The 461,373-nt window shown below is 62.8% G+C and carries 415 protein-coding genes, 2 tRNA genes, 1 other RNA gene, 5 pseudogenes and 1 riboswitch (1 of these 424 cut by a window edge); of the genes and pseudogenes, 204 read left to right on the top strand and 219 right to left on the bottom strand.

Annotated elements, in window-relative coordinates:
- The 4 genes in view from GA829_RS02375 to coaA are tightly spaced (at most 24 nt apart) and all read left to right on the top strand, a layout consistent with a single transcriptional unit that may run on beyond the window.
- Nucleotides 1–592, top strand: partial view of an arginase family protein gene (locus GA829_RS02375; RefSeq protein ID WP_195176986.1) — the 3' portion only. Its footprint begins 245 nt before the window's first position; 592 of the gene's 837 nt are visible here — the last part of the coding sequence; its start codon lies beyond the left edge, outside the window; the stop codon is at nt 590–592.
- Nucleotides 589–1,383: an imidazole glycerol phosphate synthase subunit HisF gene (gene hisF, locus GA829_RS02370; protein WP_195176985.1), complete on the top strand. Its 795-nt coding sequence runs from the start codon at nt 589–591 to the stop codon at nt 1,381–1,383. The genes GA829_RS02375 and hisF overlap by 4 nt, the downstream gene beginning before the upstream one ends.
- Before the next feature lie 9 nt (nt 1,384–1,392).
- A complete protein-coding gene (locus tag GA829_RS02365; protein ID WP_195176984.1) occupies nt 1,393–1,716 on the top strand; it encodes a phosphoribosyl-ATP diphosphatase in 324 nt (107 codons plus the stop codon).
- A 24-nt stretch (nt 1,717–1,740) separates the two neighbouring features.
- On the top strand, nt 1,741–2,700 hold the full coding sequence (gene coaA, locus GA829_RS02360) for a type I pantothenate kinase (RefSeq protein WP_195176983.1): 960 nt from the start codon (nt 1,741–1,743) through the stop codon (nt 2,698–2,700).
- 88 nt (nt 2,701–2,788) lie between these two features.
- Here coaA and GA829_RS02355 read toward each other — a convergent pair whose 3' ends face one another.
- On the bottom strand, nt 2,789–3,400 hold the full coding sequence (locus GA829_RS02355) for an alpha-ketoglutarate-dependent dioxygenase AlkB family protein (RefSeq protein ID WP_195176982.1): 612 nt from the start codon (nt 3,398–3,400) through the stop codon (nt 2,789–2,791).
- Between the two features lie 209 nt (nt 3,401–3,609).
- Between GA829_RS02355 and GA829_RS02350 the strand changes: the two genes are divergently transcribed.
- Nucleotides 3,610–4,641, top strand: coding sequence for an IS110 family RNA-guided transposase (locus GA829_RS02350; RefSeq protein ID WP_195176981.1), 1,032 nt, complete (start codon nt 3,610–3,612; stop codon nt 4,639–4,641).
- 258 nt (nt 4,642–4,899) lie between these two features.
- Here the strand turns inward: GA829_RS02350 and arfB are convergent, their stop codons facing one another.
- Nucleotides 4,900–5,337, bottom strand: a complete 438-nt coding sequence (gene arfB, locus GA829_RS02345) for an alternative ribosome rescue aminoacyl-tRNA hydrolase ArfB (protein WP_195176980.1) — start codon at nt 5,335–5,337, stop codon at nt 4,900–4,902.
- A gap of 82 nt (nt 5,338–5,419) precedes the next feature.
- The gene (locus GA829_RS02340) at nt 5,420–7,030 is read right to left on the bottom strand and encodes a phosphoenolpyruvate carboxykinase (RefSeq protein ID WP_195176979.1); all 1,611 of its coding nucleotides are present in this window, start codon (nt 7,028–7,030) and stop codon (nt 5,420–5,422) included.
- Nucleotides 7,031–7,375: 345 nt separating this feature from the next.
- Here GA829_RS02340 and GA829_RS02335 point away from each other — a divergent pair, with 345 nt between their 5' ends.
- The 15 genes and pseudogenes from GA829_RS02335 (at nt 7,376) to GA829_RS02265 (ending at nt 27,173) form a co-directional block, all read left to right on the top strand.
- A complete protein-coding gene (locus tag GA829_RS02335; RefSeq protein WP_013528337.1) occupies nt 7,376–8,077 on the top strand; it encodes a response regulator transcription factor in 702 nt (233 codons plus the stop codon).
- Nucleotides 8,078–8,216: 139 nt separating this feature from the next.
- On the top strand, nt 8,217–10,001 hold the full coding sequence (locus tag GA829_RS02330; RefSeq protein WP_195176978.1) for a sensor histidine kinase: 1,785 nt from the start codon (nt 8,217–8,219) through the stop codon (nt 9,999–10,001).
- A 19-nt stretch (nt 10,002–10,020) separates the two neighbouring features.
- Complete coding sequence (locus GA829_RS02325; protein ID WP_195176977.1) at nt 10,021–10,476, top strand: HPr kinase/phosphorylase; 456 nt, start codon at nt 10,021–10,023, stop codon at nt 10,474–10,476.
- 164 nt (nt 10,477–10,640) lie between these two features.
- On the top strand, nt 10,641–11,042 hold the full coding sequence (locus GA829_RS02320; RefSeq protein ID WP_010912939.1) for a PTS sugar transporter subunit IIA: 402 nt from the start codon (nt 10,641–10,643) through the stop codon (nt 11,040–11,042).
- On the top strand, nt 11,039–11,335 hold the full coding sequence (locus GA829_RS02315) for an HPr family phosphocarrier protein (RefSeq protein WP_195176976.1): 297 nt from the start codon (nt 11,039–11,041) through the stop codon (nt 11,333–11,335). Before GA829_RS02320 ends, GA829_RS02315 begins: the two co-directional genes overlap by 4 nt.
- A gap of 168 nt (nt 11,336–11,503) precedes the next feature.
- Nucleotides 11,504–12,904, top strand: coding sequence for an adenosylhomocysteinase (gene ahcY, locus GA829_RS02310; RefSeq protein ID WP_195176975.1), 1,401 nt, complete (start codon nt 11,504–11,506; stop codon nt 12,902–12,904).
- A gap of 199 nt (nt 12,905–13,103) precedes the next feature.
- Complete coding sequence (locus GA829_RS02305; RefSeq protein ID WP_195176974.1) at nt 13,104–15,659, top strand: sensor histidine kinase; 2,556 nt, start codon at nt 13,104–13,106, stop codon at nt 15,657–15,659.
- A gap of 8 nt (nt 15,660–15,667) precedes the next feature.
- Nucleotides 15,668–17,179 (top strand): tRNA (adenosine(37)-N6)-threonylcarbamoyltransferase complex ATPase subunit type 1 TsaE, encoded by a 1,512-nt coding sequence (gene tsaE / locus GA829_RS02300; protein ID WP_195176973.1) that lies wholly within the window; start codon nt 15,668–15,670, stop codon nt 17,177–17,179.
- Nucleotides 17,176–17,904 carry a nucleotidyltransferase family protein gene (locus GA829_RS02295; protein ID WP_195176972.1) on the top strand — a complete coding sequence of 243 codons (729 nt, stop codon included), beginning with the start codon at nt 17,176–17,178 and terminating at the stop codon, nt 17,902–17,904. The genes tsaE and GA829_RS02295 overlap by 4 nt, the downstream gene beginning before the upstream one ends.
- The gene (addB, locus tag GA829_RS02290; protein WP_195176971.1) at nt 17,901–21,035 is read left to right on the top strand and encodes a double-strand break repair protein AddB; all 3,135 of its coding nucleotides are present in this window, start codon (nt 17,901–17,903) and stop codon (nt 21,033–21,035) included. Before GA829_RS02295 ends, addB begins: the two co-directional genes overlap by 4 nt.
- Nucleotides 21,032–24,550: a double-strand break repair helicase AddA gene (addA, locus tag GA829_RS02285; protein WP_195176970.1), complete on the top strand. Its 3,519-nt coding sequence runs from the start codon at nt 21,032–21,034 to the stop codon at nt 24,548–24,550. Before addB ends, addA begins: the two co-directional genes overlap by 4 nt.
- A gap of 76 nt (nt 24,551–24,626) precedes the next feature.
- Entirely contained in the window at nt 24,627–24,953 is a 327-nt protein-coding gene (trxA, locus tag GA829_RS02280; protein ID WP_195176969.1) for a thioredoxin, read from the top strand.
- Between the two features lie 80 nt (nt 24,954–25,033).
- Nucleotides 25,034–26,388, top strand: a pseudogene (locus GA829_RS02275) (IS3 family transposase).
- Between the two features lie 128 nt (nt 26,389–26,516).
- On the top strand, nt 26,517–26,798 hold the full coding sequence (locus tag GA829_RS02270; RefSeq protein WP_195176968.1) for a cupin domain-containing protein: 282 nt from the start codon (nt 26,517–26,519) through the stop codon (nt 26,796–26,798).
- 126 nt (nt 26,799–26,924) lie between these two features.
- A complete protein-coding gene (locus GA829_RS02265) occupies nt 26,925–27,173 on the top strand; it encodes a plasmid stabilization protein (protein WP_195176967.1) in 249 nt (82 codons plus the stop codon).
- Nucleotides 27,174–27,210: 37 nt separating this feature from the next.
- Here GA829_RS02265 and GA829_RS02260 read toward each other — a convergent pair whose 3' ends face one another.
- From GA829_RS02260 to GA829_RS02240, 5 genes are all read right to left on the bottom strand, one after another.
- Entirely contained in the window at nt 27,211–28,536 is a 1,326-nt protein-coding gene (locus tag GA829_RS02260) for a bifunctional folylpolyglutamate synthase/dihydrofolate synthase (RefSeq protein WP_195176966.1), read from the bottom strand.
- Between the two features lie 118 nt (nt 28,537–28,654).
- Nucleotides 28,655–29,581: an acetyl-CoA carboxylase, carboxyltransferase subunit beta gene (gene accD, locus GA829_RS02255; protein WP_195176965.1), complete on the bottom strand. Its 927-nt coding sequence runs from the start codon at nt 29,579–29,581 to the stop codon at nt 28,655–28,657.
- 48 nt (nt 29,582–29,629) lie between these two features.
- Complete coding sequence (gene trpA, locus GA829_RS02250) at nt 29,630–30,469, bottom strand: tryptophan synthase subunit alpha (RefSeq protein ID WP_195176964.1); 840 nt, start codon at nt 30,467–30,469, stop codon at nt 29,630–29,632.
- Nucleotides 30,470–30,471: 2 nt separating this feature from the next.
- Nucleotides 30,472–31,722, bottom strand: coding sequence for a tryptophan synthase subunit beta (trpB, locus tag GA829_RS02245; RefSeq protein WP_195176963.1), 1,251 nt, complete (start codon nt 31,720–31,722; stop codon nt 30,472–30,474).
- Between the two features lie 68 nt (nt 31,723–31,790).
- The gene (locus GA829_RS02240; protein WP_195176962.1) at nt 31,791–32,450 is read right to left on the bottom strand and encodes a phosphoribosylanthranilate isomerase; all 660 of its coding nucleotides are present in this window, start codon (nt 32,448–32,450) and stop codon (nt 31,791–31,793) included.
- A 111-nt stretch (nt 32,451–32,561) separates the two neighbouring features.
- Between GA829_RS02240 and GA829_RS02235 the strand changes: the two genes are divergently transcribed.
- Entirely contained in the window at nt 32,562–32,780 is a 219-nt protein-coding gene (locus GA829_RS02235) for a hypothetical protein (RefSeq protein WP_195176961.1), read from the top strand.
- Nucleotides 32,781–32,795: 15 nt separating this feature from the next.
- On the opposite strand, the gene GA829_RS02230 is transcribed toward GA829_RS02235, so the two are convergent.
- The 4 genes from GA829_RS02230 to GA829_RS02215 form a co-directional block, all read right to left on the bottom strand.
- Nucleotides 32,796–33,554, bottom strand: coding sequence for a M48 family metallopeptidase (locus tag GA829_RS02230; protein WP_195176960.1), 759 nt, complete (start codon nt 33,552–33,554; stop codon nt 32,796–32,798).
- A gap of 108 nt (nt 33,555–33,662) precedes the next feature.
- A complete protein-coding gene (locus tag GA829_RS02225; protein WP_195176959.1) occupies nt 33,663–34,148 on the bottom strand; it encodes a DUF2852 domain-containing protein in 486 nt (161 codons plus the stop codon).
- 117 nt (nt 34,149–34,265) lie between these two features.
- On the bottom strand, nt 34,266–35,408 hold the full coding sequence (locus tag GA829_RS02220; RefSeq protein WP_195176958.1) for a benzoate/H(+) symporter BenE family transporter: 1,143 nt from the start codon (nt 35,406–35,408) through the stop codon (nt 34,266–34,268).
- On the bottom strand, nt 35,408–36,178 hold the full coding sequence (locus GA829_RS02215) for an alpha/beta hydrolase (RefSeq protein ID WP_195176957.1): 771 nt from the start codon (nt 36,176–36,178) through the stop codon (nt 35,408–35,410). Before GA829_RS02215 ends, GA829_RS02220 begins: the two co-directional genes overlap by 1 nt.
- A gap of 222 nt (nt 36,179–36,400) precedes the next feature.
- Between GA829_RS02215 and infC the strand changes: the two genes are divergently transcribed.
- The 8 genes from infC to GA829_RS02175 all read left to right on the top strand — a co-directional run bounded on the left by infC (nt 36,401) and on the right by GA829_RS02175 (nt 43,442).
- Nucleotides 36,401–36,937 carry a translation initiation factor IF-3 gene (gene infC / locus GA829_RS02210; RefSeq protein WP_127413065.1) on the top strand — a complete coding sequence of 179 codons (537 nt, stop codon included), beginning with the start codon at nt 36,401–36,403 and terminating at the stop codon, nt 36,935–36,937.
- A 168-nt stretch (nt 36,938–37,105) separates the two neighbouring features.
- A complete protein-coding gene (locus GA829_RS02205; RefSeq protein WP_195176956.1) occupies nt 37,106–37,732 on the top strand; it encodes a methyltransferase family protein in 627 nt (208 codons plus the stop codon).
- A 225-nt stretch (nt 37,733–37,957) separates the two neighbouring features.
- Nucleotides 37,958–38,161, top strand: a complete 204-nt coding sequence (gene rpmI, locus GA829_RS02200) for a 50S ribosomal protein L35 (RefSeq protein ID WP_006201248.1) — start codon at nt 37,958–37,960, stop codon at nt 38,159–38,161.
- A 143-nt stretch (nt 38,162–38,304) separates the two neighbouring features.
- Nucleotides 38,305–38,706: a 50S ribosomal protein L20 gene (gene rplT, locus GA829_RS02195; protein ID WP_013528310.1), complete on the top strand. Its 402-nt coding sequence runs from the start codon at nt 38,305–38,307 to the stop codon at nt 38,704–38,706.
- 186 nt (nt 38,707–38,892) lie between these two features.
- On the top strand, nt 38,893–39,945 hold the full coding sequence (gene pheS / locus GA829_RS02190; protein WP_219738834.1) for a phenylalanine--tRNA ligase subunit alpha: 1,053 nt from the start codon (nt 38,893–38,895) through the stop codon (nt 39,943–39,945).
- A complete protein-coding gene (locus tag GA829_RS02185) occupies nt 39,942–40,382 on the top strand; it encodes a GFA family protein (RefSeq protein ID WP_195176954.1) in 441 nt (146 codons plus the stop codon). Before pheS ends, GA829_RS02185 begins: the two co-directional genes overlap by 4 nt.
- Nucleotides 40,379–42,787 carry a phenylalanine--tRNA ligase subunit beta gene (gene pheT / locus GA829_RS02180; RefSeq protein WP_195176953.1) on the top strand — a complete coding sequence of 803 codons (2,409 nt, stop codon included), beginning with the start codon at nt 40,379–40,381 and terminating at the stop codon, nt 42,785–42,787. The genes GA829_RS02185 and pheT overlap by 4 nt, the downstream gene beginning before the upstream one ends.
- Before the next feature lie 52 nt (nt 42,788–42,839).
- Nucleotides 42,840–43,442, top strand: a complete 603-nt coding sequence (locus GA829_RS02175; RefSeq protein WP_195176952.1) for a nucleotidyltransferase family protein — start codon at nt 42,840–42,842, stop codon at nt 43,440–43,442.
- 57 nt (nt 43,443–43,499) lie between these two features.
- Here the strand turns inward: GA829_RS02175 and GA829_RS02170 are convergent, their stop codons facing one another.
- The gene (locus tag GA829_RS02170) at nt 43,500–44,495 is read right to left on the bottom strand and encodes an aldo/keto reductase (RefSeq protein ID WP_195176951.1); all 996 of its coding nucleotides are present in this window, start codon (nt 44,493–44,495) and stop codon (nt 43,500–43,502) included.
- Nucleotides 44,496–44,591: 96 nt separating this feature from the next.
- Here GA829_RS02170 and GA829_RS02165 point away from each other — a divergent pair, with 96 nt between their 5' ends.
- The 4 genes and pseudogenes from GA829_RS02165 (at nt 44,592) to GA829_RS02150 (ending at nt 48,359) form a co-directional block, all read left to right on the top strand.
- On the top strand, nt 44,592–45,482 hold the full coding sequence (locus GA829_RS02165) for a LysR family transcriptional regulator (protein WP_195176950.1): 891 nt from the start codon (nt 44,592–44,594) through the stop codon (nt 45,480–45,482).
- Between the two features lie 31 nt (nt 45,483–45,513).
- Nucleotides 45,514–45,609 (top strand): annotated as a pseudogene (locus tag GA829_RS02160) (YceI family protein); the annotation flags it as partial.
- Between the two features lie 77 nt (nt 45,610–45,686).
- Entirely contained in the window at nt 45,687–46,673 is a 987-nt protein-coding gene (locus tag GA829_RS02155; protein WP_195176949.1) for a Gfo/Idh/MocA family protein, read from the top strand.
- 27 nt (nt 46,674–46,700) lie between these two features.
- A complete protein-coding gene (locus GA829_RS02150; RefSeq protein WP_195176948.1) occupies nt 46,701–48,359 on the top strand; it encodes an FAD-binding dehydrogenase in 1,659 nt (552 codons plus the stop codon).
- A gap of 620 nt (nt 48,360–48,979) precedes the next feature.
- On the opposite strand, the gene GA829_RS02145 is transcribed toward GA829_RS02150, so the two are convergent.
- Genes GA829_RS02145 through bcoG form a run of 7 tightly spaced genes read right to left on the bottom strand, consistent with a single transcriptional unit; the run spans nt 48,980 to nt 56,620 of the window.
- The gene (locus tag GA829_RS02145) at nt 48,980–49,918 is read right to left on the bottom strand and encodes an alpha/beta hydrolase (RefSeq protein ID WP_195179490.1); all 939 of its coding nucleotides are present in this window, start codon (nt 49,916–49,918) and stop codon (nt 48,980–48,982) included.
- A gap of 11 nt (nt 49,919–49,929) precedes the next feature.
- Nucleotides 49,930–50,712, bottom strand: coding sequence for a carnitinyl-CoA dehydratase (locus tag GA829_RS02140; protein WP_195176947.1), 783 nt, complete (start codon nt 50,710–50,712; stop codon nt 49,930–49,932).
- The gene (locus tag GA829_RS02135; RefSeq protein WP_195176946.1) at nt 50,705–52,783 is read right to left on the bottom strand and encodes an acetate--CoA ligase family protein; all 2,079 of its coding nucleotides are present in this window, start codon (nt 52,781–52,783) and stop codon (nt 50,705–50,707) included. Before GA829_RS02135 ends, GA829_RS02140 begins: the two co-directional genes overlap by 8 nt.
- Nucleotides 52,784–52,785: 2 nt before the next feature.
- Nucleotides 52,786–53,949, bottom strand: coding sequence for an acyl-CoA dehydrogenase family protein (locus GA829_RS02130; protein WP_195176945.1), 1,164 nt, complete (start codon nt 53,947–53,949; stop codon nt 52,786–52,788).
- Between the two features lie 4 nt (nt 53,950–53,953).
- Complete coding sequence (locus GA829_RS02125) at nt 53,954–55,051, bottom strand: carnitine 3-dehydrogenase (protein WP_195176944.1); 1,098 nt, start codon at nt 55,049–55,051, stop codon at nt 53,954–53,956.
- Nucleotides 55,048–55,677, bottom strand: coding sequence for an HD domain-containing protein (locus GA829_RS02120; protein WP_195176943.1), 630 nt, complete (start codon nt 55,675–55,677; stop codon nt 55,048–55,050). The genes GA829_RS02125 and GA829_RS02120 overlap by 4 nt, the downstream gene beginning before the upstream one ends.
- Nucleotides 55,678–55,702: 25 nt before the next feature.
- A complete protein-coding gene (bcoG, locus tag GA829_RS02115; RefSeq protein WP_195176942.1) occupies nt 55,703–56,620 on the bottom strand; it encodes a 3-dehydrocarnitine:acetyl-CoA trimethylamine transferase BcoG in 918 nt (305 codons plus the stop codon).
- Nucleotides 56,621–56,697: 77 nt separating this feature from the next.
- On the opposite strand from bcoG, the gene GA829_RS02110 reads away from it, so the two are divergent.
- Nucleotides 56,698–57,678 (top strand): GlxA family transcriptional regulator, encoded by a 981-nt coding sequence (locus GA829_RS02110; RefSeq protein WP_195176941.1) that lies wholly within the window; start codon nt 56,698–56,700, stop codon nt 57,676–57,678.
- A 116-nt stretch (nt 57,679–57,794) separates the two neighbouring features.
- Here GA829_RS02110 and GA829_RS02105 read toward each other — a convergent pair whose 3' ends face one another.
- The 3 genes from GA829_RS02105 to xylA all read right to left on the bottom strand — a co-directional run bounded on the left by GA829_RS02105 (nt 57,795) and on the right by xylA (nt 60,056).
- Nucleotides 57,795–58,001, bottom strand: a complete 207-nt coding sequence (locus GA829_RS02105) for a hypothetical protein (protein WP_195176940.1) — start codon at nt 57,999–58,001, stop codon at nt 57,795–57,797.
- Between the two features lie 165 nt (nt 58,002–58,166).
- Entirely contained in the window at nt 58,167–58,637 is a 471-nt protein-coding gene (locus tag GA829_RS02100; protein ID WP_195176939.1) for a GNAT family N-acetyltransferase, read from the bottom strand.
- Nucleotides 58,638–58,730: 93 nt separating this feature from the next.
- On the bottom strand, nt 58,731–60,056 hold the full coding sequence (gene xylA, locus GA829_RS02095) for a xylose isomerase (protein ID WP_195176938.1): 1,326 nt from the start codon (nt 60,054–60,056) through the stop codon (nt 58,731–58,733).
- A 132-nt stretch (nt 60,057–60,188) separates the two neighbouring features.
- Between xylA and GA829_RS02090 the strand changes: the two genes are divergently transcribed.
- The gene (locus GA829_RS02090; RefSeq protein ID WP_195176937.1) at nt 60,189–60,551 is read left to right on the top strand and encodes a nuclear transport factor 2 family protein; all 363 of its coding nucleotides are present in this window, start codon (nt 60,189–60,191) and stop codon (nt 60,549–60,551) included.
- A 65-nt stretch (nt 60,552–60,616) separates the two neighbouring features.
- On the opposite strand, the gene xylB is transcribed toward GA829_RS02090, so the two are convergent.
- The 4 genes from xylB to GA829_RS36515 form a co-directional block, all read right to left on the bottom strand.
- Entirely contained in the window at nt 60,617–62,071 is a 1,455-nt protein-coding gene (xylB, locus tag GA829_RS02085; RefSeq protein ID WP_195176936.1) for a xylulokinase, read from the bottom strand.
- An 81-nt stretch (nt 62,072–62,152) separates the two neighbouring features.
- Nucleotides 62,153–63,475, bottom strand: a complete 1,323-nt coding sequence (locus GA829_RS02080; RefSeq protein ID WP_195176935.1) for a tetratricopeptide repeat protein — start codon at nt 63,473–63,475, stop codon at nt 62,153–62,155.
- A 98-nt stretch (nt 63,476–63,573) separates the two neighbouring features.
- Entirely contained in the window at nt 63,574–64,197 is a 624-nt protein-coding gene (locus GA829_RS02075; RefSeq protein ID WP_195176934.1) for a LysE family translocator, read from the bottom strand.
- A gap of 159 nt (nt 64,198–64,356) precedes the next feature.
- A complete protein-coding gene (locus GA829_RS36515; RefSeq protein WP_258052091.1) occupies nt 64,357–64,479 on the bottom strand; it encodes a hypothetical protein in 123 nt (40 codons plus the stop codon).
- Nucleotides 64,480–64,706: 227 nt separating this feature from the next.
- Here GA829_RS36515 and GA829_RS02070 point away from each other — a divergent pair, with 227 nt between their 5' ends.
- The 6 genes from GA829_RS02070 to GA829_RS02045 all read left to right on the top strand — a co-directional run bounded on the left by GA829_RS02070 (nt 64,707) and on the right by GA829_RS02045 (nt 70,815).
- Nucleotides 64,707–65,477: a L,D-transpeptidase gene (locus GA829_RS02070; RefSeq protein ID WP_195176933.1), complete on the top strand. Its 771-nt coding sequence runs from the start codon at nt 64,707–64,709 to the stop codon at nt 65,475–65,477.
- Between the two features lie 158 nt (nt 65,478–65,635).
- Complete coding sequence (locus GA829_RS02065) at nt 65,636–66,802, top strand: diphosphate--fructose-6-phosphate 1-phosphotransferase (RefSeq protein ID WP_195176932.1); 1,167 nt, start codon at nt 65,636–65,638, stop codon at nt 66,800–66,802.
- A gap of 13 nt (nt 66,803–66,815) precedes the next feature.
- Nucleotides 66,816–67,535, top strand: a complete 720-nt coding sequence (locus GA829_RS02060; RefSeq protein ID WP_195176931.1) for an MBL fold metallo-hydrolase — start codon at nt 66,816–66,818, stop codon at nt 67,533–67,535.
- A gap of 258 nt (nt 67,536–67,793) precedes the next feature.
- Entirely contained in the window at nt 67,794–69,329 is a 1,536-nt protein-coding gene (locus GA829_RS02055; protein ID WP_195176930.1) for a DegQ family serine endoprotease, read from the top strand.
- Between the two features lie 140 nt (nt 69,330–69,469).
- A complete protein-coding gene (locus tag GA829_RS02050) occupies nt 69,470–70,078 on the top strand; it encodes a molybdopterin-dependent oxidoreductase (protein WP_195176929.1) in 609 nt (202 codons plus the stop codon).
- Entirely contained in the window at nt 70,075–70,815 is a 741-nt protein-coding gene (locus GA829_RS02045) for a ferredoxin reductase (protein ID WP_195176928.1), read from the top strand. The genes GA829_RS02050 and GA829_RS02045 overlap by 4 nt, the downstream gene beginning before the upstream one ends.
- Before the next feature lie 18 nt (nt 70,816–70,833).
- On the opposite strand, the gene GA829_RS02040 is transcribed toward GA829_RS02045, so the two are convergent.
- The 8 genes from GA829_RS02040 to GA829_RS02005 form a co-directional block, all read right to left on the bottom strand.
- On the bottom strand, nt 70,834–72,306 hold the full coding sequence (locus tag GA829_RS02040) for a nucleotidyltransferase family protein (protein ID WP_195176927.1): 1,473 nt from the start codon (nt 72,304–72,306) through the stop codon (nt 70,834–70,836).
- The gene (locus GA829_RS02035; RefSeq protein ID WP_258052090.1) at nt 72,306–72,998 is read right to left on the bottom strand and encodes a glycosyltransferase family 2 protein; all 693 of its coding nucleotides are present in this window, start codon (nt 72,996–72,998) and stop codon (nt 72,306–72,308) included. Before GA829_RS02035 ends, GA829_RS02040 begins: the two co-directional genes overlap by 1 nt.
- On the bottom strand, nt 72,983–73,735 hold the full coding sequence (locus GA829_RS02030) for a glycosyltransferase family 2 protein (RefSeq protein ID WP_195176926.1): 753 nt from the start codon (nt 73,733–73,735) through the stop codon (nt 72,983–72,985). Before GA829_RS02030 ends, GA829_RS02035 begins: the two co-directional genes overlap by 16 nt.
- A 63-nt stretch (nt 73,736–73,798) precedes the next feature.
- Nucleotides 73,799–74,551 carry a glycosyltransferase family 2 protein gene (locus GA829_RS02025; protein WP_195176925.1) on the bottom strand — a complete coding sequence of 251 codons (753 nt, stop codon included), beginning with the start codon at nt 74,549–74,551 and terminating at the stop codon, nt 73,799–73,801.
- A complete protein-coding gene (locus tag GA829_RS02020) occupies nt 74,548–75,609 on the bottom strand; it encodes a serine kinase (RefSeq protein ID WP_195176924.1) in 1,062 nt (353 codons plus the stop codon). The genes GA829_RS02025 and GA829_RS02020 overlap by 4 nt, the downstream gene beginning before the upstream one ends.
- A gap of 5 nt (nt 75,610–75,614) precedes the next feature.
- A complete protein-coding gene (locus tag GA829_RS02015) occupies nt 75,615–76,046 on the bottom strand; it encodes a PqqD family protein (protein ID WP_258052089.1) in 432 nt (143 codons plus the stop codon).
- Nucleotides 76,047–76,216: 170 nt separating this feature from the next.
- On the bottom strand, nt 76,217–77,317 hold the full coding sequence (locus tag GA829_RS02010; RefSeq protein ID WP_195176923.1) for an FAD-binding oxidoreductase: 1,101 nt from the start codon (nt 77,315–77,317) through the stop codon (nt 76,217–76,219).
- A 129-nt stretch (nt 77,318–77,446) separates the two neighbouring features.
- Nucleotides 77,447–78,694, bottom strand: coding sequence for an aromatic ring-hydroxylating oxygenase subunit alpha (locus GA829_RS02005; protein WP_195176922.1), 1,248 nt, complete (start codon nt 78,692–78,694; stop codon nt 77,447–77,449).
- Between the two features lie 205 nt (nt 78,695–78,899).
- Nucleotides 78,900–79,100: riboswitch (cobalamin riboswitch) on the bottom strand.
- Between the two features lie 509 nt (nt 79,101–79,609).
- Between GA829_RS02005 and GA829_RS02000 the strand changes: the two genes are divergently transcribed.
- The 4 genes from GA829_RS02000 to GA829_RS01985 all read left to right on the top strand — a co-directional run bounded on the left by GA829_RS02000 (nt 79,610) and on the right by GA829_RS01985 (nt 80,657).
- Nucleotides 79,610–79,807: a DUF680 domain-containing protein gene (locus GA829_RS02000; RefSeq protein WP_195176921.1), complete on the top strand. Its 198-nt coding sequence runs from the start codon at nt 79,610–79,612 to the stop codon at nt 79,805–79,807.
- A 71-nt stretch (nt 79,808–79,878) separates the two neighbouring features.
- Nucleotides 79,879–80,082 carry a DUF680 domain-containing protein gene (locus GA829_RS01995; RefSeq protein ID WP_195176920.1) on the top strand — a complete coding sequence of 68 codons (204 nt, stop codon included), beginning with the start codon at nt 79,879–79,881 and terminating at the stop codon, nt 80,080–80,082.
- A 71-nt stretch (nt 80,083–80,153) separates the two neighbouring features.
- Entirely contained in the window at nt 80,154–80,357 is a 204-nt protein-coding gene (locus GA829_RS01990; RefSeq protein ID WP_195176919.1) for a DUF680 domain-containing protein, read from the top strand.
- A gap of 66 nt (nt 80,358–80,423) precedes the next feature.
- Nucleotides 80,424–80,657: a DUF680 domain-containing protein gene (locus GA829_RS01985; RefSeq protein WP_195176918.1), complete on the top strand. Its 234-nt coding sequence runs from the start codon at nt 80,424–80,426 to the stop codon at nt 80,655–80,657.
- A 67-nt stretch (nt 80,658–80,724) separates the two neighbouring features.
- Here the strand turns inward: GA829_RS01985 and GA829_RS01980 are convergent, their stop codons facing one another.
- The 5 genes from GA829_RS01980 to GA829_RS01960 form a co-directional block, all read right to left on the bottom strand.
- Nucleotides 80,725–81,837 carry an ABC transporter ATP-binding protein gene (locus GA829_RS01980; protein ID WP_195176917.1) on the bottom strand — a complete coding sequence of 371 codons (1,113 nt, stop codon included), beginning with the start codon at nt 81,835–81,837 and terminating at the stop codon, nt 80,725–80,727.
- Between the two features lie 26 nt (nt 81,838–81,863).
- Entirely contained in the window at nt 81,864–83,528 is a 1,665-nt protein-coding gene (gene bglA / locus GA829_RS01975) for a beta-galactosidase BglA (RefSeq protein WP_195176916.1), read from the bottom strand.
- 4 nt (nt 83,529–83,532) lie between these two features.
- Nucleotides 83,533–84,687: a carbohydrate ABC transporter permease gene (locus GA829_RS01970; RefSeq protein ID WP_195176915.1), complete on the bottom strand. Its 1,155-nt coding sequence runs from the start codon at nt 84,685–84,687 to the stop codon at nt 83,533–83,535.
- A gap of 1 nt (nt 84,688) precedes the next feature.
- Entirely contained in the window at nt 84,689–85,702 is a 1,014-nt protein-coding gene (locus tag GA829_RS01965; protein ID WP_195176914.1) for a carbohydrate ABC transporter permease, read from the bottom strand.
- Nucleotides 85,703–85,969: 267 nt separating this feature from the next.
- Entirely contained in the window at nt 85,970–87,325 is a 1,356-nt protein-coding gene (locus GA829_RS01960; RefSeq protein ID WP_195176913.1) for an ABC transporter substrate-binding protein, read from the bottom strand.
- Between the two features lie 361 nt (nt 87,326–87,686).
- On the opposite strand from GA829_RS01960, the gene GA829_RS01955 reads away from it, so the two are divergent.
- Together GA829_RS01955 and GA829_RS01950 are read left to right on the top strand one after the other, a co-directional pair.
- On the top strand, nt 87,687–88,709 hold the full coding sequence (locus tag GA829_RS01955; protein ID WP_195176912.1) for a substrate-binding domain-containing protein: 1,023 nt from the start codon (nt 87,687–87,689) through the stop codon (nt 88,707–88,709).
- A 135-nt stretch (nt 88,710–88,844) separates the two neighbouring features.
- On the top strand, nt 88,845–90,191 hold the full coding sequence (locus tag GA829_RS01950; RefSeq protein WP_195176911.1) for an NAD(P)/FAD-dependent oxidoreductase: 1,347 nt from the start codon (nt 88,845–88,847) through the stop codon (nt 90,189–90,191).
- Between the two features lie 8 nt (nt 90,192–90,199).
- Here GA829_RS01950 and GA829_RS01945 read toward each other — a convergent pair whose 3' ends face one another.
- The 14 genes from GA829_RS01945 to puuE form a co-directional block, all read right to left on the bottom strand.
- The gene (locus GA829_RS01945) at nt 90,200–91,639 is read right to left on the bottom strand and encodes a S8 family serine peptidase (RefSeq protein ID WP_195176910.1); all 1,440 of its coding nucleotides are present in this window, start codon (nt 91,637–91,639) and stop codon (nt 90,200–90,202) included.
- Nucleotides 91,629–92,297, bottom strand: a complete 669-nt coding sequence (locus tag GA829_RS01940) for an anti-sigma factor (RefSeq protein WP_195179487.1) — start codon at nt 92,295–92,297, stop codon at nt 91,629–91,631. The genes GA829_RS01945 and GA829_RS01940 overlap by 11 nt, the downstream gene beginning before the upstream one ends.
- A 14-nt stretch (nt 92,298–92,311) precedes the next feature.
- A complete protein-coding gene (locus GA829_RS01935) occupies nt 92,312–92,878 on the bottom strand; it encodes a sigma-70 family RNA polymerase sigma factor (protein ID WP_195176909.1) in 567 nt (188 codons plus the stop codon).
- Between the two features lie 276 nt (nt 92,879–93,154).
- Nucleotides 93,155–93,994 (bottom strand): alkaline phosphatase family protein, encoded by an 840-nt coding sequence (locus GA829_RS01930; protein WP_195176908.1) that lies wholly within the window; start codon nt 93,992–93,994, stop codon nt 93,155–93,157.
- Nucleotides 93,995–94,128: 134 nt separating this feature from the next.
- Entirely contained in the window at nt 94,129–95,715 is a 1,587-nt protein-coding gene (locus GA829_RS01925; RefSeq protein ID WP_195176907.1) for an ABC transporter substrate-binding protein, read from the bottom strand.
- A 128-nt stretch (nt 95,716–95,843) separates the two neighbouring features.
- Nucleotides 95,844–97,499 carry an ABC transporter ATP-binding protein gene (locus GA829_RS01920; protein ID WP_195176906.1) on the bottom strand — a complete coding sequence of 552 codons (1,656 nt, stop codon included), beginning with the start codon at nt 97,497–97,499 and terminating at the stop codon, nt 95,844–95,846.
- Nucleotides 97,499–98,323, bottom strand: a complete 825-nt coding sequence (locus GA829_RS01915) for an ABC transporter permease (RefSeq protein ID WP_195176905.1) — start codon at nt 98,321–98,323, stop codon at nt 97,499–97,501. The genes GA829_RS01920 and GA829_RS01915 overlap by 1 nt, the downstream gene beginning before the upstream one ends.
- 10 nt (nt 98,324–98,333) lie before the next feature.
- The gene (locus GA829_RS01910; RefSeq protein ID WP_195176904.1) at nt 98,334–99,293 is read right to left on the bottom strand and encodes an ABC transporter permease; all 960 of its coding nucleotides are present in this window, start codon (nt 99,291–99,293) and stop codon (nt 98,334–98,336) included.
- A gap of 16 nt (nt 99,294–99,309) precedes the next feature.
- The gene (locus GA829_RS01905) at nt 99,310–100,896 is read right to left on the bottom strand and encodes an ABC transporter substrate-binding protein (RefSeq protein WP_195176903.1); all 1,587 of its coding nucleotides are present in this window, start codon (nt 100,894–100,896) and stop codon (nt 99,310–99,312) included.
- Nucleotides 100,897–101,051: 155 nt separating this feature from the next.
- Nucleotides 101,052–103,037, bottom strand: a complete 1,986-nt coding sequence (locus GA829_RS01900) for a CocE/NonD family hydrolase (RefSeq protein ID WP_195176902.1) — start codon at nt 103,035–103,037, stop codon at nt 101,052–101,054.
- Nucleotides 103,038–103,121: 84 nt separating this feature from the next.
- The gene (locus GA829_RS01895) at nt 103,122–103,715 is read right to left on the bottom strand and encodes a nucleoside deaminase (RefSeq protein ID WP_195176901.1); all 594 of its coding nucleotides are present in this window, start codon (nt 103,713–103,715) and stop codon (nt 103,122–103,124) included.
- The gene (locus tag GA829_RS01890; protein WP_258052088.1) at nt 103,715–104,221 is read right to left on the bottom strand and encodes an ureidoglycolate lyase; all 507 of its coding nucleotides are present in this window, start codon (nt 104,219–104,221) and stop codon (nt 103,715–103,717) included. Before GA829_RS01890 ends, GA829_RS01895 begins: the two co-directional genes overlap by 1 nt.
- On the bottom strand, nt 104,218–105,081 hold the full coding sequence (locus GA829_RS01885; RefSeq protein ID WP_195176900.1) for a bifunctional allantoicase/(S)-ureidoglycine aminohydrolase: 864 nt from the start codon (nt 105,079–105,081) through the stop codon (nt 104,218–104,220). The genes GA829_RS01890 and GA829_RS01885 overlap by 4 nt, the downstream gene beginning before the upstream one ends.
- A gap of 10 nt (nt 105,082–105,091) precedes the next feature.
- Nucleotides 105,092–106,525, bottom strand: a complete 1,434-nt coding sequence (puuE, locus tag GA829_RS01880) for an allantoinase PuuE (protein WP_195176899.1) — start codon at nt 106,523–106,525, stop codon at nt 105,092–105,094.
- Between the two features lie 214 nt (nt 106,526–106,739).
- On the opposite strand from puuE, the gene uraH reads away from it, so the two are divergent.
- From uraH to GA829_RS01855, 5 genes are all read left to right on the top strand, one after another.
- Nucleotides 106,740–107,114, top strand: coding sequence for a hydroxyisourate hydrolase (gene uraH / locus GA829_RS01875; protein ID WP_195176898.1), 375 nt, complete (start codon nt 106,740–106,742; stop codon nt 107,112–107,114).
- Nucleotides 107,115–107,117: 3 nt separating this feature from the next.
- Nucleotides 107,118–108,599 (top strand): xanthine dehydrogenase small subunit, encoded by a 1,482-nt coding sequence (xdhA, locus tag GA829_RS01870; protein ID WP_195176897.1) that lies wholly within the window; start codon nt 107,118–107,120, stop codon nt 108,597–108,599.
- Nucleotides 108,599–110,962 carry a xanthine dehydrogenase molybdopterin binding subunit gene (xdhB, locus tag GA829_RS01865; protein WP_195179485.1) on the top strand — a complete coding sequence of 788 codons (2,364 nt, stop codon included), beginning with the start codon at nt 108,599–108,601 and terminating at the stop codon, nt 110,960–110,962. Before xdhA ends, xdhB begins: the two co-directional genes overlap by 1 nt.
- Before the next feature lie 61 nt (nt 110,963–111,023).
- Nucleotides 111,024–111,941 carry a xanthine dehydrogenase accessory protein XdhC gene (xdhC, locus tag GA829_RS01860; protein ID WP_195176896.1) on the top strand — a complete coding sequence of 306 codons (918 nt, stop codon included), beginning with the start codon at nt 111,024–111,026 and terminating at the stop codon, nt 111,939–111,941.
- A 109-nt stretch (nt 111,942–112,050) separates the two neighbouring features.
- A complete protein-coding gene (locus GA829_RS01855; RefSeq protein ID WP_195176895.1) occupies nt 112,051–112,881 on the top strand; it encodes a PhzF family phenazine biosynthesis protein in 831 nt (276 codons plus the stop codon).
- 16 nt (nt 112,882–112,897) lie between these two features.
- On the opposite strand, the gene GA829_RS01850 is transcribed toward GA829_RS01855, so the two are convergent.
- From GA829_RS01850 to GA829_RS01840, 3 genes are all read right to left on the bottom strand, one after another.
- Nucleotides 112,898–114,154, bottom strand: a complete 1,257-nt coding sequence (locus GA829_RS01850; RefSeq protein ID WP_195179484.1) for an LLM class flavin-dependent oxidoreductase — start codon at nt 114,152–114,154, stop codon at nt 112,898–112,900.
- A gap of 11 nt (nt 114,155–114,165) precedes the next feature.
- On the bottom strand, nt 114,166–115,167 hold the full coding sequence (locus GA829_RS01845) for an LLM class flavin-dependent oxidoreductase (protein WP_195179483.1): 1,002 nt from the start codon (nt 115,165–115,167) through the stop codon (nt 114,166–114,168).
- 126 nt (nt 115,168–115,293) lie between these two features.
- Nucleotides 115,294–116,214 carry a LysR family transcriptional regulator gene (locus tag GA829_RS01840; protein ID WP_195176894.1) on the bottom strand — a complete coding sequence of 307 codons (921 nt, stop codon included), beginning with the start codon at nt 116,212–116,214 and terminating at the stop codon, nt 115,294–115,296.
- Between the two features lie 137 nt (nt 116,215–116,351).
- Between GA829_RS01840 and GA829_RS01835 the strand changes: the two genes are divergently transcribed.
- From GA829_RS01835 to GA829_RS01820, 4 genes are all read left to right on the top strand, one after another.
- Nucleotides 116,352–117,569, top strand: coding sequence for a urate hydroxylase PuuD (locus GA829_RS01835; RefSeq protein WP_195176893.1), 1,218 nt, complete (start codon nt 116,352–116,354; stop codon nt 117,567–117,569).
- Between the two features lie 2 nt (nt 117,570–117,571).
- Nucleotides 117,572–118,885: a guanine deaminase gene (gene guaD / locus GA829_RS01830; protein WP_195176892.1), complete on the top strand. Its 1,314-nt coding sequence runs from the start codon at nt 117,572–117,574 to the stop codon at nt 118,883–118,885.
- A gap of 77 nt (nt 118,886–118,962) precedes the next feature.
- Complete coding sequence (locus GA829_RS01825; protein WP_195176891.1) at nt 118,963–119,466, top strand: heme-degrading domain-containing protein; 504 nt, start codon at nt 118,963–118,965, stop codon at nt 119,464–119,466.
- Complete coding sequence (locus GA829_RS01820; RefSeq protein ID WP_195176890.1) at nt 119,463–120,728, top strand: glycerate kinase type-2 family protein; 1,266 nt, start codon at nt 119,463–119,465, stop codon at nt 120,726–120,728. Before GA829_RS01825 ends, GA829_RS01820 begins: the two co-directional genes overlap by 4 nt.
- Before the next feature lie 215 nt (nt 120,729–120,943).
- Here the strand turns inward: GA829_RS01820 and GA829_RS01815 are convergent, their stop codons facing one another.
- From GA829_RS01815 to GA829_RS01800, 4 genes are all read right to left on the bottom strand, one after another.
- Nucleotides 120,944–122,401, bottom strand: a complete 1,458-nt coding sequence (locus tag GA829_RS01815) for a UdgX family uracil-DNA binding protein (protein ID WP_195176889.1) — start codon at nt 122,399–122,401, stop codon at nt 120,944–120,946.
- A 2-nt stretch (nt 122,402–122,403) separates the two neighbouring features.
- A complete protein-coding gene (locus tag GA829_RS01810) occupies nt 122,404–123,639 on the bottom strand; it encodes a putative DNA modification/repair radical SAM protein (protein WP_195176888.1) in 1,236 nt (411 codons plus the stop codon).
- Nucleotides 123,640–123,731: 92 nt separating this feature from the next.
- A complete protein-coding gene (locus tag GA829_RS01805) occupies nt 123,732–125,117 on the bottom strand; it encodes a glutamine synthetase family protein (protein ID WP_195176887.1) in 1,386 nt (461 codons plus the stop codon).
- A gap of 32 nt (nt 125,118–125,149) precedes the next feature.
- The gene (locus GA829_RS01800) at nt 125,150–126,532 is read right to left on the bottom strand and encodes an aspartate aminotransferase family protein (RefSeq protein ID WP_195176886.1); all 1,383 of its coding nucleotides are present in this window, start codon (nt 126,530–126,532) and stop codon (nt 125,150–125,152) included.
- Between the two features lie 160 nt (nt 126,533–126,692).
- Here GA829_RS01800 and GA829_RS01795 point away from each other — a divergent pair, with 160 nt between their 5' ends.
- Nucleotides 126,693–127,145: a hypothetical protein gene (locus GA829_RS01795; RefSeq protein WP_195176885.1), complete on the top strand. Its 453-nt coding sequence runs from the start codon at nt 126,693–126,695 to the stop codon at nt 127,143–127,145.
- A gap of 15 nt (nt 127,146–127,160) precedes the next feature.
- On the opposite strand, the gene GA829_RS01790 is transcribed toward GA829_RS01795, so the two are convergent.
- Together GA829_RS01790 and GA829_RS01785 are read right to left on the bottom strand one after the other, a co-directional pair.
- Nucleotides 127,161–128,135 carry a WD40 repeat domain-containing protein gene (locus GA829_RS01790; protein WP_195176884.1) on the bottom strand — a complete coding sequence of 325 codons (975 nt, stop codon included), beginning with the start codon at nt 128,133–128,135 and terminating at the stop codon, nt 127,161–127,163.
- Between the two features lie 220 nt (nt 128,136–128,355).
- A complete protein-coding gene (locus tag GA829_RS01785; RefSeq protein WP_195176883.1) occupies nt 128,356–129,435 on the bottom strand; it encodes a CobW family GTP-binding protein in 1,080 nt (359 codons plus the stop codon).
- Nucleotides 129,436–129,857: 422 nt separating this feature from the next.
- Here GA829_RS01785 and GA829_RS01780 point away from each other — a divergent pair, with 422 nt between their 5' ends.
- Nucleotides 129,858–130,328, top strand: coding sequence for a MarR family winged helix-turn-helix transcriptional regulator (locus GA829_RS01780; RefSeq protein WP_195176882.1), 471 nt, complete (start codon nt 129,858–129,860; stop codon nt 130,326–130,328).
- A gap of 13 nt (nt 130,329–130,341) precedes the next feature.
- Here the strand turns inward: GA829_RS01780 and GA829_RS01775 are convergent, their stop codons facing one another.
- Nucleotides 130,342–131,214, bottom strand: a complete 873-nt coding sequence (locus GA829_RS01775) for an AraC family transcriptional regulator (RefSeq protein WP_195176881.1) — start codon at nt 131,212–131,214, stop codon at nt 130,342–130,344.
- Nucleotides 131,215–131,263: 49 nt separating this feature from the next.
- Between GA829_RS01775 and GA829_RS01770 the strand changes: the two genes are divergently transcribed.
- The 5 genes from GA829_RS01770 (at nt 131,264) to GA829_RS01750 (ending at nt 135,270) form a co-directional block, all read left to right on the top strand.
- On the top strand, nt 131,264–131,671 hold the full coding sequence (locus GA829_RS01770; protein WP_195176880.1) for a DUF2000 family protein: 408 nt from the start codon (nt 131,264–131,266) through the stop codon (nt 131,669–131,671).
- Nucleotides 131,672–131,844: 173 nt separating this feature from the next.
- On the top strand, nt 131,845–132,729 hold the full coding sequence (locus GA829_RS01765) for a DMT family transporter (RefSeq protein ID WP_195176879.1): 885 nt from the start codon (nt 131,845–131,847) through the stop codon (nt 132,727–132,729).
- Nucleotides 132,730–132,795: 66 nt separating this feature from the next.
- Nucleotides 132,796–133,818: a LacI family DNA-binding transcriptional regulator gene (locus GA829_RS01760; RefSeq protein ID WP_195179482.1), complete on the top strand. Its 1,023-nt coding sequence runs from the start codon at nt 132,796–132,798 to the stop codon at nt 133,816–133,818.
- The gene (locus tag GA829_RS01755; protein ID WP_195176878.1) at nt 133,815–134,798 is read left to right on the top strand and encodes a 2-hydroxyacid dehydrogenase; all 984 of its coding nucleotides are present in this window, start codon (nt 133,815–133,817) and stop codon (nt 134,796–134,798) included. Before GA829_RS01760 ends, GA829_RS01755 begins: the two co-directional genes overlap by 4 nt.
- Before the next feature lie 82 nt (nt 134,799–134,880).
- Nucleotides 134,881–135,270 (top strand): hypothetical protein, encoded by a 390-nt coding sequence (locus tag GA829_RS01750; RefSeq protein ID WP_195176877.1) that lies wholly within the window; start codon nt 134,881–134,883, stop codon nt 135,268–135,270.
- Nucleotides 135,271–135,296: 26 nt separating this feature from the next.
- On the opposite strand, the gene GA829_RS01745 is transcribed toward GA829_RS01750, so the two are convergent.
- Nucleotides 135,297–136,070 (bottom strand): gamma-glutamyl-gamma-aminobutyrate hydrolase family protein, encoded by a 774-nt coding sequence (locus GA829_RS01745; RefSeq protein ID WP_195176876.1) that lies wholly within the window; start codon nt 136,068–136,070, stop codon nt 135,297–135,299.
- Between the two features lie 262 nt (nt 136,071–136,332).
- Here GA829_RS01745 and GA829_RS01740 point away from each other — a divergent pair.
- Nucleotides 136,333–137,443, top strand: a pseudogene (locus tag GA829_RS01740) (TRAP transporter substrate-binding protein).
- Nucleotides 137,444–137,502: 59 nt separating this feature from the next.
- Here the strand turns inward: GA829_RS01740 and GA829_RS01735 are convergent.
- The 5 genes from GA829_RS01735 to GA829_RS01715 all read right to left on the bottom strand — a co-directional run bounded on the left by GA829_RS01735 (nt 137,503) and on the right by GA829_RS01715 (nt 142,649).
- On the bottom strand, nt 137,503–137,877 hold the full coding sequence (locus GA829_RS01735) for a VOC family protein (protein WP_195176875.1): 375 nt from the start codon (nt 137,875–137,877) through the stop codon (nt 137,503–137,505).
- Between the two features lie 283 nt (nt 137,878–138,160).
- Complete coding sequence (locus GA829_RS01730; protein WP_195176874.1) at nt 138,161–139,189, bottom strand: zinc-dependent alcohol dehydrogenase family protein; 1,029 nt, start codon at nt 139,187–139,189, stop codon at nt 138,161–138,163.
- 18 nt (nt 139,190–139,207) lie between these two features.
- Nucleotides 139,208–140,977 carry a TRAP transporter large permease gene (locus GA829_RS01725; RefSeq protein WP_195176873.1) on the bottom strand — a complete coding sequence of 590 codons (1,770 nt, stop codon included), beginning with the start codon at nt 140,975–140,977 and terminating at the stop codon, nt 139,208–139,210.
- Nucleotides 140,974–141,558, bottom strand: a complete 585-nt coding sequence (locus GA829_RS01720) for a TRAP transporter small permease subunit (protein WP_195176872.1) — start codon at nt 141,556–141,558, stop codon at nt 140,974–140,976. Before GA829_RS01720 ends, GA829_RS01725 begins: the two co-directional genes overlap by 4 nt.
- 185 nt (nt 141,559–141,743) lie before the next feature.
- On the bottom strand, nt 141,744–142,649 hold the full coding sequence (locus tag GA829_RS01715; protein WP_195176871.1) for a branched-chain amino acid ABC transporter permease: 906 nt from the start codon (nt 142,647–142,649) through the stop codon (nt 141,744–141,746).
- Nucleotides 142,650–142,801: 152 nt separating this feature from the next.
- On the opposite strand from GA829_RS01715, the gene GA829_RS01710 reads away from it, so the two are divergent.
- From GA829_RS01710 to GA829_RS01685, 6 genes are all read left to right on the top strand, one after another.
- Nucleotides 142,802–143,413 (top strand): CGNR zinc finger domain-containing protein, encoded by a 612-nt coding sequence (locus GA829_RS01710; RefSeq protein WP_195176870.1) that lies wholly within the window; start codon nt 142,802–142,804, stop codon nt 143,411–143,413.
- Nucleotides 143,394–143,945, top strand: coding sequence for a hypothetical protein (locus tag GA829_RS01705; RefSeq protein ID WP_374940379.1), 552 nt, complete (start codon nt 143,394–143,396; stop codon nt 143,943–143,945). Before GA829_RS01710 ends, GA829_RS01705 begins: the two co-directional genes overlap by 20 nt.
- A 222-nt stretch (nt 143,946–144,167) precedes the next feature.
- Complete coding sequence (locus GA829_RS01700; protein ID WP_195176868.1) at nt 144,168–147,647, top strand: indolepyruvate ferredoxin oxidoreductase family protein; 3,480 nt, start codon at nt 144,168–144,170, stop codon at nt 147,645–147,647.
- Nucleotides 147,648–147,790: 143 nt separating this feature from the next.
- The gene (locus GA829_RS01695) at nt 147,791–150,103 is read left to right on the top strand and encodes a putative bifunctional diguanylate cyclase/phosphodiesterase (RefSeq protein ID WP_195176867.1); all 2,313 of its coding nucleotides are present in this window, start codon (nt 147,791–147,793) and stop codon (nt 150,101–150,103) included.
- A 149-nt stretch (nt 150,104–150,252) separates the two neighbouring features.
- The gene (locus GA829_RS01690; RefSeq protein ID WP_195176866.1) at nt 150,253–151,032 is read left to right on the top strand and encodes an N-acyl amino acid synthase FeeM domain-containing protein; all 780 of its coding nucleotides are present in this window, start codon (nt 150,253–150,255) and stop codon (nt 151,030–151,032) included.
- A gap of 115 nt (nt 151,033–151,147) precedes the next feature.
- The gene (locus GA829_RS01685; RefSeq protein WP_080680904.1) at nt 151,148–151,297 is read left to right on the top strand and encodes a DUF3096 domain-containing protein; all 150 of its coding nucleotides are present in this window, start codon (nt 151,148–151,150) and stop codon (nt 151,295–151,297) included.
- A gap of 42 nt (nt 151,298–151,339) precedes the next feature.
- On the opposite strand, the gene GA829_RS01680 is transcribed toward GA829_RS01685, so the two are convergent.
- Nucleotides 151,340–152,155, bottom strand: coding sequence for an alpha/beta fold hydrolase (locus GA829_RS01680; protein WP_195176865.1), 816 nt, complete (start codon nt 152,153–152,155; stop codon nt 151,340–151,342).
- A 222-nt stretch (nt 152,156–152,377) separates the two neighbouring features.
- Between GA829_RS01680 and GA829_RS01675 the strand changes: the two genes are divergently transcribed.
- The 4 genes from GA829_RS01675 to GA829_RS01660 all read left to right on the top strand — a co-directional run bounded on the left by GA829_RS01675 (nt 152,378) and on the right by GA829_RS01660 (nt 155,797).
- Nucleotides 152,378–152,602 carry an aa3-type cytochrome c oxidase subunit IV gene (locus GA829_RS01675; RefSeq protein WP_195176864.1) on the top strand — a complete coding sequence of 75 codons (225 nt, stop codon included), beginning with the start codon at nt 152,378–152,380 and terminating at the stop codon, nt 152,600–152,602.
- An 85-nt stretch (nt 152,603–152,687) separates the two neighbouring features.
- On the top strand, nt 152,688–153,968 hold the full coding sequence (locus GA829_RS01670) for a Re/Si-specific NAD(P)(+) transhydrogenase subunit alpha (RefSeq protein ID WP_195176863.1): 1,281 nt from the start codon (nt 152,688–152,690) through the stop codon (nt 153,966–153,968).
- Complete coding sequence (locus GA829_RS01665; protein ID WP_374940378.1) at nt 153,968–154,393, top strand: proton-translocating transhydrogenase family protein; 426 nt, start codon at nt 153,968–153,970, stop codon at nt 154,391–154,393. The genes GA829_RS01670 and GA829_RS01665 overlap by 1 nt, the downstream gene beginning before the upstream one ends.
- Before the next feature lie 6 nt (nt 154,394–154,399).
- Nucleotides 154,400–155,797, top strand: a complete 1,398-nt coding sequence (locus GA829_RS01660; RefSeq protein WP_195176861.1) for an NAD(P)(+) transhydrogenase (Re/Si-specific) subunit beta — start codon at nt 154,400–154,402, stop codon at nt 155,795–155,797.
- A 75-nt stretch (nt 155,798–155,872) separates the two neighbouring features.
- On the opposite strand, the gene GA829_RS01655 is transcribed toward GA829_RS01660, so the two are convergent.
- The 4 genes from GA829_RS01655 to GA829_RS01640 form a co-directional block, all read right to left on the bottom strand.
- Nucleotides 155,873–156,790, bottom strand: a complete 918-nt coding sequence (locus tag GA829_RS01655; RefSeq protein ID WP_195176860.1) for a hypothetical protein — start codon at nt 156,788–156,790, stop codon at nt 155,873–155,875.
- A 233-nt stretch (nt 156,791–157,023) separates the two neighbouring features.
- Entirely contained in the window at nt 157,024–159,495 is a 2,472-nt protein-coding gene (gene gyrB / locus GA829_RS01650) for a DNA topoisomerase (ATP-hydrolyzing) subunit B (RefSeq protein ID WP_195176859.1), read from the bottom strand.
- A 439-nt stretch (nt 159,496–159,934) separates the two neighbouring features.
- Nucleotides 159,935–162,601, bottom strand: coding sequence for a caspase family protein (locus GA829_RS01645; RefSeq protein WP_258052087.1), 2,667 nt, complete (start codon nt 162,599–162,601; stop codon nt 159,935–159,937).
- 137 nt (nt 162,602–162,738) lie between these two features.
- Nucleotides 162,739–163,308, bottom strand: coding sequence for an NADPH-dependent FMN reductase (locus GA829_RS01640; RefSeq protein WP_195176858.1), 570 nt, complete (start codon nt 163,306–163,308; stop codon nt 162,739–162,741).
- A 258-nt stretch (nt 163,309–163,566) separates the two neighbouring features.
- Between GA829_RS01640 and GA829_RS01635 the strand changes: the two genes are divergently transcribed.
- On the top strand, nt 163,567–164,949 hold the full coding sequence (locus tag GA829_RS01635) for a cytochrome P450 (RefSeq protein WP_195176857.1): 1,383 nt from the start codon (nt 163,567–163,569) through the stop codon (nt 164,947–164,949).
- A gap of 49 nt (nt 164,950–164,998) precedes the next feature.
- Here the strand turns inward: GA829_RS01635 and GA829_RS01630 are convergent, their stop codons facing one another.
- From GA829_RS01630 to GA829_RS01595, 8 genes are all read right to left on the bottom strand, one after another.
- The gene (locus GA829_RS01630; protein WP_195176856.1) at nt 164,999–165,976 is read right to left on the bottom strand and encodes a complex I NDUFA9 subunit family protein; all 978 of its coding nucleotides are present in this window, start codon (nt 165,974–165,976) and stop codon (nt 164,999–165,001) included.
- A 184-nt stretch (nt 165,977–166,160) separates the two neighbouring features.
- The gene (locus GA829_RS01625) at nt 166,161–166,613 is read right to left on the bottom strand and encodes a DoxX family protein (protein WP_195176855.1); all 453 of its coding nucleotides are present in this window, start codon (nt 166,611–166,613) and stop codon (nt 166,161–166,163) included.
- Nucleotides 166,614–166,806: 193 nt separating this feature from the next.
- Nucleotides 166,807–167,088, bottom strand: coding sequence for a hypothetical protein (locus GA829_RS01620; RefSeq protein ID WP_195176854.1), 282 nt, complete (start codon nt 167,086–167,088; stop codon nt 166,807–166,809).
- Between the two features lie 236 nt (nt 167,089–167,324).
- Nucleotides 167,325–168,326 (bottom strand): Ldh family oxidoreductase, encoded by a 1,002-nt coding sequence (locus GA829_RS01615; RefSeq protein ID WP_195176853.1) that lies wholly within the window; start codon nt 168,324–168,326, stop codon nt 167,325–167,327.
- A 147-nt stretch (nt 168,327–168,473) separates the two neighbouring features.
- Complete coding sequence (locus tag GA829_RS01610) at nt 168,474–169,283, bottom strand: ABC transporter permease (protein ID WP_195176852.1); 810 nt, start codon at nt 169,281–169,283, stop codon at nt 168,474–168,476.
- Entirely contained in the window at nt 169,283–169,948 is a 666-nt protein-coding gene (locus GA829_RS01605) for an ABC transporter permease (protein ID WP_195176851.1), read from the bottom strand. The genes GA829_RS01610 and GA829_RS01605 overlap by 1 nt, the downstream gene beginning before the upstream one ends.
- Nucleotides 169,949–170,158: 210 nt before the next feature.
- Nucleotides 170,159–170,953, bottom strand: a complete 795-nt coding sequence (locus tag GA829_RS01600; RefSeq protein WP_195176850.1) for a transporter substrate-binding domain-containing protein — start codon at nt 170,951–170,953, stop codon at nt 170,159–170,161.
- 58 nt (nt 170,954–171,011) lie between these two features.
- Nucleotides 171,012–171,827, bottom strand: coding sequence for an ABC transporter ATP-binding protein (locus GA829_RS01595; RefSeq protein ID WP_308462320.1), 816 nt, complete (start codon nt 171,825–171,827; stop codon nt 171,012–171,014).
- Between the two features lie 214 nt (nt 171,828–172,041).
- Between GA829_RS01595 and GA829_RS01590 the strand changes: the two genes are divergently transcribed.
- The 5 genes from GA829_RS01590 to GA829_RS01570 all read left to right on the top strand — a co-directional run bounded on the left by GA829_RS01590 (nt 172,042) and on the right by GA829_RS01570 (nt 177,092).
- The gene (locus GA829_RS01590; protein WP_195176849.1) at nt 172,042–172,914 is read left to right on the top strand and encodes a dimethylarginine dimethylaminohydrolase family protein; all 873 of its coding nucleotides are present in this window, start codon (nt 172,042–172,044) and stop codon (nt 172,912–172,914) included.
- On the top strand, nt 172,884–173,561 hold the full coding sequence (locus GA829_RS01585) for a TetR family transcriptional regulator C-terminal domain-containing protein (RefSeq protein ID WP_195176848.1): 678 nt from the start codon (nt 172,884–172,886) through the stop codon (nt 173,559–173,561). Before GA829_RS01590 ends, GA829_RS01585 begins: the two co-directional genes overlap by 31 nt.
- A 94-nt stretch (nt 173,562–173,655) precedes the next feature.
- The gene (locus GA829_RS01580) at nt 173,656–175,236 is read left to right on the top strand and encodes a 5-guanidino-2-oxopentanoate decarboxylase (protein ID WP_195176847.1); all 1,581 of its coding nucleotides are present in this window, start codon (nt 173,656–173,658) and stop codon (nt 175,234–175,236) included.
- 225 nt (nt 175,237–175,461) lie between these two features.
- On the top strand, nt 175,462–176,253 hold the full coding sequence (locus tag GA829_RS01575; RefSeq protein ID WP_195176846.1) for a capsular polysaccharide synthesis protein: 792 nt from the start codon (nt 175,462–175,464) through the stop codon (nt 176,251–176,253).
- 131 nt (nt 176,254–176,384) lie between these two features.
- Nucleotides 176,385–177,092: an SDR family NAD(P)-dependent oxidoreductase gene (locus GA829_RS01570; RefSeq protein WP_195176845.1), complete on the top strand. Its 708-nt coding sequence runs from the start codon at nt 176,385–176,387 to the stop codon at nt 177,090–177,092.
- A gap of 38 nt (nt 177,093–177,130) precedes the next feature.
- On the opposite strand, the gene GA829_RS01565 is transcribed toward GA829_RS01570, so the two are convergent.
- The 6 genes from GA829_RS01565 to aroA form a co-directional block, all read right to left on the bottom strand.
- Entirely contained in the window at nt 177,131–177,433 is a 303-nt protein-coding gene (locus tag GA829_RS01565) for a hypothetical protein (protein ID WP_195176844.1), read from the bottom strand.
- 94 nt (nt 177,434–177,527) lie between these two features.
- Nucleotides 177,528–178,349, bottom strand: coding sequence for an MOSC domain-containing protein (locus GA829_RS01560; protein ID WP_195176843.1), 822 nt, complete (start codon nt 178,347–178,349; stop codon nt 177,528–177,530).
- 176 nt (nt 178,350–178,525) lie between these two features.
- Nucleotides 178,526–180,223 carry a 30S ribosomal protein S1 gene (rpsA, locus tag GA829_RS01555; protein ID WP_195176842.1) on the bottom strand — a complete coding sequence of 566 codons (1,698 nt, stop codon included), beginning with the start codon at nt 180,221–180,223 and terminating at the stop codon, nt 178,526–178,528.
- Between the two features lie 205 nt (nt 180,224–180,428).
- Entirely contained in the window at nt 180,429–181,085 is a 657-nt protein-coding gene (cmk, locus tag GA829_RS01550; protein WP_195179479.1) for a (d)CMP kinase, read from the bottom strand.
- A gap of 1 nt (nt 181,086) precedes the next feature.
- Nucleotides 181,087–181,698, bottom strand: coding sequence for a hypothetical protein (locus GA829_RS01545; protein ID WP_195176841.1), 612 nt, complete (start codon nt 181,696–181,698; stop codon nt 181,087–181,089).
- Nucleotides 181,691–183,052 (bottom strand): 3-phosphoshikimate 1-carboxyvinyltransferase, encoded by a 1,362-nt coding sequence (gene aroA / locus GA829_RS01540; RefSeq protein ID WP_195176840.1) that lies wholly within the window; start codon nt 183,050–183,052, stop codon nt 181,691–181,693. The genes GA829_RS01545 and aroA overlap by 8 nt, the downstream gene beginning before the upstream one ends.
- 204 nt (nt 183,053–183,256) lie before the next feature.
- Between aroA and GA829_RS01535 the strand changes: the two genes are divergently transcribed.
- Together GA829_RS01535 and GA829_RS01530 are read left to right on the top strand one after the other, a co-directional pair.
- The gene (locus GA829_RS01535; protein WP_195176839.1) at nt 183,257–183,646 is read left to right on the top strand and encodes a TIGR02300 family protein; all 390 of its coding nucleotides are present in this window, start codon (nt 183,257–183,259) and stop codon (nt 183,644–183,646) included.
- A gap of 171 nt (nt 183,647–183,817) precedes the next feature.
- A tRNA-Ala gene (locus tag GA829_RS01530) sits at nt 183,818–183,893 on the top strand.
- 218 nt (nt 183,894–184,111) lie between these two features.
- Here the strand turns inward: GA829_RS01530 and GA829_RS01525 are convergent.
- Nucleotides 184,112–184,585, bottom strand: a complete 474-nt coding sequence (locus GA829_RS01525; RefSeq protein WP_195179478.1) for a hypothetical protein — start codon at nt 184,583–184,585, stop codon at nt 184,112–184,114.
- Nucleotides 184,586–184,882: 297 nt separating this feature from the next.
- Here GA829_RS01525 and GA829_RS01520 point away from each other — a divergent pair, with 297 nt between their 5' ends.
- The 7 genes from GA829_RS01520 to GA829_RS01490 all read left to right on the top strand — a co-directional run bounded on the left by GA829_RS01520 (nt 184,883) and on the right by GA829_RS01490 (nt 192,530).
- Nucleotides 184,883–186,091, top strand: coding sequence for an ROK family transcriptional regulator (locus GA829_RS01520; RefSeq protein ID WP_195176838.1), 1,209 nt, complete (start codon nt 184,883–184,885; stop codon nt 186,089–186,091).
- On the top strand, nt 186,088–187,347 hold the full coding sequence (locus GA829_RS01515; protein ID WP_195176837.1) for a M20 family metallopeptidase: 1,260 nt from the start codon (nt 186,088–186,090) through the stop codon (nt 187,345–187,347). The genes GA829_RS01520 and GA829_RS01515 overlap by 4 nt, the downstream gene beginning before the upstream one ends.
- Nucleotides 187,348–187,386: 39 nt before the next feature.
- Nucleotides 187,387–188,454 carry a substrate-binding domain-containing protein gene (locus GA829_RS01510; RefSeq protein WP_195176836.1) on the top strand — a complete coding sequence of 356 codons (1,068 nt, stop codon included), beginning with the start codon at nt 187,387–187,389 and terminating at the stop codon, nt 188,452–188,454.
- Between the two features lie 63 nt (nt 188,455–188,517).
- Nucleotides 188,518–189,576, top strand: a complete 1,059-nt coding sequence (locus GA829_RS01505; protein WP_195176835.1) for a substrate-binding domain-containing protein — start codon at nt 188,518–188,520, stop codon at nt 189,574–189,576.
- Complete coding sequence (locus GA829_RS01500) at nt 189,576–190,544, top strand: ABC transporter permease (protein WP_195176834.1); 969 nt, start codon at nt 189,576–189,578, stop codon at nt 190,542–190,544. The genes GA829_RS01505 and GA829_RS01500 overlap by 1 nt, the downstream gene beginning before the upstream one ends.
- Nucleotides 190,545–190,566: 22 nt before the next feature.
- Nucleotides 190,567–191,766, top strand: coding sequence for an alanine racemase (locus GA829_RS01495; RefSeq protein WP_195176833.1), 1,200 nt, complete (start codon nt 190,567–190,569; stop codon nt 191,764–191,766).
- A 5-nt stretch (nt 191,767–191,771) separates the two neighbouring features.
- The gene (locus GA829_RS01490) at nt 191,772–192,530 is read left to right on the top strand and encodes an ATP-binding cassette domain-containing protein (RefSeq protein WP_195176832.1); all 759 of its coding nucleotides are present in this window, start codon (nt 191,772–191,774) and stop codon (nt 192,528–192,530) included.
- A 117-nt stretch (nt 192,531–192,647) separates the two neighbouring features.
- Here GA829_RS01490 and GA829_RS01485 read toward each other — a convergent pair whose 3' ends face one another.
- Nucleotides 192,648–192,977 carry an L-rhamnose mutarotase gene (locus tag GA829_RS01485; protein ID WP_195176831.1) on the bottom strand — a complete coding sequence of 110 codons (330 nt, stop codon included), beginning with the start codon at nt 192,975–192,977 and terminating at the stop codon, nt 192,648–192,650.
- 154 nt (nt 192,978–193,131) lie between these two features.
- Between GA829_RS01485 and GA829_RS01480 the strand changes: the two genes are divergently transcribed.
- On the top strand, nt 193,132–194,643 hold the full coding sequence (locus tag GA829_RS01480; protein ID WP_195176830.1) for a UxaA family hydrolase: 1,512 nt from the start codon (nt 193,132–193,134) through the stop codon (nt 194,641–194,643).
- 18 nt (nt 194,644–194,661) lie between these two features.
- On the opposite strand, the gene GA829_RS01475 is transcribed toward GA829_RS01480, so the two are convergent.
- Entirely contained in the window at nt 194,662–195,423 is a 762-nt protein-coding gene (locus GA829_RS01475; protein WP_195176829.1) for a GntR family transcriptional regulator, read from the bottom strand.
- A gap of 244 nt (nt 195,424–195,667) precedes the next feature.
- On the opposite strand from GA829_RS01475, the gene GA829_RS01470 reads away from it, so the two are divergent.
- The 5 genes from GA829_RS01470 (at nt 195,668) to GA829_RS01450 (ending at nt 200,985) form a co-directional block, all read left to right on the top strand.
- A complete protein-coding gene (locus GA829_RS01470) occupies nt 195,668–196,414 on the top strand; it encodes an SDR family NAD(P)-dependent oxidoreductase (RefSeq protein WP_195176828.1) in 747 nt (248 codons plus the stop codon).
- Nucleotides 196,415–196,596: 182 nt separating this feature from the next.
- Nucleotides 196,597–198,069, top strand: coding sequence for a sugar ABC transporter ATP-binding protein (locus tag GA829_RS01465; RefSeq protein ID WP_258052086.1), 1,473 nt, complete (start codon nt 196,597–196,599; stop codon nt 198,067–198,069).
- Nucleotides 198,066–199,064: an ABC transporter permease gene (locus tag GA829_RS01460; protein WP_195176826.1), complete on the top strand. Its 999-nt coding sequence runs from the start codon at nt 198,066–198,068 to the stop codon at nt 199,062–199,064. Before GA829_RS01465 ends, GA829_RS01460 begins: the two co-directional genes overlap by 4 nt.
- Nucleotides 199,064–200,026: an ABC transporter permease gene (locus GA829_RS01455; RefSeq protein ID WP_258052085.1), complete on the top strand. Its 963-nt coding sequence runs from the start codon at nt 199,064–199,066 to the stop codon at nt 200,024–200,026. The genes GA829_RS01460 and GA829_RS01455 overlap by 1 nt, the downstream gene beginning before the upstream one ends.
- A 23-nt stretch (nt 200,027–200,049) precedes the next feature.
- Nucleotides 200,050–200,985, top strand: coding sequence for a sugar ABC transporter substrate-binding protein (locus GA829_RS01450; protein ID WP_195176824.1), 936 nt, complete (start codon nt 200,050–200,052; stop codon nt 200,983–200,985).
- Nucleotides 200,986–201,092: 107 nt separating this feature from the next.
- Here the strand turns inward: GA829_RS01450 and GA829_RS36510 are convergent, their stop codons facing one another.
- Both GA829_RS36510 and GA829_RS01445 read right to left on the bottom strand, forming a co-directional pair.
- Nucleotides 201,093–201,227: a hypothetical protein gene (locus tag GA829_RS36510; protein ID WP_258052084.1), complete on the bottom strand. Its 135-nt coding sequence runs from the start codon at nt 201,225–201,227 to the stop codon at nt 201,093–201,095.
- A 57-nt stretch (nt 201,228–201,284) separates the two neighbouring features.
- Nucleotides 201,285–201,863, bottom strand: coding sequence for an amino acid synthesis family protein (locus GA829_RS01445; protein ID WP_195176823.1), 579 nt, complete (start codon nt 201,861–201,863; stop codon nt 201,285–201,287).
- A gap of 180 nt (nt 201,864–202,043) precedes the next feature.
- Here GA829_RS01445 and GA829_RS01440 point away from each other — a divergent pair, with 180 nt between their 5' ends.
- The 11 genes from GA829_RS01440 (at nt 202,044) to GA829_RS01390 (ending at nt 213,248) form a co-directional block, all read left to right on the top strand.
- Complete coding sequence (locus tag GA829_RS01440) at nt 202,044–203,837, top strand: helix-turn-helix domain-containing protein (RefSeq protein WP_195176822.1); 1,794 nt, start codon at nt 202,044–202,046, stop codon at nt 203,835–203,837.
- Nucleotides 203,838–203,999: 162 nt separating this feature from the next.
- Nucleotides 204,000–205,007 (top strand): flavin reductase, encoded by a 1,008-nt coding sequence (locus GA829_RS01435; protein WP_195176821.1) that lies wholly within the window; start codon nt 204,000–204,002, stop codon nt 205,005–205,007.
- A 33-nt stretch (nt 205,008–205,040) separates the two neighbouring features.
- A complete protein-coding gene (locus tag GA829_RS01430; protein WP_195176820.1) occupies nt 205,041–206,552 on the top strand; it encodes an aldehyde dehydrogenase in 1,512 nt (503 codons plus the stop codon).
- Nucleotides 206,553–206,589: 37 nt separating this feature from the next.
- Entirely contained in the window at nt 206,590–207,663 is a 1,074-nt protein-coding gene (locus GA829_RS01425) for an LLM class flavin-dependent oxidoreductase (RefSeq protein ID WP_195176819.1), read from the top strand.
- Nucleotides 207,663–208,493 carry an alpha/beta fold hydrolase gene (locus GA829_RS01420; RefSeq protein WP_195176818.1) on the top strand — a complete coding sequence of 277 codons (831 nt, stop codon included), beginning with the start codon at nt 207,663–207,665 and terminating at the stop codon, nt 208,491–208,493. Before GA829_RS01425 ends, GA829_RS01420 begins: the two co-directional genes overlap by 1 nt.
- Entirely contained in the window at nt 208,486–208,872 is a 387-nt protein-coding gene (locus GA829_RS01415) for a carboxymuconolactone decarboxylase family protein (protein ID WP_195176817.1), read from the top strand. Before GA829_RS01420 ends, GA829_RS01415 begins: the two co-directional genes overlap by 8 nt.
- 242 nt (nt 208,873–209,114) lie before the next feature.
- Nucleotides 209,115–209,942, top strand: coding sequence for a transporter substrate-binding domain-containing protein (locus tag GA829_RS01410; protein ID WP_195176816.1), 828 nt, complete (start codon nt 209,115–209,117; stop codon nt 209,940–209,942).
- Nucleotides 209,943–210,013: 71 nt separating this feature from the next.
- A complete protein-coding gene (locus tag GA829_RS01405; protein WP_195176815.1) occupies nt 210,014–210,988 on the top strand; it encodes an amino acid ABC transporter permease in 975 nt (324 codons plus the stop codon).
- Nucleotides 210,985–211,728, top strand: a complete 744-nt coding sequence (locus tag GA829_RS01400; protein ID WP_195176814.1) for an amino acid ABC transporter ATP-binding protein — start codon at nt 210,985–210,987, stop codon at nt 211,726–211,728. Before GA829_RS01405 ends, GA829_RS01400 begins: the two co-directional genes overlap by 4 nt.
- 189 nt (nt 211,729–211,917) lie before the next feature.
- The gene (locus GA829_RS01395) at nt 211,918–212,613 is read left to right on the top strand and encodes a fumarylacetoacetate hydrolase family protein (protein ID WP_195176813.1); all 696 of its coding nucleotides are present in this window, start codon (nt 211,918–211,920) and stop codon (nt 212,611–212,613) included.
- 149 nt (nt 212,614–212,762) lie between these two features.
- A complete protein-coding gene (locus tag GA829_RS01390; protein ID WP_195176812.1) occupies nt 212,763–213,248 on the top strand; it encodes a hypothetical protein in 486 nt (161 codons plus the stop codon).
- A gap of 17 nt (nt 213,249–213,265) precedes the next feature.
- Here GA829_RS01390 and GA829_RS01385 read toward each other — a convergent pair whose 3' ends face one another.
- The 5 genes from GA829_RS01385 to GA829_RS01365 all read right to left on the bottom strand — a co-directional run bounded on the left by GA829_RS01385 (nt 213,266) and on the right by GA829_RS01365 (nt 219,172).
- Nucleotides 213,266–213,796, bottom strand: a complete 531-nt coding sequence (locus GA829_RS01385) for an aminomethyltransferase family protein (RefSeq protein ID WP_195176811.1) — start codon at nt 213,794–213,796, stop codon at nt 213,266–213,268.
- A complete protein-coding gene (locus tag GA829_RS01380) occupies nt 213,789–216,668 on the bottom strand; it encodes a sarcosine oxidase subunit alpha family protein (RefSeq protein WP_195176810.1) in 2,880 nt (959 codons plus the stop codon). The genes GA829_RS01385 and GA829_RS01380 overlap by 8 nt, the downstream gene beginning before the upstream one ends.
- Complete coding sequence (locus GA829_RS01375; RefSeq protein WP_195176809.1) at nt 216,665–216,931, bottom strand: sarcosine oxidase subunit delta family protein; 267 nt, start codon at nt 216,929–216,931, stop codon at nt 216,665–216,667. The genes GA829_RS01380 and GA829_RS01375 overlap by 4 nt, the downstream gene beginning before the upstream one ends.
- A 68-nt stretch (nt 216,932–216,999) precedes the next feature.
- A complete protein-coding gene (locus tag GA829_RS01370) occupies nt 217,000–218,253 on the bottom strand; it encodes a sarcosine oxidase subunit beta family protein (protein ID WP_195176808.1) in 1,254 nt (417 codons plus the stop codon).
- 259 nt (nt 218,254–218,512) lie between these two features.
- Nucleotides 218,513–219,172, bottom strand: a complete 660-nt coding sequence (locus tag GA829_RS01365) for a TetR/AcrR family transcriptional regulator (RefSeq protein WP_195179477.1) — start codon at nt 219,170–219,172, stop codon at nt 218,513–218,515.
- Nucleotides 219,173–219,424: 252 nt separating this feature from the next.
- On the opposite strand from GA829_RS01365, the gene GA829_RS01360 reads away from it, so the two are divergent.
- The 5 genes from GA829_RS01360 (at nt 219,425) to GA829_RS01340 (ending at nt 224,434) form a co-directional block, all read left to right on the top strand.
- On the top strand, nt 219,425–220,864 hold the full coding sequence (locus GA829_RS01360; RefSeq protein ID WP_195176807.1) for an aldehyde dehydrogenase family protein: 1,440 nt from the start codon (nt 219,425–219,427) through the stop codon (nt 220,862–220,864).
- A gap of 50 nt (nt 220,865–220,914) precedes the next feature.
- Nucleotides 220,915–221,496 carry a DUF1349 domain-containing protein gene (locus GA829_RS01355; protein WP_195176806.1) on the top strand — a complete coding sequence of 194 codons (582 nt, stop codon included), beginning with the start codon at nt 220,915–220,917 and terminating at the stop codon, nt 221,494–221,496.
- A gap of 216 nt (nt 221,497–221,712) precedes the next feature.
- Entirely contained in the window at nt 221,713–222,609 is an 897-nt protein-coding gene (locus tag GA829_RS01350; RefSeq protein ID WP_195176805.1) for a dihydrodipicolinate synthase family protein, read from the top strand.
- Nucleotides 222,610–222,623: 14 nt separating this feature from the next.
- A complete protein-coding gene (locus tag GA829_RS01345; protein ID WP_195176804.1) occupies nt 222,624–223,307 on the top strand; it encodes a GntR family transcriptional regulator in 684 nt (227 codons plus the stop codon).
- Nucleotides 223,307–224,434: a glycosyltransferase family 10 fucosyltransferase gene (locus GA829_RS01340; RefSeq protein WP_258052083.1), complete on the top strand. Its 1,128-nt coding sequence runs from the start codon at nt 223,307–223,309 to the stop codon at nt 224,432–224,434. Before GA829_RS01345 ends, GA829_RS01340 begins: the two co-directional genes overlap by 1 nt.
- A gap of 109 nt (nt 224,435–224,543) precedes the next feature.
- On the opposite strand, the gene GA829_RS01335 is transcribed toward GA829_RS01340, so the two are convergent.
- The 7 genes from GA829_RS01335 to GA829_RS01305 all read right to left on the bottom strand — a co-directional run bounded on the left by GA829_RS01335 (nt 224,544) and on the right by GA829_RS01305 (nt 233,365).
- On the bottom strand, nt 224,544–226,112 hold the full coding sequence (locus GA829_RS01335) for a glycosyltransferase (RefSeq protein ID WP_195176803.1): 1,569 nt from the start codon (nt 226,110–226,112) through the stop codon (nt 224,544–224,546).
- A gap of 39 nt (nt 226,113–226,151) precedes the next feature.
- Nucleotides 226,152–227,393, bottom strand: a complete 1,242-nt coding sequence (locus GA829_RS01330; protein ID WP_195176802.1) for a glycosyltransferase family 4 protein — start codon at nt 227,391–227,393, stop codon at nt 226,152–226,154.
- A gap of 178 nt (nt 227,394–227,571) precedes the next feature.
- Entirely contained in the window at nt 227,572–229,101 is a 1,530-nt protein-coding gene (locus GA829_RS01325; RefSeq protein ID WP_195176801.1) for a mercuric reductase, read from the bottom strand.
- Nucleotides 229,091–230,440: a glucoamylase family protein gene (locus GA829_RS01320; RefSeq protein ID WP_195176800.1), complete on the bottom strand. Its 1,350-nt coding sequence runs from the start codon at nt 230,438–230,440 to the stop codon at nt 229,091–229,093. The genes GA829_RS01325 and GA829_RS01320 overlap by 11 nt, the downstream gene beginning before the upstream one ends.
- Entirely contained in the window at nt 230,433–231,878 is a 1,446-nt protein-coding gene (locus GA829_RS01315; protein ID WP_195176799.1) for a GH39 family glycosyl hydrolase, read from the bottom strand. Before GA829_RS01315 ends, GA829_RS01320 begins: the two co-directional genes overlap by 8 nt.
- Before the next feature lie 115 nt (nt 231,879–231,993).
- Nucleotides 231,994–232,434, bottom strand: coding sequence for an IclR family transcriptional regulator domain-containing protein (locus GA829_RS01310; RefSeq protein WP_258052082.1), 441 nt, complete (start codon nt 232,432–232,434; stop codon nt 231,994–231,996).
- A 151-nt stretch (nt 232,435–232,585) separates the two neighbouring features.
- Complete coding sequence (locus GA829_RS01305) at nt 232,586–233,365, bottom strand: helix-turn-helix transcriptional regulator (RefSeq protein ID WP_195176798.1); 780 nt, start codon at nt 233,363–233,365, stop codon at nt 232,586–232,588.
- Nucleotides 233,366–233,507: 142 nt separating this feature from the next.
- Here GA829_RS01305 and GA829_RS01300 point away from each other — a divergent pair, with 142 nt between their 5' ends.
- From GA829_RS01300 to GA829_RS01280, 5 genes are all read left to right on the top strand, one after another.
- Nucleotides 233,508–235,637, top strand: a complete 2,130-nt coding sequence (locus tag GA829_RS01300; protein ID WP_195179475.1) for a hydantoinase/oxoprolinase family protein — start codon at nt 233,508–233,510, stop codon at nt 235,635–235,637.
- A gap of 13 nt (nt 235,638–235,650) precedes the next feature.
- On the top strand, nt 235,651–237,855 hold the full coding sequence (locus GA829_RS01295) for a hydantoinase B/oxoprolinase family protein (RefSeq protein WP_195176797.1): 2,205 nt from the start codon (nt 235,651–235,653) through the stop codon (nt 237,853–237,855).
- Complete coding sequence (locus tag GA829_RS01290) at nt 237,852–238,337, top strand: acetone carboxylase subunit gamma (RefSeq protein WP_195176796.1); 486 nt, start codon at nt 237,852–237,854, stop codon at nt 238,335–238,337. The genes GA829_RS01295 and GA829_RS01290 overlap by 4 nt, the downstream gene beginning before the upstream one ends.
- Before the next feature lie 81 nt (nt 238,338–238,418).
- The gene (locus GA829_RS01285) at nt 238,419–239,246 is read left to right on the top strand and encodes an SDR family NAD(P)-dependent oxidoreductase (RefSeq protein WP_195176795.1); all 828 of its coding nucleotides are present in this window, start codon (nt 238,419–238,421) and stop codon (nt 239,244–239,246) included.
- Nucleotides 239,247–239,456: 210 nt separating this feature from the next.
- Nucleotides 239,457–240,722 (top strand): O-antigen ligase family protein, encoded by a 1,266-nt coding sequence (locus GA829_RS01280; RefSeq protein WP_195176794.1) that lies wholly within the window; start codon nt 239,457–239,459, stop codon nt 240,720–240,722.
- A 21-nt stretch (nt 240,723–240,743) separates the two neighbouring features.
- Here GA829_RS01280 and GA829_RS37280 read toward each other — a convergent pair whose 3' ends face one another.
- The 3 genes from GA829_RS37280 to GA829_RS01265 form a co-directional block, all read right to left on the bottom strand.
- Nucleotides 240,744–241,301 carry an acyltransferase gene (locus tag GA829_RS37280; protein ID WP_308462319.1) on the bottom strand — a complete coding sequence of 186 codons (558 nt, stop codon included), beginning with the start codon at nt 241,299–241,301 and terminating at the stop codon, nt 240,744–240,746.
- Nucleotides 241,302–241,353: 52 nt separating this feature from the next.
- Nucleotides 241,354–242,613, bottom strand: a complete 1,260-nt coding sequence (locus GA829_RS01270) for a polysaccharide biosynthesis/export family protein (protein ID WP_195176793.1) — start codon at nt 242,611–242,613, stop codon at nt 241,354–241,356.
- An 82-nt stretch (nt 242,614–242,695) separates the two neighbouring features.
- Nucleotides 242,696–243,373: a sugar transferase gene (locus tag GA829_RS01265; protein ID WP_195176792.1), complete on the bottom strand. Its 678-nt coding sequence runs from the start codon at nt 243,371–243,373 to the stop codon at nt 242,696–242,698.
- 599 nt (nt 243,374–243,972) lie between these two features.
- Between GA829_RS01265 and GA829_RS01260 the strand changes: the two genes are divergently transcribed.
- A complete protein-coding gene (locus tag GA829_RS01260; protein WP_195176791.1) occupies nt 243,973–244,245 on the top strand; it encodes an exopolysaccharide production repressor exox in 273 nt (90 codons plus the stop codon).
- A gap of 21 nt (nt 244,246–244,266) precedes the next feature.
- Here the strand turns inward: GA829_RS01260 and GA829_RS01255 are convergent, their stop codons facing one another.
- The 6 genes from GA829_RS01255 to GA829_RS01230 form a co-directional block, all read right to left on the bottom strand.
- Nucleotides 244,267–246,111, bottom strand: a complete 1,845-nt coding sequence (locus GA829_RS01255) for an ABC transporter ATP-binding protein (RefSeq protein WP_195176790.1) — start codon at nt 246,109–246,111, stop codon at nt 244,267–244,269.
- A 75-nt stretch (nt 246,112–246,186) separates the two neighbouring features.
- Nucleotides 246,187–247,173, bottom strand: a complete 987-nt coding sequence (locus GA829_RS01250) for a phosphoenolpyruvate carboxykinase (ATP) (RefSeq protein WP_195176789.1) — start codon at nt 247,171–247,173, stop codon at nt 246,187–246,189.
- Nucleotides 247,170–249,080, bottom strand: a complete 1,911-nt coding sequence (asnB, locus tag GA829_RS01245; protein WP_195176788.1) for an asparagine synthase (glutamine-hydrolyzing) — start codon at nt 249,078–249,080, stop codon at nt 247,170–247,172. Before asnB ends, GA829_RS01250 begins: the two co-directional genes overlap by 4 nt.
- Complete coding sequence (locus tag GA829_RS01240; protein WP_195176787.1) at nt 249,077–249,508, bottom strand: lasso peptide biosynthesis B2 protein; 432 nt, start codon at nt 249,506–249,508, stop codon at nt 249,077–249,079. Before GA829_RS01240 ends, asnB begins: the two co-directional genes overlap by 4 nt.
- Nucleotides 249,492–249,839: a PqqD family protein gene (locus tag GA829_RS01235; protein WP_258052081.1), complete on the bottom strand. Its 348-nt coding sequence runs from the start codon at nt 249,837–249,839 to the stop codon at nt 249,492–249,494. The genes GA829_RS01240 and GA829_RS01235 overlap by 17 nt, the downstream gene beginning before the upstream one ends.
- 87 nt (nt 249,840–249,926) lie before the next feature.
- Nucleotides 249,927–250,079, bottom strand: coding sequence for a lasso peptide (locus GA829_RS01230; RefSeq protein ID WP_195176786.1), 153 nt, complete (start codon nt 250,077–250,079; stop codon nt 249,927–249,929).
- A 521-nt stretch (nt 250,080–250,600) separates the two neighbouring features.
- On the opposite strand from GA829_RS01230, the gene GA829_RS01225 reads away from it, so the two are divergent.
- The 6 genes from GA829_RS01225 (at nt 250,601) to GA829_RS01200 (ending at nt 257,120) form a co-directional block, all read left to right on the top strand.
- Nucleotides 250,601–251,749, top strand: coding sequence for a nucleotidyltransferase family protein (locus tag GA829_RS01225; protein WP_195176785.1), 1,149 nt, complete (start codon nt 250,601–250,603; stop codon nt 251,747–251,749).
- A 70-nt stretch (nt 251,750–251,819) separates the two neighbouring features.
- Nucleotides 251,820–252,836, top strand: a complete 1,017-nt coding sequence (locus GA829_RS01220; protein ID WP_195176784.1) for a glycosyltransferase family 2 protein — start codon at nt 251,820–251,822, stop codon at nt 252,834–252,836.
- Between the two features lie 285 nt (nt 252,837–253,121).
- Nucleotides 253,122–253,523: a hypothetical protein gene (locus GA829_RS01215; protein WP_195176783.1), complete on the top strand. Its 402-nt coding sequence runs from the start codon at nt 253,122–253,124 to the stop codon at nt 253,521–253,523.
- Nucleotides 253,524–253,672: 149 nt separating this feature from the next.
- Nucleotides 253,673–254,521, top strand: a complete 849-nt coding sequence (gene exoK, locus GA829_RS01210) for an endo-1,3-1,4-beta-glycanase ExoK (RefSeq protein ID WP_195176782.1) — start codon at nt 253,673–253,675, stop codon at nt 254,519–254,521.
- A 73-nt stretch (nt 254,522–254,594) separates the two neighbouring features.
- Nucleotides 254,595–255,926, top strand: a complete 1,332-nt coding sequence (locus tag GA829_RS01205) for a UDP-glucose dehydrogenase family protein (RefSeq protein WP_195176781.1) — start codon at nt 254,595–254,597, stop codon at nt 255,924–255,926.
- A gap of 114 nt (nt 255,927–256,040) precedes the next feature.
- On the top strand, nt 256,041–257,120 hold the full coding sequence (locus tag GA829_RS01200; RefSeq protein ID WP_195176780.1) for a glycosyltransferase: 1,080 nt from the start codon (nt 256,041–256,043) through the stop codon (nt 257,118–257,120).
- 88 nt (nt 257,121–257,208) lie between these two features.
- Here GA829_RS01200 and GA829_RS01195 read toward each other — a convergent pair whose 3' ends face one another.
- Nucleotides 257,209–258,708, bottom strand: a complete 1,500-nt coding sequence (locus tag GA829_RS01195; protein WP_195176779.1) for a lipopolysaccharide biosynthesis protein — start codon at nt 258,706–258,708, stop codon at nt 257,209–257,211.
- A gap of 190 nt (nt 258,709–258,898) precedes the next feature.
- Between GA829_RS01195 and GA829_RS01190 the strand changes: the two genes are divergently transcribed.
- The 6 genes from GA829_RS01190 to GA829_RS01165 all read left to right on the top strand — a co-directional run bounded on the left by GA829_RS01190 (nt 258,899) and on the right by GA829_RS01165 (nt 266,516).
- The gene (locus tag GA829_RS01190) at nt 258,899–260,071 is read left to right on the top strand and encodes a glycosyltransferase family protein (protein WP_195176778.1); all 1,173 of its coding nucleotides are present in this window, start codon (nt 258,899–258,901) and stop codon (nt 260,069–260,071) included.
- Nucleotides 260,072–260,096: 25 nt separating this feature from the next.
- Nucleotides 260,097–261,092 (top strand): glycosyltransferase family 2 protein, encoded by a 996-nt coding sequence (locus tag GA829_RS01185; RefSeq protein ID WP_195176777.1) that lies wholly within the window; start codon nt 260,097–260,099, stop codon nt 261,090–261,092.
- A complete protein-coding gene (locus tag GA829_RS01180; RefSeq protein WP_195176776.1) occupies nt 261,092–262,042 on the top strand; it encodes a glycosyltransferase family 2 protein in 951 nt (316 codons plus the stop codon). Before GA829_RS01185 ends, GA829_RS01180 begins: the two co-directional genes overlap by 1 nt.
- On the top strand, nt 262,032–262,982 hold the full coding sequence (locus GA829_RS01175; protein WP_258052080.1) for a glycosyltransferase family 2 protein: 951 nt from the start codon (nt 262,032–262,034) through the stop codon (nt 262,980–262,982). Before GA829_RS01180 ends, GA829_RS01175 begins: the two co-directional genes overlap by 11 nt.
- Before the next feature lie 73 nt (nt 262,983–263,055).
- Nucleotides 263,056–263,952, top strand: a complete 897-nt coding sequence (locus GA829_RS01170) for a UTP--glucose-1-phosphate uridylyltransferase (protein WP_195176774.1) — start codon at nt 263,056–263,058, stop codon at nt 263,950–263,952.
- A gap of 176 nt (nt 263,953–264,128) precedes the next feature.
- Entirely contained in the window at nt 264,129–266,516 is a 2,388-nt protein-coding gene (locus tag GA829_RS01165; protein WP_195176773.1) for a polysaccharide biosynthesis tyrosine autokinase, read from the top strand.
- Nucleotides 266,517–266,600: 84 nt separating this feature from the next.
- Here GA829_RS01165 and GA829_RS01160 read toward each other — a convergent pair whose 3' ends face one another.
- Complete coding sequence (locus GA829_RS01160) at nt 266,601–267,941, bottom strand: IS1182 family transposase (RefSeq protein ID WP_195176772.1); 1,341 nt, start codon at nt 267,939–267,941, stop codon at nt 266,601–266,603.
- Between the two features lie 238 nt (nt 267,942–268,179).
- The gene (locus GA829_RS01155) at nt 268,180–270,087 is read right to left on the bottom strand and encodes a propionyl-CoA synthetase (protein ID WP_195176771.1); all 1,908 of its coding nucleotides are present in this window, start codon (nt 270,085–270,087) and stop codon (nt 268,180–268,182) included.
- 109 nt (nt 270,088–270,196) lie between these two features.
- On the opposite strand from GA829_RS01155, the gene GA829_RS01150 reads away from it, so the two are divergent.
- The 4 genes from GA829_RS01150 (at nt 270,197) to GA829_RS01135 (ending at nt 273,149) form a co-directional block, all read left to right on the top strand.
- Nucleotides 270,197–270,982, top strand: coding sequence for a DUF2259 domain-containing protein (locus GA829_RS01150; RefSeq protein ID WP_195176770.1), 786 nt, complete (start codon nt 270,197–270,199; stop codon nt 270,980–270,982).
- 462 nt (nt 270,983–271,444) lie between these two features.
- Complete coding sequence (locus GA829_RS01145) at nt 271,445–271,732, top strand: PqqD family protein (RefSeq protein WP_195176769.1); 288 nt, start codon at nt 271,445–271,447, stop codon at nt 271,730–271,732.
- Nucleotides 271,732–272,166: a lasso peptide biosynthesis B2 protein gene (locus tag GA829_RS01140; RefSeq protein ID WP_195176768.1), complete on the top strand. Its 435-nt coding sequence runs from the start codon at nt 271,732–271,734 to the stop codon at nt 272,164–272,166. The genes GA829_RS01145 and GA829_RS01140 overlap by 1 nt, the downstream gene beginning before the upstream one ends.
- Entirely contained in the window at nt 272,163–273,149 is a 987-nt protein-coding gene (locus GA829_RS01135; RefSeq protein WP_195176767.1) for a phosphoenolpyruvate carboxykinase (ATP), read from the top strand. The genes GA829_RS01140 and GA829_RS01135 overlap by 4 nt, the downstream gene beginning before the upstream one ends.
- Before the next feature lie 6 nt (nt 273,150–273,155).
- Here the strand turns inward: GA829_RS01135 and GA829_RS01130 are convergent, their stop codons facing one another.
- The 15 genes from GA829_RS01130 to GA829_RS01060 form a co-directional block, all read right to left on the bottom strand.
- The gene (locus GA829_RS01130) at nt 273,156–274,181 is read right to left on the bottom strand and encodes a nucleotidyltransferase family protein (protein ID WP_195179472.1); all 1,026 of its coding nucleotides are present in this window, start codon (nt 274,179–274,181) and stop codon (nt 273,156–273,158) included.
- Between the two features lie 83 nt (nt 274,182–274,264).
- Complete coding sequence (gene dhaK, locus GA829_RS01125; protein WP_195176766.1) at nt 274,265–275,251, bottom strand: dihydroxyacetone kinase subunit DhaK; 987 nt, start codon at nt 275,249–275,251, stop codon at nt 274,265–274,267.
- A 90-nt stretch (nt 275,252–275,341) separates the two neighbouring features.
- Nucleotides 275,342–275,764 carry a hypothetical protein gene (locus GA829_RS01120; protein ID WP_195176765.1) on the bottom strand — a complete coding sequence of 141 codons (423 nt, stop codon included), beginning with the start codon at nt 275,762–275,764 and terminating at the stop codon, nt 275,342–275,344.
- A gap of 6 nt (nt 275,765–275,770) precedes the next feature.
- Complete coding sequence (ptsP, locus tag GA829_RS01115; protein ID WP_195176764.1) at nt 275,771–277,372, bottom strand: phosphoenolpyruvate--protein phosphotransferase; 1,602 nt, start codon at nt 277,370–277,372, stop codon at nt 275,771–275,773.
- Entirely contained in the window at nt 277,356–277,658 is a 303-nt protein-coding gene (locus GA829_RS01110) for an HPr family phosphocarrier protein (RefSeq protein ID WP_195176763.1), read from the bottom strand. The genes ptsP and GA829_RS01110 overlap by 17 nt, the downstream gene beginning before the upstream one ends.
- A 21-nt stretch (nt 277,659–277,679) precedes the next feature.
- Entirely contained in the window at nt 277,680–278,069 is a 390-nt protein-coding gene (gene dhaM, locus GA829_RS01105; RefSeq protein WP_149905703.1) for a dihydroxyacetone kinase phosphoryl donor subunit DhaM, read from the bottom strand.
- The gene (dhaL, locus tag GA829_RS01100) at nt 278,066–278,680 is read right to left on the bottom strand and encodes a dihydroxyacetone kinase subunit DhaL (RefSeq protein ID WP_258052079.1); all 615 of its coding nucleotides are present in this window, start codon (nt 278,678–278,680) and stop codon (nt 278,066–278,068) included. Before dhaL ends, dhaM begins: the two co-directional genes overlap by 4 nt.
- A gap of 62 nt (nt 278,681–278,742) precedes the next feature.
- Complete coding sequence (locus tag GA829_RS01095; protein WP_195176762.1) at nt 278,743–280,383, bottom strand: dihydroxyacetone kinase subunit DhaK; 1,641 nt, start codon at nt 280,381–280,383, stop codon at nt 278,743–278,745.
- Between the two features lie 73 nt (nt 280,384–280,456).
- Nucleotides 280,457–281,470, bottom strand: a complete 1,014-nt coding sequence (locus GA829_RS01090; RefSeq protein ID WP_195176761.1) for an ABC transporter ATP-binding protein — start codon at nt 281,468–281,470, stop codon at nt 280,457–280,459.
- The gene (locus GA829_RS01085) at nt 281,463–282,569 is read right to left on the bottom strand and encodes an ABC transporter ATP-binding protein (RefSeq protein WP_195176760.1); all 1,107 of its coding nucleotides are present in this window, start codon (nt 282,567–282,569) and stop codon (nt 281,463–281,465) included. The genes GA829_RS01090 and GA829_RS01085 overlap by 8 nt, the downstream gene beginning before the upstream one ends.
- A gap of 3 nt (nt 282,570–282,572) precedes the next feature.
- Entirely contained in the window at nt 282,573–282,779 is a 207-nt protein-coding gene (locus tag GA829_RS01080; RefSeq protein WP_195176759.1) for a hypothetical protein, read from the bottom strand.
- Entirely contained in the window at nt 282,776–283,726 is a 951-nt protein-coding gene (locus GA829_RS01075; protein ID WP_195176758.1) for a carbohydrate ABC transporter permease, read from the bottom strand. Before GA829_RS01075 ends, GA829_RS01080 begins: the two co-directional genes overlap by 4 nt.
- Nucleotides 283,723–284,670: a carbohydrate ABC transporter permease gene (locus tag GA829_RS01070; protein WP_374940405.1), complete on the bottom strand. Its 948-nt coding sequence runs from the start codon at nt 284,668–284,670 to the stop codon at nt 283,723–283,725. Before GA829_RS01070 ends, GA829_RS01075 begins: the two co-directional genes overlap by 4 nt.
- Before the next feature lie 108 nt (nt 284,671–284,778).
- The gene (locus GA829_RS01065; protein WP_195176756.1) at nt 284,779–286,110 is read right to left on the bottom strand and encodes an ABC transporter substrate-binding protein; all 1,332 of its coding nucleotides are present in this window, start codon (nt 286,108–286,110) and stop codon (nt 284,779–284,781) included.
- 272 nt (nt 286,111–286,382) lie between these two features.
- Complete coding sequence (locus GA829_RS01060; protein WP_195176755.1) at nt 286,383–287,072, bottom strand: PIG-L deacetylase family protein; 690 nt, start codon at nt 287,070–287,072, stop codon at nt 286,383–286,385.
- A 28-nt stretch (nt 287,073–287,100) separates the two neighbouring features.
- On the opposite strand from GA829_RS01060, the gene GA829_RS01055 reads away from it, so the two are divergent.
- The 5 genes from GA829_RS01055 (at nt 287,101) to nhaA (ending at nt 293,798) form a co-directional block, all read left to right on the top strand.
- The gene (locus GA829_RS01055; RefSeq protein ID WP_195176754.1) at nt 287,101–287,991 is read left to right on the top strand and encodes a DMT family transporter; all 891 of its coding nucleotides are present in this window, start codon (nt 287,101–287,103) and stop codon (nt 287,989–287,991) included.
- Between the two features lie 89 nt (nt 287,992–288,080).
- A complete protein-coding gene (hrpB, locus tag GA829_RS01050; protein ID WP_195176753.1) occupies nt 288,081–290,543 on the top strand; it encodes an ATP-dependent helicase HrpB in 2,463 nt (820 codons plus the stop codon).
- Nucleotides 290,544–290,569: 26 nt separating this feature from the next.
- Complete coding sequence (locus GA829_RS01045; protein ID WP_195176752.1) at nt 290,570–291,901, top strand: ActS/PrrB/RegB family redox-sensitive histidine kinase; 1,332 nt, start codon at nt 290,570–290,572, stop codon at nt 291,899–291,901.
- 62 nt (nt 291,902–291,963) lie between these two features.
- Nucleotides 291,964–292,527, top strand: coding sequence for an ActR/PrrA/RegA family redox response regulator transcription factor (locus tag GA829_RS01040; protein WP_195176751.1), 564 nt, complete (start codon nt 291,964–291,966; stop codon nt 292,525–292,527).
- A 74-nt stretch (nt 292,528–292,601) separates the two neighbouring features.
- Nucleotides 292,602–293,798 carry a Na+/H+ antiporter NhaA gene (gene nhaA / locus GA829_RS01035; RefSeq protein WP_195176750.1) on the top strand — a complete coding sequence of 399 codons (1,197 nt, stop codon included), beginning with the start codon at nt 292,602–292,604 and terminating at the stop codon, nt 293,796–293,798.
- Nucleotides 293,799–293,826: 28 nt separating this feature from the next.
- On the opposite strand, the gene GA829_RS01030 is transcribed toward nhaA, so the two are convergent.
- Both GA829_RS01030 and cueR read right to left on the bottom strand, forming a co-directional pair.
- Nucleotides 293,827–294,327, bottom strand: coding sequence for an MmcB family DNA repair protein (locus GA829_RS01030; RefSeq protein ID WP_195176749.1), 501 nt, complete (start codon nt 294,325–294,327; stop codon nt 293,827–293,829).
- 85 nt (nt 294,328–294,412) lie between these two features.
- Nucleotides 294,413–294,835 carry a Cu(I)-responsive transcriptional regulator gene (cueR, locus tag GA829_RS01025; protein WP_195176748.1) on the bottom strand — a complete coding sequence of 141 codons (423 nt, stop codon included), beginning with the start codon at nt 294,833–294,835 and terminating at the stop codon, nt 294,413–294,415.
- A 225-nt stretch (nt 294,836–295,060) separates the two neighbouring features.
- Here cueR and GA829_RS01020 point away from each other — a divergent pair, with 225 nt between their 5' ends.
- Nucleotides 295,061–295,678 carry a L,D-transpeptidase gene (locus GA829_RS01020; RefSeq protein ID WP_195176747.1) on the top strand — a complete coding sequence of 206 codons (618 nt, stop codon included), beginning with the start codon at nt 295,061–295,063 and terminating at the stop codon, nt 295,676–295,678.
- 153 nt (nt 295,679–295,831) lie between these two features.
- Here GA829_RS01020 and GA829_RS01015 read toward each other — a convergent pair whose 3' ends face one another.
- The 3 genes from GA829_RS01015 to trpS form a co-directional block, all read right to left on the bottom strand.
- The gene (locus GA829_RS01015) at nt 295,832–296,401 is read right to left on the bottom strand and encodes a NifU family protein (protein WP_195176746.1); all 570 of its coding nucleotides are present in this window, start codon (nt 296,399–296,401) and stop codon (nt 295,832–295,834) included.
- Nucleotides 296,402–296,592: 191 nt separating this feature from the next.
- Nucleotides 296,593–297,084, bottom strand: a complete 492-nt coding sequence (locus tag GA829_RS01010; protein ID WP_195176745.1) for a universal stress protein — start codon at nt 297,082–297,084, stop codon at nt 296,593–296,595.
- Nucleotides 297,085–297,174: 90 nt separating this feature from the next.
- Nucleotides 297,175–298,242, bottom strand: a complete 1,068-nt coding sequence (gene trpS / locus GA829_RS01005) for a tryptophan--tRNA ligase (RefSeq protein WP_195176744.1) — start codon at nt 298,240–298,242, stop codon at nt 297,175–297,177.
- 194 nt (nt 298,243–298,436) lie between these two features.
- Between trpS and GA829_RS01000 the strand changes: the two genes are divergently transcribed.
- Both GA829_RS01000 and GA829_RS00995 read left to right on the top strand, forming a co-directional pair.
- Nucleotides 298,437–298,703 carry a type II toxin-antitoxin system VapB family antitoxin gene (locus tag GA829_RS01000; RefSeq protein WP_374940377.1) on the top strand — a complete coding sequence of 89 codons (267 nt, stop codon included), beginning with the start codon at nt 298,437–298,439 and terminating at the stop codon, nt 298,701–298,703.
- Entirely contained in the window at nt 298,703–299,107 is a 405-nt protein-coding gene (locus GA829_RS00995) for a type II toxin-antitoxin system VapC family toxin (RefSeq protein ID WP_195176743.1), read from the top strand. The genes GA829_RS01000 and GA829_RS00995 overlap by 1 nt, the downstream gene beginning before the upstream one ends.
- Here the strand turns inward: GA829_RS00995 and murJ are convergent.
- Both murJ and GA829_RS00985 read right to left on the bottom strand, forming a co-directional pair.
- Nucleotides 299,082–300,680 carry a murein biosynthesis integral membrane protein MurJ gene (murJ, locus tag GA829_RS00990; RefSeq protein ID WP_195176742.1) on the bottom strand — a complete coding sequence of 533 codons (1,599 nt, stop codon included), beginning with the start codon at nt 300,678–300,680 and terminating at the stop codon, nt 299,082–299,084. The genes GA829_RS00995 and murJ overlap by 26 nt on opposite strands.
- A 40-nt stretch (nt 300,681–300,720) precedes the next feature.
- Nucleotides 300,721–303,522: a [protein-PII] uridylyltransferase gene (locus GA829_RS00985; RefSeq protein ID WP_195176741.1), complete on the bottom strand. Its 2,802-nt coding sequence runs from the start codon at nt 303,520–303,522 to the stop codon at nt 300,721–300,723.
- 184 nt (nt 303,523–303,706) lie between these two features.
- Here GA829_RS00985 and GA829_RS00980 point away from each other — a divergent pair.
- From GA829_RS00980 to GA829_RS00970, 3 genes and pseudogenes are all read left to right on the top strand, one after another.
- A pseudogene (locus GA829_RS00980) lies at nt 303,707–306,210 on the top strand (heavy metal translocating P-type ATPase).
- A 42-nt stretch (nt 306,211–306,252) separates the two neighbouring features.
- Nucleotides 306,253–306,645, top strand: a complete 393-nt coding sequence (gene copM / locus GA829_RS00975) for a CopM family metallochaperone (protein WP_195176740.1) — start codon at nt 306,253–306,255, stop codon at nt 306,643–306,645.
- Between the two features lie 81 nt (nt 306,646–306,726).
- A complete protein-coding gene (locus GA829_RS00970; RefSeq protein ID WP_195176739.1) occupies nt 306,727–307,572 on the top strand; it encodes an aldo/keto reductase in 846 nt (281 codons plus the stop codon).
- Here GA829_RS00970 and mutS read toward each other — a convergent pair whose 3' ends face one another.
- On the bottom strand, nt 307,573–310,263 hold the full coding sequence (mutS, locus tag GA829_RS00965) for a DNA mismatch repair protein MutS (protein WP_258052317.1): 2,691 nt from the start codon (nt 310,261–310,263) through the stop codon (nt 307,573–307,575). It abuts the gene before it with no gap.
- A gap of 223 nt (nt 310,264–310,486) precedes the next feature.
- Between mutS and GA829_RS00960 the strand changes: the two genes are divergently transcribed.
- Both GA829_RS00960 and GA829_RS00955 read left to right on the top strand, forming a co-directional pair.
- Nucleotides 310,487–311,677, top strand: a complete 1,191-nt coding sequence (locus tag GA829_RS00960; protein WP_195176737.1) for a glycosyltransferase family protein — start codon at nt 310,487–310,489, stop codon at nt 311,675–311,677.
- Between the two features lie 135 nt (nt 311,678–311,812).
- Nucleotides 311,813–314,092 carry an NADP-dependent malic enzyme gene (locus GA829_RS00955; protein WP_195176736.1) on the top strand — a complete coding sequence of 760 codons (2,280 nt, stop codon included), beginning with the start codon at nt 311,813–311,815 and terminating at the stop codon, nt 314,090–314,092.
- A gap of 93 nt (nt 314,093–314,185) precedes the next feature.
- Here the strand turns inward: GA829_RS00955 and GA829_RS00950 are convergent, their stop codons facing one another.
- Nucleotides 314,186–315,094 (bottom strand): LysR substrate-binding domain-containing protein, encoded by a 909-nt coding sequence (locus GA829_RS00950; RefSeq protein WP_195176735.1) that lies wholly within the window; start codon nt 315,092–315,094, stop codon nt 314,186–314,188.
- A gap of 118 nt (nt 315,095–315,212) precedes the next feature.
- On the opposite strand from GA829_RS00950, the gene GA829_RS00945 reads away from it, so the two are divergent.
- Nucleotides 315,213–316,319 carry a polyamine ABC transporter substrate-binding protein gene (locus GA829_RS00945; protein WP_195176734.1) on the top strand — a complete coding sequence of 369 codons (1,107 nt, stop codon included), beginning with the start codon at nt 315,213–315,215 and terminating at the stop codon, nt 316,317–316,319.
- Between the two features lie 46 nt (nt 316,320–316,365).
- On the top strand, nt 316,366–317,325 hold the full coding sequence (speB, locus tag GA829_RS00940) for an agmatinase (RefSeq protein WP_195176733.1): 960 nt from the start codon (nt 316,366–316,368) through the stop codon (nt 317,323–317,325).
- A gap of 22 nt (nt 317,326–317,347) precedes the next feature.
- Here speB and GA829_RS00935 read toward each other — a convergent pair whose 3' ends face one another.
- Together GA829_RS00935 and GA829_RS00930 are read right to left on the bottom strand one after the other, a co-directional pair.
- Complete coding sequence (locus GA829_RS00935; RefSeq protein ID WP_195176732.1) at nt 317,348–318,055, bottom strand: antitoxin Xre/MbcA/ParS-like domain-containing protein; 708 nt, start codon at nt 318,053–318,055, stop codon at nt 317,348–317,350.
- A gap of 376 nt (nt 318,056–318,431) precedes the next feature.
- Entirely contained in the window at nt 318,432–319,424 is a 993-nt protein-coding gene (locus GA829_RS00930; RefSeq protein WP_195176731.1) for an adenosine kinase, read from the bottom strand.
- A 328-nt stretch (nt 319,425–319,752) separates the two neighbouring features.
- On the opposite strand from GA829_RS00930, the gene GA829_RS00925 reads away from it, so the two are divergent.
- Entirely contained in the window at nt 319,753–320,655 is a 903-nt protein-coding gene (locus tag GA829_RS00925) for a DMT family transporter (RefSeq protein WP_195176730.1), read from the top strand.
- Between the two features lie 91 nt (nt 320,656–320,746).
- Entirely contained in the window at nt 320,747–321,457 is a 711-nt protein-coding gene (locus GA829_RS00920; protein ID WP_195179469.1) for a sulfate transporter family protein, read from the top strand.
- Here the strand turns inward: GA829_RS00920 and GA829_RS00915 are convergent.
- From GA829_RS00915 to GA829_RS00890, 6 genes are all read right to left on the bottom strand, one after another.
- On the bottom strand, nt 321,449–322,447 hold the full coding sequence (locus GA829_RS00915) for a proline racemase family protein (RefSeq protein WP_195176729.1): 999 nt from the start codon (nt 322,445–322,447) through the stop codon (nt 321,449–321,451). The genes GA829_RS00920 and GA829_RS00915 overlap by 9 nt on opposite strands.
- Entirely contained in the window at nt 322,444–323,247 is an 804-nt protein-coding gene (locus GA829_RS00910) for an isocitrate lyase/PEP mutase family protein (RefSeq protein ID WP_195176728.1), read from the bottom strand. Before GA829_RS00910 ends, GA829_RS00915 begins: the two co-directional genes overlap by 4 nt.
- An 80-nt stretch (nt 323,248–323,327) precedes the next feature.
- The gene (locus GA829_RS00905) at nt 323,328–324,182 is read right to left on the bottom strand and encodes a hypothetical protein (protein WP_195176727.1); all 855 of its coding nucleotides are present in this window, start codon (nt 324,180–324,182) and stop codon (nt 323,328–323,330) included.
- Nucleotides 324,183–324,269: 87 nt separating this feature from the next.
- Nucleotides 324,270–324,929, bottom strand: coding sequence for an HAD family hydrolase (locus GA829_RS00900; RefSeq protein WP_195176726.1), 660 nt, complete (start codon nt 324,927–324,929; stop codon nt 324,270–324,272).
- Nucleotides 324,929–325,414 carry a dUTP diphosphatase gene (gene dut / locus GA829_RS00895; protein WP_195176725.1) on the bottom strand — a complete coding sequence of 162 codons (486 nt, stop codon included), beginning with the start codon at nt 325,412–325,414 and terminating at the stop codon, nt 324,929–324,931. Before dut ends, GA829_RS00900 begins: the two co-directional genes overlap by 1 nt.
- A gap of 86 nt (nt 325,415–325,500) precedes the next feature.
- Nucleotides 325,501–325,971 carry an Lrp/AsnC family transcriptional regulator gene (locus tag GA829_RS00890; RefSeq protein WP_195176724.1) on the bottom strand — a complete coding sequence of 157 codons (471 nt, stop codon included), beginning with the start codon at nt 325,969–325,971 and terminating at the stop codon, nt 325,501–325,503.
- 114 nt (nt 325,972–326,085) lie between these two features.
- Here GA829_RS00890 and GA829_RS00885 point away from each other — a divergent pair, with 114 nt between their 5' ends.
- From GA829_RS00885 to GA829_RS00875, 3 genes are all read left to right on the top strand, one after another.
- Entirely contained in the window at nt 326,086–326,325 is a 240-nt protein-coding gene (locus GA829_RS00885; protein WP_195176723.1) for a DUF6356 family protein, read from the top strand.
- A 14-nt stretch (nt 326,326–326,339) separates the two neighbouring features.
- A complete protein-coding gene (locus tag GA829_RS00880) occupies nt 326,340–327,140 on the top strand; it encodes a class II glutamine amidotransferase (RefSeq protein WP_195176722.1) in 801 nt (266 codons plus the stop codon).
- A 335-nt stretch (nt 327,141–327,475) separates the two neighbouring features.
- Nucleotides 327,476–328,849, top strand: coding sequence for an amidase (locus tag GA829_RS00875; RefSeq protein WP_195176721.1), 1,374 nt, complete (start codon nt 327,476–327,478; stop codon nt 328,847–328,849).
- On the opposite strand, the gene GA829_RS00870 is transcribed toward GA829_RS00875, so the two are convergent.
- Nucleotides 328,843–329,916 carry an NAD(P)/FAD-dependent oxidoreductase gene (locus GA829_RS00870; RefSeq protein WP_195176720.1) on the bottom strand — a complete coding sequence of 358 codons (1,074 nt, stop codon included), beginning with the start codon at nt 329,914–329,916 and terminating at the stop codon, nt 328,843–328,845. The genes GA829_RS00875 and GA829_RS00870 overlap by 7 nt on opposite strands.
- Before the next feature lie 141 nt (nt 329,917–330,057).
- Here GA829_RS00870 and GA829_RS00865 point away from each other — a divergent pair, with 141 nt between their 5' ends.
- Nucleotides 330,058–331,650, top strand: coding sequence for a peptide chain release factor 3 (locus GA829_RS00865; protein WP_195176719.1), 1,593 nt, complete (start codon nt 330,058–330,060; stop codon nt 331,648–331,650).
- Nucleotides 331,651–331,818: 168 nt separating this feature from the next.
- Here the strand turns inward: GA829_RS00865 and GA829_RS00860 are convergent, their stop codons facing one another.
- The 3 genes from GA829_RS00860 to GA829_RS00850 all read right to left on the bottom strand — a co-directional run bounded on the left by GA829_RS00860 (nt 331,819) and on the right by GA829_RS00850 (nt 333,268).
- Nucleotides 331,819–332,289, bottom strand: coding sequence for a VOC family protein (locus GA829_RS00860; protein ID WP_195176718.1), 471 nt, complete (start codon nt 332,287–332,289; stop codon nt 331,819–331,821).
- Between the two features lie 34 nt (nt 332,290–332,323).
- Nucleotides 332,324–332,851 (bottom strand): SRPBCC family protein, encoded by a 528-nt coding sequence (locus tag GA829_RS00855; RefSeq protein ID WP_258052076.1) that lies wholly within the window; start codon nt 332,849–332,851, stop codon nt 332,324–332,326.
- Between the two features lie 72 nt (nt 332,852–332,923).
- Complete coding sequence (locus GA829_RS00850) at nt 332,924–333,268, bottom strand: ArsR/SmtB family transcription factor (RefSeq protein ID WP_195176716.1); 345 nt, start codon at nt 333,266–333,268, stop codon at nt 332,924–332,926.
- A gap of 195 nt (nt 333,269–333,463) precedes the next feature.
- Here GA829_RS00850 and ilvD point away from each other — a divergent pair, with 195 nt between their 5' ends.
- A complete protein-coding gene (ilvD, locus tag GA829_RS00845) occupies nt 333,464–335,308 on the top strand; it encodes a dihydroxy-acid dehydratase (protein WP_195176715.1) in 1,845 nt (614 codons plus the stop codon).
- Between the two features lie 41 nt (nt 335,309–335,349).
- Here the strand turns inward: ilvD and GA829_RS00840 are convergent, their stop codons facing one another.
- On the bottom strand, nt 335,350–337,104 hold the full coding sequence (locus tag GA829_RS00840) for an ABC transporter ATP-binding protein (RefSeq protein WP_195176714.1): 1,755 nt from the start codon (nt 337,102–337,104) through the stop codon (nt 335,350–335,352).
- A gap of 160 nt (nt 337,105–337,264) precedes the next feature.
- Between GA829_RS00840 and GA829_RS00835 the strand changes: the two genes are divergently transcribed.
- Both GA829_RS00835 and GA829_RS00830 read left to right on the top strand, forming a co-directional pair.
- A complete protein-coding gene (locus GA829_RS00835; protein ID WP_195176713.1) occupies nt 337,265–338,557 on the top strand; it encodes an amidohydrolase family protein in 1,293 nt (430 codons plus the stop codon).
- A gap of 220 nt (nt 338,558–338,777) precedes the next feature.
- The gene (locus tag GA829_RS00830; RefSeq protein ID WP_195176712.1) at nt 338,778–339,701 is read left to right on the top strand and encodes a DMT family transporter; all 924 of its coding nucleotides are present in this window, start codon (nt 338,778–338,780) and stop codon (nt 339,699–339,701) included.
- Between the two features lie 11 nt (nt 339,702–339,712).
- On the opposite strand, the gene GA829_RS00825 is transcribed toward GA829_RS00830, so the two are convergent.
- From GA829_RS00825 to GA829_RS00810, 4 genes are read right to left on the bottom strand one after another with little or no spacing between them, the layout of a single operon-like run.
- Entirely contained in the window at nt 339,713–340,621 is a 909-nt protein-coding gene (locus tag GA829_RS00825) for a phosphotransferase family protein (RefSeq protein WP_195176711.1), read from the bottom strand.
- Nucleotides 340,618–343,035, bottom strand: coding sequence for a GcvT family protein (locus GA829_RS00820; protein ID WP_195176710.1), 2,418 nt, complete (start codon nt 343,033–343,035; stop codon nt 340,618–340,620). Before GA829_RS00820 ends, GA829_RS00825 begins: the two co-directional genes overlap by 4 nt.
- A 10-nt stretch (nt 343,036–343,045) precedes the next feature.
- Nucleotides 343,046–345,499: a GcvT family protein gene (locus GA829_RS00815; protein ID WP_195176709.1), complete on the bottom strand. Its 2,454-nt coding sequence runs from the start codon at nt 345,497–345,499 to the stop codon at nt 343,046–343,048.
- Nucleotides 345,496–346,374, bottom strand: a complete 879-nt coding sequence (locus GA829_RS00810; RefSeq protein WP_195176708.1) for a phosphotransferase family protein — start codon at nt 346,372–346,374, stop codon at nt 345,496–345,498. The genes GA829_RS00815 and GA829_RS00810 overlap by 4 nt, the downstream gene beginning before the upstream one ends.
- A 444-nt stretch (nt 346,375–346,818) precedes the next feature.
- On the opposite strand from GA829_RS00810, the gene GA829_RS00805 reads away from it, so the two are divergent.
- On the top strand, nt 346,819–347,595 hold the full coding sequence (locus GA829_RS00805) for a DeoR/GlpR family DNA-binding transcription regulator (RefSeq protein WP_195176707.1): 777 nt from the start codon (nt 346,819–346,821) through the stop codon (nt 347,593–347,595).
- A 116-nt stretch (nt 347,596–347,711) separates the two neighbouring features.
- On the opposite strand, the gene GA829_RS00800 is transcribed toward GA829_RS00805, so the two are convergent.
- From GA829_RS00800 to GA829_RS00785, 4 genes are all read right to left on the bottom strand, one after another.
- Nucleotides 347,712–348,608, bottom strand: a complete 897-nt coding sequence (locus tag GA829_RS00800; RefSeq protein WP_195176706.1) for an NAD(P)/FAD-dependent oxidoreductase — start codon at nt 348,606–348,608, stop codon at nt 347,712–347,714.
- Nucleotides 348,598–349,047: an RrF2 family transcriptional regulator gene (locus GA829_RS00795; protein ID WP_195176705.1), complete on the bottom strand. Its 450-nt coding sequence runs from the start codon at nt 349,045–349,047 to the stop codon at nt 348,598–348,600. Before GA829_RS00795 ends, GA829_RS00800 begins: the two co-directional genes overlap by 11 nt.
- Before the next feature lie 75 nt (nt 349,048–349,122).
- On the bottom strand, nt 349,123–350,490 hold the full coding sequence (locus tag GA829_RS00790) for a sensor histidine kinase (protein WP_195176704.1): 1,368 nt from the start codon (nt 350,488–350,490) through the stop codon (nt 349,123–349,125).
- Nucleotides 350,487–351,161 carry a response regulator transcription factor gene (locus tag GA829_RS00785; RefSeq protein WP_195176703.1) on the bottom strand — a complete coding sequence of 225 codons (675 nt, stop codon included), beginning with the start codon at nt 351,159–351,161 and terminating at the stop codon, nt 350,487–350,489. The genes GA829_RS00790 and GA829_RS00785 overlap by 4 nt, the downstream gene beginning before the upstream one ends.
- Nucleotides 351,162–351,455: 294 nt before the next feature.
- On the opposite strand from GA829_RS00785, the gene GA829_RS00780 reads away from it, so the two are divergent.
- From GA829_RS00780 to GA829_RS00745, 8 genes are all read left to right on the top strand, one after another.
- Nucleotides 351,456–352,055 carry a class I SAM-dependent methyltransferase gene (locus GA829_RS00780; RefSeq protein ID WP_195176702.1) on the top strand — a complete coding sequence of 200 codons (600 nt, stop codon included), beginning with the start codon at nt 351,456–351,458 and terminating at the stop codon, nt 352,053–352,055.
- Complete coding sequence (locus GA829_RS00775) at nt 352,052–352,669, top strand: DedA family protein (RefSeq protein ID WP_195176701.1); 618 nt, start codon at nt 352,052–352,054, stop codon at nt 352,667–352,669. Before GA829_RS00780 ends, GA829_RS00775 begins: the two co-directional genes overlap by 4 nt.
- A gap of 79 nt (nt 352,670–352,748) precedes the next feature.
- The gene (locus tag GA829_RS00770) at nt 352,749–353,660 is read left to right on the top strand and encodes a LysR family transcriptional regulator (protein ID WP_195176700.1); all 912 of its coding nucleotides are present in this window, start codon (nt 352,749–352,751) and stop codon (nt 353,658–353,660) included.
- A 221-nt stretch (nt 353,661–353,881) separates the two neighbouring features.
- The gene (locus GA829_RS00765; RefSeq protein ID WP_195176699.1) at nt 353,882–355,036 is read left to right on the top strand and encodes an ABC transporter substrate-binding protein; all 1,155 of its coding nucleotides are present in this window, start codon (nt 353,882–353,884) and stop codon (nt 355,034–355,036) included.
- Between the two features lie 196 nt (nt 355,037–355,232).
- Nucleotides 355,233–356,231 carry an ABC transporter ATP-binding protein gene (locus GA829_RS00760; RefSeq protein WP_195176698.1) on the top strand — a complete coding sequence of 333 codons (999 nt, stop codon included), beginning with the start codon at nt 355,233–355,235 and terminating at the stop codon, nt 356,229–356,231.
- Between the two features lie 14 nt (nt 356,232–356,245).
- Entirely contained in the window at nt 356,246–357,196 is a 951-nt protein-coding gene (locus tag GA829_RS00755; protein WP_210337775.1) for an ABC transporter permease, read from the top strand.
- Complete coding sequence (locus GA829_RS00750) at nt 357,186–358,001, top strand: ABC transporter permease (protein WP_195176696.1); 816 nt, start codon at nt 357,186–357,188, stop codon at nt 357,999–358,001. Before GA829_RS00755 ends, GA829_RS00750 begins: the two co-directional genes overlap by 11 nt.
- 28 nt (nt 358,002–358,029) lie before the next feature.
- Entirely contained in the window at nt 358,030–359,457 is a 1,428-nt protein-coding gene (locus GA829_RS00745) for a gamma-aminobutyraldehyde dehydrogenase (protein ID WP_195176695.1), read from the top strand.
- 259 nt (nt 359,458–359,716) lie between these two features.
- Here the strand turns inward: GA829_RS00745 and GA829_RS00740 are convergent, their stop codons facing one another.
- From GA829_RS00740 to GA829_RS00695, 10 genes are all read right to left on the bottom strand, one after another.
- Nucleotides 359,717–360,031, bottom strand: a complete 315-nt coding sequence (locus tag GA829_RS00740) for a hypothetical protein (protein WP_195176694.1) — start codon at nt 360,029–360,031, stop codon at nt 359,717–359,719.
- Nucleotides 360,032–360,060: 29 nt separating this feature from the next.
- On the bottom strand, nt 360,061–360,423 hold the full coding sequence (locus tag GA829_RS00735; RefSeq protein ID WP_195176693.1) for a nuclear transport factor 2 family protein: 363 nt from the start codon (nt 360,421–360,423) through the stop codon (nt 360,061–360,063).
- Nucleotides 360,424–360,503: 80 nt separating this feature from the next.
- Nucleotides 360,504–360,983, bottom strand: coding sequence for a carboxymuconolactone decarboxylase family protein (locus GA829_RS00730; protein WP_195176692.1), 480 nt, complete (start codon nt 360,981–360,983; stop codon nt 360,504–360,506).
- 107 nt (nt 360,984–361,090) lie between these two features.
- Entirely contained in the window at nt 361,091–362,644 is a 1,554-nt protein-coding gene (locus tag GA829_RS00725) for an alpha/beta fold hydrolase (protein WP_195176691.1), read from the bottom strand.
- Between the two features lie 116 nt (nt 362,645–362,760).
- Nucleotides 362,761–363,063 carry a formate dehydrogenase subunit delta gene (locus tag GA829_RS00720; RefSeq protein ID WP_195176690.1) on the bottom strand — a complete coding sequence of 101 codons (303 nt, stop codon included), beginning with the start codon at nt 363,061–363,063 and terminating at the stop codon, nt 362,761–362,763.
- On the bottom strand, nt 363,053–363,883 hold the full coding sequence (gene fdhD, locus GA829_RS00715; RefSeq protein ID WP_195176689.1) for a formate dehydrogenase accessory sulfurtransferase FdhD: 831 nt from the start codon (nt 363,881–363,883) through the stop codon (nt 363,053–363,055). Before fdhD ends, GA829_RS00720 begins: the two co-directional genes overlap by 11 nt.
- Nucleotides 363,884–363,886: 3 nt before the next feature.
- On the bottom strand, nt 363,887–366,763 hold the full coding sequence (fdhF, locus tag GA829_RS00710) for a formate dehydrogenase subunit alpha (protein WP_195176688.1): 2,877 nt from the start codon (nt 366,761–366,763) through the stop codon (nt 363,887–363,889).
- Nucleotides 366,764–367,030: 267 nt separating this feature from the next.
- Complete coding sequence (locus tag GA829_RS00705) at nt 367,031–368,587, bottom strand: formate dehydrogenase beta subunit (protein ID WP_195176687.1); 1,557 nt, start codon at nt 368,585–368,587, stop codon at nt 367,031–367,033.
- Nucleotides 368,584–369,063 (bottom strand): formate dehydrogenase subunit gamma, encoded by a 480-nt coding sequence (locus GA829_RS00700; protein WP_195176686.1) that lies wholly within the window; start codon nt 369,061–369,063, stop codon nt 368,584–368,586. The genes GA829_RS00705 and GA829_RS00700 overlap by 4 nt, the downstream gene beginning before the upstream one ends.
- Before the next feature lie 190 nt (nt 369,064–369,253).
- Nucleotides 369,254–370,153 carry a LysR family transcriptional regulator gene (locus GA829_RS00695; RefSeq protein WP_195179468.1) on the bottom strand — a complete coding sequence of 300 codons (900 nt, stop codon included), beginning with the start codon at nt 370,151–370,153 and terminating at the stop codon, nt 369,254–369,256.
- 106 nt (nt 370,154–370,259) lie between these two features.
- Here GA829_RS00695 and GA829_RS00690 point away from each other — a divergent pair, with 106 nt between their 5' ends.
- A complete protein-coding gene (locus GA829_RS00690; protein WP_195176685.1) occupies nt 370,260–371,465 on the top strand; it encodes an Mrp/NBP35 family ATP-binding protein in 1,206 nt (401 codons plus the stop codon).
- A 10-nt stretch (nt 371,466–371,475) separates the two neighbouring features.
- Here GA829_RS00690 and GA829_RS00685 read toward each other — a convergent pair whose 3' ends face one another.
- Complete coding sequence (locus tag GA829_RS00685) at nt 371,476–371,928, bottom strand: SRPBCC family protein (protein ID WP_195176684.1); 453 nt, start codon at nt 371,926–371,928, stop codon at nt 371,476–371,478.
- A gap of 147 nt (nt 371,929–372,075) precedes the next feature.
- Between GA829_RS00685 and GA829_RS00680 the strand changes: the two genes are divergently transcribed.
- Complete coding sequence (locus GA829_RS00680) at nt 372,076–373,881, top strand: IlvD/Edd family dehydratase (RefSeq protein ID WP_195176683.1); 1,806 nt, start codon at nt 372,076–372,078, stop codon at nt 373,879–373,881.
- Nucleotides 373,882–373,974: 93 nt separating this feature from the next.
- On the opposite strand, the gene GA829_RS00675 is transcribed toward GA829_RS00680, so the two are convergent.
- Nucleotides 373,975–374,325, bottom strand: coding sequence for an ArsR/SmtB family transcription factor (locus GA829_RS00675; protein WP_195176682.1), 351 nt, complete (start codon nt 374,323–374,325; stop codon nt 373,975–373,977).
- A gap of 395 nt (nt 374,326–374,720) precedes the next feature.
- On the opposite strand from GA829_RS00675, the gene GA829_RS00670 reads away from it, so the two are divergent.
- The 3 genes from GA829_RS00670 to GA829_RS00660 all read left to right on the top strand — a co-directional run bounded on the left by GA829_RS00670 (nt 374,721) and on the right by GA829_RS00660 (nt 377,390).
- Nucleotides 374,721–375,539 (top strand): chromate resistance protein ChrB domain-containing protein, encoded by an 819-nt coding sequence (locus GA829_RS00670; RefSeq protein ID WP_195176681.1) that lies wholly within the window; start codon nt 374,721–374,723, stop codon nt 375,537–375,539.
- A complete protein-coding gene (gene chrA, locus GA829_RS00665; protein WP_195176680.1) occupies nt 375,536–376,927 on the top strand; it encodes a chromate efflux transporter in 1,392 nt (463 codons plus the stop codon). The genes GA829_RS00670 and chrA overlap by 4 nt, the downstream gene beginning before the upstream one ends.
- A gap of 64 nt (nt 376,928–376,991) precedes the next feature.
- The gene (locus GA829_RS00660) at nt 376,992–377,390 is read left to right on the top strand and encodes a hypothetical protein (protein WP_195176679.1); all 399 of its coding nucleotides are present in this window, start codon (nt 376,992–376,994) and stop codon (nt 377,388–377,390) included.
- A gap of 17 nt (nt 377,391–377,407) precedes the next feature.
- Here GA829_RS00660 and GA829_RS00655 read toward each other — a convergent pair whose 3' ends face one another.
- Together GA829_RS00655 and pdxR are read right to left on the bottom strand one after the other, a co-directional pair.
- The gene (locus tag GA829_RS00655) at nt 377,408–378,994 is read right to left on the bottom strand and encodes a trimethylamine methyltransferase family protein (protein WP_195176678.1); all 1,587 of its coding nucleotides are present in this window, start codon (nt 378,992–378,994) and stop codon (nt 377,408–377,410) included.
- A gap of 181 nt (nt 378,995–379,175) precedes the next feature.
- Nucleotides 379,176–380,669, bottom strand: a complete 1,494-nt coding sequence (pdxR, locus tag GA829_RS00650) for a MocR-like pyridoxine biosynthesis transcription factor PdxR (RefSeq protein WP_195176677.1) — start codon at nt 380,667–380,669, stop codon at nt 379,176–379,178.
- Nucleotides 380,670–380,949: 280 nt separating this feature from the next.
- Between pdxR and pgi the strand changes: the two genes are divergently transcribed.
- The gene (pgi, locus tag GA829_RS00645; protein WP_195176676.1) at nt 380,950–382,593 is read left to right on the top strand and encodes a glucose-6-phosphate isomerase; all 1,644 of its coding nucleotides are present in this window, start codon (nt 380,950–380,952) and stop codon (nt 382,591–382,593) included.
- A gap of 5 nt (nt 382,594–382,598) precedes the next feature.
- Complete coding sequence (locus GA829_RS00640) at nt 382,599–383,321, top strand: HAD family hydrolase (RefSeq protein ID WP_195176675.1); 723 nt, start codon at nt 382,599–382,601, stop codon at nt 383,319–383,321.
- A gap of 40 nt (nt 383,322–383,361) precedes the next feature.
- On the opposite strand, the gene GA829_RS00635 is transcribed toward GA829_RS00640, so the two are convergent.
- Together GA829_RS00635 and GA829_RS00630 are read right to left on the bottom strand one after the other, a co-directional pair.
- Nucleotides 383,362–384,018 carry a class I SAM-dependent methyltransferase gene (locus tag GA829_RS00635; RefSeq protein WP_195179467.1) on the bottom strand — a complete coding sequence of 219 codons (657 nt, stop codon included), beginning with the start codon at nt 384,016–384,018 and terminating at the stop codon, nt 383,362–383,364.
- Nucleotides 384,019–384,092: 74 nt separating this feature from the next.
- Complete coding sequence (locus tag GA829_RS00630) at nt 384,093–386,075, bottom strand: long-chain fatty acid--CoA ligase (RefSeq protein WP_195176674.1); 1,983 nt, start codon at nt 386,073–386,075, stop codon at nt 384,093–384,095.
- A gap of 454 nt (nt 386,076–386,529) precedes the next feature.
- Here GA829_RS00630 and GA829_RS00625 point away from each other — a divergent pair, with 454 nt between their 5' ends.
- From GA829_RS00625 to GA829_RS00605, 5 genes are all read left to right on the top strand, one after another.
- The gene (locus GA829_RS00625) at nt 386,530–388,122 is read left to right on the top strand and encodes an ABC transporter substrate-binding protein (RefSeq protein WP_195176673.1); all 1,593 of its coding nucleotides are present in this window, start codon (nt 386,530–386,532) and stop codon (nt 388,120–388,122) included.
- A gap of 51 nt (nt 388,123–388,173) precedes the next feature.
- The gene (locus tag GA829_RS00620) at nt 388,174–389,181 is read left to right on the top strand and encodes an ABC transporter permease subunit (RefSeq protein ID WP_195176672.1); all 1,008 of its coding nucleotides are present in this window, start codon (nt 388,174–388,176) and stop codon (nt 389,179–389,181) included.
- 70 nt (nt 389,182–389,251) lie between these two features.
- Nucleotides 389,252–390,106, top strand: a complete 855-nt coding sequence (locus GA829_RS00615) for an ABC transporter permease subunit (RefSeq protein WP_195179466.1) — start codon at nt 389,252–389,254, stop codon at nt 390,104–390,106.
- A gap of 2 nt (nt 390,107–390,108) precedes the next feature.
- Nucleotides 390,109–390,966 carry an ABC transporter ATP-binding protein gene (locus GA829_RS00610; RefSeq protein WP_195176671.1) on the top strand — a complete coding sequence of 286 codons (858 nt, stop codon included), beginning with the start codon at nt 390,109–390,111 and terminating at the stop codon, nt 390,964–390,966.
- Complete coding sequence (locus tag GA829_RS00605; protein ID WP_195176670.1) at nt 390,963–391,793, top strand: dipeptide ABC transporter ATP-binding protein; 831 nt, start codon at nt 390,963–390,965, stop codon at nt 391,791–391,793. Before GA829_RS00610 ends, GA829_RS00605 begins: the two co-directional genes overlap by 4 nt.
- Nucleotides 391,794–391,825: 32 nt before the next feature.
- Here GA829_RS00605 and GA829_RS00600 read toward each other — a convergent pair whose 3' ends face one another.
- Nucleotides 391,826–392,080, bottom strand: coding sequence for a GNAT family N-acetyltransferase (locus GA829_RS00600; RefSeq protein ID WP_195176669.1), 255 nt, complete (start codon nt 392,078–392,080; stop codon nt 391,826–391,828).
- Nucleotides 392,081–392,151: 71 nt separating this feature from the next.
- Here GA829_RS00600 and GA829_RS00595 point away from each other — a divergent pair, with 71 nt between their 5' ends.
- Nucleotides 392,152–392,352, top strand: a complete 201-nt coding sequence (locus tag GA829_RS00595) for a hypothetical protein (protein WP_195176668.1) — start codon at nt 392,152–392,154, stop codon at nt 392,350–392,352.
- Here the strand turns inward: GA829_RS00595 and GA829_RS00590 are convergent.
- The 18 genes and pseudogenes from GA829_RS00590 to GA829_RS00505 form a co-directional block, all read right to left on the bottom strand.
- Nucleotides 392,333–393,544 (bottom strand): cysteine desulfurase-like protein, encoded by a 1,212-nt coding sequence (locus tag GA829_RS00590; RefSeq protein WP_258052316.1) that lies wholly within the window; start codon nt 393,542–393,544, stop codon nt 392,333–392,335. The genes GA829_RS00595 and GA829_RS00590 overlap by 20 nt on opposite strands.
- Nucleotides 393,545–393,638: 94 nt before the next feature.
- Nucleotides 393,639–394,313, bottom strand: a complete 675-nt coding sequence (locus GA829_RS00585) for an amino acid ABC transporter permease (protein ID WP_195176666.1) — start codon at nt 394,311–394,313, stop codon at nt 393,639–393,641.
- A gap of 211 nt (nt 394,314–394,524) precedes the next feature.
- Nucleotides 394,525–395,322, bottom strand: coding sequence for an ABC transporter substrate-binding protein (locus tag GA829_RS00580; RefSeq protein WP_195176665.1), 798 nt, complete (start codon nt 395,320–395,322; stop codon nt 394,525–394,527).
- A gap of 74 nt (nt 395,323–395,396) precedes the next feature.
- Nucleotides 395,397–396,683 carry a pyridoxal phosphate-dependent aminotransferase gene (locus GA829_RS00575; RefSeq protein ID WP_374940376.1) on the bottom strand — a complete coding sequence of 429 codons (1,287 nt, stop codon included), beginning with the start codon at nt 396,681–396,683 and terminating at the stop codon, nt 395,397–395,399.
- Between the two features lie 94 nt (nt 396,684–396,777).
- Entirely contained in the window at nt 396,778–397,554 is a 777-nt protein-coding gene (locus GA829_RS00570) for an HpcH/HpaI aldolase family protein (RefSeq protein ID WP_195179464.1), read from the bottom strand.
- Between the two features lie 155 nt (nt 397,555–397,709).
- Nucleotides 397,710–398,105 carry a RidA family protein gene (locus GA829_RS00565; RefSeq protein ID WP_195176664.1) on the bottom strand — a complete coding sequence of 132 codons (396 nt, stop codon included), beginning with the start codon at nt 398,103–398,105 and terminating at the stop codon, nt 397,710–397,712.
- Nucleotides 398,106–398,175: 70 nt separating this feature from the next.
- Nucleotides 398,176–399,327 (bottom strand): acyl-CoA dehydrogenase family protein, encoded by a 1,152-nt coding sequence (locus GA829_RS00560; RefSeq protein ID WP_195176663.1) that lies wholly within the window; start codon nt 399,325–399,327, stop codon nt 398,176–398,178.
- Nucleotides 399,327–400,139, bottom strand: coding sequence for an enoyl-CoA hydratase family protein (locus GA829_RS00555; RefSeq protein WP_195176662.1), 813 nt, complete (start codon nt 400,137–400,139; stop codon nt 399,327–399,329). Before GA829_RS00555 ends, GA829_RS00560 begins: the two co-directional genes overlap by 1 nt.
- Nucleotides 400,136–400,606: a MarR family winged helix-turn-helix transcriptional regulator gene (locus tag GA829_RS00550; protein WP_195176661.1), complete on the bottom strand. Its 471-nt coding sequence runs from the start codon at nt 400,604–400,606 to the stop codon at nt 400,136–400,138. The genes GA829_RS00555 and GA829_RS00550 overlap by 4 nt, the downstream gene beginning before the upstream one ends.
- A complete protein-coding gene (locus GA829_RS00545) occupies nt 400,600–401,373 on the bottom strand; it encodes an SDR family NAD(P)-dependent oxidoreductase (RefSeq protein ID WP_195176660.1) in 774 nt (257 codons plus the stop codon). Before GA829_RS00545 ends, GA829_RS00550 begins: the two co-directional genes overlap by 7 nt.
- Nucleotides 401,370–403,664 carry a bifunctional salicylyl-CoA 5-hydroxylase/oxidoreductase gene (locus tag GA829_RS00540; RefSeq protein WP_195176659.1) on the bottom strand — a complete coding sequence of 765 codons (2,295 nt, stop codon included), beginning with the start codon at nt 403,662–403,664 and terminating at the stop codon, nt 401,370–401,372. Before GA829_RS00540 ends, GA829_RS00545 begins: the two co-directional genes overlap by 4 nt.
- Nucleotides 403,665–403,796: 132 nt before the next feature.
- Nucleotides 403,797–404,396 carry a VOC family protein gene (locus tag GA829_RS00535; protein ID WP_195176658.1) on the bottom strand — a complete coding sequence of 200 codons (600 nt, stop codon included), beginning with the start codon at nt 404,394–404,396 and terminating at the stop codon, nt 403,797–403,799.
- A 79-nt stretch (nt 404,397–404,475) separates the two neighbouring features.
- The gene (locus GA829_RS00530) at nt 404,476–405,312 is read right to left on the bottom strand and encodes an ATP-binding cassette domain-containing protein (RefSeq protein WP_195176657.1); all 837 of its coding nucleotides are present in this window, start codon (nt 405,310–405,312) and stop codon (nt 404,476–404,478) included.
- The gene (locus tag GA829_RS00525) at nt 405,305–406,183 is read right to left on the bottom strand and encodes an ABC transporter ATP-binding protein (RefSeq protein ID WP_195176656.1); all 879 of its coding nucleotides are present in this window, start codon (nt 406,181–406,183) and stop codon (nt 405,305–405,307) included. The genes GA829_RS00530 and GA829_RS00525 overlap by 8 nt, the downstream gene beginning before the upstream one ends.
- Nucleotides 406,180–407,028, bottom strand: coding sequence for an ABC transporter permease (locus tag GA829_RS00520; protein WP_195176655.1), 849 nt, complete (start codon nt 407,026–407,028; stop codon nt 406,180–406,182). Before GA829_RS00520 ends, GA829_RS00525 begins: the two co-directional genes overlap by 4 nt.
- Nucleotides 407,021–408,028, bottom strand: coding sequence for an ABC transporter permease (locus GA829_RS00515; protein WP_195176654.1), 1,008 nt, complete (start codon nt 408,026–408,028; stop codon nt 407,021–407,023). The genes GA829_RS00520 and GA829_RS00515 overlap by 8 nt, the downstream gene beginning before the upstream one ends.
- A gap of 88 nt (nt 408,029–408,116) precedes the next feature.
- Nucleotides 408,117–409,643, bottom strand: a complete 1,527-nt coding sequence (locus tag GA829_RS00510; protein WP_195176653.1) for an ABC transporter substrate-binding protein — start codon at nt 409,641–409,643, stop codon at nt 408,117–408,119.
- Between the two features lie 125 nt (nt 409,644–409,768).
- Nucleotides 409,769–411,342, bottom strand: a pseudogene (locus GA829_RS00505) (phytoene desaturase family protein).
- A gap of 118 nt (nt 411,343–411,460) precedes the next feature.
- Here GA829_RS00505 and GA829_RS00500 point away from each other — a divergent pair.
- From GA829_RS00500 to GA829_RS00470, 7 genes are all read left to right on the top strand, one after another.
- A complete protein-coding gene (locus GA829_RS00500) occupies nt 411,461–412,801 on the top strand; it encodes an IS1182 family transposase (protein WP_195174571.1) in 1,341 nt (446 codons plus the stop codon).
- 146 nt (nt 412,802–412,947) lie between these two features.
- Nucleotides 412,948–413,739, top strand: a complete 792-nt coding sequence (locus GA829_RS00495; protein ID WP_195176652.1) for a cyclase family protein — start codon at nt 412,948–412,950, stop codon at nt 413,737–413,739.
- A gap of 16 nt (nt 413,740–413,755) precedes the next feature.
- The gene (locus tag GA829_RS00490; protein WP_195176651.1) at nt 413,756–415,327 is read left to right on the top strand and encodes a phytoene desaturase family protein; all 1,572 of its coding nucleotides are present in this window, start codon (nt 413,756–413,758) and stop codon (nt 415,325–415,327) included.
- Nucleotides 415,327–415,809 carry a MarR family winged helix-turn-helix transcriptional regulator gene (locus tag GA829_RS00485; protein WP_195176650.1) on the top strand — a complete coding sequence of 161 codons (483 nt, stop codon included), beginning with the start codon at nt 415,327–415,329 and terminating at the stop codon, nt 415,807–415,809. Before GA829_RS00490 ends, GA829_RS00485 begins: the two co-directional genes overlap by 1 nt.
- A 44-nt stretch (nt 415,810–415,853) precedes the next feature.
- Nucleotides 415,854–418,007 carry a thiamine pyrophosphate-dependent enzyme gene (locus GA829_RS00480; RefSeq protein WP_195176649.1) on the top strand — a complete coding sequence of 718 codons (2,154 nt, stop codon included), beginning with the start codon at nt 415,854–415,856 and terminating at the stop codon, nt 418,005–418,007.
- Entirely contained in the window at nt 418,000–419,577 is a 1,578-nt protein-coding gene (locus tag GA829_RS00475; RefSeq protein WP_195176648.1) for an indolepyruvate oxidoreductase subunit beta family protein, read from the top strand. Before GA829_RS00480 ends, GA829_RS00475 begins: the two co-directional genes overlap by 8 nt.
- A gap of 498 nt (nt 419,578–420,075) precedes the next feature.
- Entirely contained in the window at nt 420,076–423,486 is a 3,411-nt protein-coding gene (locus GA829_RS00470; protein ID WP_195176647.1) for an acyl-[ACP]--phospholipid O-acyltransferase, read from the top strand.
- Nucleotides 423,487–423,527: 41 nt separating this feature from the next.
- Here GA829_RS00470 and GA829_RS00465 read toward each other — a convergent pair whose 3' ends face one another.
- From GA829_RS00465 to GA829_RS00430, 8 genes are all read right to left on the bottom strand, one after another.
- Nucleotides 423,528–424,766, bottom strand: a complete 1,239-nt coding sequence (locus GA829_RS00465; RefSeq protein WP_195176646.1) for a DUF1501 domain-containing protein — start codon at nt 424,764–424,766, stop codon at nt 423,528–423,530.
- A 13-nt stretch (nt 424,767–424,779) separates the two neighbouring features.
- The gene (locus tag GA829_RS00460) at nt 424,780–426,228 is read right to left on the bottom strand and encodes a DUF1800 domain-containing protein (RefSeq protein ID WP_258052070.1); all 1,449 of its coding nucleotides are present in this window, start codon (nt 426,226–426,228) and stop codon (nt 424,780–424,782) included.
- A 123-nt stretch (nt 426,229–426,351) separates the two neighbouring features.
- Nucleotides 426,352–426,633, bottom strand: a complete 282-nt coding sequence (locus GA829_RS00455; RefSeq protein WP_195176644.1) for a GCG_CRPN prefix-to-repeats domain-containing protein — start codon at nt 426,631–426,633, stop codon at nt 426,352–426,354.
- Nucleotides 426,634–426,740: 107 nt separating this feature from the next.
- A complete protein-coding gene (locus tag GA829_RS00450) occupies nt 426,741–427,193 on the bottom strand; it encodes a periplasmic heavy metal sensor (protein WP_195176643.1) in 453 nt (150 codons plus the stop codon).
- Entirely contained in the window at nt 427,190–427,648 is a 459-nt protein-coding gene (locus GA829_RS00445; protein WP_195176642.1) for a hypothetical protein, read from the bottom strand. Before GA829_RS00445 ends, GA829_RS00450 begins: the two co-directional genes overlap by 4 nt.
- Nucleotides 427,649–427,692: 44 nt before the next feature.
- On the bottom strand, nt 427,693–428,235 hold the full coding sequence (locus GA829_RS00440) for an RNA polymerase sigma factor (RefSeq protein ID WP_195176641.1): 543 nt from the start codon (nt 428,233–428,235) through the stop codon (nt 427,693–427,695).
- Nucleotides 428,236–428,280: 45 nt separating this feature from the next.
- Nucleotides 428,281–428,721, bottom strand: a complete 441-nt coding sequence (locus tag GA829_RS00435; RefSeq protein WP_195176640.1) for an EF-hand domain-containing protein — start codon at nt 428,719–428,721, stop codon at nt 428,281–428,283.
- Nucleotides 428,722–428,910: 189 nt separating this feature from the next.
- Nucleotides 428,911–428,986 (bottom strand) — tRNA-Thr (locus GA829_RS00430).
- Nucleotides 428,987–429,305: 319 nt separating this feature from the next.
- Here GA829_RS00430 and GA829_RS00425 point away from each other — a divergent pair.
- Nucleotides 429,306–430,430 (top strand): hypothetical protein, encoded by a 1,125-nt coding sequence (locus tag GA829_RS00425; RefSeq protein WP_195176639.1) that lies wholly within the window; start codon nt 429,306–429,308, stop codon nt 430,428–430,430.
- Nucleotides 430,431–430,442: 12 nt separating this feature from the next.
- On the opposite strand, the gene GA829_RS00420 is transcribed toward GA829_RS00425, so the two are convergent.
- Both GA829_RS00420 and GA829_RS00415 read right to left on the bottom strand, forming a co-directional pair.
- Nucleotides 430,443–432,044: a cisplatin damage response ATP-dependent DNA ligase gene (locus GA829_RS00420; RefSeq protein ID WP_195176638.1), complete on the bottom strand. Its 1,602-nt coding sequence runs from the start codon at nt 432,042–432,044 to the stop codon at nt 430,443–430,445.
- Between the two features lie 232 nt (nt 432,045–432,276).
- Nucleotides 432,277–433,284, bottom strand: coding sequence for a ligase-associated DNA damage response exonuclease (locus GA829_RS00415; RefSeq protein WP_195179463.1), 1,008 nt, complete (start codon nt 433,282–433,284; stop codon nt 432,277–432,279).
- 129 nt (nt 433,285–433,413) lie between these two features.
- Here GA829_RS00415 and GA829_RS00410 point away from each other — a divergent pair, with 129 nt between their 5' ends.
- The 3 genes from GA829_RS00410 (at nt 433,414) to GA829_RS00400 (ending at nt 435,908) form a co-directional block, all read left to right on the top strand.
- Nucleotides 433,414–434,340 (top strand): class I SAM-dependent DNA methyltransferase, encoded by a 927-nt coding sequence (locus tag GA829_RS00410; protein WP_195176637.1) that lies wholly within the window; start codon nt 433,414–433,416, stop codon nt 434,338–434,340.
- Between the two features lie 130 nt (nt 434,341–434,470).
- The gene (locus tag GA829_RS00405; RefSeq protein ID WP_195176636.1) at nt 434,471–434,830 is read left to right on the top strand and encodes a hypothetical protein; all 360 of its coding nucleotides are present in this window, start codon (nt 434,471–434,473) and stop codon (nt 434,828–434,830) included.
- Nucleotides 434,831–434,959: 129 nt separating this feature from the next.
- Nucleotides 434,960–435,908 (top strand): IS630 family transposase gene (locus GA829_RS00400; protein ID WP_258052023.1). Its coding sequence is split into 2 segments (ribosomal slippage): nt 434,960–435,303 and nt 435,302–435,908, totalling 951 coding nucleotides; the frame shifts between segments, so codons are not numbered across the junction.
- A gap of 12 nt (nt 435,909–435,920) precedes the next feature.
- Here the strand turns inward: GA829_RS00400 and GA829_RS00395 are convergent.
- The 7 genes from GA829_RS00395 to GA829_RS00365 form a co-directional block, all read right to left on the bottom strand.
- On the bottom strand, nt 435,921–436,862 hold the full coding sequence (locus tag GA829_RS00395) for a 2-hydroxyacid dehydrogenase (protein WP_195176635.1): 942 nt from the start codon (nt 436,860–436,862) through the stop codon (nt 435,921–435,923).
- A 122-nt stretch (nt 436,863–436,984) separates the two neighbouring features.
- Entirely contained in the window at nt 436,985–438,616 is a 1,632-nt protein-coding gene (locus GA829_RS00390; protein WP_195176634.1) for an ABC transporter ATP-binding protein, read from the bottom strand.
- A complete protein-coding gene (locus GA829_RS00385; protein ID WP_195176633.1) occupies nt 438,613–439,758 on the bottom strand; it encodes an ABC transporter permease in 1,146 nt (381 codons plus the stop codon). The genes GA829_RS00390 and GA829_RS00385 overlap by 4 nt, the downstream gene beginning before the upstream one ends.
- A complete protein-coding gene (locus GA829_RS00380) occupies nt 439,758–440,855 on the bottom strand; it encodes a microcin C ABC transporter permease YejB (protein WP_195176632.1) in 1,098 nt (365 codons plus the stop codon). The genes GA829_RS00385 and GA829_RS00380 overlap by 1 nt, the downstream gene beginning before the upstream one ends.
- Before the next feature lie 30 nt (nt 440,856–440,885).
- Nucleotides 440,886–442,754, bottom strand: a complete 1,869-nt coding sequence (locus GA829_RS00375) for an extracellular solute-binding protein (RefSeq protein ID WP_195176631.1) — start codon at nt 442,752–442,754, stop codon at nt 440,886–440,888.
- Complete coding sequence (locus tag GA829_RS00370; protein ID WP_195176630.1) at nt 442,754–444,631, bottom strand: extracellular solute-binding protein; 1,878 nt, start codon at nt 444,629–444,631, stop codon at nt 442,754–442,756. Before GA829_RS00370 ends, GA829_RS00375 begins: the two co-directional genes overlap by 1 nt.
- A gap of 170 nt (nt 444,632–444,801) precedes the next feature.
- Entirely contained in the window at nt 444,802–445,464 is a 663-nt protein-coding gene (locus GA829_RS00365; RefSeq protein WP_195176629.1) for a c-type cytochrome, read from the bottom strand.
- Nucleotides 445,465–445,657: 193 nt separating this feature from the next.
- Here GA829_RS00365 and GA829_RS00360 point away from each other — a divergent pair, with 193 nt between their 5' ends.
- The gene (locus tag GA829_RS00360) at nt 445,658–446,386 is read left to right on the top strand and encodes a 3-deoxy-manno-octulosonate cytidylyltransferase (RefSeq protein ID WP_195176628.1); all 729 of its coding nucleotides are present in this window, start codon (nt 445,658–445,660) and stop codon (nt 446,384–446,386) included.
- Between the two features lie 11 nt (nt 446,387–446,397).
- Nucleotides 446,398–447,261: a prephenate dehydratase gene (locus GA829_RS00355; RefSeq protein ID WP_195176627.1), complete on the top strand. Its 864-nt coding sequence runs from the start codon at nt 446,398–446,400 to the stop codon at nt 447,259–447,261.
- A 23-nt stretch (nt 447,262–447,284) separates the two neighbouring features.
- On the opposite strand, the gene GA829_RS00350 is transcribed toward GA829_RS00355, so the two are convergent.
- The 3 genes from GA829_RS00350 to GA829_RS00340 are packed head-to-tail and all read right to left on the bottom strand — an operon-like array spanning nt 447,285 to nt 449,020.
- Nucleotides 447,285–447,590, bottom strand: a complete 306-nt coding sequence (locus GA829_RS00350) for a Dabb family protein (protein WP_195176626.1) — start codon at nt 447,588–447,590, stop codon at nt 447,285–447,287.
- A gap of 31 nt (nt 447,591–447,621) precedes the next feature.
- On the bottom strand, nt 447,622–448,563 hold the full coding sequence (nudC, locus tag GA829_RS00345; protein WP_195176625.1) for an NAD(+) diphosphatase: 942 nt from the start codon (nt 448,561–448,563) through the stop codon (nt 447,622–447,624).
- 37 nt (nt 448,564–448,600) lie between these two features.
- Nucleotides 448,601–449,020, bottom strand: coding sequence for an HIT domain-containing protein (locus GA829_RS00340; protein ID WP_195179462.1), 420 nt, complete (start codon nt 449,018–449,020; stop codon nt 448,601–448,603).
- A gap of 154 nt (nt 449,021–449,174) precedes the next feature.
- On the opposite strand from GA829_RS00340, the gene ffs reads away from it, so the two are divergent.
- The 12 genes from ffs to GA829_RS00280 all read left to right on the top strand — a co-directional run bounded on the left by ffs (nt 449,175) and on the right by GA829_RS00280 (nt 460,528).
- An RNA gene (gene ffs, locus GA829_RS00335) (signal recognition particle sRNA small type) lies at nt 449,175–449,271 on the top strand.
- Between the two features lie 105 nt (nt 449,272–449,376).
- The gene (locus GA829_RS00330) at nt 449,377–451,194 is read left to right on the top strand and encodes a DNA polymerase III subunit gamma/tau (protein ID WP_195176624.1); all 1,818 of its coding nucleotides are present in this window, start codon (nt 449,377–449,379) and stop codon (nt 451,192–451,194) included.
- A 29-nt stretch (nt 451,195–451,223) separates the two neighbouring features.
- On the top strand, nt 451,224–451,547 hold the full coding sequence (locus GA829_RS00325) for a YbaB/EbfC family nucleoid-associated protein (RefSeq protein WP_195176623.1): 324 nt from the start codon (nt 451,224–451,226) through the stop codon (nt 451,545–451,547).
- Between the two features lie 20 nt (nt 451,548–451,567).
- On the top strand, nt 451,568–451,984 hold the full coding sequence (locus GA829_RS00320; protein WP_195176622.1) for a hypothetical protein: 417 nt from the start codon (nt 451,568–451,570) through the stop codon (nt 451,982–451,984).
- 112 nt (nt 451,985–452,096) lie between these two features.
- Entirely contained in the window at nt 452,097–453,080 is a 984-nt protein-coding gene (locus GA829_RS00315; protein WP_195176621.1) for a cell wall hydrolase, read from the top strand.
- An 89-nt stretch (nt 453,081–453,169) separates the two neighbouring features.
- Nucleotides 453,170–453,775: a recombination mediator RecR gene (gene recR / locus GA829_RS00310; RefSeq protein WP_195176620.1), complete on the top strand. Its 606-nt coding sequence runs from the start codon at nt 453,170–453,172 to the stop codon at nt 453,773–453,775.
- A 25-nt stretch (nt 453,776–453,800) separates the two neighbouring features.
- Nucleotides 453,801–455,051: a lytic murein transglycosylase gene (locus tag GA829_RS00305; RefSeq protein ID WP_195176619.1), complete on the top strand. Its 1,251-nt coding sequence runs from the start codon at nt 453,801–453,803 to the stop codon at nt 455,049–455,051.
- A 254-nt stretch (nt 455,052–455,305) separates the two neighbouring features.
- Nucleotides 455,306–456,949 (top strand): ABC transporter substrate-binding protein, encoded by a 1,644-nt coding sequence (locus GA829_RS00300; RefSeq protein WP_195176618.1) that lies wholly within the window; start codon nt 455,306–455,308, stop codon nt 456,947–456,949.
- Between the two features lie 18 nt (nt 456,950–456,967).
- Nucleotides 456,968–458,035, top strand: coding sequence for an ABC transporter permease (locus GA829_RS00295; RefSeq protein WP_195176617.1), 1,068 nt, complete (start codon nt 456,968–456,970; stop codon nt 458,033–458,035).
- The gene (gene nikC / locus GA829_RS00290) at nt 458,032–458,952 is read left to right on the top strand and encodes a nickel transporter permease (RefSeq protein ID WP_195176616.1); all 921 of its coding nucleotides are present in this window, start codon (nt 458,032–458,034) and stop codon (nt 458,950–458,952) included. The genes GA829_RS00295 and nikC overlap by 4 nt, the downstream gene beginning before the upstream one ends.
- Nucleotides 458,949–459,782 (top strand): ABC transporter ATP-binding protein, encoded by an 834-nt coding sequence (locus GA829_RS00285; protein ID WP_195176615.1) that lies wholly within the window; start codon nt 458,949–458,951, stop codon nt 459,780–459,782. The genes nikC and GA829_RS00285 overlap by 4 nt, the downstream gene beginning before the upstream one ends.
- Nucleotides 459,779–460,528, top strand: a complete 750-nt coding sequence (locus GA829_RS00280) for an ABC transporter ATP-binding protein (RefSeq protein ID WP_195176614.1) — start codon at nt 459,779–459,781, stop codon at nt 460,526–460,528. Before GA829_RS00285 ends, GA829_RS00280 begins: the two co-directional genes overlap by 4 nt.
- A gap of 15 nt (nt 460,529–460,543) precedes the next feature.
- On the opposite strand, the gene GA829_RS00275 is transcribed toward GA829_RS00280, so the two are convergent.
- Nucleotides 460,544–461,224 (bottom strand): class I SAM-dependent methyltransferase, encoded by a 681-nt coding sequence (locus tag GA829_RS00275; protein ID WP_195176613.1) that lies wholly within the window; start codon nt 461,222–461,224, stop codon nt 460,544–460,546.
- Nucleotides 461,225–461,373 lie beyond the last annotated feature (149 nt).

Below are 461,373 nucleotides of genomic sequence, written 5' to 3'. Positions count from 1 at the left end.
CATTGTCCTTGCGGGAAATTGCCTGACGTCTGCCGGTGCGGTTGCTGGCGAAGGCGCCGATGCGATCATCTGGGCCGACCAGCACGGTGATCTCAACACGCCCGAGACATCCATCCATGGTTTTCTCGACGGTATGGCGCTGGCTGTGGTTCTGGGCCTTTGCTGGCGGCCGATGGCGAAGGCCATCCCCGGCTTCCAGGCGATCGATCCCGCACGCTGCGTGCTTATCAATGCACGCGATCTCGATCCTGCGGAAAAGCAGCTGCTGGAGACGCTGCCGGTCATTCGAACCGAATGCAAGGATGCGGCAAACGCGGTCGAGACCCTGAAGGCGGCCGGCGCCAAACGGGTGCATATGCATCTCGACCTGGATGTGCACAACCCGAAGGAGCTTCAAGCCAACCGCTACACCCATTCCGGCGGCCCGGACCCGGAGCAGTTGCGCAAGGCCGCATGCAGCATGGCGCTTGCTGTGCCGCTTGTTGGTATTACGGTTTCCGCCTACGATCCTGCATTCGACGCGCGGGCCGATGTTCCGCCGCTGGTCGGTGAACTGCTGAACGATCTCCTCGCGTCGATAGAGGGCAGGTGATGCTGAAGGCCCGTGTCATCCCTTGCCTCGACGTCAAGAACGGCCGTGTCGTCAAAGGCGTCAATTTCGTCGATCTGGTCGATGCCGGCGATCCGGTCGAGGCAGCCAAGGCCTACGACGCCGCCGGCGCCGACGAGCTCTGTTTTCTCGACATCACCGCTTCGTCCGACAATCGCGAGACCATCTTCGATGTCATCGCCCGCACCGCCGAGCAATGCTTCATGCCGTTGACGGTGGGCGGCGGCGTGCGCCAGGTTGCGGACATCAGGAAACTGCTGCTGGCTGGGGCCGACAAGGTGTCGATCAACACGGCGGCGGTGAAGAACCCGGATTTCGTCGCCGAGGCCGCCGACAAGTTCGGCAACCAGTGCATTGTCGTCGCCATTGACGCCAAGAAAGTCTCCGGCCCTGGTGAGGCCGATCGCTGGGAGATATTCACTCATGGCGGCCGCGAGAAGACCGGCATCGATGCGGTCGAATTCGCCACCAAAATGGTTGATCGCGGCGCCGGCGAAATCCTTTTGACCTCGATGGACCGCGACGGCACCAAGGCGGGCTACGACATAGCCCTGACGCGCGCCATATCGGATGCGGTTCGTGCGCCGGTCATCGCATCGGGCGGCGTCGGCACGCTCGACCACATGGTCGAAGGCATTCGCGACGGCCATGCTGGCGCCGTGCTGGCCGCTTCCATCTTCCATTTCGGCACCTACACGATCGCCGAAGCCAAGGCGCATATGGCGGCCGCAGGGTTGCCTATGCGTCTGGACTCCCAGTTTAATCAGCCTTAAACGGCGGCCATGACCGAGTTTTCGCTGTCCGATCTGGAAAAGATAGTCCTGGAGCGTGCGCATTCGGGCGATCCTGACTCGTGGACGGCGAAGCTGTTCGCGCGCGGCGTCGACAAGGCGGCGCAGAAGCTCGGCGAGGAAGCGGTCGAAACCGTGATTGCCGCTGTTCACGGCGACAAGCCGGCTCTCGTTTCCGAAAGCGCCGATCTCATATATCATTTGCTCGTCGTTCTCGGCATCTCGGGAGTTCCGTTGAGCGATGTGCTCAAGGAACTCGAAAGCCGCACCGGGCGTTCGGGTATCGTCGAGAAGGCGTCACGGCCCAAGGGCTGACCGCGAGGGAGGGCAGGAATCTCGATGGATCAGCTCGCGCCAACCGAGAAATATTCCCCGTTTCGTTTCTTCTCCGCCGAGCAATGGTCGCAATTGCGCGCCGATACGCCACTGACGCTGAGCGATGACGAATTCCGCCGCCTGCGTTCCCTGAACGACCCGGTCGATCTCGCGGAAGTCGAGCGGATCTATCTATCGCTGTCCAGGCTGTTGTCGGCGCATGTCGAGGCCAGCCAGCTTCTGTTCAGGCAGCGCCAGGCCTTCTTCAACGCGCTCGATGTGGTCAAGACGCCGTTCATCATCGGCATCGCCGGATCCGTGGCTGTCGGCAAATCGACCACGGCGCGCGTGCTGAAGGAACTTCTGGCGCGCTGGCCGTCGAGCCCCAAGGTCGACCTCATCACCACCGACGGTTTCCTGCTGCCCAACGAAGTTTTGCGCCGCGAAAACCTCATGGAGCGCAAGGGTTTTCCAGACAGCTACGATGTCGGCGCACTGCTGCGCTTTCTGTCGGGCATCAAGTCGGCCCAGCGCAATGTCAGTGCGCCGGTCTATTCGCACCTGACCTACGACGTCATTCCCGGCGAATTCGTCACCATCGACCGGCCCGACATCCTGATCTTCGAGGGCATCAACGTTCTGCAGCCTGGCAAGCTGCCGAAGGACGGCAAGATCGTACCGTTCCTGTCCGACTTCTTCGACTTCGCCATCTACATCGATGCCGATGAGGAACTGATCCATAACTGGTATATTGCCCGCTTCATGCGGCTGCGCGAAACCGCCTTCCGCAATCCGGACTCCTTCTTCCATCGCTATTCGCAGCTGTCGGAAGATTCGGCGCGCGCCATTGCGGAAGGCCTGTGGACCAACATCAACCTGAAGAACCTGCGCGAGAACATCCTGCCGACGAGGGCCCGCGCCGACCTGATCCTGCGCAAGGGCGCGGATCACCTGATCGAGGAAGTGGCGCTCAGGAAGCTGTGACGGCGGCGGGAACGGTCGCCGTTCCGATTTTCTCGAAGAAAGCCTACGACAGGGTCGGTGATCTGGTTGCCTGCGCGCAAATCATTGGTCACGGATTGACCCGCCGCAGGGTCAGATTGATCCGCCCGCCATTCCTGAGCAACGCCGAGGTCGACGGATAGATGCGGTCGACGCCGTGGAAGCAAAGACGGCCCTCGCCACCGAGCACGACGACATCGCCGCTTTTAAGCCTGAATGACTTGGTGCCGCCGTCGCGTGTGGTCTGGCCGACGCGAAACAGGCAATCGTCACCCAGGGAAACGGAGACGACCGGAGCCGACAGGTCGGTCTCGTCACGATCCTGGTGCAGGCCCATCTTGGCATCCTGTGTGTAGAAATTGATCAGGCATGCTTCCGGCGGGTGCGCGTAGGCCGAAACCTCCCGCCACAATTGCATCAGCGCCTCTGGAATTGGTGGCCACGGCACCCCCGTCGCCGGGTGTGTTGGCTGGTAGCGATAACCGTGCTCCTTGTCGGTGACCCAGCCCAGCGTGCCGCAGTTGGTCATACGCACGCTCATCTCCTTGCCGGTGCGTGGCATCGCCGGCACGTATAGAGGCGCCGCCTGCACCACGCGCCTCACGTCTTCGACGAGTGCTTCCTGCGCCTCGCGCGACAGATAGAGCGGCATATGGCGGACGCCTTTGGGCAGAACGAGCACGGAGCGGTCCCTTCATCTCTGGCTAAGAGCGGCAGAGTGCCATCATCAAATAAAAAGGGCGACCCGAAAGCCGCCGTTGTCGAAGCGCCGAGGATCGCTCCAGTCAGAGTCCGGGATGCGCAGGCGCTCATTTGGCTTTATGGAATGGCTCGCCCCTTTCCCTCGGCGCATGATTGCGTCGTCGATGAGTCTGGCACGGAGTTGAGCCGATGAATGAGATCAAGGTTCTTGGTATAGATCTTGGAAAGGACGTTTGCAGCGTTGTCGGGCTGGACGAAGCCGGGAACGTGCTGTTGCGGCGCCGGATGCGTCGGGACAGCGTGGTGAAGCTGGCGGCGGGAATGCCGGCCTGCGTGATGGCGATGGAAGCCTGTTGCGGCGCCCATCATCTCGGCCGGCAGCTTCGTGAGCAGGGCCACGATGTACGGCTGATGTCTCCCGAATATGTTCGTCCCTACGTGAAAGCGCAGAAGAACGACGATCGGGATGCCGAGGCGATAGCGGAAGCCGCGACCCGCCCAACGATGCGCTTTGTCGATCTGAAGAGCGACGAGCAACTCGACATGCAGAGCCTGCACCGGGCTCGAGATCGGCTGGTTGGCGAGCGCACGACTCTGATCAACCAGCTTCGGGCGATTTTGCTCGAGCGGGGAATCATGATTGCCAAGGGGCGGCGCAAGCTTGAACTCCGACTGGAACAGCTTCTCGCCGGAGAGATGGCGATCGGCCGTCGGATCCGGGTTCTGATCGAGGACATGCGAGCCGAGTGGCGCGCCCTCGATGCCCGCATCGTCTCCTTCGACGCGGAGTTCGCGACCCTCGCTCGCACGGACGCATCAATGAAGCTGCTCTCGACGATCCCGGGGATCGGCCCATTGAATGCGACCGCGTTCGTAGCGTCGGTCGGAAAGGCCGAGACGTTTGGCCGGGGCCGTGACCTTGCGGCCTGGCTTGGACTCGTGCCTCGACAAATGACGACCGGAGGTAAGCCTAAGCTTCTGGGGATCAGCAAGCGCGGCAACGGCTATCTTCGTAGGATGCTGATCCATGGAGCACGAGCAGCGCTGCCGTCCCTTGCCAAAGGGAAGACGCTGTTGGGCGAATGGCTTCGAGGCCTGCTGTCGCGAACTCATATGAACACGGCTGTCGTCGCGCTAGCGGCGAAGATGGCCAGGATCATCTGGGCGGTGCTGAGAAGCGGGCGTCCGTTCCAGATGGCGGCGTTGCCGTCGGTCGGATAATCAGAGATCGGCCGGAAGGGAGACCTTCAGGCCGGCGTTGTCTGTGAGTGGACTGAAAAGATGGCCTGACAGTCGAACGGTGTGCCGACATCCTGACCAAAAAAATGGCGCTAGACGCCGACGTCTTTATGAGGATCGGTACGCGCGTAAGCTCCATCTTGGCCGGGGACGATCATTGCCCCGAGACCGGATACGTTGGCGCAGACTGAGATGCCGTCAAAAATCGCTTGCAGGCGGGGCGAGCCATACGTTTTTTGATCAGTCGTTCTCTACTCGGCCGCGCAGCTTCTTGATCGTGCCTCGCCCGGCCTTGCTCTTCAGCCGCCGTTCAACCGCTCCCTTGGACGGCCGTGTCTTCTTGCGCGGCGGCGGTGGTGGTTCCGCCGCCTTGGCCACCAGTGCCGTCAGGCGGGCGCGCGCGTCGGCGCGGTTCTGCTCCTGGGTGCGGAAGCGGCCTGCCTCGATGACGATGACGCCGTCCTTGGTGGCGCGCTGGCCGGCGAGCTTTATGGTGCGCTCACGCACGCGTTCCGACAGGCCTTGCGCATTCGCGGCGTCGAAACGCAACTGAACTGCCGTCGCCACCTTGTTGACGTTCTGGCCGCCAGGCCCGGACGAGCGGATAAAATCCTCGTGCAGGTCGCCCGGGTGGATCACGGCATCGTTGGCAATGGCGATTATATCGTCGGCTGTCATGCCGCAGTCATGGCGCGGCGGATCGAAAAAGAAAAGGCCCGATCGAAACCGGGCCTTCCATGCGTTCCAGTCTTCGCAATGCCTACTCGGCGGCTTCCTGCATTCGGGGCGCGGCGCCCAGCACGACGGCGTCGACATGGCTTTCGAATTTCTCGAAGTTGACGGCGAACATGCCGACCAGCCGTGCCGCTTGCAGGTCATAACCAGCCTTGTCGGCCCAAGTCGAGCGCGGATCGAGAATGGCGCTGTCGACACCTGGCACGGCCACCGGCACTTCGAAGCCGAAATTGGCGTCGGTGCGGAAATCGGTTGCCTTCAGCGAGCCGTCGAGCGCGGCGGCCAGCAAGGCGCGCGTTGCCTTGATCGGCATCCGTTTGCCGGTGCCATAGGCGCCGCCGGTCCAGCCGGTGTTGACCAGCCAGCAATCGACCTCATGACGCGCGATCAGGTCGCGCAGCAGGTTGCCGTATTCCGAGGGATGGCGCGGCATGAATGGTGCGCCGAAGCAGGTCGAGAACGTCGCTTCGGGTTCGGTTACGCCTTTTTCGGTTCCCGCCACCTTGGCGGTGTAGCCGGAGAGGAAATGGTACATTGCCTGAGCCGGCGTCAGCCGCGCGATCGGCGGCATCACGCCAAAGGCATCGGCGGTGAGCATGATGATGTTCCTGGGGTGGCCGGCGCGCCCGGTCTTGCTGGCATTGGGAATGAAATCCAGCGGATAGGCGCAGCGCGTGTTTTCGGTCAGCCGGCCATCGTTGAAATCCGGCACGCCATCGGCATCCAGCACGACATTTTCCAGCACCGTGCCGAACCGCTGCGTTGTGGCGAAGATTTCCGGTTCCGCTTCGGCTGAAAGCTTGATCGTCTTGGCGTAGCAGCCGCCTTCGAAATTGAAGATGCCGTGCGGGCCCCAGCCATGTTCGTCGTCGCCGATGAGCGTGCGTGACGGGTCGGCCGACAGCGTCGTCTTGCCGGTTCCGGAAAGGCCGAAGAACACCGCGGCATCGCCGGCGTCGCCTTCATTGGCCGAGCAGTGCATCGGCATCACGCCCTTTGCCGGCAGCAGGTAGTTGAGCATGGTGAAAACCGACTTCTTCATCTCGCCGGCATAGGACGTGCCCGCGATCAGCACGATTTTGCGCGACAGGTCGACGGCGATCATCGTCTCGGTGCGGCTGCCATGGCGGGCCGGATCGGCCCGGAACGACGGCAGGTCGATGATCGTCATCTCCGGCACGAAATGCTCGAGTTCGGCGGCTTGCGGACGGATGAGCAGGTTGCGGATGAACAGCGAGTGCCAGGCGAACTCGGTGATGACCCGCGTTGGCAGCCGCAGATCCGCGTCGGCGCCGCCGACCAGGTCCTGCACGTAGAGGTCTCTTTCCTGGGCATGGACGCGGAAATCGGCGAGCAGCGCATCGAACTGCGCCGGCGAAATCGCCTTGTTGTTGTCCCACCAGACATGCGGATCGGTGTTCTCGTCGCGGACGACGAACTTGTCCTTGGGCGAGCGGCCGGTGTGCTGGCCGGTCTCGGCGACCAGCGCGCCCTGCGCGGTGAGCCGGGCCTCGCCACGGCGGATTGAGTCCTCGTAAAGGGCGGCGGCACCGAAATTATAGCGCACCACACCCGTGGTTTTCAGGCCGATATGATCGATCGCGCAAGCAGGGTTGCGTTTGCCGATTTCCGACATGAGTGTCCCTTCTTCGATTTGCCGCATCTTTGCCGGCGCATTTCCGGCCTGCCCACTCGCTGGAGCTGAAACGGTCAGAACCAGAAAAGCCAAATGATATCAAATCATTAATCGATTTAAAAAATTTGAAAGTTGTTTAAATCGTTTATATGTGCAAAAAATCGAGCGGTTGCCCAAAGGATTGGCAGGGTTCGTTCGTCCAATCCCGTGTAGAGGTGCAATTGTGGCCGCTGGCATGCCGCTCGTGACAGCGGACGAGGCCTATGCCACATTTTGTACCTAATTTGTCCTGCAAAAGCCCCTTCTCTACGAAAGAAGGGACAGCTCATGAGGGAGCCGCTTGAAATGGCAACAATCGCGCTTGTCGATGACGACCGCAACATTCTGACGTCGGTGTCGATCGCTCTCGAATCCGAGGGGTATCGCGTCGAAACCTACACGGATGGTGCGTCGGCGCTGGAAGGACTGGCGGCCCGCCCGCCGAACCTTGCCATACTCGACATCAAGATGCCGCGCATGGACGGCATGGAACTCTTGCGCCGCATGCGCCAGAAGTCCGATCTGCCGGTGATATTCCTGACATCCAAGGATGATGAGATCGACGAATTGTTCGGCCTCAAGATGGGCGCCGACGATTTCATCCGCAAACCCTTCTCGCAGCGACTGCTGGTCGAGCGTGTCCGCGCCGTGTTGCGCCGTGCGAGCGCCCGCGAGGCCGCGGCCAAGACGCCGAGCCAGCAGGCGCGTTCGCTCGAGCGAGGCCAGCTTGTCATGGACCAGGAGCGCCATACCTGCACTTGGAAGGGTGAGCCTGTGACGCTGACCGTCACCGAGTTCCTGATCCTGCATTCGCTGGCGCAGCGTCCCGGCGTGGTAAAAAGCCGTGATGCGCTGATGGATTCGGCCTATGACGAACAGGTCTATGTCGACGACCGTACGATCGACAGCCACATCAAGCGGCTGCGCAAGAAGTTCAAGGCCGTCGACGATGACTTCGAGATGATCGAAACGCTTTACGGAGTCGGATACCGGTTCCGCGAAGCATGAGTTGGTGCATGTCGCCCAGAAGTGGTTCCGGTTCTGGGACAGCGACATGCACGTGGCAGTGCATGTCGTCCAGAGTTGCCCAGCGGTTTTGGGGCAACGGCATGCGTAAAGACAAGGCCTAGGCGGGGACTGCTATTCGATGGCAGTGGAAGCACAGCGAAGCAGACCGGTGGGCGCTACCAGGCGCCCATCCCGGATCATGCCCGCATTCCTGTCGCGCTTCACGGTGCCGATGCGCCGTTTCCTCGGCCACCACATCTTTTCCAGCCTGACGCGGCGTATCCTCTTCCTCAACCTGGCCGGCCTCGCCGTTCTGGTTACCGGCATCCTCTACCTCAACACCTTCCGCGACGGGCTGATCGATGCCCGCGTCGAAAGCCTGATGACGCAAGGCGAGATCATCGCCGGCGCGATTGCCGCCTCGGCGACGGTCGAGACGGATTCGATCAGCATCGATCCCGAAAAATTGCTGGAGCTGCAGGCCGGTGAAAGCCTGGGCCCTGGCTCCGATCAGCTCGACAACCTCGATTTCCCGATCAATCCCGAGCGCGTCGCGCCGGTGCTGCGGCGGCTGATCTCGCCGACCCGGACCCGCGCCCGCATCTATGACCGCGACGCCAACCTGCTGCTCGATTCGCGCCATCTCTATTCGCGCGGCCAGATCCTGCGCTATGACCTGCCGCCGGTCGACGAGGAGGAGCCCGATCTTGTCGAGCGCATCCAGAAATTTGTCTTCGATTTCTTCCGCAACACCGAACTGCCGGTCTATCACGAACAGCCGGGCGGCAATGGCGCGGCGTTCCCGGAGGTGGTCAAGGCGCTGACCGGCAGTCCGTCAACCATCGTGCGCATCAGCGAACAGGGCGAGCAGATCGTTTCGGTCGCGGTGCCGATCCAGCGCTTCCGTGCCGTTCTCGGCGTGCTGATGCTGTCGACCGAAGGCGGCGATATCGACAAGATCGTCGCCGCCGAGCGCAAGGCCATCCTGCGCGTCTTCGGCATCGCTGCCCTCGTCACCGCCATACTGTCGATGCTGCTGGCCTCGACCATCGCCAATCCTTTGCGCCGGTTGTCGGCGGCAGCGGTACGGGTCAGGCGTGGCGTCAAGAGCCGCGAGGAAATACCTGATTTCTCCGACCGCCAGGACGAGATCGGCAACCTGTCGGTTGCCGTGCGTGACATGACCAACGCGCTTTACGCCCGCATCGAGGCGATCGAGAGCTTTGCCGCTGACGTCTCGCATGAGCTGAAGAACCCGCTGACATCGCTGCGCAGCGCGGTGGAAACCTTGCCACTGGCCAAGAACGACAATTCGCGCAGCCGGCTGATGGAAATCATCCAGCACGATGTCCGGCGATTGGATCGGCTCATCACCGACATTTCCGATGCCTCGCGTCTCGACGCCGAACTGGCGCGGGAAGATGCCGGCACCGTGGACCTGAAGAAATTCATCACCGATCTGGTCGCCGTGTCGCGCGAGGCGACACGCAACAAGAAAGCCGTCGAGATCGAGCTCAGGGTTGCCAAGCTGCCGCAAGGGATCAAGGGCTACTTTGTCGTCGGCCATGATCTCAGGATCGGCCAGGTCATCACCAACCTGATCGAGAATGCCCGCTCCTTCGTGCCCGAGGAGCGCGGTCATATCACGATGTCGCTGGCGCGCGCCGGCAAGGTCAACATCGTCACGGTCGATGACAACGGTCCCGGCATCCGGGCCGATAACATCGACCGCATCTTCGAGCGTTTCTACACCGACCGGCCCGCCGGCGAGGCTTTCGGCCAGAATTCAGGCCTAGGCCTGTCGATATCCAGGCAGATCGTCGAGGCCCATGGCGGCACGCTGACCGCTGAAAATATCCCGGGCACCAAGCCGGGCGAGATTAAGGGCGCGCGTTTCGTCGTGACGCTGCCGGCCGAGGGCTGACCTCCGGTCCAAGATGATCATGTCCAAGCCGTCAGCTGAAAACATCCACGCCACGGTCATCCTGATCGGCGACCGGGGCATACTTGTCACCGGACCGTCGGGCTCAGGCAAGACGACATTGGCGTTGGCGCTGATTGATCATTGCCCTCGGCATGGGCTGTTTTCTCGGCTTGTCGGCGACGACCAGCTCTTCGTGTCCAATCATGCCGGGCGCCTGCTCTGCCGCGCGCCGGACACCATCGCCGGTCTCACCGAAGTGCGGGGGTTCGGTCCGCGTCCAGTCTTGTTCGAGCCCGCCTGCGTCATCGACCTGTGGATCAGATTGGTACCAGGCGACAAGATGGCGCGCTTTCAGGAGACGGTCAGCGAAGCCATCGCGGGCTGTCCTGTACCGCGAATCGATCTGGCCGAACGCAATGTCTCCGCGGCTTTGCCGGCCGTGATGGCGCGGCTTTCGATCGTGCCTTTTCTATGAACCGGCCCGGGTTTTTTGCTGCAATGCGTCAAAATGGCGTAGCTCGGCTCAATTTTGGGCTTGTCAACGGGCCGCGCGTCGACAAGATAGCGCTCCCGCCGCCTGGAATGGCCGGCGAGCATAAAATCCGCCTGTGAAGCGGCGATGACGGGAGCCACCAGAGAATGATCGGACTCGTGCTTGTAACGCACGGTCAACTGGCCACCGAGTTCCGACATGCCGTGGAACATGTCGTCGGGCCACAAGACAATTTCGAAACCGTGGCGATCGGCGCTGACGACGATATGGAGCAGCGTCGCCGCGACATCGTCGACGCTGTTGCGCGTGTCGATACCGGGGCAGGCGTCATCGTGCTGACCGACATGTTCGGCGGCACGCCGTCCAACCTTGCCATTTCGGTGATGGAATCCGGCCGCACGGAAGTCATCGCCGGCATGAACCTGCCGATGCTGATCAAGCTCTCGTCGATCCGCAAGGGCGACAATATGGCGGCGGCCCTCGATGAGGCGCAGGCCGCCGGCCGTAAATACATCAACGTCGCCAGCCAGTTGCTGAGCAGCAAATGACCATGCTCTCGTCGGAAAAAGACCAGATCGTACGGGACTTTCCGATCATCAACCAGCGCGGCCTGCATGCGCGCGCCTCGGCCAAGTTCGTCCAGGTTGCCAGCGGCTTCGATGCCGCCGTCGATGTCGAGAAGGACGGCGTCAAGGTCGGTGGCACGTCGATCATGGGCCTGATGATGCTGGCTGCCAGCCCCGGCTATTCCATCCGCGTCACCGCCAGCGGGCCGGAAGCCCTGGCGGTCATCGATGCCCTGGAGCAATTGGTGGCATCCCGCTTCGGCGAGGAATGCTGATCAAGCCTCCGCTCAAAGACATGCACGAATAAAGATTTCTTTATATCCCATTGTCGCCGGAGCCTCGATCTGCTAGTCAGGCCGGCAATTCGCGCCCTTCGACGCGCCTTCCGGCGTGGGCGCAGACGTAGACAATTCGCAGCATAACAATTCGCACGGAGCACTGCCATGACGGGTAGCAAGGACTATGTGGTCGCCGATATCTCGCTTGCCGGCTGGGGCCGCAAGGAACTGGATATCGCCGAAACGGAAATGCCGGGCCTGATGGCCTGCCGTGAGGAGTTCGGCGACAAGAAGCCGCTCAAGGGCGCCCGTATCACCGGCTCGCTGCATATGACCATCCAGACGGCGGTGCTGATCGAGACGTTGAAGGTGCTCGGTGCCGACATTCGCTGGGCGTCCTGCAACATCTTCTCGACGCAGGACCATGCGGCGGCGGCCATCGCCGAGGCCGGCATCCCGGTCTTCGCCGTCAAGGGCGAGTCGCTCGAGGAATACTGGGACTATACCGACAAGATTTTCCAGTGGGCCGATGGCGGCACGTCCAACATGATCCTGGACGATGGCGGCGACGCCACCATGTATATTCTGATCGGCGCCCGCGCCGAGGCCGGTGAGGACGTGCTTTCCAACCCGCAGAGCGAAGAAGAGGAATACTTCTACGCCCAGGTCAAGAAGCGCCTGAAGGCTTCACCCGGCTTCTTCACCAAGCAGAAGGCGGCGATCCGCGGCGTCACCGAAGAGACCACGACCGGCGTCAACCGTCTCTACCAATTGCAGAAGAAGGGCCTGCTGCCGTTCCCGGCAATCAACGTCAACGACTCGGTCACCAAGTCGAAATTCGACAACAAGTATGGCTGCAAGGAATCGCTGGTCGACGGCATCCGCCGTGGCACCGATACGATGATGGCCGGCAAGGTTGCCGTGGTTTGCGGATATGGCGACGTCGGCAAGGGCTCGTCGGCTTCGCTCAAGGGCGCCGGCGCTCGCGTCAAGGTCACCGAAGTCGATCCGATCTGCGCCTTGCAGGCGGCGATGGACGGTTTTGAGGTCGTCACTCTCGAGGACGCCGCTCCGACCGCCGACATCGTCATCACCACCACCGGCAACAAGGATGTCGTCACCCTCGACCACATGCGTTCGATGAAGGACATGGTGATCGTCGGCAACATCGGCCACTTCGACAACGAGATTCAGGTGGCCGCGCTGCGCAACCTGAAATGGACCAACGTCAAGCCGCAGGTCGACATGATCACCTTCCCGGATGGCAAGCGCATGATCTTGCTGTCGGAAGGCCGCCTGCTCAATCTCGGCAACGCCACCGGACATCCGAGCTTCGTCATGTCGGCGTCCTTCACCAACCAGGTGCTGGCCCAGATCGAGCTGTATACCAAGCCCGGCCAGTACGAGAATCAGGTCTATGTCCTGCCCAAGCATCTCGACGAAAAGGTCGCGCGCCTGCATCTCGACAAGCTTGGCGCCCGCCTGACCGAACTCTCGAGCGAACAGGCGGCCTATATCGGCGTGACGCCGCAGGGCCCGTTCAAGCCGGAACACTACCGCTATTAACCAAACTCAAATTTACTACTAGATATTGAAGCCGGGCGATTGACATTTCGCCCGGCTTTATTTTTGCGCGCCAAGCGCCTTCACGCCGATTCGGCGAGGGTTTATTGTCAGGTGATTCGCGACGCTTCCAGCCCGAAAGGGGGAAAGAGAAGCGCGCATCAGGGCGGTCTTGCATTCAGGCGGCGGAGAGGACCAAGACATGCCGGGGCAACACCCGCAAAAGGCGGGACGGGCCGTTTCCGGCGGCCATGACGATTCGGAGACCAGCAACTCGGCTGTAAAGGGCGAGGCCGTTTCCTGGCGCGCCCGCGCCGGCGCGCTTCTTGCCGCATCCGCGTTTTCAAGCCCCTTGCTTGGCACGGTCGCGCATGCCGAAACCGCCAATGTGATCACGTCAGGATTGTCGCTCAGCACGGTCGAGGTCATCCAGCTTGCGGTATTCGTCGGGGTGACGGGTGCCGCGCTGCTCTCCGCCATCGTGCTGATCCGCGAAAGAACGCGCACCTCGTCGCAGAACCTGGAACTCAGGAGCCGTCTGGCCGACGTCAATGCAGCCTTGCGGCGTTCCGAGGCGCTGCTCAACATGCGCGACCAACGCGTCGTGGTATGGGCCGCTGAGAACAAGAAACCCGATCTTGTCGGTACATTGCCGCTGGAAAGCGGCGCCCCGGAAGACCGCGCCGCGTTCCTCGCTTTTGGACGCTGGCTGATGCCACGTTCGGCGGCGGCGCTGGAACATGCCATCACGGCATTGCGGGAAAAGGCAAAGCCCTTTGACCTCCTCATCGAATCGCAGGCCGGCGCGCCGCTCGAAGTGCATGGGCGCAAGAGCGCGGCTCATATACTGGTGCGTTTCGTTTCCCTGTCGGAGACACAGCGCAGCCAGGCCAGGCTGAAAATCGAGAACCAGCGCCTCTCCGCCGACTATGAGACGATCGTCGGCCTGCTTGATGCCTTGAAGATGCCGACATGGCTGCGCACGGCGGATGGACGGCTGAGGTGGGTCAATCGGGCCTATGCCGATGCGGTTGAAGCCGAAAGCGCGGACGCCGCGGTCCGTGACGCCAAGGAATTCCTTGGTGGTCAGGCGCGCGACGCGATCGCTGCCCAGCACACATCGCATCCGGTGTTCGACCAGGCGCTTTCCACTGTTATCGAGGGCGATCGGCGCGTGTTTGCCGTGACCGATTTCGCCGGCGCCGATGGCTCGGCGGGTCTTGCCTCCGACACCAGTGCTATTGAGACCATTCGCGGTGAGTATGAGCGGACGGTGAGAAGCCACGCCGACACGCTCGATCAGCTCAACACCGCCGTCGCGATTTTCGACGCTGACGAGAAGCTGCGGTTCTTCAATCAGGCGTTCCAGAAACTCTGGGGCCTGGACTCTGGGTTCCTGCACAGTGCCCCCGACAATGCCCTGTTGCTCGACCGCCTGCGCAGTGAAGGCAAGATTGCCGAGCAGCCGGAATGGCGCCGCTGGAAGGAAGGTCTGCTTGGCGCCTATCGCGCGGTGGAATCGCAGGAACATTGGTGGCATCTGCCTGACGGCAAGACGATCCGCGTCGTTGCCAATCCGCAGCCCAAGGGCGGCGTGACCTGGGTCTTCGAGAACCTGACCGAAAAGATGGACCTGGAAAGCCGTTACCAGACGGCGGTGCGCGTTCAGGGCGAGACACTCGACAATCTCGCCGAAGGCGTGGCCGTCTTCGGTCCTGACGGACGGCTCCGACTGTCGAACCCGGCCTTCGCCAAGCTCTGGGGGCTGAGTGCCGATGCGGCCAAGCCCAATGTACACGTGTCCACCATTCGCGACCTCTGCGACCGCCAAGCTGTCGACAGCCCTTGGCCAGGCTTCGTCGCCGTCATCACCGGCTTCGACGACGAGCGCCGCGACCGACACGGCCAGGCGGAACTCAACAATGGCGGCGTGCTGAGCTACGCCATCATCCCGTTGCCCAACGGGCAAGTGATGACCACCTTTGTCGACGTCACCGACAGCGTCAATGTCGAACGGGCGCTGAAGGACAAGAACGAAGCGCTGCAGAGATCGGACCAGATCAAGAATGATTTCGTCCAGCACGTCTCATACGAATTGCGTTCGCCGTTGACCAACATCATCGGCTTCACCGAATTGCTTTCGCTGCCGGCCACCGGGCCGCTGAGCCAGAAGCAGCGCGAATATGTCGAGCATGTCGGCTCGTCGTCCTCGGTCCTGCTCACCATCGTCAACGATATCCTCGACCTGGCCACCGTCGATGCCGGCATCATGCAGCTCGATATCTCCGAGGTGCGGATCGACCGGACCATCGCTGCCGCCGCAGAGCTCGTGGCCGACCGGCTGGAGGAGCATTCGATCACGCTCAAGGTCGATGCTGCCGCGGCGCCGAAGAGCTTTCACGGCGACGAGATCCGCATTCGCCAAATCCTCTACAATCTGCTTAGCAACGCTGCCAACTACGCGCCGGAGGCAAGCACCATCACGCTTGCCTGCAGGCAACTGGCGGAGGGCGTCGAGTTCTCGGTCCATGACAGCGGGCCCGGCATGCCGCCGGACGTGCTTGATTCGGTGTTTCGTCGCTTCGAGCCGCGCGCCAACGGCGGTCGCCGGCGCGGCGCCGGGCTCGGCTTGTCCATCGTCAAGAGTTTCGTCGAACTGCATGGCGGCAGCGTTCGTATCGAGACCGGCAAGGACAAGGGCACGACCGTCATCTGCACCTTTCCCGATACGCCGGGCATGCGCGCCGCGGCCGAGTAGCACGCTCGATGGCGGATCTGGTGCTGGAGCGATTGCTTGCCGATGAAACGGAGACGGCACGGCTGGGTGAAGACCTCGCCATGTCGCTGCGCCCGGGCGATGTGCTCGCCCTCAAGGGCGACCTCGGCGCTGGCAAGTCGACATTGGCGCGCGCGCTGATCAGGACATTGGCCGACGATGCCGGCCTCGACGTGCCAAGCCCAACCTTTACCCTGGTGCAGAGCTATGACACGCGCGTTCCGGTGCACCATTTCGATCTCTATCGCCTGTCCTCGGCGGCCGAAATCGATGAGCTCGGGTTCGACGAGGCACTGCTGCAAGGAGCAGCCTTGGTCGAATGGCCAGAAAAGGCCGAGGCCTATCTGCCGCCGACAGCGGTTCTGATCGAGCTGACCCATCACGGCGATGGCCGGCTGGCGAGGCTGTCGGGACAAGGCGACGCGTTCAAGCGCGCGGCGCGGTCGCTGGCGATGCGCGATTTTCTGGCAAGCGCCGGCTGGGGCGAAGCGCAGCGGCGCTATTTCATCGGCGATGCCTCGGCCCGCTCTTATGAAATCGTCTCGCGCGACGGCTTTCAGCCACTGGTGCTGATGAATTCGCCGCGATTGGTGCTGGGGCCGCCTGTGCGCGACGGCAAACCCTATGCGGTTATCGCCCACACGGCCCAGTCTGTCTCGGCATTCGTTGCCATCGACCGTGCCTTGAAGGCCGGCGGCGTCAGCGTGCCGGCGATAGAAGCCGAGGACCTGGAGCAGGGGTTCCTGCTGCTTGAACATCTCGGTTCGGAGAGCTTTCTCGACGGCCAGGGCCAACCGGTGAACGGCCGCTATCAGGCTGCTGCAGAACTGCTGGCCATGATGCATGGCAGGACCTGGGCCGACCGTTTGGAGGTCGTTCCTGGCGTGACCCATGAGGTGCCGCCCTTCGATCGCGCCGCGATGATGATCGAGGCCGACCTGCTGATAGACTGGTATGTGCCGGCGATCACGGGAGGCCCGCCCAGTGATACCTTGCGCGCCGGCTATCACCAGGAATGGAACGCGCTCTTCGACCGCCTGGACGGCAGCGAATACACGCTGATGCTGCGCGATTTCCATTCGCCCAACATCATCTGGCGCGGCGAGCGCTCCGGCCACGACCGTCTGGGCATCGTCGACGTGCAGGACGCCTTGATTGGCCCTTCCGCCTATGACGTCGCCTCGCTCGCCATGGACGCACGCGTCACGCTGTCGCCCGAGATCGAGAAGCAGACACTGGCTGCCTATATAGCGGCGCGCCACGCAGCCGGCGCCTTTGACGAGAGCGCGTTTGTCGAGGCCTATGCAATCATGGCGGCGCAGCGCAATTCCAAGATCCTTGGCATCTTCGTGCGGCTCGAAAAGCGCGACGGAAAGCCTTACTATCTGAGGCATCTGCCGCGCATTCGCGACTATCTGCGCCGCGCGCTGTCCCACCCGGCATTGGCAAGACTGCGGGACCTCTACACCGCCCACGGCTTGCTGGAGGAACGAACCCTTTGACGGCGATACCGCAGACCGCGATCGTGCTTGCCGCCGGGCTTGGCAAGCGCATGCGGCCGATCACCAACACCATGCCAAAGCCGCTGGTCAGCATCGCCGGCAAGACATTGCTTGACTGGAGCCTGGACAGCCTGGCCGCTGTCGGCGTCGGCAAGGCTGTCGTCAACGTCCACTATTTCCCCGAACAGATCATCGCCCATGTCGCGGCGCGCCAGACACCAGGCATCGTCATTTCTGATGAGAGCGAAAGGCTGCTGGATTCCGCCGGCGGCATCGTCAAGGCCTTGCCGGCCCTCGGCAAGGCCCCCTTCTTCATTCTCAACGCCGATACGTTCTGGATCGACCATGGCCTGCCCAATCTTGCCCGTCTCGCTCTTGCGTGGGACGCGGCGAAAATGGATATTCTGCTGATGCTGGCGGAACTCGATCAGGCGACCGGACACAGCGGCGGCACGGATTTTCTGGTTGCGCCGGATGGCGCACTGCGCCGCGCGAAAGGCGATCCGGCCGGACTGATCTATGCCGGGGCTGCAATAGTCCATCCGCGCCTGTTCAAGGACGCGTCGAGCGAGCCGCACTCACTGAACGCTTATTTCGACACGGCCATCGCGGCTGGCCGTCTGTTCGGCATGGTCATGCAGGGCCATTGGATCACGGTCGGCACGCCCGATGCCATTCCGCAGGCCGAAGCCGCCGTCGCCGACGCTCTAGCCGAGTTGCAATGAGCGGCTCAAGCCGCGTTTTCTCGATACCGCCCGGAGCGCCGTTTCTGCCGACGCTGGCCGAGGCATTGCTTGGCGGCCACCTCGTTCCGGGTTTTCGTTTTGACGGCGATCCGCTGGCGCTGGCCGATGTCACCATTTACGTGCCGACGCGCCGCGCCGCGCGCGCATTGCGCGGCGTCTTTGTCGACAGTCTCGCGGCACGAGGCGGCGGCGGTTCGGCAATCCTGCCGGTCATACGCCCGCTTGGCGAGTTCGACGAAGACGAGGCGGCATTCGAGGCCGAAGCCTCGGCGGCGATAGACCTTGCACCGCCTATCTCGGCCACCGAGCGTCTGCTGCTGCTGGCGCCGCTGGTGCGCGCCTGGAAGCGCCGGCTGCCGGCTCATGTCGCTGCACTCTTCGACGAGGAAATCGTCATTCCGGCGTCCTCCGCCGACGCGATCTGGCTGGCCCGCGATCTCACCCGGCTGATGGACGAGATCGAGACGGAAGGGTCGGACTGGAGCAAGTTCGAGGATCTGGTCAAGGGAAGCCTTGCCGGCTGGTGGCAGGTTACCCTCGATTTTCTCGGCATTGTCATCGATGCCTGGCCGAAATTCCTTGAGGAGCGTGATCGCTCCAACCCAGCCGCGCATCGCAGCGCGCTGATCAGGCACGAAGCGGCGCGGCTGCAGCGCAATCCGCCGCCCGGACCGGTCATCGCCGCCGGGTCGACGGGCTCGATCCCCGCCACCGCCGAACTGCTCGCCGCGATCGCCCGCCTGCCCAATGGCGCGATCGTGCTGCCCGGTCTCGACCAGACGCTGGACGAACCGTCCTTCCAAGCGATTGCCGCTCCTGGCGCGCGCCCCGCCTTGCTCGGCCATCCGCAATACGGCCTGGCAAAACTGATCGGTAAGATCGGCGTGTTGCGCGGCGATGTCGAGGAGATCGGCGTTGCCGGGCGGCCGCTGGCGCTGCGCGCCGCCCTGATCGGCGAAGCGTTGCGGCCGGCTGAAACCACCGAGCTCTGGGCGGAAACGCGCGCCGGCTTTGCCGCGCACGATATTGTCGAGGCCTTCGCCGGCGTGACGCTGCTTGAGGCCGCCAGTGAGCGCGACGAGGCGGTGGCCATCGCCGTTGCGCTCAAACGTGCTGTCGAGCAGCCGGGCGAACGCGCCGCGCTCGTCACCGGCGACCGTGCCCTGGCGCGGCGGGTTTCGGCGGAGCTTCTGCGCTTTGGCGTCGTCGCCGACGATTCGGGTGGCGTACCACTCACCAACACGCCAGCCGCCAGCTTGCTCAGGCTGGCGCTGCAGGCGGTGTTTCGCCCCGGCGATCCCGTTGGCCTGCTGTCGCTGCTCAAGCATCCTCTTCTGGGCCTTGGTCTCGACCGGGCCAATGTTCGTCACGCGGCGGAACTGGTCGAACTGGTGGCCCTGCGCGGCGGCACCGGTCGCCCCGACATCGCTTCGTTGCCGGAACTGTTCGAGGCCCGTCTCACGGGTCTCGGCGACGACAGTCGGCCACCCTTCTGGTTGGCCCGGCTGGCGGTGCGCGGCATCGAGGACGCGCGCGATGTCCTCAAGCGCCTGACCGGCGCCCTGGCACCGCTCGCGGCTTTTCGAGGCCAGCTGGAGACCGATCTTGCCGCGCTGGTCAGCGCGAGCGTTGTCGCGCTCGAGAATCTCGGCCGCACTGGGGATGGCGGCCTTGGCGAGCTTTATGCCGGCGACGCCGGCGAAAAACTCGCCGAACTGTTGCGCGGCCTGGTCGCGGCCCCCGTGGCCTTCTCCTTCGCGGCGGATGAATGGCCCGACGTGATGGACGCGCTGATCGCACCTGAAACGGTCAAGCCGGCGCAAGGCACCGACAGGAACATCGCCATCTGGGGTGCGCTGGAAGCGCGCTTGCAGAATGTCGACACGCTGATCATTGGCGGGCTCAACGAAGGTGTCTGGCCGCGCAAGCCGGAAAGCGATCGCTTCATGTCGCGGTTGATGAAGACCGGCATCGATCTCGAACCGCCCGAACGGCGCATCGGCCTCGCCGCGCATGACTTCCAGATGGCGATGGGCGCGAGAAAGGTGGTGCTGGCGCGCTCCGCCCGCGCCGGCGACGCGCCCGCGGTGCCGTCGCGCTGGCTGCAGCGTATCCTGACCTTCGTCGGCAAGGACCATGCGGGCGAGCTACGCCGGCGCGGCGACGAACTGCTCGCCTGGGCGCGGGCGCTCGATACCGGCAAGCGGCAGGATTTCGCGCCACGGCCACAGCCGAAGCCACCGCTGGCGGTCAGGCCTCGGCACTTTTCGGTCACCGAGATCGAAACCCTGCGCCGCGATCCCTATGCCGTTTACGCCAGGAGGATCCTTGGCCTGATGCGGCTCGATCCGGTCATCCGAGATCCCGGCGCTGCCGAACGCGGCACGCTGTTCCATGCCATCCTGCATCTGTTTTCGAGCAGCGTTGCCGATCCGCGCGCGCCGGACGCGCTGGCCGGTCTCATTGCGGCGGGCCGCACCTGTTTTGCCGAGGCTGCCTTGCCCGCCGATGTCGAGGCTGTGTGGTGGCCACGCTTTGAAAAGCTCGCTGGCAGTATCATCGAGTGGGAGCGCGGCCGCGCCGACGCCGTGACACAACGCCATGCGGAAGAGCGCGCCGCCAAGACAGTCGTCGGCCAGTCCGGTGTAACGCTGTCCGGCTATGCCGACCGTGTCGATCTGCTGGCTGGCGGCATGGCCGATATTCTCGACTACAAGACCGGCTCCTCACCCTCCAAGGCACAGGCACACACGCTGCTGGCCCCACAACTGGCGCTGGAAGCCGCGCTGCTGCGGCGCGGCGCCTTCAAGGATCTTGGCGCACGCGAGCCGTCGCAACTGGCGTTCATCAGGTTGAAGCCGAATGGCGAGGTGTTCGAGGAATCCATCCTCGAATACAACCGACAGCCCAGAACCGCCGCCGACCTCGCCGAAGAGGCCTGGGCGCGGCTGGAAAAGCTCCTGGTTCATTACGACGATCCGGCGACCGGATACCTGTCACGGGCGCTGCCTTTCCGCGAGGGCGAAACCGATGGTGACTACGATCATCTGGCCCGGGTGCTCGAATGGTCCGCCGGCGGCGATACCGGTGACGAGGGAGGGGAGGCATGAAGAAGGCCTATCCGATCCCGAGCGACACCGCGTCGAGCCAGGCAAGCGCGTCCGACCCCAGGAATTCCGCCTGGGTGTCGGCCAATGCCGGTTCGGGCAAGACCCATGTGCTGGCGCAGCGCGTCATTCGGCTGCTGCTGCGCGGCACCGATCCCTCGAAGATCCTGTGCCTGACCTATACGCGCGCCGCCGCCGCCAACATGTCGAACCGGGTGTTTTCGACGCTGTCGGAATGGACGGCACTCGGCGACACCGAATTGGCGGCAAGGATCGAGGCGCTGGACAATCGCCGGCCCGACCGTGAGACCATGCGTCGCGCGCGCCGCCTGTTCGCCGAGGCACTGGAAACACCGGGCGGATTGAAGATCCAGACCATCCACGCCTTCTGCGAATCGGTGCTGCACCAGTTCCCGCTCGAGGCCAATATTCCCGCGCATTTCGAGATGCTCGACAGCCAGATGGAGGCCTCGCTTTTCGCCGCCGCCCGCCGCGAGATGATTTCTGGCTCGGCTGCGCGCGAGGCGGAGCTTGCCGAGGCTTTCGCCGCTGTCCTGGAGCGCGGCGGTGAGGCTGGGCTCGATGCCTTGCTGGCCGAGATCGTGCGCAAGCGCGACGGCTTGCGCGCTTTCATCGACGAGGCCGGCCGTGACGGCTCGGGGTTTCAGCCGCTGTTCGACGAGTTTCATTTTCGAGCCGGCCAGACGGCCGAAGGCATAGCCGCCTCCGCCTGGCCGCTGCCGGGGTTCCTGCCGGACTATTTTGCTGCCTTTGCCGCTGCCGCTGAATCGGCCGACGCCCGCATCGTCCTCAACAACATCCTGCCCTACGCCCGTCTCGCCTTCGCCGAAAGCGATCCGCTGCGCCGGCTGCAATTGCTGGGCCGGGCTTTCCTGAAGTCGGACGGCGAGGCCTATGACCCGGCCAAGGCGTTCAAGAAGGCCTTGCTCGAACGGCTGCCCGACCTGCCGGAGCGCTATCAGGCCGCCGTTAGCGCCATCCTGGAAATCTCTGACCGGCTGGCGCTGTTTCGGATGCTGGAAGGCACGCGTGCCGCGCTGACCGTCGCCGACTGGCTCATTGCCCGCTACGAGCAATTGAAGCGCGGGCGCGGCTTTCTCGATTTCAACGATCTGATCACCCGCACGGTCAATCTTCTGGCGCGTCCCGACGCTGGCCCCTGGGTGCAATACAAGCTCGACCAAGGCATCGACCATATCCTGCTCGACGAAGCGCAGGACACCAGCCCCGACCAATGGGAGGTGGTGAAGCGGCTGGCGGAGGAGTTCTTTGCCGGCTTTGGCGCCCGCGACCATGTCCACCGCACGGTGTTTGCCGTCGGTGACGAAAAGCAGTCGATCTATTCGTTTCAGGGGGCGGCGCCGGACTCCTTCGCCGACAGCCGGCTGTTGTTTGCCGGAAGGGTGCGGAACGCCGAGGCCTCCTTCGCCGACCTGAAGCTGACCTGGTCGTTCCGCTCCACCGACGACGTGCTGGCCGCCGTCGACCGTGTCTTCGCCGACCCCATTGTCCGGCGCGGCATCAGCCATGATCCCGACCCGCTGGACCACAAGGCGATCCGCAACGATGCGCCGGGCTATGTCGAGGTCTGGCCGTCGATCGGCGCCGATGTCGTCGATGAGCCGGATGACTGGACGCAAGCCATCGACCACGCCCACGCACCGGCGGTGCGCGTGGCCGAAAACGTCGCCGCGACGGTTGCCGGCTGGATCGGCAATGGCGAGATCATCGAAGGCCGTGGCAAGAAACTTCGGCCAGGCGACGTGCTGGTGCTGGTGCGCAAGCGCGACCGCTTTGTCCACGCCCTGACCCGCGCGCTGAAGCGCCGTGACATTCCCGTGGCCGGCGCTGACCGGCTGAGCCTGCCTGGCCATATCGCGGTCAAGGACCTGATCGCGCTCGGCCATTTCCTGATCCAGCCGCAGGACGATCTGTCGCTTGCAGCGGTACTGCGCAGCCCGATTTTCGATGTTTCGGAAGAGATGCTTTTTGGCCTCGCCGCCGAGCGGGCGTCCGGCCTGTCGCTGATCGCGTCCTTGCGCCAGCACGCCGCAGAAAGCGCCGTGCTGGCCGATGTGGTCAAACAGCTCGACCTCTGGGCGGGAGAAGCCGGCTTCAAGCCGGTCTTTGAATTCTATGCCGGCCTGCTGGCGCGCGACGGCGTGCGCCGCAAGATGATCGCGCGGCTCGGGCCGGAAGCGGGCGACATTCTCGACGAATTCCTGAATTTCTGCCTTGCCGATGAACGGACCGGGCTGCCGGGACTGGAAGCCTTCCTGTCGACGCTGGAAAATGCCGGTCCCGAGATCAAGCGCGAGATGGACCAGACCCGCGATGAGGTCCGCGTCATGACGGTGCACGCCGCCAAGGGCCTGGAGGCGCCGGTCGTGTTTCTGGTCGACGGAGGCTCGGCTCCATTCAGCGACCAGCACCTGCCGCGTCTGATGCCATTCGACGGCACCGGCAAACACTGGCGCGGCAAGGGCTATCTCTGGCGCTCGGGCAGCGACGTCGCTAACGGTTTTTCCAAGGCGGCCTCGGTTCGCGCCCGCGAACTCGCCGACGATGAATATCGCCGGCTGCTCTATGTGGGCATGACCCGCGCCGAGGACCGGCTGATCGTCTGCGGCTATCACGGCAAGCGGGCGCCGAATACCGGCACCTGGCATTCGATCGTCAGCCGCGCCCTGGTCGGCGCCCCGGAGAGTGAGCAGCGCGAGCATCCCGCCAATGGCGAACCGGTGCATCGCTTCCACATGACGAGGTTGCCGCCTGTTGCCCTGGTTGCTGACGACCAGACCCGGCAGAAAGAGGATTTCGCGCCGCTGCCGGCTAACCTGTTCCGGCCATTGCCGCCCTATGAGGAATTGCCGCGCCCCTTGTCGCCGTCCGGTGCTTCGGCGCTGATCGACGAAGGCAAGGAAGCGGTGATCGATACCGGCTCGCCCGTTCTGGACGCCGACGCCGAGCCCGGGTTTGCCGTCATGCGGGGTCTGGCGCTGCACAAGCTTCTGCAGATGCTTCCCGGCATTGCCGAAGGCGAACGTTATGGCGCTGCTGAACGCTATCTTGCCCGGGTTGGCTCGCAATGGTCCGATACCGAGCGCGGCAAGGCGCTGGCCTCCGTGCTGGCAATCCTCGCCGACCCTCATCTCGGGCAGCTGTTCGCGCCATCGTCGCGCGCGGAAGTGGCCATCATGGGCAGCCTGGAGGTGAAGGGCAGAAAACGCTCGATCTCCGGCAAGATCGACCGGCTGGCGGTTGCACCCGACAAGGTGTCGATCGTTGATTACAAGACCAATCGGCCGGCGCCCGCCACTCTGGCCGATATCCCGCCGGCCTATATCCTGCAGCTGGCGCTCTATCGCGCCCTGCTGCAGCCGCTCTATCCGGGGCGTGCGGTCGGGGCTGCCCTGCTGTTCACCGAGGCGCCGAGGCTGATCGAGCTGCCGGTACAGGTGATGGAGGACGCCCTTGCTCGACTCACGGGAGCGTGACACAACACCTGCTTGAACAAAGGCACCATCACCACCACATTTGGTGCAACGAAGAACTCTCGAAAGGATTTTCCGCATGGGTGCCACCGTCAAGGTCGACAAGAGCAATTTCCAGGCCGATGTGCTTAACGCCAATGTACCGGTCGTCGTCGACTTCTGGGCGGAATGGTGCGGCCCGTGCAAGATGATCGCGCCGGCGCTTGAGGACATCGCCACCGAGCTTGGCGCCAAGGTAAAGATCGCCAAGCTGAACATCGACGAGAATCCCGAGCTTGCCGCCCAGTTTGGCGTGCGCTCTATACCGACCCTGATGATCTTCAAGGGCGGCGAAGTCGCCGACATGAAGGTTGGCGCCGCGCCCAAGACCGCGCTGTCGCACTGGATCAATGGCAGTCTCGCCTGAAATTCCCGAAAATTCGGATCGAAAAGCCCGGCCTCGTGAACTGACCCCCGAAAGTTGGACACAACCTTCGGGGGTTTTGCATGTCCAGACACAGTGCGGGTTTCAAGCACTCGGTTGTCGATTGCTATTTGTGCGGGGATGAGAGCTTTGCGAGCGTGGCGTCGATCCACGGAGTTGACGCGGCGACTGTTCGCAAATGGGTTTGTTTGTATCAGGCGCACGGCGATGATCGCCTGTCGAGCAAGTACGGACGTTACGACGCGGCGTTCAAGCTGTCAGTGCTTGAGCGGATGTGGGAGGACGGTCGGTCGCATCGCCAGACGGCGGCGCTGTTCAATATCCGCAATGCCGGTTGCCTGACGGGCTGGGAGAAGCGCTATCATGCGGGCGGGATAGCGGCGCTCGCCCCGCGCCCCAGAGGACGACCCATGTAGAAGCCGCCGGCCCCCACAGTGCCTGTTGCAGCCAGTGACGAGGCCAAAAGCCGCGAAGAATTGCTGGCCGAGTTGAAGCATCTGCGGATGGAGAACGCCTACCTAAAAAAACTGGAGGCCTTAACGCAGGGACACGCGCCCAAAGAGCGCAAGCCGTTCAGGCGTTAAGGCCGTTGTATCCGCTTGAGGGGCTGCTCGAACTGGCGAAGCTGTCACGCAGCACGTTCTATTACAGGCGCAAGGCGGCCTCGCGCCCGGACCGCCATACGGCGCTGAAGGAGGCGATCAAGGCCATCTTCGGCAGCCACAAGGGCCGCTACGGCTATCGCCGGGTGACCGCGCAACTGCATCGGCTGGGTCAACACGTCAACCACAAGACCGTCCAGAGCCTGATGGCCGGGATGGGACTGAAGTCGCTGGTCAGGCCGAAGAAGTATCGTTCCTACAGGGGCGAGGTGGGGCGGACCGTTCCCGATCTCTTGCGCCGCAGGTTCAGCGCTGACCGCGCCAACCACAAGTGGGTGACCGACGTGACGGAGTTCAGCGTGGCCGGCGACAAGCTCTACCTGTCACCGGTCATGGACCTCTACAATGGTGAGATCGTCGCGTTCGAGACGGCGCGGCGGTCGCGCTTCAAGCTCGTGGATAATATGCTGACCAAAGCCTTCGCTCGGCTCGACCAGGACGAACGGCCGATCCTGCATTCCGATCAGGGATGGCAGTACCAGATGTCAGCATTCCAGCGCAGGCTGGAAGCCAGGGGCCTGGCGCAGAGCATGTCACGCAGAGGCAATTGCCTCGACAACGCAGCGATGGAGAGCTTCTTCGCCACACTCAAGTGCGAACTCTTCCATCTCGAAAGGTTCGAGACCGTCCAAAGCCTCGACACGGCCATCGAGCACTACATCGACTATTACAACAACCATCGCATCAAACTGAAACTGAAAGGGCTGACCCCTGTGCAATACAGGAACCAGCCCCTAAACCTACCACCTCAATGAACCGTCCAACTTTACGGGGTCAGTTCAGCGATGCCGGGCTTTTTTGTTGGCGTCATCGCTGCACCGCTCTGGCCCTCACACAACGGCACTCCATGTCTTCTGTTGGAGGCAGAAGCAGGGAGAGAGAAATGACAGGATCAGCCAAGGCCACCCTCTTCATCGACAATGAGCGCGTCATCGTCACCGAATATCGCTTCGCGCCAGGGGAAAACACCGGCTGGCATCGCCATGGCCACGACTATGTCGTCGTGCCGCTGATGGACGGCAAGGTGAAGCTGTTGACCAAGGATGGCGAATCCTTCGCCGACATGAAGAAAGGCGCGCCCTATTTCCGCAGCGAAGGCGTCGAGCACGACGTCATCAACGCCAACGAGGGCGAGTACGCCTTCATCGAGATCGAGTTGAAGTAATCGGCCGGTCGCGGCTATCACCGTAAGGAGGTACGATCGGCCAGCTTAGCCGTGCTGGCATGCCATCAATTGCCATCTTGATGGCAGGAGGTAACCGACGCATATCCTCCCAAAATGGGGTTTGAAATGGCCGAGCCACGCCTCTCTGTCCGCAGTACCAAAGCACGCGACCTGGCACATCGACTTGCTCGTCGCGAAAATCGCTCGATAGCTGATGTGGTCGAACGTGCGCTTGAAGCCTACGAGCTTCGCGAAGCGGGCCGCGAGCCCGCATCAACCTTCTATGCTCGCCTGACCGCGACCGGCGTCCCCGACATTGATCTTGAGAAAATTATCCGCGAAAGCCGTCAGGCTCATGCAGGACCCGAGCTTTGATCTTCGTCGACACCAAAGTGGTTTCAGAGTCAGTGCGTCAGGTCGGCGGCGTGCCGTTTTCGGCCAGCACCGCGCCGGCCAGATAGAGCGAGCCGCCGATCAGGATGCGTGGCGGCGGGCCTTCCCAGGTGTCGCGCAGCAGCATCAGGGCGCTGGCGACAGAACTCACCGGCTCGGCCGAGAGACCGGCCTCGGCGGCGCGGATCGCCAGTTCGTCGTTCGGCACGCCGGCCTCGCTCATGGAGACCGGCACCGTGTAGACATGCCGGGCCAGGCCCTTGAAGGCGCGGAAATAGCCGCTCTGGTCCTTGGTGTTGATCATGCCCGAGATCAGGAAAAGCGGCCGTGGGCTCTTCTCTTCCTGCTCGGCCATCGCTTCGGCGACCACCACGCCGGCGCCTGGATTGTGGCCGCCGTCAAGCCAGATGTCGGCGCCCTTTGGCGCCAGTTCGGCCAGCCGGCCCTGCGACAGTTTCTGCATCCGGCCAGGCCAGGCGACAGTCGCCATCGCCTTCTCGGCGGCACGGTGGCTGATCTCGAAGCCCGCCGCCTTGACTGCCGCGATCGCGGCTGCCGCATTGGCGAACTGGTGGCGTCCAGGCAGGCGCGGCGGCGGCAGGTCCATCAGGCCGTCCTCGTCCTGGTAGACCATGCGGCCGTTTTCCTCATAGGCGAGGAAATCCTGGCCATAGACGAATGTCGGGCAGTCGAGCCGCTCGGCGGTCTCGATCAGGACCTGCTGTGCTGTCTCGCTTTCCTGCGCGCCGACGACCACCGGGCAGTCGCGCTTGATGATGCCGGCCTTTTCAGCGGCAATCAGTTCGACACGGTCGCCGAGATAGGCCTCATGATCGAGCGAGACCGGCATAATCACGCTGACCGCCGGCTCCTTGATGACATTGGTGGCGTCGAAGCGGCCGCCAAGGCCAACCTCGATGATCGCGACATCGGCCGGATGTTCGGAAAACAGGATAAAAGTAACGGCGGTGAGGATTTCGAAGACCGTGATCTTCTGGCCTTCATTGGCCTTGGCGACCCGCGCGATGGCCTCGGCGAAGACCTCGTCCTCGACCAGCTTGCCGCCGCCATCGGCGGCCAGCCGATAGCGCTCATGCCAGCTCACCAGATGCGGCGAAGTGTGCACATGCACGCGGTAGCCGGCGGCTTCGAGCAGCGCCCTTGAAAACGCGGCGCAGGAGCCCTTGCCGTTGGTTCCGGCAACATGGATCACCGGCGGCAGACGATCCTGCGGATTGCCCAGCCGTTCCAGCAGGCGCGAAATGCGATCAAGCGAAAGGTCGAACCCTTTCGGGTGCAGCGCCATCAGGGCTTCGATTTCGCGGTCGGCGGCAAGCGTGGTCATGAAGGAATCCTAGTGCATGACCCCGGAAATCGAAATCGGAAAGGATCATGCGCAAAACAAGAAGCTACAGCGCGGGCGCGGCGTCGCACAACCGACGCCCGCGTCACTATGTGTCGCGTCAGGCGTGCGGGCGTGCGTCCGCCGCGATCACCGCCGGCGGCAGGATTTCCGGCTCCAGCGGCTTTTGTGTTTCCGGCAGCTTGAGCAGTATTTTCAACAGCCGGGCGATCGTTTCACGCAGTTCCAGCCGCGACACCACCATGTCGACCATGCCGTGCTCCATCAGATATTCGGAGCGCTGGAAACCATCCGGCAGTTTCTCGCGGATGGTCTGCTCGATGACGCGCGGTCCGGCAAAGCCGATCAGCGCGCCCGGCTCGGCGATATGCACGTCGCCCAGCATGGCATAGGAAGCGGTCACGCCGCCGGTGGTCGGGTTGGTCAGCACGACGATGTAGGGCAGGCCGGCTTCCTTCAGCCGGTCGACGCCGACCGTGGTGCGCGGCAACTGCATCAGCGACAGGATACCTTCCTGCATGCGGGCGCCGCCGGAGGCCGCGAACAGGATCAGCGGCCGTTTGCGCTGCAAAGCCACCTCAAAACCATGCACGATGGCGTCACCCGCCGCCATGCCGAGCGAACCACCCATGAAGGCGAAGTCCTGGACAGTGACCACCACCGGCAGGCCCTCGACAGTCCCCAGCGCATTGATGATTGCGTCCTCGAGACCGGTCTTGGCTTTGGCGTCCTTCAGCCGGTCGACATAGCGCTTCTCGTCGCGGAACTTCAGCGGATCCTGCATGACCTTGGGGTTTTCCAGGGCCTCGTACTTTCCGTCGTCAAAGAAGAATCGCAGCCGCTCCTTGGCCGAGATCTTCATGTGATGGCCGGAGGACGGAATGACGAACTGGTTCGATTCCAGATCCTTGTGGAAGACCATCTCGCCGGTCTCGGGATCCTTGATCCAGAGATTCTCCGGCATGTCGGTGCGCCGGCCGAGCATCGAGTTGATCTTCGGGCGAACGTAGTTGGTGATCCAGTTCATCGCTTCGGCTCCTGTCCTGACGAAGAGTCGGGAAGAAAAGTAGGAAGACTATTCGGCGGCAGCAAGGCGGGCGGAGCGCAAACCTTGTGCCAGCCCGCTGACCAGCGTGGCGACCGCCTCGGCCGGGTCGGCGGTCTTTTCGCCCTTTGGTCCCAGCACATTGGCCACCGCATTGACGATCGCGGTGCCGACGACGACGCCGTCGGCATAGGCGCCGATGACGCGCGCCTGCTCGGCGGTCTTGACGCCAAAGCCGACGCAGACCGGAAGGTCGGTGTGGCCCTTGATACGCTGCACCGCTGACGCCACCTTGCCAGTGTCGGCCAGTGCGGAGCCAGTGATGCCGGTCATCGACACGTAGTAGACGAAGCCGGACGTGTTCTGCAGCACCTTGGGCAAGCGCTTGTCGTCGGTGGTCGGCGTTGCCAGGCGAATGAAGTTGATGCCGGCCTTCAGCGCCGGAATGCACAGTTCCTCATCCATTTCCGGCGGCAGGTCGACTACGATCAGCCCATCGATGCCGCTGGCCAGCGCATCCTTGAGGAAGCGGTCGACGCCATAGATATAGATCGGGTTGTAGTAACCCATCAGCACGATCGGCGTCTCATTGTCGCCAGCGCGGAAGTCGGACGCCATCTTCAGCGTCTTGACAAGGGTCTGGCCGGCTTTCAGCGCGCGCAGGCCGGCGGCCTGGATTGCCGGGCCGTCGGCCATTGGGTCGGAAAACGGCATGCCGAGCTCGATGACGTCGGCGCCAGCCTTGGGCAGCGCCTTCATGATCGACAGCGAGGTGTCATAGTCCGGGTCGCCGCCCATGAAATAGGTGACGAGCGCCGGGCGGCCTTCGGTCTTCAGCTTCGCCATGCGGCGGTCGATGCGCGTGGTCATGATCAGATCTCCATGCCCAGCATCGAGGCCACCGTGTGCACGTCCTTGTCGCCACGGCCGGACAGGTTGACGATGACGATCTGGTCCTTGTCCATCTCAGGCACGATCTTCACCGCGTGGGCGATGGCGTGCGCCGATTCCAGCGCTGGAATGATACCTTCGACGCGCGTTGTCAGCTTGAAGGCCTCCAGCGCCTCGTCGTCGAGGATTGGCACATATTCGACGCGGCCTGAATCGCGCAGCCAGGAATGTTCCGGGCCGACGCCGGGATAATCGAGGCCAGCCGAGATCGAATGGCCGTCCATGATCTGCCCATCGGCATTCTGCAGGAGATAGGTGCGGTTGCCGTGCAGTACGCCCGGCGCGCCGGCATTCATCGAGGCGCAATGTTCGATGCCGTCAAGGCCACGCCCGCCGGCCTCGATGCCGATGATGCGCACTTGCCTGTCGTCAAGGAAGGGATGGAACAGGCCAATGGCGTTCGAGCCGCCGCCGACAGCTGCGATGATCGTGTCCGGCAGCCGGCCTTCCTGCTCTAGCATCTGCGCCCGCGCTTCGGTGCCGATCACGGACTGGAAGTCGCGCACCAGCTCCGGATAGGGGTGAGGGCCTGCGGCAGTACCGATCAGGTAATAGGTGTCCTCGACATTGGTAACCCAGTCGCGCAGCGCCTCGTTCATGGCGTCCTTCAGCGTGCCGTGGCCGGCGGTCACCGGCCGCACTTCGGCGCCAAGCAGCTTCATGCGGAACACGTTCGGGCTCTGCCGGGCGACGTCGGTCGCGCCCATATAGACGACGCAGGGAAAGCCGAAACGCGCCGCGACGGTGGCGGAAGCGACGCCGTGCTGGCCGGCACCGGTCTCGGCGATGATACGCTTCTTGCCCATGCGCTTGGCCAGCAGGATCTGGCCGAGGCAATTGTTGATCTTGTGCGAACCGGTGTGGTTCAGGTCCTCACGCTTGAAATAGACTTTCGCGCCGCCACTGAGGCCCTTGGCCTCGGAAACCTCGCGAAGATGCCTGGTCAGGCCTTCGGCGAAGTAGAGCTTCGATGGGCGCCCCGCATAATGGGTCGACAGGTCGTTCAGCTCGGCCTTGAAGTCCGGATCGTTCTTGACCTCGTTCCAGTTCTTTTCCAGGTCGAGGATCAGCGGCATCAATGTTTCGGCGACGAAACGGCCGCCAAAAATGCCGAACATGCCCTGTTCGTCGGGTCCGGTGCGGAAGGAATTGGGTGTCGCCGGCTTGTCCATCTTGCCGATCTCCTAAGTCTTGAATGTGCTGCCCGGCCCCAATGGAGAACCGGCTCTGGCTCGATCCGTCAGGCGGCGCGGTTGTCGCGCGCTGCCCGGACGGTCCGGAAAAACTGTTCGATCAGCGCCGGATCCTTGACGCCCGGCGCACTTTCCACTCCGGACGAAATGTCTATTCCGGGCGGATTCGCAAGCCGAAGGGCATCGCCGATATTGCTGGCGCTGAGCCCACCGGAAAGCATGTAATCGACGCCGGCGTCAAGGCCGGCCAGAATATGCCAGTCGAAGGCAACACCATTGCCGCCCGGCAGTTGCGAGCCTTTTGGTGGCTTGGCGTCGAACAGGAACAGGTCGGCAATGCCGGCAAACGGCTTTATGCGCTCGAGGTCGGCGGCCTCGCTGACCGCCAGCGCCCTTATTACCGGCAGGCCGTAACGCGCCTTGACCTCGGCCACGCGCTCTGGCGTTTCCGAGCCATGCAGTTGCAGCATGTCGGGCTGCACGGCAGCCACGATCTCGTCCAGGAACGCGTCGCTGGCGTCGACGGTGACCGCCACCGCCTTGGCCTTGCCACTCGCCGCCGCGCGCAGGCGCCCGGCTTCCTCGGGTTCGACATAACGCGGGCTTTTCGGGAAGAAGATAAAGCCGACATGGCTGGCCCCTCCGGCCAAGGCTGCCGCCGTGGCCTTGTCGGTCTTCAACCCGCAGATCTTGATGTCGAGCGCCATGGCGCGGGGATTGGCATGAAAAGCGCCAAGAGTCGAGAAAAAGCATGCTGTTTGCCGGCGCGGCCAAAGGCGCTATCTCTGATGGACAAGACGCAATGCGGGAGAAAAATGATGGCGGACAGAAGCGTTGCCGAACTCAGGCAGAAAATCGCGCAGGCGCGCGAAGTCATTGCGCATCTGATGGGCAAGGCGGCCTTCAACGGCGCCGAGGCACACCGGGCGCTGGAGTATTTCGGCGGCGATGCCTTCGACAGCAATTTCCTGCCATGGCCGCATCATGCCGACGAAGGCCTGCGGCCGAATGAGCTCAATGCGGCGAACGATGATTGATCGAGGCTGAGAACATCACTCGAAGGCGATCGCCTGCAGGGCGCCGCCGTTGCGCTTCAGCCAGGCCTTGCAGCGCTTGGTGTCGGGGCACAGCTCTTCGCACAATTCCCAGAAATCCGGGCCATGGTTCATCTCCTTGAGATGCGCCACCTCGTGCGCGACGAGGTAGTTGATGACCGGCGACGGCGCCATCATGATGCGCCAGGAAAACGACAGGTTGCCGTCGGAGGTGCAGGAACCCCAGCGGCTTGAGGTGTCCTTGAAGCGGACCGCCTTGGCGCGCTTGCCGAGTGCCTCGGTGTGCTTTGCTACCAGCGCCTCGATCTCTCGCTTGGCCTCGCGCTTGAGGAAATCGGCGATGCGGCGCGGCAGATGCACACGGTCGCCATGCACGACCATGATCGGGCCGCTCTCGTCGCGCGATACGGTGATGGTGCCGCGTTTCGAGGGCTCGTGGATAATGCGATGCGGTACGCCGCGCAGCGGTATCTTGATACCGGGTCGCACCTGCGGCCGGGCCGGCACCTTGGCCAAGCGCTGCTCCAGCCAGTCCTGATGGCGATCCAGGAATTTCTCCACCTCGCCGCGGCGCAGGCCCGGCGGCACGGTGATGCGCAGGCCGCGCCCGCCGGAATCGATGCGCAGCGTAAGGCGCCGGGCGCGGTCGTTTTCGACGATCTTGAGTGGCAGCGAACGGCCGGCAACAACGTGCTCGCGCTCCTCAACGGGCGCGGGCTTGGGTTTTGTCAGGTTGCGGAAGAAGCCGAAGGACATTGGCGCAACGATACGCGATTCGAGGAAACGAGTAGAACAAAAAAGAAACGGCGCCGCTCTCGCGACGCCGCTTTTTCACGATTTGGCCTGTCGCCGGGCCGCATTCGTTCAGTCGTCGAGAAGGTTCGAACCCTTGCCGCGCTTGGTCGTCGGGGTGGTGCCGGCGGCGGGATCGGTCTTTGCAGGCGCGGTCGACTTGTTGCGGTTGGCCATGAAGCGGTCGAACTCGTCCTGGTCCTTGGCGCGGCGCAATTCGCGGGCATATTCGTCGAACTGGCTCAGCATTTCGTCGAGCTTGCGGCGCTCTTCGTTGAGGCGCTCAAGTTCCTTTTCGCGCCAGTCGTCGAAAGCGACGTTGCCGGTGCGGGCGGAACCGTTGCCCCAGCGCGCGGCCTTGTCGGAACCGCGGCGGCAGCCGGCGAAAATGCCGTCGGTCGCACGGTTGACGTCGCGCTTGAAGCCATCAAGCCGGTCGCCCCAGATGATGTAGGCAAGCATGGCGAAGCCGAGCGGCCAGAACACCATGAAACCGACCACCATCAACGCGATGGTTGCCGGCGTCCAGGCCGGGCGGATCAATGCGGATGTGTTCATTTTCTCCCATTCCTTCGGTTGGAGACAGCCAAACCCGGCTGCGTGGAATCGAAATGGGAAGAGAAAAACGGCGATTCAAGGCAATGTCCGCCAAAACCGGACAAGGGTTTGAAATGATTATCGCTTTTTGAGCATGTCGAGGGAAAGCACGACCAACCCGGCAATCAGGCCCCAGAATGCGGCGCCGACGCCGAACAGTGTCAGGCCGGACGCGGTGACCACGAAGGTCACGGTTGCCGCCATCCGGTCGCCCTCGTCCTTCAACGCGATCGACAGCGCGTTGGCCAGCGACGCCATCAGCGCCAGGCCGGCGACCAGCACGATCAGGCTCTGCGGCAGGACGGCGAAGATCGCCACCAGCGAGGCGCCGAAAATGGCGAAGATCAGATAGGCGAGCGCGTAGAAAGGCCCGGTCTTCCAGCGCTCGGCGGGGTCGGGATCAACGTCTGGCCCGGTGCAGATCGCCGCCGAGATCGCCGCCAGATTGGTCGTTGCCGCGCCGAATGGCGCTGACAGCAGCGAAAACAGGCCGGTGACGCCGATCAGCGGGCCGGGTTCCGGGTCGTAGCCGGCGGCGCGCAGCACAGCCAGTCCGGAGAGGTTCTGCGAGGCCATGGTAACGAGATAGAGCGGCAGCGCCAGGCCGATCATCGCCTTGGCTGTGAAATCAGGCGCAATCAGTGTCAGCGTTGACAACTCAGGTGTCGGCAGGCCGCCGACCCGACCGGTGAGGAAGGCGGCAAGACCGCCGCCGATCAGCACAGCCAGCACCGACAGCGCCGGGTTGAACAGGCGGATGACGAAGAAGGCCGCGATCAGCGGCAAGATCAGCCACGGGTCGACCGGAATGGCCTTGGCCGCATTGATGGCGAAGGTGACGACGATGCCGGCCAGCATGCCCGAAGCCACGGACGGCGGAATCCTGGATATCAGCTGCGTCAGCGGCCGAAACAGACCGGTGGCGATCAGGAGAATGCCGGTGACGATGAAGGAGGCGACGGCCTCGCCCATGGTAAAGCCGCTCGATGCCGCGATCAGCGCCAGGCCAGGCGTCGACCAGGCGGTGATGACAGGCATTTTGGTGCGCCACGACAACCACAGGCTCTCGATCGCCATCGCCAGGCAAATGGCTGTCACCCAGCTCGCGGTTTCGATCTGCGTCGCGCCAACCGCCTTGGCCGCCGCGATGACGATGGCCAGCGTACCGCCAAAGCCGACGATGGCGGCGACGAAGGCGGATATGGGAATGGAGATACGCATCAGCCGGCCCTCTCGACCATGGCGCCAACCGTCCGCAGCAGCATGTCGAGATCCTGCGGCCGCGACAGGCGATGATCGCCATCTGGGATCAGCGACAGCGTCACGTCGTCGGCAGGCAGCAGGCTGACCAGCTTCAAGGCATGACTTGCCGGCACATCGGCGTCGGCCAGTCCCTGCAGGATGTGCACCGGGCAATGGGTGTTGATAGGCCCGGTCATCGTCAGGTTGTTGCGCCCGTCCTCGATGAGCGCGCGCGTATAGATGTAGGGCTCGGCGGAGTAGTCGGAAGGCTCCTCGAAGAAGCCTTTTTCGCTGAGGTCGCGCTTCTGCGCTTCGGTCAGCGCCGGTTCGACCAATTCAGCGGTGAAATCGGGCGCGGGCGCCAGCAGCACCAGCCCGGCGATGCTGTCGTCACCCGCCTTGCGCAATTCCTGCACCATGCGCAGCGCGATCCAGGCGCCCATCGAGGAGCCGACCAGGATCTGTTTGCCCTTGCTGAAACGCCTGAAGGCGGCGAGGCTTTGCGCCAGCCATGTCGAGATGGTGCCATCGGCAAAGGCGCCGCCCGATTCGCCGTGGCCCGAATAGTCGTGACGCAGGAAAGCCCGCCCTTCGGTTGCGGCCCATGCCGACAACGTCTCGGCCTTGGTGCCCAGCATGTCGGACTTGTAGCCGCCGAGCCAGACGATGCCGGGCGCCGATCCCGCCGCATGCCGCACGGCGATTTCAGTTCCACCGACATCCAGAAAGACAGGGGGCGTGGCTGTCATCATCTTTTCCTCACGCCGGTCTTGTGACACAGGCCCGGTCTTGTGACACAGGCAATGCCGTGGCGAAAAGTACTCCTGACCTTTCTTTGTTTGGTGCAGGCCAGCGATAAGGTGATTTCCTGTCAACGCTGTGCTATTGACTTGCGCCGCGCGCTCCCCACATTGGCGCGTCCGCAGTCCGAACTGAAAACCCTGAACGAAACGGCCAAGGAGACCACGACCATTCGCAGACCTTTCAAAGCAGCGGCGCCGACCAAGGATGGCCCGCGCTCCAATCGTGATATCCGGGTTCCCCGGGTCCAGCTAATTGACGCCGAAGGCCAGAACCGCGGCGATGTTTCCATCAACGACGCATTGTTGCTCGCCGAAGAGGCTGGGCTCGATCTGGTCGAGATATCGCCCAACGCGATACCGCCCGTCGTCAAAATCCTCGATCTGGGCAAGCTGAAATACGCCAACCAGAAGAAGGCGGCTGAAGCGCGCAAGAATCAGAAGGTCATCGAGATCAAGGAGATCAAGATGCGCCCCAACATCGACAGTCACGACTACGAGACCAAGATGAAGGCTGTCCGGCGCTTCTTCGAGGAAGGCGACAAGGTCAAGCTGACTTTGCGTTTCCGTGGCCGCGAAATGGCCCACATGGAACTCGGCATGCAACTCCTGAACAAGGTGCGCGAGGAAGTGGCGACCATCGCCAAGGTCGAGGCCGAGCCTAAGCTCGAAGGCCGGCAGATGATGATGGTGCTTTCGCCGCGCTAAGCTGTGCTGAGTATCAGCACATCCGAGATCACGATGACGTTTAGGCCTTGTGATCACGCTGAAATCAGCCTGAATTGTGCTAAAGGGCGTCCCGACGATCGGCGGGGCGCCTGTTTATTGGCTAAAGCCGCGATCGCCGGCTAAGCCACTCGACGATCGGATTCCACCTTGGACACAGAATACAAATACGGGCTGGGCAACTACCAGCAGATGCGCCGCCTGGTGCTCGCGGTGCTCGTGATCGTGCTGTTCGCGGCACTGCTTTTCGGCCAGTCGACTTTCCCGCCGGACACACCGGTGCACGAAACGATCGAGATGTTCGGCGTGCTGCTGATCTTCCTCGGCATTGTCGGCCGCTTGTGGTCGACGCTCTATATTGGTGGCCGCAAATCGGCGGAAGTGGTGACTGGCGGCCCCTATTCGATCAGCCGCAATCCGCTCTATGTGTTCTCGACCGTGGCAGCTGCCGGCGTCGGCGCGCAGATCGGCTCGTTCTCCGGCATCATTCTCTTCGCGGTTCTGTGCGCGGGCGCCTTCCATATCGTCATCCTGCGCGAGGAGAAGTTTCTCAAGGAAGCGCTCGGCGCGCCGTACCAAGCTTATCTGAAAAGGGTGCCGCGCTTCTTCCCGAAACTTTCGCTCTACCAGGAGGGCGATACCGGCAGCTTCAAGCCGCGCCTGCTTTTGACCACGCTGCTCGACGGTCTGGTGTTTCTGGTCGCGCTGCCGGCCTTCGAACTGATCGACGGCGCCCAGCAGTCCGGCATGTTGCCGGTATGGTTTACGCTTCCCTGACGACGAACTGCCCGGCATCCCGGCATTCCGGCAACGTGCGGCGCCGTGGGTGTTGCGCAGCCGCCTGCTTTGACGTATAGGACCGCCGTTCAAGAAAACCGCCCGGCAGGGCATGCCGTGGCGGTTTCATTTGCTTTTCGGGCTTTGGTCGGCCTGAAGCGAACAAAACAAGAGGCGTGAAGTGCCGGAGGCACGACAGGGACCTCATAGAAACGGAGTAGCAAAATGCCCAAGATGAAGACCAAATCGGCCGCCAAGAAGCGGTTCAAGATCACAGGTACGGGTAAAGTCCTGTCGGCTGCGGCCGGCAAGCGTCACGGCATGATCAAGCGTTCCAACAAGTTCATTCGAAATGCCCGCGGCACGATGGTTCTGGCTGAACCGGATGGCAAGAAGGTCATCAAGAATTTTCTTCCGAACGGTCTCTAGGGGATGATGCCAAAAAGTTGCAGACTTTTTGGAAAACATCATTCGCCAAAATAAGATCATTCGGTCCGGACACGCATTTGTTTTACGCAATTCCGAACGGAAGACCGCTAGGCACCTGGAATTGCTTTTAAGGAGATCATGACATGGCACGCGTAAAGAGAGGCGTCACCTCGCACGCCAAGCACAAGAAGGTCCTGAAAGCCGCTAAGGGTTTCTACGGCCGTCGCAAGAACACCATCCGCATCGCCAAGCAGGCGGTGGAAAAGTCGCTGCAGTACGCTTATCGCGACCGCAAGAACCGCAAGCGCTCGTTCCGCGCGCTGTGGATCCAGCGCATCAACGCCGCGACCCACGAACACGGCCTGACCTATGGCCGCTTCATTGACGGCCTCAACAAGTCTGGCATCGAGATTGACCGCAAGATCCTGTCGGACATGGCCATCCACGAGCCGCAGGCTTTCGCCGCTCTGGTCGCCAAGGCCAAGGTTGCGCTTGAATATCTTAAGAACACCACCCCGAACGCTTTTGAAAGCGCTGTCGCTTAACGACCAGCGCTTCCCAAGCATTCGAAATTCTGATTTGGGGAACCCGCGCTGGCACGGCTGGCGCGGGTTTTCTTATGCCGAATATCACGTTTAACGTGACTTTCACGTTAGCGTGGATTTTCCAACGTAGCGAGTTTGACCGTGAACGACGCAACCACTGGCCTTGAAACGCTTGAAAATTCCCTGATGGCTGACATCGCGTCGGCCGCCGACGAACAGTCGATCGAGGCGGTGCGCGTCGCCGCACTGGGCAAAAAGGGCTCGGTTTCCGAGATGCTGAAGACGCTCGGTTCGATGAGCGCCGAGGAGCGTCAGGCCAAGGGTCCTGCCATCAACGGCCTGAAGAACCGGGTCACCGATGCGCTGACATCGCGCCGGTCCGAACTCCGCGATGTCGCGATCACCGCTCGGCTGGTCGCCGAGAAGGTCGACGTGACCTTGCCGGTGCGGCAGTCGCCGGCCGAGCGTGGCCGCATCCATCCGATCAGCCAGGTCATCGACGAGATCGCGGCGATCTTCGGCGATCTCGGCTTCTCGATCGCCGAGGGCCCCGACGTCGAGACCGACTATTACAATTTCACCGCGCTGAACTTCCCCGAGGGCCATCCGGCCCGCGAGATGCACGACACCTTCTTCTTCCAGCCGGACGAGAAGGGCGAGCGCAAGCTTTTGCGCACCCACACCTCGCCTGTGCAGATCCGCACCATGGAGACCAAGAAGCCGCCGATCCGCATCGTCATTCCGGGCAAGACCTACCGGCAGGATTCGGACGCCACCCACTCGCCGATGTTCCATCAGGTCGAGGGGCTGGTGATCGACAAGACGGCCAATGTCGCCAACATGAAGTGGGTGCTGGAGGAGTTCTGCAAGGCCTTCTTCGAAGTGCCGCAAGTCAAGATGCGCTTTCGCCCATCCTTCTTCCCGTTCACCGAGCCAAGTCTCGAGGTCGACATCCAGTGCGACCGTTCGCGGCCGGGGGAAGTGCGCTTCGGCGAAGGCTCCGACTGGATGGAGATCCTCGGCTGCGGCATGGTGCATCCCAACGTGCTGAAGGCCGGCGGGCTCGATCCCGACGAGTACCAGGGCTTTGCCTGGGGCATGGGCATCGACCGCATCGCCATGCTGAAATACGGCATGCCGGACCTGCGCGCCTTCTTCGATGCCGACGTGCGCTGGCTGTCGCATTATGGCTTCCGGCCGCTCGACATGCCGACCCTGTTCGGAGGCCTGAGCGCATGACAGCTGCCCATGCCGGCGGCTGCCGCTGTGGCGCCGTGCGGTTCGAGGCCTCGGCCGAACCGCATCACGTCAGCTATTGCCATTGCGGCGATTGCCGGCGGGCCAGTGGCGCGCCGGTATCGGCCTTTGTCGGCTTCATGGCTGGCCAGGTGGCCTTCACCGGCAAGGCGCTGAAGATGTTCGAGAATGGCGCGGTGACGCGCTCGTTTTGCGGCATCTGCGGTTCGCCGATTGCCTATGTCGACGAGCGGCTGGAAGACGACATCTACTTCATGCTCGGCGCCATGGACGTGCCCGCCGACTTCCCACCGACGCACCATGCCTATGTGAGCGAACAGCTGCCCTTCCTGACCATCGCGGACGCGCTGCCCCGCCATTTGAAGACCAGCGTGCCCAGGCCCGCCAGCGAACAAAGACCAGACGGAACACAGTCATGAAATTCACCCTCTCCTGGCTCAAGGACCATCTTGAGACCGACGCCTCGCTCAACGAGATCGTCGAGCGGCTGACATCGATCGGCCTCGAGGTCGAGCATGTCGATGACAAGTCGAACCTGAAGCCCTTCGTCATCGCCAAGGTGCTGACGGCGGTCCAGCATCCCGATGCCGACCGCCTGCGCGTGCTGATGGTCGATACCGGCGACGGCAAGGCGCCAATCCAGGTGGTCTGCGGCGCCCCTAATGCGCGGGCTGGCCTGATCGGTGCCTTCGCGGCGCCCGGCGCCTATGTCCCCGGCATCGACGTGACCCTGACGGTCGGCAAGATACGTGGCGTCGAAAGCCATGGCATGATGTGTTCCGAGCGTGAACTCGAACTGTCGGACGAGCATGACGGCATCATCGACCTGCCTGCGGACGCACCGGTCGGCACCAGCTATGCCGCCTATGCCCATCTCGACGACCCGCTGATCGAGATCAACCTGACGCCGAACCGGCCGGATGCCACCAGCGTTCACGGCATCGCCCGCGATCTCGCTGCGAGCGGGCTTGGCACGTTGAAGACCGCGCCGATCGAAGCGATACCAGGCCAGGGTGCAACCCCGGTCAAAGTGACGATCGAAGCGCCGGAGCTCTGCCCCGGTTTCGCGTTGCGGCTGGTCAAGGGCGTCAAGAATGGCCCGTCGCCGAAATGGCTGCAGCAGCGGCTGATCGCCATTGGCCTTCGGCCAATCAGCGCGCTGGTCGACATCACCAACTACGTCACCTTCGATCGCGGCCGGCCGCTGCATGTCTTTGACGCGAAGAAGGTTGCCGGCGATCTCGTCGTGCGCCGTGCCCGCGAAGGCGAAAAGGTGCTGGCGCTTGATGGCCGCGAATACACGCTCACGCCTGACATGTGCGCCATATCGGATGACAATGGTGTGGAATCTATCGCCGGCGTCATGGGTGGCGAGCATTCTGGCTGCGACGAGAACACCACGGATGTGCTGATCGAATCCGCCCTCTGGGATCCGATCACAACCGCCCGCACCGGCCGGACGCTCGGCATCATCACTGACGCCCGCTACCGGTTCGAGCGTGGCGTCGATCCGGACATGATGGTTCCGGGAGTCGAACTGGCAACCAAACTGGTGCTGGAGTTCTGCGGCGGCACGCCAACGGATACCGAAGTCGTCGGCTATGCCGGCCACCAGCCCAAGATCGTCTCCTTCCCGGTGTCGGAAGTGAAGCGGTTGACCGGCATCGAAGTGCCGAAGACCGAAAGCCTCGATATCCTGTCGCGCCTCGGCTTCAAGCCGCAAGGGGCGGGAGATATCATCGATGTAGCCGTGCCGTCCTGGCGTCCCGATGTCGACGGCAAGGCCGACCTGGTCGAGGAAGTGATGCGCATCCACGGTGTCGACAACATCGTGCCGCAGCCGCTCGGTGCGCATGACGCGGTCAACGCCAGGATCCTGACCACGCTGCAGGTGCGCACCCGTACCGCCAAGCGCGCGCTCGCCGTGCGCGGCATGATGGAGGCCGTCACCTGGTCCTTCATCCCGGCCAAGCACGCTGAACTGTTCGGTGGCGGCCAGACGGCGCTGAAGCTCGCCAACCCGATCGCCGCCGACATGTCCGACATGCGGCCGTCGCTGCTGCCGGGCCTGATCGCGGCTGCCCAGCGCAATGCCGACAAGGGCATTGGCGACGTCGCGCTGTTCGAGGTCTCCGGCACCTATGAAGGCGACGGCGCCGACCAGCAGCGGCGCGTTGCCGCCGGCGTGCGGCGCGGCACCGCCAAGCTCGACGGCTCGGGCCGCAACTGGGCGGGCAATTCCGGGCCGGTCGGTGTGTTCGACGCCAAGGCGGACGCGATCGCGGCACTTGAAGCCTGCGGCGCACCGGTCGACCGGCTGCAGATCGAAGCGGGCGGACCAGCCTGGTATCATCCCGGCCGCTCCGGCACGATCAAGCTGGGACCAAAAGTCATCCTCGGCACGTTCGGCGAATTCCATCCGAAGACGCTGGAAGGGCTGGATGTCTCGGGGCCGCTCTGCGGCTTCGAGGTGTTTGTCGATGCCGTGCCGGAAGCCAAGGCCAAGCCGACGAAGACCAAGCCGAAGCTCGAACTCTCGGCGTTCCAGGCGGTGAAGCGCGACTTCGCCTTTGTCGTCGACAAGACGGTCGAGGCCGGTACGCTGGTGCGCGCCGCCCTTGCCGCCGACAAGAAGCTGATATCAGCCGTCGCGGTCTTCGATATTTTCGAGGGTGCGTCGCTTGGTGAGGGCAAGAAGTCGATCGCCATCGAAGTGTCGATCCAGCCGATCGAGAAGACGCTGACCGACGAGGATTTCGAGGCTTTGGCCAAGCGCATTACCGAGAACGTCGGCAAGCAGACGGGCGGCGTGCTGCGCGGCTAAAGCATAAGAACTACGGATTGCGGGCAGGTGGCGAATCGCCCTCCAAAGGGGGATGGACCATCTGCGCTATTCCGGGCTCTCCTGCGAAACGCAGCGTGCTGCGTTTCTCGACATCGTGCTGGCCGATCCGCTGGTCCGTGAGGCGCTGGCCGGTGCGCGGCGCCTTGCCTTGCCGGATTGGCTGGTGGTTTCCGGGGTGCTCTACAACAGCGTCTGGAACCACCTGGCCGGCAAGCCATCCGGCTACGGTATCAAGGATGTCGACCTGTTCTATTTCGACGACACGGACCTGTCCTACGAGGCCGAGGACCGGGTGATTGCCGGGGCCGCCCCGGTCTTTGCCGGCCTGCCGCTGCCGGTCGAAATCCGCAACCAGGCCCGCGTTCATCTCTGGTATCCGCGGAAATTCGGGCAGCCGTGCCCGCGCTACACCAACGCCAGTGAATCGGTCGGTTATTTCGCCTCAAAAACGCACGCGGTCGGTCTTCGCTTTGATGCTGATGGTCAGCCAGATCTCGTGGCGCCATTCGGCCTGGATGACATTTTCTCGTTCCGCATCACGCCGAACAAGATGATGGACAATCAGCGCACCCATGAAGCCAAGGGCAGCCGCGCGAAGGCCAACTGGCCGGAGATATCGGTTTTGCCCTGGTAAGCCGGCGCATGAAAAAGGGACGCCGAAGCGCCCCTTCTGATCCTGGGTTCGTGATGTTCAGCCGTTGACCAGTGCCAGCTCGCCCTGATTGTAACGCTTGCCGACAACCTTGTCGGGTGACAGCGCATCGCCGATGGAAGTGACTTCGGCCGCGCTCAGCTCGATCATGGCCGCCGCTGCGTTCTGTTCGAGGTGACGGACCTTGCGGGCACCCGGGATCGGAACAATGAAGTCGCCCTGATGCAGCACCCACGCCAGCGCCAGCTGGGCAGAGGTGACGCCCTTTTCAGTGGCGAGTGCCTCCAGCGTCGCGATCACCCTGGCGTTGGCGGCCATGGCGTCAGCCTGGAAGCGTGGCAAGCCGCGGCGCCAGTCGCCGTCATCAAGAGCCTCGGGCTTGGCGATCGTGCCGGTCAAAAGGCCGCGGCCAAGCGGACTGTAAGGCACGAAGCCAATGCCAAGCTCGCGGCAGACGGCCAACACTTCGTTCTCCGGGTCGCGGCTCCACAGCGAATACTCGCTCTGGACAGCGGATATCGGATGGACCGCGTGTGCCCGCCGAATGGTGGCCGCACTCGCCTCGGAGAGGCCCAGCGCCCGCACCTTGCCTTCGCGCACCAGTTCGGCCATGGCACCGACCGTATCCTCGATCGGCACGTTCGGGTCGACACGATGCTGGTAGTAGAGATCGATGACATCGGTATCCAGCCGCTTCAGCGAGGCCTCCGCCACCGCCTTGACGTGCTCCGGCCGGCTGTCGACGCCGACCATGCGCTCGATGCCGGTGCCTTCTTCCTGAATCTTGAAGCCGAACTTGGTGGCGATCGTCACCTTGTCGCGCACCGGCTTCAGCGCCTTGCCGAGCAGGATTTCGTTTTCGTAGGGGCCGTAGACTTCCGCCGTATCGAAGAAGTTGACGCCAATCTCCACGGCGCGGTGCAGTGTGGCGATCGCGTCGGCCTCGGCCTGGCCGCCATAGGCGAAACTCATGCCCATGCAGCCGAGGCCGACGGGGTAGACATTCAATTCAGGTCCAAGCTTGCGGGTAAACATCGCGCGTCTCCTTGTTGTGATGCGGCAGAGATAGCGCCTTGCCACTTGTTCTATAATCTGCTCACTTCTGCACGGCCCGTTCTAAAAGATAGATCAATGACCCGCAGCCATCTCCCGCAACTCGCCGTGCTCGCCGCTGTTGCGCAGAGCGGCAGCTTTCGCGGCGCGGCAAGGGAACTCGGCATCGCTCCTTCGGCGGTCAGTCACGCGGTCTCCAGCCTCGAGGCGCGTCTCGGCGTTCGCCTGTTGTCGCGCAACACGCGCAGCGTCGCGCCGACCGAGGAAGGCGCGCAATTGCTGGAGCGGCTGCGGCCGGCGCTCTCCGAGATCGACCTCGCGCTGGAAGCGGCAATCGAGTCGCGCGACCGGCCGGCCGGCAATCTCAGGCTGACAGTGCCGCGCACCGCGGCTCATCTGGCGCTGACGCCGCGGCTTGGCGCCTTTGCCTCCGCCTATCCCGATATCGTGCTGGAGATCGTCATCGAGGATCGCTTCACCGATGTCGTCGAAGGCGGCTTCGATGCCGGCGTCCGGCTGGGTGAAAGCTTGCAGCGCGACATGATCGCGGTGCGCATCGGCCCAGACATTCGCGGCGCCGTTGTCGCCACACCATCCTATTTCAACGCCATGCCCAGGCCGCGCCATCCGCGCGATCTGCTTCAGCATCGCTGCATCCGCTTCCGGTTCTCCAGCGGGGTTCTCTATCATTGGGAGTTCGAGAAGGATGGCGAGGAGATTGAGCTGCCGGTGCATGGGCCGCTGATCCTCGACGAAGATCATCTGGTCGCCAATGCCGCGCTCGATGGCGCCGGCATTGCCTTCCTGTTCGAGGATTATGTCGCCACGGCAATTGCGGATGGCAGGCTGGTCCGCGTGCTGGAGGACTGGTGTCCGTCCTTCGAGGGGTTCTTCGTCTACTATCCCAGCCGCCGCCAGATGCGGCCGGCACTGCGCGCATTCGTCGATTTCTTCAAGGTGAGTGTTTGAGCGGACGAAAGCCGGACAGGCATCACCGGCAAGGTTCCTCCGCTCACGCTACGGCATGGGCGTCGGCACGCCGATCTATCCCAACATCGTCGACTTCGACATGACGCTCACTGGCAAGCGGGGCTAGATCCCTGCATGCGCTGATTGGCTTTTCCACCGATTTCGGGCAAACCTCGTTGCCTGTAACCGAGATGGAGAAGCCGGATGTTCCGATGGGGTGTGTTGTCGACGGCCAAGATCGGGCGGGAGCATCTGTTGCCGGCAATGGTCGAGGCGGAGAATGGGGTGCTGTCGGCGATCGCCAGCCGGGACCTGTCGAAAGCCCGCGCATTGGCCGACCGTTTTGGCGCGCGCCATGCCTTCGGCTCCTACGAGGAACTGCTCGCCTCCAGCGAAGTCGACGGCGTCTACATTCCGCTGCCAACCTCGCAGCATGTCGAATGGACTGCCAAGGCGATCGAGGCGGGAAAGCATGTCCTCGTTGAGAAGCCGCTGGCCCTCGACGCCAAGGATATCCTGCCGCTCATCAAGCTGCGCGATGCCAGGAAGGTGTTGGTCTGCGAGGCCTTCATGGTCATCTATCACCCGCAATGGATCAAGGTGCGAGACCTCATTGCCAGCGGCGCCATCGGCCGGCTGCGGCATGTCCAGGGCGCCTTCTCCTATTACAATGTCGACCCCAACAACATGCGCAACCAGCTCGACCTCGGCGGCGGCGCACTGCCCGACATCGGTGTCTATCCGACCGTTTCGACGCGGTTTTCGACCGGCAAGGAGCCGTTGCGCGTGCAGGCGACCATCGAGCGCGACAAGAAATTCGGCACCGACATCTATTCCTCGATCCGCGCCGATTTCGGGGATTTCGAACTGTCCTTCTATCTTTCGACGCAGATGGCGGCGCGGCAGGTCATGGTGTTCCACGGCGAAAAGGGCTTCATCGAAGTGTTTTCGCCCTTCAATGCCGGACTCTATGACCATCACCGCGTCGAACTGCACAACCAGAACCACACCGAGGCGCAGGCGTTCCGCTTTCCCGGCACCCAGCAATACCGGCTTGAAGTCGAGACGTTCGCGCGCGCGGCACAAGGCGGCAAGGAGCGCGTCTTCACTCTGGAAGAATCCGTACTCAACCAGAAGGTCATCGACGCCATCTTCCGCGCTGGCGATACGGGCGGCTGGGAGAACGTCTAATATTTAGCTGGCTAACTGGAGCAAAAGATGGCTGACGATGCGGATGTGATCATTGTCGGTGCCGGCCTTGCCGGTCTGGTTGCCGCGGCTGAGCTTGCCGAGGCCGGCAAGAAGGTCATCATCGTCGAGCAGGAGCCCGAACAGTCACTCGGCGGCCAGGCGTTCTGGTCGCTTGGTGGCCTTTTCCTTGTCGATTCGCCCGAACAGCGGCGCATGCGCATTCGCGACTCGCACGATCTGGCGCTGCAGGACTGGATGGGCACCGCCGCCTTCGATCGGCCTGAGGATTTCTGGCCACGAAAGTGGGCGGAAGCCTATGTCGGTTTCGCCGCCGGCGAAAAACGCGCCTGGCTGATGCAGCGCGGCATGAAGTTCTTTCCCGTGGTTGGCTGGGCCGAGCGTGGCGGCGGCAATGCCATTGGCCACGGCAACTCGGTGCCGCGTTTCCACATCACCTGGGGCACCGGACCCGGCGTGCTCGAGCCTTTCGTCCAGCGTGTCCGCGAGGCGGAGAAGCAAGGCTTGATCCGCTTCAAGTTCCGCCACCGCGTCAACGAACTGACCCGTACCGGAGCCACCGTCGACGGCGTGCGCGGCGACATCCTGCAGCCAAGCACTATCGAACGCGGCCAAAAGAGCTCGCGCGACATTTCAAGTGATTTCGAACTGAAAGCGCAAGCGGTGATCGTCGCCTCCGGCGGTATAGGCGCCAACCCGGAGCTGGTGCGCAAAAACTGGCCGCAGCGGCTGGGTGCGCCGCCCCAGAACATGATCACCGGCGTTCCCGACCATGTCGATGGCCGCATGCTGGCGATCTCGGAACAGGCGGGCGGCTCGATCATCAACCGCGACCGCATGTGGCACTATGTCGAAGGCATCAAGAACTGGGCGCCGATCTGGACCAGGCATGGCATCCGCATCCTTCCCGGCCCATCGTCGCTATGGCTCGATGCGCGCGGCAACCGCCTGCCGGTGCCGCTCTATCCGGGCTTCGACACGCTGAGCACGCTCAGCCACATCATGCGCACCGGCTTCGACTATTCCTGGTTCATCCTGACCAAAAAAATCATCCAGAAGGAGTTCGCGCTGTCGGGCTCCGAGCAGAACCCTGATCTGACCGGCAAGAGCTGGCGCCAGGTGCTCGGCCGCGCCACATCGGGCATTCCCGGTCCTGTCAAAGCGTTCATGGAGAAGGGCGAGGATTTCATCGTCGAGGCCAATCTGCCTGATCTGGTTGCCCGCATGAATGCCCTGGCGGGTGGCGAACCGCTGCTCGAGCTGGAACAGGTCGAGCGCGAAATCCGCGCCCGTGACCGGCAACTTGACAATCCCTTCTCCAAGGACATGCAGATCACCGCCTTGCGCGGGGCCCGCGCCTATCTCGGCGACCGGCTGATCCGCACCGCCAAGCCGCACAAGATGCTCGACCCCGCCAACGGCCCGCTGATCGCGGTACGGCTCAACATCCTGACGCGCAAGACGCTTGGCGGCCTGCATACCGATCTCGACAGCCGCGTTCTGGACGCCAAGGGCCAGCCGGTCCCGGGCCTCTACGCCGTTGGCGAAGCCGCTGGCTTCGGCGGCGGTGGCGTGCACGGCTATGCCGCCCTGGAAGGCACATTTCTTGGCGGTTGTATCTTCTCGGGTCGCGGCGCCGGGAGGGCGGCGTCCCGTTCGGTGGCGTAGCACGAGGGCTGGCTGGCTAACTCTCGTTACGGATCCAGCCGCCGTGGACGGCGCGGCTCTATACAATCGGGCGAGGGCGTTGTCGCCGGTCCGCCAAGACAATCCGGCCCACCCGGTTGCGTGTCCGGCCGGGGCGCACAATCGATTGCAGGTCCACCACACCCGGGACGATCCGGCCTATCCGGCCGATCAGGCCAGTCTGGGCGATCGGGTCTGTCCGGACGCCATGGTCTATCAGGCCGCCACGGCCTGTCCGGGCGGTGGTCACGATCTCGCCAGTCGCGCTCGTGCCGCGGACGATCGCGATAGTCATCCGTGTCGACGCACGCACTGAGCGTGCCGGCGCAAAGAAGGAGCGCCAATGCGCTTCCAAACCTGTTCATGATGACAGCTGTTTCCCTGTACTGGTTCCCGCTCCAACCTGCTCTGCGTGCTTTGCATTGCGCCTGCATTACACGGCTTGCGATTTGGGGCTGGAATCTTCCGGGCGCCTTCTTGTCGAAGACGGATCGCAATGACCGACACCACAGAGATCAGAACTGTTCTCTGGCTTTGTGGTTGGCCGGCGATGCATAGGCACCGCATTCTTCCGTTATTGTTTCATGCGGCGGGAGAAGGCCCTACCAGACCCAATCGCCCTTTCCGAGAGCGGTCACCGCATCGACAATGCGGGTGAAGCTGGCGCGGGCGCGGTTAACGGTATGCCGGGCCCTGAGATAGCCATGCACCAGTCCTGGCTCCTCGTGCCAGGTCGCCCGGCCGCCGGCAGCGGAGAGGCGGTCGCGATAGGTCTCGCCGTCCGATGACAGCGGGTCGCATTGCGCGGTGATCAGCACGGTCGGCGGCAGACCGGCGAAATTCGTGTCGGCGAGCGGGGCCAGCGTCGCGTCGCTATTCCACTCCTGGCCGCCGGTGCGGATGTGCTTGTAGAATTCGAGGTCGCGCATCGTCAGCATCGGCGCCTCGGCATGCGTCACGTACGAACCCTGGGTGCGGTCACCGCCAAGGCCGGGGTAGATAAGCACCTGGCCGATGGGCTTGCGCGCATGGCCGCGTGCCGCGTGGCTGACGGCGGCGGCCAGATTGCCGCCGGCACTGTCGCCGCAGAGCAGGATCGGGCATTCATAAGTTTTCGTAGCCCATTCGAAAGCGCTCATCACATCATCGAAGGCGGCAGGATGGAGGTGTTCCGGCGCCAGCCGGTAGTCGACGGAGACCACCTCATGGCCGGTGCGGGCGCAAAGCTCGGCGCAGACATCGTCATGGCTGTCCAGCCCACCGAGAATGAAGCCGCCACCATGAAAATAGAGCACTATCACGGCAGCTTGCGGCACACTTCGATAGATACGGATCGGGATGTCGTGCGTGGGCGTTGCAATGGCCGTGGTCTGCGCCGTCACGCCATTTGGGTAGCCGGCAAAGAATTCCCGGCACATACGGTCATAGATGCCGCGCTGCTGCTCGATCGTGTAGTCGATCGTGTCGGGCGGGTAGTAGGAATTGGTCCGCTCGATGAAGGCCCAGGTCTCGGCATCGATCAGCTTCGTGTAGTCGGTCATGGGCGAGCCGCTCACTTGCCCTTCCACACCGGATCGCGCTTCTCGGCAAAAGCGCGAAAACCTTCCATATTGTCCTCGGAGCCGTAGAGCGCGTCGACCGTCGGCAGTTGCCGGCGCGTCACCTTGTTCATGGCATCCTGGAAGGTCAGGGATTCAGCCACCCGCGCCGTCTCCTTGATTGCGGCAAACACCAGCGGCGGGCCGCCAGCCAGCAGCCGGGCAATCTCCCAGACGCGGTCCTCTAGCTTCTCCTTGGGCAGCACTTCGTTGACCAGGCCCCAGCGATGCGCCTCGGCGACATCCATCCAGCGGCCGGTCAGCAGAAGGTCCATCGCGACATGGTAGGGAATGCGCTTCGGCAGCTTGATCGTCGCCGCGTCGGCCAGCGTGCCGGCGCGGATTTCAGGCAGCGCGAAGGAGGAATGATCCGAGGCGTAGATGAGGTCGCAGGACAGCGCCAGTTCGAAGCCGCCACCCACCGCCATGCCGTTGACGCAGGCGATGACAGGTTTGTTCAGGTCGCGCAGTTCCTGCAGCCCCGCGAAGCCGCCGACGCCATAGTCGCCGTCAACCGCGTCGCCGCCGGCTGCCGCTTTCAGGTCCCAGCCGGCACAGAAGAACTTGTCGCCGGCGGTCTTGACGATACAGACGCGTAGCTCGGGGTTGTCTCGGAATGCCTTGAAGGTTTCGCCCAGCAGCCGCGACGTCTTGAGGTCAATGGCGTTGGCCTTCGGCCGGTCGAGCGTGACCTCGAGGATAGAACCCTCGGTGCGGGTCGAAATGACATCAGACATTCTTCTTCTCCCCAAGCACCAGCAGCGCGTCGGCAATCCAGGCGCCCTTGCCCTCGCTGCAGACGATCAGCGGGTTGATATCGAGTTCCTCGATCTCGCCGGCATTTGCCTGCACGAAAGCGGCAATGCCTGATATTGCCTCGATGGCGGCAGCAACGTCGGCTTTCGGCCGGCCGCGATAGCCTTCGAGAAGCGGGAACAGTTTGAGACCACGCAATGCCGCCTCGATGTCGTCGCGCGTTGCCGGCAGCATCAGCGTGACGCTGTCGCGCAAAAGCTCGACCAGCACGCCGCCGGTACCCAGTGTCATCACGGCGCCGAACATCGGGTCGCGGGTGAAGCCGACGATCAGCTCGGCGACACCGTCGCGCACCATGCGCTCGACGTAAAGGCCGCTGCCGAGCGGCAGCAGATCATGCGCTGCCGTGCTGACGGATTCGGCGTCCCTGAGATTGAGCCTGACAGCACCGACCTCGGATTTATGGGTGACGCCGAGCGCCTTGAGCGCCACGGGAAAGCCGAGCGCCATTGACGAAATCACAGCCTCGACAGCATTGCCGGCACGCTCGCCTTTCGGCACCGGCAGGCCGGCCTTGATGAGCCTTGCCTTCGCTTCGGCCTCATCAGGGGTGATGTGGTTGCCATCGGGCGCGCCGGAAGCGGACGTGTCGACCGGTTGCGCCTGCGGTTCAGCCCACGCCCAGCCGATGAAGGCTGCCGCCCCGGCGGCATCCATTGCCTCGGAAATGCCGAATAACGGTACCATGCCGCGCGCCATCAGCCCGGCGGTGTATTCCTCCGGCAGGTTTTCCGGCAGCGAGGACACGATAGCGCCCTGCGCCTTGTTGGTCTTCAGCGCCGACTCGAAGGCGCGCAGCGTCGCCCACCAGTCGGTGTCCGAGCAGCGGTCGGGCCGCGGGAAGTCGAGCACCAGCATGTTGAGGTCGAAGCCGCCCGACACCATGGCGGTGAAGGTCGCGGTCATCGCCGGTTCGTTGTTCCAGATGAACGTGTGGTAGTCGAGCGGGTTGGCGACCGCGACCAGCGGCCCGAGTGTCGATTTGACATGCGCGCGGTGCGTGTCGGTCAGCACAGGGAAATTGACCCAACGGCCTTCGGCGCTATCGGCCATCACGGAGGCTTCGCCGCCTGAACAGCTCATCGATGACAGGCGGTAGCCGGGCAAGGGTCCGGTGATATGCAAAAGCTTCAGCGCCTCGATGAACGCCGGAATGGAATCGACACGGGCAATGCCCAGCCGCCTCAGGAAAGCCCCTGACGCCGCGTCCGAGCCGGCGAGCGAAGCCGTGTGCGAAACGGTGGCTTGCCGCGCCTGTTCGGAGCGGCCGACCTTCATGGCGATGATCGGTTTCTTCAATTCGCGCGCGCGGGCCGCCAGCTTCTCGAAGCCGGCTACCGAATCGAAGGCTTCGATATGCAGGCCAAGCGAGGTGACGCGTTCGTCTTCGATCAGGCCAAGCGCCATTTCCGACAGGCCGGTCTGCGCCTGGTTTCCGGCGGTCATCAGGTAGGCGATCGGCAGGCCGCGCTTCTGCATCGTCATGTTGATGGCGATGTTGGACGACTGGGTGATGATGGCGACGCCGCGGCCACCCTCGGCCAGCCGGATGCCGCCATGCTGGTCGGGCCACAACAGCGCGCCATCGGCATAGTTGATCAGGCCATAGCAGTTTGGCCCGATGATCGGCATCGCGCCGGCCGCTGCAACCAGTTCGGCCTGCAGCCGTTCGCCGTCGTCGTCATAGGCTTCGGTTTCCAGGAAGCCGGCGGCAAAGCACACCGCGCCGCCGGCGCCGCGCTCGGCAAGGGCCTTGATCACCTCGATGGTCAAATGCCGGTTGACGCCGACAAAGGCGGCGTCGGGCGCGCCGGGCAGGTCGGCCACCGACCGATAGGCCTTGCGTCCGGCAACCTCGTCCTTGGTCGGGTGCACCGGCCAGATATCGCCGGCAAAGCCCATCTTGATCGACTGCGCGACAACGGCGGCGGCCTGTGCGCCACCGAACACGGCGATCGATTTTGGCCTCAGAAGGCGCTCAAGCTTGTGCATTATCAGGCTCCGAACGGGCGCAGCAGCGCCCGTGAAATGATGTGGCGCTGGATTTCCGACGTGCCTTCCCAGATGCGCTCGACGCGGGCGTCTCTCCAGATGCGCTCCAGCGGCAGGTCGTCCATCAGGCCCATGCCGCCATGGATCTGGATCGCCTCATCGGCGACGAAAGCGAGCATTTCGGTGGCCTTCAGCTTGGCCATGGCCATGTCCTGATCGGTGACGGTGCCTTGATCGTACTTCCACCCGGCTTCGAACACCATCAGGTCGGCGGCCTTCAGTTCTGTCGCCATATCGGCGAGCTTGAACGACACGCCCTGGAACTTGCCGATCTGCTGGCCGAACTGCTGGCGCTGCGCGGCGTATTCGACCGCATGGCCAAGCGCGCGCTCGGCGCGGCCCAGACAGGTGGCGCCGACCTGCAGGCGGGTGGCGCCGAGCCACGAATTGGCGACGTCAAAACCCTTGTGAACCTCGCCCAGAACCTGGCTTGAAGGCAGCCGGCAATCATCGAACTCGAGAATGGCGTTGGTATAGCCGCGATGCGAGACGTTGCGGTAGCCGTCGCGCACCGTGAAACCCTTGGTGCCCTTGTCGACGAAGAAGGCGGTGATCTTCTTGCGCTTGCCGCGCGGAGCCTCCTCTTCGCCTGAGGCCATGAAGACGATGGCGAAGTCGGCAAGGTCGGCATGGCTGATGAAATGCTTGGTGCCGTTCAGCACCCAGTCGTCGCCGTCCTGAACCGCGGTCGCCTTCATGCCGCGCAGGTCGGAGCCGGCGCCTGGCTCGGTCATCGCCAGGCAGTCCCATTTCTCGCCGCGAATGCAGGGGAACAGATACTTCTCGCGCTGCTCCGGTGTGCCGGCCAGCAGGATGTTGGAAGGCCGCGCCACGCAGGTCCAGTGCAGCGCGTAGTTGGCGCGGCCAAGCTCCTTCTCGTAGAGCAGCCAGGTCACCGTATCGAGGCCCGCGCCACCGACATCGGCCGGCATGTTGGCGGCATAGAGCCCGGCCACGATCGCCTTGGCCTTGATCTCCTCGATCAGCTCGCGGCGCAGCACGCCGGTGCGCTCCACCTCGCGCTCATGCGGGTAAAGCTCGTTCTCGACGAACGCCCGCGTTGTCTCGACGATAAGCTTCTGTTCCTCCGAAAGACCGAAATCCATCGCCTCAGCCCTTCTTCTTGCCGCTCTTTTTCTTCTCGGCTTTCTTCACTGGCTTGCCGGCCTTAGCCTTCTCAGCCGACTTGGAAGCGGTCGGCTTCTTCGCCGCCAGCTTGGCCAGCTGCCTGGTATAGTCCTTGTGCAAGGCGCCGGCGCCCCAACCCTTGCCTTTGTTCTGCTTCGACAGCGCGTCCATGATGGCGACCAGATTGTCGTCGCGGATCTTTTCCAACTCGCGGATCGACAGGCCATGCGCCTGGTCATCCGACTGCGTGGCGATCAGGTCGACCAGCTCGTCATTGAATTCCGGCACGTCGGTCAGCTTGGTCCACGGCCATTGCAGGCAAGGCCCGAACTGCGCCATGAAGTGGCGCATGCCGGCTTCGCCGCCGGCGACGCGGTAAACCTGGAACATGCCCATCTGCGCCCAGCGCAGGCCGAAGCCGTAGCGCATGATGTCGTCGAGCTCCTCGACCGTGCAGATGCCGTCCTTGATCAGCCACAGTGCCTCGCGCCAGGCCGCTTCGAGCAGGCGGTCGCCGACGAAAGCCTCGATCTCCTTGCGGATGACAACCGGCTTCATGCCGATCGAGGCATAGATTTCCTTGGCGACCTCGATTGCCTCGGGGAAGGTCTGGTCGCCGCCGACAATCTCGACCAACGGCAGGAGATAGACGGGATTGAATGGATGGCCGACGACCAGCCGCTCCGGATGCTTCTTCATCGCCACCTGCATGTCGGTCGGCTTGATGCCGGAGGTGGACGAACCGATAATGGCGTTCGCCGGTGCGTGTGTATCGATCTCGGCCAGCACGCGATGCTTGAGGTCGAGCCGTTCCGGCACGCTCTCCTGGATGAAATCGGCGTCCACCACGGCCTCGGCGATGGTCTTGGCAAAGGTGAGCTTGCCTTCCTTCGGCAGGCCACCCGGAACCATTTGCTTGTAAGCGCGGCGCGCGCCCTTCATCACTTCGCTGACTTTGCGCGACGCCTCCGGATCGGGATCGAAGATCGACACGTCGATGCCGTTCAGCAGAAGCCGCGCGACCCAGCCGGCGCCGATGACACCGCCACCAATGGCGGCAGCCTTGTTGATGATGCTCATGCGGACGCTCCGGTTCTTGCTTTGGCTGTTTGGGGATCGATGAGAGGCACGCGCTCGCCGGCGCGGATCACCTGTGGGTCGTAGGCCTTGCGGGCAAAGACGTCGATGACGAAGGGCCTGAAGAATTCGATCGGCAGCGTGTCGTAGTCCGGGTCGAAGCTCGACTGGTCCCAGCGTTCGCAGAACTGGTCGCAGTCGTCGAAATAGGCGTGGCCGGCGAAGCGGTCGCGCGCGTGCCGGTTGCCGCCGAGATGATGCGCATAATAGAGGCGCTGGAAGTCGCCATGCTTCTCCACCACCCAGGTGCATTGCTCGCGCACGAAGGGCTTCAGGATCGAAGCGGCGTATTCGTCGTGATTGTAGGGTGCGTAGATGTCGCCGATGTCATGCAGCACGGCGCAAGCGATCCAGTCGGCGTCGGCGCCATCGCGCCAGGCACGCGTCGCCGCCTGCAGCGAATGGCCGAGCCGGGTGATCTTGTAGCCGGACAGGCCTTCGTCGAGCTGCACCAGCGCATTGAGCAGCCGTTCGCCGGTCCTGGCGGCATAGTCGGTCTCATGGGCGGTCAGAAACGCGTAGTCGTCCCTGTCGCCATCTTTCATCGCGGTGAACTTGACCGTTGTCATGCCGACCTCCCGGACTGTGTTCAGTTCATGCCGCGATTGGCGCGCGTTTCGTCAGGTTGAGCTTCTTGCGCACTTCTTCCGGCCCGATGATCCGGGCGCCCAGATTGGTGACGATGCTGGCGGCGCGTTCGACCAACTGCGCGTTGGTCGCCAGCACGCCCTTGTCCAGCCAGAGATTGTCTTCCAGCCCGACGCGGACGTTGCCGCCGGCCAGCACGGCTGCAGCCGCGTAGGCCATCTGGTTGCGGCCGATGGCAAAGGCCGACCAGTTCCATGTCGACGGCACATTGTTGACCATGGCCATGAAGGTGTTGAGGTCGTCGGGCGCACCCCACGGCACGCCCATGCAGAGCTGCACCAATGCGTCCGGGTTCAGCACCTTCTCCTCGACCAGTTGCTTGGCGAACCACAAATGGCCGGTGTCGAAGGCCTCGATCTCCGGCTTGACGCCCAGTGCCGTCATCATGCCGCCCATGGCGCGCAGCATGCCGGGCGTGTTGGTCATGACATAGTCGGCTTCGGCGAAATTCATCGTACCGCAATCGAGCGTGCAGATTTCCGGCAGGCACTGGCGCACATGTTCCATGCGGTTGGTGGCACCGCCCATGTCGGTGCCCCTTTCGTTGAGCGGCAGCGGCGTCTCGGGCGAACCGAACACCATGTCGCCACCCATGCCGGCGGTCAGGTTCAGGATGACGTCGACTTCCGCCTCGCGGATACGCTCGGTCACCTCGCGGTAGAGGTGCACGTCGCGCCTGGGCTTGCCGGTTTCGGGGTCGCGCACATGGCAGTGGACGATGGCGGCACCCGCCTTGGCCGCATCGATGGCCGAATCGGCGATCTGCTTGGGCGAGCGCGGCACATGCGGGCTGCGATCCTGCGATCCGCCCGAGCCGGTCACGGCACAGGTAATGAAAACCTCACGGTTCATCGCTAGCGGCATCGAAATCCTCCCAGAACAGACTGTGGGCCAAGAATGCCTGACTTGCCGGAAACTGTTTTGCGTTTTACGAAGGTGATATGATAAAAAGCGAAAAACTGACAATCTTTCGTTCTGAACGTGCGCCGCTGAAGGTCACACTGCTGGTGTTTTCCGGCTCATCGATCATGTGCGTGGCCTCGGCCGTCGATCCCTTGCGTGCCGCCAACCGCATTTCTGGCGAGACCTTGTTCGACTTCAAGCTGGTCTCGGTCACCGGGGACGCGGCGGTCACCACCTGCGGCCTGCCGGTGGCGGTGAGCGGCCGCTTCGATCCAGATGATCAGACCGACGTTCTGGTTGTCGTCGCCGGTTTCGGTACCCAGAACTATGCCACATCGGCGCTGCTTTCCGGCCTGCGTCGCGCTGCGCGGACGGCGCGCGCCTGCGGCGGTGTCGAGGCCGGCACCTGGCTGGTGGCGCGCGCGGGCTTGCTGGAAGGGCGCAGCGCCACCACCCATTGGGAAGACATGGAGGATTTCTCTTCCGCCTTTCCCGGCGTCGACGTTCGTCCGGACCGCTATGTCATCGACGGGCCGGTCTTCACCTCGGGCGGCGCTTCGCCGACGTTCGATCTGATGTTGCACCTGATTCGCACGCGCCTCGGCATGGCGGTGGCGCTCGATGTGGCGAGCGTGTTCATCTACGACCAGGCGCGCGCCGCCACCGACGCGCAACCGCTGGTCTCGCTTGGCCGGCTTGACGGCTTCGATCCGCGCCTGGCGCAAGCCATCCGCTTGATGGAATCGCATGTCGACCAGCCGCTGACCATCGCCGCCGTCGCCAAACGCGCCGGCGTGACGGCGCGAACGCTGGAGAGCATCTTTCGCAAATCGATCGGCGAGACGCCGGGCGCCTATTATCTCAGGCTGCGTCTGGGCGCGGCACGCCGGCTGGTTGTCGATACCAGGGTGGCGATGGCTGATATCGCCGGGCGGACGGGATTTTCGTCCGCCGCGGCATTTTCGAGAGCTTTTTCCCGAGCTTTTGGCGAAGCGCCGGTCAGGCTGCGCCGGGGATAGAGCAATTCCAGGAAAAGTGTGACACGGTTTTCCGGCCGGAATTGCGTAAAAACAAAGGTATAGAGCGTGTCGGCGTTTCCGTGAAACGATGAACCGCTCTAGTTTTCAGGGTCGAATCAAGCCGCGTCTTGACGGTCGCCGCCGTCGATCTGCGAGCGCATCTGTTTGACCAGCCGGAGTTCGAAGCGGTTGCTGACCGCGCGATCCCACTCGTTCAGGACTTTCGCATCGTCGGATTTCCTCGGCAGCGCCATCAGCCTGTCGATGATCGATCCGGTCTCGCCGAGTGAGAGCAGGGCGTCGATTTCACGTTCGTGCTGCATATCGGTTCGCCTCCTTATTCCTACCCGCCACGTGCCCTTCTTATACGAGCTACGTGACGGCTGTTTGAAGGCAAGAGCGAGGTCATTGAGGGGCGATCAAGGGCAAAACCGTGTCGTTGGAGCCGGCTTTGAGCGTAAGCGATTCCCCACGCCAGATCGGACTGTTTACAGCCGCTTCTCGAACAGCACGGTGGTGAAGCCGCTGTCCCATTCGTCATCGGGATAGCGGTCTTTTTCGACATAGCCGAGTGCCTTGTAGACATGCTGTGCGCGCTCGTTGAACGTGTCGGTTTCGAGCCGCGCCTGCGGGAAGCCGGCGGCACCGATGGCCTGTTCGGCATACGACAGCAGCCTGCGGCCGACACCCTGGCCTTGATGCCCGGCACTGATATGCAGCGCCTCGATGAAATCATCGCGCCAGTGGATCAGGCCGGCGATGCCGCCGTCGATCTCGGCCACGAAGAAATCCGGCCAGCTTTCATCGGCATAGCGACCGCCAATGCTGGTTTCGACGTAGCGCCGTGCCGCCGCCGCAGTGATGTGGGGAAGCCAGGTCCCTTCGAACGTCTCCTGCAGCACCTTTTTCAGGGCCGCGACATCGCTCTGCCGGGCCTTGCGCACCGTGATCTCCGTCATGGCCGTCTCCTCTCGCTTGGGAGAGCTGACTAGCAAACGGCGATCACGGCGGCTTTCAGCCAAGCGCGGCGGATGTCGGTCCAGCGATCTGCTTCAGACGTAGCGGTTGACGATGTTCTCCAGCAATTCCTGGCGGCCGGAGCGCGGTTGCGGCTCGATCTTCTTCTTCACCACGCGCTCGGCAATGTCCTCGAGCGTGCGCTTGCCCGAGAGCATCGCCTTGCCTTCAGCTGTGCTCCAGCCGGCGTAGCGCTCGGCCAGCGGCGCGGACAGCGCCTTGTCCTCGACCATGCGGGCTGCCGCCTTCAGGCCGCGAGCGCAGCAATCCATGCCGCCGATATGGCCGATCAGCAGATCCTGCGGATCGAGCGACTGGCGGCGCAGCTTGGCATCGAAATTGGTGCCGCCTGTCTTGAACCCGCCGGCCTGCAGAACCTGATAATAGGCCAGCGCCATTTCAGGCACGTTGTTGGGGAACTGGTCGGTGTCCCAGCCCGACTGGTAGTCGTTTCGGTTCATGTCGATCGAACCGAAAATGCCGAGCGCATTGGCCAGCGCCAGTTCATGCTCGAAGGAATGGCCGGCGAGGATCGCGTGGCCCTGCTCGATGTTGAGCTTGACCTCCTTTTCCAGCCCGAAGCGCTTGAGGAAGCCATAGACCGTGGCGACATCGTAATCGTATTGGTGCTTGGTCGGCTCCTGCGGCTTCGGCTCGATCAGGATCGTGCCTTTGAAGCCGATCCTGTGCTTGTAGTCGACCACCATGTTGAGGAAGCGGCCGGCTTGCTCCTGCTCGCGGGCAAGATCGGTGTTGAGAAGTGTTTCATAACCCTCGCGGCCGCCCCACAGCACATAATTCTCGCCTTTCAGCCGCTTGGTGACGTCCAGGCAGCTCTTCACCGTCGCCGCCGCATAGGCGAACACATCCGGATCGGGATTGGTGGCCGCGCCTGACATGAAGCGGCGGTTGGAGAAGAGGTTGGCGGTCCCCCAGAGCAGCTTGACGCCGGTCTTCTTCATCTTGGCGGCGAAATAGTCCGCGATCTCATCAAGGCGCGCGGCGCTCTCGGAAAAATCCTTGCCTTCGGGGCGTACATCGGCGTCGTGGAAGCAGAAATAGGGCGCGCCGAGCAGGGAAAACATCTCGAAGGCGACATCGGCCTTGAGCTTGGCCAGCTCCATCGTGTCGGTGCCGCCCGCCTTGGGAAACCATGGCCGGTCAAAGGTCTGGCCGCCGAATGGATCACCGCCCGGCCAGGCGAAGGAATGCCAGTAGGCGACGGCGAAGCGCAGGTGGTCTTCGAGCCGCTTGCCGGCCACCACTTCATCCGGATTGTAGAAGCGATAGGCGAGCGGATTGGTCGAATCCGGACCTTCATATTTGATCTTGCTGATGTCGCCGAAAAATCCGCTGCTCATGTTTTTTTCCTCTCGAAGTGTCGCGCTGATTACCTCAGGTAATTCGTCTTGATTACCTCAGGCGTAATTGGTTTCGTTCTTTCGCTGGTCGAAAAGGCTCATGTCAAAACCGCCCAACAAAGGAGACAGACCATGACCGACCTCAACAAGATCGCCGAAGGCTACATCACCGCCTGGAACGAGAGCGATGCGGACCGCCGCGCAGCCTTGCTCAAGGCGACCTTCACCGAAGACGTCAGCTACCGCGATCCGCTCATGCAGGGTGACGGCCATGCCGGCGTCGCCGCGCTCATCGATGGCGTGCAGCAGCGCTTTGCCGGCTTCCGGTTTTCGCTGAAGGGAACGCCGGACGGCTTCGCCGACACAATCCGCTTCTCTTGGAATCTGGGACCTGAAGGCACGGAGTCCGTCATCGAAGGCACCGATATCGGCACCATCGAAAACGGCCGCCTCAAGAGCGTTACCGGCTTTCTCGACAAGATCCCGGCACAATAGGGTAGTCGGCATGGCAGCCGGGCTGTGCACGCCCGGCTGTCTGATGCCGTGCGGCGGAAGGAGCGTCACGCCGTGGCGCCCTTGATCGCCGGATAGAGCGCCCGGTAGCGCTGATAGGCATCGGCATAGGCATCGCCAAGTGCTGTATCCGGTTCGATTGTCGCGTCGGTCCTGGGCGCGGTGCAGACGCTGAGTGGATCGGCGCCGGTCGCCGCGATCAGGCCAAGCCTTGCAGCGCCGAAGGCGGCACCGAAATCGCCATCGGCGGGAATGTCGACAGGCAATTGCAGCGCGGTGGCGATCGACTTCAACCAATAGCGCGAACGCGAACCGCCGCCGATCGCGGTCACCCGCGTCAAAACAGTGCCGGCCAAGGCCAAGGCTTCGAGACTGTCGCGGAAGGCAAATGCAACACCCTCGAGCACGGCCTGGGTCAACACCGCGCGGCTCGATTCATGCGCCAGACCGGTGAACGAGCCGCGAATGGCGGAGTCGTTGTAGGGCGTGCGCTCGCCCGAGAGATAGGGCAGGAAGGAAACGCCGCTCGGTGCCTTGAGCGTGTCGCCGAGTTCCGTGGTCAACTCGCCGGCACTTTTGCCGGTAATCTCGCAAAGCCAGTTCAGCGAATCGGTCGCCGACAGGACGACACCCATCTGGTGCCAGGTGTCGGGCAGGGCGTGACAGAACGTGTGGACAGCACTTGCCGGATTGGGCAGATAGCTGGCATTGGCCGCAAACAGCACGCCCGAGGTGCCAAGCGAAACAAAGGCATGTCCAGCTCCCACCGTGCCCATGCCGCAGGCCGAGGCCGCATTGTCGCCCGCGCCGCCCGCGATCGGAATGCCAGCCTGCATGCCCCACTTCGACGCAAGCTCACCGCGCAATGCGCCAGCCTTGTCGGTGCCTTCGACCAGCGACGGCATCTGTCTGTCGTCGAGAGAGGTCGCGGCCAGCAATTCGGAAGACCAGCGCCGCTGGCCGACATCGAGCCAGGCGGTGCCGGCCGAATCCGACATTTCCGACATGTGCTCGCCGGACAGCCAGAGCCGCAGGAAATCCTTGGGCAGGAGCACCTTCGCCACTCTGGCGAAGATGCCGGGTTCGTTGTTCTTCACCCAGGCGAGTTTTGGCGCGGTGAAGCCGGGAAAGACGATGTTGCCGGTCAAGCTGCGGAAGCGTGGGTCGGCGTCGAGCCTGGCTGCCTCGGCATGGCTGCGTGTATCGTTCCACAGGATGCAAGGCCGCAGCACCTGGTCGGCGGCATCGAGCAAGGTGGCGCCATGCATGTGGCCGGATAGGCCGATGCCTTTCACCGCCGCGAGCTGCGCCGGATGAGACGACTTCAGCGCGGCGATCGCCTCTTCGCAGGCGCGGATCCAGTCGGCGGGGTTCTGTTCGGACCAGCCGGGGTGCAGCCGCGACACGTCGAGTGACGCATGGCCGGAGCCGACGACAGTCTGTCCGGCATCGATCAGCAGCGCCTTGACGCCTGACGTGCCCAGATCGAGGCCAAGATACATGCTTTCCTCCCTATACCAGTAATTTTTTCGAGTCCCGAAAAAATATGGCCAGCCAGTTTTTAGGGCAAGATCCGCTTCGGGTCAATTCTCAGACAAATCGAAAGCGCGCCGCGAGAACAATGCCGACAGCGGACTGTCCGGCCGCGCCAGCGCGCGTTCGGCCGCGAGCGCCCGCGCCAGGGGGTGGTCGCCGGAGCGAAACGCCGCCTCGATCAGCGTCAGGTCGATGACGTCGCGCTGGGCATGGCTGCCGCCGAAGCGGTGCGCAATCGCCCGAATGGGCCGGATAAGCCGCACCGTTTCCGCGTAGTTGCCGTCACCGAAGGCCTTGATCGCGAGCGTCAAGGGGTGGCCGACTTCCAGGGTGAAGGCGGCATTGTCGTCGCTGGCTCGCATTGCCTCGCGCTGCGCGTCGAGCAGGCCGCTTGCCTGTGCGTGGAGGCCGGCGCCGACAAAGGCCATCATCGCGTGCGCATCGTTGAAGGCATAGTTGCCGCCGCCGGCCTTCTGCCAGTTGTCCGCGAGTGTCGTCCAGCGGTCGCCGACATCGACGCCTCCGAGAAAGAGCCGCCACAGGATCGCCGAGGCGTCGACCATGTTGAGTGCCATCGTCGACGGCGTGCCGTAGATCGGGCCGTCATAGAGCGCCAGCACCTCGCCGGTCTCGCCGAGGTCGTAGTGGAAAAGTGACAGGTGCCACCAATTGTGCACCTGCAGGAAGCTCTCCCTGGTCCACGCATCCGGATTGGCGCGCATCCAGGCGATGCCATCCTTTTGCCGGCTCTGCATTTCCATGACGTGGGCAACCGCATGCTGGGCCCAGCCATCCCGAGGCTCGATGTCGATCGCCATCCGTCCGAGTTTCTCGGCCCTGATATAATCGCCTGTCTCCTCCAGCCCGAAGGCCTGCATGCCCAGAACGGCATGGTAACCCGGCATGCCGCTTTTCCAGGACGGCAAGGCGCGCCCGATGCGGTCTCGCAGCATGCGCGAATTGCCGGTGAAAAAGTCGACCTGATGCCCCGTCAGCAGCGCTACCAGGTCGAGCGGATGGTCGATGGTGATGTCCTCCAGGATACGGGAGGCTTCATGCCAGCGCCCCTCGGCAAGATGGCCGAGGGCGGCGACATGCGCCTGCTCGCGCGTGTTGGCAGCCAGCGGCAGCGCCGCCTCGTGACATGCCTTGGCCATGGCGCTTGCCTCGCGCTCGGTGGCGAGGCCGAACAGATAGCCCTTGAACACATGCGCCATGACGAAGCCGGGATCCGCCGCGATGGCGCGGTCGGCGGAACCGACAGGGTCACCGATGAAACACTGCAACTCCCGCACAGCCTGACTGTAGGGTGAAAAACCAGCTTGCGTGGCGCCCGAAAAGGTCAGTCCGAATTCGTCCCTGATTGACATGCCTCGTCCCCCGAAGCTGCGCGAAAACCGACCCTAAAGCATCGACAACGGGAACGCCAAGCAGAAGTCTGCGCAGGTGATAGGCAGCTGATACGCTCTCAGTTGCCTGAACGCATGGCCATCGTGGCTATACCGGCGCCGACAAGCAGCGTACCGCCGGTGCGGTTGAAGATGCGGATCGCCTTCGGGCTGCGCACGACATTGCGCGCCCGTGCCGCGATCAGCGCGTAGCCGAAGGCATTGGCGAAGGCGAGCGCCAGGAAGGTGGTCTCGAAGATCAGCATCTGCGTCCAGAAATCGGCGTGCCGGTCGAGAAACTGCGGCAGGAAGGCAACGAAGAAGGTGATGCTCTTCGGGTTGAGCGCGGTGACCAACCAGGCATGCGCCATCATCTTCACCGAGGACACCGCGTCGGTACGCGGTTCAGCCTTCAGTGAGCCGCCGGCGCGAAACAGCTTTATGCCGAGATAGATCAGATAACCGGCGCCGATCAGCTTCAAGATGGTGAAGACGGTGGCCGAAGCCGCCAGCAGCGCGCCGATGCCCAGCATCGACAGGGTCATTGCGGTGAAGTCGCCCAGCGCCACGCCGACCGCCATCGGCAGCGCGGTGCGCCAGCCCTGGCCCAGCGCATAGGATACGACCAGAAGGATGGTCGGGCCCGGAATGACAAGAAGAATGGTCGACGCGGCGGCAAAGGCGGCCCAGTTTTCGAAGGACATGCTCGTCTCCTTTGAGCGTAAAGAAGAGGATAAATCCTTGAGGTGGGGAGAATGTAAAGAGGCTGGGTTTTTCTTTTTTTGCGCAATTTCCTGAGGCAAGGCCAGGCGCGGTTTTCCTGGGGTTGCCCTCAATTCAATTGCGCCAAAGGCAGCTTGGTGTCAGTTCACGCCGCTGATCGTGCTCACGATGTCGGCGAGGCTGACATTGGCACCAAGCACCAGGGCGGCCGCGGCAATGGCAGCGGCAAAAAGCTTGATGTCGGTTTTTAAGCTGTTGCACATGGGTTCCCCTCGATCGCGGTCCGAGAGGTAGAAAGCCTCGATGCCGGTATTATGACCTGACCGAGGTCATTTTGTGCCCGATCCTCCCAACCCGACAGTGGTGGCCGGCCCATCGCCGCCCCAAACGCAGGCAGCACAAGGCCTTCACGCTTTATCAACCATGATTGTTGAAAATGCCTGCTATCCGGCCGGACCGTGCTTCCCGCCGACAGCGTAGGGTTTGGTATATGCGTGAGTTGCCGCAAGGTCTGACGCCGCCGCGAGATGGCGACGCAATCGAAACCGATATTCTTCTTTCCCGCCGTGCCATCCTGTCCGGGGCAGGCGCCCTGGCCCTGCTCGGTGTCGCGGGGTGCTCGACCTCGGGCGGTGGTGGTCTTCCGGCGCTCGAACTCGATGATACCGTCACGGGCTCGGTGCGGCCGATCCGGCCAAGCATCAGCGTCGACAAGCACGTCACCAGCCCCGACCTGATGTATGCTTCGCTGACGGATGGTGGCTTCAATGTGCCTGAGGTGCCCTATCTCAAGGTCAAGCCCGAGTTCCGCCGCCAGATCGTCGTCGACAAGACCGGCGAGGCGCCCGGCACCATTGTCGTTCACCTGCAGGAACGCATGCTCTATCTGGTGCAGCCGGGCGGTGACGCGATCCGCTACGGCGTCGGCATCGGCAAGGACGGCTTCCGCTGGTCAGGCCGCGCCAACATTCAGTACGGCAAGGAATGGCCGACCTGGACACCGCCGCCGGAAATGATCGCCCGCAAGCCGGAACTGGTTAAATGGCAGGCCGGCCAGCCCGGCGGCTTGTCCAATCCGCTCGGCGCGCGTGCGCTCTATATCTTTCAGGACGGCAGGGATACCGGCTACCGCATCCATGGCTCGCCCGAGTGGTGGAGCATCGGCCAGGCGATGTCGTCGGGCTGCGTACGCTTGATCAATCAGGACATCATCGACCTCTACAGCCGCGTCTCCAAGAAAAACCCGGTCGTCGTCGTCTGAGCCGCAAGCCGCCCAAGCGGTTTCCTTCTTCTGCTTGAGCATGATCTCTTCCGAAAACCGGTTGCCACTTTTCGGGATCATGCTCAGGTTCTCCCGTTGCGCGATGCCGCAAGACAGGCGAATGTGCCTGTAAATTCATCGCTCGGGAGACGTCAGGAATGGCCGGAACTTTTGTCATCGCACAGGGCGGCGGTCCGACCGCCGTCATCAACCAGACGATGGTCGGGGCGACGCTGGAGATCCGCAAGCGGCATCCCGGCGCCAAGGTTCTCGGCTCCATCCACGGCGTGCGCGGCATTCGTGACGGCAACTATGTCGACCTTTCGGCCATCCCCGAGGACCGCTTGCGGCTGATCGCGGGAACGCCAAGCGCGGCCCTTGGCTCGACGCGCGACAAGCCGGATGCGGCTTATTGCGACGTGATCCTCAACGGGCTGAAGAAAGCCGGCGCCGACGCCTTCATCTATATCGGTGGCAACGACACCTCAGGCACGCAGCAGATCCTGACCGATGCCGCCGCCGGCTCGATCGCCTTTGTCCATGCGCCGAAAACCATCGACAATGATCTCGAGGAAAACGACCACACGCCGGGTTTCATTTCGGCGGCCGAATTCGTCGCCGGCGCGTTTCTGTCCGTCGATCTCGATTTCCGCGCATTGCCCGGCATCTATGTCGGCATCGTCATGGGCCGCCATGCCGGCTTCCTCACCGCAGCGGCCGCGGCATGGCAGCTTGATCCCGACAGTGGCCCGCATCTTGTCTACGTGCCGGAGCGTCCGTTCTCGGCAGCAGGCTTCATCGATGATGTGCGCGCCTCGCTCGACCGCCACAAGCGTTGCATCGTCGCTGTGTCGGAGGGCGTCAGCACCGCCGACGGCAAGGCGCTGGTCGAAAGCCTGGTGCCGCCGGAAAAGCTGGAACGCGACGCGCATGGCAATGTCAAACTGTCGGGCAGCGATCTGACCGCGGCACTTGAGCATGCGCTGGCCGAAGGACTGCCGGGCAAGCGGGCCCGCGTCGACGCGCTAGGCTACATGCCGCGCGGCTATGTCGGCGCCATCAGTGCGGTTGACGCGCAGGAAGCTTTTGACGCTGGAGCTTTCGCGGTCGGCGTCGCCGAACAGGGCGGCGGTTCCGTGGCGCTGCAATATGATGGCACAAGAACGGTCCTGAAGAAGGTGCCGCTGAAAAACGTAGCCGGCAAAACGCGCCACATGCCGGACGATTTCATGAAGCCTGACGTCAACCAGTTGTCCGAGGCCGGCATGGCCTATCTGAAGCGGCTGGTTCCGGAGAAATACAGGGTCGGGAAGCCCTTCGTTTGATGCCGGCTCTCTGATGGACAGCTGGTTCAGCAAGAGCATCGTCGACGACAAGACGACGATGCTGACAGAGCCGTTCGTGCATGATTTCGTGCGCGCCAACATCTGGCATCTGCGCGGCCGCGATGCCGACCTGCTGGTCGACACCGGCATGGGCATCTGCCCGCTGGCGCCTGAGATCGAAACGGAGACGGGCAAGCCGCTGCTGGTCGTCGCCACCCATATCCATCTCGACCATGTCGGTTCGCTGCACGAATTTCCGCTGCGGGCAGGGCCGAGGCAAAGTGCGGCGCAATTCGAGACCATGGACGAGGCCGTCACCTACGCCTACATGTTTCACAATCTTGACGATGCCGTCTCGAAACTGCCGGCAGGGGGCTGGAAGGCCACGGATTACACCATTCCGCCGGCCCCATTGACGCGGATTCTGGACGAAGGCGACATCGTCGATCTCGGCGATCGCCAGTTCCAGGTGCTGCACTTGCCCGGCCATTCGCCGGACTCGATCGCCCTGTTCGATGAAGCGGACGGACTGTTCTTCAGCGGCGACGCCATCTACGACAGCTGGCTGATCGACGACCTGCCGGACTCCGACAAGTCGGCCTATTACACAACGATGCAGCGTTTGCTGAACCTGCCGATCCGCATCGGTCACGGCGGTCACGGGCCGAGCTTCGACGGCAATCGGATGCGCGAGCTGGCCAGCGCCTATCTCAGGCGAAACGGCAGGATTTGAGCTTCGCAGCGGTTCCAGTTGGGCTGAGGAAACCACCGCGAGGTCGGCCATGCTTGCGGCGCCGAAGAATTAAATCTTTGTAATATATCAGGAAAAACCTATTTCGCCCGCAACTGCGTCCTAGATGAAGGTTGTCGACCGGGTCGGCTGCCGCAAAAATGCGAGACCGGCGGTCCCGAAGGCCGATACGCCGAATGGGCTGTTTTGCACCCCGCGACAGCCACGGTGCCGGACCAATTTCTCGCATGGACAACGACCATGTCATCCCTCCAGATTCTTCGCGGACATCGCGTCGCCGCATTGCTGGGCGCCGCGCTCATCATCAGCCCTGTCGCGTTTTCGGTCGTCAGGGCAAATCACGCCCAGGCCGGCACGATGACGCCCGTTGCCGGGGTGACGGCGCCCAACGGCTCGTTTGCCCCGATCGTCGCCGCCGACAAGCCGGCCGTGGTGACGGTCACCACCATCATGAAAGCGCAGCCCGAAGCGACGAGCGACGCCACCCCTTTCTCGGGCAACTCGCCTTTCGATGACTATTTCCGCCAGTTCTTCGGCGACCAGGGCATGCCCGGCCCAAGGACACCGCCTCAACAACAACAACCGCAGCGCTCAGAGGCGCTTGGGTCGGGCTTTATTGTCGCTGCCGACGGCACCATCGTCACCAACAATCACGTCGTCGACGGCGCGCAGTCGATCAAGGTTACGCTCGACGACGGCACGGAACTTCCCGCCAAGCTGGTTGGCCGCGACGCCAAGAACGATCTCGCGGTTCTCAAGATTTCGGCCTCGAGGCCGTTGCCGACTGTCAAATGGGGCGATTCCGACAAGCTGATGACCGGCGACCAGGTTCTGGCGATCGGCAATCCGTTCGGCATCGGCACCACGGTTACGGCTGGCATCGTCTCGGCGCGTGGCCGCGATCTGCACAGCGGGCCGTTTGACGATTTCATCCAGATCGACGCGCCGATCAATCATGGCAATTCCGGCGGGCCGCTGGTCGATACCAACGGCGATGTGGTCGGCATCAACACGGCGATCTATTCGCCCAACGGCGGCAGTGTCGGTGTCGGCTTCGCCATCCCGTCGGACCAGGCTCAAAAAGTGGTCGCCAAGCTGATGAAGGACGGCTCCATCCAATACGGCTATCTCGGCGTCGAGATCCAGCCGGTGACGCCGGATGTGGCGAGCGCCATTGGGCTCGATCATCCTGGCGGCGCGCTGGTATCGCAGATCAATGACGGCTCGCCGGCCGCCAAGGCCGGTGTCGAAACCGGCGACGTCATCACCAGCTTCGCGGGCCAGGCGATCAAGGACCCCAAGGATCTGTCGCGGGCCGTTGCCGATGTCTCGCCCGGCGCCAAGGAGCCGCTTGGCGTCTGGCGCAAAGGCAAGGCTGTCGACATGTCCGTTGATGTCGGACGCAACGGCGATGACGTGAAGACGGCTTCGGTGACGGACGGCTCCGGTGCTCCTGCTACCGAGGAGGGCTCTCGTATTCCGGCGATCGGTCTCGGCCTGATGGATATCACCCCTGATGTGCGCGAGCAGATGAACCTTGCCGCCAATCAGCATGGCGCGCTGGTCGCCAGGGTCAATCCTGACAAGGCAGCGGCTGCTTCCGGCATCCAGCCCGGCGACATCATCGTTGGCGTCAATCAGGTACCGGTGAAGAGCGCCAGACAGGCGACGCAGGCGATCGCGCAAGCCGGCAAATCCGGCAAGAAGTCGGTGCTGCTGCTGGTCGAGCGTGGCAGCGGACAAATCTACGTCGCGGTGCCTTTCGCCAACGGTTGAACGGCGCCTGGATGAACAGGGAAGCGGCAAGCCAGCCATGAGTTTGCCGCTTCCGGCCAAAAATTCCTGTTGCCCGCCAGGGCATCTTCGAGAAGACTGGGTGAGGCCGACATGCGGCCTTGCACAGAGAGATTGTTCCGATGGTCACGCGCGGCTTCTCCGGACGACGACCGCCAACCGACAACGATGCCCGCATCCCGCCCGGGCAGTATCTGGAGCAGGGATTTCCCGTCCTGTCGGCGGGGCCTACCCCGCGTGTGCGCGCCGAGGATTGGTCGTTCACGCTCAAGCACGGGCCGCGCCCGATCAAGAAATGGAATTGGGCCGAGTTCAACGCCCTGCCGTTGAGCAAGATGACACGCGACATCCATTGCGTGACGGCTTGGACCAAGTTCGATACGCCCTGGCAAGGCGTCCTGGTCGACGACATTCTGGCTGATGCGGGCATCGAGCCGCCGACCGATTTCACGCTGGCGCATTCCTTCGACGGCTATTCCACCAATGTGCCGACGAAAGATCTCACCATCGGCAAGGCGATGGTGGCGCTGCTCTACGAAGGCAAGCCGATCACGGCGGACCATGGCGGACCCGCGCGGCTGCTGGTGCCGCATCTCTATTTCTGGAAATCGGCCAAGTGGCTTACCGGGCTGCAGTTCACCGCGCGCGATGAACCCGGCTTCTGGGAATTGCGCGGCTATCATATCTATGGCGATCCGTGGCGCGAGCAGCGCTACACGAACGATCCATGAGCGAGGCGGCGCAGTCGCCCTGGCAGACAGCGATCATCAGCCGTGTTGAAAAACGCACGCCGCGTGTCACCAGTTTCTTTTTCCAGCCCTCGCGCCCGTTCGCCTACCTGGCCGGGCAGCATGTCGATGTCAGGCTGACCGCGCCGGACGGCTATCAGGCGCGCCGCTCCTATTCCATCGCCTCCGCGCCGGAAGCCGGGGAGACGATCGAACTGGCCATCGAAAAACTCGAAGACGGCGAGGTTTCGCCGTTCTTCCATGACGTGGCGGCGGTCGGTGACGAGGTCGAGCTGCGCGGGCCGCTGGGCGGCCATTTCGTCTGGTCCAGCAGCGATGAAGGGCCGCTTTTGCTCGTTGGCGGCGGTTCGGGCGTGGTCCCCCTGATGTCCATGGTCCGCCATCGCGCCGCGCGGAAATCGGCGGTGGCGGTCGCATTGGTGTTTTCGGCGCGGATCTGGGATGAGGTGATCTTTCGCGACGAATTGATCGGTCTCGACGATCGCAAGGATGGCTTCAATCTGGTGCTGACGCTGACGCGTGAACCTGCCCGGCGTCCAAGCGATTATGCGCGGCGCGTCGATGTCGCCATGATGGTGCAGGCGATAGGGCGGCTGCCCGCACCGCCCAGGCTTGCCTTTGTCTGCGGGTCGAACGCCTTCGTCTCGGCCGCTGCCCAGGCGTTGATCGATGCGGGCATCGCCCCGGAGGTCATCCGCACGGAGCGCTACGGAGTCTGATCCCTAACATCACCGTGATCAACTGGCTGGCGAGAATTCCGCCGACAGCAACTGGAATGGCAGCGCCCCATAGGCGGCGACGGTCCCCGCATTGTCCCATTCGCGAAACTGGCGTGAAGGCCGCGCCTCAAGCACCAAAGGTCGTCCTGCGCCGCCCAGTGTCACCCTGCCGCGAAAGCGGAGCACCCTTTCCTTGCCGGACCGGCTGATGACCATGGCGCGCAGCCGGGCGATATGGTCGTCGCCGGCATTGATCTCCATCTCGATGCGGCGCCGGACCGGTGGAACATCGATCCTGACGGTGAGATCCAGCATCATGTCTCCGCTCGCCTGCGGGCAAGGGATGATTTGCGAGAACACCATTGATGCCGGTGAAACATCGGTCTTGCGCCTCGCCAATCTGCCGCGCCAGGCGCTCGCAGGCGGCGCTTGCCGTGGCCGGCCCCTCTTTCGCTTCAGGCGCAACTGCTTGGCAAATCCGCGCGACAGCCAGACAAGGTTGCCGAAATCCGTGCGCGGCTTTGCTTGCAACAGCGCGGACCAGCGCGACAGGCCGGCACGGTCCGCCATCTCGACTGTTCTTGCCAGCACAGCCTCCGGAACTGGAATTCCGATGTCCAGGCCGAGATAGGAAAGCGCCACCGCCGCGGCGACGGCAATGCCGCGCCTGCTGACGATATCGGTGAAAACATCCCAATCGACATCGCCGCCATGGATGGCGACCGCGCAATCGACCAGCCAATCGCTGTGTGTGTGGGCGTCAAGGCCGCCATGCGCGATTGCCAGGGTCATGCGGTCGGCCGGGGAGGGGACGAACACACTGACGCCACTGAATGCGGCTGGAATGGCCCGCGCCCAGATCGCCACGTCATCCTCCGCGCTCGGCTGCGACCCGTCATAGCCGAGCTGGTGCAGGTCGATGTCGCCGAAACTGCCTTTGAAGAAATTCATCGACCGCAGCGACGGCAGCCGGGTCCGCAAATATTGCGGGCTGACGCCGGAAGCGATCTGCCAGTCGCGGCCGCGCAAGATGTCGAAGACCGTGGTCATGTCTCGCGGCCGCACCAAGATGTCGATGTCATGCGCCACCCGGCCGCGCTGCGCCGATGCATTGACGGCAATGCGGCTGGCGCCCTTGATCAGCATGATGTCGGCGCCGCCGTCGACCATCGCCTTCAGTGCCGGCTCGGCTTCGCGCATGGCCATGCGCGACTTGGTCCAAAGCATCTTCTGCAGGCCGACAAGGCGAGGATAGGCGGAGTGGCCGGCGAGCCTGCGGCCAAACCGGTCGGAAATCGCCGCCAGCAGCCGGTGTTCGCGGAAGGAAACGAGGTCGATGTCGTTTTCATCGAGCCAACGCGCCGCGTATTGGCAGGCTGCGTCCTCATCAGGAAGCAGTGCCGCCTTGAGCAACTGGTCGAGCTTGCCCGTCGGCCACGACCAGCCATAGTCGGGAAAGCGTTTGCTGATGCGGCGAAGTCCCTTGGCCATCAGCCAGCGTCCAGTTTGTTTTGCGCCCGGCGCTGCATGGCCAGCCGAACGACCTCGAGATAGCCTCGGTCGCGTGCCGGGTCGCGGCCATATGACAGGCTGCCGGGCCTGATGCGGCGCAGAGCCAGGATGTCGTCCAGCATATCCAGCCTGAAGTTGGCCTCGCGCGCACGGGCGATCCAATCGACCATATCGCCGCGCCCGCCTTGCGGATCGATGATCGGGCCAACGGCCTCGGCGACCTCTCGGCGGATCATCATCGTTGTCCGCGACCAGCCGGCTACACTGTTCCCCTCCGGCAAATCAGGCCGGTCATCGCGAAAATTTTGCCAATGCGTGAAGACACCCGACGTCTGGGGATGATGGTCAAGATGGGCGAGCTGTTTTTCGATCTTGTTGGGCAGCCACAGATCGTCGGCGTCCAGCGTGGCTATGAACGGGGTGGACAGCGCCGCGAAGCCTCTGGTGGTGGCACTGCCGGGCCCCGCATTCTCCTGCCTGAGCACGGTCACCGGCAGGCTCAAGGCTCCGATTGCAGCAATCGTATCGTCGGTCGAGCCATCATCGACGACGATGATGGCGCTGGCTTTGACCGTCTGCGCCAGCACCGAATTCAATGTCGCGGCGATGGTCGCGGCAGCGTTGAAGGCGGGAATGACGACGCCATAACCAGCCATCAGAGGAAGCGCCAATGTGCGAGTTCCCTGAAATCGAAGATCCCCTCGACCTTGCGCAACGAAGGATCGGCCCTGCGCCGCTTTATCGATTTGTGGATGGCACGCATGAATTCACGAAAAGGCACTTCGGCTTCCTTGGTCATGTTGCCTGGATGGCGTCGGTAGTAGAGTCCCACCGTATCGGGCATGGCGTATTTCGGGCCGCTCTCGAACACACGGAGCAAAAAGTCGGTGTCTTCCGCTTGCCTGAAATCCTCATCAAAACCGCCACTGCGGTCGATGAGGTCGCGGGTAAAAATTCCCGCCGAAAGATGAATCCCCCGCACGGTGATGCAATTGCTGTCGACGGCCGGCTCAAGCGTCTCATTGTCGAGCTTGTCGACCAGCGTCATGCGTGAATAGGTCACTTCAAGGTCGGGGTCTTCGCTGAAGCAGGCGAGGTCCGCCTTGAAGCGGCCAATCGGGGAAATGTCGTCAGAATCGAGGAAGGATACGTATTGCGTCTGCGGCAGCAACTGTCTCAGCCCGGCGTTGCGCGCCTTGGTCACTCCGCTATTGGCTTGCTGGAACAGACGAATGCATGTGCTTTCTCCGATCAAGGACCGCACCACCGCCGCCGAGCCATCGGTTGAACCATCGTCGATGACGATGACGTCGAGGTCGACATCATCGCGCTGCCTGATCAGCGAGCGGAGCGCGGAGCCGACGAAATGCTCGCGGTTATAGACCGGCATGATGACGCTCAGTTTCACCGCGCACCTCCATGCCGCCATTGTGCTCCCGCACGAGAACCGGGCCAATCCGTGCAAATCATGTCAAGCAACCCGCCAGTCGGCGGGGCTCCTCATTTCGAAAACCCCTTCGACTGAGCGTAGCGACGGATCGGCCTTGCGCCGGCGCATCGATTTCTGGATCGCGCGCAGATATTCCCTGCGCTTGACGTCGCCCTGCTTGGTCATGTTGCCGGAGTGATGCCGGTAGTAAATCGCTATTGTATCGGGCAGGGCGAACCGGGGGCCACTTTCGAATACGCGCAGCAGATAGTCGATATCTTCCGCCTGGATAAGGGCGTCGTCAAAGCCGCCGGTGCGGTCAACAAGCCTTCGGCTGAAGATCCCTGCCCCCAGATAGACCCCGCGCGTGGTCACGGAACGGCAGTTGGCGGCGGGCTCCAGAGCGTCGTCGTCAATGGCGTCAACCTCGCTCATCAACGAATAGGTAAGCTCAAGCGCGGGGTCGTCCGCGAAACAGGGGAGGTCGGCCTTGAAGCGTCCAGCCGGGGAAATGTCGTCGGAATCGAGAAAAGACACGTATTGCGTGCCCGGCAGCAGCTGTTCCAGGCCCGCGTTGCGCGCCTTGGCCACCCCCTGATTGGCCTGCTGGAAAAGACGGATGCACGATGTCTCCCGTGCCAGCGCGCGCACGGCGTCATTGGTGCCATCTGTCGAGCCGTCATCGATGACGATGATGTCCAGGTCGGCATCGCCGCGCTGCCTGAGCAGGGACCGCAACGCGGAAACGACATAGTGTTCGCGGTTGTGGACAGGCATGATGACGCTCAGTGTCATGCATCGCCCCGAGCAAGGAAATCGGAAACCGTTGCGGCGATCTCAGCCGGCTGTGTCCCCAGCGACAGCCGGTAGCATGGCAACAGGCTGGTGAGCTGGCTGAAGAAGCGAAAGCCGCTTTCGCGTTCGCCGGGCATCTGTGAGATGCCGGACGGCGCCAGTGCGATCATGGCATCCTTGCGCGATACAGGCACGATTGAGCTCTCCAGGTTTCCACTGATATGTGGTACCATCAACGCAGCAATGTCCAGACTCGCAGGTATCGGCCGCGCCGCGATATCATCGACGCGAAATTGATGTTTCCCTTGCCAATTGAGCGGGTCGTAGGACTTCAGCCGCTGCTTCAATCCCAATCGGGCGAAACCTCGGGGATCCTGCTTGAGCGTGGCAAACAGCGGATACGCGGTCACGCCGTCGTTCAGATCGATCAGCACATAGTCATCGCCGACACTATCGAGTCCGTTGAGCAGGCCAGCGACAACGGTCCCTGATTTGCCGGCCCCGCCAGACCCGGCAAGAAGGATGCCTTTGCCATTCAGGCCCAGGGTGCCTGCATGGGTCAGCCGCATGCCGCGTGCCGCGTATTCCCAATGCAGGAAAGCGCGCAGGGGTGCGCCCGGCTCCCAGGGCGGGAAGCCGTCCGCCGACATCATCAGTTGCGCGCCGACATGGCGTTCGGGGTCGTAGAACTGCCAGAAATCGAGATCGTGGAAATAGCTGCCGCGCAGCCCGGCCTCCGCCAGCCTGGTGGCGAATGCATGCGGGATATAGAGCTGGTTGCCCCAGGTGGCAGGCGCGGGAATGCCCTCGATCCCGGCATGGGTGATGAAGACACCGCAGGCGCCGGCTTCCGCCTCGTCTGCCCGGACCGGAACAAAGGCATTGCCAATGGCATCCGCCAATGCGCCAGGCCCCAGATGCGCCGTCAGTTCCAGCCGAGGCAGCTTGATCTGGCTGGTTAGGGGGTAGCTTGCGGCGCGGCTTTCCGCCACCGCAAGCACGTGGCGTGCGTAGTCCGGCAGGCTCTCCAGGGTGATTTGCTGCCGTGGGGCGCCCAAGGTGCTCAGGTGGCCTGCTTCACGGCAGGCCAGCCGAGGGGTTCCTCGACATCATGGATGGGGTCGACCACGATAAGGTCGGCCAGGTCGTCATGGAGATCGACCTTGAGCGGCTCGCGTGCCTGGGCGAGTTGCGTCAGCAGTTCGCTCGAAAGCAGCGCCGGTGCACCGGATGCTGGCACCAGCAGCCCGAATTCGAGCAACTGCCCGATGAAGCTGTCGATCTCACCCGCGCCGACTGTTCCCACAGCAGTCGCGGCATCGATAAGCTCGGATGCCGGCACGCCGGATGACAGCGCCTCCCAGATCCTGCTGCCTGAATCTGAAAAGCCAAAATATTTCCCGGTTGCCAGATCGAGGACAACAGCCTCGCCATCGAAGGATTCGAAAACGATATCCTTGCTTGCAACCGCGTAGATGCCGGATTGCTGCATCATTGTTCCCCGCCCAAAGGTGGCCTCGGAAAACAATCGTCGGCCGTCACGGCCGCGCCCAGCCGTTGCAAGGCGTCTAACCATTTGCCGGCGTTTTGGCAAGATAGCGGGCAGCCGGGCGTACAGCACGATATCCGGAGGCAGTCGGGTGCTGGATGCGGCGTCTCCAGCCGCTACGCCTCGATTTCGAGTGCCGAAATCGGCTTTGAGCAACAGGCGAGGATGAAGCCATCCTCGATTTCGTGATCGAGGATGCCGCCATTGTGACTCATCTCGACTTCGCCGGCGATCTTCTTCACCTTGCAGGTTCCACACAGGCCAAACTCGCAGGCAGCCGGGATTCTCACGCCAGAGGCGCGCGCTGTCTGCAGCACTGTCTGGCCGGCGACGCATTCGGCGTCGACATCCGAAAGCGAGAAGCGGACCGGCGTCGCGGCTTCGACGGGAACCGTGGCACCGCCTTCCGGAGGTGATGCGAATGGCGCCGGGATTTCCTCGACGGCGGGCGCGGCAAAGCTCTCCTGATGGTAATTTTCCATGTCGAAACCGGAGGCTTCCAGCATGCCGCGCACCGCACGCATGAAAGGATCGGGGCCGCAGCAGAAGATCGCACGTTCGCGAAAATCAGGGGCCAGCAAAGGCAGCCGTATCGCGTCGATGCGGCCCATATGGCCGAACCAACCCTCGCGGCTGGACCGCTCCTCGATCATGAAGCCGAGGGAAAGGCCCGGCATGCGGCTGCCGAGGAGCTCGAGCTCCTTGCGGAAGATGATCTCTTCGGGCCGCCGTGCGCAGTTGACGAAGCCGACATCGGTCCATGGTGCGCAATCATTCAGCCAGCGCAGCATAGACATCATCGGCGTTACACCGGACCCGGCGGAGATGAACAGGTATTTGGCCGCCGGGTGGCTGTGCAGCGAGAAATCACCGGCCGGGCCATAGGCCTTGACGTGCACGCCCGGCACCAGATTGTCGAACATCCAGCGTGTACCGATGCTGCCGGCCTGCGCCTTCACGGTCACCGCGATCGAGAACGGCCGCGATGGCGAAGACGACAGCGTGTAGGTACGCATCAGCGGCCCGTCAGCCGTGGGCAATTCCAGTGTCACGAACTGCCCAGGCTGGTAGCGGAACCAGGTCTGGTTGTCGGAGCGGAAGGTGAATGTCTTGACGTCAGGCGCTTCGTCACTGACGCCGATCACTTCCAGCACCTGGAGCCGGTCGTTCCAGGGCGCCATCTGGTCGAGATGGCGATAGAGGCCAAGATCCGTCATTGAATTCATCCTCTTGTCCCTTTTACGCTAGAGCGGTTCAGCGTTTGATAGAATCGCTGACCCGCTCTAACTCATTGTTTTTACGCAATTCCGGACGGAAAACCGTTACACACTTTTCCTGGAATTGCTCTAGGCAACGCTACGCAATGCTGGTCGGCCGCCTTCGGCAAGGCGTGGGCCCATGAAACCCGCGTACCATTCGACGAACTGGATCACGCCGCCCTCATGCAGCTCCGAATAGGGGCCAGGCTCATAGGCTGGAGACAGGATGCCGAAAGCGTTTTCCTCGACGATGCGGCGGTCCTGGTCGTTGGTCTCGGTCCACACATGCGTAAGGCCGTCGATTGTATAGTCGACGCCTTCGACAGCGTCCTTGTGCACCAGCCACTTCGTTGTCACCGCCGTTTCAGTGGCGCTGATTGGCAGCACCCGGAACGTCACCGCGTGGTCGATAAGGATGTGGTTCCAGGTCGTCGGGTAGTGATAGTGCATCAAGGTGCCTATCCGGTCGGCGGAGACGGCGTCGGAGAGGTTCTTCTTCACCGCCAGTTTGCCGGTCATCGTGTAGCTGACAGCATCGCGAAGCAGCGGCGCACGGGTGGCGCGATACTGACCGGCCGGATCAATGCGGAACTTGCTCGGTAGGCCGGCTGCCTCGCACTTCGCCCAGTGCGCGACCATCTCCGGGTCGCTGTCGGCGCCATTGACGCCGGTCACGGTCGGCGCTTCCGGGAAGGTCTTGCAGAGCTCTGGATGATTGGCCGCGCAGTGGTAGCACTCGCGGTTGTTTTCCCAGACCAGCTTCCAGTTGCCCTTCTCGATAATGGTGCTCTCGAAGGCGACCTTTGCTTCACGTAGGCGATGCGGCAGAAGATAAGGCTCGATCATCGCCCGCATCGGCGCGAAATCCGCCGGCTCCCTGGCCAGGCAGATGAAGATGTAGCCGCCGACGCTCTCGCAAGCGACGGGTTTCAGCCCGAACTGGCTCTTGTCGAAACCGTCGGCCATCTGCCGGGCGAACAAAAGCCGGCCATCCAGCTCGTAGGTCCATTGGTGATAGGGGCAGACAAGCTTGGCCGCCGTGCCCTTTTCGGTGTTGCAGACACGGCTGCCGCGATGGCGGCAGGAATTGTGGAAGGCATTGATCTTGCCTTGCTGGTCGCGGACCAGCACCACCGGATAGTCGCCGATCTGCGCCGTGACAAAACTGCCCGGCTTCGGCAATTCGCAATCATGGCCGATGAACAGCCAGTCGCGATACCAGATCAGCTCCATGTCGAGCTTGAAGTAGTCGGGATCGGTGTAGAAGGGCTGCTCCAGCGAGAAACCGCTCTTGCGGCTTTGCAGCAGCCTCAGCATGTCGTTGCGTGCGTCCATGTCCTGTCCTCATATTCATCGCATCGGCCCGAAATTTTCGGAAAGCACGATGCGCCGGTTCAAAACCTAGAGCGTACGTTGTGCGTCCAAGCGGATACGCGTCGCTCTAATGACTGAACTGGTGGTGATGGAGGGAGGATCGACCGCAGGCCGGCGGTGCGCCGGACATGCACTATCCACCTCTTGAGCGCCCACCGCGATCAGTCGAGTCTAAACATCTCGGGCTGGTTTCCGGGCTCTGGAGTGTCCTTGCGGACGGTCGCGACACCTTCCCAGGCTTTCGCCCAGTGGTCTCCCGTTGCGACTTGAACTCCACCACCGTTGCGGGGGCAGCGCCGGACTTTGACCGGCTTCCCAATTCTCCACTTCGTCGTCACGAAGCGGCACCTGAGATGACGAGCATCTAATCATGATCGCGGGCGCGTCATCGGCATGAATGCGACATCGTATCCATGTGGGCGCGACACGCGCACGAAAGGGTGCGATTGGCGATTGCGCGGCGAACGCCCCATCTTTCCGACAGGTGCCGCCTGCCGTGATTCCTTCAAATCCGAGCCATCATGGGGTTAAAAAAGGTTAACAGTTTCGAAAAGTGACTATTAGCATCTTCTAAAATCGAACCGAACGGTTCGTTTCTGTTGACAGTGCGTGCAGGACGGTGTGAACGCCGGCGCATGAGTCCTTGGCAGGGTGGACCAGGCATTGGGGCATAACTGTCTGATAATACGAAGAAAATTTAGCGTGTGGGAAGCCCGTGACGCAATTTCAAGCAGCAAAATCACGCCCCAATGGAACAACTTCGTGATTGGAAAAGGCGGGATGGTTCTCCCACATCGGGGCTGTCCGAACGACGCGAATTCCTTCCAAGACACGCCGCTAGACGGACGGAAAACTAAGATACTGGAGTACAAAAAAATGAAAAAGATCATCCTCACTGCCGCCGCCCTTCTGGCCATTTCCGGCAGCGCCTTCGCTAATGGCAGCGACCACTACGGTTCCAACGGTGCAGCCACTGCTGTCGACAGCTCGTCCACCGCTTCTATTCAGAAGTCGGAGCCGGCTGCTCAGACGCCTGCCCAGGGTAGCGACCGTAACCTCTTCGGCAACCGTTAACAGCCGATCCCCAGCAGACGGCGGGCTCGCCCGCCGCCCTGGCGAAATTCAGAAATTCAGGAGTACTTAAAATGAACAAGTTCCTCATTGCTGCCGCCGCCGTTCTGGCCATTTCCGGCAGCGCTTTCGCAGCAAGCGACAACTATGGCTCCAACGGAGCCAACCAGCCGGCGGTGTCCGTGGACAAGTCGTACACGGCGTCCGTCCAGAAGTCGGAGCCGGTCGCTCAGACGCCTGTTCAGGGCAGCGATCGCAACCTCTTCGGCAACCGCTAACAGTTGATTTCCAGCGGCCGGCGGGCCCACCCGCCGCCCTGGCAAAATCCAGAAATTCAGGAGTACTTAAAATGAACAAGTTCCTTATTGCCGCCGCCGCCGTTCTGGCCATCACCGGCAGCGCCTTTGCCGGCAGCGACAACTTTGGCTCCAATGGCGCCAACCAGCCTGCTGCTTCGGTCGACAGCTCCTATACCGCTTCGATCGACAAGTCGGCTGCTGCCACTCAGACGCCTGCCCCGCAGGGCAGCGACCGTAACCTCTTCGGCCGCTAACAGGCCGATTGCCGAAGCGATGGCTGGTCTATTGCTTCGGCATCAAGACATACCGGAGTATCAAAAATGAAAAAGATTGTTCTCACTGCCGCCGCTCTTCTGATCGCCGCTGGCAGCGCCTATGCCCACAATGACAATGTTGGCGGGACCGACATCAACAAGCAGGCAACTGTCAACGTCGACACCACGCATACGGCGTCGGTCCGCTCCTCGTCGCCTGTCTACAAGCTGCTCAATTCGTCGGGCGACATTCAGTCGTCCGCCCCTCAGGGCAGCGACCGGAACCTGTTCGGCCGCTAAGCGCTGAACACCATTCCAAAACGAAAACGGCGGGCCATGCCCGCCGTTTTTGTTTTTGCGATCTGTGTCAGGCCGCCTTTGCTTCCGCCTCATACATCGCGAACGAACGTCCATCCGCGTCGAATATATGCAGGTCCTCCGCGTTGGCGCTCAGCCGCAATGTCGAACCACGCTTGACCTCGACATTGCCCGGCAGCTTGGTCACCAACGGCAGATCGGCACGGCCGATATCGACGTAGACCAGCTGGACCTCGCCAAGCTGTTCGACGTAATCCACCTTGCCTTCGAACAGATAGTCGGCGCCAGTGGCGATCATCAGATCCTCCGGCCGCACGCCGAAGCTTACCGCGGCACCTTTCGCCGAAGCCGGCGTTGCGATCGGAACGGTCGCCTTGCGGCCTCCGACGTGGCTGATGATGGTCGGATTGCCGGTCTTGTCGATAGTTCCCGGCAGGATGTTCATGGCCGGCGAGCCGATGAACTGGGCCACGAACAGATTGCCAGGCTTCTTGTAGAGGTCCATCGGCGTGCCGACCTGCTCGATATGACCCTCCTTGAGGACGACGATGCGGTCGGCCAGCGTCATCGCCTCGACCTGGTCGTGGGTGACGTAGATCATCGTTGTGGCGGGCATCGATTCCTTGAGCTTGGCGATCTCGATGCGAGTGGCAACGCGAAGTGCCGCGTCAAGGTTCGACAAGGGCTCGTCGAACAGAAACACCTTGGGGTTGCGCACAATGGCGCGGCCGATGGCGACGCGCTGACGCTGGCCGCCAGACATCGCCTTGGGCAAGCGGTCGAGATATTTGGTCAGCTGCAGGATTTCCGCCGCCTGCTTCACCCGCCGGTCGATCTCGGCCTTGTTCTCTTTGCCGATCTTCATCGAGAACGCCATGTTGTCGTAGACCGTCATGTGCGGATAGAGCGCGTAGGACTGGAACACCATGGCGATGCCGCGCTTCGATGGCGGCACGTCATTCACCACTTCGCCGGCTATCTTCAGTTCGCCGGAACTGATTTCCTCAAGCCCGGCGATCGAGCGCAGCAATGTCGACTTGCCGCATCCCGAGGGCCCGACAAAGACGATGAACTCACCCGACTTTATGTCGAGATCGATGCCGTGGAGAATGTGCAGATTGCCGTAGGATTTCTTCACTTGTCTTAGTGTGACATCGGCCATGATTACCTCCCAGTAAGTCTCAAAAATTAGTCGATACGTCCGAACCAGGCACCGTAGCCGCCGAGATGGACGGCGCCACCGCCGGTCTGTCCCGAAAATCCATGCCCCGGCAAAGGTTGTAGCGATTGGCCGCCAAGGTCAACCTCGGCGGGCTTGGCCCCAAGATTGAATACACAGATGATCTGTTCGTTGCCTTCGCGGCGCGTGAAGGCAACGGTATCGCCCTGGCTTTCGACAAATTTGATATCGCCCTTGGCCAGCGCCGGGTGATTGTGGCGGAAAGCAAGAAAGCGGCGGTAGTGTTCAAGCAGGGAACGGTCGTCGCCCTGCTGGACATTGACCGCTTGCGAGAGGTGCTTGCCGGGCACCGGCAGCCAGGGCTTCGCCGAGGAGAAGCCGCCATTCCTGGCGCTGCTGTCCCACACCATCGGTGTGCGGCAGCCATCTCGGCCCTTGAACTCCGGCCAGAAGCGAATGCCATAGGGATCCTGCAGGTCCTCGAACCGCAGGTCGGCTTCGCTGAGCCCAAGCTCCTCGCCCTGGTAGATGCAGACCGAGCCGCGCAAGGACATCAGCAGTGCCGAGATCACCTTCAGATAGGCCGTCTGATCGGCTTCGTCGGCGGCCCAGCGTGAGGCCGGGCGCATCACGTCATGGTTTGAAAAGGCCCAGCACGACCAGCCATCGCTAGCAACCTTGCCGAAGGCTTCCAGAACCGAGCGGACCTTGGCCGCGCTGATCTTCTCCGGCGCCAGGAAGTCGAAGGAATAGCACATGTGCACGCGCTTGCCGCCGGCGGTGTAGGCCGCCACCACTTCCAGCCCGCGCTGCGAATCGCCGACTTCTCCGACCGCCGCCGTTGCCGGATATTCGTCGAGCAAGGCGCGGAAGCGTTCGAGGAAGCCGAGGTTCTCGGGCCGGCTCTTGTCGTAGAGATGGTCCTGATAATTGTAGGGATTGACCGCCGGCGCGGTCTGGTCGTTGCGCTCCTCCGGCGGCAGGGCCGGGTTGTTCTCCAGGCCTTGGCTGTGGAAGTAGAAGTTGATCGTGTCGAGCCGGAACCCGTCGACGCCGCGCTCCAGCCAGAAGCGGGTGACATCGAGCAGCGCGTCCTGGACAGCGTGGCTGTGGAAGTTCAGGTCCGGCTGCTCGGCCAGGAAATTGTGCAGGTAATACTGCTGCCGGCTGGTGTCCCATTGCCAGGCCGAGCCGCCGAATATCGACAGCCAGTTGTTGGGCGGCGTGCCGTCCGGCCTGGCATCCGCCCACACATACCAGTCCGCCTTTGCATTGTTGCGGCTCGAACGGCTCTCCTTGAACCACGGATGGATGTCGGCGGTGTGCGAAAGCACCTCGTCGATCATCACCTTCAGCCCGAGCCGGTGTGCTTCGGCGGTCAGCGCATCGAAGTCGGCCAGCGTGCCGAACATCGGATCGACGTCGCAATAATCCGACACGTCGTAGCCGAAGTCCTTCATCGGCGATTTGAAGAAGGGCGAGATCCAGATCGCGTCGACGCCGAGCGACGCGATATAGGGGAGGCGGCTGACGATGCCTTTGAGGTCGCCGATGCCGTCGCCATTCGAGTCCTGGTAGCTGCGCGGATAGATCTGGTAGATCACCGCGCCTCGCCACCAGTCGCGATCGGCGGCAAGGTCTGGCTTCGAACTGGCCTTCAAAGCGGATTGCATCGTCTCAGCCTCCTTTCACCGAGCCGGCAAGCAGCCCGCGAACAAAGTAGCGCTGCAGCGAGAAGAAGACGATCAGCGGCACGATGATGGTCACGAAAGCCGAAGTCGTCAGGATTTCCCAGTCGCCGCCGCGTGAGCCGAGCAGCGCGTTGAGCTTCGCCGTCAGCACGATCTGGTCGGCTTCCGTGCCAAGAAAGACCATTGCCACCAGAAGGTCGTTCCACACCCACAGGAACTGGAAGATGGCGAAAGAAGCCAGCACCGGGAACGACAGCGGCAGCACGATCTTGACGAAAATCTCGAAGTCGCTGGCGCCGTCGATGCGCGCCGATTCCATGATTTCGCGCGGCAGGCCGGCAATGTAGCTGCGCAGGAGATAGATGGCGAAGGGCAGGCCGAAGCCGGTATGCGCCAGCCAGATGCCGAGATAGGTCTTCGACGGCACGCCGAAGAAGGTGCCGACACCATTGTAGAGCTTCAACAGCGGGATTAGCGACATCTGCAGCGGCACCACAAGCAGGCCGATGATGACCGCTATCAGCAATGCCCGGCCCGGGAAGCGCATCCAGGCCAATGCGTACGCGGCAAAGGCGGCGATCAGGATCGGGATGATGGTCGCCGGAATGGTGACGGTCAGCGAGTTCATGAAGGACCGCCCGATACCTTCGGAAAACAGCACCGTCTTGTAGTTGTCGGTGGTGAATTTCGGCGGCGCCGACGAGGCATAATAGACGCGCTGGCCGCGATCGCCTTCGAAAGCCTTCGGCGACGACATGACGAAGCTGCCGTCGGCGTTGAGCTGCAAGGTGACGCCGTCACCAAGATCGGCTGATGTGCCGGCTGGGTACTGGGTCGGTGCCGCCGACTTGACGCCGAAGGCGCTGATGTTGCGTGCGGCGCCGTCGCCGAAGATGTTGCCGGCGAGCACGAATTTGCCGTCCTTCTCGACCTGTGTCGAGGCAGCCGGCAGCCGGCCGGCCTCGGTCTGTGTGGAACTGGAGAAGGAGTTCCACCAGCCCGAAGCGATGATCTGGTCCTTGACGCGCAGCGACGACACCAGGATGCCGAGCGTCGGAATGGTCCAGATCGTGACGAAGATCAGCACGGCGATATGGACGCCGAAACGGCTGGCGAAGGAATTTCCGGTCGCGACGGCCATCTTAATGTCCTTCCGTTTCTTTGTTCGCCTGGCGAATATTCCAGACCATGATCGGAATGACCGCGATCATGATGATGATGGCTATGGTGGCGCCGCGGCCGAAATCACCGCCGCCGCGGAACATCCAGTCGAACATCAGATTGGCCAGCACCTGGCTGTTCCACTGTCCGTTGGTCATGGTCAGCACGATGTCGAAGACCTTGAGCACGAGGATGGTGATGGTGGTCCAGACGACAGCGATGGTGCCCCAGATCTGCGGCACCATGATTTTCCAGAAGATCTGGAAGGGATTGGCGCCATCGATGACCGCGGCTTCCAGGGTTTCCTCGGGAATGCCGCGTAAGGCCGAAGACAGGATGACCATGGCAAAGCCGGTCTGAATCCAGATCAGGATGATCATCAGGAAGAAGTTGTTCCAGAACGGCAGCGAGATCCAGACCTGCGGTTGGCCGCCAAAGTGCTGGATGATGGCGTTGAGGATGCCGATCTGCGTTTGGCCGTCGCCACGATACTCGTAGATGAACTTCCAGATCACGCTGGCGCCAACGAAGGAGATGGCCAGCGGCAGGAAGATCAGGCTCTTGGCGATGGTACCCCACCAGATCTTGTCGGTGAGCACGGCGATGATCAGCCCGAGGAATGTGCAGGCAGCGGGCACGACCGCCAGCCAGATGATGTTGTTGAGGATGGAGTTTCGGAACTCGCGGTCGCCGAATGCCCACTGATAGTTGGCGAAGCCGACGAAATTTGCCCCGCCGCGATCAAGGAAGGACAACCGCAGTGTCTCGACGACCGGGTAGATCAGATAGATGGTGAGGATGATCATCGCCGGGCCGACGAACAGCCAGGGACGGACCAGCCCTTGCCGGCGAAGGTTGTCGATAGCTGCGGCACCAGCAACGCCGCGCGACGGAAAGATCAGGTCGACGAGCTTGTTGGCGCCCCAGAAATAGGCGACGCAGCCGCCAACGCCGACGATGATGACGAATATGGCCGAGAAAATCTGAGCCGCCATGGGTTCCTCCCCCTGCGCATGACCCAACAAGGCCGAATGACCTTGGTGACGGGGCCGGGCGCCGATTAAGTTGTCTGGAGCGGGATCGGCTGCAAAACCTGTTTCACATGCCGATAGCGCTTCATGTCTATGCGCTCATGACGAAAGGCTGCGGCCCGGATGGGTGCGAGAGCGGCCGCTGTCGGATCCGGGCCGGCTAGGCCCGGATCCTCTGCGAAAGTGAAACTCGAACGGTGGCCGCCGGATGGGCGGGCTGCCTGTCGAGAACTACTTGATAGCGTCCCAGCTCTTCTGGATGTCGGTGGCGACATCCTGGGCCGACTTGCCGCCGACCAGGTCGACCATGCCGGTCCAGAAGGCGCCGGCGCCGATCTTGCCCGGCATCAGGTCGGATCCATCGAAGCGGAAGGTCGATGCATTTGCCAGGATTTCGCCCTGTCTCTTGAGCGCATCGCTGGCATAAGCGTCCTTGTTGACCGCCTTGAAGGGTGTCACGAAACCGCCTTGGGCCATCCAGATCTCGTGGGCGAGCGGCATTTTCAGGAACTCGATGAAGGCGCGCGCACCCTTGGAGTCCTTGGTGATCATGGCCAGCGTGCCGGCACCCTCTACAGGATTCCCAAGTTCGGGCTTTGAGGCATAGGGCGGGTAGTAGAAGAAGTCGGCATCCTGGCCAAGCTTGGTGCCTTCCGGAAAGAAGGTCGGGATGAATGATGCCTGCTTGTGCAGGTAGCACTTTGGCGGCACCGAGAAGAGACCTTTCGGGCTGTCACGGAAGTCGGTCGCCGCAACTGCCTTGGCACCGCCGTCGACCATCTTGTCGTCGGTCGCGATTTTGCCAAAGATATCGATCGCGTTGACCACAGCTGGATCATTGAACGGGATCTCGTTCTTCACCCATTTGTCGTAGATTTCGGGTGGTTGCGTGCGCAGCATGATATCCTCGACCCAATCGGTCGCCGGCCAGCCGGTGGCGCCGCCGGAGCCGAGTCCGATGCACCACGGCTTGGCGCCGTCGGCGATGATCTTCTGCTCAAGCGCGGTAAGCTCTTCCTGGGTCTTGGGAACCTTGTAGCCGGCTTCCTTGAAATTGTCCGGCGAGTACCAGACCAGCGACTTCACATCGGCCTTGTAGGGAAAGGCGAAGAAGCCGGGCTTGCCGTCCTTGTCCTTGAAGGTGCCGAGGTCGACCCAGGATTGCCCGGCGCCGTAATTGTCCTTGACCCATTTGGCGGTGTCGTCGCCGAGCGGCGTCAACAGGCCCTTGGATGCCAGATCCTGGATCAGGCCCGGCTGCGGCAGCACGGCGATGTTGGGCGGGCTGCCGGCCTGCGTGTCGATGACGATCTGTTGTTCGTAATTCTCGGACGAGGAGTATTTGATCTCGGCACCAGTGGCTTCCGAGAAATAGTCGAGAACGGTGCGGACAAGGGTCTCGTCCTCGCCGCGCCACGGTCCGAAGATCGTCAGCGTCTCGCCCTTGAGGTCGACTTTCTTGAGCTCTTCGTAATTCGCCCAGTTGAAACGGGGATCTTCGCCCGGCTTGAACTTGAGTTCAGCTTGCGCGGGCGCGCCGAGGGCAAGTGTGGCAAACGCGGCGCCCAGTAAAAGCATTTTCTTCATCGGTATTCCTCCCAGTGGGTCATATACACCGGACGGAACCTCCATTCCGCCCGCCGACGCCTCAGGACTGTGACTCAGTCAGAAAGGAACCGCAACCTTTCGGAGAGTCTTCCAAAGCGCTTTGGCTTTTTTGATCTCGCCACTGAATCGATCAGAAGTCAAGAGGGTGATGGGCTAATCGATTTAAATTCAGCATTTGAATGCCAAAAAAGTGCGCTGCAACATGCTTTATGGCGGTGCAGCAGCAATTTTTGTTTCAAACTCGGCCAAAGCGCGTCTATGGTTACGGCAGTCGGCGGGACCATTCGTGGTGTCAGGGCTAACGCAAATTTAAAAGCGCTTTGAGGCTTGGAGGCCTCCGGTGAATCTCAAGCAACTCTCCCATATGCTGGCGCTTTCGCAGACCACGGTAAGCCGCGCCCTGAACGGCTATCCCGAAGTCAACGAGGAGACCCGCCGGCGGGTGATGGATGCCGCCAAGCGGCATGGTTATCGCCCTAACCCCAGTGCGCGGCGGCTGGCCACCGGCAAGACCGGCATGATCGGCTATGTCTTGCCGACCGGTGCCACTGTCGACATCGATCCGCATTTCGTCGAGTTCCTGTCGGGTCTTGGCGACTATGCCCGCTCACACGAACTCGACCTCGTGCTTTCCCCCGCCGACGCTGACGACGAAGAGACGACCTACCGGCGCATTGTCGCCAACAAGCAGGTCGACGCCGTCTACATTTCCGCGCCGAGACCCGAGGACCGGCGCGTGGCGCTGGTCCACGCGCTTGGCATTCCCTTCATCGTCCACGGCCGCAGCGAAGGCCTGGATTTCGATTATCCCTTCACCGACATCGACAATGAGGGCGCCTTCCATGAGGCGGCTCGGCTGCTCATCCAGCTTGGCCACAGGCGTCTGGCGCTGATCAATGGCGACGATCGCGAGACCTTCGCCATTCATCGCGAGCGTGGTGTGCGTCGGGCGCTTGCCGCGAGCGGGCTGGCGCTTGGCGAACGCCATGTCTGTTCGCTGACCATGACCGAGGAAAACGGCTACCGCGCCGCAAGGCGCCTGCTGGAAGAAAGCGATGCGCCCACCGCGATCGCCTGCTCCAGCCTGATCATGGCGCTGGGCGTCGTACGCGCCGTGCGCGACCTCGGCCTGAGCATTCCGGGCGACGTATCGCTGATTGCCCATGATGATGTCTTCCCCTGGCTGAGGCCCGAAAACTTCTCCGTGCCGCTGTCGACGACGCGCTCGTCGATCCGCCTCGCCGGCGCGCGCGTCGCCGAGCGCCTGGCGGCGCGGATTTCAGGGGTGGAGGAAGGGCTCAGGGGCGAAGTCTGGCCGGTCGATCTGGTGGTCAGGGGATCGGTCGCTGGCGCGCCGGCTTAGGATCAAGGTCCGACTGCCTCATCTTGCGGCATGGGTCGTGGGACAATGGTCTGCCTTCACCTGCTCTTGATTTGGCTTTTGGAGGATGGCAACCAGTAAGGCAGAGCCGTCACTCAGTTCTTCAGGACCCGCCACTTGCCCGCATTCCCGTTCTCCGAAACGGATCCAATCCAGTATCCTGGTCCACCGCCGATGGCTTCGGAGGTGGTCATTGTTGGTGGCGGTATTATCGGCGTTACGACGGCTCTTTTCCTTGCGAAGCGGAACATTCCGGTAACGCTGCTGGAAAAGGGACGCGTTGCGGCGGAACAGTCCTCCCGGAATTGGGGCTGGATCAGAAAGCAGGGGCGAGACGCGGATGAACTGCCAATTGTTATCGAAGCTTGCCGCCTGTGGCGGCAACTGGCGGAGGAGGCTGGCGAAGACATCGGGCTAAACCAGACAGGTGTGACCTACCTGGCGAACTCCGACAAGGACATGGCCGGCTTCGAAGAGTTCATGAAGATCGCCGCGATCCATGAACTCGATACTCGCCTCCTGGACGCGGACGAAACGGCAAAGCTCATCAAAGGCATGTCGCGCAAGTTCAAGGGTGCGATGACGACCCCGTCCGATATGCGCGCGGAGCCTTGGCTGGCCGTGCCCGCCATTGCCCGGCTTGCCGTGCGGAAAGGCGTCAAAATCGTCGAGAATTGCGCGGCGCGAACCCTCGAAGTCTCGGGCGGCAAGATCAAGGGCGTGTGGACCGAGGCGGGCTATATAGAGACCTCCAGCGTGCTGGTCGCGGGCGGCGCCTGGTCATCGCTGTTCCTCAGAAACCAAGGCGTCTCGATTCCCCAACTCAGCGTAAGAGTAACCGTGGCCGCGACGGAGCCCTTGCCGGAAATCTATGCAGGCGCGGCGGCTGATGAACGCATTGCTTTCAGGCGCAGGCAGGATGGCGGATATACGCTCGCCCCGGGTGGCAGCCATTTGCTTTATGTCGGGCCGGATGCTTTCCGCCATGCCACGAAATACCTTCCCGCCCTCAGAAACAATCCGCTGGGAACACGCTATTTTCCGTTCGCGCCATCAGGCTATCCGGATGCTTGGTCGACACCGCGCGGTTGGGCGCCGGATATGCAGAGTCCTTTCGAGAGAATCCGGGTGCTCAACCCGGCGCCTGAACAGGCTGCTTTGCGTTCAATGGAACGCAATTTCCGAGGTCTTTTTCCAAAGTTCGAGGCCATTCGCTTGAAGGCAGGCTGGGGCGGCATGATCGACGCCATGCCCGACGTGGTTCCTGTCGTCGACAAGGTGCAGGCGATCGGTGGCCTGTTCGTCGCGACGGGAATGAGCGGTCATGGGTTTGGCATCGGACCTGGAATCGGACGGGTTGTTTCCGACCTGATCCAGGGAAACGAGACCGGGCACGATCTCAGCCGCTTTCGACTGGCGCGCTTTTCGGATGGAAGCCCTGTCCGGTTGGGTCCGGCGCTCTGAACCTTGGCTTAGTTCTTGGCCGCCTCAGCCGCCTTCGTGTCCAGCAGCCCATAGCCGAAATCATTGTCCCGCCCCTTGGGGCCGAGATCCCTGGCCGTTGCCGCCAGCGCCTTCTCGATGTCGTCGGCGGAACGGTCGGGCGCGGCGTGGATGAGGTTGGCGATGGCGCCGCTGACGATCGCTGCGGCGAACGATGTGCCGGTGACCACATCGGTGCCGGCGCCGCTCGGCGCCACCATCTCGACGCCGGGTGCGGAGATGAAAACATAGGCGCCGCGATTGGCCTGCGGCATCAACTGGTCCTTGGCATCGGTGGCGGTCACCGCGATGACGCCGTCGAAGGCGGCTGGATAGCCATAAGGCGCCTTCGGTCCATTGTTGCCGGCGGCAGCCACCAGCACGATGCCGAGGCCCCGGGCATTGCGGCAAGCGACGCCAAGCAGATCGTTCTTGGGGCCGACGAAACTCATGTTGATGATGCGGACATTCTGGTCCGCCGCCCAGTCCAGCGCCGCCAGGATGACATCCATCGTCGACTTGCCGCCTTCGAAGGCGCGCGCGTGGTAGATCTTCGCGCCTGGGGCCATGCCTTCGAGCGGACCGACGCCGGCGATCAGGCCGTCGATCGAGGTGCCGTGGTCGCGCTTCTCGATCGGCACGCCGGGCATGGCATCGAACTGATCCGCGATGACGCCGGCGAGCGCCGGATTGGTGTCGTCGATGCCGGTATCGATGACGGCGACGCGGACATTCTCGCCGTTGGCCTGTTTCGCATCGAGCGTGATGTGGTCGAAGGCGTAATTGACGATGCCAGCCGCCTGCTGCAGCGAATAGACATGGTTGGGTTCACGCCGCTGGGTGCGGCCGTCGGCGGCAAGCTGCGCCAGCACCACCCCAACCGGGCGGCCATCCGGGATGCCGAAACGCACCAATGTGCTGCCGAGCAGCCGTGACTGGCGCTGCGAGCGCACCTGCAGGCCGAAGGACGCGGCGATCTGCTGCACGGCATTCGCGTCGCCGTCGACGGTCACCAGCACCTCGTCGGGCACGAATTCGCCGGTTACGGCGCGCGGCGGCTCGGTCGTGATAAGGTCGGTCGGCGAGATGATTGGTCCACCGGGCGGCGTCGGCTCCGAGGGCGTCGTGCCGCCGGCCTGGTCGTTGCGCGGGTTGGGCGTTGGCAGTGGTGGCGGGGCTTCCGCCGGATTGGGGAACAGGTCGACAATCAGCGCCGGAAGAAAGACAGCTCCGGCTTGCGCCGCGCCATTGCCTGACGCTCCGCCGCCATCCTTGGCGCAGTCGGCGCCGGCAGCGTCCTTGCCATTGACGCAGTCTGTTCTCGGCTGATTGAGGCTGGGGTCGTTGGTCTGCGTGAAGCCGGGCGCTGCGGCAATTGTCATCGCCGCCGCCAGCAACACCGCAAATCGAATGACCGCCTTAGCCGCCATCAGCCGGTTTCCTTCCCTCGATCACAGTTTCAGAGAAAGGCTGGGCAGCAATAAGGCCGCGCAGCCTGTTGTAGTCGGCAAGGGTCGCCGCCGGAATGCCCAGCTTGAAGACGCCGTCGGCCGTCGGGCCGCCGATGATTTTCAGCTTGTTGTCGCCCAGGAAGGCGCTGATCTCGGACATCTTGGCATCCGGCTTGAACTTGACCAAAGCGAACGGCATTTTCGCCAGATCGTCTTCCGCGCCGGCAACCTCGAAGTCATTGCCCTTGCCGCCGGGTTGAACAAACGATTGCACCATGATCAACGCAAGCAGAACCGCTGCCGTTGCCCAGGCAACGCCTGCCGGCACCGCCATGAAGCGGCCCAGGACCTGCGACAGCCAGGACGGGCCTGCCTTGGCACGAACCGGTCCGGCCTTGGCATCGAGCGCCTTGGCGAAGCGGCTGAGCGCATCGGCTGGCGGACGGATCGCTTCATTGGCGGCCATGGTGCCGGAGAATTCGGCCTCGGCCCCGCCAAGGGCTGCCATTGCCGCCGGGTCGCTCGCCAGCCATTGCTCGACGGCTTCGAGGTCCGCGCCTTCCAGCGAGCCGTTCAGGTAGAACGGCAGCAGCGTTTCCATTTCGTCACGGCGCGACATCTTTTCAGAGCCACTCATGTTTTCGGGGACACTCATGGCCACCCCCTGTCGTAACCGGCGGCCTTGAGAGCCTCGCCGAGTTTCTTGCGGGCGTAGAACATTCGGGTCTTGACCGTGGCAACCGGGATATCGAGCACCTCGCCGATCTCGCTCACCGACTGTCCGTGATAATAGGCTAGGTCGATCACCACGCGGTGTTCCTCCGGCAAGGCGTCGACGAAGCGCCGCAAGGCAGCGCCCTTGTCTTCCTTCATGGTGACGACTTCCGGCGTGTCGGCGCTGTCGGGCACCGCTGCTGCGGCCTCGTCGTCGATCCAGTCTTCCTTTTTCTTGCGCAGCAGGGACAGCGCCTTGAAACGGGCGATGCCGAGCAGCCATGTCGAGACTTCAGAACGTCCCTCGAAGCCCGGGGCTTGTCGCCACAGTTCGAGAAACACCTCGTTCGCGATATCGTCGGCCATCATTTCCGATCCCGTCTGGCGCGCCACGAAGCGGTAGACCCGCGCGTGATGACGCATGAACAGGAGCCGAACGGCGGCCCGGTCGCCCTTCGCGACCCGGTCAACAAGCGCGCGATCGGTCTCCGTCGCTGCCGTCATGACCGGTCGAGCCGCCTGGCTCCTGCTTGTTCAGTCGCTGATCGATCCAAAAAGGTTCATCCTTCCGCCAAGGAATTTTTGGAAGCTAGCTGAAGAGCGCTGAGGTTGCCAGAGTGTCTCCTTCTCCTCGTCGCTATACGGGGAGAAGGTGCCGGCAGGCGGATAAGGGGCAGCGCCAGCCCGCGGTCTCATATTGCAACGTTCGCGCTGCCCCTCACCCTTACTTTCCCCCGTAAAGGGACGGGGAGAGGGGGCGCCAACGTCGTGGTCACTTTATCAGTCGAGGAAGGGCTTCGCCTTCATCGTCGCCGGCACCGGCACGCCAAGGCGGCTCAGGATGGTCGGCGCGAGCTGCAACTGGTCGAGCAGCGTGTCGGCCTGCGGTCCTTTGCCGGCGCCGAAATAGTAGAGCGCGAAATCCTGCATCTCGTCGTCATGGCCGCCATGATGGCCGCGATCGGTCTGCCCATGATCTGCGGTGACCATGACCTCGTAGCCGGCTTCGATCCAGCGCGGCAGGAAGGCCGCCAGCATGCCGTCCATGGCATAGACGGCATGGTCCATCTCATGACAGTCATGGCCGAAGCGGTGGCCCATCGAATCCAGCGTGCAGGTGTGCAGGATGCCGTAGTCGATGCGATGGCGGCTGGTCAGCATGGTCAGCGTCGCGAACAGGTCAACATCGCTCGGCGTCATCTGGTTGCGGGCATTGTAGCCGGTCATGGTGTGGAACCGGCCATGCGTGATCGGGCCGCCTGGCTCGTCATACTCCATGTCCTCGACCAGATCGAACGGATAGGAGCGGAAGAATTCCGACCAGTAGGAATGGGTCACCGCACCCGTCTTGCCGCCGGCCTTGCTGACCTCGGAGAAAATATCTGGCTGGCTGACGCGGAACCGGTTCTCGTTGGACAGGATGCCGTGCACCTGCGGCGGCACGCCGGTGTGGATCGAGGCATAGCAGCAGGCCGACGTCGATGGCAGCACCGAGCGCATCTTCCACACCCGCGCCTCGCCCGATTGCACCCAGCCTTCGAGATTGCCCATCAGTCGGCGCCAGTTCCGGTAAGGCACGCCATCGAGAATGATCAGCAGAAGCTTGGTCTTGAGCGCCACGGGCTGCTCCACAAAATTGTCGTTGCAAGGAAACGCCGCGCCTCCATGATGGTGCGCGGCGTTGGGTTTTCACTCAGGCGATGTTGGCCGGTTCCGCACAGATAGGACCGGCCAAGCTTCGTTTCGCCGGATGCTTACGCGTTCAGCCAGCACTCAGCCAGTGCGTAGCCGTCCATCATTTCGCCGATCGGGCTCTTGGCGAAGCCGCCGATCTTGTTGGTGGCGGCAGCGTCGATGAACTGGTTGAAGAAGGGCACGATCAGCCCGCCTTCATCGCGCATCATGACCGCCATGTCGTGATAGATCGCCTTGCGCTTGTCCTGGTCGAGTTCGGCGCGTGCCGTAAACAGCATCTTGTCGAATTCCGGCCGCTTGAAGCGCGTGTCATTCCAGTCGGCGGTCGAGACATAGCCGGTGGAATACATCTGGTCCTGCGTGGCACGTCCGCCCCAGTAGGAGAGCGAGAAGGGCTGCTTGTTCCAGACTTCCGACCAATAGCCGTCGCCTGGTTCGCGCTTGATCTCGATCTTGATCCCGGCCTTGGCGGCGCTTTGCTGGTAGAGCTGGGCCGCATCGACGGCGCCCGGGAAGGCAACGTCCGAGGTGCGCAGCACGACCGAGCCGCTATGGCCGGATTTCTTGTAGAGGGAGGCGGCCTTTTCCGGATCGAACTTGCGCTGTTCAATGGCGGTAAACAGCGGATAGGCCTCGTTGATCGGGAAGTCGTTGCCGACCGAGCCGTAGCCGCGCAGGATCTTTTCCAGCATCTCGTCGCGGTCCATGGCAAGCTTCAGTGCCATTCTGAGATCGCCGTTGTCGAAAGGCGCGGTGTCGCAGAACATGTTGAAAGGGTAGTACCCCTTGCCCGAGGCGTTCTCGATGGTGACGCCGGCAATGCGCTTCACTAGGTCCACCACCTTCGGCTCGACGCGGTTGATCATGTGCACCTGGCCACCCTGCAAGGCGGCAAGACGGGCCGTCGCGTCGTTGATGACGATGATCTCGACCTGGTCGGCGTGACCTGCCTTGTCGCCTTGCCAGTAATTGGCGAAGCGCTCGCCGCCATGGCGCACGCCCGGCTGGTTGACGGCGACCTTGTACGGGCCAGCGCTGATGCCGGCATTCGGATTGTCCTTGCCGCCATTTGGCTGGATGACGAGGTGGTAATCAGCCATCAGGAAGGGGAAGTCGGCATCGGCGTCGCCAAGCGTGACGATCACTTCCTTGCCGCTTGCCTTGACGCCCTTGATGTTCTTCAGGATGCCGAGCGCGCCCGACTTCGACTTTTCGTCGGCGTGGCGCTCGATGGTGGCCGCGACATCTTCCGCGCCGACTGTCTTGCCATTGTGGAACTCGATGCCGTCACGGATCTTGATCGTCCATGTCTTGGCGTCGGCCGAGGCGCCGATCTCTTCCGCGATCAGGTTGACCAGCTTGTTGTCGGGCGTCAGGCGGACAAGATACTCGCCCCACAGCTTGCCGAAGCTGAAGGTGACCTGGCTGAGGTTGAGCGCGGGGTCGAGGCTGTTGGTCGATTCACCACCCTGCAGGCCAGCCTTCAGCGTGCCGCCCTTTACCGCCGTCTGCGCGAAAGCCTTGCCGGCCAGCGCGGGGATCAGGGCCGCCGACACGCCGAGCGCGGCGGCACGGCCGAGGAAAGCACGGCGCGATATGCGGCCCTGGCCGGCGAGTTCAGCGAGATGGTCGAGTTCAGTCTTCATAGTCCAAGTCCCCTTTTTCACAACAAACACACTGCACGAGCCGCGCCCGTCCGGGCCGATCCTGATTGTTTCGCGTTGCACCCGGATGACGGCGGCGACGTTTGTGGCGTGATGCCACGTCTTATCGTCTAGTTCCCCGCGCTGGCCATGCGCCGTCCCTTGATCGCCTTTTCCAGCCAGCCGATTTCCATTTCCGGAACCGAGGACAGCAGGAGGTCGGTATAGGCGTCGAAGGGCGGGCTCAGCACCTTGCTCTTCGAGCCGTAGCGCACGACCTCGCCGCGATACATGACGGCGATGGAATCGGCGATCGACTTCACCGTGGCGAGGTCGTGGGTGATGAAGAGATAGGCGACATTTTCCTCCTGCTGCAGTTCCAGCAACAGCTTCAGGATGCCGTTGGCCACCAGCGGATCGAGTGCCGAGGTCACCTCGTCGCAGATGATCAGCTTGGGTTTGGCGGCCAGCGAGCGGGCGATGCAGACGCGCTGCTTCTGGCCGCCGGAAAGCTCGGCCGGATAGCGGTCGCTAAAACCCTTGCCCATTTCGATCTTGTCGAGCAGTTCGGCGACGCGGGCGTCACGCTCCCTGCCGCGCATGCCGAAATAGAACTCCAGCGGCCGGCCGATGATGGTGCCGACGGTCTGGCGCGGGTTCATCGCAACGTCCGCCATCTGGTAGATCATCTGCAACTGGCGCAGATCCTCCTTGGGCCGGTCGGCCAGCCGGTTGGCCAGCGGCCGTCCATCGAAGGTGACGCTGCCTTGTTCGGGCGGCAACAGCCCGGTGATGGCGCGTGCCAGCGTCGACTTGCCGGAACCGGATTCGCCAACCACGGCCAGCGTCTGGCCAGGATAGATATCGACCGAGACGTTCTTCAGCACTTTGACATCGCCGCCACCATAGGCTGCGGTGACGTTCTTTACCGACAGGAACGGCGTCGTGCCGGGCTTCTGCTCGGCATGTTCGATCTCGTGCACCGAGACCAGTGCGTTGGTATATTCCTGGCGCGGCTCCTTGATGATCTGGCGTGTGCCGCCCCATTCCACCAGCCGGCCGTGGCGCAGCACCATGATCTCGTCGGAGACCTGGGCAACGACGGCAAGGTCGTGAGTGATATAGAGTGCCGCGACATGCGTATCGCGGATGGCATCCTTGATCGCCGCCAGAACGTCGATCTGCGTCGTCACATCGAGCGCCGTCGTCGGCTCGTCGAAGACGATCAGGTCGGGTTCCGAACACAGCGCCATCGCAGTCATCACACGCTGCAGCTGACCGCCGGAGACCTGGTGCGGAAACCGCTCGCCGATGGTTTCAGGGTTCGGCAGGCTGAGCTTCCTGAACAGCGCGACGGCGCGCTTCTCGGCTTCGGCACGCGTTGCCGTGCCATGCAGCAAGGTGGCTTCCACCACCTGGTCCATCAGCCTGTGCGCCGGATTGAAGGCGGCCGCCGCCGACTGCGCGACATAGCAGACCTCGCGTCCGCGCAACTTGCGGAAACCGTCCTTGCCGCCCTTGAGGATGTCGCGGCCGTTCAGGATCACTTCACCGCCCGTGATGCGCACGCCGCCACGGCCATAACCCATGGAGGACAGGCCGATGGTCGACTTGCCGGCGCCGGATTCGCCGATCAGGCCAAGCACCTTGCCCTTCTGCAGCGTCAGCGAGACATCATGCACCAGCACGATGTCCTTTGGCGGTTCGCCGGGCGGGAAGACGGTCGCTTCGATGCGCAGATTGCGGATGTCGAGGAGCACGTCGGATTTTGGTCCCTGTTCAGCCATCACCCGCGCCCTCCCTTCAGGCTTGTCGTCCGGTTGAGCACCCAGTCGGCGACGAGGTTGACCGAAATCGCCAGCATGGCGATGGCCGCCGCCGGGATCAAAGCGGCCGCGATGCCGAAGACGATGCCGTCCTTGTTCTCCTTGACCATGCCGCCCCAGTCGGCATCCGGCGGTTGGACGCCGAGACCGAGGAACGACAGCGTCGACAGGAACAGCACGGCATAGATGAAGCGAAGCCCGAGTTCCGAAACCAGTGGCGACAGTGCATTGGGCAGGATCTCGCGGAAGATGATCCAGGCGCTGCCTTCGCCGCGCAGTTTCGCGGCCTCGACATAGTCCATGACGTTGATGTCGACGGCGACCGCCCGCGACAGGCGATAGACGCGGGTTGAGTCGAGTATGCCCATCACCAGGATCAGCGTCACCAGATTGGTGGGCAGCACGGACAGTACGACTAGGCCCATGATCAGTGTCGGGATCGACATCAAGAGATCGACAAGGCGCGACAGCAGCGTGTCGAACCAACCGCCGAAGACAGCGGCGGAGAAGCCGAGGATGGCGCCGAGCGAGAACGAGAGTGCTGTGGCCAGCACCGCGATGAACAAGGTGATGCGGGCGCCGTAGATCATGCGTGACAGCAGATCACGGCCAAGATTGTCGGTGCCCAGCCAATGGGTCGCCGACATCGGTTCCCAGACGTCGCCGACGATTTCGCCATTGCCATGGGGAGCGATCCACGGCGCGAAGATCGCCGCGAGCACGAACAATGTCGTCAGCACGATCCCGACAAGCGCGGGGATGGGTATGCGTTTGATATCGAGCATATCCGCCCCCTTACTTCGGATGTCTGAGACGCGGATTGGCGACGATCGCCGCAATGTCCGCGATAATGTTCAGGCTGATGTAGACGGCGGCGAAGATAAGTCCGACGGCCTGCACCACCGGCACGTCACGCTTGGTGACGTGGTCGACCAGATACTGGCCCATGCCTGGATAGACGAAGATCACTTCGACCACGACGACGCCGACGATGAGATAGGCGAGGTTGAGCATGACAACGTTGATGATCGGCGCGATGGCATTGGGGAAGGCATGCTTGCGGATGACGTTGAATGCCGAAAGGCCCTTGAGCTCCGCCGTCTCGACATAGGCCGACTGCATGACATTGAGGATCGCCGCCCGCGTCATGCGCATCATGTGCGCGAGCACGACCAGGGTCAGCGCGGTTGCCGGCAAGGCGATCGCCTGCATGCGCTCGAGGAACGGCATGCCGTCATAGACGGTCGAGATGCCCGGGAAGATCTGCCATTTCACCGCGAAGAAATAGACGAGCACGTAACCGATGAAGAACTCGGGGAAAGATGTCGAGGCGAGCGCCAGTCCTGAGATCAGCTTGTCGACCCAGCCATTGCGGTAACGGACCGCAATCAGGCCGAGAATGATCGCTAGCGGCACGGCAACGATTGCCGCCCAGAAGGCGAGGAACAGCGTGTTCCCGAGCCGTCCCTTGATCGACGTCGCGATATCCTGTCCGCTCGACATGGCGGTGCCGAGGTCTCCCGTCAGCACGCCGCCGAGCCAGTGGAAGTATCTGATATAGGCCGGCTGGTTGAGGCCGAGCTGCTCGCGCAGGTTGGCGAGCGACTCCGGTGTCGCCGACTGTCCGAGAATGGCTTGCGCGACGTCGCCGGGCAGGATCTGGGTGCCGGCGAAGATCAGGACCGAAACGGCCAACAAGAGGACGATGCCCAGCGCGATGCGCTGGGCAATAAGTTTCAGAATGGGTGATGACATGTCTGCAATGCCGGTCTCAGGCCTGCAGCCAGCACTTTGCCAAAGCGTAACCGTTCATCAGTTCCTGGTGCGGATCGTCGACCCAGCCGTCCACCTTGGCGCCGGTCGCGTCGATGAACTGGTTGAACATCGGCAGGATCAGGCCACCTTCGTCGCGCACCAGCATTCCCATGTCGTGGTACATTGCCTTGCGCTTGGTGTCGTCGAGCTCGGCACGGGCCGCCAGCACCATCTTGTCGAAATCCGGACGCATGAAGCGCGTGTCGTTCCAGTCGGCCGTCGACAGATAGGCGGTCGAGTACATCTGGTCCTGCGTCGAGCGGCCGCCCCAATAGGATGCGCAGAAGGGCTGCTTGTTCCAGACTTCCGACCAGTAGCCGTCGCCGGGCTCGCGCTTGATCTCAAGCGTGATGCCGGCCTTGGCGGCGCTCTGCTGGTAGAGCTGCGCGGCATCGACGGCGCCGGGGAAGGCGACATCCGAGGTGCGCAGCAGGACAGAGCCGTCATGGCCCGACTTCTTGAAGTGGAACTTCGCCTTGTCGGGATCGTATTTGCGCTGCTCGATCTCGGTGAACAGCGGGTAGGAAGCGTTGATCGGAAAGTCGTTGCCGAGCGAGCCATAGCCGCGCAGGATCTTGTCCAGCATTTCTTCGCGGTCAATGGCCAGCTTCAGCGCCATGCGCAGATCGGCATTGTCGAATGGCGCCGTGTTGCAATGCGCGATGAAGACATAGTGGCCGGGACCGGCGTGGTTGCGGATGGTGACACCCGGCAGGCGCTTGATCAGGTCGACGATCTTCGGCTCGACGCGGTTGATCATGTTGACCTGGCCGCCCTGCAAGGCCGCCGTGCGCGCCGTTGCATCGTTGATGACAATGATCTCGATCTGGTCGGCATGGCCCATCTTGTCGCCTTGCCAGTAGTTGGCAAACCGCTCGCCGCCATGGCGCACGCCTGGCTCGTTGGTGGTGACCTTGTACGGACCTGCCGAGATGCCGGCATCGGCCTTGTCCTTGCCGCCGTTGGGCTGGACGATCAGGTGATAGTCGCTGAGCAGGTAGGGAAGGTCGGCATTGGCTTCCTTCAGCGTCAGCACGACTTCCTTGCCACTGGCCTTGATGGTCTGGATACCCTTCATGTAGCCGAGCGCACCAGACTTCGACTTCTCGTCCGAATGGCGTTCGAGCGTGGCGGCAACGTCTTCGGCGGTCACCGTCTTGCCGTTGTGGAATTCGACGCCGTCGCGGATCTTCAGCGTCCAGGTCTTGGCGTCGGCCGAAGCGCCGATCTCCTCGGCGATGCGGTTCTCAAGCTTGCCTTCCGGCGACAGCTCGACGATCATCTCGCCCCACATCTTGCCGAAGGCGAAGGGCACCTGGGTCATCATCAGTGCCGGGTCGAGGCTGTTGGTGGATTCGCCGCCGACCAGGCCGGCCTTCAGCGTGCCGCCCTTGACCGGTCCCGCCGCGCGCGCCGCACTTGAAAGCAGTGCGTTGGCGAAGGGGGCGGTGATGCCGAGCGCTGCCGCCCGGCCGAGAAAATCACGACGGCTCAGCTTGCCCGATGCAACGCGCCGGCTAAGGAATTCCAGTTCGTTTGACATTTTGAGTTCCTCACTCTGTTGGTACGACTCTGCGGTCGTTTTTTCTTGCTTCTTGTGAGGAGAATAATGACCGCAAGGGAAAGCGGTAAGCAAGACGGAATGCGACATGCCGTGGCGTAAATCGCGCGTCGCTTTTGGACCAATCCAGCCGGCGTTCAAAGCAGCGTGCGGGGCACCTTTTCCTCGAATTTACGCTCGAAGACCAGCGTTTCACCTTCATAGGCTTGGATTCTGGCGCTAACGATGAAATTTCGCGCGTCCGACCGCATTTCGGCCGACGTCTCGGTGCGCACCGACCATCCATTTCGCGACAGGGTCTGTGTCCAATGCGTCTTTCCTGATGCCAACAGGGGATCATCGGGGTGGATCGTCCAGATTTCGCGGGCGATGCTGCCGTTTGCCAGGCCATGGTCGAGATCACGCACTTCGCCGAAGTCATCCGTTATGGAAAGCGTGACCATTCCGGTCTTCTCGTTGCGCTCGACATGGCGCTCGGAATTGGCGGCGCGGAGCGTTTCGGTTGCCCAGGGCGCGGCACCTTCCGGCTCGGCGAACGTCGCCTCATTGGCGGCCGCCAGCCGGCGCAGCGGCAGGCTGAGCGTTGCCTGGGACAGATCGAGCCGGACCGGCTCCGGCGAAGGCCAGATCATCGGCCAATAGGTGTTCGACACGGCAACCCGCAGGCGATGGCCGGCCGGTACGCGATAGGCACATTGATCGAGCACGATCTTCGCGGTGACAACCTGGCCGGGCACCAGCGCTTGCGGGAATTCGTGCGAGCTGTGATGCGTCAGGTTGAGCACGCCGTAAGAGATCAGTTCCGATGCGCCGTCAGGATGCACGTCGCACAGCCGGATCGCGATGTTGGCCTGAGGCCTGTCCGACGCGACTCGAACCAGGGCTTCCGGCGCGCCGACAATGTCGATTGCCTCGGCAAGCGGTGGTTGGTCGAAACACACCGACAGCGCGTCGTCGGGGCGTTGGTCGCCCGGCAGTTCCGGGCCGAAGGTGAAGGGAAAATACTCGCCGCCGGCAAGGCCGCAAGTCTGAGGTGAAGCGATGATGGCTGGCTTGCTGCCTTGCGGAAGGAGGTCGATCACCTGTGCCTTGATATCGCGCGAAGGCCACTGCGCCTCGGCCACCCAGCGCCCTGGCCGCTCCGGATGCCAGCGCGCCGGACGCACGCTGTCCATCACATAGGCGCGGTAGGCAGGGTCGGCCTCGACGCCGGTGTCGATGCCTTTCAGCCAGTGGTCCCACCAGCGCAAGGCCTCCTGCAGGAAGCCGATTGCCGGTTTTGGCGCGGCATAGTGCGGATATTTGTGGATCCACGGGCCGATAATGCCTTTGACCGGCGTCTCGATATTGGCCGCGAGATGGGAGACGGTGTTGCGGTAGCCGTCATGCCAGCCGCCGATCGACAGCACCGCAGCACGGATCGCGGAAAAATCCTCGCAGATCGAGCCGCGCTTCCAATAGGCGTCGCGATGCTGGTGCTTCAGCCAGAGCGGCGCCAGGAAAGCCTGGTTCTCAAGCCGGCTCAGCCACAGGTCGCGCCAGCGGTTGCCTCCGGCAATCAGCGGGTCCGGCGGCCGCGACGAATAGGACAGCATGGTGGAAGCCCAGCCGAAATTCTCGATCAGAAGGCAGCCGCCCTTGTAGTGGATGTCGTCGGCATAGCGGTCGACGGTCGAGCAGAGGCTGATCACGGCCTTCAGCGCCGGCGGCTGCTTGGCTGCCACCTGCAGGCAGTTGAAGCCGCCCCAGGAAATGCCCATCATGCCGACATTGCCGTTGCACCAGGGTTGGCCTGCCGCCCAGGCGATCACATCGCAGGCATCCTGCAATTCCTGCTCGGAATATTCGTCGTCCATCAGCCCCTCGGAATCGCCGTTGCCGCGCATGTCGACGCGGATCGAGGCGTAGCCGTGGCCGGCGAAATAGGGATGCGTCAGCTGATCGCGAAAGATCGTGCCGTCGCGCTTGCGGTAGGGCAGGTGCTCGAGGATCGCCGGCACCGGCCGGGCCTCGGCATCGGCCGGCATCCACACCCGCGCCGACAACCGGCAGCCATCCGGCATGACGATCGCCATATCCGCAAACTCGACGACCTGCCGGGGAAATTCAGTGACGGTTTTCATGCGGGCGGCTCCAGGACCGCCACATGATGGAGCCGGCATTGACGCGTCGTGGGCCAGCCAACGAATTCCGCTGGTCAATCCGCGTCAGTTCAGCGGAATGTCGTTCTCGGCCTTGCTGGACTGGTAGGCGCCGGACAGTTCGTCGTAGCGCGCCGAAATCTTGCCGATGCGCGCCTCCAGGCGCTGGCGTTCGGTCTCCGGCAGCGCGCTGACCAGCCTGCGGATCGAAAAGCTCTTCCAGTAGGCGTTCTCGGCATTGTAGCCGCCGGGGTCGAGGGTGAAGACCTCTTTCAGGATCTTCAGGTCATGCGGGATGGCGAAACTGTCGCGCGAATCCTCGTGGCTGAACAGGTAGTAGAAATTATCGAAACCGGTCCAGGTGATGGCTGAAAGACAAAGCGAGCACGGCTCGTGCGTGGCGACAAAGATGGCGTCTTTCGTCTCGACGCGCTCCGCTTTGGGCATTTCGTAGAAGCGCTTCAGGCAATGAACCTCACCGTGCCAGAGCGGGTTTTCCATCTCGTTGTTGGTCTCGGCCAGCACCAGCGAGCGGTCGTCCTTCCGCAGGATCGCCGCGCCGAACAGCTTGTTGCCCTCGGCAACGCCTTTGGCCGTCATCGGCACGATGTCGCCCTCGATGACGTCAAGCAGGCGATCGATCAGCGAAATGTCGGTCATCACAAGGTCCTGTCGGGAAGGCGGATTTCGTAGGCGTGCGAGAAATGGAATTCTTCGAGGTTGGAGCCGTCGCCGCCACGGTCGACGACCAGGAAGTCCTGCGTCTCGCCGATCGGCGTCAAAACCCCATGCCAGAGATTGCGCGAGTAATTGATGCCTTGCCCCGGCGCGGTGATGAAGGCGTGCGGTTCGCCCGGGCCGTCATCGCTGTCATGGCAGACGACAACCACGAATGGCCGCGGCGACAGCGGGATGAACGCCTGGCTGCCGAACGGATGGCGCTCGACCATGCTGAGCTTCAGCGGAAAATCGTAAGGCGTGCCGCGCACCATCGAAATCAGCACGCGAGCATTCGGGCCCGCGGCCTCGGCGGTGGCGAGGTCATGGTAGCGCTCGGCCTTGCCGCCATTGATCGGATAGTGATTGGTGCCGCCGGCATCGATGACATCGCCGAATTCGGCGAAGGCTTCGCGGGTCAGCGGCCGCGCGACAATGACGGTGCTCACGGCACCCGCCGTGCCACACCGGCACCGCCAAGCTTGGCATGCCGGTTGACGTCCTTGTAGAGCAGATAGCGGAACTTGCCTGGGCCGCCGGCATAACAGGCCTGCGGGCAGAAGGCGCGCAGCCACATATAGTCGCCGGCCTCGACCTCGACCCAGTCTTGGTTGAGGCGATAGACCGCCTTGCCTTCCAGCACATAGAGCCCGTGCTCCATGACATGGGTCTCGGCGAAGGGAATGACCGCGCCCGGCTCCAGCGTCACGATGGTCATATGCATGTCGTGGCGCATGTCGGCCGGATCGACAAAACGGGTCGTCGCCCAGCGGCCTTCGGTGCCGGGCATCGGCGTCGGCGCGACCGACTGTTCGTTGGTAAAGAAGGCTTCGGGCACATCAATGCCGTCGACGGCCTCGTAGGCCTTCCTGATCCAGTGGAAGCGCACCATCTCGCGGCTTTCGTTGTGAATTTTCCAGCCGCTTGCCGGCGGCAGGAAAGCAAAGCCTCCCGGCCGCATGACATGTTTCTTGCCGGCGAGCAGAACCGTCAATTCGCCCTCGACGACGAACAGGGCGCCCTCGGCGCCTTCATCCGGCTCAGGCCGGTCGCTGCCGCCGCCAGGCGCGACCTCGACGATATATTGCGAGAACGTCTCGGCAAAACCCGATAGCGGACGTGAAAGTATCCAGACCCGGGTCTTGTCCCAGAACGGCAAGGCGCTGGTCACGATGTCCTGCATCACGCCCTTGGGGATGACCGCGTAGGCTTCTGTGAAGACGGCCCGGCCGGTCAGCAGTTCGCTTTGTCCGGAATGGCCGCCAGAGGGTGCGTAATAGGTTCGCTCGGGCATCTTGATCGTATCCATGGGGTCAAACCTATTGCGGAAGCATGTCTTTGAGCCGAAGCAGCGCGATGCGTTCGACCTGTTTGCAGGCGGTTTCGAATTCGGTGGCGCGGCTATTGCCGATGCGCGTTTCGAACTCCGCCAGGATTTCCTCTTTCGTCTTGCCCTTCACCGCGATGATGAAGGGAAAGCCGAAGGTGGTGACGTAGGCGGCGTTGAGCTTGGAGAACAGTTCGCGCTCCTTGTCGGTCAGCGCGTCGAGGCCCGCGGAGGCCTGCTCCCTTGTCGATTCCGCCGTCAGCCGCTTGGCCTTCGCCAGCTTGCCGGCAAGGTCGGGGTGGGCGTTCAGCACGCCGAGCCGCTCAGTCTCGCTGGCTGCGCGGAAGATGCGGCAGAGTGCGTTATGCAGGCCGCCGGCACTGTCATGCGCCGGGCCGAGCTCCAGTTCATAGGCGCGTTCGGCAATCCAAGGCGAATGTTCGAACACGCCGCCGAATGCGTGGACGAACGTCTCGAATTCCATTTTCGTAGGCCTGAGCGCCGGCGCCTGAAACGGATGAGTCTCCTGCCAGTGGCGGGCAATATCGATGCGCCGCGCCAGCCAGACCTTGTCATGCGATTTTACGTAGTCGACAAAGCGCTTCAGCGCCGCCACCCGTCCTGGGCGGCCGACGAGCCGGCAATGCAGGCCGATGTTCATCATGCGCGGCCGGCCCTCCTGGCCCTCGGCATAGAGCGTGTCGAAACTGTCCTTGAGATAGGCGAAGAACTGGTCGCCCGAGTTGAACCCTTGCGGCGTGGCAAAGCGCATGTCGTTGGCATCGAGCGTGTAGGGAATGATCAGCTGCGGCTTGCCCGGGCCATTTGGCCCGTCATGCTCGAACCAATAGGGCAGTTCATCGTCATAGGTGTCCGAGACATAATCGAAACCGCCTTCTTCAGCGGCCAGCCGCACCGTGTTGATCGAACTGCGGCCGGTGTACCAGCCGGTCGGGCGCTGGCCCGTCACTTCAAAATGCAGGCGGATCGCCTCTTCCATGTCGCGGCGTTCGTCATCGGCGCCATGATCGCGATAGTCGATCCATTTCAACCCATGCGAGGCGATTTCCCAGCCGGCGTCCTGCATCGCGGCAACCTGGTCGGGTGAGCGGGCAAGTGCGGTGGCGACGCCGTAGCAGGTGATTGGCACCTCAGCCTCGGTGAACAGGCGATGGAGCCGCCAGAAGCCGGCACGGGCGCCATATTCGTAGATGGATTCCATGTTCCAGTGGCGCTGGCCAAGCCATGGCGCCGCGCCAACGATCTCGGACAGGAAGGCTTCCGAGGCCTTGTCGCCATGCAGGACGCAATTCTCGCCGCCCTCTTCATAGTTGACGACGAACTGCACCGCGATATGCGCACCCCCGGGCCATTTCGGATCCGGCGGATTGGCTCCGTAGCCGCGCATGTCTCTGGTGTAACGCATCGTCCCTCCCGCCGGGCATTGCCCGAAGTATGATCAGGATATCGAAAGGGCTGCTTGCGCATTCCCCTCAAAATTTTTGAAAGTGTTTTTGTCGCACTCCGCTCGACCGGGACTTATGCATCGCCTTTAATTGGCGCACAATTCACGAGCATGTTCGATTGTACCGGCCAGTGCGTTGGGAAGTGCATTGATACTGGAAAATGGGAGGCGGCCAATGGCAGAAACGTCGAAAGCCGATGGCGGTCGTTTGACAACACACGTCCTGGACACCGCCAGCGGCAAGCCGGCCGCGGGGATGTCGATCGCGTTCTATCGTCACGATGGCACGGCTCGGACCCATCTGAAGACTGTCGTTACCAATGCCGATGGCCGCTGCGATGCGCCGTTGCTGGCTGGCGCGGACTTCCGTACCGGCGAATATGAATTGGTTTTCGCCGCCGGCGACTACCTGCGCCGCCAGGGAACGGTGCTGCCCGAGCCGGCCTTCCTCGACAGCGTGCCGATCCGCTTCGGCATGGCGGAGGCCGTGCATTATCATGTGCCGCTGCTCGTCTCGCCTTACGGCTATTCGACGTATCGGGGGAGTTGAGCCGTGGCCAAAGTCAATATCCGCAACGAAATCCGTTTCATTCTGAATGGTCAGGACGTCGTGTTGTCCTCGGTCGCGCCTGACGAGACCCTGCTCGACTGGCTGCGGCTCAACCGCTCGCTGCGCGGCACCAAGGAAGGCTGCGCCGAAGGCGATTGCGGCGCCTGCACCGTGCTGGTTGGAAAGCTCGCGGCTGGCGGTCTTGTCTATGAAAGCGTCAACGCCTGCATCCGTTTCCTCGGTTCGCTGGATGGCACGCATGTCGTGACCGTGGAGCACCTGCACGGCGCGCCCGGCCATCTGCACCCGGTGCAGCAGGCGATGGTTGACTTCCATGGCTCACAATGCGGCTTCTGCACGCCGGGCTTCATCATGTCGCTCTATGGTCTCTGGATGAAGTCCCCCGACCCCTCGGATGCGGCAATAGAAAAGGCGCTGCAAGGCAATCTCTGCCGCTGCACCGGCTATGAAGCAATCATGCGCGCCGCCAGGGCCATCTCCAGCTATGGCAAGGTGGCCAAGGATCCGCTGGCGATCGAACGCAAGACGATCACCGCCAGGCTGAAAGCAATGCATGATGGCGCGCGCGTCGAGATCGGCGCCGGCAAGAAGCGGCTGATCGTGCCGGCCGATGCCGACGATTTCGCTGCTGTGCTCGACAAGGAGCCGGGTGCCACCGTCGTCGCCGGCTCGACCGATGTCGGGCTGTGGGTGACCAAGCATATGCGCGACATTTCACCGGTGGTGTTCATCGGCGCTCTCGATGGGCTGTGCGGCATTTCAGAGGACAAGGGCGTCATCACCATTGGCGCCGGCGTCACCTACACCGAGGCGTTCTCGAAGCTCTCCAGCCGTATTCCGGCCCTGGGGGCGCTGGTTGACCGCATCGGCGGCGAGCAGGTGCGCAACATGGGTACGATCGGCGGCAACATCGCCAACGGCTCGCCCATCGGCGACACGCCGCCGCCGCTGATCGCGCTCGGTGCCACGCTGACCCTGCGCAAGGGCGAGAAGCGGCGGACGATCTTGCTCGAGAAGTTCTTCATTGCCTATGGCAAGCAGGACCGGCAGCCTGGCGAATTCGTCGAGGCCGTGCATGTGCCGATCCCGGCAGCGACGACGAAGTTCGCCGTGCACAAGATCACCAAGCGCCGCGACGAGGACATCACGGCTGCCCTTGGCGCCTTCTTCCTGACGCTGGCCAGGGACGGCACTGTCTCTGACGTGCGCATCGCTTATGGCGGCATGGCGGCAACGCCGAAGCGGGCGTCCGCTGTCGAGGGCGCGCTGCTTGGCAAACCGTGGACCGAACAGACGGTGGAGGCCGCGATGGCTGAATATGTGAGGGATTTCACCCCGCTGACCGATATGCGGGCCTCGGCCGAATATCGCGCCCTGGCGGCGCGCAATCTTCTGTTGCGGTTCTTCGCCGAGACCAGCGGCACAGGCGCGCCGGTTCAGGTTACCCGTCACGAGGCGGCATGATGAACAAGCACGCCAGCCCCAACCTCAAGGCCGAGAAAATCTCGGGCGGTGTCGCGACCGACCAGCGCCACGATTCCGCGCACAAGCATGTCAGCGGCACAGCGGTCTACATCGACGACATGCCGGAGCCTGCCGGTACGCTGCATGTCGGGCTTGGCCTGTCGACTGTTGCACATGGCACGCTGAAAAGCGTCGACCTGTCGGCGGTGCGTGCGGCACCCGGCGTGGTTGATGTCCTGACTTATGCCGACGTGCCTGGCGAGAACGACGTTTCGCCAAGCAATATGCATGACGATCCCGTTCTTGCCGAAGGCAAAGTGCAGTTTTACGGCCAGCCGATCTTCGCGGTCATCGCCGAGACGCGCGAGCACGCGCGCCGCGCCGCACGGCTGGCAAAGATCGAATATGACGAGCTTCCGGCGGTAATCGATATCTGGAACCTCGACCCGCTCAAGGACAAGCAGGTGACGACGCCACTGACGCTCAGGCGCGGCGACGCTGCTGCCGCCATCCAAAGCGCGCCGCGCCGCGTAAAGGGGCGCATGTGGCTCGGCGGCCAGGACCATTTCTATCTCGAAGGCCAGATCTCGCTCGCGATCCCCGGTGAGGACGACGAAGTGATCGTCTATTGCTCGACACAGGGTCCGAGCGAGACGCAGCATCTGGTTGCGCATGCGCTCGGTGTTCCCAGCCACGCGGTAACGGTTGAGGTTCGCCGCATGGGCGGGGGCTTCGGCGGCAAGGAAACGCAAGCCAATCAAAGTGCGGCAATCGCCGCGATCGCGGCCAAGAAGCACAAGCGTGCGGTCAAGATCAGGCTCGACCGCGACGAGGACATGACCGCCACCGGCAAGCGTCACGATTTCGCCATCGACTACGAAGTTGGTTTCGATGACGAAGGCAACATTCTCGGCGTCGACTTCATGTTCGCCCTGCGCTGCGGCTTTTCCGCCGACCTCTCCGGCCCGGTCGGCGACCGCGCCCTATTCCACTGCGACAACGCCTATTTCTATCCGAACGTCCTGGCCAGGTCGGCGCCGCTCTACACCAACACCGTGTCCAACACGGCTTTCCGCGGCTTTGGCGGCCCGCAAGGCATGGTTGGCGCCGAGCGCATCATCGATGAAGTAGCCTTCGCGGTCGGCAAGGATCCGCTCGAAATCCGCAAGTTGAACTTCTATGACCCGATGGACGCGATCGGCACGCGCAACGTCACGCCCTATCACCAGAAGGTCGAGGACAATATCATCCACCGCATTGTCGCGGAACTGGAGGAAAGCGCCAACTATGCGCGGCGCCGGCGCGAAATACAGGCATTCAACGCCAACAGCCGCTTCATCAAGCGCGGCCTGGCGCTGACGCCGGTCAAGTTCGGCATTTCCTTCACCAAGACCGAGTCCAACCAGGCCGGTGCGCTGGTGCATGTCTATGCCGACGGCTCAGTGCACATGAACCATGGCGGCACGGAAATGGGGCAGGGCCTGCACCTCAAGGTGGCGCAGATCGTGGCGGAGGAATTCCAGATCGACCTCGACCGGGTGAAGATCACCGCTACCACCACCGCCAAAGTGCCCAACACCTCGCCGACGGCGGCATCTTCCGGAGCCGATCTCAACGGCATGGCGGCGCAGAACGCGGCCCACCAGATCCGCAAGCGGCTGACCGACTTCGCCGCCGAGAGATATCAGGTACCGGTCGACCAGGTGGTTTTCCTGCCCAACCGGGTGCGTGTCGGCAACCAGGAGGTCGCCTTCAACGATCTGGTCAAGCAGGCCTATATCGCGCGCGTTCAGCTCTCGGCCGCCGGTTTCTACAAGACGCCGAAAATCCACTGGGACCGCAGCAAGGGCCAGGGACATGCCTTCTATTACTACGCTTATGGCGCGGCCTGCTCTGAAGTCTCCGTCGACACGCTGACCGGGGAATATGTCGTCGAGCGTGCCGATATCCTCCACGACGCGGGACGCTCGCTGAACCGGGCGATCGATATCGGCCAGATCGAGGGCGGCTTCATCCAAGGCATGGGCTGGCTGACGACGGAAGAACTGTGGTGGGACGGCAAGGGCCGGCTGCGCACACATGCCCCGTCGACCTACAAGATCCCGCTGGCATCCGATCGGCCGAAGATCTTCAACGTCAAGCTGACCGACTGGTCGCAGGCCTACGAGCCGACGATCCATCGCTCCAAGGCTGTCGGCGAGCCGCCCTTGCCGCATGGCATGTCGGTGCTGCATGCGCTGTCCGACGCGGTGGCCAGCGTCGCTGACCACAAGATCTGTCCGCGTCTCGATGCTCCCGCAACGCCAGAGCGGGTGCTGATGGCCATCGAGCGGCTGAAGAACGAGATGAAAGCCGGCGCCTGAACGGGCAAAACGTGCATATCGCGCCGAAAAAGCCTATATTTCCCAACAGGGAATGCAGACGATGAACTCAAAAGTGCAGAGCCTGAAAGCTTTTCTCGGCGCGGCCGGCCGCGTCGCGCTGGTCGAAGTCGCCGGCACGAAGGGCTCGACGCCGCGTGAGAAGGGTGCCTTCATGCTCGTCTCGCGGGAGGCGATCTTCGGCACGATCGGCGGCGGCCAGCTCGAATACATGGCCATCGACAAGGCGCGCCAGATGGTGTCGCCGTCCACCCGGTCGGGATTGGCCAATCGCCTTCAATCGAGCTCCCGGATCGAAGTCGACGAAGTCTGCGCAACGCTCGATGTGCCGCTCGGGCCGGAGATCGGCCAATGCTGCGGCGGGCGTGTTGAAGTGCTGATCCGGCTTGTCGACGCGGCGCTGGAGGCTGAAATGGTTCTGGCGGCTGAAGCGGAAGAAGCGCATCTGCCGCATGTCTATCTTTTCGGTGGTGGCCATGTCGGTCAGGCCCTGGCGGCCGCCATGGCACTGTTGCCTGTCCACGCCGTCGTCATCGAGACACGGGCCGAGGCGCTGGAAGGCATGCCGGAAACGGTTGAGACGCGGCTTACGCCGATGCCGGAAGCACAGGTGCGCGACGCGCCGGCAGGCACCGCTTTCGCCATCCTGACCCATGATCATGCGCTCGATTTCCTGATTGTCGCCGAGGCGCTGAAGCGCGGCGACAGCGCCTATGTCGGCATGATCGGATCAAAGACCAAGAAGGCGACGTTCAAGAACTGGTTCCTGAAATCGGCGGAAGGCAGCGAGGCTGAGTTCGCCCGCCTCGTCTCGCCGATCGGTGGCGATGCCGTCAAGGACAAGCGCCCGACGGTTATCGCCGCGCTCGCCGCCGCCGAGATCATGACCGCGCTGGTTTTGCACGCTGCGCCACTAACGGACCCTGCCGAGGCTCCGCGCAACCGGGCGATGGCTGGCTGACGCGCACTTGCGCGCATGACCAATATTCAACCGGCTGTCGGTTTCTTCGTTTCCCAAATGGCTCAAGAAGATGTTTTCTGCATCCGCCTGATGCACAAGGTGGAGACATATGGCCGTATTGAAAATTGCAGCCTTTTCGGATGGCGACGTTGGCGGCAATCCGGCCGGGGTCCTGATAGGTGAAATTCTCCCCGATGCAGCCGAAATGCAGAGTATAGCGGCGGAGGTTGGTTTCTCGGAAACCGCTTTTGCCGCGCCGCTTGGCGATGGTTGGCGGGTCCGCTATTTCTCGCCGGAGTCCGAAGTTCCCTTCTGTGGCCATGCGACGATCGCGCTCGGGGCAGCGCTCGTCCGGCAATTTGGCGACGGCACCTTCGTGCTGACCCTCAACCAGGCCAGCATAACGGTCGAAGGGTTTCGCGATGGCGAGAATGTCGCTGCCGCGTTGCAGTCACCGCCAACCCGCAGCAAGCCAGCCTCGCCGGAGTTGATAGCAGAAGCGCTGGCGCTGTTTGGCTATGCGGCCAGAGATCTCGATCCCAAGATTCCGCCGGCGCTGATCCATGCTGGTGCCGACCATCTGGTCCTGGCCCTGAATTCCCGCAAGGCGCTGGCTGCTATGAGCTACGATCAGAAAGACGGCCAGGTTTTCATGCGTCGCGAGGGACTGGTTACGGTGGTGCTCGCCTATGCCGAAACGCCAAGGCTGTTCCACGCGCGCAACCCCTTTGCGTCGGGCGGCGTCTATGAAGACCCCGCGACCGGCGCGTCGACCGCGGCATTGGCAGGTTATCTCCGGGACATCGGTTGGCCGCATGGCAGCGCCATCGACATCGTTCAGGGTGAAGACATGGGCATGCGCTCGCGCTTGCATGCTGACATTCCGACGCAACCGGGCAGCTCGATCAGGGTGTCGGGCACCGCGCGGATGATGGAGTGAGGCTCTTAAGCGCCGCTCAGGTCCAGGCTGGCCGCTTCAAGCCGAGGTGCTCGCGCAAGGTGTGGCCTTCATAGTCGGTGCGGAAAAGGCCGCGCCGCTGCAGTTCCGGCACGACGAGCGCGGCAAAGGCATCGAGCTCGCCGGGGAAATAGGACGGCATGACGTTGAAGCCGTCAGCTGCTCCGCCCTCGAACCGCGCCTGCAACTCATCGGCGATCTGGACCGGCGTTCCGACAATGCGCCAATGGCCGCGCGCGCCGGCGAAATGCCGTGCCAGCTGGCGAATGGAGAGGTTGTCGCGGCGCGACTGCTCGATGACCAGCGCTTGCCGGCTTTTCATGCCTTCGCTTTCCGGCAGCTCCGGCAACGGCCCATCGATTGGATAGCGCCCGAGATCGGAGATGCTGAGATAGCTGGACAATAGCGCAACGCCGACATCGTCGGGGATCAGTTCCTGCAATTCCTCATATTTCGCCTGGGCCTCCGCTTCGGTTGCCGCGACCACCGGCGCCACGCCCGGCATGATCTTGATGTCGTCCGGCTCACGTCCATAGGCAGCCAGACGGCCCTTGAGATCGTCATAAAAGGCCTTCGCTTCCTCGAAGGTCTGGGCCGCCGTGAACACCACGTCGGCGGTTCGGGCGGCAAGGTCGCGTCCGACATCGGAAGCGCCGGCCTGCACCATGACAGGTGCGCCCTGGGGCGACGGCGGCAGGTCGAGCGGATCGCGCACCGAAAAGCTCTGGCCGTCGTGGCCTGATCCGGAAGCCTGGCCCGGCGTATCGCGCCAAAGTCCTGTAACCACCTCGGCGAACTCACGGGCCCGCTCGTAGCGGTCCGCATGGGGACGCAGGCCCGTTGCGCCGAAATTGGCGGCTTCGATATGGCTGGCCGAGGTGACCAGATTCCAGCCGGCGCGGCCGCCGCTCAGATGATCGAGCGACAGGAAAGTCCGCGCCAGGCCGTAAGGCTCGTTGTAACTCGTCGAGGCCGTGGAGACGAGACCGATGCGGCTGGTCTGCACGGCAAGCGCCGAAAGCAGGCTGATCGGCTCGAAGCCGATCGAACGCGAAGTCTGGCTGGCGATGCCGACATTGGCCTCACGCAATCCGGCGGCGTCCTCACAGAACAGCAGGTCGAATTTCGCCGCTTCCGCCGTCCGCGCCAGCTGGATGTAATGGTTGATGTCGATGCCGGCCGTCACATGTGCGTGCGGGTGCCGCCAGGCCGCGATATGGTGGCCTGTCGCCCACAGGAAGGCGCCGAGCTTCATCTGACGGCGGCTCACTGGTGGCCTCCACCGGCAAGCCCGAGATGCGAACGCAAGGTTGTGCCCTCATAGTCCAGCCGGAAGAGGCCGCGCCGCCTGAGTTCCGGCAGGACGCGATCCGAGAAATTGTCGACCGCGCCGGCTTGCGGCGGTATCAAAATGTTGAAGCCGTCGCAGCTTTTCGATCGGAACAACTCCTCCAGGCTGTCGGCGGATGCTGTTGGAGGGGTGGTGCCGTCGAGTGCTATCGTCATCAGCACCCTCGCAGAGTGAGCATCGCGCCCGCAAGCCGCGATGCGGCGCTTCAGATCCGAAAAGCGCGCCTTTGCTCGTTCCACGGAGGCCTCATCCACCAAAATGACGTCGGCCATACGGACGGCGATGTCCAGGTCGGGTTCCGGCAAGCCGGACAGGACCAGCACTGGCGCGTCCTGTGGCGAGCGTGCCACGTTCAGCGGCCCTCGCACGGAGAAATAAGCACCCTTGTGGTCGAGGACGCGCATCTTTTCCGGGTCGTGGAAGCGGCCGCCAGCTTGGTCGAACAGCAGGGCGTCGGCGTCCCAGCCCCGCCAAAGGCCTTGAACGATGCCGATATACTCTTCGGCGCGGCGGCGGAAATTTTCTGGCGAAAACCCTTCCGGCCGGCTGAAGTTGGCGGCTTCGCGGGAATTTGGAGCCATGGCCGCATGCCAGCCAATGCGGCCATGGCTGATGATGTCGAGCGAAGCGAAGCGGCGCGCCAGATTGTAGGGCTGGTGGGCGATTGTGGACGCCGCGGCAACGAGGCCGATCCTGCTTGTGACCGTTGCCAGCGCCGCCAGCAACGTTGTCGCTTCGAAGGGCATCTGTCCGTTGGGCCCGTCGCCGCCTGCTGCCGGCGCGGAATCGGCAACGAGCACCATATCCAGTCCGGCCGTTTCCGCCTTTTGCACGAGCCGCGCCAAACCGGCGAAATCAAGACCGGAGCCAGGCTGTGCCTCGGCGGCTGCCGAAAGCAGTGAAACGGCGAGATGCATCGTCTTGCCGCTGGCCATCAAGGGGACTTGCACGCAGGGAGTTTCATCGGGAACAATGTTTGCCGCCGGGCATGAAAAATCAACCAGCCAGTCTGGGCCACCGGACCACCACCTGCCGGCCAGTGGTTATTTGCCGGCCAGAAGATCGTTGATCAGCCGCTGACAGCGCTCGGCCATGAAGTCGAGCAGCAGCCGCACCTTCGGATCCTGCAGCTTCTTGTGCGGATAGACGGCGGCGAATTGCACGGGCGTCGGCGGCGTGTTGCTTAAAATCACCTTAAGCCGCCGGTCGCGGATGAACGGCTCGACCTCGAAACGCGGCTTGTTGATGATGCCGCGCCCGGACAATGCCCAGCCGGTCAGTACATCGCCGTCGTCGGTGTCGTACGGGCCGTGCACCTCGAATTTCTGCGGGCCGGCTGGTGTCTGCAGCGTCCAGACATATTCGCGCGCCCCGGAATAGCGCAGCATCAGGCAGTCGTGCTTCTTCCCGATCAGTTCCTGCGGCTCGACCGGCTCGCCACGTGCCTCCAGGTATTTCGGCGCCGCCACCAGCACACGCTCGCATTCCATGATGCCGCGCATGCGCAGGCTGGAATCCTCGATGATGCCCAGCCGGAAGGCGACGTCGATGCCTTCCTTCATGATATCGACATTGTGGTCGGAGAGGCGCAGCCGAACCTCGATATCAGGGTATTTGTCGTGAAAATCGGGAATGCCCGATGCCAGCAGCCGGCGGCCGAGGCCCAGCGGCGCCGTAACCTTGATGGTGCCGCGCGGCTGGCCGGAAAGCGCCGAGACGGCGGCTTCCGCCTCGGTGATCGACTCCAGCACCTGCTTGGCGCCGGCATAAAACACGGTGCCGTGCTCGGTTGGCATCAACTGGCGCGTGGTGCGGTTGAACAGCCTGACGCCGAGGTGTTTCTCAAGTTCCTTGATGCGGTTGGAGGCAACCGCCGGCGAGATGCGCATGTCGCGGCCCGCCGCCGACAGATTGCCGAGCTCGACGACGCGGACGAAGACGGCGATGTTGTCGAGATAGGCCATGCGGTTCCGTCGCTTTCATGCAGCTGCGTGATACTACCCTAGTATTTTCCATTTTTTTTTGAAAGTCATCGCACGCCTCGCCTCTTTCCGTTTGCGCTCCACACCGTAAAGTCACCCAACTGGCAGGGACGACTTCAATGATGGATTTCGCGATTTTCTGGGAATGGCTGAGTTTCGCCGTGCGGTGGCTGCATGTCATCACCGGCATCGCCTGGATCGGCTCGTCGTTCTATTTCGTCGCGCTCGATCTCGGCTTGCGCCAGCGCCCCGGCATGCCTGTCGGCGCCTTCGGCGAGGAGTGGCAGGTGCATGGCGGCGGGTTTTATCACATCCAGAAATATCTGGTGGCGCCGGCCGAGATGCCGGAGCACCTGACCTGGTTCAAGTGGGAATCCTATGCCACCTGGCTGTCGGGTTTCGCCATGCTGTGCGTTGTCTACTATGCCGGCGCGGACCTGTTCCTGATCGATCCGAATGTGTTGCCGATGTCGGTGCCGGTTGGCATCCTGCTGTCGATGGCGACGATCGGCGTCGGCTGGATCGTCTATGATCTGCTCTGCCGCTCGCCGCTGGGAAAAAGCGACACCGGCCTGATGCTGGTGCTCTACGGCGTGCTGGTGTTCATCGCCTGGGGTCTCACCCACCTGTTCACCGGCCGTGCCGCCTTCCTGCATCTGGGCGCCATCACCGCGACGATCATGTCGTGCAACGTCTTCATGATCATCATCCCCAACCAGAAGATCGTCGTTGCCGACCTCATCGCAGGCCGCAAGCCCGATCCGAAATATGGCAAGATCGCCAAGCAGCGCTCGCTGCACAACAATTACCTGACCTTGCCCGTGCTGTTCCTGATGCTGTCGAACCACTATCCGCTGGCGTTCGGCACGCAGTTCAACTGGGTCATTGCCTCGCTGGTGTTCATTATCGGCGTGCTGATCCGGCACTATTTCAACACGGTGCACGCGCGCAAAGGCAACCCGCACTGGACCTGGCTCGGCGCGCTCGTCCTGTTCATCATCATCATCTGGCTGTCGACAGTGCCGAAAGTGCTGACCGGCGAGGTCAAGGCGTCTTCGGCGGCTGAGGTCTATATCGCCTCGGCGCATTTCCCGGCGGTGCGCGATACGGTGCTCGGCCGCTGCTCGATGTGCCATGCGGCGGAGCCGGTCTACGAGGGCATCTACCACGCGCCGAAGGGCGTCATGCTGGACACGGATGCCAGCATTGCCGAGCACGCGCGCGAAATCTACCTGCAGGCCGGCGCCAGCCACGCCATGCCGCCCGCCAACGTCTCGCAGATATCGGACAAGGAGCGGGCGCTGCTCGTGGCCTGGTACGAAAGCGCTGGAAAATAAGCATGACATCAAAGCTTCTGCGCGGCCGCACGCTGTCCTTCGTGCGCTGGCCCGACACCATCGATGACGCGTCCGCGTGGCGCTACGAGGAAGACGGCGGCCTGCTGATCCGCGAAGGCAGGATCGTTGCGTCAGGCACCTATGCCGATGTCGAGAAGCAGGCAGACGCGGGAACCGAGAAGGTCGATCACCGGCCGCATCTGCTGCTGCCTGGCTTCATCGACGCGCATGTGCATTTCCCGCAGATGCAGATCATCGCGTCTTACGGCGCCGAACTGCTCGACTGGTTGAACACCTACACGTTCCCGGAAGAGACGAAGTTCGCCAACGCCCAGCATGGCCGCCGCATCGCGCGGCTGTTTCTCGATGAGATGGTCCGGCACGGCACCACCACGGTCGCGGCCTACTGCTCGGTGCACAAGGCATCGGCCGAGGCCTTCTTTGCCGAGTCGCACGACCGCAACATGCTCAACATCGCCGGCAAGGTGATGATGGACCGCAATGCGCCAGAAGGCGTGCTCGACACGCCGCAGTCGGGCTATGACGACACCAAGGCATTGATTGCCCAATGGCACGGCAAGGGGCGGCAGCACTATGCCATCACGCCGCGCTTCGCCATCACCTCGTCACCGGAACAGATGGAGATGGCCGGCGCGCTGTGCCGCGAGCATCCGGACTTGCACATGCAGACGCATCTGTCGGAAAACCACGCCGAGATCGCCTTCACGCAAAGTCTCTATCCCTGGTCGCGCGACTACACCGACGTCTATGAGCACTACGGCTTGCTGGGCAAGAAGAGCCTGTTCGGCCACTGCATCCATCTGTCGGAACGCGAAGCGGACGCGCTGTCGGCCTCGGGCTCGGTGGCGGTGTTCTGTCCAACGTCGAACCTCTTCCTGGGCTCCGGCCTATTCGACTATCAGCGCTTTCGCCAGCGTGAAAAGCCGCTGCGGATCGCCGCCGCCACCGATGTCGGCGGCGGCACCAACTATTCCATGCTGCGCACCATGGACGAGGGCTACAAGGTCATCGCACTGAATGGCGAGAAGCTGAACCCGTTCCAGTCGTTCTGGCAGATGACGCGCGGCAATGCCGAGGCGCTGTCCGTCTCGGAGAAAGTCGGTACGCTGGACGAAGGCACCGATGCCGACATCGTCGTGCTCGACGCCCGAGCCACGCCGGCGATGCGGCTCAGGATGGAAACCGTCGGGACACTGGCGGAAGAACTGTTCCTGCTGCAGACGCTGGGCGATGATCGCGCCGTGCGCGAGGTCTATGTAGCAGGTCGGCCAGCCAAGACAGATATGGCGATTTAGCCATTCCGATGTGTTCCTTGCTTGACCCCGCGGCAGCCATCGGTCAAAGCGTGCGGCGACGTTGACAGGGGAACGACATGGCCGTTGCCGAAGACATTGCCCGGATCAAGAAACAGGAAGAGGCGCTTGTCTTTTCCGCCTTCGATGAAGCCACGGCTTTCAAGCTTGGCTCGGCCATTCGCGAGCGGGCGCTGGCCGAGAACCTGCCGGTCATCGTCGACATCAGGACTTTCGACCGGCCGCTCTTCTACGCAGCCATGCCAGGCTCCAACGCCTCCAACCCGGACTGGGCGCGGCGCAAGGTCAATGTTGTCAAGCGTTTCCTGAAGAGCAGCTACCGCATGGTGCTGGAACAGCAGCGGCCAGACCGCACCTTCAAGGTCGGTGAAGCGCTCGACATCTCGGACTATGTGCTGGCCGGTGGCGGATTTCCAATCAAGGTCAAGGGCGCCGGCGTCATTGGCGTGATTGCGGTTTCCGGCCTGCCGGAGCGCGAAGACCACAACGTGGTCGTCGATGCGGTTTGCGCGCATCTCGGCATCGACCGCCAGAAGCTTGCCTTGCCACCGGAAACAGAATGACCGTGCTCGATCCAAAGTCCTTCCTGATCTCCATCTTCAACGCCGCCGTCGCCGCCGCCGATCCGGAACGAACCATCCGCGACCATCTGCCGGCGAAACCGAAAGGCCGCACCATCGTTATCGGCGCCGGCAAGGGCTCGGCTCAGATGGCCGCTGCCTTCGAAAGGGTCTGGGATGGCCCTATCGAAGGGCTGGTGGTCACCCGCTACGGCTATGGCGCGACATGCGAACGCATCGAGATTATCGAGGCGGCACATCCGGTTCCCGACGCCGCCGGGCTGGAAGCCTCGCGCCGGCTGCTGGCAAAGGTCCAGGGACTGACAGCGGACGATCTGGTCGTCGCGCTGATTTCGGGCGGCGGCTCCGCGCTGCTGCCGTCACCTGCCGGCAATTTGACACTGGCCGATGAGATCGCCGTCAACGAGGCGCTGCTTGCTTCCGGTGCGCCGATCGCCGCGATGAACACCATCCGCAAGCATCTTTCCACCATCAAGGGCGGCAGGCTGGCGGCCGCGGCCTGGCCGGCCAAGGTTGTCTCGCTGGTCGTCTCCGATATTCCGGGCGACAATCCGGCGCTGGTCGCCTCTGGTCCGACAGTGCCGGATACCGGCAGCCGCGCGGAGGCACTTGCCTCGATCGCAGCCTATGGCATGAAATTGCCGGCTTCCGTGATGGCGCATATCATGTCACGGGCTGCCGATGCGCCCAGCCCCGACGACCAGCGCTTTGCGCGAAATGAAGTGCATCTGATCGCTTCGGCGGGCGTCTCGCTGGAGGCGGCAGCGGAGGAAGCGAAGCGGCAAGGCATCGAGGCGGTTATCCTTTCCGATGCCATCGAGGGCGAAGCGCGCGAGGTTGGTGGCGTCCATGCCGCGATCGCGCGCGAGGTGGCGACGCGCAACCGGCCGTTCAAGAAGCCGGTGCTGATCCTCTCGGGCGGCGAGACCACCGTGACCTTGCGCGCCAAGGGCAAAGGTGGCCGCAACTCGGAATTCCTGCTTGCCTTTGCCATCGGCATCAACGGCGCTCAAGGCATCCACGCACTGGCCGCCGACACCGATGGCATAGACGGTTCTGAAAACAATGCAGGCGCCTTTGCCGATGGCTCGACCGTGTCGCGCATGCGGGCGGCGGACGTCGATGCCAAGGCGATGCTGGCGGGCAACAATGCCTGGACCGCGTTCAACGCCGTCGGTGATCTTTTCGTCCCAGGACCGACCGGCACGAATGTCAATGATCTCAGGGCAATTTTGATCAAGTAGGCCCCAACTTCGTTATCCCTGGGCGAAGCAGGGGCGAAGCTCCGTCGCGGAGACCCTGGGATCCATTCCGTGACCTTCTCCGTGGAGCGTCGCGAAGCAGAATTCCGCACCGTGGTGATACTCCGAAGTCGCGGCATGGATCCTCGGGTCTGCGCCGCGTCGCTTCGCTCCTTGCTTCGCCCGTGGATGACGAAGCGAAGGGTCTCGACCAATCATCAGGCTGCCATCAGCCGCTTGACCTGCTTCATGTCGTGAAGGAACCGTTCGCGCTCGGTCTCTTTTTCGGCAAGGTCCTGAATGCGCAGGATGAAAGACGGGTGGATGGTGATGAAAACCCGCAAGCCATCCTCGCGTTCGATCACCTGGCCGCGCATCTTCGTCACGGGGATAGCCTTGCCGAGCAGTGACAAGGCGGCGGTTGCACCCAGCGCAACTACCAGATCGGGCTTGATCATCTCCAACTCTTTGTCGACCCACCAGCGGCAGGCCTGAACCTCGCCGGCATTCGGCCTGGAATGGATACGCCGCTTGCCGCGTGGCTCGAACTTGAAATGTTTGACCGCGTTGGTGACGTAAACTTTCTGGCGATCCACCTGCGCATCCGCGAGTATGGAATCGAAAACCTTGCCCGCCGGGCCGACGAAAGGTTTGCCGGCGAGGTCTTCCTGATCTCCCGGTTGTTCGCCGACGAACACCACCCTGGCGTCGTCAGGGCCCTCGCCAAAAACGGTTTGCGTCGCATCGCGCCAAAGCGGGCAGCGGCGGCAGCCTTTCGCCGCTTCGCGCAACCCGGCAATCGTCCCGAATTCTTCAGGCTCGGCCGCCTCGGGTACCTTAGGCCAATGCCTGGCCTGCACCTTGGCATGGTGCGGCGCTGGCGTCGTCGGCATTTTGGCGATCATGTCGATAGCGGCCTTGTCCGCTCCTGCGATCAACTCTGGAATGAGCGAAGCCTCGGGAAGGTTCCGCCAATATTTTTTCGGCATTTCCTTCTGCATCGCCTTCACCTTCAACCGCGCCGGATTGAAGATGTTCTCGAAATAGGTGCGCCACAACGTCTCGGTATCGTCTTGCGCCGGCGCATCGCCCTTGGCGGCACCCGGCCCGATCGCCAGCCTCTCGCCATCCCAGTCGGCGGAGGCATGCGGCGTCAGGATCGTCCAGCGCATCCCGGTAAAGCGTCTGACGAAGAAATCGGCGTTGCGCTCGACAATGAAATGGTCGGGCTCGAACCAGGCGACATAGCGCTCGCCGGCGCCGTCGCCGATCTTCCGGAAGCGCACGAACGCATGCATCTTGTGGCTATCGCGCCGCACGGCTTTTTCCATGGTTTCGAGCCGCTTCGTGTCGACATCCGACGCTATTGCCAGCAAATTTGGCTCAGTGCGCAGCCGCCAGAGCAATCGGTAGAGGAAAGCGAACCGGCCGGGGTCGGAGTGGCAGAACACGGTCTCTGCATGCGCGATGAAGTCACGCGGCACGACGAGTTGGGCGCCTCCGGGCACGTTCGGCAAATCGGTACCATCGGAGCCGGGCTCCACCTGCCAGCCGATATCCTCCGGTCTGATCTCGTTGAGCGCCAGCCGTCGCGCCGCATCGCGCCAGCCGGCGAAATCTGTCTCGCTTGCCAGCCGGACACTGTGCCTGGTGAGGTTGAGTTGAGCCGGCTGCATGATCAGAACAGCGACAGCTGTTCGCAGGAGCGTACGATCTTGTCGCGCAGTCCTGCCTTGTCCGTCAGTGCGCCCGGTGACCAGCCTTCGGCGATGATGAACGGCCGCAGCTTGGTGATCGAGTGGCACAACCGGCCGACATCCTCGAGCCGCAGCCGCCGGTGTCGACGGGTCTCCAGGATTTTCGCGATCACCTTGGTGCCGAGGCCAGGCACGCGCAGCAAGGTTTCACGGTCGGCACGATTGATGTCGACCGGAAACCGCCCCCGGTTGCGCAGCGCCCAGGCCAGTTTGGGGTCGATGGCGAGATCGAGCATGCCGTCGCTGCTGCCGGCCAGGATCTCCGGCTGCGAAAACCCGTAGAAGCGCATCAGCCAGTCGGCCTGGTAAAGCCGGTGTTCGCGCATCAGCGGCGGCTTCTGCAGCGGCAATGATGACGATGCATCAGGGATCGGACTGAAGGCGGAGTAGTAGACGCGCCGCAGATGATAGCTGCCATAAAGCCGCGCGCTGGTGTGCAGGATGCCATCATCGGAGGTCTTGTCGGCGCCGATGATCATCTGCGTCGACTGTCCGCCCGGAGCAAAGCGTTCGCGCTTCTTCGTCCGCAGCGTCGGTTCGGCTTTTTCCTCGATCTTCCGCCGCAGGCTGGCCATCGAAAGCCGGATCGTCTCCGGCTTCTTTTCCGGCGCCAGCCTCTTCACGCCTTCATCGGTCGGCAACTCGACATTGATCGACAGCCGGTCGGCGTAAAGCCCGGCCTTCTCGACCAGTTCCGCCGAGCTTTCCGGAATGGTTTTCAGGTGAATGTAGCCGCCGAACTTTTCATCCAGCCGCAGCCGTCGGGCCACTTCCACCATTTCGCCCATGGTTTCGTCCGGTGAGCGGATGACGCCGGAAGACAGGAACAGGCCCTCGATGTAATTGCGCCGGTAGAAATCCATCGTCAGCTTCACCACCTCGTCGACGGTGAAGCGGGCGCGGCGCACATTCGAGGACGAGCGGTTGATGCAGTAGCTGCAGTCGTAGATGCAGAAATTGGTCAGCAGGATTTTCAGGAGCGAGATGCAGCGCCCATCCGGCGCATAGGAATGACAGATACCCATGCCTTCGGTGGAGCCAATACCGCCGGATTTCAGCGAATCGCGCTTGGCCGAACCCGACGAGGCGCAGGAGGCATCGTATTTGGCAGCATCGGAGAGAATCGCCAGCTTTTCGCGGACTGGAAGTGCGGACATGTGTTCATGATACGTTCTCTATCGTGAACACGCTATTACTTTTGATAGGGCGGACAGAAAAGTCGGCTGTCCGCCGCTTTCTCGTCCGGGGATCAGACCTCGTGCAGATAGAGGTGATAGTCCAGTTCGCTGACGGTGCGCGCGACCCGAAGATATTCGGACTGCTTGATCGCCACGAAGGTCCGGTGCAGGTCTTCGCCCAGCGCCCCTTTCAGGAAGGTCGATGCCCTGGCCGCCTCGATGGCCGCGCGCCAGTCGCCCGGCATGGTTGTGCGCGTGACCGCCGATTCATAGCCATTGCCCGTTGTTTCCGGGCCAGGATCGAGACCTTCGTCGAGACCCTTGATGATGCCGGCCAGCACGGTCGCGGCAATCAGGTAGGGGTTGGCATCGACGCCCGACGGCCGGTGCTCGATGCGCCGGTTCTTCGCATCGCCCGCCGGTACGCGCAGCGCCACGGAGCGATTGTTGACACCCCAGGTTGGCGCCACCGGCGCGTAGGATTGCGAGACGAAGCGCCGCCAGGAATTGGCGTGTGGCGCGAACACCAGCATCGATTCCGCCATCGTCTGGATCAGGCCGCCGAGCCCCTGCAGCAACGGCAGAGACCAGCTTTCGCCGCCGGCTTCGGCAAACACGTTCCTGCCGGCCTTGTCTTGCAGGGAGACGTGGAAATGCATGCCCGACCCGGCATATTTCTCGATCGGCTTGGCCATGAAACAGGCGGCGACGCCGTGCCGCCGCGCCTGCGCCCGCACCAGCCGTTTCAGCATGACGAGGTCATCGGCCGCCCGCATAACATCCTTGCGGTAGTTCAGCGTCAGCTCGTACTGGCCGGGCGCATATTCGGAAATGACGGTCTCGGCCGGAATGCCTTGCGCCTTGGCGGCGGCATAGATGTCGGAAAACAGCGGCTCCATGCCATGCAGATGGTCGACCGAGTAGACCTCGGTCTTGCCTGAAACGCGGCCGTCCAGCACGGCGCGCGCCGGCTGTACCTTGCCGTCGGCATCGCGGTCATTGGCGAGCAGGAAGAATTCGAGCTCAAAGGCGCCCGCCGGATAGAGGCCCTTGGCCGCCAGGATGTCCACCTGGCGAGCCAGCGCCAGCCGTGGGTCGGAGGCCATCGGTTGGCCATCAAGCTGATACATCGCCATCAACACCTGGCCGCGCGGCGGATTTGTCCCGTAGAGCGGCACCAGCGTGCCTGATATCGGCCATGCCCGGAGGTCACCATCGCCGGTGGTCCAGATCAGGCCGGTCTCGTGCACATCCTCGCCGGTGATGTCGAGGCCGAGGATCGAGATCGGCATGTGCCGGCCGCCCTCGAAAATGCTCATCAATTCGTGACGGCGCACAATCTTGCCGCGGCCGACGCCATTGGCATCGGTCAGCACGATATCGAAGGCTTCGATCTCGGGATGGGCGTCAAGAAAGGCTTTCGCCTCGGTGGGCGTCGAGCCCGAAGGTGAGGTCATGATTATACTCGGATCCTGCTTGGGGGCTTGTCTCATGCCGTAAGCTTTGCCGCAACCGCGCCGAAGGCGGTGATCAGCCGGTTCACCTGGGTCCCGGTGGTTGCCGGCGAGATCAGCATCATGTTGTGGAAGGGTGCGATCAAAACGCCACGATTGACCAGCGCGACATGGATGGCCGCCTCCAGTTCGGGCGCATGCGCCGTCTCGGCCTCGGCGCCATTGTGCAGCGGGCCGGGCGCGCAGATGAACTCGACACGGGCGCCGACTCGGGAAACATGCCAGGGCAGCGAATAGCGGTCGATGACGGCGGTTAGCCCGGCGTCAAGCCGCCGTGCCAGGTGGTCCATCCGGTCGTAGTTTTCCTGCGTCATCACCTCTTCGAGCGTGGCGCGCATTGCCGCGAACTGCAGCGGGTTGGCCGACAGCGTCGTGCCCATGCCGGAATAGCCTGGTTCCTTGGTTCTGTTGTAGGCGGCGTAGCGCGAGGCGAGGTCTTCGCTCATGCCCCAGATGCTTGCCGGGATGCCGCCGGCGATCGGCTTGCCGAGCACGAACAGGTCCGGCTCCAGGCCGTATTTCCTTGTGTAGCCCCCCGGGCCGGTCGAGATCGTGTGCGTTTCGTCGATCAGAAGCAGCGTCCCGGCCGCGCGCGTCAGCTTGCGCAGCGCGTCGTGATAACCTGCGTCGGCCAGCACCATGCACGAGTTGGTCAGCACCGGCTCGGCGATGACGCAGGCGACATCCTTGTCCTTCAATGCCGCTTCCAGAGCGGCGATGTCGTTGAACTCTATGACCTTCGTCGTGCGGGTCAGGTCGCGGAATTCGCCGGCAAGGCCCGGCCGGTTCACCGGGATGCCATCGATGAGCCGCACCATCGTCTCGTCGACCGAGCCGTGATAGCAGCCGTTGAAGACCAGAATCTTTTCCCGGCCGGTCACAGCGCGCGCGACGCGCAACGCGAAGCGGTTGGCATCGGTCGCCGTTGTCGCGATCTGCCAGAAAGGCAGGCTAAAGCGCTCCTGCAGCAGCGTGCCGATGACCAGTGCGTCCTCGCTTGGCAGCATATAGGTCAGGCCGCGCCCGGCCTGGCGGCGGATGGCACGCGCCACCGGTGGCGGCGAATGGCCGAACATCGAGCCGGTGTCGCCGAGGCAGAAGTCGTCGAGCCTGTTGCCGTCGACATCGGTGATCGTGGCGCCCTTGGCGCTGTCGACCAGGATCGGAAACGGCGTCGGCCAGTCGTTCATCCAGTGCATCGGCACGCCGCCAAAGAAGCCGGGCAAGCCGTTGCCGACTTTTGCCTGCGATTTCGGCCGAGCCCTGCGGAAGGCTTCGCCCTCGGTCTCGCGCAGATGCGCGATGCGGTCACGGCTGATGCCGCCGATGGACGTCTTCGAATTGTCGCTGCTGTGCATGGATGCCCCTCTCGTGCGTCACTCTTAGCCAATCCGCATCCGCGATCGCAATTGGCCGCCAGGCTTCCCTGCATTGGCTCAGCCGACTGCCGAGGCGCTTGACCCTGTCGGCGAAGTCGGCGCCAATGCATCTGTATGGGGCGAGGAGGGGTGAAGAAAGATGCGGATGATCATTTGTTTGGCGGCGCTGTTGTTGCCAGCGGAAGCAGCTTCTGCCTCCGGCGGCATCTGGTGCGATGTCGATGATGCCCAGGTGAAATTCGACGTCGGCGCCGGCGTCACCACAGGCATGGGCGGGCCGACTTTCAATTTTCGCGGCGATCTCGAAATCAAGGCAAGGCCTGAAGGTGACGATCTGCGAAAGACCGTGTTCGAGGATTCCAACCTGACCCAGTACTGGCTCGACAACAAGGAGTTGCGGCTGAACATCTATCATGAGCACGAGGTGGCCAAGACATTCAGTTCCGTCGAACTGACGATCCTGACCAAGGCCAGCGACGAAGGTGTCTATGATGGAGAGTACAAGCTTGCCATCTATGACAGCACGAAGGATGTCGACAGTGACGGCAAGCCAATGGAACTCACCGGCAAGATCTCCTGCGGTGCCGAGTAACCGTCTGCTCTTGGATTACGCGGTGATGTCGATGACGCCGCAATCGCCGGCGGCGCTGCCGAAAGCGACGCGGCGTTCTTCCTTGTCCCACATCATCGAGGTGATCGCGCCTTTGCCAGGCCGCCGCAACAGCACCTCCTTGGCATCAGTGAAGCGCACGGCCATGACCATGCCGTCGTCATAGCCGACGGCGACGACATCCTGGCTCGGATGGCAGGCGACCGCGGTCACCATGGCGTTGCCGCGCGTGCCAAGTTCCAGCGGTGCCTTGCCCATCGGGCCGTCCTTGCCCGAAAACGGCCAGACGATCGCCGCCGGCGCGCCGGAGCTTGCCAGCCACTTGCCCTTCGCGCTCCAGGACAGGCTTTTGACCTTGCCGGGATAGCCGGTCATGCGCATGTGCTTGCCATCGGCCAGTTTCCAGCCATGCAGCGCGTTTTCCTGCATGGAGGTGACAAGGAAGGCGCCGTCCGGCGAGAAGGTAATGCCGGTGTGAGCTCCCGCCCATTCGAGCTCGACCGGCTTGCCCTCGGCGGCCGGGAAATGCAGCGTCGCGCCATTGTAGCGGGCAACGCCGAAGCGCATGCCCTTGGGCGAAAAAGCCAGTCCTTCAACCGAGCGCGGATGGGCGAATTCCTTGGTCTTGCCGTCGGCGAAGCGCACGAAAGCGGTCTTGCCGGTGGCATAGGCGATAGCGCCTTGCGGTCCAGCGGCGACGCTGGTGATCCATTTTTTGCCGGCGCTTGCCAGATCCGTGGCCTCGCCGCCTGCCTTGACCGCAAACACCTTGCCGTCCTCGCCGCCGGTGATCAGCCGGTCGTTGGCCGCATCATGGAAAGCGGCGAGCAGTCCGTCATTGGCCTGTACGGTCTTGTGGCCATGATCGAGCCGGTGAATGGCGCCGTCAGCCAGCGCGAAATGCGGCACGTCGCCGAGAAAGACGGCGACGATGCAGTGGCCTTCAAGATCAAGCGGGGCGACGGTCGGCATGCGAGATTGCTTCCATTCGAGATTGGGTGCGGCCCTGCCTTCTCCCCTTGTGGGAGAAGGTGGATTGGCGCGCAGCGCCAAGACGGATGAGGGATGTCGGACGGAGTGCCGCCGGCTCCAAGCAGGAACGCCCCTCATCCGACCGAGCTTCGCTCGGCCACCTTCTCCCACAAGGGGAGAAGGAAAGAAGGGGCAGCGCTAGCGCTATAAAGCCCGGAAATCAAGCCGCCTGGCAGGCGTCAAAGCTCTTCTTCAGGCGGTCGGCGTCGAGTTCACGGCCGATGAACACCAGCCGGCTCTCATGCTTCTCGCCATCCTTCCAGGCACGCTGGTGGTCGCCTTCGATGATCATGTGCACGCCCTGGATGACATAGCGCTCGTCATCGCCCTTCAGGGCAATGATGCCCTTCAGCCGCAGGATGTTGGGACCTTCCATCTGGGTGATCTTCTCGATCCAGGGGAAGAATTTCTTCGGGTCCATCTCGCCGCCGCGCAGCGACACCGACTGCACCGTCACGTCATGAATGTCGGACGGATGGGCGTGATCGTGGTGATGATGGTGGTCGTGCCCATCATGGTCATGATGGTGGTGATCGTGTCCGTCGTGATCATGGTGGTCGTGATCATGATGATGGTGATCGTCATGCGCTTCAAGGAAATGCGGATCGTTCTCCAGCGCGCGGGAAAGATCGAAGGCGCCGCGATCGAGCACTTCCGACAGAGCCACGCCGGCCCGCGTCGTGCGGTGGATCTTCGCAGACGGGTTGATGGCACGGATGGTCGCTTCGACCTTGGCGAGCTCTTCCGGGGTGACGAGGTCGGTCTTGTTGAGCACGACGACATCGGCAAAGGCGATCTGGTCCTCGGCTTCCTTGGAGTCCTTGAGCCGCAGCGGCAAGTGCTTGGCATCGACCAGGGCCACCACGGCGTCGAGCTTGGTCTTGGAGCGCACGTCGTCGTCCATGAAGAAGGTCTGCGCCACCGGCACCGGATCGGCGAGCCCGGTGGTTTCGACCACGATGGCGTCAAAGCGGCCGGGACGGCGCATCAGGCCTTCGACAACGCGGATAAGGTCGCCACGCACCGTGCAACAGACGCAGCCATTGTTCATCTCGTAGATTTCCTCATCGGATTCCACGATCAGTTCATTGTCGATGCCGATCTCGCCGAACTCGTTGACGATGACGGCGTAGCGTTTGCCGTGGTTCTCCGACAGGATGCGGTTGAGCAGCGTTGTCTTGCCGGCGCCGAGATAGCCGGTGAGAACGGTTACGGGGATCTGCGTCGGTGCGTCGCTCATATCTGGCCTCGAAAAGGATTGAAGGCTGCATATAGGATGTGCGCGCCTCTTTTGCACGAACCAAACCACTAAACCACCGGCTTTGAGCGCAAACCATTTTTGGGAAACGGCGTCGGCGGGCACTGTTATTCAGTCAAATCGAAAGCAGCCGGCATGCCCCGGTATGAAAGAGCTGCGATTGTGCCCAAGGGCAGGCAGCCGATCGACGGGAATCGGTGCCCTTTTGCAAATCCACTGCAAACGTCATGGTGAAAAAGTCGTTTGTCATCTAACTGAAATAAACATCTGGCATTAGCCACGGCGGACACCGCAATGCTTGCCGGCAAAGCTGTTTAGATGCCGGATTCTTTTCGATCGTCGATTGCCAACCGTCCGGCTGCGTCTATGCTGCACGCACCCGGTACGGCCGAAGAGGGATGACCATGGCCAAGGCGGACAAGACTGCAACAATGAGCCGGCTGCATTCGGCAGCAAGGCTTGCAAGAACCGCGCTGGCGGCGCGGCTGCTGGCGCACGGCTTCTATGCCGGTCAGGACCAGATCATGCTGGCGCTTGACCGTGAAGACGGCCAGACGCCCGGCAATCTCGCCGGACGGCTCGGCGTGCGACCACCAACCATTACCAAGACCATCAATCGCTTGCAGGCGCAGGGCTTTCTGGACAAGCGCGCTTCCGAAGCCGATGCCCGCCAGGCGCATATCTTCCTCACCGATACCGGCCGCGAAACCATCCGCGCCATCGAGAAATCGGTGAAGAAGACCGAAAAGCAGGCCCTGAAGGGCTTGGACAAGAAAGACCAGAAATCGCTTTTCAAGCTGCTCGCCCGCATCGAGGCCAACCTTTTGAACGAGGAACTGGCGCTGGTCGATGACGACGCTGAAACCGACGATTGATCATCCGATGGCGTCAGGCCGCTCTCGCGGCCTGTCCATGGATCAGGCCTGACCAGCGGCCCGGTGTAACGCCGAACGCCTTCTTGAACTGCCTGTTGAAATGGCTTTGATCGCTGAACCCGGCCGCGATCGCGATCTGCGCCAGCGGCTCGCTGGCGGCGATCATGCGGCGCGCGCTCTGCAGCCGGCGCATCACCAGGAAGCGATGCGGGCTGGTTGAGAAGGCGGCGCGGAAATGCCGTGACAATGCATAGCGGTCCAGCCCGGTGACCGCCTCCAGCTCTTCGGAACGCACGGTGCGGGCAAAATTCTCCGCCAGGTAATCGCGTGCCAGGCTGGCGGCCCGCCATGCTGTCCTTGGCATTTGTTTCGCCGGCTGACCGGCATGCCGCGTCAGGTTTTGCATCAGTTGCGCGAGGAAATCGGCGACGAACAGCTCGTCCAGTTGCCGGTCGAGAGGTCCGAGCGCCGAAAGCAGCGTTGCGCAAAAATCCCGGTCGCTCACCACCGCGTCGCGCACAAATGGCAGTGACGTGCCGCCAAGGCAGTCGAGCATCAGCGATGGCTCCAGGTACAGCATCCTGTAGCGCAGGCCGTCCTCGGTGCCGGCGCCGCCATCATGCAATTCGTCGGGGTGCAGCACGATGACCTGGCCGGGCTGGCTGTGATGCGTCTTGCCGCGATAGCGGAAAGTCTGCACGCCATGCAGCGTCACGCCGATTGCGTAGGTGTCATGGCGGTGCAGGTCAAAGGCACTGCCGTGGAACCGCGCCTCGATGCGCTCCATTCCGGCGGGATCGGCGGCGGAGATGATGCAGTTTTCCGCCGCATCCACGCACAAACGTCCAAGACCCTCAAAGGCCTGGCTGTCTAAACCGTGCGACATCGTCTTCTTCATCCTCGAATGGGGCGCAACCCCGAATGGTCAATGTCTCATGTTCGATACGAAATTTGCAATCGTCCTCAAGGATGATCTGCCGGTCTGGCAGAAACTCAACGTCACCGCGTTCCTGACCAGCGGCATCATCGCCCAGTTTCCAGACATTATCGGCGAACCCTACCGCGACCGCGCCGGCAATCTCTACAATCCGCTTTCGGTCCAGCCGGTCATCGTGCTTTCCGCCGACCAGTCGGTGCTCGGCAGCATTCACCGGCGCGCGCTGGAGCGTGGCATCGAAACCTCGCTTTATGTCGAAGAGATGTTCTCGACCGGCCATGATGTAGCAAACCGGGCCGTCTTCGCCGAATTCGCGCCCGAGGACGCCAAGGTCGTCGGCATTGCCTTGCGCGCCGACAAGAAGCTCGTCGACAAGATCACCAAGGGCGCGCGCATGCATCCCTGATTGTCCTCGAGCCTGATCCTGGCGCTGTCTCTTGTTGTGCCAGCGCCTTTTGGCTTGCCGCAAGCCGGCAATTGCAGCAAAGGTGGGCCTCACCTTGCTTCCCGCCCGGCCTGAAATTGAACGCTCCTCAAAAACAAGACGAAAGCGCGACGCCTCCGGCGGCGATCCTCTGCATGCTTTCCGTCTACGTCTTCTTCACCTTTCTCGACACCAGCAGCAAATACCTCGTCCTTGCCGGCATCTCGGTTCTGGTTGTCGCCTGGGTGCGCTTTGCCGTGCATGTCGTGCTGGTCGGCACGCTGCTCCGCGGCTGGCGTGATCCGGCGCGGTTTCGTCCGGTCAACCTGCCGGCGCATGTGCTGCGTGGCCTGTTCCTGTTTGGCTCGACCATGTTCAACATCCAGGCGCTGCGAACGTTGCAATTGGCCGAGACCACGTCGATCTACTTCTTCGGGCCGATGGTGATCACGGCGCTGGCCGGTCCGCTGCTTGGCGAGTGGGCGGGCTGGCGGCGCTGGCTGGCGATCCTGTCCGGCTTTGTCGGCGTCCTCATCATCACCCGGCCAGGCGTCGGTGTTTTCGGCATTGGCCATCTCTTCGCGCTCGGCTCGATGCTGTCGAACACGTTCTACGTCATCATGACGCGCCGCATGTCGGCGACCGAGACATCGGAGAGCCTCATCCTCTTCTCGGCCCTGGCGCCGGCGGTGCTGCTTCTGCCCTTGCTGCCGTTTTCGTTCTCCTTGCCGCATGATGGCTGGCACTGGTTCGTCCTGCTCATGCTCGGTGTCTTCGGCGGCGTTGGCCACTGGCTGCTGGTGCAGGCCTATCGCATGGCCACGACCACCGCGCTGGCGCCCTATCCCTATTCGCAGATGGTGTGGATGATCCTTTCGGGCCTGATCGTCTTCCATCAGTTTCCCGACCGCTGGACGCTGGTTGGCGCCGCCATCATTGTCGCCAGCGGGCTCTACATCGTTCACCGCGAGCACCGGCTTCGGCTGCGCAACCGCGCCGTCCTCGATGTCGAGACCGAAGCGCTGGCAAAAAAACTTTGATTTGCCCGCGATCGATGGCATAAGGCCGCCTTTAAACAGTTTAAATACGCTGGGGAGCGCAGGTCACTGGCACAGAAGATCAAGCTTTCGACGATCGCGGACGCGCTCGGCGTGTCCACGGCCACGGTGTCCCTGGCGCTGCGCGACAGTCCGCTTGTCGCCGGCGCCACGCGCGACCGCATCAAGGAACATGCGCGCGCCATCGGTTATATCTACAACCGCCGTGCCGCCAGCCTGCGCACCTCGCGCTCGGGGATTGTCGGCGTCGTCGTGCACGACATCATGAACCCGTTCTTCGCCGAGATCCTGCGCTCGATCGAAAGCGAACTCGACCGCAGCCGGCAGACCTTCATCCTGTCCAATCACTACGATCAGCTGGAAAAACAGCGGACCTTCATCGACACGCTTCTGCAGCTCGGCGCCGACGGCGTCATCATGTCGCCGGCCATCGGCACGCCGCCCGAGGACATCCTCATGGCCGAGGAAAACGGCCTGCCGGCGGTGCTGATCGCACGTACCGTCGAGGGCGCCGACGTGCCGGTTTTTCGTGGCGACGATGCCTATGGCACCGGGCTTGCCACCAACCACCTGATTTCGCTTGGCCACAAGCGCATCGCCATGATCGGCGGCACCGACCAGACCTCGACCGGCCGCGACCGGTATCAGGGCTATGTCAACGCCATGGAGGCGGCCGGGCTGGAAGTCAGGCCGTCCTGGCGCATTGCCGGCCCGCGCACCAAGCAGGGTGGCTTTGAGGCCGCCGGCCAGTTCCTGGCATTGAAGGACAAGCCGACGGCTGCCTGCTGCTGGAACGATCTCGTCGCCATCGGCCTGATGAACGGCATTGCGCGCGCCGGCCTGGTGCCGGGCATCGACATTTCCGTCACCGGCTACGACGATCTCGAGGAGGCGGCGATCGCGACGCCGGCCTTGACCACCGTCTGGAACGGCCAGCGCGAGGTAGGCCGCCGCGCCGCCAGCGCCCTGCTGGACAAGCTCAACGGGCAGACGGTGCGGCCGTCGCAGGAACTCATCAAGCCGGAACTGCATGTGCGCCAGTCGACCGGCAAACCGGTGGAGCGTGCATGACCAAGGCCGAACATTTGCAGGCCGTCGCCACTCTGGTGCCGGGGCATTTCAACGACCATGCGGTTGAGCGCATCGACCGCACCTTCAACCTCGTCAGGATCGAGCGGGCCGATCCGGCGCTGGTCACCGACGAGATGCGCGGCAATGTGCGCGCCATTGCTTCCTTCGCCGGCATCAGCGCGGCAATGATGGATGCATTGCCCAATCTCGAACTCATCGCCTCTTTCGGCGTCGGCTACGATTCGGTCGATGCCGTCCATGCGGCCGCAAACAACATCATGGTCACCAACACACCCGATGTGCTGACCGAGGAGGTCGCCGACACCGCGATCGGCCTTCTGATCAACACGGTGCGCGAAATGTACGCCGCCGAGAAATGGCTGCGCGATGGCAGCTGGGTGAACAAGGGCAACTATCCACTGAGCCGGCTGACTTTGCGCGGCCGCCATGTCGGCATTTTCGGCATGGGCCGCATCGGGCAAGCGATTGCCAGGCGGCTGGAAGCGTTCGGCCTGACGGTCGCCTATCACAACCGGCGCCAGGTCGAAGGCCTGGCCTACGCTTACCACCCGACGTTGAAGGGCCTCGCCGAAGCGGTCGACACACTGATCTCCGTGGCGCCCGGCGGCGCCTCAACCGAAAAGGCGGTCAACGCTGAAATTCTGGCGGCGCTTGGCGCCAACGGCGTCTTCGTCAACATCGGTCGCGGCAGCACGGTGGACGAGGCGGCGCTGGGGGCAGCGCTCGCCAACGGCACCATCGCCGCAGCCGGGCTCGATGTCTTCGCCGACGAACCGAACGTGCCCAAGGCCTTGCTCGATGCGCCGCACACGTCGCTGCTGCCGCATGTCGGCTCGGCTTCGGACCATACCCGCCGCGCCATGGCCGACCTCTGCGTCGACAATCTGGTGTCCTGGTTCACCGAGCGCCGGCCACTGACGCCGGTGCCCGAGACAGTGAAGGTCGTGGCGCGAAGCTGAGCACTTCGCCACACTGATTAACGCCAGCTTAACCCTTTGGAATCATTCTTCATCCCATTCGTGCGCGTGTGGGTGAAACAGTATGAAGACGCTTTCCGTTTTGGTTGCCGCCGCTGTCCTGTTTGGCGGCTTTCAGCTGTTTCACGTCGGCAGTGGTGAAAGCGCTGCCGATGAGGCAACGCCGTCCAGCAGTTTCAGGCTGGTTGCCAATGGCGACGAGGGAGCCTGTGCGGTCACGCGCGGTGCCGCTGTTTCGGCTGGTGTGTCCTTGTTGACCGTTGACGCGAACTGCCGTGGGCTGATGCCGGGCATCGAGCGGGCAAAATTCTGGCGCGAGCGCGATGACGGCACGGTAGCGTTCAGTGCCAACGGTATCGACCCCATCGTCACCTTCAGCGTCGCCGATGGCGATGGCTACGAATCCTACGCACCGGCATCGCCGCTGCTGTCGCTGGCGGCGGCCAGCAACTGATTCCTGAAGGCGATATTTCGGTTGGACTATTCCGCTGCGGCGCGTGCGCCGGATTTCGCCGCCGCGTGCAGGCGCACCGCGTCACCGAAAGCCCGGAATATCTTGGCCGAAACGCTGTCCGACTTGACCCAGTATTCCGGATGCCACTGGACGCCGACGGCGAAGGCGCGTGAATCCTTCACCGAGACGGCTTCGACCGTGCCGTCCGAGGCGACAGCCTCGAGTTGCAGCTTCGGCCCAAGCCGGTCCACCGCCTGGCGATGCACGGAGTTGACCATGATGTCACCTTCGCCGAACACGCCTGCCAGACAGCTTCCGGGCGTGATCGTCACCTTCTGGCGGATGCCGAAACGTTCGTCCTGAATGTCGCTTGTCGGTGCGCGATGGTCGAGCGAACCCTCGCGTTCCTGGATTTCGGTGGCCAGCGTGCCGCCGAGCGCCACGTTCATCTCCTGGATGCCGCGGCAGATGGCCAGCAGCGGCACGCCGCGCTCCACCGCCCTGCGGATCAGGGGCAGCGTGGTCGCGTCGCGGGCCGGGTCGTAGGGGCCATTAGCCTCGCTGTCGTCGCCGCCATAGAGCGAGGGATGCACGTTGGATTTCGAGCCGGTCACCATGACGCCGTCGACCGACGACAAGAGTTCATCGAAGTCGAGCCGGTCGCCGAACGACGGCACCAGAACCGGGAACACACCGGCGCCAGCCAACGCTGCTTCCAGATACTGCTGCGGGGCGGCATGCCAGGTGTAATTGTCGAACTGACGGACGTCGGTCGATATGGCGACGAGCGGCTGATGCATTTTGGGTCCGGTTTCCATGTGGCAGGATCGTTCTGCCTGTAAAATAGGCGATCTGGCGTCACTTTTCCATGACAAGTTTAGCCTTGTCGAATGGGCCACGAAGCGGCCCGTTAGACTATAGTTGCAGGGTTGCGCGCCCGTGCCATCAAATCCGGCCACTGTGCTGGACTCGACTTCTTGCCCGTGTATTGTTTCGCCGAACCGATGCGGGCAACGAGGATTTCCCGAACGTCGGTCTGTTGGTCCAAAAGGGAGGAACTTCATGGATCGTCGTTCATTCATTCGCAAGGCGGGTGTTACCGGCGTGGGCGCCGCGGCGGCTGCCGCAACGCTTGCCGCACCGGCCATTGCCCAGTCCAACCCCAAGGTTACCTGGCGCCTGGCGTCATCCTTTCCGAAGTCGCTCGATACGATCTACGGCGGCGCCGAGGTCTTCTCCAAGATGCTGTCGGACGCTACAGACGGCAATTTCCAGATCCAGGTCTTTGCCGCCGGCGAACTCGTTCCCGGCCTGCAGGCCGCCGACGCCACCACCGCCGGCACCGTCGAAGCCTGTCACACGGTGGCATATTATTACTGGGGCAAGGATCCGACATGGGCGCTGGGCGCGGCGGTTCCGTTTTCGCTCAACGCGCGCGGCATGAATGCCTGGCATTACCACGGCGGCGGTATCGACCTGTTCAACGAGTTTCTCGCCACGCAAGGTCTTTTCGGCCTGCCGGGCGGCAACACTGGCGTGCAGATGGGTGGCTGGTTCCGCAAAGAGATCAACACCGTGGCCGACCTCTCCGGCCTCAAGATGCGCATCGGCGGCTTTGCCGGCAAGGTGGTGCAGAAGCTTGGCGTCGTGCCGCAGCAGATCGCCGGTGGCGATATCTATCCGGCGCTCGAAAAGGGCACGATCGACGCGGCCGAATGGGTCGGCCCCTATGACGATGAGAAGCTCGGCTTCTACAAGGTCGCGCCCTACTACTACTATCCCGGCTGGTGGGAGGGTGGCCCGACCGTCCATCTGATGTTCAACAAGGCGAAATACGAAGAGCTGACCCCGGCCTACAAGGCGTTGCTGCGCACCGCCGCCCAGGCCGCCGACGCCGACATGCTGCAGAAATACGACTACGTGAATCCGCCGGCGGTGAAGCGGCTGGTGGCTGGCGGTGCGAAGCTGCGTCCATTCAGCCAGGACATCATGGCCGCCTGTTTCGAAAAGGCCAATGAAGTCTACGCCGAGATGGAAGCCACCAACGCCCCGTTCAAGAAAATCTGGGAATCGATCAAGGGCTTCCGCAAGGAGCACTACCTGTGGACGCAGGTGGCCGAGTACAACTACGACACCTTCATTGATGGTCCAGCAGCGCCAGGGCAAACTGTAGGCTGCCTGGACTGCCGGAAATTCAAGGACCCCGGGCCGCTCGCCCGGGGTCCTTTTTTGTCAGTCCTGCGATGCGCTGACCTCGACAAGAATCCCGCCCGGCGCATGGCAATAGAAGGTCGTGGATTTGGCGCCGCCGCGTGTCAGTTCCTGGACATCACCCGGCGCAAGACTCGCACTGGCAAGCTCGGCATGTTTCTCATGGACGATGGCTGGGCTGCCGACAAAGAAGCCGATGTGAAAGCCGTCCGGATAGGTGGCGGTTTCATTCTTGCCGGGTTTCATCAGGTTGAGGATGAAGCCGTCGGTTCCAGACATAACGGCGAAGGCATCCTTGCCGCGCATGGCGAGAAGCTCAAAGCCGAAATGATTGACGAAGAAGCCGCTGAGGCCAGCGACCTCTGGTGTCACCAGGTTGGCGTGGTTCAATTTCATGATTTATGTCCTGTCACGGGTTGAGGTGCGGACAGGCTTGGACGTGGACCGTGAGTCGGCGGGACCGAGACGTCTGGAAATCCGGACATGGCCCAACCGGCCCGTGGGCTTTCGCCTCGCTTGCCGGCCGCGGGTTCTCCCGCAAATAATGCGGTGAACAGGCCCCCGTCTGAAAACGGAAGAAACCGGACTACCGAACCGGTCATGTCTTTTTCGGCAGGGATCGAATAGCCGATCGGCCAAGCGCGGGCAAGCCGCCCGGCCTCGAGAGGCCAAAGGCGGCTCAGCGCGGGCTGGGCACCACCAGCACCTTGACCTCGCCCGGGGCGGGCGGATTGGCGATTACCGCCGCCGCGTCTTCGAGCGTCACTTGCCTGGAGATCAGCCGGTCAATCTCGATCGCGCCCGAAGCGATGAGTTCGGCGGCCCGGCGATGGGTGAAGGGATTGAGGAAGGAGCCCAGGACTTTCAGCTCCCGAAACAGCAGGTCGAAGGGTTCGAACTCGGCTTTCAGGCCTTGCGGCGTCACGCCGATGATAACAACAGTGCCGCCGGCCCTGGCCAGCCGCATCGATTGCTCGACGGTCTCCCTGACACCGGCGCATTCGAGCACCACGTCGACGCCGCCAGGCGCCAGTCCCGACGGGCCTGTCACGGCGTCGATGAAATTGGCGGTGCCGGGGTCGATCGTTGCTGTCGCGCCCAGCTCTTCGGCAAGCGCGCGCCGCGAAGCCTGGCGCGTCGACAGGATGATGGTCGTCGCCCCCGCCAGCCTTGCCAGTTGCACGGTGAGCAGGCCGATCACGCCGCCGCCAAGCACAGCCACCGTTGAGCCGGGCCGGATCTGGGCCAGGTCGATGCCATGCAGGCAGCAGCCCAATGGTTCGCAAAAGGCACCATGCGTCGGCTTCAGATCGGTGGGCAGGAGGAAGGCCTGTTTCCAAGGCAAGGCCAAGTATTCGGCGAAGCCGCCATCGCGATGGATGCCGATGGCACGCAGATTGCTGCACAGGTTGACCCGGCCGGCGTGGCAATGCGCGCACCGCCCGCAGGCTATGTTGGGGTCGCCGGTGACGCGGTCGCCGATGGCAAAGCCCGAGACCGATGCTCCCATCGCCTCGACGATGCCGGAGAATTCATGCCCGGGTGTCACCGGCGGCGTGCAGGGAAACTCGCCATGGAACAGGTGCCGGTCCGTGCCGCAGACGCCGCACGCCTCAATGCGTAGCAGAAGGTCGTCCGGCCCGATGATCGGCCTGTCGACCTCGCGCAAGGCGATGCTGCCCACCGCCTCCAGACGCACCGCTTTCATGCCCGTCATCTCCTGGCTTCAATTGAAGCTTGGCGGTTGCGACAGGTCTGTCGGCGGCGCCGCTGGTTTTGCCGGTGGCGCATCGCCGAAGCTGGGCGGCTGCGACAGGTCGTTTGCAGGCGGCGTCGCACCATCTTTCGCAGGCGGCGGCTCGCCGAGCGGCGACAGGCCGGGCACATCGGGCACTTTGTAGTCGATGTTGCCGGGGTCCACGACCGTCCCCTTGTAATGCATCACCATCTGCGGGAAGGCGATGGTCAGCCCGATCATGATCACCTGGATGCAGACGAAAGGCACCGCTCCCCAATAGATCTGGCCGGTGGTGATCGGCTGGATGGTCTTGCCGGTGAGGCGGTCGAGATAGGGCACGCGGGCGGCCACCGAGCGCAGGTAGAACAGCGCGAAGCCGAAGGGCGGATGCATGAAGCTGGTCTGCATGTTGACGCCCAGAAGCACGCCGAACCAGATCAGGTCGATGCCGAGTTTGTCGGCGGCCGGCGCCAGCAGCGGCACGATGATGAAGGCGAGTTCGAAGAAGTCGAGGAAGAAGGCGAGCAGGAAGACAAGGAGGTTGACGCCGATCAGGAAGCCGACTTCGCCGCCGGGCAGGGATGTCAACAGATGTTCCACCCAGATCTGGCCGTTGACGCCATAGAAGGTGAGCGAGAACACCCGAGCGCCGATCAGGATGAACAGCACGAAGGATGACAGACGGGTGGTCGAGGTCAGCGCCTGCTTGATCACATCCAGCGACAGCCGTCCCTTGACCGCTGCCATGATCAAGGCGCCGACCGCGCCCATGGCGCCGCCTTCCGTCGGCGTGGCGATGCCGAGGAAGATGGTGCCGAGCACCAGGAAGATCAGCGCCAGCGGCGGAATGAGCACGATGATCACCTGCTGCGCCAGCCGCGACATCATGTTGATGTTGAGGCTCCGGTCGGCGATCGCGACGACATAGATGAAAATCACGCCCAGCGTGGCGCCGAGAATGTCGGCATTGTCGCCATGCGCCGGCGCAAGATAGCGGTACGCGGCGTAGGAGATGGCGACCGTTGCCACCAGCGCTACCAGCAGCGACATCACGCCGTGGCCGAGTGTGCGCGCCTCCAGCGGCAGCGCCGGCATCATCTTGGGCCGGAAGATCGACACGATCAGAATGTAGCCCGCATACAGGACGGTCAGAACCAAGCCGGGGATGAGTGCGCCGGCATACATGTCGCCGACGGAGCGGCCGAGCTGGTCGGCCAGGATGATCAGCACCAGCGATGGCGGAATTATCTGGGCAAGCGTGCCCGACGCGGCGATGACACCGGAGGCCAGCCGCCGGTCGTAGCCATAGCGCAGCATGATCGGCAGCGAGATCAGGCCCATGGCGATGACGGATGCCGCCACGACGCCTGTGGTCGCCGCCAGTAGCGCGCCGACGAAGATCACCGCATAGGCAAGGCCGCCTCGGATCGGTCCGAACAGCTGGCCAATCGTGTCGAGCAGGTCTTCGGCCATGCCCGAGCGCTCAAGCACGATGCCCATGAAGGTAAAGAACGGGATGGCGAGCAGCGTGTCGTTCGACATCACCCGGCTGCCATAGAAATTGTCCGGCAGCGCATAGAGCAGCGGCCAGGCGAGGTTGATGGCGCCGCCCGAGTAGGGCGTCAAAAACACGCCGATGCAGAAGAACATCAAGCCGTTGGCGGCTAGCGAGAAGGCGACGGGATAGCCGATCAGCATGAACAGGATCAGCGAGGCGAACATGATCGGCGCCATGTTCTGGGCGATGAACTCCATCACGAGCGCACCTCGTCAGCCAGCGCCTTGGCTTCGAGCTCGGCCTGCTCATGCACGGAGATGAACGGATTGGGGTCGTCCAGATCGCCGCGCATGATGGCGATCTTCTTGATGATCTCGGAAATGCCTTGCAGCGCCAGCAGGGAGAAACCGACCAGCAGGATAGCCTTGGCCGGCCAGACGATCAGTCCGCCGGCGTTGGTCGACATCTCGCCGCTGTGGAAGGACAGCGACACGTAGGGCACGAAATAGAACACCATCAGCGTCACGAACGGCATCAGGAAGAAGATATGGCCGAACAGGTCGATCCAGTGCTGAACGCGCCGTGAAAACAGGCCGTAGACGATGTCGATGCGGATATGCTCGTTCTGTTTCAGCGTATAGGCGGCGGCCAGCATGAAGGCGGCGCCGAACAGATACCATTGCAGTTCGAGCCAGGCGTTCGACGAGGTGTCGAACATTTTTCGGATGATGGCGTTGGCGGCGCTGACAAGGATCGCCAGCAGGATCAGCCACGACACCCATTTGCCGATGAACTCATTCAGGCGGTCGATGCCCCGCGACAGAGCGAGTGGCCCTTCCATGCAGTCCTCCCTTATGTCGGAGGCGTGCCGGCTCCCCTCCATTCCGTCACGCCGCTTGGTCCAACGGTATGCCGCGCGTGGACTGAGGGGTCAACAAGCATAGAGGCAGCAAAATCATCACATGGGACGGCCGGGCCGGATACCGGCGGTCTGCCCCCGCGTCATGCAACCAAAGTCTGATGGGATCAGGCGATCTTCGCGGTGTCGCGGCCGGCGCCGATCAGCACCAGTGTGGCGACCAGGAACAGATACATCCAGGCGTCGCGCCACTCGAGTGGGAAATAGCCGGCCCACAGCGATTCAGCCATGCCGAAGGCGGCGGCACCCAAGGCCGCGCGCGGCGGCGAGAGATAGCCGCCCACGGCGGTCACGAACAGGATTTTCAGCCCATAGACGAGGCCGGAGCCGAAGCCGACATTGCCGTAGTAGAGGCCAGCGATAACGCCGGCCATGGCGGCGCAGAACCCGCCGAACAGCACCGCGTGCCGGAATACCGCGCGCACGTCGACGCCGCACATCGCCGCCGCCTTCGGATCATCAGAGACCGCGCGCCAGCGCCGGCCGAAACTGGAACTGGTAAAGGCCCAGGTGGCCAGTGCGATAGTGGCCAGCACGAAGGCGCAATCAAGCAGCTGGATAAGCGTCAGTGTGGCCTTGAAACCTGCGTCTTGTACGAAAACGATGGGCTCGGACAGCATTGGCGGCAGCCAAAGGTCATGTGTGTCGGCCGCGATGCGGCTCGCCTCCGACAAGACAAGCAAAATGCCGAGCGTGGTGACGACGATCGCGTTGGGCGAACGGTCGGCCAGCGGTTCGAACACACTCCGCGACAGGACATGGCTGATCAGCGCGGCGTAGAGCAGTGCGGAGACAATTCCGAGCGCCACCGCGGCCAGCAGCGTCAGCCACAGCACCTGATAGCCGAAAGCGGCGGTCATGATCATCGTCTGCCCGCAGAAGGCGAACAGCGCGCCATAGGCAAGGTTGGTGCGGTGCAGGATGCCGTTGGTTAGTACATAGCCGAAGGCAAGCAGCGCATAGAGCGCGCCCGAATGCAGTCCGTTCAGCACCTGCTGGAAGAAATACAGCATGCAAAACCCTCAGGGCATGGCGCCCAAAAGTGCACGGCGGTCTCGGGACAACAGCTTGCTCCCAATAAAAGGCGCCGGCCGGCATGCCTGTCCGGACATTTGCATTGCAGAATCTAACTTGTCAAACGCGATTTATCGGTTAGATTTCCGATATGACGGTATCCTGGACCCCGCACCGCTTCACCGGCGGCCTGCTCGCGCTCGACACGGCGAACACAGTTGTGCTGCGCTGTGATCCAGAGAAAACCTTCGACCGTTTTGACAATCCGGCGGAGATCGCCCGCTTTGCGGATGCGGCGAGTGGTTTTCGTTCCGCCGAGCTTGGCGGCAGGCCGTTGACCGCTCCGTCACCAGACGCGATCGCGCCAGTTGTGCTGTCGATCCGCGAGGCGACGGACCGGTTGTTTCGCGGTGCTGTGTCTAAAGGCGCGGTCGCCACCGCCGATCTGCCCGGCTTCCTTGGCGCCTGCGCCGATGGTCTGGCCGGTAGCCGCACCGAAATTGGTGCGGCTGGAAAACCATTCGGCGATCCGGCGACGCCGATCGCGTTCGAGGCAGCGCTGGCCGTTTCCGCCCTGTCGCTGTTGCGGGAGGATACCGTCGCCAGGCTCAGGATCTGTCCCAACTGCACCTGGCTGTTCGTCGACAGAAGCCGCAATTCCAGCCGCCTTTGGTGCGACATGGCTGTGTGCGGCAACCGTCAGAAAGCAAGCCGTCACTATCGCCGCCGCCGGATGGCGGACAATGAGGTCAAGGATGCTTAAACAATTTTCCCGAGCGGCTGTTGTTGGCGCCGCACTGGTCGCGGCCATTGCGCTCGGCGCCTGCCGCGACACCGGCAAGGACACGGAAGGCAAGCTGTTCGAGATTTCCGGCAAGATATTCGTCTTCAACTATCGGCTGGCGAGGGCAACCTATGTCGTGACATTGCGGCCCCTGCAGCCGATGGGCGACGGCCAGGTCGCGGTCGCCAGTTTCCAGGACCCGGCCGGCGGCGCGCCGCTGGTCGTCGAGCAAAAGGTCTGGCCGAAGCTCGACAAGGTGTCCCTGGAGAGCCCGGCGCTCACCTGCGTCGTCAAGAACAAGCCATACGCGATCGCCATCAGCATCAAGGGCTCGGACGGCACAATCCTGCAGAAGATCGACACCACGCTGATGTCGACGGAAGACCAGTCCGTGCTGCCCGACCGGCCGCTGGTCATCGACCAGCTTTACACGGCCAATCCCGACCTCGTTGGCCATCCCGACGGCAAGCTGCCGGGCGAGCAGAAGCCGGATTGCTCGAAGGCTATCTGACGCGTCGCTGCCAGCCCTGGTTGCGGTGGAAATTTTCGTGCGCCGGGATGACATTGCCTGAACGGTTTCATACCTAGGCAGTGGGCCGGCCGGCCTGTTCATTGCGCTTTGCCTGGCGCCTGCGATTTTGTTTGACCTGCCCGGCAAGGGGATAAACACTGCGCCATCCGACCCCGACGTTGGCTGCCTGCCCTGGCGCGGCCTCCGCAGAGGAAATACCTGATGACGCTGCATGAAGTCGCGCTCGACGACAAGTTCGACCTCGGAAAGGAGCGCATCTTCCTTTCCGGCGCGCAAGCGGTCATCCGCATGCTTTTGATGCAGCGCGAGCGCGACCGCCGCGCCGGCCTCAACACGGCGGGCTTCGTCTCCGGCTATCGCGGTTCGCCGCTCGGTGGCCTCGACATGCAGCTGTGGAAGGCAAAGAAGCAGCTTTCTCACGCCGACATCGTTTTTCAGCCCGGCCTCAACGAGGAGCTTGCCGCCACAGCTTGCTGGGGCACCCAGCAGGCTGAAATGATGGGCGAGGGCACGCATGACGGTGTCTTCTCGGTCTGGTACGGCAAGGGGCCGGGCGTGGACCGCTCGGGCGACGTGTTCCGCCACGCCAACCTCGCCGGTTCGTCCAGACATGGCGGCGTGCTCGCCCTCATGGGCGACGACCACATGGCCGAATCCTCGACTAATGCGCACGCGACCGAATTCCTCTTTGTCGACACCATGGTGCCGATCCTCAACCCGGCCGGCGTCCAGGAGATCATCGACTACGGGCTCTACGGCTTTGCCATGTCGCGCTTCGCCGGCACCTGGGCGGCGATCAAATGCGTCAAGGACAACATCGAATCGACCGCGTCCGTCGATGCTTCGCTTGAGCGGCTGAACATCGTCATCCCGGATTTCGAGATGCCTCCTGGCGGCCTCAACATCCGCAACGAGATCGACATGCTCGGCCAGGAAGCGCGGCTGCATGAGCACAAGCGCGCAGCGGCGTCCGCCTTCATCCATGCCAACGGCTTGAACAGGACCATCTATTCGGGCGGCCGCAACCCGAAGCTCGGCATCATCACACTGGGCAAGAGCTATCTCGATGTCCGCCAGGCGCTGGAAGACATCGGCATCGACGAGGCCGCCGCCAACCGCATCGGCGTGCGGTTGTTCAAGGTCGGCTGTCCATGGCCGCTCGACCTGCAGCACATCGCCGAATTCGCCCGCGGCCTCGAAACCATCGTCGTCGTCGAGGAAAAGCGTTCGCTGATCGAGGTGCAACTGCGTGAAAGCCTCTACGGCACCGCCACGCAGCCGGTCATCGTCGGCAAGAAGGACGAGCGCAACGACTGGCTGTTCCCGGCCAAGGGTGCGCTTGATCCCAACGAGATCGCCATCGCGTTGGGCGAGCGGATTGTCAGGACGATTGGGCCGTCGGAAGAAATTTCGGCCCGCGTCGCGAAGCTGCGCCAGTTCCAGGCCATGCTTGCCGATACGACGGACATCGCCTCGCGCACGCCCTTCTTCTGCTCCGGCTGCCCGCACAATTCCTCGACCAAGGTTCCAGAGGGTTCGATCGCAGCCGCCGGCATCGGCTGCCATTTCATGGCGCTCTGGATGGACCGCAACACGGTTGGCTTCACGGCGATGGGCGGCGAGGGCGCGCAATGGGTCGGCCAGGCGCCGTTCTCGAAGCGCGGGCACATTTTCCAGAATCTCGGTGACGGCACCTACAATCATTCCGGCACACTGGCGATCCGCTTCGCGCTGTCGACCGATGCCAACATCACCTACAAGATCCTCTACAACGACGCCGTCGCCATGACCGGCGGCCAGCCGCATGAAGGCGGGCTGACGGTCGACATGATCGCCAGGCAGGTGCGGGCCGAAGGCATCGACCGCATCGCCATCGTCACCGATGAACCGGATAAATATGCCGGCAAGGCCGAATTCCCGGCCGGCGCCACGATCCATCACCGCGACGATCTCGATCTCGTCCAGCGCGAGCTGCGTGACGTCAAGGGCGTTTCGGTGCTGCTCTACGACCAGACCTGCGCCGCCGAAAAGCGCCGCCGCCGCAAGCGCGGCACTTTCCCCGATCCCGACAAGCGCGTCTTCATCAACGAACTGGTCTGCGAAGGCTGCGGCGATTGCGGCGTGCAGTCTAACTGCGTCTCGATCCAGCCGGTCGAAACCGAATTCGGCCGCAAGCGCAAGATCGACCAGTCGAGCTGCAACAAGGATTTCTCCTGCGTCAACGGCTTCTGCCCGTCCTTCGTCACCGTGCATGGCGCCAAGATCAGGAAGGCCGAAGGCATCGCCGGTAAAAGCGATCCGCTCGACGGCGTGCCGGCGCCGGCGGAATTCCCGCTTGGCGAACATGGCTGGGCCGCGATCATCGACGGCGTCGGCGGCACCGGTGTCGTCACCATCGGCGCGGTGCTCGGCATGGCCGCCCACCTTGAGGACAAGGGCTGCGGCATGATCGACATGGCCGGCCTTGCCCAGAAGGGCGGCTCGGTGTTCACCCATGTCCGCATCGCCCGCACCCCGGAAGACATCCACGCCATCCGCGTGTCAGCCGGCAAGGCCGATCTGGTGCTGGGCTGCGACCTTGTGGTGTCGGGCGCCAAGAAGGTGCTGGGTGCGGTGCGCGAAGGTCATACCATCTTCCTCGCCAACACCGCCGAGATCATGCCGGGCGAGTTTGCCCGTTCGGCCGACTTCTCGCTGCCGGTCGAGCGCCTGAAGAAAGCGATCCGCACCGCCGCCGGCGACGACAAGGCACATTTCTTTGATGCCACCCGCACCGCCACAACGTTGTTCGGCAACTCGCTCGGCGCCAACATGTTCATGCTCGGCTTTGCCTTCCAGCACGGCGGCCTGCCGCTGTCGGCCGAGGCGGTCGAGAAGGCGATCGAACTCAACGGCGAAGCGGTGGCGATGAACATCGCGGCGTTCCGCTGGGGCCGCCGCGCCGCGCACCAGCCGGATTTTGTGCGCGGCCTGCTGACCCAGCCGGGCAAGGCCACGCAAGCCACCGCGATTGCCGAGACGCTGGACGATATGATTGCCCGCCGCGTCGCCTTCCTGACGGCTTATCAGAATGCCGCCTATGCCAAGCGCTATGCTGAAAGGCTGGCGGCGTTACGCCTCGCCGAGGCGAAGGCCATGCCCGGTTCGACCGTAGTGAGCGAGGCCGCGGCGAAAAATCTGTTCAAGCTGATGGCAATCAAGGACGAATACGAGGTGGCGCGGCTCTATACGGATGGCTCCTTCGCCGCTGAGCTTGGAAAACAGTTTCAGAGCTATGAAAAACTGGAATTCCACCTGGCGCCGCCGATCATGGGCCGGCGCGGCAATGACGGCAAGCCGAGGAAGTCGAGCTTCGGCCCCTGGATGATGAAGGGGTTTCGTGTGCTGGCGGCGATGAAAGGCCTGCGCGGCGGCGCCTTCGATCTGTTCGGCTACAGCGCCGAGCGGCGCATGGAACGTCAGCTGCTTGCGCGATACGAGGGCGATCTGGAACTCGTCGGCAAGGTGCTCGCACCTGGCAGGATCGAGGCGGCCACGGCCCTTGTCTCGGTACCGGCGCTCATTCGCGGCTATGGCCATGTCCGGCAGGCCAGTGCCGAAAAAGCAGCAGGCGAACGCAAAAGGCTTGTCGAGCACCTGGCAAACGCGCCCGCCCGGCCAGAGTTGCAAGCAGCGGAATAATCGATACGTCTTGTTTACCTGAAGAAAAGTTTCCTCACTTTCCGTTACGGCAGTGGGCTTGACGGTGAGGACGCGACCGGCTCTCTAAATCTTTCTTAAGGCGGATGTGACACTGCTTGGATCCCAAGGGTTGGGATTCAGGCGTGAATCTGAGAAAAAAGAACGAGATCCCGGTCGACGTCTACATACCGTTCGTGGAAACCCTGTTCCGCGACGGCCTGACGCTCTCCATCGGATTCTTTGCCCAGACCTTGCTGGTGATGCTGGTTTACTGGAAAACCAGGGATCCGGCCTATCTGGCGGTTACCTTTGGGTTTCTGACGGTCGCTTTCCTGCGCCTGCGCAACATCCGGAAGTATCGCCACGCGCCAACGCCCAGGAATTGGGAGGAAGCGCGGCGCCGGGAGAATGACTATATTTTCTACGGTTCCATGCATGGCTTCATGCTTGGCACCTTCTGCTTTGTCGGCATCTATCTCGCCTATGATAGCTTTGCCGAGATCGCGGCGGTCTGCGTGACGCTGGCCTCGGCCACCTCGATTGCTGGCCGCAACTATGGTTCGCCGAGGATGGTCATGATTTTCATCATGACCATGACCTGGCCGATTTCGCTGGGCTTCATCCTGCGCGGCGATCCCTATCATTTCATTCTCGGCCTGCTTTCAGCGCCATTCCTGTTCGCCATCAAGCGCTTCGCCGATCTGGTCCGCGAGGTGCTTTTCGCGGCTCTGTCGGAGGAAAAGAAGGCAAACCGCATTGCCCAGCGCTTCAACCGGGCGCTCAACACGATGTCACACGGCCTCGTCATGCTTGGCCCTGACGGCCGGGTGGCGGTGGCCAATGCCGAGGCCGCGCACCTGATGTCCCTGAAGACGCCGGACGCGCTGCTCGGCCGCTCGATCCATGGCCTTTTGATGCGTGGTGTTGCCGGCGGCATGCTGGCGCCGAAGGACTGCCGCTACATCGAGGCACAGCTGACGAGGGCGCTGCGTGAGGGCCGCGACCGCAAGGTGCTGGTGTCGCTGGCCAATGGCCAGCATTACGAGTTTTCCGCGCGTGAAGGCAGCCAGGAACTGGGCGTCATCACCTTCGAGGACGTCACCGCGCGCGTCGAGGCGGAAGACAAGATCCGCTTCATGGCGCGCTATGACAGCCTCACCGGCCTGCCCAACCGCGCTTATTTCCATGAGCTGGTCGGCGAGGCCATGGCATCTGGCGACCGCGATCGTCTCTGCGGGCTGGCCGTGCTCGATCTCGATGATTTCAAGAGCGTCAACGACACGCTCGGTCATCCGGTTGGCGACGGCCTGATCTATGCCGTTGCCGAACGGCTTGCCGCGATCGCCGGCCAAGGCATCAATGTCAGCCGTTTCGGCGGCGACGAGTTCATGATCTTCTTTGATCGCGTCGAGGATGAAAGCCATCTCGCTGGCCAGCTCGACGAGATCTTCGTCAACCTGCAGGGCGAGGTCGATGTCGCCGGTCATGGCCTGCGCATCCAGGCCAGCGGCGGAGCGGTGCTGTCGCGCGTCAAGGACACCGATGTCGATGCCATGATCGTCAAGGCCGACCTTGCGCTCTACAAGGCCAAGGAGCTTGGCAAGAATGGCTGGCGGCTCTTCGAGGCGGCGATGGATGCCGCCTTCCGCAATCGTCAGCTGATGAAGGCGGATCTGCGCACTGCTGTGGAAAGCAAGAGCCTGCGCGTCGTCTATCAGCCGATCGTGGCGATGAACACGATGCGCATCGCCAGTTGCGAGGCCCTGTGCCGCTGGGATCATCCCGATCTTGGCCCGATTTCGCCCAGTATCTTCATCCCGCTGGCCGAGGAAATGGGCATCATTTCCGAGATCAGCACTTTCGTGCTCCAGGCGGCTTGCACCGAATGCGCCAAATGGCCCGACCAGACCAGCGTCTCGGTCAACCTTTCGGCCAAGGATTTTCGCAGCCGCGAAGTCATCCAGAAGGTTCGTGACGCGCTTGCCTCGTCCGGTCTCTCCGCCGGCCGTCTGGAGATCGAAGTCACCGAGACGGCGTTGCTCGACGACAAGTCGCTGACGCGCCAGTATATCGAGGAATTGAAGCAGCTCGGCGTGCGCATAGCGCTCGATGATTTCGGCACCGGCTATTCAAGCCTGAGCTACCTGCACAAGTTGCCGCTCGACAAGATCAAGATTGACCGTTCGTTCCTGATGGACGTTACCCAGAGCCCTCGCTCGCTGGAACTGCTCAAGGGCATCGTGAATATGTCGCGGCCGCTCGGACTTTCGGTGACCGTCGAAGGTGTCGAAACTTTTGAACAACTGAAGATCCTCGCCTTGCAGGTCAAACCTGACCTTGTGCAGGGCTTCCTGTTCGGATCGGCCCTCAGCGCCTCCGGCATTGAGACCATGTCGAACACAGTCTGGCCCTTCGCCAAGGACATTAAAACAGCCAAGAGGGCGGCGCGCCCCTGATCTTCTGCCAGAAAAACATCGGGTTTTCGTAAAATTTTACGGTTTGTTAACGTTAACGATCGGTAAACAGCGCCTGTCCCATTTTCATCTTTACATCTCGGGGGCCTGTCGTAGGGTTGAACCGCGGCGGCAATTTACGGGGATGCATGATGGATGCGCAATTGACAGCGCTTCGCCAAGCGGCGGGCGTGGGCGAAGAAAACTCGTCCGATAACATGTCGAGCTTTGCCAGGAACATCTCGGCAATGCTGGAACGCACCGAGTACCGCCGCTGTGACAAGGGGGAAGACCTCGAAGACATCTACAGGCTGCGCTACAAGTCCTATCGGCTGAGCGATATGGTGCCTGAAAACCCAGCGCATATTGTCCATGACGAGCTTGATGAAGCGGTCAATTGCTCCAAGTTCGGCATCTATATCGACGGCATCCTGGTCTCGACGCTGCGCATTCACCACGCCTGCGCCGACACGCCGCAATCGCCGTCCACGACCGTCTATGGCGACATTTTGCGTCCGATGCTGTCCGCCGGTGCGCATTTCGCCGACCCGAGCCGTTTTGCAGCCGACCCAGACTGGTCCAAGGTCTATCCGCAGATCCCCTATCTGACGCTGCGCCTTGCCGGCATGGCCTGCTTCTATTTCGACGCGCCCTACTGCCTTTCCACCATCCGTCCAGAACATGCGGGGTTCTATCGCCGCATCTACTGTTCGGAACAGATCGGCGAACTGCGCGACTATCCCGGCCTGAACTACAAGGTCGTGCTCTATCGCGCCAACGTCGCAGCCATCCGCGAGCGGTCCTTCTCCCGCTTCCCGTTCTTCCGCTCGACACCGATGGAACAGCGCATGCTGTTCGAGACACCCGGTGCCGGCGAACTGGCGCCGCTGACCATCCTACCAACCGCGAAGTATTTCCGCGAAGCCGCCTGACGTAGCGCGTTTATTTGCAGATACCTGGAGCTTTCCGGCCGGGTCCACGTTGATGACGGCGAGGCAATAGTGCCTCGCGGCATCACCTCGATGGATCTGCCAGAAGGAAACCGGCATGCATATTTCACAGCTTGCGCTCACTCCGCTGATTTCGCTGATCGCCGGCGTGCTGATCCTCGTGATGCCAAGGCTGCTCAACTACATCGTCGCGCTATATCTGATCGTCGTTGGCCTGCTCGGTCTGTTTCCGCATCTCGCCGGCTGAACATCGGTCTTGGGCGGCCCACGCCTCAATCCGCGAAGCGCCTCAACCAGCGAAAAAGCGCAACGCCGCGGCCACGATCGCCTCGGGGGCGTCCTCTTGCATGAGGTGCCCGGAGCGAGGGATGAGGGTTAGGGCGCAATCCGGAAGCAAGGCCGCGAGCTGGTGGCCGCGCTCCGGCGGGATCCATTGGTCCTCCTCACCCCATAGAAGAGATGTGCGGCAGCGGACTTCGCGATAGCGGCCCTCGACGTCGTCGGTGAAGCGCTGGTCCATCTGGGCGATCTGGCGATAGAAGGCCGGTTGGCCAATTGGCCCCAACCACGGCGCGACATACGGCTCCAACTCGCTTTCTGACAGCGGCCTGTGCGCCGCGCCAGAAACATAGGCTTTTAGAATCGCTCTTTGAATGTAGTCCGGCACGCCGGCGAAGGCGGCTTCGTGCTGGCGGATATGCTGGACGAAGGGCGAGCCCCATGGCCGCACCGCCACCGGATCGATCAGCAGCAGCCGGTCATATTCGCAACCATCGATCAGATGCGCGCGCAAGGCGGTGGCGCCGCCGAAATCATGGGCGATCACTCCAGGCCGATCGAGGTTCCAGAAAGCCAGCAGTGCTGCCAGCGCCTTGTTCTGGATGCCCAGCGAAACATCCTGGCCTTGCCGCATCTCCGAACGCCCATATCCAGGAAGGTCATGGAAATAGACGGTATGATTGCGAGCCAGCTCGGGAGCGACCCGATGCCAGACATGCGAGGAAAACGGCGTTCCATGGACGAGAACCAGCGGCGGACCCGAGCCGACCGTGCCCCAGGCGATGCTGGTGCCGTTCCAATCAAATGTCTGTGTCGGCGAGATCATTGCGCTTCACCGGGTTGGTTCGTGTCGGCAACAATAGTTGTTCCCGGTGCCACCCTACATCGCGAAATTATCACAGGACGTTCAACGCCGCTGACTGATGCCTCAACGCCAGCTTCAACATTCCTTTGAGGCAGTTCCCACCAGCGATGCGGCAATCGCGCCATTGCTCTTGGCCCGGCTTTTCGCTATGTGCCTGAAAGATGTCTTCGAAGGGGTATTCCTATGGCTGATCACACGCCGACCGGTCCTATCGAACTGGGCGCGAAGATGGACTATGCCGAGCATGACCGCACCTATGCGGGCTTCCTCGCGCTGGCCAAATACGGGTCGCTCTTCTGCGGTGGCCTCCTTCTGGCGATGGCTTTCGGCTTTTTCGCGGGCGGCTTTTTCTCGGCGACCATCCTGTTCGTCCTGATCCTGGCTGTCGGCGCTTTCATTCTCCGGTAGTTTTCCAACTCCTTTATCCAAGGCGCAGCCGGATTTCCGGCCGATGCCTCACGGGAAACAAGGTTCCAACCGAAAGGATCATGCGGTGGGACAGACGGTTTTCATTCCACGTGAACTTGATGCCAATGAGCCTCGGGTCGCGGCGTCGCCGGACACGGTAAAGCGGCTGGCCGCGCTTGGCTTCGGCGTGGTTGTCGAAACAGGCGCCGGCACACGATCGCGCATCCCAGACGACGAATTCGCCAAGGCGGGTGCGACGATCGGCAAGGCGGCCGATGCCGGCAAGGCCGATGTGGTGCTGAAAGTTCGCCGGCCAAGCGAGGCAGAGCTGAAGGGCTACAAATCGGGCTCGGCCGTTATCGCCATCATGGATCCCTACGGCAACGATGCCGCGGTGGCCGCATTGGCAAAGGCTGGCGTCACCGCCTTCTCGATGGAATTCATGCCGCGCATCACCCGCGCCCAGTCGATGGACGTTCTGTCCTCGCAGGCCAATCTCGCCGGCTATCAGGCGGTGATCGACGGCGCTTCGGAATATGACCGCGCGCTGCCGATGATGATGACGGCGGCGGGCACGGTGCCGGCCGCGAAAGTCTTCATCATGGGTGTTGGCGTTGCCGGCCTGCAGGCGATCGCCACCGCGCGCCGCCTCGGCGCGGTCGTCACCGCCACCGACGTTCGTCCCGCCGCCAAGGAGCAGGTCGCTTCGCTCGGCGCGAAATTCCTGGCTGTCGAGGACGAGGAGTTCAAGGCCGCCGAGACCGCCGGCGGCTACGCCAAGGAAATGTCCAAGGAGTATCAGGCCAAGCAGGCGGCACTCACCGCCGAGCACATCGCCAAGCAGGACATCGTCATCACCACGGCGCTGATCCCCGGCCGGCCGGCGCCGAAGCTGGTGTCGGCGGCGATGGTCGCCTCGATGAAGCCGGGTTCTGTGCTTGTCGACCTCGCGGTCGAGCGCGGCGGCAATGTCGAGGGCGCCGAGGCCGGCAAGGTCGTGACCACGGCCAACAACGTCAAGATCGTCGGCCATCTCAATGTGCCCGGCCGCGTCGCGGCTTCGGCCTCGCTGCTCTATGCCAGGAACCTTTACGCCTTTCTGGAGACACTGGTCGACAAGGCGACAAAGACACTTGCCATCAACCGCGAAGACGACCTGGTCAAGGCGACGATGCTGACGGATGGCGGCAAGGTGGTTCATCCCGCCTTCGCCAAGGCCGAGCAGCAGCCTCATGTCGAGCCGGCGGCGATCCCGGCCACGACCATGGTCGCCGATGGTTCCTCGACGGCCGCGCCGAAAAAGGCCGCGTCGAAAAAGCCGGCAACACCCAAGTCGCCCTCGTCGAAGTCGAAAGGCATTGCGTGATGGATCAGACCTTGCAGAAAGCCCTCGACCAGCTCGATCAGGCGTCCGCCGCCGTTCGTCTCGCTGTCCACAACATGGCAGCCGCTCCCGGCGGTGCTGATGCCGCCGGCGATGCCGCGCATGCGCTATCGGGTGGTGCCATCGATCCCTTCGTCTTCCGCTTCGCCATCTTCATCCTGGCGATCTTCGTCGGCTACTACGTTGTCTGGTCGGTGACGCCGGCGCTGCACACACCGCTGATGGCCGTCACCAACGCCATCTCCTCGGTTATCGTGGTTGGCGCCTTGCTTGCCGTCGGCATCGCGGCTTCCGGCGTCGCGGCGGGCTTCGGCTTCGTCGCGCTGATGCTGGTCTCGGTCAACATCTTCGGCGGCTTCCTCGTCACCCAGCGCATGCTGGCGATGTACAAGAAGAAGGACAAGTAGAGCGACATGAACGCCAACTTCGCTTCCTTCCTCTATCTGGTCTCCGGCGTCCTGTTCATCATGGCGCTGCGCGGCCTGTCGCATCCGACCACCAGCCGCCAGGGCAACCTCTACGGCATGATCGGCATGGGCATCGCCATTGCCACCACCCTGGCGCTGGCGACCCCGTCAGCCGGACGCTTCGGCCTGATCGTGCTTGGCTTGGCCATTGGTGGCTCGGTCGGCGCGGTCACCGCGCGCCGCATCGCCATGACCTCGATGCCACAGCTGGTCGCGGCCTTCCACTCGCTCGTCGGCCTTGCCGCCGTCATGGTGGCGGCTGCCGCCATCTACGCGCCGGAAAGCTTCGGCATCGGTACGGATGGCGACATCCATGCCCAGGCGCTGATCGAAATGAGCCTTGGCGTTGCCATCGGCGCCATCACTTTCACCGGTTCGGTCATCGCCTTCCTCAAGCTTGATGGCCGCATGTCGGGCAAGCCGATCATGATCGGCGGCCGCCACTTCATCAACGCAGCCCTCGGCATCGCATTGATCGTGCTGATTGTGCTTCTGGTCACCACCGAGGCCAAGCTGGTGTTCTGGCTGATCGTCGCCGCTTCGCTGCTGCTCGGCGTGCTGCTGATCATCCCGATCGGCGGCGCCGACATGCCGGTCGTCGTCTCGATGCTCAATTCCTATTCGGGCTGGGCGGCAGCGGCGCTTGGCTTCACGCTTGGCAACCTGGCGCTGATCATCACCGGCGCGCTGGTTGGCTCGTCCGGCGCCATCCTGTCCTACATCATGTGCAAGGGCATGAACCGAAGCTTCATCTCGGTCATTCTCGGCGGTTTTGGCGGCGAAACCGCCGCTGCGGCTGATGATGGCATCGAGCGCACCGTGAAGCAGGGTTCGGCCGACGACGCCGCCTACCTGATGATGAACGCGCAGAAGGTCATCATCGTGCCGGGCTACGGCATGGCGGTTGCCCAGGCGCAGCATGCGTTGCGCGAGCTGGCCGACAAGCTCAAGGCCAACGGCGTCGACGTCAAATACGCCATCCATCCGGTTGCCGGCCGCATGCCTGGCCACATGAACGTGCTGCTCGCCGAAGCCAATGTGCCTTACGACGAGGTCTTCGAACTCGAGGATATCAACTCCGAGTTCGCGCAAGCCGATGTCGCCTATGTCATCGGCGCCAACGACGTCACCAACCCGTCGGCACGTGACGACAAGTCGTCGCCGATCTATGGCATGCCGATCCTCGACGTCGACAAGGCCCGCACCTGCCTATTCGTCAAGCGCTCGCTCGGCTCCGGCTATGCCGGCATCGACAACACGCTGTTCTACAAGGACGGCACCATGATGCTGCTTGGCGATGCCAAGAAGATGACCGAAGAGATCGTCAAGGCGATGGATCACTAAGCCAGCTACGACTGGAACAGAAAAAGCCCGGCTTTCGAAAGCCGGGCTTTTTTGGTTTTCAGGGCTGAGAGCCGCTCAGCGGTTGGTCAGGAAGATCGCCTCTTCGTCATCGCGCTGCCGGCCGCCAAGGGCCGCCGCCGCACTGGCGATGAAAGCGCCGATGACCAAGGACAGGGCTCCCAGAAGTGCGAAAGTTGCACTCGCCTTCCTGGCCGTATCCGCCGCTTGCTGGGCCTTGACCTTGGCATCCTGGGCCTTTGCCACCAGCGCATCGACACGCGTCTTGGCATCGGCTTCCGACAGCCCGGTGCGGGCAGCCACAAGCTGCGACAGGTAGGCCTTGTCATCGGCGGAAACCTCGCCGGCCGCCGCGCTGGCGAGCAGGATACGCGAAGCCTGCGCTGCTGCTGCCGCGTCGTTTTCCGGATTGGCTGCCGCGAGCTTGCTGGCATCGGCCGGCCGAAACAGCGAATCCACCAGATAAGACGTTGCGTTATCGGCCGATGCGCCGGACGCATTCGAGGAGGCTCCTGCCGAAGCTCCCATGGCCGCGCCTGACGCCACGGTCGACACAGCCTGCACGCCGGAGCCGAGCAGGGATGTCAGCGCCGAACCGAGCACGCCGACAACAAGCAGGGTGGCGAGCGCCCAGGCCAGGAAGCCATGGGCCGTGTCACGGAAATAGACCTCGTCCGTATGCACCCCGACCCATTTGGTGCGCAACCGGCCGGCGAGGTAGCCGCCAACGCCGGAAGACAGCCATTGCACGATGACCAGCCAGATCGCCGTGGATACCGCGAACGTCGCGGCCGATGCGCCGGAGCCCGACCAGGGCGAGACCGCGCTCAGCCCCAGTCCCGAGCCGAGAAGCATCAGGATCAAGGTCAGCGTCGAGGCCGCGAAGGCGCCGGCGATGATCGGCCCCCAACTGACGGCGGTGGAAGAGGATTCCGTCGAAGCGGAAACGTCGACAGCCGATAGGGTGGACTGCATAAACGCCCCCTATCGTACGAAAAGCATGATGAGAATGATGATTGGAATCGGAATACCGAGCAACCAGAGCAAAATGCCGCGTCCCATGAAGGCCTCCTGTGAGAAATTGTGATCGATGCTGTCACAATGTCTCGGAGGGGCTTCTGTTCCCGGCGGATCTCAATTGATTTGCTGCGGCGAGAAACGAAGTTGGCGCGCCGGGGCGCGCCAACGCTTCAAAATCCCGGTGGATTCTAGATATCCAGATTGGCGACCGAGAGCGCGTTTTCCTGGATGAACTCGCGCCGTGGTTCGACCTCGTCGCCCATCAGCCGCGAGAACAGCGAGTCGGCGTCGGTCGCGTCATGCACCTTGACCTGCAGCAGTGAGCGCACATTCGGGTCGAGCGTGGTTTCCCAGAGCTGCTCGGCATTCATCTCGCCGAGACCCTTGTAGCGCTGCATGGTCAGGCCCTTGCGGCCGGTGGCGAAAACCGCGTTGAGCAGCGCCAGCGGTCCCGAAATAGGTTCGGAAACCTCCTTGCGGCGCAAAACCGGCGGTGCGCCATAAACCTCGGTCAGGCGCGGCGCATATCGGTCGAGCTGGCGTGCATCGGCCGAGTTGATCAGCCCGAGATCGAGATGCGCGTATTCCTTGACGCTGCGCACCGTGCGCTCGAACACATAGCCGCCAGTCCCCTCGTTTGAGGTCGACATGCGGCCGGTCCAGCCGCGCTCGGTGTCTTCGGCAATGATGTCGAGGCGCTTGGCAACGCGCTCGGCCATGGCGTTGGCGCTTCCGAGATCGCCAAATACATCCGGGTTGAGCCCGCCGGCGATCGCGGCTTGTTCGACCACGCCCCTGTTGTAGCGGGTGTGCAGGCCGTTGATCAGCTGGCGCACCGCCAGCGCGTCGTCGATGGCACTGCGCAGATCCTGGCCGGTGCGGACTTCGCCGGAACCGAGCGTCAGCGACGCTTCGTCCAGGCCTGATCCGATCAGGAATTCCTCGAAGGCGCTTTCGTCCTTGATGTATTGCGAGCTCTTGCCGCGCGTCACTTTGTAGAGTGGCGGCTGCGCGATGTAGAGATGGCCGCGCTCGATCAGTTCCGGCATCTGCCGGAAGAAGAAGGTGAGCAGCAAAGTGCGAATGTGCGCGCCATCGACATCGGCGTCGGTCATCAGGATGATCTTGTGGTAGCGCAGCTTGTCGGCGTTGAACTCGTCCTTGCCGATCGAGGTGCCGAGCGCCGTGATCAGTGTACCAATCATTTCGGAGCCAAGCATGCGGTCGAAGCGTGCCCGCTCGACATTGAGAATCTTGCCGCGCAACGGCAGAATGGCCTGATTCTGGCGCGAGCGCCCGCCTTTGGCAGAGCCGCCGGCGGAGTCACCCTCGACGATGAAAATCTCGGATTTCGCCGGATCGCGTTCCTGGCAGTCGGCCAGCTTGCCGGGCAGCGAAGTGATGCCGAGCGAGCTCTTGCGGGTGATATCGCGCGCCTTGCGCGCGGCTTCACGCGCTGCCGCCGCCTGGATCACCTTGTCGATGACCACCTTGCCTTCGCTAGGATGCTCTTCCAGCCAGGTACCGAGCGCTTCGTTGACCAGCCCTTCCACGACCGGACGAACTTCTGATGAGACCAGCTTGTCCTTGGTCTGCGAGGAGAATTTCGGGTCGGGAACCTTGACCGAAAGCACGGCCGTCAGTCCCTCGCGGCAGTCGTCGCCGATCAGCCCGACCTTTTCCTTCTTGGTCAGGCCGGAGGATTCGCCATAGCCGGTGATCTGGCGCGTCAGCGCGCCACGGAAACCGGCAAGGTGGGTGCCGCCATCGCGCTGCGGAATGTTGTTGGTGAAGGCCAGCACATTCTCGTGGTAGCTGTCGTTCCACCACATCGCCACTTCGACGGTGATGCCGTCGCGCTCGGCCTTGATGGCGATCGGCTTGTCGATCAGCGGTTTCTTGACCCGGTCGAGATATTTCACGAATTCCTCGAGACCGCCGTCATAGTGCAGCTCGTGGCGAACGATGTCGGCGTGGCGAGCATCCGTCAAAACGATGCGCACGCCGGAATTCAGGAAGGCGAGTTCGCGCAACCGGTGTTCCAGGGTGCCGAAGTCGAATTCGACCATGGTGAACGTTTCGGAAGAGGGAAAGAAGCTGATCTCGCTGCCGCTGCGCCCCTCATAGGTGCCGGGCAGCTTCTGCTGTTCGTAGCTGCCTGTGGCCTTCAGTGGCGCGTCGGCATTGCCATGGGTGAAGCTCATCTCGAAAATCTGGCCATTGCGGCGGATTTTCAATTTCAGCCATGCGGACAGCGCATTGACCACTGACACGCCGACGCCGTGCAGTCCCCCGGACACCTTGTAGGAATTCTGGTCGAATTTGCCGCCGGCATGCAGCTGCGTCATGATCACTTCGGCCGCCGAGATGCCTTCTCCGGTGTGGATATCGGTCGGAATGCCGCGGCCATTGTCGATAACTGTCACCGAACCATCGGGATTGAGCGTTACCGTGACGAGGTCGGCATGGCCGGCCAGCGCTTCGTCAATGGCGTTGTCAACCACCTCATAGACCATGTGGTGCAGGCCGGAGCCGTCGTCGGTATCGCCGATATACATGCCTGGGCGTTTGCGGACAGCATCCAACCCCTTCAAAACCTTGATGGAATCGGCGCCGTATTCGGCCTCCGCGCCGTCGGTGTTGTCTATCTGGTCGCTCATGAAAACCTGTTGTCTAGATGCCGCTTGTACAGCGCGAAAAATCGGCCCCGAATCGCACTCTGATAAGGCCTAGATATAGGCGCAAAAGGCGGTTTTTCCAAGGTTTGCGCCGGTCAGGGCGCCTTTGGAGCCCCAGGCAGTTTCCGAACCCCGTCGATCTTGGCAAGGACGTGTTCCCGGCTGGCGGTGTACAACGTCTCTGATGGCTTCAGCGCGACCGCCTTTTCGATGGTTGCGAGGCTTGCCTCATGGGCTGCGAGTGCCTCGGCGTTTTCACCTAGCTCCTCGAGGACATAGGCGGTCTTGAGCCGCGCATTATAGGCGCTGTAGAGGAATTCCGGATTTTTCGGATCAAGCGCTACCGCCTGTTCGGCTTTTGTGGCGCGAGCAAGCCAAGCCGCGCGCGGAAAGTGCGCTTCAGACAGCGCTAATCTTTCCGCTATTGATGGCCGGCTTTAACCTTCGCCAACCGGTCCCGCAGGAACTTGATCATGAATTTGTATCGCGGCGCCAGTTGCCCGTTACGGTCGAGTTCCAGCGTCATGTCCAGGGCCTTGGTCAACACGGCTTTCGGGTCCTTCGCCACCTGGGCGTAATCGATATAGGCAACCACCAGGTCGCGTTGCCAGGTCGCGTTGTTCGGGTCGGATTGAGACAGTTGCTGGCGGATATCGAGACTGTCCTGGAAGGCTTGCCGGGAACCGCTGATATCGCGCTGCTTGAGCCGCAGCATGGCAATCTCTGAGAGCGTGATCGACAGGTCGCGCTGCCAGTCGGCATTGGCGGGGTCGAGCTTCGCCAGCCGGTCGGCGATGATGAAGCTGTCCATGTAGGTCTTGAGGGCGCTGCTCCGGTCGCCCTGAATCGCGAGCACGCCGGCGACCTTTTCGAGAGATACGGAGAGATCGCGCTGCCAGTCGGTGTTGGCGGGATCGCCTGCCGCGAGCGCACGGGCTTGTGACAACGCCTGCTGGTAGGCTTCAAGCGCCTCCGGCCAGTTCTCCTGGTCGCTTAACGCATTGCCGATCTTGGCGTTGCCAACCGACAGGTCGCGCTGCAACTCAGTATCGTTGGGATCGCGGCCCACCAGTTGCTCGACGATCACCTGGCCCTTTCTGTAAGCCACGAGCGCACCGGCCGCATCGCCGCGTTCGCGCTTGATGTCGCCGATCCTGTCATGGCTCACAGAGACGGCACGCTGGCGCTCGGGGTCATCCGGCTTGTTCTCGGCCAGCGCCAGCCGAATTCTCAGGCTCTCCTCAAAGGCCGTCTCCGCGCCGTCCAACTGGCCGGCGGTGTGGGCAAGTTGGCCGATCTCGTCATAGGTGATGGTCAGGTCGCGCAGCAGGTCGGCGCGGTTTGGCTCCGCATCGGCCAGCTGCTGCTTGATCGACAGGCTTTGCTGATAGGCCTGCGCTGCGCCGCCGACATCGCCCTGCGTTGCCAGAACATCACCGATCTTGTCATTGGCCATCGCAAGATCGCCCAGCCAGGTTTTCTTGTCCGGCACGGTCGCCGTCAGATCCTGCAGCATGCCCCTGGCCGTCTCATAATTTTCCAGGGCGGCGGGCAGGTCGCCTTGTGCCATCCGTATGTTGGCGAGCTTGACGTGGCTGATGGCTAGGTCGCGCTTGACGCTTGGATCGGTCTGCAGATCCGGCCGCTGTTCGATATTGGACTGCAGTGCTTCAAAGGCGTGGCCGGCCGCTCCGATATTGCCGGTCGTGGTGTAGAGTATGCCAAGCTCTTCCAACGTGCGGATCAGCCGGTCGGCATCCTCGAGCTCCAGCGGAGACCGCCCGATTTCGCCATAAAGCGCCACCACCGATTCATAATCCTTGATCGCCGTGGCGTAGTCGAGGGTGGCGCGCGCCGCGCCTCCTGAGAGGTAACGGGTCGCCGCTTCGGAAAGCGTGCGGCGGACGAAATTGGCTTTCAGTGCGTTACGCGAGAGATTGTCGATGCCGGCGGCGTCGGCGAGCTTCTGGCGCGCCGCATCGAACGCGCCAAGCGAAAGCTGGTCCTCGGCCTGCTGGCGCAAGGCGGTCACCTGCGGGTCGTCGGAGGCCAGTGTCCTGGTCTCGGCCCGCACCTTGACGAAGGCGTCGGCGGCCTCGCGAAGCCTGGCGTTGAGGCTGTCCGCTGACAGATGGCTGGTGTCGGAGCTGATCAGCGCGCCATAGAGTGGTGCCAGCGGCATGTCGGCATCGCTGGCGATCTGCTCAACCTGGCCACGCATTTCGGGCGTCACGTCGGCCATGGCGAGCAACAGGCGCTCGCGCTCCGGCAACTGTTCCTTGGCCGAGGTCGCGAAGAAAAGCCGCGGCAGGCCGCTCTCGACATAGGGCAGCTGCTTGCCCTTGGAGAGGTCATAGACTTCCTGCTGCACCAAGGTCAGCACCGAGCGGATTTCGAGCCCTTCGGTACCGAGATATTTGCTCAAGGCGGCGGTGAATGGTGAGTTCTGGCCGGTGCCGTCCGAAGCGGTTTCGCCCGGCGCCGCCGAAAAGGCGAACAGGATGTTCTCGGCCCGTCCGATCCGGCCAAGACCGGGGCGTACTTTGTCTGCAACGTCTTTGGCCAGCGACGTCGCGCCCCGCCCTTCGCCCACTGGGCCCGAGAAGGGATCGCTGCGGCAGGCGTCGAGCATGATCAGCCCGACCTTGGCGGTGGCGGCGACAGCATCGCGCACCTCTTCAAGCGGCAGGCTGGTCTTCTCCAAAGTGTCGAGCGAGGATGCGTCGGCGTCGACCGGCAGCAGCCGGTTGTCGCCTGAAATCTCGACGCCGTGGCCGGAGAAGAACACCAGCGCCACATCAGCGCCCTTGGCGTCCTCGCGAAAATCATCAAGGGCGCGGCGCATGCGCCGCAGATCGCGGTTGGTTTCGAGCACCACCTCGAAGCCAAGCTTCTTCAGGGCTGCTTCCATAGCCTCGCCGTCATTGACGGGATTGGTGAGCGGCCGGATCAGGCGATAGTCATCCTCTGCCATGACCAGCGCCACGCGCCGTTCGGCCACCGCCGTGGCGGTGGTCGTCAGCATCAGTAGCAAGGCAAACAGCAAACGCAAATCGAACCGCCCCCGGCTCAGTCGTCCGCCGAACATTCCATCTCTTTATGGCGCGAGCAAGCCGGGGTCTTGGCCGAAAGCCGGCTGTTCAATGTATGTCGCCCAAAAGTGCTCGGCGGTTTTGGGAACAACGAAATGCACCCAACACAGGGGCTCAATGCGCGTGTCGCGCATTAGGCGGGTCGCATTGGTTTCAGTGCAGCACTCCAGCGCTCCAATTCATCCAGCATGGTTTTGGCACCGCCCCGCACCTGCTCGCTGGCATTGAAAGCTCCCTTGTCGTCGAGCAGCTTCTGGTACATCGGCAGCGCGACCCCTTCGGGGATCGGCATGATGCCTACCGAGGTCAGCAGTGGCTTGAGCGCCTGCGCCGCGCGCAAGCCGCCCGAGACACCGCCATAGGCGAGGATCGCCGCCGGCTTGTATTTCCACTCGCGCGCCAGATAGTCGATCGCGTTGATGATCGCCGGCGCCGCGAAATAATTGTATTCCGGCGCCACGAAGACGAATGCATCGGCGGCATCGATTGCCTTCGACCAGGCCTTGGTGTGATCGTTCTGGTAGTTGCCAAGCCGTGGGTGATGCGGTTCGTCCAGCACCGGCAGGTTGAACGCGGCGATATCGGTCAGCACCGGCTCGAACTTGCCGTGCTCGCGGGCGAAAATCTCCAGCCATTGCGCGAAAACCGGTCCGGTGCGGCCGGGCCTGGTGCTGCCGATGATGATGTTCAACTGGTGCTTCAAGGCGGGCTCCTTTGACTGGCGGTATCTGTTGGTGACTGTCACCTACGGCACGGCATCCTTGCCGACAAGGCGGCGCCTTGTGAGGTGCGGTCACAATCAGATGAACAGACTGTTTGCCAAGTCGTTCCGGATCGGACCCCGCGCGCTGCCGTCCGGTCACATGGACGCCTGCTTTGCAAGCCACTACATTCCCCAGGATATGTCCTCCCGAAGCGCGTAGCGGTTTTGGAGCAAGGATATGCACCAGCGGAGCACGCCATGGATATCCAGCCCGCCCCTTTCGTCCCTCCGGCGCCGAAGCCGCGCACGACGCCGCCTTCGACCCTGGAGATGATCCGCATTGTCTACCGCAATCCGCTCGAACTGTGGGGCGAGCAGACCTACAATGAGCCGTGGATCTCGGCGACTGGCGTCGGTGGCGCCCTGATCGTCGCCAATGATCCCGGCCTGATCCGTCATGTGCTGGTCGACAATGCCAAGAACTATAAGATGGCGACGGTGCGCCAGAAAATTCTGCGCCCGATCCTGCGCGACGGCCTGCTGACCGCCGAAGGCGATGTCTGGAAGCGCTCGCGCAAGGCGATGGCGCCGGTGTTCACGCCACGCCACATCTTCGGTTTTGCCCAGCCGATGTTGAAGCGCACGTTGGAATTCGTCACCCGTTACGAAGACGGCGGCACCTCCGACATCGCCCATGACATGACGCTGCTCACCTATGACATCCTGGCAGAGACGCTGTTTTCCGGTGAGATCGCTGGTGAACCGGGCAGTTTTGCCCATGAGATCGACCGGCTGTTCGAGACCATGGGCCGTGTCGATCCGCTCGACCTGCTGCGCGCGCCCGATTGGCTGCCGCGCCTGACCCGCATTCGTGGCCGCAAGACCATGGCCTATTTCCGCAAGATCGTCACCGACACGGTCAAGATGCGCGAGGAGAAGTTCAAGCGCGATCCAGACGCCGTGCCGCAGGATTTCCTGACGCTTCTGCTCAAGGCCGAAGGGCCGGACGGGCTGACCCGGGCCGAGGTCGAGGACAACATCATCACCTTCATCGGTGCTGGCCATGAGACCACGGCGCGTGCGCTCGGCTGGACGCTTTATTGCCTCGCCGAAGCACCATGGGAACGCGACCGGGTCGAGCAGGAGATAGACCAGGTGCTGGCGCGCGAGCCCGATCCCACCAAATGGCTGGATGCCATGCCATTTACCCGTGCCGCCTTCGACGAGGCGCTCAGGCTCTATCCGCCGGCGCCGTCGATCAACCGCGAGCCGATCGAACCGGAAACCTGGGGCGATCTTCGTATCCCCAGGCATGCGGCCGTGCTGGTCATGCCATGGGTCGTGCATCGTCACAGAAAGCTATGGGACAGGCCGGATGCCTACATGCCGGAGCGGTTCCATCCGGGAAACCGCGAAAAGATTGACCGTTTCCAGTATCTGCCGTTCGGCGCCGGACCGCGCGTCTGCATCGGTGCCAGCTTCGCCATGCAGGAGGCGATCATCGCGCTGGCCATCCTGCTGTCGCGCTTCCGCTTCGACACGACCGCCGAGACCAAGCCTTGGCCGGTGCAGAAACTGACCACGCAGCCGCAAGGTGGTCTGCCGATGAAGGTCACGCCGAGGGTGCTGATGTTCAGGTGATGCCGGCGCGGCCTGACCTGAATCTCAGCACACCCTGAGAGGACCAATGTCAAACCGCCGGCTTGCGCTGCTGGAACTGGCCGGCCGCGCGATAGCGCCAGAGATAGCTTGGCAGGATCGTCGCGATCGATTGCGGCTGGATGCCGAGGCCAGCAAGGGTCCGATTGGCCTTGGCGGCAGCGTCCGACACGATGTTGTGCTCGCGCAGTTGCATCACCTGGTCCTTGGTCAAAAGCGGGTTGGGCAGCAGGCCGAGGACCGAAGCCTGCAAGTTCGCCACCCACCACGGCACCGGAACCAGCAGCCGCTTGCGCTCGATCACAGCAAGCAATTCCTGCATGCATTCCTTGAAGGTCAGCACTTTCGGCCCGCCAAGCTCGTAGATCTGGCCGCCTTCGACCTTGCCTTCGACCGAGCGCGCCACCGCTTCGGCGACATCGCCGACATAGACCGGCTGGAACTTTGTCGCGCCGCCGCCGATCAGCGGCAGCACTGGTGAGAAGCGCGCCATGTTGGCAAAGCGGTTGAAGAATTCGTCCTCCGGCCCGAAATTGACTGACGGGCGGAAGATGACGGCGTCGGCGATCGTCTCCAGCACGGCCTTTTCGCCGAGCGCCTTGGTGCGCGCATAGTCCGATTCGGAATTGAGATCGGCCCCCAGCGCCGAGACGTGGGTGAGGCCGGCGCCGACGGAGCGCGCCGCCTCGGCAATGGCGCGCGCGCCGAATTCGTGCACGGAGACGAATTTCTGCCGGCCGCTTTCATGCAGGATGGCAACCAGGTTGATGACGTGGTCCGCACCCTGGACGGCGCGGTCGACCGACCAGCGCATGCGCACATTGGCCTGCACCGGCTGGATCTGGCCAACATTGCCGAGCGGCTGCAGATGGCCGGCAAGATCGGGCCTGCGGCAGGCGACCCTGATGCGGTAACCGCGCTTGGCCAACGCGCGCACGACATGGCGGCCGACAAAGCCCGAGCCGCCAAAGACGACGACAAGCTTGGGGGTTTGCAGGATTTCGGTCATGGCTGGCTCCGGCGCTCGAAAGCATGGCTGAAGCCGTTTCATAGTCCGTTTCGCGCCAAAGGCAAAGGGCGACGCGTCGTCGCTGTCGCCCTTTGTTTCCGAGTGATTGGGGAAAATATGAAGCGGTTTTCCAAGGAAAAGCGCACAGCGCTTTCCCCTGGGAATTGCACCAGGCAAGAGCGTTTCAGAATGCCTTGCCGATGCGCGCGTCGACCGAATGGCGGTTACCGCCGCGGATGACGAAGAAGAGCAGGATTGCTGCCCACAGAAGCGACTTTTCCGCCCCTGAGAAGCCCTGATCCATGGTCACCCAGTGGAACCAGACGGTAACCAGCAACACGAACATTCCGGCGACGGCGGCTGGCCGCGTCAGCAGGCCGATGACGATGAGAATACCGCCGAGGAATTCCGTGCAGGCAAGCAGCGGCGACCAGAAGACGCCGGGATAGAAACCGAGACCTTCGACCATTTCGGCGGCGCCAAGGGGATTGGTTATCTTTTGCGAACCGTGGATGGCGAGAAACGCGCCGGCGACGACGCGAAGCATGGTTTCGCCGGCATCGTGCAGCGACGAATACAGGCGGCCAAGCGCCGGAACGATCAGCTTGCCGCGGGAAGCGTCGGTGGTTGAGGACATTGGAACTCCTGTTGTGTGGTCGTCCTTGCAAACGCCCGCTGGGTCCCATCAAGTCAAGTTAACAAAAGTTAACTATTGAAGTCAGGTTTTGTTGCGCGCAGGACAAACGCAGAAAACCCCGCCGAAGCGGGGTTTTCCGGGTGACATCCATGCGAAGTCAGGGGCCGACGGAGCGGCCTGACCTGAGACGGTATCAGGAGGGCGTGAAGCAAGTACGCCCACCCCAGCCCTGAACATCCGACATGGTGCCGCCGACCTTCTTGCAAGCCGCGACGAAATCGGCGCTGCAGCTGGCGAATTTCGCGTGACCGTTCTTGCAATAGTGATCCTCGGTGGCGCCGCCGCCTGGCGCGGTTACGACGCCGGGGCTGGACGGTTTCACCGGGGCGGCCTTCAAGCTGGCGGCCTGGGTGGCGCCCATGAAAGAGCCGAGAAGCAAGATCGCGGTCAGCATGGTGATCTTGGTGTTGGTCATGGTGATTTTCCGTTGATTGGGGTTGAATTTCCGAGGCGCGAAGGGACGCCCCCCGTGAAACAGGCATTTGCTTTCGGTTTGCTGTTCCCCCGGTGTGGTTCGGCAAGCTCACCTTGCCCTGGACAACGATTGGTCGCCGCGGCACGCGGAAAGGTTCAGCGGTGCAACGAAAAAAATCGTGCCGCACGGCGCTGGAGACCGGCAGATTTATCTAACTGTTTGATAGAGAGTAATTTTTAGGAGGAATAGCGCGAAGCGAATTCCGAGATGCGCTGGACAACAGCCTTGGACGTGGTGATGCCTCGCGCCACCGCCTTCTCCGCTGCTTCGGCGCGCGAGCGGCCGGGCACATGCACGCCAAAGCGCCGACGCAGACGGTCGAGCTGGTCCTTCATCCGCTGTTCGAAGTCGGGATCGAGCAGCTTAGGCTCGACCGCTAGCACGAAGAGGCCGGTTCCCGGGCTGTCCGGGCCGCCGGTGAACCAGGGCGCATCGAGCGACCAGTTGGCGCCCGACAGCCCGGCCGCCAGCACTTCGACCATCAGCGCGATGTTGGCGCCACGGCCGCCGCCGAAGGCGAGCATAGCGCCTTTCATGGCAGCCGCGGGATCAGTGGTCGGATTGCCGCTGGCGTCGAGCGCCCAGCCTTCCGGGATCGTCTCGCCATTCTCCGCCGCCTTGCGGATGTTGACGAAGGCGGTGGCGCTTGACGACTGGTCGATGACCAGCGGCGCGCCGTCGGCGGCGGGTGCGGCGAACGACATCGGGTTGGTGCAGTAGACCGGCTTGACCGAGCCCGAACCGGCGAGCACCGCCGGACCGTTGGTCGCGGCAAATGAGACGAGACCTTGCGCCGCCAGCCGCCCGGTGAAATAGCCGAGCGCGCCGCAGGTATACGCATTCTTCTGCGAGAAGATGGCGACGCCGAACAGCTTCGCCGCCTTTGCAAGATCGTCGATGGTGCGGTCGAAACCGGTATGCGCCAGGCCGCCGCGCGCGTCGGAGAGATAGACGGCCAGCGCCGGCCGGGTGATCACCGGATCGGCGTTGCCGTCGATGCGACCAGCCTCCAGAGCTTCGAGATAATCAATGAAATGCGACAGGCCGACGGTCGAAAGCCCTTCCGCTTCGGCGGCGATGATGGAAGCGGTGAGCGATTGCGCGGCCTCTTCGTTGGCGCCGGCGCCGAGCGCCGCCATCCGGCACAATCCTGTCGCCTGGTCGAGACTGAGTTGCATCGTGGCCGTCCTGAGATCGCTTTAACCGGTTGCGTTGTCTTCGAGTAGCAGCACATGAGGCGGTGTTTGTGTTGAAAATCGTCCGCCACTACCAGAAAAGCGGCGAAGCCATCGCCGTCGCCACCTTTGGCACAAGCCGGGCTGCTTCTAGCCGATCTTGTTTGGAATCCTTGCCTCGATCCTGCCGAACGCGAAGACGAGGATACCGGTGATCGCCATATAGATCAGTGCCAGCAGCAGCAAGGGTTCGTAGGTGAGGTAAGTATCCTGCCGTACCTTCGAGGAGACGGCGAATATGTCGATGACGCTGATCGTTGCCACCAGTGGCGTTGACTTCAGCTGCAGGACGGTTTCGCCGGTCAGCGTCGGCAGCGCACGGTAGAAGGCCTGCGGCAGCCAGATCCGTCGAAAAATCTTCCAGCGGCTCATGCCGAAGGCGCGGGCGGCCTCCAGCTGGCCTCGCGGCACACCGGCAAAGGCGCCGCGCATCACTTCGCCCTCATAGCCGGCGAAGGACAGCGTCAGCGCCAGGACGCCGTAAGGCCACGCCTGCCTCAGATACGGCCACATCCAGGATTCGCGAATCCACGGATACTGTGGAAACAGCGAGCCGAGCCCGTAATAGAGCAGCCACAGCTGCAGCAGCAGTGGCGTTCCACGGATAATGGTGCAGAAGACCTTGGCCGGGGCCGCAACCCAGAGCGAGCCCGCGGCCTGCGCCAGTCCGACCGGGACCGCGATGAGGAAACCCAGCACACAGGTTACCGCCAGTATCCAGAGCGAGCGCCAGATTCCGACCAGTCCCATCATGTAATATTGCGGTAGCCAGTCCCAGCGCATGAAATAGGCGGCCGACAGGACCAGGCCGAAGGCGATCAGGATCAGCACGATGCGATGCGGCTGCAGCCAGAGCGAAGCGCGGGCCGCCGTATTGATGATGGCTGCTTCGCCCGCCATCAGCGTGCCTCCTTGACAGAAGGCATGCCCCGCCGGGCCCAGGCCTCGAGGCGGCCAAGCAGCAGGTTCGAAAACAGCGACACGGCCAGATAGAGCACGCCCGCCGCGAGGTAGAAGATGAGGTAGGCCTTGGTGACGCCCGCCGCCTGCCGGGTCGCCAGCGTCAGCTCAAAGAACCCGACGACGGCAAGCAGCGCGGTGTCCTTGGTGGCGATCAGCCAGAGATTGGCGAGGCCGGGTATGGCGAAAGGCAGCATTGCCGGCAATGTGATACGCCGCAGCAACAAGCTTGGCGACATGCCATAGGCGCGAGCGGCCTCGATCTGCCCTTGCGGGATGGCCAGGATCGCGCCGCGCATGACCTCGGTGGAATAGGCGCCCTGGACAAAGCCGAGCACGGCGATACCGGCCACCAGCCCGCTGATGTCGACGCGCTGGTAGCCCATTGCCGTCAGCACCTGGTTTATCAGGTCGGTGCCGGCGTAGTAGAGCAGCAGGATCAGCACCAGTTCGGGCACGGCGCGCACGATCGTCGTGTAGACAGCCAGGAGATCGCGCACCACAGGGCCGCCATAGAGCTTGCCATAGGCGCCGCAGATGCCGATCAGAAGCCCGACGCAGGTGGCGCCGACCGCGATCTCGATCGAATGCAGAAGGCCAAGCAAAAGCGTTCCGCCCCAGCCGACGGGCGCCGGCGAGAGCAACTCGATGATGCCGGCCGCGGAGGCCGGAAGGAATGCTTCGATCAGCTTCGCCCCCGAATTGCTGGGCGATCGCTGACGCTATCCGTCAGCGATCGCGCGTGCAGGGTTTCGACGAAACCACACGGCGCCGAACGCTGCCCCGTGTGATTGTCTGCTTACCTGTGCGGGGCGTCAGTTCGACTGGGCTTCCGCACCGTAGATATCGAAGTCGAAGTATTTCTTGGAGATTTCGTCATATTTTCCGTTGGCGCGGATAGCCTTGATGCCGGCGTTGATCTTGTCCTTCAACCCAGTATCGTCCTTGCGCACGCCGGCGCCCACGCCAGGTCCGAGCACCTCGATATCAGGGGCAACCATGCCTTTCAGGTCGCAGCAGGCTTTGCCCTGGTCGGACTTGAGAAATTCGCCAAGCGCTATGGAATCGGCCTGCACCGCGTCAAGCCGACCGGCGGCGAGATCCTGGTTGGCCTCGTCCTGGGTCTGGTATTCCTTGATTTCCTGCGCGTCGGTGAAGTGCTTCTTGGCATAGACGGCATGGATGGTCGAAACCTGCACGCCGATGACCTTGCCTTTCAGATCCGCCGGCGCGGCGCCGAACTTCTGGTCCTTCGGTCCGATGATGGCGGTCGGTGTGTTGTAATATTTGTCGGAGAAGTCGATCGTCTTCTTGCGCTCGTCGGTGATCGACATCGAACTGGCAATGACGTCGATTTTCTTGGTCGTCAGCGCGGGAATGATACCGTCCCAGGCGACGGGCGTGATGACGCAGTCGAGTTTCTCTTCGGCGCAGACGGCATCGATGAAGTCGATCTCCCAGCCGATCCACTTGCCCGAGGCATCCGGCGAGGTGAAGGGCGGATAGGGTTCGGCGGCAACGCCGATCTTGACCGGATCGGCCTTGGCTACACCCATCGCGGCGACGCCGAGCAACAGCGCTGCGGCGAATGTCTTCAGAACGGTCTTCATTTTCACGACTCCCAGTTTGTTGTTGGTTCCCGTTTTTTCGTCCGCCCCCGGCCTGTTCCTAGCCGATGTTGCGGATGAATTGCTTGAGCCTTTCGGATCTGGGCGCGCCGAAGATCTGCTCCGGCGGTCCCTCCTCCTCGACCAGCCCGTTGTAGAGGTAGACGACATGCGTCGCGACCTCGCGGGCGAACTTCATTTCGTGCGTAACCAGCACCATGGTGCGGCCCTCGCGGGCGAGGTCGCCAATCACCTTCAGCACCTCACCAACCAATTCCGGGTCAAGCGCCGACGTCGGTTCATCGAACAGCATGACGCGCGGATTGATGGCAAGCGCCCGGGCGATCGCTGCGCGCTGCTGTTGTCCGCCCGACAGATAGGCCGGATAGACATCGCGCTTTTCGGCGAGGCCGACGCGGGCAAGCAGCTTCTCGGCTTCGGCGATGGCCAGGTCGCGCTTTGTGCCCAGCACATGGACCGGAACCTCGATGACGTTCTCGATCAACGTCATGTGGCTCCACAGGTTGAAGTTCTGGAACACCATGCCGAGTTTGGAGCGGATGCGCTCGATTTGCTTGCGGTCGGCGGGAACGGTGTGGCCGTGGCTGTCGGCCTTGAGGCGGATTTCCTCGCCATTGACGCGGATGATGCCGCTGGTCGGATTCTCCAGGCAGTTGATGCAGCGCAGCAGTGTCGACTTGCCGGAGCCGCTGCCGCCGATGATGGCAATGACCTCGCCGTCGCGCGCCGACAGCGAAACGCCCTTCAGCACGTGCAGTTCGCCGAATTTCTTGTGCAGGTTCTCGACATGGATGGCTTCGGCGGCACCGTCCTGCGCCGTGCCGGATTGGACTGCGGCAGCTTCCACCGCGCTCACCGGGTGACCTCTGTATGGTCGGCGACAATTCGTCGAACGTGCATTCGGCTAATCAACATATACGCTGTACTGCCCCGCTCCAGACTTCAGCATGGACCCAACGTCGCGAGCCCGTCAATCCCACTCATTACGGCACTTGCGAGCTTGTTGTGCAAGTGTATAAGTAGCCTTCCATGAAATTTTATCGGTTTTTTTCAGCTAAAAAAGGGCTTCGATGAGCGCTTTCGGATCACAGTCCATGGCCGCGCCGCTGCGGCGCGTGCTGATGCGGTCGGCGGCCAATGCGATGCGCGACGCCGACGGAGTTGCCTGGCACTATGGCCCAGGATTCAATCCGGCGAAAGCAGCATCGCAGCACGCGCTCCTTGCCGAACTGGTGGCGGCTTCCGGCGCCGAAATCGAATGGATCGAGGACAAGGCCGATGGACTTTCGGATTCGGTGTTCACGCACGACCCATCGCTGATGACTGATCGTGGTGCGCTGATTCTGTCCATGGGCAAACCCTTGCGCGCCAGAGAGCCCTCGCTGCATGAGGAAACCTACAGAAGGCTGGGCATTCCGATCCTCGGCCGCGTCGAGGCTCCTGGCCAGATCGAAGGTGGTGATTGTGTATGGCTGGATGCCCGTACGCTGGTGATCGGGCGTGGTGTCCGCTCCAACCAGGAAGGCATCCAGCAGGTTTCCAACCTGCTGGCGCCGCTGGGCATTTCCGTCTACGGCTTTGACCTGCCGCTGTGGCAGGGCGAAGAGGCCTGCCTGCATCTGATGTCGGTGATCAGCCCGCTGGCCGACGACCTCGCTTTGGTCTATTCACCGCTTTTGCCGGCCCCGTTCTACCAGATGCTGAAGGCGCGAAACATCCGGTTGGTCGAAGGCGACGCCGAAGAGTTCGCGGCTTCCAACGGCCTCAGCCTGAACGTACTGCCGACCAGCCCATTCAAGGTCATTGCCGTTGCAGGCTTTCCAAAGACCAAGGCCGCGATGGAAGCCGCCGGCTGCACGGTCGAAATCTTCGAGGCGGATGCGCTGTGCATCGCCTGCGAGGGCGGGCCGACATGCCTGACGCGGCCGATCCTGCGCCGATGAATGCGCCATCCCGCCGCAGGTTCCGTCGCGAGGGCGAGGACCGGCGGCGGCAGGATCTGATCGAAGCCACTCTGGACAGCGTGGCGGAGCATGGCCTGCAGGGCGCTACCTTGCGCACCATTGCATTGCGCGCCGGCGTCACCGCTGGGCTGATCCGGCACTATTTTCCCGGCAAGGAAGAATTGCTGCAGGAAGCCTATGCTGCGCTGATGGGCCGCATGACCGAGCAGGCGAAAGCGGCGTTGGTCATGGAAGGCGCCTCGCCGCGCCAGCGCCTTGCGGCTTTCGTCACCGCCAACCTCAACGCGCCGATCATCGACGCGCGGGTGTTCTCCCTCTGGGCAACCTTCATCGGCCGCGCCGGTGCGGATCCTGCCCTGGCTCGTGCTCACCGCGAAGGATACCTTGGCTTTCGCAACGAGGTGGAAGCCGTTGTGGCCGAGGTGCTCGCTGCAGAACAGCGCGAGCCGGACGCAAACCAGTTGCGCCACCATGCCATCGCGATCAACGCGATCATCGACGGGCTCTGGGTAGAAGGCTGCCTGGCCGGCGAGATCTTCTCGCCTGGCGAATTGGCGGCGATTGGCATCAAGACTGTCGAGGCCGAACTCGGCCTCGCGCCGCTAAAGCAATTCCAGGAAAAGTGAGATGCGGTTTTGCGTCTGGAATTGCGTTGAAAACGAAGGGACCGAGCCGGTCACTGTTTCCGAACAGTGATCGGCTCTAAAGGGAAGAAAACCAATGACAACACTCGGCGAAGCCCTCATCTCGCTGCTCGAGGCCCACGGGGTCGATACGGTCTTCGGCATTCCCGGCGTGCACACGGTCGAACTCTATCGCGGCCTGGCGCGTTCGAAGATCCGCCATGTCACACCGCGTCACGAACAGGGCGCCGGCTTCATGGCCGACGGCTATGCCCGCGCCAGCGGCAGGCCAGGCGTCGCCTTCGTCATCACCGGGCCGGGGCTGACCAACACCATCACCGCCATGGGCCAGGCGCGCGCCGATTCCGTGCCCATGCTGGTCATCTCGGGCGTCAACGCCACCGCGACGCTTGGCAAGGGACTCGGCCATCTGCACGAAATGCCCGATCAGCGCGGCATGATGGAAAAGGTGGCGCTGTTCTCATACCGCGTCACCGAGGCTGGTGAGTTGCCCGGTGCCCTGGCGCGCGCCTTCGCCCTGTTTTCTTCTTCGCGGCCAGGCCCGGTGCATATCGAGATCCCAACCGACGTCATGGTCAAGCCAGCCGACACCATCGCCGCCCTGCTAAGCAATGTCGCGCCACCCAATCCGGATGGTGCGGCTATCGCCAGCGCGGCAAAACTCATCGCGGCCAGCCGGCGTCCCCTGATTTTGGCTGGTGGCGGTGCCAAGCAGGCGGGGGTGCAGTTGAAGCACCTGGCCGAGCGCCTAGGTGCACCCGTCGTTCAGACCGCGAATGCGCGCGGCTTGCTGCACGGCCACCCGCTTTGCGTACCGGCCAGCCCAAGCTTGAAGGCGGTCCGCGCGCTGATGGCTGACGCCGATCTTGTCATTGCCGCCGGCACCGAATTCGGGCCGACCGATTATGACGGATACAGTGACGGCGGCTTCGTCCTGCCCGCCAATCTGATCCGGATCGACATCGGCGCCGACCAGCTGGCGCGTCGGCCGGCAACGGTTTTAATCCATGCCGATTGTGCCGCGGCGCTCGACGCGCTGGTGCTTGAAGTCGGCGGGACCTCGCTGGTATCGGATGGCGGTCAGGCTCGCGCTGCCTCCGCCAGGCAAGCAGCCTTTGCCGAGATCAGCCCAGCGCTTCAGGCGCAGGTCCGTGTCGTCGAAACGATACGCGACACGCTGCCAAGCGCGATCATCGTCGGCGATTCGACGCAACCGATCTATGCGGCCAACCTCTATTATGATCACGATCGGCCGGGTGGCTGGTTTAACGCCGCCACGGGCTTTGGCGCGCTCGGCTATGGTCCGCCGGCGGCGATCGGAGCCGCCCTGGCCGTGCCCGACGCGACCGTCGTCTGCCTGACCGGCGATGGCGGGTTCCAGTTCACGCTGCCGGAACTGGGCGCGGCACTCGATGCCCAGGCGCCCGTCATCTTCGTCGTCTGGAACAACAGGGGCTACCGCGAGATCGAGACCTCGATGCTTGATGTCGGTGTCGAGCCGGTTGGCGTGTCGCCGGCGCCGCCGGATTTCTGCAAGCTGGCCGAGGCCTATGGCATAGGGGCCGAACGGCTTGCCGACATTGGCCTCCTGCCGCAAGCGCTCGAGCGTGCCCGGGCAACGGCAATGCCGTGCGTCATCGAAATTACTGTTGACTGAGCAATGCAAGGGCGATGGAAGCGCAATTCGAAACCGCTTCCGTTTTTGCACCGTTGCATTAGACCCTGACGGTATGCATCAACGGTCGGCCAGATAATGTCGTTTTTCGAAGAACAGACGCCAATCCGTGATCCGCTGACATTTCCGCATCTCGGGCCGTTGCGTTGGGCGGCGTCCTCGCGTGTCTTGCCTTGGCCGTTACGAAGGCGCGCGGCGCAATATTGCATGTCGATGTCGCGAAAGAGTCTTCGGCAGGCGCGCCAGATCGCCATCGACCATTCGCGATGGCGCTCAACAAGCCGGCCGAGTGGTGGCGTTGGTCCGATCTGGCAATATTGGGCGCAGGGCGCCGATCACGCTCCGCCGTTGGTCAGAGCCTGCCTGCGTTCGGTGGAACGGCACAAAGGCAGCCGTCAACTGATCGTGCTCGACGACAAGACGCTCGAAGGCCATATCGAACTGCCTGGCCATGTCTGGGACAAGCGTGGTCTGATGACCCGTCAGCACTTTTCCAATCTCATCCGTTTGAGTCTGCTTCATCGGCATGGCGGGACGTGGCTCGACGCCACAATCCTGCTGCGGCAGCCTGTTCCAGCCGAGATCGAGCGCGAGGATTTCTACATGCTTCGCGAGATCACCCGGCACCCTAGGCTCGTGGAAACATGGTTCATGCACGCCCGCAAGGGACATCCGCTGATCGAGACAGTGCTTCACGGCCTGGCGGATTATTGGAAGAAGTATGACGCGCTGCATGACTATTTCATGTTTCCGTATCACTTCGAAGCCTCACTTCTGCTGCACCGGCAGCTTCGGCGCGACTTCCTGCGCATGCCGCAGGTTGGCGCGGATCGGCCGCATGAATTGCAATGGCAGCTCCTCCAGCCTTTCGACGGGTCCATCCATCGCGCTATCTTCGATAGTTTCTGGCTGCACAAGCTCAGCCATAAGATTGAACGGCCCGCAACGACGGACCGCCTCCTCTGTGACGCGATCGTTGACGGTTGGCCGGATGCCTGATGCGCCAAGGCAAAAACGCAATACAGCGTCATCGATATTTCATTTGAGTGACGGCGCGAAAGGCGCGACGCTCTGCGTCGGCGCGGCACAAGAAACGGCATAATCATAAAAAATGACAGGAGCGGTCGAAGATGACGCAAACACTTGATGGCAAGCATATCGTGGTGACCGGTGGAACCGGAGCACTCGGTGGCGCGGTCGTCGGCAAGCTGCTGGGTGAGGGCGCGATCTGCCATGTCCCCAATGCTCACGCCGCCGCGCCTACGCACTTTCCCTTCAGCACGGATGACCGCGTCAAGCTGGTGCACAATGTCGATCTCTCGGACCCCGCCAAGGTCGAGGCATTTTACAGCCAGGTTCCCGGCCTTTGGGGTTCCATTCATCTGGCCGGCGGCTTCGCCATGGCGCCGGTGGAGAAGATCGAATCCGCCTCCTTCGCCGAGATGATGGACACCAATGCACGCACGGCCTTCCTGTGCTGCCGCGCCGCCGTACGCTCGATGCTGGCGTCGGATACCGCGGGGCGCGTTGTCAATGTCACCGCGCGTGCCGGGCTCGACCCGAGGCGCGGCGCCGGCATGGTCGCTTACGCCGCCAGCAAGGCGGCGGTCGCCGCGATGACGGTGGCGATGGCCGAGGAGTTGAAAGGCAAAGGCATCCTGGTCAACGCCGTCGCCCCGTCGACGCTCGACACGCCCGCCAACCGGGCAGAGATGCCGGATGCCGATTTCACCAAATGGGTCAGCCTCGATGCGGCCGCCGAGGCCATCGCCTATCTCGCTTCACCAGCCAATCAGGCGATGAGCGGCACGCTGGTGCCGCTCTACGGCAGGGCCTGAGTTTATCGCAACGAGGCGGCGTGGCGAAGCCCGCTGCCTCATTTGCAGACGAGCTTGCCCGTTTGTAGCTTGAACTTGCGCGGTCCCGGCATCTGTTCCGCGCTCGCGTCGTCGACGACAAACACATCGAGCGTGCAGCCGCCGGCCCCCACTTGATAGTGCTCGTCTCCCATATGCGCGATCATATCGATAGGCCCATGTTGTTCCAGCCTTCGCGCAACATCGCTGCTGTCGGTGATAGCGTCGATCTCGGCCTTGCGTTGCCAGTAGGGCGGCAACGCCGCCGCAGCTGCCACCGTGCCAATCAGCAGGATTGCAGCGGCAAGACCGATGCGGATCATAGGACAGTAGCTCCAGGAAAAGTGCGGACGATTTTTTCTCCAGCAATTGCGCCAAAACGATGCGTTGGATCAGGTCGTGAAACCGTGAACTGATCTATGCCAGGTTCGAGGCGCCCGCTTCTATCACCTCGACGGCGTCGCCGATGACGATTGTACCGGCATTGTTCGGAATCGCGTTCTGACCGAAAATGATGCCACCCTTGGCGGCGCGGTGGAGTTTTCCGAGCGTTCGCAGTGGCTCGCGCGGGTCCGGCTGCTCGCCGCTGAGAGGATCGCGGGTGGTGATGACACAGCGCGCGCAGGGCTTGGCGATACGCAACTCCACAGAGCCGATGCGGATCGTCTTCCAATTGTCTTCAGGCCATGCCCCCGATGCATCGAGAACGATATTTGGTCGAAACCGCGCCATCCCGATGGGCTTGGCAAGATGGCTGTTCAGGTGGTCCAGCGAGCCTGTCGTGGCCACCAGAAGCGGAAACCCGTCGGCAAAGCCGACAGAGTCGCCTGGCACGCCGAATTCCGGGTCGACCGGCCGGTTACGCGGGTCATCGAAAAAGACCAGATCGACGGGTCGGCCAAGAATGGCGGAAAGATAGGCGCCCGCCGCTGGATCGCTCGGTCGCGCGGCAACCACGTCCTTCCAGACCTTGACCTGACGCGGCGCGATGCCAGGGCCTGGCGCCTCGACGGCGTGTTCGCCATGCCTGTCGTGTTTCAGCAGGATGCCCGCGCCGCGATGCTCGACGTCGATCGTCGTCATTGCCGGTATCTGGCGAATGGTGAGGAAGTGTCCATTCTTGTCGACGACCATCCAGCGGCGGTCCCCGGCCATGCCCATGGTTTCGATATCGGCGCTCTGCACGGCGTGGCCACGCAGGCTCTTGACCGGATAGCGATAGAGTTCAACGACCTTCATGGACAATGCTTCCCTGACATGCGCGGGAGACTACAGGCGGGACTGTGGAATTGAAGGGGTTGCACGGTCTTTGTCTTGTGCCAACCGAACATGAAAAACCCGCGAGCCTTGCGGCCCGCGGGTTTGCTTTCAGCCCGCGCGATGCGCGGAGATGCTTACGCGATACGCGAAGCGGCTTAGCTGCCCTGCTTCTTCAGCGCGGCACCCAGGATATCACCCAGCGAAGCGCCGGAGTCGGTCGAGCCGTACTGGGCAACCGCTTCCTTCTCTTCGGCGATTTCCAGCGCCTTGATCGAGACCTGCAGCTTGCGGGTCTTCTTGTCGAAGGCGATGACACGGGCGTCCAGCTTCTGGCCGACGGAGAAGCGCTCGGGGCGCTGCTCGTCACGGTCACGGCTCAAGTCGTTGCGCTTGATGAAGGTCTCGATGCCGCTGTCAACCAGCCGCACTTCCAGACCGCCATCCTTGATGCCGGTGACTTCGCAGGTGACGACCGCGTTCTTGCGCAGTTCGCCTGAAGTCGCTGCTTCGCCGACCGTATCCTTGGCCAGTTGCTTGATGCCGAGCGAGATGCGCTCCTTGTCGATGTCGACGTCGAGCACCTGCGCCTTGACCATGTCGCCGCGATTGTACTCTTCGATGACCTGCTCGCCTGGACGGGTCCAGTCGAGGTCGGAGAGGTGCACCATGCCGTCCACATCGCCTTCGAGGCCGATGAACAGGCCGAACTCGGTCTTGTTCTTGACCTCGCCTTCGACCTGGCTGCCGACCGGATGGCTGCTGGCGAAAGCCTGCCACGGGTTCTCAAGCGTCTGCTTGAGGCCGAGCGAGATGCGGCGCTTGGCCGGATCGACTTCGAGCACCACCACGTCGACTTCCTGGGTTGTCGACAGGATCTTGCCGGGATGCACGTTCTTCTTCGTCCACGACATTTCCGAAACGTGGATGAGGCCTTCGATGCCCGGCTCCAGCTCGACGAACGCGCCGTAGTCGGTGATGTTGGTGACGGTACCCTTGATCTTCTTGCCGATCGGGAACTTGGTGCCGATCTCGGACCACGGATCGCTCTCAAGCTGCTTCATGCCGAGCGAGATGCGGTGGGTTTCCTGGTTGATGCGGATGATCTGCACCTTGACCGTCTGACCGATGTTGAGGATTTCGGTCGGATGGTTGACGCGGCGCCATGCCATGTCGGTGACATGCAGCAGGCCGTCGATGCCGCCGAGGTCGACGAACGCACCGTAATCGGTGATGTTCTTGACGACGCCTTCGACAACCTGGCCTTCTTCGAGGTTCTGCACGATTTCCGAACGCTGTTCGGCACGGCTTTCCTCGAGCACGGTGCGGCGCGACACGACGATGTTGCCGCGGCGGCGATCCATCTTGAGGATCTCGAAGGGCTGCGGGTTGTGCATCAGCGGGGAAACGTCGCGGATCGGGCGGATATCGACCTGGCTGCGCGGCAGGAAGGCCACGGCGCCGTCGAGGTCGACGGTGAAGCCGCCCTTGACCTGGTTGAAGATGACGCCTTCGACGCGCTCACCCTTGGTGAACTTCTCTTCGAGACGGACCCAGCTCTCTTCGCGGCGGGCCTTCTCACGCGACAGCATGGCTTCGCCAAGCGCGTTCTCGATGCGCTCGACATAGACTTCGACAGTGTCACCAACCTTGAGGGTGGTGTCCTTGCCCTTGACGCCGAATTCCTTCAGCGGCACGCGGCCTTCGACCTTGAGGCCGACGTCGATGATGGCCATGTCCTTTTCGATAGCCGTGATCGTACCCTTGACGACCTGGCCTTCGCCGGAGTGACCGGTGGTGAATGATTCTTCGAGCAGGCTCGCGAAATCATCGCGAGTGGGATTTGCAGCAGACATTGTTTCTCCTGGAGTGCCCCGCGTATTGAGCGGGACGGGCGCCGTGGGTTAGCGTTGCGTTGGCCTGCCGGCGTTCCGGGTCAAAAGACCCTGGGCCGCTGTTCAGGCGGCAATTCCGGCGCATGAAGAATGCTGGCAGGCTGGTTCGTGCCCGATATGGGTATCTCTTTCGCCACCGGCAATCGGCGGCACGGAAAAACCCGGTTCAGGCTTTGTCTCTTTTGGCCATGACGTCATCAATGATCGACTTGGCTGCTAGAAACGCGGCTTCTATAGCCATTTCGCTGGTATCAAGCAAGTGCGCGTCGGCGGCGGGCTTCAAAGGCGAGTCGGCGCGGCCCATGTCGCGCTCGTCGCGGCGCACGATGTCGGCGAGAATCTCGGAGAGATTGGCGGTGCCGCCGATGCTTTCGATCTCGGCCAGCCGGCGCTGTGCCCGCACCTCGGCGCTGGCCGTCACATAGAGTTTGATGTCGGCGTCGGGACAGACGACGGTGCCTATGTCACGCCCGTCAAGCACAGCGCCCGGCGGGCTTTTGGCGAAGTCGCGCTGCTTCTCAACGAGAATGCGCCGCACACTCGGAAACACCGCGACTTTCGAGGCGGCCTCGCCCACTGCATGAGCGGACAAGACAGTACGGTCAAGCTTTGCCAGGTCGACCTGTCGGGCAGCGGTCTCGGCGGCCGAGACATTGTCGAGCGGCAGGCCGACCCGCAGCAGGGCATGGGCAACCGCGCGATAGGTGAGGCCGGTGTCGAGCAGGTTCAGCCGGTAGTGGTCGGCCAATCGCCGCGCCAGCGTGCCCTTGCCGGCGCCGGCGGGTCCGTCGATGGCGATGGTGAGATATCCGACTTCGCCTATGTTACCCACCACGGTCCTCGACGTTGGTTTTCTCGGTGAAGCGGCCAAGCCACATGTAGCTGATCAGCAGAACCAGCATTGGAACAAAGATCAGAAGACCGAGGGCAGCTGCTACCGGATGAATAGGGTTCACCGAACCCAAGGAGATACCCCAAAAGCTCTGGGAAAGCGAAAATAGGCTGCCAATAACGACGCAAAGAACGACTAAGAAAAGGCGCCTTTTCTGCCAAACGTTCAAACCCGAAAACGCCCTTGAAACGACGTGAGACGGTGAAAGAAAGACCACAGGTTCGTTTGCCAAGCCCGAACCACGCAGGATCTGCTGGCGACGTTGCCAGCAAACCACGCTGAATACCGAGTTCACGATGCAATAGCCAACGAGGCAATAGACAAAAATACTGATCGCAGTGAAATCCTGCCACCATGCAAAGAATGCAACTGCGGGAACAACGATTGTCGACCAGGCCAATATCCATTCGGAGTTTGTATGCGATCGAAGGCGGTCGAACTGCTTCTGGCTCACAACATAGGTCGGTGACCAACGGCTCATTCGATAGAATATTCTGCCGCCGTCCCCTTTTGTCCAACCTGGCCCACGTTCAGCCTCAGGCATCGATCTCCGCTCCAAGCCCCTTCATCAGGCCCATGAACTCCGGAAAGCTCGTCGCGATCATCGCCTGGTCATCAATGGTCACCGGCTTTTCAGTCGCCAGTCCCATCACCAGGAAGCTCATCGCTATGCGATGGTCGAGATGGGTCTGCACCGTTGTATCCCGTCCATTCGGATGACCGCCGAGGCCCTTGCCACCCGGCTTGCCGCGTACGGCGAGAGACGCTTCGCCCTCGGTACAGTCGACGCCATTGAGCTTCAGTCCATTGGCGACAGCAGAGAGACGGTCGGATTCTTTCACCCGTAGTTCCTCAAGACCCTGCATCAACGTCTCGCCCTCGGCGAAGCTGGCCGCGACGGCCAGCACCGGATATTCGTCGATCATCGACGGCGCGCGTTCGGGCGGCAAGGTGACGCCTTTCAGTTCGGAGAAGCGAACATGCAGGTCGGCGACATCCTCGCCACCGGCGTTGCGCGGGTTCAGGATGTCGATCTTGCCGCCCATTTCCTGCAAGGTCAGCAGAAGCCCGGTGCGGGTCGGGTTCATCAGCACGTTTTCGATGATAATGTCCGAGCCGGGCACGATGAGTGCGGCCACCAGCGGGAAGCCGGCCGAGGAGGGGTCGCCCGGCACCGCGATGGTCTGTCCCGTCAGCTTGCCCTGGCCTTCGATGAAAATGTGACGCACGCCGCGCTCGTCGGTTTCCACCGACAGGTTGGCGCCAAAGCCCTTCAGCATCTTCTCGGTATGGTCACGCGTCATCACCGGCTCGATGACTGTGGTGATACCAGGCGTGTTGAGGCCGGCGAGCAGCACCGCTGACTTGACCTGCGCCGAGGCCATCGGCACGCGGTAGGTGATCGGTGCGGCATGTTTGGGACCACGCAGCGTGATCGGCATGCGGTCGCCCGGCGTTGCCTTCAGCACCTGCACGCCCATCTGGCGCAAGGGTTCGAGCACCCGGCCCATCGGCCGGCCCGACAACGAGGCGTCGCCAATGAAGGTCGTTTCCATGTCATATGTGCCGACGAGGCCCATGGTCAGGCGCGAGCCGGTGCCGGCATTGCCGAAATCGAGCGGGCCTTCCGGTTGCAGCAGCGCGCCATTGCCGGTGCCGCGGATGACCCATTCGGCGCCGTGTTTCTCGATATGCGCGCCCATTGCCTTCATCGCGGCGCCCGTACGCATCACGTCTTCGCCTTCCAAGAGCCCGGTGATGCGGGTCTCGCCGGAGGCCAGGCCGCCAAACATGAAGGAGCGGTGCGAGATCGACTTGTCGCCCGGCACGCGTGCCGTTCCGGAAAGGGCTGGCGACTTGCGGGCGGTGGCCGGCTTGGAGGCGGCGGAGTGCGACATGGCTATTCCCTGAGCGAACGGTAGTGGACGGCATCTTCGTCTGGCTTCGGGCGGTCTCGTATCACGGCGGGCCGAAATGGTCATCCCCTCGCGCGAGGCCTTCGAACGCAAGGTTTTGTGGCATTGGCCCGAAGCCGGCTTTTCGCTTTGACAGCGCTGCAAACTGTGGTTAAGGGGACCACTCTTTTATCGACGAGGCTTGCCGTGGCAAAAACCGAACTTGGCACAAAACGTATCGACCCGGAGACGGGCCGGAAATTCTACGACCTGAACAAGGACCCGATCGTCTCGCCTTACACGGGCAAGGCTTATCCGCGTTCCTATTTCGACGAAGGCAAGATCGCTGCCGTCGAAGAGGAAGAGGAAGTTGCCGAGAAGGAAGTTGACGGCGAGGAAGAAGAAAGCGCCGAAGTCGTTTCGCTTGAAGAGGCGGACGAGGAGGTCAAGGGCGACGATCTTCCCGATCTCGGCGACGATGATGACGATGTCGACCTTGGCGACGACGAGGACGACACGTTCCTCGCCGACGAAGAGGAAGAAGACGACGACGTTGCCGACATGATCGGCGTGGGCGACGACGACGACGAGGTCTGATCGACCCCGGAAAGCGGGCATTTGCCGGCTTTCTCAGCCTGTGAAGAAAAAGCGCTTCTCGAAGGCTTGATATTGACGAAAGGCGGGGTTAGAAGCCGCCTGCACTAACGGCGCGGTTTCCACCCGCGCCGGATCTCTCGCCGGAAACGGCGCCGGTTGACTGCCGGAAGTGGGGCCATAGCTCAGTTGGGAGAGCGCTTGAATGGCATTCAAGAGGTCGTCGGTTCGATCCCGATTGGCTCCACCAAACAGTCCTAAGCAACCAGCCTGACATTGGCGATCGCCGGAAGACTCATCCAGGCTGCCTGATGCCGTCGCAATCCGTTTGCTTCTGGCGTGGCCGTGCAATTCCCGGCAACGCGCGCCTGATTCCGCGGCTCAACGTTCACGCCGGCATATCAGTTGAGATCGTGGTCTTCGGCGTCCCGGGCGCCAACTGCCCCCGGGACAGCCTGAAATGATGTGTTACTGCTGGACGTAGCAGCGCTTCTGGGCACCGGGAGCGGGATCCTCACCGAACGTATCGTTGTCGCATTGGACACCGTTGCGGAACACGTCCTGGGTGAAGCGGCCCCGCGCGCCGTACCTGACCACCGCGCGGCCACGGAAATCACAGAAGTCGCCTTCGCTGGCGCAGGGTACAAAGCTGTCGCGGCGGGGCTGGTCCTGATCATCATTGTAGCCGCCGCGATCGCGCGTCACGATGTAGCAGGCCTTTTCCCGGCCGGGCGCCGGGTCACCAAAGACACGATTCGTGCAAGGCACCGCGTTGCGGTCGAAAAAACGCGACGTCGTGCGGCCCTGGGCGCCAAAAACGACTTCAGCGGGATACGGCAGTCGGCAAATGCCGCCCTCTCGCGCGCATCGCTGCAGCCGATCCGCCGAAGCGGTGGCGGGGAAAAGCGTGGAAGCGGCCATTGTCAGGCCGCCGAGATACATCAATGTGAACATTATACGCATCGATATTTTTGGGGCGATTGGCACTCTATGTCCTCCATGCGGTTCAAGCTGCATCCTATGCCAGCCCGGTGATGTTCGCAACGAATCGAGCGTTTTCTAGGCGGATACATCAACCGTACTTCACTTACTGTGTCGCTGTTGTGTTAGAGCCAGCTCGGGCCGCTCATAGGCGTTGGAATGCCGATCCGCCGATTGTGATTCAATACGCGCATTGACTTGACTCTTTGCCGGTTATGTATTTAGTTCGTCAACAGCACGAACTAAATAGGCATCTTGATGAACGCCGACCGGTCACTGCTCACCAGACGTGTTTCGCGCCACACAGTGGCCGAGGTCATGTTGCGTCAGGGGCCGATCTCGCGCGCCGACCTCGCCAAGATCACCGGCCTGTCCAAGCAGACCATGTCCGAAGTGGTGGCCGAACTCGAAGCCGGCGGCCTGGTCGCTCCCGTAGGCGTCAATCGCGGCGCGGTCGGGCGCACCTCCGTCACCTATGAAATCGCGCGCGGCGCCGCCTATTCGCTGGGCGTTGACCTCGGCGGCACCAAGATGATCGCCGCGCTTGCCAATCTCGCCGGCGAGGTCGTCGCCGAACAACAAGAAGCCACCGACCCGCGCGGCGGACTGCATGTCCTGACGCAGGTGCGGCGGATGGCAACCAGCCTGGCGGCATCCGCGAAGGTGCCGGCCGAACGGATTCGCAGCGTCGTGCTGGGCACGCCTGGCGTGGTCAGCCCGGCCAGCGGCGCCATTGCCCTTGTGCCCAACATCTCCGGCCTTTCGGAAATCGATGTTGGCAAGACATTGAGCGGCCTGTTTGGCTTCGCCGTCAGCATCGAGAATGACGTCAATCTGGCGATGCTCGGCGAAGCCTGGCAAGGCTGCGCGCAGGGCTGCGAGGACGCCGCTTTCCTGGCGCTCGGCACCGGCATCGGTCTTGGTCTCATCGTCAACGGCAAGCTGGCGCGTGGTGCGACGGGGGCTGCCGGCGAAATCTCCTACCTGCCGATCGGTGGCGACGTTGCTTCGCGTGAGGCGCTGCATGCTGGCGCGTTCGAACTGGAAGTCGGGGCGCAAGGCATCGTGCGCCGCTATCGCGCGGCGGGCGGTGCGGATGCCGCCACGGTGCGCGAGGTGTTCGCGCGGCTGGAAGCGGGCGACGCCGTCGCCGCGACAGTGGTTGACGAGACCGCGCGCATGCTGGCGCTGGCCATCACCGCGCTCTACTCCATAGTCGACCCTCAGATCATCGTGCTGGGCGGCAATATCGGTATCCGCCCTGAACTGATCGAGCGCGTGCGCCGTGAAATGCCCGCGGTGTTCGCCCGCCCCGCTAACATCGTGCCGAGCACGCTCGGCAATCGCGCGGCACTGGTCGGCGCTGTCTCATCCGCCGTCAACCGCTTGCACAACGAGCTGTTTGGCGTTGCCGATCTGCCCGGCGAACTGTCGCTGCCGGGCTCACTTTCGAGGGCCGCCGAATGACCATCGATCCTGATGTCATCACCCGCCTGAAGACGGCGCTTGACGCCGACGCCGCGCTGGACCTGTTGCGCCGCGCCGTGGGCACGCCAAGCGTCACCGGCACCGAGGCGGCCTTTGCTTCGCTGCTCGCCGGCGAATTGACGGCGCTCGGCTGCGAGGATGTCGTGCTCAAGGAATTCGCGCCCGGCCGCCCGAATGTGCGCGGCCTGCTGCGCGGCGAGGGCAAGGCCTCGCGCCTGCTGGTCACCGGCCACACCGACACCGTGCATGTGCGCGGATGGGAAGAGCGCTGGGCCGGCACCGAGCGCGAAAGCCCGTTCGGCGGCGCCATTGTCGACGGCTCGATCTGGGGGCGCGGCACCGGCGACCTCAAGGCCGGCATCTGCACCACCATCGCCGCCGCGAAGCTTCTCGCCAGCGCTGGCATCACCCCGCCATCCGCCATCCAGTTCGCTTTCATCGGCGACGAGGAGAGCGGCGAGCCGGATACCGGCGTCAGCGCCGGCATCAAGGCCTTCGTTGCCGAGATCGAGGCCGGCGCCGTGGCAAGGCCGGATTTCGCCGTCTATGTCGAGCCGACCCGGCTCAACATCTACGCCGCGCAGATGGGGTTCCTGATCTGCGACATCACCATCACCGGCCGTTCCGCCTATTTCGGCGTGCCGGAACTCGGCGTCGACGCGCTGAAGGCAACGCACGGCATCCTGAGCGCGCTGTGGGCGCATTCGGCTGTTCTCGAGGCACGCGCACCGCATGCGCTGGTCGGCCATCCCTTCGTGCTGGTCACGGGGCTCGAAGGCGGCGGCTATATCGCCGTGCCCGGCGAATGCCGCGTCAGCCTGATCCTGAAGCTGATGCCGGGCGAGAACCTCGACACGGCGGTGCGTGACCTGGAAAGTGCGGTACGCGGCGCCAGGGTCGATCCTGAGATTTCGATCGCCTTCGCCTATCCGGCGGGCCGCGACCATGCGGTCGGCGGCACGCCGACGGAAGTCTCGCAGCAACTGCCGGGCGTTACCTTGCTGCGGCAGGCGGTGCAAGCGGTGAGACCCGATCGCGGCGCCATCGAAGGCGCGCCCTACTGGTCGGAAGCGCCGTTCCTGGTCAACCGGCTTGATGTGCCCACCGTCTATTGCGCACCGGGGGACATCCGCAACTGCCACACGCTGGAAGAGCATGTCGTCGTGCAGGAATATCTCGATGGCATCGTCGCCATGGCAGCCTTTTTCGCAAGCTTCGACACCACCGCATCTTGAAACAACCGGGCCGCAGCGGCCCCAATGGAGGAGTAGATCATGTCAATAAGAGCAAGCATCCTGACCACCGCGCTGTGCGGGCTTCTGGCCTTCGCCGCTCCCGCCTTCGCCGGCGGCGCCACTGTCGGTCCCAACGGCGAGAAGCCGACGCCGTCAAGCGACCTGAAGCTGACCGACGCCGAAGTCGCCAAGTTGAAGGAAGGCAAGTTCACCGCCGCGCTGCTCTGGCACACGTCGTCGGATTTCGTCACCGCCGTCAGCGCCGGCGCCACCGATGAGTTCACGCGCCTCGGCATCAAGGTGGTCGCCACCACCGACGCCGGCTTCGATTCGGCCAAGCAGCTGAGCGACGTCGAGACGGTGATGGCCAAGTCGCCAAGCGCGATCCTGGCGCTGCCGCTTGACCCGGTCGGCTCGGCCAAGGCCTTCCAGGCCGCGAAGGAGAAGGGCATCAAGCTGGTGTTCCTGTCCAACGTGCCGGCCGGCTACAAGCAGGGCACCGACTATGTGTCGATCGTCACCGACGATCTGTTCCAGATGGGCAAGCAGGCAGCCGACCAGCTGGCCAAGGCACTGGGCAACAAGGGCAAGGTCGCCTGGATATTCCACGACGCCCAGTATTACGTCACCAACCAGCGCGACAACGCCTTCAAGTCGACCATCGAGAACGACTACAAGGACATCAAGATCGTCGACAGCAAGGGTATCGCCGATCCGGCCCGCGCCGAGGAAATCGCTCAAGGCCTGCTCACCAAGACGCCTGATCTCGACGGTATCTACGTGACCTGGGCGGAGCCGGCGGAAGGCGTTCTGGCGGCCTTGCGTTCGGCCGGCAACACCAAGACCAAGATCGTGACGCTCGACCTGTCGGAGCCGGTGGCCCTCGACATGGTCAAGGGTGGCAATGTCACCGGCATCGTTGCCGACAAGGCCTATGAGCTGGGCCGCGCCATGGCCACCGACGCCGCCTATGGCTTGCTCGGCAAGGAGGCGCCTGCCTTCGTCGTGGCGCCCGCCATCACCATCACCAAGGAAAACGTCGCCGACGGCTACAAGCAGTCGCTGAACCGCGACGCGCCGAAGTCGGTGATCGACGCCGCCAAGTAACGAATGACAACACCAGAGGGAACCGGCCCTGCCGGTTTCCTCGCCACCTGGAGGAGAAACGCAATGTCACGGACCTATTCGACGCGAACACTGCTGATCGCGACCGCCATCACCCTGGCCGCGCTGCCGGCGCTTGCCGCCGAGACCAAGGGACCGCATGGCGAGGCGGCGACGCCGGCCGCTTCGGTGACGCTGACGCCGGACCAGGAAGCCAAGGTCAAGGCCGCGCATTTCAGCGCCGCGATGTCCTGGCACACCACCTCCGACTGGTCGGCCGCCGTCAACAAGGGCGCCGAGGATGAATTCGCCCGCCTCGGCATCAACGTCGTCGCCGAGACCGATGCCGGCTTCGATGCGGCGCGCCAGAAGAACGATATCGAGACGATCCTCGCCAAAAAGCCGAGCGTCATCGTCTCGCTGCCGGTCGACCCGGACACGGCGGCGGAAGTCTACCGCCCGGCGCTCGCCGCCGGCACCAAGCTGATGTTCGTCGACAACGCGCCCAAGGGCTATGTGCAGGGCAAGGATTACATCGCCATCTCGTCCGCCGATCTCGTGCAGATGGGCGCCAAGGCGGGCGAGGCGATGGCGGCAAGCCTCGGCAACAAGGGCAAGGTCGGCTACATCTTCCACGATGCCGCCTTCTACGTCACCAATCAGCGTGACCAGTCGTTCAAGGCCGTCATCGAGAGCAAGCCGGAGATGAAGATCGTCGCCGAGCAGGGCCTCGCTGATCCGGCCCGGGCCGAGGACATCGGCAACGCCTTTGTCGCGCAGCATCCCGACCTGGATGCCATCTACGTCACCTGGGCCGAGCCCGCTGAACTGGTGCTGGCGGCGCTGCGCAACGCCGGCAACAAGCACACCAAGATCGTCACCCTCGACCTGTCGGAACCGCTGGCGCTCGACATGGTCAAGGACGGCAATGTCGCCGCGATTGTCGCCGACGAGGCCTATGCGATCGGGGTCACCGCCGCGCGCGCCGCCGCCCTTGGCCTGCTTGGCGAAAAGGTAGCACCCTTCCTGGCGGTCGACGCTATTGCCGTCACCAAGGATACGGTCAAGCAGGGCTGGAACCAGTCGCTGCACCGCGATCCGCCGGCATCCCTTGGAGCAAACTGATGTCCCTGCAATCGTCGCTGCGCCGGGTGCCGTTCTTCGGCAAGCTCGATCCCAGCGCCTATGTCGTCTATGTCGGTTTCCTGCTGATCTTCGCGGTGTTCGCCGTGGTGCTCCGGGATGACGGCTTCCTGACCTCGACCAACCTGCTCAACATCGTGCAGCAGACGGCGCCGATCACCGTCATGGCGATCGGCATGGTCTATGTGCTGACCGCTGGCGAAATCGACCTTTCGATCGGCTCGGTGGTCGCCATCTCGGCGCTGCTGGCAGCGGTGGTGATGCGCGAGCATCACTGGCTGCTCGGCGTCGCGGCGGGGTTGGCGGCAGGCGCGGTCATCGGCACCATCAACGGCGTGCTGGTCGCCTATATCAGGCTGCCCTCCTTCCTGGTGACGCTGGCGACGATGGGACTTCTGGCCGGCGTCGCCCGCTGGCTGACCAACCTGCAGTCGGTGCCGGTCACCGACCCCACCTTCACCGGCCTGTTCGGTTCCGGCTCACTTGGTGGCATTCCCTCGCTGGTGATCTGGACGGCGCTGGCCATCGTCATCGGCCACTATGTCTACCGCCAGACGCCGTTCGGGGCGCATGTGCTGGCCACCGGCGACAGCCCGCGCGCCGCCCGCGCCGCTGGCATCAAGGTCGACCGGTTGCGGTTGAAGGTGCTGATCCTCGGTTCGATGTGCGCCGCGCTTGCCGGGCTGCTCTATCTCGGCCGCATCCAGGGCGCCCGCTACACTTTGGGCGAAACCGATCTGCTGACGGTGATCGCGGCGGTCATCGTTGGCGGCACGCGCCTCAATGGCGGCGCCGGCACGGTGGTCGGCGCGCTGGTCGGCTCGCTGCTGATGGGCATGCTCAACAACGGGCTGATCCTGATGGGGCTTGCCGTTTCCGAACAGATGATCGTGCGCGGCCTGATCATTCTCGCAGCCGTCGCGCTGACGTTGCGCGAACCGCAGCGCTAACCATTACCCACGGGGAAGAGCCATGTTTCTCGACGTCCTGCGCCGCCGCAATCCGGGCCTGATCGAAGCCGCCATCCGGCTGCATCAGGACAATCTCCTGCCGGCCAACACCTATGTCATCGACACCGACGCGGCCGAGCACAATGCCCGCATCATCCGCGAGGCCGCCGACCGGGCCGGACTGAAAGTGTTCGGCATGACCAAGCAGATGAGCCGCAACGCCGCGTTCTGCGCGGCGCTGATGCGCGGCGGCATAAGTGAATCCGTCGCTGTCGACATGGAGTGCGCCCGCGCCACGCACCGCGCCGGCATGGGCCTTGGCCATCTCGGCCATCTGGTGCAGGTGCCGCGCGCCGAGGCCAATGCGGCCGCTGCCATGATGCCGCGCTACTGGACCGTCTTCAACGACGAGAAGGCGCGGGAAGCCGGTGCGGCCATGCAGCAGGCCGGCCATGAGGGGCAATTGCTGGCCCGCATCTTCGCCAGCGGCGACACGTTCTACAATGGTCATGAGGGCGGCTTTCCCGCCGAAGACATCGTCGCGGTCGCCGACCGTATCGATGCCATTGGCGGCGCGCGTTTTGCCGGCATCACCACCTTCCCGGCGCAACTGTTCGACGCCAGGAGCCGCCGCATCGTGCCGACGCACAACACCGAGACGCTGCGCCGTGCCGCCGAGGCATTGGCCCGTGCGGGCCGCAAGGACATCGAGATCAATGCACCGGGGACGACATCGTCAGTCATCATCGAGGCGCTGAAGGATGTTGGCGCGACACAGTGCGAGCCCGGCCATGGCTTGACCGGCACGACGCCGCTGCATGCGCTGGAGGACCTGCCGGAACTTCCCGCCGTCGCCTATGTCTCAGAGGTTTCGCATATCCACCAGCAGCGCGCTTATTGCTTCGGCGGCGGCCTCTATATCGATCCGGTTTTCCCCGATTATGCGCTGAAAGCCATCGTCTCACGCGAGCCGACCACCGATGCGTCGGCGCTGCGTGGCGTCGAGATCCCGCCGCCGGCGGCCATTGACTATTACGGCATGATCGATGCGTCGGGGCCGGCCAGCCCCCGTGTCGGCGACAGCGTGGTGTTCGGCTTTCGCCCACAGGCCTTCGTCACCCGCGCCTATGTCGCCGGCATTTCAGGTATCTCGCGTGGCGCGCCGAAGCTGGAGGCGATCCACGATAGTTATGGCCACCCGATCAACTGGCCGGCATGGTGATGATGATGGAAAACACCTCAGCCTCTTCCTCAACGCCTGCCTTGGCTCTCAAGGATGTTCGCAAGGAGTTCGGCGGCATCGTCGCCATCGAGAATTTCAATCTCGACATCGCGCGCGGCGAAGTGGTGGCGCTGGTCGGCGACAATGGCGCCGGCAAGTCGACACTGATCAAGATCATCGCCGGCATGTACCAGCCGACATCAGGTGAGATCCGGCTCGGCGGCGAGCCCGTGCATTTCACTGACGCCAGCCAGTCGCAGGCCAAGGGCGTGCAGGTCGTCTACCAGGACCTGGCGCTGGCCGACAGCCAGAGCGTCTACATGAACCTGTTCCTCGGCCGCGAGAAGACGCGCGGGCCGTTCGGCATGCTCGACCGTTCGGGCATGATCGCCGAGACCGAGAAGCTGGTGCGCGACCTCGACGTGCGCATCCCTTCGGCGAGTTCGGTGATCCGCGATTTGTCTGGCGGCCAGCGGCAGGGCGTCGCCATCGCGCGCGCCACCCACTGGGCGAAGAACCTGGTGCTGATGGACGAGCCGACAGCGGCGCTTGGCGTCGCCGAGACCGCCAAGGTCGAGGACATCATCCAGGGGCTCAAGGCGCGCAACCTGGCGATCCTGATCATCAGCCACAGCCTCGACCAGGTCTTCCGGCTCTCGGACCGCATCTGCGTGCTCAGGCGCGGCAAGCAGATTGGCGTGCGTGAGACGAAGAACACCGACAAGAACGAGATCGTCTCGATGATCACGGGCTTGAGCAACTAGAGCATGATCCCGAAAAGTGGGTGCCGGTTTTCGGAAAAGATCATGCTCAAACAAACAGATAGAGCCCCATTCCGATTCCATCGGAATGGGGCTCTAGTTCAATTGGAGCCGCTGTCCTCAGGCGTGGAAAAACACCGGCTCCATTGACGCCCACCACTCACCGGCGGCGCGGGTGTCGAGCGGCTGTTGCAAGGGGTCGCAGATCGTCCACCATTCCTGCATGGCGGGATTGAGCTTCATCAGCGTCATATCCAGGCTGAAATCCTCGCCCCCGTATTCCCAATAGGCAAACAGCAGATTCTCCGGCTCCCGGAGGAAGATCGAGTAATTCCGGATGTTCGCGGCCGTGATCGCCGCAAGCACGTCCGGCCAGACGGCGGCATGAAGCTCCTTGTACCTGGCGATCACATCCGGCTTCAGCCGGATGCACAGCCCCATCCGGGTCATGCTCAACCTCCCGTCCAGACGGAGCCGCGCTGCGTGAGCAGGCGAGGTCCGCCTCTTTCCATCTTGATTGCCAGTGCCTGTTATATTAGTATTCCTTTCCAAATCGCGTTGGCAAGAGGACCTTGCCGCGCCTCCTCTCGAACATCGATGGACCATGGCTCGCACCATCAGACTTACCGACGCCGACAACATTGTCCTGGCGATCGATCCCCTCAACGCTGGCGATGACGTGGATGCGGTAAAGGCGGCGCAACGCGTCCCGCGCGGCCACAAGATGGCCATCAGGCCGATCGCGAAGGATGCTTCCGTCGTCAAATACGGCCAGGTCATCGGCTTCGCCAGGGAAGACATCGCGCCCGGCATGTGGGTGCATGAGCACAATGTCTATGTCCATGCCTTCGACCGCGACTATCAATTCGGTGTCGACGCCAGGCCGACGCCTTACGTTGCGCCTGAGCGGCGGCGTACGTTTCAGGGGTTCAAGCGGGCCAGCGGCAAATACGGCACGCGCAATTACATCGCGGTGCTGACCTCGGTGAACTGCTCGGCGACAGCGTCGAGATTCATCGCCGATCAGGTCAACCGCTCCGGCATCCTGGATGACTATCCCAACATCGACGGCGTCATCTCCCTGGTCCACGGCACGGGGTGTGGGCTCGACATCCATGGCGAGGCCTATGAGTTGCTCAAGCGCACGCAATGGGGCTTTGCCACCAACCCGAATGTCGGCGGGGTGCTCATGGTCGGGCTGGGCTGCGAGTCGTTTCAGATTCCGCGCTGGATGCAATCCTACGGCATCAGGGAAGAGACGACCTTTCGCACCTTGACGATCCAGGAGGTCGGCGGCACGCGCAAGACCGTGGAGGCAGGCGTCGCGGCCATCCACGACATGCTTGCCGTCGTCAACGAGGCAAGGCGCACGCAAGCGCCTGCGTCGGAACTGATGCTGGCGCTCCAGTGCGGTGGCTCCGACGGCTATTCCGGCATTACAGCCAATCCCGCCCTGGGCGTCGCGGTCGATCTGCTGGTTGCAGAAGGCGGCACCGCCATTCTCTCGGAAACGCCCGAGATTTACGGCGCCGAGCATCTGCTGATGCGGCGCGCCGAGAACGCCGAAATCGGTGAAAGGCTGGCTGAGCGAATCCGATGGTGGGAAGGCTACACCGAACGGCACAACATGGAGATGAACAACAATCCGTCCCCCGGCAACAAGGCGGGCGGCTTGACAACCATTCTCGAAAAGTCGCTGGGCGCGGCGGCCAAAGGTGGCTCGACCAACCTCACCGGTGTCTTCAACTATGCCGAGCCGGTCACGGCCAGCGGCCTGGTGTTCATGGACACGCCCGGCTACGATCCGGTCTCGGCGACCGGGCAGGTGGCCGGCGGCGCCAACGTGCTTTGCTTCACGACCGGCCGCGGTTCCGCCTTCGGCTGCAAGCCGACGCCGTCGATCAAGCTCGCATCCAATTCGCTCATCTATGAAAAGATGACCGAGGACATGGATATCAATTGCGGCGACATCCTCGACGGCGCCACGTTGCCGGAAAAAGGCGAGGAAATCCTTCGGAAGATCCTTGCGGTGGCTTCCGGCGAGCGCACCAAATCGGAACTGCTGGGCTATGGCGACAGCGAGTTCGTGCCGTGGTCGATTGGCGCGACCATGTAGGTCTACCGAGCCGTAGGCTCAGGCGATCAGCAGGGAACCATGGGGCTCCGCGTCCAGCAGGGCGATCGTGTTGCGCAGCGATGTTTCCAGATGCGCCTGCAGCGCTTTCATGGCGCCGGCCTGGTCGCGTTTGGCCAGTGCCTTCAGGATCGCGCGGTGCTGGGCGATGGTTTCCTGCCCGGCGCCCGGGGAGGGCAGCGACAACAACCGGCACCGATCCATCTGCGCTTTCGAAATGTCGACGACCTTCCACAGCATGGTCAGGCCGTTCACCTCGGCGATGTAGCGGTGAAAGTCGTCATCCCTGGCGATGGCCTCATCGAAGCGCGAGCGTTTCACCGCGGTCTCATGCGCGTTGATGATGTCTTCCAAGTCCTGGACGTGGTTGGTTTCGATGGCGACCGCCGCCCGCTTGATGCTTTCGAGCTCTAGCGCGATCCGGATGATATAGGCCTCTTCGACCTGCTTGCGGCTGATGTCGGCAACGAATGTTCCGTTCTGGGCGAAGACCTCGATCAGGCCCTCATCGCTGACTTTCTTGACCGCCTCACGCACCGGCGTGCGCGAAATGCCGAGCCTGTGCGCGATCTCGATTTCGTTGATGGGTGCTCCCGGCGCGAGCTTCCCAGTGACGATCGCCTTGCGCACCAGTCCATAGATTTGGTCACGCAGCGGGATGGCGCGGTTGAGCGAAGCGCCTTGCAGGAACTCGGTCAAGCTGCTCTCGGCGCTCTGCGTCGCCCCTGACTTGCCTGCCGTATCCGATGTTCTCGCAGCCATGACCTTTGCCCCTGCCGTGCTCCTGCCGCATGTTGTGCGCCAGGAGTCGCACATAACATTGGGCTCTAAGCCGACACAATTCAATCGGCGCGCTCTGCGCGCGATTCAAGCTTGCATTATACTAGTGTAACATGCGAGAGCAATCCCGGCTGGGAGAGCATTACCGAAACCAGGATGGGCGTTTGGGCGCGCAACCGGTAGGGTCGAGCGCCGGCTCAAATCAGTCTCCAGGGAGAACCAGACGATGAACAGGATTGATCTCGATGGTCAGGTGGCTGTCGTCACCGGTGGGGCTCAGGGACTGGGTTTTGCCTTCGCAAAGCGGATGCTGGCATCGGGCGCCAAGGTCTGCCTGTGGGATGTCAACGCTGATCGGCTCGAAACTGCCACGCAGGAACTGGGCGGTTCGGTACGTTCCGTTGTCGTGGACATTGTCGACCCCGATGCTGTTGTCGCCGCGCATGGCCAGACCGAGGCCGCGTTCGGTGCGGTATCGATCCTGGTGAATTCGGCCGGCATTGCCGGTCCCAACCACACGCTGGAAGCCTATCCGGTCGCCGAGTGGAAGCGGGTGATCGACATCAACCTGCACGGCACCTTTCACGTCAACCGTGCGGTCGTGCCGTCGATGAAGGCGCATGGCTATGGCCGCATCGTCAATGTTGCCTCGATCGCCGGCAAGGAAGGCAATCCGAACGCGTCTGCCTATTCCGCATCGAAAGCGGCGGTCATCGGCATGACCAAGTCGCTGGGCAAGGAACTGGCCGGACTGGATATCGCGGTGAACTGCATCACGCCGGCGGCGGCCCGCACGCCGATCTTCGACCAGATGAAGCAGGAGCATATCGACTACATGCTGTCGAAGATTCCGCGTGCCCGGTTCCTCGAAGTCGACGAGGCCGCGAACATGGTTGCCTGGCTGGTGTCGAAGGAAAACAGCTTCACCACGGCCGCCGTATTCGATCTCTCGGGTGGCCGCGCCACCTACTGATGCCCACAGAAGTTGGCGCCTGGCCGCTTGATTGTGGGCGCCTCCAAAACCGCGTCGGGCGATCCTTGCAGCAGCTATTATATTAGTGTAATAAAACAACGAGGCTTCGAAAAAGGCCGGTAAACATCTGAAACTGGAAACGGGTGAGGGCAGGGATGTCGGCCGCGACAAGCGCTCTTCGCATGCAAGGGATCAGCAAGATTTTCCCTGGCGTGAAGGCGCTCTCCAACGTCAGCCTCAGCGTCGATTTCGGCCGTGTCCATGCCATCGTCGGCGAGAATGGGGCCGGCAAATCCACACTGATGAAGGTGCTCAGCGGCGCCTACCTTCCCACCACCGGAACCACTGAGGTCGGCGGGGTCGAGGTGCGCATGCGCAAGCCCGCCGATGCCCAGAAACTCGGCATCAGGATGGTTCACCAGGAGCTGAACCTGGTTCCCGATCTGACCGTCGCCGAGAATGTCTATCTCGGCCGGATGCCGCGAAAATGGTCGCTGGTCGACAAGGCGGCGATGCTGCGCAATGCAGCGGCGATTCTGCGGGAACTGGGCGCCGACATCGATCCCAGAGCGCGGCTCGGCGATCTCTCGATCAGCCAGCAGCAACTGGTGGAGATCGCCAAGGCCTACGCCGCCAATCCGCGCATCATCGTCCTGGACGAGCCGACGTCGAGCCTGAGCGAACATGAGACGGCGGCGCTGTTCAAGATCCTGCGCAAGATGAAGCAGTCGGGCATCGCCATCGTCTACATCAGCCACCGGCTCAAGGAAGTGCTTGAGATCGCCGATGACATCACGATCCTGCGCGACGGCAGCATGATCGAGACCCGGCCGGCCAGCGGCATCACGGCCGCCGAAATGATCAGGCTGATGGTCGGCCGCGAGGTGACCAACGTTTTCCCGAAAACGCCGTCAACGATCGGAGCCCCGGTGCTGAAAGTAAGCGGCCTCGGCGACGGGTTCAGTTTTGAAGATGTCAGCTTCGAGGTCAGGGCTGGCGAGATACTCGGCCTGACCGGGTTGGTCGGAGCAGGCCGGACCGAGGTCGCGAAAGCTATCTTCGGCCTGTCTGCCGTGACTGCCGGCAGCATCGAGACCCACGGCAAGCCGGTGACGATCCGCTCGCCGTCGGCGGCGATGAAGGCCGGCATCGCCTATGTGCCGGAAGACCGCAAGGGCGACGGCATCATTCCGTCGATGACCGTGCGCGAGAACATCAGCCTGCCGATCCTGCGCCGGCTCACCCGTTTCGGCCGCGTCAGCATGGGCGCCGACCGCAAGCTCGCGGCGAAATACGCCAGGGATCTTTCGATTGTCCCGCCTGATCCGGAGCGCCGCATCAACCTCCTGTCGGGCGGAAACCAGCAGAAGGCTGTCATCTCCAAGTGGCTGTCTGCAAACCCGTCGGTGCTGATCCTCGACGAGCCGACCCGTGGCGTCGATGTCGGCGCCAAGGCCGAAATCCACAGGATCATCGGCGAACTGGTCGCGGCCGGAATGGCGGTGGTGATGATCTCGTCCGAGCTTCCGGAAGTGCTCGGCGTCTGCGACCGCGTCGTGGTCATGCGCGATGGCCATGCCTCTCCGGCGATCGAGCGCAGGCACCTGACGGAAGAACGCATCATGGCGCTCGCCACGGGCGAAGAAACGGCATGACGGACATCGCCCTCACCATGCAAGACGATCTCGGCAACCCGCGCTTCAACCGTGGCAACAGGCTCGCCGAGCTCCTGTCGCGCAACGGCCTCATCATCGCCATCCTGGCGATCGTGATCTACGGGTCGCTAGCCAGCCCGGTCTTCTTCACAGCCGGAAACATGGTCAATGTCCTGACATCGATGGCCATCGTCGGCATCGTCGTCGTGGGCATGACCTTCGTCCTGGTGGTTGGCGGACTGGCCGACCTTTCGGTGCCGGCCACCATCGCCTGTGGCGCCATCCTTTCGCTCGCCCTTCAGCCCATGATCGGGCCGATTCCCGCCTTCGTCCTGGCCATTGCCCTTGCTGGAGCCTGCGGCCTCGTAAACGGCCTGCTCGTTGGCTACATCGGCATCAATCCCATCATCGCCACGCTGGGCGTGGGCACGATCGTGCTTGGCATTGTCCAGGCAGCGGTCGGTGGCGTCATTGTCTACGGCGCGGACCCGGCCTCGGCGGCCCTGGTGAAGAGCCGTGTGCTGGGCATCCCGACCATTGCCCTGATTTTCCTGGTCATCGCCATCGTCGGCAACTTCGTGCTGTCGCGATCCTTCTGGGGCCGATGGACGATCGCCACCGGCGGCAACTACAACGCCGCGCAAGCGAGTGCCGTGCCGGTTCGCGCCGTCAAGGCCGGCGCCTTCGTCATCACCGCTCTGTGCTCGGGTCTCAGCGGCGCCTTGCTCGGGTTGACCTTGCAAAGCGCACGGCCGCTTGTCGGCACCGGCTATGAATTCAGCGCCATCACGGCTGTCGTGGTCGGCGGCATCTCGATCATGGGCGGCTTCGGCTCGGTCCCGCGTGCGATCGCCGGCCTGGTCTTCGTCCAGCTGCTCACCAACATCATGGTGCTGCAAGGCGTCCGCACACCGGTCCAGGGCTTTGTCCTTGGCCTCCTCATCGCCGGCGCCGTCGCCCTTGATGTCGCGCTTCGCAAACGCGGAGCGGCATGATGGCCATGCTCTCTGGGGTCGCCCGCTATCGGGTCGGGCTTATTCTCGGCCTCACGCTGCTGGTGGCCTCGATCCTGGTACCCGGCTTTTTCGGCATGACGACGCTCGGCCTCGGTCTTGATCGAGGCGCTTCGATCGGCATCATCGCCATCGGCCTGACGGCGCTGCTGATCGCCGGCCAGATCGACCTTTCCGGCGGCGCGGTCTTCGCCCTGTCGGGGATCGTTTCGATCGTGCTGCAGCCGAGCCTCGGAATCTGGCCGGCGGCGTGCGTCGGCGTGGCGGCGGGCGCAGCCGCAGGCGTGCTCAACGGCATCCTCTCCGTGGTGTTCAGGGTCAATTCGCTGGTGGCAACGCTTGCCACGATGCTGATCTTCCGGTCGGTCGCCCATTGGGTCACGGCAAGCCAGCCCGTCGCCGGCATCGACATCATGTTCTCCCTGGCGTTGGCCAAGGTCTATTTCGACATCTTCACCGTGCGCAGTGCGCTGTTCCTCGCCGCGATCCTGCTTCTGCATTTCTGGCTGACCCGCACGGTCCCGGGGCGCAACCTGTTCGCCGTGGGGTCGAACGCGAGTGCGGCCGAGGCGAGCGGCATTTCTACCGACAGGATGATGTTTCTGGGCTTCGTCTTCGCCAGCACTTTGGCTGGTGTCGCCGGTGTGCTGCAAAGCCTCGCCACCAACACCGGCTCGCCGGTCTTCGGTTCGGAACTGACCGTCGCGGTGATCGCCGCCGTGGTTGTCGGCGGCACGCGCCTGGAGGGCGGCCGGGGTTCGGCGCTGGGCACCCTTGGCGGTGTGCTCACCATCGCCGCACTCACCACCGCGATGGAGTTCCAGTCGGTGCCCGCATACGTCCAGCAGGTCGTTGCCGGCTTCATTCTCATTCTGCTTGTCGTCCTCGACCGAACGGTTCGGACGGGCACGCCGACGCATGCCGCGGCGGTCGCCTCGGCCTAACTCGACCACAAAGGGAGGAAATGATGACTACCAGGAAAAGTGCTTTGCTTGCGGGCGCCTTGGCGCTTCTGGCCTCGGCCGGTTGGGCCGAAGCCAAGACGGTCTGCTATGTGACCGCCGCGGACTCTCATGCCTATGCGACGCCGGCCAACAAGGCGCTTGAAGCGCGAGCCAAGGAACTTGGCATCGACGTGCTGAGCCTGAGCCAGAACTTCGATGTCCAGACCGGCACCGAGCAGCTCAAGACCTGTATCGCGCGCAAGGCGGACGGCATCATCCTGTGGCCGCTCGATCCGCAGGCTTACATTCCGGGTCTCGCGGGTGCGCAGGCGGCCAACATTCCGGCCATCCTCATCAACTCGCCGATGAGCGACCAGGCCAAGCCCTTCATCAAGTCGTTCACGGGTCCCGACGTCTATGCCGAAGGCAAGATGGCGGCGGACTCGCTGAATGCCGCGCTCAAGGGAGAAGGCGCCGTCGTCATCATTGCCGGCCAGGCCGGCAATGGCACCACGATCGGCCGCGTCGGCGGTTTCGTCGACCACCTCAAGGAACTGGGCAGCAAGATCGAAGTCCTCGACACCGTGAACGCCGACTTCGACCAGCAGAAGGCCCTGGTTGCCAGCCGCGATCTGATCACCCGCTTCGGCGACAAGATCAGCGGCGTCTACGCCAATGACGACACCATGGCGCGGGGCTTCATCGATGCCTGGAAGGAAGCCAATCCGGGCAAGCCGACACCGCCGATCGTCGGCATCAACGGTCAGAAGGATGCCTTTGCCTCGATCAAATCCGGCGAGATGTATTCGACCATCGTTCAGTCGCCTGACGAAGACGGCAAGCTCGCCATCAACACCATGGCCGAGATCCTCGACGGCAAGGAGGTCAAGGATCGCATTCCGATCCCGTTGACGGTCGTTACCAAGGACAATGTCGACACCACGCAGCCGGCCTTTTGATTTTCAAAACGGCTTGCACGCATGAAGACGGGCCCGGCTTTTGCCGGGCCTTTCAGCTCGTTCAGTCGCCTGTCCGTCGACACGGCCATGGGCAAAAGTATCGGCAACTAATCCCGGCGCTTCAACCAGGCAAGCAATCTGTGGAATGAGGGCGAACTGTTGAGGTCGCGTGCCGCCGTAATGGCAAACATCACCACGAACACCACCAGCAGTGCCGCTGAGAGCCCCAACACAAACGCCATTCCACGTCCTCGCCAGACATAGGAACGCGCGCCGCACCTCAAGGTTTCAAGGCAGGTCTAAGCCAATCCCATCTCGGCCATGTCCTGGAATCGGTCGGCGATCCGTGCATGTGGCCGGCCGCCGTCAGCGGCGCCGATCGCCACAACGATTTCATCGGCGGCAGGCCCGTCGCAGATCTGAACATTGGCGGTCAGGAAATGCGACCGCCTGCCGTTTTCGCTCTTGTGCATCATCGGCACCGAGATCGACGCGCCCGGTGCGATGCGGGTGTTGGTGAATTCGAGATAGGTGGTGCCGCCGACGGCATCACGGAAAAGATTGCCGAAGCGCAGCGTATGGATCAGCGCCGAGGCGTGTTCGATCTCGCCGTTGACGCCGGTGGCGGCGGCCTTGCCGTAGGCTTCGATCTTCTCGGCCGGCATCAGGGCAATCAGGCGGTTGGTCAGTTCGCTGCCCAGCCGGGGCGCAAGGCGCAGAATATCGGGCCGCAGGTTCTCGACGAAGCCCTGGCCAGCCCAGGGGTTCCTAAGCACCGCCGCGACGACAATCATGGTCACCGGCTTCGGCGCCGCCTTGCAGCCTTCCACGAAGGTTTCCTCGATGAATGTGGAAATCTTCCTGATATCGAAATCCATGCCGGCTGTTCCCTTCGCAATGCATTGCCAAAGGCGACCCTAGAGACCACAAGCGATAGGTGTCTTCCTCCGTTTCAGAGGAAAACAGGCGTGCGCCGCGCTCGGAAGCGGTGTAGCGTCGACGCCGGTCAAATGGCTTTATTACCGGATCTGCATATTCCCAGGAGACGAGCCCCGGACTTGGATCACCAGTCGCAAATCCTGTCCTTGCGTGACGCCGCCAGCCTGATCAATTCGGGCGGCGACCTCAGCACCGTGCTGCGCGATCTGGTGCTTGCCGCCTGCAGGCACGCCAAGTGGACCATGGGCTCGATCATGAGCATCGACGCGCCGCATGGCCACGCCTTCGTCATCGTCCGACACGACCCGACCTTGATCCAGCGGCCCTTGCCCGACCGCTGGGAGCTCGCGACCAGCCCGTCGATCATCGCCCTGCAGCGCAACGAGCCTGTCTATATCAGGGATGCCCGCGTCTCCGAGGAGTTCTCGGGCTACAGGCGTGAAGCCTTCGAGCGCGACTATCGCAGTGTCCTCGTCATGCCGATGAACTGCAGGGATGATGAAGGGCGGCCGATGGTGCTCAGCGTCGTCTCGCGCGAAATCATGGAGGTGACGGCGCACGATCTGGCCTTCATCGGCATGATCGTCCATCTGGGAGAAATCGCGGTCGAGAAGCAGCACAAGCTGCGCGAGGAAAAGCACGCCGCCGAGCGCCTGCAGCAGGCGTTGCAGGCGCATACGTCCTTGCTGCAGCAGGCGCTGGCCGAAGCCTCGGTTCCGTCGCTTGCAGGAAAGATCAGCGATCTGCTGCCCAACCCCATCGTAGTCGTGGACTTTACCGCCAACCTGATTGTCGCCGGCCACACGCCAAGCGAGGCGCATTTCGATGATGCCGCGTGGCAGCTCGCGGCAACCTCCAGCCTGCACCGGCAGATCATCAAGGCCGCGCGCGCAGCGGTCGACCAGGCGCAGCGCGAAGCCCATACACTGTTCCTGGACGACGGCGTGCGCCGGTTGCGCCTGACCGCCAAGATCGAGCCGCTGAGCGTCGATGCGGAGGCCGTCGGCGCACTGGTGATCTTCACCGCGCAACGGCCCTTCAGCCAGCTGGAGTTGCTGTTGCTGGACAGCGCCAAATTCGCGCTCAGCGTGCAGATGATGCGCAGCTTCATCCGCTTCCGCTTCGAGACCCGCACGCTCACCGACCTGTTCCTGGAGATCGTCGAGCAACGCTGGCATGACGCCAACGATGTCCTGCAAAGGGCGCAGCGCCTCGACATCGACCTGCGCTCGCCCCGGCAGATGATCGTCATCGACCTGCCGGCGCAGAGCAAGCGCGGCGCCGGCTATTCGCTCGACCCGCACCATGCGGTGATCCGGCTGATGCAGCAGAATTCAGTGCCGGCCGGCATTGTCGCTGTGGAGAATGGCCTCGTATGCCTGATCCCCGCCGAGTTGGGCGGCGATCCCGAGCGCGTCAACAAGTTGTTGCACAAGATCGCCGAGGAACTGGGCCGCTACTTCGATCAGGAACCTTTCGTCGTCCTTTCCGGTGTCTGTGCCATGCTTTCGGACTATCCGGCGGCCTGGGATCGTTGCCGGCGCATGATCCGCATCGGCCGCTCATTCGGCCGCACCGGCGTCTTCGCCAGCCAGGATTTCGGCCCGCTGCCGATGCTGGTGGCCGCCGCCGAAGTCGAGGATGTGCGCGGTTTCGTGCATGAGAGCATCGGCGCGATTGCCGAGCACGATCGCGAGCATGGCACGCCCTATATGGATACGCTGTTCGCCTACCTGCGGGAGGGCTGCCGCAGCCAGGCATGCGCCGATTCCATCGGCCTGCATGTCACCACCTTGCGCTACCGGCTGTCGCGGATCCAGGAACTGTTCGGCATCGATCTCGACACGCCAGAGCGGCGCTTCGCGGTTGAACTGGCCATCCGCTTGCGCGGCGTGATCGACAGCCGCGCCTGATCCAAAACCAGATTTGACCACAAGCCATTGCTGTTCGTCCGCGACGGTCACCCGGCAGCTTGCGCCTGCTGTCCGTTTGCTCTGAAACACAGCATCGCCCCGGCCCTACATTCCTCGCAACAGGAGGAAGCGGCGCCCCTGGCGAGCGGCTAGCTTCGTCCCATGATCGCCGCCACAGAAACGTCATCGTCAACCCCGCAGTCGCCGGTTCCGCAGGCGATCGATCCGATCGCGTTGCGGCGGGCCTTCGGAACGTTCGTCACCGGCGTCACGGTCATCACCACCCGCGACGGCGATGGCACGCCGCGCGGCATGACCGCCAACTCATTCACCTCCGTGTCGCTCGATCCGCCGCTGCTTCTGGTCTGCGTCGGCAAGGCCGCCGCCAGCTTCGCCGCCTTCAACACATCGGATTGTTTCGCCGTCAATCTCCTGCATGAAGGCCAGACCGATGTTTCGTCGGTCTTCGCCTCGAAGTCGCCGGACAAGTTTCAATCGATCGTCCATGACCGCGTCCATACCGGGGCGCCGATCCTCAACGAATGCCTGACCTGGTTCGACTGCACCGTCCATGACCGTATCGAGGCCGGCGATCATGTCGTGCTGATCGGCGCCGTGCAGGCCTTCGGCACAAGCCCGTCGGCGCCGCTCGGCTTCTGCCGTGGCCGTTATGCCGCGATCAAGGATCCGCTGCCGCCAGGCTGGCTGGCATCGCACAGCATGATCGTCGGCTATCTCATCGAGGCCGATGGTCAGATCCTGCTGCGCTCCGACGGCAAGGGTGGCTGGGTGCTGCCCAGCGCCAAGAGCCGGAAAGCCGAAAACGAGCTAAAGCTTGAAGGCGGCGACGCGCTGACGCTGCTGCCGGAGGAAACATTTCTCTATTCGGTGTTCGATGTCGCTGACAGCGACCCCGGCTATCTCATCTATCGGGCCCGTCTGGCCGGGATTTCGGCGGCCATTCCGATGCCGCCGGGCTTTCGCTTCTTCCCGATTGCCAATCTGCCATATGACGAGATTCCGGCGCGTGAGATCTGCTCGCTGCTGCGCCGCTACAGCCGTGAACGTCGCGACGAGTCCTTCAGCATCTACATGGATTCCAACGACGGCGGCCGCCTGGCCAGGCTGGATGGAACAACGCTGCCCTGGGCGCAAAGCGCGCAGGAATAGCACCCGAAAAGAATAGAACCTGACAGGACCGACATGAAAACCACAGTCAAGGCGCTCAAGAACTCCCGTCAGGACCTGTTTATCGGCGGCGCTTTCGTTGCGCCTGCCGGGGGAAATTACATCCCGAGCTTTGACCCGACGACCGGCGAGCCCTGGTACGAATTGGCCGAAGCCGATGCCGCCGATGTCGATGCCGCCGTGCGTTCCGCGCAGGCAGCCTTTGTCGATCCGGCCTGGCGCCGCATGACGCAGACCGATCGCGGCAAGCTGCTTCAAAGACTGGCACAGCTGGTTCTGGAACATGCCGACGAACTGGCGTTGATCGAGACCCGCGACAACGGCAAGCTGATCAAGGAAATGCGCGCGCAGATGCGCGCCATGCCTGATGCCTACGGCTATTTCGCCGGCATGGCCGACAAGCTGCTGGGCGACACGATCCCAGTCAACAAGCTCGACATGCTCAACTTCAACCTGCGCGAGGCGATCGGCGTCGTCGCCATGATCACGCCCTGGAATTCGCCGCTGATGCTGCTGACCGGCACGCTGGCGCCTTGCCTGGCGATCGGCAACACGGTGGTGATCAAGCCATCGGAGCATGCCAGCGCATCGACGCTGGCGCTCGCCGAACTCATTGTAGCGGCCGGCTTTCCACCGGGCGTGGTCAACGTTGTCACCGGCACCGGCGCTTCGGCCGGCGAGGCGCTCACCCGTCATCCCGGCATCGCCAAGATCGTCTTCACCGGCAGCACGGCGACCGGGCGCAGGATTGCCCAGAACGCCGCCGGCAACCTCATTCCGTGTCAAATGGAACTCGGCGGCAAGTCGCCGCATGTGGTCTTCGCCGATGTCGAGATGGAGCATGCCGTCAACGGCGTCGTCTCGGGCATTTTCGCGGCTGCCGGCCAGAGTTGCGTCGCCGGCTCGCGCTGTTTCGTCGAAGCCAGCATCTATGATCGCTTCATCGAGGCGCTGGTCGAACGCACGCGGCGGGTCAGGGTTGGCCATCCCATGCAGGAGGACACCGACATCGGCCCGCTGGCGCTGTCGGCGCAGCTGTCCAAAGTTGAATCCTATGTTGCCTCGGGGGTGCGCCAGGGCGCCCGGATTGCCGTTGGCGGCAGGCGGCCACAGGCATCGGACCTGGCTGGCGGCTGGTATTTCGAACCGACTGTCATGACCGACGCCCGCAACGACATGGACTTCATGCGCGATGAGATTTTCGGCCCGGTGGTCGGGGTCATACCCTTCTCGTCCGAGGAGGAGATGACCGCGCTCGCCAACGACACTCACTATGGGCTGGCATCCGGAATCTGGACCAAGGACATCGACCGCGCGCTGCGCTTCGCCCGCAATGTCGATGCCGGCACCGTGTGGATCAACACCTACCGGGCATCGTCCTTCATGTCCGCCAATGGCGGTTTCAAGGAAAGCGGCTACGGCCGGCGCGGCGGCTTCGACGTCATGCAGGAATTCTCAAGGGTGAAGAACGTGGTCGTCGACTATTCCGGAGCCATGCAGGACCCGTTCGTCATCCGCTTGCGCTGATCGCGACACCATTCATCCAGACGCCTAGCGAGGAAACATGAAATTCGCCGTTTCGCTGACCATGGAGCGCTTTTCGCCAGACACGCCAATGTCGGCGGTGAAGGGCAATCTTCTCGAACTGGCCCGCATGGCCGATGAGGGCGGGTTCGAAACATTGTGGACCGCCGAGCACCACACGATCGAATGCACCATCTCGCCAAACCCGCTGATGACGCTGACATGGCTTGCCCAGCACACGCAACAGATCCGGTTGGGAACCTCGACGCTGGTCGCGCCCTACTGGAGCCCGATCCGGCTCGCCGGTGAAGCAGCGCTTTGCGACCACCTGACTGGCGGACGGCTGGAGTTCGGCATTGCCCGTGGCTCCTACCAGTATGAGTTCGACCGCATGGCCGGCGGCATGCCGCAGCAGGAAGGCGTCGCCTATCTCAAGGAACTGGTGCCGGCAGTGAGGAAATTATGGGCCGGCGACTATGCTCATGACGGCCACTACTGGAAGTTCCCGATGGCGACGTCGGTGCCGAAACCGTTGCAGCAGCCGCATCCGCCAATCTGGGTGGCAGCGCGTGACCCCGGCACGTTCGACTGGGCGATCGCCGCCGGCGCCAACATCCTGTCGACGCCGCTCTCCGCTCCGGCGGCCGAGATCGCGGTGCTGGGCGAGAAGTTCCGCGCGGCGGTCGCCAATCATCCCGAGGTGCCACGCCCGCGCTTCATGATGCAGCGCCGCACTTGCATCTATGAGCGCGCCGACGACTGGCAGGTCGCTGTGCGCCACAGCAGCGACTATGGCCGCATGTTCGAGAACTTGTTCCAGAACATCGGTACGGTGGCGAATGGCTTTCCCGAGGCGGTCTCCTACGAAAGCGTCAAGGGCAAGGACAATTACAACCCGGAAAACATTCGCCGCAACCTGATGTTCGGCACGCCCGACGAGATCATCGAGAAGCTGGAGGACTACGAGGCCGCCGGTGTCGACCAGTATTGCCTCGGCCTGACCTTCAACCTGCCATTCGCCCTGCAGGCGAGGACACTGAAACTGTTCGTCGACGAGGTGATGCCACATTTCGCCGCCCGCGAACGTGATCGGCGTGCGGCTGCCGGGCACTGATGGCTGTGGAAAATCGGCTGTTCAACACGGGCGAGGTGACGCTCAATTACCGGGTCGATGGCTCTGGTGCGGAGCCGCTCGTCTGTATCCATGGCGTCGGTTCGTATCTGGAGGCCTGGAGTGGCGTCGTCAGCCGGCTTGCGGACCGCTTCACCGTGCTCACGTTCGACCTGCGTGGTCATGGCCATTCGAGCCGCATCGGCGGCCGCTACGAGATCGATGATTTCGTCACCGAGGCGCTGGCTCTCGCCGATCATGCCGGGTTCGGGACGTTTCATCTCGCCGGCTTCTCGCTGGGCGGACTGATTGCCCAGCGTCTTGCATTGACTCATGCGGAGCGGCTGAGAAAACTGGTTTTGCTGTCGACGGTCGCCGGCCGCACACCGCAGGAACGTCAGGCCGTGCTTGGTCGCCTCGCCGCACTGATGGCGAACGAGCCGGGCACGCATCATGCCCAATCCCTGTCGCGCTGGCTGACCGAGGCGTTTCAGGAGCAGAATCCTGAGGTGATCGCCCGGTTGCGCGGCAGGGACGCCGAAAACGATCCCAGATGCTACGCGGCGGCCTATCGTGTCCTGGCCGAAACGGATTTCGGCGGCATCCTGGACCAGATCCGCGCGCCGACGCTGGTTGTCACCGGCGCCGATGATCTCGGCTCCAGCCCCCGCATGGCGCATCATATGCACGAGCACATCCCGGGTTCGAAACTGGCGATCCTGCCAGGGCTGCGCCACTCCATCCTCATCGAGGCACCGGCGCTGGTCGCCGGATTGATGTCGGACTTCCTCGACGACAATGCGCCAAAGCGAGAGACATCCAGCCATGGATAGCAAGTTGCGCTCCGCCGGGGAGCACGTCCGCCGCACAGTCCTTGGCGACAATTATGTCGATCGGGCGCGGGATAATGCCGACGACTTCTCACGTCCGTTCCAGGATATCCTCAACGAATATTGCTGGGGCATGTGCTGGACGGACGAGGCACTCGATCTCAAGCAGCGCAGTCTGCTCAATCTGGGCATGCTGGCAGCACTTGGCCGGATGCATGAATTTGGCGTGCATGTTCGTGGCGCCGTCCGAAACGGACTGAGCGAAAGCGAGCTTCGCGCCGCCCTGATCCAGATCTCGGTCTATTGCGGCATTCCCGCCGGCGTCGAAAGCTTTCGCGTCGCCAGCGCCGTGCTCAATGAAACAAAGGCAGAAGGCCAATGATCGCATTGGTTCGCGGCCTTCCGGCTTCCCATCGTTCCGAGCAAGCGGCGGCGGAAACGTCCTCCGTGTCACCGGAAGACGCGGGCAGCCGGCTTGCTGCTAAATGGCCAACAATTGGGACTATCACGCGGACAAACAGGCAGTTGGGAGGCCGGTGTCCGGCGCGATGAAGAGGTTGCGGAGCCGTCGCCGGTAAGGGGCGTCGCCGTGGGGACTGAACGACAACAAAGGGAACAGACAATATGAAGACGATTCTCAAACTGGCCGCACTGTCGCTGGCGCTTTCGCTGGGCGCCTTGCCGGCCAAGGCCGGGGCTGTGCTTGACCGCGTCAAGGCGGCGGGCGATCTCAAGGTCGCGACCGACGCCAACTGGGCGCCGCAGTCTTTCGTCAATGCCAACAACGAGCTCGATGGTTTCGATGTCGATGTCGCCAAGGACATCGGCAAGCGCATCGGGGTCAAGGTCGAGTTCGTCACCCCCGGCTGGGACATCATCACCGCTGGCAATTGGGTCGGACGCTGGGACATGCATGTCGGCTCGATGACGCCGACGAAGAAGCGCGCCGAGATTTTCGATTTCCCGGCGGTGTATTACTACACGCCGGCGGCAGTCGCCGTTCATAAGGACAGCAAGGCGACCTCGCTTGGCGATCTCGACGGCAAGGTCATCGGCGCCACCACGACCTCTACCTTCGAAGCCTACGCCAAGAAGGACCTGACGCTCGACGCTGCCGGCGCACCGGCCTTCGAGTACAAGCTCAACCCGAAAGAGGTGCATTCCTACGAGAACTCCACCACGGCGTTCGATGATCTGCGCCTCGGTGATGGTGTGCGCGTCGATGCGGTCGTCTCGTCGCTGCCGAGCATCAACGATGCGATCAAGGCCGGCTACCCGATCAAGCAGGTTGGCGATCCGGTGTTCTACGAACCTCTGGCCGTCGCCATCGAACATGGCGACCCGGAATTCTCAGCCAGGATCGCCGATGCCGTGAAAGCGATGAAGGAAGACGGCACGCTCAGCACGCTCTCCAAGAAGTGGTACGGTGTGGACTATTCGGTCACGAAATAATCAAGTCCGCCCGGTGGCCGCGTGAACGGTCGCCGGGCGATTGACCGTCCACAAACCTCGCGGGGCAAGCGATGCTTTATCCGGATACCGTCGAATCCGAGGTACTCGTGCACAAACCCTGGTTTGTCGCGGCGATGTTCGGTGCGATCTTTCTGATCTTCCTCACCTTCAATCTCACCGGCACCAGCTTCGGCGAACTGATGCGCCCGATCATCGGCGAACCGGCCGATAGTGGTCTCTACGGCCGCTTCGCGATCGCCCTGACCATTGCGCTGCTGTTCTCGCTCAACGTCGTGCTGATCGGTTTTGCATCGCTGCGTGTGCAGATCGGTATCGTCTGGCTCGAACTGCTGGTGCTTTTCCTTGCCTTCTTCGCGACCTTCCATCTCAGCCTGCCTTTCATCTGGCAAAAGCTGCCTTTCCTTATTTCGCAGGGTGTCGTCACCACGCTTTATGTGTCGGCGATTTCCATCGTCATCGCTTCGCTGATCGCCATTCTCGGCGCCGTTGCCAAACTGTCGACCAATGGCTTTGCCTATGCCATCGCCAGTTTCTACACCTCGTTCTTTCGCGGTCTGCCGCTGCTGATGCAGGTCTATCTGATCTATCTGGGCCTGCCGCAGTTCGGCTTCGTCGTCGGCGCGGTGCCTGCCGGCATCCTGGCATTGTCGCTGTGCTATGGCGCCTACATGACCGAGATTTTCCGCTCCGGCATCCAGAGCATCGATCGCGGCCAGTGGGAGGCCTCACGCTCGATGGGCTTCGGCTTTTCGCTGACGATGCGCCGCATCATCCTGCCGCAGGCCTTGCCGGTGATCATCCCACCGACCGGGAATCAGTTCATTTCGATGCTCAAGGACAGTTCGCTTGTGTCGGTCATCGGCGTCTGGGAGCTGATGTTCCTGGCCCGCACGCTCGGTCAGAAAACCTTCCAGCACATGGAGATGCTGATCTCCGCCTCGCTCATCTACTGGATGATGTCGATCTGCCTTGAACTCATCCAGTCACGCATCGAACGCCATTATGGCCGGAGCAAGATCCGATGAATGCCGAGCCGATCATCAAGGCCGAGGCGGTCAACAAATGGTATGGTTCCTACCAGGCGCTGAAGGATATCAACCTGACCGTCCACAAGGGCGAGCGCATCGTCATTTGCGGCCCGTCGGGCTCCGGCAAGTCGACGTTGATCCGCTGTTTCAACCGCCTCGAAGCCCATCAGAATGGCGAGATCACGGTGAACGGCGTGCATCTGCATGCACGCATGAAAAACGTCGCCGACGTGCGCAGCAAGGTCGGCATGGTATTCCAGCACTTCAACCTTTTTCCGCACATGACGGTGCTGATGAACTGCATGGCCGGCCCGATGTGGGTCAACGGCGTATCGGCGGAGGAGGCGCGCAAGACCGCGCTCGGTTTCCTTGAGCGGGTGCGCATTCCAGAACAGGCCAACAAATATCCGGTGCAACTCTCGGGCGGCCAGCAGCAGCGCGTCGCGATAGCCCGCAGCCTGTGCATGAAGCCGGCCGTCATGCTGTTCGATGAGCCGACCTCGGCGCTCGACCCGGAAATGGTATCGGAAGTGCTTGATACCATGACGGGACTGGCTCGCGACGGCATGACCATGGTCTGCGTCACGCATGAGATGGGTTTTGCCCGCGCGGTGGCCGACCGGGTGATCTTCATGGATGCCGGCCAGATCGTCGAGGAAGGCAAGCCGGACAGCTTCTTCGCCAATCCGCAGCACAGCCGCACCAAGCTTTTCCTGAGCCAGATCCTCAAGCACTAGCGACCAGCGCGGGCGCACCAGGTCGGTGGCGTCGTTGAAGCCGCTGTCTTGGCACACAATCGTGTTGTGTGGCGACCAATCGCAAATTGGCGACAGATTGGATAGAAGCTGGTGTGCCGGCGGTCTTGACTGCAGGCAACCATGCCCGGCGGCCGCCGAGCTCCCGCGATCGACAGGAAAGCCACCACGATGACCAGCAGGATCTACGCATTTGAACCGGCTGCCATCCCCGCCTTGCCGATCGACGGAACCAAGGAGCTGTTTCCGGTCCGGCGCATCTATTGTGTGGGGCGCAACTACGCGGCTCACGCGGTGGAGATGGGTCACGATCCCAACAAGGAGCCGCCTTTCTTCTTCCAGAAGAGCCCAGGCAACGTCAGCCTTGTCGATGGGAAATTCCCCTATCCGCCGCAGTCCCAGGATGTGCATTTCGAGATCGAGATGGTCGTCGCGCTTGGCAAGGGTGGCCGTGACATCGCGGCTGAAAGCGCGCTTGAGCATGTCTTCGGTTACGCGGTCGGCCTCGACATGACCCGCCGAGACCTGCAGAACGAAGCCAAGGAGCTTCGCCGGCCCTGGGAAGTCTCCAAGGCATTCGAGCATTCAGCGCCTTGCGGGCCGATCCTCCCGGTGGCCGTCGTCGGCCATCCAAACACCGGAACCATCGCCGTCGACGTCAATGGCGAGCGCCGGCAGACCGGTGACCTCAGCCAGATGATCTGGAAGGTGCCTGAAATTATCTCCTACCTGTCCAGGTTCTTTGAACTCGGTGCCGGCGACCTGATTTTCTCGGGTACGCCTGCTGGTGTGGGCAGTGTTTCGCGGGGAGACGTCATGGTCGGCCATGTCGATGGCCTCGGCGACCTTACGGTTGCCGTTGTCTGACGCTGCGTAGCCAGCTGCTCTGGTAGCAGCATCGCTGCCGGGCAGCATTGCACGAAGTTGAAATCCGCAAGATATGCGTCCCGCTTACGCGCAATTTACAACCCTTGGCTAAACCTGTTCCTGACTGATTCGTCCGGGACAGGAACATCATGAGCAGAGCCCTCACATCCTTCGCACTCGTCGCCGTGCTGACCGCCTTGCTCATGGCGCTCAGCCTTGCCGTGGCAAGGCACGGCTATCCCTATGGTGCGATCGGTGTGAGACGGCTCGACGGCATCGCCGATGCCGCGACCTTCATTCCGCTCGCCGCCGTCTATTCCTTCAGTGCACTGCTGATGATGATCCTGCCGATCAGGGCGGCCAGCATCGTGCTGACCAATGCCGCCGATGCGCTCTTCTGGACGGTGATCGTTCTGTTGGCGGCGATCGTCGGTTGTCTCGTCGCCAGATGGGCTTTCGGCCAGAGGGACGCCCTCTGGGCGCTGCTGAACCGGCGGTTCCTGTTTGCCGTGGCGATCATTGGCTGCCATTTCGTCATCAACGAACTTCGCCGCAACGTGCTGCTGCGCAGCCTGTTCTTCGTCGTGTTCGCCGCCGCGACCCTGGCTTGCCTGTTCTGGTCGTTCACGCTCTGAGAGGCTGGGAACCCCGCCTATCCCGCTGACATATTGCCGGCCGCCGTTTCCATCCACGTCCAGAGATAGGCCGCCAGACCGCGATCGACATGGATGCGCAGCCTGTCCTCATGACGATAAACGATGGCGCTGATGCCGGCGAAGGAAAGTGCCGCGCTTGCGCCGGCCTGCCGTGGATCGAGTGTCGTCCCCCGCGCCACAAAAGCGTCGATCGCAGTGCCTTCGGCCTCGAATACGTGCAGTCCGGCGCTGATGGCGGTCACCGCGAAACCTTCCGCGTGCCAGCCCGCCGTGACGGCAAAAGGTGCCGTGGACACCGCAAGCAGCCGGTCGCGGGCCAACCGCGCCGCGTAGCTGTCGCCCTGAACCACGCCAAAGGCGCCGACACCGGCTCCATTCAAGCCGGAAACCCGCGCCCAGGCATCGAGATCGCCGCTGACCAGGATCTGGTTGAGGCCGGTTACGGTTCGTATCGTCAGGCCGGGCGCCTCGATGACGGCCGCCTGCCAGTCCGGTGCGACAGTCCACTTTTCCGCGAGATTACGCATGCAGCCGGTCTCCTGCCGGATCGAAGGCACAGGGTTCCGCGATCGTCGCTTTCCTGACCTTGCCGAGATGCTGGATTTCGATCGTCTCGCCATGGCGTGCGGCGCCGCGCTCGATCAGGCCGAGCGCCACGGCGCGGCCGAGCGTCGGGCTCTGGTAGCTGGACGTGACGAACCCCAGGCTTTTCAGCCTGCCGTCGCGGCGCTCGATGCCATGCGCGCCGGTGGGCAGCGGCGCTTCGCCTTGCGGCACCGTCAGCCCGACAAGCTGCATGCGGTTGTCGCGCGACGCTTCCTCGGTGAACAGCGAGCGGCGGCCGACGAATTCGGTCTTGCGCTTGGCGCGCGGACCATCGACGCCGAGATCATGCGGCAGCGTGGTGCCGTCGGTGTCCTTGCCGATGACGATAAAGCCCTTCTCAGCGCGCAGGATCATCAGTGCCTCAAGGCCGATGACAACCGCATCGAAGACCTGGCCGGCTTTACGCATATGCGCCCACAGCCGTTCGGCGCGATCCGCCCGGATGGAGACTTCATAGCTCCTGTCGCCGGTGAAGCTGACGCGGGCAATACGAACCACATCGCCGGCATAGACGCCATGGCTGACCGCCATATGCGGCAGGTCGGCATCGTCGAGCGACGTGCCGAGATCAACCGCTTCGAGCAGCTTCCTCGCGTTCGGGCCGGAGACGGTCAGCGTCGCCATGTCCGAGGTGGCATTGTGGATATAGATGGCGCTGCGGCCAAAGCGGTCCTGGCGCCATTCCTCCAGCCGCGCGTGCACGGCGGCGACATGCGACGAGGAACATGAGACGACGAAGCGGTGTTCGTCCAGCCGGACCAGAACGCCGTCGTCGAAGACCACGCCGTTTTCCGACAGCATGAAACCATAGCGGCAGCGGCCGGGTTTCAGCGTCGACATGGTGTTGTAGCAGAGGAAATCGACGAATTCGCCCGCTTGCGGTCCGATCACCTCGATCTTGCCAAGCGTCGAGCCATCGAACAGCGCGGCCGATTGGCGGGCACGCCGTGCCTCGTCCTGGATCGACCGTTCCGCGTCGCCGTTGCCATAGTAGGCTGGGCGCAGCCAGCCGCCATATTCCTGGAAGACAGCGCCGCCGGCACGGTGGACATTCTCCAGCGGCAGCCGGCGCACCGGCGCCATCAGTTCGCCGACGCTCGCGCCGGCAAAGCTTGCCAGCGGCACTGGGGTGAATGGCGGACGATAGGTCGTGGTGCCGACTTCGGGAACCGTGCGGCCAGTGATCCCGGCCATCAGCGCCAGGCCCGGCAGATTGGAGGTCTTGCCCTGGTCGGTCGCCATGCCGAGCGTGGTGTAGCGCTTCAGGTGCTCGACCGAGACGATATTCTCGCGTGCCGCCAATTCCACGTCTTTCGCGGTCACGTCATTCTGATAATCGATCCAGATACGCCCTTTCGAGCCCGGCATCGGCCATGCCGGCGAAATACCGGCCGTTGCCTCCGGGCCGGTGCTGCGTGGCGCGGCTGCTTTCGTCGGGCCAAGCGAGGCAACGGCCTTCGCCGAACTGGCGAACACGTCCGACAGCGAGACCGTGCCGGCCGCCGCGCCTGCGACGCTGATGCCGTCAACCGGGTCACCCGGCAGGAAGGCCGCGCGCGCCTCGCTCCAGGCAAGCTTGCCCTTGGCCTGGCCGAACAGATGAATGGTCGGTGTCCAGCCGCCGGAGACCAGCACGCAATCGGCGTTGAGCCGGGTGCCGTCATCGAGGGTCACGCCGTCGACGCGCAACTTGCCGTTGGCGGAAGCGAGGCTGCGTCCCTTGACCAGCCGCACATTGGCCGGTGTCGCGGGCATGCCCTCGCTCCTGATGTCGACAAGCGTGACTTCGGCGCCCACCCGCGAGATGGCCTCCGCCGCCTCGTAGGCACTGTCGTTGTTGGTGGCGACGACAATGCGGCTGCCGACCAGCACGGCATGCCGCTTGAGATAGGAGAGCGCGGCGTCCGCCGACATGATGCCGGGCAGATCATTGTTGGCGAAAGGCAGCGGCCGCTCGATGGCGCCGGTCGCCAGCACGATATGGCGCGGCCTGACCCGCCACAGCGTGTCCGGCCGCCCATCGGGATGACGTTGATTGAGCCCGACCAGATTGTGGTCATAGATGCCGAAGGCGGTCGTCGAGGGCAGGATCAGATGACCTGCCGCTGCAAGTCCCGCGACTGTCTCGTCGACCCAGTTCTTCGCCGGCCCATCGACTTCCCCGTCACGGTGTCCAAGCGAACCGCCCGGCCGGAACTGATCGTCGACAAGCACCACGGATTGGCCGGCGCCCGCCGCCAGCCTGGCTGCCGCCAACCCAGCTGGGCCCGCGCCCACGACGAGCACGTCGCAGTGATGGTTGATCTGGTCGGCGGATCCAGCCGATGTCCAGTCTTTATCAACCTTGCCTAACCCCGCCATGGCACGGATGCGTGGCTCGAACATATGCCAGTCCGGCCACATGAAGGTCTTGTAGTAGAAGGCCGCCGGAATGAAGCGCGAGAAACGATCCATGAAAGCGTTGCGGTCGGCCAGCGCGCTTGGCGAGGCATTGACGCTTTTCGCCTCGAGCCCGTCGCGCGCCGGCTCGGTCGTGGCGCGTGAGTTCGGCGTCGCCGCCGTGCTGCCGCGGATATCGACCAGCGCGTTCGGCTCTTCGACGCCGGCGCCCCAGATGCCGCGTGGCCGGTGGTATTTGAAGCTGCGCCCGACAATCGCGACATCGTTCGCCAGCAATGCCGAGGCGATCGTGTCGCCGGCAAAACCGTGCACGGTCTTACCATCGAAGCTGAAGCGGATCGGGCGGGAGCGGTCGATGACACATCCACCCGTGGCAAGACGCGAAGCGGTCACGCTGCGTGCTCCCCACCAAGAGCAGTCGACGACAGCACCTTGTGGGTGACGGTGTCGCGCTCCATGACGAAGAACTCGCTGCACGTCATATGCACCCAGACCTCGCGTGCCGAGCCTTTAGGGTTGGAGCGCAGATAGAGGTACTCGGCCCAACGCTCGGTCGGCACCTCGGTGCCGTCCGGCCTGGCGTTTCCGGCATCGCCGCCATAGTGGAATTCGGTCTCGTCGCGCGGGCCGCAGAACGGGCAAGGAAAAAGCTGCATGAAAGACTTGTCCTGGTTTTATGCGTGTCGTCGTCCCAAAACCGCTGCGCACTTTTGGGCGACATGCATTAATGCGCGATGCCGGAGCCGGCCGCTTCGTCGATCAGCCGTCCGCTGGCAAAGCGATCAAGGTCGAAGGGGCGGCTGATGTCGTTGTGTTTGCCTGAGGCCAGCAACTGCGCCAGCAGCGTGCCGCCGGCGGGGATGGCCTTGAAGCCGCCCGTGCCCCAGCCGCAATTGAGGAACAGGCCGGGCAAAGGCGATTCACCGATGATCGGCGAGGAGTCCGGTACGACATCGACGATGCCGGCCCATTGCCGCATCAGCTTCAACTGGCCGAAGATCGGGAACATCTCCAGCACGCCGGCAATCACCGTCTCCAGCGTCGGCAGGTTGCCGCGCTGCGCATAGGACGGGATGCGGTCGAGCCCGCCGCCGATGACGATCTCGCCCTTGTCAGACTGGCTGACATAGACGCCGGTGCCCGGCGACAGTACCACCGTGTCGAGGATGGGCTTTACCGGCTCGGAAACGCAGGCCTGCAGCGCATAGGAATTGATAGGCAGCCGGAACCCGGCCTTGGCTGCCAGCACCGAGGAATGCCCGGCCACCGCCATGCCGATGCGGTCGGCACGGATGGCGCCGCGCGAGGTCTGGACGCCCCGGCAGCGGCCGCCCTCGATGATGAAATCGGTGATTTCGCAATTCTGGATGATGTCGACGCCGAGCCGGCTCGCCGCCCTCGCATAGCCCCAGGCAACCGCGTCGTGCCGAGCCGTGCCGGCCCGGCCTTGCCAGATGCCGCCGAAAACGGGAAAGCGCGCATCGGCTGAAAAATTGTAGATCGGCGCGACGCGGCGCACATCGTCGGGCGAAAGCAGTTCGGCGTCGATGCCGTTGATCTGCATGGCGTTGACGGTGCGCGCGCCGATCTCCATTTCGCCGGTGCTGTGGCACAGATTGACCATGCCGCGCTGCGACAGCATGACGTTGTAGTTCAGGTCCTTTGACAGGCCCTCGTACAGCCGGTGCGCCAGCCCGTAGAGCGCTACACTTTCCGGATAGTAGTAGTTGGAGCGCACCACTGTCGTGTTGCGGCCGGTGTTGCCGCCGCCGATCCAGCCCTTTTCCAGCACCGCGACCCGGGTGATGTTGTGGTTCTTGGCCAGGTAATAGGCCGTTGCCAGCCCATGTCCGCCGCCGCCGATGACGATCGCGTCATAGGCTGGCTTTGCCTCGGGCGAACGCCACGCCGGCTTCCAGCCTGTCTGGCCGGCCAGGCCCTCCTTGAAGAGCGATAGAGCGGAGTAGCTTCTGGTCATGGATCGCTGGACCGGCCTGGTTGATGGGAATTGAAGAAGGTCATCGCGTGGTCTTTTGTTCGAATGCCGCGACCACACGCACATCTCTTTCGACGCCGGCGAGGTGGCTTGTCAATCGCGTATCAATGTCGTCGTCACGCTGAAGCGTATTGGCATTGTACATTAATGTCTAGTTTGGGTTGAAACCTCGGGCAAGGCTGCAATCGTTTCATGTCATTGGTCCGGAGCCCGCCATCGGCCTCAAAGGCCGCGGCATTGCCTAGCGGCTGCGCGAAATCGTCTCTTCGACGTAACGCGAAAAGTCCTCAACGTCCTGCACTGATGGCTCCTGGCCGGTAAAGCTGCGCAGATACGACGCGACATGCGGCAAGCGGCTGCTCATCGGCTCGTTGAGCTCAAGGGAATAATAGCCGATCTGCATGAAATAGAGCACGCGCGCCCGTACGAAGGCATCTTCCTGGTCATAGCCATGGCGTAAGAACATGTCGCGGATCGCGTTGACGCGCTGATCGTCGGCCTCGTCGAGAACACGCCTTGTGGCGGGTGAGCGGCGGGCCCAGGCTCTGATCGCGAAATCCAGGCGTGGATCGAAGAGCTTTTCGTCGACCCAGCACTCGAAGATATTCATGACCGCGCGAACCACGGACGGGGCCGGCCGCTCGGCCCGTTCGACGATGAACCGTGTGTTGGTCTGCCGCCAATATTCAAGCAACTGGTCGAGCAGATCCTGCCGGCTCTTGAAATACCAGTAGAAGCTTGAGCGCGACACATCGAGGCTCTGGCCGAGTATCTGCACCCGCACGCGTTCGACGCCATCGGATATCAAGGTCTCAAGCGCGAGCTTGAGCCAGTCTTCGCGTGTGGCCTTGACGTTGCCGGTGACGCCGGCGCGCTGGGTGGGCGATTCCATGGCTGCCATCATCATGACGCATGACATGGCACAGCCGGCAAATCAAGGATGGACATAAGTGTACAGGCGGCGAATGGCTGGCTGAAGCGATACGCTGAGCCCTTTCGCCGGCCCAAATCTCAAATCGCACCGACGCGGTGCCATGCCTGCCGCAAGGGGGGCGGCGCGATTGGTCAAGAGCAACCTTTCCCAAAACGCAATTGTCTGTCAAATACAGCCAAACGGCGGCCCCGCCCCGCATCACCAGGGAAAGACAACGATATGACAGCGTTTCGACAGAACCTCATCGACGGCGAATGGGTGGGCGAGGCCGGATCGCGCAACATCAATCCTTCCGACACCGGCGACGTTGTCGGCGAGTATGCCTCCGCCGGACCTGAGCAGGCCGGGCAAGCCATCGCAGCGGCGAAAGCGGCCTTTCCGGCCTGGTCCCGATCCGGCCCGCTGGCGCGCCATGCGGTGTTGAAAAAGGCGTCCGACGAGATCATCGCCCGCAAGGACGAGATCGGCCGCTCGCTGGCGCGTGAGGAAGGCAAGACATTGGCCGAGGGCATCGGCGAGACCCTTCGCGCCGCACAGATATTCGATTTCTTTGCCGGCGAAACATTGCGCTTGTCCGGAGAGATGGTTCCAAGCGTGCGGCCCGGTGTCGGCGTTGAAATCACGCGTGAAGCGGCCGGCGTGGTCGGTATCATCACGCCCTGGAACTTCCCGATCGCCATTCCAGCCTGGAAGATCGCGCCGGCGCTCGCCCATGGCAACACCATCGTCTTCAAGCCGGCCGAACTGGTTCCTGAGAGCGCCTGGACGATTGTCGATATCCTGCACCGCGCCGGATTGCCGAAGGGCGTGCTCAATCTGGTCATGGGCAAGGGCTCGGTGGTCGGCCAGGCTATGCTCGACAGCCCGGACATCAACGCCATCACCTTCACCGGTTCGGTCGGTACCGGCAAGCGCGTGGCGGCGGCGAGTGTCGAACACATGCGCAAGTTCCAGCTCGAAATGGGCGGCAAGAACCCGCTCGTCGTGCTCGACGATGCCGATCTTGGCACGGCTGTCGAGTGCGCGCTCAATGGCGCATTCTTTTCGACCGGCCAGCGTTGCACGGCGTCGTCCCGGCTGATCGTAACGCAGGGCATCCATGACCGCTTTGTCGAGGCGCTCAAGGAGCGCATGGGCAAACTGGTCATCGGTGACGCGCTCGATGCGCGGACCCAGATCGGTCCGGTCGTCGACGCCAGCCAGTTGAAGCAGGATGAGGACTATATCGCCATCGGTGTCAGGGAAGGCGCCACGCTGGCCTTCGGCGGCGAGCGGCTCGACCGCAAGACCCCAGGCTTCTACCTGCAGCCGGCGCTGTTGACCGAGGCCACCAATGCCATGCGTTCCTCGCGCGAGGAGATCTTCGGACCGGTCGCCAGCGTCATCCGCGTCAAGGATTATGACGAGGCCCTGGCCGTTGCCAACGATACGCCTTTCGGCCTGACTTCAGGCATCTGCACGTCGAGCCTCAAGCACGCGACGCATTTCAAGCGCAACTCCGAAGCCGGCATGGTGATGGTCAATCTTCCAACGGCCGGCGTCGATTTCCATGTTCCGTTCGGCGGCCGCAAGGGATCAAGCTTCGGTCCGCGCGAGCAGGGCCGCTATGCCGCCGAATTCTACACCACGGTGAAGACCGCCTATACATTCGCCGGCTGATCGGGCCGGCGATATTCGACGCGTATGGAACCAGTGCGGCGGGCAGAGCGATGACAGTGCAAGACAAGGACCTGACCTGGCTCAACCCGCCGCCTTTTCACTCAGTCGACGGCAATGCCGTCCATGTGCGGACCGGCAAGGAAACTGATTTCTGGCGCGAGACCTTCTACGATTTCTGGCGTGACAATGGTCATTTCCTCTACCGGCCGGTCGAAGGTGACTTCTCCGTCGAAGTCACCGTAAAGGGCGACTATCAGGTGCTTTATGACCAGGCCGGATTGATGATCCGGCTGAGCGAAACCCACTGGATCAAGACCGGTATCGAATACACCGACGGGCTGATGTATTTCTCCGTCGTCGTCACCAACGATGCCTCCGACTGGTCCCTGGCCAATATCCCCGCAAATCCCGACGGCATCAGGATCCGTTTGACCCGTCACGCCGAGACGATCCGCGTCCAGTACCTGAATGCCTCGGACGGTCACTGGAAGCCGGTCCGGCTGGCCTATTTCCCGCCTTCGAAAACCGTCGATGTCGGCATGATGTGCTGCTCGCCGCAGCGCGAGGGTTTTGAGGTCACCTTCACGGATTTTGAGATCGGCCCGCCGATCTCAAGGGAACTGCACGACTGAAGCAGCCGTTTTGCCGCTGAGGGCGCACCCTCCTCAAGCCCCATCTCTTCCTGGCTAGATAGCGCGCCGCCATGGCGCGAGTGCTCGGCCGCGCCAGTGTTCGGTCGTACCCAAGTCGCGACCGCGAGCAGATTTGCTCTGGATTCCATATTTTGCATATTGTAAGATTGGATCCAATATTACGACGGCGACCCAGGGATGAAGGAAGGCACGAGAATGACGCATTGGAAGGGGGTGTTCCCGGCGGTTACGACCAAACTGAGCCATGACGGCTCGGTCGACATCGGCGCGACGCAGGCGAGTATCAATCGCCTGATCGACAATGGCGTTTCCGGCATCATCGTTCTGCCGATGCTGGGTGAGAATGCGTCGCTGCAGCCGCATGAGCGTGAAGCCGTTGTCCGTGCCGCCAGGGACGTTGTTGCCGGACGTGTCCCGCTTCTGTCCGGCCTCGCCGAGATATCGACCGCCAACGCCATCGAGGCTGCCCGCAAATACCAGGATTTTGGCGCCGAGGGCCTGATGGTTTTCCCAAGCCTTGGCTACAAGACCGATCCGCGCGAAACGGCCGAATGGTACAAGGCGATTGCTGGCGCCAGCGACCTGCCGATCATGATCTACAACAATCCGATCGCCTATGGCGTTGATGTCACCCCTGCCATCCTCAAGGTGCTGGCGGATTGCCCGACGATCGTCGCGGTGAAGGAAGAGACCGGCGACGTGCGCCGGGTCACCGACATGTTCATCGAACTGGGTAGCCGTTTCGACATTTTCTGTGGCGTCGACGACCAGATCGTCGAAAGCATGGCGCTTGGCGCCACCGGCTGGGTCTCGGGGATGACCAATGCCTGGCCGAAGGAGTGTGTGCGGATTTTCAACCTGTGCGCGGGCGGCAATTTCGCCAAGGCGCGCGAAATTTACCGCATCATGACGCCGTCCTTTCACCTCGACACGCATGTCAAGCTGGTTCAGTACATCAAGATGGCCGAGCATCTCGTCTACGGCGCGCCGGAATGGACCCGAGCGCCACGCCTGCCGCTGGTCGGCGAGGAACGCGCGCGCGTCACCGCCGTCATCGAGACGGCGATCGAACGGCTCAAGCAGCAGGATTGAACACGGGACGCGCCATGGCCACGACGAACAAGCCGCTGCTGCAACGCCAGACCGTGACGGCGATGGTGGCCGAGTACATCGCTGGCCGGATCATTGCCGGGGACTATCCCGGTGGGCATCAGATACGTCAGGAGGCCATCGCCGCGGAGCTCGGCGTCAGCCGGATTCCGGTGCGCGAGGCGCTTCTGCAACTGGAGGCGGACGGCCTCGTTGTCATCAGGACGCACCGTGGCGCGGTGGTGGCGGAGCTGTCGTCCGACGACGCCATCGACCTGTTCGACGCCAGGATTCAGCTCGAGCCCTTCCTGGCCGAGAAGGCGATCGCGCGCGCATCGGAGGATGACATTGCCACGGTCGAGACATCGATGCGTGCCTATGAGGTCGCCATCAGCCGGGGCGAGGCTCCCAAGGAACTCAGCCGTCTCAACTGGGCGTTTCACACCGCCTTGCTCGAGCCGGCGATGCGGCCACGTTCGATGGCTGTCGTGCGGACGCTCTACAGCTCCGCCGACCGCTATTTGCGCCTGCAGATCGAGCCAGCCAAGGCACAGGCAAAAGCCTTGCGGGAGCATCGGGATCTCTTCGACGCCTATCGCCGCAAGGACGCCGCGCAAACCGCGCGGCTGCTAAGGAAACACATTGCCGACGCGGCCGACGAGATCGTCAGCCAGCTGCGAAAGACCGAAGCCGTCGCCTGATGCCGGTTACTCCCACCGCTCACGGACTCCGGTCCCGTCGAGGCGATAACGGCTCCGATGTGGTGGTTTCAGAGCTCCTGCTGTATGGATCGCCTCTGCGTCGGGCGCTCTTGCCCGTTGGACTAGGTAACTGCCTGTTTATGCCCTCAAACGATCCGCTTATCCTGTTTTACACGTCCTCCTTCGGCAGGCCCGTCGACCTCGCCAAGATGTTGCAAACCGAATTGCCGCTGCAATGGACCAATGACCGCCGGCGTCTCTCCGAGGCCGCGGCGGTAATCTTTCACATTCCGGATTTCCGCGAGATGGGCGACGCCCGCAAATATCCTGGCCAACTCTGGGTAGGCCGGTCGATGGAGAGCAAAGAGAACTACCACCGCATGGCCGATCCTCATTTCATGAGGCATTTTGATGTCACCATGACCTATGAAGCCGGCTCGGATGTCTGGTGGCCCTACCTGCCGGGAGCCGTCTGGTGGGAAAAGACGAGGGCAAGGGCGATCCCGCCGAAAACGCAAACGGCTCCAGTCGCGCTTTTTCAGTCCTCAGGGATCAACCGTAGTGGCCGCGAGGAATTCGCGACGGAGCTTGCCCGCCATATCGGGATTGATTCCTACGGCAGTTTCATGCGCAATCGATCGATAGAAGGGCCTGATCTGGGCGCGGAAACCAAGATTGATACCATCGGCCGCTACAAGTTCTGCCTTGGCCTGGAGAATTCGGTCGCTCCGGACTATGTGACCGAGAAGATGTTCCAGCCGCTAAGCGCCGGCACTATACCCGTCTATCTCGGTGCGCAGAATGTCGATGAATTCGTTCCGCCGAATTCGTACATCAATGCCGCCGACTTCAGCGGTCCAGCGGATCTTGCCGCTTACCTTCACTATCTTGCAGCGACGCCACAGGCGTATGAGGCCTACTTTGCCTGGCGGTCGATGCCATTGCCCGAATCGCTCGCCCTGCGGCTGCAAGGCCTCGACAAATCCTCGGAATACCGTCTGATGGCGCACTTGCATGAACGCCTGAAGGGGTTGCCGAAGCAACCATCTGGCCCGTCATCCTTGCCATTTGGCTATAGCTCTTTTGTACGGGCCCGCCTGCGTCGCTGGCGAAAAGGCCCGAGGTAAGTCTCGCGACCTCCGCATATGGATGTTGCGGCGGCGTCTGCGGCTCGAAACCCATCTGAAGGCCATCCGCCGGGAGCTTGGGCAAGTGGGCCGCCAGCCCCGCCTGTGATCACCATGGGACATGCAGGATTTCGAGTTTGGGCAGTCCGACCGGCCGGATGCCGAGGTCGTTGGCGAGTGCGCCAAAGCCTTCGGTTTCGATAAGGTCGCGATAGGGAATCTCTGGAAATCGAAGACCGCCACGGTGCAGTGCGGCATCGACCAGAAGCATGGTGCCGCCGACCGCATCAAGGCCGATACTGTCGAGATGTCGGACATCGCTGAGATACAGGCGACCTTGCCCACTCGCGGGGGGCTGGTAAAGGCCGCCACGTATGTCGCGATAATAGCGATAGTCTTTAGCGTGCCGGGTCGTGACGAAACTGTTGAGATCAAGGCTGCCTTCGCCGGCAACTTTCAGGCAGTTCGGAACAACGATGCGGTGGCCTGTGCCGATCAGGCGCTTCAGGGAATCCTCGGGGAATCGCCAGACGTCGATATCCATCCACAACGCCCAGTCGTCGGTTGCATCGAGCCCATGATCGATAAGGTGATTGCGTACCTTGGCAATCGCGCCGCGCCTGACGCGCTGCAATCGTGGCCTGGCCCGTTTGGCTCGGTCGATATCAACGCCGACCTGCTTTTGCAGCAGAAGGGCATCACGATATTTGCCGGCTAATGGGAGCGTCGCCGCCCGCAATGTTTCCCAGCTCTCGTCCCGGCTATCGCCTTCGCAGAAAACCAGCTTGATCTTCTCCTTGGGGTAATCGAGGGCTCCGAGGGCCTCCAGGAACGGCTGGATGTGCTGGGCAGCGTCCCGAAGCGGCACCAGGATGGCGACATTCTGGCCCGAAGGCGGCGGGCTCGAGAGTACCGCCTGGTCAACACTTGCTTTCGCCGCCGCTTCATCAAGGTGCTCACCGCGCGTCAGGTGGTGCCATCTCCTGTAGGCGCTGCTCCGGAGCTTGGAACGCCATCCTGCCGCTGGCTCCGGCGTCCACCATGTCCCCGCCCAATGATGAATGGAGAGTGTCGGCCCCCTGGCGTCGTCGTCCCGGTTGCCAGCCGAATCCATCGGCGTGAACAAGGCGGGGGGATGAATGGCGAAAGCGCTCTGATCGCCATACCCGAGCTGCGCGGATGTCAGCACGCAAGGGCCGGTCGCGTCGATCGCCTGCTTGGCATGGACCAGTCCCGGCAACAGGGAGATGAGATGCAGCCAAAACGGATGCTTGGGCGGGCTAGCGATCGTGCCATTGAACAGGAGATAGGGCAGGCCGCGAAACCCGGCCTGAACACGGGCGTGCGAAGCGGGTTCGGTGCTGATCACGATCCGGTCTTGGTTCATGATGGGGTCGAACCGCGCCACGCATTCGCAATCAATATCGGCGTAGACCCCGCCAAAATGATGCAGCAGCAGATAACGTCCCGCGTCGGCGCGCAGCACGCCGCTTGCATAATTGCAAAAGGTCGGCAGAAAATCCGGATAATGCTCGGCCACGAATTCGAGCAGCATCCGGTCGTTCCAGAACATCATGGTCCAGTCTGGATGGTGCCGTCTCCAACTCGCCACATAGTCCTGGAAGCGGGCAGGGACGCTGTCTGTCTTCCAAGTCTGATGCAGGATTGGCGGGATCATGGGCGGCTCATGGATTGGCGGCGGGACGAGGCACAGCAGTCATTTGCCGGCACCGTCCGGCCCAAGTCCACTGCGAATGGCGCTTCGAACGGCTAGCGGTCCGAACCTGGACCACACGGCTTCGTGGCCGCGCGCGCGCTGCCGGGCCATGCGTTCGGGGTCCATGCAGAGCTCGATCGCCAGGTCGGCGAGCCGTTCGTCCGAATCCGACAGCAGCACCTCTTGTTCCAGGTCCAGGCCCTCGACCGCCAAAGGCGTCGCAACCACCGGAACGCCCCACGCCATGGCTTCGAGAACCTTGATGCGCGTGCCGCCGCCAGCCGCAAGCGGCACGATGCTGAGATGCGCGGCGGACAGCAGCGGCGCCAGGTCGCCAGGATTCTCGACCAGTTCGACGCCGGGCAGCGTGGCAAGCCCTATCACTGCCGGTTTGGGGTATCGCCCGGCAAGAACCAGTTTCGCATCCGGCAATTTCCGCCGGATACGGGGCAATATGACGCTGGCCAACCGCTGGGCAGCATCGATGTTTGGGCCGTAACCAAGGTGGCCGACAAAGAGGATGATCGGGAAACCGCCGGCCGCCGCCGGCTTTACCGGCAGTTCCATTGGAATGCTCTCGGCACGGGGGATGCCATTCGGGATAATATCGATCGGCACCGCGCGCCGGGACAGAGCTTTCAGCCTGTCATGATCCCGGCGCGAACAGACCCAGACCCTGTCGACAACGGCAATCGCGTTTCTCTCAAGCCGCCTGAGACCGAGGCCGGCGGCGATCATGGCGGCTGTCGATTGCGCCTTGTCGGCGCTGTGCGGCTGCCCTGCCAGATCGGATTCGACATTGTGCATGTCAAGGATGAGCTGTTTCGCCAACGGCCGTAAAGGCCGAAGCAGTTTGAACAGGCCTATGCCTTCGATGACGATGGTGTCCGGACGAAATTCGCGGACAAGCGTCTTGAGGCGCGCCAGGGCGGAACGCGAGATCCGGTTCTCGGCCCGAAGACGCCACCACCCGACTGAAGCCGAGCCGTCCTCTCCGGCGATCGACAGGGCCCCGGTGCGGATCATGGGATCGGATGGACGTGGTGGACTCGCCTGTGGCTGAACCGACACGAGGCAGACCGGACCAAGTGCCGCCGCGCCCGCCGCGTTGCCGTAATTTCTCAGGTCCGCCCCGGACGCGGGTGGAAAGGCCGGATCATGAGATACGACCAGCGTGCGCCACTCGGACTTGGGGGGTGGTCTGGCGTCGGCGACGTCCAGTTGTGTGCCCACGAAACTCATTGCCCTCCGGAGGCAGCAAGTTTCCCCGGGCAGCCGCAACTCCGCGCCGGGTTTATGCCTGTGTATTCCGGTCTTGGACGAGGCTGCATTCAGGAGTTTTCCAAGGCTCTCATATTCACTTCAACTTGTTTAGCTGAACGGCGCTCTCGTCAAGCGCTGATGCCTGTTTTCGCGGAGATCATCGCCGCGACCAAGCCAGCCAGCGATCGGCCAGCCGCTTGCGCAGCGGCGTCAGCCTTGCCTGTCGGTAGGCGTCCGCAGCCATCTTGATGCCTGCCGCCTGCGTTGGGAAAGGATGGATGACATCGGCCAGTGCGCTCAATCCCATGCCCGAGGCGATGGCGAGCGAGACGGCATTGATCATTTCACCGGCATGGCTGGCAACCACCGTCGCGCCGAGGATGCGGTCGGATCCTTCCTTGACGTGGATCTTGACGAACCCCTCCTCCTCGCCATCCATCACCGCGCGGGCGACATCGTGCATCAGTATCGTATAGGTCTTGACCGGTACGGCGTTCTTGCGCGCCTCGGCGGGATAAAGGCCAACGTGAGCGATCTCCGGATCCGTGTAAGTGCACCACGGAACCACCAGTTCGCTCAGCTTTTTTCGTCCACGAAACAAGGCGTTCCGCACCACGATGCGGGCGCTGGCCTCCGCCGTATGGGTGAATTTGTGCTCCAAGCAGACATCGCCCGCGGCATAGATCAGATCATTGGTCGTCCTGAGATGGTCGTCCACCTTGATGCCAGCGGCATCATAGGCGACTCCGGCGAGTTCCAGATCGAGACCGTCGACATTTGCCGAACGGCCGATGCCGGTGAGGATTTCGTCGACGGCGACTGTCGTCGTCTCGTCATCCCGGACCATGTCGGCAAACTTCTTGCCGTCCTTCGTCCGCACCGCCACCACTTCCGTGTTCAGGCGCACCTCGACGCCTTCGCGCGCCAGGGCGTCCGAGAGGATCTGGGCGGCATCGCGCTCCTCGCCCGGCAGGAACATCGGCTCTCTCTGTGCGAGGACGACCTTGGCGCCCAGCAGGCAAAACGCCTGCGCCGCCTCGCAACCGAGCGGTCCGCCGCCGATGACCAGCAGTCGTTCGGGGCAAGCGACGAGGTCGAACATGTTCTCGTTGCTGAGATAGCCGGCTTCCACCAGGCCGGGGATCGAAGGCAGGTTGGGGCGGGCACCCGTGGCGATCATCGCCTTCTTGAAACGCAGGATCTTTCCCGCGACCGCGATGGTGTCGCGGCTGGCAAAACGCGCTTCGCCGAAATAGAGGTCGATGCCGCCGGAGGCGACGGCTTCGGCGGCGTCGGCATGGCTGATGCGCTGCCGGATTTGACGCATCCTTGTCATCGCGCGCTGAAAGTCGACGCGCAGGTTTTTGGGCGTGTCACCGCCGAACTGCTCGGCATCGCGCATGTCGGCATAGAGCCTGGATGTACGGATGAGTGCCTTTGACGGAATGCAGCCGACATTGACGCAGGCGCCTCCGATCAGGCCGCGTTCGACCAGCGCCACTTTGGCGCCGAGACTTGCTGCCTCACGCGCGGCCGTGAGACCGGCCGGCCCGGCCCCGATAACCACCAGATTGTAGGGACCGTCCGGCTCCGGGTTTCGCCAGTGTGGCGGATGCGCGCCGCGGATCAACTCCGCGTCGTTGCGGTCGACCGGGAAGGCAGCGGCCTTGGTCCGCTCATGCGACATCGCGGCCGCCTTTCGAGGGACCGGCCGGTTGCTCCAGCCAACCGCCTGTGAACCCGGCCTTTTGCAGGCCGCGCCGCATATGTTGACTTGAACGCATCAGGTCCCAGATCAGGCGCGAGCGGTGGTTCTCGATCATCATGACGACGATACCTTGGTCCAGACCGTAATGCCCCTCCGACACCCAGCCATCCCGCCCGAATTTTCGCCGGTTCGCCAGTGTCGGATTGAAGCCGCTCGGCAGCCGGAAATTGTCGATCACTTCGGGATAGCGTTCACCCAGATGGCGCAGCGCGGACAGGCAGATGTCAGGGGCGAAGGGCAGCGACGCCGGATAGGACCAGGGCGCGATCGTTCCGTCATCTGGCCCGAAGGGCGCGCCCCTCGCGGCGTAGCCCGAAAACCTGTGCCGTCGCCGCTCTACACTGGTGCGGAACCCGCCGGGGCCATCACCCGCCGAAAGACCCCAGAAATTTTCGCTGTAGCCCACATAGCCATAGGGGTTACGCCGCGCATATTCCCGGTGAAGGTAGGTGGAGCGCCGGCTGTTTTCGAAATAGTCCGAGTCCTTCTCGCGCATGAAGGCATCGCGGATCCCTTCGAGATCGAGCCAGGCATGTGAGAACTGATGCATGAACAGCGGGCCGCCATAGAGCACGTCGTAGCCGTAGATATTTTCCCACTGATAGGTCGCTGTCCAACCGGCGTAGCTATCGTCCGAGGTCGGGCTGTCGGGCGAGGCCATCGACAGCACGTAGAGGATCGTCGCCTCGTTGTAGCCCTCCCAGCCATAGTGCAGAAAGCCGCTTTTCGGCTTCCAGCCCTGACGCAACGTGGGGCTGCTGCCTTGCGCCCAGCGCCAGTCGACGCGCCGATAGAGCGCCTCGGACAGTTCGCGGATTTCGGCGTCTTCCTCCGTGTCCTGCGAGAAATAGGCGCCAGCCACCAGCACGCCGGCAATCAGCAGCGCCGTGTCGACCATCGACAATTCGCAGCGCCAGACGCGAAGGCCTGTCCGCATGTCGAGGAAATGGTAGTAGAAACCCTTATGACCGGTGACCTCGTCGCCGCTGCCTTGCGGACTGGTCCAGAAGAAGCGCAGCGCGGCAAGGGTCAGTTTCGCCGCCGCCGCGCGTGTCATCCAGCCGCGCTCGACGCCGATAGGGTAACAGGACAGTGCAAAGCCGACGACGGCGATGCTGGCCGGCGAATTGGGGCGCGATGTGTCGGCGACCAGACCATTCCGAGGGTTCACGTTTTCCAGGAAATAGCCAAAAGCGGCACGCTGATAGCGGTCCAGAAGGTCATCATCGGACAATGCGGCAGGCTCTGCTCTAGGCAAATGAAGCAAACTCCAGCCTGATGGCCGCTACCCCCAGCGGTGGGACGATCACGTCGAATTCGACAGTGCTGCCGTGCCTGGAGACAGGCTGGCGTTCTTCGCGCATGGCCGAGGCCGCGTGAAGCTGATCGACCATTGCCGGGCTCAGATAGTCGGGACTTCCCATGGTCACCCAGTGCGCCTTGGCATTGGCGTTGAGGGCATCGACGCGGCGGACCGTGGTCATGATGGGCTCCGGGGCATTGCGCAGTTCGACATGCACGGTCTCGTCCTCGATCGGGTGGCGTGGCAGCGCGAAGTTCGACAGAAGAACAGTCACCGAATTGCCATCGCGCAGGCACCAGGTATCGACCGTTGGATGGTTGCTGTCCACGGCCAGGAATTCCGTTCCAAGGCCATGCAGAAGTTCGAAGGCACGATAGGCCGGTTTGGCGACGCCGTGAAGGTTCATCAGGCCAAAGCCGCCGTGAAAGGGCACGGAGGGAAAATAGTTCTCCTCGAAAATATCGGAGAAGGTCCAATAGCTGTAGCCCTGCACCAGGCCTCTCGCTTCCATCACTGTCTTGACGATGAAGGCGGCGGCATAGGGCTCGTCATGCATCGGATCGCGCGGGTTCGAGGAGGTGCACCATTCAGTATAGTAGAGCGGGCGGCCGCCTGCCTGGCCGTGCGCGATCCGTGCCTGGTCGCGCAGCACGCTCCTCGTGCTTTGCGAGAGCTGGGTTTCAGTGTCGTCGCCCGGCTTGCCGAAAGCATCGGTCGGATAGTGGTGGGTGCTGATGAAGTCGGCGGAGAGATCGTTCTGGGTGCAGAAGGTGATGAAATCGCCGATCCAGGCATTGGCGGCCGTCGCTGGGCCGCCAACCCGCAATTGCCTGTCGACGGATTTGATCGCCTTTGCCGTAGCGGCATAAAGCTTGAAATAGTCCCCTTGCCTGCCGCTGCCGAAGGCCTCGAGATTGGGCTCGTTCCAGACCTCGAAGAACCATTGGCGGACTTCTTCCAGGCCGTAGCGGTCGACCCAATGCGAGACGAGCCTTGCGATCAGCGCCGACCATTGGTCATAATCTTTCGGCGCGCTGACATTGGCGCGGTAGCGGAAGATGATCTGGCCGGTCGACGACAGCATCGTCGGCATGAAGCTGAGCTCGACAAAGGGCCGCATGCCGATCGAGAGCAGGAAATCGAAAATCTGGTCGGCGTTGAAGAACGAGTAGAGCGGCTGGTCGTTCTGATCGATGAGCGTGCCCATGTCGTCATCGAGCAACCCGTGAAATCGGACATGGCGAAAACCGAGTTCATCATGCGCGCGCCGCATCCGCGCCTGCCAGTCGGCGCGCAGCGCCAGCGTGGCGTGGCCGCTGCCGACCGTATGTTCCCAGAAATGGGGAAACTCTTCGCCCTGGCTGCCGAGATCGCAGCGAAAGATGACAGCCATGCGCGTTGATCCGGAGGCACTGCACTTCACTGCGGACTATAAGCCTGTCGTGCGCTCTTCGTTGCCTGGTCACGCGGATTTGTAGTTGGCTGTATGCCCGCCCTTGCCGGCCCGGTCAGATTGACGCCGGATTTCCCTCCAACTGGTTGCCCAGCGCTTCGACCATGGCCACCAAAGCAGGGCCGATCTCTGCATGGGCACGTTCCTCTGTGATGATCTCGCCGATGCCGCCGCAAGTGATGGCGACCAGGGGCGAGCCGTCGCGAGGACGGAACGGCACGCCGACCGCGTGGATATAGCTGTGCCAGGCGCCGAAGGAAGTCACGTAGCCGAGCCGCGCATGTTGTACGACGGCATCCTCGATCGCCGCCTTGATCTTTGCCGCGTTCGCCGGCTCCGCTGTCTGCAGCGCTTGCAGAAGCCCGTCGCGTTCTTCGTTCGAGAGGCCCGCCGCATAGGCCAGCCCCATCGAGGTCTTCCAGATCGGCAGGTAGGAGCCCGGGTTCAGCCGCAGCGTGACCAGGCTCTCTGAGCGGCAATTGGCGAGGTAGACCATGTTGAGGCTGTCGCGCGTGCCAAGGGCAACGGCGGCACCGGTGATAAGGGACCAGTCAACACCCGGCGGCGATCACAATCAGGGCGAAAGGGGCGGGCCTTTGTGATGGCGGTCAGTAGCCGAAAAGCCCGACGGCGACAGCCAGAGGCGCCTATGCCCCCGGCCGGTGCTGGAAGAACTGCAGGAACAGCTCCCGTTCGGTGGTGATGTCGAGCTTCTCGTAGATGCGCCGGCGATGGTTCTTGACCGTGCCGACGGTGATGCCGAGACGCTCGGCGATGTTCGCTGTCGGGTGGCCGGCCAGGATAAGCTGGACAAGCTCGCGCTCCCGCAACGACAGCTCCGGCCACAGGCTGGGCGGAATGCTTGGCTGCTGCCGGGGTGAGGCGCCGGGACTTGTCGGCGCCGAGGTGCGAGAAAAATCGGATCCTCGTGCCATGACATCGCGCTCATGCAGCGCTTCGAACACCGGCAGCCTCTCGTTCAGCAGGTCGATTTCGCCGTCCTTGAATGACGACGTCGAGCGGTCGAGGAAGATGCCGAGGCACCAGTCGCCGCCATCGGCCAGCATGATGCCGACTTCGTCGCAGATCTCCGACTGCGCGAGAAAGCCGGCTATGTACTGGCCGCGCTTGGCCTGGTCATCGGCGAACCGCTTCAAGGGCATGATGCCCAGCCGCCGCTCGCGCCGCCAGGAGGCATAGAACGGGTCGAAGACATAGTAGCTGGCGAGGTAGCGCTGGACCATCTCGTCGGAAAAGCGCCGGTGCTTGATGAATTCGGGCGTCTGCGTCGCCGAATAGCGGGTCACGGTGACGAGGTCATGCGCAATGTCGGCGCCGATCAGGTCGATCAGGCAGTCGACATGGCGCTCCGTGCCGGTGGCGGCGATCGCCCTGGCGAGCGGCGCCCAGATAGTGCTCATGCGCATGCCCTTTTCTCGGCGATGTCAGCCCGACCGTCATTGTGTCTTTAGGCATATGGCGCGAGGCCACCGGTCGAATCTAGCCTGTGGCCATCCTAGACCACATTCCGAGGCGACCGTGACCCAGCCCAACCCCGCCGGCCCCATCATTGGCAATCCAATTGTCATCGGCATCGACGCCGGCGGCACCATGACCGACACGATCCTTGTCGATCAGGACGGCCACTTCAAGATCGGCAAGTCGGCAACCACGCCGAAGAACGAGGCCGAGGGTTTTCTCGCTTCCGCCGAGGACGCGGCGGATGCCTGGGGCATCTCGCTGGAGCAGCTGTTCTCCGGCGTCAACGTCGTGCTCTATTCCGGCACCGGCATGCTCAATACGCTTCTGTCGCGCACCGGACGCAGGCTTGGCCTGATCACCACCAAGGGCCTCGAGGACATGATCCTGATGGGCCGGGGGTTGCAGGCCTGGGCCGACTATTCCTATGCCGACCGGCTCCACGCGGTGACCCATCACCATCCCGATCCGCTGGTGCCGCGCCGCCGCACGCATGGCGTCACCGAGCGCATCGACCAGTTCGGCGACATCGTGCTACCGCTCTACGAACATGAGGTTGCCGCTGCCGCCAGGAAGCTGATCGCCGACAAGGTCGAGGGGATCTGCATCATGACGATCTTCTCGCACGTCAATCCGGTGCACGAGAAGCGCATCGCCGAGATCTGCCGTGAGGAGATCGAAAAAGCCGGCGCCGAGATCACCGTCTACACCAGCCACGAAGTGCGTCCGGTCATCCGCGAACAGTCGCGGCTGAACTCGGTGCTGATCGAGGCTTACGCCACCTCGCGCGGCCGCAAGCAGCTCAAGGGTATCGAGGACGTCTCGAAGAAGTATGGCTTCAAATATGGCGTGCAGACGCTGCTCTCCTTCGGCGGCCTGACCTCGATCAACCATCCGCGCCTGCACGAGACCATGATCTCCGGCCCGATCGGCGGCATTCTGGGCGCTGCCTATGTCGGCAAGTTGATCGGCAACGACTCGCTGATCTGCTCGGACATGGGCGGTACCTCCTTTGACATGGGTGTCATTTCGCGCGGCCAGACGCGGATCGAGAACGAGCCGCTGATGGATCGTTTCAAGCTCAACGTGCCGACGCTGCATCTCGACACGATCGGCGCTGGGGCCGGCATGATCCTCAAGGTCGATCCCTTGACCAAGAAAGTCAGCCTCGGGCCGGAAAGTGCTGGCTCCGACCCCGGCCCGATCTGCTTCGCCAAGGGCGGAACCGAACCCACCATCGCCGATTGCGACGCCATTCTCGGCCGGTTGAACCCTCACTACTTCCTTGGCGGCAAGGTCATCCTGCAGGTCGAGAAAGCGCGTAAAGCCTTCGAGGAGAAATGCTCCAGCCTGCTCGGTGTCGGCGTCGAGGAAGCTGCTGAAGGCATGATCGACATGCTGGAAGCCGACGCCAACAACGCGCTGCGCCGGGTCATCTCCGGCCAGGGCATCCATCCCTCCGAGTTCACGCTGCTGTCCTATGGCGGTTCGGGTCCGCTGCACCTTGCCGGCTGCTCGCGCGGCATCGGCTTCAAGGACATCATTACCTTCCAGTTCGCCGCCGCCTTTTCCGCCTTCGGTTGCACCACGGCCGACTTCATGCGCCGGCATTCGGTGTCGACGCAGCACGACATCCCGTCTCGTGCCGATGAGGCGACGCTGGCCGGCTTCGGTGCCAAGGTCACCACGGTGTGGAACGATCTGACCAAGGCCGCGGTCGACGAGATGATCGCCGATGGCCATGCACGCGAGAAGATCAAGACCGTGCCGTTCCTGATGATGCGCTACACCGGCCAGCTCGAGGACGTCGAAGTCATGGCGCCGCTGGCCGAGGTCAACTCAGCCGACGACATGCGCAAGGTTCTCGACGAGTTCGAGGCGGTCTATGCCAAGGTCAATCACCGCGTCTCGCGTTATGGCGAGGCCGGCTTCACGATCACCGAGCTCGGCCTGATCGCCACCGCCGACAAGGTCAAGCCGGTGCTCTTGAAGCGCCCGCTGGGCAAGTCCGATCCTATCTCCGCTCACAAGGGTGTCCGCGAGGCCTATATCGGCGGGCGCTGGCACAAGGCCAATCTCTACGAGATGGACCTGTTGCAGCCCGGCCATGAAGTGATCGGCCCGGCCATCATCGAACATCCTGCCACGACGCTCGTCGTTCACCCGCAAGACCGTGTCCATGTCGATGAATGGACGCTGCTGCACTACACCCACGCTTGAGAGGGCGACCGCCATGTTGGACAAACCTGCCTCGGCCCTGCGCCTGCGCGAAAGGCTGCTCGATTCCGAACGGCTGATGGAAGAGACCGGCTGCTATGACGGCATCACCGAACTGTCGCTACGCAACCAGGACCCGCTGAAATTCGAGACGCTGCATACCAAGCTGCGCGCCTATTGCGTCTCGGCCCGCGAAATGGCCCGCCGCATCTCGGCCTCGCCTGGCGTGCGCGAGGTCGGCGAGATGGTGGTCGCCATCTACACGCCCGAAGGTGACGCCATCGCGCTCTCCAACGGCATCATGGTCCACGTCCACACGATGAGCCGTTTCATCAAGTGGATGATCAAGAACAATTACGAGGAAAACCCGCGCATCCGCGAAGGCGATATTTTTGCCAACAACGACGCCTTCATCGGTACGGTGCAGGTACCCGACGTGATGGACGTCGTGCCGATCTTCCATGAAGGCACCCTTGTCGGCTGGGCCGGTGCGGTCTGCCATGAACTGGAAGCCGGCGGCATCACGCCCGGCGGCGATGTCTGTCTTGCGCAGGAGCGCTTCACCGAAGGGCTGTTCGTCTGCGCCGAGAAGATCGGCGAGAATGACGAAATCCGCCGCGACTACGTCATCCGTTGCGAGCGCAATCTGCGCATGCCGATCTACTGGGTGCTGGACGAAAAGGCCAAGGTCGCCTCCTGCATCGACATGCGCGAAAGCGTCAAGCAGCTGATCTCCGAGATCGGCCTCGACTACTGGATGAAAGTGTCGAAGGAATTCATCGAGGAGGGCCGCCGCGCCCAGCTCGCCCGCACCCGCCAGCTCACCGTTCCCGGCATCTATCGCGGCCATACGTTCTATGGCCACGTCACGGCGGGCAAGCCCGGTTTCCAGCTGCTTGGCGATCCCGACTGGCTCTACAACATCCCGATCGAGATGGAGATCACCACCGACGGCAAGATCACCATGGACTTCGAGGGTACGCAGCCCTGGGGCTACCATTCGATGAACTGCACGCCGGCCGGGATGGATGGCGGCATGTTCGTGACGCTGACCCAGCACATGAATTTCGAAGGGCTGGTCAATGACGGCGCCTGGATGGCGACCGAGCTGAAACTTCCGCACGGCACCTGGACCAATCCTGACAACGAGATGGTGGCGACGGCGACCTCATGGGCCTTGCTGCTGCCGGCCTATGGCGTGTTCCAGCGGCTGTTGTCGCGAGGCTTCATCGCCCGGGGATTCGTCGAGGAAGCGTTCGTCGGTCAGGTCAACAGCCCGATGATCGAGATGGGCGGCGAAAGCCAGTACGGCACGCCCTTCGGTATGGCGCATTTCGAGTGTGCCGCCGCTGGCTCCGGTGCGCTCGCCATCGCGGATGGCCTCGACACTGCCTATGTCGGCTGGAACCCCGAATCCGACATGGGCAACATCGAGGTCTGGGAACAATCGATGCCGATGGTCTATATCGGCCGTTCGATCGTGCCGAATTCAGGCGGCGCCGGCAAATATCGCGGCGGCTGTTCCTTCGTCTCGACCTGGCTGATCAACAAGACCTCGCATCTCAGGCTCCACACCTCCGAACACTCCTCACGTGTGTTCGACAATGGCGGCTTGTGTGGCGGCTATCCGGCACCGACCTGTCAGAAGCATCGCGCGGTGCGCAACTCCAACATCCACGAACTTGCCGCGAAGGGAGCTCCTCTGGCGCATGCGCCAGGCATCGACCCACATGTCTCGGACTATGAGAAAAACATCGGCGGCGATCATGTCGTGGTCGAAGGCCCCTACATCACCTCGCCGCACAAGTCCGGCGACATCTTCAGCCATTCCTACAACGGCGGTGGCGGTTACGGCGATGTGCTGGAGCGCGATCCGATCAAGACGGCCTGGGATGTCGAGAACGGTTTTCTCACCCGCGAGGCGTCGGAAAACGTCTTCGGCATCATTCTCAAGGACGATGCCGACGGCTATCCGCTGGCCGACATCGACGCCACGGTCAAGCGCCGCGCCGAGATGCGCAAGGCGCGCCTGGCCAAGGCCATTCCGGTCGCGGACTGGATTGCCGCCGAGCGCGGCCGCGTCGAGCAGGCCGACTTCGCGCCGGAAGTGAAGAAAATGTATGCCAGCGCGATCAAGCTGTCGCAGCGCTTCACCAGGGATTTCAGCGATTTTTGGAACGTCGATGCCAGATCGATCTTCATGCCGGGAGCAAAACCATGACCGCATACAGCAAGGAAGTTCTCCGCGATCTGGCTGCCGGCCAGCTGCCCTGGCCGCAGACAAGGCGGATCATGAGCGCCTACAAGGACGATGACCGCTTCTTCAAGATGGTCGCCGTCTATCAGGATCGCGTTGCCTGGAAGGATCCGATCCTGCTGCCGGTTTCCGATCACCTCTTCATCTGCCAGAGCGGCGATGAGCGGATCACAAGATGCGAGTGCGGTCACTCCTTTGGCGACTACCGCAAGAACTGGAAGCTCAAGGCAGCGATCCATGTCCGCAACACCGAGGAGGCGCTGCGCGAGATCTATCCGAACAGCGACATTCCCGACCCGCAATGGATGGAGATCCGTGAATTCATCTGCCCGCGATGCGGCACCTTGCATGAGGTCGAGGCCGCCGCGCCCGGCTATCCCATCGTGCACGATTTCGAGCCTGATCTCGAAGGGTTCTATCGCGACTGGCTGGGCAAGCCGCTTTAAGGGGGCGTTGATGTCGTGGGTCGCGTCGACAAATCCTCGCGGACCTGATTGCTTGTCTCAACCGAGCGGAGAATGCGCGCGATGACAAACCTTGCTGGCCGTGGCGCGATCGTCACCGGCGGCTTTTCGGGCATGGGCTTCGCCATTGCCACGGCGCTGGCGCAAGCCGGCGCCAATGTCGCCGTCGGCTCCTACATCGCGCCCGCCGGTGCGAATAAATCCGACGCCGCCTACTATCCCGGCGCCGATGAAGTCGAGCGCGTGCAGGCGGCCCTGGCTGCTCATGGAACCAGGGTGCATGCCGCTCATCTCGATGTTCGCGACAGCGATATCACCAACCGTTTCATGACCGAAGCCGAAGCCGTCATCGGGCCCGCGGACATCCTGGTCAACGCCGCCGGCACCACCGCCGAGCAGCCGGTATGCGGCCATCCCGACGCGCTGTGGGACAAGATCGTCGACACCAATCTCACCGGCGCCTTCCGCGCCACCCGCGCCGTGCTTCCCGGCATGATCGGGCGCGGCTGGGGCCGTATCGTCAACATCGGCTCGACCGCCGCCTCGGTCGGCTGGAAGGACAATCCGGCCTATTGTGCCTCCAAGGCCGGCCTGCTCGGCCTGACCCGCTGCGTGGCCCTGGAAGGTGCTCCCCACGGCGTTACCTGCGTCATGATCAGCCCGACCTGGGTCGAAACAGAACTGATGCGCCGCAACGTGGCGCAGGTGGTCGAGCGCGAGGGCAAGGGCCGGACAGCCGAAGACGCGATGGCCGAGATCGCGCGCGGCAACCCGCAGCAGCGCATGCTGCAGCCGCGGGAGATTGCCGCACTTGCGGTCTTCCTCTGCTCCGATCTGGCCAAAGGCATCACCATGGAGAACATCCAGGTTACCGGCGGAGCGCTGTGGTAGGCGAGCTGTCCGCCGCGAGCCTCATTCGGGAGGGCACGCCCTGCGATCGGCTGTAAGACAAGTTGACCGGATTTGCCATTGAGCGGCAGGCGCGATAGGTTATATTGCACTGCACAATGGAGACGCCTTCGATTGCACACCCTTGTTCGCGGATATGCCTGCTGGTCCGCATTGCGCTCGGTATACGAGCTGCATTGAGCCGAATCTGACATGAAGATTCCAAAAGCGCTGCTGATCGATCCGGAGAGAAACACGGTTTACGGTGGTTTTGCCGTCGCCGTCTCCATCTGGGCGTTTTCCTACTCGGTTGTTTTCGGCCAGGTTCTCATCCTTGCCTACTATGCCGTCTGGCTGCCGCTCATCCTTGTCGACTACCGGCGCTTCCTGCGGCAACTGTCCAGCGCTTGGCTGCCGCTGCTGCTCGCCGCCTATGTCTGTTTCTCGGTCTTCTGGTCGGCGGCGCCGAGCGTCACGGCTAGGACAGCAGTCCAGTATTTTTCGCATATCGCCTGTGCCTATATCGCGGCGCGAACGATCAGCGTGCGCACCTTGACGATAGGCGCCCTGGCCGGGATTTTTGTCGTCCTGCTCTACTCGCTCAGGGTTGGCCACTATTCCGCTGATGTCCTGGACGGGACCTTTAATTTCGTTGGCGCTTTCGCCTCGAAGAACCAGATCGGCTTTGTCGCCTCGCTCGGCATCTATTTCTGCGTCGTCTTCCTGGCCTTTCTCCGGCGCGGCCGGCTAAGTCTCATCCTCACAGCGCCGATCATGCTTTTGTCGGCCTATCTGTTGGCCATCTCGCATTCCGCGACCTCCATCGCCTCGGTGCCAGCGGTCCTGGCACTGGTGGCGCTGCTTGCCATCAGCAAGCAACTGCCAAGCCGCTACCGCCGGGTGATTTTCGTGGTCGGTGCGGGCCTGCTGGTCGTGGTCGCCTTTGTCGCCATGAACCTGGGGTTGATGGATTTCGTCCTCGGCATATTCGGCAAGGATTCCACTCTCACCGGCCGCACCTATCTCTGGGAGCAGGGCTGGGACGCGGCGCAGCAATCGCCGATCCTCGGTGTCGGCTACGCCGCCTACTGGGTGCAGGGGTTTTCCGAGGCCGAGCGGCTGTGGAATGAATTCTACATCTCTGCCCGCAGCGGCTTCCATTTCCACAACACCTATATCGAAGCCCTGGTCGAACTCGGCTTTGTCGGCGCTGGGCTGATCTCGCTGATCATCCTGCGCACACTCCATGGCCACGTCTCCGCGGTGGTTTTCAGGACGTGGCAGGCCGAACCGGTGATCCTGGCAGGCGTGATGGTGCTGCTGCTGATCCGCTCATTCGTCGAGGTCGACATTCTCAACCCCTACATCATGGGGTCGTTCCTGTTGTACTACAGCTACTTCCGGCTGACGCCCGTGCCGGTCTCGCGCCCTCGTTGGACTCCAGCCGGTCTCGTAGAGCCAAACCTGGCAAAGGGCTAGGCGGGCCAGAGGCCCGGCTTGCTAGGAGCGGATGTAGTCAGCTGACGCCACGATCTCGCGAATCAGCTTGGCGGGATTGCCGGCAATCAGGCTGCGCGGAGGAACACTTTTCGTGACCACCGAACCGGCTCCAACCACGCTGTGATCTCCAATTTCGACCCCAGGCAGAATTATGGAATTGCGGCCGATCCATACATTGTCGCCGATCACGACGGCCTTCGTCTTGACGCCGGAGCCTTCGTCGATCTCGTGATAATTTGAATCCTGAATGACAACGCAATCGCCGATAAGGCAGTTCTTCCCAATGCTTACCGCAGCGGAAACATCGATCATGACGCCGCTGTTTATGAATGATCTGGAGCCTATCGACAGGCTGGCGTTACCAAGCACATGGAACCATGATCGCGATCCAAAGCCGCGGAAGGAAACAAGGGAGCCAAGTTTAATGGTGCCCTTGCCCGCGATGTGAGGTGGCACGCCAAGCACTGAAACGCGGTCGGCTATTCCTATGCCCCTGGCTCTCCAGATGGCGGTGAAAATCGTACCTTTGAGATACCTTCGGACCCGATAGATATTCACACGACACCCGCCTTTCGCGCCGCATTGACACGATGGAATATCCGCCCGGGACTTACTGGCTGGCCAGCGGCGCCAGTTTCACCTTGATGACGTCGCCGGGCAGCACGGGCGTATCCTCGCGCGCCGGAATCTCGCTGGTCTTGCCGTCAACGATCCGCACCAGCGCGAAGGATATGGCAGGCTGGTCATTGGCTAGCTGCTGCGAGCCGGGATTGCCCGACAGGGCTTCGGTCATCAGGCCCTTGTTCATACCAAGCTTCAGCGTTGCCTCGTTGAGGTCCGCCTCCGCCTGCTGCCGGTCGGTGGCGAGGGTTGCATTCTGCGTGTTCTCGGCGTCGATCCCGTCCTGCGTCGCCTTGCTGATCGACTGCCTGGCGGTGAGGATGGCCGTGTCATAATCGAGGATCTGACCTTCCAGATCGGCGATCGACCGCTCGGAATTCAAAACCCGCGTGTTGGCGACCAGGCCCTTCTGCGCCAGTGAACCGATGCCGGTAAGCTCCTGCTTTGCCAGTTCGACCTGCCGCTGCTGGTTGACGACCTTTTTCTGCAGCGATTCGATCTCGCTTTGCAGCAGGTTCTTCAGGTCGTCGAGCGACTGCAGTTGCAGCTTCAGCTTCTTCTGGTCCGCGGCCAGGATCGCCATCTCGTCGGCAACGATGCTTGGCAGTTTTGGGTCGTCGGCGACTTCCTTCGGGACGTCGAACGTCGATTTGTCAGCCATTTCCGCTTCGATGCGGGCGCGCTTGACGATCAGGCGGACCCGCTGGTCCTCAAGAACGTCATAATTGCCCTTGGCATTGATCAGGTCACGATCATAGCGCTGGCCCGTATCGGCGCTGTGGCGCAGCCCGCCGGCAACGCTGATGGCTTTCAGCACCGTAAGTTCGGGCACGCATGGATATTGCCCAGGGGTCTGAACCTCGCCCGAAATGTAGAATGGCCGGTAGAGCGCCATCTCCACCGAGGCTTCTGGTCTGTCCGAAAGGGCGAGTTTGCGCTGCAGCCCCTCGCTTATCGCGGCGGCGACCTCGGTGGTGGTTTTGCCGGAGGCTGGAAGCTCGCCGACGAAGGGCACCGACAGCGTACCCGCCGGGCCGACCGTGTATTCGCCGTTTACCGCCGACCAATCCCGGAATGTGCCTTCGACGGTCTGCCATTCGGCAATTCGAATGGTGAGCTTGTCCTGCGATCCGAGATGGTAGTCTCCAGCCGAGGCGACATGGGGAACAGCAAGCGACAAGGCAACACAGGCCGCCGCAAGCCGGGCCGTACGGCTCTTGAGAATGCCGCCGCGAAAGGCTTCAAACATATCTGTTTTCAACTGAACGTTCCGATCCGCTTAGCCCCATCGCCCGATGAGCTTGCCGCCGAAGGTCTGGGTCGGCGGCCGGTCAGTAAGAGCCGCGTGACATCCAGACGGCAGGGACGGTCTTGATGATGATGCGGACATCTTCGAACAGCGACCAGTTTTCGACATAGTGACGATCAAAGGCAACGCGGCTGTCATAGGAGACATCGTTGCGTCCGCTGACCTGCCAAAGGCCAGTCAGGCCGGGGCGTGACTTCAGATAGTAGACGGCGGCGCTGCCGTAGATTTCCAACTCGTCACGCACCACGGGGCGTGGTCCGACGAGGCTCATGTCGCCCTGCAGGATGTTGATGATCTGCGGCAGTTCATCAAGGCTGAGCTTCCGCAAGACAGCCCCGACACGCGTGACGCGTGGGTCGTTCTTCAGCTTGCGGGTCGAAATCCACTCGGCGTTGGCGTCCGGATTGGCGGCCAGATAGGCGGCTAGCACCATTTCACCGTTCGGAACCATGGTGCGGAACTTGAGGCAGGGGAATACCCGCCCTCCACGCCCGATTCGCCGGTGGCCGTAAAAAATCGAACCGCCGTCGGAGAATTTGACGAGCAATGCGACCATCACAAACAGTGGGCTGAGTGCAATCAGGCCGACCAGTGAACCAGCAATATCAAAGCTTCGCTTGAGCAGGCCGCCGATCGGCGGCGGAAAATCAATGCCAGCTTGCGGAAAATCCGCAGTGGCTGACTTGGCGACGTCCCTCATACCGAACTCCATCGTTGAACGAATGGTTTACGGCACGGTATCAAAAAAATGCTGCAGCGCAACACACAATTTCCCAACCCGTTGAAATAGTCACGTCATGAATTGACTAAATAATAAGCTCGTGCTGCACAAGATTCGCATTCCTTAGCGCATTTGTGACGATTGGTGGGCATCGCGAGAAAAATCAGGGCAATTTTTGGGCGAATATGGGGCAGGGCGTTCTCTATTTCGCAGTCTTGAGCACCATAGTGCTTTAGAACGGCGCGATATACGTGTGAATTCGAGTAAAATACTACTCAATGTTGTGTATCTTACCAAAACACGGTGATGCTGAGAGATCGGGATGAAGCCGTAGCGTGCATTGCAACATGGCAGAGTCCATCGGCGAAGCTCAAACAAAAATATGTGTGGTTGCCCTTGCCGCCTATTGCTCGCCTTAATAGAGTTGCAAACAGTTTCTGTCAGACTATCGACAGGTCGGAAAGGTCGGAAGCAACCGGCCGAAATAGGGCGAATCTAACAAGCCCGCATGACAAGGGTTGGGCGCTCGGGTGGGGCAATCGTTTATTGTACCCGGGCCGGTTAACGGGCTGTTGGGTATGTCGCTGCCAAAATTCATCATTGGGATGATTTTCGCTCTGGCGATCGTCGTTGCCTGGTCTTACCTGGGCGGCGCTTCGATCGGCACGACGCTGATGCGTGTCATCATCTGCGCCGTGATCATTCAGGCCGGTTACTTCGTAATCATCTATGCCATGATTGCCAGAAGCGCGCCGACACCGGCTGACACGCTTCGTGACGCCGAGAGAAAGCTGAACACGCCAGACGCGGTCGAGGGCGAGAAGCTGAGCGCAAGGCGAAGCCTTCACTAGTTTTATGATGCCGGCCTGGTTTCAGGTCGCATCCGCCGATTCCCGGTTGGATTGCTCGCCCGACAGCATCCTCGACAATCGGCTCTCGGATTTTTCCTTCAGTCGCCGATATTGCCCGACCTCGACGATACGGCCGTTTTCCATCGCCACCACCCAGTCGGCGAAGGCGATCATCGACGGCCGGTGCGCAATGGTCAGGATCGTCATCACCCCACGCAGCCCTTCGATCGACTTGGCGATCAGCGACTGGTTCTGCCAGTCAAGCGCGCTGGTCGCTTCATCAAGGATCAGCAGCGATGGCTTGCGCAACAACGCGCGGGCCAACGCGATCCGTTGGCGCTCTCCGCCCGAAAGCCGGACGCCACGGTCGCCGACCACCGTCTCCAGCCGATGGTCGAGCCGCTCGACAAAGTCACTTGCATGCGCGGAATGCAATGCTGCCCAAAGGTCTCCCTCGCTGGCCTGTGGAGCGGCAAGCCGCAGGTTCGCGGCAATGGTGTCGTGCAACAAAAACACATCTTGCGGCACATAGGCGACCTGATCGCGCCAGCGCCTGCGGTTCGTCGAATTGATCTCGACGCCGTCGGCGAGGATATTGCCGGCTGTCGGTTCGAGCAGGCCGAGCAACATATCAGCGATCGTGCTCTTGCCAGATCCCGAAGGGCCGATCAGGGCGGTGACCTTGCCAGCGGGAAGGCCGAAAGTGATGTCGCTCACGGCCGGCCTGCCGGAATTCTCGCCATAGCCGAAGGAGACGTTGCGTATGTTCAGCCCGGTTGCGAGCGAGAGTTTCTCGCCTCCACGGGCCTCTGTGTCGTCCATCTCGCGCTCGGCGTTGAAACGTGTCTGCAGGCTGCGCATCGCGGCATAGGCGGGCAGGTTGATGAGCACCTGCTGGATCTGTGTCTGCATGTCCATGAAGCGTGGTGCGATGCGCATGAACACCAGTAGCAAGACAACGATTTCGGCAAGCGACAGGTTGAAGCGCACCAGCGCGACATAGATGAACAGGCTGAGCCCAACGACACTCGCCACCTGAAACAAGGCGGTGCCGATGGTACTGTTTCGCACATAGTTGAGATTGTCGGCCTTCATCCTTTCAAGGATCGAGCGAAGCTGCGTGAAATAGGTGGCTTCGACATTCAAGCTCTTGGCCACTTTGATGCCGCCGAGGAATTCCGAAACCGTGCGGTACTGGTCCTGCCGATTGGTGGTCATCAACTGGCCGAATGCGGCGGCGCGCGCACGAAAAGGCCGAAGCACCGCGAACATGACGATGCCGACCACGCCGGCAAAAACCGTCATGACCGGCGAAATGAACAGTGAAACCAGGAGATAGCCCGCCAAAAGCACGGCGGCCTGTATCAGCATCAGCAGTGAGAAGGCCGTCGTCTGCACGCGGTCTATGTCACCGGTCAAGGCGTGGTCGATGTCGGAGCTTCGCATGCGCGTGAAGATGCCCCATCGCGCTTTTCCGATGCTCTCGAACAGATCTATGCGCAGGCGGTTGACAAAGTCGTAGAGCAGCCCGGCCATGTACAGGGCCCTGAAGCGGTTGAAACCTGCCTGCAGGGCGACAAGCCCGACGAGGGCGCAGAGCATCGTCGTCAGCTGCACGGTGCCATCGGGCGCCAGCCAGCGCATCACCTCATTGTTTGGCAGCTTGATCGCGTAGTTCTGGTCGGAGCGGCCAACCAACTGCAGCAAAGGGACGAGAAGAAGGATCGAAACGCCTTCGGTCAGGCTGCCGAGGATGAGGAAGGCCAAAGCCGCCCACGTTCTGCGCCCGCCGATTCGTGCCATGACAGAACCAAACCCGGCGATTTCCCGAAACAGCGACAGACGAAGGATCGTGGGCTTCGACATCCTTGCTCTCATCGCCGCCTATGAAGGCGCGGCACATTCCCCGACATGCGCAGCGGCTGCTCTGGCACATTGAATCTACGCATCGGAACTCAGGTCCTTCTCGATCAGATCGAGGGCTTCACCGATCCGTCCAAGCCCTGTCGGCACTTCGAGCCGGCACACGCCGACATGGTCGGCCAACTGTGCGCATTGGCGAAGATGCAGCGCCGCGAAATCACCGGCCAGGGCAGAACGGCCGAAGCGCGTCACGTAGGAGAATTTGATGATCGCCGGCAGGGCGGCGATGCCGGGCAACGGCGAAATACCCGCTTTTTCGCCGCGCTCGAGAATATAGATCCGGGTTGCCGGAACCCTGTCCCGCGAAAAGCCGTCATGCAGGCGATGCTGGGCCTTGTCGATTGCCGGATGCACCCGCGGACGCACTTCCGTCTGTCCCAGGGACAGTTCCGAGGCGGCATCGGCGGCCAGCTTGAGTTGTGGAAAGCCGGGCACGATCATTGGCCGCCGTGGGTCGGACAGATCCAGGGCAACGACGTCGTCGGTCAGCAACCGATGCCCGGCCCGGATCATCGCGCCTGCCGTCGTCGATTTGCCGGCGCCCTTGTCGCCCATGAAAACGGCGCTCCTGCCGCCAATGGCGACGGCGCTGGCGTGCAGGACAAGCAAGCCGCGCCGATGCAGCAGAAGTGCCAGAACCGGCCCAAGCAGCGGGAAGGCGATAAGCCGTCCGTCGATATCAGCCGAAGGGTCGATGTCGATCTCGCTCGTCCCCCTGATCAGGAAGCGTCCAACCGCAGGCCAGAACAAATGTTGATGGTCATCGCTGAACCTGAAGGCCGTGACAGTCTGGTCAGCGTCGATGGGTTCGACCGGCCGGAGCCGGATGGTCAGATCCGGAATGGCGGGTTCGGTCCTGTCCAGTTCATCAAGCTCCAATTCCGAGGCAATCACCAGCCCGTAGGCACGGTAGAAGTGCTGGGCCCCGTCCCGGGCATTGGCCGCGAAGGTCAAGCGATCCGAGCGAGATTCGCTGCCGTCCGAGCGCGTTGCGCGTATCGTCATGACTGATAGACCACGGTTGGATGCGCCTGCCTCAGCCAGTGCGCCAGCGAGACAACCCGCCACAGGAATTGCGCCTGGTAGCCATGCGAGGCCTGGGGGTCCGCGACCATTTGCTGAAAAACTTCAGCCACGGCATCGACCTTGACGTAGCTCGCCAGTCCATGCGTGTCGGTCAGCATCCCCTCTATCAAGCGCCTCTGGTTGGTCATGCCGCGGACCAGGTTTGCCATGAAATCGGTTTTGTCGTGCCGCCACTGCACCTCGGCAGGCAGGATGCCCTCCATCGCACGGCGCAGGACAAGACGCGACCAGCCATCGCTGAGCTTCTGGTCTGAAGGCAGCGCAAGGCAGAATTCGACGAGCCGCTTGTCCCAAAACGGATATCTCGGTTCGATGCCTACGGCGGCGGCGGACTTTCCAAGCACCTCGAAAGCGTGCGAAACCAGTGGCGCGGAGAGTTTCCAGCGATGGTAGTTTGCTTCGTTCGACCGGGCTCCCGGGGGGATGCGGATCGAGGCCGAGAAACGCTCGAGCAATCCAGTCCTCGAGACGAAATCGGGTTTCAGATACGTCCGCCAAGTATCTATCCCCTGCGTATTTCGCCGCCCGTGATGCCGGAAAATCCTGGCGCTGCCGCGAAAGCGGGTGATGCTCTCGGACAGCGCATAGTGATTGAACAGCTTTAGATAGGGTTTCAGGCTCGGCCCGCCGTAGAGCCGCGAAAGTCCGCGCAGTTCCTGCCAGAGCGTCAGCCACTGCCCGTCGACCGCGAGTTCATGGATACGGCGGTCGCCATGCGAGACCACCTCGTCGCCGCCATGGCCGTCGAGCAGAACGCGAATGCCTTTGTCCGCGGCGGCGCGGTAGACGCGCCGGATCACTGCCAGGCCAGGCGCGTTAAAGGTGCCTTCCTGTTCGGCCAGCACCCTGTCGAAGCCTTCGAACGAGGCCTCTTCGTCAATGGTTACGAAGTGCGGCCGATATCCGCCCCCGTCCAACACAGCGTCAATGTAGCGGCGCTCGTCCAGTTCCTTCAGTTTAGGAAACACGGCCGAGAATGTCCGCAGCCCAGGCCCGCTGTCTCTGGCGATATGTGCGCCGGCGACGCAGCAAATCGAGGACGAATCCAGGCCGCCGCTCAACATCGAGCCCAGCGCGGTTGACCCCCGCATTCTGTTCTCGACCGATACCTGGAACAGATGCCTGAATTCCTCCGGGTGATCATTGCCGGCCCGGGGCCTGCCAGGCTCGACTTTCCAATAACGGCCGACGCGAAAGCCGTGGCGCGTTACTGTCAGGGTGTGGCCTGGGGGGAGGCGCCGGACGTTGGAATAAGCGGTGTCCTGAACATCCTGGGCCATGCCGGCGAGGAAAGCAGAGACGTGTGAATCGTCGACGGCGAATTCCACACTGCCCACTGCAACAAGAGCCTTTATCTCCGAGGCGAAGGAGAAGCCCGAGTTGTCACGCACATAGTAGAACGGTTTCGCGCCGAAATGGTCTCGCGCGCAAAACAGCAAGCGTCTTTCGCTGTCCCATATGCCGAAAGCGAAGTCGCCGAGCAGACGGCTTGCACAGTCCTCGCCCCATTTCAGATAGCTCTTCATGATCAAAAGCGCGTCGGGCGTGCCCTGGTCCCTGATCCCCAGGCTGGCCAGAAGTTCGTCACGGTTGTCCAGGCGCACGTCAGCCACGATCGCCAGATCGGCATTGGCGAATTTGAGAACAGCAAGACCGTTTTCGCCAGTTGTGTCCAGCCACGCATGTCCGATGGCGACATTGTCGTCATGCCATTGAAAGAACCCGTCGGGCCCCCGGTGCGCGATCGCGGCAAGCATGCGTCCGGTTGCGGCCGAGAGACCGGGCCGCCCAGCTTCATTGGCCAAAATACCCACGATGCCACTCATGCATCGCTTCCGAATTCGGCGAGCGGAATGTAGCGCTGAAGGCTCTGTTGCGTCCCGCCAAGCACGATGTGGTCGCCGCTCACAAGCCAGGCATGAGCTTCGATCTGGCCCGGGCTGCTGCTGTGCACGCCGACACGCAGTTGCGATGCTTTGCCAAGGCGCGACAGCAGGATCTGTCCTGAGAGAGCCTGGGTGAGACAGGTGGCCATGGGTACAACGCGGGAAGCCTGTCGAACCCCCCAAGCCAGGCGGGCAAGCTCTTCGGCGGAAGCCGGTTCCTGGCCGGTTGTCCTGATCAGCCAACGGCGGACGAATTTATAGGACGATACAGTCAGGCCAAGCCGAACGATGCCGACCGTGATCAAACACCCTGCCAGGAACAGGCGGTCAGCCTTTTTCAGCCGCAGGAATTTAATGATTTTCCGCATGGGAGCATACTACAAGCCCAGCATCGGACAATTTTGACAAAAGCGCCGCTAGATCGGCGTCGCATCGGTCCTGCTGCACTGCGTATTTCTTGAGGATTTCCTGTCGTAGGAATGACACCGATCTTGGCTGCTGCATCAATTCCCAGACAAAGGCGCCAACGCCATTGAGGCTGTAATAGATGTTGGAACGCAGATCCAGCAGCGCCAAGCCGCCCGCCAATTCGCATGACACGGCATCCGCCCGGACGAGGTAGATTGCCTGGTTGTCAGATTGTGCCATCACACGCTCAACTTGCACGCTAGAAACCGCTCTGATCAAACGCGTTGACATTGTGTCCCGCCCGGCGGGGTGGGCGGGCCAACGGATGTCGCCCCGCCCGTGCCGACCTGATAGTCCGGTCGAAGCTTGAGCCAAGGATCAAGAGAAGGTCACGTCACCGATGGGAGTTCCCGCGGCAAAGGCCGCGTCGGTGGCTGATCCAACGCTCGCATGTTGGGTGATGGTTTCAATCGAACCATGCACCGTCAGGCTTGGTGTTTCGTATTCATGCTTTTCAACATTCTGTTCCATTTTACTCTCCAATAAGGACTGGAAACGGCCTGTCGAGTGCCGTCAGCACTTTCATGCTGCAACGCAATAGCTGCATGGCAACATTTATGAGTCAAGTCTGATTTACCAATGGTTAATCAGTTTTGGGTTGCGGACGTCACCTCGCGGCGAGATGATCCTCGAAGTGTGGCTTTTTGCCGGGCTGAATTCGTGATCGTCGAGCCTGTATCGGGAGGAATTCTGTAACCTTTTGATTTAATTTGCATAAATAGCATGCCGAGGCAGGCGAAGCTTGCAGCCGTGCCAAAGCAAAGGTTTCGGCAGGTGGGAATATCAGGTTGCTGGTTCGCCAAAATACCCTCACAGGCAGGTATTGCAGATGCATTTTCCGCCGCTGCTAAGGCGTCAGGTTGTAGGCGCCCTGGTCGCGGATTTTGCACTGCAAAAGGAAAAACTGGACGCCGCCGCGGAATTTGGCGATGCTTTGCTTCGCACTGCAGCATGGGCGCCCCCCGTGCGGAATTTTGGAGAGTTTGTACGCAATGGCCTTGCCGGAGAGTTCATACGAGCGCCTACGCGCCGCCGGCTGCGCTGACGAAATCGCCTATGTACAGGCCTGCCTGAGACTGTTCTTTTCAGCGGACAGGGATGCCGCCGGCGACATGTCGATGTCCGGCCCGCCCGTCGATCCAACCCTGTCCATCGTCAACGTGACCGACATCGCCAGGCTGAACAAGATTGGCACCTTCGTCCTGAAGGCGCTTTCGCATGTTCCGCCGCGCGATGGGGCGCCGGAACTTTTCCAGTGGCTGGACAGCTATCGCAGGCGGACGGTTTCGATGAATTCGTCCTGCATCATGGATTCGATGACGATCCGCGACGTGCTGAACGGCAAGCAAATCGATTTTGTCTTTCTGAAGGGGCCGTTCCAGCAACATCAGCTCTATGGCGATCATTTCATGAAGCCGTCGGGGGATGTCGACATCCTGGTTTCGCCGGCAGGCTTCTCCAAGGCGCGCGATGCGCTCCGCTCGATTGGCTATGAGGTCGCCGGCAAGTCACGCTCGGTCTGGTGGGTCCGCTTTCTCGGCGAACAGCATATGAACCGCGGCGAGGGGCCGAAGCCATCGACTGTCGATCTTCACTACCGGCTCCAGCAGCCCGGCTCGCCGAGCCCGCGCGACACCGATGGGTTTCTGCGGCGCAAGCGGCAGCTTGAAATTGCCGGCGCGGACGTGCCGTTCACGTCCGCCGCCGACACTCTGCTGCTCTCCTGCATCAGTGTCGCCAAGGCACTGTTCAATCGCGAGCCTTGTGCCGGCTATGTCTGCGATGTCCGCGCCAGCGCAAGCCGTTTGAGCGCCGCGGATCAGCAAGCCGTGCTTGAGCACGCAACGGCACTGGGGCTGGATGATACGCTGCTGCTTGGCCTGCGCGCGGCGGATGTGCTGCTCGGTGGCGCCGGCACGCCGCTGTCGGAGCGAGCCACGCGGATTCTGGCGCGCATCGGCAATGAGGACCTGCTCAGCATGGTCATCGCCCCCTGGCTGTCATCCTTGCGGTGGCCGCAGCGGCGAACGGTGCTATGGGAACTCTGCGGCCGCGAGCCGGTCCGCTATTTGGCCGAGGCAGGCTGGGCAGCATCCGCCGATCTCAGCCGGCGCATTTTCGAACGGCCTGGAAGTCAGTGATGGCAAGCGTATCGGGCAAGCAATGGGGCGAGGGAAACCGGAACAACCCATGCAAGCGAGAGGCAAACCCATGACCATCACGAGTTCGGACGTCTGCGTGATCATCGCGGCACGAAACGCCGCGCGGACCATCGCGGTTGCCATTGCGTCGGCTTTGCGCGAACCGGAGGTGGCCGAGATCGTCGTCGTCGATGATGCATCCACCGACGATACCGCCGACGTGGCCCGGGCCGCCGATGACGGCAGCGGCAGACTTTCGGTCATGCGCCTCGACATCAATCGCGGTCCATCCTTCGCCCGCAACGCGGCGATTGCCGCATCGAAGTCGCCCTTCATCAGCATCCTCGATGCCGATGATTTTTTCCTCGAGGGCAGATTTCGCAATCTGTTCGCCGTCGCCGATTGGGATTTCGCCGCCGACAACATCATGCTGATCAGGGATGATACAACCACGGATCCGGCGAAGGTCGTCGCTCCGCGATTCCAGGCGGAGCCTGAATCCCTCGGCTTCGAACAGTTCATTGAAGGCAACATCTCCAGACGCCGCGTGCAGAGAGGTGAGTTGGGTTTCCTCAAGCCGGTCATCAGCCGGGCTTTTCTCGACCGGCACGGGCTGCGCTATGACGAGAAGCTGAGGCTGGGTGAAGACTATGAGCTTTATGCGCGCGCTGTCGCCCTTGGGGCGCGGTTCAAGGTGATCCGCTCGTGCGGTTACGGCGCCATCGTGCGTGCCGATTCGCTCAGTGGCCGGCACAAGACACAGGACCTGAAGCGCCTGGCCGATGCCGATCTTGCGCTTTTGGCGCTCGATAGCTTGCCGGAGAGGTCGAAGGCGGTGCTGCGGCGGCATGAGCGGCATGTACGCGACAAATACCGGCTGCGGAACTTCCTCGATGTGAAGGCCGAACGGGGGCTGGCATCAGCCGCGGCCTATGCCTTCGCCAGTCAGTCCAACCTGGTTCCCATCTTGCAGGGGGTGGCGTCCGACAAGCTGGAGGCGCTGTTTCGTCATGCCGGTTTTGCCCCCAGGCGCGCGCCGCCGTTGCGCTTTCTCATGGATGGCACCAGGGTCGAAAAGGACTTGTAGACGTGCTGGCCCGTTGCACCACGCGGACCAGGCCGTGGCTCAAACCATTTCCGCTGGATTTATGAGTTTACAAACTCGATGGTTGCCTCGCGGCTCCGAGGATGGCAGTCTATGTTGCGGTGCAGCAATTTGACGACCATCCGAACTGGCCCCCGATCGGATTGGTCTGATACACTCTCTTTTAGCCAAAAAGAGCTGGACCGTGCGACGCGTGTTTGAACTCCCGGTTGCGGGATTGGCCAGAAATCCGGCGCGGAAGTCGGCGATGACAGGAACCTGAGCCCCATGGCCTCGATATTCGGTTTCAAATCAAGGAACCCGGCACGCGACCGGCAGACCGACGTCTCGCGTCTTGATCGCCTGGCAAAGCTGTTCGAGCAGATCGGCGCCGAGATCGAGGCCGAGCGAGGCGGGCTTGAGAACCGCTACCGGACAAAAGCGACGAACGCGGCCTTCCTGGTCGAGGAGATGGAGAACGGCTCTGCCTCCGACCGCCGCTTGTCCGAGGTCACCTCGCTGACGAAATCGATCCTGAATTGTGAGCAACGCATCGCCGCGCTGTCACGCCAGAACGGCTTGATCAAGGAGCTCCGTCATTCGCTCGATATGGTCTTCGACGAGGATGGGGCGCCCGATTCGGCGGTCCACTCTGAATTTGCGAGGCCGGCAGGTGCCGGCAGACGGTGAAATCGAAGGCTCGGGGATTGCAACACCGATTGGCCGCGAGGCGAGAAAGGGAATTCGGGAGGGGCAGGCAGAAGGTCAAGGTTGGCCCGTTCAGCCACGGTTCGAACGTCGACTTTGGGTTGGGGACACAGCACAAAGGTGAGTTTGGTATGAATTCCGATCCGAAAACAATGTCCACGATCGCAACCGGCGCAATACCGCGCCGGATCAGGCAAACCGGCATCATTGGCGCATTGCTGCTGACCGCTCTTGGCGGCTTGTTGACGTCGCAGACTGCTTCGCGCGCCCAGGACATTCCGACATCGCCATCCTTCGTAGATGACTTCACCAGCTTTGACCGCGCACGCTGGTACGTTTCCGATGGCTGGTCGAACGGGGCGCATCAAAACTGCACCTGGTCGAAGGGCCTGGTCGAGCTTTCCGACGGCGTATTGTCGCTTGGTTTCGAAAAGCAGAAACTGAAGGATCGCGACTTTGCCTGCGGCGAGATCCAGACCAAGCAGCGCTTCGGCTACGGCACTTACGAGGCGCGGATGAAGACCGGCAGCGGCTCGGGCCTCAACGCGGCCTTCTTCACCTATATCGGGCCTACCGACAAACAACCCTGGGATGAGATCGATTTCGAGATCCTGACCAAGGATACCTCCAAGGTGCAGGTCAATGCCTATATCGCCGGCAACGGCAAGAACGAGAAGCTGGTCGACGTCGCGGGTGGCACGGAAAACGCCTTCAACGACTACGCCTTCGTCTGGGAAAAGGACCGGCTGCGCTGGTATCTCAACGGCCAGCTGGTGAACACGATCACCGATCCGGCGAAGTTGCCTTCCCATGCGCAGAAGATATTCTTCAGCCTTTGGGGCAGCGATACCATGACTGGCTGGTTGGGCGCGTTTTCAGATCCGGGCCGCAAGGTTACGCTGCAAATCGACCGCGTCGCCTTCACCGCGCTGGGCCAGCCCTGCCAGTTTCCGGAATCGCTGGCATGCAGCGTAAAGTAGGACCAGTCGCGAAAGTCGATTTGAACTGGCCGGATCGCAAGCGATCCGTTGCCTCAAGCAGGAATGAAACCGAATGAATTTGACCGTCTTTGGAATTGGCTACGTCGGTCTCGTGCAGGCGGCTGTGCTTGCCGAGGTGGGGCACGAAGTGGTGTGCGTCGACATCGACGCCGCCAAGGTCGAGCGGCTCAACCAGGGCCTGGTTCCGATCTTCGAGCCTGGTCTCGAAAGCCTCGTCAAGGAGAACCATGCCGCCGGCCGTATCAAGTTCACCACTGACGCCGCGGCTGGCGTCAAGCATGGCGAGATCCAGATGATCGCGGTCGGCACGCCGCCGGGCGAGGACGGCTCGGCCGACCTCAAATACGTGCTGGCTGTCGCCGAGGCCATCGGCCGGGAGATGGACTCGCCCAAGATCGTTGTCGGCAAGTCCACCGTGCCGGTGGGAACCTGCGAGAAAATCAAGGCGAGGATCGCCGAAACGCTGAAGGCGCGGGGCCGCGAGGACCTGACCTTCGACGTCGCCTCCAATCCTGAATTCCTCAAGGAGGGCTCGGCTGTCGCCGACTGCATGAAGCCCGACCGCATCATCGTCGGTACCTCGAGCGAGGACACCGAGGCGGTGATGCGCGAGCTCTACGCGCCGTTCAACCGCAACCACGAGAAGATGATCGTGATGGATGTGCGCAGCGCCGAATTCACCAAATACGCCGCCAATTGCATGCTGGCGACCAAGATCAGCTTCATGAACGAGATGGCCAACCTGGCCGAGCAGCTCGGCGCCGATATCGAGGAGGTCCGCAAGGGCATCGGCAGCGATCCGCGCATCGGCTACCACTTCATCTATCCCGGCCTTGGCTATGGCGGTTCCTGCTTCCCCAAGGATGTGCGGGCGCTGATCAAGACCGCCGAGGGTGTCAAGTTCGATGCCAAGCTGCTGCGTGCCGTCGAGGAGCGCAACAATGAGCAGAAGTCGGTGCTGTTCGACAAGGTGAACCGCTATTTCAAGGGCGACCTGAAGGGCAAGACCTTTGCCTTGTGGGGCCTGGCCTTCAAGCCAAACACCGACGATATGCGCGAGGCGCCGGCGCGCATCCTGATGGAAGCGTTGTGGCAGGCCGGCGCCATCGTTCAGGCCTATGATCCCGAGGCGATGCAGGAATGCCAGGCCATCTACGGGCTGCGTGACGATCTGCTTCTGTGCGGCACCAAGGAGGCGGCATTGCGCGGCGCCGATGCCCTGTTGATCGCCACCGAGTGGAAGAACTTCCGCGCTCCATCCTTCGATGCACTGAAGGTCGCGCTGACCACGCCGGTCATTTTCGACGGCCGCAACCTCTATGACCCGAAGGTCGTCGCGCGCCATGGCATCGAATATCATTCGATCGGCAGGATGGCCGCGTGACAGCGTGGATGGATTGACCGGTTCCAAGAGGGACGACGTCAGGGAGCACGAGGCGAGCCTCTTCGCCATGCCGCTTTTGGGTACGATGCGAGAATGCGACAAGGAGCCGGTTTCATGAAAGTTCTCTTTGCCAGCGGCAATGGCTATCCGCCCGAATTCGGCGGCGGCGTTCAGTCCAGCACCCACCATCTGGCGCAGCAGTTGATCGAGCACGGCCATGAGGCATCGGTGCTGGCCGCTCTTTTCGGCGACGGCATGTTCGGGCTCAAGGCACGCGCCAAGATGAAGCTCCTGCGCCAGCCGGCGGTCGTCGACAGCCACCCGGGCTATCCCGTGGTTCGTGCCTGGTTCCCCTGGGAAGCGGCGGGCTTCGCGGTCGAGAAACTGAAGCCGGATGTGGCCGTGGTCCAGTGCCACAAATCCGTTCCGATCGGCAAGGCGCTGCAGGCGCAGCGCGTGCCCTTGGTCATCTATCTCCGCAATGTCGAGTTCCATGAACTGGATGGTGATCCGCGCGAGCTGCATTCGGCGCTCTACATCGCCAATTCGGAATTCACCGCGCGCACCTACAAGGAGGAATTCGGCATCGAGGCGACGGTGATCCCGCCGACCATCAATCCGATGCACTACAGCACGCCGACGACCGGCCAGTTCGTCACGCTGATCAACCCCTACGAGGAAAAGGGGTTTGAGCTTGCCGTGCGCATCGCCAGTGTCTGCCAGGAAATCCCGTTCCTTTTCGTCGAAAGCTGGAAACTGGAGGATGATCATCGGGCGCGCATCGAGGAAACGATCGCGCCGCTTGGCAATGTCACGTTGGAAAACCGCACCAATGACATGAAGACGGTCTACGGCCGCACCAGGATCCTGCTTGCGCCGAGCAAATGGGAAGAGGCCTGGGGCCGGGTGGCGTCCGAAGCCCATTGCAGCGGCATTCCTGTCGTCGGCTCGCGCCGCGGCGGCCTGCCCGAGGCGATTGGCCCCGGTGGCACGGTGCTGGACTATGACGCTCCGCTGGCCGACTGGGTGGCCGTGGTCAGGCAGCTATGGAATGACAGCCGGGAATACGAACGGCTTTCGACGGCCGCGCGCACCTTTGCCGGGCGTCCGGAACTCGATCCCGACCGCCAGTTCGCCACCTTTTTCTCGATCCTCGACAGAGCGGTGCAGCAGCGCGCGCGGCAAGCTGCATAAAGTTCTGACGGCGTTGGTCAGGCCCGGCGCTTGAACGGCTCTTAGGTATTCACTGCCAGGAGCGACGTATCGATTCCGCAGGCGCGTCTCATTTGGCCTCGCTTGGCGCCGCGTGGGCAGGCGGCCTTGCCGGCAGCATCTTGATGGCCTCGCGCAAGGCTTCACGGCCGGAGGCGAACGCCAGTGCGATGATAAGCGTGATCAGGTAGGCGAGAACGGCGCCACAGGCCAAGGCAATGACATGTTGCTGCGGCAGCCACGGCTTGATGAACCAGATGACCGCCAGCGCCAAATGGCCGCCAAGCACGAAGGGTGCGGCGGCGCGAAGCACATGCCTGGCCTGCACCGGTCCGCTCCTGCCGATATAGAGCCACAGGAAGGGCGTCCTCAGATACTCGCTGATTGCGTAGGCTATGGCGACGCCGAGCGCGCCATAGGGCAGGCCGAGCATGAAGGCCAGCACCGAGGTCACGGCGGTGACGATGCCCCAGCGCATGAATTCGCCGGAGCGGCCCTGACTGACGAAAAGCCATCCCGCCGGATTGTTGAGCGGCTGCAGCAGTCCGGCAAAGCCGAGTGCCAGGAAGATGCTGGCACTCTCGCGCCATTGTTCGCCGAGCACGAAGGGGATGAGCACATCGGACATCGCTGTCGCGAAGGCAACGCCCGGAAGCGCCACCAGCAGGATCAGCGGCATGACGCGCAGATAGGCGCTGCGGTATCGGTCCGGCTCGTCCTTCAACCGGGAAAGCGCCGGCACCATGACTTTCGACAGCGGATTGGTGATCTGGCTGAGCGGAAACAGCAGTAATTTGTAGGCGCGGTCATAGAGGCCAAGCTGCGCCTCGCCCCAGTATTTGCCGATCAGCACATTATCGAGGTTGCGGGCAAAGAAATTGGCGAAGTTGAAGCCGGTGATGCCGGCGCCGAAATTGATCAGCTCGCTGATTCCCTCGACCTTGCGCGGCAGGCTCGGACGCCAGCGCGAGCTTGCCCAATAGCAGAGCGTCGGCAGCACGGCTCCGGTCAGCGTGCCGGCAAACAGCGCCCAATAGGAGCGGTCTATGAAGGTCCAGGCGATCGACACCGCGAGGCCGGCGACGGCGCTGGCGACGTCGATGATGGCCAGGCGGCCGAACTGCATGCGGCGCGTCAGCAGCGCCAGATGCTGGGCTCCGAGCCCATAGGCCATGATCTGCAGGCCGAACGCGGCGACGAGGCCCGTTACGCGCGGCTCGCCATAAAAAGTCGCGACCAGGGGGGCGGCACCCGCAAGCACGCAAGCCAGAAACGCGCTGACCGCGACATTGACCCAGAAGAGGTAATTCACCTCGTCATGCCGGATGCCGCTCTTCTGGATTGTCGCCTGCGTCAGGCCAAAATCCTGGAACAGCGCGATGAAAGCGAGCACCGGGGCGCACATCGCCACGACACCAAAATCCCGCGGTGACAGAAGCCGCGACAGGACGATGACGGACACGATTTGTGTCGCGACCCGCACCGCTTGCGCCATGGCCGTGACAACAGCGCCACGCCCGACCGATCTGCGCAGAGAGCGTTCCGGCGGATCGAATGCATTGGCTTCCAAATTCAGGATTCCTGATTTTTGCACAGATTCCAGCCCGGAAATCTGCGACCGCCGCCGTGGTCAAACTACGGCAATAATTTTGCAGTGCAACAAAAAATGTGGATATTTGCTACGTCGCACCAAAAATGTTGCGGTGCAGCAAGAGCTGTACTAGCATCCCTGTGGGTGGGCCAACAGCAGGCGAGTTTTCATGCTGCATGTCTTGTACCTTGTGCACGATGTTTCCGATCCGGCGGTACGCCGGCGGATCATAATGCTCAGGGCAGGTGGGGCCCGGGTCACGTTGGCCGGCTTCCGCCGCACCGCCAATCCGATTGCGGATGTCGAAGGCTTGCAGCCGATCGATCTCGGCGCGACGCGTGATGGCCGATTCGCCCAGCGTATGGCAGCTGTCGCCAAGGCGGCGGTTTCGATCGGCGCGAAACTGGGCGGCATGGCCCGGCCGGACCTAATCATCGCGCGCAATCTCGAGATGCTGGTGCTGGCGCGGCGTGCCAAGTCTGCTTTCGGCGCGAAGGTTCCAATCGTCTACGAGTGCCTCGACATCCACCGCCTTGTGCTTCGCGACGATTTGCTGGGCAAGGCATTGCGTGGCACGGAGCGTTATCTGGCCCGCGACGTGAAATTGCTGGTGACCAGTTCGCCTGCTTTCATCGCGAACTATTTCAAGCCGTTCGGTCAGATCGCGGCACCTGTCGAATTGCTCGAGAACAAATATTTCGACGCAGCGGCGGTTCTGCCGGGGGAAGCTCTCCAAACGGAAAACCCACTGCCTCCGCCGTGGCGGATCGGCTGGTTCGGCGCCCTGCGCTGCCGCCGCTCGCTTGAGCTTCTGGCCGATTTCTCGCGCCGCGCCAACGGCCGGTTCGAGGTCGTGCTGAGGGGCCGTCCGGCACTGTCCGAATTCCCGGATTTTCACGCTTTCGTAGAAGCCGAGCCGTGGTTGTCGTTTCGTGGGCCCTATCGCAATCCCGAGGATATGGCGGCGATCTACCGCGAGGTCCATTTCTCCTGGGCGATCGATTTCTTCGAGGCGGGACAGAACTCTGAATGGCTGCTGCCCAATCGTCTCTATGAAGGCGGTCGCTTTGGCGCCGTGCCGATCTCGATGGGCAACACCGAGACCGGGCGGTTCCTCAACCAGCAGGACATCGGCATCCTGTTGCCCGAGGCCTCGCCGCAGGCGCTGGAAGCCGCGCTCGGCAACATGGACGAGCATCGCTTCGCCAAATTGAAGGCCCGCGTCCTGGCGCGCAATCCGCGCACCTGGAGCCATGATCGCAATGACTGCCGGGTGCTGGTCGAAAAGCTTCGCGGACTGGCCACCGCACCCGATCCCTATGCCGCCGAAGCGCTGGCATAGGATGGCTGGAGATGGAAAAGGGCTGATGACGCAGAACGAAAAAACTTCATCCAGCCTGATCGTTATTCCGTGCCTGAACGAAGCGGCCCATATCGGTGCGCTGCTCGATCAATTGCGGCCCGCGGCCGAAAGGCTCGGCGCCAGGATCGTCGTCGCCGATGGCGGCAGCACCGATGGCACGCTGGCCATCGTCAAGGATGTCGCCGGCAAGGACCCGCGCGTTATCCTGCTGCACAACAAGAGACGCATTCAGAGCGCCGCGATCAATCTCGCCGTAGGCACGTTCGGCAAGGGTACCGACTATCTCATCCGCATCGACGCGCACGGCGGCTATCCCGACGATTATTGCGACCGGCTGGTCGAGGAGGCGCTGGCCACCGGCGCCGATTCGGTTGTCGTCTCCATGCTGACCAGCGGCAGCGGCACCGTGCAGCAGGCCGCTGCCGCCGCACAGAATTCCAAGCTCGGCACGGGTGGTTCCAAGCACCGGCACCTTTCGGCCGGCGAATGGATCGATCATGGCCATCATGCGTTGATGCGCATATCGGCCTTCGGTGCCGTTGGCGGCTATGACGAGAGCTTCAGCCACAACGAGGATGCCGAGCTTGACTACCGGCTGCGCAAGGCTGGCTACCGCATCTGGATGAGCGGCAAGACGCAGATGACCTACTATCCGCGTGCTTCCCTAGCCGGCCTCTATTTCCAATACCTCGGCTATGGCCGTGGCCGCGCCAAGAACGTCCTCAAGCATCGTGTCATCCCGAAAGTCCGGCAGATGGTGCCGCTTCTGGTGTTTCCGGTCGTGCTGCTCGCCGGGTTCTCCTTCGTCCATTGGCTGGCGGCCGTGCCGCTTCTTTTGTGGGCATCGGTCTGCCTCGGCTATGGCATGTTGACCGCCATTCGCCAGCGCAACCCGAACATCGCCCTTGCCGGGGTCTCGGCAATGATCATGCATTTCGGCTGGTCTCTCGGCTTCTGGCTGCAGCTTCTCGGCCTTGGCTCACGGCGCCGGGTGGCCTGATGGCGGCGATAGGAAAAAAACCCGGCATCGACATCTGCGTCTGCACATTCCGGCGGCCGGAACTGGCCGACACGCTGCGTTCGCTGGCCGCTCTTGCCATGCCGGCGGGCTACGATATCCGCGTTATCGTCGCCGACAATGACGACACTCCGAGCGCGCGGAAGCTGGTGGCTTCGCTGCAGCAGGAATTGACGCTGCCGATCGACTATGTGCACTGCCCGGCGCGCAACATTTCGATCGCCCGCAACGCCGGCCTCGATGCCAGCAACGCGGATTTCGTCGCCTTCATCGACGACGATGAGACGGCCACGCCCCGCTGGCTTGCCGAACTTATCGCGACGGCCGAGACGAGCGGCGCGGCCGCCGTGCTCGGCCCGGTGCGGGCGCTTTATGGAACAGATGCGCCCGAATGGATGCGGCGCGGAGATTTCCACTCGACCTTGCCGGTCTGGGTGCGCGGGGAGATACAGACCGGCTACACCTGCAACGTCCTGCTTAGGATGGGCACGCGGAGCCTGCATGGCCGCCGTTTCAGCCTCGCTCGCGGCCAGACAGGCGGCGAAGACACTGAATTCTTCGACGGCATGCACAAGGCCGGCGGCCGCATCGCCTTTTCGCCGGAGGCCTGGGTCGACGAGGTGGTGCCGCGCTCGCGAGCCGCGTTCGCCTGGCTCGGCCGCCGCCGTTTCCGCGTCGGCCAGACCCATGGCCACCTTCTGGGCCGGAGCGCGCGCGGCATCGGCCTGATCAAGCAGGTTGGCCTGGCCACGGCAAAGGCCGCCTATTGCTTCGCGGCGGCGCTTGCCGTGGTCATCAGCCCGATGCGCAGGAACCGCAGCGCGTTGCGCGGCATCATGCATGTCGGCGTCGTCAGCGGCCTCGTCGGCGTGCGCGAACTGCGCCTCTATGGCCAGCCTTCGCCACAGGAAGGGGGCAAGCGTGCAGCCTGACGTCAGCTTTGTCATTGCCGCCTACAACGCCGAGGCAACCCTAGACCGGGCGATCGCCAGCGCCATCGCCCAGAAGTGTGTCAGCGTCGAGGTCGTCGTCGTCGACGACAAGTCGCGCGACGCGACTCTCGATGTGGCGCGGTCCTATCCGCAGGATGTCGTGCGCGTCGTCGCGCTGGCGCAGAACCGAGGCCCCGGCGGCGCCAGGAATGCCGGTCTCGATGCCGCGCGCGGCCGCTGGATCGCGGTTCTCGATTCCGACGATGAAGTCTATCCGGAGCGGATATGCGCGATGATTGCCCGCGCCGAGCAGGCCGGTGCTGAAATCGCGGTCGACAACATCCAGGTCGTGCGCGAGGACGGCGTTGCCGAGGCAACCATGTTTCCGGCCACCTATCTTGAAGGCCTGCGGGAAATCTCGCTGGCCAGCTTCATCGACGGCAATCTGGTTTTCGAATCGCGGTTCAATTTCGGCTACCTCAAGCCGATCTTCCTGCGCCGGTTCCTGAACGAAAACCGGCTTCGCTATGATGAAAAATTGATCATCGGCGAGGATTATATCCTGCTGGCCAATGCCTTGGCCAAGGGCGGCCGATGCGTGGTCGAGCCGGCGACGGGCTATGCCTATCACATCCGCACGGGCTCGATCTCGCGGGTGCTGGAACTTCATCATGTCGAGGCGATGCGCGAGGCCGATGCGGTTTTCGCGCAGGCGCATTCCATGGACGGCGCCGCACGGGCGGCATTCGCCAGGCGCGGCCGCAGCCTGCGCAAGGCGGCGTCATTCCTGTCGCTGGTTCAACACATCAAGACGCGGTCCCCGCTCAAGGCGATCCGGACCGCGCTCAGTGATCCGGCGGCGGTCAGGCATATGGGCATGCCGATCGCCGTCCGGCTGCGAAAGGTCGCGGCACAGTTTGCCGTGGGGGTGGGGAGGTGAAGTTGCGGGCACATGAAAGGGTTTTTCGTGACCTGCGAATGGTTGAAGTCGATCTCCTCAAAAGGAATTTGCAATGAAGAAAATTAGGAAAGCAGTCATACCGGTGGCGGGGCTTGGAACACGGTTCCTGCCGGCGACCAAGTCCATGCCGAAGGAGATGCTGCCGGTCGTCGACCGGCCAGTGGTGCAATATGCGGTGGACGAGGCCTTCGAAGCCGGCATCGAGCACATTGTCTTCGTCACCGGCCGCAACAAGGCGGTCATCGAGGACTATTTCGACCTGCATCCTGAATTGATCGGAACGCTCGAGCAGACCGGCAAGAAAACCCAACTGGAGGCGCTGGAAAGCCTGCTTCCGGTCGCTGGTGCCACCAGCTTCATCCGCCAGCAGTCGCCGCAAGGCCTCGGCCATGCGGTGTGGTGCGCGCGCGAGGTCATCGGCGACGAGCCCTTCGCCTTACTGTTGCCGGACATGGTGTCGTTTGGCGGCCGTGGCTGTCTTGCGGAAATCACCGACCTTTACGCCCAGACGGGCGGGAACGTCATCGCCGTCGAGCGTTGCGAGCCCAGCGAAACCAGCAAATATGGCATCGTTGGCCGTGGCGCTGATGTCGGTGCCGGCTTCGAGGTGACCGCCATGGTCGAAAAGCCGGCGCCGGCCAACGCGCCTTCGAATTTCTACATCAATGGCCGCTACATCCTGCAGCCCGAGATTTTCGCATTGCTGGGCAATCAGCAGCGCGGCGCTGGCAATGAGATCCAGTTGACCGACGCGATGGTACGGCTGTCGCAAAGCCAGGCGTTCTTTGCCCAGCCTTTCAACGGCCGCATGTTCGACTGCGGCTCGAAGGAAGGTTTCATCCAGGCCAATGTCGCGTTTGCCTTGTCGCGCGATGATATGAAGGGGCCGGTCTTCGCCATGCTTCAGGAGTTCGTGCGGTCGCATGAGCGCCAGGAAGAGGCCGCATAATGCCCATGTTTCGGGTGCATTTTCCTGCCGTTGACGGGGCGAGGCCAATGGCTATCGCGTTGCCTGGCATGAAGCTTGCGTAGCTTTCGACAACGCCCCCGATCTTCGAGGCCACGGAGCAGATAGGCCCCCAACCCCATCTGCTCCAGCGCCTGCAACCTAGAATTGGACCGAAGATGAACTATGCCAACTTTCCTCTCGACAAGAGGATGCCATTGCCGAATTCGGACGCGGGAAGCGGCGAGGACTTCATCGATATCGAGCGCCTGCTTGGCATGGCCGCGCGGCAAGCCAAAGTGGTTGCCGTGTGCGCCATCATCGGTCTTTTTCTCGGCGTGCTCTATCTGCAGACCACGCCGCCCAAATACACGTCGGTCAGCAGTGTGCTGATCGACGAGGGATTGAACAAGATCGTCGATGATATCTCCGCCGCGTCGGTGAGCATGCAGACTGATTCCGCGATCCTCAGCCAGATCGAGATTCTGACATCGACGCGTCTGGCGTCCGTCGTCGTCGACAAGCTGAAGCTCGACCAGAACAGCGACTTCATGAACCCGCCTACGTCGGCCCTGTCGAAGGGCATGGGTTTTGTCCGTGGCCTGATCCAGTATGTCCACCCCAGCGGTTCCGACACGGGCGTCGCGGACATCACCAAGGTCGACGCGGCAACGCGCGACGCGATGATTGCCACGGCCCGCCGTGACTATGCGATCCTCAAGCTGCAAAGCGAAGTGCGGGCGCTGCGCATCGGGCGAAGCTACGTGATCGCGCTTGGATATCAGGCGACCGATCCCGCACTGGCGACAGCCATTACCAAAGCCTATGCCGAGGCCTATCTAGCCGACCAGCTCGATGCGAGCTTCGACGCCACCGAGCGGGCGGCTGTCTGGCTGCAGGGCAGGCTGACGGAACTTCGCGAAAGCTCGCAGCAGGCTTCGCTCGCCGTCGAGAAATTCCGCGCCGAACACGGCTTGGCCGCCAACAGCGATGGTCAGTTGATGAGCGACAAGCAGCTCTCCGACCTCAACGCCCAGCTCATTGTCGCGCAGGCTGATACCGCACGCGCCAGCGCCCGCTACCAGCAGTATAAATCGATCATCGAAAGCGGCTCGGACAATGCTTTCAACGATGCCGCAATATCGGCCGACCAGCCTGGCAGCTCGGTGATCGCGACACTCAAGACACGGTATCTCGCCGTCGCCAAACGGCAGCAGGATGTCGAAGCCAATTTCGGCCCCGAGCATCCGCAGGCGGTAGCGCTCGCCAAGGAAAAGGCGGACATTTCGAAGCAGATTTTTGGTGAACTGAAGCAACTGACCGAAAACTACCGCAACGAATACGAGGTCGCCCTGGCGCGCGAGACCGCGCTCCGCGCGAATGTCGCATCCGCGGCCGGCAAGAGCTCGATCGACAACCAGTCGCAGGTGCAATTGCGCGATCTTGACCAGAAGGCGACGGCGCTCACCACGCTCTACCAGACATTCCTCGGCCGCTACGAGGAGGCCGCCCAGCAGCAATCCTTCCCGGTCGGCAAGATCCGCATCATCTCGGACGCGTCAAAGCCGCAGTCTCCCACAACACCGCGTACGACCGTGGTGCTTGGGCTTTCGCTGTTGCTGGGCCTGTTGCTGGGGGCTGGATTCGGCGGGCTGAACGAGTTCAACGAACGCTTCTTCAGAACCGGCGAGGAGGTTCGCGATCGCGTCGGCCTCAAATTCCTCGGCTATCTGCCGATGATTGGCGGCAAGCTCAGCAAGGACGAAAAGCCGGACAATGGGCAGGTGGATGCCAAGGCCGCGAAGTCTTTGTCGGCTGCCGAAAAGCGGGCGCGGATGCGGGTGAGCATCGATTCCCCGGCATCGATGTTCTCCGAAACGCTACGCAGCGCCAAGATCGCTTTTGACGTCGTGATGGAAGGGCAAGGCTGCCGGGTCATCGGCGTGATCTCGGTGCTGCCCGGTGAAGGCAAGTCGACGGTCGCGGCCAACCTCGCCGGATTGCTGGCCGCCAACGGCGCCAAGACATTGCTCATCGACGGCGATCTTCGCAATCCAGGCCTCAGCCGCGGCCTCGGCATGGAGGCTGAGCAGGGGTTGATGGAAGCCGTGGTAGGCGGCCAGACCTGGCAATCAGTCGGCAAGATCGACCGGCAGACGAAGCTGGCGATCATCCCTGCCGTGTCGCGTGGTCATTTCTCGCATACCAGCGAACTGCTGTCGTCGGCTGGGATGCGGCGCTTCATCGAGAACGCCAAGGAGACGTTTGAATACATTGTCGTCGACCTGCCGCCGCTCGGCCCGGTGGTCGATGCCAAGGCCTTCGCGCCGCTTGCCGACGGTTTTGTGCTCGTCACCGAATGGGGCCGCACGCCGCGCGCCATGGTGCAATCGCTGCTGAACGCGGAGCCTTATATCGCCAACAAGATCATCGGGGCGGTGTTGAACAAGGTCGACCTGAAGAAGTTGGCCAAATACGGCTCGTTCGGCGGCTCGGAGAAATTCTTCGACAGATATTCGACCTATTATCTGGAGAAGTCCGAAGTACGGAGCAAGGCGAACGCCTAGGAGCCCGTCCAGTTAGCGTTCCGGTCGGGTTCATTTCATTAAGATAGTCTGATTGCGACAGGCTCTCGGGTGACGATAGCCTAGTCAGGAGGCCCTGAGGAGGCTTCCCAGCTTCACGAGGTTGTGGGCGGTGCAGATAATCGCCCATTCGGCGCGCACGTTTGCCAGTCCCCGCAACAGGAACTGGCGGAAGCCGCGTGCCTGCTTGATCTGTCCGAACACCGCCTCCACGATCTGCTTTCGCAGTCGGTAGGGGGTCTCGAAGCCGCCGTCGGCGATCTTTTTTCTCATTGCCTGTGTCAACGGTCCGCCAACCTTGCCGTTGTCGGCGGTGGGGTGTTTGGCGCGTCCGGTGGCGATGTAGCCATCGATCCCGCGTTGGTCGAGGCTGGCGAGGTTGACTTCGCTCAGATAGCCGCTGTCGGCGGACGCTTGCTCCGGTTTGCGGCCGAGATTGGCTTGGATGCCATCGACCAGCGGCACCAACTGGCCCTGGTCGCTCGTGCTCGGCGTCAACCCGTGTGCAACGATGATCTGCGCTTTGCCGTCGACGGCCGCCTGCGCGTTATAGCCCTGGATGAAACCATCCTTGGTTTTGAGAATGCGGCTTTCAGGATCGGTGAAGTTGCGCTGGGCCTTCGCGGCGGGCTCGTCGGATGGCGCAGCCGCGGGCTTGCCGGTCTTCTTGCGGCCCTCGGCCTCGCGGCTCTTCTGCTTCTCGGCCTCGATGCGGCGCTCCTCGTCGGCCGCGGCCTTCGCCTCGGCCTCCAGTTCAGCCTTGGCCTGGGCGATCCTGGCGATCCGCCTCTGTTTGTCGGCGACCCAGCCGGGCAGTTCGTCACCTCGTTTGTTGCCGTGCAGATTGTCCTCTTCGGCATCCGCCGCCTCAGCGGCGGCCAGCCAGCGATCGACCTCCGCCTGCAACTCGGCTTGGCGCTTCTTCATGTGCTGATAGCTCATCGCCTTGTGTTTGGACGCGTTCGCCTTGATCTTGGTGCCGTCGAGCGCGACATGCCCGAGCCGCACCAGCCCGGCCTTCTCGGCCAGCTTCAACACCTGCACGAACAGCCCGGCCAGCTGTTTGAGGTGCCGCTTGCGGAACTCGGAAATGGTACGGAAATCCGGCGCATCCAGCGCCGCGATCATCATGAAGTCGGCGCGCTCGACGCACGCCTTGGCGATGCGCCGGGAGGAATAGAGGCCGCTCGCATAGCCGTTGAGCAGCAGCGCAACCATCAGCCGCGGATCGAACGGCGGCTGGCCAAGCGCACTCCTATAGCTGCTGGTAATCTCGCTCAAATCGAGGCTCTCCCGCACCAGATCCACGATGAACCGTGACAGGTGGTCCCTCGGCACAAAATCCTGCACGCTCGGCGGCAACAACTGCGGCTGATCAATCTTCCACGCGCGAAAATGCTTGCTCATGGTCGCAATTAGAATCAGACTCGTGCCAAATTGAACAGCGACTACTCGGACAGGCTCCTAGAGCAATTCCAGGAAAAGTGTGTAACGGTTTCCATCCGGAATTGCGTAAAAACAAAGAGTTAGAGTGGTTCAGCGATTCAATAAAACGCTGAACCGCTCTGAGGCGCGTCGCGTCCAAACGAATTGACACGGCGCGCGCCAGGCCAGCCCTGGGCGCGCCGTGCATCGGTCAGGCGCCTCACAAGCCTATTCCGCGCTCCTTCAGCGCGTCGGCGATTTCGTCGAGAATGACCGGGTCGTCGATGGTCGCCGGCATGGTCCATTGTTCCTTGTCGGCGATCTTTTGCATTGTGCCGCGCAGGACCTTGCCTGAACGCGTCTTGGGCAAGCGCTTGATCGTAACCACCGTCTTGAAAGCGGCGATCGGGCCAATCCGTTCGCGCACCAGGCTGACCACTTCGGTCTCGATGAGGCTGGTGTCGCGGGTCACGCCTGCGTTCAGCACCACGAAGCCGAGCGGAACTTGCCCCTTCATGGCGTCGGCGATGCCGATGACGGCGCATTCGGCAACATCGGGGTGCGCCGCAAGCACTTCTTCCATGGCGCCTGTCGACAACCGATGACCGGCGACATTGATGATGTCGTCGGTGCGGGCCATGACGAAGAGATAGCCGTCTTCGTCGATGATGCCGGCATCCGCTGTCTTGTAGAAGCCGGGGAATTCTTCGAGATAGGCTTGGCGAAACCGCGCGTCGGCGTTCCACAGCGTTGGCAGGCAGCCGGCTGGCAACGGCAGTTTGACCACCACATTACCCAATGTGCCGCGCGTCACCTCATGGCCGGCATCGTCGAGCACCCGAATGTCGTAGCCAGGCATCGGCAAGCCTGGCGAGCCGTATTTCACCGGCAGAAGGCCCAAGCCGGCGGGGTTTATGGTCATCGGTGAGCCAGACTCGGTCTGCCACCAATTGTCGATCACCGGTACATTGAGTTTCTGTTCCGCCCATTTGATGGTTTCCGGGTCGGCGCGCTCGCCGGCAAGGAACAGCATGCGGAATTTCGACAGGTCGTATTTCGGGATGAATTCGCCCTTGGGATCCTGTCCCTTGATGGCGCGAAAGGCGGTCGGCGCGGTGAACAAGGCGACAACGCCATGCTCCGCGATCACCCGCCAGTAAGTGCCGGCATCGGGCGTGCCGACAGGCTTGCCCTCGAACATGACGCTGGTGCAGCCATGCAGCAGCGGTGCGTAGACGATATAGGAGTGGCCGACCGCCCAGCCGAGATCCGAAGCCGCCCAGAACACTTCGCCCGGCTTGATGCCGTATTCGTTTTCCATCGACCATTTCAGCGCGACCATATGGCCGCCATTGTCGCGCACGATGCCCTTGGGCTGGCCGGTCGTGCCGGAGGTGTAGATGATGTAGAGCGGGTCGGTGGCGAGCACCGGGACGCAGTCGACATTGGCGCCGGCCGCCCGCTCGCGCGCAACGGCGTCGGCATAGTCGATGTCGAAATGATCCTTCAACTCACAGCGCAATTGGTCGCGCTGCAGGATCAGGCAGGCATCGGGCTTGTGCCGGGAAATCTCGATGGCCTTGTCGAGCAGCGGCTTGTAGGCAACGACCCGCCCTGGCTCTAGGCCGCAGGATGCGGAAATGATCAGCTTCGGCTTGGCGTCATCAATTCGGGTGGCGAGTTCATGTGAGGCAAAGCCGCCGAAGACGACCGAATGCACTGCGCCGATGCGGGCACAGGCCAGCACGGCAAAGGCCGCTTCCGCCACCATCGGCATGTAGATGATGACGCGGTCACCCTTGCGGATGCCACGGTTCTTCAGCACCGAGGTCAGCGCGACCACTTCGCGCTTCAATTCGGCATAGGTGAATTTCCGCACCGTGCCGGTAATGGCGCTGTCATGGATCAGCGCGGTCTGGTCGGCTCGACCTCCAGCTACATGGCGGTCGACGGCGTTGAAGCAGGTGTTGCAGGTCGCCCCGGTAAACCAGCGGCCATAGATGCCGGCATCGGCATCGAACACCTTGTCATAGGGTGAATACCAGTCGATGGCGCCGGCCGCGTCCGCCCAGAATTTCTCCGGATCGCGTTTCCAGCCGTCATAGACCTCGTGATAGCGTGAAGCCATCCGACTCCTCCCAGGAACGATTTTCTCCCTCCAGATAGCGCGCTCTAACCTTGGCCGCAAATCCACGCCGTTGTAGCGTGGGATCGATGGTGCTTGGGGGCAAGCCGCAATGAGAATGCGATACTGGATCGGAGCGACGGCGGTGGCGCTCTCCGTCAATGTGGCGCAGGCCGGTGACGCCGCCGCACGGCGGATCATCGGCTTTTCGCCTGACGGCAATTACTTTGCCTTCGAACAATACGGCACGCTCGACGCAGGCGCCTCGGCTTCCGGCTGGTCGGAAATCGACATTATCGATACGCGCACGGATGCGTTCGTCGGCGGCAAGCCGATCCTGGTCGTTGACCAGTCCGAGGAATCGACGCTGACCCTGGAACAGGCGAGAGCCCAGGCAGCCGCCAAAGCGGCCCCAATTCTAGCCCAATATGCCATCGCTGCGCGGGGCGAGCGTACGGCTTTCGACAAGTTCACCTTTCCCGACGAGCTGGTTGCCTACAGCGACATTTCCCGCCTTGAGCAGGTGTCACAGAAATGGCTTTCGCCGATCTATGACGAACTGGAAATTTCGACGATCCAGCTCGACCAGATCCTGGCCGGCAGCACCGCCGATTGCTCCACGAGTTTCGAGGCCGCGCAGCAAGGCGATACATCGGGCAAGGCGCTCGGCTTTCGCCTGTCATTGCAGGGACAGGATGGCAAACCGTTCAAGATGCTACATGAGGACAAGGCCGTACCAGCATCGAGGAACTGCCCAACGTCCTATAGTCTCTCGGAATCCTACGCATTCACTCCGGCCGGCAAACCGGCGGTGCTTGCCGTCTTGGTACAGCGCTTCAGCCAAGGCTTCGAAGGCCGTGACCGACGCTTCATCGCGGTAACCGGACAGGCGCGCTGACAAATCAACAGCCACCGATTGCCACCCCAAAGGCGGCATCCATTCGATGACCGTCGATTGATTCTAGATTGGCAAAGCCACAAGCATGAGGCCAACGCCACCGGCAATCAGTATGGCCGCAGCCAAGGCTTTCCTGTGCCGTTCGAAGCTCGTCGGAGCCCGATCCCAATTGTAACGCATACTGTATCTCCCCAAGACCCATGGATTCCATATCTTACTCTAGGGAAGGAAAGCAACGGCCAGGCTGGCTCGATTCACCGCCTGTCACGTGGTGTTGAAGACTATTTCTGGGATGATTCCCGTTGGGCTTCGGACGGCGAAGCGATCTTGGACAAGCGGCGCGAATAGCCAGCCGTGGCGCTTGGGACACTGTCACCAGCCTTGCGTGGCGGCCCAATGGACAGCGCCGCATCACCGCGCTATCTGCTTTCATGCTAATCTTCACGGCTTGGAGCGGGGCCCATGGCTGAAATTGCATCTGAAATGATTCTGCGGCTGGCGGACGACGCCTCGGTCCAGAATGTCGGCGACGGCGCCGTCGTGCTTTTGGCGCGCAGCGGCCAGCTCTACACGTGCAACGGCACCACCGAGGCGTTCCTGGAAAAGGTCGATGGCGAGCGCAGTCTCGACCAGATCGTTGCCCTGTTGTCCGAAGAGTTCGAGGTCGACAAGGGTACACTCGGCCAGGACATGACGGCATTGGCGACTGATCTTGTCTCGGAAGGTATTCTCGCCGCCCCGGGCGCGTGATGGCTGACGGTTCTCTCCTGCGCGCCCTGTTTCGTTGCCATCTCTGGGCAAGCGCGCGGCTGATGCCGCTCCTGATCGGCAGTCGGAGTTTCGAAGCAGTGCTCAAATGGGCGCCGCTCACGTCACCCACACCGTATCGCGGCTTGCCGTCCTCATACATCATATCCCGGGTCAACCACACGGTCCGGCATCCCTGGCTGATGCGCGATCGCCGATGCCTGAGAGAGGGCTTGCTCGGCCATCGGTTCCTGCGTCTTGCCGGCTTCGATCCGGACCTGCGCTTTGGTGTTGACCCGAAGTCCATGCAGGCGCCCCGCATGTCGGCGCATTGCTGGGTCTGCCTCGACGGCAGGCCGGTCGTCAGTGACAGCCTGCCCGGCATGGTGGAAATCTATCGCCATCACGCCGATGCCCGGAAGGTGCGTGCCGCTTGACTGAACCTGCTGTCTGCTATGCCCTCAATGGCCAGGTTCTGGGCATTTATGCCGAACGCGCCGACCTCTGGCAGGACTATGACGCCATGCTTGGCAGCCTGCGGGTAACCGGCGCGGCCGAACCGGATTTTCGGATCAACATCGTCGAGACCGAATTGCTGGACGAGGCGCCGGACGGATCGCTCACCTTCGACGGCGAGATCCCAGAAGATGGCCATTGCCGAATGCTCGAGGACGGACAGATCGTGCATCTGATCTTTCCTGGCCGTCAGACAGCGTCGATCAACGGCGCGGAAGGCTGGGCGGAAATTCGGATCCGGCCTGACACGAAACCCGTCTGGACGCTGTCGATGCTGGTGCTTGATGCCGCACTCGACGCCGACGATCAGCATATGCTGCATACTGCCGGCCTGACGCTGCCGGACCGCGATGCCGTCGTCCTGATCCACGCTCCGAGCGGCACCGGCAAGAGCACCACATCGCTGGCATTGGCGACGCAAGGGTTCGGCCTTTGCTCCGATGACGCGATGGTCCTCAAGCTTGCGCCGGGCAAGGCGGAGGCCTGGGGCCTGCCGCGCCACGTCAAGATCCATCGCATCACCGCCGAAATGATACCAGTCGTAGCGCCGTGCCTGGGCCTCCAATGGGACCGCAATGGCGAGCAGGCGGTGTCGCTTGAGCGCTTGCGCGAGATCCTGCGTGTTGAAGGTTCAGGTCTGAAGCCCGTCGCGGCACTTCTCCATCTTGCCCGCTCGCCCGACAGCCAGACCAGGCTTGTTGCCATGACCAGGACGGATGCGATGGCGGCGCTGGCAGCCGACAACGTTCGAATAGGCAAGACCGGATTGATGCCGCTGCAAAAGCGCCGCATGGGTGCCATCGCGAAGCTGGTCATGGCGGTCCCGACCTTCACGCTGGAGGTGGGGGCAAGCCCGGCGGATGCGGCACAGCTTATTCGCCAGGCGCTGGCGCAGCAGGACTGATTGTCTTCAGGTGGCGCGAGGTTGGGCTTTCGCCAATCTCTGGATCCATCGGAAGGCATCACGGCGCAGCCGCGAGCCGATCTTGTTGCGGGAATTCACGCTGAGCAGCGTGCTGGTTGTGATCAGCCGTTTGGCAAGCCTGATCGAGAGACCGGGCTTGATCCGGCCCGCCAGTTCAAGCGCGCGTTCTTCATTGAACAACTGGCCGGTGACATTGAGCACGATCGCCAGTTCGAGCTCGATACCCGTCATGCGGGCGGCTTCGAGCAATCTTTGTTCCGACTGAGATGATTGCATCATCCGCACGCCTTGCAACACATCCACGCAAAGCTGCAGGCGGTGAAATTTGTGGCCGCCGGCTGCATGGACGATGGCGATGGTCAAAAGCGCCGCAGGCGTGTCGGTGGCCTGGCCATCGATCGTCTGCAGTTCCTGAAAACCCAGCGACAGCCGCCGCCGCATTCCCGTGTCATGCACCAGATTGCCATGCAACTCGATCAGCAGGCTCGAATTCTCCTTTTCGAGCCATTTGAATTCCTGCAGGGCGTAGGACTCGGCCTCGTTGCTGCCGAGTTCGAAACCGCATGTCGCGATGACGCGGTTTGCCGCGGGCAAATTGACCGGATCGACAAGGATGTCGATGTCTGTGAATGGCCGGTCGTTGACATGATGGTAGAGTCTTCGCGCGAAGACAGGGCCCTTGACGATCCGCGCCGGGATCCCGTCGGCCGCGAGCGCCTTCATGATGCGGTCGCCGTGATATTGCAGCAGCATCGACTGGCCGGTGACCATCGTCGCTTGTTGTCGAAGCTCAAAGAGCTGTTCCTGAACCATCGCGTCCCGAGGCAAATGCTGGTCGCCGCGTTCCCTAAGCTTGCGCAGCATGATCGGCAGGACGCCGTGGAATTCTGCATTGGCGAGCAGGGCGGAGAGCGTCGCGGCGCCGAAAACGTCCGCGCCCGTGACCGTCGCCTCGGGGTCCGCGAAGGTCAAAAGCAGTTTTTCTTCGGAAGGTGTAAGCTGTGGCAGCATCGGTCCCGGCGGCGTCGCAAAGTTGCGATATGTCACTAAAGCCTCTGCGCCTCGTTCCGCAACTGCCAAAACATCCTTGCCGGCTACATGCCCCAGCGCAGCCCTGCGGTGTGCACCGGTGCGTCCCAGTAGCCGGAGATCTCGTCGTCAAGCATGGTCAGTGTGATCGAACAGCCGGCCATGTCGAGTGAAGTCACGTAGGAGCCGACCAGTGAGCGGGCGATCGTCACGCCATGCTTTTCAAAAATCCGGCGTGCGCTGTTGTACATCAGATAGAGCTCCATCAGCGGCGTGCCGCCGAAGCCGTTGACGAACAACAGGGCAGGTCCTTTCGCGCGCTTGTCGAGATCCCCTGCTATCGCCGCGCATATCTCCTCGGCGATGGCATCGGCGCTCTTCAACCTGTCGCGGCGTCGTCCGGGTTCGCCATGAATGCCGACGCCGAATTCCATCTCGCCATCACCAATGTCGAAGGTCGGCTTGCCTGCCGCCGGCACCGTGCAGCTGGTCAGCGCCACGCCCATCGAGCGCGTCAATCCGTTGACACGCTCGCCCAGGGCTTTCAGCTGTTTCAGCGCCATGCCTTGCTCGGCGGCGGCGCCGAGGACCTTCTCAACCACCAGCGTGCCGGCAACGCCACGCCGTCCCGTGGTGTATGATGAATTCTCGACGGCGACATCGTCATTGGTCACCACCTGCAGGATGCCGTCCGACATTTCGGCCGCCATCTCGAAGTTCATCACATCGCCTTCGTAATTCTTGACGATGAACAGGCACCCGGCGCCGGTGTCGACGGCTTCCGCCGCGGCCAGCATCTGATCCGGCGTCGGCGAGGTGAAGACCTGGCCGGGGCAGGCGGCATCCAGCATGCCGTGGCCGACCAGCCCGCCATGCAACGGTTCATGGCCGGAACCGCCGCCGGAGATCAACGCCACCTTGCCCGGCTTCAATGTCCTGCGGCGGACAAACTTGTGGCCGTCACCCAGCACCAGGATGTCGGCATGGGCGGCGACGAATCCATCGAGGCTTTCGGTCAGCACCGTGTCCACGGAATTCAGGAACTTCTTCACGGCTGTCTCCTCCGAAATAGCTTGGCATTATTGCATGTCGCCCAAAAGTGACCTCGGTTTTGGGCGAACGACATGCATCAAAACAAAGGGTCAGCCACCCTTGCCGGTAATGCTGGTGATCTTCTGGATGAAGTCGTTCACCGCCTTGTCGAGCGCTGCATTCTGCTTGTCGTCGCCGAAATCGGGAACGATGAGGGACACATGCCGGGTCTTGCGCAGGCCGGCTGCCATCGACATTTTTCCTGGATGCGCCTGATGGTAGGCGGCGAGGAAATGATCGCGCTCGGCCGGGCTGAAATGGCAGACGGAAAAAATAGCCGGCAAATGTTTTGAAGGGATCGGGATCGAATAGGCCGGGCTGGAGATCTGGGTGACGAAGCTGCGGTGCTTGCCGAGCGCATCGGCGAGGCGCTGGCGCATCCCGGACGGGCGCTGGTCGATAACCTGCGACAGGATCGTCTTGTAGGCGCGGATTGCCGCTTCGGAACCCGCTTCGGGTGTCTTGTCGGTCATGGACGTCTAGACCGAAACGTCCGCGATGGCCGCCTTGGCCATGGCGAGTTGAGCTGGCGCCACGGAGACATCGCGCAGGCCGGCCCCGATCAATGTGGGAATGGCGGCTGGATCGCCGCCGGCATCGCCGCACAGGCTGACCGGAATATCGCGCACCCTGCCAAAGGCAGCGACCGATGCGATCAGCCGCAGCACCGCCGGATGGCGAACCGAATTGAGGTGCGCCACCGACGCATTGTCGCGAGCGGCGGCCATCACATACTGGGTGAGGTCGTTGGATCCGATCGACAGGAAGGCGACATGCGCGAAGGCTTCGGGTGCGATCGCCACGGAAGGCACCTCGACCATGATGCCGAGCGGCGGCATTTTCTGTGCGATGCCACGCGCGGCAAGCGCGGCCTGCTCCTCATGGAACAAGGCTGCGGCACGCTCATATTCGTCCGGCACGGCGATCATTGGAAACATGACCTTCAGATTGCCGTGCATGGACGCGCGCAGCAAGGCGCGAATCTGCGCCCGGAAGATTTCCGGCCGTGCCAGCGACAGTCTTATGCCGCGCAGTCCGAGGAACGGGTTGCTTTCCTCGACGGTGAAGCCGGGGACCGGCTTGTCGCCGCCGGCGTCGACGGTGCGGATCGTCACCGGCTTGTCGCCGGCCCATTCCAGCACCTTTCGATAGGCGCGATATTGCGTCTCCTCATCAGGCAGCATCTTGCCGAACAGGAACTCGGTGCGCATCAGCCCGACACCGTCGCAGGTCTCGACATCGATGCCGTCGACTTCAAGCGGATCGGCGATGTTGACTTGCACGCGCACCGCCGTGCCGGCTTTGGTCACCGCTGGCCCCGCCAGAAAAGTCGCGGCCTGATCGCGCCGGGCGGAGAATGATGACGATGATCGCCGGAAAGCATCGATCTCGGCTTTCGACGGTGAAAGCACAACACTGCCATGTTCCGCGTCGAGCAGCGCAATGCCGGCGAGATTGCCGGGCGAGACGTCAGGGCCAACCACGCCAAGGCCTACGATCATCGGCACGCCGCGTGAGCGTGCCAGCATGGCGACATGGCTGGCAGCACTTCCCGCCTTCAGCGCGATGCCGCCGCCGCGACGCCAGTCGGTATCGAGAAAGCGCGTCGGCGCGATGTCCTCGCCATAGAAAATGGCGCCTGGAGGTGCGGTGACCTCGCCATCCTCGGTCAGCGCCCGCAGCACCTGATCGCGAATGTCCTTGATATCGGCGGCCCTGGCCCTGAAATAGTCCTGATCCGAAGCCTCGTAGCCGGCGGCTTCGGCGTCGAGCCCCTGCCGCCAGGCAACATCCGCCGGCTGGCCAGAGGCGATCGACGCAAAGGCCGGACCGGTCAGCGCGTCATCCTCCAGCATGGCGATCTGGAATTCGAGTATGTCCGCCGCGTCGCCATCGCTTGTTCCGATCAGCGCCGCCAGCCGGTCCTTGGCGATGCCGATTGACGTTTCGAGCGCCGCCTTCTCATCGGCGGCCGATCCCTTGGCGGTGTAGGCTGACGCAACCCGGTCGAACTCGAACAGCGGTCCTTCGGCATAGCCGGCCGAGGCTGAAATGCCCTGGAGCCTAAGCGGTTCGGGCATGATCCTCGCCCTCGTCGAAATCGCGCAGCACCAGTTCGATCAGCGCCTCGACCGCTTCGCCGGCGCCATCGCCCCTGGCGCGGATGTGCAGCATCGTGCCTTTCGGCGCCTTCGCCGCCATCACCTTGACGATGCTCTTGGCGTCGAACCATGGCCCATTAGCGGCAAGCGCCACCTCCACCACGGCGGCAAAGGTCTTGGCGAGCTTAGTGAACTTCACCGAAGGGCGCGCATGCAGACCCACATCGTGGGTTATCAGAACGGTTGCTTCGGCGGAGGCGGACATTCGGTCAAGATTCCTGTTCGTTCACGACGGCGACAACTCATGCGCTGTCGCCACCACTTCTTTCAACGAGGCGCCGCCGGACGCCTCCGTCGCCGCCATCACGGCACCTTCCACGATCGGCGCGTTGCAGACGATGATCTTGTGCGCGCGCGGCTCGCCTATCATCTCGACGGCCATTTCGCTGTTGGTCTCGGCGCCGCCAAGATCAACCAGGATGGCGACGCCGGCCTCCGACCAGGCCTTGTCGATGGCGCCCATGATCGCTTCGACGCTGGTGCCGAGCCCGCCATGGCCGTTTCCGCCGCACCATGCAAGCGGCACTTCGTCGCCGACCATCTGACGAACCATGTCGGCGGTACCTTCCGCGACCAGCGGTGAATGCGAGACGATGACGATGCCGACATTGCTCACGGGCGTCCCCCGACAGTTTCAATCACGGTCCGCACCAGCAGTGCGACCGATCGCGCACCGGCATCCATATGACCGATCGAGCGGTCGCCGAGGAATGAGGCGCGGCCCCGGGATGCTTTCATGGGAATGGTGGCGTCAGCCGCCCGATCGGCGATCTCGGCGATTTCCGAGGCCGGCTTGCCTTGCAGCAGAGCGTCATGCACCGGCTGCAGCACATCAAGCATGGTCTTTTGCCCGACCTGCGACTTGCCTCTGGCGGCCACCGCCTCGATCGCCTTGCCGAAAGCCGCCGCCAGATTGGCGCGGTCGGGTTCGGCGGCAATATCCTTGCCGAGCGCCATGAACAGCGTTCCAAACAGGGGTCCTGAAGCGCCACCCACCGTCATCACCAGTTTGGTGCCGATCGCCTTCAATGCCTCGGGCAGCGGCTGTGCGGCAAATGCATCGGCTTCCGCGCGTACCGCCTCGAAGCCGCGCTTCATGTTCAGGCCGTGGTCGCCGTCGCCGATCGCCTGGTCGAGCGTGGTCAGTTCTTCGGCATGAGCGCTGATCGTGTCGGCCGTGGCCGTGATCAGCCTGGAAAGATCGAGCGATGTTATCATCTCACCCATGTCGTCGGTATCCGCCGGTTCATCCGGAATCGCTCGTCTGAAAGCCGCTGCACCCTCCATCATCAAGCCGTCGCAAGCAACTCGGCCATTGCGGCGAACACTTCAGCCACCGCAAAAGCGCCGGGATCGGCAATGCCTTCGAGCTGATCGCCGAGATAGGCGGAGCGGCCGGCCTTGGCCTTGCGCATGGTGGCGGTTGCCGCCGCGCCCTTGCGGGCCGCCGACGCGGCCTGGCCGATACCGCCGTTGTCCAATGCCTTGAGCGCGGGCTCGAGGGCGTCGATCATGGTCCGGTCGCCGGCTCGCGCGCCGCCATAGAAGGTCATGCGGTCGAGGCCGGCAAGCAGCGCCTTGGGCAGGGTTGCGCCAAGGCTCGAAGCCTGTGCGGCAGCCGTGAAGAAGATCGACAGCAACACGCCGCTGGAGCCGCCCATGGCGGTGCCCAGAATGTCGCCGATACCGGCCAGGCTTTTGGTGGTATCAGCGAGCGGCAATGCGGCAAGCCCATCCATCACGGCGCGCGCACCGACAGTCACCGTCGAGCCGGTGTCGCCATCGCCCGTTTTGGCGTCAAGGCGGTTCAATTCGGTTTCGAGCGAGATCAGCCGTTTGCACACGGCGGTGATCAGCCGCTCGGCGGCAACATTGTGGCTGGCACGGACGGCCGCGGCCGCCGGGACCTTGGGCATCGGCACGATCTGCACGGGCTGCACTGTCCTTGCCGGAGGCCAGGCATGCGGGCTGGCCGGCGCGAGCAAAGCCGCTTCCCGCTCGCGGTCGAGCGGCATCAGCGACAGCGAAAAGCCGTTCATGTTGAGTGCCGTCATCAGCGCTGCCGGACCGACGGTGAACTTCACCATCCCAGCCAGTGGCGATGCCATAACAGCCTTGGCGATGAGTGCCATCTCGAGTGGCGGCACGGCGCCGAGATTGTTGATCAAAAGGACATGGTCCCTGGCTTCGTCGAGCTTTGGGGCAAGGCGCTCCGTCATCAGTGCGACCAGCGCGTCGGCACTCCGCAATGTGATGCGTTCGATGCCGGGTTCGCCATGAATGCCGAGGCCGAGCTCGCCGTCGTTCTCCCCCAGCCGTTCTTCGTGCTCCTGGCCCGGGATGGAGCAGGATGACAGCGACAGGCCGAGCGAAATGATGTCCCTGGCGGCGGCTCTTGCCGCGGCGGTTACCGTGCCGAGGTCCTTGCCGGCTTCGGAGAGATGTCCTGATATCTTGTGCACGAACAAAGTGCCGGCGACACCGCGGGGCTGCGCGATGTCGGGCAGGGCGATATCGTCACCGACGATCGCCATCTCGACTGCAAAGCCCTCGATGCGCGCCTTCTCGGCGGCAAGGCCGAAGTTCAGGCGGTCACCGGTGTAGTTCTTGACGACAAGCAAACAACCGGCCGGACCGGTGGCGGCGCGAATGGCGGCCAGCACGGCTTCAACGCTTGGTGAGGCAAAGATGTCGCCGGACACGGCTGCTGTCAGCATCCCTTTGCCGACGAAGCCGGCATGGGAAGGCTCATGTCCGGCACCGCCGCCGGATATGACGGCCACACGCGTCTTGTCCCAGTCGGCACGCAGCACGACCTTGATGGCTGGATAGCCGTCAAGACGAACGAGGTCGCCGGACGCCGAGGTGCGCAACAGGCCGTCCAGGGCCTCGGTGACGATTGATTCGCGACGGTTGAAGAAATGCTTCATGGGATCATTCCAATTCTGTGCCCGCGATTGTCGATGCGGACGAGATCGATGCGGTGCAGCCGAGGAACCATGGTCACGTCAGCCGCTGGCCATCCTGACCAAAATACAGCGGCGCCCGGTATCGGATCGTCACCTTGTCGCCCTTGGCCAGCGAAGTGTCGGGATCGGTCAGCGTCACCAGTTTCTTCTCGCCCACCGTCAGATGCAGATGGTTCTGGTCGCCCAGATGTTCGACCCAGTCGACGATGCCGTCGGCATGGCCATTCGTTGCCTTGTCGATCGACAGATGCTCGGTGCGTGCGCCGATCGTCTTCGTCCCGGTCGGCGCGCCACCGTCCGGAAGCAGGCCGGCCGGCAAGAGGTTGATCGCGGGTTGTCCGAGCCGGGCCGCGACATGCAGGTTTGCCGGCTCGGAATAGATCGTTCGTGGCGAGCCGATCTGCACCAGCTCGCCGTCGGCGAGGATGCCGATGCGATCGGCCATGGTCATCGCCTCGATCTGGTCGTGCGTGACATAGAGCATGGTGGCACCCAGTTCGGACTGGATGCGTTTCAGCTCCAGCCTCAGATCGGCGCGCAGCTTGGCGTCGAGCGACGACAGCGGCTCGTCCATCAGGTAGATCGACGGCTTGCGCACCAGGGCGCGGCCAATGGCAACGCGCTGCATCTCGCCGCCGGACAGCTTGGTCGAGCGGTTGGTCAGCTTGTGGTCGATACGCACCATCTTCGCCACCTCCTCGACCCGGCGGCGGATCGCGTCCGCGCTCAGCCGGCGTGCCGGCGAGCGCAGCGGGAAGGCCAGGTTGTCGAACACCGACAGATGCGGATAGAGCGAATATTGCTGGAAGACGAAGGCGGTGTCCCGCTCGGCGGGTGACAGCGTGGTCGCGTCATGGCCGCCGATGTGGATGCTCCCGCTATCTGGCCGTTCGAGCCCGGCAATCAGCCGAAGCGTGGTCGTCTTGCCGGCGCCGGTCGGTCCTAGCAGCACGACGAATTCGCCATCCTGGATATGCAGGTCGAGATTGTTGACCGCGACATGCTCGCCGAAGCTCTTGGTCACGCCCTGGATGTTGACGTCAGCCATGACGGGCCTCCACTGCCTTGTCGTGAACCGCCGTTCGCACCGCACGGCCGGATCTCTTGTCGAACAGTGACAGCCGCGCACTGTTCAGTGTCAGGCCGACATGGTCGCCCGGGTTGAGGCGGATCTCGGCGGGCACGCGCGCCTTGATGATGCCGTCCGATGTCTCCACCGCCACGATCTGCGTGGTGCCGAGATACTCGGTGCCGTAGATCGCGCCACGCAGTTTCGAACTGTCATCGAAACGGATGTGCTCCGGGCGGATGCCAAGTGCCATGTCGGCCGGTGCGATATCCTCGCGCACTTCCGGCACCGCCAACGTCGCGCCTTGCACGACGATCTCTTTCGCGCCCTTGGCCAGCCCACCGCCGAATTTCAGGAAATTCATCGGTGGCGAACCGATGAATTCGGCAACGAACATTGTCGCCGGGCGGTCATAGATCTCGCGTGGGGTGCCGAACTGTTCGATGACGCCATGGTTCATCACCGCGATCTTGTCGGCCATCGACATGGCCTCCATCTGATCATGCGTGACATAGACGGTCGTGGCGCGGATGCGGTTGTGCAGTTCGCGCAGCTCATGGACCATCAGATCGCGGAATTCGGTGTCGAGCGTGCCCAGCGGCTCGTCCATCAGGAAGCATTTCGGCCGCCGCACGATGGCGCGGCCAAGCGCGACTCGCTGGCGGTCGCCGCCGGCAAGGCCGGATACGGATTTGTTGAGCAGGTGGTCGATGCGCAACAGCTTCGCGGTCTCTTCGACTCTGCTGCGAATCTCGGCCGAAGGCATGCCTTGCGCCAGAAGCGGGAAGCCGATGTTCTTGCGCACATTCATGTGCGGATAGAGGGCGAACAGCTGGAAGACGAAGGCGATGTCGCGCTCGCGTGCCCTGAGCATGGTGACGTCCTCGCCACCCAGCAGGATCTGGCCGCCAGTCGGCAGTTCGAGCCCGGCGATCATGCGCAGCGTCGTCGTCTTGCCGCAGCCCGACGGCCCGAGCATGACAAAGAACTCGCCGTCCTCGACGACGAAATTGGAATCCTGCACGGCGACGAAATCGCCGAACGCTTTTCTCAGGTTCTGGACGCGGATTTCGGCCATGACCTACTCCGGAAATTTCGAGACAATGATGAACATCACGGTGCCGGCCAGCATGGTGATGAAGGAGTAGGTGTAGAGCGACAGCGCGAAGGGCTGGAACAGCATCAGGAAGCCGATGGCGATGAGCGCGGTGGCGATGTTTTCCATCAAGCCGCGCCGTGCCCAGCTGGGCCAGCGTGACTTACGTTTCGTGGGTCGGGTCACGCTCATTTGCGCACCGCGCCGAAGGTGATGCCACGCAGCAGCTGCTTGCGCAGAAGGATGGTGAAGACCAGGATCGGAACCAGGAAGATCGTCGTGCCGGCCGCCACTGCCGGCCAGTCCTGGCCGCCTTCGCCGATGATCGTCGGGATGAAGGGTGGTGCGGTCTGCGCCGTGCCGGAGGTCAGAAGGGCGGCGAAGGCGTATTCGTTCCAGGCGAAGATCAGGCAGAAAATGGCGGTCGCCGCGATGCCGGTGGTCGCTTGCGGCAACACGGTGCGCCAGAAGGCCTGCAGCCTTGTATAGCCGTCGATCATCGCCGCCTCTTCATACTCGCGCGGGATCTCGTCGATGAAGCCTTTCAGCAGCCAGACCGCCAGCGACACGTTGACCGCGGTGTAGAGCAGGATCATGCCGAGCGCTGTGTCCGACAGGCCAAGCTCGCGATACATAAGGTAGATCGGAATGGCGACGGCGATCGGCGGCATGAAGCGCGTCGACAGGATGAAGAACAGAAGGTCGTCGGCCAGCGGCACCTTGAAGCGCGAGAAACCATAGGCCGACAGTGTACCGAGGAACACGGCGCAGAAGGTCGAGCCGAAGGCGATGATCAGTGAGTTGATGAAGCGCGGCAGGAAGTTGGACGGGCCGGCGATCACCATGTTGCGCTTGCGCGTGGTCTCGTCGCAGAAACCGGTCGCCGGACCGAGCGAGTTGATATATTCCGGCGTCTGCCGCGTCCGCGTCGTGAACAGGTTGCAATAGCCTTCAAGGCTGGGCTGGAACAGGACCTTCGGTGGATATGCGATCGAGTCCGGCGGCGTCTTGAAGCTGGTGGCGAAGATCCACAGCAGCGGCACGATCGAGATCAGCGCGTAAAGCACGATGATCGTGCCGGCGATGCGCTTCGAATTCGATGACGGCGCGACGACGGAATGGGCTGTTGTCAGGCTCATCTCTGCTTCACCTTGTTGAGCGCCTTGACGTAGATGTTGGCGAGGCCGAACACCGCGACGAACAGGATGATGGCGAAGGCCGAGGAATAGCCGGTGCGCCAGCTTTCGAAAGCCTGCCGTTTCAGCGTGATCGAGGCGACTTCCGTGGTCGAGCCGGGTCCGCCGCCGGTCAGGAGAGTGACCATGTCGAACATCTTGAAGTTCTCGATGCCGCGAAACAGCACCGCCAGCATGATGAAGGGCAGCGCCATCGGCAGCGTGATCGACCAGAACTGCCGCCAGTTGGAGGCGCGGTCGACCTCTGCCGCCTCATAGATGTATTCGGGGATGGAACGTAAGCCGGCTAGGCAGATCAGCATCACGTAAGGCGTCCACATCCAGGTATCGACGATGATGATCGACCATGGCGCCAGCGACACATTGGACAGCATCTGGATGTCGGTTGGCGGGATGCGGGTGACGAACGAGACGGCGTAGGAGAACAGCCCGATCTGCGGCTCGTAGAGGAAGCGCCAGAAATTGCCGACCACCGCCGGCGACAGCATCATCGGCACCAGGATGAGGGTGGTCCAGAAGGCGTGGCCACGAAACTTCCGGTCGATCAGCCAGGCCAGCGTGAAGCCGATCAGCGTCTGCAGCAGGATGGTCCAGAACACGAAATGCGCCGTGGTCTGCATGGCGATCCAGATATCCTTGTCGCCAAGAATGCGCTGGTAGTTGGCAAAGCCGAGGTTTTTCACCACTTCGTTTGGCCGGTTGGCGCGATAGTTGGTGAAGGACAGATAGATCGCCCAGAACAGGGGGAAGATGTTGATGGCGAGCAGCAGCAGGATCGTTGGCGAGATAAACAGCCAGGCGAGGCCCTTGTCGCTGATACCGCGGACCTTGCGGGCCAACGGCTCCGGGGTCGCCCGGGCAACGTTGTCCGCAGTCCGATTGAGCATGGTCAGTCCCGCTTCGGTCACTTTGGTCGTCTCGATGATGGAATTTATCTGAACTGCGTCCCGTGCCAAGGGCGGCACGGGACGCTTCGATCCAGCTCGGGAGGAGCCTTACATCTTGCCGTCGTCCTGGAAGACCTGGGTCCAGTCCTTGACCAGACCGTCCAACGCATCCTTGGCGGAACCCTGGCCGGCCACGACATAATCATGGAAGCGCTTCTGCGAGGCCTGCAGCAGCGGTGCGTAGCTGGGCTCGGCCCAGAAGTCCTTCACGATGGCCATCGAGTCTAGGAAGGCCTGCGCATAAGGCTGGCTGGCCGGGAATTTCGGATCCTTGACCACCGCGTTCAGGCAAGAGTAGCCGCCGAGCGACCACCACTTGGCCTGCACGTCCTTGTTGGCGAACCACTTGATGTACTTAAGCGCCGATTCCTGCTTGTCGGAATAGGACACCACCGAAATGCCCTGGCCGCCGAGCTGCGCGAACTGGGCGCCGCCGGGACCCTTCGGATTGACGAAATAGCCGATCTTGTCGCCGCCGACATTCTCGTCCTTCTGCAGGCCGGGCCACGTGAAGGTGAAGTTCATGTGCATCGCCACCTGGCCGGATTTGAAGGCATCGACGCCTTCACCCATGTAGCTGTTGGAGGCACCCGGAGGGGTACAGCAGTCGTAAAGTGCCTTGTAGAACTCCAGCCCTTTGACCGCGTCGGGCGAATTGACGAAGCCTTCCATGTCGTAAGGCTTCTTCGGGTTCTCATACTGGAAGCCATAGCTGTAGAGCACGTCCATGGCGCCCATGGTGATGCCTTCCGAACCACGCTCGGTATAGATCGATGCGCCGTAGACCGTCTTGCCGTCGATCTGTCGCTTCTGGAAGAACTCGGCGATCTGCTTCAGCTGGTCGAAGGTGGCCGGCGGACCGAGATCCCAGCCGTACTTCTCCTTGAATTCCTTCTGCAGCTCAGGCTTGGAGAACCAGTCCTTGCGGTAGGTCCAGCCGACGACGTCGCCCATGGCCGGCATCGCCCAGTAATTCGGGGTGTTCTTCGGCCATTCCGAGTAGCCGACGACGGTCGCCGGGACAAAGTCGTCCATGCTGATCTTCTCCTTGTCGAAGAAGTCGTTCAGCTTGACGTAATGGCCATTCTCGGCCGCGCCGCCGATCCACTGGCTGTCGCCGATGATCAGGTCGCACAGCTTGCCGTGCGAGTTGAGCTCGTTGAGGAAGCGGTCGGCGTAATTGGTCCACGGCACGAATTCGAATTTCATGCCGATGCCGGTCTGCTTGGTGAAATCCTTGGACAGTTCGACAAGCGCGTTTGCCGGGTCCCAGGCTGCCCAGCAAAGCGTCAGATCTTCAGCGTGTGCAACGCTGGTAACGGCCGTCGACGTCAACATCGCCGAAGCCAGTCCCAACGCCAGTTTCAGAGTCGATTTCATGCCTTCCTCCCATTTGCGAAACGCGCCCGGATGACGGTTTCAAGAGCCCTAAACCCCTCTCCTCAGGGGCCCAAACATGGCGGCGCCAGGGCGCGGCAGATGTTTAGTAATTTGTTTAGTGATGCAATTTTTACTAAACAAGGCAAGCGAATTCGTTGCTGCGCCGCAACATGTCCGCACCGGTCTCTGAAAACGTTGGAAAAAGTGCGCGCCACGGCTCGCCGGAGAAAGCCGCCTGACCGGCTTTTATGCCGTCCGAAGCGGCTACAGCCTCAGCCGATCCGTTTCGTGCTCACGACAACGGGCCGGATCGCCGGCGCCGGCGGCAACAGCGCACGGATGTCGGCGAAGGGGAACGTCGGCTCGAAGCGGAACGCTTCGGCGAGCGCGCCGGCGGCGCCATTGCACTGGCCGGCCCGAAACAGGTTCTGCGTCCGCGCACCATCGACGAAGTGCTCGGGGTCTTGCGACTGATGCGCACGGATCGCCTTTGCCTTGATTTCCGAATGCGCCGAAATATCGACATAGTGGGTTGGCGAGAAGCCGGTGCCGCCCATCGTGTCGGCATGCAGAACCGGGACAGCGAAGGACGCCGCGATGCGCACGCCATCCGACAGCGCACGGTGGTCGCCGTGATAGTCGTTCGGCGCATGGGTGATCGCCAGGTCCGGCCTCGTCTCCTTGATGAGAGCCTTCAAGGTGGCGACCAGCGCGGCATCGGCAACCAGTGCGCCATCGGGAAAATCGAGGAAGCGCGGTGTTGCGCCGAGCAGTCCCGCTGCCGCCGTTGCTTCCCCACGGCGCACACGGGCGAGCGCGCCGGGATCGCCGTGCCCGCCCTTGGCCCCATCCGTGGCTATGGCAAAAATGAGCTCTGCGCCTTGCGCCGCATAGGCGGCCATCGTACCGAACATGAAGATCTCGATGTCGTCCGGATGCGCACCGAGCGCCAAGATTTTCAAAGTGACTCTCTCCCGGAAATGGAAAAACGTGACGAACGGAATCCTGCTCGCCCTCATCGCCTACGCAAGCTATTCGTGCAGCGATGCCGTTGTCAAAAGCCTGGGCGGGCAGTTCACCGTATTCGAGATCGGTTTTTTCTCGACCCTGTTTGCCGGCTTTTTTCTCTTGTTCACCAGGCCGGCCGACGAGCGCTGGCGTGATTTCTGGCGCACCAAGCGGCCTTGGGCCGTGCAAGCCCGCGCCTGGGCCGGCATCGCGTCCGGCGTGCTCAGCGTCTACGCCTTCACCACCATTCCGCTGGCGGAAGTCTATGCGCTGATCTTCCTGGCGCCGCTGTTCGTCACCATCCTCTCGACCGTGATCCTGAAGGAGCACGTAGGCCCGTGGCGCTGGCTGGCGGTGGTTGCCGGTTTTGCCGGTGTCATGCTTGTGGTGCGGCCGGGCTTTCGCGAGTTGCATCTTGGCCACCTCGCGGCCTTCACCATCGCCTTCCTGGCCGCGGCCAGCGTCATCCTGATGCGCTCGCTGGCGCAGCAGGAAAAGCGAACGACGATGCTCGGCGTTCTGATCGGCTATGGTCTGCTCTTCAATGGAGTTGGGGCCGCGGCGACCTCGTTCACCTTGCCGGACGGCAAGCAGCTGATCTGGCTGGTTGTGGCCGGCGCCTTCACCGCTTGCGGCCAGCTGCTGCAGCTTCTGGCCGTCAAATACGCACCTGCCAACCGGATCGCGCCGACGCACTATTCGCAGATCATCTGGGCGGTGATTTTGGGCGCGCTGTTCTTCCAGGAATATCCGGACTGGCTGTCACTGGTCGGCCTCGCGGTCGTCGGTGGTTCCGGCCTGCTGACCATGGTGCGCGAGGAGGCGAGGCTGGGCACGGTGCGCTGGAACCCGTTCTCCCGGACCCGGCTCTGATCCGACCCATAAAGTTGCGCGGCGACCGCCACCGCTGATATGCGGACGGTGCGGGCCAACCGCGATCGAATGAGCGTATTCTCGAGACGATGACCACGAAATCCCTACCGGAGCTTCCGGTCTCCGTCGTGCTGCCGGCGCTTGTTGAAGCGCTGGAGCGCGGCAACAGCGCCGTGCTGGTGGCGCCGCCCGGCGCCGGCAAGACGACGCTGGTGCCGTTGGCGCTACTCGATGCCGCATGGCTTGGCACCGGCAAGATCGTTCTGCTCGAGCCGCGCCGGCTCGCCGCCCGTGCTGCTGCCCGCCGCATGGCCGAACTGCTTGGCGAGGAGCCTGGCGCGACCGTCGGCTATGCCATGCGCATGGAGAACCGCACTTCGGCAAGGACAAGAATTCTCGTCGTCACCGAAGGCGTGCTGGCGCGGATGATCCTCGATGATCCCGAGCTGCCTGGGATTTCCTCGGTGATTTTCGACGAATTCCACGAGCGTTCGCTGGACGGTGATTTCGGCCTGGCACTGGCGCTTGACGTGCAGGGCGCGCTGAGGCCCGACCTCCGGCTTGTCGTCATGTCGGCGACGCTCGATGGCGCGCGTGTATCCCGGCTTCTGGAAAATGCTCCGGTGATTGAAAGCGAAGGCCGCGCCTTCCCTGTCGACATTAGGTATGACGAGCGGCCTGCCGGCATTCCGGTAGAGGACGCCATGGCCAAGGCGATCCGCTCTGCCCTTGCCGACGAGAGCGGCAGCGTGCTTGCCTTCCTGCCTGGCCAGCGCGAGATCGAACGCACCGCCGAACGTCTGACGGGCAAGGTCGGCGGCGACACCGACATCGTGCCGCTCTACGGCATGCTGGATGGCAAGGCGCAGGATGCCGCGATCAAGCCGGCCCCTGGGGGCCGCCGTAAGGTGGTGCTGGCGACATCGATCGCCGAGACATCGATTACCATAGATGGCGTGCGCGTCGTCATCGATTCCGGCCTGTCGCGCCTGCCGCGCTATGAGCCGGCCAGCGGCCTGACGCGGTTGGAAACCGTGCGCGTCAGCAAGGCCTCGGCGGACCAGCGCGCCGGCCGCGCGGGGCGCACGCAACCGGGTGTTGCCATCCGGCTGTGGCGAGCCGAGCAGACGGCGGCGCTGCCCGCCTTCACGCCGCCGGAGATCCTCGAAGCCGATCTGTCCGGATTGATGCTCGACTGCGCCGCGTTCGGCGTCGCTGACCCGACGAGCCTCGCCTTCCTCGATCCGCCGCCGGCCCCGGCGCTCAACGAGGCGAGGACACTTTTGCGGGCGCTCGACGCCGTCGACGAGGCGGGGCGCCTGACTGGATCCGGCATGGCGATGCGCAAGCTCGCGCTGCCGGTGCGGCTCGCTCACATGGTCGCCGAGGCGGCGAAGACAGGTGAGGCGCAGGAAGCGGCCATGCTGGCCGTGCTGCTGACCGAGCGCGGCCTGGGCGGCGATGGCGCCGACCTTGAGCGCAGGCTGATGCGGTTTCGCACTGACAGAGCGCCGCGCGCCACCGCTGCGCGGCAACTGGCCGAGCGGCTGGCGAAACAGGCTGGCGGTTCGAAGACGGGTGAACGGTCTTCGGCGGGCGGTCTGCTGATCCATGCCTGGCCGGATCGCGTCGCCAGGGCGCGGGGCGAGCGGGGCCGGTTCGTGCTGGCTAACGGCTCGGGCGCCATGGTCGACGCCGCTGACCCGCTGGCGGGCGAGGCCTGGCTCGTCGTCGCCGATCTGCAGGGCAAGGCGCAGAATGCACGCATCACGGCGGCGGCTGCCATTGGTGAGGATGATATTCGCACAGTGCTCGCGGACAGGATCGAGACGCGGCGCGAAACGAGCTTCGACCGCGACAAGCGCGCGGTCCGGGTGCGCGAAACCGTGCGCCTCGGCGCCATCACCTTGTCCGAACGCATGCTGCCGGCGCCAACCGGCGCTGACGCCGATCGCGCCATTCTCGACGCTTTGCGCCAGCACGGGCTGTCGCTGCTGCCATGGAGCAAGGAGGCGGAGATGCTGCGCCAGCGCCTGTCTTGGCTGCATCGTGGCCTTGGTGCGCCTTGGCCCGATATGTCTGACGCAGCGCTCACCGAGCGTCTCGATGACTGGCTCTTGCCCTTCCTGAGCGGCGCGGCGTCCTTCGCCACGATCAATTCAGGTATCCTGTCTTCCGCTCTCACCGCCCTTGTGCCGCATGATTTGCAACGGCGGATCGATGCCCTGTCGCCGACCCATTTCGAAGCGCCGTCCGGCAGCCGTGTGCCGATCCGTTATGAGGGCGAATGGCCGGTGCTGGCGGTTCGCGTGCAGGAGCTTTTCGGCCTCGACCAGCATCCTTCGATTGCTGGTGGCACGGTACCGCTGACGCTCGAATTGCTGTCGCCCGCGCACCGGCCGATCCAGACGACGCGCGACCTCCCCGGTTTCTGGCGCGGGTCCTGGGCCGATGTGCGTACCGACATGCGCGGACGCTATCCGCGCCATGTCTGGCCGGAAAATCCGCTTCTGGCGACGGCCACCAGCCGCGCCAAACCGCGCGGCACCTAGCGCTTGCCGCCTTGCGCCTGTAATCCATGACCATGATCAACGTTCTGCGTTCACCTGATTTCCAGCAAAGCCAGCGGCTGCGCCTCAACACGCTGATCCGCCTGCGCTGGCTGGCCATCGTCGGCCAGAGCCTGACGGTGCTCGTCGTCGCCTATGGTTTGAAATTCCCGCTGCCGGTCAGCCTCTGCTTCGCGCTGATTGCCTGCTCGGCCTGGATGAACCTGTTCCTCGCCTTCCGGTTTCCGGCGGCGCACCGGCTCACGCCATTGGCGGCTTTCGGCATCCTGATCTTCGACAGCCTGCAACTGGCTGGCCTGCTCTACATGACCGGCGGCCTCACCAATCCGTTCTCGCTGCTGATGACCGTGCCGGTCGTCATCTCGGCGACATCGCTGCCCTTGCGCCTCACCGCCATTCTCGGCGGGCTGGTCATGTCGGCGGCAACCCTGCTGGTTTTCCTGCACTTGCCTTTGCCCTGGTATGAAGGGGCGCCGCTGGCCATGCCGTTCATCTATGTCGCCGGCATGTGGATGGCGGTGTTGTCCTCGATCGCCTTCACCGCGATGTACGCCTTCCGCGTGGCTGCCGAGGCGCGGCTGCTGGCCAATGCGCTGGCCGCCACTGAACTGGTGCTGCAGCGCGAGCAGCATCTGTCGGCGCTGGACGGTCTGGCGGCTGCCGCCGCGCATGAGCTGGGCACGCCGCTCGCCACCATCACGCTGGTCGCCAAGGAGATGGAAAAGGCACTCGGCAACGATCCCAAATACGGGGAAGACGTGAAGTTACTGCGCTCGCAGAGCGAACGCTGCCGCGAGATCCTCAAGCGCCTGACCAGCCTGTCGTCGGAGGGTGAGGCGCATCTGTCCCGCCTGCCGCTGACCTCGCTGGTCGAGGAGGTTACCGCCCCGCATCGTGACTTCGGCATTTCGATCAAGCTGCGGCCAGGCGAGCGCATCGGCCCCGAACCGGTTGGGCGCCGCAACCCGGGTGTCATCTACGGCCTCGGCAACCTGGTCGAGAACGCCGTCGACTTCGCGCGCAAGAGTGTCACCGTGCGCTGGAGCTGGGACGAGGCCGTCGTTACCTTCTCGATCATCGATGATGGACCTGGCTTTCCAGCCGAGATCATCGACCGCATCGGCGAGCCTTACATGTCGACGCGCCAGGGCAACGAGGCCGGCGGCGGCCTCGGCCTTGGCCTGTTCATCGCCAAGACCTTGCTCGAACGCTCCGGCGCCAGCCTCGATTTCCGCAATTCGAGCGGGCTGGGCGAGGGCGCCGTGGTGCAGATTTCGTGGCCGCGCGGCGTTTTCCTGAATCCGGAACTCACAGCCGTCACGATGTTTGACACTGCGTAAATTGGACAATGGCGCCGCAGGCCTATATCTGCGTAAAATTAAGGCAGCAGGACATAGAAACGATGACAGGCGACGAACCGATTGGCGCAATGGTTGAAGGCGAGGACACCTCGCTGCTGCTCGTCGATGACGACAAGCCGTTCCTCACGCGCCTTGCCCGGGCCATGGAAACCAGGGGCTTCGTCGTCGAGACGGCGGAGAGCGTCGAGGAGGCGGTTGCCAAGGCGCGCAGCAATCCGCCCGCCTATGCCGTGGTCGACATGCGGCTCGGCGACGGCAATGGTCTCGACGTCGTCGCGGCGATCCGCGAAAAGCGCGACGACTCCCGCACCATCATCCTGACCGGCTATGGCAACATCGCCACCGCGGTGACGGCGGTGAAGCTCGGCGCCGTCGACTATCTCTCCAAGCCGGCCGACGCCGACGATATCTTCGCCGCGCTGACCCGCACCGCCGGCGAGCGCGCCGCGCCGCCGGAAAATCCGATGTCGGCCGACCGCGTGCGCTGGGAACACATCCAGCGCGTCTATGAAATGTGCGACCGCAACGTGTCGGAGACCGCGCGCCGCCTCAACATGCATCGCCGCACCTTGCAGCGGATACTGGCCAAGCGCGCGCCGCGCTGAGATTCTTGTCCGGTAGGCTGAATTTGCTCTAGTTGCGAATGACGCTGGCCGGCAGGCGATATGACGGGGGCGATATGCAGGACACCAAGCAGCGGCCGGTTTCCATCTTCCGCGAATTCCTTGATGGCGAGGCGGCCGGCGGCATCATCCTGATGGTGGCTGCGGCGCTGGCGCTGATCGTCGCCAACTCGCCCCTGGCGGAAACCTACTTCGCCGCCCTGCACGCCTATGTCGGCCCGCTCAGCGTCTCGCACTGGGTCAATGACGGCCTGATGGCCATTTTCTTCCTGCTCGTCGGCCTGGAGATCAAGCGCGAGGTTCTGGACGGCCAGCTGTCGACATGGCCGCGCCGCGTCCTGCCCGGCATCGCCGCCGCCGGCGGCATGCTGGTTCCGGCGCTCGTCTATGTCGCCATCAATCGCAACAACGCCGCTGCCCTGTCCGGCTGGGCCATCCCGACCGCCACCGACATTGCCTTCGCGCTCGGCGTGCTGTCGCTGCTCGGCAACCGCGTGCCGGCGTCGCTGAAGATCTTCCTGACCGCGCTCGCCATCATCGACGACCTTGGCGCCGTCATCATCATCGCGGTGTTTTATACGAGCGGCCTGTCGCTCGCCTATCTTGGCGCTGCCTTCGCCGTCATCGCCTTGCTTGTCGTGCTCAATCGCATGCGCGTGCTGACGCTGGTGCCCTATCTGGTGCTGGGCGCCATCCTGTGGGTGCTGGTGCTGAAATCGGGTGTCCATGCCACGCTTGCCGGCGTGGCGCTGGCGCTGACCATTCCGCTAAAGGTTTCTCCGGGCAGCGGCCATGATCTCGACCATTCGCCGCTGCATCGGCTCGAACATGGCCTGCACAAGATAGTCCCCTTCGTCGTCATCCCGATCTTCGGCTTTGCCAATGCCGGCGTTTCGCTTGCCGGCCTGAGCGCGGCTGCTTTGGTCGAGCCGCTGACACTGGGCGTCGCTGCTGGGCTGGTTCTGGGCAAGCTGGTCGGCGTGTTCGGTTCCTCGGCGCTTGCCATCCGGCTCGGCTTCGCCGATCTGCCGGCCAATGCCAGCTGGCTGCACATGATCGGCATTTCGCTGCTCTGCGGCATCGGCTTCACCATGAGCCTGTTCATCGGCCTGCTCGCTTTCGCCAGCGACGTGGGGCTGCAGGACGCCGTCAAGGTCGGTATACTTGCCGGCTCCTTCATCGCTGCTTTGCTGGGCGCCGCCGTGCTGCTCATGGCGCCAGCCGCAGGTGGGGCGGAAGTGGACGAGAGCTAGAAGCCGACTTTGGTACGAGCGCCAGAGACTACTCGCTCTCACCTTCCAGCGCCGGCACCGACACCCCCGCGAGTTCCGCCGCCAGCAGCCGCGAGGCCCCGGCCCGCGCGATCCGCAGCATCAGCGCCTTGCGCGTCGCCGCCGCCATGCGGTGCTCCGGCGCGTCGCGCAGGATCTCGGCGCCGTAGCCGTCGGAAAGAATGAAACCGCATTCCTGCGGAAATATCTCCTGCGGCACGCCGGGATGGGTGGCGAAGAAAAAACGGTCGGAGTGGAGCCGATAGTCCGGCCATTTGCGGTCGACCCGGAAGTCCTCGATCGAGGATTTGACCTCGATGATCCAGATGTCGCCCTGGCGGGTCAGCGCGACGAGATCGGCGCGCCGGCCGGTCGCCAGCGACAGTTCAGGCAGCACATGCGCGCCCATCTGCATTAACAGCCGCTGCACGCCGCGCCGCACCAGCATGGCGCGATCGGACTGGCGGCCGTCAATCAGGGGATTTTGCAGAATCGGTGAAATGATTGGCATGGCCACACCATGCCAGATTTTGTTCACGGTTTGAACCCGTATTTAGAAGACGATTATCCCTTTGACAAACCGCGTGTCGGCCAACCTACGCAGGCGCCGAAGCGCCTTTATCACCTGATAGCACCGCTCCCGCCATATCATCCAGGATCGGACAATCCGGCCGGTGGTCGCCATGGCAGGCATGGATCAGCTTCTGCAAGGTAACGCGCATCGACTGCAGCTCGCGCACTTTTTCCTCGATCGCGGTGACATGCGCGGCGGCGATTTCGCGCACGTCATGGCTAGCGCGGCTGCGGTCTTGATAGAGCGCCATCAACTGGCGGCAATCATCGATGGAGAAGCCGAGGTTGCGCGCGCGGCGCAGAAACGTCAGCCGGTGGATGTCATCGCCTGAATAGTCGCGGTAGCCATTGCTGGCCCGCTGGGGGCTGATCAGCCCGATCTCCTCATAGTATCGGATGGTCTTGGCCGGCAGGCCGGACCGGTGGGCTGCGTCACCGACATTCATGAGGGTTTCCTCGACTTTTGGCGGGCCTTGCGGTCTTGCCCATTGAATTTCCTTCACAATCCTGTGAAGGCTGTTGCCGAAATGCCATAGTGATGTGCTTACCAGCACGTCAACTCCCGCATATAGGCATCGCGCGCTTGGCAAGCAAAGCAAATGCCAGCATGAATGACAGTGAGAAAGCGGTCGACTCGTGCCGCTGGTTTGGGCGGGGCATCGGATCACCTCATGCGCATGAAATCATTTGCAATCATCGCCGCATTGGCGCTGTCCACCGCTATCGCTGGTTGCAGCACCATCGGCTCGCAGATGTTTTCCAACGACTATGGCGCGGTGAGCGATGCTGGCTACCAACTGCCGCGCATCCCGATCGAGAAAGTGCCGAGGCAGTTCCATCGGCAGGAAGTGAATTACGATACCCCGGAAAAGCCGGGCACGATCATTGTCGATACGCAAAACAAGTTCCTCTACTTCGTCGAGCCTGAAGGCCGGGCCATTCGCTACGGCATCGGCGTTGGCCGCGAGGGCTTCGAGTGGCACGGCACCGCTCACATCGCGCTGAAGCGCGAATGGCCGACCTGGACGCCTCCTGGTGAGATGGTCAAGCGCCAGCCGGAACTCGCCAAGTTCGCGGGTGGCATGGAGCCGGGCCTGAAGAACCCGCTAGGCGCGCGCGCCATGTATCTGTTCAACAAGGGCGGCGACTCGGGCTATCGCCTGCACGGCAGCCCGGAATGGAATTCGATCGGCAAGGCGATGTCGTCTGGCTGCATCCGCTTGATGAACCAGGACATCATCGATCTCTATGACCGCGCCGAAGTCGGCGCCAAGGTCATCGTGATGTAGGACAACGATCCCGTTTCGGGATCAGGAATTGCTTTCGTACGCGGACCGTCTAGGCAACAACGGACGTCCCAAACAGAAAACCGGGCAATTTGGCCCGGTTTTTTGTTATGTGCGTTTGTTCAATATTGCGCGCCAGGCGGCCTGGAGGAACGGTCAGGAGACCTGTTCGACCTGCTGAACCTCAGGCACGAAATGGCGCAGAAGGTTCTGGATGCCGTGCTTCAGCGTCGCGGTTGACGACGGGCAGCCGGCGCAGGCGCCCTTCATGTGCAGGAACACGGTGCCGTTCTCGAAGCCACGGAAAGTGATGTCGCCACCATCCTGGGCAACCGCAGGACGCACGCGCGTGTCGAGCAGTTCCTTGATGGTGATGACGAGCTCTTCGTCGGCCTTATCGTAGAACTCACCGGTCTGGCTGGTTTCAGCGGCGGGGCCGGCATTAACCATCACCGGCGCGCCGGACATGAAATGCTCCATGATGGCGCCGAGGATCGCCGGCTTCAGGTGCTGCCAGTCGGGGCCGTCCTTGGTTACGGTGATGAAGTCGTAGCCAAAGAAAACGCCGGTGACGCCAGGGATCTCGAACAGCCGGCCGGCCAGCGGCGAAGCGGTCGCGGCACTATCGGCATCGCGGAAATCGGCGGTGCCTTCCACAAGCACTTCCTTGCCGGGCAGGAATTTCAGCGTCGCCGGGTTCGGCGTCGATTCGGTCTGGATGAACATGGCAATCTCCACGCCCCGTCTGGGCGGCCAGTTTGGAATAATTCTAAATAGGCTCTATTGGCTGGACATTCAAGCGAAACGCGTCGCCGGAACAGCTGGCTGGCGGAATGTTTTTTCGGACTTCGTGCCCAAACTCCGAGATGTGCCGAGATTCAGCCGAAGCGGCAGCACCGGCAGAATATCAGCATACTTTACGCCAGGCTGTCGATCTCCTCGTCCGACAGGTTCTGCGGCACCACGGTCACCGGGATCGGGAAAGCAGCACCCTTGCCGGCCACGGCGCCAACCAGCGGTCCGGGGCCTTCCTTGCCGGCGCCGGCCGCCAGCACGAGAATGGCAATATCCTGGTCGTCCTCGATCAGTTTGTGGATTTCTTCGGTCGGCTTGCCCTCGCGCACCACCATTTCCGGTTCGATGCCGAGCTTCTGGCGCACCTTGTTGGCATAGCTGTCGAGCGCGCTGCGCGCCGTGGCGGTGGCTTCCTCGCGCATGATCTTCTCGACGCCCAGCCAGTGCTGGAAATCATCGGGCTCGATGACGTAGAGCAGAACCAGCGTGCCATTGGTGCTCTGCGCCCGCTTCGAGGCGTAGGCGACGGCGCGCTCGCATTCGGGCGTATCGTCGATAATGGTCAGGAACTTGCGGCGATGGCCGGCTTCGCGACTGAGGCGTTTGGAGACCATGTCTATCTACTCGGTGGTTTTTCGACCGCAATCTGCCACCCGCGCGGGCCGGCGGCAAGCCGCCGGTCTGCGTGGCTGTGTTGGTGCGGATCAGTCCTGCAGCAGTCCGATGATGTCGCGCACCGTCTTCATCGTCTTTTCGGCCAGGGCGCCGGCCCGTTCGCCGCCATCTTTCAGCACCGCGTCGACATAGGCGCGGTCATCGGAAATGCGGCGCATCTCGCTGGCGATCGGCGCCAGCCTTTCCACGGCAAGGTCGGCCAGTGCCGGCTTGAACACCGAGAACTGCTGCCCGCCATATTCCTTCAGCACGGCTTCCTTGGAAATCTCGGCCAGTCCGGCATAGATGCCGACGAGGTTCTCCGCTTCCGGCCGGCCGGCGAGGCCGTCCAGTTCGCCCGGCAAGGCTTCCGGATCTGTCTTGGCCTTGCGGATCTTCTTCGAGATGGCATCGGCATCGTCGGTCAGGTTGATGCGCGACAGATCGGACGGGTCCGACTTCGACATCTTCTTGGAGCCGTCGCGCAGCGACATGATGCGCGCGGCCGGGCCACCGATGACCGGTTCGGTCAGCGGGAAGTAGCCGTTCACCGTCTCCTCGCCGACTTGCATCTCGACGCCGACGCCAATGGCAGCGATCCGGTCGGAGAAGTCGTTGTTGAACTTCTGCGCGATGTCGCGGGTCAGTTCCAGGTGCTGCTTCTGGTCCTCGCCCACCGGCACATGCGTGGCGCGGTAGAGCAGGATATCGGCGGCCATCAGGGAGGGATAGGCGAGCAGGCCGAGCGAAGCGTTCTCGCGGTCCTTGCCGGCCTTGTCCTTGAACTGCGTCATGCGGTTCATCCAGCCGATGCGGGCGACGCAATTGAAGATCCAGGCGAGTTCGGCGTGCTGCATCACCCGCGACTGGTTGAAGACGATGTGCTTCGTCGGGTCGATGCCGGAAGCCAGGAACGCCGCGGTGATCGAGCGGGTCTGATCCCTAAGGTCGTCATGAACGAGTTGCGCGGTCAGCGAATGCAGGTCGACGACGCAGTAGATGCAGTCGGACGTGTCCTGCAGCGCTACGAATTTCTTGATGGCGCCGAGATAGTTGCCGAGATGCAGGTTGCCGGTCGGCTGGACACCGGAGAAGACGAGTGGCTTGAAGGCGGTCATGTTGTCCCCTTTGGCTTGTGGAGGGCCGTATAAGCATGATTCCGAAAAGTTGCGGATTTTCCGGAGCCGATCATGCGGCTGGAAACCGCGCGCGGCGAAAGTTTTTCGACGGCGCGCTTATGGACGAGAGCAAGCTGCGGATCAAGAGGTTGCCAGGTGTGTTGACACTATCATGTAGGTAGCTACATAATTCTATGTACATCGAGGGCACTCAGATGACTATCAACATCAACAACAAAGAGGCGGACAGCCTGACGCGCGCTTTCGCCAAGGTCGAGGGCGTCGGTATCACCGAAGCGATTGTGATCGCCATGCGTGAAGCCCTGGAGCGTCGGCGCAACCGCGAGACGCCGCTGCAGACAGCGGCGCGGCTTCGGGCCGAGTTTGGGATTCAACTGAGCGAGCAGGCGCGCAAACCATTGCCGCGTTCGGTCTACGATGAACTGTCCGGCGACGAATAATGTTTGTCGATGCCGCCGCCATTGTCGCGATATTGAGCCTTGAGGCCGAAGCCGATCGTTGTGCGAAGGCAATCATGGAGGCGGCGGCTCCATTCACGTCGTCAATAGCTGTCTGGGAAGCAGCGATGGCACTTTCGCGATCGGAAAAGCTGGCCATACCGGTTGCCAGGAGCCTGGAAATAGTCGGTCGCTTTCTTGAGGATCGGGCGATTGCGCTGCGTGAGCTTCCGCCCGCCTCGGAAGCGGCTGCGCTGTCTGTCGAGGCGGCATCCCGGTTTCGAAACAACGCAATCCGCCTGAACATGGCTGACTGCTTCCACTACGCCTGCGCACGTTACTACGCTGTTCCAATCCTATCCACGGACGACGAGTTCAGGCTCACGGATCTGGAGACTGTTCCTTGATTGGCGAAGGTCCTTTTCGCGTCGCATTGCGGCGGATCATGCCGAAATCGGCGCCGCCGGTGGCGAAGGCGGTGACGAAGTAAAGCATCGCTCCGCCGGCGACCAGCGACAGCACGGTCGTCGCCTTGATGATGAGCGGCGAGCCGGGGCCAAGCCTCACCTCGAACCAGTGTTCGGCGAAATAGAGCGCGATACCCATCACCACCGCCGAGAGGACCAGCCGAGGAATGCGCTTCAGCAGGGGCACGTCGCGGCCCCAGTGGCCGCGCCGGATCAGCACGGCAAGCAGCATCACGGCGTTGACCCAGCCGGCGACGGCCGAGGCGACGGCGATGCCGGGCGCACCCATGGTGGGAAACAGCGACAGCGCGATAGTGACGTTGACCGCCACCGAGATGGCGGCAAAGATCATCGGCGTGCGCGTGTCTTCGCGGGCGAAATAGCCTGGCGTGAACGCCTTGATCAGAACGAAGGCCGGCAGCCCGAGCCCGAAGATCGCCAGGATCGCCGCGACGGTCGGCGTCGAATGATTGGCGGCGAAGGCGCCGCGCTCATAGACCAGCCGCACGATCGGCTCCGACATGACCCAGAGTGCGACTGCCGCCGGCAAGGTCAGAAACAGCGTGAACTCGACCGAGCGGTTCTGCAGGTTGGCCGCCTCGATCAGGTTGCCGGACTTCAGAGCCCGTGACAGTTCGGGCAACAGCACAATGGCGACGGCGACGCCGACGACACCGAGCGGCAGCTGGTAGACGCGGTCCGCATAGGCCAGTGACGACACCGCGCTGTTTTGCGCAGAGGCGATCGCCGTGCCGATCAGCTGGTTGATTTGGGTGATGCCGCCGGTGATCGCCGCCGGCAGCGCCAGGATCAGCAGGCGCTTGACGTTGGGTGTCATCTTCGGCCGGCGAAAACCGAGCACAATGCCGGCATTGCGCACCGCCACCCAGACGATCGCGAGCTGCACGATGCCCGCCGCCAGCACGCCCCAGGACAGGCTAAAGCCAACCGCGCGCGCATCCAGCCCATGGTACCATGCATAGCCAAGCACGCTGATCAGGATGATGTTCAAAAAAGCGGGTGCGATGGCAGCCGCGAAATAGCGGCGCAGCGAGTTCAGCATGCCCGCCATCATCGCTGCGAGCGACATGCAGATCAGGTAGGGGAACATGATGGTGGCCAGCGCCACCGTGGTATCGAATTTTCCAGGCGTGCCGGCAAAGCCCGGCGCCACGAGGTAGCGCACGATCAGCGGCATCGCCAGTTCCATGGCAATGGTCAGCGCCAGCAGCGCCGTGAACAGTACGCCGAAAACTTCTTCGGAAAAGCGCTTGGCGCCATCGGTGCCGTGGGTTTCGATCTCCTTGGCGAAGAGCGGCACGAAGGCGGCGTTGAAGGCGCCTTCGGCGAACAGCCGGCGAAAGGTGTTGGGAAACTGGAAGGCGGCGTTGAAGGCATCGGCGATCGGCCCGGTGCCAAGGGCGGCGGCCATCAGCATCTCACGGCCGAAACCGAGAGCGCGGCTCATCAGTGTGCCGGAAGCGACCGTGGCGAATTTTTTGACAAGGCTCATGCGTTTGGAGACTGCCTGTGGGATTGGGACAAAGTGATGGTCACTCGGCGGCGGCCTTGGACTTGCCGCCGCGTTCCGGGGCAATGCCTTCGAGTGCCGCGATCAGCCGGTTGCGGATGGTGGTCGTGCGCGCCGGGCTGTCGATCTTCTGGCCGGTGAGGTCGGTGATGTAGAACGTATCGATGACCTTCTCGCCAAAGGTGGTGATGTGGGCCGATGCGATATCGAGCGACAGGTCCGACAGCGTTCCGGTGATCTCCGACAGCAGGCCCGGCCGGTCCAGCCCCTCGACCTCGATGACAGAGAAACGGTTTGACAGCGTGTTGCGGATTTCGGCGCGCGGCTGGATACGAAACACCTTGGCGCCACGTTTTGGTTTGGTGCGCTTTTCGATCATCTCCGGCAGCCAGCTCTTGCCCGACAGGACGTCCTCGATCAGGCGGCCGACGCGCTCGGCGCGGCGCCGTTCGTCTTCGTCGCGGTCGAATTCCCTGGAGATCAAGATGGTGTCCAGCGCGCGGCCATCGGATGTGGTGAAGATCTGCGCATCGACGATGTTGCCGCCGGCGGCCGCACAGGCGCCTGCGATCACCGACAGCAGGCGCGGATGATCCTGCGCCAGCACGGTAATCTCGGTCACTGCCTCGAACTGATAGGTCTTGACCATCGTAGCGAGCTTGTTGCCGGCATCGTCCGCGTCGCGGACGAACTCGGCATGGCGCAACTGATCGGCGAGGTCGACGGTCAGCAGATAATTTTCGTAATGCAGGCCGACATAACGCTTGCGGGCCTTTTCCGGCCATTCGGCAAGCGCTTCCGCCAGCCGCTCGCGCGCCGCCGCCGTGCGCTCGGCACGCGACACCTCCGAAAACCCGCCGGTGAGCAGCAGTTCGGTTTCGAAGTAGAGCGTGCGCAGCAACTGGCCCTTCCAGCCGTTCCAGACGCCCGGCCCAACGCCCCTGATATCGCAGACGGTCAGGATCAAAAGCAGCTTCAGCCGCTCGACCGACTGCACGATCGAGGCAAAGTCCTCGATCGTCTTGCGGTCGTTGAGGTCGCGGGTCTGCGCCGTCATCGACATGACGAGGTGGTGCTCCACCAGCCAGGCGACGGTTTCGGTGTCGGCGGGCGACAGGCCCATATGCGGGCAGATGCGCCGCGCGATCCTGGCGCCGGCCTCGGAATGGTCCTCCGGCCTGCCCTTGGCGATGTCGTGCAGCAGCACCGCGACATAGAGCGCCTCGCGGCTCTTCTTCAACCCCGGCATCAGCGTGTGCGACAGCGGGTGGATTTTCTCACCGTCGCCGCGCTCGATCTCGGCCAGCACCCCGATGCAGCGGATCAGGTGCTCGTCCACCGTATAGTGGTGGTACATCGAGAATTGCATCATGGCGACGATCTTGCCGAAATCCGGGATCAGCTTGCCCAGCAGTCCGGCCTCGTTCATCCGCCGCAGATTGAGTTCGGCATTGCGGTCGGAGGTTAGGATGTCGAGGAACAGCCGGTTGGCCTCCTCGTCGCGCCGCAGCGACTTGTTGACGAGGCCGAGCGACCGGGTCAGCAGTTTCAGCGCATCGGGATGGAATTCCAGCCCGTGCTTGTCGGCGAACCAGAACAGCCTGAGCAGATTGACCGGATCGCGCTCGAACACCTGGTCGTCGGCGATGTTGATACGGTGATTGTCGACGATGAAGTCAGAGGTGCCGGCCAGCTTGCGCTTGCGGCGCGAGAAGGTCAGGAAGATGCGGTTGAAGCCCGGCACATGCTTGGCCTGCTCTTCCTCGAGCGCGGCGCAGAAGATGCGGGTCAGGTCGCCGACATCCTTGGCGACAAGGAAGTAGTGCTTCATGAAGCGCTCGACCGCCGAAAGCCCCGGATGGCTGGTGTAGCCCAGCCGTTCTGCGATCTCGCGCTGGATGTCGAAATGCAGCCGCTCCTCGGCCTTGCCGGTGAGGAAATGCATGTGGCAGCGCACCGCCCACAAGAAGTCCTCGGTCTTCAGGAATTCGCGATACTCGCCCTCGGTGAAGACGCCTTTCTCGATCAGTTCCTCGCCGGTGCGCACCCGGTAGAAATATTTGGCGATCCAGAACAGCGTCTGCAGGTCGCGCAGGCCGCCCTTGCCGTCCTTGACGTTCGGCTCGACCAGATAGCGGCTTTCGCCGGCCTTGGCGTGGCGCTCGTCGCGTTCGGCCAGCTTGGCCTGCACATATTCAGGTCCGGTGGTGCGCACCACTTCGTGGTCGAAGCGCAGCATGAGTTCGTCATAGAGCTTCTGCTCACCCCACAGGAAGCGCGCTTCCAGGATCGAGGTGCGGATGGTGATGTCGGCGCGCGACAGCCGCAGGCATTCGTCGATGTTGCGGGTGGCGTGACCGACCTTCAGTCCCAGGTCCCACAGCATGTAGAGCATGTATTCGACTGTCTGTTCGCCCCATGGCGTCTGCTTGTAGGGCAGCAGGAACAGCAGGTCGATGTCGGATCCCGGCGCCAGCGTGCCACGGCCATAGCCGCCGACGGCGACCACCGCCATGCGTTCGGCCGACGACGGATTTTTCACGCGGTAGACGTGGGTGGTGGCGAAATCATAGAGCGCACGGATGATCTCATCCATGAGGTGCGACAGCCGCGCGGCGCACACTGAGCCGCCGCCGTCGTCCATCAGCATGCGCTCGGCTGTCTTGCGGCCCTCGGCTAGCCTGGCCTTGAGAAGCTGGAGAACACCCGTGCGCGCAACCTGCCCGGAGCCGTCGCCGGCCGTGGCGGCGGTCAGCGCCGTCATGTCGCGGCGCAAGGCTTCGCCGTCGATCAGTTCATCGAGCTTCAGGGAGATTTTCGCCATAGGTACCGGTTGGCCTTGCCTTTTCGGCGGCGTCTATAGCGCGTTTTCACGGCTCTGGGTATGGGGCGGGCGGACACGCGCGCGGCGATGGCCGATTGGAACAGAAAAACGAAATTAGCCTCTTGACCTTCCAGTTACTGGAAGCACTACCTCCGGCCAATAGAGAGAACCGAGGCTTATCAGAATGACGCATTCCGACCACGACCATCACGCCCATAGCGGCTGCTGTGCACCGAAACCCAACGCCACGGCTGCCGGCTCGGTTACCCGCGACCCGGTCTGCGGCATGACCGTCGATCCGGCGGCCGGCAAGCCGACGGCCGATCATGACGGTCATCTCTATCATTTCTGCAGCCAGGGCTGCCGTACGAAATTCGTCGCCGAGCCTGGGAAATTCCTGACCGCGACGGACCCGGTCTGCGGCATGAATGTCGACCGTGCGACGGCAAAGCACTTTTCCCGCCACGAGGGCCAGGGTTTCTATTTCTGCTCAGCCGGCTGCAAGGCCAAGTTCGAGGCGGAGCCGCAGAAATATCTTGGCGATCGGCCATTGCCGCAGGCCATGCCCAAGGGCACGCAATACACCTGCCCGATGCACCCGGAGATCATCCGCGACAAACCCGGCTCCTGCCCGAAATGCGGCATGGCGCTGGAGTCGATGGGCGTACCGACCGGCGACGAAGGCCCGAACCCCGAACTGGTCGATTTCACCAGGCGGCTCTGGGTCAGCGCGGCGCTGTCGGTGCCATTGTTCATCATCGCCATGGCGCCGATGCTTGGCCTGACATTTTCTCGCTTTGTCGATGAACGGGCGATGATCTGGCTGGAACTGGCGCTGGCGAGCCCGGTCGTATTGTGGGCGGCATTGCCGTTCTTCCATCGTGGTTGGGAGTCGGTGATCAACCGCAGCCCCAACATGTGGACCTTGATTTCGCTCGGCGTCGGCGCGGCCTATCTCTACAGCGTCATCGCCACGCTGTTTCCGGACATCTTCCCGCATCAGTTCCGTGGCCATGACGGCGCGGTGCCGGTCTATTTCGAAGCGGCCGCCGTCATCGTCGCGCTGGTGTTCCTCGGCCAGGTGCTGGAACTGCGCGCCCGTGAAAAGACCGGTTCGGCGATCCGCGCCTTGCTCGACCTCGCGCCGAAAACCGCGCGGCTGATTGGCGCCGACGGCTCCGACAGCGACGTGCCGCTGGACACGGTCAAGGCCGGCGACCGCCTGCGCATCCGCCCAGGCGATGCGGTTCCGGTCGACGGCACCGTGCTGGAAGGCCGCTCGTCGATCGACGAATCGATGATTACGGGCGAGCCGCTGCCGGTGGAAAAAACGCAAGGCGATGCCCTCACCGGCGGCACGCTGAACAAGAACGGCTCGCTGATCATGCGTGCCGAAAAGATTGGCGCTGAAACCACCCTGGCGCGCATCGTCGAACTGGTCGCCAAGGCGCAGCGTTCGCGTGCCCCGATCCAAGGCTTGGCCGACCGCGTTTCTTTCTATTTCGTGCCGGCTGTCGTTCTGGTCGCGATCGCCGCTTTCATCGCCTGGGCGGCCTTCGGGCCGCAGCCCAGCCTGATCTTCGCCATCGTCTCGGCGGTGTCGGTGCTGATCATCGCTTGCCCCTGCGCGCTGGGGCTGGCCACGCCGATGTCGATCATGACCGCCACCGGTCGCGGCGCCCATGCTGGCGTGCTGATCAAGGAAGCCGCGGCACTTGAGCGCTTTGCCTCTGTCGACACACTCATCGTCGACAAGACCGGGACACTGACCGAAGGCAAGCCGAAGCTGACGGATGTCGTCGCGGTCGGCAGCCTTTCCGAGGACGAACTGCTGGCCTTTGCCGCCGGTCTGGAAAAGGGCTCCGAGCATCCGCTGCCGAAGCCATCGTCGAAGGCGCTGGCGCGCGTGGTGTGAGCATTGCCGAGGCTAGCGGCTTCGAGGCGGCCACCGGCAAGGGTGTTTCCGGCACGGTGTCGGGCAGGCATGTCGCGCTCGGCAATGCCGCGATGATGGCAGACCTCGACATCGAGATCGCCTCGCTCGGCGAGCGGGCAAAGGCGCTGCAGGGTGAAGGCAAGACGGCGATGTTCGTTGCCGTGGACAAGAAGCTCGCGGGCCTCGTTGCCGTCGCCGACCCGATCAAGGCTACCACGGCGGAAGCAATCAGGGCGCTGCATGCCAGCGGCCTCAGGATCGTCATGGCGACGGGCGACAATGAGCGCACGGCCAAGACGATCGCCAGGAGCCTCGGCATCGACGATGTGCGGGCCGGTCTCCTGCCGGAGCAGAAAGCCGCGCTGGTCGAGGAACTCCGCGCCAAGGGCGCGGGCGTTGCCATGGCCGGCGATGGTGTCAACGATGCGCCGGCGCTCGCCGCTTCCGATGTCGGCATTGCCATGGGCACAGGCGCGGATGTCGCCGTCGAAAGTGCGGGGATCACGCTGGTCAAGGGTGACCTCAACGGCATCGTGCGGGCGCGGACACTGGCCCAGGCGACGATCCGCAACATCCGCCAGAACCTGTTCTTCGCCTTCCTCTACAACGTGCTTGGCGTGCCGGTTGCGGCCGGCGTGCTCTACCCGCTCACCGGCACGCTTCTGTCGCCGATGCTGGCGGCGGCGGCAATGAGCCTGTCCTCGGTGTCGGTCATCGCCAACGCATTGCGGCTCAGGACGTTGAAACTCTGAGATCAGCCCCCAAATACGAAACCCTGGAACTGGAGACCATGAATGACCTTCGCTAAAAAGATCGTGCTGTTGCTGATGGCTGCCGGAATGCTGCTGGCCGTCTTCCTTGAAAGCGTTCCCGCGCAGGCCGAAGAGGCCAAACACGACATGGCCGGCATGGCGATGGATGCGGTGGGCCCCTCGACCGAAGGCTACAAAGCCGCGATGGACAAGATGCATGCCGACATGATGGGCTTCAATTACACCGGCGATGCCGATGTCGACTTCGTCCGTGGCATGATCCCGCATCATCAGGGTGCGATCGACATGGCCAAGGTCGAGCTTGCCAACGGCAAGGACCCGGAAATCCGCAAATTGGCCGAGGGCGTCATCGCCGCACAGGAAGCCGAGATCAAGCAGATGCAGGATTGGCTTGCCGCTCACCCGGTGAAGTGACCGCGCCGGCGAAAAGCAACTTCACCTTGTTCTCCCGGCGGTTATGATGCGACGCAGATCGACGACGTCGGGAGCCTCAAAATGCCGTCAGCCATGAGAACCACCACAATGCCCTCGGGCGAGGCCATCCCGGTGCTCGGCCAGGGCACGTGGAAGATGGGCGAGGACAGGCGCCGCCATGCCGAGGAAGTGGCGGCGCTGAAGTTCGGGCTCGACCTTGGCATCACCCTTATCGATACGGCCGAAATGTATGCCAGCGGCGGTGCCGAGGACGTTGTGGCCGAGGCGATCGCCGGGCGGCGCGACGAGGTCTTTCTCGTCAGCAAGGTCCTGCCGTCCAACGCCTCGCGAACCGGCGTCCCGCAGGCCTGCGAACAAAGCCTGAAGCGCCTGCGCACCGACCGCCTCGATCTCTATCTGCTGCACTGGCGCGGCGGCGTCCCGTTGGCCGAAACCGTCGAGGCGCTTGAAGCCTTGCGCAAGGCGGGCAAGATCCGCCATTGGGGTGTCAGCAATTTCGACACCGACGACATGCAGGAACTGGCGCTGCTGCCCGATGGAAACCAGGTCCAGACCAATCAGGTTCTCTACAACCTTTCACGGCGCGGCATCGAGTTCGATCTCATGCCATGGAGTCTCCAGCGCGGCATTCCAACGATGGCCTATTCGCCGGTCGAGCAAGGCGTGCTGGCGCGCAATGGCAAGCTTGACGCCATCGCTGCCCGCCACGCCGTGACGCCGGCGCAAGTGGCGCTGGCCTTCGTGATGCATCAGCAGGGCGTCATTGCCATTCCCAAGGCAAGCAAGCAGGAACATGTCCGGCAAAATTTCGAAGCGCTCGACATCAAACTTACCGGCGAGGACATAGCCGATCTCGACCGCGCTTTTCCGCCGCCGACCCGCAAGCGCGGGCTGGAGATGATCTGACTATTTGCCCGCCAGCCCCTTCAGCCGGTACAGCGCTTCCAGCGCCTCCCTTGGCGTCATCTCATCGGGATTGATGTCGCCGAGCGCGGCACCCAGCGCATCGCTCTTCGCCGGCTTCGGCGCCTCGCGCTTCACCGCCACGGAAAACAGCGGCAGGTCGTCGACAAGGCGATTGGTCTTGCCCGAGACTTCGCCCTCCTCCAACTGGTGCAGCACTTCCTTGGCCCGGTCGACCACGGCTTCCGGCAGGCCGGCCAGGCGCGCCACCTGCACACCGTAGGAGCGGTCCGCCGCGCCCTTGCCGACCTCGTGCAGGAAGACGACGTCGTTTTCCCATTCCTTGACCCGCATGGTGACGTTGGAGAGCCGCGCCAGCTTGCCGGCCAGCGAGGTCATCTCGTGGAAATGGGTGGCGAAGATCGCCCTGCAGCGGTTCTTCTCGTGCAGATATTCCACCGCCGCCCAGGCGATCGACAGGCCGTCGAACGTCGCCGTGCCGCGGCCGATCTCATCGAGGATCACCAGCGCCCGTTCGCCGGCCTGGTTGAGGATCGCTGCCGTTTCGACCATCTCGACCATGAAGGTCGAGCGGCCGCGCGCCAGATCGTCCGAAGCGCCGACCCGCGAGAACAGCCGGTCGACGACGCCGATATGGGCGGATGCCGCCGGCACGAACGATCCGGTCTGGGCAAGGATGGCGATCAGCGCGTTCTGCCGCAGGAACGTCGACTTACCACCCATGTTGGGGCCGGTCAGCAGCCAGATCGCGCCGTTCTTGGCGCCATTCTCCGGCGACAGGTCGCAGTCATTGGCAACGAATGGTCCTTCACCCGAGCGGCGCAAAGCCTGCTCGACCACCGGATGGCGGCCGCCGGAAATCTCGAAGGCCAGGCTGGAATCCACCACCGGCCGGCACCAGGCTTCGCTTTCCGACAGCAGGGCAAGTGCCGCCGATACGTCGATTGCGGCGAGCGCATCGGCGCCGGCGCGGATCTTTTCAGCTTCGCCAACGGCCTCCGTCGTCAGCGCCTCGAAGGCGGCGAGCTCTATGCTCAGCGCCCGGTCGGCGGCATTGGCGATCTTCGTCTCGAGTTCGGCGAGTTCGGTCGTGGTGAAGCGCATGGCGTTGGCCATGGTCTGGCGATGGATGAAGCGTGCCTTGGCGCCATCGCTGCCGGTCATGATCGCGTGATGGTTGGCGGTCACCTCGATGTAGTAGCCAAGCACATTGTTGTGCCGGATTTTCAATGAGCGAATGCCGGTCTCGTCGATCAGCGAGCGCTCCAGCCCGGCGATCACCTTGCGTGATTCGTCGCGCAGCGCCCGCATCTCGTCGAGCTCCGGGTGGTAGCCGCCACGAACGAAGCCACCGTCACGCTTGAGCAAGGGCAATTCGTCGCCCAGCGCCTGCGTCAAATGCCGCGCAAGGGCTTCGGGCAGCGCCTTGATGGTGGCCAGTGCCGCTGTCAATTCGCCGGGCAGGGCGGTCGCGGCGAAAATCTCGGCGATCGCGCCTGCTGCCTCGAAACCGGCACGCAGCGCGCCAAGGTCGCGCGGGCCGCCTCGGTTGAGCGCCAGGCGCGACAGGGCGCGCGGCATATCGGCGACGCTCTTCAGGCATGACCGGACCGCCTGGCACAGCCGCGTTTCGGAACGGAAGAAAGACACCGAATCCAGCCGGGCGATGATCGCCGCCGGATTGGTCAGCGGCGCCATCAGCCGGTCGGCGAGCAGCCGCGCGCCGCCGCCTGTCACCGTGCGGTCGATCGCCTTGAACAGCGAGCCTTCGCGGCTGCCGGACAGCGTGCGCAAGAGTTCCAGATTGCCGCGCGTCGCCGGATCGATGAACAGCGTCGAACCGGCTTCTTCGCGCTCAGGCCGAGACAGCGGCGGACGCTCGGCCTTCTGGGTCTTCTCGACATAGGCAATGGCGCCGGAGATCGCCGACAATTCGGCGCGCGAAAACGCCCCAAAACTGTCCGGTGTCGCCACATCGAAGAAGCGGGCAACGCGGCCGGCGGCGGAAGCCGAATCGAACAGGCTCGGTGGCTGCGGGTTGGCGACGCGGCCAAGAACATCGAACACCGGTTTCAGCTCGGGATCGTAAAACACCGGCTCGGCGACGATCAGCTCGCGCGGGTCGACGCGGAAGACATCGGCCAGCAGGCGGTCGGCGGTCGTTTCGGCGACACGGAAGGCGCCGGTCGAAATGTCGATCCAGGCCAGCGCGAAGGCATGATCGCTGCTGCCGCCCTTCACCCGTCCCAGCGCCATCAGGAAGCTTGATTCCGACGGCGCCAGCAATTTGTCCTCGGTGATGGTGCCGGGCGTCACCAGCCGCACCACGTCGCGGCGCACAACGGATTTCGAGCCGCGCTTCCTGGCTTCAGCCGGATCCTCGATCTGCTCGCAGACGGCAACGCGGAACCCCTGGCCGATCAGTTTCTGCAGATAGTCGTCCGCCGCATGCACCGGCACGCCGCACATCGGAATATCGTGGCCCTGGTGCTTGCCGCGCTTGGTCAAAACGATGCCCAGCGCCCGGCTCGCCTTCTCGGCATCGTCGAAGAACAGCTCGTAGAAATCGCCCATGCGGTAGAACAGCAGCGAATCCGGGTTCGCCGCCTTGATCTCGATGAACTGTTCCATCATCGGCGTGACGGCGCTGGCCACAGGTTGCGTCGGCGTCATCGCCTCTGGGGCGTCCGGCTCGTTCGAAATATGCATGTTCATGCCGTCACGCTAGCAGATGTGACGGCGCGGTTTAATGCCGGCGGCTCTGAAAACAGGGGAAGACCACAGCATAGTGCGTCCTCTTACATGCCTGGCCGCAAGGCCTAGCGCCAGGGCCATGTTGCGTCGATCTGGTGCCCGGCATAATGATTGTCCTGGGTCAGCGGCGGGATGACGGTTCATGGACAAGGACAAGCACGAATCGTTCGAAGAGCTGGTCGGTCCGATCGGCTCGCCGTTGCAGCGACTGTTGCTCAAGGCCGCGCGCCGCATCGATCGAAACAGGAACAAGCTGAGGATTTCGGCGCGCAAACGGTTTCCTTTCATCCTTCCGACCGATGGGCCGCTGTCGGATCTCGACGGCGGCATTGACGTTTCCGTCTATGTATTCAGCTCCGATCCGCTGGTTCTTTACATGCCCGTCGGCGGTCCGCGCCCGCTTTACCCATTCGTCGCGCTCGGGCGGCGCCTGGCATCGCAACAGGTTACTTTCCTGCTGATGCCGAGCTGGACAATGGAGAGGCCGGCTGTCGTGGCCCAGATGGGCCGTGATCTCGCTTGGTATGCCAGGCATTTTCCTCGCCACGAAGCCATCTTCCTGTGCAACACCGAGGAAGAGCGCCGCCTGATCGAGGCAGTCGGCGGCAACGCCATTTTTTCCAACCACAACCTGATGATATCAGAGGATGTTTTTAGGCCGCTTCCGGATGTTCCCGTCGAATTCGACGCCGTCTACAATGGCCGCATATCCGATACCAAGCGGCACCACCTTGCCTTCGACATAGAGAGCCTGGTTCACATCGTCTATTCCATAGGCGAATTGCCGCCGGCCGGCGCGCGCGCTTTCGTTCGGCGCCTGCAGGCGCAGTCGCCCCGCCATCGCATCGCCAACCCGGTTGTCGATGACGTGACCGGCCGGCTGTCGCCGCAAGAGGTCAACCATGTCTACAACCAGGCCGCTGTCGGGCTTTGCCTGTCGGCGGTGGAAGGCGCGATGTATTCCTCGATGGAGTATCTGATGGCGGGCCTGCCGATCGTCAGCACGCCAAGCCTCGGCGGCCGCGATGTCTATTTCGATCCGGACTATTGCATCATCGCCGACCCGGAGCCGGCGGCCATCCGGCGCGCGGTCGAGACATTGCGGGACAAAAACATTCCACGTGAGGAAATTCGCGGCCGCACGCTGGAAAAAGTGCTGCCACAGCGGCTGGAACTGATGGCCTTCCTGTCGGCGCTGCTGAAGCGCAAGGGCGGCACCCAGCCGCCGTTGTCGCAATGGCCATTCCCCGGAACGAAGATGCTGATGAACTGGGCCCCTGCGCGCGACCATGCGCGCAAGATCAAGGCGCTGGCTTCGCCTAGCCGGGACTGATCGACGCGGCAGGCACACGAACCGGCTTTCTCGGGCGCTCGGTGGTTTACACGCGGCGGCGCGTAGTCTTAATTCGCAGCAGACAAGGCACCCGCTTCAAGGAGGTGCTGCATCGGTGAGGAAATCAAAAGCATCATGGCCAGGAAAACCGAAAACAACGGTCCGTCCGTCAGCGCGCAGGAAGCGCTCGAATTCCATGCCATGGGCCGCCCGGGCAAGCTGGAGGTTGTCGCCACCAAGCCGATGGCGACGCAGCGCGACCTCAGCCTCGCCTATTCGCCTGGCGTCGCGGTGCCGGTCCTGGCCATTGCCGAGGATCCGTCACGCGCCTTTGACTACACGACGCGCGGCAACATGGTCGCTGTCATCTCCAACGGCACGGCCATCCTTGGCCTCGGCAATCTCGGCGCGCTGGCTTCCAAGCCGGTGATGGAAGGCAAGGCGGTGCTGTTCAAGCGCTTCGCCGATGTCGATTCCATCGACCTTGAGGTCGACACCGAGGACGCCGACGAGTTCATCAACTGCGTGCGCTTCCTCGGGCCTTCCTTCGGCGGCATCAATCTCGAGGACATCAAGGCGCCGGAATGCTTCATCATCGAGCAGCGGCTGCGCGAACTGATGGACATCCCCGTCTTTCACGACGACCAGCACGGCACCGCCATCATCTCGGCCGCCGGGCTGATCAACGCGCTGGAAATCACCGGCCGCGACATGAAGACCACGAAAATGGTCTGCAACGGCGCCGGCGCGGCCGGCATCGCCTGTATCGAACTGATGAAGGCGATGGGCTTTGCCCCTGAGAACATCATTCTTTGCGACACCAAGGGTGTGGTCTACCAGGGCCGCACCGAAGGCATGAACCAGTGGAAGTCGGCGCATGCGGTCAAGACCGACACGCGGTCGCTGGCCGAAGCGCTGGATGGCGCCGATGTCTTCCTCGGCCTGTCGGCCAAGGGCGCGCTGACCACGGCTATGGTGCAGTCCATGGCCAAGAACCCGATCATCTTCGCCATGGCCAACCCCGATCCGGAAATCACGCCGGAGGAAGTGGCCGAAATCCGCACCGACGCGATCATGGCCACCGGCCGGTCTGATTACCCAAATCAGGTCAACAACGTGCTTGGCTTCCCCTACATCTTCCGTGGCGCGCTGGATGTGCGCGCCACCACCATCAACGATGACATGAAGATCGCCGCCGCCCGCGCGCTGGCAGCCCTTGCCCGCCAGGACGTGCCCGACGATGTCGCCGCCGCCTATCAGGGCAACCGGCCGAAATTCGGCCCCAACTACATCATCCCAGTGCCGTTCGACCCGCGCCTGATCTCAGCCATCCCGCTGGCGGTGGCCAAGGCGGCGATGGAGAGCGGCGTCGCGCGCAAGCCGATCCTCGACCTCGACCGCTATGCGCAGGAACTGTCCGCCCGCCGCGACCCGATCGCCTCGACCTTGCAGCGCATCTATGACCGCGTGCGCCGCCAGCCCAAGCGCATCGTCTTCGCCGAGGGCGAGGAAGAGCAGGTCATGCGCGCCGCCGTGTCCTATGTGAACCAGCGCCTCGGCACAGCCATCCTGCTTGGCCGCGACGATGTCATCAAGGAAAACGCCAAGCACGCCGGCATCGACCTCAACAAGCAAGGCATCGAGATCATCAATGCCCGCCTGTCGCGCCGCAACGGCATCTACACCGACTATCTCTACGAGCGCATGCAGCGCAAAGGCTTCCTCTTCCGCGACTGCCAGCGCCTGATAAACAACGACCGCAACCATTTCGCCGCCTGCATGGTGGCGCTGGGCGATGCCGACGGCATCGTCACCGGCGTGACCCGCAATTATTCCACCGCGCTCGACGACATCCGCCGCGTCATCGACGCCAAGCCCGGCCACCGCGTCATCGGCGTGTCGATCGTGCTGGCGCGCGGCAAAACCGTGCTCGTCGCCGACACCGCCGTGCACGACATGCCCAATGCCGAGCAGATCGCCGACATCGCCGAGGAAGCCGCCGGCTTCGCGCGGCGCATGGGCTACGAGCCAAGGCTCGCCATGCTCGCCTATTCCACCTTCGGCCATCCGCAAGGCGAGCGCTCCGAGCGTGTCCAGGAGGCCGTGCGCATCCTCGACAAGCGCCGTGTCGATTTCGAATATGATGGCGAAATGGCCGCCGACGTCGCGCTCAACGCCCGCGCCATGGCGCAGTACCCGTTCATCAGGCTGACCGGCCCGGCCAATGTACTGATCATGCCGGCGTTCCACTCGGCCTCGATCTCGACCAAGATGCTGCAGGAACTCGGCGGCTCCACTGTCATCGGCCCGCTGCTGGTCGGCCTGAATAAGCCGGTTCAGATCGTGTCGCTCAACGCCAAGGACTCAGACATCGTCAACATGGCGGCGATCGCGGCCTACACGGCGGGGACGTGACGAACGGTGCAGGGGACGAAAAGCCATTGATTTGGCTTTTCGAGTGAGGCAAGGCCCGAAGCCTTAGCGAAGGCCGCCTACCGCACGCGGCCTTCACGCCAGCCCCATCACCTGCCTGTGCTTGCCAATCTCCGCAAGCAGCCATTCCCGAAACAGCCTGATATTGGCGGCGTTCCGGTTGCCCGGCCTCTGCTGCAAATAATAGCTCTGCGGGATCGCGTGCCGAACCGCGAATGGCGCCACCAGCTGGCCGCTGGCCAAAAGATCCTCGACCATGATGTTGTCGGCCAGCGCCACGCCGCCGCCATTGACGGCTTCGCGGATGGCCAGCGTCGGGTCGTGGAAGATCGGGCCGGGTTTGGCGTCGGCTCCGTTCAAGCCTTCCTTCTCGAACCATTCCTCCCACCACACGGTGGAGTTCTCATGCAGCAGCCGGCATCTCACGAGATCGGCGGGTTGCCTTGGTGCATTCGCGCCCTTGAGCAGGGCCGGCGAACAGACCGGAAAGATGACCAGCGAGACGATCGGCACCAGTGAGGCATCGCCGGTCTCGACCGTGAACAGCACCCGCAGGTCGGCGCTCGGATTGCCGCCCCGGCTCTCGTCGTCATGGATCGACACGTCGAGTTCGCAGTCGGGATGCAGGTCGCGAAAGCGCGGCAGGCGGTCGGCGAGCCACAGGTTCATGAAGGTGGCATTGATCGACAGCGAAGCGCGCTTTGCCCGGCGGCTGTTCGCGTGCGTCCCGGTCTCCTCGGTCGCACTTTCGATCTCCCGGAACGCCGAGGAAAGCCGGCGGGCATAATGCGTCGCCTTGGGCGTCAAGGTGACCTGCCGGAAGCCGCGCTCGAACAGCTCGATGCCCAGCGCCTGTTCCAGCGTGCGGATGTGCCGGCTGACCGCCGAGGGTGTCAGGCTGAGCTCATCGGCCGCCTCCTTGAAGCTGCGCAGCCGTGCCGCTGCCTCGAAAGCCCTGATCGCGTTGAGTGAAGGAAGCTGCATGCCGCCATGAGAAGGATGAGGTGAGTTTTTGTCAACTCAGTCGAGTGAAAATGCCGTTTGTCGGCTCATGCCGTGTCAGGCAGTTTTCAGTTATCGCCCTCTGCTGGAAAGCCGCCCCATGCGCCGTCTTGCCCTGCTTGCCGCTTCGATGCTTTGCCTGGCTGTGTCCCCGCTTTGCAGCGCGGCTTCCGCCGCCGAGGACAAGACCGTCAACATTCTGTTCTGGTACGATTACGTGCCGGCCGACACGATCGCGGAGTTCGAAAAGCAGACCGGCATCAAGGTCGTCTACGACACGTTCGATTCCGTCGACATGCTGACGACCAAGGCACTGACCGGAGGCTCGGGCTACGACATCATCATGCCGGGCGCCTCGCTGGTCGGGCAATACGCCAAGGCCGGCGCCATCCAGAAGCTCGACAAGACCAAGCTTCCCAATGCCGGCGGCCTCAACCCTGACATCATGGCCTTCCTCGCGAGGCAGGATCCCGGCGCCGCCTACGCGGTTCCCTATGCCTATGGCACCACCGGCATCATGTACAATCCGGCCAAGATCACCGAGCGCATGAAGGATGCGCCGGTCGACAGTCTCGACATGATCTTCAAGCCGGAAATCGCCGCGAAATTCCAGGATTGCGGCATCGCCATGGTCGATTCGCCGGAAGGCGTCATGTCGGTGGCGCTGAATTATCTCGGCTTCGATCCGTTCTCCACTGACGAGGCCGAGCTGCGCAAGGCCGGCGCGCTGCTTGCCGCCATCAAGCCGTACATCAGACATTTCAAGTCAGGCTCGATCATGAACGAGCTGGCGGCAGGCGACCTTTGCCTGGCGCTCGGCTGGAGCGGTGATGCGATCGGCGCCAATGCCAGGGCGGCGGACGCCAAGAACGGCGTCGAAGTGCGCTATTTTGTACCAAGGGAAGGCACCGAGATTTTCTTCGACGTCATGACCGTCCCGGTCGATGCGCCGCATCCCGACAACGCCCATGCGCTGATGAATTTCCTGCTGTCACCGCAGGCCAGCGCGCGGTTCACCAACGCCACGCTCTACCCCAACGCCATCGGGGCGGCGACGCCGATGGTCGACGAAATCGTGCGCGACAACCCGAACATCTATTTCTCGAAAGAAACCCTGAAGCACCTGTTCGCCGCCCAGCCGCGCGATGCGAAATCGCTGCGCATGGTGACCCGCCTGTGGACGAGTTTCGTCACCGGCACGAATTGAACCCACCCTTACCTGACCAAACTTCCCCCAAATGGATCTCAGCAAAATGTTGCAGCCTCTGCCGCGTACCCGTGAAACCGACGATGCCGTGTTCGGCAACAACATCCATGGCGGCTCGCATGAGCCGGTCTACAGCGGCGTCCTGTCCTTCATGCGCCGCCGGCTGAGCCGCAACCTGGCTGGCGTCGATGTCGCCATCTGGGGCATCCCCTTCGACGCCGCCGTGTCCAACCGCCCGGGCGCCCGTTTCGGGCCGCAGGGCGTGCGGCGCGCGTCCGCCATCCTTGAAGGCGATCCGCAGTACCCGTTCCGCGCCGATCCGTTCGAAAAGCTCGCGGTGATCGACTATGGCGACTGCGGGCTCGACTTCGGCCGTCACGACGAAGCGCCGGCGCAGATCGAAAGGCAGGCGAGCGAGGTCGTCGATGCCGGCGTCACGCTGCTCTCCATCGGCGGCGATCACTATGTGACATGGCCGCTGCTGCGGGCGCACGCCAAGAAACATGGCCCGATGGCTCTGGTCCAGTTCGATGCGCATCAGGACACCTGGTTCGACGAAGACAGGCGCATCGACCATGGCTCGTTTGTTGCCCGCGCCGTGCGCGAAGGCATCGTCCGGCCGGACCGTTCGATCCAGGTCGGCATCCGGACCCATGCGCCGGACACTTGCGGCCTCGAAATTCTCTATGGCGAAGACGTCGCTGAACTCGGCGTCGCGGGTGTCGTCGAACGCATCAAGGCCCGCGTCGGCGATGCCAAGACCTATCTGACCTTCGACATCGACTGCCTCGACCCGGCCTATGCACCCGGCACCGGCACGCCTGTCTCCGGCGGGCTGTCGTCGCGCGAGGCGCTGATGATCCTGCGCCGCCTCGGCTCGCTGGATATCGTTGGCGCCGATGTCGTGGAAGTGGCGCCCGCCTACGACCATGCCGATGTCACCTCGATCGCCGGCGCGGCCGTGCTGCAGCACTATCTTGGCCTGCTGGCTGAACGGAAAGGCTAGTCTCTCGACGATCGCGCCGGGCTCAGCCCGGCGCGAACACGCGCGCGGCCTCGACCACATCCTGGATTTGATCCTGGCGGAGCAAGTCGATGGGCACGCGGCCGTCGAGATGAGCCGAAGGCCGCGTCAGCCACAGCCAGGCCAGCCTCGGATTGCTGATCAGCGACAGCACGTCGCGTATGCCGGCGACCGGCCTGCCGTCGACGAACTGCGCCAGCGGGAAGACATGTTTGCGGCCGCCCTTGCGCAGGGCAATGACCTCGTTGCGCCTTTGCCAGCGGTGCAATGTCGAGCGCGCGATGTGCAGGTTTTCTTCCAGATAGGTCGATCCGGCGACGCGCCCCGCCCAATCCTCGATCAGCATCGATTCGAGATCGTCGGCCTTGTTGCTTGGGTTTGACATTCCCTCGACGGCTGCCGGCAAGATCACCGGCAGGCCTACAGCATCGCTGGTCCCTGCCTCGCTGCGGCGCGCGGCCTCGGCCGCCAGCGCGCGAACGAATTTCGAGGCAAGGCCCGGAAGGTCCGCATGGATGCTGTCGATGGCGCGCTGGTGTTTGGGCGAAAGCAAAGTGACGGCGGACGCGATGCTGCCGGCAATCTTGCCGACCGAGACCATGGTGGGCTTGTTGATGGCTTCGTCATACTGCGCGAGCGCGCGTTCGACTTCCTCCGCGACCATTTCGGCGAAGTCGTCCTGTCTCATTCCCTGGATTGGAAATCTGTTCATGCGTCTGTCTTCTGGCCGCGCGCTGCTCCCTCAGCCGCCGCCGATTGGGGAATGTCTAAAGCGGAAAACGGAAATCGCAGCGGCAACAGATGCGGCTGCCGGACAGCTTGCTGTCTTGCATTTTTAACACCCCGACTGACTGTGGGCGCCCCGAAATGTCAGTCGCGGAACGCCTCGGTTGCGGTGTAGGTGCGATGTGTGACAGTCGCGCGACGGTGTTTCCTTCTCCCCTTGTGGGAGAAGGTGGATCGGCGCGCAGCGTCGAGGCGGATGAGGGGTGCTGGAAGGGATGAGACGTTGGTGTTTTCTGGAAAACCCCTCATCCGTCGCCTTCGGCGACACCTTCTCCCACAAGGGGAGAAGGCAAGGTTTACCCCTACAGCAGCCCCGCCTGCTCAGCCTCGCGTTTCAGGTTCTGCCGTGGTCTTGGGCCGAGTTGCTGGATCACCAGTCCGGCCGCCAGTGAGCCAAGATCGCCGCAGGTCTGCAGGTCGCGGCCTTGCGTGTAGCCGTGCAGGAAGCCGGCGGCATAAAGGTCGCCAGCGCCTGTCGTGTCGACCAGTTCCCGGATCGTTGTCGCCTTGATGACCACGGTCTCGTCGCCGCGCACAATGACGGAGCCCTTCTCCGAACGGGTCACGGCGGCGATCTTGCAGTCCTTGCGGATCTGCGCCAGCGCCTCTTCGAACGACGTCGTCTGGTAGAGCGATTTGATCTCGTGGCTGTTGGCAAAGACGATATCGACAGTGCCCGAGCGCATCAGGTCGAGGAACTCGTCGCGGTAGCGGCCGACGCAGAACGAATCCGACAATGTCATCGACACTTCGCGGCCGGCGGCGTGCGCCAGCTTCGCCGTCTGGCGGATGGCTTCCTTGGCCCGTGGCGGATCCCAGAGATAGCCCTCGAAATAGGTGACCTTGGCGCCCGAGGCCTTGTCGGCCTCGACATCCTCGGGTCCGAGTTCGACGCAGGCGCCGAGATAGGTGTTCATCGAGCGTTCGCCGTCGGGCGTCACGAAGATCATCGAGCGCGCGGTTGGCGGCTCACCGGTCAGCGGCTTGGTGTCGAAGGCGACGCCCTGCGCGTGAATGTCATGGGCGTAGATTTCACCAAGCGCGTCGTTGGAAACCTTGCCGAAGAAAGCGGCGCGGCCACCGAAACTGGCGACGCCGGCCGCCGTGTTGCCGGCGCTGCCGCCGGAGGCCTCGATTGCCGGGCCCATGCGGCTGTAAAGCAGCTCGGCGCGCTCGGTATCGATGAGATTCATCGCGCCTTTGATGATGCCATTGGTCTCGAGGAATTCCTCGTCGCACTGGGCGATGATGTCGACAATGGCATTGCCGATGCAAAGCACGTCATAGTCCGGCATCAATGTCTCCGCCAAAAACTCAAAGCAATTCCAGGAAAAGTGTGTAGCGGTTTTCCGTCCGGAATTGCGTGCAAATAGAGAGCCAGCTTCTTGCCATGCTGGCCGGGCGCGGGTCTAGCGGCTCGTGCAGGCTTTGCCTACCCCGAAAATCGGCGCTTGTTTGCGTGGCGTCGGCATCCATGTCCGCTCTGTTGCAGCCGTCAGGCGCAACTGGACCATGCCCGCCGGCCGATGCACGGCTACCATTAGATCGCGATCGAAGCATCCCCTCTCCGCTTCGGGGTACAAGTGCCACCTGTCCCATCACTCCCAACGGCGCGAGCAGACAATGCCTGCAAGAAGCGAAATGACGATCGACCTGATGCTGCTCGGCGTGCTGGCGGTGCTTTGGGGCGCGTCCTACACGTTCATCAAGATCGGCGTCGAGACGATCCCGCCGGTCACGTTTATTGCCGCCCGGACCTTGATCGCCGGTGGCATTCTGTTTGCCATCATCCGTTGGCGCGGGCTTGCCATGCCGCGCGATGCGGCAACCTGGCGGCGCTTCGCCTTCCAGGCCTGCCTCAACAGCGTGATACCTTTCACCCTGATTGCCGCGGCCGAGCGTTCCGTCGACGCCGGCCTCGCCACCATCCTCAATTCCACCTCGCCGATCTTCACCTTCCTGCTGACGGCGCTCATCACCCGCCACGAGCCGGTGACGGCGCGCAAGCTGGTCGGCGTCAGCGCCGGCATCATCGGCATCTGCCTTGTCATCGGCACCGAGGCGCTGGGCGGGCTTGGCCACGAATTGTGGGCGCAGCTGGCGATTGTCATCGCGACAGTCTCCTATGCCGGCGCCGCCATCTTTGGACGTGGCTTCAAAGGCCTCGATCCGATGCTGCCCGCCGCCGGCTCGATGCTTTGCGGAGCGGTCATACTGGTGCCGCTCAGCCTCGTGGTCGACCGGCCGTGGATGCTCTCGCCATCGACGGCGTCGATCCTGGCCTTGCTCGGCCTGTCGATCTTCTCGACCGCGCTGGCCTTCGTCATCTATTTTCGCCTGATCCACACGCTGGGCTCGGTCGGCACGACGTCGCAGGCCTATCTGCGCGTGCCGATCGGCGTCGGCATCGGCGCTGTCTTCCTGGGCGAAAGCCTGGGGCCGACAGCCTGGGTCGGAATGGCCTTTGTCGTGGCAGGTGTCGCCGCCATGACCATCCCGGTTCGCAAGCCGGCGCTGGCCCGATAGGCTGCACGCGCTTGTGCTTGGGGCTTGCGCTGCCTATCTCGGGAACGTCCGCCTCGTGGCGGCCCGTTCGTTCGCCTGGGATTTGACCATCGTGATCTTCAATGCCGCCCGTGCCGCTGCCCTTGAGCTGCTCTCGCCGCCGTTTCGCGCGGTTTTCATCAAGACACTGGGGTTGACCTTGCTGGCGCTGGTGGCGCTGTGGTTCGGCCTGACCAGCCTTGTCGAATGGGCGGCCTGGCCATGGCTCCACGGTTTCTTGCCCGGCCTTCCATCCTGGGCCGGATGGCTGGGCGGCATCATCGCCGCCATTGGCCTTGCCTTTGGCATGGCGCTGCTCATCGCGCCGGTGACGGCGGTTGTCGCCGGCCTGTTCCTTGACGATATCGCCGAGGTGGTCGAGCGCACGGATTATCCCGGCGATCGGCCCGGGCGTGCGATGCCGGCACTGCGCTCGCTGGTGCTGTCGATCCGGTTCCTTGGCATTGTCATCGTCGGCAACATCGTCGCGCTGCTGCTCCTGCTGGTGCCGGGCATCAACATTGCCGCCTTCTTCCTCGTCAACGGCTACCTGCTCGGACGTGAGTTCTTCGAATTCGCGGCCATGCGCTTTCGCTCCGAGGAAGAGGCCAGGGCTCTGCGCAGGGCATATGCCGGGACGGTGTTTCTCGCCGGGCTGCTGATTGCTGCCTGCCTCGCCGTGCCGCTGCTCAACCTTCTGACGCCGTTGTTCGCCGCAGCCATGATGGTGCATCTGCACAAGGCGATCTCGGCGCGTGACAAAGCCGGATTGCGTTCAGTGTAGCAGAAACCCCCGGCCCAGTTCGTCGTCTGGCTCGACGATGAATTCGGAACGCCCGGAATAATAGGCGCGGCCGCCGACGCGGGCGATGATCGCATTATGCCGGCCGGCTTTCGCCGTTGCTGCCACCGCACCGGAAAAGCGCGAGCCGGCGATGCTCTCGAATGTCCTTGTCTGGCCTGCCGCGATTTCGCCTTTGGCAAACATCGCCGCCAGCCGCGCGGTGACACCGGATCCGGTTGGTGATCGATCGACTTCTGCCTCGGCGAAGACGCAGACGTTCTTCGTCACCTCGCCGGAAAAGGCGTCGCGGCCATCGGTCAGGATCGTGCCGTAGAGAAAGGCAAGGTCGGCGTGATCGGGATGCGACAGCGGCAACTCAGCCTTGAGCCTGTCAGTCAGTGCAGTCGCCGCATCAACGAAATCGCGCACGCGGTCGCGTCCGAATTCCAGCCCGAATTGATGGCAATCGGCCAGCGCGTAGAAGGCGCCGCCATAGGCGACGTCGAAGCCGATCGTGCCATAGCCAGGCAGTTCGATTGTCTGGTCGCGGGCAAACAGGAACGCCGGCACGCTCTCGAACGACACGCCTCCTGCCTTGCCATCCCGAACCTCTACCGAGGCAACCACCAGTCCGCACGGCGCCTCGATGTTGACGATGGTGATTGGCTCCTGTTTTGTCACCAGCCCCTCGTCGACGGCATAGCGGCCGAGCGCGACGATGGCGTGGCCGCACATGGTCGAATAGCCCTCATTGTGCATGAACAGCACAGCAAGGTCGGCGCCTGGCAAGTCGGGTTCCACCAGCAGCGCGCCATACATGTCGTAATGGCCGCGCGGCTCGAACATCAGGATTTTTCGCAGGTGATCGAGATGGTCGCGCACATAAGCGCGCTTTTCCAGGATGGTCCCCTTGGGAATATCTGGATAGCCGCTGGTGACGATCCTCAGCGGCTCGCCACCGGTGTGCATGTCGGTGACGGTCAGCGTCATGCGACGGGCTTACCAAAGAGCGCCTGCAGCTTGCCGAAAGGCATCGCGGCGCGGGTGAAGCCGAAAGTGCCGTCCTGCTGGATTTCGCGGGCGGCAGTCTCCAGCATGCCGTAGGCGAAATTGGTCAGCCACGGTCCAAGCGAGATGCGCTTGACGCCGGCCATGGCAAGATCGGCGATGGTGAAGCCGGGCCTTGCCATGACATTGACCGGCTTGCTGACCGCCGAACAGATGGCGCGCACCATTTCGACATCGCCGATGCCTGGCGCATAGAGCACGTCGGCGCCGGCCTTATCGAAGGCCTGCAGCCGCTTGATCGTGTCGTCGAGGTCGGACTTGCCCCAGAGAAAATTCTCGGCTCGTGCGGTGAAGACGAAATCGCGCTTCAACGCCCGCGCCGCCTCGACCGCTGCCGCCACCCGCTCGACCGCATGCGAAAAATCATAGATCGGCTTGTCCGGGTCGCCGGTGTGATCCTCGATCGAACAGCCGGCAAGGCCGGCCGCTTCCGCCGCGAAAATGGTCTCGGCGGCACTTGCGGCGCTGTCGCCCTTGCCGCGCTCGAGATCGGCCGAGACCGGCAGGCTGGTCGCTCCGGTCAAATCGCGGCAATGATGGATCATCGCCTCGAAGGTCACCGCGCCATCGGGCAGGCCGCGCGAAAAGGCAAAGCCGGCGCTGGTCGTCGCCAATGCCGTGAAGCCGAAGGAAGCCAGCAGCTTGGCCGTGCCGATGTCCCAGGGATTGGGCATGACGAAGGTCGAGGCATGCAGGTCGCGAAAGATCTTGCCCTTGTCCATGGTAGTTCCCCCATCATGTGCACAGTGGTTGAGCGGATGCTACCGTGCCGCCCGATCTCGGGCAAACGAATGCGGTTGGCTCAGAAGCGTTTCGCGTTCTCTACTGCCAATTTTTCGAAGGCGTCTGAATCCGCGACGTAACGCGCCGCCGTCTTGTCCCAACGATAGGTGACGGAAATGTCGTTCGACACTGCTTGCGGGCGTGGTTCGTCGCATTGCTCTTCGCCCGGAACGGTCTTGTCGGTTATCGTCGCCTTGATCGCCGCATGCGGCAGGCCGTCGCTCAGAGGCTCGAAGTTCAGGTCCTGGGAGCGCCGGTAGGAACAGACATTTTCGTCGAATGTATTGATGAGGTCTATCATTTCATAACGGTCGTCGCGAGCCAGGATGAGCGGGGTCGACATGTAACCCTGGCTCGAATTGAAATGCGTGCTCGAGATCATGAGCGCGTCGTTGTCGCCAAGGGAAAGCTTGGCCGGATGACGAAAAAAAGTGAAGCGGTCCGTCGCGACATTGACGGCGTCGAGCAGTTTCGGCTTGCCGGTGAGATCGTAGAGCGCCAGCACGGCGTAACCTTCGACACTGTCGGGCGATTCGCCGAGGTCGAACAGCATGGCCAGCCGGTCCTTGCCGCCAGCCCTGACGTCGAGAACGCCGGCACTGAAAACGCTCGATGCCTCAGGCGGCGAGCTGTCATAGTCGGCACCTGCGATGTGCCGCATTTCGACCGGCGAGCCGCCTTTGTAGTAACCCTCACTGTCCGCCTTGAGGTCTGGAACGACCAGCCTGATGAGATCGGCATAGGTGGTCTTCGCGTGGCCGGTGATGGCTTCGCCGAGATCGGGCGAAACAGCGTCTTCGGCACTGGCCCCAGCCCACAGAAATGGCAACAGCAGGCAAGCAGCGACGAAGCGGCGGATAGGATTCATCTGCATGGCGCCTTTCGCTGTCGGGCGCGGGGAAAGTAGCATGCCGGCACAAGGCGTCCAGCCTGTATCGAGGCCGCAGACCCGCCTCCTGGATCAGTGGATCGGCACCAGCCCGGCCAGCTCGCGCATATCATCGAACAGGATGCCGCCGGCCTCTAGCAGGCCGTCGCGGTCGGAATTCGGATCGGCATGGTAGGAAAACACCCGCATGCCGGCGGCAACGCCTGCTTGCGTTCCGGCCACACTGTCCTCGATGACGATGCAGTCGTCCGGCGCGAAACCCATGGTTTTCGCCGCATGCAGGAACAGGTCGGGAAACGGCTTGCCGCGCCCGACCATGGTCGCGCTGAACATGGCGTGTTCGAACAGCGGCAGCAGCCCGGTCTGGCCAAGCGTGATGTGCATCTTCGAGATTCTGGCCGAGGTGGCGACGCAATAGGGGATGCCGGCTGCTCGAACGGCTTCGATGAAGTCGCGGACGTAGGGAATGGCCTCGACGCCGTGCGCGAACAGATCCGGCAGGCCGGCATTCCAGCGCTCGACGAAATCGGCGCCGAGCCTGACGTCGGTCTTTTCCTCGATTTCCTTCTGCACCGAAACCATGCTGCGGCCGGAAAAGTGCTTGCGGCAATATTCGAAGCTTGTGGGGTAACCGGCAGCGCTCAGCCATTCGGCAAGGCGCTTGTTGGCAAGGTTCTCGGTGTCGACCAGGATCCCGTCGCAGTCGAAGATCACGAGCTTTGGAAGGGACATCAGGCCGTGCCGGTCGATCCGAAGCCGCCGGAGCCGCGCGTCGTGCTGCCGGCCAATGTGCGTTCCTCGACGGTCGCCTGTGTCACCGGAGCGAACACGATCTGGGCGATCCGCATGCCGCGTGTCACCGCGAAATCCTCGTCGCCGAGATTGACGAGAAGCACCTTCACCTCGCCGCGATAGTCGCTGTCGATGGTGCCGGGTGTGTTGAGAACGGTAAGCCCATGTTTGAAGGCGAGGCCGGAGCGTGGCCGCACCTGGCCTTCCATGCCTTCGGGAATTTCCAGGATCAGGCCGGTCGGAACCAAAGCCCGTTTGCCGGGCAGGATCAGCAAGGGCCGATCGTCAGGCACCGCTGCCCGCAGGTCCATGCCGGCGGCACCGGTGCTTTCATAGGCGGGGAGGGGAAGTCCGTCTCCATGCGGCAACCTGACGAAGCCGACAGTCGGACCGATGACGGAGGAAATTTGAAGGGCTGCGCGCATAAAATCGATCCTATCGGCGCGAACGTCGATTCGGTCAACTCGGCTGCATTGCTATCAACGATTTTCTTTTGCGCCGCGCCGCCGCGCTAGCGCAGTTCCATCGGAACGACCGTAGTCTCCTTGATCTCCTCCATGACGAAGGACGCAGAGACATCCGACAGCGCCACCTTGGCGATCAGCCGCTGGTAGAGCCGGTCATAGGCCTTCACATCGGCGACGCGGGCGCGCAGCACATAGTCGAGATCGCCCGACATGCGATAGACGCCGGTGATCTCGGGAAAGCCGGTCACCGCTGCCCGGAATCTCTGCAGCCACTCCGGATCATGGTTGGACGTGCGGATCAGGATGAACACCGAGAGGCCAAGCCCGAGCTTTTCCGGGTTGACCAGCGCCACACGGCCAGTGATGACGCCATCTTCCTCGAGCCGCTTGACCCGCCGCCAGCAGGCATTGCGCGACAGCGCCACCCGCTCGGACAGCTGGTCGACCGACAGCGTGCCGTCGCGTTGCAATTCCGTCAGCAATCTCCGGTCGATTTCATCGATATCTTGCGCCATTTGGGATGTTTGTCCCACCAAAGCCCGGAACACAAGGATATTTTGAGATCGATGAACCGGCGAAGCGTGTCAGGATACTCACTATCGGAGCTTCAAGCGTTGAAGGGGACCAGCATGTCGATTTTCACCTCGCACCCAGCCAAGGTCGGTGAGACCTATTTCGGCCACATGGCCTTTGCCGCCTGGTTCTCGTCGCGGCTGCTGATGGCGGCGTCCGCCGCGCTTGTTCACGCTTTCTTGCCATTTCTGTTTGAAACTACCGCCAGCCGAATCGTTCGCGAACTCTACGAGCGGACGCACAACAGAGGCACACACACGACCCAGGGGCCCGCGGCTCTTCCGGATCGTGCCTAAGGGACGACAGAGCAATGTGCCGGTGGGCGGCCTATCTCGGTGAAGCGGTCTTTCTGGAAGACATCGTCACGGCGCCCTGTCATTCGCTGATCGCCCAGAGCCATTGCGCCCAGGAAGCGAAGTCGCCGACCAATGGCGATGGCTTCGGTCTTGCCTGGTACGGCGACCGGCCTGAGCCCGGCCTCTATCGCGATATCCTGCCGGCCTGGTCCGATCCCAATCTGAAGAGCCTGTGCCGGCAGATCAAATCCGGCCTGTTCCTTGCCCATGTCAGGGCATCGACCGGCGGTGCCACCAGCCGCATGAACTGCCACCCGTTCATTTCAGGCAACTGGTCGTTCATGCACAATGGCCAGATCGGCGGCTTCGAAAAGATCCGCCGTGCCCTGGAGAATTCGCTGTCAGACGCCGTCTTCGATCAACGCGAAGGCACCACGGATTCCGAACTGTTTTTCCTCCTGATGATCGACGAGGGCCTGGCCACCGATCCGCAAGGCGCGGTATCCCGCGCCACCAGCCGGGTGCTCGATGCCTCGCGCCGCGCCGGCCTTGATCCCGCCTTGAAACTCACTGCCGCCTTCTCGGACGGGCAGGCGCTCCATGCGGTCCGCTACGCAACAGACAACCAGGCGCCGACGCTCTACACATCCGTGTTCCGTAAGGGCGGCGGCCGCTGCATCGTCTCCGAGCCGTTCGACCGCGATGGCGGCGACTGGCAAGCCATCCCGCCGTCGAGTTTCGTCACCATGACCAAGACCGGGATGACCATCCGCCCATTCGTTCCGGCGCCGGCCAAGCTCGCGCTGGTTGGGTAGCGCTTCAGCTTCTTCCAATCTTGCGGCAAGGTCGCGTTCCTTCGCCCCCTCTGTCCTGCCGGACCTCTCCCCCCACAAGGAGTGAGATCGGATGGCGCGACGGGTTTCGCCAATCTCGGACGCTGAAAGAAATAGCGCGGCTGGTGATGCGGCCGATCTCCCCAAGTGGGGAGATGTCCGGCAGGACAGAGGGGGGCGCCGTAGGGCGCAGGCCTCAATCGGCTCCGCCGCAATTTCGATCAAGCACCGCCGTGCTTTCGATGGTGATCTTGGCTTGAAGCCGCGCGGCAATTGTCCATGTCCATCGATATGCGCGGCGTTGCGGAGTATTGATCATGGATATCGCGTTTTCCTCCATCGCCGAAATCGCGGCAGCAATTGCCAAGCGCAAGATTTCAGCAATGGAAGCACTGGATGCTCACCTTGCCCAGGTCGATGCGCATAACGACACGGTCAACGCCGTCATCTCGCTCGACCGTGAAGGAGCCCGCGATCGCGCGAGAAAGGCTGACGCGGCCCAGGCGCGCGGTGATGTTCTGGGGCCGCTGCATGGCGTGCCGTTCACGCTCAAGGATATGCATGATACGGCGGGCATGAAGACCACGGTCGGCTTCCCACCTTTCGCCGACTATGCCGCCAGGCAGGACAGTCCGGTGGTTGCAAGGTTGAAGGCCGCCGGCGGCCTGCTGTTCGCCAAGACCAATGTCGCCACCATGTTGGGCGACTGGCAGTCCAGCAATCCGCTGTTCGGCCGAACCAGCAATCCATGGAACCTTCAGCGCACGCCGGGTGGCTCCAGTGGCGGCGCGGCGGCGGCGTTATGCGCGGGCATGACGCCCTTCGAGGTCGGTACCGATATGCAGGATTCGATCCGCCTGCCTGCCGCCTTCTGTGGCGTCTACGGTCTCAAGCCAACCGAACATCGGATATCGCTGGCTGGCGCTTTTCCCGATCCGGGCGGTGCCGCGCGCAGCGTGCGGCTGATGTCCTGCCTCGGTCCGCTGGCGCGTAACGTGGAGGATCTGGCGCTTGTCTACGGGATTATCGCCGGGCCAGACGACAGCGATACCGACCTTGCGGCGGTGCCGGTCGAGAAGATGCCGAAGGTGGACCTCAAGACGTTGCGGATCGCTTTCGCCGCTTCCATCCCGGGATTCCCGGTGGCGGGCGAGATCAGTGCTGCCGTTGAAAACCTCGCCCGGCAGTTGCAGGAGGCAGGTGCGATCGTCGAACAGGCCAAACTGCCAAAACTCGATCCGCATGATGACCTGGAGCAGGGCGGTGTGCTGATCGGCATGATGATGGAGGCAGCGCAGCCCGAGGCGCCCAGGCAGCCGACCTCCGTTTCCCGTTGGTTCGAGGCGCTGGCTCGCCGCGACACGTCCATTCTTGCGTGGGACCGGTTTCTCGACGCCTATGACGCCCTGCTGTGTCCGGTTGCCATGACCACTGCCTTTCCGCATTGCGAGCCGGGAACGCCGATCAGGGTCGACGGCAAGGATGAGAGCTACCGGATGCTGCCGGCCTACGGCGCGGTGTTCAACTACAGCGGCAATCCCGCGCTTTCGATGCCATGCGGGCAGGACCGCGAAGGCCTGCCGATCGGCTTGCAGCTTGTCGGCAAGCGCTGGTCGGAATCCCGGCTTCTCGCTATCGCCCAGGCAATGGCGCCTCTGACCGGCGGCTTTGCCAGGCCTCCCGGCTATTGAGCGAAACGCGCCAGCCCATAGGGCTTGAGCAGCGGATCGCGTTCGCCATCGAGAATTTCCCTGGCGGCGAACAAGCCGACAGCCGGTGCCAGCGTGATGCCCGAATGCATGACCGCGACGTAAAGGCCGTCGGCACCCTCGGCGCGGCCGATGATCGGAAAACCGTCGATCGGCGTTGGCCGGTAGCCGACCGTGTGGAAATCCAGCTCCAGTCCGTCGGCATCGCGCAGCATGGCTTTCATCGCCGCGAACAGTGCGCCGGCTGTTGCATCGGCGTCGTCACCGGGATCGGCGCCGCCGAAATCCGCACCGGCAATGATCCGGCCTTCGGCGGTCTGGCGCATGTGGAGCCGCTCGGCCAGCACCAGTCCGTTGAGCAGTTTCTTGTAGGGGCGCGAGTGGACGATCAGGCCGGGCGGCGTCTCGATCGGCAGCTTGATCCCGGCTGTGGCGGCAATGTCGGGTGAGCCGACGCCGGCCGCGATAACCACCTCATCGGCGGACAGCAACCCATGCGAGGTGTCGACGCCGCTGATCCTGCCATCGGTCTCGACCAGCGCGGTGACTGTTGCGGCGGTGATACGCGCACCATGGCGCTCGGCATCCGCCAGCAGCGCGCGCGTCGCCGACACGGGCTCGGCAACGCCTTCTTCTGCGACATGCAATGCGAAGCCGGGAAGCCCGACGAGATTGGGTTCGATGCGCGCCGCCTGCTCGCGGTCGACACGGCTGATGCCATAACCCCATGAGGAATGCTCAGCGGCATAGGCTTCCAATTCCGCCGCCGGCATGTCCCAGCACAGGCTGCCGCACCAGGTCAGGGGAATGCCTGGCAGGTCCTTTGCCAGGCGGTTCCATTCGGCCATGGCACGCTTTCGCAATCGGAAATACGGCTCGGGATTGCCAAAGCTCGCATTGATCCAGGCAAACGAGTTCGGCGTGGCGATGCCGCCGGTCTCGCTGTCCGTGATGACGGTCACCCGTGCGCCGGCCTTGACCAGGTGCCAGGCAATCGAGGCACCGATGATGCCGGCGCCGATGACGATGACTTGCTTGGGTGTGCTCATGCTAACCTCTGCCGAATGGTGTTCACTGGTGCCACCACAGCGGACCTGTGACAAGTTCGGGCAAGGCCAATCACCCCAAAACCGTTCGACAGACCGAAAACGCGCTGCTAGAAGCCCGCGCCACAGATAGGATTTCGCAAATTGGCTGAAGACATCGAACAGGAAGTGGCGCGCCGCCGCACCTTCGCGATCATCGCGCACCCTGACGCCGGCAAGACCACGCTCACCGAAAAGCTGCTGCTGTTCGGCGGCGCCATCCAGCTTGCCGGTGAGGTCAAGGCCAAGAAGGACCGCATCCAGACCCGGTCCGACTGGATGAAGATCGAGCGCGAGCGCGGCATCTCGGTCGTCACCTCGGTGATGACTTTCGAATATGAAGGCAACGTCTTCAACCTGCTCGACACGCCCGGCCACGAGGATTTCGCCGACGATACCTACCGCACGCTGTCGGCCGTCGACTCGGCGGTGATGGTCATCGACGCCGCCAAGGGCATCGAGCCGCGCACGCTGAAACTGTTCGAGGTTTGCCGCCTGCGCGACATCCCGATCATCACCTTCATCAACAAGATGGACCGCGAAAGCCGCGATCCGTTCGAGATATTGGATGAGATCGAGCAAAAGCTGGCGCTCGACACCGCGCCCATCACCTGGCCGATCGGCCGTGGCAAGACCTTTTCCGGCACCTATCATCTCTCGCAGAACGCGGTGCGCAAGGGCGACGGCGAAAAGGAGCGCACGCCGGTCAACGGTCCCGATTCCAACCGCGTCGCCGGCCTGTTGCCGGAGAACGAGCGCGAAGCCTTCATCGAGGAGCTGGAGCTCGCGCGAGAAGCGTGCAGACCCCTTGATTTGGAAGCCTTCCGGGAAGGCCATCTGACGCCCGTCTATTTCGGTTCGGCGCTGCGTAACTATGGCGTTCGCGACCTGATCGAGGCGCTTGGCGCCTTCGGCCCGCCGCCGCGCGCGCAGGAGGCCGACACCCGCAAGGTCGAGGCGACCGAGGACAAGATGACCTCCTTCGTCTTCAAGATCCAGGCCAACATGGACCCCAACCACCGCGACCGCATTGCCTTTGTCCGCGTCTGCTCCGGCAAGCTCGAGCGCGGCATGAAGGCGAAGCTTGTGCGCACCGGCAAGCCAATGAGCCTGTCGGCGCCGCAATTCTTCTTTGCCCGCACCCGCGTGACCGCCGATGAAGCTTTCGCCGGCGACGTCGTCGGCATCCCCAACCACGGCACGCTGCGCATCGGCGACACGCTGACCGAAGGCGAGGAAATCCTGTTTCGCGGCGTGCCGAATTTCGCACCGGAAATCCTGCGCCGCGTCCGCCTTGGCGATGCCATGAAGGCCAAGAAGCTGAAGGAGGCACTGCACCAGATGGCCGAGGAAGGCGTCGTGCAGCTGTTCTCGCCGGAGGATGGCTCACCAGCCATCGTCGGTGTCGTTGGCGCGCTGCAACTCGATGTGCTGAAGGAACGGCTGAATTTCGAATATACGCTGCCGGTCGAATTCGAGATGTCGCGCTTTTCTATCTGCCGCTGGATTTCGGCCGACGACAAGCTGGAAGTCCACCGCTTCATCGAAGCGCATCGCGGCGACATCGCCCGCGATCTCGACAACGACCCGGTGTTCCTCGCCCAGCATGCCTTTTCGCTCAACTACGAAGCGGAGCGCTGGAAGGCGATCAAGTTTGCTACCATCAAGGACTATCAAGTTCGCGACCAGGCGGCCTGAGCGTCTTTCCTTCTCCCCCTGTGGGAGCAGGTGGATCGGCGCGAGCGCCGAGACGGTTGAGGGGTGCTGGAAGGAATGAGATTTTGGTGCTTTTTGGAGCACCCCTCATCCGACCGAGCTTCGCTCGGCCACCTTCTCCCACAAGGGGAGAAGGAATGGCGCCTAGAATTACCCCGTCGCGGCCTCTTCCAAATTAGCGATCTCGATCTTTTTCATCTGCATCATCGCGTTCATCACCCGTCCGGCCTTGGCTCGGTCTGGGTCCTGAAGCAGTCGTGGCAACTGTTCCGGCACGACCTGCCAGGAAACGCCGAACTTGTCCTTCAGCCATCCACAAGGTCCCGGCTCGCCGCCGCCTTCGGTCAGTTTGTTCCAGAAATGATCCACCTCGGCCTGCGTCTTGCAGTCGATCGAGAGCGACATGGCCTCGGTGAACTTGTATTGCGGGCCGCCGTTGAGCGCCTGGAACCGCACGCCGTCGAGCTCGAACGAGGCCACAAGCACTTTGCCTTCTTGAGGGTGGCCTTGCGGCCAGCGGGCGACGCTCAGCACCTTCGAGTTCTTGAAGATGGAGACATAGTGGTTCATGGCCTCTTCGGCCTCGCCGTCGAACCACAGGAAGGTGGTGATCTTTTGCATCGTCATGTCCTTATTTTCTCTGGGGTTAAGAAGGTCAGGCCGCGCCTTTTGCGGCGGCCCGCAGGGAAGCAAGATGGGCATCGAGCTGGGCGTAGCTCTCGGCCATGCCGCCCGTCATGCCGGTGCCAAGCGCACCATCGCGGGCAGCCCGCGAGGCGTAGAGCACGGTCTGTGTCAGCAAGGTCTTTCCGGTCTGTTCGGTGAAGACCACGGTTCCCACCGTCTCGCCGCCGGTCCAGTCCTCGTCGAACAGTTCGGTGGCCACGAGCCGGCTCGGACGCACGATCTCGCGGTAGGCGCCGCTCATGCCCATGACCTGGCCATCGCGGTGCTGCCACACGTAGCGCGTGGCGCCGCCCACCCTGAGGTCGATTTCACAGACGGCCAGCCGCCAGCCGTCCGGGCCATGCAGCCAGCCTTTCAGCAATTCCGGGATCGTCCAGCAGTCGAACACCATGGGGCGAGGCGCATCGAACACGCGGGTGATCTGGACCTCACGGTCGCTGGGTGTGGTCACGGTCAATGTGGCGACGGTCGAGCCGGGCAAGCTGGTGGTGCTCAAGATGATCCTCCTGATGTTTGTCCAAGGACGTTCGGCCATTTGGCGATCCGACATGGGCCGGATCTTTTTGGGCTATTGCTCGCTGGCGCCGGGATTTTTCTCGGCCTTCAAGGCGCCCAGCAAGGCGTCGAGGCGGGTAAAATTGCCTTCCCAGATCTTGCGGTAGCGCTCCAGCCAGTCATTGGCTTCGGCCAGCGGCTTCGCTTCCAGCCGGCACGGCCGGCGCTGCGCATCGCGGCCGCGCGAAATCAATCCGGCATTTTCCAGCACCTTGAGATGCTTGGAGATCGAGGGCTGGCTCATCGCGAAAGGCTCCGCCAGTTCCATCACCGAGGCATCCCCCTGGATGAGACGGGCTAGAATGGCGCGCCGCGTCGGATCGGCAAGTGCTGCGAAAGTAGCGTCCAGTTGGTTCATCGGAGTTCCATAGCCAATAAGGTATATACCCATTTGGCTATATATTGGATGACCACTCTCGTCAACCGGCGTCGCGGATTCCCTGGCGCAGTGTAAAATTGTGGCCAGACCACGCCGTGGCGTCTATAACGCCTGCGGTTCGAATTCAGCGCCGCCACGCTCCCTTGAGTGCAGCCAGCCAGCTAAGGAAAATTCATGCCTGCCTATCGCTCCCGCACCACCACCCATGGCCGCAACATGGCCGGCGCCCGCGGCCTGTGGCGCGCCACCGGCATGAAGGACAGCGACTTCGGCAAGCCGATTATCGCGGTGGTCAATTCCTTCACCCAGTTCGTGCCGGGTCACGTCCACCTGAAGGACCTTGGCCAGCTGGTCGCGCGCGAGATTGAGAAGGCCGGCGGCGTCGCCAAGGAGTTCAACACCATCGCTGTCGATGACGGCATCGCCATGGGCCACGACGGCATGCTCTATTCACTGCCGTCGCGCGAACTGATCGCCGATTCCGTCGAATACATGGTCAACGCGCATTGCGCCGACGCCATGGTCTGCATCTCCAATTGCGACAAGATCACCCCCGGCATGCTGATGGCCTCGCTGCGCCTCAACATCCCGACCGTGTTCGTTTCCGGCGGGCCGATGGAAGCCGGCAAGGTGGTGCTGGGTGGCAAGACCCAGGCGCTCGACCTGGTCGATGCCATGGTCGCCGCCGCCGATGACAAGATTTCCGACGAGGACGTCAAGATCATCGAGCGTTCGGCTTGCCCAACCTGTGGCTCCTGCTCGGGCATGTTCACCGCCAATTCGATGAACTGCCTGACCGAAGCGCTCGGCCTGTCTCTGCCCGGCAACGGCTCGACGCTGGCCACTCATGCCGACCGCAAGCGGCTGTTCGTTGAGGCAGGTCACCTGATCGTCGATCTCGCCCAGCGCTACTACGAGCAGGATGACGAGACCGCGCTGCCGCGCAACATCGCTTCCAAGGGTGCGTTCGAGAACGCCATGACGCTCGACATCGCCATGGGCGGCTCGACAAACACCGTGCTGCATATCCTGGCTGCCGCGCATGAGGGCGAGATCGACTTTGACCAGGACGACATCGACATGCTGTCGCGGCGCGTCCCTGTTCTGTGCAAGGTCGCGCCCGCCAAGTCGGACGTGCATATGGAGGACGTCCATCGTGCCGGCGGCATCATGGCGATCCTTGGCCAGCTCGACAATGCCGGGCTGCTCAACCGCGACCTGCCAACGGTTCATACCGCGACGCTGGGCGAAGCGCTCGATCATTGGGACATTTCCCGCACCACCAGCCAGAGTGTCCGCGATTTCTTCCTGGCTGCCCCCGGTGGCGTGCCGACACAGGTGGCCTTCAGCCAGGACCGCCGCTGGGACGAACTCGATCTCGACCGCGAGACCGGCGTCATCCGCTCGGCCAAGCATCCCTTCTCCAAGGATGGCGGGCTTGCCGTGCTGAAAGGCAATCTGGCGCTCGACGGCTGTATCGTGAAGACCGCCGGCGTCGATGAATCGATCCTGAAGTTCACCGGGCCGGCGCGGGTCTTCGAAAGCCAGGACGCCAGCGTCAAGGCGATCCTCTCCAACGAGATCAAGGCCGGCGACGTCGTCGTCATCCGCTACGAGGGACCGCGCGGCGGCCCCGGCATGCAGGAAATGCTCTACCCCACCAGCTATCTGAAGTCGAAAGGCCTCGGCAAAGCCTGCGCTTTGGTCACCGACGGCCGCTTCTCCGGCGGCACCTCGGGCCTGTCGATCGGCCATGCCTCGCCGGAAGCGGCGGAAGGCGGGCTGATCGGACTGGTGCAGGAAGGCGACACGATCGAGATCGATATCCCCAACCGCACCATCAACCTCGCCGTCGGTGACGCTGAACTGGCTGCTCGCCGCGTGGCGATGGAGGCCAGGGGAGCGGCCGCCTGGAAGCCCGAGGAAAAGCGCAAGCGCAAGGTGACGACGGCACTGCGCGCCTATGCCTCGATGGCAACCAGCGCCGCCAAGGGCGCGGTAAGGTACGTGCCGGAATAGGATCTTACTTCCCTTCTCCCACAGGGGGAGAAGGGAGGCACTCACGGCATCAGCTGATATTCATAAAGCTTCTGATACAGCCCGCCCTGATTGAGCAGGGTTCGGTGCGCGCCGCTCTCCACCACCTTGCCGGCTTCCAGCACCACGATCGTGTCGGCCTGGTGAACGGTCGACAGGCGGTGCGCGATGACGATGGTGGTGCGCCCGACCGTCAACTGCTGCAGGGCTTCGCGGAACAGCGCTTCCGATTCGGCATCGAGCGCGCTGGTTGCTTCATCCAGCAGCAGGATTTCGGCATTGCGCAGCATGGCGCGCGCGATCGAGATGCGCTGGCGCTGGCCGCCTGACAACAGGCCGCCGTTCTCGCCGACATCCGTCTCATAGCCCTTCGGCATGCTGCTGATGAAGGCATGCGCGTTTGCGGCCTTGGCGGCAGCGATCACTTCAGCGTCCGTCGCATCCTCGCGCCCGAGGCGGATGTTGTGCATCACCGTGCCGGCGAACAGGAACGTATCCTGGCTGACATAGGCGATCTTTGCCCGCAGCGAAGCCAGCGTCACCTGCGAAATGTCCTGGCCGTCGAACAGAACCTTGCCGCCTTGCGGGTCGTACATGCGCATGATCAGGTTCAGCATCGTCGACTTGCCACTGCCCGAAGGGCCAACCAGCGCTGTCATCTTGCCCGGCTCGATGGTCAGATCGAACTGATCCAGGACCGGGGGTCCGTCCTGGTAGGCGAAGTTGACATGGTCAAAACGGATCTCGCCCGGTCCGGCCTTGAGTGGCTCGGCGTCCGGCTTTTCGGCCAGCGTCAGCGGCCGGTCGGCCAATTGGAACATCATCCGTACGCCAACAATGCCGGTTTCCAGCGCGATACGGACACGCGCGAGGCGCTTTGCCGGTTCGTAAGCAAGCAGCAACGCGGTGATGAAGGCCATGATCCGGCCGGGGGTCTGGCCACCTTCGACAACAAGGAAACCGCTGACCAGGATGACGCCGGCAATGGCAAAGCCGGCCAGCGTTTCCATGATCGGGCTTGTACCGGCCTCCAGTGTCGCAATGCTGTTGGCACGGTTCTCGACATCGGTAACCGCCTTGTCCATGCGCTTGCGCATGGAGGCTTCCAGATTGAACGATTTGACCACCCGCACGCCGATCGCCGTTTCCTGCATGACCTGCACGATCTGGCCGATCGAGCGGAATTCCATTTCGGAAATCTTGCGGACACGTTTCAGGATGCGGTTGACGCTGTAGATGGCGATCGGTCCGACAATGAACGACACCAGCGACAGCACCGGTTGCTGGACGAACATGACGAGCAGCAATCCGATCAGGGTAACCAGATCGCGCACATAGGATGTGACCACCAGATCGAGAACATTGCGCGCGGCCTGCGCATTGTTGGTCATGCGGTTGATCAGGTCCGACGATGACGTCGAGTGGTAGAACTCGATGCCTTGCGCCAGGATGTGATCATAGATCTTGCGCTGGCGCTCGGCGATGATGGCGTTGCCGACCCGGCTCATGAAATAGCTCTGGACGAAGGTCGCAAGGCCTTTGATGGTGAAGATGGCGGCGACTGCGGCGGCGATCAGGTTGATCTGCGTGATCCGTTTCGAGATCACGAACTCATTGGTAATGTCGCGCATGACCAGGGCGCTGGCCGCCGTCATTCCGGCCACCACCAGCATCGACAGGATGGCGATACCGTAGCCGAACCTATGCTTGCGGAAGGATTCCTGAAGCAGCCTCATGACAAGGCGCTGGTTCTCCGTCGAGCGGAAAAAACGAAACAAACGGCTGATCCTTGAAAAAACGGGACAACGAAAGGCGGCTTATAGAGTGAGTTGCAACGAGATGGAACCGTTTGCCGATAACGGAAAGAAACCGCTGCGGCAGGCTGTCTTTTGCGCCACGATGAGGGAATAGATGATTCTTCGAACGGGATGACGACAGATGAGTTTCGACCTTGTTGTACGCGGCGGCACCTTGCCCGACGGCACCATCGCCGACATCGGCATCATCGGTGAGACAATCGCGGCGATAGAGCCTGTTCTCGAAGCCAGCGCTGGCACGGTGATCGACGCGCACGGCAATCTGGTCTCGCCGCCTTTCATTGACCCACATTTCCATATGGACGCGACGCTGTCCTATGGCATCCCGCGCATCAATGCTTCGGGTACCCTCCTGGAAGGCATTTCGCTATGGGGCGAACTGAAACCGCTTCTGACGCATGAAGCGGTGCGTGACCGCGCGCTTGCCTATTGCGATTGGGCGGTGTCGATGGGCCTGCTTGCCATCCGTACCCATGTCGATGTCTGCGATGACAGGCTGCTGGCGGTGGAAGCCTTGCTCGACGTCAAGAAGACGATCGCCCCTTATATCGACTTGCAGCTTGTCGCCTTTCCGCAGGACGGGTTCTATCGCTCGCCGACAGCACGCGACAACACCATCCGTGCGCTCGACATGGGTGTCGACATCGTCGGCGGCATCCCGCATTTCGAGCGCACCATGGCCGACGGCACGCGCTCGGTCACCGAGCTTTGCGAGATCGCCGCCAGGCGCGGCCTGATGGTCGACCTGCATTGCGACGAGACCGATGACCCGTTGTCGCGCCATATCGAGCAACTGGCCTATGAAACGCAGCGGCTCGGCTTGCAGGGCAAGGTCGCCGGCTCGCATCTCACCTCGATGCATTCGATGGACAATTACTATGTCTCGAAGCTGTTGCCGCTGATCGCCGAGGCCGGGGTGTCGGCAATCCCCAACCCGCTGATCAACATCATGCTGCAGGGCCGCCACGACACATTCCCCAAGCGTCGCGGCATGACCCGGGTCAAGGAGATGCTCGCCATGGGCATCCGCGTCGGCTGGGGCCAGGATTGCGTGCTCGACCCCTGGTATTCGCTGGGCACCGCCGACATGCTCGACGTCGCCTTCATGGGGCTTCACGTTGCCCAGATGTCGAGCCCGGCCGACATGGCGCGCTGCTTCGACATGGTCACCAACGTCAACGCGTCGATCATGGGTCTCGATCATCTTGGCCTGGCGGTTGGCAAGCGCGCCAGCCTCGTGGTGCTGGATGCCGGCAACCCGATCGAAGCTCTGCGTCTGCGTCCAGAACGCCTTTGCGTCATCGCACGAGGCAAGGTTGTTGCCGAGCGGACCAGGCAGGATACGCGCCTTTCTATCACGGGGCGGCCTGCCGCCGTGAACCGCAGGCATAGCCCTTCCGGACAGGCACAATAGGACGCCTCCGGAACTGAGGAACACCTCGCCGTTCGATCGGTGTGACAGGCCAGTCATTCGACTATTTTGCGGCCGCAACCGGCTGAGCCCGGGCAGACCGTTCAGATACAGCCGATTCCCGACGCTGGCCTTGCCATTTTCCGGATTTCTCCTCGTCAAGGCAGCCGCTTCCGTCTACGACGCGGCTTGTTGAGCACATACGAGGGAATGCGGGACCAGCATGGAGCAGCCTGCGGCGCAGAATTCTGCAATCAAGAACGTGTTGCTGGCCGGCATTCTGCTGATGTTGGCCGGCGATTTCCTGTTTGCGCTGAACGACGCGATGGGCAAATGGCTGGTCGCCAGCTTTTCCGTCGGCCAGGTCGTGCTGATTCGCTCCATCGGCGCCTTTTTCGTGCTCGGCCCGATGATCGCGCATCAGGGGCCTGCCAAGCTGTTTCGCATGGAGCGTCTCGAGCTTCAGCTGCTGCGCGTTGTCATGACCACGCTCGACACCGCGTTTTTCTACGCGGCGGTTGTCTATTTGCCGCTCGCCGATGTCATGAGTTTCTACATGGCCGGCCCGATCTATGTCGCCGCCCTGTCGCATCTGCTGCTCGGCGAGAAAGTCGGCTGGCGCCGCTGGGTGGCGATCCTGCTTGGCTTCTGCGGCGTGCTGATCATGCTGAAACCGTCCTCGGCGGCTTTCTCGCTGTCGTCGAGCTTCGCGCTCGCCGGAAGCATCGCCTTCGCCTTCGCCATTATCCTCAACCGGCGGCTTCGCGGCACCAGCGACACCAACCTTGTGACCTGGCAGACCATCGGCACCATGGTGGTGGGCGGCGTGCTGACCATTGGTGCCTGGCAGACGCCGTCATCGCTCGATTTCGGCGCCATGTTGCTGCTCGGCATTGTTTCCTGTGGCGCGCATCTGATGATTACCCGGGCGCTCAAGCTGGCGCCGGCCTCGACACTGGCGCCGCTGCACTACACGCTGCTTCTGTGGGCGGTGGTCTTCGGGCTGGTCTTCTTCGGCGATGTCCCAGGCCCGCGCATCCTGATCGGTTCCGGCATCATCGTGCTGGCCGGCCTGTTCATCTTCCACCGCCAGAAGGTGGTTGACACCACGGTGCCGCCTGAAAACGTGCCGAAGGGTGTGAACTAGGTTTCTGGCATCTAGCCGTTGCGCACAGCCGCCAGATGCCGCGAAAACTCCGGCGTCTCCATCAGCGCCTTGCAGCGTGCGAAGCGGCCATCGGCATAGGCGCGGAAATCGTCGACCGGATTGTTGTTGGCGAGCTGGATCAGCCCCCACAACGTCCACAGCAGGTCGCACATCGCCTTGTAGATGACGACGCGGCCGCGCTCGGCGGCTTTGGGCTCGCCGCCGAAATAGGCGCGCATCATCTCTTCGTCCTGCGCGGTGTCGAATTTGCCTTCGACACTGAGGTCGCCGAGGTCCCAGAGCGGATCGTTCATTCCCGAATATTCCCAGTCGACGATCCACATCCTGCCGCCGGCATCGAGGAAATTCTCGCATAGCGGATCGCAATGGCAGGCGACAAGCGGAAGCGAGTGGGCGGCGAGCGCGGAGCGTACGGTGCCAGCCTCGCGCACCACGTCATGATAGCCGGCGGGCAAGGCGACATCCTTGGTCGACAGCACCTTGAGATAATCGTCGATCATCGCGAACAGTTCGAAGCGGAAGGGAAACACGGCACCCGATCCGTGCAGCTTGCGGAAGGCCTCGCCAGCCCGCGCCGTGCTGCCTGCCCTGGTCTTGAATGTCTCCGGCGACATGGTCTGCGCGCCGGCGATGAAGCGCGTCACCATGACACCGGTCTTGCCGTCGGCATGCAGCACTTCAGGGCTGACGCCGGCCTTGGCGGCTTCCTGTGCGGCCACCGCCTCATTGGCGCGGTTGATATATTCCTCCGTGCCCTTGCCGGGGATGCGCAGGCAGAAGTCGCCAGCCTTGAACACCAGGTTGGTAAGGCCGCCGAGCCGCTCTATCTTGCCGCTGAAATCCCCGAACAGCGGGATCGCCGCCATCGCTTGCCGGGCAAGTGCGAGATCGTCGCTCATGCCCTCAGCCTTTCCATTTTCGGGTCATAGAGCGTGCGCGGCCCGCGCGTCGCCTTGTAGGTCTTGCCGAATGCCTCGATCTCGAATGCCGCTTCGCCGGCCAGCTCTGCCGGGAGGTAGCCGAAGGCAATGGTCTGGCCCAGCGTATAGCCATAGCCGGTCGACGAGGTCGAGCCGACGACCTTGCCGCCGAACAGGATCGCCTCGCCGCCGTGGAATGGCGCGAAGCCGTCGACGGTGAAGGAGCAGAGCTTGCGCTTGACGCCTTCCGCCTTGATCTTCGCCAGCGCCGCACGGCCGATGAAATCGCCCTTGCCCAGCGCCACCGCGAAGCCGAGCCCGGCTTCGTAGGGATTGTAGTCGGGCGTGATGTCGCCGGACCAGTAGAGATAGCCTTTCTCCATGCGGCAGGCATCGACGGCGCGATAGCCGGCATCGGCGATGCCATGCGGCGCGCCCGCCTCGCGCAGCGTCTCATAGACATGCACGGCATATTCCTGCGGCACGTAAAGTTCGTAGCCGAGTTCGCCGACATAGCCGATACGCACGGCGAGTGCGGTGGCATTGCCAAGCTCGATACTGCGCACAGCCAGGAAGGGCAGGGCGTCATTGGAAACATCATCGTCACTGACCGATTGCAGGATGTCCCGGGCGCGCGGTCCGCACAGGTTGATCGTGGCATATTGATTGGTCACGTCGCGCAAGGTGATGCCGTCAGGCAGATGTCTCGACACCCAGTGCTGGTCATGCACGCCGAAGCCGGAGCCGGTGACCAGTAGGAAACGATCCTCGCCGGTATGGATGATGGTCACGTCGGCCTCGATGCCACCCCTCTCGTTGCAGAGCTGGGTGTAGACGGCCTTGCCCGGCGCACCGGAAAGGTCGTTGGCGGCGATGCGCTGCAGTGCTGTCTGCGCGCCTTTGCCCGTGATTTCAAACTTGGAGAATGAGGTCTGGTCGATCAGGGCCGCCCGTTCGCGGATTGCCCGCACCTCGCCGCCAACAGCATCGAACCAGCCGGGTTTGCCTTCGAAACTGCCCAGTTCGACCGACTTGCCGTCATCGACGGAGAACCAGTTGGGCCGCTCCCAGCCGAATTTTGAGCCGAACACCGCGCCATTGTCGCGCAGAGTGTCGTGCAGCGGCGAAAGTCGCAGCCCGCGCCCTGCATGCGATTCTTCCGCCGGCCAGTGGATCTTGTAGTAGGCGCCATAGGCCTCGATGGCGCGTGTCTCGAGATAGCGGCCCTGCGCCTGCACCGCGCCAAAGCGGCGCACGTCGAACGGCCACAGATCCATGCCGGCGTCGCCGTGCAGGATCATGTTGGACAGCGCCAGGCCAGCACCGCCCGATGCCGCGATGCCGGCGGTGAAGCCGCAGGCGACGAAGAAATTGTCGAGTTGCGGCGCCAGCCCCATGATCGGCTCGCCGTCGAAGGACACCGGGATCGGCCCGTTGATGACAGTCTGGATGCCGATCTCGTTGAGCACCGGCAGCCGCTCCGCCGCTGGCAGCGCGAACAGCTCCAGCCGTTCCATATTGGGTGCGAATAGCTCGCGACCGAAATCGAGCGGCGGCATGCCGCGCCAGCAACCCTTCGTGCCATCCTCCCAGCCGCCGATGGCAAAGCTGCCGGTGTCCGGCTTGAGATAGAAATTGTGGTCGGGGTCACGCAGCGTGGTCAGGTTCGGGTCGAGCTTCAGCGTCTTTTCAGTCAGGAAATACTGGTGCTCGACAACGCCTGCTGCCAGCGGCACGCCGGCCATCTTCCCGACGCGCTTGGCCCACAGGCCGGCGCAGTTCACCAGGATATCGCAGGAAATCGAGCCGCCATTGGTGACGACGCCAACCGCGCGCCTGCCCTCCAGAACAATCTCCTCGACCGTGACGCCCTCTTCGATGCGGGCGCCGTTCTGCCTGGCGCCCTTGGCATAGGCCATGGTCAGCGAATAGGGATCGATATAACCGTCGCCGGGAATGTAGGCGGCGCCTTCGATGCCGTCCTTGACGATATAGGGAAAATGCCTGGCCGCCTCATCGGCCGAAAGCGAATGGCATTCGACGCCGAAACTCTTGGCCTGCGTCATCGAGCGGCGGATTTCGCTCCAGCGCGCGGAACTGCCGGCAAGGCGCAGCGAGCCGACCTTCTTCCAGGAAATCGCCTGTCCGGTCTCGGCTTCCAGCCGGTCGAAAACGGCAACCGAATTCTGCATCAGCCGGGTCAGGTTTCTCTTGCCGCGAAGCTGCCCGACCAGCCCGGCGGCATGCCATGTGCAGCCATGGGTGAGCAGCGATTTCTCGACCAGCAGCACATCCTTGGCGCCGTCGCGGGCAAGGTGGTAGGCAACCGACGTGCCGATGGCGCCGCCGCCGATGATCAGGATATGGACGTGACGATCCGCGTGGAAATTCATGGCTGCACCGTCACGCTTTGATCTTGCTCATGGATGGGTCGTATAGCGGCTCAAGGTGGATTCTTGCCGGCGTCCTTTCCATCGCCACAACCAGTTCGTAATCGCCGGAGTTGAGAAAATCGTCGCTCACCCCGTCAGCATTGCGAACGTAGCCGTAGCCGATGTTCTTGCCCAGCGTGTAGCCATAGCCGCCGCTGGTGAGATAGCCGACCGGTTCACCATTGCGCAGGATTGTCTCGCGCCCGACCAGTACAATTTCGGAGTCATCGACAGTGAAGCCGGCAAAGCGTTTCTTCAGCGCCATGCCGCTGACCTTCTCAAGCGCGCGCATGCCAACGAAATCGGTGTTCTTGCGCAGCTTGACCGCCCAGCCCAGGCCTGCCTCCTGCGGTGTGTCATTGGGCGTGATGTCAGAACCCCAGGCGCGATAGCCTTTCTCCAGCCGCAGCGATTCCAGCGCCCGGTAGCCGACGGGGCGGATGCCGTGCTTTTCGCCCGCTGCCATCAAGACGTCGAAGATTTCGCCGGTGGCCGTGATCGGCACATGCAGTTCCCAGCCAAGCTCGCCGACATAGGTGACGCGAAGTGCCCGCACCGTGTGGCTTGCGATGGCGATTTCGCGTGCGTGGCCGAACGGGAAGCCGGTGTTGGATACATCCGCGCCGGTCACCTCAGCCAGCACATCGCGTGCGCGCGGCCCCATCAACGACAGCGTACCGAAATCCTCGGTGACATCCTTGAGGGGGGCATCGAGGCCGTCACCGATGTGGTCGCTGAACCAGGACAGATCATGGGTGCGGAAACCCGTGCCGGTAACGATGTAGAATTTGTCGTCGCCCAGCCGCGCCACCGTCAAGTCGGCTTCGATGCCGCCGCGTGTGTTGAGAAGCTGGGTGTAGGTCAGCCGGCCAACGGGTTTGTTGACATCGTTGGCGCAAATCCAGTCCAGCGCCTTCAAGGCGTCCGCGCCGCTCAGCTCATATTTGGCGAAGGACGACTGGTCGAAAATGCCGACCTTTTCGCGCACATGCCGGTGCTCGTCGCCGACAGCCGCGAACCAGTTCTGCCGCCCCATCGAATAGACGTCCTTGGGTTCGACGCCTTCTGGTGCGAACCAGTTGGGCCGCTCCCATCCGAGCTTGGAGCCGAACACGGCTTGGTATTTCTTCAGCCGGTCGTACAAAGGCGAAACGATGCGCGGCCGGCCGCTCGTATATTCCTCGTGCGGGAAGCCGATCGTGTAGTGTTTGCCGTAGGCTTCCAGTGTGCGGTCGCATACCCATTGCCTGTCGCGGTGCAGGTTGGAAAAACGCCTGATGTCGACCACCCAGAGGTCGAGCGGTGCTTCGCCATCGACCACCCATTGCGCCAGCACCCAGCCGGCGCCGCCGCCCGACGCGATGCCGAAGGCATTGAAGCCTGCACCGACGAACATGTTGGCGCATTCCGGTGCCACGCCAAGGATGAAATTGCCGTCCGGCGTAAAGCTCTCCGGTCCGTTGATCATCTGCTTGACACCGACGGTTTCGAGCGCAGGAACCCGCGCGATCGCCTGGCTCATATGCTGTTCGAAATGATCGTAGTCGTCGTCGAACAGCCGGAACTCCCAGTCGTTCGGCACGTCGCCGCCAGGAAGATTGGTTGCCCATGCCTGCGGGTTCGGCTCATAGCCGCCCATCACCAGTCCGCCGACCTCTTCCTTGAAATAAGTGCGGCGGTCGGGGTCACGGATGGTCGGCGCATCGGTCGACAGGCCGTCGATCTTCTCGGTGATGATGTATTGATGCTTTACCGGCTGCAGCGGGACGTTGATGCCGGCCATGGCGCCGACCTGCCGTGCCCATTGTCCGGCGCAGTTCACCACCTTGTCGCAGGCAATGTCGCCCTTGCTGGTCTTCACCACGGTGATGCGCCCGTCCTTCATCTCGAAGCCGGTGACGCGGACATCCTCGAACAGCTTGGCGCCGTGCATGCGGGCGCCCTTGGCCAGCGACTGCGTGATGTCGGAGGGGCTGGCCTGCCCGTCGGTCGGCAGCCAGGAGGCGCCGACGAGATCGCTGGTCTCCATCAGCGGCCACATGGTCTTCACTTCGGCGGGCAACAGCAACTGCATGTCCATGCCGAAGCTCTTGGCGGTCGTCGCCAGCCTTTTGTACTCGGTCCAGCGGTCGGCATTGGTCGCGAGCCGCAGGCAGCCGGTCATCTTCCAGCCTGTGGCAAGACCGGTCTCAGCCTCGAGCCCCTTGTAGAGATCGACCGAATATTTGAGCACGCGGGTGATCGAGGCCGATGAACGCAACTGACCGACCAGGCCTGCGGCATGCCAGGTCGAACCCGATGTCAGTTTGCCCTGTTCGAGCAGGATGACGTCGGCCTTGTGGTCGCGCGCCAGATGGTAGGCTGTCGAACAGCCGATGATGCCGCCGCCAATGACGACGATCCCGGCCTGCGTTGGCAATGTCATGATTTTTTCCCGTATTTCGTTCTGTAGCTGTCCAGCGCGACGTCCAGCCGCGACAGGTTCTCAGCCGTGTAGGCGACATAGTCGGCGCCCGGCGCATCGAGATGCAGTTCCGAAACCATGCTCCACATCGCCTCGCGCAACAGCGAGGCGCATTGCATGGCGGCATGCGAGCGAAGGATCTTCTCGTCGGGGGCGCGGCTGAGATAGGCGGTCAGCAGCTTGTTCGATTCGTCCTCGGACATACCCGCATTGGAGGCGACACCGGCAAGATCGAACATCGCGGTGTTGAAGCCGGCATATTCGAAATCGATCAGCCACAGCTTGTCGCCGTCGTCGAGCAGGTTGGCCGGCAACAGATCATTGTGGCCGAAGACGATCGGCAGCAGCGCCTGTGCACGCTCCAACTCATCGGCAAGCGCGAGATAGCGCGGCAACTCACTGGCCATGCGGCTGCCGTCAAGCGTGCGGGCATAGTCGCGGATGACATGGAAGACCCAGAACATGAATCCGGGACCGGAGACGTGGTTGGGCATTTCGCGGTGAAAGCCGCGCATCAGCGCGGCGACACGGCCGATGTTGGCGCGTACGTTTTCGGCGGTATAGGTTTTGGCGCCGAGAAATTCCGTTACCATAATCCCTGGCTCGGCATAACGGACGGCCGGCGCGAAACCCGCGGCATGCGCCGCCCGCGCGGTCATCAGCTCGCGGTCGCGGAAGACATGGTGGAATGGATAGTCCTTGCCGAAGCGCACCACATGTCGTCCGGCGGCGTCCTTGACCAGATAGTTGGCGTTGCTCAATCCACCCGTAAGCGGCTCGATATCGATACTGCCCGCCCAACAGGGCAGGGCACGGATGCGGTCTTCTGCGGTCACGAACTCATCCCTGGTTTTGTGATGGGGTGCCAAGGCGCCGGCCCGGTGGCACCGGATTGCCGTGGCAGCGCAGGCCCGCGATGGCGAAGATCTCGTCGGTGCGGAGTGCGGGATCGGTATCCCGTGCCGCACCGACGAGCCCCATGTGCCGGGCTCTTCGAGACCGGCATCCGCCCCCGCGGATTCGAAAGACTCTGTTGCCTTGGCGCCGGGCGCGTCGCCGACGTTTCGGCACATATGTTTGGGTGCGGCTCAGCCATCATTCTCCCGTGGCAGTCCGAGCCTGTCACAATGCCAATGTCACGCCAGATGGCCAGGCTTGTCAACGGAAACCTGTGGCTTTATCTGTTTTTTTGCCCGAAAATATGTCACCGTTCTTGTCATAAGCGGTGGCTTTACCATAAAAACAGTCACAATCGTAACGATCCAGGCGGATGACGACAGATGAACCACTCGAAACGGCATGGCGAAATCCTGCGCCTCCTGCAGGAGGAGGGCACCGTCACCATCGCGAGCCTTGCCGACCGGCTGGGCGTCTCGCTGGAGACGGTCCGCCGCGACGTCAAGCCGCTCACCAGCGATGGGTCGATCCTGAAAATGCATGGCGCCATCGGCCTGCCGTCGATGGTCGGGGAAGCGCCGTTCGAGCGGCGCATGCGCGACAATGCCGATGCCAAGCGCGTCATTGCCCGCATGGTCGCCGCCACGATCCGCGATGGCGAATCGATCATGCTCGACACCGGCACGACGACCTCGTTTCTTGCCCGCGAATTGCTCGGCCATCGTCGGCTGACGGTGGTTACCAATTCGTCCGACATCGCGCGCACGCTGGCCACCGTCAACGGCAACAAGGTCTACATGGCCGGCGGCGAGCTACGCAGCGATTCAGGGGCTGCCTTCGGCGCCTCGGCGATCGACTTCGTCAGCCGCTTTTCGGTCAGCCACGCGGTGATCTCCACCGGCGCGGTCGACGCCGTCATGGGCGTGATGGACTACGATCTGGAAGAGGCGGAATTTGCCCGCATGGTGCTGTCGCGCGGCCAGCGTTCCCTCGTCATCACCGACCACAGCAAATTCGGCCGCCAGGGCCTGGTCCAGGTCTGCGGTTTCGATGGTTTTTCCGAGCTCGCCACCGATAGGCCACCGACGCGCGACATCGCCGCCGCGCTGGCGCAGGCCGGCACGCGGCTCAGCATCGCCGGCGGTGAAACCGGGTTCTGATCGGGTGTGCTGACTTAGAGAGGTTCAGTGATTGGTAGAATCGCTGAACCGCTCTAACTCTTTGTTTTCACGCAATTCCGGACGGAAAACCGCTACGCGCTTTTCCTGGAATTGCTTTAGCCGAACACCAGCGATTGGTGGGCGCACACGCCCGCGAAAGTGCCACCTGATACGGCAAAAGCGATGTTGTGCATGGCGCGCGCGGCATCGCCGGCGGCATAAACCCCAGGCACGGTTGTCTGCTGTCTGTCGTCGACGGTGATCACAGGGCCGAGGAAGCCTTCGGTGAAGCCGCAGCCGAGCTGTTCGGCCAGCGGACTGGCCATGGTGTTGCGCGGCGCGGTGAACATCGCCCTGACGCCGATGTTCCGGCCGTCGTCGAGGCGGACAATCAATCCGTCGGTCGCGTCCTTTGCCAGTTCGGCCACACCGGTGGGCTCAAAGCGGATATTGTGCTTTTGCAGGGCCAGCATCTGTTCCGGGTCAGGCTCAAGTTGGCCGTTGCCGAAAAGCGTGACGTCGCCCCAATCGGCGATCAGTTGCGCCTGATGCAAGGACAACGGGCCGGTTGCGAGCACGCCGAGCGGTCCGCCGGAAACCTCGTAGCCGTGGCAATAGGGGCAGTGCAGAACACTCCTCCCCCACAGCTCGGCCAGCCCGGGCACTTCCGGCAGGATGTCGCGTACACCGGTTGCGAGCACCAGCCGCGCGGCGCCGAATGTCTCGCCACTGTCGGTGGTGACTTCGAAACCCTCGCCGGCGGCGGTCGCCTTGTCCGCGCGCGCGTTGACAACCCTGGCTGTTGGATAGGCCAGCAACTGTTTGCGGGCTTCCTCGAGAATTGCGCCGGGAGAGCGCCCATCCTGGCCAAGGAAGCCGTGCGAATGTTCGGCGAACCGGTTGCGCGGCTGGCCGGCGTCGATCACCAGCACATTGCGCCGTGCACGCGCCGCCTGGACGGCGGCGGACAAGCCGGCAAAGCTGCCGCCCACGACAGCAAGATCATACTGCATGGCTGGATACTCCAATCAGGTCATAGCGGCGGCGGAAATCAGCGGTCAGGTCGGCCAGCGTGATGTGGCTGAGCTTTTCCGCCATCAGCCTCTCGGCTTCGATGCGAAAATCGTCGAGCACCGCGATCACCGCTTGTTCGACCAGGCAGCCGGGGCTCTCCGGCTTGGTGCTGAACGGCAGCAGGCTCTCGCCAAGCGCCGCGCTGATCTCGGCCAGGGATATGTTTTCCGGTGCACGGCCGAGCAGCCAGCCGCCGCCGTGCCCGCGCGACGAGGTGACGATGCCGGCATCGCGCAGCCCGGCGATGGTGCGGCGGACCACGACCGGATTGGTGTGGATGAAAGTGGCAAGCTGCTCGGAGGTCAGCGCCTGTTCCTGCTTCTCGGCCATGTGGACCAGAATGTGCAGTGTTGAGGAAAGTCGGCTGTTGCGTTTCATGTAACTTATCTAGTTACGATAATGCGCGATGTCAAACACAACCCAACCTGCCGATGCGGCGGCTTGCTTGGGTCTCTAAGCCGGCATGGCGGCCGGTGGGAAAGTCATGCGGAAGCAGGTGCCCGTTGGCTCGCCTTCGAGAATCTCGATGCGGCCGCCGTGCAGTTGCATGATCTCCTGCACCAGATTGAGGCCGAGCCCGGCTCCGTGATCCTGCGGGCGCAGGCGGTAGAAAGGCTCGAAGATACGCTCCCGCTCGGCTGGCGGAACACCCCCGCCTTCGTCATGAACCTCGATGATGGCAGGCGCGATCACCTTGACCGTGATCTTGCCGGTCTGGCCGCCGTGCTCGATGGCGTTCTGGACGAGGTTGGTCACGGCGCGCTCGATCGCTGTCCGGTCGCCGTTAGCGATCAGCGTCTCTCTTTCCGGTTCGAAGGACATCTCGTAGCCGGCTGAAAACGCCATCGGCGCGAGATCGACAATAACGCTGTGAGCGATCGCTACCAGGTCGATCGGTTCGAACAGCACGGCCTGCCGGTCGAGGCGCTGCAGGTCGAGAAGCTGATCGGTCAGCGTCGACAGCCGGGCGGCATCCTGCAGCAGCCGTGCCCGCTCCGGTGTCGCCGGCAGCGAGGCGAGGCGCGTGTTGAGGATGGCGACAGGTGTTCGCAACTCGTGCGCGGCGTCGGTCAGGAAGCGCTTGTGGCGCTCATAGCCCCTGTCGAGGCGCGCAAGGGCGGCATTCACCGCCTTGACCAACGGGGTGACTTCCAGCGGCACGTCTTTCAACGGCAGTTGCACGCCGCGCTTGTCGATATCGATGCGTTTGGCCTCCTCCGCCGCATGCCCGAGACCGGAGAGCGCGCCGCGCACGACCCAAGGGGTGGCGAACAGCGTGGCCAGTCCCATCAGCCCGGCGAGCGGCAGTATGCCTTGCAGGAAAAACAGCGGCGCCTGCGACACAATCCGCAGCAGCGAAAGCCCACCCTTGGTGCCGCTCATTATCTGGACATTGCCCGCGGCCGTGTCGGTCCAGCGGATCTTTCCATCCGGCGGCGCGGCCTGGCCGATATCGTGATCGATGCGGGCGTCGGCGATAGTGTCCAGCAGCCCGACAAAAGGTTGGAACGCCGCTGGCACCGTACCTTCCTGAAGCCGGTGTCCCTGCTTGTCGCGGATGATGTACCAGAGATCGGGAACGCCAGCGCGTAGCATCTCGAGGTCAGGCGTTTCGTTGAGGACAAGCACGCCTTTCGCGTCGCGCGCCACGGCGTCGGCCAGCACGTCCATCGTACCGTCTTCATAGTCATGCGGGATAAGACCCGTGGCCAGCAAGGCAGCGATAATACCGACAATAATCAGCGTCAGCATTGCGCATTGCAGCAGGGCGATGCGCAGCACCAGGCTCCATTTCAACGATCGCGGGCGTCTTAGGGTCATGCGGTCTCGCGCAGGAGATAGCCGACGCCACGGATACCATTGATCGTCACGCCGCTGTCGGCGTCGGTCAGCTTGCGGCGCAGGCGCGAGACATGGGTGTCGAGCGCGTTCGACTGGATTTCGTCATCGAGGCCGAACACCGCTTCCATCAGCGTCGAACGCTGCACCATGCGGCCCATCCGTCGCATCAGCGCCTCCAGCACCAGGAGTTCGCGGCGCGGCAGGCTGATTGGCTCGCCGCGGATCGATGCCTCGCGATGCCCGACATCGAGGACCAGATGGCCGGAGCGGATGAATTGCGGCTGCATCGGCGCCGGACGCCTGAGCAGAGCGCGCAAGCGGGCCAGCAGTTCCTCGAAGGCGAAGGGCTTCGCCAGGTAGTCATCCGCGCCCATGTCCAGCCCGTCCACCTTGTCCGAGGTGTCGCCTCTCGCCGTCAGCACCAGCACCGGCGTAACGTTCTTCTTGGCGCGCAGTTTGGGCACCAGCGTCAGTCCGTCGCCATCCGGCAACTGGCGGTCGAGCAGGATGGCGTCATAGCTGTCGGCACCAACGAAGTCCTCTGCCTCAAGCAGGGTGCCGGCATGGTCGACAACCATGTCATGCCGCTTCAACGCGGCACGCAGGGCGGAAACCATTTCAGGCTCGTCTTCGACCAGCAAGATCCGCATCCATCATTCCTCGGCGACGTAGTTGTTTCAGGCGCTACAGCGCCAACATTGCGCAAGCATGGCAAACATCCCGGCCGGCGCGGCAGGTCTTTTCTTTGTCTCTACGGCTTAGCGCAATGTCTATGCAATCCAGTTGCAGCAAACACCACCCGTCGAGTGTCGGCGAGCGATTCGCCCCGTATGCCGACACCAAGGCGTCGGGTCCGAATACTGAACCGATCTCGGGCCCGACGCTGAAAGGAAGTTGAGCGGCCACCGATCCGTCGGATCGCCGCGAAGGAATTGAGGGTCGTTATGCCTGCAAGTGATGCCTTGTCTTTTCTCATGGCCTGGACCGTCGCGCCGTTCAAGATCGGCTCCGTTACGCCATCCGGTTCCACCCTGGCGGCGATGATGACGCGTGACATTGGTCCCGACACCGGGCCGGTGCTGGAGCTTGGCCCTGGCACCGGGCCATTTACCCGCGCCCTGGTGGAGCGCGGAGTGAGGGAGCAGGATTTGACGCTGATCGAATCCGATCCGGATTTTGTCGCCTTGCTCAAGCGCCGTTTCCCGGCGGCCCGTATCTTCGAGATGGATGCCGTCGGGCTGCGGCATCTGCCGCTTTACGAGGGGCCAATGCTCGGCGCCGCTGTCAGCGGCCTGCCTTTCCGGTTGATCTCGCCGCGCCAGACGCTCTCCATACTGGAAGGCGTCTTTGCCAACCTTCGCCCCGGCGGAGCGCTTTATCAGTTCACGCTTGGCGGCCGCTGCCCGTTCGACCAGGCCCTGCTTGACCGGCTGGACCTGGAAGCAACGCGGGTTGGCCGCACCTTTCGCAATTTTCCGCCAGCCACCGTCTATCGCATCGCCAGGATCAAGACCGTCAAGATCTACGACTGGCGTTTCGCGTGACAGGCCCGCTGGCGACCATTCTCGGTCTCGGTCTGTTTGGCGTCTTTTGCCTCGCCTTCACCGAAAAGATCCTGCCGGTGCCGCCGTCGCACGTGATGCTGCTGTTCCTCGGAATGACCGCGGCGCCGGATGGCAGGACACTGGCGGTCCTGCTGCTGGTGACGACGCTTGCCTCCACCGCCGGCTGTCTGTTCTGGTACACGGTAGGCCGCCGGATTGGATTTGACCGAGCCGACAGGCTGGTCGAACGTTTCGGCAAATATGTCTGGCTGCGCCACGCAACCTACCAAAGGCTTGGCCACGCCTACCGCCGCCGTCATGTCAGGGTCTCGTTGCTGGCGCAGTTCATCCCCACGGTACGCAATTATCTGCCGATAGCCGCCGGCGCCCTGTATCTGCCCGCGCTGCCTTTCGCCGGCGCGACGATGGTCGGCGCCATGGTGTGGAATGCAAGCTTCCTGAGCACTGGCTATCTGCTGCACGGCAGCGGCCAGGATTCGCTGACGATAGGCTTCCGCATCATCGTCATTGTTGTTGCCCTTGAGACCGCATTCATGGCCGCCCTTCGCTACGGTCCGGAATGGCGGCGGCGCATCAGTCTGGTGTTCGGTTGATCCAGCGCCTTGTCTCCAGTCCATGGGATAAGTCCGCCGTCCGCTTTCCTTCGCTTCCATGCCGGTGTTTAGTCCGGCCATGGCCTTCACCATTCGCCAGCTGCAGTTCTTCATCGCGGTCGCCGAGCAAGGCACGGTGTCGCGTGCGGCGCAGAACCTCTCCATCTCGCAGTCCTCCGTCACCGAAGCGATCAAGGAGCTCGAGAGCGACCTCGGCGTCGAGCTGTTCGAACGCCATCCTCGCGGCCTGAACATCACTCACAAGGGTCATCAGTTCCTCCGCCACGCCACCAAGATCCTCGCCGACGTTTCCGACGCGCGCCGCGCCTTCTCCGGCGAGCAGGTGGTGACCGGAGGCCGGCTGCAACTCGGCGTCACCTCACTGGTCGCCGGTTATGTCCTGTCGGACCTTCTTGCCCGCTACCGCCGCGCCTATCCAGGCGTCGAGGTCTCGGCCATCGAGGACAATGGCGACTATCTCGAACACTTGTTGATTGGCGGCAAGCTCGACATCGCCGTCATGGTCACCTCGAACCTGCGCGACCGCACCGCGCTGCAGTCGGAAATCCTTGAAGTCTCGGCCTACCGCCTCTGGCTGCCGCTTGGCCATTCGCTGGCCGGCGCCGATATTATCGGCATTGGCGATATCGCCGGCGAGCCGCTGATCATGCTGACCGTCGACGAGATCGAGGAGAATACCGGCAAGCTGCTGACGGCGATCGGCGCCAAGCCGCATGTAGCCTTCCGCACCCGCTCGGTCGAAGCGGTGCGCAGCCTGGTGGCCACCGGCGCCGGCGTGGCGCTGCTGCCGGATCTTGTCTACCGGCCGTGGTCGCTGGAAGGCGACCGCATCGAATCGCGCGATGTTTCGGGCTCCTTGCCGGTGGTGCAGGTCGGCATGGTCTGGAGGCGCGGATCCGGCTTGCCGCAGGCGGCGCGCGACTTCATCGGCCTTGCCCAGTCGCAGCGAACGGTCCGTCAGCGTCCTTGAGAGCGCAATGGTCTATCTATCGGTAAAACCGATATCGCCCTTCTGATAAATGAATTTGCGAAACCGGAATTTTCAAAGCACCTTCCCTGTCAGGGACGCCAAGCCGCCGTCAGAGCGACATGTGTCCATTGGACGAACTGATATTTTTTCAGTCCGCGCGTGACCTCTGGCGAAGACCGAGACCGGCTTCGAAGTCAGGCGCCAAAAATGGGAGATTGACGATGAATTCATTCCTCAAGTCATGCACCGCCTTGACGGTCGCGCTGACCTTCTCGGGTCAGGCCGTCGCTCAGGTCAAGGAACTCGGCAAGGGCGAAGGCCAGGTCAACATCGTTGCCTGGCCGGGCTATATCGAGCGCGGCGAAACCGACAAAGGCTATGACTGGGTCACGTCCTTCGAGAAGGAGAGCGGCTGCAAGGTCAACGTCAAGACCGCCAACACATCGGACGAGATGGTCTCGCTGATGAACGAAGGCGGCTTCGACCTCGTCACCGCTTCGGGTGATGCGTCGCTACGCCTCGTGGCCGGCAAGCGCGTCCAGCCCATCAACACGGATCTCATCCCGAGCTGGAAGACGGTTGATGATCGGCTGAAGGATGCGCCGTGGTTCACCGTCGGCGGCGTCCACTATGGCGTGCCCTATCAGTGGGGCCCCAACATCCTGATGTACAACACCGACGTCTTCAAGGAAGCGCCGAAGAGCTGGAATGTCGTTTTCGAGGAAATGAAGCTGCCGGACGGCAAGTCCAACAAGGGCCGCGTCCAGGCCTATGACGGCCCGATCCACATTGCCGACGCCGCCAATTATCTGATGTTCCACAAGCCGGAGCTCGGCATCAAGGACCCCTACGAACTGAACGAAGACCAGTACAAGGCGGCGCTTGAATTGCTGCGCGTCCAGCGCACGCTGGTCGGCCGCTACTGGCACGATGCCGCCATTCAGGTTGATGATTTCCAGAACGAAGGCGTTGTCGCTTCCGGTTCATGGCCATTCCAGGTCAACACGCTGGTCGCCGCCAAGAAGCCGATCGCGTCCACCATCCCGCAGGAGGGCGCTACCGGCTGGGCCGACACCACGATGATGGAGGCGGACTCGGCCAATCCCAACTGCGCCTATATGTGGATGGAACATTCGCTGTCGCCGAAAGTGCAGGGCGATGTCTCGGCCTGGTTCGGCTCGCTGCCGGTCGTGCCGGCAGCCTGCAAGGGCAACGAACTGTTGACCGACGAAGGCTGCAAGACCAACGGCTACGAGAATTTCGACAAGATCAAGTTCTGGAAGACGCCGGTGTCGAAGTGCACGACCCAGAACAACCAGTGCGTGCCCTATTACCGCTGGGTGTCGGACTATATCGGTGTCATCGGCGGACGGTGATTTCGCGACGCATTTACTGACAGCTTGACGCTGCCCCTCACCCTTACCCTCTCCCCGTGAAGAACGGGGAGAGGGGGATCGCTTGCGCTGGAGCGCTTCCTTCTCCCTGTCCTATACGGGGAGAAGGTGCCGGCAGGCAGATGAGGGGCGGCGCGTACGCCCGAACTTTATGCGCCCTGACAGATCAGGACTGCCCATGACCTCCGCCGTCTCCTTCAAACAGGTCTCCCGCCATTTCGGCAGCGTTCGCGCTGTCGATGCGGTCGATCTCGACATCGTGCCGGGCGAATTCTTCGCCATGCTTGGCCCCTCCGGGTCAGGCAAGACGACCTGTCTGCGCCTCATCGCCGGCTTCGAGCAGCCGACATCGGGTTCGATCTCGATCTTTGGCGAGCGCGCCGAAGGCGTTCCCCCCTACCGCCGCAACGTCAACACCGTGTTCCAGGATTACGCGCTGTTCCCGCATCTGAGCGTGCTCGACAACGTCGCCTACGGGTTGATGGTGAAGGGCGTCGGCAAGCCGGAACGGCACAAAGCCGCTGAAGACGCGCTGGCACTGGTGAGGCTTCCCGGCTACGGCGCGCGCCGCCCCGGCCAGCTTTCCGGCGGCCAGCGCCAGCGCGTCGCGCTCGCCCGCGCGCTGGTCAACCAGCCAAAAGTGCTATTGCTCGACGAGCCGCTTGGCGCGCTCGACCTCAAATTGCGCGAAAACATGCAGGAAGAGCTGAAGTCGCTGCAGAAGGCGCTCGGCATCACCTTCGTCTTCGTCACCCATGACCAGGGCGAGGCGCTATCCATGGCCGACCGTGTCGCCGTCTTCAACGACGGCAAGATCATGCAGATCGGCACGCCGGAGGACATCTACCAGCGGCCGAAGACCCGTTTCGTCGCCGACTTTGTCGGCTCCTCCAATGTCTTGCCGCCCGACTTCGTCCAGCGTTACTCCGGCCAGCACCGCTGGGGCAGCCTGCGGCCCGAATCCATTCGCGTTGGCCGAGCAGCACAAGGCGAGGGCGTCTCCGCCCGCCTGGTCTCCACCAACTATCTCGGCGCCACGACCAAACTGGCGCTCGATGCCGATGGGCTGCGGCTGCATGCGATCGTGCCCTCAGGCACCGCCTTGCCTGCCGAAGGCGAAGCGGTCGTGCTCACCTTCAACCGCGAGCACCTGCATTTGATGGAAGAGCCGGCATGAGCGTCGACGCTGCCATGCCGCGAGCGACGACCCCGGCCATCCTGCCGGGCAGCGGCGGTCTGCGCGGCGCGCTGTCGGACCTTTTCTGGCGCAAGCCCAAGGTCCTGCTGCTGCTGATGCTGCTGCCACCGGTGCTGTGGCTTGGCATCGTCTATATCGGCTCGCTGTTCGCACTGCTGGCACAGAGCTTTTTCTCGATCGACGAGTTCTCCGGCCTGATCAACCGCGAATTCACGCTGAAGACCTATGGCGACCTGTTCCAGGCCGCCAATCTCGACATCATCCTGCGCACGGTGACGATGGCGGCGCTGGTCACGCTGGCTTCAGCGGTTGTCGCCTTTCCCATCGCCTACTACGCGGCGCGCTATGCACGCGGCCGCTGGAAGGCGCTCTTCTATCTCGGCATCATGCTGCCGCTGTGGTCGAGCTATCTTGTCAAGATCTACGCCTGGAAGCTGATCCTCGCCAAGGAGGGCATCCTCACCTGGCTGCTGGCCAAGCTGCATCTGCTGTGGGTGCTCGACGCCTGGCTGTCGCTGCCGATCGTCGGCGGCAACTCACTGTCGGTGTCCTTCACCGGCACGTTCATCGTCTTCGTCTATGTCTGGCTGCCGTTCATGATCCTGCCGGTACAGGCGGCACTTGAGCGCGTGCCCGGCAATCTGGTCGAGGCCTCGTCCGATCTCGGCGCCTCGCCCGGCCAGACCTTCCGCAATGTCCTGTTCCCGTTGGCGCTGCCCGGCATTGTCGCCGGTTCGATCTTCACCTTCTCGCTGACATTGGGCGACTACATCATCCCGCAGATCATCGGCACGTCACGCCTGTTCATCGGCCAGGCCGTCTATGCCCAGCAAGGCACTGCCGGCAACATCCCGCTCGCTGCTGCCTTCACCGTGGTGCCGATCATCATCATGGGCTTCTATCTCTGGGGCGCCAAGCGCATGGGGGCTTTCGATGCGCTCTGATGGTTCCCAGTCGGCTCCTCTGCGCCTCAAGATCGCCGCCGCCTGCGGGCTGCTCTTCCTGCACCTGCCGATCCTGCTTATCTTCGTCTACGCCTTCACGACCGAAGAGAAGAGTTTTGTCTGGCCGCCGCCCGGGCTGACGACGCAATGGTTCGCCGTCACCTGGAACCGGCCTGATGTCTGGCAGGCGCTGTCGCTGTCGGTGCGCGTCGCGGCCATCTCGACAGCGATCGCGCTCGTCCTCGGCACGCTCTGTTCCGCAGCGGTGTCGCGGACAAAATTCTTCGGCCGCGAAACCATCTCGCTGCTGGTCATCCTGCCGATCGCTCTGCCCGGCATCATCACCGGCATCGCGCTGCGCTCGGCTTTCTCGCTCGCCGATATCCCGTTCTCGTTCTGGACGATCGTGCTTGGCCACGCGACATTCTGCGTCGTCGTTGTCTACAACAATGCGGTTGCCCGCTTCCGCCGCACCTCGGGCTCGATGATCGAGGCATCGATGGATCTCGGCGCCGACGGTTTCCAGACCTTCCGTCATGTCGTGCTGCCCAACATCGCCACCGCGCTGCTTGCCGGCGGCATGCTGGCCTTCGCGCTGTCCTTCGACGAAGTCATCGTCACCACCTTCACCGCCGGCCAGCAGCAGACGCTGCCGATATGGATGCTGGAAGAGCTGATCCGTCCGCGCCAGCGCCCGGTCACCAATGTCGTGGCCATGGTCGTCATGCTGGTGACGCTGCTGCCAATTCTCGCCGCCTATTACCTGACCCGTGACGGCGACCAGATCGCCGGTTCGGGCAAATAACCCACGCGTTCCCAAGGGAGAGACTTCCATGGACACCCAGATGCTGATCGGCTCGAAATTCGAGAAGGGCACCGAAACCGAGGAACCAATCCTCAACCCAAAGACAGGCGCGACCATCCTCAATCTGCCCGAGGCCAGCCAGGCACAGATCGAGGAGGCGGTGCTGGCGGCCGAGAAGGCTTTCGTCACGTGGTCGCGAACGACGCCGGCGCAGCGCTCCGGCTATCTGCTCAAGATCGCCGACCGTATCGAGGCCGATGCACAGGAGTTCGCGACACTCGAGGCGCTCAACTGCGGCAAGCCGATCAATGCCGTACTCAATGACGAGATCCCGGCGATCGTCGATTGCTACCGCTTCTTTGCCGGCGCCGTCCGCTCGATGCCGGGCGTCGTCGCGGGAGAGTACATTCCCGGTCACACCTCGATGGTGCGCCGCGACGCCATCGGCATCGTCGCCTCCATTGCGCCGTGGAACTATCCGCTGATGATGATGGCCTGGAAACTCGCTCCGGCCATTGCCGGCGGTAACACGGTTGTCTTCAAGCCGTCGGAGCAGACGCCGCTGACAGCGCTGAAGCTCGCCAGAATCCTGGCCGATGTGCTGCCGGAAGGCGTGGTCAATGTCGTGCTTGGCCGTGGCGACAGCGTCGGTAACACATTGATCAATCACCCGAAGGTCAACATGATTTCGATCACCGGTGACGTCGCCACCGGCAAGAAGGTGCTGCAGGCCGCCGCCAAGTCGGTCAAGCGCACGCATCTCGAACTCGGCGGCAAGGCGCCGGTCATCGTCTTCGACGACGCCGACCTCGGCGCCGTGGTCAACGGCCTGCGCGCCTTTGGCTATTACAATGCCGGCCAGGATTGCACCGCCGCCTGCCGCATCTATGCCGGCAAGAAGATCTACGACAAGCTGGTCGCCGACTTGTCCTCGGCCGTCTCGACCATCAAGTACGATCGCCCCGACGATACCGAGAACGAGATCGGCCCGCTGATCTCGCGCCGCCAGCGCGACCGCGTCTCGAGCTTCGTCGAGCGTGCCTCGGAACTGAAGCACATCGAGATCACCACCGGCGGCAAGCCGGGCGAGGGCTCCGGCTTCTACTATCAGCCGACTGTCGTTGCCGGCGCCTTGCAGGAAGACGAGATCGTGCGCCGCGAGGTGTTCGGCCCGGTCGTTTCCATCACCCGCTTCTCCGAGGTCGATGAAGCCGTCAACTGGGCCAATGACAGCGACTATGGCCTCGCGTCCTCGGTGTGGACCAAGGACGTCTCGCGCGCCATGGCAACGGCAGCCCGCCTGCAATATGGCTGCACCTGGATCAACACCCATTTCATGCTGACCAACGAGATGCCGCATGGCGGGCTGAAACAGTCCGGCTACGGCAAGGACATGTCGCTCTACGCGCTGGAGGACTACACCGCCGTGCGTCACGTCATGGTTGCGCATGGGTGAGAAACGGTCCGCGTAGCGGACGAAAGGCCAATTGATTGTTTACGAAGGGCCGGGAGTCATAGCGGATGACTGGGCGCGGCAATTTCCCTTCTCCCCTTGTGGGAGAAGGTGGATCGGCGCATAGCGCCGAGCCGGATGAGGGGTGTTCCAGCTGGACGCAATCTTACCCCTCACCCGGATTGCCAGCCGATTTGTGAAGGACAAATCGAGGCAATCCGACCTCTCCCACAAGGGGAGAGGTAAGATCGTTGCGCAGCCGCTACTCGACGATGCGATAGATGTTCCACAGGCTGGTGCCCGACACGACATAGGGCTCCATCTCCTTGCCCCATTTGGCATGCGCGTCGATCTTGCCGATCTTGGCAAACATGGCCTCCAACTGGGCCAGGCTTTCGACCTGATGATGCGACTCGACCGTCGCTTCGCGGGCGCCGATCGACCCGGTCATGATCTGGAACTTCAGCTCGGAAATTCCGATCTGCGAGCCGATCTCGCGCTCCCATTTTTTCAACAGCTCAAGCACGGTCTGCTTGTGCCCGAACTTGGCGTCGATCTGCCATCTGGCGCTGAACATGTTGGTTCTCCTCCAAGATTTCGGTTGATCTACTCGTCCCAGGCCTGCACGACGGTCTGCCGTGCGATCCGCCCGTTCTTCAGCTCCAGCATCGCCGCGGCGAACACTTTCGTGCCGTCCGGATAGGCGCAGGCCTGAGTGAAGGCCAGGCTGTCGCCCTCGGCGATGGTGGTGTCGACCTTGTGGGTCATCGCCCGGCTGCAGATGTCGTCCCAGAACGTGGCGATCGCCGCGCGCCCGCGGACTTCGCGCGGCTTGCTCGGTGGGTTGTTGCGGTCGATCACCCGCACCAGAGCGTCGTCGGCATAGAAGCTCGACAGCATTTTTCCGTCACGGCCTTCGATCGCCTTCTTGATTGCAGCGCCATCCACGGCTTGTGTCTTGGTCAGCATTTTAATCTCCATGGCCCGTCGTCTCGATCGGGCGTTTGATTAAGAGTACTGCCCGGCGCCCATCGCCGGGCAGGGCTTTCTCACTGCGACTTCGCCTTCACGGCGGCGAACACATCGTCGGTCTGCTTCTTGAATGTGGCGAGGTCGACCTGGCTGCCGTTGAGCATCGTCGACCAGTGGCGCACGATTGCCGCCATCGTCACCGCCTCCTTGATCTCCTCGTCGCTGGCGCCGTTGAGCTTGGCCGCCTCGGTGTGGAAATAGATGCAATACTGGCAAGGGATCTGCGAAGCGACCGCGAGCCCCATCAACTCCTTGGTCTTGCCATCGAGTGCGGTTTTCGGGTTGAGCTGAACGCCCTTGATCTCGGCCCAGGCGCCGGCGACAGCGACATCAGGCAGCGTCCTGAACATGTCCGGCACCGAGCCGAGCGTCGCCTGGATATCCTTGTAGGCAGCCGTGGCCGAAGCGTCTTCTGCCTTGGCGGGGGTGATAGCGAGCAGCGCGCCGATGCCCGCCGCTATTGTCAGCGATCTGATGGTCCGGTTCGATTTCAGCATGTCATCCTCCTTCGCAGTGCCTTTCCAGCGACATCCGCCCGGCCTGCATGGAAGAATTGATAGCGCCTATGATCCCGTGGCCGCTTCGCCCGAAAGCGCCATGGCTCCTATGGCCCATCCGAGCCAGCGTGCCTGGCGGAAAACGCCGCCGCCGCCGCCCGCGACGGCAGGTCGAGCTTGAGCAGTATGTTGGCGACGTGGCGTTTGACGGTATGTTCGCTAAGCCGCAATTCGGCAGCGATCGCGGCGTTGCTCTTGCCGTCGGCCACCAGGCTCACCACTTCGCTCTCGCGTGCCGTCAAAGCCAAAGGTTCAGCTGTCTTCAGCTTGCTGCGGCAGGCGGGTTCCAGATGCTGTTCGGAAACCACCTGAACCAGCGCCAGCGGTTCGTCCAGTTCGTCGAGAGCAAGCCGTCCGGCGTCGGTGAAATGAAGTCCCGACCCCGTCGCCAGTTCAGCAACCAGCCGCGAGGCCAGGATGTCGCCGCGATTGGCGTGAGCAGCGAGCTGCAGCGTCACGCGCCCTGTCAGCCCCACCGGCGGGCCACGCAGTTCGATTTCGCCGACATGGGCGCCTTGCGCACTGGCCACGCCGATCTCCTGCGCTGCCTCGCGCAGCGCCGCCGCGCAGCGAATGGCCCGCGCCGGCCCGTCAAACCGCGAAATCATCATCTCGCCATGAATATCCACACCGCGCCCGCCATGGCGCCCGACGATTTGCCGCCATGTCTCCTGGAAGCGCCGGCTGCGGTCGCCCCACATGCGGTCGCCCAGCCGTGCCGTGTCGTAGATTCGCGTCGCCAGGAGTGCTGCCAGCACGCGCTCCGTCTCCGCCACGGCGCGCTCTCCGGTCAGGAATTCCTCAATGAGGTCGGCGACACGGTCGACATCGCCAGTCCACACCGGGTGATCGCGCCCGGGTATCTCCACCAGCCTGGCATTTCGGATTTTCCTGGCGAGAAAACGGCTGGCATCGGGGTCAACGCGGGCATCGTTGCGGCGATGGATCAGCAGCGTCGGCGCGCTGATCGCGCCCAGAATGCCACGCACGTCGATTGCGGCATTCATGCGCGCCAGTGCCGCCGCCGCCGTCGGACTGGCCGACAGTCGCTCGAAGCGCGCCCACCATGTGGAGAAGCGGGCATCCTCGACGCGCCCCGGCGCGAAATGCGGCAAGGTGGCGCCGGTACCCCATGCCGTTTCCGCCGTGTCGATGAAAGCCTGCAGCGCTTCCGGCGGCATGACCCATTTGTGGAAATGTGCATAGCCGCCATAGAGCGCCAGCGCGCGCGTCCGCTCCGGATAGGTGGCGGCAAACAGCATCGCCATCGGCGCGCCTTCCGAGGCACCGAGCAATGCCGCGCGGCCACTGCCGGCGGCATCCATCACCGCACGCACATCGTCCATACGCGTTTCGAGGCTGGGCAGATGATGCGCATCGACACGGTCGGACAGGCCGGTGCCGCGCTTGTCGAACAGAATCAGCCGCGAGAAAGCGGCAAGCCGCTTCAGCAACCGGCTGTAGCCCTCGTCCTCCCAGTGCAGATCGAGATTGGAAATAAAGCCCGGCACGAAGACAAGATCAAAGGAACCTTGGCCGATCACCTGATAGGCGATCCGCACATCGCCGCTACGGGCGTATCGGGTCTCGATCGGCCTCACGCGTGTATTCCACCGGGCCAGGCGACTTCTGATCGCCTAACCATAGCAGAGGCGGGCTGTTTGCGGCAGCTTAAACTTTAGCGATCGCGAATGTAGGCAGGGGCGCCACCGAACGCCTATTTTCGCGCGTCGGCGGCCTCAACGTTGGCGTTGGCGACAAAGCCCGCACCTTCCGGCGGCTTGGGTCGCGTAATCTTCCGCGAAGCCGCCACGACCAGTTCATTGAAGCCTTCGCTGCCGCTGTCCAGCATTTCGAAGAACTGACGCCGCATCCTTGGCTCCCAGAACTTGTTGATATGCTCCGCGATGCCGGCAATGCCTTCCTCGCGCGGCTTGGAGTGGAAGAAGGCCGCGATCTGGTTGGCCATACGGACCAGCTTCTCGCTGGTGCTCATGATGTGCTCTTCGTCATGCGACATGCTGGGCAACTCCGCAAACCACCCGGTCGGGGTGGGTGAAAACATCGAAATCATCGCCCCGCACCAGCGCCACCAGCGTCATGCCGGCCTCTTGCGCCGTGCGGATGGCCAGCGCTGTCGGCGCCGAAACGGCGATGATGAAGGCAGCACCGATCGCCGCCGTCTTCTGCACCATCTCTACCGAAACGCGTGATGTGACAACGACCGCGCCCGACGCGCCGTCGATGCCGGCCTTGGCCAAGGCACCAGCGAGTTTATCCAGCGCATTGTGGCGGCCGACATCCTCGCGCGCCATGACGATGCCTTTGCCGGGCACATAGAAGCCGGCGGCGTGCACCGCACCGGTCTCGGTGTGCAGCGGCTGCACCTTGGACAGCAGCTTGACCGAGCGGGTGATATCGTCGGCGTCAAGCGTAAGTTTTGACGCACCGACGGCATCAACCGAGCGCATGGCTTCTTCTATGGATTCGATGCCGCACAGTCCGCAGCCGACCGGCCCGGCCAGCCGCCGTCGCCGTGCCTCGAAGCGCGTGTTGGCCTGGTCCTTCAGCCGGATCTGGATGTCGATCCCGGCGCCATGATCCTCGACCTCGATGGTGTCGATCTCGTCAGGCAAGGCAATGATGCCTTCGGTCAGCGAGAAGCCGAGCGCGAAATCCTCGAAATCGGCGGGGCTGGCCATCATCACCGCATGGGTGGTGCCGGCGAAGGAGAACGCCACCGGTGTCTCCTCCGGCACCATGCGGTTGGCTGTGGCCGTGCCGCCGGCGCGGTGCGCCAGGCGGGAGATCTGTGTCGTCGCTTTGGGGCGCGCGCTCAAAGACTATTCCGCCGCCTGCAGCGTGCCGATGCGGCGGCTGTTGCGGGCCTGCTCGTCATATTCACGCTGCCATTCCGACGGGCCGTTGGAAGCGCCGACCTGTACAGCCGTCACCTTGTACTCCGGGCAATTGGTCGCCCAGTCGGAGAAGTCCGTGGTGATGACGTTGGCCTGGGTGTCTGGATGGTGGAACGTCGTATAGACCACGCCAGGCGAAACCTTGTCGGTGATCAGCGCACGCAGCGTCGTCTCGCCGGAGCGGCTGGTCAGGCGCACCCAGTCGCCGTCGCGCAGGCCGCGATTTTCCGCGTCATGCGGATGGATCTCCAGCCGGTCCTCGGAGTGCCACATGATATTGTCGGTACGCCGGGTCTGTGCGCCGACATTGTACTGGCTGAGAATACGGCCTGTGGTGAGCAGCAGCGGGAAGCGCGGCCCGGTTCTTTCGTCGGTGGCGACATATTCGGTGCGGATGAACTTGCCTTTGCCGCGCACGAAGCCATCGATATGCATGATCGGCGTGCCTTCCGGCGCCTTGTCGTTGCAGGGCCACTGCACCGAGCCCATCTTATCCAGATACGCGTAGGAAACCTTGGCGAAGCTCGGCGTTGTCTGGGCGATCTCGTCCATGATTTCGGACGGATGCTGATAGTTCCAGTTCAGCCCCATCGCCTTGGCGAGGTCCTGCGTCACTTCCCAGTCGGCCAAACCGTTCTTCGGCGCCATCACCTTGCGCACGCGGTTGATGCGGCGTTCGGCGTTGGTGAAGGTGCCATCCTTTTCGAGGAAGGTCGAACCCGGCAGGAAGACATGCGCGTAGTTGGCGGTCTCGTTGAGGAACAGGTCGTGCACGACGACGCATTCCATAGCGGCCAGGCCGGCGGCGACATGCTTGGTGTCGGGGTCCGACTGCAGGATGTCTTCGCCTTGTACATAGAGGCCCTTGAACGAGCCATCGACAGCTGCGTCCAGCATGTTGGGGATGCGCAGACCCGGTTCTTCGTCGAGCTTGACGCCCCACAGGGTCTCATAGATGTCGCGCACCGCCTCGCCCGACACGTGCCGATAGCCCGGCAGTTCGTGCGGGAACGAGCCCATGTCGCAGGAGCCCTGCACATTGTTCTGGCCGCGCAGCGGGTTCACGCCGACGCCCGGGCGGCCGACATTGCCGGTCGCCATGGCAAGGTTGGCGATCGCGATGACGGTGGTCGAACCCTGGCTGTGCTCGGTCACGCCGAGGCCGTAGTAGATCGCGCCATTGCCGCCGCGAGCGAACAGGCGCGCGGCGCCACGAATCTCTTCCGGGTCGACATTGGCCAACTGGCCGACGACTTCCGGGCTGTTTTCCGGCAGCGCCACGAACGATGCCCAGTCCTGGAATTCATCCCAGTCGCAGCGTTCGCGGATGAAGGCCTCGTCGAACAGGCCTTCGGTGACGATGACATGCGCCAGCGAGGTGATCACGGCCACGTTGGTGCCCGGCTTCAGCGGCAGATGATGCGCCGCCTCGACATGGGGCGACTTGACCATCTCGGTGCGGCGTGGGTCGAGCACGATCAGCTTGGCGCCCTTGCGCAGCCGCTTCTTCAGCCGCGAGGCGAACACCGGATGCGCTGCTGCCGGATTGGCGCCGATCACCATGACCACGTCGGTGTGTTCGACGGAGTCGAAATCCTGGGTGCCAGCCGAGGTACCGAAGGTCTGGCCGAGGCCATAGCCGGTCGGCGAGTGGCAGACACGGGCGCAGGTGTCGACATTGTTGTTGCGGAAACCCTGGCGGATCAGCTTCTGAACCAGATAGGTTTCCTCATTCGTGCAACGCGAAGAGGTGATGCCGCCAATCGAGGTACGGCCATACTGATACTGAATGCGGCGGAATTCATTGGCGGTGTGGGTCAGCGCCTCTTCCCATGACACTTCGCGCCAGGGGTCGGTGATCTTCTCGCGGATCATCGGGTTGAGGATGCGGTCCTTGTGGGTCGAATAGCCATAAGCGAAGCGGCCCTTGACGCAGGAATGGCCGCGATTGGCCTTGCCGTCCTTGTACGGCACCATGCGCACCAGCTCGTCGCCGCGCATTTCCGCCTTGAACTGGCAGCCGACGCCGCAATAGGCGCAAGTGGTGACCACGGAATGCTCGGGCTGGCCGATCTGGATGACCGACTTTTCCGACAGCGTCGCCGTCGGGCAGGCCTGCACGCAGGCGCCGCAGGACACGCATTCCGAGTCGATGAACAGTTCATGCATGCCGGGCGACACGCGGCTGCCGAAGCCACGGCCTTCGATGGTCAGCGCGAAAGTGCCTTGCACTTCTTCGCAGGCGCGCACGCAGCGCGAGCAGACGATGCATTTCGAGGGGTCATAGGTGAAGTATGGGTTGGATTCGTCCTTCGCCATCCATTTGAAGTTCTCGGCGCCGTCATTCTTCTTGAAGACGTGGTTGTCGCCTTCATAACCGTAACGGACATCGCGCAGGCCAACGACACCGGCCTGCGTCTGCAACTCGCAGTCGCCATTGGCTGCGCAGGTCAGGCAGTCGAGCGGGTGGTCGGAAATATAGAGCTCCATCACGCCACGGCGGATGTCCTTCAGCCTTCCGGTCTGGGTGTGAACGACCATGCCTGGCGCCACCGGCGTCGTGCAGGAAGAGGGCGTGCCGTTGCGGCCGTCGATCTCGACAAGACAGAGCCGGCAGGAGCCGAACGCGTCGACCATGTCGGTGGCGCAGAGCTTTGGAATGGCGATGCCGGCCTCCATCGAGGCGCGCATGATCGAGGTGCCTTCCGGCACCGTGACCGAGAAGCCGTCGACGGTCAGCGTCACCTGCTTCGCGGACGACGAGGCCGGTGTGCCAAAGTCGATTTCCTGAACGAGACCCATGGTGTGGTTCCTATTCTGCAGCTGTTGCGACGGGCGACAGGGACTTCCGCGCCGATCTGCCGAAATACTCTATCAGTTCAAAAGGCAAGTCCTTTACGAAGGCCGTAAAAGTCATTGATCCGTCGTCTTCCAAATACCGGATCTCAAGAACGATCTCGGGCTTTCCCTCGCGAATTTCTGTCACTTCCAGATACATGCTATCCGGTTCGTTATCGCTACATAGAGTTACGTCAAACCGTCGGTCTTGGTACTCAAGTGTCATCCGTCTTATTCCGCTGCTTCGGCGACCGGCGCCGGCTTGAAATCTTCGCGGAAATGATTGAGCGCGCTCATGACAGGGTAGGGCGTGAAGCCGCCCAGGGCGCAGAGCGAACCAAATTTCATCGTGTTGCAGAGGTCGGTGACCAAAGCGATCTGCTTCTCCGGCTCGATGCCGGCGGCAAGCTTGTCGATGGTCTCGACGCCCCGCGTCGAGCCGATGCGGCAAGGCGTGCACTTGCCGCAGCTTTCGATGGCGCAGAATTCCATGGCGAAGCGCGCCTGCTTCAGCATGTCGGCGGTGTCGTCGAACACGGTGATGCCTGCATGGCCGATCAGTCCGTCCTTGGCCGCGAAAGCCTCATAGTCGAATGCCGTATCGAACAGGGCGCGCGGAAAATAAGCGCCGAGCGGCCCGCCGACCTGCACCGCCTTCACCGGCCGGCCGGTAGAGGTGCCGCCGCCGATCTCGTCAACGATCTCGCCCAGCGTCAAGCCGAAGGCCGTCTCGAACAGGCCGCCATATTTGACGTTGCCGGCGATCTGGATCGGGATCGTGCCGCGTGAGCGGCCCATGCCGAAATCCTTGTAGAAAGCGGCACCCTTGTCCATGATCACAGGCACGGAGGCCAGGCTGATGACATTGTTGATCACCGTCGGCTTGCCGAACAGGCCTTGAATGGCCGGCAGCGGCGGCTTGGCGCGCACCACGCCGCGCTTGCCTTCCAGGCTGTTCAACAGCGAGGTTTCCTCGCCGCAGACGTAGGCGCCCGCGCCGACACGGATTTCCATGTCGAACGCATTGGGCGAACCCAGCACGTTGACGCCGAGAACGCCGGCCTTGCGGGCGACTTCGACAGCCTTGTTCATCATTGCCACCGCATGCGGATATTCCGAGCGGATATAGACGAAACCCTTGGTCGCCCCTGTTGCGACGCCGGCGATCGCCATGCCTTCGATCAGCACGAAGGGGTCGCCTTCCATGATCATGCGGTCGGCGAACGTGGCGCTGTCGCCTTCGTCGGCATTGCAGACGATGTATTTCTTGTCAGCGGTGGCGTCGAGCACCGTCTTCCACTTGATACCGGTTGGGAAGCCGGCGCCGCCGCGTCCACGCAGGCCGGACTCCGTCACCTGTTTGACGATGTCGGCTGGCGCCATGGCAACTGCGTTCTGCAGGCCCTTCAATCCGCCGAGCGACTTGTAGGCGTCGAGCGACAGCGGATCGTTGATGCCGCAGCGGGCGAAAGTCAGCCGCGTCTGCCTGGCAAGGAACGGGATCTTGTCCGGGGCACCCAGCCAGCGCTTGTGGTGGCCACCGGTGAGGAAGCCGCTGTCGAACATGCTCTTGACGTCGGCGGGCTTCACCGGCCCGTAAGCGACGCGGCCCTGGGCGGTAGCCACTTCGACCATCGGTTCAAGGAAGTAGGCGCCACGCGACCCGTTGCGCACGATCTTTGCTTCGATGCCGCGCTCGGCGAGCTCGGCTGCGATCGCCTTGGCGACCTTTTCGGCACCCAGTGCCAGCGCGCCGGAATCGCCCGGTATGTAGATGCGTGGGATCATGAGCGCACCTCGGCAATGATTTCGTCGAGCTTCTCGTCGTCGAGCCGCCCGATCACTTCGCCGTCGAGCATCGCCGATGGCGCGCAGGCGCAAAGGCCGAGGCAATAGACCGGCTCCAGTGTCACCGCGCCGTCGCGGGTGGTTTCGTGAAAGCCGATGCCCAGCAGTTGCTTCAGCTTGGCCGCCACGGCATCCGAGCCCATCGACTGGCAGGCCTCGGCCTGACAGACTTTCAGCACGTGTCGCCCGGCTGGATGGCTGCGGTAGTCGTGATAAAAGGTGACCACGCCATGCACTTCGGCCCTCGAAATGTTCAGCGCTTCGGCAATCACCGGCAAGGAGTCTTGCGGCACATGGCCGAACTCTTCCTGGATCTCATGGAGTATGGGCAGCAGCGGCCCTTCGAGGCCTTTCAGCTCCTGAATGATCGCCGCCGTGCGCGACGCGATCTCGGTACTTGCAGGCTGCATTGTCATGCAGCGCCCTCCCTGGTCGGTGGCGTTCCAATGCATGTCGCCCAAAAGTGTCGAGCGGTTTTGGGACGACGACATGCACAAGAAATCGCTAAGTGTTTACAAAATCAGAGGAAACCCCTGAAATCAATAAAGCTGTTTCGTTGCTCGATAGAAATTTTCTATCGAGATCCTTCAGCCAACATTCTCTAGCCTAGCGATGAGCGTGGAAATCGTCCGCCAGCGCCATTGCCTCGTCCAGCAGCGCCGAAACGAGCGGCGTGTGCGGCTCGCGCGGTGCCGCCACCAGGCCGACCGTGTGGCTGGCATCCGGCTCGACGATCGGAATGGCGCGGATTGGTTCGGAAAAGCCGAAGGTTTCCGCGAGGTTAAGCGGCATGATCGACGACCATTTGCCGGTCCGGATGTGCGAAAACAGCACGATCATCGAATTGGATTCCAGCGTCGGCCGCACCTGCACGCCGGCCTCGGCCAGATGCTGGTCGATGATGCGGCGATTCTGCATATCCGGCGTCAACAGGCAGAGCGGCAGGCTGCTGAGCTCGGCCCATGTCACTTTGTCGCGATCGGAATAGGGATTTCCCATGGCGGTGATCAACTGGTAGCGCTCGTCATAGAGCGGCACGCTGGTCACCCGCCCGAGCGGCTCGTTGTCGAGATAAGTTATGCCGGCATCGATGTCGAAATTGCCGAGCAGCGACAACACCTCGATCGAGGTGCGCGACAGAACCGAGAACGTGACGCCGGGGTGCTTTTCGCGAAACGGTGTCGTCAGGCGCGGCAGCATGGCGAGCGCCGTCGGAATGGCGGCGATGCGGATGCGGCCGGAAAGGCCGTGGCGCGCCGCGCGCATCTCCTCGCGCATCGTCCTGGTGTCGCCGACGATGCGGCGTGCCCACACAAGCACCTGCTTGCCCTCGGGCGTCAGCCCCTGGAAGCGCGAGCCGCGCAGAACCAGCATGACACCGAGCTGGCCCTCCAACTGCTTGATGCCTGCTGACAGCGTTGGCTGCGTCACGCCGCACACTTCGGCCGCCCGGCCGAAATGCTCTTCCCTGGCCAGTGCGATGAAGAATTCGAGCTTGTCGATCATGATTGTGAGGCTGCCATAGCCGCAGGCGCCTGTCAGCGCCAAAGCGATCACTTGGTTCTGTTCTGAAACTGCATTATCTCAGACGCCGAAAGCCTGAGGAAAAAATATGCCTGTCACCAAAGAAATCGTCACCAAGGAAATCGTCACCGAGCGTCTGAAAACGGTCAACGGACCGGATTTCACCAGCAATATCGTCGACCTCGGCATGGTCTCGGAGATTTTCATTGCCGACGGCAAGGTTTTCTTCTCGATTACCGTTCCTGCCGCCCGCGCCCAGGAGATGGAGCCGCTGCGTGCCGCTGCCGAGCGCGTCGTCAAGGCGATACCCGGTGTCACCGGCGCGGTCGTTGCGCTGACCGCTGAGAAAAAGGGCGGCGGCATGGAAGCGCCGGTTCCGTCGCGCCCGGTTCCAAGGCCCGCGCCGCCGGCTCCGCCCGCCGCGCCACGCGCTGCCGCACATGCACCCGCTCCGCATGCTCCTGCCTCGCACAGCCAGGGCAAGCGCGGCGTACCGGGCATCGAGGCGATCATCGCCGTCGCTTCCGGCAAGGGCGGCGTCGGCAAGTCGACCACCGCCGTCAACATCGCGCTTGGCCTCGCCGCTAACGGCTTGCGGGTCGGCGTGCTTGACGCCGACATCTACGGTCCCTCCATGCCACGGCTCCTGAACATCCATGGCCGGCCCGAGACCGTCGATGGCAAGATCTTGAAACCCATGCAGAATTACGGCCTCAAGGTGATGTCGATGGGCTTCCTCGTCGATGAGGAGACGCCGATGATCTGGCGCGGACCCATGGTCATGTCGGCGCTGACGCAGATGTTGCGCGAGGTCGAATGGGGTCCGCTCGACGTGCTCGTCGTCGACATGCCGCCCGGCACCGGCGACGCACAATTGACCATGGCCCAGCAAGTGCCATTGGCCGGCGCGGTTATTGTCTCAACGCCGCAGGATCTCGCCCTGATCGATGCGCGCAAGGGCCTCAACATGTTCAAGAAAGTCGATGTGCCGCTGCTCGGCATTGTCGAGAACATGAGCTATTTCGTCGCTCCCGACACCGGCAAACGTTATGACATTTTCGGTCATGGCGGCGCCCGCCGCGAAGCCGAGCGTCTCGAAGTGACCTTTCTAGGCGAAGTGCCGCTCGAAATGGGTATCCGCGAAAGCTCGGACGCCGGCACGCCGGTGGTCGTTTCGAAGCCCGATGGCGCCGAAGCCAAAATCTATCGGGATATCGCCGGAAAGGTCTGGGACCGGGTCAATGAAGAGCGCGCCGCCGCCGCAGCCGCCGTGCCGAACATTGTTTTCGAGTAGCGGAGCGGAATTACGCCGCGCCAACCTTCTCGCCAAAGGTCGAGAAGAACTGGCCGGCGAGCTTCTTCGAGGTTGATTCGATCAGCCGGCTGCCCAACTGGGCGATCTTGCCGCCGACATCGGCCTTCGCGGCATATCTGAGGATCGTCGCATCCGGCCCGTCTGATGTCAGCGTCACGTCGGCGCCGCCCTTGGCAAAGCCGGCGATGCCACCCTTGCCTTCACCTTGGATGGTGTAGGAATTGGGCGGATTGAGGTTCTTCAACGTCACCTCGCCATTGAATGTCGCCTTGATTGGCCCGATCTTCACCACAACGGTCGCCGCCATCTCGGTCGGCGACTTCCTCTCGAGACTCTGGCAGCCGGGAATGGTGGCCTTCAGCACCGCCGGATCGTTCAGCGCTTCCCACACCTTCTGGATGGGAGCCGCGATGCGTTCCTCGCCTTCGATCACCAAAGCCATCAAGATCCTCCCAGGCGCTATTCAGAAAAGGACTAACGCACAGTCTGGCACCTGTCTATCACACCAAAGTCCGGTTGCGGCGGTGCGCCCTCTTGCCTGCTCTCGCGCGTTGCCATATCGATTTGTCTTACAAATACGGAGATCATGATGGCAGGCGCCCCCACCAGAAAGAAAAAATTCCGCTCGCAGGAGTGGTTCGACAATCCCGACAATCCGGGAATGACGGCGCTTTATCTCGAGCGTTACCTCAATTACGGGCTGACGCGCGCCGAGTTGATGTCGGGCAAGCCGCTGATCGGCATTGCCCAGACGGGGTCGGATCTTTCGCCATGCAACCGCCATCACATCGAACTCGCCAAGCGGGTGCGTGAGGGCATTGTGTCGATGGGCGGCATTCCATTCGAGTTCCCATGCCATCCGATCCAGGAAACCGGCAAGCGCCCGACCGCGGCACTTGACCGCAACCTCGCTTATCTCAGCCTGGTCGAGGTACTCTACGGCTATCCGCTCGATGGCGTCGTGCTGACCATCGGCTGCGACAAGACCACGCCGGCGCTGCTGATGGCCGCCGCCACCGTCAACATTCCCGCCATCGCCCTGTCGGTCGGCCCGATGCTCAATGGCTGGCACAAGGGCAAGCGCACCGGTTCCGGCACCATCGTCTGGGAATCGCGCCAGCGCCTCTCGGCCGGCGAGATCGGCTATGAAGAGTTCATGGACATCGTCGCGTCCTCGGCGCCGTCGACCGGCTATTGCAACACCATGGGCACCGCCACCACGATGAATTCGCTGGCCGAAGCGCTCGGCATGCAACTGCCCGGTTCCGCCGCCATTCCAGCACCCTATCGCGAGCGCGGCCAGATTTCCTACGAGACGGGCAAGCGAATCGTCGAGATGGTGCATGAGGACCTGAAGCCGTCCGACATCATGACCCGCAAGGCTTTCGAGAACGCCATCGTCGTCAATTCAGCCATTGGCGGTTCGACCAACGCACCGATCCATCTCAACGCCATCGCCCGCCATCTCGGCGTGCCGCTCGACAACGACGACTGGCAGAAGATCGGCCACAAGGTGCCGCTCATCGTCAACCTGCAGCCGTCGGGCGAATACCTCGGCGAGGACTACCACCATGCCGGCGGCGTGCCAGCTGTCGTGGCGGAACTGATGAAGGCAGGCTTGCTGCCCTATCCCGAAGCCATGACCGTCAATGGCAAGTCGATGGGCGACAATTGCCGCGATGCCGTCAATGAAAACACCGACGTCATCCGCACCGTCGCCGAGCCGCTGAAGGCCAATGCCGGCTTCATCAATCTCCGGGGCAACCTGTTTGATTCCGCGATCATGAAGACCAGCGGCATCTCGCCGGAATTCCGCGAGCGCTATCTGTCCAATCCGAAAGACCCCGAGGCTTTCGAAGGTAATGCCATGGTCTTCGACGGGCCTGAGGACTACCACGCCCGCATCGACGATCCCGCGCAAGGCATCGACGAACACACGATCCTGTTCATGCGCGGCGCCGGCCCGATCGGCTATCCCGGCGGTGCCGAGGTGGTCAACATGCAGCCGCCGGCCTACCTGATCAAGAAGGGCATCCATGCACTGGCCTGCATTGGTGACGGCCGCCAGTCAGGCACGTCAGGCTCGCCATCGATCCTCAATGCTTCGCCCGAAGCCGCTATTGGTGGTGGATTGGCATTGCTCAAGACAGGCGATCGCGTCCGCATCGATCTGCGCAAGGGCACCGCCGACATCCTTGTCACCGATGACGAGATTACGCGGCGCCGCGCCGAACTGCAGAATGATGGCGGCTATCACTATCCAAAGCATCAGACGCCCTGGCAGGAGATCCAGCGCGGCATGGTCGCCCAGTTCTCGGAGGGCATGGTGCTGAAACCGGCGGTGAAGTACCAGGACGTGGCGCATACCAGCGGTGTTCCAAGGGACAATCACTGAGCGCTGTTTCACGACTGCCAGACAAATCGCAAACGGCGGCTTCAAGCCGCCGTTTGATCAGGCATGGGCGGGGTTAGGGCAGGAGCACCAGGTTCAGTTCTTGCGCCCATCCGGGTCGCCCTTGCTCTGGATTTCCTTGAGATAGTCGGCCATGCGGTCGAAGCTGCCTTCCCAGAACTGACGATAGTGCTCCAGCCAACCGGCCACATCCTTGAGCGGGCCGGCTTCGAGCCGGCATGGCCGCCACTGCGCCTCGCGGCCGCGCGTGATGAGGCCGGCATTTTCCAGCACCTTGAGGTGCTTGGAGACAGCCGGCAGGCTCATGTCGAAAGGCGCCGCCAGCTCGTTCACTGTCGCTTCGCCTAACGTAAGTCTTGCCAATATGGCGCGCCGAGTGGGATCGGCCAGCGTGGCGAAAGTCTTGGAAAGGTGGTCTGTCGGCATTGCGGTCATCCTTTGACCAGCGCCTTGCGTAAGTCGCCGGTTACATATTTATTTCATTCTGTTGCGCCCTTCACCAAGCCGCCGGAGGTGGGGCGCACGAGCATCTGGCCCGCCGGCGATCTTGCGCAGCACAATGGTAGATTGTTCGCTCTTTTTGATTAACTTATTAGTTAAATAAATCTAGAACATTTCCCTGTCAACTCACTCGGCAGTTGCCGAAGAGCGTGCTTGCCCGCGCGTTAAACGCGTCTCGCGGCAGCCGCTGAAGCACAGGATTGCCCTTGACAGGCGAGGGCGGGAAATCCACCATCAGGCCAAGGGGTGCATCGCGACGACCCCGTGAGGCGTCAGCCCAACGTTCGCGTCCAAGCTTCTCACTTCAGGAGGTGGACGCCATGCCGTCAACAACCGCTATAACCGTACCGCAGCTGAGCCGCCTGATCGGCTTGCCGGGCGCGCCCACGCTCGTCGATGTTCGCATAGACGACGATTACGATGCCGACCCGCGCCTGCTGCCGGCCTCGCTGCGCCGTGACTTCAAGACCGTCTCGGCCTGGGCGGCCGAATTCACTGGCCGCCGGGTGGCGGTTGTTTGCCAGAAAGGCCAGAAACTTTCGCAAGGCGTGGCCGCGTGGCTGCGCAATGAAGGAGTTCTGGCCGAATCCCTTGAGGGCGGCTTTGAGGCATGGCGCGACGCCAAGGGACTTTTGCTCCATGCCCGCAAGCTGCCGCCTCGCGATGACAAGGGCCGCACCGTGTGGGTGACGCGGGCCCGCCCGAAAGTCGATCGCATTGCCTGTCCGTGGCTGATCCGGCGTTTCGTCGATCCGCGCGCCGTATTTCTCTTCGTCGAGGCGAGCGAGGTGCCGGCGGTTGCCGATCGGTTTCAGGCGGTTCCGTTTGATATCGATGCCGTGTTCTGGAGTCACCGTGGCGAGCGCTGCACTTTCGATACGATGATCGAGGAGTTTGGCCTCGAATCCGAAGCGCTCGATCGTCTCGCCACCATTGTGCGGGCGGCCGATACCGCCAGCCTTGACCTGGTTCCTCAGGCGGCTGGGTTTCTGGCAGCCTCGCTTGGCCTGTCGCGGATGTTTCGCGATGATCTGGAGCAACTGGAGGCTGGCATGTTGCTCTACGATGCGTTTTTCCGCTGGTGCCGCGACGCCAGCGAAGAAACGCACAACTGGCCGTCCGGGAGCAAGGTATTATGAGCGTGGCGGCTTCGGAAACGCGGGCGCCTGCGTTTGACATGCCGGCGGTGCCGACATTCGGCGAAGCCGTGAAAGTCTGGGCCCGGATCGGGTTGCTCAGCTTCGGCGGGCCGGCCGGGCAGATCGCACTCATGCACAAGGAACTGGTCGAGGAGCGGCGCTGGATAGGCGAGCAGCGTTTTCTACATGCCTTGAATTACTGCATGCTGTTGCCGGGTCCGGAAGCCCAGCAGCTCGCCATCTACATCGGCTGGCTGTTGCACCGAACGAAAGGCGGTCTGGTCGCCGGCATTCTCTTCGTCGTGCCCGGCGCACTTGTCATGCTCACCTTGAGTATCCTCTACGCGTTGTATGGCAACGCACCGCTGGTCGAGTCGCTGTTTTTCGGGGTGAAGGCGGCGGTGCTCGCCGTTGTCGTCGAGGCGGTGATCCGCATCGGCCGCCGTGCCCTGAAAAATCGGCTGATGGTATCGATAGCGCTTTGCGCCTTTCTCGCCATCTATGGGCTCAACATGCCTTTCCCGATCATCATCCTGCTTGCGGGACTGACGGGATGGATCGGAAGCCGGTTTGCGCCGGACCTGTTTTCCGGCACCGCGCATGGCAAGGGCGAAGTGCCAGATCTCAAGGGCGCGGTCGATCTGATGTTCGAGCGCGGTGAACTCGCCCACACCATACCGGCGAAATGGCATGCCCCGCGCAGCATTTTGGTCTGGCTGCCGATCTGGCTCGGCCCGGTGTTGCTGGTCTGGGCGATCACCGGATCCACCAGTGTGTGGACACAGATCGGCGGCTTCTTCAGTCTCATGGCGGTTGTCACCTTCGGCGGCGCTTATGCGGTCCTGGCCTATGTCGCCCAGGCCGCCGTCGGATCCTTCGGCTGGCTGGCACCTGGGGAAATGGTCGATGGCCTCGGTCTTGCCGAGACCACGCCAGGTCCACTCATCCTGGTTTTGCAGTTCGTCGGCTTCATCGCGGCCTTCCGTCACGCCGGATCGCTGTCTCAACTGCTTGCCGGCTCGCTGGGCGCGCTGCTCACCTTGTGGGCCACCTTCGTCCCTTGCTTCTTCTGGATATTCCTCGGCGCGCCCTACATCGAGGCCCTGCGCGGCAACAAGGCGCTTTCGGCGGCGCTCGGCGCCATCACCGCCGCGGTCGTCGGTGTCATCATGAACCTTGCTTTGTGGTTTGCCTTGCACGTCATTTTCCACGAGGTGCGCAAGATGGGCTTCGGCATGGACGTGCCGGTACTGTCGTCGATCGACTGGCGCGCCGCGCTGCTCTCTTGTGCCGCCATGATCGCCATTCTGAAGTTGAAGATCGGCATGTTGCCGACGCTTGCCGGCGCGGCCCTGGCCGGCGTCCTGTTGCTGGCAGCGAGTGGCTAGATACAATCTGTCTTTGTAATCCGGCGGCCAGCCACCTAACTGGTTGGAAACGGATCGGAACATCATGGCGAAACGACGCTCGTCCCTTGGCTTCCTCGGAATGTTCGGGCGCTCCGGCGACCTGAGGCAGCTCGACGATGCATTGCGTGGTGCCGACCTTCATCCAGCCCTTGTGCCGGAAGGCGTAAAACTCACCATCGTCAATCTGATGAAGGATCATTGGCCCAACGAGCCGCCATCGCGGGCCTATCCTGATGTGGCACGGCTGTTCAGTTATTGCATCGCCGGGCAGGAAGCCTTCGAACGGTCCAATGGCCATGACCTGCGGCTCGACGCGGAACGCCGGATCGAAGCTGCGCTTGAAACCGGCGACAGTTTCGATGCGCAAATGGTGCTGATGACGCTGCACGCAAAACTGATCAACGCCGAAGTCGTCGAGCGCTACGGTCTGGCTGCCGGCTGAGGTGATCCGACCCGCTCCTAACCACCCATGCCGCTGCGCGGCAGGTGGATCAGATTGCCGAATCGGGCGCGCAGTTTGTCGTCGAGCAGCTTTGGTACGTGGCGCGGAAAGCGCTCGGCCAGAATGCGCTTCTTCTCGATGATCGCCCGTTGCAGGATGTCGGGCCGGCCCTTCTCGTTCCATTCCTTCGGTGAAAAACGGTCGCCGACGGCAGGATAGAAATATTCGGTCTGCATCAGCCGCAAGGTCTGCTCGTTGCCGAGATAGTGGCCTGGACCCTTCAGGCAGACATCGGCGATGGTGTCGAGCGACAACGATTCGTCAGTCACCTCAATGCCGCGCACGCAGCGAAGGCAATGGCCGAGCATGTCGTTGTCGATAATCAGGCTTTCGAGGCAGAAGCCGAGCAGCGAGGCATGCATGCCGGCTGATTCATAGACGAGGTTGAGGCCGGCAAGGCCCGCCATCACATTGGTGATGCCCTTTTCATAACCGGACTGGATATCGGGCAGTTTCGAATCCGTCATGCCGGCGGCCGAGCCGCCCGGCAAATCGTAGAACTGCGCCATCTGGGCGCAGGCCGCGGTCAGCACCGCCTGTTCGGCCGAGCCGCCCGACATGGCGCCGGTGCGCAAGTCCGATACGAAAGGCCATGTGCCGAAGATCGCCGGATGCCCCGGCTTGATGGCGTTGACATAGATGAGGCCGACCAGCACCTCGGCCACCGCTTGCACTACCGCGCCGGCAATCGCCGCCGGAGCCGTCGCGCCCGCCTGTCCAGCTGACAGCAGCAGGATCGGGATGCCGCCTTCGACGCAGGCTTCGAGAACGCCGCAGGCATCCTCGGCGAATTTCATCGGCGGCACGACGAAGCAGTTGGAGTTGGAGACGAACGGCCGGGCGCGGAAATTCTCCTCGCCGCCAGCGATCGCGTAGAGCATTTCAAGCGCCGGCTGCACGTTCTCGCGCACGGTGAAGGACGTGCCGACATGTTTCGACGTGCCCATGACACAGGCATAGAGCGTGTTGAAATCCATATCGAGCGGATCGGGAATGTCGCGCGGCACCATCGGCCGCTGGAAGAAATGAATGTTGTCGAGGCCATCGACGATACGCGCTGCGTCATAGATATCCTGCAGCAGCGACTCGCGGTACTCGCGCTTTTCGACATCGACCAGATGCACGGCGGCACCGGCGGTGCCGTAATGCACGCGTTTGCCCTGGATCACCATGTCGTGCTTGGGGTCCTGGCCGTGCAGGGTGAAATGCCGCGCGGCCTTCTTGATCGTGTCAAGGACCAGCGCGCGGGGGAAACGGAGGCGTCCGTCATCGCTGTAGCTGGCGCCGGCCTTGGTCAGGGCTTCGATACAGGACGGGATGGCATTGGCGAAGCCAACTGTTTCCAGCAGCGTCAGCACCGCCTCGTGGATGCGCTCGCGGTCATTTTCGCTGAGTGGCCCGTAGCTGCCGCCTTCAAGGCCGGCTCGCACTGGCCTAATGTCGTCGGCCAGCGGCGCTGCCCGCATGGCGCGGCGCGCTTCGCGCCCGCCGGAGCGTCTCGAACGTTGGTCCGCCGACACTTCCTGCTTCTCAACCACTGACATGGATGCACTCCACCTTTCTGAGAAGCAGAGCGCGGCGGTTGGTCCACCATCGGCTGCTTCTTCCCCTTTATGCCCCGACTATGCCGCCAGCATTGGCACAGCCTATGAGCCAGCCAGTCCGGTTGCATATGCCAGAGGGCTAAAGGACCAGAGCCGGTTTTGGGCGGCTCCGGTCAGGAGATCAGGCGGCAGCGGGCCTGCGTCCGGCGGCGGTGGCCAGCTCACGGATGCCTGGTTCGATGTGCTGCAGGGCAATCGAGGAGATGCCCAGGCGCATGAAACGTGAAGGCTTTTCAGTTCGATCGAAGAAACGGTCGCCAGGTTCGATGATGACGCTGCGCGAGGCGGCTGCCTCGGCCAGCCCGCGTGAGTCGGTGCCGCGCGGTCCTTCGAGCCAGAGCGACGTGCCGCCGGCCGAGTCGGTCGAACGCCATTCGGGCAGGAATGCCGAAATCGCATGGACCAGACGCTTGCGCCTTTCATCGAAGGCCGTCGACAGCCGCCGCACCAGCGCTTCGTGATGGCCAAGCGACAGGAACAGGGCAACGGCGCGCTGGTTGTTGGCCGGCGGGTGACGCAGCATGAAGCGGCGCAGCGCCCTGAGTTCGGAGATTAGTCCAGCGGAGGCGACGATGTAGCCAAGCCGCAGGCCGGGAGCCAGCGTCTTCGACATCGAGCCGACATAGACGACCCGGCCGGAACGGTCGAGGCTCTTCAACGCCTGCTGCGGTGCCTCATCGAGAAGCTGGCTGTCATAGCCATCCTCGATGATGATCTGGTTGTAGCGGTTGGCGCGCGACAGAAGATCCTGGCGGCGCTCCGCCGACAGCGGCACCATGGTCGGGCAATGGTGGCTCGGCGTGACGAAGACAAAGCCGGAATCATTGGGAATAGAACTGGTTACGATGCCGGACTGGTCGACCGGAACCGGCTCGATCTCGGCGCCGGCGAGCCGGAAAATCGAACGGGCATCCGGATAGCCGGGGTCCTCCATCGCCACCTTGGACCCCTTGGTCATCAGCAGCGTCGCCAGCATGTAGAGCGCGTTCTGGGCGCCCAGCGTGACGATGATCTCATCTGGATTGGCGAAGATGCCGCGCCGCGGCAAAAGCCTTGCCTGGATCTGTTCGATCAGCAGCGGATCGTCGCGGTCGACCATGTCGGACGCCCAGTTGCGGATTTCGAGCACGGCAAGCGCCATGCGGTTGCACTCGCGCCATTCAGCCGTCGGAAACAGCGCCGGGTCGAACTGGCCGTAGACGAACGGGTAGGACGACTTGATCCAGTTCTCGTGCTTGGCCGGCGGCGGCATGTCGCTGGCGGCGATCTGGCGGCGCGCCTTCCAGTCAATCTCATTGGCCTGGTCGGGCGCCTTCTGGTGCGGTTTTGCCGGTGTCGCCAGCACGTCCGGATTGACGAAATGGCCACGCCGTTCGCGCGCCACCAGGAAGCCCTGGTCGACAAGCTGCTGGAATGCCAGCACAACCGTGCCACGCGCCACGCCGAGTTTTTCAGCCAGAATCCGGCAAGAAGGCAGTGGCATCGAAGCGGCGATCTGCCGGTCGAGAATGGCCGCTACGATCGCCTGGCGGATCTGCGCCTGCAAGGTCTGGCCGGATTCGGCCGAAATCCGGAACAGGCCGGACCATATGGCCGTGTCGTTTCGCTGTGGCATGGGAAATGTTCCTCGATGGCCAGCCTTTTTCGTTTGGCTGGACCAGTCGAATGTAACGGTGGCACAAGGTGTTGCGCCAATCAATTTTTCTGATCGCTGGGATTTATGCCAGTGATCCATCGCGCGACGCGCAGCGTTGTCCGCCCCTGCGTTACGTCATGCGTCATCCCGGCGTATTGAACCGGATGGAATTCGGCTCAATAGTTTTGCCGCGACGACACGTGCCGGAAACATGCGGTCTGTTATGGTGCCGCCGAAAAGCCCCAGGAGTCCCCCGCCAGTGGATCAATCTTCCTTCCAGAAACAACTTGCCGCCTTGCGTGAGCATCGCGCGGCTGCCTCCGGTACCATGCGGGAGGCCTTCGCCGCCGATCCGCAAAGGTTCGAGAAATTCTCGGCCATCGACGACGACCTTTTGCTCGACTGGTCGAAATGTGCCGTCGACGCACAGACCATGAATCTTCTTGAAAAGCTGGCCGAGGCCGCCGACCTGGACGGCCGCCGCGCCGCGATGTTTTCAGGCAAGAAGATCAACATCACCGAAGACCGCGCCGTGCTGCACACCGCGCTGCGCAATCTGACCGGCAAGGGCGTCACGGTCGACGGCCAGGACGTGAAGGCGGACGTGATCGCCGTGCTCGATGCCATGGGCGTCTTCGCCGACGCGGTGCGCTCGGGCAAGGCGACAGGCGCCACCGGCAAGAAGATCACCGACATCGTCAACATCGGTATTGGCGGCTCCGACCTTGGGCCGGCCATGGCGACGCTGGCGCTGGCGCCCTACCATGACGGACCGCGCGCGCATTATGTCTCGAACATCGACGGCGCCCATATCCATGACACGCTGAAGGACCTGTCGGCCGAGACGACGCTGTTCATCGTCGCGTCGAAGACCTTCACCACCGTCGAGACGATGACCAATGCCGAGACGGCGCGCAAATGGGTGCAGAAGGCGCTCGGCAAGGAAGCGGTCGGCAAGCATTTCGCCGCCGTTTCGACGGCGCTCGATCTGGTGGCGAAATTCGGCATCGAAGCCGATCGCGTCTTTGGCTTCTGGGACTGGGTCGGCGGCCGCTACTCGCTCTGGGGCGCCATCGGCCTTCCGGTGATGATCGCCATCGGTCCGAAGAACTTCCGCGCCTTTCTCAATGGCGCGCACGAGATGGACGAGCATTTCCGCACCGCGCCGCTGGCCAGCAACCTGCCGGCGCTGCTGGGGCTGGTCGGCTGGTGGCACCGGGTAATCTGCAAATACCCGGCTCGCGCGGTCATTCCTTACGACCAGCGTCTGTCGCGGCTGCCCGCCTATCTGCAGCAGCTCGATATGGAATCGAACGGCAAGAGCGTCACCCTGGAGGGCGGAGCGGTAATGACGCCGACCGGACCGCTGGTCTGGGGCGAGCCCGGCACCAACGGCCAGCACGCCTTCTTCCAACTGCTGCACCAGGGCACGGATTTCATCCCGGTCGAGTTCATTGCCGCAGCCGTCGGCCATGAGCCGGATCTGAAGCATCAGCACGATCTGCTGCTGGCCAATTGCCTGGCGCAGTCGGAGGCCCTGATGAAGGGCCGCACGCTGGAGGAAGCGCGCGCGCAGATGCTGGCCAAGGGCATGAAGCCGGCCGAGGTCGACAAGATCGCCCCGCACCGCGTCTTCTCTGGCAACCGGCCATCGTTGACGATCCTCTACAGGAAGCTCGATCCGCGCACGTTCGGCCGCGTGATCGCGCTCTACGAGCACCGCGTCTTCGTCGAGGGCACGCTGTTCAACATCAACTCCTTCGACCAGTGGGGTGTCGAGCTTGGCAAGGAGTTGGCGACCGGCCTGCTGCCTGTCGTGGAAGGCAAGGAGAGTGCCGCAAAGCGGGACGCCTCGACCGCCGGTCTGGTGGGATACATCCACCACTTGCGTGGATCGGAGTGAGCAGTTTGTCAGAAATTAAGGGAATATTGTTCGACAAGGACGGGACACTTGTCGACTTCAACGCGACATGGCTCGGCGTGGCCGATTTCATGGCCATGGATGCAGCGGATGGCGACCGCTGGAAGGCCGACAGATTGCTCGCGGCGGCAGGTTTCGACTTTGCTAGCAAGAGTTTCAAGCCGGACTCGATCTTTGCCTCCGGCACCAATCTCGACGTTGTCGAGTTGTGGTTTCCGCGGCTGTCCAACGAAGACCAGATGCTGGCCGTCGCCCGCTTCAACGACATCACGGCGGTGCAAGGGTCGAAGATGGCGGTGGCATTGCCCGGCATCATCGAGACGCTCGGTGTCCTGCACAGGAAATCCTATCGGCTGGGCGTTGCAACCAACGATTCCACCAGCGGTGCGGAAAAGACATTGGCCACGTTGGGTGTCGCCCAACTGTTCGACGCTGCTTACGGCTACGACGCCGTCGCCAATCCCAAACCCGCGCCCGATACGATCCTGGCCTTCTGCGATCTCACCGGCTTGAAGCCGTCGGCGATCGCCATGGTTGGCGACAACCGCCATGATCTTGAAATGGCGCGGGCCGGCGGCTGCGGCCTGGCAGTGGGCGTGCTCTCCGGCACCGGAACGCGCGAGTCGCTGTCGCAGATCGCCGACGTCGTTCTGGATTCAGTTGCCGATCTGCCAGACTTTCTTTCGGCGAAGGTCAAGGAGACAATCTGATCAGCTGATCAGGCGAGCAATGTCGTTGCTCGCCTCATCGCTACAGATTTGGCTCGATCGAAAAGACGCCGCTTGGCTTCCGCGCGGTGTCTTTCGCCTCACCGAAATCCGGCACCGTGTATTCGGCCAGCAGGCGAAGGCGCTGATACGGCAGATAGGCGCGGCCGGGGTCGCCAATCAGCACCTCGATGCCGGCGGCAAGGCAGCGATCGAGGAAGGGCATGACGCGGTCGGCGACGTCCCGCGCATAAAACACGTCGCCGGCGGTGACGATATCAACCTCGGGCGGCATGCCGGCAGTGATGTCGCCTGCAATCACCGTCAAAGCGACACCATTTGCCGCTGCATTGAGACCAAGCGCGGCAACGCCATTGCGATCAATCTCGGCGGCAATGACGGAACGCGCGCCCGACTTCGCCGCCGCAATGCCGACCAGGCCGGAGCCGGCGCCGAGGTCGAGCACGCGTCTGCCCTTCACTGTCTGTGGTTGATCCAGAATATAGCGCGCCAGCACGGCGCCACCGGCCCAGGGATAGGCCCAGTACGGTGGCTGCGGCTCAGGTTCGTCGTCCGACTCGATTGCGTCGGCGTCAACGTCGAGGCTTGGACGGGATTCGGTAAGCCGCCTCAGGCCGCTTGCCGGATGGGCCGTGTAAAGCTGGATTTCGGGGATCGACGGAACCGGGGCGATGCGCATGTTCGCCCGGATGAACGCGACGGCGTCGGGGCGTGGATGCGCATCCACGGCGCTGGCGCGATCATCGTCTGCTGTCACTCCCGCAACGCCCGCCGCAGGATCTTGCCGACCGGCGTCTTCGGCAATTCCGTCCTGAATTCGATATATTTGGGCCGCTTGTAGCCGGTCAGGTTCTCGCGGCAGAAAGCGGTCAGCGCCTCGGCTGTCAGGGCCGAGTCCTTTTTGACGACGAACAGTTTCGGCACCTCGCCCGAATGCTCGTCCGGTACGCCGATCGCCGCCACTTCGAGCACGCCCGGGTGCATGGCCACGACTTCCTCGAGTTCGTTCGGATAGACGTTGAAGCCCGAGACGAGGATCATGTCCTTCTTGCGGTCGACGATCTTGGTGTAGCCGCGCGCGTCCATGAAGCCCATATCGCCCGACTTGAAGAAGCCGTCCCTGGTCATCACCTTGGCGGTCTCGTCCGGCCGGTTCCAGTAGCCGGCCATCACCTGCGGCCCCTTAATGCAGATTTCGCCGACTTCGCCGAGCGGCAGATTGTTGCCGTCGTCGTCGCGAATGGCGATCTCCGTCGAAGGCAGCGGCAGGCCGATCGTGCCGGTGAAGTCGCCAGCGCTGAATTTGTTGGCCGTTGCCACCGGCGACGTTTCGGAGAGCCCGTAGCCCTCGGTGACCGGACAGCCGGTCAGCGCCTTCCAGCGCTCGGCGACGCCCTTCTGCACCGCCATGCCGCCGCCAAGCGTCAGCACGAGCGGCTTGAAGTCCAGCTTGCGGAAATCCTCATTGTTGAGCAGCGCGTTAAACAGCGTGTTGAGGCCGGGGAAGACATGTATCGGATACTTCCCGAGTTCCTTGACGAAGCCGGGAATGTCGCGCGGGTTGGGGATGAGCACGTTGCGGGCGCCTTGCTGCATGCCCATCAGCGCGTTCACCGTCAGCGCGAAGATATGATAGAGCGGCAGCGCGCAGATGAAGTTGGGATGCGCCGGCTTCGGCTTGATCGTATAGGCGTCTTCCATCCACAGCGCGTTCTGGACGACATTGGCCAGCACGTTGCTGTGCAGCAGCGTCGCGCCTTTCGACACGCCGGTGGTGCCGCCGGTATATTGCAGGAAGGCGACATCGTCGGCCGCCGTCTTCACCGGCTTGAAGCTCATGCCGGCGCCGGCCTTCAAGGCGGCATTGAACTTGACATGGCCGGGCAACGCCCAGGCCGGCACCATCTTCTTCACGCGGCGCACGACGAAGTTGACGATCGTTCCTTTCAGGCCGCCGAGCATGTCACCCATCGCCGCGACCACGACATGCTTGACCGCGGTCCTGGCAATCACCGCTTGCAGCGTGTTGGCGAAATTCTCGAGAATGACGATGGCTTGTGCGCCGGAATCCTTGAGCTGGTGCTCCAGTTCGCGCGGCGTGTAGAGCGGGTTGATGTTGACCACGACATAGCCGGCGCGCAGCACCGCCATCATCGCCACCGGATATTGCAGCACATTGGGCATCATCAGCGCGACGCGCGCGCCCTTTTGCAATCCCTTCGATTGCAGATAGGCGCCGAAGGCTGCCGACTGCCGCTCGACCTCGGCATAGCTGATGGATTTGTCCATGCAGGTGAAGGCGGGCTGCGCGGAATACTGCTTGCAGGCGGCAACGAGAAAATCGCCGATGGAACTGTAGGGCAAGGTCCCGACCTCGGCGGGAACGTTCTTCGGATAGCTTTTCAGCCACGGCTTGTCCGGCAGTCCGGCGGCAAGTGCTGTCAGTGTTTTTGGCAGCGCCTTGGCCGGAGCCGTCGCGGGCTTTGGGGCGGACTTGGCTGCGACTGGCGCCGCCTTCGCCGGTTGGGCCTTGGCCGTCGCGGTCTTGGCAGCCGGCTTGGCGGCTGCCTTGGTGGTGGCGGCTGTCTTTCCGGCAGCTGGCTTCGCCGGCGCTTTTGGTTTGGCGGCAACAGACTTGGTCGCCGGGGCTTTTCGCTTGTCGGGGCCGGCGGCCGGTTTCGAAACAGCTTTGGCCGGTGCCTTGGCTGGAACCGTCGTCCTGGGTGTCTTTGCCACCTGTGCCTCCCTCAAACGTTCTTGTTCGTTGCCTCGTGCCGCGTTCGTCTCCAATGACAGAGACGTCCTCCGCTGCTGCCCGTAGGCATCTATGTATTGCGACAATCGGCAGCCGTGCAAGTCTGCCCCAGCGGCAGCAACGGAAAGATTTGCCGCCAAAAGTCTTTCGGCTGATGGCGCGGCTCGATCAGTATCTGTTCATCATGGCGATGGGCCGAGGGCCATGCTCAGCCAGTAGCGCCCACAGCCGAGATCAATAAAAAAATGCGGTCGTTAATAATATCGTGAATGGAAAGATGTGCTAATTTTTTCTGCCATTTAGCGAAATCGCGGATTTTTTTACCGCTTCCCGTGGGGTAGGCAAACAGGGAGTTCCAAAGCTGGAAAAACGGTGCTTATATGCGCGCTTCGCGAGCCTGATAGAGGGGCTTGGAAGAACATCAGGGAGTGCTCAATGAAGAAGAAACTGACTTTTGCAGCCGCGTTGCTGGCTGCAAGCGTCCTGGGCGGCGTGGCCAACGCGAAAACTCTGGTCTATTGCGCGGAAGCGTCCCCGGAAGGTTTTGACCCGGCGCCGTACACTGCCGGACAGACGTTCGACGCGTCGTCGCGTACCGTTTTCAACCGCCTTGTCGAATTCGATCACGGCAAGACGAGCGTGTCGCCGGGCCTGGCTGAAAGCTGGACGATTTCCGACGACGGCAAGGAATATATCTTCAAGCTGCGCAAGGGCGTCAAGTTCGCCGCCACCGACTATTTCACCCCGACCCGCGAACTTAACGCCGACGACGTGGTGTTCTCGTTCCAGCGTCAGGTCGACAAGGCTGGTCCCTGGTTCCAGTACATTCCAGGCATTGCCTATCAGTATTACAATGACCAGTTCGGCGACAACATCACCAAGGTCGAGAAGGTCGATGACCTGACGGTGAAGTTCACCCTCAAGGATCCGGCGATCACCTTCATTCCGACGCTGGGCATGGACTTTGCTTCGGTCGTTTCCAAGGAATATGCCGACAAGCTGCAGGCCGACAAGACGCCTGAACTGTTCAACCAGAAGCCGATTGGCACTGGCCCGTTCATCTTCGTCGACTACCAGACCGATGCGGCCATCCGCTACAAGGCCAACCCCGACTATTGGGGCGGCAAGCAGAAGATCGACGATCTGGTTTTCGCCATCACCACCGATCCGGCGGTCCGCGCGCAGAAGCTGAAGGCCGGCGAATGCAACATCATGTCGTATCCGGCACCGGCAGACATCAAAGGTCTGCAGGCTGATGCGAACCTGAAGGTCGAAGAGCAGGAAGGCCTCAACGTCGGCGCGCTGATGTACAACACCCAGCAGAAGCCGTTCGATGACGTCCGCGTCCGCAAGGCGCTCAACATGGCCATCAACAAGAAGGCCATTATCGACGCCGTGTTCCAGGGCGCCGGCCAGGTCGCGGTCAACCCGATCCCGCCGACGATGTGGTCCTACAACAAGGCAGTTAAGGACGATCCGTACGATCCGGATGCAGCCAAGAAGCTGCTTGCGGAAGCCGGCGTCAAGGACCTGAAGATGAACGTCTGGGCCATGCCCGTGTCGCGTCCTTATATGCCGAACGCGCGCCGCACCGCCGAGCTGATCCAGGCGGATTTCGCCAAGGTCGGCGTGACGGTCGAGATCGTCAGCTACGATTGGGGTGAATACCTCAAGCGCGCTTCCGCCGTCGACCACGACGGCGCCGTTATCGTCGGCTGGACCGGCGACAATGGTGATCCGGACAACTTCCTCGGCGTGCTCCTGAGCTGCGCTTCCGTCGGTTCGAACAACCGTGCGGAATGGTGCAACAAGGACTTCGATGCGCTCATCAACAAGGCCAAGACGGTTTCCGATCAGGCCGAGCGCACCAAGCTCTATGAACAGGCACAGGTCATCTTCAAGGAACAGGCACCCTGGGCGACGCTCGCTCACTCCAAGGTGTTCATGCCGATGCAGAAGACCGTCTCCGGCTTTGCGATGGATCCGCTCGGTATCCATCGCTTCGACGGCGTCGATATCGCCGAATAAGGTTCGCGAAACGGGGGTGGCGCCTTCTGGCGCTGCCCCCACTCGCCCGCCATGCTGCGTTATATCCTCGGCAAGCTCGCCCTCATCATCCCGACCTTTATCGGGATAACCATCCTCGCCTTTGGCTTCGTGCGCATCCTGCCCGGTGATCCCGTGCTGGTGCTCGCGGGCGAACGCGGCCTGTCGCCTGAACGTCACACGGCGCTGATGCACCAGTTCGGCTTTGACCTGCCGATCTGGCAACAATATCTGACCTATCTGACCAACATCCTTGGCGGCGATTTCGGCACGTCCTTCTCCACCAAGACGCCGGTGCTCAGGGACTTCCTTATCCGCTTCCCGGCAACGGTCGAACTCGCCATCTTCGCCATGATATTCGCGGTCATCCTGGGTGTCGCCGCCGGCATCTTCGCCGCCATCCGCCGCGGTTCCTGGTTCGATCAGCTGACCATGGGCACCGCATTAGCGGGCTATTCGATGCCGATCTTCTGGTGGGGACTGCTGCTGATCATCGTGTTCTCCGGCACGCTGCACTGGACGCCGGTCTCCGGCCGCATCGACCTGCTCTATTTCTTCAAACCAGTCACCGGCTTCATGACCATCGATTCCCTGATCTCGGGGCAGAAGGGCGCTTTCCGTTCGGCGCTGTCGCATCTCATTCTTCCGACCATTGTGCTCGGCACCATCCCACTCGCCGTCATTGCCAGGCAGACGCGCTCGGCCATGCTTGAGGTGCTTGGGGAGGACTACGTGCGCACCGCCCGTGCCAAGGGCCTGGCGCCGCGCCGCGTCATCGGCCTGCATGCCTTCCGCAACGCGCTGATCCCGGTCGTCACCACCATCGGCCTGCAGGTCGGCACGCTGTTGACGGGCGCCATCCTGACCGAGAGCATTTTCTCCTGGCCCGGCATCGGCAAGTGGATGATCGACGCCATTTCCAAGCGCGACTATTTCACCGTGCAAGGCGGGCTGCTGCTGATCGCGCTGATCGTCATGTCGGTGAACCTGATCGTCGACGTGCTTTATGCCGTCATCAATCCGCGTATACGGGCCAACTGACATGACAAACGAAGGCCCAGCCACGATCGAAGCCGCCACCGTCGTCAAGCAGCAGGATGCCCGGCTGCAGATGTTCGCGGAGTTCTGGCACTACTTCTCCATCAACAAGGGCGCGGTGATCGGGCTCTTTGTCTTTATGCTGCTGATCCTGATCGCCATTTTCGCGCCGCTGCTGGCGCCGCATTCGGCGGACGATCAGTTCCGCGATTTCTTCCTGACGCCGCCGGCCTGGCAGGAAGGCGGCAACAGTCAGTTCCTGCTCGGCACCGATGCCGTCGGTCGCGACATGCTTTCACGCCTGATCTATGGCTCGCGCTTCTCGCTCGCCATCGGTTTTGTCGTGGTCACCACGGCGCTGGTGTCAGGCGTTATTCTCGGCCTGCTCGCCGGCTACTGCCGTGGCTGGGTCGACACGCTGATCATGCGCATCATGGACATCATCCTGGCCTTCCCGTCGCTGCTGCTTGCACTTGTGCTGGTCGCGGTTCTCGGGCCGGGCCTCGTCAACGCCATGATCGCCATCGCCTTCGTGCTGCAGCCGCATTTCGCCCGGCTCACGCGTGCCGCCGTGATGGCGGAGAAGAACCGCGAATACGTTATCTCGGCCAAGGTCGCCGGCGCCAGCCATATCAGGCTGATGCTGGTGACGATCCTGCCCAACTGCATCGCACCGTTGATCGTGCAGGCGACGCTGTCCTTCTCCAATGCCATTCTCGAAGCCGCCGCACTTGGCTTCCTCGGCATGGGTGCGCAGCCGCCGACGCCCGAATGGGGCACCATGCTGGCCGAAGCGCGCGAGTTCATCCTGCGCGCCTGGTGGGTGGTGACATTCCCTGGCCTCGCGATCCTGATCACCGTCTTCGCCATCAACCTGATCGGCGACGGCTTGCGCGATGCGCTCGACCCCAAACTTAAGAGGTCGTGAGCATGCCTCTGCTCGAGATCAAGAACCTCACGGTTTCCTTCGACACTGCTGCCGGCCCGTTCATGGCCGTGCAAGGCATCGATCTGTCTGTCGAACCGCGCGAAGTGCTGGCGATCGTCGGCGAGTCCGGCTCCGGCAAATCGGTATCGATGCTGGCCGTGATGGGGCTGTTGCCCAACACGGCGACCGTCAAGGCCGACCGCATGGCTTTCGATGGCGTTGATCTGTTGAAGCTCAGCCCGTCCGAGCGGCGCAAGATCGTCGGCAAGGACATCTCGATGATTTTCCAGGAGCCGATCGCCAGCCTCAATCCGTGCTTCACGGTCGGCTTCCAGATCGAGGAAGTGCTGCGTTTCCACATGGGCATGGACCGTGGCCAGCGCCGGGCCCGCGCCATCGAACTGATGAAGCTGGTCGGCATTGCCGATCCGGAAGAGCGGTTGAACTCCTTCCCGCACCAGATGTCCGGCGGTCAGTGCCAGCGCGTCATGATCGCCATCGCCATCGCCTGCAATCCGAAGCTGCTGATCGCCGACGAGCCGACCACCGCGCTCGACGTCACCATCCAGAAGCAGATCCTCGATTTGCTGGTGTCGCTCCAAGCCAAATACGGCATGGGCCTGATCATGATCACCCACAATATGGGCGTGGTGGCCGAGACCGCCGATCGCGTCATCGTCCAGTACAAGGGCCGCAAGATGGAAGAGGCCGACGTGCTGTCGCTGTTTGAATCGCCGAAGAGCAATTACACGCGCGCATTGCTGTCGGCCTTGCCGGAGAACGCCGTTGGCGACCGGCTGCCGACTGTCTCCGACATGCTGTTCGAGCCGGCGCCCACCGCCGTGGGAGCCGCCTCATGAGCACCACGGTTCTCGAAGGCAAGAACATCGTCCGCGATTACCATATCGGTGGCGGCCTGTTCACCGGCCCGCGCACGGTGCACGCGGTCAAGGGCGTTTCCTTCAAGGTGGACAAGGGCAAGACGCTGGCCATCGTCGGCGAAAGCGGATGCGGCAAGTCCACGCTTGCCCGCATCATCACCTTGATCGACCCGGCCACGGCGGGCGAGTTGTTCATTGACGGCAACAAGGTGGACATCGCCAGGAACGGCCTGTCGAAGGAGATGCGCCGCAAGGTCCAGATCGTCTTCCAGAACCCTTATGGGTCGCTCAATCCACGCCAGAAGATCGGCGACGTGCTTGGCGAACCGCTGCTGATCAACACCGACAAGCCGGCCACCGAGCGGCGCGACCTGGCGATGAAGATGTTGAAGAAGGTTGGCCTCGGGCACGAGCACTACAACCGCTACCCCCACATGTTCTCCGGCGGCCAGCGCCAGCGCATCGCCATTGCTCGTGCGTTGATGCTCAACCCCAGCCTGCTGGTGCTGGACGAGCCTGTTTCGGCGCTGGACCTTTCTGTGCAGGCGCAGGTGCTGAACCTGCTTGCCGACCTGCAGGACGAATTCCAGCTGACCTACGTCTTCATCAGTCACGATCTGTCGGTGGTGCGCTACATCGCCGACGACGTCATGGTGATGTATTTCGGCGAGGCGGTGGAATATGGCTCGCGCGACGAGGTCTTCGCCGACCCCAAGCACAGCTACACCAAGACGCTGTTTGCCGCGACGCCACGCGCCGACGTCGCCTCGATCAAGGCGAGACTGGCCAAAAAGAAGGCGGCTTGATTTCGGGCAGGGGATATTGCGGTAGGGCTGGGTCAGACTGGCTCGCCGGGCGTCAATATCTTCATCAGCAGGACATTGGCATGTCCGCGCGGAAAGTCCTCGAATTGGGCGAGCCGCTCAAAACCGTGTTTCTCGTAGAAGTCCGGCGCCTGAAAGGTGAAGGACGCGAGGTGGATGACGTGACAACCGCGCCGACGCGCCTCCTGTTCGGCGGCGTCGAGGAGGCGTGAGCCAAGGCCTTTGCCGCGCTCGCTGTCGGCGATCCACAGCGTCTTGATCTCGCACACACCAGCCCAGCTATGGCCATGCAGACCGGCATAGATCGTGCCGTCATCGCGTTCAGGAATATCGACAGGTAGTGGCCATCATCGGCGCCGGTGGCGACGACGTTGAAGTCATGCAGGTGGTCCTCAAGCGCGATGATGTCTTCAGGCGTGGGCTCACTGGTGACAACCAGCGTTGCCTCGCGGTCGACGCTCGCATCATCGATATCGACAGGGCCGGTCATGGATACCTCCTCTTGCCAATCGAGGCGTCTCTCAGGACAACCTGGCTATGATGGCGCGCAGCGCCTCGCCGAATTTATGGACTTCCTCGACGGTGTTGTAGTGGACCAGCGAGGCGCGGATGGCGCCGCTGTCCATCGACAGGTTCAGCCGCTTCATCAGCCGTGGTGCATACATGTGGCCGTCGCGAATGCCGATCTGCATCTCGGACATCTCCTCGACGATCCGTTGCGGTGAAAGCTTGCCGATATTGAAGCAGAAGGTCGGCACGCGCTCGTTGATGCGGGCCTCGTCGGCAACTCCGTAGATCGTCGCGCCGCAATCCTTCAGCACGCCGAGCATCTCACGCGCCAGCACGATCTCGTAGTCGCGGATGGCACCCATGCCGGCGACGATATTGTCGCGGCGCGAGCGGTTGTTGGACGGCGCAAGATTGCGGCCGATCAGCTCCAGATAATGCACGGCGGCATCCATGCCGGAGACATTCTCATAGATAAACGTGCCGGCCTCGACCTTGTGGGGCGGCTCGTCCGGAATGAAATCCTCGCGGAAGGTCGGCAGCCGCTTCAGCGTTTCGAAACGGCCCCACAGGAAGCCCATATGCGGCGAGAAATTCTTGTAGCCCGAGCAGACCAGATAGTCGCAGTCCCAGGCCTGTACGTCGATGAGCCCATGCGGCCCGTAATGCACGCAGTCGAGAAACACCTCCGCGCCGGCCGCGTGCGCGATCCTGGCCACGGCGGCGACATCGACGATCGAGCCGATCGAATGCGCCGTCACCGTGCAGGCGACGAGCCGGGTGCGATCGGAAACCAGCGGCTTGAGGTCATCGACATGCAGGTTGCCGTCCTCGCGCATGCGCCACCATTTGAACTTGGCGCCGGCGCCTTCCAGCGCCAGCCATGTCGCGATGTTGGCGTCATGGTCCATGTCGGTGATGACGATCTCGTCGCGTTCCCCCAGCATCTGGCCGATGCCGAGGCTGACCAGGCGGATGAACGAGGTGGCGTTCATGCCGAAGCAGATTTCCGCCGGACTGTAGGCATTGACCAGTAGCGCCACACTTGTCCGCGCGTCGGCAACCGACTGGTCGACGGCGACACTGCGGCCATAGCGGCCACCGCGCTGCACATTGTGCGAAACCAGGTGGTTGGTCACCGCGTCGAGCACGCTTTGCGGGATCTGCGCGCCGGCCGCGTTGTCCATGAAAATGAAATCGCCCGCCTTCTGCAGGGCCGGAAACATGGCGCGAATGGTCTCGACGGGGAAGCCGCCGGCGGCGCTATGGGATGTGCTCAAGGGACGTCTCCTGGGAAGTGCTTTGCGGATGGTGCGGTGGTCAGCGGGTCTTTTCGTCTTTGAAGCGGTGTTCAAGCATGCTGACGAGGCGGACCATCGGCCAGAGGAAGATGAGATAGACCAGCGCCGCGCCGATCAGCGGCGACGGGTTGGCGTAGAGCGACTGCGCGTTGGTCGCTTCCTTCAAGAGCTCCGGCAGCGCGACTGTGGAAGCAAGCGATGTGTCCTTGAACATCGAGACGCAGTTGCTGGTCATCGGCGGAATGACCACGCGGACAGCCTGCGGCAGCACCACCTTGCGCAAGGTGAGCAGGAAGGGCAGGCCGAGCGCCTGCGATGCCTCGAACTGACCGCGCGGAATGCTCTCGATGCCGGAACGGAACACTTCCGCTGAATAGGCCGACATGATGATGGCGAACGCCGTCACCGCGGACGCCCAGGACGACAGCCGTATGCCGAGAAACGGCAGCGCGTAGTAGATCAGGATCAGCACCACCAGCACCGGCAGGGCGCGGAAGATATCGGTGTAGCCGATAGCGAGCCACCGCAGCGGCTTCGGCGCATAGAGCCGCAACAGGCTGATCCCCAGGCCGATAGGAATACCAATGCCGATGCTGAGCAGTCCAAGCAGCAATGTATTCAGGAAGCCGCGCAGCAAGGCCGGCAGGCTGGACATGATGACATCGGCGTTGAAGAAAGTGTCCAGCAGCGACATGGGAGTGTTCCCGAAACGGTTGGCGTCGCGTGACGCGAAAGCAATTCCAGGAAACTGTGAAGCGGTTTTCCGTCCGGAACTGCGTCAGAATATGGATGCCGGGGCACCGAATTCGGCTTGCGCACCGAATTCCGGCCCAGGCGAAGGTGATGCATGAAACCAGACGTGCCGGCCTTTTGAGCCGGCACGTCCCGTTTTCAATGGTTGCCGGTCAGGCCTTTGGCAGCGGCATTTCCTTGACGGTCGAAGAATCGGCTGGAGCATCGCTGCCGAACCACTTCTTGTGGATACCAGCCAGCGTGCCGTCCTTCTTCATCGCGGTCAGCGCGTCGTTCAGCTTGCCGAGCAGCGGATGGTCCTTGGTCAGCATCAGCCCGTACTGTTCGCCGGTCTTGATGCGTTCCTTGACGACCAGGTCCTTCATCTTGGTGAAGGCGTATTGCATGCCCGGAATGTCGCTGACGGCGGCATCAACGCGGCCGGCGCTGAGGTCGAGCAACAGGTTCTGCTGCGTGTCATAGCCCTTCACATCGCTGAAGCCGTCGGCTTCCTGATGCGCCTTGACCCAGGTCTCGCCGGTCGAGCCGGACAGCACGCCCACGATCTTGCCCTTGAGGTCGGCCTCGGCCTTGATCGCGCTGTCGGTCTTGGTCGCGATGCCCATATCGGAATCATAATAGGGCTGGGTGAACGACTGCGACTTCAGCCGCTCGGGCGTGATGGTAATGGACGAGATGGCAACGTCGATACGCTTCGACGTGGTGGCGGCGAACAATGCCTGGAAGCCGAGGTCGGCGATGTCGGTGGTCATGCCGATGCGCTTTGCCGCCTCGTTGACGATATCGACTTCGAAACCCTCGAAGGTGCCGCTCTCATTCTTGAACTCGAACGGCGGATTGGTTGGATACGCCCCGACATTCAGCACATCGGCGGCATAGGCGGTTGCGGGACCGGCGGCGATGCCGATGACGGCGGCGAGAAGAAGCAGTTTACGGCGCGTGAAGCTCATTTCTTGTTCCCTCTGGTTGTTGATCGAACGGGTTTGTCCCGCACGGTTTTTTGCCGCTCCGCTGTCGCGGAACGTCAATTCATGGCTGCACTCATGCGATCGAGCGCGGTCGCGATCTGGTCGCGCTCGCGGCAGACACACATTCGCAAGAAGGCTGTCGACGAATCTCCAAACAGATGACCGGGCGCCAATCCTACATGCGCCGTCTCCAGGATCCTGGCACAGACGCGCCGCGCATCGCTTTCGCCTTCGATCTTGAAGAAGGCATACATGCCGCCGCGCGGTTTCGTCGGCAATACGACACCGGGGATTTGCGCAAGCCTGTCATAGGCCAGATCGAGGCCGGTCTTGATCCTTTGCCTGATTTCCTCGACCAGCGGCTCACCCTGGCGGATGGCCGCGACGGCGGCAGCCTGGGTGGAGGCCGCGGTGCCGCTGTTGACATACTGGGTCATGGCGCCGAGCTGCTCAGCCACCCCTGATGGGTGTGTCAGCCAGCCGATACGCCAGCCAGTCATTGCCCAGGCCTTGGAGAAGCTGTTCACCGACAGCACCCGGTCGCCGTCTTCGGCGATCTGCAGGATCGACGGCGCCACGTTGCCGTCGAAATAGAGCCTGCCATAGACCTCGTCGGAGATGATCCAGATACCGGTGCGGCGGCTGAAATCGAGCAGCGCCTGCATCTCTTCGCGCGATGCGGTCCAGCCGGTCGGATTGGAAGGCGTCGACAGGAAAATCGCCCGCGTTCGCGCGTCGCAGGTGGCAAACAGCCGGTCGAGGTCGAGCTTCCAGTCGTCCTTGAAATCGAGCGAAAATGGACGCGGCTCACCGCCAATCAGATGAATGGCGTTGTGGATGTTGGGCCATTGCGGCGCGACATAGACGACATTGGTGCCGGTATCGACCAGCAGTTCCAGCGCCAGGTACAGCGCCTGCATGCCGCCCGGCGTAACCGTTGTGCGCGATATCGGGATCGGCCGGCCATGCAGGCGCGTCTGGTAGTCCGACAGCGCCTCGTTCAGCGGACCATGGCCACGCATGTTGGGGACATAGAAGGTGAGGCCTTCGTCGAGAGCCGCCTTGGCTGCGTCGCGGATGAAGGCCGGCGTTACCATATCGCCCTCGCCGTACCAAAGCGCGATCACGTCACCCAGTTCACGTGCGCGAACAGCGAGGTTGGCGATGTTTTCGGTATGCAGATCGCGGATTTGAGCGCGCACACCTTCGAGAGCGTAGAGCGCGCCGGCTGGAGACGATGACTGGGGCAACATGAACGACAAGGACTGAACAACCCCTTTGATCGCACCCGGAACGCCACGACCACCGCAAAGGCCATGCGGCACGGCAGTCGCGATCGACATAGAATGCTTATCTAAAGTACGGCGGTTTTCAAGGCGAAAGTTTTAAGCTTAAAAAGTTTGACCGGGATGTTGCCGGACCGATACGTTTTTGGGCCTAGCCATGCCTGTCTCTCGCCAGTTCGGCATGCGCGGCGGAATGGCCGGCCGCCGCACCCGCGCCGAGAAACATCGTGTCGCTGGCCAGGATGAAGAAACTGGCACCGATGGCGGCCCATTGGCCGACATCGGCCGGCTTGGCGCAGAAGATGCCGGCGGCCTTGCTATGTCCGATCGCCACGCTGATGATCCTGCCGATCGCATCAGCGAGCTTGTCGGCGCCTTGAGGGCCAAGTGCGTCGATCGACACCGAGAGATCTCCGGGGCCGACAAAGATCACATCGACACCCTCGACCGCCGCGATCGCCTCGATATTGGCAAGGCCCTCCGCCGTCTCGACCTGAACCGCGACAACGGTCCTCTCATTGGCCGCGGCGAGATATTCCGGAATGCGGTAGCCATAGCCGGCGGCGCGCCCGGGTCCGACGCCACGCTCGCCTTTCGGCGGATAGCGCGAAGCCTTCACCGCCATGGCGGCTTGGGCTGATGTCGAGACGCGCGGGACAAGCACGCCTTGCGCGCCACTGTCCAGCGCCGCGGCGATCGCCTCCGGCGCATGGCCGGGAACCCGCACCATGGCCGGCACGCGATGCACGTCGGCGGCGCGGATCATGGTCTCGATCATGTCCCTGGATATCTGCGCATGCTCCCAGTCGATGCAGAGGAAGTCGAGACCGGCTAGCGCCAGGACTTCCACGGCGACGGCGTGTGGTATGGCGGCAAAGGAGCCGACAAGGCGTTGCCTGCCGATGCATTTCTGGCGAAGTTCGCTCATGCCGATCCCTCTTTTCATGCCGTCCATGTTCATATCCGCAAACGACATTCACGCAGGCAACCACGTCCTGCTCATCCTTAAGCAGTAGGGCTTTCGAAAACAGAGGATGTGTTGAGATTCAGATCAGGCCGGCATGAGGTGAGTCTCAACATAACTTACTCCGGGATGACAGCCGTAGCCTGGATCTCGACCTTGGCGCGGTCCTCGACCAGCGACACCACCTGCATCGCGGCCATAGCCGGAAAGTGCCGGCCGATCACGTCGCGATAGGCTTCGCCGATGCCTCTGAGATTCGACCTGTATTCGGCCTTGTCGACAAAATACCAGGTCATCGAGGTGATGTGCTGTGGCCCGGCGCCGGCTTCCGCCAGCACCGCCACGATGTTCTCAAGCGTCTGCCGCACCTGGCCGACGAAGTCGTCGGTTTCGAACTGGCATTGGCCGTTCCAGCCGACCTGGCCCCCGACGAAGACAAGTTGCCCGCGTGCCGCGACGCCGTTCGCGTAGCCGACAGGTTTGGCCCAGCCTTCCGGCTGCAGGATTGTGTGCATTCAAATCTCCCGGTCTCTTCAAATGTTCTTCTTGCAATCGAATGATCGTCAAATTTCCCACCGTGCCGTCTCAGCCCGCGCCCATCACTTGCCGGGCGATCACCACCTTCTGCACGTCGGACGCCCCTTCGTAGATGCGCAGCGCGCGGATCTCGCGATAGAGGCTTTCGACAATATGACCTTTGCGCACACCGTCGCCGCCATGCAGTTGCACAGCCTTGTCGATCACTTCTTGCGCCTTGTCGGTGGCAAAGAGCTTGGCCATCGCCGCCTCGCGGGTAACCCGGGGCGCCCCCATGTCCTTGGTCCAGGCGGCGCGATAGACCAGCAAGGCGGCCGCATCGACATCCAGCGCCATGTCGGCGATATGTCCCTGCACCATCTGCAACTCGGCCATCGGTGCGCCGAACAGTTTGCGCTCGGCAACTCTGCTGATGCTTTCGTCGAGTGCGCGGCGGGCAAAGCCGAGTGCGGCGGCGCCGACGGTCGAACGGAAGACGTCGAGCACCGACATGGCGATGCGGAAACCGTCGCCCGGTTTGCCGATCAGCGCCGAGGCCGGCAAGCGGACGCCGTCGAAAGACAGGCGCGCCAGCGGATGCGGTGCGATCACTTCCAGCCGTTCGGCGATTGTGAGGCCCTTGACGTCACCTGGCACGATGAACGCTGAAAGTCCCTTGGCGCCGGGCGCTTCGCCGGTGCGGGCGAAGACGACATAGAGATCGGCGATGCCACCATTGGAAATCCAGGTCTTTTCGCCTGAAAGAACATAGCTGTCGCCGTCGCGGGTCGCGGTCATCTCCATGTTGGCGACATCCGAGCCGGAGCGTGGCTCCGACAACGCGAAAGCGGAAATTGCTTCTCCCGAGCGCGTCTTGCCGAGCCAATTTCGCTGTTGCCCGGGCGTGCCGAAAAGGCTGAGCGCCCCGGTGCCGAGCCCCTGCATGGCGAAGGCGAAATCGGCCAGTCCGTCATGACGGGCGAGCGTTTCGCGTGTGATGCACAGCGTGCGCACGTCGAGCGGCGCGGGATTTTCGCTGTCGACCGCCGTCGGCTTCAGCCAGCCGTCCTTGCCAAGCTTCGCCACCAGCTCGCGGCAGGCTGCATCGACATTGTGGTGATCGACCGGCAGGTTTTTCGCACACCATGCCTCCAGCCGCTCGGCCAGCACGCGATGGCGGTCTTCGAAGAACGGCCAGTTGAGGAAGCTCTTGTCAGCCATCAATTGCCCTCGAACACCGGCTTCTGCTTGTCGACAAAGGCGTGATAGGCGCGCTCGAAATCGCGCGTCTGCATACAGATCGCTTGCGCCTGGGCTTCCGCCTCGATCGCCTGGTCGAGCCCCATCGACCATTCCTGGTTCAACTGCGTCTTGGTGATGCCGTGGGCGAAGGTCGGGCCGGAGACGATGCGTGCCGCCATGTCGAGCGCGTCGGCTTCGAGCGCGGCGGCATCGACCAGCCTGTTGTAAAACCCCCAGCGTTCGCCTTCCGCCGCCGTCATCGTCCGGCCTGTGTAAAGCAGCTCGGCGGCGCGGCCCTGGCCAATGATGCGCGGCAGGATCGCGCAGGCACCCATGTCGCAGCCGGCAAGGCCGACGCGCGTGAACAGGAATGCCGTCTTGGCCTCCGGCGTCGCTATGCGGATGTCGGAACTCATGGCGATGATCGCGCCGGCGCCGACCGCCACGCCATCCACCGCCGAAATGATCGGCTTGCCGCAATTCAGCATCGCCTTGACGAAATCGCCGGTCATGCGCGTGAAGGCGAGAAGCTCTTTCATGTCCATCTTGACCAGCGGCCCGATGATGTCGTGGACATCGCCGCCGGAGCAGAAATTCCCGCCATTGGACAGGAACACCACCGCGTCTACATCGTCGGCATAGACGAGGTCGCGAAACGTGTCGCGCAACTCTGCATAGCTTTCAAAGGTTAGCGGGTTTTTGCGTTCAGGCCGATCGAGCCGGACCCTGGCGATCCTGCCCTCGACCTGCCAGAGGAAATGCTTCGGCTTGAGGCCGGCCATTGCAGTCATTCGCGTCCCTCCCAATTGCTGCGGAAAGAGGTCAGCATGCCCGTCAGCCGGCGCGCCTCATCCTCGCTCACCTTGCCCAGCAACTCGCCGATCCAGCTTTCATGTGCGGCCGCGATGATGCCGAAGCTTTTCGATCCCTCTTCGGTCAGCCGCACCATCGAGGTGCGGCGATCGCCATTGCGCCGCGCGCGGGCGACAAGCCCTTCGGACACGAGCCGGTCGACGATGCCGGTGACATTGCCGTTGGAAACCAGCAGGAAGCGTGACAGGTCGCTCATCAGCATGCCTTCCGGCGCGCGATAGAGAGCCGCCATCACATCGAAGCGCGGCAGCGTGGTGTTGAATTCCTTCTTCAGGCGTTCGCGCAGCTCGGCCTCGATCGTGCGCGATGCTCGCAGCAGCCTGATCCATAGACGCAGCCGGTCCTTGCCGGGTCCCGACGGTGCGGGCAGGGGGCCGGCTACCATGTCTCACCTCCAGAAATGGACAGGCTCTGCCCGGTGATCGATGCCGCGGCATCGCCGCACAGCCACAGCACGGCGGCGGCAACTTCCTGCGGCTGGATGAAGCGGCCTTGCGGATTGACCGAGGCGAGGCTCGACCGTGCCTGCTCGACCGAGCGGCCGGTTTTTTCGATGATGCGTTGAATGGACTCTTCCAGCATCTCTGTCTCGACGAAGCCCGGGCACAGCGCGTTGACTGTGACGCCGGATTTGGCGGTCTCAGTGGCGAGTGCGCGCATCAACCCGACGACGCCGTGCTTGGCCGCCACGTAAGGCGCGACGTAAGCATAGCCCTTGAGGCCAGCGGTCGAAGCGATGAAGACGATCCGGCCCGCCTTGCGCGCGGCCATGCCGGCCAGTGCCGGCTTCACGGTCAGGAAGGCGCCGGTCAGGTTGACGTCGAGCGTCCGCTGCCAATCGTCGAGGCTTGTCTTGTGCGCCGGGGAGCTGCCGGCCATGCCGGCATTGGCGACGACGATGTCGATGGGGCCGCGCGCCGCTTCCGCCTGTGCGTAGAGCGACGCCATCGAGGCCTCGTCGGTCACATCGGCAACGATGCCGAAAACCCGGCTGTTCTGCGTGGCAACCTCGGTGAGTGCGGCTTCACGCCGGCCACAGATAGTGACGTCGATGCCGGCGCCGGCCAGCGTCAGCGCGATTGCCTTGCCCACACCCGAGCCACCGCCGGTGACCAGCGCATGTTTGCCGGCGATCGCTGTTGCCACCGTCATACCTTGAGCCCCGCTGCCGCGTCTCGCTCGGCCAGGCGGTAGATCTGGTCGCGGCCCGGCAGATAGGGATCCGGCCATTTGACGCCACGGTCGCCGAGTGTCACGGCGGCATGCAGTGTCCAGTAGGGGTCGGCCAGATGCGGCCGTGCCAGCGCCACCAGATCGGCGCGGCCGGCCATCAGGATCGAATTGACATGGTCGGGCTCGTAGATGTTGCCGACCGCCATTGTCGCCATGCCGACCTCGTTGCGGATGCGGTCGGAAAATGGCGTCTGGAACATGCGGCCATAGACCGGCTTTGCCGACGCTGAAGTCTGGCCGGCCGAGACGTCGCAAATGTCGACGCCGGCCTCGTGCAGGAGCCGTGCGATCTCCACCGCGTCGGCGGGTGTGACGCCTTCGATGCCGACCCAGTCATTGGCCGAGATGCGCATCGAGATCGGCTTTTCCGCCGGCCATGCGGCACGCACCGCGTGGAAGATTTCGAGCGGATAGCGCATGCGGTTTTCCAGCGAGCCGCCGTATTCGTCCGTGCGCCGGTTGGTGACCGGGGTGATGAAGGACGACAGGAGGTAGCCATGCGCGGCATGGATCTCGAGCATGTCGAAGCCGCAACGGTCAGCCATTTCAGTGGAAGCCACGAACTCGTCGCGGACCCTGTCCATGTCGGCGCGGTCCATCGCCTTCGGCACCTGATTTTCAGGCGACCACGCCACCGCCGAAGCCGACATGATCGGCCAGTTGCCTGATGTCAGCGGCACGTCTGTGCCTTCCCAGCCGAGCCGGGTCGAGCCCTTGGCGCCGGAATGGCCGATCTGTGCGCAGATCCTGGCTTCGGTCTCGCTGTGGACGAAGTCGACCAACCGCTTCCACGCCACCTCGTGTTCAGGTGCGTAGAATCCAGGGCAGCCTGGCGTGATGCGGCCCTCGGGGCTGACGCAGGTCATCTCGATATAGACCAGCCCGGCGCCGCCCTTGGCCCGCTCGGCGTAGTGGGTGAAATGCCAGTCGGTTGGACAGCCGTCGACGGCCTTGTACTGCGCCATAGGTGAGACGACGATGCGGTTGCGCAACTCCATGTCGCGCAGCTTGAACGGCGCGAACATCGGTGCACGGCGCAAGCTGTTGCCGCCAGCACCGGCCTGGCGCTGGAACCATTCTTCAGCGCCACCCAGCCATTCAGCGTCGCGCAGCCGCAGGTTCTCGTGGCTGATGCGCTGCGAGCGCGTGAGCAGCGAATAATTGAACTGCACCGGATCGAGGCCAAGGTAGCGCTCGACCTCCTCGAACCATTCGAGCGAATTGCGCGCCGCCGATTGCAGTTTCAGCACCTCGGTGCGGCGGGCGTCCTCGTATTTGCGGAACGCTGCTTCGAGATCAGGCTCGGACTCGACATATTCGGCCAGCGCCACAGCGCTTTCCAGCGCCAGTTTGGTGCCGGAGCCGATCGAGAAATGCGCTGACGCGGCCGCATCGCCCATCAGGGCCAAATTCTTGTAGGACCAGCGCTCACACAGCACGCGTGGGAAGTTGATCCAGGCCGAACCCCTTATGTGATTGGCATTGGTCATCAGTGCATGGCCGCCAAGATGCTTGGCGAAGATGCGCTCGCAGACGGCAATGGATTCCTGCTGCGACATCGAGCCGAAGCCAAATGCCTCCCAGGTCTGCTCGCTGCATTCGACGATGAAGGTCGCGGTCTCGCTGTCGAACTGGTAGGCGTGCGCCCACACCCAGCCATGCTCGGTTTTTTCGAAGATGAAGGTGAAGGCGTCGTCGAATTTCTGTTCCGTGCCCAGCCAGACGAACTTGCATTTGCGGGTGTCAATGTCGGGTTTGAACACGTCGACGAAAGTGTTGCGCGCCCTGGAATTCAGGCCGTCGGCGGCAACAACCAGATCATGCGTTTCCATATAGGTTTTCGGGTCGGCGATATCGGTCTCGAACATCAGCTTGACGCCGAGTTCGCGTGCACGGCGCTGCAGCAACACCAGCAGGCGCTTGCGGCCGATGCCGCAGAATCCGTGGCCGGTCGAGACCGTGCGCACGCCGTCATGGATGACGGCGATATCGTCCCAGTAGGCGAAATGCTTCTTGATCCAGACGGCGCTGACCGGGTCGTTCCGGCTCAGATTGTCGAGCGTTTCGGCCGACAGCACCACCCCCCAGCCGAACGTGTCGTCGGCACGGTTGCGCTCGAACACCGTCACGTCATGCGCGGCATCCCGAAGCTTCATCGAGATGGCGAAGTAGAGGCCGGCTGGTCCGCCGCCGAGAACCGCAACCTTCATCTGTGCGATCTCCTCTTCGCTTTGCTGCCATCAGTATCGCGCCTGAAATAAATTATTTCAAGCTTAAAGTTTCATACCAAAATGATTAGGTGTGGGCGCGCCTGCGTGACATCCGGCAAGCGCGCCTTTCTATCACTTCTCGGGGTTCTTCGGGCTCCAAAGCACGGTCTCTGCGCCTTTTTCGTAGGCCATGCCGGTGGGATAGCTTATTGCTTCCAGCTGCAGGCCCCATGGCGCCTGGAAATAGAGGATGGTCTGGCCGCCAGCGGGTCCTTCGGAAACCGGTATCGGCCCCATGCGCGTCTTGACGCCCTTGGCGTCGAGATAGGCTTTGGCGGCCGCGACATCATCGACATAGAAGGCAATGTGGAAGCCGCCGATGTCGCTGTTCTTCGGCGTCACGTCCTTCTGGTCGGGTGCGGTGTATTTGAACAGCTCGATGTTCGAACCATAGCCGCAGCGGACCATGGTGATCTCTTGAATCACGGCCTTCGGATCGACGCCCAGGACATCCTGCATGAACGTGCCCTTGTCGTCGGCGAACGGGCCGAAGGACATCGCCTTCTTGCAGCCGACCACTTCGGTGAAGAAGTCGACCGCCTGCTTCATGTCGGGAACGGTGATCCCGGTGTGATCGTGCCCGCGCATGCCGGGGATAGAGCTGGCGCTCGCCAAGCCAGTGCTGCCCAGGATCGCGGTGGCGATCAATGCGTTTCGGATGATGGTCCTCATGCTATTCCTCCTCCATTCGCGGGACTTGCTCATTTGCCGCTCGCACGTCCGAGGCCCGCTTTTCGGCGTGCTTATGCATTCATGTCGGCGCCTTGCCGGTCGAAGGGATATCCAGCCAGCCGGCATCGATTTCGGGCAGCGGAATGGCCGATATGAGGTCGCGCGTGTAGCTCTGCCGTGGGTTCTCGAACAGGGCGTCGGTGGCACTCGCCTCGACGATCACCCCTTCCCGCATCACGATCACTTGCCGGCACAGCCTTCGGATCACCGACAGGTCGTGGCTGATGAAGGCAACAGTCAGGCCCATCTCGGCCGCGAGTTTCTCCAGCAGAGTGAGAATCTGTGCCTGGGTCGACACATCGAGGCCCGAGACGATCTCGTCGGCCAGCACGAATTTCGGCGACAGCGCCAGTGCCCGGGCAATGCCGACGCGCTGGCGCTGGCCGCCCGACAGTTCGTGGCGGTAGCGGCGGGCGAAGCTTTCCGGCAGGCCGACGCGGCGCAGCGCTTCCATCACCCGGTCGGTCAGATTGTCGCCGAGCCCATTCTGCTTCAGCGGCGCGGCGATGATGCTGAAGATCGTGTGGCGCGGGTTGAGCGACGACATCGGGTCCTGGAAGATCATCTGCAGGTCACGGCGCAACGGCCGCAGCTCTGCCTCCGGCAGATGGGTAATGTCCTGGCCGTCGAAGCTGACGCTGCCGGCGCTGGGTTCAAGCAGCCGCACGAGGGCGCGGCCGAGCGTCGACTTGCCGGACCCTGATTCACCGACGATGCCGGTGACCGATCCCTTGGGCAGATCGAAATCCAGTCCCTTCAGGATCTCGGTCAGCGGCGCGCGGCCAATCAGCGGCTTGCGCGTCATGTCGGGCAGCGCGACTTTCAGCCCACGCACGGAAAACAGCGGCTCAGCCATGCCGAGGTCTCCAGGCCTGGTCGGCAGCGGCGATCTCCGAAGCGAGCCCGGCCAGCACGGCCTCATCGACAGGCTTCAGCGAGGCGAGAGGATCGGTGTAGCGTGGCGTCGCCGCCATCAGCGCCCGCGTATAGGGGTGCTGTGGGGCGGCGAAGAGAGCCGCCGTTTCGGCTTCCTCCACCACCTTGCCGGCATAGAGCACGGACACTTTCTGGCTGATCTTGGCGACGACGCCGAGATCGTGAGTGACGAACAGGATCGCGGTGCCATGCTCGCGCTGCAATTGCACGATCAGCCGCAAGATCTGTTTCTGCACGGTCACGTCGAGGGCCGTGGTCGGCTCGTCGGCGACGATCAGCCGTGGCTCCGCGGCGAAGGCGGCGGCGATCAAGACGCGTTGGCGCATGCCGCCAGAGAGTTCATGCGGATAACTTTTGAGCACGCGGTCGGGATCGCGGATCTGCACCTCGTCCAGCAATTGCCGGATGCGGGTGTCGGCCTTCTCGCCGCTCCAGCCGAGGATGCTCACCAGCCGGTCGGTCATCTGCGGGCCGATGCGGCGCGACGGGTTGAGCGCGGTCAGCGGGTCCTGCGGGATCAGCGCCGTGCGCGCGCCGATCAGCGTGCGCCGCGCCTTGGGTTGCAGCTTGCCGAGGTCTTCGCCCTCGAGCCGGATATCGCCTTCGACAATGCGCACGCTTGACGGCAGGACGCCGAGCACCGCCTTGCCGATCATCGTCTTGCCGGCGCCGCTCTCCCCGACCAGCGCGCGAACCTCGCCCGGCTGTACGACGAGCGAGACCGAGCGCAGCACGCGCTGGCCATTTGGCAGCACGGCGCTCAAGCCGTCGATGTCAAGGCAAGCGCTCATCGCAGCACCGGATCGAAACGCGTCTTCAAGGCTTCGCCGAACTGGCTGAACGACAGCACGGTGAGGATCAGCGTGATCAGCGGGAACACCAGCACCCACCAGGCCTGGTGGATCGAAAGCCGGCCCTCGGCGATGATGCCGCCCCAGGTCGGATCGTCGGTCGAGATCGACAGGTTGACGAAGGACAGGATCGCCTCGACGATGACAGCGATGCCCATTTCGAGCGACAGCAGCGCCACGATCGACGGCACCACATTGGGCAGCACTTCGCGCAGCATGATGCCGACGCGGCCATAGCCGGCGATGCGGGCGTTCTCGACATAGTCCATGCGCGCCTGGCCCATGGTCTCGGCGCGAATGACGCGGCAGAAGCGGGTCCAGTCGATGATCGCGATGGCGAGGATGACGGAACCCAGGCCCGTTCCAAGAACGGCGACCAGCAGGATGGCGAACAGCACCGGCGGAAACGCCATCCAGACATCGACGATGCGCGAGATGATGCGGTCGGCCCAGCCGCCGAAATAGCCCGCGATCAGACCAAGCGCCGAACCGACCACGCAGGCGGCGATCGCGGCGGCGAAGGCAACGATGAAGGCGATGCGGGCGCCAAAGATCAATCGCGAAAGAAGGTCGCGGCCAAGGCTGTCGGTGCCCAGCCAGTAGCCGGGCTCGGCACCGCTCATCCAGAACGGCGGCAACCGCTCCAGCATGAGGTCCTGCGCCAGCGGGTCCTGCGGTGCGATCAGTGGCGCGAAGATCGCGGCCAGAAGCGCCAGCAACAGCCAGCCGCCGGCAAGCCAAAGCCGCGGACTTGAGCCCCGCCGTGACATGCGGTTCTCATCCATGGCGCAGCCTCGGATTGAGCAGCGCGTACATCATGTCGACCACGAGATTGATCAGCACGAAGAGCAGCGCGAAGACCAGCACGATGCCCTGGATCAGCGGCAGGTCGCGGTTGATGACGGCATCGATCGCCATGTTGCCGAGGCCTTCATAGGAAAACAGCCGCTCGACGATGACCGTGCCGCCGATGAGGAAAGTGAATTGCACGCCGATCAGGGTTAGCGTCGGCAAGGCGGCGTTCTTCAGCGCCTCGCGCAGGATGACTTGTGTTTCGGAAAAACCCTTGACCCGTGCCAGCACGACATAGTCGAGATCGAGCACCTCCTTCAGCGACTGCTTCAACAGCTGCGAAATGATCGCCGCGAGTGGCAGCGCCAGCGCCACCGCCGGCATCAGCATGTGCTTCAGCAGATCCCATGTGAGATCGAAGCGAAACCGCAGCAAACTTTCAAACAGGTAGAACTGAGTGACGAAAGGCAGGTCGAGTTGCGGTGACACGCGGCCCGAAATGTCGAAGATCGGCACCAGCACGCCGAACAGCAGGATGAGCACGAGACCCCACAGGAAATCCGGAATGGAAAGCGCTGCTCCGCTGGCGATGTCGATGCCGGCCTCGACCGCCGTGCCACGCTCGCGCGCGCCGAGGATCGCGGTCGCGCCGCCCAGCCCCACGGCCATCAGCAGCGCCAGGATGGCAAGCTCCAGCGTTGCCGGCAGGCGATCGAACACCAGCCCGAGCACGTCCTGGCGCAGCGAGATCGAGGTGCCGAAATCGCCTCTGGCAACACCGGACAGCCAGATGAAGAACTGCTGCACGATGGTCTTGTCGAGCCCGTAAAGCGCCCGCAACCGGGCGATGTCGGCATCGGTCGCGCCGGGCGGCAGCATCATGGCGATCGGATCGCCGGGCGCGACGCGGATCACGACGAAGACGACGACGGCCACGCCGAAAAGCGTGATCAGCATCGTCAGAAGGCGGATCAGAAATCTTTGCAGGAGCATGTAAATCTTTGCGCGAGCACGCTGGCTCGTATGCCTGGTAGAAAATGCGCGCCGTCGTTGTCGACGGCGCGCGGCATGGATGCCTATGTCAGGCCGGGGTCATCAGCGCCGGCAGCAGCGCGCCGGAAATATGCTGCACGACCTTGACGCCCTTGGCATGCACGATCGGCTGGGCGAACTGCAGCAGCGGCAGCACATAGGCCTGCTCGGCGATGTACTTGTCGACAGCCTTCCAGCCGGCAATGCGCTTGGCCTCGTCCTTCTCACCCCAGAGAGGGCCGATCTTCGCGTCGAGGTCGTCGGTTTTCCAGGATGAGTGCGGCGATGGTCCGAACATCGCAAAGCCCGTCGACGTGGTCGGATCGCCGATGGCATTGCCCCAGTTGTAGAAGGCCGCCGGATCCAACTTGTGCGCCGCGCGCAGCTCATAGTGCTTGGCGATCTCGTAGACCTCGATCGTCGCCTCGATGCCGACCTTGCGCCACATGCCGACGATGGCCTGCACCATCTCGTAGTCCTTGGGCTTGAAGCCCTTGGTCGTCTGGATGGTGATCTTGGCCGGCTTTTCAGGCGAATAGCCGGAAGCGGCCAGCAATTCCTTGGCCTTCTCCGGATTGTGCTCGACCTTGATCGACGGATCGTAGGCGGCGTATTCGGGCGTTTCCAGCGTATCGATCGGCTGGCCATAGCCCCGCAGCAACCGCTTGACCAGCAGCTCCTTGTCCACCGCCATGACGGCCGCCTGGCGGACATTCTTGTCGAGCATCGCATCCTTGTTGTTGAAGAAGATCATGCCGATGTCCGACACGTTCTTGCACGAGCCGGCAAGGCCATCCTTGGCGATCAGGCGGTCGTATTCCTCGTACGGAATCTCAAGCGTCACCTGCGAAGAGCCGGATTCGATTTCCGCGACACGGCTCGCGGCATCGGTAACGAACTTGATCGTCACATTCTCGAAGGCCGGCTTGCCGCCCCAATAGGTCGGATTGGCCTTCAGCCGAAGGAAGGCGTTGCGCTCGAACTTCTCGACCATGTAAGGGCCGGTGCCGATCGGCGCCTTCTCGAACCCCTCGGCGCCGACCTTCTCGTAATAGGCCTTGGGCAGGATGTAGCCGGTGAGGAACGACATCCATTTGAAATACACCGGGTCGAACTGCACGACATCGCCGGTGATCTTGTTGCCGTCGATCTTGAAGTTGTTGACGTTCTTCCAGACGAACTGGATCGGATTGCCGGTCTTTTCGTCACCTGCACGCTGCAGCGACCAGACCACGTCTTCGGCGGTGAAGGGCGAGCCGTCATGCCATTTCACGCCTTCGCGCACCGTCATCATCACCTTGGTGCGATCGTCGTTCCAGCCCCATTCGGTCAAAAGGCCGGGCGCGAAAGACAGGTCAGGCTTCTGTGGAATGAACTGGTCGAAAACCGACTGGTAGAGGCCCTGGATTGTCGGATTGACCGCGGACGGTCCGGTGGTCGGATCCCAGGACGGTAGATTGACGTTGTAGGCAATGGTGAGTTCGCCGGCCGCGGCGCTTGCGATTTTCGGCAAGCCGATAGCCGTGGCACCAAGTGCGGCGCTGTATCCGAGCAATTCGCGTCTGTTGATTGGCATGGTTGTTCCCCTTTTTTGGTTTCTGTTTCTATGCGCGGTGTCGTCGTCTGATCAGTGGCTGCAGGTCCTTGGGCAACCGCGCCTTGCCCATCCTTCACGCCAAGGTTTGCCTGGGAGTTCGGCTCCTACCTCCCGCCAAGTTGTTGCGCGAGCATGTAACCCGAGGCGGCACCGGTCCCGGCGCCTGGCCAGGTCGCGGCACCCGTGAGATGCAGATTGCCGACCGGCGTGTTCCAGCCGGCAAAGCCGCGCGCCGGGCGAAACAGGAAATTCTGTGCCAGATGATGGCTGCCGCAGACCTGGTCGCCGCCGACAAGGTTCGGGTTCTCGCGTTCGAGGTCGATGGGCGAGAACACGGCGCGGTCGAGAATTTTCCCGCGAAGCCCGGGCGCATAGGTTTCGATGATGTCGAGCACGCGGTCGGCGTATTGCTCCTTGACCTCGTCCCAGTGCGCGGGCGCGATCTTGCCGGCCGCATCGTTGAGGATTTCAGCCGGCAGCATGCGCACCTGAACCCACAGGACGTGCTTGCCCTCCGGCGCACGCGACGGATCGACGGCTGTCGGCTGGCCGACAACCAGCACCGGTTCGTCCGGCAACGCGCCCGCCATCGCTTGCTGGTAGGTCCGCGACATGGCGTCGAGTGACGGCGACAGGTGCACATAGGCAAATTGCCGAAGCTCGGCCCCGGCACGCCAGTTCGGCAGGTCGTCGAGCGCCAGGTGGATCATCATCGTGCCCGGTGCGTGGCGGAATTTCTTCATGGCGGCATCAAAGCCGGCGTCGCTGGAGCCGTTCGGCAGCAGCTTCTCCGATAGCGCCTTGGGCGCGACGCCCGCGATCACGGCCTTGCTTGCGGTATGCGTCTCGCCGGACGCCAGCCGGACGCCCGTCGCCTTGCCGTTGGCGAGCGTGATCTCGGCCACCTCGGCTCCGGTGACTATCTTGCCGCCGGCGGCCGTGACCATTCCGGAGAGCGCACGGATGATGGTGTCCGCACCGCCCTTGCCCAGCACCATGCCAAAACTCTGGTTGGCCATCGATTCCAGATAGGGAAACACGGCGCCCCCGGCGATGTCAGGCGCGAAGTCCAGATGCATGCCCCAGGTGGCGAGCGTCGCCCTGACATGCGACGATTCGAAATTCTCCTCCAGCCACGCGCGTGGCGAGGACAAGAGCATACGTCCCGTATCGAGCGCGCCGGCAATGCCCTTCTTGCGCCACAGGTTCCAGGCGGTGCCGGCAAGCGCGCGCGCGCTCATCGGCGATCCGAGCAGCCGGAACAAATGCTCGGCCTCCGCCGGAAGGCGGCCACCAGGCGCCGCCAGGTCTCGGCATCGGCCTTGGAAAAGGCGGCGATGCGGCTGGCGGTCTTTTCCAGATCATTGCTGACGCCGAACCAGCGTCCATCGGGGAAGGCGCTGGCGAAACAATCGGCCACCGGAGCGAACTCCAAGCCCTGCGCTTTCAATTCATTTGCATATTTCTGGTGGAAGGCTGAGCCGGCGAACAGGCTGAGATTCATCGCGCCAAAATCGTGGCGGAAGCCGGGAAGGGTGAATTCCCGGGTCTGGACAGCGCCACCGATTGTTGCACTGCGCTCGAAAACCCCGGTTTTCCAACCTTTGAGCGCCAGATGCGCGGCGCATGCCAGAGTGTTGTGGCCCGCCCCGATCAATATGGCGTCGAACTCGCTCACGCCCCGTTCCCATTTTCCTTTATGCTTAAAGATAATTGCAGATGCATATGTTTTCGTCTAGGAGCCTGTCCGAGTAGTCGCTGTTCAATTGGGCACGAGTCTGATTCTAATTGCGACCATGAGCAAGCATTTTCGCGCGTGGAAGATTGATCAGCCGCAGTTGTTGCCGCCGAGCGTGCAGGATTTTGTGCCGAGGGACCACCTGTCACGGTTCATCGTGGATCTGGTGCGGGAGAGCCTCGATTTGAGCGAGATTACCAGCAGCTATAGGAGTGCGCTTGGCCAGCCGCCGTTCGATCCGCGGCTGATGGTGGCGCTGCTGCTCAACGGCTATGCGAGCGGCCTCTATTCCTCCCGGCGCATCGCCAAGGCGTGCGTTGAGCGCGCCGACTTCATGATGATCGCGGCGCTGGATGCGCCGGATTTCCGTACCATTTCCGAGTTCCGCAAGCGGCACCTCAAACAGCTGGCCGGGCTGTTCGTGCAGGTGTTGAAGCTGGCCGAGAAGGCCGGGCTGGTGCGGCTCGGGCATGTCGCGCTCGACGGCACCAAGATCAAGGCGAACGCGTCCAAACACAAGGCGATGAGCTATCAGCACATGAAGAAGCGCCAAGCCGAGTTGCAGGCGGAGGTCGATCGCTGGCTGGCCGCCGCTGAGGCGGCGGATGCCGAAGAGGACAAGCTGCACGGCAACAAACGAGGTGACGAACTGCCCGGCTGGGTCGCCGACAAACAGAGGCGGATCGCCAGGATCGCCCAGGCCAAGGCTGAACTGGAGGCCGAGGCGAAGGCCGCGGCCGACGAGGAGCGCCGCATCGAGGCCGAGAAGCAGAAGAGCCGCGAGGCCGAGGGCCGCAAGAAGACCGGCAAGCCCGCGGCTGCGCCATCCGACGAGCCCGCCGCGAAGGCCCAGCGCAACTTCACCGATCCTGAAAGCCGCATTCTCAAAACCAAGGATGGTTTCATCCAGGGCTATAACGCGCAGGCGGCCGTCGACGGCAAAGCGCAGATCATCGTTGCACACGGGTTGACGCCGAGCACGAGCGACTATGGCCAGTTGGTGCCGCTGGTCGATGGCATCCAAGCCAATCTCGGCCGCAAACCGGAGCAAGCGTCCGCTGACAGCGGCTATCTGAGCGAAGTCAACCTCGCCAGCCTCGACCAACGCGGGATCGATGGCTACATCGCCACCGGACGCGCCAAACACCCCACCGCCGACAACGGCAAGGGCGGCGGACCGTTGACACAGGCAATGAGAAAAAAGATCGCCGACGGCGGCTTCGAGACCCCCTACCGACTGCGAAAGCAGATCGTGGAGGCGGTGTTCGGGCAGATCAAGCAGGCACGCGGCTTCCGCCAGTTCCTGTTGCGGGGACTGGCAAACGTGCGTGCCGAATGGGCGATTATCTGCACCGCCCACAACCTCGTGAAGCTGGGAAGCCTCCTCAGGGCCTCCTGACCAGGCTATCGTCACCCGAGAGCCTGTCGCAATCAGACTATCTAATGAAATGAACCCGACCGGAACGCTAACTGGACGGGCTCCTAGTAGGATATTAAGGGCCGAGACGAGCCATCCGCATTATCGTGAAAGAGGGAACAGAGACCATGGACACGCAAAAACTCCTCGGCGAAGTCGCCGGCCAGCTTCTTTCGGGCGCCATCAAGGTGGTCGACCTGTCGGCGCCGCTTGGCCCCGACACGCCGCTGATCAAGCTGCCGCCGGAACTCGCGGTCGACACGCCGAAGGTCGAGATCCACACGATCTCCGCCTATGACAAGAACGGCCCGTGGTGGGCGTGGAACTGGCTGAAGCTCGGCGAGCATTCGGGCACCCATTTCGACGCGCCCAAGCATTGGATCACCGGCAAGGATTACGCCGACGGCGCCACCGACACCATTCCGGTGCAGAACTTCGTTGGCCCGGTCAATGTCATCGACTGTTCCAAGGAATCCGCCGCCGATCACGACTTCCTGCTCACTGTCGATCACATCAAGGCGTGGGAAGCCAAGCACGGCGCCATCAACGCCGGCGAATGGGTAGTGATGCGCACCGACTGGTACAAGCGCAACGGATCGGAAGCAGAATTCCTCAACGCCAACGAGACCGGCCCGCACACGCCAGGCCCGACGGCGGAAGCCATCCAGTTCCTGATCAGCAAGAACATCAAGGGCTGGGGCAGCGAGACGATCGGCACGGATGCTGGCAAGGCAGGCGGCATGGAGCCGCCATTCCCGGCGCACACGCTGATGCACAAGGCCAACCGCTACGGCCTGGCCAGCCTGTGCAACCTCGACCAGCTGCCGCCGAAAGGTGCAATCCTGATCGCCGCGCCGCTCAAGATTGAGCACGGCACCGGCAGCCCGATCCGCGCGCTGGCATTGGTGCCGAAAGCCTGACCGAAGGCACTCCGAGGTGAGCCAGCCGGACCACATCATCGTCGGCAGCGGCATCAACGCGCTGGTCTGCGCGGCGATGCTTGGCGGCAAAGGGGCGCGCGTGCTTGTCCTCGAGCGCAACGACCGCATCGGCGGTTGCATGCGCACCGAGGAGATCACCGCGCCCGGCTTCATCCATGACGTGATGGCGACGACCTTCGTGTTGTTCATCACGTCGCCGGCCTTTGCCGCACTTGGCGGCGATCTTGCCCGGCACGGGCTTGAATTCTGTCACACCGACACGCCGACCGGCGTGCTCCGACCGGATGGCAGCCACGCGGTGCTCAGCACCGACCGTGCCGCCAATGTCGCGGCACTGAATGCGATTTCGACCGGCGACGGCGACCGGCACGCGGAGGATGTCGGCGGCATCGAGCGCAATGCCGGCCTGCTGTTCGGCTTGCTCGGCGGCAGCCTGTGGTCCTATCCGACAGCGAAGCTTCTGGCTGCCGATGCCTGGCGGCGCGGTCCGCGCGGCCTTGCCGCCTTTCTCGGCGAGGCGCTGGCGCCGGCACGCGGCTGGCTTGAAAGCAACTATCAATCCGAGACCATCCAGGCGCTTTGGGCACCCTGGGTGCTGCATGCCGGCCTTGGGCCGGAAGATGCCTTCTCCGGCCAGATCGCCAAGGTCATCGCCTTTGCGCTGGAGGCCGCCGGTGCACCGATCGTCAAGGGTGGGGCAAAGAACCTGCTTGCCGCTTTCGAGGCACTAATCCGGGAGCGCGGCGGCGACATTCGTACCAGTACCGATGTGGCTTCCATCGTCCAGAGCGGCGGCCGTGCCACGGGAGTGCGGCTGGCCTCGGGCGAAACGATCACGGCCAGGAAGAGCGTCATCTGCTCGGTCACGCCGACGCAGCTCTACGGCCGCCTGCTTGGCAGCGACGCTCCCAAGGACGATGTCGAGGCGACGCGGAATTATCGCTACGGCAAGGGCAATTTCCAGATCCATTATGCATTGGACAAGCCGCCGGCCTGGAAGAGCGGAGGGCTCGACAAGGTCGCGCTGCTGCACCTGACACCTGGGCTGGATGGCGTCTCCAAGGCTTGCAACGAGGCGGCGCGTGGCATGCTGCCCGAAGTGCCGACCATCTGCGTTGGCCAGCCGCATGCACTCGATCCGTCGCGCTGTCCGGACGGCAAGGCGATCCTGTGGCTGCAACTGCCCGAGGCGCCACGGCACATCAAGGGCGATGCCGCCGGCAAGCTGGAGACGCCGTCGGACGGGCAATGGACCGACGCGTTGCGCGAGGCCTACGCCGATCGCGCCGAAGCCATCCTTGCCAATCACATAGACAGGTTCAAGGGCAGTATCATCGCACGCCGCGCGTATTCGCCGGCCGATCTCGAAGCAATGAATATCAATCTTGTTGGCGGCGATCCCTATGGCGGCTCGTCGACCATCGACCAATCCTTCCTGTGGCGGCCGTTCAAGACCAGCCGCAACCACCAGACCGGCATCAAGGGCCTCTACCACATCGGTGCTTCGACACACCCCGGCGCCGGCCTGGGCGGCGGCTCCGGCTTTCTCCTGGCGGGGAGGCTGTGATGGAGCAGAAGGTCGCGGAAAAGCGCCAGCGCATCTCGACGCTCGGTCAGATCGGGCTGGTGCAATTCGCGCCCTATCTGATGAACCGTATCATGGGCCGCTACAACGCCACCTTGCGCGACGATTTCCGCAAGCAGGGTCTGACCATCCCGCAGGTCCGCACGCTGGCCGTGCTGTCGGTCACGGATGGCGTCACCGTCAACGACCTCTCCGTCTTCACGGTGATCGAGCAGTCGACCTTGAGCCGGACGCTCGACACGCTGGAAGGGCAGGGGTTCGTGCGCCGCGAACAAGGGGTCACCGACAGCCGTATCCGCCACGTGTTCCTGACCGACGATGGCCGCGCCGAGTTTGCCCGCGCCTGGCCGGCCATGCATGACGCATTCGAAGCCATGTTCGACGATGTCGACGACGCCGAATACGCAGCACTTATCGCGACGCTGCTGAAGATGCTGAAGAACATCCGCAAGCACGACATCTAGACGTACGCGCCGCCGGATGCCGGCGGCAACGGAAGGAGGCCAACATGGCCGAACGGTCTTTTGCCAAGGAAGTCGAGAAGCTGCGGCTTGGTGCCGGCGAGGAATTCGCCGGCGAAGGCATCCTCGCCATCACCAAGGCGCTGCTGCAATGCGGCGTCGGCTATGTCGGCGGCTATCAGGGCGCGCCGATCAGCCATCTGATGGATGTGCTGGCCGACGCACAGGACATCCTGGGCGAGCTCGGCGTGCATTTCGAAGCCAGCGCCTCGGAAGCCACCGCCACAGCCATGCTGGCGGCCTCAGTGCATTATCCGATCCGTGGCGCGGCCACTTTCAAGTCGACGGTCGGCACCAACGTCGCCTCCGACGCCTTGGCCAATCTTGCGTCCGGTGGCGTCACCGGCGGCGCGTTGATCATCGTCGGCGAGGATTACGGCGAAGGCTCCTCGATCATGCAGGAGCGCAGCCACGCCTTCGCCATGAAGAGCCAGGTCTGGCTGCTCGACCCACGCCCCAATCTGCCGTCGATCGTCAAGGCGGTGGAGGACGGCTTCGAACTGTCCGAGATTTCCAACACGCCTGTCATGCTGCAGGTCCGCATCCGCTGCTGCCATGTCCACGGCCATTTCATTGCCAAGGACAACAAGCGGCCGCCAATGACGGTCGCCGATGCACTGGATGCGCCGCGCCGCGACACCGGCCGCATCGTGCTGCCGCCTGCCTCCTTCCTGCACGAGAAGGAGAAGGTGCAGAAGCGCTGGCCGGCGGCGGTCGATTTCATACGCAGCCGCAAGATCAACGAGATCTTCGGACCAGATCATGGCTCGGTCGGCATCGTCATGCAGGGCGGCATGTACAATTCGGTCATCCGCGCCCTGCAGCGGCTTGGCCTCGCCGACACCTATGGCGACACCGACGTGCCGCTCTATGTGCTGAATGCTGTCTATCCCCTGATCGATGACGAGTTCCTGTCCTTCTGCGAGGGCAAGCAGTCCGTGCTCGTCGTCGAGGAGGGCCAGCCCAACTATATCGAGCAGGCCTTCTCATCGATGCTGCACAAGTCCGGGCGCGGCACCAGGATCGTCGGCAAGGAGCACCTGCCGATGGCCGGTGAATATACCGGCCAGGTCATGCTCGACGGCATCGGCTCGTTCCTGCGTGCCGAGGCGCCGCATCTGCTGCCGGGCGAGGTGCGCGCGCCCAACAAGGTCGGCGACGGCGTCGACACAGCCGATCTGATCAACGTCGTGCCAGGCCGCCCGCCCGGCTTCTGCATCGGCTGCCCGGAACGGCCGATCTTTGCCGCGACCAAGCTGGTCGAGCAGGAGCTTGGCAAACACCACATCGCCTCCGACATCGGCTGCCATCTGTTCTCGATCATGCCGCCCTTCGAACTTGGCGCCACCACGATGGGCTATGGGCTCGGGCCGGCTTCGGCCTCGGCGTTCAATTCGCCCGACGCCAAGCGCCGCTCGATCTCCTTCGTCGGCGACGGCGGCTTCTGGCACAACGGCCTGACCTCTTCGATCGGCAACGCCGTGTTCAACAAGAACGACGGCGTCATCGTCATCGTCGACAATTTTTACTCGGCAGCGACCGGTGGCCAGGACATCCTGTCATCGCGCGCCGGCAACAAGACCAAGTCGACAAAGCATCCGATCACCGAGGCGGTCAAAGGCATGGGCGTCAAATGGCTGCGCCATGTCGACAACACCTACGATGTCGGCAAGATGCAGGACACGCTGCGCGAGGCGCTGACGACGGAGGAGAAGGGGCCGAAGGTCATCGTCGCTTCGTCGGAATGCATGCTCAACCGGCAACGCCGCGAAAAGCCGCTGGTCGACAAGGCGATCAAGGGCGGCGAACGCGTCGTGAAGCCGAAGTTCGGCGTCGATGAGGACATCTGCACCGGCGACCATGCCTGCATGCGGCTGTCCGGCTGCCCGTCCCTGTCGGTCAAGTCGCTGGACGACCCGCTGCGCGACGATCCGGTGGCAAGTATCGACCAGAACTGTGTCGGCTGCGGCAATTGCGGCGAGGTGGCGGACGCGGCGGTGCTGTGCCCGTCCTTCTACCGCGCCGACGTGGTCCACAACCCCAGCCGTTGGGACCGTTTTCTACAGACGGCCCGCCGCGCCACCATCAGCTTCTTGCAGAGGCGCCGCGAAAGCCGGCGTTTGACCTTCGCCGATGCTTGACACCGTCCCCTCATCACACCCCCGTACTGGCGCCGCTGACGAGCCGGTCATCAAACTCGCCGTGCTCGCGGTTGGCGGCCAAGGCGGCGGCGTGCTTGCCGACTGGATCACCGACGTCGCCGAGCGCAACGGCTATGTCGCGCAGTCGACCTCGGTCGCTGGCGTCGCCCAGCGGACTGGCGCCACGATCTATTATATCGAGATGGCTCGAGACACCGGCCGCATGCCGATCTTCGCACTGTCTCCCTCGCAAGGCGACGTCGATATCCTGATCGCGGCGGAGCTGATGGAAGCCGGCCGCGCCATCATCCGTGGCTTCGTCACGCCCAACCGCACCACGTTGATCACCTCGTCGCACCGCATCGCCGCCGTCTCGGAAAAAATCGAACCGGGCGATGGCCGGGCCTCGTCGTCCAAGGTGCATGCCACAGCCGAGGCAGCGGCCAGGCGCTTCATCGCTTTCGATATGGAAAAGATCGCCGCCGACAATGGCTCGATGATCTCGGCCAGTTTGCTTGGCGCGCTTGCCGGCTCGGACGCCTTGCCGTTCACCCGCGAAAGCTACGAACAGGCGATCGGCGCTGGCGGCCGGGGTGTGAAGGCCAGCCTCGCTGCCTTCGGCGCCTCGCATGACCGCGTGCGCGGCACGGCGGCAGCCCCTCAAGCGACAGAACGGAAAGCCGTGGAGGCCAGTCTCGATCCCGCCGGAAAGATCAGCGGGCCGCAAAGCCTGCTGCAGGGGTGGCAGGCTTTGGCGGCTCGGGTCGGAGCACTGCCGGAGCCGGTACGCGACATGGCGCTCAGGGGGCTGAGAAAGGTCGTCGATTATCAGGATGTCGCCTACGGCGGCGAATATCTCGATCGGCTGGACAAGGCGGTCGCGCTGGATAGCGCCGAACTTGCTTTCGCGCTGTCGATCGCTGCCGCCAAGCATCTCGCCAATGCCACGTGCTACGACGACATGATCCGCGTCGCCGACCTGAAGACGCGCTCTACCCGCGACATCAGGGTTCGGAAAGAGGTCGGCGTCAAGGACGGTTCGATCCTGCAGGTGACCGAGTATTTCCATCCGCGCATCGAGGAATTCTGCGGCACTTTGCCGGCAAAGCTTGGCCTCTATATCGAAAACCGGCCCAAGCTTGCCGCCTTTCTCGATCGCCGCATCAACCATGGTCGCCGCATCCGCACCGACAGTTTTGCCGGCTTTGCCGCGCTATGGTTCATCGGCGGCCTGCGCCGCTGGCGCCGTGGCCTGCTGCGCCACAAGGTCGAGGCCGCGCATATGGAGCGCTGGTATGCGCTGGCGCTCGGCTATGTGCCGTCCGACTACGCGCTCGCGGTAGAAATCCTGAACTGCCGCCGGCTGATCAAGGGCTACAGCGACACGCACGTACGCTCGCAGTCCAAATTCGACCGCGTGCTGTCGGCGCTCGATCTCGTCAAGGGCCGGGCCGACGCCGCCGACTGGATCCGACGTCTGCGTGAGATGGCGCTGAAGGACGAGAAGGGCGACATGCTCGACGGTGCGCTGAAGACCGTGGCGTCGCTGGGGCCAACTCCAACGAACTGAGATCGGCCAGCCTAATCCTGGCAGCGTGGAACCTGCCGCTGCAACGATCGCACAGGCGGTCGAGGCCGGCCATGGTGGCAGACTTCGGCAAGCCGGACGCCCCGAGCGGGCTACGCTGAAAAAGTCAGTATCGGGCAGTGCTATATCGCAGGTGGGATGGCACTCTTGCTGGCGCTTGTTCTCCGCATCCAATTCTTCTCCCAATTTCGAATTAATGAACGGCGTTCATTTTCCGCTTGAACGATGTTCAAAACGTGGTATGGTGCGCTAATGAACAATGTTCATCTGTGGGAGGCCAGAATGTTGAACTGCTTGGCAAGTGCACGACCTGAACCGCCTCATGGGCTGGTTCGCCCATCTGTCCCGACTTTGCAGGACATCAAAGTGCCGTAACGAAGTTTAACCAGCTTACCGATATCACCGAGATTGACGCAGCGCATGCAACCCGAGTGACCGCCCGACAAGCAGTGTCGGAGGTCTCGCCAGATGGAAATCGCCATGGACACGCATCTCATGCTTTCGCGGCGCTTCGCGCCCCTGTTCTGGACGCAGTTCCTGTCCGCCTTCAACGACAATTTTCTGAAGAACACCCTGGTGTTTCTCATTCTCTTCACGCTGGCGGCCGATCAGGCGGCCTCGCTGGTCACGCTGGCCGGAGCCGTGTTCATGGCTCCTTTCCTGATCCTGTCCGCGCTGGGCGGCGAGATCGCCGACCGGTTCGACAAGGCCATCATCGCCCGCCGGCTGAAATTCGCGGAGATCGCCGCCGCGGCTGTCGCGGTTGTCGGCATCGCACTGTCCTCGATACCGGTGCTGATGACGGCGCTGCTCATGTTCGGCGTCATCTCGGCGCTGTTCGGGCCGATCAAATACGGCATCCTGCCGGATCATCTCGAGCGCAAGGAATTGCCGCGCGCCAACGCCTGGATCGAGTCGGCGACCTTCGCCGCCATCCTCGGCGGCACCATCGCCGGCGGCGTCGTCTCCGCCGATGGCATCGGTGTTTGGGTCTTCGGGCCGATCATGATGATCCTGGCAATCAGCTGCTGGTTCGTCAGCCGCTATATCCCCTCCACGGGTTCGGCTGCTCCCAACCTCGTCATCGACAAGAACGTCTTTCGCTCGACCTGGCGTCAGGTCAGCGAATTGCGGACAGACAAGCGCATCTGGCGCGCCGGCCTGATGACCTCATGGTTCTGGCTGATCGGGGCCGTCATCCTTTCGATCCTGCCGACGCTGGTCAAGAACTCGCTCGGCGGCGGAGAGATCGCCGTCACCGCCTACCTCGCGGTGTTCGCCGTCTCGATCGCCATTGGCTCGGCGATCGCCGCGTGGATGTCGCAGGGCCGCATGGTGCTGTTGCCCGCGCCGGTCGGCACGGCGTTTCTCGCGCTGTTCGGTCTGCACCTGGCATGGACAGTCTGGAGCATGCAGCCTTCGCCCAGGGCCGAGAGCCTTGCCATGTTCTTCGCCGGACCGAACACGATCCGCGTTGCGATTGACCTGGCCGGCATGGCTATATCGGCCGCCTTTCTCGTGGTGCCGACTTTCGCCGCCATACAGGCATGGTCGCCCGAGGCGCGCCGCGCCCGCGTCGTCGCCGCCGTGAGCATCGTCAACGCTGGTTTCATGACAGTGGGCGGCATCCTCGTTGCCGCGATCCAGGCGGCCGGCGTCTCCACCGGCGGCATACTGTTCGGTCTTGTCGCGGCCAACGCACTGGCTGCCTGGCTGATGCTGAAATATCTGCCGACCAACGCCTTCCGCGATTTCGTCTCCATTCTCTTCCGCGCCTTCCATCGCCTGGAAGTGGAAGGGATTGAAAACCTCAAGGCGGCCGGCAAGGCGCCGATCCTGGCGCTCAACCATGTCAGCTTCCTGGACGGCCCGCTGGCGCTGACGCTGACCGATGAAGAGCCGGTTTTCGCCATCGACTACACCATCGCGCAGGCCTGGTGGATGAAGCCCTTCCTCAAACTGACCCGTGCGCTGCCGCTCAATCCGGCCAAGCCGATGTCGACCCGCACACTGATCAAGATCGTGCAGAACGGCGATCCGCTGGTCATCTTCCCCGAGGGTCGCATCACCGTCACTGGCGGGCTGATGAAGGTCTACGATGGCGCCGCCATGGTGGCCGACAAGACCGGCTCGATGGTGGTGCCGATCCGCATCGAGGGGCTGGAGAAAAGCCCGTTCTCGCGGTTGACGTCGCAGCACGTGCGCCGCCGCCTGTTCCCGAAGGTTAAGGTCACCATATTGCCGCCGGTCAAGCTCGAAGTTCCGCCGGAACTGAGAGGCCGTCAGCGCCGCGCCGCGGCGGGAGCGGCCCTCTATCAGGTCATGTCGGACCTGGTCTTCCGCACCCAGGACATCGACAGGACGGTGTTGGAAAAGATCATCCTGACGGCCAACGAACGCGGCATGAAGCAACTTGCCGTGCAGGATCCGGTCACTGGCTCGCTGAGCTACGGCAAGCTCCTGACGGCGGCCGCCGTGCTTGGCGAGAAATTCGAGAATCTCTATGCCGGACAGGATACGCTCGGCATCATGCTGCCCAACGCCAACGGCTCTTGCGCCACGCTGCTTGGCGTCATGTCCGCCGGCAAGGTGCCGGCGATGATCAACTTCACCGCTGGTGCCGCCAACATCCTGTCCGCCTGCAAAGCCGCCCAGGTGCGCACGGTGCTGACCTCGCGAGCCTTTGTCGAACAGGCCAAGCTCGGCCCCGTGGTCGAGGAGATAGGCCGTTCGGTTGAGATCGTCTGGCTCGATGATCTGCGCGCCACCATCGGCCTCAAGGACAAGCTGCTTGGCCTGTTGCGCAAGAGCACGCCACGGGTTGCCCGCAAGGCCACCGACCCGGCCGTGATCCTTTTCACGTCTGGTTCCGAGGGCACGCCGAAGGGCGTCGTGCTGACCCACCGCAACATCCTGGCCAACGCCGCGCAAGCGGCCTCGCGCATCGACTTCCATTCGGGCGACAAAGTGTTCAACGTCCTGCCGATCTTCCATTCCTTCGGCCTGACGGCAGGCACCGTGCTGCCGCTGATCTCGGGTGTGCCGGTCTATTTCTACCCGTCGCCGCTGCACTACCGCATCGTTCCGGAACTGATTTACGCATCGAACGCGACGATCATCTTCGGCACCGATACGTTCCTCAGCGGCTATGCCCGCACCGCGCATCCCTACGATTTCCGCTCGATACGCTATTGCTTTGCCGGCGCGGAGCCGGTCAAGGCGTCGACGCGCATGACCTACATGGAAAAGTTCGGCGTGCGTATCCTCGAAGGCTATGGCGTCACCGAGACCGCGCCGGTGATCTCAATCAACACGCCGATGTACAATCGCTCCGGCACGGTCGGCAAAATCATGCCCGGCATGGAATATCGTCTCGATCCTGTGCCAGGTGTCGATGATGGCGGGCGGCTCTATGTGCGTGGACCAAACGTCATGGCCGGCTATCTGCGCGCCGAGAAGCCGGGCGTGCTCGAGCCGCTGCCGGACGGCTGGCATGACACAGGTGACGTGGTCTCGATCGACGAGGGAGGGTTCATCACCATCCGTGGCCGCGCCAAGCGCTTCGCCAAGATCGGCGGCGACATGATTTCGCTGGCTGCGGTCGAAGCCTTGGCCGGTGAGCTCTGGAAGGGCTCGCTCTCGGCCGTCGCGACCGTGCCGGACCCGCGCAAGGGCGAGAGGCTGGTGCTTATCACCGAGGCCGAGAAGGCGACGCGCGCAGAGTTTCTGGCCTACGCCAAGGCAAATGGTGCGATGGACCTGATGGTGCCGGCCGAAGTGCGCGTCGTGGCGCATGTGCCGGTGCTTGGCTCCGGCAAGGTCGACTTTGCAGGTGTAACCAGGCTGGTGCGCGGCGAAGACGTGCCGGCCGTCAAGGTCGAGGCGGCCTGAACAAGGCCGCCGCGCTGAAAGTCGCGGCTGACGCGAATGCTTCAGGCGACAAGGTTCTTCATCGGCTTCACCGAAGCGGAGTCCGGAAACACCTTGTCGCCGAGCACTGCCGAGGAAAGCCCGAACTGGTCGGCAAGCAGGCCCTTCAGCACCGCCCGGACGTCACTGGTCGGTGCCAGGTCTCGCCCTTCGTAGAGCTGGGCGGGCTTCAGTCCGGGCCAATCAGCAATGACGCGGCCACCCTTGATCGCGCCGCCCGCCAGCAGCACCACCGTGCCGGTGCCATGATCGGTGCCGACGGTGCCGTTGACCTGGGCGGTGCGTCCGAACTCGGTGATGACGACGATCGCCGTGTCCTTCCAGCGCTCGGCCAAACCCTTCTCGAATTCCTCGAAAGCGCCGTCGAGGCCGCCGAGCAAAGTGGCGAGCCGGCCGGTCGCGCCGCCTTCGTTGACATGCGTATCCCAGCCATCGAAAGCGAGCGCCGCGACGCGTGGCCCATCGTCAGCCGCGATCAGCTTGGCGGCGCCCTGGGCTGCCTGCCGCATGCCGGCGGCGCTGTCGAGGCCACCCTTAGGCTTCATCGCGTTGGCGCCCATCTTGTCGTCCAGCGCCATGTGGTCGGCATCAAGCCCCTTTTGCAAGGCCACCGCCAGGACCGGATCGCGATGATGGTAGAGATCGAGAACGCGCGCCGCGAGGCTGTCGCTGGGCGCCGGCAGTGACTGTGGCGCCCAGCCAAGCACGGGCGCCGCACCGCGTATGACTAGTGGCGTCGACGGGCCGACGGCGAGGCCGCCAAGCGTCGCGACCCGGTCGCCTGCCGGCAGGCTTTCCAAGGCCCGGTTGAGCCAGCCCGTGGCAACGTGGCCCGGTCCGGAAAAACCGCTTTCCAGCACATCCTGGCCGTCGAAATGCGAGCGGTCGCGATAGCCGGTCGCCGCCGCGTGCACGACCGCCGCCTGGTTATCCCTGAACAGCCGGGCGAACACTGGCATCGCCGGGTTGAGAGCGAAGAAGCCGTCCAGTGGCAGCGCCGCATGCGGCCCGGTCAGCGACAACGCGATATCACCATGCAGCCCGGCATAGTCGGGGTCGCCGACCGGTCCGACCGCGGAAAGGCCGTCCAGTGCGCCGCGCAGCACGATGACGATCAGGCGTGGGTCGCGGTTGTCGGCGGCGCGGGCAAAGCGAGGCATATGGGCCCAGGCAAACAGCGCGCCACCGGTCATCAGCACGGCGCGGCGGGAGGGCGTCGGGACTTCGCAAAGCAGGCTCATGACATCATCTCCGCTATCTGCGCTGGAATTCGGGCGCCATCAGCAGCAGCGCCAGGCCTTGCTGTTCGGATTCTGCCCGGGCGATCGATTGCCTCGTGTCGGGTGAAGCCGAAGGGCCGATCAGCGCGTCGAGCAGATCGCTGGGGTTGCCGATGGTCTTTACCTGCTGAGCGGCTTGCCAGGCGATATCGAGACGGGTCTTCATACCTTCCGCCGACAGCCAGCTATCCGTCTGGTCGGGAAAGCCGTTCGGCCCTGGCGGTTGCCAGAGCGGTTCACCGAGAGCGCGAAGCCAGCCGAGCGACTGTCCCGGACCCGCTCTCGGGCCGGCCGCCCTACTGATCGCCATGACATAGTCGACCGGTGAACGCATCTTGGTGAGGGGCGTCGACCATGCCTCGGGCATGTCGATGAGAGCGAAGGCCAGCGCGCGCAGATCGCCATCCGTCTTGGTGAAGACCTTGGCGAGGCGAGCCACCGCTGCTGGCGGTGGCGTGTCGGCGATGAAATGACGAGCCAGCTTGGTGGCGATATGCATCGCCGTCGCCGGATGCCGGGCAATATCGTTGAGCGCGGCCTCGGCCTGCCCCATGCCGCCGGCTGGATAGGTCTTGCCGAGCAGCACCGCATCGCCTGGCTCATGGGCATTGGCGTTGAAGACAAAGCTGCCGGGCTCACCCAGCCGTCCTTCACGGCCGGCCATCGTCCACCCGGTCAGGATGCGGGCGAAGCTGGTGACATCGGCCTGACTGTAGCCGCTACCAACACCGAGTGTATGCAGCTCCAAAATTTCGCGAGCGAGGTTCTCGTTGAGGCCGCGCTGACGCCTCTTTCCGGCACGTGAATCCGGGCCGACCGATTGCTGATTGTCGAGAAAGAACAGCATCGCCGGATGACGTTCCACCGCAAGCAGCATGTCGGCGAAACGGCCAAGCACGAAGGGCCGGATCGCCTCACGCTCGAAGGCACCGGCGCTGGCGCGCACGACGAGGTTCTTCGCCACCGAAACGCAGAAATGGTTCGACCAGAAGTAGACGAGGCGTTCGGCAAAGCCGCATTCCACGCTATACGCCTTGTCGAAACGCGCCTGCGCCTCTGTCTTGAAGAATGTCGCGGCGGCCGGTGGGCCTGCCGCTTTGTCCGGCGCTTCGGCGGGGGGCATCGGTGCGGCGTTCGCCATCGCTGGCTGCCCGGCCGCCTCCGCCTCGCGCTCCTTTTCGGCCTTGCGCTGCATTCTGGCCTCAAAGCTTGACTGGATCGCTTCGGTTCCGCCGACCAGACCCGCATAAGCCGGATCGTCCAGCGAAATCATCGCAATGTCGGTTTGGCGCAGTTCAGCCTTGAGGTAACCGCGCGCATCTCCAGCAGGCTTCTGTCGGTCGCCGGGCCTGGCGCCAAGCCCGAACCGGTTGAGTGCTATGAGCGTAGAATCGAGCGCTGAATCTGCAATCGGAACAGCCAAGTCGGCCTCCGTTTTCTGGGTGTCCAGACGCACGAGCGCCTGGCTGGGTTCAGCAGTGTTCGCGAGTGGACAGCAGTTCTGGCTTGCCGATCTGCAGCGGCAAGCCAGAATGCCTTGTGATGCCTACCAGCGACGCCAGTGGTGCCAGTGATGCCGGTGCCAGACATGGATCGGGCGAGGTCCGACGTAGAAGCCGGGATAGACAACCACACGATTTGGGACGCAACGCCCCCAGTGGTTGGGGTGCCAGCCGCGGCCGCAGCCCCAGGCCACGTGTTCAACCAGCGCGGAGCCGGCCGGCTGGGTGATGGAGACGATCGGCATCGCGGAGGATGCCGCGACCGTCGTGCCAGTTCCGCCAACGGCTAGAGCGGCGGCGATGGCATATTTTGTCAGGCGATTCATGAGGATACTCCTATGTCCCGAGAGTGAGGAACCTGTCGGGATCGTGACCCCGTCAGGCTTGTCCCTTCTTCTCGTTAAACGGGCGCATCAGAATTTTCCGTCGGTCCTCACGGCGATTTTTTTGCCGCGTTGGCCGATTGCCGGTCGGCGCGCCGCACAAGCCCTTCCGCCAGCAGGTTGCGAGCCTGGACGGAGCTTGCAGCGGCAAACTCGACGATGCGTTGTTCTAGCCGTGTGCGGACGGTGACATCGGCATTGCGGGCCCGCTCCAGCGCGGCTGACAGGGCTGCCGTGTCGAGAACCGGCTGTTGCAGCAGGTCGGCTGCTTCACGCCTTGCTTGCTGGCCATCGAGGATGACCTGATGGGCATCGCGGCGAACCTCGCGCAATGCCTGGCGGAAGGCCTTGCGATCCTGCGCGGGAAGTTGCCCGCCCGCCGACTCGAGCGAGTATCCCGGACCGGACTTGCCGCTTCTCACCCAGACGGCGCCGCCGGCGAGCGCTCCAGCCAGAAAGACATTCAGTGCCACCGACAAGATGACGAGGTTACGCGCGCTCATAGGTCTTCCTCGATCGTGTCGCCGTCGGGGCTGGCATCACCGAACGCGGTCACATTGGCGTCCAGGATATGGTGATCGGACTGGGCATCTGGCGTCACGACCGTGACCAATCCCAATCCGGCGATGGCGCCAGCCAGACCGATACCGGCCAGGCCGAGCCCGAACCACCAGAAACGCTGGCGGCGGCGCCGCGAGAGGTGGCCATCGGCTGCCCGCAGGATTCCGCTTTGGAGGGCCCGTTCAGGAGCTTTGACGTGATGACGGTCAAGCATGGCATCGAGCGCGCCGGCACGCCGCAGAATGGCTTGCGCTTCTTCAACTTGCGCGAAGATCGCGGCGGCGGTTTGCTCGGCTCGCGGCCAGCGGCGCAAGTCGCCGCCATAGGCTGCCGCCAAGGCCGCGAAGCGCTCGGCATCCATTTCCGGTGGATCTCCGGACAGGTGATCATCAGACATCGGTTTGCCCCTCCCCAATCGCCCGCCAGCTCAAGCCCATGCTCTCACTCATCGATGCCATCCCTGGTCAGAATCGACTGCAGTGACCTGCGGCCGCGAGATAAAAGGCTTTCCAGCGCATCGACGCTGATCCGCATGGTCACGGCCGCCTCTATGTTGGACATCTCCTGATAGTAGACCAGCACGATCGCCTCGCGCTGGCGTGGCGCGATGTTCTGCAGCGCCCATGCTACCCGGTGCTCCTCCACCAGAGGCGGCGCGTCGGGAAGCGAGGCGGGGTCGACGATGTCCGGCAAATCGTCGGTCACCCATTCGCGCCGCCGTCGCAGCCGGTCGTAGCAGAGGTTCAACGCCACCCGGTGGACCCAGGTGTCGAAAAGGGCATTGCCGCGTTGCCAGCGCGAGGCGTTGCGCCAGATCCGCATGAAGGTTTCCTGTGCGACATCCTCCGCTTCGGTGGCATCGCCAAGCATGCGCGCGGCGAGCGCCAGAATGCGTGGCAGCGTGCGCGCGACCAGGCTCTGCACGGCAGCCGGGTCGCCGGCGCCGATCCGGCGAACCAACTCCTCGTCCGGATCGCCATTCATCGACCGGCGCACTCCTGATGTTCATCGCGCGTCATAACCTCGCAATCATGGCTCCTGATTGGGAGCGGTTTTGTGGTCGGGCCGTTCGTCATCCGTCAAAATGCCGTCGCTGTTCTTGTCGAGCTTGGCAAAGCGCTTGGCAAAGAAGGCGTCGAGTTCAGCGCGATCGATGAAGCCGTCATGGTTCGAATCCAATCTGGCAAAAGATTTGGTCGGGTCGCCCTTGGCCTTGCGGCTGGCCTGAAACGCCGTCCATTCCAACAGGCTGATCTTGCCGTCACCGTCCGTGTCGGCGGCCATGATCGCCTTTTCGCGGCGTTTCTGGAATTTGGCCAGGGTAATGCCTGGCTTGGTGGCCTTGGGCGCCGGCGTTGTGGCTGGAGGCGTCTGAGCCGGTGCAGGGGTTGGGGCAGGTGTCGTCGTCTGGGCGAAGGCAGTCACAGCCTGCAGGCTCAAGGCAACGACAAGTATCGAACGGCGAATCATGCTTCACGTCTCCGGTTGGCGCGTTTCCGGCGGCTCCAGCCGCGGTCACGCTTCGACCGTTAAACGCCGCGACCGGAAAAATCCGTCGGTCGCCATGGAAATCCATTCATAGCGTGTGAAGATCGCGATGGCATGCGATCGGCTCATCAATCGCCGGCGACCAACCAACCTACAGTGTTAGGAGAAAAATGGTGCCGCTTAGGTGACTCGAACACCTGACCCCCGCATTACGAATGCGGTGCTCTACCAACTGAGCTAAAGCGGCCCGGGAGGCCGAGGCCTCCAAGATGCGCTGGGTGATAGACTCAACCCGCCGCGAATTCAAGATGGGACTTGGCATTTCTGTCAGCCATTGCCTCGCTTGCGACAAGCAGGCGTCGAGCGGTTCACCAATTGCCGCGAGACAATAACTGGCACCGTGTGGGGGGCATGCGCCGCAAAATCGTCGAAACTTGCTGTTTTCCTTGCCGGAATGGACTTTGCACGTCTCGGCGAGGCAGAATGCTGCTGCTCGCCCGTTGATTGATTGGTCGCCTGCGGCTAACGATCATCAGAATGTGAGCGAACGTGCAGAGGGATCCCGCTTGGACGCGATCGAAAAAGCGATCCGGAACGCCTTGGAAAAAGGCAATGCCGAGGACCGCGCCTTTCGCGAGAGGGTCTATAGATCGGCTTTTGCCGCTCTCGACCGTGCTCTGCAGGCCAATCCCAATGTCACCGTCGAAGTCGCCATAAAGCGCCGCAAGGCGGTGCAGGCGAAGATCGCGGAAATCGAATCCGAATACTTGCCGGCGGTTCCCGATGTCGCCGCGCAGGCACAAGATGGTGCCGAGGCGCCCTTGGTCGAACTGGCGCAGAGTGTTTCGTCCAACGCCGCTGCTTCACCATCCGTCGCCGTCGACAACCCCTCCGATGCGCCGCGTTCGCGTGTTTTGCCCGTGGTGCCCGATATCATGCCGGACGCCGCGACCGTCCCGGCGATCGACATGTCCGCTCCCGGTTCGGCAGGCGTGGCAACCGAGGTGACACCTGACCGTGATGAAAGGCGGGTGCGAGGCCGCCGCCTGCCGCTGACGGCGATCTTCTTCGGCGTGACGTTGCTTGCCGCCATCGGCATCGGCCTGTTCTTCGCCGTCCAGACCGGTGTTTTCAAGACACAAGCGCAACTCGACACCGCGCCGCCAGAGGCGCCGCCGACGGTCGAGGGCGATGATTTCACGCCGGCGGACGGCGCGAACGCTCCGGCAAAGCCTGGCGCGGCCGATCACACGCGCGACTGGATAAACGTGTTTTCACCGACTGATCCGTCGCATGTCAGTGCGCCGGCTGACGCCAAGGCCGATGTGATGAAGGACGACACCGGCTCGTTCCTGCGCATTCGTTCCGGCGCTTCCGGTTCGGCTGTCAGTTTTGACGTTGGGCAAGGTGTGCTGGAAAAGCTCTCCGGCAAGCATGCCGTGTTCGACATCGTCGCCCGCTCCGAAGAAGGCAAGGAGACGCAGATTTCGGTCGACTGCAATTTCGGGGAACTCGGCGACTGCGGCCGCAAGCGCTACGCGGTTGGCCAGCAAAGCAACGAGTATCTGTTCGACGTGCAGTTCCCGAACAAGCACCCGGGGTCCGCCGGCACCATCGCCATCAACTCCGACTTCGACAAGCAAGGCAAGGCGGTTGATATCTACGAAATCCGCGTCTCGGTCGCGCCCTAACCAAGGGCAGCTCTAGCGGTCGAGCAGCGCCTGCAGCGTCTCGATGCGGTCGGCTTCGTTGGCCGGCTTGTCCCAGCGCAGCCGCGAAATGCGCGGGAAGCGCATGGCGACACCAGATTTATGCCGGGTCGAGCGGTTGAGCCCTTCGAACGCCACTTCCAGCACAAGGCCGTTGTCGCGGTCCGCCCGCACCGAACGGACCGGGCCAAAACGCTCGATCGTGTTGTCGCGGACATATTTGTCGATCTGTTTCAGCTCCTCGTCCGTGAAGCCGAAATAGGCCTTGCCGACCGGCACCAGCTCTTCCGCCCCTTCCGGACCTGACCAGACACCGAATGTGTAGTCCGAATAGAAACTCGAGCGCTTGCCGTGTCCGCGCTGCGCATACATCAGCACCGCATCGACCGTGTGCGGATCGCGCTTCCATTTGAACCATGGACCTTTCGGCCGTCCGGCCAGATAGGGCGAATCCCATCGTTTCAGCATCACGCCCTCGATGATCGGATGCGGCGGCGCCCGGCGCATTTCCTCAAGTGCCGGCCAGTCGGAAAACGCCACGAGCGGCGAAAGGTCGAAGCGGCTGGGGTCGAGCGTTCCGATAAAGGCTTCCAGCCGTTCGCGCCGCTCCCGGAACGAGAGCCCGCGCAGATCCTCGTCACCAGCCTGAAGCAGATCGTAGCAGCGCATGAAGGCCGGGTATTGCAACTGCATCTTCGGCGTCACCGTCTTGCGGTTCAGCCGCTGTTGCAGATCGGAAAACGTGCCTGTCGTCTGCCGGGGATCGCCGACCAGCAACTCGCCATCGAGGGTGGCCGAAAAATGCATGGCCTCGGCAAGATCGGGAAAGGCGCCGGAGACATCGTCGCCGGTGCGGGAATAGAGCCGGCGCACGCCGCCCTCCGACACCGCCTGGACCCTGATGCCGTCCCATTTCCACTCGGCGGCGTAATCCGCAGGATCGAGCTTCTCGAGATCGCCATCACCGACCGGATTGGACAACATCACCGGCCTGAACAAGGCGAGCGCGGTTTTCGCTGGTTTCTCGGCCTTGCCTTCCAGCCAGGCGAAAAGCTCCGCGTAGGGTGGCGACAGGCCGTGCCAGAGCTCTTCGATCTCGGCGACATCGACCTTGCCGAAATCGGCCAGCGCCTGCTTGGCCAGCCGTGCCGACACGCCGATGCGCAGGCCGCCGGTGACCAACTTGATGATGGCGAAGCGCGCCGAGATGCCGGCGCTGTCGAGCAGCCGGGCCAGCACATTTGGCCCATCGGACCGGCTCGCCGCCTGCAGCTTGCCGACCACCTCGCCTAGCGTCGGAACACGGTTTTGCAGATTCGCCGGCGCTTGCGGCCAGACCAGCGAGACGGTCTCGGCGAGATCGCCGACATAATCGTAGGAATAGCCGAACAGCACCGGATCCATGCGCTCGTTGATCAGAGCGCGCAGCATCGCCGGCTTGACCGCCGCGATCTTGAGGTCGCCGGTGATGGCTGCCAACGCCAGGCCTCGATCGGGATCCTCGACGCTGCGGAAATAGTCGGTCAGCAGGGTCAGTTTGCCATTGCGCGAAGGCGTCAGCACCAGCCGGTCGAGAAGTTCGGCGAAGCGGTTCATGACGGGGTGAACTGAGCCAATAACGGAAAGTTGCGTTCTGTCGCGCCCCCCTCTGGCCTTCCGGCCATCTCCCCCACTTGGGGGGAGATCGGCTTTCTTCTCGACCTTCGCCCGTCTCCAAAGTTACAGGGAGAAGCGAGGCGCTGAAACCGCCGACCTCTCCCCAAGTGGGGGAGATGGCCGGAAGGCCAGAGGGGGGCGCCGTAGAGTGCAAGATTGGCTATGAGTTGCATCAATCCCCCTCGTCCTCATAGCCGACAAGATGCAGCGGCCTGGCTGCAATCCCTTCGAGTTCGCACCAGCGCACCAGCGCTTCCTCACGGCCATGGGTCACCCAGACTTCGCCAGCGCCTGTCTCCCTGACGGTGGCGGTCAGTTCGTCCCAATCGGAATGGTCGGAAATGATCAGCGGCAGTTCGACGCCGCCTTGCTTGGCGCGCTGGCGGATGCGCATCCACCCCGACGCGAAACATGAGATCGGGTCGGGAAAGCGCCGCGCCCAACGATCGGCGAAGGCAGAAGGCGGGCCGACGACAATCGCGCCGGCGAAGTCGCCCTTGCCGCCTTCGACGGTCGCCGGCTCCAGCGTGCCGAGATCGATGCCCTGGCTCTGGTAGTATTCGCTGAGCTTGGCCAGCGCGCCATGGATGTAGATCGGCTTGTCGTAGCCGGCGTCACGCAACAGCCGCATCACCCGCTGTGCCTTGCCGAGTGCGTAGGCGCCGACCAGATGCGATCTCTCGGGAAACTGTGCCACGGATTTCAGCAGCCGGGCGACTTCCTCGGTATCGGGCGGATGGCGGAACACTGGCAGTCCGAAGGTCGCCTCGGTGATGAACACGTCACAGGCCACTGGTTCGAACGGCAGGCACGTAGCGTCCTTCTGGCGCTTGTAATCGCCGGACGCGACGATGCGCATGTCCTTGTGCTCGACCGCGATCTGCGCTGAACCCAGCACATGGCCGGCCGGATGAAAGGTAACGGTGACGTCGTTCAGCGCGATCGTTCGGCCAAGCTCCGCTGCTTGCGTCTCCTGCGCGAAATTCTCGCCATAGCGCAGGCCCATGATGTCGAGTGTCTGCTGTGTCGCCAGCACCGAGCGGTGGCCGGAACGGGCATGGTCGGAATGGCCATGCGTGATCAGCGCCCGGTCGACCGGACGCACCGGGTCGATGAAGAAATCACCGGGCGGGCAATAGAGGCCTTCCGGCCGGGGATGGAGTAGGTCGCTGGCGCGCATGTCCCCAAGATAGGCACTTATTCCGGCACGGAAAGCCTGTTGCAAGTCACTGCTGACTCCGGGGCCTGGACCTGCCATAGCAGGCGTCCCGGCCCGATCGGCCGGTGGAACCCATGGAACCATTCCGTCATGAAGCCGCTCCAGGCCTCGTCAGGCGACCTCAACGCCGATCGTCGCGCCGATTATGCCGAGATGCTTCATGCATCGGGTGATCACGCGCAGGCGGCGGAGCTGCTGCTCGGGGCGCTGGAGCTGACGCCGCTATGGGCGGTGGGCTGGTTTCGCCTCGGCGAATTTCAGGAAGCGGCGGGCGCACTTGAAGCCGCTGCGCAGGCCTGGGCGATGTCGCTGACGCTCGATCCCACGGATCGCCAGGGCGCGGCCCTCAAGCTGCAGCTGATCGGCAAGACGCCGCTCGCGGACGCGCCACCCAGCGCCTTTGTCGAGACGCTGTTCGATCATTATGCCGCGACGTTCGACCAGTCCCTGGTCGAAAAGCTCGGCTATTGTGTCCCCGAACGGCTCGGCTCGGCCATTCGTATGGCCGGACCGGATCGCTTTAGGCTGGTGCTCGATCTCGGCTGCGGCACCGGGCTGATGGGCCAACAACTGCGGCCGATCGCCGAGCGGATTGAGGGCTATGACATCTCGTCCGCGATGTTGAAGAAGGCACGCGTCAAGGGTGTCTATGATGTCCTCGCCAAGGCGGACTTGCGGAATTTCTCCTATTCCGGCGAGAAAGCTGACCTGATCACAATCGCCGATGTCTTCATCTATGTCGGCGCGCTCGACGGTGTTGTGGGAACAGTGGCCGCGATGCTTGGCGCCAGCGGGCTGTTTGCCTTCTCCGTTGAAAAGCTGACGGATGAAGAAACCATGGCTGGCGGCGGTTTCGCGCTGCAGCCGTCCCGTCGTTACGCCCATTCAGAGCGCTATGTTCGAAGGCTGCTGGATGGCAACGGGTTTTCACTGGTCTCGCTGGAGACAACGGCTATCCGGCAGGATCGCAACAAACCTGTCGAAGGTTTGGTCGTCGTGGCCCGTCTTACGCCTTGATCCGCGCTTCCTGTCATGGCGTGTGGCTATCGTGGTGCTGCGAAAAAGCCCGATTCGCATGCGCGACTGCTTAAGGGCGATTCTGCTCGCCCAGGGCGGATACTGATAATACTGATACGGAGGACATCCGATGCGCTGGAACATGGTGGTCCTGACGTCTTGCCTGGCGGTGTCCGGCTGCGTCGGCAACTCTATGTCCGAGAGGCAGGATGAGAAGGCCGTGTCCTCGCTGCAGTTCGATGCCGTGCCGTGCGACCAGCTTCTCGTCCTGCGAAACGATCTGGCGCAACGCTACAACCTGGCGCAGGACGTCAAGCCCACATTCTCCAATCCGGCGATGGGCTTTGGTCCGTTCACGCCCGACATGCGGTCCAAGAGCCAGCGCGAGGTGGATGACGCGACGGGCCAGATAGATGCGATGAACCGCTCCATCGGGCGCCGCCAGTGCGGCCAGCCGGACCAGCCGAAAAAGTTCACCTTGCCCGGCTAGAGGCTGTTCCATCCCGATGGAGCCGGGATGGGCTCTAGAGCAAAATCCGAGCGAATAGAATCGATAGGGGTTTCGTGGGGATTGGAAATCTGATTCAGCATATCTGCTGGATTAGGAGGCCGGCGTGGCATGGCGAAATCCTTATCCGAAGACTTGCGGGCTCGCGTGGTCGCAGCGGTTGATGGCGGCCTGTCGCGACGGGCGGCAGCGGCGCGATTTGGCGTGGCGGCGGCAAGCGCGGTGCGTTGGGTCCGGGAATGGCGCGCGAGCGGATCCACCTGCGCAAAGCCGCAGGGCGGCGACAGGCGGTCCCACCGCGTCGAAGCGTATCGCGACATCCTTCTGGCGGCGATCGAGAGGCGGGTGGACATCACGCTGGTCGAACTCGCCGAGTTGCTGCGACAAGAGCATGGCGCGTCGTTTGCGACGAGCACGATCTGGCGCTTTCTCGATCGTCACTCCATGACCTTCAAAAAAAACGGCGCACGCCAGCGAGCAGGAGCGACCAGACGTAGCCGCGCGACGAAACGCGTGGTTCGACGCCCAGCCCGATCTTGATCCCGAGCATCTGGTCTTCATCGACGAGACCGGAGCCTCGACAAAGATGGCTCGACTGCGGGGGCGCACGAAGCGCGGGATGCGGTGCCGATCGCCAATCCCGCATGGCCATTGGAAGACGACGACGTTCACCGGCGCCCTGCGCCTCACTGGCATGACCGCGCCAATGGTCCTGGACGGCCCGATGACGGGCGAATGGTTCGTCGCCTATGTCGAGCAGGTTCTCGTGCCGACGCTGCGGCCCGACGATGTCGTGATCCTCGACAACCTGCCGGCGCACAAAAGCGCAGCCGCCCGTGAGGCGATCGAAGCGACCGGCGCAAGGATGATGTTCCTCCCGCCCTACTCTCCTGACTTCAACCCGATCGAGAACGCCTTTTCCAAGCTGAAATCGATCCTACGCAAAGCCGCCGCACGAACCGTCGCGGAATTGTGGGATACCATCAGCGCCGCACTGCCATGCTTCACACCAACAGAGTGCGCCAACTACTTCGCCGCAACAGGATATGAGCCGGAATGATCAGATTCTGCTCTAGTACCCGGCTTCGCGATCCACGAGGTTGTTCAGCTTCTCGCCGCGCTCGAAAGCATCCATCTGACGCAGCATGGTCGGCGCCAGATGGACAGGGTCGGAGGTCGCCGCCGTATGCGGCGTCACGAACACCTTGGGATGGCCCCAGATCGGGCTGGTCTTGGGCAGCGGCTCGACCTCGAAGACATCGAGGCTTGCTTCCTTCAATGTGCCGTCCTCAAGCGCGCGCAGGATGTCGGCATCCTTCTGCAGGCGGCCGCGACCGGCATTGATCAGCACCGAGCCGCCGAGGCCATTGCGCTTTCTCAACTCTTTCAAGACGCCGTAGTTGATGATGCCTTGTGTCGTGGGTGTCAGTGGCAGAAGCACCACGAGAATGTCGGTGGCCTTGAGGAAGGGGATCAGTCCGGCCTCTCCCGCATAGGTCGAAACGCCCTCCATCGGCCGGTCGCTGCGCGACCAGCCATTGACCGAAAAGCCGAGTGACAGCAGCACCGAAGCCGCGGCGCGGCCAAGACTGCCAAGCCCCATGATGCCGACCGAGATGTCGCCGGCCGGGCGCTGCGGCGGCTCATGCCAGATTTTCTTCGGCTGCTGCGACCGGTAGAGCAGGCCCTGGCGGTGATGGTCGAGCACCCGCCAGACGACATATTCGGTCATGTACTGGGTCAGGTTGTCGGCAACCACCTTCACGATCGGAACGTTGGGCAGGCCGGGATCGGCGAAGATATGGTCGACACCGGCGCCGATCGAGAAGATGACGCGCAGGTTGGGCAGGGCCGACAGAAGGTTTGGCCGCTGCTTCCACACCACGGCGTAGGTGATGGATGGGTCCTTGGCGCCGTCTGGCTCAAGCACCACCTCGCGCTCCGCCGACAGCAGGTCACGCCAGCGTTGCGGGTGAAAGCCGGTTACGGCGAGCAGGATACGGCCTTTTTCCATGCGGACTTTTCTTCCTCCTGTGGCGCGGCGCCTCCCTGGACGCGCAAAGGAGGCTGGAGCATCTGGATATTGCGCATGATCCTTAGCGAAAATCGATGCGCATTTTCGGGGCCACGCCCGGACTATTCGCTGACCACGCCTGTCGGTGCCGTTTCGATCTTGAAGGCGGCCGAGATCAGAGCCCGCGTATAGTCGGTTTGCGGGTTTTCAAAAATCTGCTGGGACGGGCCCGCCTCGACGATCCTGCCGTTGCGCATGACGATGACGTCGTTGGCGAGTGCCCGGATGACCTTCAGATCATGGCTGATGAACAGGTAGGCGAGATCGTGCTTGGCCTGCAGGCCGCGCAGCAGGTCGACGACTTGCGCCTGCACGCTCATGTCGAGCGCCGAGGTCGGCTCGTCCAGCATGACAAAGCGTGGGTTGAGCACCATGGCGCGGGCGATCGCCACACGCTGGCGCTGGCCGCCGGAGAACTCGTGCGGATAGCGATTGCGCGTCGCCGGGTCGAGGCCGACCTCTTTCAGCACATCGACGACGCGGGTGTCGCGCTGATCCGGCGACAGTTTAGGCTCGTGGATCTTCAGGCCTTCCTCGATGATCTCCGAGATCGACATGCGCGGACTGAGCGACCCGAACGGATCCTGGAAGACGATCTGCAATTCGCGCCGCAGCGGCCGCATGGCGTTGAAGGACAACTGGTTGATGTCGCTGCCGTTGAACTGGATGGTTCCGGTCGACGAGATCATCCTGGCCAGCGCCAGGCCGAGCGTCGTCTTGCCCGAGCCGGATTCACCAACGACGCCAAGTGTCTGGCCGGCACGCACGGTGACATCGATGCCGTCGACGGCCTTCACATTGTCGACGGTGCGCCGGAAGAAACCTTGCTTGATCGGAAACCAGACTTTTATGTCCTTGCCGGTCATCACCGCCTTGGCTGAGGCATTGGCCGCCGGTGGCTTGCCCTTCGGCTCGGCCGCGAGAAGATGGCGCGTATAGGGGTGCTGCGGGTTGGCGAAGATGTCCCTGGTCGGCCCGGTCTCGACGATCTTGCCCTTGGTCATCACGCAGACCCGGTCGGCGATTTTCCGCACGATGCCGAGATCGTGGGTGATGAACAGCATCGACATGCCCTTGCGGCTTTTCAGGCCGGCCAGCAGTTCGAGGATCTGCGCCTGCACGGTGACGTCGAGCGCCGTCGTCGGCTCGTCGGCGATCAGAAGTTCCGGCTCGTTGGCCAGCGCCATGGCGATCATCACGCGCTGGCGCTGCCCGCCGGACAACTGGTGCGGGTAGGCGTCGAGCCGCTTTTGCGGATCGCGGATGCCAACCTCGTTGAGCAAGGCCAGCGTGCGCGCCTTGGCCGGCCGATCAGCCATGCCCTGGTGCAGCTTCAGGATCTCGACAATCTGATGCTCGATCGTGTGCAGCGGATTGAGCGAGGTCATCGGCTCCTGGAAGATCATGGTGATCTTGTTGCCGCGCACGCTACGCAGCTGCTTTTCGTTCATGGCGAGCAGATCGGCGCCCTCAAACAGCATCTGGCCCGACGGATGGCTGGCTGTCGGATAGGGCAGCAGTTTCAGCACCGACAGCGCCGAGACCGATTTGCCGGAGCCGGATTCGCCGACCAGCGCCACCGTCTCGCCCTTGGCGATGTCGAAGGAAATGTGGTCGACGGCCATCGACTGCTTGCCGCCCTGCGCGAAGGCGACGCTGAGATCGCGCACGGAAAGGAGAGTGGCTTCGCTCATCTGAACGTCTTGCGCGGATCGAAGGCGTCGCGGGTGGCCTCGCCGACGAACACCAGCAGCGACAGCATCAGCGAGATGACGACGAAGCCGGAAATGCCGAGCCACGGTGCATTGAGATTGCGCTGCGCCTGTTTGAGCAACTCGCCCAGCGAAGCTGAACCGGGCGGCAAGCCGAAGCCGAGATAGTCGAGCGAGGTCAGTGTCGAGATCGAACCGCTGAGCAGGAAGGGCAGGAAGGTCAGTGTCGCCACCATGGCATTGGGCAGGAGATGCCTGAACATGATTGTCCGGTTGGGCACGCCGAGTGCGCGCGCCGCGTTGACATATTCGAAGTTGCGGGCGCGCAGGAACTCCGCCCGCACCACCCCAACCAGCGCCACCCAGGAAAACAGCATCATCAGTCCGAGCAGGATGAAGAAGCCAGGCGGCAGGATCGCGGCGACGATCAGCAGGAGATAGAGCACCGGGATGGCCGACCAGATCTCGATGAAGCGCTGGAACAGAAGGTCCGTCCAGCCGCCGAAATAGCCTTGCACGGCGCCGGCGGCTACACCGATCAGGGCCGAGCCCGCGGTCAGGATCAACCCGAACAGCACCGAGATTCTGAACCCGTAGATGACCCGCGCCAGCACGTCGCGCGCCTGGTCGTCGGTGCCGAGCCAGTTCCAGTTGCCGACGATGCAGGCCGGGTCGGCGGCCCCTTGCGGATACTGGTTGCAGCGGGTCTTGGCGTCATAGCGCCAGGACGGCTTGGCCGGTGCTGCTTCCGGAATGGCGTTGTTGACGGTCTGGTAGGAGTAGCGAACCGGCGGCCAGATCGTCCAGCCGTTGGCGTTGATCTCGTCCTGGATGACCGGGTCCCGGTAATCGGTGACCGCATAGAAGCCGCCGAATTTTTCCTCGGGATAGGCGACCAGAACCGGGAACAGAATCTCGCCCTTGTAGGAGGCGATGATCGGCTTGTCGTTGGCGATCAGCTCTGAAAACAGCGACAGCACGAACAGGACGAGGAAAATCCACAGCGACCAGAAACCGCGCCGGTTCGCCTTGAAATTCTGCAGGCGGCGCTGGTTGAGCGGCGACAGCCAGGGCCGCGCGATGCGCTCCGGCGCTGCCTCAAGGGGGGCGCTTGCAATAGACATCAGACATCTCTCCGCTCGAAGTCGATGCGCGGATCGACCCAGGTGTAGAGCATGTCGGACAAAAGGCCGACGAACAGGCCGAGAAGCGAGAAGATGTAAAGGTTGGCGAACACCACCGGATAGTCGCGCTCGACCACGGACCTGAAGCCCAGCAGGCCAAGGCCATCCAGCGAAAAAATATTCTCGATCAGCAGCGAGCCGGTGAAGAAGGCCGAGATGAAGGCGCCCGGGAAACCGGCAATGACGATCAGCATGGCGTTGCGGAAGACGTGGCCGTAAAGCACCTGCCGTTCCGACAGGCCCTTGGCGCGCGCGGTCACCACATATTGCTTGCGGATCTCTTCCAGGAACGAGTTCTTGGTCAGAAGCGTCGTGGTGGCGAAGGCCGACAGCACCAGCGCCGTCAGCGGCAGCGTGAGATGCCAGAAATAGTCGACGATCTTGCCCGACCAGGACAGCTGGTCCCAATTGTCCGAGGTGAGGCCGCGCAGCGGAAACCAGTCCCAGAACGATCCGCCGGCAAACAGCACCATCAGCATGATGCCGAACAAAAAGCCCGGAATGGCATAGCCGACGATGACGACGCCGCTCGTCCAGACGTCGAAGGGGGTGCCATCCTTGACCGCCTTGCGGATGCCGAGCGGGATCGAGATCAGATAGGAGAGCAGTGTGATCCAAAGCCCGATCGAGATCGATACCGGCATTTTCTCGAGGATCAGGTTGAGCACCGAAATGTCGCGGAAATAGCTGTCGCCGAAATCGAAGCGGGAATAGTTCCACAGCATCATGCCGAAGCGCTCGAGCGGCGGCTTGTCGAAGCCGAACTGCTTCTCCAGCTTTTTGATGAATTCGGGGTCGAGCCCCTGAGCACCGCGATATTTCGAGCTGACATCGCCGGCGGCATCGAAATTGGCGCCGGCGCCCGCATCACCGCCACCACCGCCGAGGCGGTCGTTGCCGCCCTGGTTGGTCAGCCTGGCGATAACCTGCTCGACCGGGCCGCCGGGCGCGAACTGGATGACGGCGAAGGACACCGCCATGATGCCCAACAGCGTCGGGATCATCAAAAGGATGCGGCGCAGAATATAGGCGCCCATCAGGCAACCGTCCCTGCGCGTGCGAGAATCTCAGGCTTTGCCAATTTTTGCCGCCTTGCCCTTGTCGAACCACCACAGCGCCTCGGCCGGAAAGCCGAAATCGGGTTTCTGTTCGGGAAAGCCGAACATGTCCCAATAGGCGACGCGGTGATTCGCCAGATAGTATGTTGGAATCCAGTCCAGCCGCGCGCGCAAGACCCGGTCGAGCGCTCTGAGCGCGGTGACGAGCTCTGTACGGCTTTTTGCCTTGCCTGCCGCGACGATCAGCGCGTCGATGGCCTTGCTTTGCGTGCCGGGATAGTTGCGCTGCCCTGGTGTATTCGCCATTCGGGAGGCATAGAGTATCTCCAGGCCGTCGTCGGTTGGCGTCGCTCCGATCGACCATGCGAGCAGGTTGAGGTCGAAGTCGAAATTGCTCTGCCGCTGTTCATACTGGGTCGAATCGACCTGACGGATCGAAGCATCGATCCCGATCGCCTTCATATTCTCCGCCCACGGGGTGAAAATCCGGACGATGCCATCGTCCTCGGCCAGCATTTCCACCTGAAGTCGCTCGCCTTTGTCGTTGACGACGAAATTGCCGGCTCGCTTCCAGCCGGCCTCGGCAAGCAGCTTCGATGCTTCGCCCAAAAGCTTGCGGTCGTGGCCGGAACCATCGGAGGCAGGCTGCATTGCTGGTTCGCCAAACACCTCTGGTGGCAACTCGGCTCTAAATGGCTCCAGCAGCGCCAGTTCCTGGGGCGAGGGCAGGCCTTCGGCTTTGTAAACCGACCGTTCGAAGTTCGATTGCGCTCGCTCGTAAGAGCCGAAGAAAAGAGCCCGCTTCATCCACTCGAAATCGAAACATCTGGCGATCGCCCGTCTCACGCGCTCATCGCGGAATTGCGGCCGACGCTGGTTCAGGGCGACGGCCTGCATGGAGGGCGATTTCTCGCCTGGAAATTCCCGTTTGACAACTTTGCCGTCCTTAAGCGCGGGAAAGTCATAAGAGGTCGCCCAGACCCGCGCGGTAAATTCCTCCCGAAAATGGGTGTCCCCTTTTTTGAAGGCTTCGAACGCTGCCTGCCGGTCAAGGTAGAAGTCGATGCGGATGCGGTCGAAATTGTAGAAGCCGCGGTTCACCGCAAGATCGCGGCCCCAATAGTCGGCCACGCGGTCATATTCGACGGTCTGCCCCGCCACCACGCGCCCTATCTTGTAAGGCCCGGAGCCCAGCGGAGGCGTCATCGTCGAGGCGGTGAAATCATTGATCGCATAAAAGGCCTTGGACACGATCGGCATCGAAACGACGGCAAGGATGTTCTGCGCGGACTGCTCGCCGTTGAAGGAAAGGTCGAGGGTGACCGGGTCAACCGCGACCGCTTCCGTCATATACCTTAACGCCTGGGAAAGGTTCGGATGGCCCTGGTCCTTGTAAAGTTTTAGCGCGAAGACGACGTCTTCCGCGGTCAGCGGTGAGCCGTCGTGGAAACGTGCTTCCGGTCGAAGCACGAACCTGAAACCGTTGCGATCTTGCGACAGCGTGACGGACTCAGCGAGCAAGCCATAGACAGCATCCGGCTCATCGAGCGCGCTGGTCATCAGTGAATCAAAACACAGTTCGGTGCGCGGTGGAGCTTCCCCCTTCAACACCAGGGCGTTCAGGGTGTTGAAAGTCAGGAAGCTCTGGTTGAGTGTGGAGTTCGGCGGCGCGAAATTCATCTGGCCGCCCTTGGGCGCGTCCGGATTGACATAGTCGAAATGGGCGAAGTTGGGCTTGTACTTCAGGTCGCCGAAAGCCGACAGGCCATGCAGTTTGGTTCCGGTTGCAACCTCGGCGAAGGCCCGGCCCGGCAGCAAGGCGGCAACCGTGGCAGCGCCGCCCAAGGCGAGGAAGTCACGGCGGGCGAGCAGCGCCATCAATTACTGCCCTTGTACTTGGCCGCCAGGGCCTTTTCCTTGTCGAGGTCAATCCACCAGGAATCGGTATCGGCGCCACGGTAGCTAGGCTGCTTTTCCGGAATACCGAACTTGTTCCAATAGGCGAGCCACACCACGGCACGATGGTATTGCGGCACGACGTAGTAGTTCCACAGCAGCACCCGGTCGAGTGCGTGGGTGGTGGCAACAAGGTCGGCGCGGTCCGTGGCGAAGATGATGCGGTCGACTAGCGCGTCCACGACAGGATTCTTGATGCCGGAATAGTTTCTTGATCCGGGAGTGTCAGCGGCTTTCGAGCTCCAGAAGTCACGCTGTTCATTGCCCGGCGATTCCGATTGGCCGAGTTGCCCGATGATCACGTCATAGTCGAAATTGTTAACCCGGTTGACATACTGCGTCTGGTCGATGATGCGCAGCGTGGCATCGACACCGATCTTGCGCAGATTGGCGATGTAGGGACTGGCGATAACCTGGTCGGTGTCGTTCCAACCGAGAATTTCGAATTTGAATGGCTCGCCGGTCTTGGCGTTGACCATCTTGCCGCCCTTGATCACCCAGCCGGCCTTGGCAAAAAGGTCGACCGCCTGCTTCAGATACTTGCGTTCGGCCTGGGGTGAATCGTAGACCGGCAGCTTGAACTCCTGCGTGAACAGTTCAGGCGGTAGCTTGTCGCGGAATTTCTCCAGAATCTCCAACTCGGCGCCTTGCGGCAGCCCGTTCGATGCCAGTTCGGTGCCCTGGAAATAGCTTTGGGTGCGGGTGTTGAAACCGAAGAACAACGTACGGTTCATCGTTTCGAAATCGAACGGATAAGTCAGGGCGGCGCGCACTTCCCGATCCTGGAACGACGGGCGCCGCTGGTTCAGCATGAACGCTTGCATAGGCACCGGCGACGCCGTCTTGAATTCCTTTTTAATGACGTCACCGGCTTTGACTGCCGGGAAATCATAGAATGTCTTCCAGCGTTTCGAGCTGTTCTCCGGCTTGATATCGTCCAGTCCACCCTTTGTAAAAGCTTGCCAGGCCGCGTTGTCATCCAGGATGTAGGTGAAACGCTGGGTGTCGAAATTCTCGCGCCCGATCTTCACCGGCAATTTGGCCGCCCAATAGTCAGGCACGCGCTGCCAGACGATTTCCGACCCAGGCTTGAAGCTGGCGATCTTGTAGGCGGCCGAACCCAGTGGCACTTCGAGTGTGGGTTTTGTGATGTCGCGCTTCTTGCCATTGGCATCGGTGCCTTCCCACCAATGCTTGGGCAGTACCGCGAGGTCGCCAATGATCTTTGGCAGCTCGCGGTTGCCCTTCTGGTTGAAATGAAACTCGACCTCGCGATCGGAAATGACCACCGCATCGGTGACGTTTTCGAAATAGCGGCTGTATTGCGGGCTGCTGGACTTCAGCGTCTGGAACGACCAGATCACGTCGTCGACGGTGATCGGTTGGCCGTCGTGCCATTTGGCACGCGGATCGAGCCGGTAGGTCGCCGAAGAATAATCTGCCGGGTATTTGAAGGCATCGGCGATCAGCGGGTGGCTGGTGCTGCCTTCGTCGCTCGCCTGCTCCATCAGCGTGTCGTAGAGCAGGCCGCCCCCGAATCCGACGAGCCCAGCGGCCGGCGATCCCTGCACGATGTAGGGATTGAAACTGTCGAACGTCCCAAGGACAACAGAATTGTAGCCTCCGCCCTTGGGGGCGTCCGGGTTGACGTAGTCGTAGTGCTGGAAATTGTCGCCGTATTTGGACTCACCGATCAGCGAGGAAGTGGTGCGCCATTCGTCCGCCTGTACCGCCTGCAACCCCGCCGCCAGCAGGGCCGCCGCCAGCAACGATCTCAGAAGTGTACGGCCAGCCGTCATGCGTTTTCCTCTTCCGATGCGCGTCCCGGATCAAACCAGAAGGGCAATCTAGATGATTTGGCGTCCGTGAAAACCGCCATGCATGGGCTTTGTCGCCGCATATGCACTTTTCCTAACAAAAAAGCCGGGCTGAACCCGGCTTTTTCAAGGACGACAGAATTACAAATTCGTTACTGGGCCGGTGCCGCCGGAGCTGCCGGCTTGGCGGGAGCGGCTTCCGCCGGCTTTGCGGGCGCGGCGCCATCTGCTGGCTTGGCAGGTGCGGCGGCGTCGGCTGAAGCGCCTGGCGTCGGCAATGGCTTGGGATTGTCCGACAGCGTGCGCAGATAGGCGATGACGTTGGCGCGGTCTTCATCCTTCGGCAGGCCGGCAAAGCCCATCGCCGTGCCCTTCACGAATTTCTTCGGCGAGGTGATGAAGTGGTTGATGTTGTCGTAGGTCCACTTTTCCGCGCCGCCCTTGGAGAATTCCTTCATGCCGGCTGAATAGGCAAAGCCCTCATGCTCGCCCACCGGGCGCTCGATCAGGTCCCACAGATCCGGGCCAACCTTGTTCGGGCCGCCCTTTTCACCGGAATGGCAGGCCTGGCATTTCTTGAATACGGCCGCACCCGCCTCAACGCTGGCGCCGGCCAGCAGGTCGGCGATCGGCTTGGCGGCTGCCGCGGGAGCGGCTGGGCCGCCCTCGGCTGGCTCGGCGGCTTCAATGGCAAAGCCGGGCTTTTCCGGCGCGGGCGAGGCAAACAGGGCGTTGGACACCAGACCGACCGAGAAGACGACGAAAACGGTCCCGAGCAGACCGCCGATCAGTTTGTTGATTTCGAAAGAGTCCATACGCCCCAGGCTCCCTTTTCCGGCGGACTGACCTGTCCACTCCGTCCGTCGGTATCGTGACCCACCCCTCGGAGCCGGTCAAATCGGGCGGAAACTAGGTCTTTTGCTCCGGCGTTGCAACACCTATAAGGGCGCTTCCAGTGAGACCTTTTGCCACTTTTCCCCTCCTCTTTTCGAACGCCTTGCCATCCCGATGTCCACCTTGATCCTGATCCCGGCCCGCATGGCCTCAACCCGCCTGCCGGGCAAGCCGCTGGCGGACATCGCCGGCGCCCCGATGATCGTCCATGTCGCCCGCCGCGCCGCCGAGGCCGGACTTGGCCGGGTGGTGGTCGCGACCGACACGCAAAGCGTGGCGCAAGCCGTGCGTTCGCATGGTTTCGAGGCCGTCATGACGCGGATGGACCACGAATCGGGCTCCGATCGCATCTTCGAGGCGCTGACCGCGCTCGATCCGGCAAACAAGGTCGAAACCATCGTCAATGTGCAAGGCGACCTGCCAACCATCGATCCCGAGATTATTGCTGCTTCGCTCAGGCCGTTCGAGAACGCGGCGGTGGATATTGCCACGCTTGGCGTCGAGATCGTCCGCGAAGAAGAAAAAATCAATCCGAACGTCGTCAAGATCGTCGGCTCGCCGCTGCCGGGCACAAGGTTGCGGGCTCTGTACTTCACCAGGGCCACCGCGCCATGGGGCGACGGGCCACTTTACCATCACATCGGCCTCTATGCCTATCGCCGTGCCGCCCTCGAGCGCTTCGTGGCGCTGAAACCTTCGCCGCTCGAACGCCGCGAAAGGCTGGAACAGCTGCGGGCGCTCGAGGCCGGCATGCGCATCGACGCCGAGATTGTGCGTTCGTTGCCGCTCGGCGTCGACACACCGGAAGATCTCGAGCGCGCCAGAACCATACTTTCAAACTGAGAAATTGGGTCATGCCTGAAAAAACCAACAGAATATCTTTCCAGGGCGAGCCGGGCGCCAATTCCGACACCGCTTCGCGCAACGTCTATTCCGGCATGGAGCCGTTGCCGTGCCCGACTTTCGAGGATGCGTTCAACGCGGTCGAGACCGGCAAGGCCGATCTCGCCATGATCCCGATTGAAAACACAATTGCCGGGCGCGTCGCCGACATTCACCACCTGTTGCCAGAATCGAAGCTGCACATCGTTGGTGAATATTTCCTGCCGATCCATTTCCAGCTGATGGTTCTGCCTGGCGTCAAGCGCGATGAAATCAAGACGGTCCACACCCACATCCACGCGCTCGGCCAATGCCGCAAATACATCCGCAAGAATGGCTGGAAGGGAGTGGTCGCCGGTGACACGGCGGGCGCGGCCAGGCTGGTTTCGGAGGTCAAGGACCGCACCATGGCGGCCTTGTCGCCGGCACTGGCCGCGACGCTCTACGGGCTCGATATCATCGAGGAAAATGTCGAGGACACGGACTCGAACGTCACGCGCTTTGTCGTCTTGACCAAGAACAAGCAATGGGCGGAGCGCCCGTCGCCCGAAGCCAAGATGATGACGACCTTCATCTTCCGCGTCCGCAACGTACCGGCCGCGCTTTACAAGGCAATGGGCGGTTTTGCCACCAACGGCATCAACATGACCAAGCTGGAGAGCTATCAGCTCGGCGCTTTCACGGCGACGCTGTTTTACGCCGACATTGAAGGCCATCCGGACGATCCGCTGGTCAAGCTGGCGCTGGACGAGCTTCGCTTCTTTTCACGCGAAGTGCGGATCCTGGGCGTCTATCCGGCCAGCGAATCGCGCGAGCAGTGGAAGGTGGCTGACTGATCAAAGCGACGCAGCACGTCGCTTTAGATAACCGAGCCGAGCGGCACGTAGTCGATTTCAAGGAATTTCTCGACTTCCGGAACCCAGCGGTCGCGAACGAACGCGACGTGGTCGGGATGGTCATTGTATCTGGTGTAAGCCGCCTGGTCGGCGAATTCCATCGAGAAGCCGAATTGATAATCGCTCTTGGGGCTGATCTGCCGCAACTGCTCGAAATGCGTGACGCCCTTGATCGCGGAGAGCGCCTTCTTGGCATCGACGAGGAATCTTTTTTCCTCAAGCGAGTGCGGCTGGTGCTTCAGCGTGAAAACGACGGTGTGACGGATCATGTCTTGCCTCTTTGATGTCTGATATTCCGAGCTATTCGCTGTCGACCCAGGCGCGGATGAGATGATAGGCGATCGCGCCCTTTGGCGGCGTGAACAGATTGCCGGGATGTTCCTTGGCCAGCATGGAACGCACCTCGTCGCGGGAAAACCAGCGGCAGTCCTCCAACTCGTTGAGGTCGGCCTGGATGTCGTCGTTCAGCGGTTCGCCGAAACAGCCGATCATCAGCGAATAGGGAAATGGCCACGGCTGGCTGGCGTGGTAGACGACGCGGCCGAGCCGGATGCCGGCCTCCTCCAGCGTCTCGCGGCGCACCGCCGCTTCGATCGTCTCGCCAGGTTCGATAAAACCGGCGAGCGCCGAATACATGCCCGGCGCGAAATGCCGGCCACGTCCCAGCAGGCACTTGTCCCGGGTCGCCGTCAGCATGATTGCCACCGGATCGGTGCGTGGAAAATGCTCGGTGCCGCAATTCCGGCAATGCCGCTTGTAGCCGCCGGCCCGCATCTGGGACTCCGTCCCGCATTTGCTGCAGAAGCGATGGCTTGCATGCCAGGCGAGCAGCGCCGCCCCTTGCGCCATGGCGCCGGCGGCGGCCTCGTCGATCAGTCCCTGCATATAGACCGAGCGATAGTCGATGGCCTTGATCGTTTCAGGCAATTGTTCGGGCTCGACGCCAGCAGGCACAGCCAGAACCGGCCCGCTGTCGGAGAAACCGAGCAAGATGCCGCGCTCGAGGGAAATATCGAGAGGCTTGCCTTCGGAGGTGCTGAACCAGGGATTGAGGCCGCCATCACCGAGCTTCAGGTAAAGCCGGCCGCCATGCATCAACAGCAGCCGCGTCGAAGGATCGGCGAGCGCCATTTCGACCGAATCGTCGGCGCGGTTCTCGGATTGCCGGTCAATGGTGTTGCCGGAAAACCCGACGAACTGGCTCGGCTCGCGCAAGGGCGCGTCAAACAGGCGAAAGCTCATGGGGACTCGGGAGGCTTCGGGGTGGACACGGACAGGCTTATAGCGCCGCCTTGATCGTTTCGGCAAACCGTCTGATGTCGGAGCGCTGGTAGGGCTCGCGCAGGCCGTGCCCCCACACCGGGCCTGGCCAGCCGGGGTCGCCCTCCGAACGGGCGATGATATGGACATGCAGCTGACGCACGATGTTGCCGAGTGCGCCGGTGTTGATCTTGGTGCAGCCGGTCGCCTTCTTCAGCGCTTCCGCCACCATGTTGGTCTCGAAAGTCAGCATCGTCTGGTCGAGTGGCGTCATGTCGTGGATTTCTTCGGCGCCAGGCCGTTGCGGGACCAGAACCAGCCAAGGCCAGCGGCGGTCGTTCATTACGCGCAGTTCGCATAGGCCAAGCCACATCAGCTGCTCGCTGTCCGCTTCCAGCCGGGCATCCAGCGTAAATCCGGCCTTCAGGCCCGGCAGCATTGGCGTTTCCCTCATTTTTCAGGTTTTCTCAAACTCACGAACGCTAGAGCGGCGGCAAGGGGGCTGCAAGCGAATCATTGAGCCCCTCACGGTTTGGTGTGCCAATTCTCGTGCGCACTTGCATTTCGTCGCCGAATTGCCGATATGGAAAGCGGGAGGTTGGTGGTGGACGAGCCACTCGCCAACCGGGTCAGGTCCGGAAGGAAGCAGCCCTAACGAGCCCGGAACGGGTCATTGTTCCAGCCTCCCACCTCATCGGCCCTCCTCGCGACATTGACGACGCATTGCAGCGCGGGCGAGACTATGCGCAGGAATCGGCTGCCCTCGGGCGCGGCCATTTGGAGCTTTACGGGCGAATGAGCGAAGCCGGAAATTCGGGGCCAAAAAGCCTGGAGAATGGAAAGGCCGCTGCCTATCGCGTTCTGGCGCGCAAATACCGTCCGGCGAATTTCTCCGAGCTGGTCGGCCAGGAGCCGATGGTGCGCACGCTCACCAACGCTTTCGCCACCGGCCGCATTGCCCAAGCCTGGATGCTGACTGGCGTGCGCGGGGTCGGCAAGACCACGACGGCACGTATCCTGGCACGCGCGCTCAACTACAAGACCGCTGAAATCGACCAGCCGTCGGTCGACCTTGCCGTGCTTGGCGAACATTGCCAGGCGATCATGGAAGGCCGCCATGTCGACGTCATCGAGATGGACGCTGCCTCTCATACCGGCATCGACGACATCAGGGACATCATCGAGCGTGTGCGCTACGCGCCGGTTTCGGCCCGCTACAAAGTCTACATCATCGACGAAGTGCACATGCTTTCCACCCAGGCCTTCAACGGCCTGCTGAAGACGCTGGAAGAGCCGCCGCCGCACGTCAAATTCATCTTTGCCACCACCGAAATCCGCAAGGTGCCGATCACTGTGCTGTCGCGCTGCCAGCGCTTCGATCTCAGGCGCATCGATGCCGGCGCGCTGGTCGCGCATCTGTCCTCGATTTCGGCCAAGGAAGGCATTTCCGTCGACGACGACGCGCTGGCGATGATCGCCCGCGCCGCCGAGGGCTCGGCCCGCGATTCCCTGTCCATCCTCGATCAGGCGATCGCCCATGGCGGCGGCGCGGTCAGCGCTTCCGCGGTGCGGGCAATGCTTGGCCTCGCCGACCGCGCCCGCATCGTCGACCTGTTCGAGCATGTCATGAAGGGCGACGTGGCGGCGGCATTGGCGGAATTCCGGTCACAATACGACACCGGTGCTGATCCGGCCGCCGTGCTGACCGATCTTGCCGAGTTCAATCATCTCGTCACCCGCCTGCGTTTCGTGCCAACGGCTATCGAGGATGCATCGCTGGCCGAGGACGAGCGGCAGCGTGGTGCGGATTTCGCCAAAATACTGTCGGTGCGGGTGCTGTCGCGCACATGGCAGATGCTGCTCAAGGGTATCCCCGAGGTGCAGTCGTCCAATCGGCCGGTCAGCGCCGCCGAAATGGTGCTGATCCGGCTGGCGCATGCCGCCGACCTGCCGACTCTGGATGAAGCGCTGAAATCGCTGGAAAGCGGTGCGTCAGTGCCAGGTGCCGCACCGCGCCCGAATGGCGCGCCGGCGGGTTCCGGCAATGGCGGCGGCGCCAGCGCCGTGGCGCAGACGCGCATGCCGGTGGCATCGGGAGGCGCGCAGACCATGCGGCTGGTTGAGGCAACGCCGGCGCCTGTCGCCTTTGTGGCTCCACCGGAACCGGCGGTGGAAGTGCAGTCGGCGCCACTGAAATCGCTGGCTGATATCATTGCCCTTGCCGACGCCCAGCGCGACATCGCCTTCAAGGTGCAGGTCAAGAGCTACATCCGTCTGGTGCGTATCGAGCCCGGCCGCATCGACGTCGGCCTGACCAGCGACGCACCCAAGATGCTGCTCAACGACCTGACGACCAAGCTGCGCGCCTGGACCGGACGCAGCTGGCTGGTCTCATTGTCGAAGGAAGAGGGCGGCCAGACAATGGTCGAGATGGAATCGACGAAGCGCGAGAATGCCTTCCTCGACGCCAAGAGCGACCCGACGGTTGCCGCCATTCTGGCACGCTTCCCCGGCGCCAAGATCATTGACGTGCGCATCCCCGACGCGCCGGAAGCCGAAGCGGCCGAAGCCGAAGCCCCGGTCGAGCCGCCGGCGGACGACGACGAGACCTGACCAGACACGAATCCGCAAAGGACCCGACCATGAAAGATCTTCTCGGCCTGATGGGCAAGGCGAAGGAAATGCAGGCCAAATTCCAGGCCATGCAGGAAGAAATCGGCACGTTGGAAGCCTCGGGCCAGGCCGGTGGTGGCTTGGTCAGCGTGGTCCTGACCGGAAAGTTCGAGATGAAGTCGCTGAAGATCGACCCATCCCTGTTCAAGGAAGACGAGGTCGAGATTCTCGAGGACCTGCTGCTTGCCGCCCATAACGACGCCAAGACCAAGGTCGAGCTGATCATGCAGGAAAAGACCAAGGCGCTGACCGCCGGGTTGCCGATACCGCCGGGAATGAAGCTGCCCTTCTGATCGTCATTGGCAGCGCGCCGATGACCGAAGATCCATCCGAGAGAGTGATCGAGCAGCGGGTCCGCAACAGGCTCTATGAGATCCTGGAGATTCTTGCGGATTGCGACGCCGGCGTCGATCTGGTTGGCATCAAGGGCTACTTTGATCTCTTCGAGGATTTCGTTCACCGGCCCTCGATCGAGACCGGCCATTCGGCGCTTTCGAAGGAAGAGCGAGCGATCGTGCTGGAAATCGCCGATTTCCTGGAGACGGCCGGCGAGGCGAACCCTGACTTCACCAAGGCCGAGTTTGTCGAGAGCGGCTGGCCGGCGCGAATCGCGCCAAAGGCAAGGGATGCAAGGGCGCTGTTCCTGAGACGCGGCCTGTTTTCAGAGACCTTGGAAGAGGTCGAGCCCGGCCAGACGGGCCTCATTCCAGGCGCGGACATTGCCTTGTAACTGTGCCAATTTGGTAACAGTGCCTTATTAATAACGTTTTGGCCATTATTTTGCCCGAAAGTGTCTCATTCTTGCCGCAGCCTGGGGCGGGCATTGAAATGAGGGTTACCTGTTGATCGTCACGCGATGGAAGATGCCGCTGTTGCTCGGCATCGTCATTTCACCCCTGTTTTTGGCTGGCTGCAGCCAGACGACTTCGCACGGCATGTCCGTCGCGAGCCTGACCGATGCCATCACGCCGAGTTTCCTGACGCGGTCCTCCGGTCATTCGCTGAAGGACAAGGAGTGCCTGGAACGGGCGATGTTCTTTGAGTCCAACCGGTCGAGCCGTGACGGCATGATCGCCGTCGGCACGGTGGTGATGAACCGGCTGCGGTCCGGTCAGCATGGCAGCACCATCTGCGAAGTCGTCGGCGCGCCTGGCCAGTTCGCGCCCGGCGTCATGACCAGGGAAATGAATTCGCGGGCAATGCCCGATGTCGAGGAAGCCGCCGATGCCGTCCTCAAGGGTGAGCGCAAGGGCAAGCTGAAGAACACGATGTACTTCCACACCGCCGGCCTGCGCTTCCCTTACAAGAACATGCACTACACCATGGTCGCCGGCGGCAATGCCTTCTACGAGAAGCGTGGCCGCAACTGGCAGCCGCTGCCTGACGAGCCGATGGTTGCAATGGCTTCGTCCGAGTCGCCTGCTGCCTTGCCGGGCGTTCCCGCAACGCGTGTCGCCTTCGCCGAGACGCGTCCAGCCAAGGCGTCCACCCGCAATGCTCCGGCACAACAGGACTACATGACGGCTTCGGCCGAACCGGCACGTCCGGCCAAGGCGACCGCCGCATCGAAACAAGTCTTCATGACCGCGGCCGTCGCGCCGGTGGCTAAGTCCGGGCGCGTGGCAAAGCCGACAATGGTTGCCATGCAGGAGCCGATGGAAGAACCGGATGCAGCACGCTTTGGCGGAACCCTGAACACAAGGGGCATCTCTTCCGTCCAGGACGCGCCCCAGGAAGCCTCAATGGGGTTCCAGTCGACGCCTGAGAACACGGACGCCATCGGCGCGATGATTGTCAGCCAGGGCCGTCCGATCGAAGCCAACTGATCCGCTTCACGGTTCGACGTGTCAGCATGGCGGACCGTGCTTGGACGCGGGATGTTTCAAAGCGCTCTGAAAAATCCTAGATCAGAGCGATGTCCAAGCGAATCGCCGGTCCCGAGATCGAACGTCTGATCCAGCTTCTGGCCAAGGTGCCGGGGCTCGGCCCGCGTTCGGCCAGGCGCGCCGCCCTGCACCTGATCAAGAAGAAGGAGCAGTTGCTGTCGCCGCTGGCCGCCGCCATGGGCGAAGCGGCCGACAAGGTGCGCATCTGCTCGACCTGCGGCAATGTCGATACGTCGGATCCCTGCATGATCTGCACTGACCCGCGCCGCGATGCCGCGACGCTGATCATTGTCGAGGACGTTTCAGACCTGTGGGCGCTGGAGCGGGCCGCCGCCATGAATGTGCGCTACCACGTGCTCGGCGGCACATTGTCGCCGCTCGATGGCGTGGGTCCCGAACAGCTCAACATCCGCTCGCTGATCGACCGCGTCGCCGGTGGCGAGGTCAAGGAGATCATCCTCGCTGTCAACGCAACAGTCGAGGGGCAGACGACTGCCCACTACTTGACCGACCAGCTCTCCAGCTTCGACATCAAGGTGACACGGCTGGCGCATGGCGTGCCGGTCGGCGGTGAACTCGACTATCTCGACGAGGGCACGCTGGCCGCGGCTTTGCGCGCGCGGACGGCGTTTTGACGCAATTGGCGGGCAGGGGATGCGGATGATTCCTGCTTTTGTGAAATCGGCTCTGGTCTTTCTCTGCCTCGCTTGCGCGTCGTTGCTGCTTGCAGCGCCCGCCTCAGCCGCCAAGGTCGATGATCAATTCCGGACCTGGCTGCAAAACGATCTCTGGCCAGAGGCCAAGGCGAAAGGCATTTCCAGGAAAACGTTCGATGCCGCTTTCGATGGCGTGAAGCCAAATCTCAAATTGCCTGATCTGGTGAAGCCGGGCGAGAAGGCGACGACGCCACAGAAACAGCATCAGGCCGAATTCGGTTCGCCCGCCGCCTATTTCGCTGAAAAGACCATTGGTGCCGTCACCGCCGGCGGCCGCACCCGCGAGGCCAGCAACGCCAGTACGCTTGCCGCGATCGAAAAGCGCTATGGCGTGCCGGGTGAGGTGCTGCTGGCGATCTGGGGCCGCGAAACCGGCTTCGGTGCGGCGAAAATGCCATATGACGCCTTCGAAGTGCTGGGCACCAAGGCCTTCATGTCGACCAAGAAGGATTTCTTTCGCACCGAACTTCTGGCTGCACTGGAGATCGTCGAACGCGGCCTGGCGCCTGTCGGCGCCATGAAGTCCTCCTGGGCCGGCGCGCTCGGCCAGCCGCAGTTCATGCCGACCTCGTTCCTGAAACATGCTGTCGATTTCGACGGCGACGGCCGCGCCGACATCTGGAATTCGACGCCGGACGTCCTGGCCTCGATCGCCAACTACCTGGTCCACTACGGCTGGGTAAAAGGCCGTGGCTGGGGCTTTGAGGTGACGGTGCCCGACGCCGTCTCCTGTTCGCTGGAAGGCCCGGACCAGGGCAAGACGATTTCGCAATGGGCAGCGATGAGCATCAAGCGCGTCGGCGGAAAAACCTTTCCGGCCAGCGAACTGAGCGCCGAGGGTTTCCTGTTGATGCCGGCTGGCCGCAGCGGTCCGGCCTTCATCGCCACGCCCAATTTCTATGTGCTGAAGGAATACAACACCAGCGACCTCTACGCCTTGTTCATCGGTCATGGCGCCGACCGCATCGCCCATGGCGACAGTAATTTTACTGGCAGCTGGGGCGCCGTCGGCGGGCTTTACCGATCCGACATCGCCGCGCTGCAGCGTGCGCTCGAGGCCAAGGGCTATGACGTTGGCAGCGCCGATGGTCTGCCCGGCTTCAAGACACGCCGCTCTATCGGCAAGTGGCAGGCCAAGAATGGCCGCGCCGCCACCTGCTTCCCCGATGCCGGCTTGGTCTCTGCTCTGAAATAGCCCGAGAATTGGCAGATTATTCCTGCCAGGCGGCATCGGCTGACCGGTCTGTGCGTCGACGGTGCACGGGCCGTCCTGCTTCAATAGCCTATCTTCCGAATGCACGTTGCCGGCTCGGAAGCCGCCGGATATGCTGTTGACCAAATGGACAAAAACCGCGACGTTAAGCGGTTAAGGGCCGTCACTCGGCCCCGAAAAAATCTACGCCCCTGAGCCGGGAACTCAGGTCAACAAAAAAACAGGGAACAACCAAAATGATGATGGAAAAACTAGCTCTACGCTCTCGTTTCTGGCTAGCAAGCGCGGCCGTATCCGGGCTGCTTCTGGTCGCCGCGCCTGCCTTCGCCGTAACGCCCGCCGACACGCTGGTCGAAGGCTTTGCCATCGACGACATCATCTCCATGGATCCAGGCGAGGCGTTCGAACTGTCGACCGCCGAAATCACTGGGAACACCTATGATCTTCTGGTCCGCCTCGACCTCAGCGATACGTCCAAGGTGAAAGGCGATCTCGCCGCAAGCTGGACGGTCTCCGACGATGGCCTGACCTACACTTTCAAGCTCAAGCCCGGCCTGAAATTCGCTTCGGGAAATCCGATCACCGCTGCCGACGTCGCCTACTCGTTCGAGCGCGCCGTGAAGTTGGACAAGAGCCCGGCCTTCATCATCGGCCAGTTCGGCCTCTCGGGTGATAACATCACCGACAAGGCAAAAGCCGTCGATGACGCGACGTTCCAGTTCACCGTCGACAAGGCCTACGCGCCGAGCTTCGTGCTGAACTGCCTGTCGGCGACGGTTGCGTCAGTCGTAGACAGCAAGCTGGTCAAGGAACATGTCGCCGCGGTCACGCCCAGCGCCGACTACAAATACGACAACGACTTCGGCAATGCCTGGCTCAAGACGGGCTATGCCGGCTCCGGCGTCTACAAGCTGCGCGAGTGGCGCGCCAACGAAGCTGTCGTCATGGAACGCAACGACAATTACTATGGCGAAAAGGCCAAGCTGGCCCGCGTCATCTACCGCAACATGAAGGAAAGCTCGGGCCAGCGCCTGGCGCTTGAAGCCGGTGACATCGACGTTGCCCGCAACCTCGAGCCGAACGATCTCGACGCCATTGCCAAGAATGCCGATCTCACCACCACCAGCGCGCCGAAGGGCACGGTCTATTACATCAGCCTCAACCAGAAGAACCCGAACCTGGCCAAACCCGAAGTACGTCAGGCCTTCAAATATCTGGTCGATTATGACGCGCTCGGCTCGACCATCCTTAAGGGCATAGGCGAGATCCACCAGACCTTTCTGCCCAAGGGCGTGCTCGGCGAACTGGACGAGAACCCGTTCAAGCTCGACGTCGCCAAGGCCAAGGAGCTGCTGGAGAAGGCAGGCCTGAAGGACGGGTTCAGCGTCACCATGGACGTGCGCAGCGGCCAGCCGACCACCGGCATGGCGGAATCGATCCAGCAGACATTGGGACAGGCCGGCATCAAGCTGGAGATCATTCCCGGCGACGGCAAGCAGACGCTGACCAAATACCGCGCCCGCAACCATGACATCTATATCGGCAACTGGGGCCAGGATTATTTCGATCCGAATTCCAATGCCCAGACCTTCGCCAGCAACCCTGACAACGCGGATACCGGCAAGTCCCACACGCTTGCCTGGCGCAATGCCTGGGACATTCCGGAGCTGACCAAGGAGACGGAAGCGGCGCTGCTCGAGAAAGATGCCGGCAAGCGCGCCGACATGTACAAGGACCTTGAGAAGAAGATCCTCGACACCAGCCCCTTCGTCATCATTCATCAGCAGCTGGAAGTGGCTGGCCTGCGCAAGAACCTCAAGAACTTCGTACTCGGCCCGAGCTTCGACACCAACTTCGTTGGCCCGATCTCCAAGGAGTGATGGCGGCGGACGCGCCGCATGAGCGCGATTGAGAACGAAACGGCGGCGGTGCGCGGCGGTGTCCGCGCCGCCGCTGTTGCGTCGGCGATTGGCCGTTTCCTGATCATCGCGATAACGACCTATCTCGGTCTTCTCGCGGTGACCTTCTTCATTGGCAGGGTCATCCCGATCGACCCGGTGCTGGCGGTGCTCGGCGACCGTGCGCCGGCCAATGTCGTCGAGCGCACGCGGCGCGAGATGGGCCTGGACCTGCCGCTGATCGAGCAGTTCTACATCTACGTGAAGGCTGCCCTCCATGGTGATTTCGGCACCTCGGTGCTGACCACCAACCCAGTGATGGCCGACATCCGCCGCACCTTTCCGGCAACGATCGAACTGGCGACGCTGGGCACCTTGCTCGGTTCGCTGATCGGCGTGCCGCTTGGCGTGCTGGCCGCGGTCAAGCGCGGCAGCCTCATCGACCAGATCGTGCGCATCATCGGCCTGATCGGCTATTCCGTGCCGATCTTCTGGATCGGCCTTTTGACGTTGCTGTTGTTCTACGCCAAGCTGCGATGGGTAGCCTTCCCCGGCCGTCTCGACGTGGCTTACGAATACACTTTCACGCCGATCACCGGGTTCTATCTTCTCGATGCGCTTTGGCAGCGGCAATGGGATGTTCTCTACGATGCCTTCCGCCACATCATCCTGCCTGCCTCGCTACTCGGCTACTTCTCACTCGCCTATATCAGCCGCATGACCCGCTCGTTCATGCTGAACGAACTCGCCCAGGAATATATCGTCGCGGCGCGCGCCAAGGGCCTGTCGGAAACACGCATCATCTGGGGGCATGCATTGCGCAACGCCGCAGTGCCGATGGTCACGGTGATCGCCCTGTCCTACGCCGGACTTCTTGAAGGGTCGGTGTTGACCGAGACGGTGTTTTCGTGGCCGGGCATCGGCCTTTACATCACTGACTCGCTGCAGAATGCCGACATGAACGCGGTGCTTGGCGGCACCATTGTCATCGGTTCCGTGTTCATCGCCATCAATCTTCTGTCCGACGTGCTCTACAAAGTGCTCGATCCAAGGACCAAGGTCGGATGAGTGTCGAGACGATCCAAAGCCGCCGCGACTGGCTGCTCAGTGAGCGGCCGGCGTCGCGCATGCAGGCAAGGCTCGGCCGCGCCTATGTCGCGTGGCGCCGCTTTTCCGCCAACCGGCTGGCCTTCGTCGGCCTGCTGATCATCATCGGGCTGCTGGTGGTCGCCGCGCTGGCTGATGTGCTGGCGCCTTATTCGCCGACATTCGGCGATCTTAAAAACTCGCGGTTGCTGGCGCCGAGTGCCGTCCACTGGTTCGGCACCGACGATCTCGGCAGGGATATCCTGTCGCGCATCATCTACGGTTCGCGCTGGACGCTCTATGTGGTGGTGCTCGTCGCCGTCATAGCGGCTCCGATCGGCCTGCTGGTCGGCACCGTGGCCGGCTATGCCGGCGGCTGGGTCGACGCGATCCTGATGCGCATCACCGATATTTTCCTCGCCTTCCCGAAGCTGATCCTGGCGCTGGCCTTTGTCGCCGCCCTTGGCCCCGGCATTCAAAACGCGGTGCTCGCCATCGCCATCACCTCATGGCCGCCCTATGCGCGCATCGCGCGCGCCGAGACGCTCACCGTGCGCAATTCGGATTACATCAAGGCGGTTCAGTTGATGGGCGCCTCGCCGTTCCGCATTGTGCTGCGTCACATCATGCCGCTCTGTATCTCGTCGCTGATCATCCGGGTGACGCTCGACATGGCGGGCATCATCCTCACTGCCGCCGGCCTCGGCTTCCTTGGTCTCGGCGCGCAGCCGCCGCTGCCCGAATGGGGCGCGATGATCGCGTCGGGCCGCCGTTTCGTGCTCGATCAATGGTGGGTGGCCGGCGCGCCGGGCGGCGCCATTCTCATCGTCAGCCTCGGTTTCAACCTGCTTGGCGACGGCCTGCGCGATGCGCTCGATCCCCGCAGTGGTGACCAATGAGCACGCTTCTTGAGGTCGACGATCTTCGCGTCACCTATCCAACCCGCACCGGCGTGATCGAGGCCGTGCGCGGCGTTTCGTTTTCGCTCGGCCGCGAGCGGCTCGGCATTGTCGGCGAGTCCGGCTCGGGCAAATCACAGACCGGCCGCGCCATCATGGGCCTGACGCCACCGCAGGCCCTCATATCGGCGAAGAAGCTTGCCTTTGACGGCATCGATCTGCTCTCGGCATCGCCGCGCGACCGCCGGGCGTTGCGGGGAAAACGCATCGCCATGATCCTGCAGGATCCGAAATATTCGCTCGATCCGGTGATGAGCATAGGCCGCCAGATCGTCGAGACGCTGCGCACGCATGAGAAGGTCGGCAAGGCCGAGGCGCGCGACCGGGCGCTGGCGATGCTGGAAGCGGTGCAGATCCGCGACCCCAGGCGCGTCTTCGACCTGCACCCGCATGAAGTGTCCGGCGGCATGGGCCAGCGCGCCATGATCGCCATGATGCTGATTGCTGGGCCGGAGATGATGATCGCCGACGAACCGACCTCGGCGCTCGACGTGACGGTACAGCTTGACGTGCTGGGCATCCTCGACAGGCTGGTCAGCGAGCGCGGCATGGGACTGATCTTCGTCTCGCATGACCTGCGCCTCGTCTCGTCTTTCTGCGACCGCGTCATCGTCATGTATGCCGGCAAGGTGGTCGAGCAGCTCAAGGCGTCCGAACTCGGCCAGGCCCAGCATCCCTATACGCGCGGCCTGCTCAACTGCATGCCCAAGATCGGCGCCGATCGCCACCCGCTGCCGGTGCTCGACCGCAAGCCGGAGTGGGCGGCATGACGGCGGCACTCTCCGTTGACAGACTGGAAGTGGTCTTCGACCGTTTTCGCGCCTTGAAGGGCGTCAGCCTTGAGGTCCAGTCGGGAGAATCCTTTGGGCTGGTCGGTGAATCCGGTTCCGGCAAATCGACGTTGCTGCGCGCCATCGCCGGCCTTGCGCCGGTCGCCTCCGGCACCATCACGGTCAACGGTAAGGTGCTTGGTACGCGCCGCGACAAGGCCTTCTACCGCGAGGTGCAGATGGTCTTCCAGGACCCCTATGGCTCGCTGCATCCGCGCCAGACCGTCGACCGCCTGTTGCAGGAGCCGCTTGCCATCCACGGCTTCGCCGATGGCGAACAACGCATCCAGCGGGCGCTGGACGAGGTCGGTTTGGGCAATGGTTTTCGCTTCCGTTATTCACATCAATTGTCGGGCGGCCAGCGCCAGCGCGTGGCGATCGCGCGCGCGCTGATCCTCGAACCATCAATCCTGCTGCTCGACGAACCGACCTCGGCGCTTGATGCTTCGGTGCAGGCGGAAGTGCTGAACCTGCTGGAAGAGATTCGCCGGCGGCGCAAACTGACCTTCCTGATGGTCAGCCACGACCTCGCCATCATCACCCATATGTGCGAGCGGCTGATGGTGATGCAGAGCGGCGAGGCGGTGGAAAATCTCGCGGCGAACGATCTGGTCGAGCGGCGCGTCACCAAGGACTATACACGCAACCTGCTCAAGGCGAGCGACGGGTTTGTCAGGACGGCGTGACGCCGCCTGCTTTCTTCATTCAACGCTTTTGTAGCCGACCCAGCCCTTGAACGTGAACCCGGCATAGAACAGCTCGACATCCGAGAATCCTGCCTCGCCCAGGATGGCCTCATCCTGCTTGGGAGAAAGCACGGGCAACCGCTCTTTCATCGCCTGGATGCTGTTCATCGCCTGAGATGCCGCCACCCCGGATGCAACCGCGAATGCGGCATTGCGGGCGAGCCATCTGTCCATTTCCGCGCCCTTGTTGGGAAAGCTGTGATGCGCGGCGACGAAAGGCGCGCCGGGCTTGAGCCGACGCTGGATCGCCCGCAGTGTCTGACGCCGCTCCGGCTCCGGCAGGAAGTGAAGCGTCAGAAGGCAGGTCGCGCCGTCGAACGGGCCGTCGGGCGCGCTATCGATATAGCCTTCGTGGAACGTGACGCGAGAGGCATCTGAACCAAGGTTGGTTTTGGCCAATTGCAGCATCTCGGCCGAAGGGTCCACGCCGTCGAAGCGCCAGTTTGGCTGCATCTGAGAAAACACTTTCAACTCCATCCCGCCGCCGGCTCCGAGAACCAGGATACGTGCATCGGCGGGTGCCCGCTCGGCCAGAAGCAGGCCGGTCATCCGGTGCAGATGGTGAAGACCCGGCACGAGTTGCTCGGTTCTGCCGGCATATCCTGAAACAGCATTGGCATCGGAAAACGATGACATCTGGAATCTCCATCTCGGACCGTTCTTCCCGAAGAAGGTGCAGGGGAAGGAAAGGCGGCTATCGCGTTTTATGTAACTTCAAATGTTACAAATCGCGACCGTCTTCAAGATGTGTGGCAATTCGCGCCGAAAAGCGGATTTTCGGGCAA

The organism is Mesorhizobium sp. INR15 (assembly GCF_015500075.1).
GTDB lineage: Bacteria > Pseudomonadota > Alphaproteobacteria > Rhizobiales > Rhizobiaceae > Mesorhizobium.
This window is presented reverse-complemented; position numbering and strand designations above follow the sequence as displayed.

Coding starts and splice junctions, on each gene's coding strand:
- GA829_RS02365 (WP_195176984.1), top strand. CDS start 1,393: ATGACCGAGTTTTCGCTGTCCGATCTGGAAAAGATAGTCCTGGAGCGT.
- coaA (WP_195176983.1), top strand. CDS start 1,741: ATGGATCAGCTCGCGCCAACCGAGAAATATTCCCCGTTTCGTTTCTTC.
- GA829_RS02350 (WP_195176981.1), top strand. CDS start 3,610: ATGAATGAGATCAAGGTTCTTGGTATAGATCTTGGAAAGGACGTTTGC.
- arfB (WP_195176980.1), bottom strand. CDS start 5,337: ATGACAGCCGACGATATAATCGCCATTGCCAACGATGCCGTGATCCAC.
- GA829_RS02340 (WP_195176979.1), bottom strand. CDS start 7,030: ATGTCGGAAATCGGCAAACGCAACCCTGCTTGCGCGATCGATCATATC.
- GA829_RS02335 (WP_013528337.1), top strand. CDS start 7,376: ATGGCAACAATCGCGCTTGTCGATGACGACCGCAACATTCTGACGTCG.
- GA829_RS02330 (WP_195176978.1), top strand. CDS start 8,217: ATGGCAGTGGAAGCACAGCGAAGCAGACCGGTGGGCGCTACCAGGCGC.
- GA829_RS02325 (WP_195176977.1), top strand. CDS start 10,021: ATGTCCAAGCCGTCAGCTGAAAACATCCACGCCACGGTCATCCTGATC.
- GA829_RS02320 (WP_010912939.1), top strand. CDS start 10,641: ATGATCGGACTCGTGCTTGTAACGCACGGTCAACTGGCCACCGAGTTC.
- GA829_RS02315 (WP_195176976.1), top strand. CDS start 11,039: ATGACCATGCTCTCGTCGGAAAAAGACCAGATCGTACGGGACTTTCCG.
- ahcY (WP_195176975.1), top strand. CDS start 11,504: ATGACGGGTAGCAAGGACTATGTGGTCGCCGATATCTCGCTTGCCGGC.
- GA829_RS02305 (WP_195176974.1), top strand. CDS start 13,104: ATGCCGGGGCAACACCCGCAAAAGGCGGGACGGGCCGTTTCCGGCGGC.
- tsaE (WP_195176973.1), top strand. CDS start 15,668: ATGGCGGATCTGGTGCTGGAGCGATTGCTTGCCGATGAAACGGAGACG.
- addB (WP_195176971.1), top strand. CDS start 17,901: ATGAGCGGCTCAAGCCGCGTTTTCTCGATACCGCCCGGAGCGCCGTTT.
- addA (WP_195176970.1), top strand. CDS start 21,032: ATGAAGAAGGCCTATCCGATCCCGAGCGACACCGCGTCGAGCCAGGCA.
- trxA (WP_195176969.1), top strand. CDS start 24,627: ATGGGTGCCACCGTCAAGGTCGACAAGAGCAATTTCCAGGCCGATGTG.
- GA829_RS02270 (WP_195176968.1), top strand. CDS start 26,517: ATGACAGGATCAGCCAAGGCCACCCTCTTCATCGACAATGAGCGCGTC.
- GA829_RS02265 (WP_195176967.1), top strand. CDS start 26,925: ATGGCCGAGCCACGCCTCTCTGTCCGCAGTACCAAAGCACGCGACCTG.
- GA829_RS02260 (WP_195176966.1), bottom strand. CDS start 28,536: ATGACCACGCTTGCCGCCGACCGCGAAATCGAAGCCCTGATGGCGCTG.
- accD (WP_195176965.1), bottom strand. CDS start 29,581: ATGAACTGGATCACCAACTACGTTCGCCCGAAGATCAACTCGATGCTC.
- trpA (WP_195176964.1), bottom strand. CDS start 30,469: ATGACCACGCGCATCGACCGCCGCATGGCGAAGCTGAAGACCGAAGGC.
- trpB (WP_195176963.1), bottom strand. CDS start 31,722: ATGGACAAGCCGGCGACACCCAATTCCTTCCGCACCGGACCCGACGAA.
- GA829_RS02240 (WP_195176962.1), bottom strand. CDS start 32,450: ATGGCGCTCGACATCAAGATCTGCGGGTTGAAGACCGACAAGGCCACG.
- GA829_RS02235 (WP_195176961.1), top strand. CDS start 32,562: ATGGCGGACAGAAGCGTTGCCGAACTCAGGCAGAAAATCGCGCAGGCG.
- GA829_RS02230 (WP_195176960.1), bottom strand. CDS start 33,554: ATGTCCTTCGGCTTCTTCCGCAACCTGACAAAACCCAAGCCCGCGCCC.
- GA829_RS02225 (WP_195176959.1), bottom strand. CDS start 34,148: ATGAACACATCCGCATTGATCCGCCCGGCCTGGACGCCGGCAACCATC.
- GA829_RS02220 (WP_195176958.1), bottom strand. CDS start 35,408: ATGCGTATCTCCATTCCCATATCCGCCTTCGTCGCCGCCATCGTCGGC.
- GA829_RS02215 (WP_195176957.1), bottom strand. CDS start 36,178: ATGACAGCCACGCCCCCTGTCTTTCTGGATGTCGGTGGAACTGAAATC.
- rpmI (WP_006201248.1), top strand. CDS start 37,958: ATGCCCAAGATGAAGACCAAATCGGCCGCCAAGAAGCGGTTCAAGATC.
- rplT (WP_013528310.1), top strand. CDS start 38,305: ATGGCACGCGTAAAGAGAGGCGTCACCTCGCACGCCAAGCACAAGAAG.
- pheS (WP_219738834.1), top strand. CDS start 38,893: ATGGCTGACATCGCGTCGGCCGCCGACGAACAGTCGATCGAGGCGGTG.
- GA829_RS02185 (WP_195176954.1), top strand. CDS start 39,942: ATGACAGCTGCCCATGCCGGCGGCTGCCGCTGTGGCGCCGTGCGGTTC.
- pheT (WP_195176953.1), top strand. CDS start 40,379: ATGAAATTCACCCTCTCCTGGCTCAAGGACCATCTTGAGACCGACGCC.
- GA829_RS02175 (WP_195176952.1), top strand. CDS start 42,840: ATGGACCATCTGCGCTATTCCGGGCTCTCCTGCGAAACGCAGCGTGCT.
- GA829_RS02170 (WP_195176951.1), bottom strand. CDS start 44,495: ATGTTTACCCGCAAGCTTGGACCTGAATTGAATGTCTACCCCGTCGGC.
- GA829_RS02165 (WP_195176950.1), top strand. CDS start 44,592: ATGACCCGCAGCCATCTCCCGCAACTCGCCGTGCTCGCCGCTGTTGCG.
- GA829_RS02155 (WP_195176949.1), top strand. CDS start 45,687: ATGTTCCGATGGGGTGTGTTGTCGACGGCCAAGATCGGGCGGGAGCAT.
- GA829_RS02150 (WP_195176948.1), top strand. CDS start 46,701: ATGGCTGACGATGCGGATGTGATCATTGTCGGTGCCGGCCTTGCCGGT.
- GA829_RS02145 (WP_195179490.1), bottom strand. CDS start 49,918: ATGACCGACTACACGAAGCTGATCGATGCCGAGACCTGGGCCTTCATC.
- GA829_RS02140 (WP_195176947.1), bottom strand. CDS start 50,712: ATGTCTGATGTCATTTCGACCCGCACCGAGGGTTCTATCCTCGAGGTC.
- GA829_RS02135 (WP_195176946.1), bottom strand. CDS start 52,783: ATGCACAAGCTTGAGCGCCTTCTGAGGCCAAAATCGATCGCCGTGTTC.
- GA829_RS02130 (WP_195176945.1), bottom strand. CDS start 53,949: ATGGATTTCGGTCTTTCGGAGGAACAGAAGCTTATCGTCGAGACAACG.
- GA829_RS02125 (WP_195176944.1), bottom strand. CDS start 55,051: ATGAGCATCATCAACAAGGCTGCCGCCATTGGTGGCGGTGTCATCGGC.
- GA829_RS02120 (WP_195176943.1), bottom strand. CDS start 55,677: ATGACAACGGTCAAGTTCACCGCGATGAAAGATGGCGACAGGGACGAC.
- bcoG (WP_195176942.1), bottom strand. CDS start 56,620: ATGCCGCTAGCGATGAACCGTGAGGTTTTCATTACCTGTGCCGTGACC.
- GA829_RS02110 (WP_195176941.1), top strand. CDS start 56,698: ATGATAAAAAGCGAAAAACTGACAATCTTTCGTTCTGAACGTGCGCCG.
- GA829_RS02105 (WP_195176940.1), bottom strand. CDS start 58,001: ATGCAGCACGAACGTGAAATCGACGCCCTGCTCTCACTCGGCGAGACC.
- GA829_RS02100 (WP_195176939.1), bottom strand. CDS start 58,637: ATGACGGAGATCACGGTGCGCAAGGCCCGGCAGAGCGATGTCGCGGCC.
- xylA (WP_195176938.1), bottom strand. CDS start 60,056: ATGAGCAGCGGATTTTTCGGCGACATCAGCAAGATCAAATATGAAGGT.
- GA829_RS02090 (WP_195176937.1), top strand. CDS start 60,189: ATGACCGACCTCAACAAGATCGCCGAAGGCTACATCACCGCCTGGAAC.
- xylB (WP_195176936.1), bottom strand. CDS start 62,071: ATGTATCTTGGCCTCGATCTGGGCACGTCAGGCGTCAAGGCGCTGCTG.
- GA829_RS02080 (WP_195176935.1), bottom strand. CDS start 63,475: ATGTCAATCAGGGACGAATTCGGACTGACCTTTTCGGGCGCCACGCAA.
- GA829_RS02075 (WP_195176934.1), bottom strand. CDS start 64,197: ATGTCCTTCGAAAACTGGGCCGCCTTTGCCGCCGCGTCGACCATTCTT.
- GA829_RS36515 (WP_258052091.1), bottom strand. CDS start 64,479: ATGTGCAACAGCTTAAAAACCGACATCAAGCTTTTTGCCGCTGCCATT.
- GA829_RS02070 (WP_195176933.1), top strand. CDS start 64,707: ATGCGTGAGTTGCCGCAAGGTCTGACGCCGCCGCGAGATGGCGACGCA.
- GA829_RS02065 (WP_195176932.1), top strand. CDS start 65,636: ATGGCCGGAACTTTTGTCATCGCACAGGGCGGCGGTCCGACCGCCGTC.
- GA829_RS02060 (WP_195176931.1), top strand. CDS start 66,816: ATGGACAGCTGGTTCAGCAAGAGCATCGTCGACGACAAGACGACGATG.
- GA829_RS02055 (WP_195176930.1), top strand. CDS start 67,794: ATGTCATCCCTCCAGATTCTTCGCGGACATCGCGTCGCCGCATTGCTG.
- GA829_RS02050 (WP_195176929.1), top strand. CDS start 69,470: ATGGTCACGCGCGGCTTCTCCGGACGACGACCGCCAACCGACAACGAT.
- GA829_RS02045 (WP_195176928.1), top strand. CDS start 70,075: ATGAGCGAGGCGGCGCAGTCGCCCTGGCAGACAGCGATCATCAGCCGT.
- GA829_RS02040 (WP_195176927.1), bottom strand. CDS start 72,306: ATGGCCAAGGGACTTCGCCGCATCAGCAAACGCTTTCCCGACTATGGC.
- GA829_RS02025 (WP_195176925.1), bottom strand. CDS start 74,551: ATGACACTGAGCGTCATCATGCCTGTCCACAACCGCGAACACTATGTC.
- GA829_RS02015 (WP_258052089.1), bottom strand. CDS start 76,046: ATGATGCAGCAATCCGGCATCTACGCGGTTGCAAGCAAGGATATCGTT.
- GA829_RS02010 (WP_195176923.1), bottom strand. CDS start 77,317: ATGACGGATCTTGGCCTCTATCGCCATCTCGACCAGATGGCGCCCTGG.
- GA829_RS02005 (WP_195176922.1), bottom strand. CDS start 78,694: ATGGACGCACGCAACGACATGCTGAGGCTGCTGCAAAGCCGCAAGAGC.
- GA829_RS02000 (WP_195176921.1), top strand. CDS start 79,610: ATGAAAAAGATCATCCTCACTGCCGCCGCCCTTCTGGCCATTTCCGGC.
- GA829_RS01995 (WP_195176920.1), top strand. CDS start 79,879: ATGAACAAGTTCCTCATTGCTGCCGCCGCCGTTCTGGCCATTTCCGGC.
- GA829_RS01990 (WP_195176919.1), top strand. CDS start 80,154: ATGAACAAGTTCCTTATTGCCGCCGCCGCCGTTCTGGCCATCACCGGC.
- GA829_RS01985 (WP_195176918.1), top strand. CDS start 80,424: ATGAAAAAGATTGTTCTCACTGCCGCCGCTCTTCTGATCGCCGCTGGC.
- GA829_RS01980 (WP_195176917.1), bottom strand. CDS start 81,837: ATGGCCGATGTCACACTAAGACAAGTGAAGAAATCCTACGGCAATCTG.
- bglA (WP_195176916.1), bottom strand. CDS start 83,528: ATGCAATCCGCTTTGAAGGCCAGTTCGAAGCCAGACCTTGCCGCCGAT.
- GA829_RS01970 (WP_195176915.1), bottom strand. CDS start 84,687: ATGGCCGTCGCGACCGGAAATTCCTTCGCCAGCCGTTTCGGCGTCCAT.
- GA829_RS01965 (WP_195176914.1), bottom strand. CDS start 85,702: ATGGCGGCTCAGATTTTCTCGGCCATATTCGTCATCATCGTCGGCGTT.
- GA829_RS01960 (WP_195176913.1), bottom strand. CDS start 87,325: ATGAAGAAAATGCTTTTACTGGGCGCCGCGTTTGCCACACTTGCCCTC.
- GA829_RS01945 (WP_195176910.1), bottom strand. CDS start 91,639: ATGGCGGCTAAGGCGGTCATTCGATTTGCGGTGTTGCTGGCGGCGGCG.
- GA829_RS01940 (WP_195179487.1), bottom strand. CDS start 92,297: ATGAGTGGCTCTGAAAAGATGTCGCGCCGTGACGAAATGGAAACGCTG.
- GA829_RS01935 (WP_195176909.1), bottom strand. CDS start 92,878: ATGACGGCAGCGACGGAGACCGATCGCGCGCTTGTTGACCGGGTCGCG.
- GA829_RS01925 (WP_195176907.1), bottom strand. CDS start 95,715: ATGAAGACTGAACTCGACCATCTCGCTGAACTCGCCGGCCAGGGCCGC.
- GA829_RS01920 (WP_195176906.1), bottom strand. CDS start 97,499: ATGGCTGAACAGGGACCAAAATCCGACGTGCTCCTCGACATCCGCAAT.
- GA829_RS01915 (WP_195176905.1), bottom strand. CDS start 98,323: ATGCTCGATATCAAACGCATACCCATCCCCGCGCTTGTCGGGATCGTG.
- GA829_RS01910 (WP_195176904.1), bottom strand. CDS start 99,293: ATGTCATCACCCATTCTGAAACTTATTGCCCAGCGCATCGCGCTGGGC.
- GA829_RS01905 (WP_195176903.1), bottom strand. CDS start 100,896: ATGTCAAACGAACTGGAATTCCTTAGCCGGCGCGTTGCATCGGGCAAG.
- GA829_RS01900 (WP_195176902.1), bottom strand. CDS start 103,037: ATGAAAACCGTCACTGAATTTCCCCGGCAGGTCGTCGAGTTTGCGGAT.
- GA829_RS01895 (WP_195176901.1), bottom strand. CDS start 103,715: ATGACCGACATTTCGCTGATCGATCGCCTGCTTGACGTCATCGAGGGC.
- GA829_RS01885 (WP_195176900.1), bottom strand. CDS start 105,081: ATGGATACGATCAAGATGCCCGAGCGAACCTATTACGCACCCTCTGGC.
- puuE (WP_195176899.1), bottom strand. CDS start 106,525: ATGCGTTACACCAGAGACATGCGCGGCTACGGAGCCAATCCGCCGGAT.
- uraH (WP_195176898.1), top strand. CDS start 106,740: ATGGCAGAAACGTCGAAAGCCGATGGCGGTCGTTTGACAACACACGTC.
- xdhB (WP_195179485.1), top strand. CDS start 108,599: ATGAACAAGCACGCCAGCCCCAACCTCAAGGCCGAGAAAATCTCGGGC.
- xdhC (WP_195176896.1), top strand. CDS start 111,024: ATGAACTCAAAAGTGCAGAGCCTGAAAGCTTTTCTCGGCGCGGCCGGC.
- GA829_RS01855 (WP_195176895.1), top strand. CDS start 112,051: ATGGCCGTATTGAAAATTGCAGCCTTTTCGGATGGCGACGTTGGCGGC.
- GA829_RS01850 (WP_195179484.1), bottom strand. CDS start 114,154: ATGAAGCTCGGCGCCTTCCTGTGGGCGACAGGCCACCATATCGCGGCC.
- GA829_RS01845 (WP_195179483.1), bottom strand. CDS start 115,167: ATGCATCTCGCCGTTTCACTGCTTTCGGCAGCCGCCGAGGCACAGCCT.
- GA829_RS01840 (WP_195176894.1), bottom strand. CDS start 116,214: ATGGCCTATCTCGACAACATCGCCGTCTTCGTCCGCGTCGTCGAGCTC.
- GA829_RS01835 (WP_195176893.1), top strand. CDS start 116,352: ATGATGGATTTCGCGATTTTCTGGGAATGGCTGAGTTTCGCCGTGCGG.
- guaD (WP_195176892.1), top strand. CDS start 117,572: ATGACATCAAAGCTTCTGCGCGGCCGCACGCTGTCCTTCGTGCGCTGG.
- GA829_RS01825 (WP_195176891.1), top strand. CDS start 118,963: ATGGCCGTTGCCGAAGACATTGCCCGGATCAAGAAACAGGAAGAGGCG.
- GA829_RS01820 (WP_195176890.1), top strand. CDS start 119,463: ATGACCGTGCTCGATCCAAAGTCCTTCCTGATCTCCATCTTCAACGCC.
- GA829_RS01815 (WP_195176889.1), bottom strand. CDS start 122,401: ATGCAGCCGGCTCAACTCAACCTCACCAGGCACAGTGTCCGGCTGGCA.
- GA829_RS01810 (WP_195176888.1), bottom strand. CDS start 123,639: ATGTCCGCACTTCCAGTCCGCGAAAAGCTGGCGATTCTCTCCGATGCT.
- GA829_RS01805 (WP_195176887.1), bottom strand. CDS start 125,117: ATGACCTCACCTTCGGGCTCGACGCCCACCGAGGCGAAAGCCTTTCTT.
- GA829_RS01800 (WP_195176886.1), bottom strand. CDS start 126,532: ATGCACAGCAGCGACAATTCGAAGACGTCCATCGGCGGCATCAGCCGT.
- GA829_RS01795 (WP_195176885.1), top strand. CDS start 126,693: ATGCGGATGATCATTTGTTTGGCGGCGCTGTTGTTGCCAGCGGAAGCA.
- GA829_RS01790 (WP_195176884.1), bottom strand. CDS start 128,135: ATGCCGACCGTCGCCCCGCTTGATCTTGAAGGCCACTGCATCGTCGCC.
- GA829_RS01785 (WP_195176883.1), bottom strand. CDS start 129,435: ATGAGCGACGCACCGACGCAGATCCCCGTAACCGTTCTCACCGGCTAT.
- GA829_RS01780 (WP_195176882.1), top strand. CDS start 129,858: ATGGCCAAGGCGGACAAGACTGCAACAATGAGCCGGCTGCATTCGGCA.
- GA829_RS01775 (WP_195176881.1), bottom strand. CDS start 131,214: ATGTCGCACGGTTTAGACAGCCAGGCCTTTGAGGGTCTTGGACGTTTG.
- GA829_RS01770 (WP_195176880.1), top strand. CDS start 131,264: ATGTTCGATACGAAATTTGCAATCGTCCTCAAGGATGATCTGCCGGTC.
- GA829_RS01765 (WP_195176879.1), top strand. CDS start 131,845: ATGCTTTCCGTCTACGTCTTCTTCACCTTTCTCGACACCAGCAGCAAA.
- GA829_RS01755 (WP_195176878.1), top strand. CDS start 133,815: ATGACCAAGGCCGAACATTTGCAGGCCGTCGCCACTCTGGTGCCGGGG.
- GA829_RS01750 (WP_195176877.1), top strand. CDS start 134,881: ATGAAGACGCTTTCCGTTTTGGTTGCCGCCGCTGTCCTGTTTGGCGGC.
- GA829_RS01745 (WP_195176876.1), bottom strand. CDS start 136,070: ATGCATCAGCCGCTCGTCGCCATATCGACCGACGTCCGTCAGTTCGAC.
- GA829_RS01735 (WP_195176875.1), bottom strand. CDS start 137,877: ATGAAATTGAACCACGCCAACCTGGTGACACCAGAGGTCGCTGGCCTC.
- GA829_RS01730 (WP_195176874.1), bottom strand. CDS start 139,189: ATGAAAGCGGTGCGTCTGGAGGCGGTGGGCAGCATCGCCTTGCGCGAG.
- GA829_RS01720 (WP_195176872.1), bottom strand. CDS start 141,558: ATGGAAGGGCCACTCGCTCTGTCGCGGGGCATCGACCGCCTGAATGAG.
- GA829_RS01715 (WP_195176871.1), bottom strand. CDS start 142,649: ATGCTGTATTTCTTCCAGCAGGTGCTGAACGGACTGCATTCGGGCGCG.
- GA829_RS01710 (WP_195176870.1), top strand. CDS start 142,802: ATGACGGTATCCTGGACCCCGCACCGCTTCACCGGCGGCCTGCTCGCG.
- GA829_RS01705 (WP_374940379.1), top strand. CDS start 143,394: ATGAGGTCAAGGATGCTTAAACAATTTTCCCGAGCGGCTGTTGTTGGC.
- GA829_RS01700 (WP_195176868.1), top strand. CDS start 144,168: ATGACGCTGCATGAAGTCGCGCTCGACGACAAGTTCGACCTCGGAAAG.
- GA829_RS01690 (WP_195176866.1), top strand. CDS start 150,253: ATGGATGCGCAATTGACAGCGCTTCGCCAAGCGGCGGGCGTGGGCGAA.
- GA829_RS01685 (WP_080680904.1), top strand. CDS start 151,148: ATGCATATTTCACAGCTTGCGCTCACTCCGCTGATTTCGCTGATCGCC.
- GA829_RS01680 (WP_195176865.1), bottom strand. CDS start 152,155: ATGATCTCGCCGACACAGACATTTGATTGGAACGGCACCAGCATCGCC.
- GA829_RS01675 (WP_195176864.1), top strand. CDS start 152,378: ATGGCTGATCACACGCCGACCGGTCCTATCGAACTGGGCGCGAAGATG.
- GA829_RS01665 (WP_374940378.1), top strand. CDS start 153,968: ATGGATCAGACCTTGCAGAAAGCCCTCGACCAGCTCGATCAGGCGTCC.
- GA829_RS01660 (WP_195176861.1), top strand. CDS start 154,400: ATGAACGCCAACTTCGCTTCCTTCCTCTATCTGGTCTCCGGCGTCCTG.
- GA829_RS01655 (WP_195176860.1), bottom strand. CDS start 156,790: ATGCAGTCCACCCTATCGGCTGTCGACGTTTCCGCTTCGACGGAATCC.
- gyrB (WP_195176859.1), bottom strand. CDS start 159,495: ATGAGCGACCAGATAGACAACACCGACGGCGCGGAGGCCGAATACGGC.
- GA829_RS01645 (WP_258052087.1), bottom strand. CDS start 162,601: ATGTTCGGCGGACGACTGAGCCGGGGGCGGTTCGATTTGCGTTTGCTG.
- GA829_RS01635 (WP_195176857.1), top strand. CDS start 163,567: ATGGATATCCAGCCCGCCCCTTTCGTCCCTCCGGCGCCGAAGCCGCGC.
- GA829_RS01630 (WP_195176856.1), bottom strand. CDS start 165,976: ATGACCGAAATCCTGCAAACCCCCAAGCTTGTCGTCGTCTTTGGCGGC.
- GA829_RS01625 (WP_195176855.1), bottom strand. CDS start 166,613: ATGTCCTCAACCACCGACGCTTCCCGCGGCAAGCTGATCGTTCCGGCG.
- GA829_RS01620 (WP_195176854.1), bottom strand. CDS start 167,088: ATGACCAACACCAAGATCACCATGCTGACCGCGATCTTGCTTCTCGGC.
- GA829_RS01615 (WP_195176853.1), bottom strand. CDS start 168,326: ATGCAACTCAGTCTCGACCAGGCGACAGGATTGTGCCGGATGGCGGCG.
- GA829_RS01610 (WP_195176852.1), bottom strand. CDS start 169,283: ATGGCGGGCGAAGCAGCCATCATCAATACGGCGGCCCGCGCTTCGCTC.
- GA829_RS01600 (WP_195176850.1), bottom strand. CDS start 170,953: ATGAAGACCGTTCTGAAGACATTCGCCGCAGCGCTGTTGCTCGGCGTC.
- GA829_RS01590 (WP_195176849.1), top strand. CDS start 172,042: ATGAGCGCTTTCGGATCACAGTCCATGGCCGCGCCGCTGCGGCGCGTG.
- GA829_RS01585 (WP_195176848.1), top strand. CDS start 172,884: ATGCCTGACGCGGCCGATCCTGCGCCGATGAATGCGCCATCCCGCCGC.
- GA829_RS01580 (WP_195176847.1), top strand. CDS start 173,656: ATGACAACACTCGGCGAAGCCCTCATCTCGCTGCTCGAGGCCCACGGG.
- GA829_RS01575 (WP_195176846.1), top strand. CDS start 175,462: ATGTCGATGTCGCGAAAGAGTCTTCGGCAGGCGCGCCAGATCGCCATC.
- GA829_RS01570 (WP_195176845.1), top strand. CDS start 176,385: ATGACGCAAACACTTGATGGCAAGCATATCGTGGTGACCGGTGGAACC.
- GA829_RS01565 (WP_195176844.1), bottom strand. CDS start 177,433: ATGATCCGCATCGGTCTTGCCGCTGCAATCCTGCTGATTGGCACGGTG.
- GA829_RS01560 (WP_195176843.1), bottom strand. CDS start 178,349: ATGAAGGTCGTTGAACTCTATCGCTATCCGGTCAAGAGCCTGCGTGGC.
- rpsA (WP_195176842.1), bottom strand. CDS start 180,223: ATGTCTGCTGCAAATCCCACTCGCGATGATTTCGCGAGCCTGCTCGAA.
- GA829_RS01545 (WP_195176841.1), bottom strand. CDS start 181,698: ATGCCTGAGGCTGAACGTGGGCCAGGTTGGACAAAAGGGGACGGCGGC.
- aroA (WP_195176840.1), bottom strand. CDS start 183,052: ATGTCGCACTCCGCCGCCTCCAAGCCGGCCACCGCCCGCAAGTCGCCA.
- GA829_RS01525 (WP_195179478.1), bottom strand. CDS start 184,585: ATGTATCTCGGCGGCCTGACAATGGCCGCTTCCACGCTTTTCCCCGCC.
- GA829_RS01520 (WP_195176838.1), top strand. CDS start 184,883: ATGAACGCCGACCGGTCACTGCTCACCAGACGTGTTTCGCGCCACACA.
- GA829_RS01515 (WP_195176837.1), top strand. CDS start 186,088: ATGACCATCGATCCTGATGTCATCACCCGCCTGAAGACGGCGCTTGAC.
- GA829_RS01510 (WP_195176836.1), top strand. CDS start 187,387: ATGTCAATAAGAGCAAGCATCCTGACCACCGCGCTGTGCGGGCTTCTG.
- GA829_RS01505 (WP_195176835.1), top strand. CDS start 188,518: ATGTCACGGACCTATTCGACGCGAACACTGCTGATCGCGACCGCCATC.
- GA829_RS01500 (WP_195176834.1), top strand. CDS start 189,576: ATGTCCCTGCAATCGTCGCTGCGCCGGGTGCCGTTCTTCGGCAAGCTC.
- GA829_RS01495 (WP_195176833.1), top strand. CDS start 190,567: ATGTTTCTCGACGTCCTGCGCCGCCGCAATCCGGGCCTGATCGAAGCC.
- GA829_RS01490 (WP_195176832.1), top strand. CDS start 191,772: ATGGAAAACACCTCAGCCTCTTCCTCAACGCCTGCCTTGGCTCTCAAG.
- GA829_RS01485 (WP_195176831.1), bottom strand. CDS start 192,977: ATGACCCGGATGGGGCTGTGCATCCGGCTGAAGCCGGATGTGATCGCC.
- GA829_RS01480 (WP_195176830.1), top strand. CDS start 193,132: ATGGCTCGCACCATCAGACTTACCGACGCCGACAACATTGTCCTGGCG.
- GA829_RS01475 (WP_195176829.1), bottom strand. CDS start 195,423: ATGGCTGCGAGAACATCGGATACGGCAGGCAAGTCAGGGGCGACGCAG.
- GA829_RS01470 (WP_195176828.1), top strand. CDS start 195,668: ATGAACAGGATTGATCTCGATGGTCAGGTGGCTGTCGTCACCGGTGGG.
- GA829_RS01465 (WP_258052086.1), top strand. CDS start 196,597: ATGCAAGGGATCAGCAAGATTTTCCCTGGCGTGAAGGCGCTCTCCAAC.
- GA829_RS01460 (WP_195176826.1), top strand. CDS start 198,066: ATGACGGACATCGCCCTCACCATGCAAGACGATCTCGGCAACCCGCGC.
- GA829_RS01455 (WP_258052085.1), top strand. CDS start 199,064: ATGGCCATGCTCTCTGGGGTCGCCCGCTATCGGGTCGGGCTTATTCTC.
- GA829_RS01450 (WP_195176824.1), top strand. CDS start 200,050: ATGACTACCAGGAAAAGTGCTTTGCTTGCGGGCGCCTTGGCGCTTCTG.
- GA829_RS36510 (WP_258052084.1), bottom strand. CDS start 201,227: ATGGCGTTTGTGTTGGGGCTCTCAGCGGCACTGCTGGTGGTGTTCGTG.
- GA829_RS01445 (WP_195176823.1), bottom strand. CDS start 201,863: ATGGATTTCGATATCAGGAAGATTTCCACATTCATCGAGGAAACCTTC.
- GA829_RS01435 (WP_195176821.1), top strand. CDS start 204,000: ATGATCGCCGCCACAGAAACGTCATCGTCAACCCCGCAGTCGCCGGTT.
- GA829_RS01430 (WP_195176820.1), top strand. CDS start 205,041: ATGAAAACCACAGTCAAGGCGCTCAAGAACTCCCGTCAGGACCTGTTT.
- GA829_RS01425 (WP_195176819.1), top strand. CDS start 206,590: ATGAAATTCGCCGTTTCGCTGACCATGGAGCGCTTTTCGCCAGACACG.
- GA829_RS01420 (WP_195176818.1), top strand. CDS start 207,663: ATGGCTGTGGAAAATCGGCTGTTCAACACGGGCGAGGTGACGCTCAAT.
- GA829_RS01415 (WP_195176817.1), top strand. CDS start 208,486: ATGGATAGCAAGTTGCGCTCCGCCGGGGAGCACGTCCGCCGCACAGTC.
- GA829_RS01410 (WP_195176816.1), top strand. CDS start 209,115: ATGAAGACGATTCTCAAACTGGCCGCACTGTCGCTGGCGCTTTCGCTG.
- GA829_RS01405 (WP_195176815.1), top strand. CDS start 210,014: ATGCTTTATCCGGATACCGTCGAATCCGAGGTACTCGTGCACAAACCC.
- GA829_RS01400 (WP_195176814.1), top strand. CDS start 210,985: ATGAATGCCGAGCCGATCATCAAGGCCGAGGCGGTCAACAAATGGTAT.
- GA829_RS01395 (WP_195176813.1), top strand. CDS start 211,918: ATGACCAGCAGGATCTACGCATTTGAACCGGCTGCCATCCCCGCCTTG.
- GA829_RS01390 (WP_195176812.1), top strand. CDS start 212,763: ATGAGCAGAGCCCTCACATCCTTCGCACTCGTCGCCGTGCTGACCGCC.
- GA829_RS01385 (WP_195176811.1), bottom strand. CDS start 213,796: ATGCGTAATCTCGCGGAAAAGTGGACTGTCGCACCGGACTGGCAGGCG.
- GA829_RS01375 (WP_195176809.1), bottom strand. CDS start 216,931: ATGCAGCTTTTTCCTTGCCCGTTCTGCGGCCCGCGCGACGAGACCGAA.
- GA829_RS01370 (WP_195176808.1), bottom strand. CDS start 218,253: ATGACCAGAAGCTACTCCGCTCTATCGCTCTTCAAGGAGGGCCTGGCC.
- GA829_RS01365 (WP_195179477.1), bottom strand. CDS start 219,172: ATGGCAGCCATGGAATCGCCCACCCAGCGCGCCGGCGTCACCGGCAAC.
- GA829_RS01360 (WP_195176807.1), top strand. CDS start 219,425: ATGACAGCGTTTCGACAGAACCTCATCGACGGCGAATGGGTGGGCGAG.
- GA829_RS01355 (WP_195176806.1), top strand. CDS start 220,915: ATGACAGTGCAAGACAAGGACCTGACCTGGCTCAACCCGCCGCCTTTT.
- GA829_RS01350 (WP_195176805.1), top strand. CDS start 221,713: ATGACGCATTGGAAGGGGGTGTTCCCGGCGGTTACGACCAAACTGAGC.
- GA829_RS01345 (WP_195176804.1), top strand. CDS start 222,624: ATGGCCACGACGAACAAGCCGCTGCTGCAACGCCAGACCGTGACGGCG.
- GA829_RS01340 (WP_258052083.1), top strand. CDS start 223,307: ATGCCGGTTACTCCCACCGCTCACGGACTCCGGTCCCGTCGAGGCGAT.
- GA829_RS01335 (WP_195176803.1), bottom strand. CDS start 226,112: ATGATCCCGCCAATCCTGCATCAGACTTGGAAGACAGACAGCGTCCCT.
- GA829_RS01330 (WP_195176802.1), bottom strand. CDS start 227,393: ATGAGTTTCGTGGGCACACAACTGGACGTCGCCGACGCCAGACCACCC.
- GA829_RS01325 (WP_195176801.1), bottom strand. CDS start 229,101: ATGTCGCATGAGCGGACCAAGGCCGCTGCCTTCCCGGTCGACCGCAAC.
- GA829_RS01315 (WP_195176799.1), bottom strand. CDS start 231,878: ATGGCTGTCATCTTTCGCTGCGATCTCGGCAGCCAGGGCGAAGAGTTT.
- GA829_RS01310 (WP_258052082.1), bottom strand. CDS start 232,434: ATGGTCTACCTCGCCAATTGCCGCTCAGAGAGCCTGGTCACGCTGCGG.
- GA829_RS01305 (WP_195176798.1), bottom strand. CDS start 233,365: ATGCGCATGAGCACTATCTGGGCGCCGCTCGCCAGGGCGATCGCCGCC.
- GA829_RS01295 (WP_195176797.1), top strand. CDS start 235,651: ATGTTGGACAAACCTGCCTCGGCCCTGCGCCTGCGCGAAAGGCTGCTC.
- GA829_RS01290 (WP_195176796.1), top strand. CDS start 237,852: ATGACCGCATACAGCAAGGAAGTTCTCCGCGATCTGGCTGCCGGCCAG.
- GA829_RS01285 (WP_195176795.1), top strand. CDS start 238,419: ATGACAAACCTTGCTGGCCGTGGCGCGATCGTCACCGGCGGCTTTTCG.
- GA829_RS01280 (WP_195176794.1), top strand. CDS start 239,457: ATGAAGATTCCAAAAGCGCTGCTGATCGATCCGGAGAGAAACACGGTT.
- GA829_RS01270 (WP_195176793.1), bottom strand. CDS start 242,613: ATGTTTGAAGCCTTTCGCGGCGGCATTCTCAAGAGCCGTACGGCCCGG.
- GA829_RS01265 (WP_195176792.1), bottom strand. CDS start 243,373: ATGAGGGACGTCGCCAAGTCAGCCACTGCGGATTTTCCGCAAGCTGGC.
- GA829_RS01260 (WP_195176791.1), top strand. CDS start 243,973: ATGTCGCTGCCAAAATTCATCATTGGGATGATTTTCGCTCTGGCGATC.
- GA829_RS01255 (WP_195176790.1), bottom strand. CDS start 246,111: ATGTCGAAGCCCACGATCCTTCGTCTGTCGCTGTTTCGGGAAATCGCC.
- GA829_RS01250 (WP_195176789.1), bottom strand. CDS start 247,173: ATGACGATACGCGCAACGCGCTCGGACGGCAGCGAATCTCGCTCGGAT.
- asnB (WP_195176788.1), bottom strand. CDS start 249,080: ATGAGTGGCATCGTGGGTATTTTGGCCAATGAAGCTGGGCGGCCCGGT.
- GA829_RS01240 (WP_195176787.1), bottom strand. CDS start 249,508: ATGCGGAAAATCATTAAATTCCTGCGGCTGAAAAAGGCTGACCGCCTG.
- GA829_RS01235 (WP_258052081.1), bottom strand. CDS start 249,839: ATGTCAACGCGTTTGATCAGAGCGGTTTCTAGCGTGCAAGTTGAGCGT.
- GA829_RS01230 (WP_195176786.1), bottom strand. CDS start 250,079: ATGGAACAGAATGTTGAAAAGCATGAATACGAAACACCAAGCCTGACG.
- GA829_RS01225 (WP_195176785.1), top strand. CDS start 250,601: ATGGCCTTGCCGGAGAGTTCATACGAGCGCCTACGCGCCGCCGGCTGC.
- GA829_RS01220 (WP_195176784.1), top strand. CDS start 251,820: ATGACCATCACGAGTTCGGACGTCTGCGTGATCATCGCGGCACGAAAC.
- GA829_RS01215 (WP_195176783.1), top strand. CDS start 253,122: ATGGCCTCGATATTCGGTTTCAAATCAAGGAACCCGGCACGCGACCGG.
- exoK (WP_195176782.1), top strand. CDS start 253,673: ATGAATTCCGATCCGAAAACAATGTCCACGATCGCAACCGGCGCAATA.
- GA829_RS01205 (WP_195176781.1), top strand. CDS start 254,595: ATGAATTTGACCGTCTTTGGAATTGGCTACGTCGGTCTCGTGCAGGCG.
- GA829_RS01200 (WP_195176780.1), top strand. CDS start 256,041: ATGAAAGTTCTCTTTGCCAGCGGCAATGGCTATCCGCCCGAATTCGGC.
- GA829_RS01190 (WP_195176778.1), top strand. CDS start 258,899: ATGCTGCATGTCTTGTACCTTGTGCACGATGTTTCCGATCCGGCGGTA.
- GA829_RS01185 (WP_195176777.1), top strand. CDS start 260,097: ATGACGCAGAACGAAAAAACTTCATCCAGCCTGATCGTTATTCCGTGC.
- GA829_RS01180 (WP_195176776.1), top strand. CDS start 261,092: ATGGCGGCGATAGGAAAAAAACCCGGCATCGACATCTGCGTCTGCACA.
- GA829_RS01170 (WP_195176774.1), top strand. CDS start 263,056: ATGAAGAAAATTAGGAAAGCAGTCATACCGGTGGCGGGGCTTGGAACA.
- GA829_RS01165 (WP_195176773.1), top strand. CDS start 264,129: ATGAACTATGCCAACTTTCCTCTCGACAAGAGGATGCCATTGCCGAAT.
- GA829_RS01160 (WP_195176772.1), bottom strand. CDS start 267,941: ATGAGCAAGCATTTTCGCGCGTGGAAGATTGATCAGCCGCAGTTGTTG.
- GA829_RS01155 (WP_195176771.1), bottom strand. CDS start 270,087: ATGGCTTCACGCTATCACGAGGTCTATGACGGCTGGAAACGCGATCCG.
- GA829_RS01150 (WP_195176770.1), top strand. CDS start 270,197: ATGAGAATGCGATACTGGATCGGAGCGACGGCGGTGGCGCTCTCCGTC.
- GA829_RS01145 (WP_195176769.1), top strand. CDS start 271,445: ATGGCTGAAATTGCATCTGAAATGATTCTGCGGCTGGCGGACGACGCC.
- GA829_RS01140 (WP_195176768.1), top strand. CDS start 271,732: ATGGCTGACGGTTCTCTCCTGCGCGCCCTGTTTCGTTGCCATCTCTGG.
- GA829_RS01130 (WP_195179472.1), bottom strand. CDS start 274,181: ATGCTGCCACAGCTTACACCTTCCGAAGAAAAACTGCTTTTGACCTTC.
- GA829_RS01120 (WP_195176765.1), bottom strand. CDS start 275,764: ATGACCGACAAGACACCCGAAGCGGGTTCCGAAGCGGCAATCCGCGCC.
- ptsP (WP_195176764.1), bottom strand. CDS start 277,372: ATGCCCGAACCGCTTAGGCTCCAGGGCATTTCAGCCTCGGCCGGCTAT.
- GA829_RS01110 (WP_195176763.1), bottom strand. CDS start 277,658: ATGTCCGCCTCCGCCGAAGCAACCGTTCTGATAACCCACGATGTGGGT.
- dhaL (WP_258052079.1), bottom strand. CDS start 278,680: ATGGGTGAGATGATAACATCGCTCGATCTTTCCAGGCTGATCACGGCC.
- GA829_RS01095 (WP_195176762.1), bottom strand. CDS start 280,383: ATGAAGCATTTCTTCAACCGTCGCGAATCAATCGTCACCGAGGCCCTG.
- GA829_RS01090 (WP_195176761.1), bottom strand. CDS start 281,470: ATGGCTGACGTCAACATCCAGGGCGTGACCAAGAGCTTCGGCGAGCAT.
- GA829_RS01085 (WP_195176760.1), bottom strand. CDS start 282,569: ATGGCCGAAATCCGCGTCCAGAACCTGAGAAAAGCGTTCGGCGATTTC.
- GA829_RS01080 (WP_195176759.1), bottom strand. CDS start 282,779: ATGAGCGTGACCCGACCCACGAAACGTAAGTCACGCTGGCCCAGCTGG.
- GA829_RS01075 (WP_195176758.1), bottom strand. CDS start 283,726: ATGAGCCTGACAACAGCCCATTCCGTCGTCGCGCCGTCATCGAATTCG.
- GA829_RS01070 (WP_374940405.1), bottom strand. CDS start 284,670: ATGCTCAATCGGACTGCGGACAACGTTGCCCGGGCGACCCCGGAGCCG.
- GA829_RS01065 (WP_195176756.1), bottom strand. CDS start 286,110: ATGAAATCGACTCTGAAACTGGCGTTGGGACTGGCTTCGGCGATGTTG.
- hrpB (WP_195176753.1), top strand. CDS start 288,081: ATGACCACGAAATCCCTACCGGAGCTTCCGGTCTCCGTCGTGCTGCCG.
- GA829_RS01045 (WP_195176752.1), top strand. CDS start 290,570: ATGACCATGATCAACGTTCTGCGTTCACCTGATTTCCAGCAAAGCCAG.
- GA829_RS01040 (WP_195176751.1), top strand. CDS start 291,964: ATGACAGGCGACGAACCGATTGGCGCAATGGTTGAAGGCGAGGACACC.
- nhaA (WP_195176750.1), top strand. CDS start 292,602: ATGCAGGACACCAAGCAGCGGCCGGTTTCCATCTTCCGCGAATTCCTT.
- GA829_RS01030 (WP_195176749.1), bottom strand. CDS start 294,327: ATGCCAATCATTTCACCGATTCTGCAAAATCCCCTGATTGACGGCCGC.
- cueR (WP_195176748.1), bottom strand. CDS start 294,835: ATGAATGTCGGTGACGCAGCCCACCGGTCCGGCCTGCCGGCCAAGACC.
- GA829_RS01020 (WP_195176747.1), top strand. CDS start 295,061: ATGCGCATGAAATCATTTGCAATCATCGCCGCATTGGCGCTGTCCACC.
- GA829_RS01015 (WP_195176746.1), bottom strand. CDS start 296,401: ATGTTCATCCAGACCGAATCGACGCCGAACCCGGCGACGCTGAAATTC.
- GA829_RS01010 (WP_195176745.1), bottom strand. CDS start 297,084: ATGGTCTCCAAACGCCTCAGTCGCGAAGCCGGCCATCGCCGCAAGTTC.
- trpS (WP_195176744.1), bottom strand. CDS start 298,242: ATGACCGCCTTCAAGCCACTCGTCTTCTCCGGTGTCCAGCCGACCGGC.
- GA829_RS01000 (WP_374940377.1), top strand. CDS start 298,437: ATGTACATCGAGGGCACTCAGATGACTATCAACATCAACAACAAAGAG.
- GA829_RS00995 (WP_195176743.1), top strand. CDS start 298,703: ATGTTTGTCGATGCCGCCGCCATTGTCGCGATATTGAGCCTTGAGGCC.
- murJ (WP_195176742.1), bottom strand. CDS start 300,680: ATGAGCCTTGTCAAAAAATTCGCCACGGTCGCTTCCGGCACACTGATG.
- GA829_RS00985 (WP_195176741.1), bottom strand. CDS start 303,522: ATGGCGAAAATCTCCCTGAAGCTCGATGAACTGATCGACGGCGAAGCC.
- copM (WP_195176740.1), top strand. CDS start 306,253: ATGACCTTCGCTAAAAAGATCGTGCTGTTGCTGATGGCTGCCGGAATG.
- GA829_RS00970 (WP_195176739.1), top strand. CDS start 306,727: ATGCCGTCAGCCATGAGAACCACCACAATGCCCTCGGGCGAGGCCATC.
- mutS (WP_258052317.1), bottom strand. CDS start 310,263: ATGACGCCGACGCAACCTGTGGCCAGCGCCGTCACGCCGATGATGGAA.
- GA829_RS00960 (WP_195176737.1), top strand. CDS start 310,487: ATGGACAAGGACAAGCACGAATCGTTCGAAGAGCTGGTCGGTCCGATC.
- GA829_RS00955 (WP_195176736.1), top strand. CDS start 311,813: ATGGCCAGGAAAACCGAAAACAACGGTCCGTCCGTCAGCGCGCAGGAA.
- GA829_RS00950 (WP_195176735.1), bottom strand. CDS start 315,094: ATGCAGCTTCCTTCACTCAACGCGATCAGGGCTTTCGAGGCAGCGGCA.
- GA829_RS00945 (WP_195176734.1), top strand. CDS start 315,213: ATGCGCCGTCTTGCCCTGCTTGCCGCTTCGATGCTTTGCCTGGCTGTG.
- speB (WP_195176733.1), top strand. CDS start 316,366: ATGTTGCAGCCTCTGCCGCGTACCCGTGAAACCGACGATGCCGTGTTC.
- GA829_RS00935 (WP_195176732.1), bottom strand. CDS start 318,055: ATGAACAGATTTCCAATCCAGGGAATGAGACAGGACGACTTCGCCGAA.
- GA829_RS00930 (WP_195176731.1), bottom strand. CDS start 319,424: ATGCCGGACTATGACGTGCTTTGCATCGGCAATGCCATTGTCGACATC.
- GA829_RS00925 (WP_195176730.1), top strand. CDS start 319,753: ATGCCTGCAAGAAGCGAAATGACGATCGACCTGATGCTGCTCGGCGTG.
- GA829_RS00915 (WP_195176729.1), bottom strand. CDS start 322,447: ATGACGCTGACCGTCACCGACATGCACACCGGTGGCGAGCCGCTGAGG.
- GA829_RS00910 (WP_195176728.1), bottom strand. CDS start 323,247: ATGGACAAGGGCAAGATCTTTCGCGACCTGCATGCCTCGACCTTCGTC.
- GA829_RS00905 (WP_195176727.1), bottom strand. CDS start 324,182: ATGCAGATGAATCCTATCCGCCGCTTCGTCGCTGCTTGCCTGCTGTTG.
- GA829_RS00900 (WP_195176726.1), bottom strand. CDS start 324,929: ATGTCCCTTCCAAAGCTCGTGATCTTCGACTGCGACGGGATCCTGGTC.
- dut (WP_195176725.1), bottom strand. CDS start 325,414: ATGCGCGCAGCCCTTCAAATTTCCTCCGTCATCGGTCCGACTGTCGGC.
- GA829_RS00890 (WP_195176724.1), bottom strand. CDS start 325,971: ATGGCGCAAGATATCGATGAAATCGACCGGAGATTGCTGACGGAATTG.
- GA829_RS00885 (WP_195176723.1), top strand. CDS start 326,086: ATGTCGATTTTCACCTCGCACCCAGCCAAGGTCGGTGAGACCTATTTC.
- GA829_RS00880 (WP_195176722.1), top strand. CDS start 326,340: ATGTGCCGGTGGGCGGCCTATCTCGGTGAAGCGGTCTTTCTGGAAGAC.
- GA829_RS00875 (WP_195176721.1), top strand. CDS start 327,476: ATGGATATCGCGTTTTCCTCCATCGCCGAAATCGCGGCAGCAATTGCC.
- GA829_RS00870 (WP_195176720.1), bottom strand. CDS start 329,916: ATGAGCACACCCAAGCAAGTCATCGTCATCGGCGCCGGCATCATCGGT.
- GA829_RS00860 (WP_195176718.1), bottom strand. CDS start 332,289: ATGCAAAAGATCACCACCTTCCTGTGGTTCGACGGCGAGGCCGAAGAG.
- GA829_RS00850 (WP_195176716.1), bottom strand. CDS start 333,268: ATGAACCAACTGGACGCTACTTTCGCAGCACTTGCCGATCCGACGCGG.
- ilvD (WP_195176715.1), top strand. CDS start 333,464: ATGCCTGCCTATCGCTCCCGCACCACCACCCATGGCCGCAACATGGCC.
- GA829_RS00835 (WP_195176713.1), top strand. CDS start 337,265: ATGAGTTTCGACCTTGTTGTACGCGGCGGCACCTTGCCCGACGGCACC.
- GA829_RS00830 (WP_195176712.1), top strand. CDS start 338,778: ATGGAGCAGCCTGCGGCGCAGAATTCTGCAATCAAGAACGTGTTGCTG.
- GA829_RS00825 (WP_195176711.1), bottom strand. CDS start 340,621: ATGAGCGACGATCTCGCACTTGCCCGGCAAGCGATGGCGGCGATCCCG.
- GA829_RS00820 (WP_195176710.1), bottom strand. CDS start 343,035: ATGAATTTCCACGCGGATCGTCACGTCCATATCCTGATCATCGGCGGC.
- GA829_RS00815 (WP_195176709.1), bottom strand. CDS start 345,499: ATGACATTGCCAACGCAGGCCGGGATCGTCGTCATTGGCGGCGGCATC.
- GA829_RS00805 (WP_195176707.1), top strand. CDS start 346,819: ATGAACCACTCGAAACGGCATGGCGAAATCCTGCGCCTCCTGCAGGAG.
- GA829_RS00800 (WP_195176706.1), bottom strand. CDS start 348,608: ATGCAGTATGATCTTGCTGTCGTGGGCGGCAGCTTTGCCGGCTTGTCC.
- GA829_RS00795 (WP_195176705.1), bottom strand. CDS start 349,047: ATGAAACGCAACAGCCGACTTTCCTCAACACTGCACATTCTGGTCCAC.
- GA829_RS00790 (WP_195176704.1), bottom strand. CDS start 350,490: ATGACCCTAAGACGCCCGCGATCGTTGAAATGGAGCCTGGTGCTGCGC.
- GA829_RS00785 (WP_195176703.1), bottom strand. CDS start 351,161: ATGCGGATCTTGCTGGTCGAAGACGAGCCTGAAATGGTTTCCGCCCTG.
- GA829_RS00780 (WP_195176702.1), top strand. CDS start 351,456: ATGCCTGCAAGTGATGCCTTGTCTTTTCTCATGGCCTGGACCGTCGCG.
- GA829_RS00770 (WP_195176700.1), top strand. CDS start 352,749: ATGGCCTTCACCATTCGCCAGCTGCAGTTCTTCATCGCGGTCGCCGAG.
- GA829_RS00765 (WP_195176699.1), top strand. CDS start 353,882: ATGAATTCATTCCTCAAGTCATGCACCGCCTTGACGGTCGCGCTGACC.
- GA829_RS00760 (WP_195176698.1), top strand. CDS start 355,233: ATGACCTCCGCCGTCTCCTTCAAACAGGTCTCCCGCCATTTCGGCAGC.
- GA829_RS00755 (WP_210337775.1), top strand. CDS start 356,246: ATGCCGCGAGCGACGACCCCGGCCATCCTGCCGGGCAGCGGCGGTCTG.
- GA829_RS00750 (WP_195176696.1), top strand. CDS start 357,186: ATGCGCTCTGATGGTTCCCAGTCGGCTCCTCTGCGCCTCAAGATCGCC.
- GA829_RS00745 (WP_195176695.1), top strand. CDS start 358,030: ATGGACACCCAGATGCTGATCGGCTCGAAATTCGAGAAGGGCACCGAA.
- GA829_RS00740 (WP_195176694.1), bottom strand. CDS start 360,031: ATGTTCAGCGCCAGATGGCAGATCGACGCCAAGTTCGGGCACAAGCAG.
- GA829_RS00735 (WP_195176693.1), bottom strand. CDS start 360,423: ATGCTGACCAAGACACAAGCCGTGGATGGCGCTGCAATCAAGAAGGCG.
- GA829_RS00730 (WP_195176692.1), bottom strand. CDS start 360,983: ATGCTGAAATCGAACCGGACCATCAGATCGCTGACAATAGCGGCGGGC.
- GA829_RS00720 (WP_195176690.1), bottom strand. CDS start 363,063: ATGTCGCATGACGAAGAGCACATCATGAGCACCAGCGAGAAGCTGGTC.
- fdhF (WP_195176688.1), bottom strand. CDS start 366,763: ATGGGTCTCGTTCAGGAAATCGACTTTGGCACACCGGCCTCGTCGTCC.
- GA829_RS00705 (WP_195176687.1), bottom strand. CDS start 368,587: ATGATCCCACGCATCTACATACCGGGCGATTCCGGCGCGCTGGCACTG.
- GA829_RS00700 (WP_195176686.1), bottom strand. CDS start 369,063: ATGACAATGCAGCCTGCAAGTACCGAGATCGCGTCGCGCACGGCGGCG.
- GA829_RS00695 (WP_195179468.1), bottom strand. CDS start 370,153: ATGATCGACAAGCTCGAATTCTTCATCGCACTGGCCAGGGAAGAGCAT.
- GA829_RS00690 (WP_195176685.1), top strand. CDS start 370,260: ATGCCTGTCACCAAAGAAATCGTCACCAAGGAAATCGTCACCGAGCGT.
- GA829_RS00685 (WP_195176684.1), bottom strand. CDS start 371,928: ATGGCTTTGGTGATCGAAGGCGAGGAACGCATCGCGGCTCCCATCCAG.
- GA829_RS00680 (WP_195176683.1), top strand. CDS start 372,076: ATGGCAGGCGCCCCCACCAGAAAGAAAAAATTCCGCTCGCAGGAGTGG.
- GA829_RS00675 (WP_195176682.1), bottom strand. CDS start 374,325: ATGCCGACAGACCACCTTTCCAAGACTTTCGCCACGCTGGCCGATCCC.
- GA829_RS00670 (WP_195176681.1), top strand. CDS start 374,721: ATGCCGTCAACAACCGCTATAACCGTACCGCAGCTGAGCCGCCTGATC.
- chrA (WP_195176680.1), top strand. CDS start 375,536: ATGAGCGTGGCGGCTTCGGAAACGCGGGCGCCTGCGTTTGACATGCCG.
- GA829_RS00660 (WP_195176679.1), top strand. CDS start 376,992: ATGGCGAAACGACGCTCGTCCCTTGGCTTCCTCGGAATGTTCGGGCGC.
- GA829_RS00655 (WP_195176678.1), bottom strand. CDS start 378,994: ATGTCAGTGGTTGAGAAGCAGGAAGTGTCGGCGGACCAACGTTCGAGA.
- pdxR (WP_195176677.1), bottom strand. CDS start 380,669: ATGCCACAGCGAAACGACACGGCCATATGGTCCGGCCTGTTCCGGATT.
- GA829_RS00635 (WP_195179467.1), bottom strand. CDS start 384,018: ATGCGCATCGCCCCGGTTCCGTCGATCCCCGAAATCCAGCTTTACACG.
- GA829_RS00625 (WP_195176673.1), top strand. CDS start 386,530: ATGAAGAAGAAACTGACTTTTGCAGCCGCGTTGCTGGCTGCAAGCGTC.
- GA829_RS00620 (WP_195176672.1), top strand. CDS start 388,174: ATGCTGCGTTATATCCTCGGCAAGCTCGCCCTCATCATCCCGACCTTT.
- GA829_RS00615 (WP_195179466.1), top strand. CDS start 389,252: ATGTTCGCGGAGTTCTGGCACTACTTCTCCATCAACAAGGGCGCGGTG.
- GA829_RS00610 (WP_195176671.1), top strand. CDS start 390,109: ATGCCTCTGCTCGAGATCAAGAACCTCACGGTTTCCTTCGACACTGCT.
- GA829_RS00605 (WP_195176670.1), top strand. CDS start 390,963: ATGAGCACCACGGTTCTCGAAGGCAAGAACATCGTCCGCGATTACCAT.
- GA829_RS00590 (WP_258052316.1), bottom strand. CDS start 393,544: ATGTTTCCGGCCCTGCAGAAGGCGGGCGATTTCATTTTCATGGACAAC.
- GA829_RS00585 (WP_195176666.1), bottom strand. CDS start 394,313: ATGTCGCTGCTGGACACTTTCTTCAACGCCGATGTCATCATGTCCAGC.
- GA829_RS00580 (WP_195176665.1), bottom strand. CDS start 395,322: ATGAGCTTCACGCGCCGTAAACTGCTTCTTCTCGCCGCCGTCATCGGC.
- GA829_RS00575 (WP_374940376.1), bottom strand. CDS start 396,683: ATGTCGATCGCGACTGCCGTGCCGCATGGCCTTTGCGGTGGTCGTGGC.
- GA829_RS00570 (WP_195179464.1), bottom strand. CDS start 397,554: ATGAGCGAACTTCGCCAGAAATGCATCGGCAGGCAACGCCTTGTCGGC.
- GA829_RS00565 (WP_195176664.1), bottom strand. CDS start 398,105: ATGCACACAATCCTGCAGCCGGAAGGCTGGGCCAAACCTGTCGGCTAC.
- GA829_RS00560 (WP_195176663.1), bottom strand. CDS start 399,327: ATGGCTGACAAGAGCTTCCTCAACTGGCCGTTCTTCGAAGACCGCCAT.
- GA829_RS00555 (WP_195176662.1), bottom strand. CDS start 400,139: ATGACTGCAATGGCCGGCCTCAAGCCGAAGCATTTCCTCTGGCAGGTC.
- GA829_RS00550 (WP_195176661.1), bottom strand. CDS start 400,606: ATGGTAGCCGGCCCCCTGCCCGCACCGTCGGGACCCGGCAAGGACCGG.
- GA829_RS00545 (WP_195176660.1), bottom strand. CDS start 401,373: ATGACGGTGGCAACAGCGATCGCCGGCAAACATGCGCTGGTCACCGGC.
- GA829_RS00540 (WP_195176659.1), bottom strand. CDS start 403,664: ATGAAGGTTGCGGTTCTCGGCGGCGGACCAGCCGGCCTCTACTTCGCC.
- GA829_RS00535 (WP_195176658.1), bottom strand. CDS start 404,396: ATGAGGACCATCATCCGAAACGCATTGATCGCCACCGCGATCCTGGGC.
- GA829_RS00530 (WP_195176657.1), bottom strand. CDS start 405,312: ATGGCTGAGCCGCTGTTTTCCGTGCGTGGGCTGAAAGTCGCGCTGCCC.
- GA829_RS00525 (WP_195176656.1), bottom strand. CDS start 406,183: ATGAGCGCTTGCCTTGACATCGACGGCTTGAGCGCCGTGCTGCCAAAT.
- GA829_RS00520 (WP_195176655.1), bottom strand. CDS start 407,028: ATGGATGAGAACCGCATGTCACGGCGGGGCTCAAGTCCGCGGCTTTGG.
- GA829_RS00515 (WP_195176654.1), bottom strand. CDS start 408,028: ATGCTCCTGCAAAGATTTCTGATCCGCCTTCTGACGATGCTGATCACG.
- GA829_RS00510 (WP_195176653.1), bottom strand. CDS start 409,643: ATGCCAATCAACAGACGCGAATTGCTCGGATACAGCGCCGCACTTGGT.
- GA829_RS00500 (WP_195174571.1), top strand. CDS start 411,461: ATGAGCAAGCATTTTCGCGCGTGGAAGATTGATCAGCCGCAGTTGTTG.
- GA829_RS00495 (WP_195176652.1), top strand. CDS start 412,948: ATGGACACGCAAAAACTCCTCGGCGAAGTCGCCGGCCAGCTTCTTTCG.
- GA829_RS00485 (WP_195176650.1), top strand. CDS start 415,327: ATGGAGCAGAAGGTCGCGGAAAAGCGCCAGCGCATCTCGACGCTCGGT.
- GA829_RS00480 (WP_195176649.1), top strand. CDS start 415,854: ATGGCCGAACGGTCTTTTGCCAAGGAAGTCGAGAAGCTGCGGCTTGGT.
- GA829_RS00475 (WP_195176648.1), top strand. CDS start 418,000: ATGCTTGACACCGTCCCCTCATCACACCCCCGTACTGGCGCCGCTGAC.
- GA829_RS00470 (WP_195176647.1), top strand. CDS start 420,076: ATGGACACGCATCTCATGCTTTCGCGGCGCTTCGCGCCCCTGTTCTGG.
- GA829_RS00465 (WP_195176646.1), bottom strand. CDS start 424,766: ATGAGCCTGCTTTGCGAAGTCCCGACGCCCTCCCGCCGCGCCGTGCTG.
- GA829_RS00455 (WP_195176644.1), bottom strand. CDS start 426,633: ATGAATCGCCTGACAAAATATGCCATCGCCGCCGCTCTAGCCGTTGGC.
- GA829_RS00450 (WP_195176643.1), bottom strand. CDS start 427,193: ATGAGCGCGCGTAACCTCGTCATCTTGTCGGTGGCACTGAATGTCTTT.
- GA829_RS00445 (WP_195176642.1), bottom strand. CDS start 427,648: ATGTCTGATGATCACCTGTCCGGAGATCCACCGGAAATGGATGCCGAG.
- GA829_RS00440 (WP_195176641.1), bottom strand. CDS start 428,235: ATGAATGGCGATCCGGACGAGGAGTTGGTTCGCCGGATCGGCGCCGGC.
- GA829_RS00435 (WP_195176640.1), bottom strand. CDS start 428,721: ATGATTCGCCGTTCGATACTTGTCGTTGCCTTGAGCCTGCAGGCTGTG.
- GA829_RS00420 (WP_195176638.1), bottom strand. CDS start 432,044: ATGAACCGCTTCGCCGAACTTCTCGACCGGCTGGTGCTGACGCCTTCG.
- GA829_RS00415 (WP_195179463.1), bottom strand. CDS start 433,284: ATGCGCGCCAGCGACCTACTCCATCCCCGGCCGGAAGGCCTCTATTGC.
- GA829_RS00410 (WP_195176637.1), top strand. CDS start 433,414: ATGAAGCCGCTCCAGGCCTCGTCAGGCGACCTCAACGCCGATCGTCGC.
- GA829_RS00405 (WP_195176636.1), top strand. CDS start 434,471: ATGCGCTGGAACATGGTGGTCCTGACGTCTTGCCTGGCGGTGTCCGGC.
- GA829_RS00395 (WP_195176635.1), bottom strand. CDS start 436,862: ATGGAAAAAGGCCGTATCCTGCTCGCCGTAACCGGCTTTCACCCGCAA.
- GA829_RS00390 (WP_195176634.1), bottom strand. CDS start 438,616: ATGAGCGAAGCCACTCTCCTTTCCGTGCGCGATCTCAGCGTCGCCTTC.
- GA829_RS00385 (WP_195176633.1), bottom strand. CDS start 439,758: ATGTCTATTGCAAGCGCCCCCCTTGAGGCAGCGCCGGAGCGCATCGCG.
- GA829_RS00380 (WP_195176632.1), bottom strand. CDS start 440,855: ATGGGCGCCTATATTCTGCGCCGCATCCTTTTGATGATCCCGACGCTG.
- GA829_RS00375 (WP_195176631.1), bottom strand. CDS start 442,754: ATGGCGCTGCTCGCCCGCCGTGACTTCCTCGCCTTGGGCGGCGCTGCC.
- GA829_RS00370 (WP_195176630.1), bottom strand. CDS start 444,631: ATGACGGCTGGCCGTACACTTCTGAGATCGTTGCTGGCGGCGGCCCTG.
- GA829_RS00365 (WP_195176629.1), bottom strand. CDS start 445,464: ATGGACTCTTTCGAAATCAACAAACTGATCGGCGGTCTGCTCGGGACC.
- GA829_RS00360 (WP_195176628.1), top strand. CDS start 445,658: ATGTCCACCTTGATCCTGATCCCGGCCCGCATGGCCTCAACCCGCCTG.
- GA829_RS00355 (WP_195176627.1), top strand. CDS start 446,398: ATGCCTGAAAAAACCAACAGAATATCTTTCCAGGGCGAGCCGGGCGCC.
- GA829_RS00350 (WP_195176626.1), bottom strand. CDS start 447,590: ATGATCCGTCACACCGTCGTTTTCACGCTGAAGCACCAGCCGCACTCG.
- nudC (WP_195176625.1), bottom strand. CDS start 448,563: ATGAGCTTTCGCCTGTTTGACGCGCCCTTGCGCGAGCCGAGCCAGTTC.
- GA829_RS00340 (WP_195179462.1), bottom strand. CDS start 449,020: ATGCTGCCGGGCCTGAAGGCCGGATTTACGCTGGATGCCCGGCTGGAA.
- GA829_RS00330 (WP_195176624.1), top strand. CDS start 449,377: ATGAGCGAAGCCGGAAATTCGGGGCCAAAAAGCCTGGAGAATGGAAAG.
- GA829_RS00325 (WP_195176623.1), top strand. CDS start 451,224: ATGAAAGATCTTCTCGGCCTGATGGGCAAGGCGAAGGAAATGCAGGCC.
- GA829_RS00320 (WP_195176622.1), top strand. CDS start 451,568: ATGACCGAAGATCCATCCGAGAGAGTGATCGAGCAGCGGGTCCGCAAC.
- recR (WP_195176620.1), top strand. CDS start 453,170: ATGTCCAAGCGAATCGCCGGTCCCGAGATCGAACGTCTGATCCAGCTT.
- GA829_RS00305 (WP_195176619.1), top strand. CDS start 453,801: ATGATTCCTGCTTTTGTGAAATCGGCTCTGGTCTTTCTCTGCCTCGCT.
- GA829_RS00300 (WP_195176618.1), top strand. CDS start 455,306: ATGATGATGGAAAAACTAGCTCTACGCTCTCGTTTCTGGCTAGCAAGC.
- GA829_RS00295 (WP_195176617.1), top strand. CDS start 456,968: ATGAGCGCGATTGAGAACGAAACGGCGGCGGTGCGCGGCGGTGTCCGC.
- nikC (WP_195176616.1), top strand. CDS start 458,032: ATGAGTGTCGAGACGATCCAAAGCCGCCGCGACTGGCTGCTCAGTGAG.
- GA829_RS00285 (WP_195176615.1), top strand. CDS start 458,949: ATGAGCACGCTTCTTGAGGTCGACGATCTTCGCGTCACCTATCCAACC.
- GA829_RS00280 (WP_195176614.1), top strand. CDS start 459,779: ATGACGGCGGCACTCTCCGTTGACAGACTGGAAGTGGTCTTCGACCGT.
- GA829_RS00275 (WP_195176613.1), bottom strand. CDS start 461,224: ATGTCATCGTTTTCCGATGCCAATGCTGTTTCAGGATATGCCGGCAGA.